The sequence below is a fragment of the Streptomyces collinus Tu 365 genome, from assembly GCF_000444875.1.
Lineage (GTDB): Bacteria > Actinomycetota > Actinomycetes > Streptomycetales > Streptomycetaceae > Streptomyces > Streptomyces collinus_A.
Map to the genome: position 1 here is coordinate 7104563 of NC_021985.1, position 461373 is coordinate 7565935.

Below are 461373 nucleotides of genomic sequence, written 5' to 3' on the forward strand. Positions count from 1 at the left end.
GGACGAGCTGCTGGCGGGGGCGGCCCGGTCGGCGGTGTGAGCCGCCCGGGCGTCAGCGGCCGTGCACGTCGTCGGTCGCCGCGATCCGCTTCCACGACCGCGGCTGCGCCACCGGCGTGCCCGCCTTCGCGAGCGAGGCGGCGCGTGCCGCGGAGGCACCCGGCTTGACCGGCTGGAACAGCCAGGTGTCGAACAGCGCGGTCAGCTTCTTGCCGGACACCCGCTCGGCGTACCTGCGGAAGTCGGTCACCGAGGCGTTGCCGTACGCGTGGTCGCGGGGCCAGCCCTTGAGAACGGCGAAGAACGCCTGGTCGCCGACCTTGTCGCGCAGGGCCTGGATGGCGAGCGCGCCCCGGTCGTAGACGGCGATGTCGAACTGGCCGTCCGGGCCCGGGTCGCCGGGCCGCACGGTCCAGAACGCGTCGCCGGCCGGGTGCGAGTCGTACACGTAGTCGGCGAGTTCCTGAGTGGTGCTCTCGCCCTCGTGCTCGGACCACAGCCACTGCGCGTACCGCGCGAAGCCCTCGTTGATCCAGATGTCCTTCCAGCGCTTGAGCGACACGTCGTCGCCGTACCACTGGTGGGCCAGCTCGTGCACGACCACCGAGGTGTTGGAGCCGTTCGCGAACTGCTTCGGGCTGTAGTAGACGCGGGTCTGGGTCTCCAGCGCGTACCCGGTGGTGGTGTTCGGCACGTAGCCGCCCGCGGAGGAGAAGGGGTACGGCCCGAAGTAGCCGCTCAGCCAGTCGACGATCTCCCCGGTGCGCTCGACGCTCGCCCGGGCGGCCCCGTCGTTGTCGCCGAGGTCCTTGCTGTAGGCGTTGATCACCGGTACCCCGCCCTCGGAGGTGCCGGTGGTGATGTCGAACCTGCCCAGCGCGAGGGTGGCCAGATAGGTGGCCTGCGGCTTGTTCTGCCGCCAGCTGTAGCGGGTCCAGCCGAGCTTGGAGACGGTGGACTGCAGGGTGCCGTTGGAGATGGCCTGGGTGCCGTCCGGCACGGCCACCGACACGTCGTAGGTGGCCTTGTCGCTGGGGTGGTCGTTGCTCGGGAACCACCACCAGGCGGACTCGGGCTCGTCGGCGGCCACCGCGCCGTCCGGGGTGCGGTGCCAGGCGGTGAAGCCGTAGGCGCTCTTCGTCGACGGCACCCCGCGGTAGCGGACGACGACGGTGGCCGTGGTCCCCTCGGCCAGCGGCGTCTTCGGGGTGACGACCAGTTCGTGCTGCTGGGAGTGGGTGAACGCGGCCTTGGCGCCGTTGACCCGGACCTCGCTCACGTCCAGCAGGAAGTCCAGGTCGAAGCTGGACAGGTCCTGCGTGGTCCGGGCCTGGATCGTCGCCGTGCCCTCCAGTTCGTCCGTCCTCGGCTGGTAGCGCAGCCGCAGGTCGTAGTGCGAGACGTCGTAGCCGCCGTTGCCGTAGTACGGGTAGTAGGGGTCGCCGATGCCCGGCGCGCCCGGGGAGGGGGTCGCGGCCGATGCCGGGATCGCCAGCAGCAGGGAGGCCGCCGCGAGTGCGCCCGGCATGATGATTCTGCGGTGCACGTCAGCTCCAAGTCGTCGGGACAGGAAGTCTGTTCGGAGCCTATTGAGTCGCTGGGGCCCCCTGCCTGTCCATGACCACCGCCGTCACACGATCGCCATTCAGCCGTCACGGGCAACGCGGGTGCCGTAAAGCCCTCTTCTGTACGGGAGTTGACCGGAGTACCGTCCGCGCATGCCGATTCGCACGCCCCTACGCACGCCGATACGCACGCGCTTCACGATCTGGAGAACGTGCGCGGCCGCGGCCGTCACCGCCCTGACGGCCGCCTTCCTCACCCCCGTCGCCGCGCAGGCCGCGCCACCGCGCGAGAGCCGGCCCGTCTACTCGTACGCGCACGCCGTCCGCGAGTCGGTCTGGGTGGGCACCGGCCTCGACGAGGACGGCGACGGTCACGAGGACCGCGTCGCCGCCGACATCGTCCGGCCCTCCGAACCGGCCCGTCAGGGCCGCAAGGTGCCGGTGATCATGGACGCCAGCCCGTACTACTCCTGCTGCGGGCGCGGCAACGAGAGCCAGGTCAAGACGTACGACACGCACGGTCACGTCGTCGGGATGCCGCTCTTCTACGACAACTTCTTCGTGCCCCGCGGCTACGCCTTCGTCGGCGTCGACCTCGCCGGCACGGCCCGGTCCGACGGCTGTGTGGACGTGGGCGGCCGGTCCGACGTCCGCTCCGCGAAGGCCGTCGTCGACTGGCTGAACGGGCGCGCCAGGGCGTACACCACCCGCACCGGCACGAGGACCGTCAAGGCCACCTGGACCAACGGGCGGACCGGCATGATCGGCAAGAGCTGGGACGGCACCATCGCCAACGGCGTGGCGGCCACCGGCGTCCGGGGCCTGAGGACCGTCGTCCCGATCAGCGCCATCTCCTCCTGGTACGACTACTACTTCGCGCAGGGCGCCCCGCTGTACGACGGCGGCCCCGACGAGCTGGCCGGCTACGTCGAGAGCGACGCCGCCCGGGCGCACTGCGCGGCGGTGCAGAAGCGGCTCGCCGACGGCAGCCCGCGCAGCGGCGACTGGACCCCTCTGTGGACCGGGCGGAACTACGTCAAGGACGCGGCCAAGGTGCGGGCCAGCGTGTTCCTCGTGCACGGCACGCAGGACCTGAACGTGCGCACCAAGCACTTCGGGCAGTGGTGGGACGCCCTCGCGAGGCACGGCGTGAAGCGCAAGATCTGGCTCTCCCAGACCGGCCACGTCGACCCCTTCGACTACCGGCGCGGCGCCTGGGTCGACACCCTGCACCGCTGGTTCGACCACGAACTCCTCGGCTACGACAACGGCATCGACCGCGAGCCGATGGCCGACGTCGAACGCCACCCCGGCCAGTGGGTCACCACCAGGGTCTGGCCGCCGCTCGGCACCCGCGCCACCACCCTGCGCCCGGCCCCCGGCACCACGGCCGGCGTCGGCACCCTGGGCCTCGGCCGGGCCACCGGCACCGAGACCCTCACCGACGACCCCGGGCTGAGCGAGACCGACTGGGCCGCACGGCTCACCACGCCCACGCCCGAGAAGGCCGGCTTCCTCACCGCGCCCCTCACCCGCGCCCTGCGCCTGTCCGGCTCCTCGCGGGTGACCCTGACCGTCACCCCGACCACCTCCTCGGCGCACCTGTCCGCCGTGCTCGTCGACGTCGGACCGGACACGATCCGCGACTACGCCGACGGCGGCGAGGGCATCACCACGCTCACCGACCGCACCTGCTGGGGACGGAGCACGGCCGGGGACAGCGCCTGCTACAAGGAGACCCGGGCCAAGACGGTCCACGTCGACTACACCGTGTTCAGCCGCGGCTGGGCCGACCTCGGCCACCACGCTTCGCTGAGCAGGGGCGTCCCGCTCACCCCGGGCCGGGCCTACACCATGACCCTCGACCTGGCGGCCACCGACCACGTGGTCCCCGAGGGGCACCGGCTCGCGCTGATCGTCGCCGGCACGGACAAGGGCCTGATCGACCCGCCGGCCACCCGCCCGACCCTCACCCTGGACCTCTCCCGCACGACGGCGAGCCTCCCCCTGGTGGGCGGCGCCCCGGCCTTCAGGTCGGCGCTCCCGCGCGGCACCTCGGCCGCCCCCGCCCCGCAACGCCTGCACGGCATACGCCCGGCACCCCCGGCCCGCCGCCTCCCGACGAGCTGAGCCCCGGGACCGGCCGGGCGGGGGCCCCGCACGGGTGCGCCCGCCCGGCAGCCGGGCGCCTGTCCGGCTCCGGTTCGTCCGCCCGGCCGGCGGGCGATCCGCCCGGCACCACGGCCGGTTCGGCGCGCGCGTGCCTCGTGTCCGGCCGGTGGCCTTCCGGCGAGCGGCGCCCCGTGCGGCCGGGCGGGTGTCCCTTGCGTGCGCGCCTGCCCGGCGTCCGGGGCCGTGCCCCGTGGGCCGTCCGCCCGGCACCCGGACCGGTTCGGCGCGTGCGCCCCGCATCTCGCCTGCCGCCTCGCGGCGAGTTGGGCTCGGGGGCCGGCACCACGCGGGCGAACCCGCACCGGGCGTCCGCCCGACCCCGGATCACCCGCCTCCCCGGGCCCCGGCCGAGCCCCTTGCGCTCAGCCCGACGCCAGGGCCGCCGCCTCTCGGGCGCAGCCCCAGGCCACCGTGACGCCGGCTCCGCCGTGACCGTAGTTGTGCACCAGGGTCCGGCCGTCCGGCAGAAGCCGCCGTTCCAGGCGTACCGCGTCGCGGGCGGGTCTGAGGCCGACCCGGTGCGCCAGCACCCGTGCCCCGGCGATCTCCGGCCGGACCGCCGCGCACCGCTCGACGATCGCGGCGGCGGTCGCCGGGTCGGGCTCCGGTGACCAGGCGTCCTCCTCCGCCGTACCGCCGAGGACCAGTCCGTCCGGCTGCGGGAAGAAGTAGGTCGAGGCGTCCGAGGCGTGGTCGACGGACGTGAACCAGGTGGTGATCCCCGGGTTCTCCACCACGACGAGCTGCCCGCGCACCGGACGCACCGCCGGGTCCGGCACCAGGGAACGGGCCCCCAGGCCGGTGCAGTTGACCACCACACCGGCCGGGACGGCGGCCAGGTCGGTGACGTCGCGCTCCCGCACCGTGCCGCCCGCCTCGGTCAACCGCCCCCGCAGCCACGCCAGATGGGCCGGCATGTCGATCAACGGCAGCCGCGCCGCGAGCCCGTCGGCGACCGCGCGCAGCCCCGGCACCCGGCCCGCCCACTCACCCAGCTCGTCCAGCCGGGCCCCCCGGTGCACGCCCTCGACCAGGCGTACGCCCGTCTCGGCCGGGCGGTCCGCCAGCTCCTCGTACACCCGGAGGGTCTCCAGCGCCCACGCCCCGACCAGCGGCTCGGGCTCGATCCGGTAGGGCCACCACAGCCCGCCGGCGACGGCCGAGGTGGTGCGCCCGGCGGGCTCCCGGGCCCACACCGACACCCGGCGGCCCGACTCGGCCAGCACCACGGCCGTCGTCAGCCCGGCGACCCCGCTCCCGACCACGATCACTTCGTCACTCGACTCGCGCTCCACGCGAGGACGCTAACGGAAGATGCCGTGCGGCGCCCCCGTCCGTCCCGGGAGCCCGGCCGCCACCGCATCCCGCCGCCCCCGGCGGTGAGGGGCGGAGTCGTACGCGGTGGCCCGGACTGCGGGCAGCGTGCCGGTGCGGCCCGTGGAGGGCCGAGGGCGGCACGGGCCCGGGCACCGGCCGGGCGCCGCCCGCCGGGACACTAGGATCGGCATCCTGATGACTGCCACCCTCGTCGCCAAGAACCTCGCCGCCGGGCACGGCGACCGCTCCCTCTTCTCCGGCCTCGACCTCGTCGTCGCGCCCGGAGACGTGATCGGGCTGGTCGGCGCCAACGGCGCGGGCAAGTCCACCCTGCTGCGCCTGCTCGCCGGACTGACCCGGCCCGAGCAGGGCGAACTGCGCCTGTCCCCGCCGACCGCGACCGTCGGCCACCTGCCGCAGGAACCGGAGCGCCGGCCGGGCGAGACGATCCGGGAGTTCCTGGCCCGCCGCACCGGGGTCGCCGAGGCCCAGCGGGTGATGGACGAGGCCACCCAGGCGCTCGTCGACGGCGCACCCGGCGCCGACGACGCCTACGCGATCAGTCTGGAGCGCTGGCTGGACCTCGGCGGCGCCGACCTGGAGGAGCGGTCGGGCGAGGTCGCCGACTCCCTCGGCCTGGCCGTCGACCTGGACCAGCCGATGACCTCCCTGTCCGGCGGCCAGGCGGCCCGCGCCGGACTCGCCTCCCTCCTGCTCTCCCGCTACGACGTCTTCCTCCTGGACGAGCCCACCAACGACCTCGACCTGGACGGCCTGGAGCGCCTGGAGCGCTTCGTCACCGGACTGCGCGCGGGCACGGTGGTCGTCAGCCACGACCGCGAGTTCCTCACCCGCACCGTCACCAAGGTCCTCGAACTCGACCTCGCCCAGCGGCAGATCAACCTCTACGGCGGCGGCTACGCGGCCTATCTCGAGGAGCGCGAGGTCGCCCGCAGGCACGCCCGCGACGACTACGAGGAGTACGCCGACAAGCGGGCCGCCCTCCAGGACCGCGCGCAGATGCAGCGGTCCTGGATGGACAAGGGCGTGAAGAACGCCCGGCGCAAGGCGGGCAACGACAACGACAAGATCGGCCGCAAGTTCCGCAGCGAGGCCAGCGAGAAGCAGGCCGCCAAGGCCCGGCAGACCCAGCGGATGATCGAGCGCCTCGACGTGGTCGAGGAGCCGCGCAAGGAGTGGGAACTGCGCATGGAGATCGCGGCCGCTCCCCGGTCGGGCGCGGTCGTGGCGACCCTCAGGGACGCCGAGGTCCGGCGCGACGGCTTCACCCTGGGGCCGGTGTCGCTGCAGCTCGACTGGGCCGACCGGGTCGCGGTCACCGGCGCCAACGGCGCGGGCAAGTCGACCCTGCTCGGCGCGCTGCTCGGCCGGGTCCCGCTCGACTCCGGGCACGCGGCGCTGGGTTCGGGCGTCCTGGTCGGCGAGGTCGACCAGGCCCGCGGACTGTTCCACGGCCCGGAGACGCTGCTCGACGCGTTCGGCGCGGCCGTCCCCGACACCGAGCCGGTCGAGGTCCGCACCCTGCTCGCCAAGTTCGGCCTGAAGCAGGACCACGTGCTGCGCCCGGCCGCGACCCTGTCACCGGGCGAGCGGACCCGCGCCGCCCTGGCACTGCTCCAGGGCCGGGGAGTGAACCTGCTGGTCCTCGACGAGCCCACCAACCACCTGGACCTGCCCGCCATCGAGCAGCTGGAGTCCGCCCTCGACTCCTACGAGGGCACCCTCCTGCTGGTCACCCACGACCGCCGCATGCTCGACGCGGTCCACGTGACCCGCCGCTTCGACGTGACCGACGGCAAGGTGACGGAACGCTAGGCCGGGTCCGCGGGCCGGCCGGGCGGACGCCGCCCGGCCGGCGCGGTCCCTGAGCGGACCGGCGGGGACGTGCTGCCCCGCCGGCCGCTCCGACACCGGTTCGCCTAGCGCCGGCCGTCCTTCGGGTTGAGCAGCCCCGCCCGGCGCAGCGCGTCCGCCATCGCGCTGTTGGCCGGGGCCGGCGCCTGGCGGCCGCCCCGGTCGCCGCCGCGAGCCTGCCGCTGGCCCTGGCCCTGGCCCTGCCTCTGACCCTGGCCCTGCCGCTGGTTCTGGCCCTGGCCCTGGCGCTGCTGGGGCGGGCGGGCCGCGGCGCCGCGCTGCCGGCCGCCGCCCTGGCCCTGGGGCGCGGCCTCGTCGTCCAGGCGCAGGGTCAGCGCGATCCGCTTGCGCGGGATGTCCACGTCGAGGACCTTCACCTTGACGATGTCGCCCGGCTTCACCACGTCCCGCGGGTCCTTGACGAACGTCTTCGACATCGCCGACACGTGCACAAGACCGTCCTGGTGGACGCCGATGTCCACGAAGGCGCCGAAGGCCGCCACGTTCGTGACCACACCCTCCAGGACCATCCCGGAGGACAGGTCGGAGATCTTCTCCACGCCCTCCTTGAAGGTGGCCGTCTTGAAGGCGGGGCGCGGGTCGCGGCCCGGCTTCTCCAGCTCCTTCAGGATGTCGGTGACGGTCGGCAGACCGAAGGTGTCGTCCACGAAGTCGGCGGGCCGGAGCGAACGCAGCGTCCCGGTGTCGCCGATCAGCGAGGCGACGTCCTGGCCCGCGGCCTTCACCATGCGGCGCACCACCGGATAGGCCTCCGGGTGCACGCTGGAGGCGTCCAGCGGGTCGTCGCCGCCGCGGATGCGGAGGAAGCCCGCGCACTGTTCGTACGCCTTCGGGCCGAGCCGCGCCACCTTCTTCAGCGCCGAGCGGGACGTGAACGGCCCGTTGGCGTCCCGGTGGGCGACGATGTTCTCGGCGAGCCCGGACGAGATGCCCGACACCCGGGAGAGCAGCGGCACGGACGCGGTGTTGACGTCCACGCCCACGCCGTTCACACAGTCCTCGACGACCGCGTCGAGCGAGCGGGACAGCTTCACCTCGGACAGGTCGTGCTGGTACTGGCCGACACCGATGGACTTCGGGTCGATCTTCACCAGTTCGGCCAGCGGGTCCTGGAGCCGGCGGGCGATGGAGACGGCGCCGCGCAGCGACACGTCCATGTCCGGCAGTTCCCGCGAGGCGTACTCGGAGGCCGAGTACACGGACGCGCCGGCCTCGGACACCATCACCTTGGTGAGCTTCAGCTCCGGGTGCTGCGCGATGAGTTCGGCGGCGAGCTTGTCGGTCTCGCGGGAGGCCGTGCCGTTGCCGATCGCGACCAGGTCGACCGCGTGCCGCTCGGCCAGCCGCGCCAGCTTGGCGAGCGCCTCGTCCCACTTGTTGGCCGGCACGTGCGGATAGATGACGTCCGTGGCGACGACCTTGCCGGTCGCGTCGACCACGGCGACCTTCACGCCGGTACGGAAGCCGGGGTCGAGGCCGAGGGTCGCGCGGGTGCCGGCCGGCGCGGCCAGCAGCAGGTCGCGCAGGTTCGCGGCGAACACGTTCACCGCCTCGTCCTCGGCGGCCGTCCGCAGCCGCAGCCTGAGGTCGATGCCCAGGTGGACCAGGAGCCGGGTGCGCCAGGCCCAGCGCACCGTGTCCTTCAGCCACTTGTCGGCGGGGCGGCCGCGATCGGCGATGCCGAACTTCGAGGCGACGATCCCCTCGTAGGAGGACGGGCCCTCGGTGGGCTCCTCCGGCTCCAGGACGAGGTCGAGGACCTCCTCCTTCTCGCCCCGCAGCATCGCCAGGATCCGGTGCGAGGGCAGCTCGGTGAACGGCTCGGCGAAGTCGAAGTAGTCGGCGAACTTGGCGCCCGCCTCCTCCTTGCCGTCGCGCACCTTCGCCGCCAGCCGCCCGCGCACCCACATCCGCTCGCGCAGCTCGCCGATCAGGTCGGCGTCCTCCGAGAACCGCTCGGTGAGGATCGCCCGCGCGCCCTCCAGGGCGGCCTGCGGGTCGGCGACGCCCTTGCCCGCGTCCACGAAAGCGGCCGCCGCGGCCGCCGGATCGACGGACGGGTCGCCCAGCAGGCCGTCCGCGAGCGGCTCCAGGCCCGCCTCCCGGGCGATCTGCGCCTTGGTGCGCCGCTTGGGCTTGTACGGGAGGTAGATGTCCTCCAGGCGTGCCTTGGTCTCCGCCCCGCGGATCGCCGCTTCCAGCTCCTCGGTGAGCTTGCCCTGCTCGCGCACCGATTCCAGGACCGCGGTCCGCCGCTCCTCCAGCTCCCGCAGGTAGCGCAGCCGCTCCTCGAGCGTGCGCAGCTGCGCGTCGTCGAGCATCTCGGTCGCTTCCTTGCGGTAGCGGGCGATGAAGGGCACGGTCGAACCGCCGTCGAGCAGTTCCACCGCGGCCTTCACCTGCCGCTCCCGTACGCCGAGTTCTCCGGCGATCCTGCCTTCGATGGATCCTGCTTCGACGGATCCGGGTGTCGTCACGATCGCGTACCGCCTTCTCCACTGAGGTTGCGCGGCAATTGTGGCAGGTGACACCGACGACCGGGGATCAGGGCGGCCACCGGCGGGGCGCCGGACCGCCGCGGCGCCCCGGCCCCCTACCGCACACCGCATGCGGCACACCGCACATCGCATGCCGCATGTCGCATGTCGCATGCGGCACACCGCATACCGCATACCGCACATCGCACACCGCGCACCGCATGGCAGAAAAGGTGGGGAACCCGTCATTGCGGCCATGCCGGGAGCGGCGAAGAATCGGAGGCATGCCGCAGCGCACCCTTCTGTTCGTCCTCTTCGACGGCGTGCAGAGCCTCGACGTCACCGGCCCGCTGGAGGTGTTCGGCGGGGCCGAGCAGCACACCCCGGGGACGTACCGGATCCACACCGCCTCCCTGGACGGCGGCCCGGTGCGCACCTCCAGCGGCCTGACCCTCGTACCGGACGGCGCGCTCGACGGGGCGCCCCGGCCGCACACCCTGCTGGTGCCCGGCGGGCACGGCACCCGCGACCCCGACCCCCGGCTGACCGGCTGGCTGCGGACGCACGGCCCGGACGCGCCCCGGCTGGTCTCGGTGTGCACCGGCGCGATCCTGCTGGCCGCCGCCGGGCTGCTCGACGGCCGCCGGGCGACGACCCACTGGGCGTACTGCGACCGGCTCGCCCGCGACCACCCGGCCGTGACCGTGGACCCCGAGCCGATCTACGTCCGGGACGGGCACATCGCCACCTCGGCGGGCGTCACCGCGGGTGTGGACCTCGCCCTCGCCCTGGTGGAGGAGGACCTGGACCGGGACGTGGCGCTCGCGGTCGCCCGGCACCTGGTGGTGTTCCTGCGCCGGCCGGGCAACCAGGCGCAGTTCAGCGCCCAGCTCGCCGCGCAGACCGCGCGGCGCGAACCCCTGCGCGAGATCCAGCGGTGGATCACCGAGCACCCGGCCGGCGACCTCTCGGTCGAGTCGCTCGCCGCCCGCGCCCGGCTCTCGCCCCGCCACTTCGCCCGGGCCTTCCGGGAGGAGACCGGCACGACCCCCGGCCGCTACGTCGACCGGGTCCGCCTGGAGCACGCCCGCCGGCTCCTGGAGGACACCGGGGACGGGGTCGGGGAGGTCTCCCGCGCCAGCGGCTACGGCACCCCCGAGGCCATGCGGCGCGCGTTCGTCAAGGCCCTGGGCACGGCGCCGGCCGAGTACCGGCGCAGGTTCCGCCCCGCCCCGACCCGCTCACCCGCCCCCATCCCCTGACCCGCCCCAACCGCCGAAAGGACGTCCCATGCAGATCGCCGTCGTCGTCTACGACGGGTTCACCGCGCTCGACGCGGTCGGACCCTACGAGATGCTCGTCCGCACGCCGGGCGCCGAGACCGTGTTCGTCGCCGAGCGCCCCGGGCCCGTCCGCACGGACACCGGTGCCCTCGGGATCGTCGCCGACCGGTCCCTGGCCGAGGTGACCCGCCCCGATGTCGTCGTCGTGCCGGGCGGTCCCGGCCAGAGCGCGCTGATGGAACACCGGCCGCTGCTCGACTGGCTGTGCGCCGCCGACGCCGCGAGCACCTGGACGGCGTCGGTGTGCACCGGTTCGCTGCTGCTCGCCGCCGCCGGGCTGCTGGAGGGCCGCCGGGCCACCTCGCACTGGCTCGCCCTCGACCAGCTCCAGCGGTTCGGCGCCCGGCCGGCCGAGGAGCGTGTGGTCGTCGACGGCAAGTACGTCACCGCCGCGGGCGTCTCCGCCGGCATCGACATGGGCCTGGCCCTGCTCGGCCGGATCGCGGGCGACGACGTGGCCCGGACCGTCCAGCTCGCCACCGAGTACGACCCGCGGCCGCCCTACGACGCCGGGTCCCCGCGCAAGGCACCCGCGCACCTGGTCGAGGCGCTGCGGGCGAGCAGCCGCTTCGTCCTCACGCGGTCCAGCTGAACCGCGGCTGCCTGCGCTCCAGGAACGCGGCGACGCCCTCGGCGGTGTCGCCGCTGCCGCGTGCCTGCTCGCTCCAGTGGGCGTCCCGGTCGGTGCGGCCGTTCACGAACTCCTTCGCGGCCGCCTGGGTGAGCTGGGAGCGCGCCACGAGGACCCCGGTCAGCGCGGCGATCCGCGCGTCCAGCCCGCCCTCGGGCAGCACCTCGTCCACCAGCCCGGTGCGCAAGGCCCGTCCGGCGTCGATCAGTTCGGCGGTGAACAGCAGGTACTTGGCGGTGGCCGGTCCCACCAGGGAGACCAGCCGGCGGGTGGAGGACGCCGGGTAGACGATCCCGAGCCGCGCCGGGGTCACCCCGAACAGCGCGTCCTCGCGCGCGAGCCGCAGGTCGCAGGCGGCGGCGAGCTGCGCGCCGCCGCCCACGCAGTGGCCGCGCACGGCGGCGAGGGTCGGCTTGGGGAACGCGGCGAGGGCCTCCTCGGCGGCCACGGCCAGGGACTGCGCCTCGGCGGCCGAGCCGCGCAGCGAGGAGATGTCCGCGCCCGCGCAGAAGGTCCCGCCCTCGCCGGTCAGCACCAGCGCCCGCACCCGGGGATCGGCCGCCAGCTCCGCCAGCAGCGGCGGCAGGGACCGCCACATCGCCGCCGTCATGGCGTTGCGCTTGGCCGGATTCCGGATGACGACCGTGGCGACGGCGCCGGTGACCTGGTGCGACAGCTCGGGGTCCATGCGGCGGATGCTATCGGCCCGTGGGACGGGCGGTCCGGAAGGGGGCGGGGTGACCAGGGCCACACGCGTACAACCCGAAAAGTTCGCGAACCGGCGCCGGGAGGACAGGAACAGTCCCACAACTGACCATGTCATACGCAGGTGGTCAGAACCGTTCGATACCCGCTGACTTGTGTTCAGTCCTACAGAGGGGAGCCGATCGTTACCAACACTCGACGTGTGGTGACAATCGAGCGCGAGGGTGGCGACCGGACCATGGACAATCACGGGCGCGGGGACGGCCCGCGCCCAGCGGGGGGCGCCGAACGGCCGCCGGATCCCCTGCCGTACGAGGGCGTGTGGCGGTTCACCGCGGCGGCGGTGGACTCCTCGGTCCCGCAGGCCCGGCACGCGGTACGGGACCTGCTGCTGCGCCAGGGCGTGCCCGTCTCCGACGACCTGGTGCACGGACTGCTGCTGATCGTCTCCGAACTGGTCACGAACGCGGTCCGGCACGCGGCGCTGCTGTCGCCGATGCTGGCGGTGGAGGTGGCCGTCGGCGCCGAGTGGGTGCGGGTGTCGGTGGAGGACAACCACCCCTACCGTCCGACCGCCCTGGAGGCCGACCACGGGCAGACCGGCGGCCGGGGCCTGCTCCTGGTCCGCGAGGTGGCCCGGGAGGCGGGCGGGGTGGTCGACGTGGAGCACACGGCGAGCGGCGGCAAGGTGATCTGGGCCGCCCTGCCGCTCAAGCCCGCCGTGCTGCCGTAGCGCCTACCAGCCCGCGGTCGGGCCCGTCAGCTCCCTGACCGCCGGGCGGGCCGCGTCCAGCACGGTCATGAACCACGCCGAGAAGGGATCCTCGGCGTGCCGCTCCGCGAGTTCGGCCGCGGTCACGAACGCGGTCGCGCCGACCTCGTCCGCGTCCGGCACCAGCGGGGCCTGCACCAGGCCGACGAACAGGTGGTTGAACTCCTGCTCCACCAGGCCGGACTCCGGGTCCGGGTGGTTGTAGCGCACCGTGCCCGCCTCGGCCAGCAGCGACGGCGAGACGCCCAGCTCCTCGTAGGTCCGCCGGGCGGCGGCGGCGAACGGCGCCTCACCGGGGTAGGGGTGGCCGCAGCAGGTGTTGGACCACACACCGGGGGAGTGGTACTTGCCGAGCGCCCGCTGCTGGAGCAGCAGCCGGCCGTGCTCGTCGAACAGGAACACGGAGAACGCCCGGTGCAGCTGCCCCGGCGGCTGGTGCGCGGAGAGCTTCTCCGCGGTGCCGATCGTCACGCCCTTCTCGTCGACCAGTTCCAGCAAAATCGCCTCTGCGGTGCCGTTCGACGAGCTGTGCGTCTCGGTGGCAGGTGTGATCGGCATACCCATCCTTCGCCTCGGTCTTCGCACCCCAAGTCTGCCGTACGAATCCGGCACTCCCGGCACTTCCCCGCACGTCCGCATGTCCCGCGCGGTGCCGGCCGCCGAGTGGGATCCGGTAGGTCATCGTGCCCGGCGCCCGCCGCCCGGAACCGCCCGGGGATGCGTAGAACAGCAGTGCGCAGGGTCGGTGGCGGCCGGTGCGGGAGGGGACGGTGGGGCGATGGGGATCAGTGGCAGAGCCGCGCCTCGTGCTCCGCGTGACCGCCGGGCTCCAGCTGGAAGGTGCAGTGCTCCATGTCGAAGTGGCCGCCGAGGCAGCCCTGGAGCTCGTGCAGCATCTTCTCGTGGCCGATGCCGTTCAGCACCTCGGAGCTGACCACCACGTGCGCGGAGACCACCGGCAGGCCCGAGGTGATCGTCCAGGCGTGCAGGTCGTGCACGTCCTCCACGCCGTCCAGGGCCAGGATGTGCGCCCGCACCTCCGCCATGTCGACGTTCTTCGGCGCCGCCTCCAGCAGCACGTCCAGCGTCTCGCGCAGCAGCTTCAGGGTGCGCGGCACGATCATCAGGCCGATCGCGAGCGAGGCGATCGGGTCCGCCGCCTGCCAGCCCGTGGTGAGGATCACGGTCGCCGAGACCAGCACCGCCACCGAGCCGAGCGCGTCCGCGGCCACCTCCAGGAAGGCGCCGCGCACGTTCAGGCTCTCCTTCTGCCCGCGCATCAGCAGGACCAGCGAGACCGAGTTGCCGACGAGGCCCACCAGACCGAACACGATCATCAGCCCGCCCCGGGTGTCCGCGGGCGTGACGAACCGCTGCACCGCCTCGACCAGGACGTATCCGCCCACGCACAGCAGCAGCAGGCAGTTGGCCAGGGCGGCGAGGATCTCGGCGCGCGCGAAGCCGAAGGTCCGGTTGGTGGTCGGCGGCCGGTTCGCGAAGTGGATGGCCAGCAGCGCCATGCACAGGCCCACCGCGTCGGTCGCCATGTGGGCGGCGTCCGCGATCAGCGCCAGCGAGTCCGCCAGCAGACCGCCGACGATCTCCACCACCATGATCGTCAGTGTGATGCCCAGCGCCGCGCGCAGCCGGCCGCGATAGGCGGCCGCGGCCGTACCGGTGGGCGGCGCGTGGGTGTGCGCGTGCCCGTGGTCGTGCCCTGCCCCCATGTGATGACCGCCTTCCGTGTCGCGCCCGGGGCTTCAGTGAACTACGGGCGGGGGGTACCGGGCAACGCGGCACTGAACACCGTTGTCATCTGCCTGACCTGCGCAAACGATCCCCTGGTCAGCGGCCCGGGCGCTACCGGCCGTGCAGCAGCCGCCAGCCCTCCCAGGCCGACGCCACCATCTCCCGCACCCCGCGCCGGGCCCGCCAGCCCAGCGCCTCGGCGGCCCGCTCGGCCGACGCCACCGCGCGCGGCGCGTCCCCGGGACGGCGTGCCTCGACCAGGGGTGGCCGCCGGTCGCCGGTCACCTCGCCGATCACCGCGATCAGCTCGCGCACGGAGACGCCCTCGCCGCGCCCGATGTTCAGGGTGAGGTCCCCCGTGACGTCGCCGGCGTCGAGCCGCCGGGCCGCGGCGAGATGCGCCTCGGCCAGGTCGGCGACATGGATGTAGTCCCGGACACAGGTGCCGTCCGGGGTCGGGTAGTCGTCCCCGAAGATCCGCGGGGCCTCGCCCCGGGTGAGCCGGTCGAAGACCATCGGCACGATGTTGAACACCCCCGTGTCGGCCAGCTCCGGGGCGGCCGCGCCCGCCACGTTGAAGTAGCGCAGGCAGACCGTGGAGATGCCGTGGGCCGCGCCCGCCGCCCGTACCAGCCACTCGCCGGCGAGCTTGGTCTCGCCGTAGGGGTTCACCGGCGCGCACGGGGTGTCCTCGGTGATCAGGACGGTGCCCGGGTCGCCGTAGACGGCCGCCGACGAGGAGAACACCAGCCGGCGCACGCCCGCCCCGGCCACCGCGTCCAGGAGCGTGGCGAGCCCGCCCACGTTCTCCCGGTAGTAGCGGGTGGGCTCCGCCACGGACTCGGCGACCTGCTTGCGCGCCGCGAGGTGGACCACCCCGGTCACGCCGTGCTCCGTGACCACCCGCCGCAGCAGGTCGCCGTCGAGGGTCGACCCCTGGACCAGCGGGACGTCCGCCGGGAGCCGCGCGGGCACGGCGGCCGACAGGTCGTCCAGCGCCACGACGCTCTCCCCGGCGTCCGCCATGGCCCGCGCCACGTGCGCCCCGATGTATCCGGCTCCGCCGGTGATCAGCCACGTCATGGTCGTCCACCCTATGCGGAGCGCTCCGGCTGTCCCGCATGCCCGGGGATGCCCGGGTCTGCGGGGGCGGGCCGAACCCCGCGGTTTGTCGGGCGGCCCCCGATCCCCGATGATGATCGCGGCGAAGGCCGGGACAGACGCCGGGGGCCGGGCCGTGAACGGCCGGTGAACACGGGCTTCCGGTCATCCGATAGCCTTCGCCGACATGCCGCCCGGGTGCCGCAGGCAAGGCGCCCCACCACGCAGAAGATCCGGCGCCGTCACGCCGGCACCCAGGGAGTGAGTTCGGTTGTCGACCGCCATCGTCACCGGTCAGCCGGTCCCCGGATCGTCCCTCGAGAACGATCTGCGGTCCCTCGGCTTCGACGTGCTGATGGCCGCCGACGCCGCCGAGGCCGAGGCGCGGCTCGCCGCCGTCCCGGCCGACCGGCGGGTGGCCCTGGTCGACGCCCGCTTCGTCGGCCACCCGCACGCCCTGCGCCTCGGCCTGACCGACCCCCGCTTCCCGCTCGCCGCCGTCCCGGGCGCCGTCACCGCCCAGCCGGCCGCCCGGCAGGCGCTGACCCACGCCCTGGTCCGTGAGACCGCCGGCAGCGGCGCGCCCGGCGTCGAGGCCGTCGCCGACGGCGTCCCCGACCGGGTCACCGGCGCCCTCGGCACCGACGGCGCCGAGATCCACCGGCCCGAGCTGGGCAGCCTGGTCGCCGTCGTCCCGGCCGACCCGCAGACCCGCAACGAGGCACGGCAGGCCGTCGCCGCCGTCGACGACGAGGCCGTACGCCTGAAGTCGGCCGTGAAGTCCCGCGACGGCTTCTTCACCACGTTCTTCATCAGCCCGTACTCGCGCTACCTCGCCCGCTGGTGCGCCCGCCGCGGCCTGACCCCCAACCAGGTCACCACGGCCTCGCTGCTCACCGCCCTGATAGCGGCCGGCTGCGCCGCCACCGGCACCCGCGCCGGCTTCGTCGCGGCCGGCGTGCTGCTCATCGCCTCCTTCGTGCTGGACTGCACCGACGGCCAGCTCGCCCGCTACGCCCTGAAGTACTCCACGCTCGGCGCCTGGCTCGACGCCACCTTCGACCGGGCCAAGGAGTACGCCTACTACGCCGGCCTCGCCCTCGGCGCGGCCCGCGGCGGCGACGACGTGTGGGCCCTCGCCCTCGGCGCCATGGTCCTCCAGACGTGCCGGCACGTCGTGGACTTCTCCTTCAACGAGGCCAACCACGACGCCACCGCCAACACCAGCCCCACCGCCGCCCTCTCCGGCCGGCTCGACAGCGTCGGCTGGACGGTCTGGGTGCGCCGCATGATCGTGCTCCCCATCGGCGAGCGCTGGGCCATGATCGCCGTCCTGACCGCGGCCACCACGCCCCGCGTCACCTTCTACGTGCTGCTCGCCGGCTGCGCCTTCGCGGCGACGTACACCACGGCGGGCCGCGTGCTGCGGTCGCTGACCCGCAAGGCCCGGCGCACCGACCGCGCGGCCCTCGCCCTCGCCGACCTGGCCGACACCGGCCCGCTCGCCGACGTGGCACGGCGCGTGCTCGGCGGCCGGGGCCTGCCCGGCCTCGCGGTGCCCGTCGCGGCTCTGCTGGGCGGCGCCGCCGTCGTGGCCTGCTCGGCCCTGACCGGCTACGGCAGCGTGCTGCCGGTCGCCGGCGCCCTCGTCTACGTCCTCGCCTCGGCGCTCGCCGTCGCCCGCCCGCTCAAGGGCGCCCTCGACTGGCTGGTCCCGCCCTTCTTCCGGGCCGCCGAGTACGGCACGGTGCTCGCCCTCGCGGCGAAAGCGGGGGTGAACGGAGCCCTTCCCGCGGCTTTCGGGCTGGTGGCCGCCGTCGCCTACCATCACTACGACACGGTGTACCGCATCCGCGGGAACGCCGGAGCGCCCCCGGCCTGGCTGGTGCGCGCCATCGGGGGGCAGGAAGGACGGACGCTGCTCGTCACCGTCCTGGCCGCGCTGCTCACCGCCTCGCAGTTCAAGGTCGCGCTCACGGTCCTCGCCGTGGCCGTCGCCCTGGTGGTGCTCGCCGAGAGCATCCGCTTCTGGGTGTCCGCTGGGGCGCCCGCCGTACACGACGAAGGAGAAACCGCATGATCGGCCTCGTGCTGGCGGCCGGCGCCGGACGCCGTCTGCGCCCCTACACCGACACCCTGCCCAAGGCCCTGGTGCCGGTGGGTCCCGAGGGCGTGGAGGGCGAGCCGACCGTCCTGGACCTGACGCTCGGCAACTTCGCCGAGATCGGCCTGACCGAGGTCGCGGTCATCGTCGGCTACCGCAAGGAGGCCGTCTACGAGCGCAAGGCGGCCCTGGAGCAGAAGTACGGCCTGAAGCTCACCCTCATCGACAACGACAAGGCCGAGGAGTGGAACAACGCCTACTCCCTGTGGTGCGGCCGTGACGCCCTCAAGGACGGCGTGATCCTCGCCAACGGCGACACCGTGCACCCGGTCTCCGTCGAGAAGACCCTGCTCGCCGCCCGCGGCGAGGGCAAGCGGATCATCCTCGCGCTGGACACCGTGAAGTCCCTCGCCGACGAGGAGATGAAGGTCGTCGTGGACCCCGAGAAGGGCGTCCAGAAGATCACCAAGCTGATGGACCCGGCCGAGGCCACCGGCGAGTACATCGGGGTCACCCTGATCGAGGGCGAGGCTGCTCCGGACCTGGCCGACGCGCTGAAGACGGTCTTCGAGACCGACCCGCAGCAGTTCTACGAGCACGGCTACCAGGAGCTCGTGAACCGCGGCTTCAAGATCGACGTCGCGCCGATCGGCGATGTCCGGTGGGTCGAGATCGACAACCACGACGACCTCGCCCGGGGACGTGAGATCGCGTGCCAGTACTGACCCGGCTCATTCCCTCGCCGGTCGTCGTGGACATCCGCCCGGGTGCCCTCGACGACCTGGCGGGTGTCCTCGCCGACCAGCGCATCTCGCAGTCGGGCCGGCTCGCCGTCGCCGTCAGCGGCGGCTCCGGCGCCCGGCTGCGCGAGCGGCTGGCGCCCTCGCTGCCGGGTGCCACCTGGTACGAGGTCGGCGGCGGGACGCTCGACGACGCGATCCGGCTGGCCGGCGCCATGAAGGCCGACCACTACGACGCGGTGGTCGGCCTCGGCGGCGGCAAGATCATCGACTGCGCCAAGTTCGCCGCGGCGCGGGTCGGCCTGCCGCTGGTCGCGGTCCCGACGAACCTCGCGCACGACGGCCTGTGCTCGCCGGTCGCCACGCTCGACAACGACGCGGGCCGCGGCTCCTACGGCGTGCCCAACCCGATCGCCGTCGTCATCGACCTGGACGTCATCCGGGAGGCGCCGGCGCGCTTCGTGCGGGCCGGCATCGGCGACGCGATCTCCAACATCAACGCCATCGCGGACTGGGAGCTGTCCCAGCGGACCACCGGCGAGAAGGTCGACGGCCTGGCCGCCGCCATGGCCCGGCAGGCCGGCGAGGCCGTGCTCAGGCACCCCGGCGGCATCGGCGACAACGACTTCCTCCAGGTGCTCGCCGAGGCCCTCGTCCTCACCGGCATCGCGATGTCGATCTCCGGTGACTCACGGCCCGCCTCGGGCTCCTGCCACGAGATCAACCACGCCTTCGACCTGCTCTTCCCCAAGCGGGCCGCCAGCCACGGCGAGCAGTGCGGCCTCGGCGCGGCCTTCGCGATGTACCTGCGCGGCGCGCACGAGGACGCGGCCTTCATGGCCGAGGTGCTGCGCCGGCACGGGCTTCCGGTGCTGCCGGAGGAGATCGGCTTCAGCGTGGACGAGTTCGTCCGCGCCGTGGAGTACGCCCCGAAGACCAGGCCCGGCCGGTACACGATCCTCGAACACCTCGACCTCAAGCCGAACCAGATCAAGGACTCCTACGCCGACTATGTCAAGGCCATCGGTAGCTGAACTCCGGCCGGTCGTCCACCCCGCGGGGGTCAAGGACCGGCGCAGCGGTGAGCACTGGGGTGGACGCCTCTACATGCGTGAGGTGTCCCTGCGCGTCGACCGCTACCTGGTGAACACCAAGGTCACGCCCAACCAGCTCACGTACCTGATGACCGTGTGCGGTGTGCTCGCGGCCCCGGCCCTGCTGGTGCCCGGGATTCCGGGCGCCGTCCTCGGGGTGGTCGCCACCCAGCTGTACCTGCTGCTGGACTGCGTCGACGGCGAGATCGCGCGCTGGCGGAAGCAGTACTCGCTGAGCGGGGTCTACCTGGACCGGGTGGGCGCCTACCTCACCGACGCGGCCGTGCTGGTCGGGCTGGGCCTGCGCGCCGCCGACCTGTGGGGCGGCGGCCGCATCGACTGGCTGTGGGCCTTCCTCGGCACCCTCGCCGCGCTCGGCGCGATCCTGATCAAGGCCGAGACGGACCTGGTCGGCGTCGCCCGGCACCAGACCGGCAAGCCGCCGGTCCAGGAGTCGGCCGCGGAGCCGCGGTCCTCGGGCATGGCGCTGGCCCGCCGGGCCGCCGCGGCCCTGAAGTTCCACCGGCTGATCCTCGGGATCGAGGCGTCGCTGCTGATCCTGCTCCTCGCGGTCGCGGACCAGATCCACGGCGACCTGTTCTTCACCCGGCTCGGCACCGCCGTCCTCGCTGGCATCGCCATGCTGCAGACCCTGCTGCACCTGGTGTCCATCCTCGCCTCCAGCAGGCTGAGGTGAGCGGCATGCGGGTCGGCGCGGTCATCATCACCATGGGCAACCGGCCCGAGGAGCTGCGTGCCCTCCTCGACTCCGTCGCCAAGCAGGACGGCGACCCGGTCGAGGTGGTCGTGGTCGGCAACGGCTCTCCCGTCCCGGACGTCCCCGAGGGCGTGCGGACCGTCGAGCTGCCCGAGAACCTGGGCATCCCCGGCGGCCGCAACGTCGGCATAGCGGCCTTCGGGCCCAGCGGGCGCGACGTCGACATAGTGCTGTTCCTCGACGACGACGGCCTGCTCGCCCGCCACGACACCGCCGAGCTGTGCCGGCAGGCGTTCGAGGCCGACCCCGAGCTCGGCATCATCAGCTTCCGCATCGCCGACCCCGAGACCGGCGAGACCCAGCGCCGCCACGTGCCCCGGCTGCGCGCCTCCGACCCGATGCGCTCCTCCCGGGTCACCACCTTCCTCGGCGGCGCCAACGCCGTCCGCACCCGCGTCTTCGCCGACGCCGGTGTCCTGCCGGACGAGTTCTTCTACGCCCACGAGGAGACCGACCTCGCGTGGCGGGCGCTCGACGCGGGCTGGATGATCGACTACCGGGCCGACATGGTGCTGTACCACCCGACGACCGCGCCCTCGCGGCACGCGGTGTACCACCGCATGGTCGCCCGCAACCGGGTCTGGCTGGCCCGCCGCAACCTCCCCGCCGCACTGGTCCCCGTCTACCTCGGGGTCTGGCTGCTGCTCACCCTGCTGCGCCGCCCCTCCGGACCGGCCCTGAAGGCCTGGCTCGGCGGCTTCCGCGAGGGCTGGACCAGCCCGTGCGGCCCCCGCCGTCCCATGCGGTGGCGTACGGTGTGGCGGCTGACCCGACTGGGCCGGCCCCCGATCATCTGACAAGCTCGATGTGCGGGGCGGCGCACCTCCGCGCCCCCCGGGGGGCGGATCCGCCGCACGCGGACGGGGCACCCGTACCCGCGAGCACGCACACTCGAACACGACGCACACGACCCATTCGAACTCGACGCTCTAGAAGACGAAAGCTTCCACCTGTGAGTGAGACAACGCACGACGGCGGTGTCGCGGTGACCGCGGCCCCGTCGCCCGACGAGGGACTGACGGCGGCGCAGCTCGCCGACAAGTACGGGCTCGCCGTGAGCGGTGCCCGGCCCACCCTCGTCGAGTACGTCCGTCAGCTGTGGGGGCGGCGCCACTTCATCCTCGCCTTCTCCCAGGCGAAGCTGACCGCGCAGTACAGCCAGGCCAAGCTCGGCCAGCTGTGGCAGGTGGCGACCCCGCTGCTGAACGCGGCGGTCTACTACTTCATCTTCGGCGTCATCCTGCACGCCAGCCGCGGCATGTCCAAGGACGTGTACATCCCGTTCCTGGTCACCGGCGTGTTCGTGTTCACGTTCACGCAGAGCTCGGTCATGTCGGGCGTCCGGGCGATCGCCGGCAACCTGGGCCTGGTGCGCGCCCTGCACTTCCCGCGCGCCTCGCTGCCCGTCTCCTTCTCGCTGCAGCAGCTCCAGCAGCTGCTCTTCTCGATGATCGTGATGTTCATCGTGGCGATCGGCTTCGGCAGCTACCCGGGCCTGTCCTGGCTGCTGATCGTGCCGGTGCTGTGCCTGCAGTTCCTGTTCAACACCGGGCTGGCGCTGATCGTGGCCCGCATGGGCGCCAAGACGCCCGACCTCGCCCAGCTCATGCCGTTCGTGCTGCGCACCTGGATGTACGCCTCGGGCGTCATGTTCTCCATCAGCAAGATGATGGAGGGCCGTCCGGAGTGGGTGGTCCGCCTGCTCCAGGTCAACCCGGCGGCGGTCTACATGGACCTGATGCGGTTCGCGCTGATCGACGGGTACGGCGCCGGCAACCTGCCGCCGCACGTGTGGGGCATCGCCCTGTTCTGGGCCGTGGCCGTCTTCGCCGGCGGCTTCGTGTACTTCTGGAAGGCGGAGGAGAGGTACGGCCGTGGCTGAGCGCAACACCGGGGACCCGCGCCCCACCGTCATCGCGGACGAGCTGCACATCGTCTACCGCGTCAACGGCGCCAAGACCGGCAAGGGCAGCGCCACCGCGGCGCTCAGCCGCATCCTGAAGCGCGGCGAGGAGCGGGGCGTGCGCAAGGTGCACGCCGTGCGCGGGGTGTCCTTCGTCGCCTACCGCGGCGAGGCCATCGGCCTGATCGGCTCCAACGGCTCGGGCAAGTCCACCCTGCTGCGGGCCATCGCCGGGCTGCTGCCCGCCGAGAAGGGCAAGGTCTACACCGACGGCCAGCCCTCGCTGCTCGGTGTCAACGCGGCCCTGATGAACGACCTGACCGGCGAGCGCAACGTCATCCTCGGCGGCCTCGCCATGGGCATGTCCCGGGAGCAGGTCAAGGAGCGGTATCAGGACATCGTCGACTTCTCCGGGATCAACGAGAAGGGCGACTTCATCACCCTGCCGATGCGGACCTACTCCTCCGGCATGGCGGCCCGGCTGCGGTTCTCCATCGCGGCCGCCAAGGACCACGACGTCCTCATGATCGACGAGGCGCTGGCCACCGGCGACCGCAAGTTCCAGAAGCGTTCCGAGGAACGCATCCGGGAACTGCGCAAGGAGGCCGGCACGGTATTTCTGGTCAGCCACAACAACAAGTCCATCCGGGACACCTGCAACCGGGTCCTGTGGCTGGAGCGCGGTGAGCTGCGCATGGACGGCCCGACGGACGAGGTCCTGAAGGAATACGAGAAGTTCACGGGTAAGTAGCCCGATTTCGGCCAGGGCCCCGCCGGCAACCGTCCGGCGGGGCCCTGCGTCTGCAAAGGAAGCGTCAACTCCTTTGAGGCTTAGGAATCTTGACGTCAATCGGTGTGTTGTTGTGATGTGCAGGACACCCCGACGGACCAGGCCGCGTTGTACAACGTAAGCTGTACCGGTGCCGGAAAGCGGCAACTGGGGCGATAATGCGCGGCATCCTACGCCGGGCCGTCCCGCGGACGGCCGGATGGCGTGTCCGAAATAGTGTGTATTGGGTCGGCAGTGTAGAACGGGAGATGTGACGGCAATGGCTACGGAAACTCCCCAGCTCGGCGGAGCGTGTGCCGTCCCCGCCCCGGGCAGCGCGCGGTGACGGGAAGCGACACGGCGCACGCTCTGGAACGCGCCACCCTGGACAAGGCCGCGAGCGAGAACTTCCCCGTGGCCCCCTTCTTCCTGCCCCGGGACTGGCGCGACGACCTCATGGCCGTCTACGGCTTCGCCCGCCTCGTGGACGACATCGGCGACGGCGACCTCGCCCCCGGCGGCGCCGACGCGCGCGTGCTCGGCGTTTCGGCCACGGACGCCGAGGACCGCCTGGTCCTGCTCGACGCCTTCGAGAAGGACCTGCGGCGGGTCTTCGACGGCAGCCCGCGCCACCCCCTGCTGCGCCGCCTGCAGCCCACGGTCCGCCGGCGCGGGCTCACCCCCGAGCCCTTCCTCGGCCTGATCGCCGCCAACCGCCAGGACCAGCTCGTCGCCCGTTACGAGACCTACGACGACCTGCTCGCCTACTGCGAACTGTCGGCCAACCCGGTCGGCCGTCTCGTCCTCGCCGTCACCGGCACCTCGACCCCCGAACGGGTCCGGCTGTCCGACGCGATCTGCACGGCGCTGCAGATCGTGGAGCACCTCCAGGACGTCGCCGAGGACCTCGGCCGCGACCGGATCTACCTGCCCGCGGCGGACATGAAGCGCTTTCACGTGCAGGAAACGGATCTCTCCCGGAAAACCGCGGGCGCATCGGTGCGCGCCCTGGTTGCATACGAGGCGCAACGCGCCCGCGATCTGCTGAATGAAGGCGCCCCCCTGATGGGTAGCGTCCACGGCAGGTTGAAGCTGCTGCTCGCGGGGTTCGTGGCGGGGGGAAGGGCGGCGATCAGGGCGATCGCCGCCGCCGAATACGACGTACTTCCCGGCCCGCCCAAGCCCGGCAAGGTCCAGTTGCTGCGCGAGGTGGGCGTGACCCTGCGAGGAGAGAGGTGATCCGGACCGTGGAGTCTGAGCACGTCTCGGCACCGGTACTCGCCGCCTACAGCTACTGCGAGGCCGTCACCGGACAGCAGGCCCGCAACTTCGCCTACGGCATCCGGTTGCTCCCGACGCCCAAGCGCCGCGCCATGTCGGCGCTGTACGCGCTTTCCCGGCGCGTCGACGACATCGGCGACGGCGAGCTGCCGGGCGAGGCCAAGGTGGCCCGGCTCGAGGACACCAGGGCGCTGCTCGCCCGGGTCCGCGAGGGCGCCGTCGAGGAGGACGACACCGACCCGGTGGCCGTCGCCCTCGCGCATGCCGCCCGCGCCTTCCCGATCCCGCTCGGCGGCCTGGACGAGCTGATCGACGGCGTCCAGATGGACGTGCGCGGGGAGACCTACGAGACCTGGGACGACCTCAAGGTCTACTGCCGCTGCGTGGCCGGCGCCATCGGGCGGCTCTCGCTCGGCGTGTTCGGCACCGAACCGGGGGCGCGCGGCGCCGAGCGCGCACCGGAGTACGCCGACACGCTCGGGCTCGCGCTGCAGCTCACCAACATCCTCCGGGACGTCCGCGAGGACGCCCTGGGCGGCCGCACCTACCTGCCCGCCGACGACCTGGCCAAGTTCGGCTGCTCGGCCGGGTTCGGCGGGCCGACGCCTCCCGAGGGATCCGACTTCGCGGGCCTCGTGCACTTCGAGGTGCGACGGGCCCGCGCCCTCTTCGCCGAGGGCTACCGCCTGCTGCCCATGCTCGACCGGCGCAGCGGCGCCTGCGTGGCCGCCATGGCCGGCATCTACCGCCGGCTCCTCGACCGCATCGAGCGCGACCCGGAGGCCGTGCTGCGCGGCCGGGTCTCCCTGCCCGGCCGGGAGAAGGCCTACGTCGCCGTACGCGGACTGTCCGGACTCGACACCCGGCACGTGTCCCGGCACGTGTCCCGGCGCACCGTCAGGAGGCGCGCCTGATGGGTTCTGCGGGGCTGGCGCGCACCGGGGCGCCGGCCGGATCCGGCGACCGGACGCGGCGGGCAACCCTCCGCCGCGGCGTGGCGTCCCTGACTGCGACGGCCGACCGTGCACCGTTCATCCAGCACGCCCGGCACGCACGGAAGGACGCAGGATGAGCGAGGGCTCACGCCACACGGAGGCGCAGGCCGGCACCCCGGCACCCGGAGGGCGCCGTGCCGTCGTCGTCGGCGGCGGTCTCGCCGGGATCACCGCGGCGCTCGCGCTCGCCGACGCGGGCATCGGGGTCACCCTGCTCGAAGGCCGGCCCCGGCTGGGCGGCCTCGCCTTCTCCTTCCGCCGAGGCGAGCTGACCGTCGACAACGGCCAGCACGTCTACCTGCGCTGCTGCACCGCCTACCGCTGGTTCCTCGACCGGATCGAGGGCGCGGCGCTGGCACCGCTGCAGAACCGCCTGGACGTACCCGTCGTCGACGTCGCCAAGCCCGAGGGCCGGCGGCTCGGCCGGCTGCGGCGCGACCCGCTGCCGGTCCCGCTCCACCTGGGGCGCAGCCTGGCCGCCTATCCGCACCTCTCGCTCGCCGAGCGTGCCGCCGTCGGGCGGGCCGCGCTCGCGCTCAAGGCGCTCGACCCCACCGATCCGGCCCTGGACGACCAGGACTTCGGCGGCTGGCTGACCGCGCACGGCCAGTCGGCGCGCGCCGTCGAGGCCCTGTGGGACCTGGTCGGGGTCGCCACCCTCAACGCGGTCGCGGGCGACGCCTCGCTGGGGCTCGCCGCGATGGTGTTCAAGACCGGTCTGCTGTCCGAGCCGGGCGCGGCCGACATCGGCTGGGCCCACGTCCCGCTGGGCGAACTGCACGACCGGCTGGCCCGCAAGGCGCTCGACTCCGCGGGTGTCCGTACCGAGGTCCGTTCACGCGTCACCTCCATCTCCTCCAACGGAAACGGGACCTGGAGCGTTCAGGTTCCCGGCGAGACGCTGCACGCCGACGCCGTCGTGCTCGCCGTACCCCAGCGCGAGACGCACGACCTGCTGCCGCACGGCGCGCTGGACGCCCCCGGGCGGCTGCTGGACATCGGCACCGCGCCGATCCTCAACGTGCACGTCGTCTACGACCGCAAGGTGCTCGCCCGGCCCTTCTTCGCCGCCCTCGGCACCCCCGTGCAGTGGGTCTTCGACCGGACCGACGCCTCCGGGCTCGGCGCGGGGCAGTACCTGGCGATGTCCCAGTCCGCCGCGCAGGACGACATCGACGCACCCGTCGCCGACCTCCGCGCGCGCTACCTGCCCGAGTTGGAACGGCTGATCCCGGGCACCCGCGGCGCGGTGGTGCGGGACTTCTTCGTGACCCGGGAGCGCACGGCCACGTTCGCCCCCACCCCCGGCGTCGGGCGGCTGCGGCCCGGCGCCCGTACCAAGTCCCCCGGCCTGTACCTGGCCGGAGCGTGGACCGCCACCGGGTGGCCCGCGACCATGGAAAGTGCGGTCCGCAGTGGAGTGAGCGCGGCCGACGCCGCGCTGAGCGCCCTGGGCCGGCCCCGCCCGAGCCGTCTCTTCGCGTTCGAGGAGGCGGCCTGATGCCCCGGCAGAGCACGGCAGGCCCCCGCACCCCCGGTACCGCAACAAGAGGAGAGACTGTGCCCACTGTGCCCCCGGCCTCGACACCCGCTCGGAGGACCGCGGTGGACGTGACCGCGCTTCTGGAGCGCGGACGGACCCTGGCCACCCCGGTCCTGCGTGCGGCCGTCGACCGCCTGGCGCCTCCGATGGACACCGTCGCCGCCTACCACTTCGGCTGGATCGACGCCGCCGGCAACCCCGCCGACGGCGACGGCGGCAAGGCCGTGCGGCCGGCCCTGGCCGTCCTCTCCGCCGAGGTCACCGGCGCCGCCCCCGAGGTGGGCGTCCCCGGGGCCGTCGCCGTCGAACTCGTCCACAACTTCTCGCTGCTGCACGACGACCTGATGGACGGCGACGAGCAGCGCCGGCACCGCGACACGGTCTGGAAGGTGCACGGCCCCGCCCAGGCCATCCTGGTCGGCGACGCCCTGTTCGCCCTGGCCAACGAGGTGCTGCTGGAGCTCGGCACCGTCGAGGCCGGCCGAGCCACCCGCCGGCTGACCACCGCCAGCCGCGCCCTGATCGACGGTCAGGCGCAGGACATCTCCTACGAGCACCGCGACCGGGTCAGCGTCGAGGAGTGCCTGGAGATGGAGGGCAACAAGACGGGCGCCCTGCTCGCCGCCTCCAGCTCCATCGGCGCGGTCCTCGGCGGCGCCGACGACCGCACCGCCGACTCCCTGGAGAAGTACGGGTACCACCTCGGCCTCGCCTTCCAGGCCGTCGACGACCTCCTCGGCATCTGGGGCGACCCGGAGGCCACCGGCAAGCAGACCTGGAGCGACCTGCGCCAGCGCAAGAAGTCCCTGCCGGTGGTGGCCGCGCTCGCGGCGGGCGGCCCCGCCTCCGAGCGGCTCGGCGAGATCCTCGCCGCCGACGCCAAGAGCAGCGACTTCGAGAACTTCTCCGAGGAGGAGTTCGCCGCCCGCGCCGCCCTCATCGAGCAGGCGGGCGGCCGGGAGTGGACGGCCGAGGAGGCACGCCGGCAGCACACCGTCGCCCTCGAGGCGCTCGACGCGGTGGACATGCCCGACCGGGTGCGGGAAGCCTTCACGGCGCTCGCCGACTTCGTCGTCGTACGGAAGAGATGATCCCTATCGGTCGAACAGTCCTCGCGTAGTCGCCGGCCGGTGTCGAGGGACGACGGACACCGGCCGACGGCGGACCCACAGCAGCACGATTTCGCACGACTGCACGAAGGGGAAGCCATGACAGCGACGACCGACGGAAGCACCGGGGCGACCCTGCCGCCCCGGGCTGCCGCGGCCAGCCACACCGCCCTCACCACCCCCGCCGCGGCCGGGGTACAAGAAGCCGCCGGACACGCCGCGAGGCGCGCCACCGACTACCTGCTGGCCCGTCAGGACGCGCAGGGCTGGTGGAAGGGCGACCTCGAGACGAACGTCACGATGGACGCTGAGGACCTGCTGCTCCGTCAGTTCCTGGGGATCCAGGACGAGGCGACGACGCAGGCCGCGGCCAGGTTCATCCGGGGCGAGCAGCGCGAGGACGGCACCTGGGCCACCTTCTACGGCGGCCCCGGCGAACTGTCCACCACCGTCGAGGCGTACGTCGCCCTGCGCCTGGCCGGCGACGCGCCCGACGCCCCGCACATGGCGAGGGCCTCCGCCTGGGTCCGCGAGCGCGGCGGCATCGCCTCCGCCCGGGTCTTCACCCGGATCTGGCTCGCCCTGTTCGGCTGGTGGAAGTGGGAGGACCTGCCCGAACTCCCGCCCGAGCTGATCTGGTTCCCGACCTGGATGCCGCTCAACATCTACGACTTCGGCTGCTGGGCCCGCCAGACCATCGTGCCGCTCACCGTCGTCTCGGCCAAGCGCCCGGTGCGCCCGGCGCCCTTCCCGCTGGACGAGCTGCACACCGATCCGGCCGACCCCAACCCGCACCGGCCGCTCGCCCCGGTGGCCAGCTGGGACGGCGCCTTCCAGCGGCTGGACAAGGCGCTGCACCAGCTCCGCAAGGTCGTCCCGCGCCGGCTGCGCCGGGCCGCGATGAACTCCGCCGCCCGCTGGATCGTCGAACGGCAGGAGAACGACGGCTGCTGGGGCGGCATCCAGCCCCCGGCCGTGTACTCGGTCATCGCCCTGCACCTGCTCGGGTACGACCTCCAGCATCCGGTCATGCGCGAGGGCCTGGCCTCACTGGACCGTTTCGCCGTGTGGCGCGAGGACGGCGCCCGGATGATCGAGGCCTGCCAGTCCCCGGTCTGGGACACCTGCCTGGCCACCATCGCCCTGGTCGACGCCGGCCTGCCCGTCGACCACCCGCAACTGGTCAGAGCGGCCGACTGGATGCTCGGCGAGGAGATCGTCCGGCCCGGCGACTGGGCCGTGAAGCGTCCCCAGCTGCCGCCCGGCGGCTGGGCGTTCGAGTTCCACAACGACAACTACCCGGACATCGACGACACCGCCGAGGTGGCGCTCGCGCTGCGCCGGGTCCGCCACCACGACCCCGAGCGCGTGGACCACGCCATCGGGCGGGCCGTGCGCTGGAACCTCGGGATGCAGTCCCGCAACGGGGCCTGGGGCGCCTTCGACGTCGACAACACCAGCCCGTTCCCCAACCGGCTGCCGTTCTGCGACTTCGGCGAGGTCATCGACCCGCCGTCGGCCGACGTCACCGCGCACGTGGTCGAGATGCTCGCCGCCGAGGGCCTCGCCCACGACCCGCGCACCCGGCGCGGCATCGACTGGCTGCTGGCCGAACAGGAGCCGAACGGCTCGTGGTTCGGCCGCTGGGGCGTCAACTACCTCTACGGCACGGGTTCGGTGGTGCCCGCCCTCACCGCGGCCGGGCTGCCCGTCTCCCATCCGGCGATCCGGCGGGCGGTGACCTGGCTGGAGGGCGTCCAGAACGACGACGGCGGCTGGGGCGAGGACCTGCGCTCCTACAAGTACGTCAAGGAGTGGAGCGGCCGCGGCGCCTCCACCGCCTCCCAGACGGGCTGGGCGCTGATGGCGCTCCTCGCGGCGGGGGAGCGGGACTCCAAGGCCGTCGAGCGCGGTGTGCGGTGGCTGGCGGAGACCCAGCGCGAGGACGGCACCTGGGACGAGCCGTACTTCACCGGCACCGGCTTCCCCTGGGACTTCTCCATCAACTACCACCTGTACCGGCAGGTGTTCCCGCTCACCGCGCTCGGCCGGTACCTGCACGGCGACCCCTTCGAGCGGCCGCCGCTCGCCACGGCCAGGAAGCACCTGCCCGAGGTGCGCCGGCCGGTGACCGAGGCCGGACCGTCCCGCTCCGAGGCCAAGGGGAGCTGAATGAGAGCCCAGCCCGCCCCGGCCCCGCTGCTGATCGCCTGCGCGCTCGGCATCGAGCACCTCGCCCTGCGCACCGGCGACCGCGGCGGCGCGGGCGGGCCGGTCTCCTTCCTGCGCACGGGCATGGGGCCCAGGGCGGCGGAACGGTCCGTCACCGGCCGGCTGGCCGGCCCCGCGCTCACCGGGGCCGCCGTGGTGGCCACCGGCTTCTGCGCCGGACTCGCCCCGGGCATGCACCCCGGCGACCTGGTCGTCGCCGAGGAGACCCGGGACCCGCGCGGGACCGTCCCGTGCGTACGAACCGATCTGCTGGTGAAGGAACTCGCGCGTCTGCTGCCCGGGCGCACGCTCCACACCGGCCCGCTCACCGGCTCCGACCACGTGGTCCGTGGTCCGGAGCGGTCCGACCTGCTGGCGACCGGCGCGATCGCGGTCGACATGGAGTCGGCGGCCACGCTGCTCAGCGCGGTCCGCACGGGCGAACGCCCGGTCGCGGCCGTCCGGGTGGTCGTGGACGCTCCGGAACACGAGCTCGTCCGGATCGGCACGGTGCGCGGTGGGATCACCGCTTTCCGCGTTCTCCGTTCCATCCTTCCCGCGTTTTTCGAATGGCACCGTTCTTTGCCGCTCCCCCGGAGGTGAGCCAGATGGCCATGCCGTTGCGTCAGTCCATCAAGGTCGCTACGTACCTGGCTGAACAGAGGATCCGCAGGCGCGACAAGTTCCCGCTCATCGTCGAGCTGGAGCCGCTCTTCGCCTGCAACCTGAAGTGCGAGGGCTGCGGCAAGATCCAGCACCCGGCCGGTGTGCTCAAGCAGCGCATGCCGGTGGCCCAGGCCGTGGGCGCGGTACTGGAGTCCGGTGCGCCCATGGTGTCCATCGCCGGTGGAGAACCGTTGATGCACCCGCAGATCGACGAGATCGTGCGGCAGCTGGTGGCCCGGAAGAAGTACGTCTTCCTGTGCACCAACGCGCTGCTGATGCGCAAGAAGATGGAGAAGTTCACGCCGTCGCCGTACTTCGCCTTCGCGGTGCACATCGACGGGCTGCGCGAGCGGCACGACGAGTCCGTCGCGAAGGAGGGCGTGTTCGACGAGGCGGTGGAGGCCATCAAGGAGGCCAAGCGGCGCGGCTTCCGGGTGACCACCAACTCGACCTTCTTCAACACCGACACCCCGCAGACCGTCATCGAGGTGCTCAACTTCCTCAACGACGACCTCCAGGTCGACGAGATGATGATCTCGCCCGCGTACGCCTACGAGAAGGCGCCCGACCAGGAGCACTTCCTCGGCGTCGAGCAGACCCGCGAACTGTTCCGGAAGGCGTTCGCGGGCGGCAACCGCCGCAAGTGGCGGCTCAACCACTCCCCGCTCTTCCTGGACTTCCTGGAGGGCAAGGTCGACTTCCCGTGCACGGCGTGGGCGATCCCGAACTACTCGCTCTTCGGCTGGCAGCGCCCCTGCTACCTGATGAGCGACGGGTACGTGCCGACGTACCGCGAACTCATCGAGGACACCGACTGGGACAAGTACGGCCGGGGCAAGGACCCGCGCTGCGCCAACTGCATGGCGCACTGCGGCTACGAGCCGACGGCCGTGCTCGCCACCATGGGCTCCCTGAAGGAGTCGCTGCGGGCCATGCGCGAGACCGTCTCCGGGAACCGGGAGTGACGCGGTGACCGCCGTCCCCCTGGGCGTTCCCGAGGTACCGGCCCGGCCGGTCGCACCGCGGCGCGCGTCGCGGCGGATCCAGGTCGGGCCGGTGGCGGTCGGCGGCGGTGCCCCGGTGTCGGTCCAGTCGATGACGACGACACGGACCTCCGACATCGGTGCCACCCTCCAGCAGATCGCCGAACTCACCGCGTCCGGCTGCCAGATCGTCCGCGTCGCCTGCCCCACGCAGGACGACGCGGACGCCCTGGCGACCATCGCCCGCAAGTCGCGGATCCCGGTGATCGCGGACATCCACTTCCAGCCGAAGTACGTGTTCGCGGCCATCGAGGCGGGCTGTGCGGCGGTCCGGGTGAACCCGGGCAACATCAAGAAGTTCGACGACCAGGTCAAGGAGATCGCGCGGGCCGCGAAGGACCACGGCACGCCGGTCCGGATCGGGGTCAACGCCGGTTCCCTGGACCGGCGTCTGCTCCAGAAGTACGGCAGGGCCACCCCCGAGGCACTGGTGGAGTCGGCCCTGTGGGAGGCGTCCCTCTTCGAGGAGCACGACTTCCGGGACATCAAGATCTCCGTCAAGCACAACGACCCGGTCGTCATGATCGAGGCGTACCGCCGGCTCGCGGAGCAGTGCGACTACCCGCTGCACCTCGGCGTGACCGAGGCCGGCCCGGCCTTCCAGGGCACGATCAAGTCGGCGGTCGCCTTCGGCGCGCTGCTGAGCGAGGGTATCGGCGACACCATCCGGGTGTCGCTGTCGGCCCCGCCCGCCGAGGAGGTCAAGGTCGGCATCCGGATCCTGGAGTCGCTGAACCTCAGGCAGCGCGGTCTGGAGATCGTCTCCTGCCCGTCCTGCGGCCGCGCCCAGGTCGACGTGTACAAGCTCGCCGAGGAGGTCACCGCCGGTCTGGACGGCCTGGACGTGCCGCTGCGGGTGGCGGTGATGGGCTGTGTGGTCAACGGGCCGGGGGAGGCCCGGGAGGCCGACCTCGGCGTGGCCTCCGGCAACGGCAAGGGCCAGATCTTCGTCAAGGGCGAGGTCGTCAAGACGGTCCCCGAGTCCAGGATCGTCGAGACCCTCATCGAGGAGGCCATGAAGCTCGCCGAGCAGGCGAAGTGAGTCGAGGCCACAGCACGGTACGACCGAGAGGGGGCCCAGCGTGACGATTCTGGAGACCATCCGGGGACCACGCGACCTGAAGGCGCTGTCCGAGGCGGAACTCGGTGAACTGTCGGAAGAGATACGTGAGTTCCTGGTGCAGGCGGTGTCGAGGACCGGCGGCCACCTGGGGCCGAACCTGGGCGTGGTGGAACTCACCGTCGCGCTCCACCGGGTCTTCGAGTCGCCGGCCGACCGCATCCTGTGGGACACCGGCCACCAGAGCTATGTGCACAAGTTGCTGACCGGACGCCAGGACTTCTCCAAACTGCGCGGCAAGGGGGGCCTGTCCGGCTATCCCTCGCGCGAGGAGTCCGAGCACGACGTCATCGAGAACTCCCACGCCTCCACCGCGCTGGGCTGGGCCGACGGCCTGGCCAAGGCCCACCAGGTGCAGGGGGGCGAGGGCCACGTCGTCGCGGTCATCGGCGACGGCGCGCTGACCGGCGGCATGGCCTGGGAGGCGCTGAACAACATCGCGGCCGCCAGGGACCGGCCGCTGATCATCGTCGTCAACGACAACGAGAGGTCGTACGCCCCGACCATCGGCGGCCTCGCCAGCCACCTGGCCACCCTGCGCACCACCGACGGCTACGAGAAGTTCCTCGCCTGGGGCAAGGACGTGCTGCTGCGCACGCCGGTCGTCGGCCACACCGTCTACGAGTCCCTGCACGGCGCCAAGAAGGGCTTCAAGGACGCCTTCGCCCCGCAGGGCATGTTCGAGGACCTGGGCCTGAAGTACGAGGGCCCGATCGACGGCCACGACATCGGTGCCGTCGAGGCGGCGCTGCGCCGGGCGAAACGCTTCCACGGGCCGGTCCTGGTCCACTGCCTCACCGAGAAGGGCCGCGGCTACGAACCCGCCCTCGCCCACGAGGAGGACCACTTCCACACCGTCGGCGTGATGGACCCGCTGACCTGCGCCCCGCTCACGCCCCTCGCCGGGCCCTCGTGGACCTCGGTGTTCGGCGACGAGATCGTCCGGATCGGCGAGGAACGCGAGGACGTCGTGGCGATCACGGCGGCCATGCTGCACCCGGTCGGCCTCGGCCGGTTCGCCGAGCGCTTCCCCGACCGGGTGTGGGACGTGGGCATCGCCGAGCAGCACGCGGCCGTCTCCGCGGCGGGCCTCGCCACCGGCGGGCTGCACCCGGTCGTGGCCGTCTACGCCACCTTCCTCAACCGCGCCTTCGACCAGGTGCTGATGGACGTGGCCCTGCACAAGTGCGGGGTGACGTTCGTGCTGGACCGGGCCGGCGTCACCGGCGTCGACGGGGCGTCGCACAACGGCATGTGGGACATGTCCGTCCTGCAGGTCGTGCCGGGCCTCAGGATCGCCGCCCCGCGCGACGCCGGGCAGTTGCGCGCCCAGTTGCGCGAGGCCGTCGCCGTGGACGACGCGCCCACCCTGGTGCGCTTCCCGAAGGAGTCCGTCGGACCGCAGATCCCGGCGGTCGGCCGGGTCGGCGGCATGGACGTGCTGCACCGGGCGGAGCGCCCCGACGTGCTGCTGGTCGCCGTCGGGGTGATGGCCCCGGTGTGCCTCCAGGCCGCGGAGCTGCTCCAGGCCCGGGGCATCGGGTGCACGGTGGTCGACCCGCGGTGGGTCAAACCCGTGGACCCGGCGCTGCCGGGCCTGGCCGCCGGACACCGTCTGGTGGCCGTCGTCGAGGACAACAGCCGTGCCGCGGGCGTCGGTTCGGCCGTGGCACTGGCCCTCGGGGACGCCGACGTGGACGTGCCGGTACGGCGGTTCGGCATCCCGGAGCAGTTCCTCGCGCACGCCAAGCGCGGCGAGGTGCTGGCCGACATCGGCCTCACGCCCGTCGAGATCGCCGGCCGGATCGGTGCGAGCCCGGCCGTCAGGGACGTGGGGGGCACAGTCAAGGAGAGAGCTGAATGACCACCGAGTTCGATCTCGGCGCCCTCCTCGCCGAGCGCGGGGCCGAGCGCTACGAGCTGCACACGAAGTACCTGAACCCGCAGCTCCCGCGCATGCTGCACACCATCGGCTTCGACAAGGTCTACGAACGCGGCGAAGGGGCCCACTTCTTCGACGCGGACGGCAACGACTACCTCGACATGCTGGCCGGGTTCGGGGTGATGGGCCTCGGCCGGCACCACCCGGTCGTCCGCAAGGCACTGCACGACGTCCTCGACGCGGGCCTCGCCGACCTCACCCGCTTCGACTGCCAGCCGCTGCCCGGGCTGCTCGCCGAGCGGCTGCTCGCGCACAGCCCGCACCTGGACCGGGTGTTCTTCGGCAACAGTGGCACCGAGGCGGTCGAGACCGCCCTGAAGTTCGCCCGCTACGCCACCGGACGGCCGCGGATCCTCTACTGCGACCACGCGTTCCACGGCCTGACCACCGGCTCCCTGTCGGTCAACGGCGAGGACGGCTTCCGCGACGGCTTCGCCCCGCTGCTGCCCGACACCGCCGTTCCCCTCGGCGATCTCGACGCCCTGGCGCGGGAGCTGAAGAAGGGCGACGTCGCCGGGCTGATCGTGGAGCCGATCCAGGGCAAGGGCGTGCACGAGGCGCCGCCCGGCTACCTGCGCGCCGCCCAGGAGCTGCTGCGCCGGCACAAGGCGCTGCTCATCGCCGACGAGGTGCAGACCGGTCTCGGCCGCACCGGCGACTTCTACGCCTACCAGCACGAGGACGGCGTCGAGCCGGACCTGGTGTGCGTGGCGAAGGCGCTGTCCGGCGGCTACGTCCCGGTCGGGGCCACCCTCGGCCGGGACTGGATCTTCCGGAAGGTCTACTCGTCCATGGACCGCGTGCTGGTGCACTCGGCGAGCTTCGGGTCCAACGCGCAGGCGATGGCCGCCGGGCTCGCCGTGCTGTCGGTCATGGAGAACGAGCAGATCGTCGCCGGGGTGCGGCGCACGGGCGACCTGCTGAAGGCCAGGCTCACCGCGCTGGTCGACCGCTACGAGCTGCTCGCCGACGTGCGCGGCCGCGGCCTGATGATCGGCATCGAGTTCGGCAGGCCCTCGTCGCTGAAGCTGCGGGGCCGCTGGACCATGCTGCAGGCCGCGCGCAAGGGCCTGTTCGCCCAGATGGTCGTCGTCCCCCTGCTGCAGCGGCACCGGATCCTCACCCAGGTCTCCGGCGACCACCTGGAGGTGATCAAGCTCATCCCGCCGCTGGTCGTCGACGAGGCCGACGTGGACCGGTTCGTGACGGCCTTCACGGCGGTGATGGACGACGCCCACAGCGGCGGCGGCCTGATGTGGGACTTCGGCAAGACCCTGATCAAACAGGCGGTGGCCAACCGCTGACGTACCGGACCTGAAGACTCTTGCCTCTGAGGCAAAAAATTTGCCGCAGAGGCAAGAGTCGGGCCCAATGGAGACATGAACGCTCCCGAGCCGGGGCCCGGGGACGGGCTGCCCGCCGTCGCCCCACAGCTCCGCGCCCTGCGCAGACGCGCCGGCCTCACGCTGGAGGCCGCCGCCCGGTCGGCCGGGCTCTCGCCCGCCCATCTGTCCCGCCTGGAGACGGGCCAGCGCCAGCCCTCGCTGCCGATGCTGCTCGCGCTCGCCCGCATCTACGGTACGACGGTGTCGGACCTGCTCGGCGAGACGGTCGCCGAACGCGACTCGATCGTACGCGCCCCCGACATGGAACCGACCCACGCGGGCGGCTGGACCTACTTCCAGGCCGGGTCCTCCGGGCGCGGCATGCAGGCGCTGCGCGTCCGGGTGCCCTACGGCACCCAGGGCGACATCGTGCGCGTCCACCCCGGCGAGGAGTGGCTCTACGTCCTCAAGGGACGGCTCAGGCTGCGGCTGGGCGACACCGCGCACCTGCTCGCGCCGGGTGACAGCGCGCACTTCGACTCGCTCACCCCGCACCGGCTCGCCGCCGAGGACCACGACGGCGTCGAGCTGCTGTTCGTCCACACCCTGCTGCAGAGCCCCACGGCCACGCTGTGCCTGGGCCACCCGACTGGAGAGCTGCCATGAGCGACTTCGAGGAGAAGTTCCCCCGCTCGCTGTGGGTCCGGCTGATCATCTACATCGCCGTCGGCCATCTCTTCGCCGCGTTCCTCTACCTGCTGTTCGCGCTCGGCGCCAAGAGCTGAGCCGACCTCAGTCCACGAGGCGCTCGCGCAGTCGCTCCCGGGCCGCGGGGGTGAGCCGCAGCCCCTGCTCGAAGTAGGTGTCGAGGTCGCCCCAGGTCTCCTCGATGGCCGCGAAGGCCGCCGACAGGTACTCGGCGCGCGCGTCGAAGAGGGGGCTGAGCAGCTCCATCACCTCGGGCGTGTACGCGGTGTCCGGGTTGCCGGCGCGGCGCACCTTGTAGCGGCGGTGCTTGGCGTTGGACTCCAGGTAGTCCGCGACCACCGCCTCGCGCTCCACACCGACGGCGAGGAGCGTGACGGCTATGGAGATGCCCGCGCGGTCCTTGCCGGCCGCGCAGTGCATGAGCGCCGGCACGCTGTCCTCGGCCAGCGCCTGCAGCACCCGGGAGTGCTCGGCGGTGCGCTGGGTGACGATCGCCCGGTACGAGGCGACCATCCGGGCCGCCCCCTTGCCGTCCGCGAGGATCGAGCGGAGCTGGTCGAGGTCGCCGGCCCGGACCATCTTCCAGAACTCGGCGCCGTCCGCCGGGTCGCTCAGCGGCAGGTTCACGTTCCGCACGCCGGGCAGCTCGACGTCCGGGCCCTCCAGCTTCTGGTCGGCGGCGTTGCGGAAGTCGAAGATCGTGTGCAGGCCCAGGGAGCCGAGGAAGGCCGCGTCCTCGGCGGTGGCGTGCGCGAGGTGGCCGCTGCGGAACAGCACGCCGTGCCGCACCCGCCGCCCGTCCACGGTCGGCAGCCCGCCCACGTCACGGAAGTTGCGTACGGCGGCCAGCTCCGGCTCGGTCGACGGCACCTGCTGCGTCACGGGGGCTCCTCACGCCTCGCTCCCGCCGGCGCGGCTCGGCGACGGGCACTGCGTCGACGATACGACATCGATTTCCTCGGGCAATGAGTTGTCCACAGGCGTTGCCAGCGAGGGCCGGTCGGCCTAATGATGTTCGCACCTGAGCGGTTCTGTTGGCACCTGTGAGGTCTCGATGGTGGACATCGGCGAAAACGGTCGTACGTGGCTCCTCTCGGGGCCCACCAGCAGCTATGCCCTGCACCTCACCGAGGCGGACGAGCTGCTGCACCTGCACTGGGGGCCACGGATCGCGCTCGCGGACGCCGAGGCGCTGGCGGAGCGCCCGCTGCCGGACTACCGGCCCTTCGAGTCCCCGCTCGACGGCCGCGAGGAGTACCCCGTCGAGGGCGGCCCCCGCTTCGTCCGCCCCGCCCTGTCCGTGCGCACCGGGGAACGGCGGGGCACCGAATGGCGCTTCGTGTCCTGCGAGACCGGGGACGGCACCGGCACCGGCGGGGGCGCCGACGAGCTGCGGCTGTGCTTCGACGACGACGGCGTGGCGATCACCCTGCACCACCGGATGCGCGGGGACGTGGTGGAGCGCTGGGTGACCGTGGCCAACGGCGGGGACGCGCGCGTGGAGCTGCTGCGGGCCGACGCCGCCACCTGGACCCTGCCGGAGCGCGAGGGCTGGCGGCTCTCCCAGCTGCACGGCCGCTGGGCCGCCGAGTCCCTGCTCACGACCGCCCCCCTCACCTTCGGCGAGAAGGTCATCGGCAGCCGCCGCGGCCACACCGGCCACCAGCACCTGCCCTGGGTCGCGCTGGACACCGACGCGACCGAGGAGCGCGGCGAGGTCTACGGCTGCGCGCTCGGCTGGTCCGGCTCCTGGCGGATCGCCGTCGCGCAACTCCCCGACGCGCGCGTGCAGATCACCGGCGGCGCCGGCTGGGACGACTCGGGGCTGCTGCTCCTGGAGCCCGGGGAGTCCTACACCACACCCGTCTTCGCGGGCCTGTGGAGCGACGGCGGCTTCGGCGGGGCCAGCCGCACCTGGCACGCCTACCAGCGCGACCATGTGATCCCGGACGCGGAGCGGGACCGGCCGGTGCTGTTCAACTCCTGGGAGGCGACCGGCTTCGGCATCTCCGAGGACCAGCAGACCGCCCTCGCCCGGCACGCCGCCGACATCGGCGTCGAGCTGTTCGTCGTGGACGACGGCTGGTTCGGCGCCCGCACCGGCGACCGGGCCGGACTCGGCGACTGGACGCCCAACCCCGACCGCTTCCCGCAGGGTCTCAAGCCCCTGGCGGACCGGGTGCACGGCCTCGGCATGCAGTTCGGCATCTGGGTCGAGCCCGAGATGGTCAACGCCGACAGCGACCTCTACCGGGCCCACCCCGACTGGGTGCAGTACCAGGCGGGGCGCAGGCGGACGGAGCTGCGCAACCAGCTCGTCCTCAACCTCGCCCGCGAGGACGTCCGGGAGTACCTGTGGGGACAAATGGACGACCTGCTGTCCAGCGCCCCGATCGACTACGTGAAGTGGGACTTCAACCGCTGCTTCACCGACGCCGGCTGGCCCGGGGAGCCGTACCCGCAGCGCCTGTGGATCGACCACGTCCGCGCCTTCTACGCGCTGCTGGACCGGTTGCGCGCCGCCCACCCCCGGGTCGCCTTCGAGTCCTGCTCGGGCGGCGGCGGCCGGATCGACCTCGGCGTGCTCAGCCGCACCGACCAGGTGTGGACCTCCGACAACACCGACCCGCTCGACCGGCTCGCCATCCAGCACGGCTTCAGCCAGATCCATCCCGCGCGGGTGATGGCGGCCTGGGTCACCGACAGCCCGAACACCCAGCTCAACGGCCGGGTCAGCTCGCTGCGGTTCCGCTTCGTCAGTGCGATGGCCGGGGTGCTCGGCGTCGGCGGCGACCTCACCGCATGGACGGGGGAGGAGCTGGCCGAGGCCCGCCGGTGGGTGGAGCTCTACAAGGAGATACGCCCGGTCGTCCAGCGGGGCGAGCAGTACCGGCTGCGGCCCCCGGCGGGCGGACAGAGCGCCGTCCAGTACGTCCTCGGGGACGAGTCCGTGGTCCTCGCCTGCCTCCAGGCGCAGCGGTTCGGTGAGCCGGTGCCGGCGCTGCGACTACGCGGACTCGACCCGCTGGCGTCGTACGAATGCCGCGAAACGGGCGAAGTGCACCGGGGTGCGGTCCTGTTGCACCACGGTCTGCGCACCGGGCTCAGGGGTGACCTGGACGCCACGGTCCTCCGGCTGCGCCGCGTCTAGTCGACCTGTCCGAATCGCGGTATTACGTCCAACTGGGTGCGGATTGACGGCGAGTGGGTGCCGGGCGCGTGAGGAGCGTCATAGCCGTGACCGACGGTGGCGCGTCATGTGCACGTAATTCCGGCGCCGACGAGGGGATTCGACCGGGTGAACCGTTCGGGGATTCACGGAGTGTGACCGTGTAATCCCGTATTGGATCATCCGAGGTGCTCTCGCCGGGAACCGGTTGCTTGTCCGGGTGAGTCTCGCTCGCTTACGTTCGCCACCAATCCGGACGGAACGCCGAATCCTGCCGCCGCCCGGAGTCCCCACACATGACCCGTGTTCGGCAGGAGCGGGGGACCCCTCAGGCACGACTGCCTGTCCCGGTCTCCGGGGCACAGGCTCGGGGTGCGGCCGCGACGCGCGGCCGGGCGGCTCCAGCCCGAACCCGACAGCTCACCTCGCAGGCGCCGGAGAGGAACGCGCCATGCCCGCGAAGGGTAAGCACCGACGCCCCAGGAACCGGCGTCTCAGCCGCGCCGTCGCCGCCGCCGGGACCGGCGGTGCCGCACTGGCCCTGCCGCTCGTCGGAGCCGCCGCAGCGCACGCCGGCACCCCGCAGACCGCTCCCGGCCAGCCGGCCCGGTCCCTCCCCGCCGTGCAGAACGCGGCCGTGAAGAAGGCCGCCGCGCAGTCGGGTCAGGGGGTGCGCAGCTACACGGTGAAGACCGGGGACTGCCTGGCCAGGATCGCCGACGAGCAGCAGGTCCGGGGCGGCTGGCAGCGGCTCTACCAGGACAACCGGCAGGCCGTCGGCGCCGATCCCGCGCTGATCCACCCGGGTCTGCGGCTGGCCCTCGGGGTGAAGGCGCAGCCGGTGCACACCGGATCCTCCGCCGCCTCACGGACGGCGCAGCGACCGCAGCCGGCGCCCTCCGCCCCGGCCGCCCAGCCGGCTCCGGCGGCGCCCGCCGTGCAGTCGGCCCCCGCCGCGCAGGCCGCCCCGGCCACCGGCTACACCCTCCCGGTCACCGGCGGCACCATCGGCACCGGCTACCACGTGCCCGGCAGCATGTGGTCCAGCGGCCACCACACCGGTGTCGACTTCGTCGTGCCGACCGGCACCCCCGTCAAGGCGGTCGCCGCCGGCACCGTGGTCTCCGCCGGATGGGGCGGCGCCTACGGCAACCAGGTCGTCCTCCGGCTCGGTGACGGGCACTACGCCCAGTACGGCCACCTCTCCCGGCTCTCCGTCTCGGCCGGCCAGAGCGTGACGGCGGGGCAGCAGGTCGGACTGTCGGGCGCCACCGGCAACGTGACCGGCCCGCACCTGCACTTCGAGATCCGCACCACCCCCGACTACGGGTCGGACGTCGACCCGGTCGGCTACCTCCGCTCGCACGGCGTCCCCGTCGGCTGAGGGCCACCCCCACGAACCATCTCCCTGACGCACCGAAGGCCGGCCCCCCGATCCCCGGGACCGGCCTTCGGTGTGTCCCGCCCGCGAGGCGCGCCGATGTATTCCCGAGTGCGGTCCGTCGGTGACGTGGCTTATCTCACCGTCCGTCAACCCCTCATTACGGTCGCGTAGGTCACATCCGAAGGTGAATCATGGTCCGACGTGGCAGACGATTCGAAGAATGACAGCAGATCAGTGATCGGGTCGTACGTGGCGCTGGGGGACAGCTTCACCGAGGGCGTCGGCGACCCCGGCCCCGACGGGGCGTTCGTCGGCTGGGCGGACCGGTTCGCGGTCCTGCTCGCCGACCGGCGGCCCGAGGGCGACTTCGCGTACACGAACCTGGCCGTGCGCGGGAAGCTCCTCGACCAGATCGTGGCCGACCAGCTCCCGAAGGCCGTCGAACTGGCCCCGGACCTCGTCTCCTTCTGTGCGGGGGGCAACGACATCATCCGTCCCGGCACCGACCCGGACGAGGTGGCCGAGCGCTTCGAGCGCGCGCTGGCCCGGCTCGCGGCAGCCGCGGGCACGGTGATGGTGACGACCGGCTTCGACACCCGGGGCGTCCCCCTGCTCAAGCACCTGCGCGGCAAGATCGCGACCTACAACGGGCACGTGCGCGCCATCGCCGACCGGTACGGCTGTCCCGTGCTCGACCTGTGGTCCCTGAAGTCCGTGCAGGACCGCAGGGCCTGGGACGGCGACCGGCTGCACCTGTCGCCCGAGGGGCACACCCGGGTGGCGCTGCGCGCCGGACAGGCCCTCGGCCTGGAGATCCCGGCCGACCCCGAGCAGGCCTGGCCGCCGCTCCCGCCGCGGGGCACCCTGGAGGTCCGCCGCGACGACGTCCACTGGGCCCGTGAGTACCTCGTCCCGTGGATCGGCCGCCGGCTGCGCGGCGAGTCCTCCGGCGACCACGTGACGGCGAAGGGCGCCCTGTCGCCGGACGACATCAAGATGCGCATCGCCTCGGTGGCCTGACCACCGCGCGGTGAGCGGCCCGAGCCGCCGGAAGACGGCCGCGCCGCCGTCGCCCCGCACCGCGCACCCCGCGATGCGGGGCCCCGCCGGGCCGCACCGGCGGCGGGACGGCCGAGGGGCCCCGGCGACTCAGCGGCCGCGCGCGGTCAACGCCTGTCGTGGTGGGCCGAGTTCGGGTCGGTGCCTCGGCCGCTCAGCGCTGTCCCTGGGGTCGGGGCGCCGCGCCCGGGTAGGACGTGCGCTGCTCCGCGAGCGCGTCGGGGTGCGGCGCGGGGCATCGTCCGGCCGTTTCGGCCGTACCCCCTGGCGGGACGGCCGAGCGCCTCCGGCGCGCGCGGTCAACGCCTGTCGTGGTGGGCGGAGTTCGGGCCGGTGCTTCGGCCGCTCAGTGCTGGGCCCGGGCCGGGGTGCCGCGCCCGGGTGCGGCGTGAGCTGCAGCGTGGGTGTGTCGGGTGCGGTGCGGGCATCGTCCGGCCGTACCCGCGGCGGGACCGCTCAGCGGCCGCGCGCGGTCAATGCCTCGCGAGGCAGGCCGAGTTCGCGGGCCAGTGCGTCGTCCACCCAGCGCTGGGCCCGGGACCGGGGCACCGCGCCCGGGTACGACGTGAGCTGCACCGCGAGCCCGTCGAGCAGGGCGGTGAGCCGCAGGGCCGCGGCCTCCGGGTCGGCGCACGCGAACTCGCCCGCGGCCACGCCCTCCGCGAGGACCGCCGCGATCGCCGCCTTCCACCGCCGGTCCAGGTCCCGGGTGACCTCGCGCAGGGCCGGCTCGCGCAGCGCCACCGCCCAGCCCTCGATCCACAGCCGCCAGCCCTTGGCCTGCCCCGTGGGCGCGTACCAGCGCACCGCCGCCCGCAGCCGGCGCAGCGCCGAGGTGCGCCGCCCGAGCAGCGCCCGCAGCCGCGCCAGATCGCCCTCGGCGGCGTAGGCGAACGCGGCGGCGACCAGCTTCTCCTTCGTCGAGAAGTGGTACAGCACCAGCGCGTTGCTCACACCGAGCGCGGAGGCCACGTCGGCGATCCTGACCGCCGCCACACCCCGCTCCTCGATCTGCCCGACGGCGGCCCGCAGCATCTCCTCCCGCCGCTCCGCCACGCTCAACCGCACTCTCGCCACGCGGTCACCCTATTGCGTCGGACGGGCCCCGCCGAACGGACCGCCGCGGGGCCGGCGTACCCCGGCCACTCCAACGGACAGCCCGGCCGGACGCGGGCCGTACGCCGGCGTCAGCGGTAGCAGCCGAAGCGGTCCGCCAGCGCGGCGAGCCGGTCCTCGGCCAGGGCGTGGGCGGCGGCACGCGCAGTGGTGCGGCCGGTCTCCGCGCGGGCGAGCACCTGCCCGGTCAGGGCGCGCACCGAGCGGCGGACGCGGTCGAACGCCTCGTCCGCGTCCGCGCCGATGTCGCCGAAGAGGGTCCACCACCACCAGGCGTTCGTCGCGGAGTTGACCACCACGTCCGGCAGCACGGTCACCCCGCGCGCGGCCAGCGCCGCCTCCGCCTCGGGCCGTACCGGCATGTTGGCGGCCTCGGCGATCCAGCGGGCGGTGACGCGCCCCTGCTCGGCGGCGCCGACGGCGTACGACACCGCCGCGGGCACCAGCACCTCGGCGTCGGCGGACAGCCAGGCGTCGCCGGGCAGTTCACGGTCGCCGGGGCGCAGCGCGGCGCGGTCCACGGTGCCGTACGCGTCCCGCGCCGCCAGCAGCGCCTCCACGTCCAGGCCCTCCGGGTTGGCCATGGTTCCCCTCACGTCGGCCACGGCCACCACCGTCAGGCCCGCGCGGGAGAGGAAGCGGGCCGTGGCCCCGCCCATGGTGCCCAGGCCCTGCACGGACACCCGGGTGCCCCGGTACGGCACCGACGCCCGGTCCAGGGCGGTCAGCACCGACTCCGCCACCCCGCAGCCCCCGGCCAGCTCGTCCAGGCCGATGCCGTCCACCTCCACCGCGAAGGCGTCGGCGAGCCGTCCGCGGGCCGCCGCCTCGTCGTCCAGCAGCGGATAGACCGCCTGGACGGAGGAGACCAGACCCGCCTCGGCGGCCGCGCGGTCCACCAGGTCCTGGGTGAGCCCCAGGTCCTCGCCGGTGGTCCAGCAGCTCTCGATGTACGGCCGCATGGCGCGCAGGTAGCGCACGAGCAGGCCGTAGGCCCCCGGGTCGCGCGGGTCGCAGTCGATGCCGCCCTTGGCGCCGCCGAGCGGCACGTAGCGGGCGTCGGGGTCGTAGTGCAGGGCCTCCTTCATCGTCATGCCGCGGGCGAGTCCGGTGACCTCCTCCAGCGTGCAGCCGGGCCGCATGCGCAGCCCGCCGCTGGCCACGCCCCGCACCAGCCGGTCGACGACCAGGAACCCCTGGCGGCCGGTGACGTGGTCGGTCCAGACGAGCGACATCAGGGGGGCGGCCATGGGATCTCCCGGGGGATTGCTACTGAATCGCCGGTCAGTATCCGGAGCGGCCGGCCACGGTGTCAAAGCGCCCGGGCGGCCCCGTGCGCGGTGCGCGGGGGCCCGGCCGGCCCTCCGCCGGCACCCGGCGATCGAGGTCCGGCGAAGGGGCCGACCATAATGGAGGACTCAGCGATCCACGTGGAGGTACCGTGACCGGTTTGCGTTCCCAGAGCTTCGGGCTCAGCGTGCTGCGGCCCGCGGCCTTCGGCGCGGATCCGGGTGGCGAGCGCCTCGCGCGCATCCGCCGTTCCCCCCATTTCAAGGACGGCGTCTTCCAGAACCCCGGGGGTGTGGCCCGCACCCGCCCCTCCGGGTCCACCGTGGAACTCGCCAAGGTGTTCCTCGATAAGGACACCCGGCCGCTGCGCACGCCCCGCGGCACCGTGCCGGTGCATCCGACCACCTTCGCCGACCTCGCCGCGCCGCCCGCCACCGGGCTGCGGGTGACGTGGATGGGCCACTCCAGCGTGCTCGTGGAGATCGACGGGCGGCGGGTGCTGTTCGACCCCGTCTGGGGCGAGCGCTGCTCCCCGTTCCCGTTCGCCGGGCCCAAGCGGCTGCACCCGGTGCCGCTGCCGCTGGCCGCGCTCGGTCCGGTCGACGTCGTGGTGATCTCGCACGACCACTACGACCACCTGGACATGCCCAGCATCAAGGCGCTGGCCGGAACGGACACGGTGTTCGCGGTGCCGCTGGGCGTCGGCGCCCACCTGGAGCACTGGGGCGTGTCCCCGGACCGGCTGCGCGAACTCGACTGGCACGAGTCCACCCGGATCGGCGGACTCACCCTCACCGCCACCCCGGCCCGCCACTTCTGCGGCCGCGGCCTGCGCAACACCCAGCACACCCTCTGGGCGTCCTGGGTCGTCGCCGGCGAGGAGCACCGGGTCTACCACAGCGGTGACACCGGCTACTTCGACGGCTTCGCGGAGATCGGCGCGGCCCACGGCCCGTTCGACACCACCATGATCCAGATCGGCGCGTACAGCGAGTTCTGGCCCGACATCCACATGACGCCCGAGGAGGGCCTGCGCGCCCACCTCGACCTCCAGGGCGGCGCCCCGCACGGCGTGCTGCTGCCGATCCACTGGGGCACCTTCAACCTCGCCCCGCACGCCTGGGCCGAACCGGGGGAGTGGTCCAAGGAGGCCGCCGAGGAAGCCGGCCAGGCGGTGGCGCTGCCGCGCCCCGGCGAGCCCTTCGAGCCCGCCGGGAAGGTACCCGCGCAGGCGTGGTGGCGCTCCGCGTCGGCTCCGGTCCCGCACCTGTGGCGGCGCCCGGCCGCGACACCGGTCCCGCCGGTGGGCGCCCGGGTGGCCGTGGACGCGGCGGACGCGGCGGACGCGGTGGACGTCGACGCGGTGAGCGCTGACGCGGACCTGGCCGGAGAGCGCTGACGCGGATCTGGCCCGGCCCCGGGGTGACCGAAGGTGACGGTCCCCGGCCCGCGAGCGGCCCGGCGCCGGCCGCCCGGGCGGCCGGACCACGGGCCGGCCGGGCGGCCGATCGGCAAACCCAGGACACTCCGAGGGCCGGTGCGCACACCTGTGCGCACCGGCCCTCACTGCCGTCTTCTGACCGGTTCTGACCAGGTCAGATCATTTTCTTCCCGTACTCGGCGCGCCGCTTCGGCGCGGTTATCGGTCTGTCGTACGAGACCTCATACCAGAGCGGGACCCTGCACGGGGGACTTTGTCAACTGCCCACCGCACATGATGCGCGGGCGACTACTGTCAGTGTCCGGATGGCAGCCCGACGGACCAGTACGAGGACGCAGATGTCTCACCTCCGTGCACCGGCCGCCCGCGCAGACCGCCGTGAGGGCGGCAGGCACGGACGTCCGGTCGCCCGACCCGCTCCCGCACTGCCCGAGACGCACATACGGCCCCAGCTCATGCGGCTCGCCGTGCTCCCGCCGACGGCGGTGGCCCTCAGCGCGAGCGCGGCCGTCATCTTCGGCATCCGCTCCACCGGCGCGCACCCCGGACCCACCCTGTGGGCCGTGCTCGCCGGGGCGACCGCGGTGGCCGCCGCGGCCGTCCTGATCGCCGCCGTGGCCGCGGACCGCGCCGCCCGCCTCGTCAGCGACCGGGTCGGCGCCCTGCGCCGCAGCGCCGCCCGGGGCGAGGCCGACCTGCGCGCCCTCGTCGAGGCGCTGCGCCGCGGCGAGACCCCGCCGCGGCGCGGACCGCGCAAGGCGCCGCCCGAGGACGCCGACGACCTCGACCTGCTCGCCGCCGAGCTGGCCCGCGCGCACGACGGCGCCGTCACCGCCGTCGTGCAGGCCGCCCAGCTCTCCAGCCAGGCGGGCAGCGAGCAGAAGCTGGAGGTCTTCGTCAACCTCGCCCGGCGACTGCAGTCCCTGGTGCACCGGGAGATCTCCATCCTGGACGACCTGGAGAACGAGATCGAGGACCCGGACCTGCTCAAGGGCCTCTTCCACGTCGACCACCTGGCCACCCGCATCCGGCGGCACGCGGAGAACCTCGCCGTGCTCGGCGGCGCCGTCTCCCGCCGGCAGTGGAGCAACCCGGTCTCCATGACCGAGGTGCTGCGCTCGGCCATCGCCGAGGTCGAGCAGTACTCCCGGGTCAAGCTGGTGCCGCCCGTCGACGGCGAACTGCGCGGCCACGCCGTGGCCGACGTCATCCACCTGCTCGCGGAACTGGTCGAGAACGCCACGGTGTTCTCCGCCCCGCACACCCAGGTGCTGCTGCGCGCCGGCCTCGTCACCTCGGGGCTGGCCGTGGAGGTCGAGGACCGCGGCCTCGGCATGCCCGTCGGCGAACAGGCCCGGATGAACGCGCTGCTCGCCGACCCCGACCAGGTCAACGTCGCCAGCCTGCTCGCCGACGGCCGCATCGGCCTGTACGTCGTCTCCCAGCTCGCCCGCCGCCACGGCATCACCGTCCGGCTGCAGACCAACATCTACGGCGGGGTGCAGGCCGTCCTCGTCGTGCCGCAGGTCGTGCTGGGCTCGGCGCCGGGCGCGCCCGGCGCCGTACCGGGGCGGCAGCCGGGCGCGGCGGACACGGGCCCCCTTCCGGTGCCCCCGCCCCCGCCCGCCTCCGGCGGCACCGCGCTCCCGGCTCCGGCCGGCCCCGTGCTCCCCGCCCCGCGCGGCGCGGCGGCCGGAGCCCCGGGCACCACTCCAGGCGCCCGCGGTCCGGCCGGCCCCGAGGACGGCACACGGACCGCCGCACAGGCCGGGACCGGCCAGGCAGGGAGCGGCCGGCCCGGGACCGGACAGGGAGGCACCGGCCAGGCAGGGCCGGGACAGGTCGACAGCGGTCGGCCAGGGCCTGGACAGGCAGGGATCGGCCAGGCAGGGATCGGTCGGACGGGGACCGGCCAGGCAGGGCTTGGCCAGCCCGGCACCGGACAGCCCGGCACCGGACAGCCCGGCACCGGACAGCCCGGCACCGGACAGCCCGGCACCGGACAGCCCGGCACCGGACAGTCCGGGACCGGCCAGGCAGGGCCTGGCCAGCCCGGGACCGGTCAGTCCGCGCCCACCGGTCGGCGGCGGCACGCGCAGCGCGGTCCCGCGCGCGGCGCCGCGGCCGACGGCTCCCCGCGGACCGCCGCCGACGGGCACGCGCGCAGCGGCGGCGAGGACCGGGGCGTCCCGCCCCGGCTCCCCGTGCGCGGCGCCCACGAGCAGCGGTCCAACCCCGCGGAGGCCGTGCCGGGCATCGGCGCGGACGACCGGTCCGCGGTCGAGGCCCACGCGGGCATCCTGCCCACCCCGCGCACCGGCGCCGTGCGCGGCACCATGGACAAGCCCCGGCTGCCCCGCCGCCGGGCCCAGGAGCACATCGTGCCCCAACTGCGCGGCGGCCCGGCCCCCCGTCAGGAGGGCGACACCGTGCCGGGGCACGACCCCGGTCTGATGGCGGCCTTCCAGCGCGGCATCGGACTCGCGGAGGCACAGCAGGGCGGGGAACCGGCCATGGCCACGGTCCCGGCCGACGGGCGGCACCGGCACCCGGACCGGCGCGACCCGGCGACCCGCGACCCGGCGACCCGCGACCCGGACGCCGGCCTCCTGGAACCGGCACCCTCGCTCGGTACGACTCCGCCCCGCCCGCACGCCCACGCACCCGCGACCGAGGGCACCGGCCGCACCGACGGGAGCGCACCGGCCGGATGAACGCCCTCGAAAGCCCCGTACCCACCCCCACCCCCAGCGCTCCCACCGATCTTCGTAACCCAAGGAGTCGATCCACCATGGCGAGCGACGCGCCGACCGCACAGGCCTCCGACCTCGACTGGCTGCTGAGCGGCCTCGTGCAGCGCGTACCCCACACCGCCAGCGCGGTCCTGCTGTCCTGCGACGGACTGGTGAAGTCCGTGCACGGCCTCGACGCGGACAGCGCCGACCACATGGCGGCCCTGGCCTCCGGCCTGTACTCCCTCGGCCGCAGCGCGGGCATCCGGTTCGGCGACGGCGGCGACGTCCGCCAGGTCGTCGTGGAACTCGACTCGACGCTGCTGTTCGTCACCACCGCCGGGTCCGGCACCTGCCTCGCCGTGCTCGCGGGCCGCGAGGCCGACGCCGCCGTCCTCGGCTACGAGATGGCGATGCTCGTCAAGAGCGTGCGCCCCTACCTGGTGACCGCACCGCGCCGGCACGCCGACGAGACCGCGGCGATCACGGCGACGAGGCCTTGAGCGTGGCCGCAGCGGGCGACGGGCCCTGGCTCGACGACGCGGCCGGACGGCTGGTGCGGCCCTTCACGGTCAGCAACGGCCGCACCGAGCCCACCATCGCGCTCGACCTGATGTCGCAGGTGATGGCCACCGGAGTCACCCCGCTCGGCTATCTCGGACCCGAGCACGCCCAGGCACTCGACCTGTGCCGCGCGCCCGTCCCGGTGGCCGAGGTCGCCGCGCACCTGCGACTGCCCGCGGTGGTCACCAAGGTGCTGCTCTCGGACCTCGTCGACTGCGGGGCGCTGACCACCAAGCCCCCCGCCTTCCACCACAACCCCACTGACCGGTCCCTGCTGGAGGCAGTGCTCGATGGACTACGACGACAGCTGTGACCCGTTCCCGACCGCGCTGAAGATCCTGGTGGCGGGCGGGTTCGGGGTCGGCAAGACCACCTTCGTGGGAGCGGTCAGCGAGATCGCCCCGCTCAGCACCGAGGAGCTGCTCACCACGGTCAGCGCCGGCACCGACAACCTCGACGGCATCGAGAACAAGGTCGAGACGACCGTCGCCATGGACTTCGGCCGGATCACCCTCGACCCCGAGCACGTGCTGTACCTCTTCGGCACGCCCGGGCAGGAGCGGTTCTGGTTCATGTGGGACGAGTTGTCGGAAGGGGCGCTCGGCGCGGTCGTCCTCGCCGACACCCGGCGTCTGGACGAGTGCTTCGCGGCCGTGGACTTCTTCGAGGAGCGCGGCCTCGCCTTCGTCATCGCCGTCAACGAGTTCGACGGCTCCTACCGCTACGACCCGGAGGAGGTGCGCGCGGCCCTCGACCTCGACTCCGGGATCCCGGTCGTGCGCTGCGACGCCCGCATCTCCAGCTCCGGTGTGCAGACCCTGCTCACCCTCGTACGCCATCTGATCGCCCACGCCCCGGCGCCCGCGCCGAGCCACGGCGCCCACATGTGATCCCCCGCCACACCACGCACGGAGCCGCCATATGAGGTACGCCCACCGGGACGGAGCCCGGTCATGAGCTACGAGCCGCCCCGCCCGGTCCGCGGCCTGCTGCTCACCCCCGAGGACAAGGAGGCACCCGCCCGCGTCTCCCGGCTGCGCCGGCTCGGCCTCGGCAGCCGGCCCGAGCCCGGTCTCGACGCCTTCGCGGACCACCTCGCCCAGCTCACCGGGGCGCCGTACGCCATGGTCAACTTCATCGGGGCGGACCACCAGTTCTTCGCGGGCCTGCGCACCCCGCTGACCGCGCCCGTGCTCCGGGCGGACGGCACCAGGCCCGAGGTCGGCCGGGTCATGCCGCGCGACCACGGCTTCTGCCCGCACGTGGTGGTCCGCCGCAAGGCGCTGGTGCTGGAGGACGTGCGGGACTACCCCCGTTTCGCCGGCAACCCGGTCGTGGACGACTACGGCATCCGGTCGTATCTCGGCGCCCCGGTCTTCGACGGCTCCGGCATGGCGCTCGGCACCGTCTGCGCCTTCGACGTGGCGCCGCGCGCCTGGGGGCGCTCCGGGCTCGAGACCATCAAAGCGCTGGCCGCCGAGGTCGCCGTACGCATCCAGCGGTCCGCGGACGACGGCCTGCCCATCTGAGCGGCGGGGCACCGGAAGGCGGGCCGCGTGGGGCGTGAAGGAAAGCTGTGGCGGCGGTTAAGAAAAGATCGATGGACCCCGGCTCGCGCGTAGGGCAGATTGCACGGTGATTCCACCCCTCTGACCCGGTGCGGGCCCCTTCGGCACACGCGGCCGGGACCTCACCCACAGGAGCCGTAGCGTTGAAGGCGCTGGTCAAGGAGAAGGCGGAGCCCGGGCTCTGGCTGACGGACGTCCCGGAGCCCGCCATCGGTCCCGGTGATGTGCTGATCAAGGTCATGCGGACCGGTATCTGCGGTACCGATCTGCACATCCGGGCCTGGGACGGCTGGGCGCAGCAGGCCATCAGCACCCCGCTGGTGCTCGGCCACGAGTTCGTCGGGCAGGTCGTGGAGACCGGCCGGGACGTCACCGAGATCCGGGTGGGTGACCGGGTCAGCGGCGAGGGCCACCTGGTGTGCGGCAAGTGCCGCAACTGCCTGGCCGGCCGGCGCCACCTGTGCCGTGCCACCGTCGGCCTCGGCGTGGGCCGGGACGGCGCGTTCGCCGAGTACGTCGCGCTGCCCGCCTCCAACGTCTGGGTGCACCGCGTCGCCGTGGACCTCGACGTCGCCGCGATCTTCGACCCGTTCGGCAACGCCGTGCACACCGCGCTGTCGTTCCCGCTGGTCGGCGAGGACGTCCTGATCACCGGCGCCGGCCCGATCGGCCTGATGGCCGCCGCCGTCGCCCGGCACGCCGGCGCCCGCAACGTCGTCGTCACCGACGTCAGCGAGGAGCGCCTGGAGCTCGCCCGGAAGATCGGCGCGACCCTCGCCCTGAACGTCTCCCGGTCCTCGATCGCGGACGGGCAGCGGGAGCTGGGCCTGCGCGAGGGCTTCGACATCGGCCTGGAGATGTCCGGCCGCCCCGAGGCCATGCGGGACATGATCGCCAACATGACGCACGGCGGCCGGATCGCCATGCTCGGCCTGCCCGCCGAGGAGTTCCCGGTGGACTGGGCCCGGATCGTCACCTCGATGATCACCATCAAGGGCATCTACGGCCGCGAGATGTTCGAGACCTGGTACGCGATGTCGGTCCTGCTGGAGGGCGGTCTCGACCTGGCCCCGGTGATCACCGGCCGGTACGGCTACCGCGACTTCGAGGCGGCCTTCGCCGACGCGGCGAGCGGCACGGGCGGCAAGGTCATCCTGGACTGGACCGCGTAACCCCGCCCCTCGCGCACCCCTCCCGCGCCCCCGCCTCGCGCATCCCCTCCCGCAGCACCTTCAGGAGCCCTGTCATGTTCGACTCTGTCCGCGACGACCTGCGCGCCACCCTCGACGAGATCCGCGCCGCCGGCCTGCACAAGCCCGAGCGGGTCATCGGCAGCCCCCAGTCCGCGACCGTCGCCGTCACCGCCGGCGGCCGCCCGGGCGAGGTCCTCAACTTCTGCGCCAACAACTACCTCGGCCTCGCCGACCACCCCGCGGTGATCACCGCCGCCCACCAGGCCCTGGACCGGTGGGGCTACGGCATGGCGTCCGTGCGCTTCATCTGCGGCACCCAGGAGGTCCACAAGGAGCTGGAGGCACGCCTGTCCGCGTTCCTCGGCCAGGAGGACACGATCCTCTACTCCTCCTGCTTCGACGCCAACGGCGGTGTCTTCGAGACGCTGCTCGGCGAGGAGGACGCGGTCATCTCCGACGCCCTCAACCACGCCTCCATCATCGACGGCATCCGCCTGTCCAAGGCCCGCCGCTTCCGCTACGCCAACCGGGACCTCGCGGACCTGGAGGCGAAGCTGAAGGAGGCCACCGCGGGCGGCGCCCGGCGCAAGCTGGTGGTCACCGACGGCGTCTTCTCCATGGACGGTTACGTGGCCCCGCTGAGCGAGATCTGCGACCTCGCCGACCGCTACGACGCGATGGTCATGGTCGACGACTCGCACGCCGTCGGCTTCGTCGGCCCCTCCGGCCGCGGCACCCCCGAGCTGCACGGCGTCATGGACCGCGTGGACATCATCACCGGCACCCTCGGCAAGGCCCTCGGCGGCGCCTCCGGCGGCTACGTCGCGGCCCGCGCCGAGATCGTCGCCCTGCTGCGCCAGCGCTCCCGCCCCTACCTGTTCTCCAACACCCTCGCCCCGGTGATCGCCGCCGCCTCCCTCCAGGTCCTCGACCTGCTGGAGTCCGCCGACGACCTGCGGGTCCGGCTCGCCGAGAACACCGCCCTGTTCCGCCGCCGGATGACGGAGGAGGGCTTCGAGATCCTCCCCGGCGACCACCCCATCGCGCCCGTCATGATCGGTGACGCGGCCCGGGCGGCCCGCCTGGCCGAACTCCTGCTGGAGCGCGGGGTGTACGTGATCGGCTTCTCCTACCCGGTCGTCCCGCAGGGCCAGGCCCGCATCCGGGTCCAGCTCTCCGCCGCGCACTCCACCGAGGACGTCGACCGCGCGGTCGACGCGTTCGTCGCCGCGCGGGCCGAGCTGGAGGCCTGACCAGGGCGGACGCCCTGGAATAATGGAGGCATGATCGAGGCACGGCGGCTCCACATCCTCCGTGCGGTGGCGGACCACCGCACGGTCACCGCGGCGGCCGCCGCGCTCTACCTCACCCCCTCCGCCGTCTCCCAGCAGCTCACCGCCCTGGAGCAGGAGACGGGCCACCGCCTGGTCGAGCGCGGCGCCAGGGGCGTCCGGCTCACCCAGGCGGGGGAGATCCTGCTCAGCCACACCAACGCGGTCCTCGCCCAGCTGGAGCGGGCCGAGGCCGAACTGGCGGCCTACGGTTCTGGGGAGGCGGGCACCGTCACCGTCGCCGCCTTTGCGACCGGCATCGCCCAGGTGGTGGCGCCCGCCGTGGCCCGGCTCGCCTCCACCGCGCCCGGCATACGCATCCGGGTCCAGGACGCCGAGGGCGACGCCAGCCTGCCCATGGTGCTGGACCGGCAGGTGGAGGTCGCCGTCGCCGTCGAGTACCGGGGCGCGCCGGCCGCCGACGACCCCCGGCTCACCCATGTGCCGCTGTACGCCGAGCCGTTCGACGCGGTCGTGCCCGTCGGCCACCGGCTCGCCGACGCCTTCGAGATCCCCCTCGCCGACCTGGGCAAAGACCTCTGGATCAGCCCGTACCCCGGCAACCCCTGCCACGACGTGGTCGTCCTCGCCTGCGAGAACGCCGGGTTCCAGCCGCGCTTCGCGCACTCCTCCGACGACTTCCGCGCCGTGGTCGCGCTCGCCGCCGCGGACGCGGGCGTCGCCCTCGTGCCGCGCTCGGCGCTGCGCGGCATGGACCTGGCGGGCGTGGTCGTCCGCCCGGTCGACGGGGTGGCCCCGACCCGCCGGGTGTTCGCGGCGGTGCGCCGCGGCGCCGAGGGGCACCCGCTGATCCGCCCGGTGCTTCAGGCCCTGGGAGAGGCAGCGCAGGCGTGAGCCTTCGGTAACCTGCCCGTCTCATATCAGGGATAGCGTCCCGGACATGAGAAACGAGGGTCCCGATCCCGTCGACGCCCGCCTCGGCGCCCGGCTGGCCGAACTCCGGGCCGGCCGCGGCTGGTCGCTCGGTGAGCTGGCCGAGCGCAGCGGGGTGAGCCGGTCCACGTTGTCCCGCGCCGAACGCGCCGAGACCAGTGCCACCGCGGCCGTGCTCAACCGCCTCTGCCACGTCTACGGCCGCACCATGTCCCAGCTGCTCAGCGAGGTGGAGGCGGAACCCGCTCCGCTGGTACGGGCGGCCGACCAGCGGGTCTGGCAGGACCCCGGCGCCGGGTTCACCCGCCGGTCGGTGTCACCGCCGCACCCCGGCCTGCGCGGCGAACTGGTCGAGGGCCGGCTCGCCCCCGGCGCCGACCTCGCCTACGACCGCCCGCCCGTGCCCGGCATCGAGCAGCACCTCTGGGTCCTCGACGGGGCGCTGGAGGTGACCGTCGACGGCACCGGCCACCCGCTCGGCGCCGGCGACTGCCTGCGCATGCGGGTCTTCGGGCCGACGAGGTTCCGCTGCACCGGGCCGGCGGCGGCCCGCTACGCGCTGGCGGTGGTCCGGCCATGAGGGTGCGGCGCTGGGACGAGGAGCGGATCCGCCGGGGCGGCGACGGACTCGCCCTGCTGCTGGCCGACACCGTGGCTGGCGGCGCCTCGGTCGGCTTCCTCGCCCCGCTCACGCCCGCGGCGGCGGACGCCTGGTGGCGGGAGCGGGCCGACGCCGTCGCGGCCGGCCGGCTGCAGGTGTGGGTGGCCGAGGACGGCGCCGGCCGGCCGGCGGGCACCGTGGGCCTGGCCATGCCCGACAAGCCCAACAGCCGGCACCGGGCCGAACTCGTCAAGCTGATGGTGCACCGCCGGGCGCGCGGCGCCGGCCTCGGCCGGCTGCTCCTCGCCACCGCCGAACAGGCCGCCGCTGCCGCCGGGCTCACCCTCCTGCACCTGGACACCGAGACCGGCAGCCCCGCCGAGCGCCTCTACCGCTCGGCCGGCTGGACCCGCGCCGGCACCATCCCCGACTACGCGGCGAACCCGGCCGGCGAGCTGTGCCCGACGACCCTCTACTACAAGCGCCTGGCCCCGGCCGCGAGGTGACTGTCAGTGCCCCGGGTTAGCGTGCGGGGCATGCCGGACGCCGAAGACGTACGCCGAATCGCCCTGTCCCTGCCGGACACCACGGAGAAGACCGCCTGGAACATGCCCACGTTCCGGGTGGCCGGGAAGATGTTCGCCACGCTCCCGGAGGACGAGACGTCCCTCGCCGTGCGCTGCCCGAAGGAGGAGCGCGACGAACTGGTGCTGGCCGAGCCCGGCAAGTTCTGGATCGCCGGTCACGAGGCCCAGTTCGCCTGGGTCAGGGCCCGGCTCGCCGCCCTGGAGGACGAGGACGAGCTGCGTGACATCCTCGCCGACTCCTGGCGGCAGGCCGCGCCGTCCCGACTCCTGGACGACCACCCCGAGTTGGGCCTGCCCGGCGGCCGCTGAAAACCCCTCGGCCCCGGCCGCCGCCGCATGACATGATCCCGCGCGGCGGCACCGGCGGCCCGGGGGACCGGGCGATCTCGTTCTGGGGCGTCATGTGGGCGACCAGCGTGCAGACCCAGGTCCCGGCGGACGTCCTCAACCGCATCCACGCCTACGACGTGGCCGGCTCCCTGGCGATGATGCCGGTCGGCCGGGCCCTGGCGGGTCCGGCCGCCGCGGCCCTCGGGACCGACCGGGTGCTGCCGGCGGCCGCGGCGATCAGCCTGGTGGTGCCCGCTGTCATGCTCGCGGTCCCCGCCATTCGGGGGCTCGTGCGGGCCGACGCCGGGGCGCCGGCCTCCTGAGCGTTCCCGGGCTCCCGGGAAAGGGATGCGCGAGGACCGACCCGAGTGCGGTATTGTTTCCCTGCGCGTTTCGACCGGGGAAACCCCAGGTCAAACGGCACCGGGACGTGGCGCAGCTTGGTAGCGCACTTGACTGGGGGTCAAGGGGTCGCAGGTTCAAATCCTGTCGTCCCGACCAGCTCTCGCAGCCGGTCGGAGGCCGTCTTCTCAGGGATGAGGAGACGGCCTTTCGTCGCTTCCGCGGGCCTGGCCGTCACCGCTCGGGGGTGTGCGTTCCGGGTCCAGGGGCGCCGGGCTCGTACGGCGTCCCGTGACCTCGTCGTCGGGGAGCACGGTCAGCTGCTCGCTGGCGGCGATCCGGCTGACCATGTCGGCGAGCCGGCCGCACGCCTGGGCGATCTCCCGCTGCGTCTGGTCGCGCTCGCTGATGACGGCCGAGAGCAGCAGCGCGGTCAGCGCAGCCGACGCGTTGAACGCCTGCAGCGTGATCATGTTGGTGACCAGGTCGTGCCGGGCGAACGGGCCCTTGCTCCCGGTGGCGGCCATGATCGCGAAGGTCGACACGGCGAGCGCGCAGGGCGCGGCCCCGGCGAGCTGGAAGCGGAAGGCGGCCCAGATCAGCAGCGGGAAGCCCAGGAACACCAGGGGGGTGTTCGTGGTCTCCAGCAGCCCGACCCCGGTGGTGGCCGCCACCAGCAGGCCGGCCTCCAGCCACCGGGCCGCCGGCACGCCCTTCGGCAGGCGCGCCCTGCTCAGCACCAGCAGGACCGGGGTGACCACCAGGACGCCCATCGCGTCACCGGTCCACCACACCGACCACGTCGGCCAGAAGGCGCGGGTGTGCAGCACACCGGCGAGGACGAGGGTCCCGGTGCCCACCGTGGCGCTGACGAGCATGCCGGGGAACGCGCCGAGGAAGATCAGCGCGAGCGCGTCCCGCAGGCGGTCGAGACGGTTGTGGAACCCCGCCCGCCGCAGCAGCGCGTAGCTGCACAGGGGCGCGAGCGTGTTGCCCGCGGTGATCGCCAGTACGGCCCCGGTCGACGGGCCCAGCGTGATGTTGGCCAGGAACGCCCCGAGCGCGATGCCGGGCCACAGCCGCGGCCCCCGCAGCAGCAGGGCGGCCACCGCGATGCCGCTCGGCGGCCACAGCGGCGTGACCTGCCCGCGCACGAGCTGCTGGAGCAGCCCCGCCTCGGCCGAGCCGTAGTAGAGCGCCGCGAGGACGCCGCTCTCCAGGGCGGTCAGGGCGGCGCGCCGGTACCGTTCCTGCCGCGCGCCAGTCATCGGGCGACCTCCGTGTCGACATCGCCCCGACAACCATCATCCGCCGGAACCCCGCGATCCTCCACGCCACGACCGACCGGGGCACTGGGGGCCCGCCGCTCCGGGGCAGGCGGGCAGGGGCGTGCCGGGCGAGGTCACGTCGGGGGCGGTTCCGCCGGTGGGGTGCGGACGGCCAGGATGGCCATGTCGTCGTGGCCGTCGCTCGGGTGGTGGTCGGCCAGGGCACGGACCAGGTCCGGCAGGGGGAGCGAGGCACTGGCCGCCACCAGCTTCGCGAGGTCGGCCAGGCTCTCGTCGATGGGGTGGGCCGGGTGTTCGACCAGTCCGTCGGTGAAGAAGACCAGCGTGGCGGCCGGGGGCAGCAGGCGGGAGTGGTCGGGGCGCGGCTGCTCGGGGTCGACCCCGAGCGGCAGGCCCGGCTCCGCGAGCAGCAGCTCCACCTCGCCCTCGTCGGTGATCAGCAGCGGCGGTACGTGGCCCGCGGTGCTCCAGTGCAGGCGCCGGCCCGTGCCCTCCGGTTCGAAGCGGGCGAGGGTGGTGGTCGTGACGGGGGCGTCCGTGAGGGCGGCCAGGGTGCGGTCGAGCTGGGTGAGGACGGCGCCCGGCGAACTGGTCAGGTCGAACAGCAGGGCGCGCAGCATGTTGCGGGTGGCGGCCATGGAGGCGGCCGCCTCGAGGTCGTGGCCGACCACGTCACCGATGACCACCGCGACCACGTCGTGCGGGAGCGGGATGACGTCGTACCAGTCGCCGCCGAGCTGACTGGGTTCGGCGGCGGGCCGGTAGATGGCGGCGGCGGCGAAGGGCCTGAGATCGGGCACGACGGGCAGCAGGAGCCGCTGGAACTGCTCGGCCCCGACGCGCACCCGTTCGAACAGGCGGACGTTCTCGATGGCGATGGCGGCGGCCCCGGCCAGGGCGACGACCACGGTCTCGTCGTGCTGGTCGAAGGGCTGCCCGTCGCGCCGCTCGGCGAGGTAGAGGTCGCCGTAGATCTCGCCGCGCACGCTGATGGCGACGCCGAGCAGGGTGCGCAGGCACGGGTGCCCGGGCGGGAAGCCGGTGGAGGACGGATGGGCCGGGATGTCGTCCACCCGCAGCGGTTCGGGGTGGCGGATCAGATGGCCGAGGACGCCGAGGCCGCGGGGCAGTCCGGCCTCGGCCAGATCGTCGCGTTCGCGCTGCGACAGCCCGGCGGAGATGAACTGCTCCAGACGGTCGCCGGAGGCGTCGAGCACGCCCAGGGCGCCGTAGCGGGCGCCCACCAGCTCCATGGCGGTGGTCACGATCCGGTGCAGCACCGCGGGCAGCTCCACCTCGCGGCTGATGGCCACCACCGCGTCCAGCAGGCCCTGGAGGCGGTCCATGGAGGAGAGCAGGGAGCGCAACTGGTCGTCGATGCGGCCCAGTTCGGAACGCAGGCGCAGGTGCAGGCCGGGGAGCGAGGGCTCCACCGGTGGTCTGCCCCTGTCTCTCGCCATGGAGCCTCACCAGCCGTTCCGGTCGCCCGCCGTCGGAGCGCCCGCTGTCCGTCCCGACGGCTTCGATTCTCCCCCGCACACGACGTCCGGCGCGCGGCGTGCGGGGCGTGGCGTGCGGGGCGCGCGGCGTGCGGGCGGAACGGCGTCAGGCGGTCCGTACGTCCCGGCGGGTCACCGCGAGGTGGCCGACCAGGGCGAGGATGGCCACCGTCCAGGACAGCGTCACCGGGCCGAGGCCGAGTCCCAGGCCGCCCCGGTGCGGCGCCAGGGCCATCCAGTCGGCGATCGAGGCACCCAGCGGTCGGGTGATGACGTACGCCGTCCAGAACGCGGGCACCGCGCCCAGGACGCCCGCCCGGTGGGCGAGGGCCGGGACGCAGATCGCCGCGCCGAACAGGACGGCCGAGCCCAGGTAGCCGAGGCCGACGGTCGCGGTGAGGTCGCCGGCGGCGGTGCCGAGCGCGAACGTGGCGAGGACGGCGGCCCAGTAGAACACCTCGCGGCGGCGGGTGTTGATGGCGTGGATCGACAGGGTCCGCTCCGCGGCGTACCAGAGGGCGAACACGGCGGCCAGGGCGATCATGAACAGGGGCGTCGAGAGGGTGTACGGGATGCCCAGGCCGACGTGCAGGATGTCGGCGGCCATCGTGCCGAACACGCTGACCATGACGATCGCCGTCCAGTAGATCCACGCCACGTACCGGCGGACGGCGAACTGGAGCACGAGCGCGGCCACGAGGCCGAGTCCGCCGAGACCGACCGCGGGAACCGGACCGAGGAGGTGCGCCAGCCAGTCGGACGCGGTCTCGCCCATGCCGGTGGTGAGGACCTTGATGATCCAGAAGTACGCGGTGACCTCGGGCACCTTGTTCGCGGTCGTCCGGACGCGGTCACGGGCATGGCCGCCGGGCCGGCGGTCGAGGACGTGCTCTGTGCTCATGAGCGGCACCCTCGCACGGGTGACCGCCTTCTCCCCAGCCCTCTTTACCAGGGTTTTGGTGCTTCTGGTGCAGGTGTTGCCATGGCGGTCCGTGAGCCTGAACACCGCCTGAACGCCTCGACGAAAGCCCTGTTCGGCGGCGCGACCGGCCTGATAGACAGGCCGGTCGGCCGCCGGTGCTCAGGACACCACGCCCACGTGCGCGAGCGCCTGCTTCAGCAGCACCCCGTGCCCGCCCGGCATCTCCCCCTGCACCGCCGCCGAGGCGGCCTCCTGGGGGCTGAACCACACGAGGTCCAGCGCGTCCTGCCGGGGCCGGCAGTCGCCGGTGACCGGGACGACGTAGGCGAGGGACACCGCGTGCTGACGGGGGTCGTGGTACGGCGTGACGCCGGCCGTCGGGAAGTACTCGGCGACCGTGAACGGCTGCAGCGAGGAGGGCACCCGGGGCAGCGCGACCGGGCCGAGGTCCTTCTCCAAGTGGCGCAGCAGCGCGTCGCGGACCCGCTCGTGGTGCAGGACGCGGCCGGAGACCAGGGTCCGGCTGACCGTTCCGTCCGGGCCGATGCGCAGCAGCAGTCCGATGCTCGTGACTTCGCCGCTGTCGTCCACGCGCACGGGCACGGCCTCGACGTACAGGATCGGCATACGGGCCCTGGCCATTTCCAGCTCGTCCGTGGTCAGCCAGCCGGGCGTGGTTTCGGTCATGTCAGACATTGCTTGATCATACTTTCCGGGTGGGGCGCGCGCTCAGTCGCGGGCCGGATCGTTCTCGGGCAGTCCGTACAGCCGGCGGGCGTTGTCGCGGCCCGTCCAGGCCGCGATGCGCAGGGCGTCGGACAGGCTCAACTCGTCGGCGTCCACCCGGGCTTGGAGCATTCCGGCCAGTCCCTGCCGGAAGGACAGCGCGCCCAGGTGGTGGAACTCGGCCACGCCGTAGGCGTCGGAGCTGTACAGCAGTTTGCGGAACGGGGTGATCTCCAGTGCCTCCTCCAGGACCGCCCGGGCGCGGGCCGGGCCGGTGTGGTGCAGGGTCAGGCCGACGTCCAGGTGGACGCGCTCGAACACCGCAGCCAGGTAGGCGGCCTGACGGTGGTACGGCCAGCAGTGCAGCAGCAGGACCGGGACGGTGCCCGCCGTCAGGCGCAGCCAGTCGGTGAGCAGGGCGGGGTCGGCGTGGTGCAGCCGCAGGTCGGCGTCGCCGAAGCCGGTGTGCAGTTGCAGCGGCAGGCCCAGGTCGACGGCGGTCCACAGCAGGTGCCGCACCAGGACCGGGTCGGTCAGGCGTCCGCCGCGCGCGAGCCAGCGTCCCGCGGCCCGGGTCACCTCCGCGGCCGCCGGGCGTTCGGGGTCGAGGGCGAAGCCGGTGCGGTAGGCGGCCACCGACTTCACGGCGACCACGCCCGGCCGGTGTACGGCGTCCTCGGCGGCGGCCCGGAACCCGGCCGCGTACGCGCCTGCCGTCACCCCGCGCGCCGCCAGTTCCTCGGCGACCCGTTCGAGGCGGACCACCTCGTGGGCGGTGGCACCGGCCGCCCCGGCCAGTTCGGCGGGGGAGGTGCCGGGGTGCGGGGTGTACCCGGTGTCGACGCAGAGGGCCTCGACGTGCGCGGCGGTCAGGAAGCGCCGGTTGACCTCGTGGGGGCCGAGGTCGGAGCGCCGGGCCAGGTAGTCGGCGGCGGGCGCGTGCCGGGGCAGGTCGAGCAGGGGCGCGCAGTGCCGGCGCACGGCCACGCCGACCGGGGTGTCGAAGGGGGAGACGCCGGGCCAGGCCCCGCCCTCGGTGAGCAGCGGCTCGAACCGCCCGGGCGGCAGGTCGGCCGTGGACACGCCGTGGCAGTGGTGGTCGACCAGGGGCAGCGCCCGGAGGAACTCGTGGACGGGGCCTGCGGCGGGCACGGTCAGTACTTCCAGCGGTAGGCGGCAGCCACCCGCGCGTCGTCCAGCCCTTCGACGGCCGCCGCCTCCCCGAGCCGTACGGCGGTCACCGCGTCCGCCAGGACCGGGCCCAGCGCGGCCCGCAGCACCTGGTCGGCCCGGAACTCCTCGACGGCCGACGGCAGCGACCGCGGCAGCCGCCGTACACCGAGGGCGGCGGCCTCCTCGGCGCCGTAGCGGGCCGGGTCCCCGGTGATCTCCCCGGGCAGCGGCAGGGACGCCGTCAGCCCGTCGAGTCCCGCGGCGATGACGCAGCCCAGCGCGAGGTAGGGATTGGCGGCCAGGTCGACCGGCTTGACCTCCAGGTTCGCCTCCTGGTCCCGGCGGCCCGCGGTCCCCGTGACGACCCGCAGCGCCGCCTCGCGGGTCTCCAGGCCCCAGGCGGTGAACACCCCCGCCCACTGCGAGGGCTTCAGCCGCAGATAGCTGGCCGGGCTCGGCGCGGTCACCGCCGTCAGGGCGGGCAGGTGGGCGAGGATCCCGGCCGCGAACGACTCGGCCTCGGCCGTCATGCCGTACCGGCCGGTGCCGCCGGAGTGCAGGTTGACCCCGCCGCGCCAGCAGGACAGGTGGAGGTGGCCGCCGTTGCCGACCCCCTCGGCGAGCACGGCGGGCGCGAAGGAGACGCGCAGGCCGTGGCGCCCCGCCACCGCCCGGATCGTCTGCCGCGCCAGCACGCTGCGGTCGGCGGCCGCCACCGGGTCCAGGGCGCCCACCGACACCTCGAACTGGCCGGCCGCGTACTCGGGATGGAGCTGGTCGACGTCCACGCCCTGGGCCGCGAACGCCGCGAGCAGGTCGGCGGTGAAGTCGCTCAGCTCCACCTGCCGGGCGGCGCCGTACGCCGGTCCGGCGGCCGCCGGGACGAACGCGTCGCCGGGCGCGGTGCCGAGTCCGACCGACCACTCGATCTCGACGGCCGCCCGGAAGGCGAGCCCGTGCCGTTCGGCGGCGTCCGCGACCATCCGGCGCAGGAACGTCCGGGAGCAGCCGGGGTGCCGCTCGCCGTCCTGGGTGATCCGGTCCACCGGCGCCCACGCCCAGCCCGGCTGCCCGGCCAGCGGCACCAGCCGGTCGAGGTCCGGGTAGAGCCGCAGGTCGCCGTCGGGGGAGCCGAGCACGTCGGTGGTGACGATCGAGTCGTCGGCGAGGAAGGTGTCGAACACCGGCGACATGCCGACGCCCCACGACACCGCGGCCTCCAGGCGTGCGGTCGGGACGGTCTTGACCCGGCCGACGCCCGCGGTGTCCACGTAGGCCAGGACGACGCCGTGCACCTTCCGGGTGGCGAGGTCCGCGGTGAGCGCGGCGACCCGGCCGAGGTCGCCGGGGCGCCCGCCGGGCACCGGATCGGCCAGGGTGGTCATACGTCCTCCTCGGCGTGAACGGGACGGCGAGCGGCCGGGGCGGAGCACGGGCTCGGCCCCCGCACGCTCCGGGTCAGGGTTTCACGGCCACCACGCCGTACTGCGGCACCGAGGCGGCGTCGGACCCGGCGCGCCACCGCGAACACGGCACGAGCCCCGGCTCGACCGGCTCCAGGCCGTCGAGGAACGCGGCGATCTCGGCGCGGCTGCGTGCGGTGATCGGCGGGGTGGCGTTGGCGTTCCAGAACTCCATCGCCGCGACGTTGCCCTCGCCGCCCACCTCGGCGTCGAAGGTCGGGTGGGTGAGCGCCAGATGGCTGCCGGAGGGGACCGCGGCCATGACGCGCCGCACGATGTCCGCGGCCTCGGCGCCGTCCAGCACGAAGTTGAGGATGCCCAGCATCATCACGGCGACCGGCCGGTCCAGGTCCAGGGTGTCGGCGGCGCGCCGGACGATGGCGTCGGGGTCGCGCACGTCGGCGTCGACGTAGTCGGTGACGCCCTCGGGGGAGCTGGTGAGCAGGGAGCGGGCGTGCACGAGCACGATCGGGTCGTTGTCGACGTACACGATCCGCGACTCGGGCGCGATGCGCTGCGCGATCTCGTGGGTGTTGTCGACGGTGGGCAGCCCGGTGCCGACGTCGAGGAACTGGCGCAGCCCGCGCTCGGCGGCCAGGAAGCGCACCGCCCGTCCGAGGAAGTCGCGGTCCGCGCGGGCCACCGCCCGGATCACCGGGAACAGCCCCGAGACGTGCTCGCCGACCCGTTGGTCGACCTCGTAGTGGTCCTTGCCGCCGATCCAGTAGTTCCAGACCCGCGCGTTGTGCGCCACGCTTGTGTTCAGCCGCGCCGATCCGGCCGTCGGCGAGGGTTGCTCGGTCACGTGTCCGCCCTTCTCGCGCGCTCGTCCGCCGTCATTGTGCCGCCCCCTTGATCGCGCTGTCCCGGGAAACGCGCAGCGTGGTCGCCCGGCCACCCTCCGGGGCGTCCCGGGGCGTTTGAAACACTGGACTTCGTACCCCGTTCAACCACCGGAAGCAGGACATGCCCGCCACCCCCGCGTCCCTCCTCGAAACCCTCGTCCCGCCCGCCGTCCCCGCGGACATCCGGCTCGTCGTCACCGACATGGACGGCACCCTGCTGGACGACGCCAAGCGGATGCCCGACGGGCTGTGGCCCGTGCTCGCCGAGCTGCGCCGGCGCGGCGTGCTGTTCAGCCCCGCGAGCGGCCGTCAGTACGCCACCCTGGCCCGGCAGTTCGCCGAGGTCGCCGAGGGCATGGTGTTCATCGCGGAGAACGGCACCTACGTGGTCCGCGACGGCGTGGAGCTCGGCTCCGACCCGCTGGAGCGGTCCGTCGCCGCCAGCGTCGCCCGGACGGTACGGCGGCTGGCCGCGGACGGCGTCGACGTGGGCGCCGTGGTCTGCGGCAAGCGGTCGGCGTACGTCGAGCGGGCCGACGAGGCGTTCCTCGCGGAGGTGCGGAAGTACTACGTGGAGCACCGGGTCGTCGAGGACGTCACCGCCGTGGAGGACGAGGTGATCAAGGTGGCGCTGTTCGACTTCGGGCCGGTGGAGCGGACCACCGCCCCCGCCCTGGAGGCGTTCGCCGCCACCCACCAGGTCGTCGTCTCCGGTGAGCACTGGGTCGACGTCATGAACGGCACCGCCAGCAAGGGGGCCGCGTTGCGGGGTCTGCAGCGCGAGCTGGGCATCACGCCCGCGCAGACGATGGTGTTCGGGGACTACCTCAACGACCTGGAGATGCTGGACGCCGCGGACTGGTCCTTCGCCATGTCCAACGCCCACCCGGAGGTCGTCCGCCGCGCCCGCCACCTCGCCCCGTCCAACAACGACAACGGCGTGCTGCGCACGATCTCCCGGGTCGTCGGGATACCGCTGTAGGCCCTGCCGCGGGGTCACCGAGCGGGCTTCACGCGCACCGCGCCGTACAGCGAGACCGGTCCCGCCGGGTCCGGGTCCTCCTCGGGCCGCCAGCGCGCCACCGACACGATGCCCGGCGTCCAGCAGGTCCAGGCCCTCGAAGAAGGCGCCCACCTCGGTGGGCGAGCGGGCCGGAGGCGGGCGGGTGGTGTCGATCTCCTGGGCGGCCGGTCCGGTCCCCGTCACGTGTCGCTCCTCCGCTCGGCCGTCCCCGGGGCGCCGGGGCGTGCGAGCAGTCCGACACGACCTCGGAGGTGCGCCGGAGGCACTCTTCGGCCAGGTCCGGGCCGGGATCGGCCACCGACACGGCGACCGGTGGGGCCGGTCGGCGTCCGGGCGGGGACGGGCTCGCGCCCGTCCCCGCCCGGACCGCCGCGTGCGGGTTACGGCTTGAGCGGGTCGTGGCCCAGGGTCATCAGGCGGTGCCGGAGCCGGGTGTCCTCCTCGGTCCGCTCCGGCAGCGGCTCGTCCTCCAGGTCCACCAGGTCACCGACCGTGTCGACGACCTTGTACATCACGCGGACATCGTCGTCGGTGAGGTCGGTGCGGCGCTTCTGGAGGATGGCGAGGACGTGCTGCCCGGTGGGCGAGCCGGCCTGCTCGGGCAGCGGCTCGCTCTCCTCGTCCGCGTCCCGGACCCGGAGCCAGGCCGCCAGTTCCTGCGAGGTCATGTTCACCACGCGGTGGAAGTCCTCCCACAGCGCTTCCAGTTCGAGTGCGTCGGCCACGGGTTCTGTCCTTCCGTGCGGGGCCGGTTGGCTGCGTGCTGCGGGCGGGGTCAGCCGGCGTCGCCGGCCCGGTTCTCCGCCTCGAACATCCAGCGCTGCTTCTCCAGGTCGGCGGTGATGGAGATCAGCAGGTCCTGGGTGACCGGATCGGCCTGCTCGGTGGCCTTGATCCGCTCGCGCAGCCGGCCGATCGCCGCCCCGAGGGCCGCCACGGTCAGCTCCACCACCTCGGTGTCGCGCAGCCAGCCGCTCTTGGCGCCGGGCAGGGCGAAGGTGGCGGCCACGGTCTCGGGCCGGCCGTCCGGCGGGACGCCCAGCGCGGCGGCGCGCTCGGCGACCGTGTCGGAGTGGGCGCGGGCCGTCTCGACGACCTCGTCCAGCTGGAGGTGGATCGACCGGAAGCGCGGGCCCACGATGTTCCAGTGCGCCTGCTTCCCGACGAGCGAGAGCCCTAGCAGGTCCACCAGGGTCTCCTGCAGGGCGGTACCGGTGACGCCGAGCGCCTCCTCGGACAGCGTGCTCCTCACCACGGTCATGGTGCGTACGTTCCCTTCCGTCATCCGACGTGCGTCCGGTGACGCGGGTGCCCGGTGCGTTCCGGGGCAAACGTCGCTGATCAGCCGGGCAGCACCCGGTCCAGGAAGGCGATCACCTCGGCGTGGACGGCCGCCCGGTCCGTCTCGTGGAACACCTCGTGCCGCGCCCCGGCGAAGATCCGTTCGGTCGCCCGGCCGCCGGCGAGGCGCTCCACCCCGATCCGGCTCCCGGCCGGCGGCACCAGCCGGTCGTCGTCCCCGTGCAGCCACAGCAGCGGCAGCGCGCCGATGCCGCCGCCCTCGGCGACCGTGCGAAGGGTCCGTACGAACGCCTGGAGCGTCGGGCGCTTCATCGGGCCGTGCCAGACCAGCGGGTCGGCGGCGTAGGCGGCGCCCACGGCGGGGTCGCGGGAGAGCGCGCCCGGGCTGATCGGGGTGTCCGGGATCTCGTCCAGGGCGAGCAGCCGCCCGGGCAGCTCCCAGACGCCGATCACCGGCCCGGACAGGACCAGCGCGCTCAGCTCCTCGCCGTACCGCTGGGCGTAGCGGGCGGCGATCAGGCCGCCCATGGAGTGGCCGACCATGACGAGCGGCAGTCCGGGGTGCGCGGCGCGGGCCAGGCCGGCCACCCGGTGCACGTCCCCGACCACGTCCTCGAAGTCCTCGATCACCACCCGCTCGCCGGCCGACCGGCCGTGCCCCACGTGGTCGGGCCCGTAGACGGCCGCCCCGTACCCGGTCAGCACGCCCGCCAGTTCGTCGTACCGGCCCGCGTGCTCCCCGTACCCGTGCACGACGACGACCAGCAGGCGTGGCGCCGGGTGCGGCCACTCCCGTACGGCGATCCGGTCGAGGAGGTGTTCGCGGACCTCGGTCATCTCTCCTCCAGCGGTGGCGGGGAAGGTACCGGGGGATCTTCCCAGGGAGCCGGTCGGCGGTCTATAGTCCAAAACTAGCAGTGCTAATTAACTGGCGCTGTCACCCCAGCGTAGGTTCGTGCTGATCCACAGCGTCGTCGGTCAGGAGTCCATGCCGTGCGTCCCGTCCACTTCGCGGCCGCCCGCCGCACCCCCATCGGCAAGCTCCGCGGCGCCCTGTCCGGCGTGCGGCCCGACGACCTCGCGGCGAGCGTGATCCGCCACCTCGTCGCCGAGGTGCCCGCGCTCGACCCGGCCCGCGTCGACGACGTCTACTGGGGCGCCGCCAACCAGGCCGGCGAGGACAACCGCAACGTCGCCCGCATGGCCGCGCTGCTGGCCGGCCTGCCCGAGTCGGTGCCCGGCGCCACCGTCAACCGGCTGTGCGCCTCCGGACTGGAGGCGGTCACCACGGCGGCCCGCACGATCGCCGCCGGCGAGGCCGACATCGTGATCGCGGGCGGCTCGGAGTCCATGAGCCGCGCCCCCTTCGTGCTGCCCCGCCCCGACGAGGCCCTGCCGCACCGCATGGAGACCGTCGACACCCGGCTCGGCTGGCGCCTGGTCAACCCCGCCATGAAGGACCTGCACGGCCTGCTCGCCATGGGCGAGACCGCCGAGGAGGTCGCCGGACGGTACGGCATCTCCCGCGACCGGCAGGACGAGTTCGCCCTGCGCAGCCACCAACGAGCCGCCGCCGCACGCAAGAACGGCCACTTCGACGACGAACTGCTGCCCGTCGAGCGCCCCGACGGCATCACGGTCGACCAGGACGAGTGCGTCCGCGAGGACACCTCCCTGGAGAAGCTGTCCCGCCTCAAGCCGGTGTTCCGCGCGGGTGGCACGGTCACCGCGGGCAACGCCTCACCGATGAACGACGGCGCGGCCGGTCTCCTGCTGGTCAGCGAGGAGGCCCTGAACGAGCTGGGCCTGGAGTCCCTCGGCCGCTACGTCGCCGGCGCCTCGGCCGGCGTCCACCCGGACGTCATGGGCATCGGCCCGGTCCCCGCCACCCGCAAGGCGCTCGCCCGGGCCGGCTGGGACGTCTCCGACCTCGGGGAGGCCGAGTTCAACGAGGCGTTCGCCGCCCAGGCACTCGCCTGCGTCGACCAGCTCGGCATCGACCCGGACCTGGTCAACCCCAGCGGCGGCGCCATCGCCCTCGGCCACCCCCTCGGCTGCTCCGGCGCCCGCATCCTGACGACCCTGCTGCACCGGATGCGCCGCACCGGCGCGGACCGGGGCCTGGCGACCATGTGCGTCGGTGTGGGCCAGGGCAGCGCGGTGCTGGTCGAGGCGCACTAGGGCACCTTCCGCGGCAGGCGCCGGCCGCACCAGCACGGGGGCCCCGGCAACGGGGATCGGTACACGAGTCGCAGCAAGAAACGGAGCACCACCCCATGGCCACCCTGTCCGTCGCCGCCGTCCTCGCCGAGAACGCCCGGCGCCGCCCCCACAAGACGGCCCTCGTCGAAGGCGATCTGCGGCTCTCCTTCGAGCAGGTCTGGCAGCGCTCCCTGTCCCGGGCCGGCGCCCTCACCGGCCTCGGCGTGCGGCCCGGTGACCGGGTCGCCCTGATGGCGCCCAACACCGCGGAGTTCCCCGTCGCCTACTACGCGATCGCGGCGGCGGGCGCGGTCGTCGTCCCCGTCCACCTGCTCCTGACGGCCCCCGAGGTCGAGCACGTCCTCAAGGACAGCGGCGCCACCCTGCTCCTCGTGCACCCGGGGCAGGCGGCCACCGGCCGGGCCGCAGCGCAGGCCCTCGGGATCCGCGCGGTCGAGCTGGGCGGCGAACTGGACCGGCTCGCCGCCGACGCCCGGCCGCTGCCCACGTACGTCACCCGCGCCGCCGACGACCCGGCGGTCGTCTTCTACACCAGCGGCACCACCGGCGTCCCCAAGGGCGCCGTGCTCAGCCACTTCAACCTGGTCATGAACGCCACCGTCAACGCCTTCGACGCCAACGACATCCGCGCCGACGACGTCGCGCTCGGCGCGCTCCCGCTCTTCCACGCCTTCGGCCAGACCGTCTCGCTCAACTCCACCTGGCGGGCGGGCGCCACCCTCGTCCTGCTGCCCCGCTTCGACGCGGCCCGCGCCATCGAGCTGATGGTGAAGGAGGGGGTCAACACCTTCCACGGGGTGCCGACCATGTTCGTGGCCCTCGCGGCCGCCGCCGGGGCCGCCGACGCCCTGCCCGAGCTGCGCGTGTGCGTCTCCGGCGGGGCCTCGCTGCCGGTGGCCGTGCTGGAGCGGTTCGAGGCGGCGTTCGGCGCGACCGTGTACGAGGGGTACGGGCTGTCGGAGACCTCCCCGACGGCCACCGTCAACCAGCCCGTCTTCGGCACCCGGGCCGGCACCATCGGCCACCCCCTGTGGGGCGTCGACGTGGAGATCGCCCGCGCCGAGACCGAGGACCGCGTCGAGCTGCTGCCGCCCGGCGAGCTGGGCGAGGTCGTCGTCCGCGGCCACAACGTCTTCTCCGGATACCTCGGCCGCCCCGAGGCCACCGCCGAGGCCCTGGTCGACGGCTGGTTCCGCACCGGGGACCTCGGCACCAAGGACGAGGAGGGGTTCCTGCGGATCGTCGACCGCAAGAAGGACGTCATCATCCGCGGCGGCTACAACGTCTACCCGCGCGAGGTCGAGGAGGTCCTGGCCCGGCACCCGCAGATCGCCCAGGTCGCCGTCATCGGCCTGCCCGACGAACTGCACGGCGAGGAGGTGTGCGCCGTGGTCGTCCCCGCCGAGGGCACCGCACCCGACCCCGCCGCCCTCACCGAGTGGTCGAAGGAGCACCTGGGCCGGCACAAGTACCCGCGCCGCGTGGAGTTCACCGACACGATGCCGCTCGGCCCCAGCATGAAGGTGCTCAAGCGCGAACTGCGGACCCGCTACACGGGCGCCTGAGCCCGGCACCGGCAGACCCCCGCCGGGCCCGGCCCGGCAGCGCCTCGCGGCCGGGGCCGTCCCGCGGGGCGGGCGGGTCCGCGGCAGGCGGATGCGTGCGCATAGCATCGGCCTCCGCATGAACACGATGACGCTCTGGCACATATCCGGCTGGGAGTTCGCCGCCCTGGCCTTCGCGGCGCTGCTCGTCGGCTTCTCCAAGACCGCCGTCAGCGGGGCCAACACGGTCAGCCTGGCGATCTTCGCGGCGGTCCTGCCCGCCCGCGCCTCCACCGGCGTGCTGCTGCCGGTCCTGATCGCGGGAGACGTCCTGGCCGTCCTCACCTACCGGCGGCACGCCCACTGGCCCACCCTGTGGCGGCTGTTCCCGGCGGTGGCGGCCGGCGTGGTCCTCGGCACGCTGTTCCTGCTGTGGGCCGACGACGGCGTGGTGCGCACCTCGATCGGCGCGATCCTGCTGCTCATGGCCGGGGTCACGATGTGGCGGCGGCGCCGGGCCGCGGCGCCGGACGGTCGGGAGGAGCCCGACGAGCCGGACACGGTGACCACCCGGACCGGCCGGATCAAGGCACGCTCCTACGGCGTCCTCGGCGGGTTCACCACGATGGTCGCCAACGCGGGCGGCCCGGTGATGTCGCTGTACCTGCTCTCCGCGGGCTTCCGCAAACTCGGCTTCCTCGGCACGTCGGCGTTCTTCTTCCTCGTCGTCAACGTGTCCAAGGTGCCCTTCAGTGCCGGGCTCGGCCTGATCGACGGCCGCTCCCTGCTCCTGGACGCGGCGCTCCTGGTGTTCGTCGTGCCCGGTGCGCTGCTCGGCGGCTGGGCCGTGCACCGGATCGACCAGCGGCTGTTCGAGCGGCTGGTGATCGCCGCGACCGTCGTGGGCGGCGTACAGCTGCTGCTCCGCTAGCCGACGGCCGCCCGGAGGGCCCGGCGGGCCACCCGGCCGGCGGACCGGCCCGTACGACCTCGTACGCTCCCCCCATGTCCCCGCACGTGCTGATCCTCGGCGGCACCACCGAGGCCCGCCGCCTCGCCGCCGGCCTCGCCGCCCGCCCGGGCGTCCGGGTGACCACCTCGCTCGCGGGCCGGGTCACCCGCCCGGCGGCCCTGGCCGGCGAGGTACGCACCGGCGGCTTCGGCGGCGCCGACGGCCTCGCCGACTGGCTGCGCGCGCACCACGTGGACGCCCTCGTCGACGCCACCCATCCGTTCGCCGAGTCGATCACCGCGAACGCGGTCCGCGCCGCCGCGGCCACCGGCGTCCCCGCGGTCGTCCTGCGCCGCCCCGGCTGGCGTCCCGGCCCCGGCGACCGGTGGCACGAGGTCGCCTCCACGGCCGCGGCCGCCGAGGCGGTGTCCCGGCTCCGCCCGGGCAGCCGGGTCCTCCTGACCACCGGACGCCTCGGCCTCGCCGCCTTCGCCCACCTGACGGAGCAGCACTTCGTCACACGGTCCGTCGAACCGCCCGCGCCGCCCCTGCCGCAGCACACCGAAGTGGTCCTGGCGCGCGGCCCGTTCACCGTCGCCGAGGAGAGCGAACTGCTGCGCGCCCACCGCGTCGACGTCCTGGTGACCAAGGACAGCGGCGGCGAGGCGACGGCCGCGAAGCTGACCGCCGCGCGCGCTCTGGGGCTGTCCGTCGTCGTCGTACGCCGGCCCCCGCTGCCGGAGGGGGTGACCGCGGTGCCGGACGTGGCGGGCGTGCTCGACCGGCTGGGGTTCGGCGGCTGAGCCCCGCGGGCCCGCCGCCGTGCCGGTCAGCCCTCGTCCCGACCCGGGTGCCTGCGCAGCAGGTACGTGTCCATGATCCACCCCTTGCGCTCGCGCGCCTCCGCCCGCAGCCGCTCGATGCGCGGACCGGCCTCGGCGAGCGGCCCGGAGACGAGGATCTCGTCCGGCGTGCCGAGGTACGCGCCCCAGTAGATGTCGATGTCGTCGTCGGCGTACCTGCGGAAGGTCTGGTGCGCGTCCAGCATCACGACGACGTCGTCCACCCCCTCGGGGAAGCCCTCCGCCAGCCGCCGCCCCGTGGTGATCTGCACCGGCCGCGCCACCCGGTTCAGCCCGGTGCGGTGCCGGGCGACCAGCGAGGAGACGCTGCTGATGCCGGGCACCACGTCGTACTCGAACTCCACCGCGCCGCGGCCCAGCACCTCCTCCAGGATGCCCAGCGTGCTGTCGTACAGGGACGGGTCGCCCCACACCAGGAAGGCCCCGGTGCCGTCCTCGTCCAGCTCCCCGGCGATCAGCCGCTCGTAGATCTCCGCGCGTGCGCTGCGCCAGTCCTCCACGGCCGGCGAGTACGAGGCGCCGCCCGCCGCGCGGTCCCGCTCGGGGTCACGGACCTCGGCCACCCGGTAGCCGCCCCCGGGCAGGTGCGCGTCCAGCATGTCCCGGCGGAGCCGGGTCAGGTCACTCTTCACCTCGCCCTTGTCGAGCAGGAAGAACACGTCCGTGCTCCGCAGCGCCTTGACCGCCTGCAGGGTCAGCTGGTCGGGGTCGCCCGCACCGATACCGATGACATGAATCTTTCGCACGCCCCGAGTCTGCCGTACGCCCCCCGGCGCGGGTGCGGCGCCTCCGGCCGCGGGTGGGACGCCTGCGCGCGCCCCGCGCCGGCCGCTCGGCCGCCCGCTCAGAAACCGAGCCGAGGCGCCTCGGCCACCGCGTCGACGGGACCCGTGCCCGACTCCACCCGCCCGGCCAGCTCCCGCGCCCACACGACGAGCCCCGCGACGCCGATCCCGTAGGGCCGGTCCTCGCCGGTGGCGGCCGACCACTCCGCGACCGCCCCCGCGCCGCGCCGCAGCAGCCGCGCCCCGCCGGTGGCGTTGCCGCGGGCCGCGTGCGTGAGCCCCACCGCGAGCTGGGCCAGCCCCCGCCACAGCGCGCGCTCCTCGCCGGGCCCCGCCTTCCAGGCGTCCTCGAACACCTCGTGGGCGTGGAAGGGCTTGCCCGCCTCCAGCAGCGCCTGCGCCTCCACGACCGTCTCCCGCGGGGTCCGCACGATCCCTTCGGGCTGTCGCTCGACCCCTTGCGTGCCGTACGGCAGCGGCCGCCCCAGCCCGTCCCGCGGCCGGGCGTTGCGCGCCCGCCCCTCCGGGTCCCGGTCCCGGCCGCCCGTCGTCCCGCCCGTGCCGCCCGCGTCGCGCGTCTCACCCGTCTCGCCCATACGACCGATTGTCCCCGCCCCGCCCCGAACCCTCTTCGGCGCACCCCCGCGCGTGGGGTAAAGTGCTGTTCGCGCGATCACGCGGGTCACCGCGAGTGAGCGCATCGGGACGTGGCGCAGCTTGGTAGCGCACTTGACTGGGGGTCAAGGGGTCGCAGGTTCAAATCCTGTCGTCCCGACTCGTGAGAGTCGCAGGTCAGGGGCCATTTCAGAGCAGATCTGAAGCGGCCCCTTGATCATTCTTGGGGACCGGTTGGGGACCACCGCACGTGACTGGGCCGAAGCGCGCCTTGACCCGGTCGAGGTGCGCCGAGCGGCTTGTCATGGTGCGAACGGCGGCCCTCGACAGGCCGATGGCCGTACGCCGACGCTCATCAGCAGCGGTCGGCACTCGTGCCTGGGTTCCGGGTCGCTGGGAGAAGACCGGTGTCGGGGCGCCGTCGTTCTGACTGCGGTGGAGAGACTGACGTCGCGTCAGGGGGCCTGAGGCGCCGGCCGAAGGGGGACTGGGCGGTCTCCGTCCGCGTCACAGGCCGGCGTACGGACCTGTGACCGCCGCCGTGGCCGCGCAGGACAGGTAGTTCTTCGCGTGGTGGAATCCGTAGCCCGCGTGCACGGTGTCCGTCAGGTCGAGGCCGATTCCCCGGAACGCGCGGCCGAGCCCCGGAGGGATGGCCACGGGGTCGCCGGGGTCCGCGATGTTCACCCACCGGCGCACGCACGCGGGCCGCTCGCCGCGGCGGCCCTCCGGGCCGTCCTCGGGGCGGGGCAGCAGCCGGTCGAATACGGCGCGCGGCATCGCCAGCGGAGAGCCGACGGTCAGCAGCAGTTCGACGTCCAGTTCAGGATGTGCGTGCAGCGCCTCGTAGGCGACGACGGAACCGAGGGAGTGCGCGATGACGATCCGGGGCCGGTGCAGGGCAATCCGCGCGCCCACCTCCTCGCGGGCGGCCGTCCGGGCGGAGTCGTTGTCATGCCGCAGATAGGCGGCCACCTCGCGGAAGAAGACCCGGATGAACAGCCGGGTCAGCCGGCCGTCCAGGCTGAAGCGTTCCGCCACCCAGGCCGCAGCGTGGCGCAGGGGAAGCGTGAGCGCGCCCTGGCTGACCGGCCGCGGGGCGTCCAGGGCGTCCAGCCACTGGGCCATCAGCTCCCGGGCGAGCGGGTCGTCCAACTCCTCCGGGTCCCCGTCCCCCTGGGGTACGGGGCCGGTGCGCAGCAGCGGCGCGTAGTAGGCGAAGTCCCAGTCGAACGCCGAAACGGGCACCTTGAGGCCGGACGCCAGATGCGACGCCCAGTCGGCCGCGCAGGCGGCGCGCACGGCGTCCGGGGTGCGGCGGCGGTCGAGATGTCCGACACCGTGCACACCGACGATACGGACCGGGGTTGTCGTCATGAGGGCCTCCACGCCGCGGGGGTGAGAGTCAGGGCGATCACCTCGTGCCCCATGCCGAGCACGATGTGCCCTTCGGGGCCTGCGCCGACGCTGTGCGGGACGTCGGGCAGGGCGAGAGTGGTCAGGCATCGTCCGTTCGCGAGGTCCCACACCCGGGCCGCGCAGTCGTAGCCGGTGGTGATCGCCCACGTGGTGTCGCCGCGCACCAGGGCGGCGATGCCTGTCACGCCGTCGGTGTGCCCCTCGAGCGCCGTGGGCTCACGGGGGTCGCTCAGGTCCCAGACCCGTACGGCGCCCTCACTGTTCCCGGTGACCGCGACGGGCAGGCCGCCGAGGGTGGTGGCCGCGACGGCGGTGACGGCTGGCGCGTCGCGGTCCAAGGGGACCGTCGCGGCCCGCTCGTCGCCCAGGTCGGGGTGCCAGTCGGCCCCCGACGCGGCTGCGAAGACGGCGGCGAGCCGGTCACCGACGACCACGACGTCGATTGTCCGTACCTCCTGGGCGACGACACTGACGGCGCGTCTGAGGGCCACGTCCCACACCCGGACCGTGCCGTCCGCGGCGGCCGTGACGGCGAACGGTCGCTCGTGCAGGACCGCCAGACCGACCCCTGTCACCCGTTCGGTGTGGCGGGTGAACACCGCCGTTGTCCGGCCGCTGACCGCGTCCCACACACGCGCGGTCCGGTCGGTGCTGCCCGTGAGGGCGACAGGCCGCCCGGCCACGACGGCCATGGCCACACTGGTGATCGGTCCCCGGTGCCCTTCCAGCACCGTTCTGGTGGTACCGGCGGTCACGTCCCACACGCGTGCCGTGTGATCGCGGCTGCCGGTGACCGCGAGCGTATGGCCGTCGGCCGAGGCGGTGGCCGCGTCGGTGACCGCGTCCGTGTGGCCCTGCAACCCGACCACGGTGCTGCGCGCGGAGAGGTCCCAGACCTTGACGGACCCGCGCTCGCCCGCGGTGACGACGACGGGCCAGCCCGCCGGGTCGGCCACGGCCACGCCGGACAGCCACTGCGAACTGCGGTCCACGGTCGTGGTGGCGGCGGTACGGCCCGTGGACAGGTCCCACACCCGGGCTGTCCCGTCCCTGCTGGAGGTGACGGCGACAGGACGGCCGTCGAGGACCGCGGCGGCCGCGCCCGTCACCCAGTCGGTGTGCCCGACGAGGACCGTTTCCTGACGGCCGTTGATCAGGTCCCAGACGCGTGCCGTGCAGTCCCGGCCGGCGGTGATCGCCACCGGTCGGCCGTCCATCACGGTCAGGGCCGCTCCGAGGACCCAGTGCGTGTGGCCGGTCAGGGTGAGACCCGGGCCGTGCGGTCCGGTGTCGAGGTCCCAGACGCGGGCCGTGCCGTCGTAGCTGGTGGTCACTGCCACGGGCCAGCCCTGGAGCACCTCGGCGGCCACCGAGGTCACCGGGGCGGTGTGGGCGGGCGGGAAGGCCCTGGGGTGGCTCTCCGCGAGCAGGTCGGCGGCCAGGTCCCAGAGGTGGACCGTGCCCGCGTACGCAGTGATCACCGCGATCGGCCGGCCTTCCACGAAGGCGGTGCCCACGCCCGTCAGCGGACCGGCCAGGACGCGCTGGACGGAGATGGTGCGACCGGTGGCCAGGTCCCACACACGAGCGGTCCCGTCCCAGCTGGAGGTGACGGCGACCGGCCGGCCGCCGGCGATCGTCACCGCCACCGCGGTCACGGCGCTGGTGTGCCCTTCGAGGGTGTGGGTGGTGAGTCCGGTGGCCAGGTCCCACACCCGCACTCTGCCGCCGTAGCCGGAGGTCACCGCGACGGGCTGCCCGTCGAGCGCCGTCAGCGCTACGCCGGTGACCTCGTGGGTGTGACCCTCCAGCGTGGCGCTCAGGGACGTCGCGGCCTGCTGGCTGGTTGCCCACCGGTGTTCCCAGTCGCTGCCGCGTGCCAGCTCGCGGCCGAGTTCGAACGCCTGGAAACGTGCCGCGTCCAGGGCCAGGATCTGCCGCCGCTGGTACGGCTGGAGGCGCCGGTGGGCGCTGTAGGAGGCCCGGTAGACCATCGCGGCGACCCGGGCGTCCCGCGCGCCGGCGCTGCTCAGGATCTCGGAGACCGCCTCCGGGTCCGCCTCGACGAGGAAGTCCGCGTCCAGCAGCAGGTCGTCCGCCCGGCTCGCCCGTACGGCGTGCTGGGCGGCGTGCCGCAGCAGATAGGGGTCGGCGACCTGCCAGAGGCGCCGGCCTTCCCCGGCGTCGGGTACGGAGTCCAGCAGACGGGCGTAGACCGCTTCGGCGTACGGTGACCGGATCGGCGCGTTCAAGCCCCGTCCCCCCTGCCCAGGTCGTGCGGATCGGCGCGCAGGCGTTCGGCCAGGCTCTCGTGGAAGAGCCGGTACAGCGTGGTGCCGTCGACGTCGACATCGCGCCGCAGGTAGAAACGGGCCTGGTCCAGGGCCTCGCGGACGAGCGCGGGCTTGAGCGGCTCGCTTCCGGCGGTCTGTGGGCCGACCGCGACGTTCTGCGGGGCGAAGGCGACGGCGGCGTGGGCGAGGACGCGCTCCGGCATGCCCAGCCCCTCTGCGTGGGCCAGGGCCGCGAGCACCGGGCGCATCCATGGCCGGTCGCCCGGGCCCGCCAGGTCCAGGCGGAGCAGCTCGGTGAGTTCCCGGGGTGTGGCGAGCCCCAGTTGCCGTGCCCGGGCCGGGTCGCTCTCGACCGGCAGGGTCAGGAGATGCCGCAGATAGAGGCCGGCGACGAGGAACTCGCCCCACTCCAAGGGCTGTTCATCGGCCTGGCCGGCTTCTCCCGGGGATCCGACGAGCCGGACGGCGATGCCTGCCGCGAGCTCCCGGGCGGCGGCCGCGTTCTCCTTGTGCTCGTAGGGGCCGCCGCCGCTGGCCAGCAAGTCCCGGACGTACGTCTCCAGACCGGTGCGCAGGTCGTCCCGGTCGGCCGCGTTGAGGTCGATCAGCAGCCCGTCCCGCATGGCGATGTCCAGCAGCACGCCGAACGGCGGCTCGGGTCGGGTGCCGATCAGAAGGCGCACGCCGTTGCCGCGCGTGGCCTCCTGGGCGAGGGGAACGAGCAGTGCCCGGACCACGTCCGCCGGCCGTTCGGCCTCGTCCAGGGCGTCGAGCACGAGCGTGGCGGGTTCCTTCGGGTCCGTACCGGCGAGCCGCGCGAGCCCTTCCGCGTCCCATCCGCCGGTCGGCCTGTCCTCGGGGCGGGCCCCGAGCTGACGGGCAAGGGAGTCGGCTATCTCCTCCAGGTTGCGGCGGCGCGCGTGCACGACGGCGAGCCGGCTGTTGGCCGCGGGGCGGTGCGGCAGGGGCAGCCACAGGTGCTGGGTGGTGGTGCGGAGCGCGGGATGGGCGGCGCAGACCGTCACGCCCAGCAGGGCCGACTTGCCCACGCCAGGCTTGCCGGTGACGACGCCGAACCGTGGGCCCGCGCCGTCGAACCACTCGGTGAGTTCGGCGGCCTCCTTGGCGCGGCCCCGGAAGTAGCCCTGGGCGAGCCCTCGATCCAGGGCTTCGGCGCCGGCGCCCCGCTTCATGAAGTGCAGCGGGTCGAGCGCCTCGTCGGCCAGCGGTGCCAGGTCCTCGTCCAGCTCGGCGGAGAGGCCGGCCCCGGCACGGTATTCGGGGTTGGGAAAGAAAGGCAGGTGGTCGAGCGTGTCGAAAAACGGGATGTGGCTTCCGGCGAGCTCCTGGGACAGGCCCTCCGCCGCGTTGAGCCGCGCCACCTTGCGCTTGATCTCGCGCACGACCGTCGGCAGCGGGATGTAACGGCGCGAGGGGTCCGCACGGAGAAGGCCGTCGCGGTACTCGTTCAGCACCGCCGTGGTGGCGCGGCTGAGCCGGTAACCGAAGGCCCTGTCCCTCGCCCCGGAGGCGGCGATCACCCAGGCTCGTCGCTCCAGGGTGCTCATCTGGTGGTGCCAGGGGAGTTCGGCGGCGACACCGGAGTGGCACAGGTCGAGGATGAACAAGGTGAGGGGTCGGACCTTCTCCGGGTGCGACTCGATCAGGCTGATCCACGCGACGACGGGATCGTCGAGGTTGCGCCCGTCCCGGCCCACCGCGTGCAGCGTGCGCTCGCCGGAGGCGGCGATCCGGCCGTGCGCCACCAGGTGCACGACGAGTACGGCGGTGTTGTCGTCCGGCATGGTGATCGCGGCCCGGATCCGGCCGGACGGGTCGCCGTCCCCCGCCCCGACGGATGAGGGCGCGTCGCCGCCGGCGGGGGGAGGCCGGTAGCCGAAACGTGCCAGCGCCTTCGCGACGTCCGCGGCGCGGCGCGGGGCTTCGGCGAGCGGGTCGAGCTCCTGCTGTTCCAGCGACGGCGGTCCGTCCTGACCGTCGTCGTCGATCGAAAGACCGATCGTGAGCATCGTCCGCAGCACAGAACCCCCGGCCCCCGTCGTCGTTTCCGCCCGGCCGGCTCCCGCCGTCCGCACGCTCGCGCGGACAGCGTCGCGGCCGGGACATCGAGCGATTTTCGCAGGCTCGTCCCCCCGTCACCACCGAGTCCGGGACATTCGTCACGGGGGCAGGGGAGGGGGAGTTGTGCGTGCGGGGCGGAGCGGGGTGCGGGGGCCGCAAGCCGAACTGCTCCCGCGGTCGCGAGCCGCTCCGACCAGCCCCGCGATCGATAAGCGGACGACGCCCGACGGATGCACCGTAGGTTGTGCCGGTGCCCGGTTCCGCGGAGTCGGTTGCCCGGTCCCGGGCGGACGGCCATGCTGGAGCGATGACCGTGGGGGAGGCGCCGGCAGCGCGCCGGACGGTACTCGACGCAGTGGTCGACGACCTGCGCACAATCCGTGAACTGGGACTGGCGCGCCTGCACGAGGCCGAGCCGGCGGCGCTGCGCGAGGTGCTCGCCGCGCGCTCGGCCGCCCCGGCCGGGACGGCCCCGGTGCCGGACGACGGCGCGGCGGACGCCGCCGCGATCGAGGAGGCCCTGCGCCGGGCCGCGGGCAGCCTGGACTCCGCGCAGTGGCGTACGGCCGCGCTGGCCACCTTCGGCTTTCTGCCCGGCACCCGGGAACTGACGGGCAAGGAGCGCAGGGAGCGTGCCGCCGCCGCCTTCGAGCGGACCGTGGACCACTTCCGCAAGGAGCCCGAGAGACTGCTGGTCCGTCAGGTGGCGCAGGCCCTGCTGGAGAACCGCGCCCCGGCGCCCGCGGCCGGCCGCTCCGCACCCGACGGGCGGACCGGAGCCGTGGTGTGCGGGCCGCTGGTCCCGGCCCGCGCCGGCCGGCACCCGGTGGCCACGGCCTTCCCGCACGGCACCGTGACCGTCACCCTGCACGTGACCCCCATCGAACTGCTCGAAGGGGTCGACGTCCTGGTCTCCTCGGAGAACGTCTACTTCGAGATGTCCAAGACGTTCCGGCGCACCGTCTCCGGCAGCCTGCGCAGGGCCGGGGCGACGAAGGACGCGGGCGGCCGGATCGTCGACGACGTGATAGCCCGTCAACTGGGCGCCTGGAGCGCGCACACGGGAGCCCCGGCCCCGCCGGTGGCCGCGGGCACGGTCGCCGTCACCCAGCCGGGGGAGCTGAGCGCCCGCGGCGTGCGCCGGATCTTCCACGCGGCGGTCGCCGTCCCGTCGGCGACCGGCGACGGCTACGAGACCGCTCCGGAGGCCGTGGCCGCCGCGGTCCGGCGGGTATTCGAACTGGCGGGAGCCGAGCGCCGCTCCGGCCGGGTACGGCTGCGGTCCGTCGCCCTGCCGCTGCTCGGGGCGGGGCGCGGCGGGCTCGACGCGCGGACCAGCGCCGAGACCATCCTCGGAGCACTGGAGGCGGTACTGGCCGCCGACCCCGACTGGTCGGTGCACCTGGTGACCCGCAACCCGCTCAGCGCCCGCGCCGTCCTGGACGCGCTGGCCGCCCGGCGGCCGTGAGACCGCTCATCCCGCTCGACCCGCTCGGCTCAGTCAACTCCCCTCGTGAAGACGGTATTTGTCCTTCTTCGCATGGGGTTGCTCGACGATGACCCAGCCGTCCCGGATGACGTACCGGATCTCCCCGCTACGGGCGCTGTAGCCCTGCGCGGTGGCCTTGGCGGAGATGGTCATCTCCTGCTTGCCGTGATGCTTGCCGTGACTCCTCCCGGGGCGCAGCCAGGAGCCGTCGTAGTAGATCTTCCCGGCCCCGGTCCGGCACAGGACGATGTGGTGCAGGGACGTGGTGTAGTCGTGCAGCAGCACCGCTCCGGAGCCGTGCGGGATGCGGGCGGCCACGTGTTTCGGGCAAGGGGTGAGGCCGCCGGGCGCGAGGCGGGTGCTGTCCGTCCGTGTGCCGTCCAGGCCGGGAACCGGGAAGAGGTGGAAGACGGCGCCGGCGGCCGTTCCCGCCACCAGCAGCAGCCCGATCGCCGTCAGCCCCCAACCGACCGCCCGGCCGCGCCGGCGCCGCACCTGGGGCGGCGGCGCGGGCGGAGACGCGGGCCGCCGCCGGTTGGGCAGCCGCGGCGGAGTGGGAACGGGCGGCGGCGGGAGAGGCTGTCGTCGCACCGGCTGCCGAACCGGCACGGGAGGCCCGGGGCGTGGCTGCGGCGGTGGCTGCGGCTGGGGGCGGGCCGCCGGGACGCCGCCGGTGGGCCGGGGCACCTCGTTGCGGCGGTGTTCGGCGTACCGCTCCAGGGAACGGATCGGGCCGCCGCGGTACCCCCGCCCCCGTTCGAGGAAGACCTCTTCGAGTGCGTCCCGCCACTCGGTCGCGGTGGGCCGCTCGGTGGTGGCGTGCGGATGGTCGAGCGCACGCTTGAACAGCTGGAGCAGGTCCCTGTCGAGGTCTGCGGGGAAGCCCTTCGCCTGCGCCCAGTCGGTGCCCGGCGTGCCGATCCACCGGGGGCCGCCGGGGTTGAGGAACAGCCCGCGGTAGAGCGCCAGCGCCAGCGCGAACCTGTCGCTGTAGCGGTCGTGCGCCGGAATCCGTCCGGAAAGACGGCGGGGGTCCGTCCACTCGGCGGTGGCGACCCCCTGCCGCGGTGCGGGCTCCCACGGCGTCAGACCGTCGCAGTCGATGAGGTAGGCGTGGGTGTCCCGCTCCCGCCAGACCAGGTTCTTCCAGGACAGGTCCCCGTGGCTGAGCCTGCGCTGTTCGAGCTCCGCGAAGACGTCGCAGGTGCGGATCAGCACTCCCAGGCGGACCTGGGCCGGCGGGGGCGGCGGGACGGAGCGGGCCAGGCACAGGAAGTCCAGGGTGCGCGGCCGCAGACCGCCGTCGGGCCGGCGGAACATGAAGGAGTCGGGGATGAGCGGGAGGATCACCCCCGCGACGCTGCCGCGCGCACCGTGTATCACGTCGAGGGGCCAGTTGATGGAGGACTCCGCGGTGGTCGCGAGTCCGCCCGCGCCGCCGCTCCGCTCGGCGCGGCGCAGGGTGTCCTGCCCGTTCAGGGCCAGGGCGTGCAGCCGCCCGACCTCGGGTCCGGCGGGGAGCGGCGTCAGGTACTGCTTGTAGGCGTACGGCCGGCCGGCGGAGTCCGCGCAGCGGTACAGCACGGCCTGGCCGCCGTCCTTGTTGAGCGGATCGGTCTGGACGTCGTACCACCGGCCCGACCGGCCGGCGACCTTGCGCGTCACGCTCTCCCCCCGGTGCTCGGCGGCCAGAGCACCAGGGCGGTGCGGTCGTCGTGCGAGCCCCCGCGGCGGTAGCGCAGCGAGTCGGCCATCGCCGTCGCGTCGCAGGGCCGCGACCAGCACGCCGCCAGCCAGTCCCGGACCCCTGGTGAGCCGTAGACGTCCTCGGCGAAGCCGTCGGAGCCGAGGACCAGCGTGCCACCGGGGCCCTCGGGCAGCCGCGCGTACTCGGCGGCGTCCGCGGGCGCCGGGTGCGGCAGCGCCGCGGACACCTTGTTGAGGGGGCCTTCCTCCCGGGGGAAGACGGTGTCCCACGCCCCGTCGGTCAACGTCAGCACCGCGCAGTCGCCGACCCGGGCGGCCCAGCCGGTCCCCTCTGCCGGCACCAGGACCAGCACGGCCGTGCACGCCAGGTCGCGGTCGGCCAGCGCGGGCAGGACCGCCGCCCGCACGTCCGCCAGCCGGGCGCACGCCCCACCGAGCACGCCGCCCAGCACCGCGTACGGATCGGCCGCCAGGTGTTCCGCGGTGACCGGGCGAGCCGCCTGGCAGAGCAGGCTGGACAGCAGGACGGCGCCCAGCTGGGAGGTCAGGGGTCGTGAACCCAGTCCGTCGCAGACCACGGCCACCAGCAGGGAGCCGTCGTCCGAGACCGTGAACTGGTAGGCGTCCTGGGCGGTCGTGCCGCCGTTCAGGTGCGACTGCCCGGCGAGACTGGCCGCGCCGAGCCAGCGGTTCCGCAGCAGGCCCGCGTCGGCCCGCACTCCTGGGAGGGAGGTCTCCACGGCGGAGAGGCGCGGCAGCGGCAGGGACTGGAGGTGGCCGATGCGCGGGGCGTCGGTGGGCAGCGTGCGGGGCGGCCGGGCGGTGTCGGCCGCGGTGGGCTCGGCGAGGTGGGGAACGGCGCGACCGGAGCCGGGCGCTGCGGGGTCGGGCTCCGTGGAGCGGACCGCCCCCGAGCCGGACTCGCCGAAGCCGGGCGCCCCCGAGCCGGAGTCGTCGCAGCCGTGCGGCCGGGAGCCCGGGGGGTCGGAGCGGGAGATCCCGGAGCCGGATGCCGCGGAGCCGGGTGCCTCGCTTACGGACGCGTCGGAGCCGGATGCCTCGCTGACGGACGCCTCGGAGCCGGGTGCCGCGGAGTGAGCCGGGCCCGGTGCCGGCTCGCCGGTGGGGCGCCCGGCCGCGGGGCCGCCACCGGCGTGGGCACCGGCGGCCGTCCTTCCGCCGGCGGTGCCGTCGCCTCCGTCGCCGTCCGGGCGGGAGCCGTACCCGCGGTTCCTGGTGAGAGCGGTCCGGCCGTCCCCCGGCGCGGTCGGACCGCTCCCGCCGACCGCAGGACCGTCGCCTGCGAGCGATGGTCCTGTGGCGGTCCGGGCGCCGCCGGGGCCCGGGCCCCGGCCGCGCAGCCACTTCAGCATCGTCAGTCCACCAGCCGCTGGCTCAGGGGCAGTTGGGTGAGCCGGGTCCCCTCGTGCGGGACGGAGAGCGCCCCGCCGGTGCCCGAGGAGAACGAACTGGACGTCGTGCGGATGCTCCTGATCACGACGTGCAGGATCTCCCGCACGGCCGTGGCCGGGTCGCTCTCGTCGGTGAAGAACGCGAAGCCCGTCGACACCCGCTGGATCGCCTCCCGATTCGCCTGCCCGAACCCGAAGCTCACGATCTGCGCCCCGTACTTGTCCTCTTTGGCGGTGACGGCAGCCCGGGCGTGCGTCCAGTCCTCGTGCGCGTTGTGCTCGCCGTCGCTGATGAAGAAGACGACGGGCTGATGGTAGGCGCTGCCCTTGCCGAGCCCCTTGATGCCGTCGCGCAGCGCTTCGCCCGCGGTCCGCAGCCCCGCCGCGAAGTTGGTGCCGCCCTGCGGCGTCAGCGTCGGCATGTCCGCGTAGGCGATGTCGGTCAGCGGCAGGACGCAGTCGGAGCGGTCCGAGAAGGTGACGACGGCCAGCCGGGCGATCTCCCCGGTGCCCGGGTCGTCCTCGATGGCCTTCTTGATCTCTGGCAGGGCCTGGTTGACGGCGGTCATGGGCGCGCCCGCCATCGAGTACGAGACGTCGAGGCAGAGACAGACGGGAAAGACGGGCGCTCGTTCGACGTTGGAGAATGCGGACATGGAGGGTGCCCCCGCTCGGGTTCGGAACCGGTACTCGGACTCGTGGAGAGAAGGAATGAGTGAGAGGGAAGAAGAGAAGAAGGAAGAAGAGGAAGAAGACGGAGAAGGGTGAAGCAGAACGGCCGGGGCGGAAGAGGGAAAGGCGAAAAGAGGACGAGGAATCCGGGGGAAGGCACGGTGAATCGCGCGCGATGTGCGCGACATTCATGGTGTCGGTTGCGGAATTCCCGGTCGTCCGCCGGGCCACTGGACCAGAAGTATGCCCTGCCACGGGCGGGAGCCGAAGCCTTTTCGGCCGATCCCCGGAGAACACCCGGAAGATGCCCGGCTCCCGCCCGGCCGGTCAGGACGCGGCAGGGTAGCCGCCGTCCGGCGGCCCGATCTCGATGCCGTACGGGCGGAGCTGCCGGCTCAGCCAGCGCAGGTGGTCCGGCTCGTCCAGGTTCCGTGGCGGCAGGCCGGTGGCCTCGACGAGGTCCCCGCTCGTGCCCCCGTCGAACAGCACCAGCGACTCGTGCGGCATATCGAGGCGGGACATCCAGACGAACCCCTGGGCCGAGTCCGCCTCCTCGCGCAGCCAGTGCCCCCAGCGGCGGGTGAAGGCGTACTCCGTGGGCGGCGCGTGGACCAGCCAGTCGTCGCCCTGCTGAACCGAGTTGAGATCCGGGATGCTGAGCAGGGCGACCAGGGAGACGTCCCGGGTGAGCCGAACCTGGGAGAGCCGCTTGCCCGCCACCTCCTTGCGCGGCAGGATCCGCGGGTTGCCCCGGCCGTCGAAACGCATGTCGCGCACCAGGCGTTCGACCAGCGCGGTCACCTCGCGGGGCGCCGCGTACAGGTAGGCGTACCTGTCGTTCGGGGTGCTGTCGAACCGGCCGCCGCCGAAGTGGTGATCCACCTCCGTGTCGTTGAAGGAGGCCGCGTCCCGCCCGCGGGAGTGCACCCGGTACAGGACCTTGCCGGCCTTCCAGGTGACGCGTCTGGGCCTCGCGGTGCCCTTGTCGGGCAGTCTGGCGCCTCGAGCCATGTCAGTCCTCCTCTCCCACCGCTCCTGCGGCGGCGAGCAGTTGCTCGTCGAGGCCGGTGCCGAGCAACGTGGCCGGTACGGCGTCCAGCCAGAGGTTGGGGCCGAGCCACCAGTCGGCCACGCCCCAGGGGTCGCGTGCCGCGCCCAGCAGGCCGTTGATGGTGCGGACCAGTTCGCGCAGGCGTCCCTCGGCGTCGAACTGGAAGGCCGGTAACTGCTCGACGTCGTCCCGGGACCGCAGCCGGATGACGTCCGGCGCGGTCACCCGGACGCCGAAGGCCTCGTACAAGTCCTCCGCGGTGACCGCCGGTTCGGCGAGCAGCCGGTCGAACGCCGAGGTGTGGGGTGCCTGCGGGGCGGGGCCGGGACCGCTCCCCGCCCGCGGTGCCGCCGGACCGAGCAGGATGCGCTCGGCCAGCAGTTCGTGCGGTGCCCGGGCCGTCGCCGTGCCGGCCAGGCGGCGGCCGATGGCGCGCCGCTCCTCCTCGGGCAGGGCCGCGCGCAGATGCGCGGCGACGGCCCGGGTGACCGTGCGCAGCCGGTCCTCCTCGCCGCCCTCGGCGAGCAGGCCGAGCAGTGCGTCGAGGTGGTCACGGTCCGCCGCGGAGAGTTTCTCCCGTACGGCTTCCCGATCTTTTGCCAGCGCTTTGATGAGGTGTTCTTCGAACTCGTCCATGCGCCCCCTCCTGAAAACAGGACGGAGACGTACGCTAGTGAGATACGGTCCCTTTGGCAATTGGCCTGATACTGCACCCCTATTGGTGTACGGCGTATTTATCCCGGACGGGAAGGTGCGGCGGGCCGAGTCCTTGCCGAACCGAAGAGAGCGCGCGCAACAGCGGGGTGGGAAATGAGTGCGGACGCATGGGCGAACGCTGATCCGGACGAGCTCGCACAGCACGTGGTCCGGCTCCTGGAGGTCGCGGAGCCGCTGCTGGCCGGTGATCCGGAGCGGGGCGGCACCCCGGACGGGCGGGAGCGGGGCCGGGCGGCACTGGAGGAGGCGGAGCGCGCCCTCGCGCTGCCGCGCCCCCGCGTGCCGGAACCCGACCGGCAGCGGTGGTGGGCCGAACTGTCGCTCTGGGCCGCCGAGATCCGCTACGCCTGCGGCCGCGGACCCGGCGACCTGGACACCCTGATCAGCCGCCTCGACGCCGTGCACGCCCTGGCGACCGCGGCCCGCACCGGCGCGGAACCGGAACCCGAGCGCCGTGAACTGGTCGACCTGACCTGCGAGTTGGCGCTGAACCTCGCCGCGCGCTGGGGTTCGGGGGAGCGCCGTGAACTCCGGTCGGCCGACGCCGACCGGGTCGTCGCCCTGCTCCGCGCGGTGCTGGACGGTCCCGACCGCCACCTCGTGGCCGACCCCACCCGCTGCCGGACCGCCCTGGGGCTCGTCCTGTCGGGCCGGTCCCGCGGCCCCGACCACCACACCCCCGGAGCGGCTCGCGGACCGCGCCGCCGCCCTCGGCCTGCTGCACACCGCGTACACGGCCGCCGACCTCGACCCGGAGCTGGCGCCCGCCGTGACCTTCGACCTGGTGCTGCTCTCCCTCATCGAACTGAACGACCGCGTCTGCTCCGACAGCCCGCCGGCCGAGCGCGGCGCCGCCGCCGAGCGGGCCCTCGTCCTGCTGGACCGGCTGTCCCCGCTGCTCGCGGACCCCGGGCCGGACGGAGCCGACGCCGCGGGGCTGGGTGCGGACGTCTGCGATCTGCTGGTGGAGCTGTCCGTCTCGCCGCATGATCAGGGCCGGGCCGCGGACTGGTACCGGCGGGCGCTCGCCCACCCCGCCCTGCCGCCCGGGGAGGTGCGCGACCTCAGCAGCCGGCTGGCCCATGTGCTGTGCTTGCGGTCCGAGGAGAACAGGGCCGCGCAGCGGGCCGGCGACCCGCTCCCGGCGGCGGACCGCGCCGAGGCGGTCGTCCTGCTCGAACAGGTGCTGGCCGGGCACCCCGGCACGCCCCCGGCCCGGGGCGCCGGCACTCCGGGCGGCGCGCCGGCCGAAGCCGAGGAGGACTTCGTGGCCCATCTCACCGCCCTGGTCCAGGCGTTGTGGCTGAACCAGTCGGAAGGGCTCCTGGACGACAGGGGCGTGGACCGGCTCGCCGCCGCGGTCCGGCAGCTCATCCCGCTGATCGGCCCGGACGACACCGACCGCTCGGAGCTGATCCTCAAGGCCGCCATCGTCCTGAACCAGCGGGCCGTCGCCCGCGGCATGCCGCTGACGTACGACCTCGCCAACTCCGTCCTTCGCACCGGACGGCCCGACCCGAGCCGGTCGCTGGAGTGCACCGCGGCACCGGTGGTCGCGGACCTGCGCGAGGCCATCGCCCTGCTGCGCAAGGCCACGGGGCTGTACCACCACGAGGACACCCTCCACCTGTACGCGCAGGGGCTGCTCGGGATCGCGCTGTCGCTGGACTTCGCCTGCCGGCTGCCCACCGTCGAGCCCGCCGTCCTGCGCGACGCGCTGCGGTACCTGCGGGTCGCCCTGGAACGGCTGCCCCAGCGCGACGGCCTGGACGACGCCGACTTGCGGGGCTCGTTCCTGCTCACGCTGATGTACCAGGTGTGGTTCACCGACCCCTTCGCCCGGGCCGGGGCCGATCCGCGCAACCCGTCGATGCCGGACGTCTCCGGGTTCCCGACCGTCGAGGACGACCTGCACCTGCTCGGCTCCATGCTGAGCTCCGGCGACGACGCGCGACGCGAGCCGATCCTGGCCTTCCTCTCGGTCATGGTGAACATCCTGCGCACCCCCGACGTCCTGCCGTCGGTCGAGGACTGCCGGGCCTACGCCGACCGGCTGCGGCGGGCGGCCGGGCAGATCGAGCCAGAGGCTCACGGGCTGCGGGCGGCCACCCTGGCGATCGCCGGCGCCCTCGGGCTGCGCGTCGTCCAGGCCGGGCAGGCCGGCCCCGCCGAGCGTGCCGCCACGACCGCCGCGCTGCGCGCCGCGCTCGGCCTGGTCCCGCCGGGATCTCCACTGAGCGGACCGCTGCGCGCGGCGCTGCGTGAGACGTCCGGCGCGGACGTGTGGGACGTGCTGCGCACGCTGCTGGGACGATCGGCCACGCGAGGCGGACCCTCACCGGCTCGTCCGGGGACGCCGGGCGGGCTCCCGCCGGCTGGTCCCGACGCGCTGGGCGGGCCGCCCCCTGGACGCGGCCCGCGGCCGGCCGCGGGCCCGGCCCGACCCGCCGTACCGCCCGGGCCGCCGAGCCCTCGGCCCCCGGCCGTCCAGACACCCACCGCCCAGCCACCAACCGGCAGCCGCGTCCCGCGGCCTCCCGCCCCGAACGCTCCCGCTCCGCAGGCTGCCGCGCCCTTCCCCGAACCGCGCCCGGCGCTGCCCGTGCCCGACCTCGCCGCTGCCGTGCTGCTCGGCGACGGGTCGCCCGACCCCTTTGCGCTGCCCTCGGAGCGTGTCGCCGAACTGCTCGGCCCCGAGGAGCCGACGAGCGCGCCGACCGCGGCGGCCCTCGCCCTCCTGCACCACCACCGCTGGCTGCGCGAGCGAGACGGACAGGACCTGGACACCGCCGTCGTCATGGCCCGCAGAGCACTCGACCTGCTCGACGCCGAGGGCACGGGGTACGCCGAGGTCATCGGCCCGGCCGAGCGCGCGAAGGAGACGCGGCAGCCCGGGCGTGCTGCCGGCGCTGGTTCCGTCGGCCCCGTAGGCCCGGCCGCGCAGGCCGGGGACACGCAACAGGCCGGGCCACCCGAGCACCCCGAGCGCACCGCCGCGTCCGCGCTCGCCGGCCGCTGTACCGAGTTCCTGGCCCGGCTGCTCCTGGACCGGCATCTGATCCTCGGTGACCACACCGATCTCGACGCAGCCGTACTGGCGTACGACACGCTGCTGGAGCGCACCGCGGAGCACCTCGTGCTGCCGCCGCTCGGGGACCTGCTGGCGGCCTCCGGTGAACCCCGGGTCCCCGCCCGGATCTTCCGGTCCGCGCCCGGAGGACGAGGCGCCCCGTTCCGGGCGGAGCTGCTCGCGACCGCCGCCACCGACCGGATGGTGCGGGCGCGCGCCCGGCGGACCGGGGACGGGCCGTCGGCCGCCGACGCGCCCGGCGCCCTCGCCGCCGCGCTGCGGGCGCTGCCGCCGGACCATCCCGGGGCCCCGGCCGCGCGCCACGAACTCGCCTGGCGCGCACTGGAGTCGGCACGCGCCGGCGGGGACGCCGACGCGACGCGCAGCGCCGTCCGGTCGCTCGTCGACATCGCCGCCGCGTGCCCGCCCGGACCGCACCGCCCCGGCCTGCTGCTGCGGTCCGCGGCCGCGCTCTGCGCGTCGCTGCCCACCGCCGGCCGCACCGCGCCGGACCCGGACACGTCGGCCCTGCTCGACCGGGCCGTCGCGTTGTTCGAGGAGGCGGCCGAGTACGGCACGCACGACTACCACGGCTCCCGCAGCCGGTGCCTGTACGGCCTCGGCACCCTGCTGCTGGTCCGCAGGCTGCGCGGCGGGGGCGCCGACGACCTGCGGCGCTCGGTGGCGGTGCTCGGGGAGGCCCTGGCGCTGCTGAACGCGGCGCCGGGCGACCCGTTCGCCGTCGCCCTGCTGCGGGTCCTCGCCGAGGCGCACCGTGCCCACGGCCCCGGCGAGCCCGAGCACCGGCGCCGGGCGCTGGCCACCGCCCGGTCCCTGCTGACCGCGCACGGCCGTGCCGTCCTGCTCCAGTCGGGCGCGGCGCACGGCCTGGAGGCGGCTCGCGCGGTGGCCGCCGACATGCTGCGGGTGGTGCGCTGGAGCCTCGCCGACGGGCTGCCGGAGTCCGCGTTCGAGGCGCTGGAACTCGGCCGTGGACTGGTCCTGAACGCGGCCACCGTCGGCGCCACCGTGCCCGAGCTGTTGCGCGCCGGCGGCCATCAGGACCTGGCCCGGAGCTGGGAGGAGGCCGCCGCGGGCGGCGACCCGCGCAGCGTGCCGGACGGTCTGCGCGGCCGCGTGCTGCAGGCGTTCGCGGGCAGTGACGCGGAGCGGCGGCTCCTCTCCGCCCCGCGCCCCGGCCGGGTCGGGCAGGCGCTGCGTCGCCTGGGCGACGACGCGCTGGTCTACCTCGTGCCCGGTGAGGCCCCGGACCCCGACGGGGGCCCGGGGGAGGGCCCGGGCCCTGGGCACCTGCTGATCGTCACCGCCACGGGTGTGGTGCACGCGCTGCCGCTGCCGGGTCTCACGGATGCGGCGACGGGTCCGCTGGGGGCCTACGCCCGGGCGCTGGACGCCTTCCAGGCCGCCGGGCGAGCGGAGGGACGGCCGGCCCCGGAGCATCCCCAGGTGCTGCACACGATGTACGAGCGCAAGCTGCTGCGGCTGGAACGTGAGTGGCAGCAGGCCCTGGAGACGCTGTGCTCCTGGGCGGGGGAGGTGGTGATGGGGCCCCTGCTGGCCGCCGGTGAACGCTGGTGGCCGGGCAGGCCGGCACGGCTCGTCCTCGCCCCGCTCGGTGCGCTGGGCATCGTCCCCTGGCACGCCGCCCGCTGCCCGGCGCCGTCCCCTGCGACGCCGTCCGGCACCGCGGTGTACGCCTGCCAGCGCGCCGCCGTCTCCAGTTGCGCCACGGCCCGCCAGCTCATCGAGGTGGCCGCCCGGCCGAGGGCCGTGCCGGCCGCCGGGAAGGTGGCCGTGGTGGCCGACCCGGGTGGTACGCCGGCGATGCACCGGGAGGCCGCCCTGGTCGGCTCGCTGTACCCGGGCTCCGTGGTGATCGGCGGCCTGGGGGACCGGGCCCCGGCCGGTGGGCCCGAGCCGCTGCCCGCCGAACCGGCGTCGCTCGCGCCCTTCCTGCCCGGCCGCGGCCCCGTGCCGACGGCGGTGCTGCACGTCAACTGTCACGCCGACACCGGTCGCACCCCCGCCGACTCGGTGCTGGAACTCGACGCGGCGCACCGCGTCTCGGTGACCGACCTGCTCGCGGGCGCCGCCGGCCGGGACCCCTCGGTGCCGGGCGGCACGGTCGTGCTGGCCAACTGCACCAGCGACCTGGCCCTGAGCGACCACGACGAGGCGCTGACGCTGGCCACGGCGTTCCTCGGCGCGGGCGCGACCGCCGTCGTCGGCTCCCGCTGGGACGTGGCCGACGATCCACGCACCACGCTGCTGATGCTGGTGTTCCACCACCGCCTGAGCCGCGGTGAGCCGGCCGGGGAGGCACTGCGCGCCGCCCAGCGGTGGATGCTGGACCCGGAGCGTGTGCTGCCGCCCGAGCTGGCCCGGCACGAGCCGCTCCTGCGGGCCGCGGCCGGCCGCCCGCTGGACGAGCTGGAGGTGTGGGCCGCGTTCGCCCACCACGGCCGGTGACGCGGCGGCCCGTCAGGGACGCGCCTGCGGGCCCGGCGGGCTCAGCTCTCCGGATCGTCGACGCCGAGGTCGCGCCGCATGGCCCGGCGCAGCGCGGAGAGCTGCGTCCAGACCGCCTGCACCCGCCGTTCGCACCGCCGCAGCCGTTCCCGGTCCAGGGTGCCGGGGGCGGCGGCCAGCAGGTGCCGCAGCTCGCCGTAGCCCTCGTTGAGCCGGCGGCTCGTGCCGGACGCGGCGTCCAGCACCGGACCCGGGACGAGCATCTGGGCCTCGGCGTAGCTGGCCCGGAAGGCCGTACGGCACGTCTCCAGCTCCTCCGCACTCTCGTCCGCGGGCGTTCCGTCCCTCAGTGCGTGCACGACGTTCACCTGGGCGGTCTGGTACTGCCGTGCGGCGGTGTTGAAGGAGATGTAGCAGACGCGGAGCCGGTCCTGGGTCTCGGTCAGGCGGGCCGCGGCCCGCTGCTCCCGCGCCTCGGCCCGGTCGGCGTCGCGCATCCGCCGGTCGTGGGCGCGGTCCTCCAGACGCTGCCTCACCGCCGCCTCGAGTTCGAGGCGTTTGGCGCGGTCGGCCCGCACCTGGGTCAGCAGCGCCGCGCCCAGGGTGCCCAGCACCCCCACCGCGGCCACCGTCAACGACCCCCACGTCTCACTCACGCCCGCCCCCCGTCGCGCCGGTCAGCCCCCGCCGCGGCGCCGGCCCGCCAGCACCGCGTAGACGATGATGCCCGCGAACAGGAACAGCACTCCCTGGTACACCGCCGTGTAGCCCGCGCCCGCGACGAGCCATATCGAGAAGGCGGCCGCGACCGCCGTGACCACGGCGTCCCGGGCGAGCCGCGCCCGGTCGACGGCCTCGCGCCGGCCCGCGGCGAGGTGGAACACCTGTGCGGCGGTGGCCAGCAGGTACGGCACGGTCGCGGTGAACGTGGTGACGAGGACGAGCACCTCGAAGACCTTCGCCGAGCCGGACACGTAGTTGTAGACGGTGAGCAGCGAGGCGAGGACGACGGTGACGCCGACGCCGACGGTCGGCACGCCGCGCCGCCTGCGGGCGAAGGCGGCCGGGAACAGACCGTCCCGCGCGGCGGCGTAGGGGGTCTGGGCGCTCAGCAGCGTCCAGCCGTTGAGGCAGCCGGTCATCGACACCAGCGCGGCGAGCGCGACGGCCCAGCCGCCCCAGGTGCCGCCGAACATGGCGTCGACGGCGTCCGAGAAGGGCGCGGCGGACCGCACCAGACGGTCGTGCGGGACGGTGCCGAAGACGGACAGCGTGCCCAGCAGGTACACCAGCGCCGCGCCCGCGGTGCCGATGACGGTGGCGCGGCCCACGTTGCGGCGGGCGTTCCTGACCTCGCCGGCGCTGACGGCGGCGGACTCCACGCCGAGGTAGGAGAAGAGCAGCAGGGCGGCGGAGGCGGACACCGCGCCGACGGGGCTGTGCCCGGTGGCGTTGAACGCGCCGAGCTTCGCCGGGTCGAAGAAGAACAGCCCGCCGACCGCGACCAGCAGCAGCGGCACGAACTTCAGCACCGTGGAGACGAGCTGGACGGCTCCGACGTAGCGGGTGCCGGCGAAGTTGGCGAGGGCGGGCAGCCACTGCAGGGCCAGCGCGGCCAGGCACGCGGTCCAGCGGTGGCCGTTCACCGGGATCAGCACGTCGAGGTAGCCGACGGCGGCGACGGCGAGCGCGGCGTTCGACACCCAGGTGGTGATCCAGTACGACCAGGCGGCGAGGAAGCCGGCGAAGTCGCCGAAGGCCTCGCGGGCGTAGACGTAGGGGCCGCCGGTGCGCGGGTCGCGTTCGGCGAGCCGGCCGAAGACCAGGGCGAGCGCGATGGCGCCGACCGTCAGGACGCCGAAGGCGACCAGGCTGACCGTGCCGTACGGGGCGACGGACGCCGGGAGCAGGAAGATGCCGCCGCCGATGATGTTGCCCATGACCAGGGCGGTGGCGACGGGCAGCCCGAAGCGGCGGGCGTGCCTGCCGGTGTCGTCGTGGCGGTCGCGGGCGGTGGCGCCGGGGGTGGGGGCCTCGGGGGTGGGCGGGGCGGACGGAGCCGGCTGCGGGGCGGTCCCGGTGACGGGCATGGCGGGGTGGGCCTCTCATCGAACTGCTGTTCCCGGGATCGCCGGGGTGCCCCCATGGTCGGATATGCCCCGAGCCGTCGCCAAATCACCGTTTGTTCTGTTGTGAGACGTGTCCGGGCGTGAAGAAAACGCCCCGACGGAGCCCCGCGGCGGAAAAAGTTGCGGTGCCGCCGCGAGGCCCCGACGGTCGTCCGGTGATGCGCCGGCGCGCCCTCCGCCTCAGCCCTTGGCGGAGCCGAGGGTGAGGCCGCTGACGAACTGGCGCTGGAGCACGAAGTACACCGCCAGCGTCGGGATCGCGGTGAGCAGGGCGCCCGCGGCGACCAGGTTGGGGTCGGTGAAGTACTGGCCGGACAGGTTGTTCAGGGCCGACGTGATCGGCATGTTCTCGCCGGTCGAGATCAGCACCAGGGCCCAGAAGAAGTCGTTGTAGATCCAGATCGACAGCAGGGTGGCCAGGGCCGCCATCGCCGGCTTGCACAGCGGCAGTGTGATCTGCCAGTACAGCCGCCACACCGAGGCGCCGTCGACCAGCGCCGCCTCGGTCAGCTCGTGCGGCAGCGAGCGCATGTAGTTGCTCAGCACGAACGCGCAGAACCCGGACTGGAAGGCCACGTGGATCAGCACGAGCCCGAGGGCGGAGTCGTACAGCTTGCCGCTCGCCGTGACGCCGGGCAGGTCCGTCAGCAGGTAAAGGCGGTACAGCGGGGTGATGATGACCTGCTGCGGCAGCAGGTTGCCCGCCGTGAAGACCAGCAGCAGCGCCAGGTTCAGCCGGAAGTCGAAGCGGGCGACGTAGAAGGCGACGCACGAGGACAGGAACAGCGTCACCAGCACGGCCGGTACGGCGATGACCAGCGTGTTGCCGAAGTAGTGGAGCATGTCCGACTGCTGGAAGGCGCGGGTGAAGTTGTCCAGGTTCAGCGTGTCCGGCCAGGACACGTACCCCTTGGCGCTGGTCTCGGCGTACGGCCGCAGCGCCGAGAAGACGGCCCACAGCAGCGGGGCGAGCCAGGCCAGGGCCGTCCCGGTGAGGAAGACGTGCAGCAGGACCCGGGCGGGGCGGACCGGGGCGCGCCGCTTCAGCGGGGCGGTGGTGCCGCTCATGCGCGCCGCTCCTTCCGGAAGGTGGCGATCAGGTACGGGATGATCACCGCGAGGGAGATGACCAGGAGGACCACGGCGATGGCCGACCCGTAGCCGATCCGGCTGGACTCGCCGATGATGTTGTTGGTCACCAGGATCGACAGCAACTCGGTGCCCTGCGCGCCCTTGTTGAAGACGAAGACCAGGTCGAACGCGCGCAGCGCCTCGATGATGGTGACCACGAGGACGACCGTGTTGGTCGGGCGCAGGGTCGGGAAGATGACGCTTTTGAACGTCTGCCACTCGTTGGCGCCGTCCAGCGCCGAGGCCTCCCGCAGCGAGGGGTCGACGCTCTTGAGGCCGGCCAGGTACAGGATCATCATGTAGCCGGTGTGCCGCCAGGACGCGGCGATCAGGACCGCCCACAGGTTGAGCCCGGGGTCGCCGATCCAGTCGATGTAGTGGCCGGGCCTGTTGGCGCCGATGATGCTGTTGATCAGGCCGGTGTCCGGGTTGTAGACGAGCTGCCAGACGAAGCCGATGCAGGCCATCGAGATGACGACCGGCAGGAAGAACGCGGTCTGGTAGACCCGGCTGAAGCGGATCCGCTTGTCGAGCTGTACGGCGAGGAGGAGGCCGAACGGCGTCGGCACCAGGATCAGGACGACGAACCAGATGACGTTGTGCTGGACGGCGGGCCAGAACTGCGGGTTGTCGGCGAAGAGCTGCCGGAAGTTGTCCAGGCCCACCCACTTGATCGAGTCGAAGCCGATGCCGTCCCAGGTGGTGAAGGCGAGGAAGACCGAGGCGATGGCGGTGACCCAGACGAGGGCCACGTGCAGGACCGTGGGCACGCCCGCCATCAGGGCGAGCGTGAGGCGGTCGCGGCGGGTCAGCAGGCGCCGGTGGCCCTGGCCGGCCCGCGGGGATGCGGAAGCGGCGCCCGGAGGCGGCACGGCGGCCGCCTCCGTCCGCGTCGTCGGCGTGTCGGTGGTCATGGGGCCGCTCACGAGGACGCGAAGATCTGCTTCTTCTGGCGTTCGATGGACGACAGCAGGCTGTCCACGCCCTTGGGGTTCTGCAGGAACTTCTGGAGTCCGGGCTGCATCACCGTGGAGGTGAAGTCGGGCCGGGAGTCGCGGTCCATGAACTGGGTGAGGCTCTTGGCGCCGCTGATCATGTCGAACGCCTTCTTCTGGAGCGGCGAGTAGGCGGAGGTGTCGGCCTTGCCGGAGGCGGCCACCACGCTCGGGTCGGTCTTGAGGTAGAGCTCCTCGGCCGCCGGACCGCCCAGGTACTCCAGGAGCTTGACGACGCCGGCGTGGTTCTTCGGGGCCTTGCTGACCATGAAGCCGTCGGTCGGGGCCTCGACGGTGTCCTGGCCGTAGGCGGGGTTCATCTCGGGGAAGGGGAAGAAGTCCAGGTCGTCCAGGTCGGCCTTGTCGGTGAACTGCTGGGCGACGAAGGAGCCCAGGAGGTACATGCCGGCCTTCTTCGCGACCAGCGTCTGCGCGGCGTCCTGCCAGGTGCGGCCCATGAAGCCGTCCTGGTGGTAGGGGAGCAGCTCGGACCAGTGGTCGAAGACGGCCTTCACCTTGGCGTCGGTCCAGGCCGCCTTGCCCGCCATCAGCTCGACGTGGAAGTCGTAGCCGTTCAGGCGGAAGTTGATCTGGTCGAAGGTGCCCATCGCGGGCCAGGCGTCCTTGTCGCCGAAGGCGATCGGCACCAGGCCGTCCTTCTTCATCCGCTTGCACAGCGCGACCAGTTCGTCCCAGGTGGCCGGGACCTGGTAACCGTGCTGCCGGAAGACGCTTCTGCGGTAGAAGACCGCCCAGGGGTAGGTCGTCAGCGGGACGAAGTAGTACTTGCCGTCCTCGCCCTTGCTGAGCTTCTTCATGGCCTCGGGGAAGTTGCCGCCGATCCTGGCCCACACGTCGTCGATGGGCGTGGCCAGCTTCTTCGCCGCGAAGAACTGCATGCGGTAGCCGGCGAACCAGTTGAACACGTCGTCCGGCGTGCCCTGCAGATACGAGTTGATCTGCTCCTGGAAGGTGTTGTGGTCCTTGGTGTTCACGTCGACGGTGAGGCCGGACTGCTTCTTGAAGTCCGCGTAGACGCTCGCGAAGGCCTTCTTCGGCACCGCGTCCGAGGCGTTGGAGCCGACGGTGACGGTCTTCGGGTCGGCGGACGAGCCGCTGCCGCCGCAGGCGGACAGCAGGGGTGTTCCGGCACCGGCGAGAAGGGCGGCACCGCCCGCTCCGCGCAGCAGCGAACGACGGCTGGGGCCCGGGGCGGGACGTGCGGCAGGGGAGGGGCGCATGGCGGCTCCTGGGAAACAGGGTTCGGCCAAGGGGATGAGTCGATCACCGAAGGTCGTCGAAACCGATCAGAAATCAACTCGACCGAACAACGTGGGCGTAATAACAGCCCCACGTCCGCTCACGAGTCAATAGCTCCGGTCGCGCTGGGGTGTCTCTTGCCCGAAACGTAATCGTCATCGCCGTCCGTTCATCGCCGCAGGCCGACCGGGGTGTTCCGGTTGTGGAGCCAGGTGCGGTGTACTGAGGCGGACGGATCAACACGGGCCGACGCAAAGGGAGTTGTCTTGTGCCGGCATCCTGGCCTGCTGGCGAGAATATGTCTTGACAAAGCATTGACAGCGGGCCGCGCGAGGACTTGGATCGCGTGCCGACGCAACAACGTCCCTTCTCCGTCACACAGTGAGGTGCAGGAACGATGGACCGCACTCGTCACCCCCGCTCCCGCGGAGCGGCCCCCCTCGTGGCCGTGGCCGCCGCGGCAGCCCTCGTCCTCGCCGGCTGCTCCAGCGGCTCCGGCGGCAAGAAGGCCGCCGAGGGAGGGTCGGGCGCCCCGGCGGGCAGGGCCGACACCCCCCGTATGACGGTCGCGCTGGTCACCCACCAGGCCCCGGGCGACACCTTCTGGGACATCGTCCGCAAGGGCGCCGAGGCCGCCGCCGCCAAGGACAACATCAAGCTGGTGTACTCCGCCGACCCGAACGCCGGCACCCAGGCCAACTACGTGCAGAACGCCGTCGACCAGAAGGTCGACGGCATCGCGGTCACCCTCGCCAAGCCGGGCGCCATGAAGGACGTCGTCGCCAGGGCCGCAGCGGCGAAGATACCCGTCGTCGGCCTCAACTCGGGCCTCGGCGACTGGAAGAGGCTCGGCCTGCTCGAGTTCTTCGGCCAGGACGAGACGGTGGCGGGCGAGGCGTTCGGCAGGAAGCTCGACGAGGTCGGCGCCAAGAAGGTCGTCTGCGTGGTGCACGAACAGGGCAACGTCGGCCTCAGCCAGCGGTGCGACGGCCTGAAGAAGACCTTCTCCGGCACGACCGAGACGCTGTACGTCAACGGCACCGACATGCCGTCCGTGAAGTCGACGATCACCGCCAAGCTCAAGCAGAACAGCGCCCTCGACCACGTGGTCACCCTCGGCGCCCCCTTCGCGCTGGCCGCGGTGCAGTCCGTGGGCGACGCGGGCAGCAGGGCCAAGGTCGCCACGTTCGACCTGAACAACCAGCTGGCCGGTGCCGTCAAGAAGGGCACCGTCCAGTTCGCCGTGGACCAGCAGCCCTACCTCCAGGGCTACCTGGCGGTCGACTCCCTGTGGCTGTACAAGAACAACGGCAACTACAGCGGCGGCGGTGAGCAGCCGGTCCTCACCGGCCCGGCCTTCGTCGACAGATCCAACGTCGACCGGGTCTCCCGGTTCGCCGCGCAGGGCACCCGGTGACGGGCACGGCCCAGCGGTCCGGGCCGGCGGTGGGCGGGCCGCCGTCGACCGGCCCCCGCCCGGGCGGCGGCCGTACCATCCGGCGCTCCCCGGTGCTCCGGCTGCTGGCCCGGCCCGAGACCGGCGTCTTCCTCGGCGCCGCGGCCGTCCTGGTCTTCTTCCTGATCGCCGCGCCCTCGCTGCGCCAGGGCAGCTCCCTGGCCACCGTCCTCTACCAGTCCTCGACCATCGGCATCATGGCCCTCCCGGTGGCCCTGCTGATGATCGGCGGCGAGTTCGACCTGTCGTCGGGCGTCGCCGTCATCGGCTCGGCGCTCACCGCGAGCATGCTCAGTTACCAGCTGACCGTCAACGTCTGGACCGGCGTGCTCGTCGCCCTCGTCCTCTCCCTCGCCGTCGGCGCCTTCAACGGCTGGATGGTCGTCAGGACGGGACTGCCCAGCTTCCTCGTCACCCTCGGCACCTTCCTGATCCTGCAGGGCGCCGACCTCGCCGTCACCAAGCTCGTCACCGGCAACGTCGCCACCGACGACATCAGCGACATGGACGGCTTCGGCCAGGCCAGACGGATCTTCGCCTCCTCCGTCGGCATCGCCGGCGTCCAGGTGAAGATCACGGTCTTCTACTGGGTGGCCTTCGCCGCCCTGGCCACCTGGGTGCTGCTGCGCACCAAGTACGGCAACTGGGTCTTCGCCGTCGGCGGGAACAAGGAGAGCGCACGCGCGGTCGGCGTCCCGGTGGACCTCACCAGGATCTCCCTGTTCACCCTGGTCGGCTTCGGCGCCTGGTTCGTCGGCATGCACAACCTGTTCTCCTTCGACACCGTGCAGTCCGGCGAGGGCGTGGGCCAGGAGCTGATCTACATCGCCGCGGCGGTCATCGGCGGCTGCTCGCTCACCGGCGGCTCCGGCTCGGCGATCGGCCCGGTCTTCGGCGCGTTCATGTTCGGCATGGTCAACCAGGGCATCGTCTTCGCCGGCTGGAACCCCGACTGGTTCAAGGCCTTCCTCGGCGTGATGCTGCTCGGCGCCGTCCTGATCAACCTGTGGGTCCAGCGCACGGCGACGCGGAGGTGACACCGATGACCGAAGAAGGCAGCGACGCGACCGAGGGCGCCGCCGTCCGGAAAGCCGGGACCGCCCCCGGCCCACCGGTGGCCGAACTGCGCGGCGCGGGCAAGTCGTACGGCACCGTCCGCGCCCTGCACGGCGTCGACCTCACGGTCCCGGCCGGGCGGGTGACCTGCGTCCTCGGCGACAACGGGGCCGGCAAGTCCACCCTCATCAAGATCGTATCGGGGCTGCACCGGCACACCGAGGGCAGCTTCCTCGTCGACGGCACCCCGGTGCGCTTCGACAGCCCCCGCGACGCCCTTGACCGGGGCATCGCGGCCGTCTACCAGGACCTCGCCACCGTCCCCCTGATGCCGGTGTGGCGCAACTTCTTCCTCGGCTCCGAACTGACCCGGGGGCCCTGGCCCGTACGCCGTCTCGACATCGCGCGGATGAAGGAGACGGCCGACCGGGAACTGCGTGACATGGGCATCGTCCTCGACGACCTCGAACAGCCGGTCGGCACCCTCTCCGGCGGCCAGCGCCAGTGCGTGGCCATCGCGCGCGCAGTCCACTTCGGCGCCCGGGTGCTGATCCTGGACGAGCCGACCGCCGCCCTCGGCGTCAGGCAGTCCGGCGTCGTCCTGAAGTACATCGCCGCCGCCCGCGAACGCGGCCTCGGCGTCGTCTTCATCACGCACAACCCGCACCACGCCTACATGGTGGGCGACCACTTCGCCGTCCTGCGCCTGGGCACCCTCGAACTCAGCGCCGGGCGCGACGAGATCACCCTGGAGGAGCTGACGAACCACATGGCGGGCGGCGCCGAACTCGCCGCGCTCAAGCACGAACTGGCGCAGGTGAGGGGCGTCGACGTGCACGGGCTCCCGGGCGCGGCGGAGCTCGGCGGGACCGCCGGCGTGACGCCCGGCGGGTGACCCGGAGGGACACCGGCGCCCGGAGGGGTTCGTTCCGGCGCGGGCCGGGAACCAGCGGGGGCAGGCGGGCGTTCCCACATATGACAGGGGAACGCCCGCGAGGGACGGGAGGACGACCACATGACCCAGGGCACCCACCCCCGGCAGACACCTCCGGAGGACACCGGGACGGCCGACCCGGGCCCCGGCCGCTTCAGCCGGCTCCCCGAGCGGATACGCCCGGAGGACACGGTGGAGACGAAGCCGGCGACCGTGCCGGACCCGGCACGGGACACCTACAACCCCGACGAGTGGCTGATCCGGTACTGCGGTTGACGGTTCCGGCCGGGGCCCCTCGCGGTCCCCGTCCGGGGATCCGCCGTCAGACGGCACGCGCCTCCGCGAGCGTCACCGGCCGGTGCTCCCGCAGGGACAGGGTGCACGCCTCCGCGATCCAGCCGGCCTCCAGCGCGTCCTCGACGGTGCACGGCGAGGGGCGGGTGCCGGCCACGACCTCGGCGAACGCGGCGAGTTCGGCCCGGTAGGCGGCGGCGAAGCGGTCCATGAAGAAGTCGTGCGGGGTGCCCGCGGGAAAGCGCGCCCCGGGCTCGACCGAGCGCAGCGGCAGCCGGTCGTCCAGGCCGACCGCGATCGAGTCCGCGAAGCCGTGCAGCTCCATGCGGACGTCGTGACCCCGGGCGTTGTGCCGGGAGTTGGAGACCATCGCGATCGTGCCGTCGTCCAGGGTGAGGACGGCCCCGGTGGTGTCCGCGTCGCCCGCCGCCGCGATGTGCTCCGCGCCCCGGTTGCCGCCCACCGCGTACACCTCGGCGACCTCACGGCCGGTCACCCAGCGGATGACGTCGAAGTCGTGCACGGAGCAGTCCCGGAAGATGCCGCCGGAGGCCGCCACGTACGCGGCCGGCGGCGGCGCCGGGTCCAGGGTGGTCGACCGGATCGTGTGCAGCCGGCCCAGCTCACCGGACCGGACGGCGACCCGGGCGGCGGCGAAGCCCGCGTCGAAACGGCGGTTGAACCCGATTTGGACCGGCACCCCCGCGTCCTCCACGGCCCGGAGCACCGCCACGCCCTCCGCCATCGTGCGCGCGACGGGCTTCTCGCAGAACACCGGCACCCCCGCCCGGACCCCGGCCCGGATCAGATCCGGGTGGGCGTCGGTGGCGGCCGCGACGACCAGCCCGTCCACACCGGCCGCCAGCAGCGCCCGCGGCGAGTCGGCCACCTCGGCCCCGAACCGCTCGGCGGCCGCCTTCGCGGCCTCGGCGACCGGATCGCAGACGACGAGCGAGCCGACGGCGTCGAGCTTCGCGAGGGTCTCGGCGTGGAAGGTGCCGATACGGCCGAGACCGAGGATTCCGATGCGCATGGAAGTGCGGCTCCTTGTCAGTACGAACCCTTGGGACAACGACATGTCTGCGCCGACGGCAGGTCGACCCACGCCCCGCTCCGCGCCGACACCACCATGGCGTCCACCGCGGCCGCGCTGCGCACGGCGTCCTCCAGCGTGGCGCCGTACGGCCGGCTCTCGGCGACGGACCGCAGGAAGCGGTACGCCTCGACCACCTTCAGGTCGTCGTACCCCATCGCGTTGGCCGCGCCCGGCTGGAACGCGGCGAACTCGCCGTCGCCCGGGCCGACGTACACCGTGCTCACCGGCTGGTCCTGGTAGCCGGTGCCGCGGGCGACCGCCAGTTCGTTCATCCGGCGGAAGTCCCACGAGACGGCGCCCCGGGTGCCGTGCACCTCGAAGCCGTAGTTGTTCTGCTCGCCGACCGAGACCCGGCACGCCTCCAGCACCCCGCGCGCCCCGGAGGCGAAGCGCAGCAGACAGTGGACGTAGTCCTCGTTCTCCACCGGGCCCGGCTCGCCGCCGGCGGCGAGCGCGTGACCGACGCCGGCACCGGCCGGGCGCGGCCGCCGCGGCACGAACACGGCCGTGCCGGCGGTCAGGGCGGCGATGTCGCCGACCAGGAAGCGTGCCAGGTCGGCGCCGTGCGAGGCCAGGTCGCCGAGCACCCCGCTGCCGCCCCGCGCCCGCTCGTAACGCCAGGTCAGGGCGGCGTCGGGATGAGCCGCGTAGTCACTGAACAACCGGACGCGGACATGGGTGACGGCGCCGATCCCGCCGGAGGCGATCAGGTCACGGGCGGCCTCCACGGCGGGCGCGTTGCGGTAGTTGAAGCCGACCGTGCCCTGCACCCCGGCGCGGGCGACCGCGTCGGCCACCGCGGTGGCGTCCGCACCGGTCAGACCCACCGGCTTCTCGATCCACAGGTGCTTGCCGGCCTCGGCCATCGCCACGCCGATCTCGCGGTGCAGGAAGTTGGGCGCGGTGACGCTGACCGCCCGCACCGCCGGGTCGGCGGCCACCTCCCGCCAGTCACGGGTGGCGGAGGCGAAACCGTACCGTTCGGCGGCCTCCTCGGCCCGGCCCGGCACCTCCTCGGCGACCGTCATCAGCTCGGGCCGCAGCGGCAACCCCGGATAGTGGTGCGCGACCCGGGCGTAGGCCCGCGTGTGCACCCGGCCCATCCAGCCGAAACCGATGACGGCGACCCCGAGCGCACGCACCATGACAGCCCCTCTGCGGACGGACCGGTCCTCCACGTCCGGCCACCATGTCCGGACATGGAGGGACTGTCAAGGAAGCGCCTCACAGGGTGATGGCATAGGCCTTGCGCAGCGTCTCGTGCACGGTCCACGTCGTACGGTCGCCCGCGCGCAGCACCGCCATGTCGCCCGGTCCCACCTCCAGCACCGGGCCGCCCTCGACCTCGATCGTCGCCGAGCCGCTGACCACCACGAACAGCTCGTCCGCCTCGGTGTCGGTGACGACGCCGGGGGTGATCTGCCAGATCCCGCGGAGCTGCCGGCCGTCCGCTGACTCCCAGACCACCTTGCCGGTCACCTCCGGCGTCCCGGAGACGATCTGCGCCGGGTCGAGGGGCTCGGGTTCGAGGTCGGCGTCGGGGATGTGGAGCGCGAAGCTGTGCGTCATGGGGGCGAGCCTAGCCAGCGGCCGTGCCGTGCGGGCGTCGACAGTGTGTGCGGCATCGCGCCTGGTGGCAGGACACTTCGTCGGGTCGCGCCGACTGGCGGCGGGCCGGGGCGCGGGCGATCGTGGGGAGCATGGCTGACTCCGTCGCCGACTCCGTGACGGCCGCCGGCGAGCGGTGCCGGCAGCACGGCACGCGGGAGGCCGTCCTCTTCGGCGGCGTCTACGGCGCCGTCCTCGCCAGCTCGCTGGTCGCCGCGCTCACCCAGTACGGCCACACCTCCGCCGCCAGCCGCCGCTACGACGCCCTCTGGCTGCTGGTCACCGCGTTCGCCTCGGCGCTGGCCCACGGCTACGCGCACTACATCGCCGAGCGCACCCCGCAGCGCCGCTGGGAGGTGCTGCGCAGCCTCGCCGACGAGTGGCCCCTGGTCATGACCGTGCTGCCGACCGTCTTCCTGCTCGCGGGCGCGGGCTGGGGCTGGTGGCGCCCCAACGGCATCGAGTACATCGCGTTCGGCATGAACATCGCGATCCTGTTCGGCCTCGGCCTGTTCACCGCCCGCGGCTCGGGGCGCGGCTGGGTGATGGCCGCCGTGATCGGCGTGATGGACGCGGCGCTCGGGCTGATCGTGGTGGTGGCCAACGCGTTCATCAAGTAGTCGGGGGCGCGGCCGGACCGGCAGGCCGGGGCAGCGAGCCGGACCTGCAGTCCGGAGCGGCGGGCCGGAGCGGCGGGCCGGACCGGGTGGCGGTACCGTCGGCCGGTCCGGGCGGCGCGCCGCCCGTCTCAGCGGCCCGTGCGCACCCCGTCGAGGGCGATCGACAGGACCCGGTCGCGCTGGGCGTCGGTCTCGAAGGCGGTCGCCGTGATCCCGGCGACCATCCGCAGAAGGTCGCCGAAGTCCATGTCCGCCCGGGCCGCCCCCGCTCGCTGGGCGCGCTCCAGCAGCGGGCCGCCGGCCGCGTACATGGAGTCGCGGCAGGCCACGAAGATGTCCGACTCGTCGTCCAGGGCCTCGCGGACCGCGCGCTTGGTGACCATGTAGCCGGCGAACCGGTCGAGCCAGGCGGTCAGCGCCTCCCAGGGTTCCCGGTCGGCGAGGTCCAGGGCCGCCGCGCACAGGGCGTTGACGTCGTCGGCGTAGACGGTCTCGAAGAGGTCGCGGCGGGTGGGGAAGTTCCGGTACAGGGTGCCGATGCCGACGCCCGCGCGGCGGGCGATGTCCTCGAGGGACGCCTCGGAGCCGTGCGCGGCGAAGGCCTCGCGGGCGGCCGCGAGCAGGGCGTCGTAGTTGCGGGCGGCGTCCTTGCGGTGCGGCCGACGGGTCGCGACGATCTCGCTGACGGGGAACGGCGTGGCCGTCACGGGTGCCTCCCGGAGGGAATCGTGGAGCGAATCGGAGGTGCACCTCCGCTTCAGGTTGAACCGGAGGTGTGCCTCCGTTAGAGTGGAGGGGTACCTCCACTTTAGCAGTGCGGGGTGGCACCGCCATGGACGGACGCGTCCGGGCGCAGGCCGCCCGCACCCGTGAGCACGGGCCCCGCGCGCCGCGCGCCGCCCGTCCCGAAGACCTCCTTCCCACCCTCCGCGCTCAGATTCCGGAGAGGCGTTTCCATGCCCCGCTCGTCCTCCCGCTCGTCCTCCCGCCTCACCTTCGCGGTCCTCGCGACCGGTGCCGGCGTGGTCGCCATGCTGCAGTCGCTGATCGCGCCGGCCCTGCCGACCGTCCAGCACGCGCTGCACACCTCGCAGTCCACCGCGACCTGGGTGATGACCGCCTATCTGCTGTCCGCCTCGGTCTTCACACCGATCCTCGGCCGCGTCGGCGACCTGGCCGGCAAGAAGCGCACCCTGGTGGCCGTCCTGGTCACCGTCCTCGCCGGCTGCCTGGTCGCCGCCCTGGCCCCGTCCATCGGCGTGCTGATCGTCGCCCGGGTCGTGCAGGGCGTGGGCGGCGCCCTCTTCCCGCTGTCCTTCGGGATCATCCGCGACGAGTTCGCCCCGTCCGAGGTCGGCGGCAGCATCAGCAACCTGTCCGCGGTGATCGCGGCCGGCGGTGGGGTCGGCATCGTGGCCGCCGGGCCCATCGTCTCCGCCCTCGACTACCGCTGGCTGTTCTGGATCCCGGTGGCCGTCGTCGCCGGCACCGTGCTGATCGCCCTGCGCTACGTCCCCGAGTCGCCCAAGCGGGCCGAGGGGCACGTGAGTTGGCTCGGCGCGGCCCTGCTCTCGGCCTGGCTGGTGGCGCTGCTGCTGCCGCTGAGCCAGGCCGGCCGCTGGGGCTGGGGGTCGGCGAAGGTGCTCGGCCTGCTCGCCGCCGCGGTGCTGCTGTGCGCGCTGTGGCTGACCGCGGAGGCCCGCTCCCGCACCCCCCTGATCGACCTGCGGGTGATGCGCCGGCCGTCGGTGTGGACCACCAACGCGACCGCCCTGCTGTTCGGCGCCGGCATGTACGCGATCTGGTCCTTCCTGCCGGGCTTCGTCCAGACACCGGCCGCGGCCGGCTACGGCTTCGGCGCGAGCGTCACCGAGTCCGGCCTGCTCATGCTGCCCATGCTGGTGGCGATGTTCCTCTCCGGTGTCCTGTCCGGACGGCTCGAACCGTACGTCGGCGCCAAGGCGTTGCTCACCGCCGGTGCCGCGCTCGGCGCGCTGGCCTGCGGCTTCCTGACCTTCTGGCACGACGCCCAGTGGGAGATCGGCGTGGTCGCGGGCCTCTTCGGCCTCGGCATCGGGCTCGCCTTCGCCTCGATGGCCCAGCTCATCGTGGGCAGTGTCCCGCCCGAGCAGACGGGCGCGGCGACCGGCATGAACGCCAACATCCGCACCATCGGCGGCTCCATCGGCGCGGCCCTCACCAGCGTCCTGGTCACCGGCCGCCTCCAGCCCTCCGGCCTGCCCTACGCCTCCGGCTACACCCACGGCTGGGCCCTGCTCGCCGTCCTGTGCCTGGCCGCGACCGGCGCCGCCCTCCTCGTGCCGGTCCGCCGCACCGCCCGCACCGCCGGCCCCGTCGCGGCGGGTACGACACGGGCACCCGCACGCGTGCGGTAGGGTTGACCTGCGTGATCACGCGGAACTCCACCGCGTGAGCCCGCGGCGGGACGTGGCGCAGCTTGGTAGCGCACTTGACTGGGGGTCAAGGGGTCGCAGGTTCAAATCCTGTCGTCCCGACCAGCTTCACAGCAGGTCGGAGGCCGTTTTCCCGATGACGGGAAGACGGCCTCGTCCGTGTGCGGACGTGATCGTGCCCGCCCTGTCCGGACGCTCCGGTACACGTCCTCGCGCGGTTCCGGCCCGAAGGCAGCAGGATGGGATGGGTGGAGGGCCGGACGGCTCCCGCCCGACGGATCCACCCGCGTCCCCGAGGAGGCCCGGTCGTGGCCGAGTCACAGCCCGTGGTCGTCGAACCGGCCCGGACCGCCGTGTTCCTGGTGCTCACCGTGCGGCAGGGCCGCGAGGAGACGGTCCGCGGTCTGCTGGAGGACGTCTCGAGCCTGTGCCGCTCGGTCGCCTTCCGCGCACCCGGTGAACAGCTCAGCTGTGTCGTCGGCATCGGCTCGGCCGTCTGGGACCGGCTGTTCGGCGGCCCGCGGCCACAGGGGCTGCACCCGTTCGCCGAACTACAGGGGAACCGCCATCACGCGCCGGCCACCCCGGGAGACCTGCTCTTCCACGTCCGGGCCCGCCACATGGACCTGTGCTTCGAACTCGCCAAGCTGTTCCTGGACCGGCTGAGCGGCGCGGTCACGGTCGTGGACGAGGTCCATTCCTTCAAGTACTTCGACGAGCGGGACCTGCTCGGGTTCGTCGACGGCAGCGAGAACCCCGAGGGACGGCTCGCCGACGCGGCGGTCTTCATCGGCGACGAGGACCCCGCCTTCGCCGGCGGCAGCTACGTGACCGTGCAGAAGTACCTGCACGACCTGGCGGCGTGGAACGCCCTGCCGGCGGAGGAGCAGGAGCGGGTCATCGGGCGCACGAAGCTCGCCAACGTCGAACTGCCCGACGACGTCAAGCCCGCCGACTCCCACGTGGCGCTGAACACCGTCACCGACGAGAACGGCGACGAGCGCAAGATCGTGCGCGAGAACATGCCGTTCGGCACCCTGGGCGAGGGCGAGTTCGGCACGTACTTCATCGGCTACGCGCGCACCCCCGACGTGACCGAGCAGATGCTGCGGCACATGTTCCTCGGCGACGCCGGGGCCTCGCACGACCGGATCCTCGACTACTCGACCCCGGTCACCGGGTGCCTGTTCCACGTGCCGACGGCCACCTTCCTCGACGACCTGCCCCCTGCTCCCGGCTGAGCGGTCCGGGCGGTACGTCCGCACCGCCGGACCGGCGCGCCGCGGCTGCACCGGCCGGGTCGGCGGTGCGCGGTCAGTCCCGCGCCGCCCACAGGCTGCGCACGTGCCCCAGGTGCCGGGTCATGATCTCGGCCACGGCCTTCTCGTCGCGCTCCAGCAACGCGTCGAGGAGTTCCAGGTGTTCCTCGGCCGAGGCCAGCAGGCGGCCGGCCTCGACCAGGGCGGTGAGGCCGTAGAGGCGGGAACGGCCGCGCAGGTCGGCGACCACCTCGACCAGGTGGGCGTTGCCGGCCAGGGCGAGCAGTCCCAGGTGGAAGCGGGTGTCGGCCTCGACGTAGGCGATCAGGTCGCCCGCGGCGGCCGCGGCGACGATCTCCCGGGCCGCCGGGCGCAGGGCCTCCAGGGAGACCCGGTCGGCCGTGCGGGCCAGGGCCACCACCGTCGGGATCTCGACGAGCGCGCGGACGTGGGTGTACTCGTCCAATTGCCGGTCGGAGACGGCGGTGACCCGGAAGCCCTTGTTCGGCACCGTGTCGACGAGGCCCTCCTTGGCGAGGTCGAGCATCGCCTCCCGCACCGGTGTCGCCGAGACACCGAAGCGGGAGGCGAGCGAGGGGGCCGAGTAGACCTCGCCCGGGCGCAGTTCGCCCGCGATCAGCGCGGCCCGCAGCGCGTCCGCGACCCGCTCGCGGTAACTGCTCCGCCGGCCGCCCAGCCGGGGCAGCACGGGCGCGCTCGTGTCCGCGCCCTGGGTGGACGGGGTCTGTGCCATGTCACGCATCATCGAAGTCTAGTCGGTGTCCGCGGGGGTGGTGGCTAGAGGACGAACCCCTCCGGGAACGGATCGGACGGGTCGAGCAGGTACTGGGCGGTGCCGGTGATCCAGGCGCGGCCGGTGAAGCTCGGCAGCACGGCCGGGACACCGGCGACCTCGGTGGTGCCCAGCAGCCGGCCCGTGAACCGGGTGCCGATGAACGACTCGTTCTCGAACTCGGTGTGCAACGGCAGTTCGCCCCGCGCGTGCAGCTGCGCCATGCGCGCGCTCGTCCCCGTGCCGCAGGGCGAGCGGTCGAACCAGCCGGGGTGGATGACCATGGCGTGCCGGGAGTGGCGGGCGGTGGCGCCGGGCGCGTACAGGTGGACGTGGTGGCAGCCGCGGATGGACGGGTCCTCGGGGTGGACCGGTTCCTCCCCGGCGTTGATCGCGTCCATCAGCTCCAGCCCGGCGGCGAGGATGTCGTCCTTGCGGCCGCGCTCGAAGGGCAGGCCGAACTCCGCCAGCGGCAGGATGGCGTAGAAGTTGCCGCCGTAGGCCAGGTCGTACGTCACCTTCCGGCCGTCGGCGAGCACCGCCGTGCGGTCGAGACCCGCGCTGAAGGACGGCACGTTGCGCAGGGTGACGCTCGTCGCCGCGCCGTCCCGCACCGCGACCTCGGCCACGACCACCCCGGCCGGGGTGTCGAGGCGCAGCGTGGTGACCGGTTCGACGACCTCCACCATGCCGGTCTCCACCAGCACGGTCGCCACGCCGATCGTGCCGTGCCCGCACATCGGCAGGTAGCCGGAGACCTCGATGTAGATGACCCCCCAGTCGCAGTCGGGGCGGCTCGGCGGCTGCAGGATCGCACCGCTCATCGCGGAGTGCCCGCGCGGCTCGTTCATCAGCAACCGTTTGACCGGGTCCCGGTGTTCACGGAACCACAGCCGCCGCTCGTTCATCGTCGCACCCGGCACGGTGCCGATCCCGCCGGTGATCACCCGGGTCGGCATGCCCTCGGTGTGCGAGTCGACGGCGTGCAGGACGAGCTTGCTGCGCATCGTGCGTTCCCTCCGTAGTCCCTGTCCCGTGGTCCGTCACAGAAGCCCGGCCGCCGCGGCCTTCTCGGTGGCCGCGCGGACCGCCGCCTCCTGCTCCGGAGCCAGCGGGACGCGCGGCGGGCGGACCGGGCCGCCGTACCGGCCCACCACGTCCATGGACAGTTTGATGGCCTGCACGAACTCCACCCGCGAGTCCCAGCGCAGCAGCGGGTGGAGCTGCCGGTACAGGGGGAGCGCGGTGGTGAGGTCACCGGACGTCGCGGCGCGGTACAGCTCGACGGACGCCCCGGGGAGCGCGTTCGGGTAGCCCGCCACCCACCCCTTGGCGCCCGCCACGGCCAGCTCCAGCAGTACGTCGTCGGCACCGATCAATAGGTCCAGTTCGGGCGCGAGTTCGGCGATCCGGTAGGCGCGGCGGACGTCGCCGGAGAACTCCTTGACGCCTTGGACGTGGCCCTCGCCGTGCAGCCGGGCGAGCAGTTCGGGTACGAGGTCCACCTTGGTGTCGATCGGGTTGTTGTACGCCACCACCGGCACGCCCGCCCGGGCGACCTCCGCGTAGTGGGCGACCACGGACCGCTCGTCGGCCCGGTAGGCGTTGGGCGGCAGCAGCATCACGGCCCCGCAGCCGGCCTCGGCGGCCTGCTCGGCCCAGCGCCGGGCCTCCGCGGAGCCGTAGGCGGCCACCCCGGGCATCACCCGCGCCCCGCCGACCGCGGTCACGGCCGTCCGCACCACCTCGGCGCGCTCCTCGGGGGTGAGCACCTGGTACTCGCCCAGGGAGCCGTTCGGTACGACGCCGTCGCAGCCGTTCTCCACCAGCCATGCGCAGTGCTCGGCGTACCGGTCGTGGTCGACCGACAGGTCGTCGCGCAACGGCAGCGCGGTGGCGACGAGGACACCGCGCCAGGGACGGTGCTCCGGACGGGGCGTGGGGTGCGTCATGGCAGTCTCCCGTTCAATAGCGTGTGACATATCACTGGGGGGCTCACCAGGTCCAGTGTGAAGGCCCTGCGGTGCGGGGTGGCGCGGTCGGTGCGGCGCCGCCGTCAGCCTGGTTCGTCCTCGGGCAGCCGGGCGAGTACGCCGAGCGGGACCGGGCGGGCGAAGGGGCGGCGGCCGGGTGTGGCCGGGCAGCCGGAGAGCCCGGCCACCGCCGGGCCGCACATCCGGCCCTGGCACCAGCCCATCCCGGCCCGGGTGAGCAGCTTCACGGTGCGCGGGTCACCGGCCCCGAGCACGTCGACGGAGGTGCGGACCTGGCCGGCGGTGACCTCCTCGCACCGGCACACCACCGTGCCGTCGGTGATCCGGTCCGCCCAGCCGGCGGGCGGGGCGTACAGGGCGTCGAGCGCCGCGGAGAACTCGCGCAGCCGCCCGCGTGCCCTGGCGGCCCCGGCCCAGCGGCGCGGGTCGGGCAGCGTGCCGTGCAGCCGCGCGGCGACGGGGCGGCCGGCGATGTGCCCCTCGGCGAGCGCCAGCGCGGCACCGCCGATCCCGGTGGCCTCGCCGGCCGCCCAGACGCCCGGCACGTCGGTGCGCTGCTCGTCGTCGACCCGGACGTCCGTCCCGGACAGGGCGCAGCCGAGTGTCTCGGCGAGGTCGGTGTGCGGCAGCATGCCGTGTCCCACGGCGAGGGCGTCGCAGGGGATGCGGCGGGCACTGCCCGGCACGAGCCCTCCGTCCCGGTCGAGCGCGGCGACGGTGACCGCCGTCAGCCGGTCCGTGCCGTGCGCCTCCACGACGGTGTGCCGGGTCAGCGGACGTACCCCGTGCCGCAGCAACTTCCCCGCGTACAGCGCGCCTTCGGCGAGCTTGCCGGGCTGCGCTGCGAGCGCCCGCGCGTGTCTCGGCAGGGCCTTCGGACCGGCGGACTCGACCAGCGCGGCCACCCGCGCGCCCGCCGCGGCGAGGCCGCAGGCCACGGGCAGCAGCAGGGGACCGGTGCCGGCGACCACGACGGTACGGCCGGGCAGCACCAGGCCGCCCTTGAGCATGGCCTGGGCGCCGCCCGCGGTGACCACCCCCGGCAGGGTCCAGCCGGGGAAGGGCAGCACCCGTTCGTAGCCGCCGGTGGCGAGCAGCACGGCGTCCGCGCGTACCGTGACGCCCTCCTCCTGCAGCGGGCCGCGCAGCGCGTGCACCGCGAACACCCCACCGGGAGCACCGCCTCGGTTCACGCCGGTGTCGACCGGGTGGTCCGTGCCGTCCGTGCGGTCCCTGCGGTCCGTGCGGTCCACACACCAGACGTGGTGGTCCGGCAGGTGGCGGACGTGCCCGGTGGAGAGCTGCCGGTCCAGGCCGTCCCGGAGCCGTTCCCAGACGCGCCACTGGTGGTGCAGGGCCTGGGGCCTGCGGGCGCCCAGGGCGGCCGCGGGCCGGCGGTAGAACTGCCCGCCCGCCTGCTCGGCCGCGTCCAGGAGGGTCACGCGTACCCCCCGGGCGGCCGCGGCCAGGGCGGCGGCCAGTCCCGCCGGGCCCGCCCCCACCACGGCGAGGTGCGGTCGCTCAGTCATCGTCCCGGCCCGTCCCCTCCTGCGTCCGGATCACGTCGCCCGGCCGTACCGGGACCAGACAGGCCCGTTGGTTCGGGCGGTCGTTGACGGTCACGAGGCAGTCGAAGCAGACCCCGATCCCGCAGAACACCCCGCGCGGCCGGCCGGTGCCGCGGGTGCTGCGCCAGGAGGTCACCCCGGCCGCCCACAGCGCGGCCGCGACCGTCTGGCCGGGCAGCGCCGTGACGGGGCCGCCGTCGAAGGTGAGGGTGAAGGCGGCGCCCGGTGCGGCCCGGGCCAGTTCCCGTGGGTTCACCGTGTGGTCCCTCCGTCCGGCGCGAACCGCTCCGGGCGGAACGGCGCGAGGTCCAGGTCGGGTGTCTTCCCGGTCAGCGCCTGCGCGATCAGCAGTCCCGTGCCGGTGGACAGGCCGATGCCGGCGCCCTCGTGGCCGCAGGCGTGGTACAGGCCGGGCAGCCGGGGGTCGGGGCCGATCGCCGGCAGGTGGTCGGGCAGATAGGGCCGGAAGCCGGCGTACGTCCGCAGTGCGCGCACCCGCTCCAGGAAGGGGAACAGCCCGATCGCGCCGACCGCCAGGGCCCGTACCGCCCGCAGGGACAACGACCGGTCGAAGCCCACCCGTTCACGGCTCGCGCCGATCAGGACGGGACCGGCCGCCGTGCCCTCGACGACCGGTGAGGTGCGCAGCGCCGCCGAGTCGCTCGCCACGTCCGCCACGTAGTCGGCGGCGTACACCTTGTGCCGGACCATGCGCGGCAGCGGCTCGGTGACCAGCACGAAGCCGCGCCGGGGGAGGACCGGCAGAGCCGCGCCCGCCGACGCGACCAGCTCGCCGCCCCAGGTGCCCGCCGCGTTGACCACCGCGGGCGCGTGGATGTCGCCCTGGGTGGTACGGACGCCGAGCACCGCGCCGTCCGCCGTGCGCAGCACCCCGGTGACGGTCCGGCCCGTGTGCAGCCGGGCGCCGGAGGCGCGCAGCAGATGGGCGGCGGCCAGCGCGGGCATGACCTGGGCGTCCTGCGGATAGCGGACGCCACCCGCCATGCCGGGAGCCAAGTGGGGCTCCAGCTCGCGCAGTTCGCCGGGGCCGGCGGGCTCGGCCGTGACGCCCGCGGCACGCTGGTCCGCGGCGAAACCGGTCAGCGCGTCGAGCGTGCCCGGTGTACGGGCCACCACCACACCGCCCTTGGGCTCGTACTCCACCGCCGCCCCGAGTTCGTCGGCCAGTGAGGCCCACAGGCGGCCCGAGAGCAGGGCGAGTTCCAGCTCGGGGCCGGGCCCCTTGTCGGAGACCAGCAGGTTGCCCTCGCCGGCACCGGTGGTGCCACCGGCCACCGCGCCCCGGTCCACCACCCTCACGTCGAGGCCGGCCCGGGCGGCGTACAGCGCACAGGCCGCACCCACCATGCCGGCTCCCACGACCACGACATCGCAGGTCAGTCGCTTCGCCACACCAGTACTATGTCACATGTCGCTCTTGCTGAGGAGCCCCCCACGCGCTCGCGCCCTTCTCGCCCCGCACCCGCCGTCCGCCCGGAGTCCCAGGCGTGGACGCCCCCTTGACGTCGTACGGCCACGGCCCGACACTCCGAGAGGGAACCCCAGTGAACAGGTAGGGAACTATGACGCGCCTCCACACGGTCGACGGCCGAGCGGGCCGTACGCCGTCACGCGTCCCCCTTCTCACCTCCCGTCTGCACATCGACCTGCTGCGCGTCTGCAGCGCCATCGGTCTCCAGCGCTGACCCGGGCCTGTCGCCGGCCCCCGCACGCGCCCGTCGCCGGCCGACCGTGTGCAGTCGCCTGTCGCCTGTCGCCTGTCGCCTGTCGCCTGTCGCCTGTCGTCCGTCAACGGTCGACCGTCACCCGTCGTTCGTCGTCTGTTGTCCGTCGTTCGTCGACTGTCTTCTGCCGACTGTCGTCCGTCGACGAACGCCTTCCGCCGCGCAACCGCCCGCGCATCCGTTCGCGCGCACGCACCAGGGGAGACGCATGTCCATCGCTTCGCTCGCCACCGTCCCGGCCACGCCCTGCACCGCCACCCCTCGTACCGCCACCCGCCGTGCCGCGCCCTCGTTCCGGGGCCGGATCGGCCAGGACGCGCGCAGCGGCCACTACGCGGTGCCGCACCGCTACCGGCTCCACCTGTCCACCGGCTGCGCGGACGGGCTGCGCCTCGCGGTCGGCCACAGCCTGCTGGGTCTCGACGCCGTCTGTCCGGTCGTCTTCCTGCCCGCGCTGCCGGACCGGCCCGACGGCGGCCACTCGGCCCTGCGCCCGCTGTACGAGGCGAGCGCCCACCACTGGACCGGGCCCGCGCTCGCGCCGGTGCTCAGCGACGACTGGGCCGGACGCATCGTCAGCAACCACGCCCCGGACATCCTGCGCGACCTGGACCGCTTCCCGCGCGAGGGCCGGTTCTCCCTGTACCCGTGCGGTACGGAGAGCCGGATCGACGCCGTCGAACGGCTCTGCTCCGAGGGTGTCCTGCAGGCCGCTCGGTGCGCCGCGCGGCCCGGCGCGGACCCCGCCGAGCGTGCGGCCGCCCTGGACGTGCTGCTGGACACGCTGGGCCGGCTGGAGCGGCACCTGGAGGGGGAGGAGTACGTCGTCGACGGGCGGCTCACCGCCGCCGACGTCGAACTGTGGGTGGCCCTCGTGCGGTTGTACACCGTGCACCGTCACCACCTGGACGCCTCCGCCGCACGGCGGGTCGCCGGCCATCCGGTGCTGTGGGCCCACGTCCGCCGGCTGACCGACCTGCCCGCCTTCGGCGGCCACCTCGGGCCGGACGGTGTCGACCGTCCGGCCGCCGGCGTCTGAGTCCCGCCGCCTGGGCTCGCTATGTGGTCGAGGGGACGCCATCCCTCCCCCGAAGGCTACGTCCCCTCGACCGCTCCCCCGGTTCACCCGACTGGCTCGGACCGTCAGAGTGCCGCTTCACGCCCCCGGTACGCCTGAGTCGGGGGCTACTCAAGTCGCCCTGTATCAAATCTGAGTAGGCGTGCTCCAGTTGTCGTGACGATTTACGAACAGGACGCGAAGACGCTGGAACTGCCCTGGCCGTTCACCGGCCGGGAGGCCGAACTGGAGCTGGTGCGGCGCTCGTCGGCCGCCGGCCGGCCCGGCGTCGTGGTGACCGGTCCGGTGGGCTGCGGCAAGACCCGGCTGATCACGGAGGCGGTCCGGGGCACGGACTGCGCGCGGATCACCGGGACGCCGGAGAGCCGCGGTCTGCCCTTCGCCGCCTTCGCGCACCTGCTGCCCGGCACCGTCTCGCTGCACCGGGCGGTCCAGCTGCTGTCCGGGGTGCGGCTGCTGGTCGTCGACGACGCCCATCTGCTCGACGAGGCGTCGGCCGCTCTCGTCCACCAGCTCGCCGCGCACGGATCCACCCGCCTGGTCGTGGCCGTCACGGACGGCGTGCCGGTACCGGGCGCGGTCTCCCGGCTGTGGACCGGGGAACTGCTGCCGCGCGTCGCGCTGGAGCCGCTGCCCCGCGAGGACACCGGCCGGCTGCTCGCCACGGCCGGCCTGGAACCGCTCACCGTGGGCCGGCTGCACCGGATGTGCCGGGGCGACCTCCGGCTGCTGCGCGACCTCGTGGCGGCGCTGCGCCGCTCCGGCGGGCTCACCCGCGTGCCCGAGTGCGACGAGTGGGCGTGGCGCGGACCGGTGCCGGTGACCGCGACCGTCCGCGACCGGCTCGCGCCCGTACTGGACCGCGCCGGCGCCGGGGAGCGCGAGACGCTCGACCGGCTCGCCTTCGCCGAGCCCCTGCCGCTCGCCCTGGACGACCTCGACCTGGACGTCCTCGAACGCCTGGAGGCGGACGGCCTGATCCACGTGGACGACCTCGGCTCCGTCACCCTCGCCCACCCGCTGCACGGGCCCGCCCTGCGCGCGACCGCCGGCCGGCTGCGGTCCCTGCGGCTGACCGGCGCACCGGACCGGTGCGGGCCCGCGCTGGCGGCGGAGCGGACCGCGCTGGAGCGCGGGCTGGCCCGGCAGGACGTACGGGGGGTGCCGACGCCGGTGGGGGACTGGCTGCTGTCCGAGGGGCTGCCGGTCCCCGGCGGGTACGCGGTCGTACGCGCCCGGTACTCCCGGCTGCGCGGAGAGCTGCGTGAGGCGGCCGCATGGGCCAGGGAGGGGCTGCGGGCGGTCCCGGGTGACGCCCGCTGTGCCGACGAACTCGACTTAGTGACCGCATGCCTGGGCGGGTCGACGGGCGGGTACGGCCGGGCCGTCGCGGCCCGCGGTGACATCGAGGGCGCCCTGGCCGCACTCCCCGGGGACGACGTGTTCGCGTGCTACGACGCCGTACGCCTGGGCAGGCCCGAGCTGGCCGCCGGACGGCTGCCGGCCGGCGGGGTGTTCGCCCGGCACGCCGAGGCGCTCGCCCGGGGCGACGGACCGGCCCTCGACCTGGCCGCCGGGGCCCTGGCCGAGCGCGGCTTCCTGCTGTTCGCGGCCGAGGCGCACGCCCAGGCCGTCCGCGCGCACCGCGATCCGCGTGCCGCTCGCCTCTCCCGCACCCGCGCGGTCGCGCTGGCCCGCCGCTGCCAGGGCGCCCGCACCCCGGCGCTGGCCGGGCTCGTCCTGGGCGAACTCACCGCGCGGCAGCGCCAGATCGTCGCCCTCGCCGCCGCCGGACTCAGCAACCGGGAGATCGCCGGCAAGCTGACCCTGTCCGTGCGGACCGTCGGCAACCACCTCTACAGCGCCTACACCCGCCTGGGCGCGAGCGACCGAGGCGCCCTGCCCTGGCTCACGGACCTGCGGGAGGCCGAACCGGCGTGAGCTACAGGGGTTTTGACAGGCGCCGGGCTCGCGTATCGTCCGCTCACCGTGCCGTTCGCCGTGCCGCTCGCCGTGAACGGTCGGCTGGGGCGCCGGCACCCGCGGTGCGGCGGCCCCGGCCGGTGAGGCCGGTGGAGGCGGAACCGGCGTGACCGGCACGGCCTTCGGCGGCCCGGCCTGTGGGGCGCGGCCTCTGGCGGCCCGGGCCTGCGGGGCGCCCACACGCCGCGCCGAGCGCTGGGTGCACCCGCCGGGCGCCGGCACGGGCGTCCCGGCTGCCCTCCGCTCGCGGAGCTGCCGGGGGCCGCGCCGGCTGGTGTCGTGCGGGTCCTGGCGGGCGCCGGGCCCGTACCGCTTGCGCGTGACGCCGGGCGCCGACCCCGGTGGACCGGGCCCGGGCCGCCGCCCCGCGCCCGTACCGTCCTCACGCCGCGCCGAACGCCGCGAAGGCCCAGCCCGTCGCCTGGTGGACCGGGTCGCCGGGCTGGGCGGCGCGGGCGTCGCGCAGGGCCTCGGCCAGGGAGAGGCCCGCGTCGAGACCCTTGTGCAGGGCGAGCATCAGCGGGACCACCGCCGCGTCGTTGACCGGCGCGCTGCTCGCCACCACCCCGGCGGTGCCCAGCGGCAGCAACGCGGTGACCAGGCCGAGGAGTTCGTCGGCGCCGACCGAGGCGAGGCGGGCGGTGTCGCAGCTGGACAGGATGATCCGGTACGGGCTGCGGGCCAGGCGCTCGAAGTCGTGCACGATCAGCGGCCCGTCGGCCATGCGCAACGCCGAGAACAGCGGGCTGTCGGCGCGGAACGTGCCGTGCGCGGCCAGATGGGCCAGGGTGGCGCCGTCCAGTTCGGCGAGCACCCGGGAGGCCTGCGCCGCCTCGCCCTCCAGCACGGTCGCCGTGCCGTACCGGTCGGCCAGTTCGGACACCTCGGCGCCGCCCGTGGCGAGGCCGGGACCGCGCACCAGGACGTGCCGGCCACCGGCCGGCGGCTCGGTCTCCCGGGCCCGCAGCCAGCTCCCCGCCGACGGCGACACGCTGAGCACCCGCTCCCGCAGCGCGGGCAGCAGCGCCCACGGCACCCGGTGCAGCGCCCCCGGCGGCACGATCACCACCGGCCCCGACCCCAGATGCGGTACGGCGCCGCCCAGCAGCAGCTCCTGGAGGCGCCGGCCCCCCGCCTCCACCAGCGGCAGCCGCGCCTCGCTCCCCGGGTGGGCGAGCCGCCGCAGCCCGGCCTGCACGTGCTCGGCCTCCGCCACCGCCTCGGCGAGCGACCCGCCCGCGAACCGCCGTACCCGCCCCTCACCGCACAGCAGGACGTGCACCCGGCCGTCCACGACGGCGAGTTCGGCCAGGCGGGCCGGGCCGAGCCGGTCCAGCAGGCGGCCCGCGTCGAAGCGGTCGCCGCCGCCGGGCGCGTCCCCGCGGATGTGGTGGGTGCGGGACCGGATGTCCCGCTCCAGCCTGCGCTGTTCGCGCTCGAGGGCGGGCACCGGGCGGCCCTCCCGGCGGGCCTCCTCCGCGCGGGCCGCGATCTCCCGGTAGGCGGTGAGGCCGGCGAGCAGCGCCGGGTCGGCGGGCGGCCGTGCGGGAGGCGTGGACAGTACGGTCGCCCGCCAGCGCTCGCTCCACTCCAGCAGCCGCCGCGCACCGCCGTGGGCGAGGCTCGCCTCCTGGGCGAGGGCGGCCAGTTCGGCGCCCTGCGCGGTGGCGCGGGCCCGCAGCTCGGAGGCGCCGAGCGTCATCCGGTGGTCGTCGAGGACGTCGAGGCCCCGCCGGCAGGCCTCCAGCACCCCGCGTCCGGAGCCGGCCGCCCGCGCCCGCAGGGCCTGCGCGGCCCAGCCGGTGACCCGGGCCGTCGGCGGACCGCCGTGCCGGCCGCGCGCGGCCGCCGTCAGGTGCCGCTCCGCGTCCGCCGTGCGGCCCAGCGCCAGCGCGATCCGGCCGGCCAGCAGCGACGCCTCGGGCGCGGCCGGCGAGCCGAACGAGGCCAGCCGTTCCGCGACCGCCGCCGCGTCCGCCACCAGCCGCCCCGAGCGGTTCCCGGCCGCCGCCCTCGCCTCGATGAGCACCAGCCGGGCATGGGCGGCCCACCAGGCCCGCCGCTGCGCCGCGAACAGCCGTACGGCGTCGGCGGCGCGGGCGATCGCGGTGTCCGGGTCACCGGCCGAACGGGCCGCCCGCGCGGCGGCGAGCAGCAACTCGGCCTTGCGCGTGGACTGTCCGCCGATCCGGTCCAGCAGCGCGATCGCCGTGTCCGCCTCGGCCAGCGCCTCCGGGGCGAGTCCCGCGGCCATCAGCACCTCGCAGCGCCGGATGGACAGCATGAAGGTGGGCGTGCCGAGCTTGGCGTACCGCTCCTCGGCCTCGTCCAGCAGGCGCAGGGCCACCGGGATGTCACCGGAGCGGAACGCGGCGAGGCCCCGGCTCTCCACCGCATCCGCCTTGTCGTGCTCCTGGCCGGTGGTCTCCCACAGCCGTTCCGCCGCCGTGAAGTCGGCGACCGCCCGGTCCACCGCGCCCAGCGCCAGGTGCACGGTGGCCCGCAGGGTCAGCGCCCGCGCGGTCCAGATGTCGTCGCGGACCTGCCGCAGCACCGGAAGGGCCCGCCGTACGTCCTCCAGCGCTTCCCGGTGACGCCCCAGCACCCACCACACGTAGGCCCGCCGGTACAGCACGCGGGCCCGGGTGTGCCCGCTGCCCCGGGCGACCCCTTGTTCGAACGACGCGAGTCCCTGGCGCGTGCGCCCCGCGTGCACCAGTGCGACCCCCAGCGTGGCGAGCACGTCGGCCTCCCGCTCGGCCGACTCGGCGCGCGCGGCCAGGTCACGGGCCCGCCGAAGATGGCGCAGGGCGATCCGCAGATCGCCGAAGTCCCGCTGCCAGATACCGATCACCTGGTGGGCGACGCTGGCGTGCAGCGGCGACGGATCGGTGTGCAGCACCAGATCCGCGCGTGCCCGTGCCTCCCCGGGGTCGGCGAACACCATCGGCAGCAGTTCGAGGACCGACTCGCTTCCCGCTGTCACCCCTCGCATGGTAGTGGCCCGCGCGACACCGTCACACGGCCGTCCCCTTCCGCTTTCCGCTGTACCGCGCCTGCCCGGGGGCTGTATCAATCGGTCGTCCGGCGACTCTCACTTTCGGACACCGTCTCAGGGGGAGGACACTCCATGGCACCTCAGCGATTCCACGAGCAGTTCCGCCACATCCAGCGTTCGATGCCCGATGTGGCCCTGGCCATGGGGCCGGACGACGACGGCCACTTCCTCTACGAGAAGGGCGTCGTCCTCGCCCGCGACGGCGCGGAGGCCCGCGCGGTCGAGGACGCCGTGCGCGCCCACTTCACCGAGACCCGCGGCCTGGTCCCCGACCACGTGCGCCGCGTCGGGCCGGAGACCAACCGCTCCGGTATCACCCGGATCCGGGTCGGCGACCCGGCCGAGGGCGACGACGGCGTCCCGCACGCCCTGCGCGCCCTCACCGAGGCCGAGGGCCGCCGGGGCCACCGGCTGGTCAGCCGCAACCACGTCGTGCACATCGCCGTCAACGCCTGCCCGGGCGACGAGCCCGTGCCCGCGCCGCGCGGCGAGCCGGCCAACCCGGCGCCGGAGGAGAGCCGTCACGACCCGGACACCGCCGTCGGCGTCCTCGTCGTCGACACCGGTCTGGTGCACGACCACGGGGCCTACCCGCTCCTCGCGCACACCACGGGCGACCCGCAGGTGAGCGAGACCGACGCCGACGGGCTGCTGCGCCAGTACGTCGGCCACGGCACGTTCATCGCCGGGATCGTCGCGGCCGTGGCGCCCAACACCGACATCACCGTGCGGGGCACCCTCAACGACGTCGGCGCCATCCTGGAGTCGGAGTTCGGCGGCAAGCTGTTCGAAGCCGTCGAGCAGGGCGGCTGGCCCGACATCATCAGCCTCTCCGCCGGCACCTCCACCGAGTCCGCGGTCGGCCTGCTCGGACTCGACGCGTTCATGCGCGAACTCCGCGAGCAGCGCACCCTGCTGGTGGCCGCCGCCGGCAACAACGGCAGCGACACCCCGTTCTGGCCGGCCGCCTACGCCTCGCTGCCGGAGTACGCGGACACCGTGCTGTCGGTCGGCGCGCTGCGCGGGGACGGCGCCTCCGAGGCGTGCTTCAGCAACCACGGCCCCTGGGTCGGGGCCTACGCCCCCGGCGAGCGCCTCACCAGCGCCCTCACCGGCTTCGACGCGCCGGTGCCGTACGTCTACCAGCACTCCACGTACGACGCCTGCCGGTTCGGCCTCGGGTACGCCTGCACCTGCCGGTTCCCGCGCCACACGGGCGTGCTGAGCGACACCGGCGAGAGCGGCACGGCCGAGCCCGACCAGGTGATGTTCGACGGCCTCGCGCAGTGGAGCGGCACCTCCTTCGCCACCCCGGCGGCCGCCGCCCTGGTGGCCGCCCACATGACGGCGCACAAGGAGCGCGACCCGCGCGCCGCACGCAGGCAACTCCTCTCCTCTCTCACCGAGTACGCCGAAGTGCGCGGGGCGCACGTCCCGGCGCTCCGGCCGCCCACCTGGCGCCCGGTTCCCGTCGCGCTGCCGGCGCGGTCCGCGTGAGGTCCGGGACCCTCCTCTCCACGGCGTACGATGACGTGCCGTACACGAGGGGTGGAGCCGTGGACCGAACAGAAGTCGGCGCGTTGGTCCGGTCCGCCGTCGACGGCGACGCCGCGGCCTGGAAGGCGCTGGTGGAAGGCATGAGTCCGCTGGTGTGGTCGGTCGTGCGCGCGCACCGGCTGTCGGACGCCGACGGGCACGAGGTCTACCAGACCGTGTGGTTCCGCTTCGCCCAGCACCTGGGCCGGCTGCGCGAGCCCGACAAGGCGGGTGCCTGGCTGGCCAGTACGGCACGGCACGAGTGCCTGAAGGTGCTCAAGGGGCTGACCCGGCTGACACTGACCGACGATCCGCTGGTGCTCGACCGCGCCAGCGAGGAGCGCACGCCGGAACAGTCGCTGATCGACGCCGAGGAGGAGGCCGACCAGGCGGAACGGGTCCGCCGGCTGTGGCAGGAGTTCGAGGAACTGGGCGAGCGCTGCAGGCAGTTGCTGCGTGTGCTGATCGCCTCGCCGCCGCCCAGTTATCTGGAGGTCTCGGCCGCGCTCGGCATCGCGGTCGGCAGTATCGGGCCGCTGCGCCAGCGCTGTCTGCGCCGGCTGCGGGCCCGGATGGACGCACGGGGGACGGTGTGAGCGGCATGGACGGGAACGGGCGGCCCGACGAGGGCTTCGACGAGGGCTTCGACGGGGGCCCGGGCGGGGACTTCGGCCAAGGCCCCGGTGAGGACGGGTTCGACGGCGACCTGCTGGAGGCGGAACTGCGCCGGGCGGCCGCCGAGCTGGACCCGGTCCCCGTCGAGCTACGGCAACTCGCTCTCGAGGCGTATGCGTTGCACGACCTCGACGCCCGGATCGCCGAGCTGACCTTCGACTCGCTCGTGGACGCCCTGCCGGTCAGGGGGGTCCCGGACGCGCCGCGGATGCTGACCTTCCGGGCGGGCGGCCTTTCGGTGGACGTGGAGGTGACCGAGGAGGGCCTGATCGGTCAGGTGTTGCCGCCGCAGTCGGCGCGCATCGAGGTGCTGGGCGGGCCGCAGACGGTCCGGCCGGTCCCGGTCGACACCCTCGGGCGTTTCACCAGCGACCACGCGCCCACCGGCCCGTTCGCGCTACGGCTGCGGGCCGGTGGTGAGGTGATCGTCACGGAGTGGCTGCGGGCGTGAGCCCCGGTCACCAGGTGACCGGCAGGGTCAGCGGCCCGCGGATCATCGTCTTGTGCCGCCAGCGCACGTCCTCGGCCGGGATCGCGAGCCGCAGGCGCGGCAGCCGGTCGAGCACCGTGTCGACGAGCAGCTCGGTCAGGAGCCGGGCGAGGACGGCGCCCGTGCAGTAGTGCGGTCCGTTGCCGAAGGCCAGGTGCGGACACGCGGCGCGGTCGGGGTCGATGCGGTCCGGCTCGGGGAAGACGTCCGGATCGCGGTTGGCGGCGAGGTAGGAGACGTACACCGGCTCCCCGGCCGCGATCCGGTGCCCGGCCACCTCCACGTCCTCCAGCGCGATCCGAGCGAGGCCGACGGTGCTGCGGTGCGGGATGTGGCGCAGCAGCTCGTCCAGCACGGGACCGCGCTCCGGCGGGCGGTCGCGCATCCGCTCCATCAGGTCCGGGTGGGTCAGCAGCAGGAACAGCATCTGCCCGCAGTTGTGGGTGACGGCCTCCCCGCCGATCTGCAGCGGTCCGGCGAGCCCGACGGCCTCCTCCTCGCTGATCTCCCCGCGGGTCACGGCGGCGCCCAGCAGCGAGTACACGTCCTCGCCGGTGCTGTGGGCGCGGTCCCGGACCATCGCGGCGATCCAGTCGTACAGGCCGGTCTTGGCCCGCCCGGCGGCCTCGGCGCCGCCCGACGTGGAGATGATCTGCCGGGTCCAGCCGTGCACCCGGGCCCGGTCGGCGGGCGGCACGCCCATCACCTCGCTGACGACCGTGAGCGGGAACGGCTCCAGCACCCGCTCCACCAGGTCCGCGGGCGGCCCGTCCGCCACGACCGCGTCGACCAGGCCGTCCAGGATCTCCTGCGCGCGGGGCCGCAGCCGCTTCATCGCGCTCACCGTGAAGGCCCCGGCGACCGGCTTGCGCAGCCGGTTGTGCTCGGGCTGGTCGGCCCAGGCGAGCGAGCCGGGGCGGGGCGCGAAGTGCGGGGCGAGCCGGGTCACCTGCCGGCGGGTGACCTCGGTACGGCTGAACCGGGGATCGTTGGTGATCAGCCTGACGTCCTCGTACCGGGTGGCCAGCCAGGCCCAGCCCGCACCGAACGGCAGCCGGATCCGGGTCAGCGGGCCCTCGCGCATCAGACCGGCGAGGACCGGGTCGAACTCCGTGCCGTCCAGGTCGGGCGGCGGCCAGTCCCGCACGGGCGGCGGGGTGTGGCCGGGGAGGACGATCTCCTCGGTCGGGCCCGCCACCCGCACGGGCGAGGGTGCCTGTCCGGTCAGCGTGCTGGTGTCCTCGGTCATGCCCACCACCCTCGTACGCCCCCCGCCCGCTGTCCTGCGGGAGTGCTCCAGCCGGAGGGCGGTACGCGGGCCGGCCCCTCGCGGCCCGCTCGGCGGTTCGTCTCCGCGCGGGCGCGCCCCGTCCGGGGGCCGTGGTTCGGCGCCCCGCCCAGAACCGTGGTCGATGCCTCGCGCGGCGCCCCGCCCGGGGGCCGTGGTTCTGCGCCGGTCCGAGTCCGCGGCCTGGCGGCTCTGGACGTGGGCCCGGGGTCGGCGCGCCGCTGGATGGTCTTGAGCAGGTGTGCCCGCGCGGGCGCTGAGGGTCGGCGCCCCGCCCAGGGCCGTGGTTCGGCGCCCCGCGCGGCGGCCCGCGGGTCCGGCGCCGCTCCGGGCGGGCACGGGTCCGCTCGTGGTCGTGCCCCGGTGCTCCGCGCGGGCAGGGGCCACCGCCCGGTGCCGCCCACCGGGGTCGCGGCCCGGCCCTACACCGCGGCCACCAGTTCGGCCAGGGCCGTGGCGAGCCGGTTCAGGCCGGGGCCGGGCGGGCCGCCGGGCTCGGTCATGTAGGTGTCGCGGCGTATCTCCACCATCAGCGCGCTCACCCGGCGGTCCCGGCCGTAGTACTCCAGCGGCACGTAGGTTCCGCTGAAGGGGCTGTCCAGCCCGGTCGCGCCGCACGCGGAGAACGCCCTGCGCGCCGCCTCCCGCAGCTCCGGCGGGGTGTGGAAGGAGTCCGTGCCCAGGCACACGGGGGGACGCGGCCCGGACCCGTGCAGCTCGTAGGGCAGCGCCCGGGCCGGGTAGGAGTGGACGTCGATCACCACGGCCCGGCCGGTCGCGGCGAGCCGTCCGGCCACCGCCTCCGTCATGGCCCGGGCGTACGGCCGGAAGTACCGCTCGACCAGCGGCCCGGGATCGGTGTCCGCGGGCCGCAGCTCGCCCCCGTGCGTGGTGCGCGTGTACACCGCCCCCATCCCGACGGCGAGCATCTCCTCCCGCTCGTCGGGGAACCGCTCCGGGTCGACCACCAGCCGCGAGAGCCGGTTGACGAACCGCCAGGGCCGCAGGCCGGCCGGCGCGGCCGCCCGCTCCGCGATCTCGGCGGTGTGCGCGTCGGTGATGAGGTCCAGCTCCCGCTCGAGCCCGGCGTCGTCCAGCGTGATCCCCGCGCGCACGTCCCCGGGTATCGCCCGCGCCGAGTGCGGCACGTGCAGCAGCACGGGGGAGCGGTCGTCCCCTGGCAGGAGTTCGAACGGCAGGGCGGACTCGGTCACGGGCTGCTCCAAGGCGAGGGACGAGGGACGACGACTCAGGATCAAGGTGCCACGCGCCACTGACAACGGACCCCGGCCGCACCCCGGGCCGCCCCGCCCCCTCCCCGCCCAGCCATCCGAGGCTCGCCCCCCACACGACCCCGCCCCGGTCGGATGTTCCGACCGGGGCGGGATCGCTCACGGACGAGGCGCCGAGGCCCCGGCCGGGGTTCAGCTCAGGGAAGCGAGAGCCTCGTTCCAGGTGGCCGACGGGCGCATGACCGCGTCCGCCTTCGCCTTCTCCGGCCGGTAGTAGCCGCCGATGTCGGCCGGCTTGCCCTGGACGGCGATCAGCTCGTCGACGATGGTCTGCTCGTTCGCGGCGAGGTTCTCGGCGAACGCGCCGAACGCCTTGGCCAGGTCGGCGTCGTCGGTCTGCGCCGCCAGCTCCTGCGCCCAGTACAGGGACAGGTAGAAGTGGCTGCCGCGGTTGTCGATGCCGCCGACGCGACGGGTCGGGGACTTGTCCTCGTTGAGGAAGGTCGCCGTGGCGCGGTCGAGGGTGTCGGCCAGCACCTTGGCGCGGGTGTTGCCGGTGGCCGTCGCGTACTGCTCGAAGGACGGCACCAGGGCGAAGAACTCACCGAGCGAGTCCCAGCGCAGGTAGTTCTCCTTGACGAGCTGCTGGACGTGCTTCGGCGCGGAGCCGCCGGCACCCGTCTCGAACAGGCCGCCGCCCGCCATCAGCGGGACGACCGACAGCATCTTGGCGCTGGTGCCCAGCTCCAGGATGGGGAAGAGGTCGGTCAGGTAGTCGCGCAGCACGTTGCCGGTCACCGAGATGGTGTTCTCGCCGCGGCGGATGCGCTCCACCGACAGCTTGGTGGCCTCGACCGGGGCGAGGACGCGGATGTCCAGGCCCTCGGTGTCGTGCTCCGCCAGGTACTGCTTGACCTTGCCGATCAGGTTGGCGTCGTGCGCGCGGGTCTCGTCCAGCCAGAACACGGCCGGGTCGCCGGTGGCGCGGGCGCGGGTGACGGCGAGCTTCACCCAGTCCTTGATCGGGGCGTCCTTGGTCTGGCAGGCGCGGAAGATGTCGCCGGCGGAGACGGTCTGCTCGATCACGACGTTGCCGGCCTGGTCGACCAGGCGGACGGTGCCGGTGACCGGGATCTCGAAGGTCTTGTCGTGGCTGCCGTACTCCTCGGCCTTCTGCGCCATGAGGCCGACGTTCGGGACGGAGCCCATGGTCGACGGGTCGTAGGCGCCGTGGGCGCGGCAGTCCTCGATCACGGCCTGGTAGACACCGGCGTAGGAGGAGTCCGGCAGCACCGCGAGGGTGTCGGCCTCCTGGCCGTCCGGGCCCCACATGTGGCCGGAGGTGCGGATCATGGCCGGCATCGAGGCGTCGACGATGACGTCGGACGGCACGTGCAGGTTGGTGATGCCCTTGTCGGAGTCGACCATGGCCAGCGCGGGGCCCTCGGCCAGCTCGGCGTCGAAGGAGGCCTTGATCTCGGCGCCCTCCGGCAGGGACTCGATCCCCTTGAAGATGCCGCCCAGGCCGTCGTTCGGGGTCAGGCCGGCGGCGGCGAAGGTCTCGCCGTACTTCGCGAACGTCTTCGGGAAGAAGGCGCGCACGACGTGGCCGAAGACGATCGGGTCGGAGACCTTCATCATCGTGGCCTTGAGGTGCACGGAGAACAGGACGCCCTCCTCCTTGGCGCGGGCGACCTGCGCGGTCAGGAACTCGCGCAGCGCGGCGACCCGCATCACGGAGGCGTCGACGACCTCGCCCTCGAGCACCGGCACGGACTCGCGCAGCACGGTGGTGGAGCCGTCGTCGCCCTTGAGCTCGATGCGCAGCGCGCCGGCCTCGGAGATCACCACGGACTTCTCGGTGGAGCGGAAGTCGTCCACGCCCATGGTGGCCACGTTGGTCTTGGAGTCGGAGCTCCAGGCGCCCATGCGGTGCGGGTGGGTCTTGGCGTAGTTCTTGACCGAGGCGGGGGCGCGGCGGTCGGAGTTGCCCTCGCGCAGCACCGGATTGACGGCGGAGCCCTTGATCTTGTCGTAGCGGGCGCGGATCTCGCGCTCCTCGTCGGTCTTCGGGTCGTCCGGGTAGTCCGGCAGCGCGTAGCCCTTGCCCTGGAGCTCGGCGACGGCGGCCTTGAGCTGCGGGATGGACGCCGAGATGTTCGGCAGCTTGATGATGTTGGCGGCGGGCGTCTTGGCCAGCTCGCCCAGCTCGCTCAGCGCGTCCGGGATGCGCTGGTCCTCGTTCAGGTACTCCGGGAAGACGGCGATGATGCGCCCGGCCAGCGAGATGTCGCGGGTCGTGACGGGCACACCGGCCTGCGAGGCGTACGCCTGGATCACCGGCAGGAACGAATGCGTCGCCAGGGCCGGGGCCTCGTCTGTGTAGGTGTAGATGATGGTCGAGTCAGTCACCGGGTGCTCCGCTCCACGTCTGCAACATTGCTCGACATCAAGATATCTCGTGACGGGGGTCGGCTCGACAGGGGACCCTCGGTCGAAAACGCGCCGAGATCATGCAACCGAAACCTCACTCTCGTGGTCATGACAAGCGATCGCACATATGACCGGCGGCCGGACCCGACCACCCGGCCGCCCGAGCGAAAGCTGACCATGAGATATCGCACCAGAGTGACGGCCCCGGCGGCCGCCCTGCTCGGCACGGCCGCGGCACTGACGGTGGGCTCGCCGGCCCAGGCGCTCGCCGGCGGCGGGGGGACGTCCAGGCGGAAGGCGGTGGGCCCGGGTCCGGAGACCCTCGGCGACCCCGTCTTCCCCACCCTCGGCAACGAGGGCTACCGGGTCTCGTCCTACGCGCTCGACCTCGCGTACGACGCGACGGCCCGGACGGTCGAGGCGACCGCGACCCTGCGGATACGCACCGACCGGCCGCTGAGCCGGTTCTCGCTGGACGCCCTGGGCCTGGACATCCGCACGGTGACCGTCGACGGCGCCGCCGCCGTCTTCGAGCAGGCGGGCGAGAAGCTGCGGGTCACGCCCGCCCGGGAGCTGGCGGAGGACGCCGCCGCCGTGGTGTGCGTCGCCTACTCGGCCGACCCGCGCCGCAGCCTCGCGCACACCGCCTGGGTGCCCACTCCGGACGGCTTCGCGATCTGCCCGCAGCCGAACTCGGCGCACACCGTCTTCCCGTGCAACGACCACCCCTCGGACAAGGCGGACTTCACCTTCCGCGTCACCGTCCCCAGCGGGCTGCGCGGCGTGGCGAACGGCAGGCTCACCGGAACGAGGACGCTGGACGACGGGCGTACGACGTACTCGTACCGCTCGGCGTCGCCGATGGCCACCGAGCTGGTCCAGATCACCGTCGGCGACTACGTCGTCAAGGACCGGCAGGGCCCGCACGGCCTGCCGCTGCGCGACGTCGTGCCGTCCGCCCGGGCCGCCGCCCTCGAACCGGCGCTCGCGCTCACCCCCGACCTGGTGGCCTGGCTGGAGAACCGCCTCGGCATGGCGTTCCCGTTCGAGACGTACGGCCTGCTGCCGTGCAACTCCGATGACGCCCATGCCTTCGACTTCACCGGCCTGGAGACGCAGACCCTCACGCTGTACAAGCCGAACTTCCTGCTCCAGGAGGAGAAGAAGATCGGCTCGCACATGATGCACGAGCTGGTCCACTCCTACTTCGGCAACCTGGTCAGCCCCGCGAGCTGGTCGGACCTGTGGCTGAACGAGGGCCACGCCGACTTCTACGGGCTGCTGTACCGCTACGAGCGCGGCTGGGCCGACTCGCTGGGCCTGACCACCATGGAAGCCCGGATGAAGGACACCTACGCCCGCGGCGACCAGTGGCGGCACGACTCCGGCCCGGTGGCCTCGCCGAACGAGGCCAACCTGTTCGACAGCCAGCGGTACCTGGGCGGCGTGCTCACCCTGTACGCCTTCCGGGAGCAGGTCGGCGAGCAGGTCTTCAACGCCGTCGAGGGCGCCTTCCTGGAGCGCTTCCGCAACTGCTCGGCGTCCACCGACGACTACATCGCGGTCGCCACGGAGGTCTCGGGACAGGACCAGTCGGGCTTCCTGCGCGACTGGCTGTACGGCACGAAGACCCCGCGCATGCCCGGCCACCCCGACTGGACGGTGACCCCGGTCGCCTCGGCGCTCGCGGCGCCGCACAGCAAGCGCGGCGGCCACCGGCACGACAACTCGGCCACGCTCTGATCAGCCGTGGCGGGCGGAGCCGGGCCCGGCTCCGCCCGCCACCTCGCGCTCGATCCACCGGCAGATCACGTCCACCACGTACACGTGCTCCGCGCGGCTCAGCTCCCGGCCCCGGGGAATCCCGTGCCAGCGCTGGAGGCATCCCCGGCAGCACGTGGCGGTGGCGTGCTGGGCGACGAACACCGGGTGCCCCCGGTACGGGGTCTGCTTGCCGTCCTTGGCCGGCGCGGCCGGGGCCAGCCGGCGGGCGACCAGGTCGTAGGCGTGCCACCGCACGGTCGCCGCGCCCCTGAGCTCGGCGGTGGCCAGATCCCGCCCGCGCAGGCGGAACCGGGCCCCGAAGGGCCGCCGGCGCGCGATGTCCTCGAGCCGCCGGTCGAGGGCCGGGCCGCTGGGAAGGGGACCGGACGGGTCCGGGGGAACGGGCGGGAACGGGGGAACGGTCATGACGGTCCGATGATACGTCCGGTCTGCGACGGTATCGGCGGCCGGCGGCCGGAGGCCCGGGCACGAGACCCTCACGGCAGACCCGGCCCCCGGCGCCCGCTGGGGCAGATCCGGCCCCCGGCGCCCCGCGCTCCCTACGGCCGGTCCTGCCCCGCGCTCCCTACGGCAGGTCCTGCCCCGCCCGCTGTTGCGGTATCACCACCGCGCCCTGCTGCAGGGCCACCGTCCTGGTCGGGGCCGGGATGCTGATGCCCTCCTCGCGGTAGCGGCGGTGCAGACGCTTGATGAACTCGTGCTTGACGCGGTACTGGTCGCTGAACTCGCCGACGCCGAGGATCACCGTGAAGCCGATGCGGGAGTCCCCGAAGGTGTGGAAGCGGATGGCGGGCTCGTGGTCCGGGACCGCGCCGGTGATCTCGGTCATGGTCTCGGCGACCACCTCCGCCGTCACCCGCTCGACCTGGTCCAGGTCCGCGTCGTAGCTCACGCCCACCTGCACCAGTACCGTCAACTGCTGCTCGGGACGGGTGAAGTTGGTCATGTTCGACTTGGCGAGCTGGCCGTTGGGGACCACCACCAGGTTGTTGGAGAGCTGACGCACCGTCGTCTGGCGCCAGTTGATGTCCACCACGTAGCCCTCCTCACCGCTGCTCAGCCGGATGTAGTCGCCCGGCTGCACGGTCTTGGAGGCGAGGATGTGGACGCCCGCGAACAGGTTGGCGAGGGTGTCCTGCAGGGCCAGCGCCACGGCCAGACCGCCGACGCCCAGGGCGGTGAGCAGGGGTGCGATGGAGATGCCGAGCGTCTGCAGCACCACCAGGAAGCCGATGGCGAGCACCAGGACCCGGGTGATGTTCACGAAGATGGTGGCCGAGCCCGCCACGCCGGAGCGGGACTGGGTGACCGAGCGGACCAGACCCGCGATCACCCGGGCCGCCGAGACGGTCACCACGAGGATCAGCCACACCTGGAGGAACTGGTCGACGTGGTGCCGGACGGTCCGGGTCAGCGGCAGCGCCACCGCGGCCGCCGCCGCGCCGCCCGCGATCGCCGCCCAGGGGACCACCGAGCGCAGCGCGTCCACGATGACGTCGTCGCCGCTCCAGCGGGTCCGCTCGGCGTGCCCCGCGAGCCAGCGCAGCAGCATGCGCGACAGGAAGGCGAGCACCAGGCCCGCGGCCAGGGTGATGCCGGCGAGGACGAGGTCGTCCAGGGTCAGCGAGCGGTTCACCGGTCACCTCCGGGAGGCAAGACCGTCGCGGCCGTCCTGAAGTGAGATGTCGTCACGTTGCCACCTGCTCGATGTCCGGAATGTGCGAACGCCCGACCCCGGCGTCGTCGACGAGCGGGCGAACGCTCATCCTGCCGTATCCGGAAGGGCGGTTCGCACCCGGACGGGGGAGCTCCGGACGAGGTTCCTCACACGTCCGGGTGGGATCCGTGCCGTCCGGCGCCGGCCGCGAACCGGGCCGCCCCCTCGAATCCCGTCGTCAACACGGCCATCCCGTGCCGCAGTTCACCCCGCATCGCCGTCTCCTCGCCCAGCCCCTCCTGTTCCAGCACGGAGGCGCGGTCGCCGCGCAGGCACGCCTGGGGGAAGCGGGCGACGGCCGCCGCGAGTTCCTCGGCCGCGGCGCGGACCCCGCCGGTGGGCACGAGGCGGTCGGCGAGGCCGATGGCGTGGGCCTCGGCGGCCGGGACCGGGCGGCCGGTCAGGATCATGTCCATCGCCCGGCCGGTGCCGATCAGCCGGGGCAGCCGTACCGTGCCCCCGTCGATCAGCGGCACGCCCCAGCGGCGGCAGTACACCCCGAACACGGCGTCCTCCTCCGCGACCCGCAGATCGCACCACAGGGCCAGTTCGAGACCGCCCGCGACGGCGTGCCCGGCGACGGCGGCGATCACCGGCTTCGACAGCCGCATCCGGGTCGGCCCCATCGGCCCGTCGCCCTCCTCGGCGACCCGGTTGCGCCGCTCGCCGCCCATCGCCTTCAGGTCGGCGCCCGCGCAGAACGTGCCGCCCTCGCCCCACAGCACCGCCACCCGGGCCCGGTCGTCCGCCTCGAACTCCCGGAAGGCGGCCGCCAGTTCCGCCGCCGTCGGGCCGTCGACCGCGTTGCGGACCTCCGGGCGGGACAGGACGACCGTGGTGACGTGCTCCTTGCGCTCCACGCGTACCGGCACGGCGGGCACTCCTTCTCGGGCTGCGGCTCGGACGGCCACTGTGCCTCAGATGACCTTCAGCCGCACCAGCGCCCCCAGGGCGAGCGCGCCCGGCAGCAGGGGCACCCACACCGTGATCACCCGGTAGGCCAGCACCACCGCCGTGGCCACCGCGGCCGGGCCACCCACCGCGACCAGCGCCACGATCAGCGCGGCCTCGACCGAGCCGAGCCCGCCCGGCGTCGGCACCAGGGCCACCGCGGCGGTCGCCGCCAGGTACGCGAGCGCCATGTGCGCGGGCGGCACCGGCAGCCGCAGCGCCTGCCCGACCGCGGCGAGACCGGTCGCCTGGAGCGCCGGGAAGGCCAGCGAACCGCCCCACAGGGCCAGGGCGCGGGCCGGCCGCGTGTGCACCGAGCGTGCCTCGCCCAGGGCGTCGCGCAGGAAGCCGGCGACCGCCCGGCGCAGCCGCCGTACCCGGCACAGCGCCACCGCCGCCGCGACGGCCGGCGCGGCGGCCCCGAGCAGCAGCGGGACGGGCGAACCGCCCGGCAGCAGGGTGCCGAGCCGCAGCGCGTGCGGGAAGACGGCCAGCAGCACCGCCAGCAGCCCCAGCCGGCCCACGCACTCCGCCAGCAGGTACAGCGCGAGCGCGGCCGAGGACCGGGCGAGCGGCACCCCGCACACCGTCATGAAACGCAGGTTCACCGCCCCCGCGCCGAGGCCGGTGGGCAGCAGGTGGTTGGCCGCGCCGGCCGCGAACTGGGTGGCCAGCAACCGCCCCTTCGGCAGCGGCTGCACCACCGCGCCCTGCCGGGTGAACGCCGCCGCGACCCAGGTCAGACAGGTCGCGCCGGCCGCCGCCAGCAGCCACGGCCAGGACGCCGTGCGCAACTGGCCGAAACCCTCCGCCAGCACCGAGCGGTGCCGTACCGCGACCACCCCGACGAGCACGAGCGGCACCAGGCACAGCACCCGGCGGACGGGAACCCGCCGGGGGAGCCGTCCCCGGGGCACGCCGGGACTTCGCAGGGCTGTCACACCGGGGAAGGTTCTCCGCGCCGCGTCAACGGCGGGTGGCGCGGGCGCGGACGGCGGCTTACGGACCGGCAGCGGGTCGGGGGCGGGCGCCGGCCCGTGAGGCGCCGGACGCGGACGCGTCACCCCCGGACCGGGCGGAGCGGGGCGTTGCTTGACCTCAAGGCCGCTTGAGGTCCTACGTTCTCTCCCATGAGCATGGAGACCACCGCCTGGACGCAGCTGCACAGCGTGATGAACGCGCAGCAGGAGCGCCGCCCCTTCGCCCGCGCCACGCTGCGCCGCATCGCCGCCTTCGCCCGCCCGCACCGCGCGGGCATCGTCCGCTTCGTGCTGCTCGGGGTGGTGACCGCGCTGCTCGCCGTGGCCACCCCGGTGCTCGCCGGCCGCGTCGTCGACGCGATCGTGGCGGGCCACGACTCCCGGACCGTGGTACGGCTCTCGCTGCTGATCGCGCTCGTCGCGCTGGCCGAGGCGGGGCTCGGCGTCCTCGGCCGGCGTCTGTCGTCGACGCTGGGGGAGGGCCTCATCCTGGATCTGCGCACGGCCGTGTTCGATCATGTGCAGCGCATGCCCGTCGCGTTCTTCACACGTACCCGTACGGGCGCGCTGGTCAGCCGGCTCAACAACGACGTGATCGGTGCCCAGCGCGCGTTCGCCAACACGCTCTCAGGGGTGGTGACCAACCTGGTCACGCTGCTGCTCACGCTCGCCGTGATGCTCACCCTGTCCTGGCAGATCACCCTGCTCGCGCTGGTGCTGCTGCCGGTGTTCGTGCTGCCCGCGCGGCGCATGGGCAGCCGGATGGCCCGCATGCAGCGGGAGGCGGCCGCGCTGAACGCGGCCATGGGCACCCGGATGACCGAACGCTTCTCCGCGCCCGGCGCCACCCTGGTCAAGCTGTTCGGCCGCCCCGAGGAGGAGTCGGCCGAGTTCGCCGCCCGGGCCCGCCGGGTCCGTGACATCGGCGTGCGCACGGCGACCGCCCAGTCGGTGTTCATCACCTCCCTCACCCTGGTCTCGGCGCTCGCGCTGGCCCTCGTCTACGGCCTCGGCGGCTGGTTCGCGCTGCACGGCACCCTGCAGGCGGGCGCCGTGGTCTCCCTCGCCCTGCTGCTGACCCGGCTCTACGCCCCGCTCACCGCGCTCGCCGGGGCCCGGGTCGAGGTGATGAGCGCGCTGGTCAGCTTCGAGCGGGTCTTCGAGGTGCTCGACCTCAAGCCGCTCATCGAGGAGAAGCCGGACGCCGTGGCGGTCCCCGAGGGCCCGGTCGCGGTCGAGTTCGACGACGTGCGCTTCGCCTATCCGTCCGCCGACCAGGTCTCCCTCGCCTCCCTGGAGGAGGTCGCCACCCTCGACAGCCGGGGTGGCGCCGAGGTCCTGCACGGCATCTCGTTCCGCGCCGAACCCGGCGAGACCGTGGCCCTCGTCGGCTCCTCGGGCGCCGGCAAGTCCACCATCGCCCAGCTCCTGCCGCGCCTGTACGACGCCGACACGGGCGCCGTCCGCATCGGCGGCGTCGACGTCCGCGACCTGACCGCCGTCTCGCTGCGCGCCACCCTCGGCATGGTCACCCAGGACGGCCACCTCTTCCACGACACCGTCCGCGCCAACCTGCTGCTGGCCCGCCCGGCGGCCGGCGACGAGGAGCTGTGGGACGCGCTCGGCCGCGCCCGCCTCGCCGAGGTCGTACGGTCCCTGCCGGACGGCCTGGACACCGTGGTCGGCGAGCGCGGCTACCGGCTCTCCGGCGGCGAGCGCCAGCGCATGACCATCGCCCGGCTGCTGCTGGCCCGCCAGCGCGTGGTCATCCTCGACGAGGCCACCGCGCACCTGGACAACACCTCGGAGGCGGCGGTGCAGGAGGCGCTGACCGAGGCCCTGGAGGGCCGCACCGCCGTGGTGATCGCCCACCGGCTGTCCACCGTCCGGGCCGCCGACAAGATACTCGTCGTGGAGGCCGGCCGGATCGTGGAGCGGGGCACGCACGAGGAACTCCTCGCGGCGGGCGGCCGGTACGCGGAGCTGCACCGGACGCAGTTCGCCGAGCGGGACGGCGGGGTGCCGGCGATCTGACGGGCGGCCGCACAGCGGTTCAGGACCGAAGGGGGTGGGCGACGCGGGGCTGCCCCACCCCCAACCACACGTGAGGACCCCCCAACTCGGCCACCGGCGTGGCGAATCCGGCCCGCCACCCCCGAGGCGTGACCGGTCGCGGGCGGGGAAACCGGGTCGGGTCGCGCGCGAGCCGCGACCCGACCCGGGAGGAGCCCCACCGTGCCGAAGACGAAAGCCGCGAGCGCCGTCACCGCGCTCGTCCTCGCCGCCGCACTCACCGGCTGCGGCAGCGAGGACGGCCCCGGACCGGACGGTGACGTACGGGGCGCGGCGACCCCGCCCGCACGCGCCGTCCAGAACGCCTACCGGGCCACGCTGGCCGCCCGCACCGCGAGGATGACGGTCACCAGCAAGGTCGTCGCCGAGGGACAGACACTCACCGGGCACGGCAGCGGCGTCGCCGACCTCGAGCACGGCGCCAGCCGGTTCGACCTGACCTCGCAGGGCACCACGATCGAGCAGCGGGTCGTCGACGGCGCCGTGTACCAGAAGCCCACCGGGGCCCGGCGCGGTGCCGTACCCGGCGGCAGGACCTGGTTGAAGATCGACCTCGCCCGGCTCGGCGGCACCGGCCCGGCCGGGCGCAGCCGCCCCACCGACCCCATGGAACCCGTGCGCTACCTCAAGGACGCGGGCCGCGCGCACGTCACCCGCGTCGGCGGCCAGACCCTCGACGGCACCCGCACCACCCACTACCGGGTGGCGGTCCCCGTCTCCGTCCTGGCCCGCGGCGACGCCGGACAGGAACAGGAACTGCGCCGGCAGCTCGGGACGGACCGGCTGCCGGTCGAGGTGTGGCTGGACGGACGGGGCCGGCTGCGTCAGGAACGCGTCCTGCTGACCCTGCACCCGCTGAAGCAGCGCACCCCCGGACACGGGAACACCCGGGTCACCAGCACCACCGAGGTGCGCCTGACGGACTTCGGCACCGAGGTGAAGGTCACCGCCCCGCCCGCCGCCGACACCGCGGACGTCACCGGCCGGGCGACCGGGTCCGCGGGCACCGCCCAGGCGGGCTGAAACGTGTGAGGTGCGGCAGTCTGGATACGCGGTACTGCAGGCGTCCAGGCCCGTCCGGAAGGCACTCACTGCCATGACCAGCGAAAACCGGCCCGGTCCGCGCTCGGAGATCACCCTCCGGGTCAACGGCAAACCCCACACCCTGCTCGTCGACCACCGGCGGGTACTGCTGGACCTGCTCCGCGAGGACCTCGACCTCACCGGGTCCAAGAAGGGCTGCGACCAGGGCCAGTGCGGTGCCTGCACCGTCCTGGTCGACGGGCGGCGCCTCAACAGCTGCCTGCTGCTCGCCGTCACCCTCGACGGCAGCGAGGTCACCACCGTCGAGGGCCTCGCCGGCGACGGCGAGCAGCCGCACCCGCTGCAACGGGCCTTCCTCGACCGCGACGCCTTCCAGTGCGGCTACTGCACCCCCGGCCAGATCTGCTCCGCCGTCGGCATGCTCGCCGAGGCGGCGGCCGGCCACCCCTCGCACGTCACCGACCCCGCCGCCCCCTCCGGCCGGCCCGTCCCGCTCGACCGGGCCGAGATCCGCGAGCGGCTCAGCGGCAACCTGTGCCGCTGCGGCGCCTACCCGCGCATCGTCGAGGCAGTGGAGGACGTGATCCGGTGAAGGACTTCGGCTACCTCAGGCCCGGCAGCGTCCAGGAGGCCGTCGAGGCGTTCGCCGCCCACCCGGGCGCCCGCTACCTCGCCGGCGGCACCAACCTGGTCGACCTGATGAAACTCGGGGTGGAACGGCCCACCGTCCTAGTCGACGTCGGCCGACTGCCCCTCGACACCGTCGAGGAACTGCCCGACGGCGCCCTGCGCGTCGGCGCCACCGTCCGCAACAGCGACCTCGCCGCCCATCCCCTGGTCCGTGACCGCTACCCCGTGCTCTCCCAGGCACTCCTCGCGGGCGCCTCGGGACAGCTCCGCAACGCGGCCACGACCGGCGGCAACCTGCTCCAGCGCACCCGCTGCCCCTACTTCCAGGACGTGGACAAGCCCTGCAACAAACGCGAGCCGGGCAGCGGCTGCGGCGCCCGTGAGGGCGTCCACCGCGACCACGCCGTCCTCGGCCACTCCCCGGACTGCATCGCCACCAACCCCTCCGACATGGCCGTGGCCCTGGCCGCGCTCGACGCCCGGGTCGAGCTTCAGGGCCCGGAGGGCGGCCGCACCCTGCCGGTCGCCGACTTCCACCGGCTGCCCGGCGTGCACCCCGAGCGCGACACCGAGATCCGCCCCGGCGAGCTGATCACCGGGGTGCTGCTCCCGGCGGCCGCGGCCGGTGTGCCCTCCGCCTACCGCAAGGCCCGCGACCGGGCGTCGTACGCCTTCGCGCTCGCCTCCGTGGCCGTCGTGCTCGGGGTCGCCGACGGGGTCGTGGACCGGGTGGGGCTCGCCTTCGGCGGTCTCGCCCACAAGCCCTGGCGGGCCCGGCACGCCGAGACGGCCCTGCTGGGCGCCGCGGCCACCCCGGCCGCCTTCGAAGGCGCCGTCGACCTCGAACTCGATCGCGCCGAACCCCTGCGCGACAACGCCTACAAGGTCCCCCTCGCCCACAACCTCGCCCTGGACGTCCTGAACCGCCTCGCCCCGGCACCCGCACCGGCCTGACCCCAGGCCCCGGCACCCCGGCGGCCCGGCCCACCTGGTCCGGCCCGCCCAAGGAGGCCCCCATGCCCCCCATCGGCCCGCCCCAGGAGAACCCCCGCCACAGCCTGCCCGGGGACCACCCCGGGGACGCGCCCGTGGACCCGCGGGACGACCCGATGGCGCGCACCGGGCTGCCGGCCGACGCCCCCGCCGCCGGTGGCGGCCCGTCGTACACCGAGCCCGTGGACCGGCCCGCGGGGCAGCGTGAGGACTCCGGGGGCCCGGCCGGACGGGACGCGCCCCCGCAGACACGGCCGGACGCGTCCCCGGCGGACGACCACACCGCAGGCGGCGGCCCGCGCGGCGCGCTGGGCGCTCCCGCCGCACGGCGCGAGGGACTGCTGAAGGTCACCGGCGCCGCCCGCTACGCGGCCGAGCACCCGCTGCCCGGCCGGGCCCACGCCTGGCCGGTGCCCGCCGCCGTGGCCCGGGGCCGGGTCACCGGCGTGGACACCACGGCCGCCCTCGTGCTGCCCGGTGTCCTCGCCGTCCTCACCCCCGGCGACGCCCCCCGCCTCGGCCCGACGGACGACGGCACCCTCGCCGTGCTGCAGAACCCCCGGGTGCCGCACCGCGGCTGGTGCGTCGCCCTGGTCGTCGCCGAGACCCTGGAGACGGCCCGCGCCGCCGCCGGGGCGGTCCGCGTCACCTACGTCACCGAGGACGCCGACGTACGGCTGCGCCCCGACCACCCGGCCGCCTACGAACCCGAGAAGGCGGGCGGAGCACCCGGCCGGTTCGAACTCGGCGACCCGGAGGGCGCGTTCGCGGCGGCCGGGGTCCGCGTGGACGTCGACTACCGGGTCCCGCCCCTGCACAACCACCCGATGGAACCGCACGCGACCACCGCCGTCTGGGACGGCGACCGGCTCACGGTGTACACCTCCACCCAGGGCGGCACGACCGTCCGCTCCGTCCTCGCCGAACTGTTCGAGCTGCCCGAGGACCGGATCACGGTCGTCGGCGAGCACGTCGGCGGCGGCTTCGGCTCCAAGGGCACCCCGCGGCCCGACGTCGTCCTCGCCGCCATGGCCGCGCGCCGCACCGGCCGGCCCGTCACCCTGGCCTACCCCCGCCGCACGCTCCCCACCGTCGTCGGCCACCGCGCCCCCACCCTGAACCGGCTGCGGCTCGGCGCCACCGCCGACGGCCGGCTCACCACCCTGCTGCACGAGGTGACCACCCACACCTCCCACGTCAAGGAGTTCGTGGAGTACGCCGGGCTGCCCGCCCGCGTCATGTACGCCACCCCGCACCTGCGCAGCTCCCACCGCGTGGTGCCGCTGGACGTGCCCAGCCCCTCCTGGATGCGCGCCCCCGGCGAGGCACCCGGCATGTACGCGCTGGAATCCGCCATGGACGAACTCGCCGACGCGCTCGGCATGGACCCGGTGGAGCTGCGCGTCCGCAACGAACCCGACCACGAGCCCGCCGGCGGACAGCCGTTCAGCAGCCGGAACGTCGTCGCCTGCCTGCGCGAGGGCGCCCGCCGCTTCGGCTGGGACACCCGCGACCCGCGTCCGGCCGTCCGCGCCGAGGGCCCGCTGCTCCTCGGCACCGGCGTGGCCGCGGCGACCTACCCCTTCCAGATCGGCGCCTCCACCGCCAGCGCGCAGGCCCTGCCGGACGGCACCTTCGTCGTCCGGCTGAACGCGGCCGACATCGGCACCGGAGCCCGTACCGTGCTCGCCCAGGTCGCCGCCGACGCGCTCGGCGCGCCCCTGGACCGGGTGCGCGCCGACGTGGGCCGCAGCGACCTGCCGCCGGCCCCACTGGCGGGCGGCTCCTCCGGCACCGCCTCCTGGGGCTGGGCGGTGCACGAGGCCTGCACCCGGCTCGCGTCCCGCCTCGCCGCCCACAGCGGCCCGCTGCCCGCCAAGGGCCTGACGGCCCGCGCCGACACCGCGGGCCGGGCCGACGCCGACAGCCCCTACGCGCGGCACGCCTTCGGCGCGCACTTCGCCGAGGTGGCCGTCGACACGGTCACCGGCGAGATCCGGGTCCGCCGGCTGCTCGGCGTCTACGCCGCCGGACGCATCCTCAACGCCCGCACCGCCCGCTCCCAGTTCGTCGGCGCCATGATCATGGGCCTGGGCATGGCACTGACCGAGGGCAGCACCGTGGACACCGCGTTCGGCGACTTCCCGGAGTGCGACCTCGCCGCCTACCACGTGCCCGCGCACGCCGACGTGCCCGACATCGAGGCCGACTGGATCGAGGAGGACGACCCCCACCTCAACCCCATGGGCAGCAAGGGCGTCGGCGAGATCGGCATCGTCGGCACCGCCGCCGCCGTCGGCAACGCCGTCCACCACGCCACCGGGATCCGCTTCCGCGAGCTGCCGCTCACCCCGGACCGGATCCTCACCGGCCTGCTGTCCGAGCGGTGAGGCACCCCCGAGGGACCGGGAGGCGGGACGGGGGAGCGGCGCCGTGACCGGACTGCTGTGGGAGTACGACGGCTACGACCCCGCCGAGGAACGCCTGCGCGAGTCCCTGTGCACCGTCGGCAACGGCCGTTTCGCCACCCGCGGCGCGCTGCCCGAGTGCGCCGCGGACGCCGTGCACTACCCCGGCACCTACGCGGCCGGCTGCTACAACCGGCTCACCTCCGAGGTCGCCGGGCGCCCGGTCGAGAACGAGGACATGGTCAACCTCCCCAACTGGCTGCCGCTGCGCTTCCGCCCCGTCACCGGGGACTGGCTCACCCCGGACACCGTCCCGCCCACCGAGCACCACCTCGCCCTCCACCTCGACCCGGGCGTCCTGGAGCGCCGGACCCGCTACCCGCTCGGCGACGGCGTCACCCTCCTCGTCCGCCAGCTCCGCCTCGTCCACATGGCCGACCCCTGCCTCGCCGCCCTGCGCACCGACCTCACCGCCGAGGGCGGCACCGTCGAACTCGACGTGGAGACCGCCCTCGACGGCGGTGTCACCAACTCCGGCGTGGCCCGCTACCAGGACCTGGACGGCCGGCACCTCGCCCACGTGGAGACGGGCAGCGACCCGCCCGGCGGCACCATGTGGCTGCGCTGCCGCACCCGCACCTCCGGCATCGTCGTCGGGCTCGCCGCCCGGCTCTCCGCCGCCGGCGCCCCGGTGACCGACGCCCACGAGGCCCGCCGGGCCGTCCAGCACCTGCGGCTGTCCCTGGCGCCCGGCCGCACGGTCACCGTCGACAAGACCGTCGCCCTGCACACCTCCCACGACCCCGCCCTCAGCGACCCGCTGCGCGCCGCCCTCGACCGGGCCGCCTCCGCGCCCGGCTTCGACGACCTGCTCGCCTCGCACGCCACGGCCTGGGAACAGCTGTGGCGCCGGGCCGAACTCGACGTACCCGGCGACCCCGGCCGCATCCTGCGCCTGCACCGGTTCCATGTGCTGCAGACCCTCTCCCCGCACACCGCCGACCTCGACGTCGGCGTGCCCGCACGCGGACTGCACGGCGAGGCGTACCGCGGACACGTCTTCTGGGACGAGCTGTTCGTGCTGCCCTACCTCAACCTCCATCTGCCGGAGGTCTCGCGCGCCCTGCTCCACTACCGTTACCGCCGGCTGGACGCGGCCCGCCACGCCGCCCGCGAGGCCGGCCTGCGCGGCGCCCTGTACCCCTGGCAGAGCGGCAGCGACGGCCGCGAGGAGACCCAGCGACTGCACCTCAACCCCCGCTCGGGGCACTGGCTGCCCGACCACACGCGGCTGCAGCGGCACGTCGGCTCGGCGGTCGCGTACAACGTGTGGCAGTACGGCGAGGCCACCGGCGACACCGGCTTCCTGCACACCGAGGGCGCCGAGATGCTGCTGCTGATCGCCCGCTTCTGGGCCGACTCGGCCGTCTACGACGAGCACCTGGGCCGGCACCGCATCCGCGGCGTCGTCGGCCCCGACGAGTACCACGACGCCTACCCCGACGCGGACCGGCCCGGCCTGGACGACAACGCGTACACCAACGTCACCGCCGCCTGGGTGCTCGCCCGCGCCCTGGACCTGCTGCGCGTCCTGCCCGCACCGCGCCGCCGCGAACTCACCGAGCAGATCGGCCTGGACGACGACGAGACCGCCCGCTGGGAGGAGGTCTCCCGCACCCTGCACGTGCCCTTCCACGACGGGGTGATCAGCCAGTTCGAGGGCTACGGCGACCTCGCCGAACTGGACTGGCACGGCTACCGGGCCCGGTACGGCGACATCCGGCGCCTGGACCGCATCCTGGAGGCGGAGGGCGACACCGTCAACCGCTACAAGGCGTCCAAACAGGCCGACGTCCTGATGCTCGGCTACCTGTTCGCCCCCGACGAACTGCGGTCCCTGTTCACCCGGCTGGGACACCGACTCGACGACGACACCTGGTCCGCGACGGTCGACCACTACCTGCACCGCACCTCGCACGGCTCCACCCTCAGCGGCCTGGTCCACGGCTGGATCCTGGCCCGCGCCCGCCGCACCGACGCCTGGGGCTTCGTCCAGGAGGCCCTGCGCGGCGACATCGCCGACGTGCAGGGCGGCACCACCGGCGAGGGCATCCACCTCGGCGCCATGGCCGGCACCCTGGACCTCGTCCAGCGCTGCCTGACCGGCCTGGAGACCCGCGACGGCAAGCTCTGGCTCGACCCCGTCCACCTCCCCGAACTCTCCTCCTACGGCTTCTCGTTGCGCTACCGGGGCCACTGGGGCGTCGCACTGCGCCTGCGCTCCGGCCTCCTGGAGGCCACCATGCCGTCCGGCTCCGGCCGCGACCCCATCGACTTCCGGCTCCCGGACCGGGTGGTGCGCGTCGGACCCGGGGAGCGGGTACGGATGCGGCTGCCGGACTGAGCCGGGAATGGGGCTCGACGGCGGCGGCCCGGGGGCCGAGGATGCTGCCGGGCACGGCCTGCCGGTGCCCGTACGGAGGCGAGGACGAGGAGGTCCCGGTGGCGCTGCGCGCACTCGCGGTGGACGACGAGGAACCCGCGCTGGAGGAACTGCTGTACCTCCTGGGCGAGGACCCGCGGATCGGCACCGTCCTGCCCGCCCTGGACGCCCGCGAGGCGCTGCGACTGCTCGAACAAGCCCTGCGGGCGGGGCCGGAGGCGCCCGAGGCCGTCGACGTCGTCTTCCTCGACATCAACATGCCCGGGCTCAGCGGCCTCGAACTGGCGGGATCGCTCGCCGGTTTCGCCGTCCCGCCGCTGATCGTCTTCGTCACCGCCCACGAGGACTTCGCCCTGCGCGCGTTCGACCTCAAGGCCGTGGACTACCTCCTCAAGCCCCTGCGCAAGGAGCGCTTCGCGGAGGCCGTGCGGCGCGTCGCCGAACTGAGCCGGGCCGGACAGGGGCCGGCCGGCGGCCTCGTCGACCAGGTACCCGTGGAGCTGGGCGGGGTGACCCGGTTCGTGCCCATCGCCGACATCACCTACGTCGAGGCCCAGGGCGACTACGCCCGGCTGCACACCCCGCGCGGCAGCCACCTGGTGCGGGTCGCGCTGTCCACGCTGGAGGAGCAGTGGCGCTCCCGCGGCTTCGTGCGCATCCACCGCAGCCGCCTGGTGGCCCTCGCCAGGATCGAGGAACTCCGTGTGGAGGGCGGCAACCTGAGCGTCCGGATCGGCGACCGGGTCCTCGCCGTCAGCCGGCGCAACGCCCGGGACCTGCGCGACCTGCTGGCCCGCCACGCCCAGGGCGCACGCTGAAGCCGCCCCGGCCCCGCCCCGCGCGCCGTACCCGGCGGGTGCCGAACCTCGTCCTTCGGCTACCTCGCCGAGGGCACGCTGCGTACACTCGCGGCAACACAGGTGATCACCGCGGCGTCGGGGAGTGCGTCATGGGTGCGGAATCCGTCCCCCACAGAGAGGTGGTCACCGCGCGGCCCGGCACCGACCGCGCCGCCCGCCCCCGGCCCCGCCCGGCGGTCCCGCCCGAACGGACCGCCCACGCCCCGGCCTCCGACGCGGCCGTGTTCCGGCTGATGCGCCGTCAGATGCGCGCGGCGCTCACGGTGACGGCCCTGCTCGCGCTCTCGCTCGGCCTGCTGCCCCTGACCCTGCGGCTGATCGGCCCGGCCGGCCCCCGGCCCGACGCCCCGCTCGCCGTCTGGCTCGTGCTGGGCATCGCCCCGTACCCGGCCCTGCTGGCCGCCGGAGTCTGGTACGTCCGCCGTGCCGAGCGCAACGAGGGCGACGTGACCGGGCGTTGAACCAGACGTACGCAGTCGCCGGCGTGTCGGCCGTGGTCCTGGCCACGGTGCTCGTCGGCGCGCTGGGCCTGCGGGTCTCGCGCACCACCTCCGACTTCTACGTCGCCTCCCGCAGCGTCCCGCCCCGCCTCAACGCGTTCGCCGTCAGCGGCGAGTACCTCTCCGCCGCGTCCTTCCTCGGCGTCGCCGGACTCGTCCTCGCGCACGGCGCCGACATGCTGTGGTTCCCCATCGGCTACACCGCCGGCTTCCTGGTCCTGCTCGCCTTCGTCGCGGCTCCGCTGCGCCGCTCCGGCGCCTACACCCTCCCGGACTTCGCCGAGGCGCGCCTGGAGTCCCGGGCCGTCCGGCGGATCGCGGGCGTCCTCGTGGTCGGTGTCGGCTGGCTCTACCTGCTGCCCCAACTGCGCGGCGCGGGACTGACGTTGCGGCTGCTCACTGGCGCGCCCGGCTGGTTCGGCGGCCTGGTCGTGGCCGCCGTGGTGACGGTGGCCGTGGCCTCCGGCGGCATGCGCAGCATCACCTTCGTCCAGGCCTTCCAGTACTGGCTGAAGCTCACCGCGCTGCTGGTGCCCGCCGTGTTCCTGCTGCTCGCCTGGCGCGCGGACCACGCCCCGGCGCCGGCCTGGGACGAACGCCCCGTCTTCCAGCGCTCCACCGAGGTGCGCACCGACGCCACGCTGCGGCTCACCGTCCAGGAGCCCGTGCGGATCACGGCGACCGGCACCGTCGACGGACGCGCCCTGCACGGCGGCCCGCTCACCCTGGACCCGGGCCCGCACCGGATCGGCCCCGCCACCACCCTGCGCTTCCCGCCCGGCGCCCGTGTCCCGCTGCCCGACGCGGGGGACGGCCGGGCCGCCGCGTCCGGCTGGGCGAACCCGCTGGCGTCCGGCCGCGAACAGCACGGCCTCTACGCCACCTACGGCCTGATCCTCGCCACCTTCCTCGGCACCATGGGCCTCCCGCACGTCGTCGTCCGCTTCTACACCAACCCCGACGGCCGCGCCGCCCGCCGCACCACCGTCGCCGTGCTCGGCCTGCTCGGCGCCTTCTACCTGCTCGTCCCGCTCTACGGCGTGCTCGGCCGGCTGTACGCGCCCGACCTGCTGCTGACCGGCGACGCCGACGCGGCGGTCCTGGTCCTGCCGCAGCGGCTGATCGGCGGCGTCGGCGGCGACCTGCTCGGCGCGCTCGTCGCCGGCGGCGCCTGCGCGGCGTTCCTGTCCACCGTCTCCGGGCTCACCATGTCCGTGGCCGGCGTGCTCGCCCAGGACGTGCTGCCGGCCCTCGGCATCCGGCACCACCGGCTCGCGACCCTGCCGGCGATCGCGGTGCCCACCGCCGCCAACGCCGTCGTCAGCGACCTGCCCGTGGCCGACGCGGTCGGCCTCGCCTTCGCCGTGTCCGCCTCCTCGTTCTGCCCGCTGCTCGTCCTCGGCATCTGGTGGCGCGGACTCACCCCGCCCGGCGCGGTCGCCGGACTGCTCCTCGGCGGCGGCTCGGCGCTCACCGCCGTCACGGTGACCATCGCCGGGGGCGCCCGCTCCGGGCTGCTGCACACCCTGCTGGCCTGGCCCGCCGTCTGGTCCGTCCCGGTCGGCTTCACGGCGATGGTCCTGACCTCCCTGGCCACCCGTGACCGCACCCCCGCGAGCGCGTCCGCCACGATGGCCCGCCTGCACCTGCCGGAGGCGACGGCCGGGCAAGGGGCGGGGCGGACCGAACGGCGCGACGCGGGGAGGAGGGCGGCCACGCGGCACCCTCACGAGCGCGACCCGCACCGAACCGAGCGGGACGCCCCCGCCCCCGGCCTCGACGACGCCGGCCCCCGGGACCCGGGCCCCCGTGACCCCGACTCGCGTGACCCGGGCCCCCGTGACCGCGACTCGCGTGGCCCTGGCCCTGGCGGTCCCGACTCGTGTGGCCCCGGCTCCGGCGGGCCCGGCTCGCGCGACCTCAGCCCCCGCGACCCCGACTCGTGTGGCCCCGGCCCCGGCGGTCCCGGCCCGGAGCCCGCCGTATGAGCGCGCTCGGGTGCGTCGTGCTGGCGCTCGCCGCGCTCGCGCTCTTCGCCCTCGGCGCCGTACTCGGCCATGCGGGCGCCCGCCGGCAGCACGAGAACCCGGCAGGCCCGGGCACCCCGGTCGAACGGGCCACCTTCCACACCCTGCACACCGCCTCGCTCGCCGCACCGCCGCTGCGCGCCGGCCTCACCCCCGACACCGCCCGCAAGGCGGCCCGGCGGCTGCGCCCCCTGCTCGGCACGGTCGCCCTCGCCCTGACCGACGAGGAGTCCGTGCTCGCCTGGGACGGCGTCGGCGACCACCACCGCGCCGGGACCGAGGCCCACCTCGCCCACGTGCTGCGCACCGGACGCGCCCAGACCTTCGCGCTGTCCTGCGGCAACGACACCTGCCCGGTCCGCTGGGGCGTCCTCGCACCGCTCGGCGTCGACGGCCGCGCCCCCGGCACACTCGCCGCGTTCGGCGACGAGGAGTCCGCCGTCATGGTCCGCGCCGCCGCCGAGGTGGCCCGCTGGGTCTCCGTACAGCTCGAACTCGCCGAACTCGACCGGGCCCGCTCCGGCGTCATCGAGGCCGAGATCCGCGCCCTGCGCGCCCAGATCTCCCCGCACTTCGTCTACAACTCGCTCGCCAGCATCGCCTCGTTCGTCCGCACCGACCCCGAGCGGGCCCGCGAACTGCTCCTGGAGTTCGCCGACTTCACCCGCTACTCGTTCCGCCGGGGCGGCGACTTCACCACCCTGGCCGAGGAGCTGCGCTCGATCGAGCAGTACCTCGAACTCGCCCGCGCCCGCTTCGGCCGCCGCCTCGAGGTCACCCTGCGCATCGCCCCCGAGGTGCTGCCGGTCACCCTCCCGTTCCTCTGCCTGCAGCCCCTCGTCGAGAACGCCCTCAAACACGGCCTGGAGGAGTCCGCGGACCGCGGCCGCGTCACCATCGTCGCGGAGGACGAGGGGACCGAGGCCCGGGTCGTCATCGAGGACAACGGCGTCGGCATGGACCCGCAGCGGCTGCGCGACCTCCTGCGCGGCCGGGGCGGCCCGTCCGCGGGGATCGGCCTGAGCAACGTGGACATGCGCCTGCGCCAGGTGTACGGCGACGATCACGGTCTCGTCATCGAGACCGGGGTCGGCGCCGGCACGAAGATCACCGTACGGATCCCGAAGTTCCGCCCCGGCATCGTCCCGTGACAGGAAGGACCCGCGAGCCGTGAACCCGCATCCGCACTCGCACCCGAACCCGAACCCGCGCCCGAACCCGCACTCGAACCAGGCGAACGAGGCCGCCGCCGACCGTGCCGTCGCCCTGCTGCGCGGACTCGGCGCCGAGGACGTCCCGCACCCCGGCGGCACGCTCCTGGCGCACCTGCTGCGCGTACGCGAGCTGCTCGGGACGTGGGGCGCGCGGCCCGCCCTCCGGCTCGCAGGTCTCTGCCACGCGTTCTACGGCACCGACGGCTTCCCCACCGGACTGCTGCCCCCGGACCGCCGTGCCGACCTCGTGGCGGTGATCGGCGCCGAGGCCGAGGCGATCGTCCACCTGTACGCCTCCTGCGACCGCAAGGCCACCTACCCCGGCCTCGGCCGGCCGGACGGTCCCTTCCGCGACCGCTTCACCGGAGCGTCCCACCTGCCGGAGCCCCGGGCGCGACGGGACTTCGCCGAGCTGTCGGCAGCGAACGAACTCGACCTCGCCCGCCTCGACCCCGCCTTCCGCGAGCAGTGGGGACCGGAACTCCTCACTCTGTTCACCCGGGTCCGGCACCTGCTGAGCGCGGACGCGTGGCGGGACTGCCGTACGGTCCTGGCGCCCACCACGGCATGACCGTGCCCACCGGCCCACCGGCCCACCGGCCCACCGGCCCGCCGGCCCGCCGGCCCGCCGGGCGGGCCGGGCCGTGGCGGGCAGAGGTGGGCAAAGCCGGGCAGAGGCGCGGGGGACGGTACGGCGGCCGTCCCTCGGGAACCCGGCCGCCATGAGCACCGCACACCAGTCACCGAAGGACCCGTCCCCGGCCGACCGGCAGGTCGTCGAGCGGCTCGTGCCCGTCTGGCTGCGGGAGACCGAGCGCCATGACGCGGACGCGGCCCGCCGGGCCCGCGAGGGCTGGGCGCACGGAGAGCTGCCCGGGCAGGCCGCCCAGGACCTGGCCCTGTGGGTGACCGCCCGGATCACGGACACCGGGTTCAACGAGGACGAGGGCCCCGAGGTCGACGGCCCGGCCCGCATCACCCCGGCGGACAAGGCGAGCGTCCACCGCTGGCTGGCCGCACAGGGCCACCGGGTCTGAGGCGGAGGCGCACGGCCCCTGCCTTGCCGGTGCCGGACGCCCGGAGGACGCTGTTCGTATGGGCGCGGACGGCGGACCCACGCTGATCACCTCCGTGCAGCGGGCCTTCCGCCTGCTGGAGGCGGTGAGCGCGCACGAGAACGGCGCGCCCGCGAAGCAGCTGGCACGGGAGACGGACCTGCCCCTGGCCACCGCCTACCACCTGCTGCGCACCCTCGTCCACGACGGATACGTCCGCAAGCTCGACGACGGCGGCTTCGTCCTCGGGGACCGGCTGAAGTCGCTGCACGCCTCCGGCCGGTCGCAGACGCTGCTGAGCCGGATCCGCCCGGCCCTCGCCGCCCTCCGGGACGAACTGGCCACCGCCACCTACCTGACCTTCTACGAGGCGGGCGAGATCAGGGTCGCCGAGATCGTCGACGGCCCCCGCACCCCGAGGGTCGACCTCTGGGTGGGCTTCGAGGACGCCGGACACGCCACCGCGCTCGGCAAGTGCGTGCTGCGGGAGATGGACGGGGAGTCCCGCCGGGACTACCTCTCCCGGCACCACCTGGCCGACCTCACCCCGCGGACCGTCACCAGCGCCGCGGAGCTGCTCCGCAGGCTGGAGGACTCCCCGCTGGCGCCGGCGGTGACCGACATCGAGGAGTACACGCTCGGCACGGTGTGCGTCGCCGTGCCCGTCTACAGCGGGGACATGATCGGCTCGCTCGGCGTCTCGCTGCCGGTGGAGCGCAGCGCCCGGCTCCAGGACATCCGGGCCCGGCTGCTCCCGACCGCGGGCCGGGTGACCAGGGGCCTGTCGCTCACTATCTGAAATTCCGCGCCTTGTGGGGCGCCCGGCCCAGCCCGTTTCCTTGATGAAACGGTCGTTCCGGGCATGTGCCCCGTACAGGTGAGGACTGCGGACGAGACATGATCCAGGCCCGACACCATCGCAGCGAGCACCGGCCGGCGCGGTCGTCCGGACACCGGTGGACCGGCCCCCTGCCGGCGGGCCACCGGGCGGCGATCCGCCGGACGGCGGTCCACCGGGCAGCGGCCGGCCGGGCGCCGGCTCGCCGTCGCGCCCGGCTCGCCGCCGTCGCGCCGGTCCTGCCCGGTCTGCCGGTCCTGCCGGTCCTGTCTGTGCTGCCTGTGCTGCCGGTCCTGGTCGTGGCCGTCGTCGTGCTCGTCGGCGTCATAGGAGGCGCGGGGGTGGTCTGGCTGCCGCTGCTGGCGGCCGGACCCGCGCTGGCGGCGACCACCAACGGGCCGCGCGGGGTCCTGTGCGTCGGGATGCTGGCCGGGGTGCTGGGCGTGGCGCAGGGCCTGCGGGACGAGGTGCCCGGCCGTGAGCTGGCGGCCGTGCTGGCCGCCCTGCTGGCCGTCACCGCTGCCAGCGGCCTGGCCAGCGCGCTGCGCGGGCGCCGGGAACGGGTCCTCGCCGCGGTCCGCTCGGTCGCGGAGGCCGCCCAGCACGCCCTGCTCAAGCCCGTCCCGGACACCGTCGGCCCGTTCCAGGTGGCCGTGCGCTACAGCGCCGCTGCGGCGGAGGCGAGGATCGGCGGGGACCTCTACGCCCTGGTCTCCACCCCGCACGGGGTGCGGCTGATCGTCGGCGACGTGCGCGGCAAGGGGCTGCCCGCCGTGGGGACCGCCGCCCTCGTGCTCGGCGTCTTCCGCGAGGCCGCCTACGACGAGCCCGACCTCCTGGCGGTGGTCGGCCGCATCGAGCGGAGCCTCGCGCGCAACCTCGGCCCCGACGACTTCGTCACCGCCGTGGTCGCCGGATACCCGCGCCCCGGCCGCCTGGAGGTCGTCAACTGCGGGCACGCCCCGCCGCTGCTGATATCCGCGTCCCTCGACGTCGCGCCGGTGGAGCCGACCCACCCCGCGCCGCCGCTCGGCCTGCGCGCCCTCTCCGGCGAGTCGCCCCGCCTCCAGTGCCTGCCCTTCGCCGACGGCGACCAACTGCTGCTGTACACGGACGGGGTCACCGAGGCCCGCGACCACGCCCGCGAGTTCTACCCGCTCGCCGAGGGCGTGGCCCGGCACGTCTGCGAGGAACCGGCCCGCACCCTCACCGCCCTCCACGACGAACTGCTGACCCACGTCGGCGGCCGTCTCCACGACGACGCGGCCCTCCTCCTGCTCCGCAGGGGAACGCCCCCCGCCCCGCCCCCGCCCACGGCGACGACCCCCGAGCCGGTCACGGACGCGGCATGAACGGCCGGGGGGCGGACGGCGCAACTGGTGACTGGCGTGCGCTGATCGCTGCCGCGGGCGACGGAGGAGGGGGAGCGGGGTGCGCGGGGGCGCCGCCCGCGGACGGAGCGGAGCATCAGGGGTCCGGGGTTCGAGCCCAGGGGCCGAGCCCGGGGCCCGAGCCCGGGGCCCGAGCCCGAGCCCGAGGGCCGGAAGGCGGGAGGACTGTCAGGCTGGCCGCGGCCGAGCTAAGTGGGTGGCAAACCCCGGGGCCGGAGGGTGGTGGCTGCGGTGCCAGGGGCGAGAAGCTGGGCGCGGCCGAGCGTCGGGCGTGAGCCGCGCTCCGAGAGCTGGGGGGCGGAAAGCCGGACGCCGAGCCGAGAAGCCGGGCGGCGGGGCCGCGGGCACCGTGGCGGGGGTCAAGCCGGACGCGGGGGCCGGTGGCGAGCGCTGGGGCCGCGTGGCATGGCTGGGAGGCCGTGGTGGGGACCCGCGTGGCGTCGGTGAGCCGGACGCCGTGCTGCGTGAGCCGGCGGGGCGGTATGGCCGGAAGGCCCGGGTGGCCGTAGGCCGGGTAGGCCGGGGCCGGGTGTCTCAGACGGTCTCGAGGTCCGCCCAGCGGGTGTAGCCGCCCGCGTGGACGCGTATGCCGTGGCGGGTCGCCAGGGCGTGGACTATCTCCTCGCCGCGGCCGTGCTCGTCCGGGTCGATGCCGACGCGGGAGTGGCCGGCCGGCAGGGTGGGGCCGGCGTCGGTGACCTCGACGTGCAGGGTGCGGACCCCCTCGCCCCGGACCCAGGACAGCCGCAGCAGGGCCGGCGGCAGGGCGTGGATCACCGCGTTGGTGAGCAGCTCCGACACCACGAGCAGGGAGTCCTCGACGATCTCCGGGGACACGTCCCACTCGGCGAGGACCGCGCCCACCCCCCGGCGTACGTCGGAGACGGCGCCGGGAACGGGAGGCGTCATCCACACCTGCTCGCAGGTCTCGGGAAGCAGCGTGTCCAGCTGTGCCGCCATGTTCACTCCTCGGGTGTGCTCGGTTGGCCAGGCGCTCGTGCCGCAGCGCGTGTGCCCGGCCTCGAAGAACCGTATGGAGACAAACCGGGCGGGTCAATGAACGTGGGTCGGCATTACCGAACGCCCCGGCCCGTCCCGCCGCCGGAGCGGCCCCGACCTGCCCGCGGAGCGGATCGTCCGCGGCGGTAATACGCTCGCATCATGGCCGGCCCAGTCCAGTCGATCGAGCGGGCGGCGGCGATCCTGCGTCTGCTCGCCGGCGGACCCCGCCGACTCGGGCTCGGCGAGGTGGCCGCCTCGCTCGGGCTGGCCAAGGGGACCGCCCACGGCATCCTGCGCACCCTCCAGCACGTGGACTTCGTGGAGCAGGACGCGGCCACCGGCAAGTACCAGCTCGGAGCCGCCCTGCTGCACCTGGGCACCAGCTACCTGGACGTCAACGAACTGCGCTCGCGCTCGCTGAACTGGGCCGACGCCCTGGCCGCCCGCAGCGGCGAAGCGGTACGCCTCGGGACCCCGCTGGAGGACCGGGTGCTCGTCGTCCACCACGTGTTCCGGCCGGACGACACGCTCCAGACCCTGGACGTCGGCGCGCTGCTGCCGCTGCACGCGTCCTCGCTGGGCAAGGTGCTCCTGGCCTTCGGGACCGCGACCATGGAGTCGGCCCAGCAGGCGGGCCTCGAGCCGTACACCCGGCACACCCTGGTGACCGCGGAGCAGCTCACCCGCGCGCTCGGCGAGGTGAGGGAGCTCGGCTGGGCCGCCGAGATCCAGGAGATGAGCATGGGCGAGGCCGGCCTCGCCGCGCCGATCCGGGGGCACGGCGGCCTCGTCGTGGGGGCCATCGGTCTGTCCGGTCCCGTCGAGCGGATCTGCGACAGCCAGGGACACCCGCGCCCCGGCCTGATCACCCTGCTCCGGGAGGCCGCGCGGGCGATCTCCAGAGACCTGGGAGCCGCTCGCTGGTAGACGGCCGCACCCCGACCCGCCCCGATCCGTCGGAAGGCAGACCCGATCATGGCCGAACGTCACGTGATGTCCATCGATCAGGGCACCAATTCCACCCGCTGCATCCTCTTCGACCACCGGGGGCGGCTGGTGTCGGTCGCGCAACGGGAGCACCAGCAGCACTTCCCCCGGCCCGGCTGGGTCGAGCACGACGCCGTGGAGATCTGGCAGAACCTGAGGCGCGTCGTGCCCGAGTCGCTGGCCGCCGCCGGCATCGACCCGGAACAGGTCGCCGCCATCGGTCTCGCCAACCAGCGGGAGACGACGGTGCTCTGGGACCGGCGGACGGGCGTACCGCTGGGCCGGGCGATCGTCTGGCAGGACATCCGCACGGCTCCGCTCGTGGCGGAGCTGGCGCGGCGGCCGGGGGAGGACTTCTTCCTCGACCGGTGCGGCCTGCCGCCGTCGACCTACTTCTCCGCACTGCGCATCCGCTGGCTCCTCGACCACGTCAAGGGCCTGGAACGGCGGGCCAGGGACGGCGAGGTGCTGTTCGGCACGATGGAGACCTGGCTCGTCTGGAACCTCACCGGCGGCGCCGACGGCGGCCTGCACATCACCGACGTCACCAACGCCGGCCGCACCATGCTGATGAACATCCGCACCCTCACCTGGGACGAGGACCTGCTGGACCTCTTCGGCGTCCCCCGGGTCATGCTGCCCGAGATCAGGTCGTCGGCCGAGCTGTACGGCGACGCCCGCGCGCTGCTGCCCGGCGTCGGCATCACGGCGGCCCTCGGCGACCAGCAGGCGGCCCTGTTCGGCCAGACCTGCTTCTCCCCGGGGGAGGCCAAGTGCACCTACGGGACCGGCAGCTTCCTGCTCCTGAACACCGGCACCGAGCCCGTGCGCTCCCGGCACGGACTGCTCACCACCGTCGCGTACCGGATCGGGGACCAGAAGCCCTTCTACGCGCTGGAGGGCTCCATCGCCGTCACCGGCGCGCTCGTCCAGTGGTTCCGCGACCGTCTGGGCCTGATCAGCAGCGCCCCGGAGATCGAGACCCTGGCGCGGACGGTCGAGGACAACGGCGGCTGCTACATCGTCCCCGCCTTCTCGGGCCTGTTCGCGCCCCGGTGGCGCAGCGACGCCCGCGGCGTCATCGTCGGCCTCACCTCGTACATCACCAAGGGGCACCTGGCGCGTGCCGTCCTGGAGGCCACCGGCTGGCAGACCCGCGAGGTGGTCGACGCCATGAACGCCGACTCCTCCGTACCGCTGAAGGAACTCAAGGTGGACGGCGGCATGACGGCGGACAACCTGCTCATGCAGTTCGTCGCCGACGTGCTCGACGTGCCCGTGGTGCGCCCCATGGTCGCCGAGACGGTCTCGCTCGGCGCGGCGTACGCGGCCGGGCTGGCCGCCGGCTACTGGCCGGACCTGGAGGTCCTGCGCCGCAACTGGCACCGCGCCGGTCAGTGGCTGCCCGGCATGGACCCCGCACACCGCGCGGCGGAGTACGAGAACTGGCAACGCGCGGTGGAACGCTCCCTCGGCTGGGTGAGGCAACCCCAACCGGCCGCCCCGCCCCCGGACGCCTGACCGCCGGCCGCGCCGGCCCGCGGAAAGTCGGCAACCCAGGGCACGCCCCTCACCCGCCCGTCGGCCCACCGGCTCCCTGGCCGCCCGTCGGCCCCCGGCCCCCTGGCCGCCCGTCGGCCGAGAAACACTGGTCCAACCAGTTGACCAGTGCACGGGGCGCCGTCACCCTGATCGCCATGACTCAGGGACACATCCGGCGGGAGGCGGTCTCCGACCAGCTCTTCGCCGTGCTGCGCGACAGGATTCTCGGCGGGGAGCTGCCGGCCGGCGCCGCCCTCACCGCCGAACGGGACCTCGCGGCCGAGTTCGGGGTGAACCGGCACGCCGTCCGGGAGGCCGTCAAACGGCTCCAGCAGGCGCGGCTGGTCGAGGTCAGCCACGGCGGCCGCACCCTCGTCCTGGACTGGCGGCGGACCGCCGGGCTGGACCTCGCCGTCGGGATCGCCGCGGCCGACGCCGGGCCCTCGGTGACCGACCTCGCCCGGGACGCCCTGGAGATGCGCGCCTGCGTCGGGGCCGACGCGGCCCGGCTGTGCGCGCTGCGCTGCTCCGAGGCGGCCGCCGGCGAGATCGTCGAGGCCGCGGGCCGCTACGCCCGCACCGGTCCCGACCTGACCGAGCTGGGCGAGGCCGACGTCGCCTGGTGGCGGCTGATCGTGGAGGGCTCCGGGAACATCGCCTACCTGCTGGCCTTCAACAGCCTGGTGGGCGGCACGCTCCCGGTCGCCGACGTGCCGGACGACCTGCGGGCCGCGGAACTCCTCGACGTCGCCGCCCACCAGCGGCTCGCGGCGCACATCGCGGCCCGCGAGGACGCGGCGGCCGAGCGGCTGGCCCGCGAGCTGCTGTCCCGCAGCGTGCCCGCCACGCGCCGGAAGGCGGTGCGCTGACATGATCCCGGCCGTGGTCTACGCGATACCGGCGTTCGTGCTCCTCGTCGTCGTGGAGGCGCTGTCCTACCGCTTCCTGCCGGACGACGACGAACGCGGGTACGAGCTGCGCGACACCGTCACCAGCATGTCCATGGGCGCGGGCAGCCAGGTCGTCGCCGTGCCGTGGAAGGCGGTGACGATCCTCCTGTACGCGGCCCTCTGCACCGCCGCCCCCTGGCACCTGCCGCCGTCCTCCGCCTGGACCTGGGTCCTGCTGTTCTTCGGCGACGACCTGGCGTACTACGCCTTCCACCGGGCCCACCACCGGGTACGGGTCCTGTGGGCCAGCCACGTCGTCCACCACTCCAGCGTCCGCTTCAACCTCTCCACCGCGCTGCGCCAGAGCTGGACCCCGATGACGGGCCTGCCGTTCTGGCTGCCCCTGGCGCTGCTCGGCGTGCCGCCCTGGATGATCCTGCTCCAGCAGGCGTTCAGCCTCGTCTACCAGTTCTTCCTGCACACCGAGCGGGTGGACCGGCTGTGGCGGCCGGTGGAGTGGATCTTCAACACGCCCTCCCACCACCGCGTCCACCACGGCTCGAACAACGCGTACCTGGACCGCAACTACGGCGGGATCCTCATCGTCTGGGACCGGCTGTTCGGCACCTTCGAACCGGAGGGCGAGCGGGTGGTGTACGGCCTGACGAAGAACATCGACACCTACAACCCGGCGCGGGTGGCCTTCCACGAGTTCGCCGCCGCCTGGCGCGACGTCCGCGCGGCGACGCGCTGGCGGGACCGCGCCGGCCACCTCTTCGGGCCGCCCGGCTGGGCGCCCCGGACGGAGGCGTGAGATGCCGCCGCTGATCCTCGCCTTCGCCGCGCTCGCCGCCCTCGACATCGCCGGCGTCGCGGCCGGCCCGCCGGCCCTGGAGTGGGCCGCCAAACCCCTCCTCGCGCCCGTGCTCGCGGTCCATCTGTGGCGCCTGACCGGCACCCGGCACGCCCCGGTCCTGGCCGGCCTCGGCCTCGCCACCGCCGGGGACGTGGCCCTGATGCTGCCGGGCCGGGCGGCCTTCGCCGCCGGACTCGGGTTCTTCCTGGGCGCGCAGCTGTGCTGGACGGCGGCGTTCGTGCGCGCGGGCGCCCTCGGGCACCTGCGCTCCCGCCGCCTGCTGTGCGCCGTCCACGGCGCCGGCTGGGCCGCGGCGGTCGCCGTCCTCGCGCCCGCGCTCGGGCCGGCCCTCGGGATCGCGGTCGCCGGGTACGCGCTGGCCCTGGTCACCATGGCGCTCACCGCACGCGTGCTGGGGCCGCGGGCGGCCTGGGGCGGCCTCGTCTTCCTCGGCTCGGACCTGCTTGTGGGACTGGGCGCCGCGGGCATCGGCTTCCCGGGGCAGGGCGTGCTGGTCATGGTCACCTACACCCTGGCCCTCGCCCTGATCACCATGGCCGTCGCCGCGGCGGAGCCGGGAGCGGCGGACGGCGTCGCGCCGGCGCCGTCCGCCCCCCGGCTGCGAACCTGACCGGACGCCCGCACGCTGGAGAGACAGCCCGATTCCCGGCGAAGGAGCGTCCGCATGGCGAAGGACCGTGGTGAGGACAAGGAGCTGAAGAAGGGCGACGACGTGACCTGGAGGAGTCACGGCGGTCAGGCCGAGGGCAAGGTGGAGAAGAAGATCACCGAGCGCACCGAAGCGGCGGGCCGCACCGTGGACGCCTCGCCCGAGGAGCCGCAGTACCAGGTCCGCAGCGACAAGTCCGGCGGCTCCGCGGTGCACAAGCCGTCCGCGCTCAAGAAGAAGAAGTGAGACGGCGGCGTGGACGACACCGAGCGCAAGGAGACCTGGGACGAATTCCGTGAGCTGGTCAACATGACACCGGCCGAACTCGACAAGTGGCTGGAGTCCGACGACTCGCGCGACGCCGGGGACCACCAGGCCGGAGGCGAGTCCACGGGACACGCCTCCGGCCGCCGGATCACGCAGATCCTGCGGGCGAGGAAGGGCGACCTCTCCGACGACGACTACCGGCACATGCGCAAGGTGGTCGGCTACATCCACCGCCACCTCGCCCAGCGCCCGTCCGGCGACGTACGGGAGACCCGCTGGCGGTACTCCCTGATGAACTGGGGCCACGACCCGCTGTCCTGACGGGTACCGCCGCCTGCCCGCCTGTCCCGGCAGGGGCCCGCCCCGAACCGTTCGTCCCGCCGGCGGCCCGCCTCACCGGCGCGCCCCGCCCGGCCGTGCCCGCACTCCCGCCAGCGCGCCCAGCACCGTGTCGTTGGCCTCGCGGTCGCCGACGGTGAGCCGCAGGCCCTCGCCGGGGTAGTGGCGCGCCTGGACCCCCGCGCCGGTGAGGGCCGCGGCGGCCTCGTCGACCGGGTCGGGCGCGGCCAGCCAGACGGAGTTGGTGTGGCTGGGGCCGATCTCCCAGCCGAGCGAGGCGACTTCGCGCAGCAGCCGTTCGCGTTCGGCCACGACCGCGTCCACGCGCAGGCGCAGCTCGTCCTCGGCCCGCAGCGAGGCCAGCACCGCGGCCGTCGCCACCGCGTTGACGCCGAACGGCAGTTGCCGCCCGCGGATCCGCGCCACCAGTCCGGCCGCGCCGAGTCCGTAGCCGACCCTGAGCGCGGCGAGGCCGTAGGCCTTCGAAAAGGTGCGCAGCACCAGCAGGTTGGGGTGCGCCTCCAGCAGCGCGAGCGAGTCCGGCAGGCCGGGATGGCGGGCGAACTCGACGTACGCCTCGTCGAGGAGCACCGTGACGTGCGGGGGGACGCGGCGCAGGAACGCCGACAGCGCGCCGGCGGTGACCAGGCTGCCGGTGGGGTTGTGCGGGTTGCACAGCACCACGACCCGGGTGCGGGGGCCGAGCGCCGCGAGCAGGGCCCGGAGGTCCTGGTGCCCGTCCGGTGTCAGGGGCACGGGGACCGGCCGGGCGCCGGCCATGCCGGCCAGGAGCGGGTACGCGTCGAACGAGCGCCAGCCGTACACCACCGTGTCGCCCGGCCGGACCACCGCCTGGAACAACTGCAGGGCCACGCCGACCGAGCCGCTGCCGACCGCGACACGGTCGGGGGCCACCCCGCACCACGCGGCGATCCGCCCGGTGAGCTCCTCGGGGTGGAACGGCGGGTAGCGGTGGGCCCGGTCGACGGCCCGTCGCATCGCCTCCCGCACCGACGGCAGCGGGGGATAGGGGCTCTCGTTCAGGGCGAGCCGGTGCGGCACCGGGAGGCCGTCCTCCATGCCTCAGTCCCGCCCGCCGTGCCAGCGCACGGCGACAGCGCCGGCGAAGTCGCCCGCGTGCGCGAAGCCGCCCAGCACCACCAGGTCGCCGTCCGCCACCTGCCCGGAGGCGATCGCGCGCTCCAGGGTGATCGGTATCGCCGCCCCGAACAGGTTCCCGTACACGTCGAAGGTGTGCAGGTGCCGCTCCGGCGGCAGTCGCAGCGCCTCCCGCCAGTTCCGCAGGAAGGTGCGGTTGGGCTGGTTGGTGATGAGGGCGTCGATGTCGGAGGTCGGCACGCCGAGCCGCCCGCACAGGTCCGTGACCACCTCGGGGACCAGGCGGTTCCCGCGCGCCAGGACCTTGGCGACGCTCGCGTCGGTGAACCCGATCCGCAGCTGGGACTCGCCAGGCTCCCAGTACTTGCGGCCGTCGTCGACCGCCACGGTCATGTCGCCCGCGTACGCCCCGATGTGCCGGGTCTCCACGTCCAGCACCGGCGACCCGGCCGACGTCGTCACGTACCCGACCCCGCAGCCGTCGCCCGGGATCGCGGCCTGGGCCAGCCTGCGCACCTCGGACTGGGTGAACCACTGGCCGGCGGCGCTCTGCGCGTTGCAGATCAGCGCGGTCCGCGCGTCGGTGGTGGTGAGGATCTGCCGGGCCAGCTTCAGCATGTACACGAACGACGCGCAGCCCGCGTTGGCCACGTCGACGAGCCACTCCGGATTCAGGCCGAGCCGGCGCGCCACCTCGGTCCCGGCGCCGACGAACGGCAGGTCGGGCAGCTGGCTGTGCACGAGCAGCACGTCGACGTCCCGGATCTGAGCCGCGCTGTGCCGCTCGATCAGGGGCTGTACGGCGCGCTCGATCATGTCGGCGTTGGTCTCGTCCCTGGCCACGTGGTGGCGTGACGGCGGCACCTTGAACATCGGGTGGTCGCGGAGCTTGTCCTCGGCGCCGGGGTACCGCGTGTAGAACTCGGCCGGCACCGGGTCGCCGGGCAGGTAGCAGGCGACGTCGGTGAGGCTGACCGTGGTCACCGGGTCACCGCCCGGGCGGGGGCCGAACCGACCGGCAGGCCGCTTCGGTGCCGGTGCTCCAGGATGGCCTTGAGGTTGCGCATCTCCACGGTGTGCCCGGCGTAGAAGAGGTCCCAGTAGTCGCCCACCCAGGGCCGGTCCGGGCGCGGGGCCAGTTCGGGGTGCGGGTTGTCGTCGTAGTGGGGGTGCCGGCAGTTGGTCCAGGTGATCACCGAGCCCGGCCGGCCGAGGACCAGGGAGGCCGGGACCACCCGCATCAGGTAGATCATCCAGAGCTGGTCGCCCTGGTCCCACGAGCAGTGGTAGTCCACGGTCAGGGCGCCGGGGTTCGCGACGACCTCGCAGTAGATCCGGGTGTCGTCCTCCAGCCGGTCGTACCCGGCCCACAGTCCCGGTGTGCCGGTGGGCGCGAAGTCCCGCAGGCTGAAGGTCCACTCCTCCAGGTGGTGCCCCTGGCGCAGGTAGTCGTAGGCCTGCTCAGGGGGGCAGTCGACGTACTCGTGGATGGTGCAGTACTGCCCGTACACCTGGTGGTGCGGGTAGACGGCGTGGGTGAGTTCCATGCAGTGGGCGGTGACTTCCTCCTTGGCGGTGTTCTCGATCCGCATCAGGCCCGGGATGCCCGCCAGCCTCTCAGCCGACGTGGACGACTCCTTGCTCATCTGAACTCTCCTTGTGCGTGGTGCTGTTGGTGAAGGACTGGAAGGGCAGGAACGGCGGAATCTCCCGCGGGTCGCAGGTCACCGCGACGAGGGCCGGCCCGCTGCCCGCGTTGGCCCGCAGCAGGGCCGTGCGCAGCTGCGCCGCGTCGGCGGCCCCCGTGGCCCTCAGGGACGGGAAGGCGGCGGCCACCCCGGCGGCGATGTCGGCCGGGGCGAACAGGTCGTCGGCGCGGCCGCCGCCCTGCAGGAACTCCTCCCGCATCGCGCACATGGCGTGCGCGTTGTTGTTGAGGATCACGAAGGTGACGGGCGCGTCGTACTCCACGGCGGTGTGCACCTCCATCCCGTGCATGAAGAACGCCCCGTCGCCGGCGAGCACGTAGGTACGGCGGCCGGTGGCCAGCGCGGCCCCGATGCCGGCGCCGAAGGTGTAGCCCATGCCGCCCATGCCGAGCGCGACCACGAACCGCCCGTGACGGGGCGCGGGCAGCAGGTGGATCGCCGCGGCCCCCGTGTTGCCCGCGTCCACGAACACGTGGGCGTCCTCCGGGAGCGCCGCCTCCACCGCGGCCACCGCCCGCGCCTGCGGGACGGTGCGCCGGCCCGCGGGGACGGTGCCCTCACCCGCCGGGACGGCCCGTTCCGGCAGGGCGGTGGGGACCGGTCCGGCGTGCGGCGGGCAGGGACGGGCGCGGGGGCGCGACGGCAGCCGGGCGGTCACCGCGCGCAGCGCGTCCCGCAGGTTCCCGCCCAGCGCGGTGGCGGGCAGGAACGGCGGTTCCGGGCCGAGGCTGACGACCCGGGTCGTGGCCAGGGCCCGGTCGAGGCCGCCGCGCGCCAGGAGGGGCAGCCGGGTACCGACCAGCAGGCACACCTCGGCCCGCCGCAGGCAGTCCGCCACGTTCGCGTGGCCCATCACCCCGGCCACACCGGCGAACCGCGGGTCCCGGTTGTCGAAGACGTCCTTGGCGTCCGGCGTGACCGCCACCCATGCCCCCAAGTGACCTGCCAGCGCGCCCAGTTCGACCCGCGCGTCGGCGGCGGCGACCTCCTCACCGGCGATGACCAGGACCCGGCGGGCCCCGCGCAGGGCGTCGGAGACGGCGCCGACGGCGGCCGCGTCGAGCGGTGCGGCGGGGGAGTCCTCCGGTGCCGGTGCCGGTGCCGGTGTGCGGGCGGGCAGCCGGACCGGGGCCTGCTGCACGTCCTTGGGCAGCAGCAGTACGGCCGGTCCGCGCGGAGCGGCCCGCGCCGCGGCGAGCGCCCGGGGCAACAGCTCCGCGAGCGAGTCCGGGTCGTCCACGCGGGCGCAGAACCGGGACACCGGCGCGAAGACCTCCCGCGCGTCGAAGGAGCCCGCCCTGCCGCTGGAGTCCTGGAACGCCCCCTGCCCCTCCTGGCCGGTCGGCGGCTGGCCCACCAGGGCCAGCACGGGCACCCGGGAGGCGTACGCCTCCGCCAGGCCCGGTACCAGGTTCATCGCCCCGCCGCCGGAGGTGGCGGCGACGACGCCGACGCGTCCGGTGCTGCGCGCGTACCCGTCGGCCATGGTGACGGCGGAGAACTCGTGCTTGGCGACGACGCCGCGGACGGCTCCGCCCCGGTGCACCGCGTCGTACAGGTCCTCGATGTTCGCGCCGCCGACGCCGAACAGGTGGGTGACGCCCGCCGCGGCGAGCTCCGCGGCCAACAGGTCGACCAGGCGCAGCGGTTCCGCCGCGCGCGGGTCCGGGGTCGTGGTGGTCATGCGGGACTCCCCTCCGGCTCGTGGTGCCGGTCGACGAGGCCGGCCGGCGAGACGACCTGGAAGCGGTGCCGGTACTCCTTGGGCGTGAGGCCCAGGCTCCGCCCGAAGGAGCGGAAGAACGTCTCGGTGGCGGCGAACCCGCACCGGCCGGCTATCTGGCTGATCGTCAGGTCCGTGGTCTCCAGCAGCTCCCGCGCCCGGGCGATCCGCGACCGCCCGACGTACTGGCCCGGCGTCAGGCCCACTTCGCGCCGGAAGACCCGGGCGAAGTTGCGCTGGCTCATGTTGGCCCGCCGGGCGATCTCGGCCACGGGCAGCGGCTTGTCCAGGTTGCCCTGGATCCACTCCTGCGCCGCCCGGATCGGCGGGTGGTCGGCCAACTGCGCGTCGAGGACGGCGCTGTACTGGGACTGCCCGCCGTGCCGCTTGAGGAACAGCACCAGGAACCGTGCCGTCTCCAGCGCGAGCGCCGCCCCGTGATCGGCCTCCACCAGGGCCAGCGCCATGTCGATCCCCGTCGACACGCCCGCGGAGGTCACGAAGGGCCCGTCCCAGATGAAGATCGGCTCCGCGTCCACGGTCACGTCCGGGTAGCGGTGCGCCATCGCGTCGCTGTACGCCCAGTGCGTGGTGGCGCGTCTGCCGTCGAGCAGGCCCGCCTCGGCCAGCAGGAAGGAGCCGCCGCACACGGAGGCGACCCGGCGCGAGCGGGTCGCCGCCCCGCCGATCCAGGACACCAGCGCCCGGTCCCGCAACGCCGCGTCGAGGCTCCAGCCGCCCGGCACCAGGAGCGTGTCGATCGGCCCCTGGCCCGCGTCGAGCGGCGAGGCCTCCAGCACCACCCCCGAACTCATGCGCACCAGCGGTGCGTCGGCGGAGACGAAGTCGGTCCGGTAGGGGGTGCCCGAGGGCCCCAGCAGCCGGTTCGCCATGTCGAACACTTCAATAGGGCCGGTGATGTCCAGGGCCATCGCCCCCGCGTACACCACGACCACAACACGTCGCTCCCACACGGTCACAGCCTGTATCGGTCACCGCACTGGCTGCAATGACAGATTACTGACGTATCCGGCCAGCGGGCGGCGCCGGAAGAGCGCCGCAGCGGCGGGGCAGGGCTGCTGGCGAGGCACTTCGCGCCCCCTTGGCGCCCCCGTCGCGCGCCGGGCCGAACGCGCCGGGTGAGGCAGCTCACAGGGCCTTGGTGGGGCGGGTCACGGGACACCGGCACGCGGCGCTCCGCCCGGTGACCCACCCCGGACGGCGGGACTGTGCTACGGTTTACGAGTTGCAGTTGTGGTACCCATGAACCTATGTGCGCCTGACGGGAAATGCTTTCTCCTAAAGGCGCACTGTTTGTTTTCCGGCATCTCCGGATGGGGCCTCTGCCTACAGAAGGAGAAAGTCATGGCACAGGGAACCGTGAAGTGGTTCAACTCTGAAAAGGGTTTCGGCTTCATCGCGCAGGACGGCGGCGGTCCGGACGTCTTCGCCCACTACTCGAACATCGCCACCCAGGGCTTCCGTGAGCTCCAGGAGGGCCAGCGCGTCTCGTTCGACGTCACGCAGGGCCAGAAGGGCCCGCAGGCGGAGAACATCGTCCCCGCCTGATCGCCGGACGCATATTCGCGCACCGGGGTCCGCGCCGTCATGGTGCGGACCCCGGTTCGTGCTGTTTCCAGGAAGGCAGAAAAAAATCCGCATGTCCCGCAGGTCCCAGAAGCCGAGTCGGCGCGCCTCGTCGCCCTCTCCCTCGCCGTCGTCGCCGAAGGAATTCCGGCTGCCGGAAAGCACGACCCCCGCTCTTCCCGCCGTCGAGGACTTCGCCGATCTGGACATGCCTCCGGGGCTGCTGAAGACCCTCACCGCGCAGGGCGTCACCACCCCCTTCCCCATCCAGGCCGCCACGCTGCCCAACTCGCTCGCCGGCCGTGACCTGCTGGGGCGGGGCCGTACCGGCTCCGGCAAGACCCTCGCGTTCGGCCTGGCGCTGCTGGCCCGCACCGCCGGACTGCGCGCCGAGCCCAAGGCGCCGCTCGCCCTGGTGCTGGTCCCGACCCGGGAACTGGCCCAGCAGGTGGCCGACGCGCTGACCCCCTACGCGACAGCCGTGAACGTCCGGCTCGCCACGGTGGTCGGCGGTCTGTCCATCACCAAGCAGGCCGCCACGCTGCGGCGCGGCGCCGAGGTGCTGGTGGCGACCCCGGGCAGGCTCAACGACCTGGTGGAGCGCGGCGACTGCGTGCTCGGCGACGTCCGCATCACGGTGCTGGACGAGGCCGACCAGATGACCGACATGGGCTTCCTGCCGCAGATCACCCGGGTGATCCAGCAGGTGCGGCCCGACGGGCAGCGCATGCTCTTCTCGGCCACGCTGGACCGCAACATCGACCGCCTGGTGCAGCGGTTCCTGACCGACCCGGTGGTGCACTCCGTGGACCCGTCGGCGGGCGCGGTGACCACCATGGAGCACCACGTGCTCCACGTCCTGGACGAGACCGACAAGAAGGCCGTCACCACGCGCATCGCCGCCCGCGACGGCCGGGTCATCCTGTTCCTCGACACCAAGCGGTCCGCCGACCGGCTCGCCAAGCGGCTCCTGGCCGTCGGCGTGCGGGCGGCGGCCCTGCACGGAGGCCGCTCCCAGCCGCAGCGCAACCGCACCCTGGAGCAGTTCAAGAACGGTCAGGTGACCGCCCTGGTGGCGACGAACGTCGCGGCCCGCGGCATACACGTCGACGACCTCGACCTCGTCGTCAACGTCGATCCCCCCACCGACCACAAGGACTACCTCCACCGGGGTGGCCGCACGGCCCGCGCCGGCGGCTCCGGCAGTGTGGTCACGCTGGTCCTGCCCGACCAGAAGCGGGACGTCACCCGGCTCATGTCCGACGCGGGCATCCGCCCCCGGACGGCCCGCGTCACGTCGAGCGACGCCGAGCTGTCCACCATCACCGGCGCCCGCGAGCCCTCCGGCGTGGCCGTCACCATCGAGGTGCCCCAGCCCGCGACGCCGCAGGCGTCCCGCCCGGACCGCAAGCCCGGCGGCCGCTCCTCGCGCCGCCGCCGCGGCGGCGGCACCGACACGGCGACGGCGGCCACCGCCAGGACGGGCGGTCGCGGCGCCGACCGCCGGGGCGGGGCGGCCTCCGGGTCCGCGTCGACGGCGTCCGGCGGCGCCTCCTCGGCCGGCGGCCGGGCCCCGGCCCGCCGCACCGGCTCCGGCGGCGCCGCGGGCGGTGCCGGCGGCACGGGCGGCCGCGGCTCCGGCCGACGGTCCGCGGCCGGCACGGCGAACGGCGCGGCCCCCTCCGGCAAGACCGTCCGCTCCACCGGCCGCCGGCCGTCCTCCGGCGCGGCCAAGGGCGGCACCACCGGCACCGGCGGCCGCCGCGGCTCGGCCGGCTAGGAGCGAGCCACGGACCGGACCGCGAAGGGTCCCCCGGGCGCCTCGGCCGGCCGTGGGCCGGCCGGGGCAGTGTCCCTCGGTGGCCCCGGGTGGCCGTGGGCCGGGCGGGGAAGCATCCATCGGCGGCCCCGGCCGGCCGCAGGCCGGGCCGGGCAGTGTCCTTCGGCGGCCCCGGGTGGCCGCGGGCCCGACGGAGCAGTGTCTCCCGGCGGGCCCCGGACGGAGAAGCTTCTCCCGGCGGCCCTGGCGAAACCGGCGGCCCGTCGTGGACGCCGTCGCCGCCCGGCCGGTGGCCGTAGTCGCCGGGCCGAAACCCGCCGGAGCGGCGGTGCGCCAGTGCGGCGGCCCGCCGTCCGGCGCCTCCGGCGGACGCCTCGGCCTCCGGCGGTTCGCGCGGCGCGTTCCTTCGCGGCGGGGCCACGGCGACACCGGGCGGCTCTCGTGCGTCCCGTGCTCACCGAGGTGCCCGGCGTCCGGCAGTCCGCCGGCGTCCGGCCGTCACCGTCGGCCGCCCGGTGCGGGTCCCACGACGGAGCACCCCACTCCCGGCCCGGACACCGGCCCCCTCGGCGGCCGGGACGCGGGCGGTGACCGACCGGCCCCGGCATCGGCGGACCTCGTCACGATCCTCGCTACGTTCCTCTGCGGAAGGCTGTTCATGAAGCACCCCGACGACTCCGGCATCGCCGACGGCGACCCCGCCCGGCCCGAGGCCGCGGAAGCGGTCACGCCCCCGGCCGTCTCCTTCGAGGGCCTGGGACTGCCGACGGAAGTGCTGCGGACCCTGAGCGGACTCGGGGTGCGCGAACCCTTCCCCATCCAGGCCGCCACCCTCCCCGACGCCCTCCAGGGGCGCGACGTCCTGGGGCGCGGGCGCACGGGATCGGGCAAGACGCTCGCCTTCGGCCTGCCGCTGCTGACCCGTACCGCCGGGCGGCGCGCCGAACCGAAGCAGCCCCTCGCCCTGGTCCTCGTCCCCACCCGCGAACTGGCCCAGCAGGTCACCGAGGCGCTGGCGCCGTACGCCGAGGCACTGCGGCTGCGGACGGCCACCGTCGTCGGCGGCATGTCGATCGGCCGGCAGATCGCGGCGCTGCGCGAGGGAGCCGAGGTCGTCGTCGCCACTCCCGGACGCCTGCACGACCTGGTCGAGCGCAACGCCTGCCGCCTGGGCCGGGTGCGGATCACCGCGCTGGACGAGGCCGACCAGATGTGCGACCTGGGGTTCCTGCCGCAGGTGGTCGACGTGCTCGACCAGGTGCGCCCCGACGGCCAGCGGATGCTCTTCTCGGCCACGCTCGACCGCGACGTCGACCAGCTGGTCCGCCGCTACCTCCACGACCCCGTCGTCCACTCGGTCGACCCGTCCGCGGGCGCGGTCACGACGATGGAGCACCACGTCCTGGTCGTCCACGGCCCCGACCGCTACGCCGTCATCACGGAGATCGCCGCCCGCGACGGCCGCGTCCTGCTGTTCCTCGACACCAAGCACGCCGTCGACCAGCTCACCCGGCATCTGCGGGCCGCCGGCGTGCACGCCGGGGCGCTGCACAGCGGCAAGTCCCAGCCGCAGCGCACGCGGACCCTGGCGCAGTTCAAGGACGGTCAGCTCACCGTGCTGGTGGCGACCGACGTCGCGGCCCGTGGCCTGCACGTCGACGACCTGGACCTCGTGGTCAACGCCGACCCGCCCACCGACCCCAAGGACTACGTGCACCGGGCGGGCCGCACCGCCCGCGCCGGTGAGTCCGGCAGGGTGGTCACGCTCGTGCTGTCGGGCCAGCGGCGCGAGACGAGCCGCATGATGGCCGAGGCCGGCATCGAGGCGACCGTGACCAAGGTGCGCTCGGGCGAGGCGGAACTGAGCCGGATCACCGGCGCCAAGGCCCCCTCCGGCACCCCGCTCGACGGCGGGCCCGCCGTTCCCCGGCCCAGGAACACCAACGTTCCCTTCCGCGGCCTCGGCACCAGCAAGGACAACTCCCGCGGCACCGGCGGCAGGTCGTCGAGGAAGGCCGGTGAGGCCCGCAAGCTCGCGGAGGCCCGCAAGGCCGCCCGCGTGCGTCGCGGGGGCTGAGAACCCGCTGCCCCCGGCAGGGGGGCGGCCCGGGTTCGACGTCTTTCGGCCCGGCCCCAGGCCCGCCCGGCGCCCGGCATGACAAGCTGTGCCTGCCCGTGCCACCCCGCCCGAACCCAGGAGGTCACCATGACCGCAGAGCACGTGCCCACGGAAGGTTCGGAGCCGGCTGAGCCCGGGACGTCCCCGCTGGCGCCGGACAGCGACGGCAACTACGACCTCAAGCGCAAGTTCCGCGAAGCCCTGGCCCGCAAGCGCGGCGCGCAGACGGACGCCGCCGACACGGGCGCCGGCCCGGACGCCTCGAAGGTGCGTGCCGCGCACGGCCCGGCCGCGAGCCAGCGGTCGTTCAGGCGCAAGAGCGGCGGCTGAGCCGTTCCACGGCGGCGGCCACGCCCGCCGCCGTCCTCAGTCGGCGTCCACGCGGCCGTCGTTCGGCTTCTGCTCCTTGCGGGCGGCCAGCCGGAGCAGGCCGTTGTCCTCGCTCTCCCCGGGGCGCCGGCCGTCGGCGTCCTGGCCGCTCAGGTTCCGCCGCACCGAGTCGAGGATCGTCAGGCCCTGGGACACCAGACCGGCGGCGATCTCGCCGAGGCCGTCCGCGCCGTTGAGCACGTTGACCTGGGCGCCCGCGAGGCCCCCCGCGGCCTCCTTGACGATCTGCGGAAGCTGGTCTATCAGCATCCGGTCGAGAGCGACGCGGTCGTACGAGGCCGCCGCCTCCGCCTGGACCTTCATCCGCTGTGCCTCGGCGGCCGCGAGGATCCTGATCCGCTCGGCCTCGGCCTCGGCGGGCTTCAGGATCTCCGCCACCAACTGCTGCTGACGCAACTCGGCCTGGCGCGCGGCCAGTTCCGTCTGGGCGGTGAGCACCTCCTGCTGGGCGTCCGCCTGGGCCAGCGGTCCCGCCTGCGCGGCCTTCGCCTGGGCGCGGTCCACCTCGGCCGAGTACTCGGCCCTGACGACGGCGGTCTGCCGGGCGTACTCCGCCTGCGCGCGGGCCGCGGCCTGCTCCGCCTGGGCCGCGGCCTGGGTGGCCTGCGCCTGGGCGATCTGGGCCTGCCGCTGGATCGCCGCCTTGTGCGGGGCCGACATCGCGTCGATGTAGCCGGTGTCGCCGTCGTCGATCGACTGGATCTGCAGGGAGTCGACGGTCAGGCCGATCTTCGCCATCTCGGTCTTGGAGGTGTCCAGGACCTCCGCTGCGAGCTTCTGGCGCTCGGTGACGATCTCCTCGACCGTCATCGAGCCGATGATGGCCCGCAGGTGCCCGGCGAAGATCCGGCCGGTGAGCACCGACATCTGCTCCTGGTCGGAGAGGAACCGCTGACCGGCGTTGATGATGCTCTCGTGATCGTTGCCGACCTTGAAGGCGATGACCGCGCGGACGTGCAACGCGATGCCCTGCCGGGTCACGCAGGTCTCCGTGACCTCGGACTCGCACATGGACAGGGTGAGGAACCGGACCTTGCGGAAGACGGGGAGCACGAACTTGCCGTGCCCCGTGACCACGCGGAACGGCGCGCCTCCAAGACCCCGCCTGCCGCCCGAGATCAGCATCGCCTCGTCGGGGGCGGGGACGCGGTATCCAAGCATGCTGTACTCCTCAGTCGGCGCCGGCCGGGTCCTCGCCGAGCGCGTCCAACGGATCCACCCACTCGATGACACCGACCTCACGGCATCCACGCGACTCGATCACGAGCACCGTCGTGCCCGCGGACACGGGCTTCTCCGACCAGGCGAGGAAGGTCTCGGAGCCTCCTCTGACCCGGACCAGGATCTCGCCGGGCCCCGCGGGACCCCGCGTTCCGATGAGTACCGTCCCCGTGCGGCCGACCACGGCCTCGTCCTGTGGCGTCAAGGGCCGACCTCCTCGTCCTGCCCCCGTCATTCCGACGATAGACCCAGCCCCCCCGGGGACGTTCGGACCAGAGCGCCGGGGGTGCAAATTACTTAGGGTATGAGAGCAGATTCCGTTTTTTGTCCACATGAGCGAGTGTCCGGTGGCGAGAGAGCGGACCGCCGAGGTGTCTGACGCACTCGGAGCAGGGCAGGCCGCGGACTTGCCGTATCAGCAGTCCGCCCTGGACGCTGCCCGCCTGGTGGCGCGGGGTGCCGCCCTGCTGGCCGCTGTGGTGGGGGCCGCGGGCCTCTCCGGGTGGGTCTTCGGCCTGGAACTCCTCAGGCGTGGGCCCGGCAGCGACGCGGCCATGAGCGCGAACACGGCCGTGGCTCTGCTGGCGCTCGGCGTGTCCCTGCTTCTGGTGACTCGCCGCCCCCTCACTCCGGGGATGACCGTCGTGGCGCGCGCGGGCGGTGCGCTGGCCGCGGTGCTCGGTGGACTCACCGCCGTGGAGTACGTGACCGGGGTGGCTTTGGGCATCGATGAACTCCTCTTCAAGGACGACACCGCCCGGATGGCGTCGGAGGTACCCGGCCGGATGGCTCCGAACACGGCCGCGGCCCTGGTCATCGGGGGCGTGGCGGTCCTGTGCGCGAGCGCGGCCCGGCTGCCCGCATGGACGAGCCAGATCCCCGGCCTGGCCGTCCTCACCCTGGGAATGCTGCGGATCTACGGATTCGCGTACGCCGTGCCCGAACTCGAGCGGTTCGGTGCGTACAAGGGGATGGCCCTGTACACCGGGATGGCTCTCGTGCTGCTGGGCATCGCCGCCTTCCTGGCCCGGCCCGACCGTGGTCCCGCCGGGCTGCTGATGAACGCGGGCACCACGGGAGCACTCGGGCGCCGGCTGTTCGTCACCGTCCTGGTGGTACCGCCGCTGCTGGGCGGGCTCGTCCTGGCCGGTGAGGACGCGGGACTGTTCGGGGCGCGTCTGGGGACCGCGCTGCTGGTGTGCGGGCACGTGGCCGTGTTCACCACGGTCGTCTTCGCGGCGCTGGTCGTGGGCCGCCGTGTCGAGCTGGCGCACGCACGTGCCGCATGGCAGGTGCGGCAGAACGAACTGCTGCAGGCGTTCATGGACCACACCCCCGCGGTGATGTTCGTCAAGGATCTGGACGGTCGCTTCCTGGCTGTCAACACCACCTTCGAGGAGAGCCTCGGCCTGCCGCGCGCACGGGTACTGGGCCGCCGCGACCGGGACGTCATGCCGCCCGACCTCGCGCGTCAGGCGCGCGCCGCCGACCTCGCCATGCTGGCCGAGGGCGAGCCCACGCAGCACGAGGAGCTGATCGCCCTGCCCGGGGGGTCGCGGTCCTTCCTCACCAGCCTGTTCCCGCTCAAGAACGCTTCCGGCGCCCCCTACGCCGTATGCGGTGTCGTCACCGACATCACCGACCGGGTCGCGGCCCAGCGCGAAGTGCGACGGGCCAACCGGCGCTTCCTCGCGCTGCTGGAGTCGGCTCCCGACGCCCTGCTGATCACGGACGGCCAAGGTGTCATCGTCCTGGCCAACGCCCAGGTGCAGAAGCTGCTCGGCCGTTCACCGGCCGACCTCGTGGGCACCCCGGTCGTCGACCTGGTGCCCGCCCCGCGGCGGCGCAGGCACGACGCGCTGCTGCGCGCCTACCTGCGACAGGTGGATCCGAGGCCGGTCGTCGTGGACCAGGGCCTCTACGGGCTGTCCGGCGACGGCGCGGAGTTCCCCGTGGAGGTGAGCGTGAGCAGTCTCCGGGCGGACGAGGAGACACGGGTGTTCCTGTCCGTGCGGGACATCACCGAACGCAGACTCCTCGAGGCCGAACGCGCCGAGCGCTTCGAGGAGCACCGGCGTATCGCCTACACCCTCCAGCACAGCCTCATGGGCGAGCCGTCCTCCCTGCCGTACCTGCCCGCCGCCCACCGGTACCTGGCGTCCGTCCAGGACCCGGGAGTGGGCGGCGACTGGTTCGACATCATTCCGCTGGACGCCCACCGCACCGGCATCGTCGTGGGTGACGTGATGGGGCGCGGCCTGGAGGCGGCGGCCGTCATGGGCCAGATGCGCGCCGCCTCCCACGCCCTGGCCCGCACGGACGTACCGCCGAGCCGGCTGATGACCGGGCTGGACGCGTTCGTGGCCGACCTGGCGGACCAGCTCGTCACCTGCGTCTACCTGGTGGTGGACCAGAGCACCCACGAGGTCACCCTCTGCTCGGCGGGCCACCTCCCGGTCATCGCCCTGCCCCCCGACGGGCCCGCCCGCACGCTCAGGACGCCGGTCGGGGTACCGCTGGGCGTCAACGACCCGCGCGCCGCGGGGGTGCCGTTCGAGCAGGCGACCCAGCCGGTGGCGCCGGGCACCACGCTGGCCCTCTACACCGACGGGCTCGTCGAAAGGCCCGGCACCGACATCGAGACCCAGATCGACACCCTGGCCCGCACGCTCGGCACGGCGCTGGAAGGAGTACCCGCGGACAGGGAAGGCCTCGACCAGACCGCGGACCTGCTCGTCAAGACCCTCCTGCCGGACACGGCCGCGCACGACGACGACGTGACGCTGCTCCTGGTCCGGCTGCCCGTGCCGAAGGGGGAGGGCCACCGTGCCTGAGTGCCGCGCCGACGGCACGGGCCGCCGAGGGCGGCCGGTCTCGGTACATTGGTGCAGCAGGGATCACGACTCCCCGTCGTGCGGTCGCAGGCCCGTGCTCATGAACCTCGCAGGCGAGGCAGTATGTCCGACTTGAGTGCGCCGATCGTGGCCACGTTCCTCGTGTACGTGGCCGTCATGATCGGAACAGGTGTCTGGGCCTACCGCCGTACGCACACCTTCGCCGACTTCGCCCTGGGCGGCCGCAGGCTCCCCGCGTTCGTCGCGGCCCTGTCCGCGGGGGCCAGCGACATGTCCGGCTGGCTGTTCCTCGCCTTTCCCGGAGCGGTGTACGCGGCCGGCCTCGGCGCCGGCTGGCTCGCCGTCGGCCTGGTGCTCGGGACGTACCTCAACTGGCTGTTCGTCGCGCCGAGGCTGCGTACCTACACCGAGCGCGCGGGCAACGCGGTGAGCCTGTCGGCCTACCTGGAGGAGCGGTTCGAGGACCGCACCCGGATGCTCCGCATGGTCTCGGCGGCGGTGACCCTCGTGTTCTTCACCGTGTACGTCGCCAGTGGGCTGGTGGCCGGCGGACTGCTCTTCGGGCACATCTTCGGCGCCGGCTTCCGCCTCGGGGTGGCCCTGACCGCCCTGGTGATCGTCGTCTACTCGTGCCTGGGCGGCTTCCTGGCCGTGAGCCTCACGCACGTCATGCAGGCCACGCTGATGTTCCTCGCCCTGCTCGTGCTGCCCGTCGTCGGTATCGCGACGCTCGGCGGCTTCGGTGCGCTCCGTGCCTCCCTCGACAGCAGGACGCCCGGTCTCCTGGACATGGGCGCCAAGGTCGACTTCGCGCACGGACGGTGGACGGGAGGCGGTGGGTCGCTCGGCGCCGTCGCGATCGTCTCACTGCTCTCCTGGGGCCTGGGCTATTTCGGGCAGCCGCACATCCTGGCCCGCTTCATGGGCATCCGCAGCACCGGTGCCGTCCCCGCGGCCCGCCGTATCGAGACCGGGTGGGTGATCGTGGTGCTGGCCGGTGCCACCGCGGTCGGCCTCCTGGGCATCGCGCGGTTCGGCGCACCGCTCCATGACCCGCAGACGGTCTACATCGCACTGAGCCGGACACTGTTCAGTCCGTGGGGCGCCGGCGTGATGCTCATCGCGGTACTCGCCGCGATCATCTCGACGGCCGACAGCCAGCTCCTCGTGTCGTCCGTCGCCCTCACGGAGGACTTCTACCACGCGTTCCTCAAGCGGCGTGCCTCGGACCGCGCGCTGGTGTGGGTGGGGCGCGCCGCCGTCGTCACCGTGACGCTGGTGGCCTCCCTGATCGCGCTCAGGGGCGGCGGGCTGCTGGGCATCGTGGGCTACGCCTGGGCGGGCTTCGGCGCCGCCTTCGGCCCGGTCGTCCTGCTCTCGCTCTACTGGCCCCGCATGACCTGGGCGGGGGCCATGGCCGGGATCGTCTCCGGCGCGGTCACGGTGCTCCTGTGGCGTGTGGTCAGACCGTTGCACGGCCCCTTCTGGTCCGGCGTCTACGAGATGATCCCGGGGGTCCTGATCGCGACGCTCGCGGCACTGGTCTTCGGCAGGTTCGCGGGCCGGCCGCCGAAACGGGCCTTCTGGCGGATGCCGGGCGGCGGGGTGAGCCAGCTGATGCTCACTCCGTTCCTCAGCCACGCGCCGGTCGGCATCGCCGTCCTCGACACGGATCTGCGGTACGTCTGGGTGAACGAGCCGCTGAACCGCCAGATCCCGCTGAAGCGGCGGCTGGGCCGGCGGATGTCGGAGGTGCTGCCGCAGGCCGAGGCCGACGCCTTCGAGGAGCAGATGCGCGCGGTGCTGCGGACCGGCGCGCCGGTGATGGACTTCGAGTACCGCGGTGCCGGCTACACGGTGCACGACCGGAGCCGCGCGATCTCCGCCTCCTTCTTCGCGATGAAGGACCGCCACGACCGGAGCGTCGGCGTCTGGTACATGATCATCGACGTCACCGAGCGATGGCGGGCGCAGGAACGCCTGGCCCTGCTCAACGACGCCGCCGCGCGCATCGGCAGCACCCTGGACGTGACCCGGACCGCGCAGGAACTGGCCGACGACGCGGTGCCGGCCGTCGCGGACTTCGTCGCCGTCGACCTGCTGGACTCGGTCATGAGAGGCGAGGAGCCGGCCCCGGGACCGGTCGGCATGGCGCCGGTCCTGCGCCGTGCGGCACAGCGGTCGGTCCGTGCGGGCTGCCCCGAGGCGTCACTGGCCGTGGGGGAGACGGTCCGGCGCGCGCCCGAGACGCCCGTGACCCGCTGCCTGCTCGAGAGCAGGACCCTGGTCGAACGGGTCCTGGACCCCGCCACCAGTCCGTGGGTGACCGTGGACGAGACACTGGGCGCCTCGTTCCTGGACCACGACTTCCGCTCGGTCATGGTGGTCCCCGTGCGGGCGCGCGGGGTCACCATGGGGGTGGCGACGTTCGCCCGGTCCCGGAGGCTGGGCCCCTTCGAGGACGACGACGTCCGCCTCGCCGAGGAGCTCGTCTCGCGTGCGGCGGTGTGCGTCGACAACGCACGCCGTTTCACCCGTGAGCGCACCGCGGCCCGCTCCATGCAGCGCTACCTGCTGCCGCAGGACCTGACGGGAGGCTCCGCCCTCGACGTGGCGTCGTGGTACCTGCCGGCGGACGCCCCGAGCGGTGTGGGCGGCGACTGGTTCGACGTGATCCCGCTCTCCGGAGCACGTGTGGCCCTGGTCGTCGGGGACGTCGCCGGGCACGGCATCAACGCGGCGGCGACCATGGGGCGCCTGCGCGTCGCGGTGCGTACGCTCGCCAACCTGGACCTGTCTCCGGACGAACTGCTGGCTCATCTGGACGACCTGGTCATCGGCCTCATGGGGGCGCACGACATCGACGCGCCGTCGGCGGCCGAGGGCGCGGCGACCGGCACCGCGTTCCTCGGCGCCACCTGCCTGTACGCCGTCTACGACCCGGTCAGCAGGCGGTGCACCATGGCCCGGGCCGGTCACCTGCCCCCGATGATCGTCGCTCCCGACGGCACCGCCGACATCCTGGACCTGCCTGCCGGACCACCGCTCGGCCTCGGCTACCTCCCCTTCGAGTCGATCGAGACGGAGCTGGCGGACGGCAGCCTCATCGCCCTCTACACCGACGGCCTCATCGAGTCCGTCGACCGGGACGTCGACGTCGGGCTCACCCGGCTGGGCGATGCCCTGGCGGCGCCCCTGCCCACCCTGGCGGAGACCGGCCGGCGAGTGATCGACAGCCTGCTGACGGGCCCGCCCGCCGACGACGCGGCCCTGCTCCTCGCCCGTACCCGTGTCCTGGCCCCGGACCGCGTCGCCTCCTGGGACCTGCCCAGTGATCCGGCCGCCGTGGCGCACGCCCGCGACCTGGCCACTCGCAAGCTGACGGAATGGGGCGTCCCCGAGCTGACGTTCACCACGGAGCTCATCGTCAGCGAACTGGTGACCAACGCGATCCGCCATGCCACCGGGCCGGTCTGCCTGCGCCTGATCCGGGACCGCGGTCTGATCTGCGAAGTCTCCGACGCCAGCAGCACCTCGCCCCGCCTGCGTCACGCGCGGACCACGGACGAGGGGGGACGGGGCCTGCTGATCGTCGCCCAGCTGGCCCGCCGGTGGGGCACCCGGTACACGAAGACCGGCAAGATCATCTGGACGGAGCAGGTCATCGCGGCCGACGCGGCCTGAGCCCGGCGGGCGGGTCCGCCGTCGCCGCACCGGGCGGATCCGACGGCAGGGGCGTCCGCCCGGCCTCCCGGGCTTCTGTCGCCGGCTACTTCGCCTTGCGGTTCGCGGAGGAGACGGGCTCCTTCCCCAGCCTCTCGATCGTCTCTTCCATCTCGCTCACCCTGCGGCGCAGTCGCACCAGTTCCTCGCGCTCGGCCGTGGTCAGAGCGCCCGCCGGTCCCTGGCCTCGCTCCACCGCCAGCTCCTGCGCGATCGCCGCCGCGAACGCGTCCACGTCGGCTTCGGTGGTGTCGAAGGAGGTCATCCAGCGGACCTCGCCGGCCTGCTCGTCCCAGGTGTAGAAGCGGAAACGCTTCTGGAGACGCTCGGTGACGGCCGGCGGCAGGACGGCGAAGATCTGGTTGGCCTGCACCGGGCGGCGGATCTCCAGGCCCGGCAGGTGGCGCACCGCCTCGTACAGCCGCTGGGTCATCGCGTTCGAGCCGGCCGCCGAGCGCAGCCAGAGGTCGCCGCCCAGCAGCGCTTCGAACTGCACCGACATGAAACGCATCTTGGAGCCCAGCTGCATGCTCGTCTTGCGCAGGTGAGCCATGCCGCGCACCGCGTCCTCGTTGAGCACGATCACCGCCTCGCCAAAGAGCAGCCCGTTCTTGGTGCCGCCGAGCGAGAGCACGTCCACGCCGACGTCGGTGGTCATCTCACGCAGGGACACGCCGAGGGTGGCGGCGGCGTTGGCGAGCCGGGCGCCGTCCAGGTAGACGAGCATGCCGCGGTCGTGCGCGTGGTCGCAGATCGCACGGATCTCGTCCGGGGTGTAACAGGTGCCGAGCTCGGTGGACTGGGCGATCGAGACGACCCTGGGCCGGGCCCGGTGCTCGTCCTCGAAGCCCCATGCCTGACGGTCGATCAGCTCAGGGGTGAGCTTGCCGTCCCACGCGGGCACCGTCAGCAGTTTGATCCCGGCGACCTTCTCGGGGGCCCCGCCCTCGTCGACGTTGATGTGGGCCGACTCGGCGCAGATCACGGCGTCCCATCGGTCGAGCATGGTCTGCAGCGCGACCACGTTCGCGCCGGTGCCGTTGAAGACCGGGTAGGTGTGCGCGGTGGGGCCGAAGTGGCCGCGCACCACTTCCTGGAGGCGCTCGGTGTAGACGTCGGCGCCGTAGCTGACCTGGTGGCCGCCGTTGGCCAGGGCGATCGCCGCGAGGACCTCGGGGTGCGCCCCGGCGTAGTTGTCGCTGGCGAAGCCGCGCTCGTCCGGGTCGTGTCGTCGCTGTATGGTCATGGTGCTGGCCTACTCGTCTCGGTCGTACGGGTGTGACACATGTGGTCCGGACGGGCGCCGGCCGGCGCCGGCTCCGTCCGCGCGCGGGCCTTCTCCAGGCCGCGCACCAACGGTGGTGCGGCGAGCCCGAGCAGGGCGAAGACCGCCGCGAGGACCAGCCAGCCGGTCGCCGCCGTGCCGACGACCAGGGAGGTCATCAGCCACGGCCCGGCGAACTGCTGGAGCCCGCGCCCCAGGGAGAACACCGCCTGGTACTCACCCTGCCGGCCCGCGGGGGCGAGCCCGAAGGACAGGCCCCAGCTCGCCGACGCCTGGTACAGCTCGCCGATGACGAGCACCAGCGCACCAGCCACCAGGGCCGCGCTGTCCAGGAGCACACCGTGCCCCGCGCTCACCGCGAAGACCAGGCAGGACGCCCCCAGCGCCCACCCCGCCCAGCGCAGCATACGTGCCGCTCCGGCCGGAGTACGCGCGCCCCCGCTGACCGCGACCTGGAACAGCAGCACCAGGACGGTGTCCAGGATCAGCAGCCCCGACACCAGCAGCGCGGGCGCGTCGGTGCAGGTGACGATCCACAGCGGCAGACCGACCGTCAGCAGCGGCTGGTACAGCTCCAGAGCACCGCACACCAGCGAGACCGCCACATAGCGCACGTCCCGCAGCGCGGCGCTGCGCAGCACCCCGCCCGGCGCCTCGGCGGCGGCACGGGGGCCGGCGCCCGCGGGCAGCCGCATCCCGAGCAGCACGGCGACGGAGACCAACTGGAGGGCGGCGTTGGCGAGGACCGTGGCGTACAGGGCGGTCGCGGTGCCCGCCGCGATGGCGGCTCCGGCCAGCGCGGCGCCGCCGAGGAAGCCCAGGTTGAACAGGCTGCGCATCTGCGCGCTCACCCTGACCCGCGCCGCCTCGCCCACCAGCGCGTCGGTGAGTGATGCCTGCAGCGCGCCCGCCGAGGTCTCCAGGACCGCGAGGGCGCACGCGACCGCGAGGAATGCGGCGAAGCCGTCCACCAGGCAGTAGGCGGTGAAGCCGGCGGCCGCGAGCAGGAAGTTGCCGGCGAGCACCCGGCCCGCGCCGAGCCGGTCCGCGAGCCGGCCGATGGGCACGGTGCAGAGCAGACCGCAGAGCCCGGCGACCGACAGGGCGAGGCCCACTCGGTGGGCGGGGATGCCGAGGGTCCGGGTGAAGAACACGGCGCTGGAGGTGAGGAACACCCCGAGCCCCAGGGACTGGATGAGCGTGAGGACGCCGAGTCTGCGCGCGTTCCCGGCGGCCGGCAGGGACTCCCGGAACCAGGCGCGCAGCACGTCGGCGTGTCCGCGGGCGTCAGCCATGCGGCTCAGCCCCCTCGGCCCGCTCGGTCCGCAGCCCGTACACCTCCATCGCGGTGTGCACGGCGGCGCGCACCGCGGCGGCGCTCCGCCCCCGGAACCGGAAGATCCCGCAGCCCTCGTCGTAACTGCCGGGCCCGGTCAGGATCCGGCCGACGGCGGGCAGTTCCTCGTGGTAGACCTCGGGGACGGCCGACAGGAGCGAGGTACGCGCGACGACCCGGCCGGGCAGCTCGCGCGGAACGGGGTAGATGAGCCAGCCGCCGGCCCGGGGCCCGACCGGTTCGGACGGCTGCCACAGCGGGGGCAGGTCCAGCGCCGCCCGGAACGCCTCGGCGAACAGGTCGATGCCGTAGAGGTCGACGTGCAGGAACGGCACCTGAGCGCCGCCCGGCCGCAGCCCGACCTCCAGGAACACCAGCTCGCCCCCCGGCCGCCGGATCGCCTCCAGGTGGAACGCGCCGTCGCGCAGCCCGAGCGCCCGCAGACAGTGGTCGGCGAACGTGGTGAGCTCGTCGCGCTCGGGGCCGGGGTCGAGCAGGACCGAGCCGAGCGGGCGGCCGTGCGCGTAGTCCAGACAGGTGTGGACGTACTGGGAAGCGGTGACGAAGTGGAGGCGGCCGGAGCGGCGGACGCCGTCGACGTGGAAGATGTCCCCGTCGACGTACTCCTCGCACTCGTACGCCTCGGGGTCGACGCCCTCGAGCGCGTCGCGCAGTTCGTCGGTGCTGTGGACGACCGTGACTCCCTGGGAGCCCGCCGCCGCGCGCGGCTTGAGGACCAGGGGCGGACCGCCGAGGGCGTCGACGACCGCTTCCGCCGAGGGCGCGTCGTCGAGCCGCCGGAACCGGGGAACCCGCAGTCCGGCCGCGCCCACCGCGCTCTTCATGGCCGGCTTGTCCTTGAACCGCTCGACGAGGTCGACACCGTAGCCGCCGGGGACGCCGAGCGCGGCCGAGAGCCGGGCGGCGGTCAGGACGTCGTACTCGGACTGGCCGAAGACCGCCTCGGGCGTACCGTGCCGGTCCGCGATCTCCCGTACGAGGGGCAGCAGGTCGTCGTGGGCCAGGCTGTCGCGCACATGGACCTCGGTCGCCCCGTCCCGGTCGAGCGCGGGCAGCCCGCCGGGCGTGGTGAGGTACACCGTCCGGCATGGATGGCCGTCGAGGAAGCGGTGGTATTCGCCGAACTCGTCGCCGGAGCGGTTGAGGACGACGTACAGCGGGGTGGTCCGGTCGGTCACGTGTCCGCTCCCGGTCGCAGGGTGCCGGGCAGGCAGGCGTCCAGATCGGCGGCGCTCACCCGGCCGAAGCCGGGCGCGGGCCGGTCCCGCAGGGCCGGGGTCCTGGCGAGGAAGGCCCTCGCGCGAGGCTCTCCGGTGCCCCCGAGGCGCTGCCAGAGGAGCTCGGCGAGGTCCGGCATCACCGGGAACGCCAGCAGGGACAAGCCCTTGAGCCACCAGTAGGCGCCGTCCTCGGCCGCGTGGGCGACCGCGTCGTCGGCACACCAGCGGTCGAGTGCCGCGACCGCGCGCCGGGTCGACACACGGGCGCCGTCGAGCGCCGCGGACTGCTCGGCGAGCAGGGATTCCAGGAGGTCGGCGACGGCCGGGGCGGGCGCCTGCGGTGGCCCGTCCGGCAGCCGGCTCCAGGCGGCGTCGATCCGCTTGCCGAGGCCGTCGGCGAGCGTGGTGTTCGCGGTCCGGAGGAAGTCGGCCGTCTCGAAGCTCGCCGCCCCGGACTCCAGATCGGCCCCGGCCAGGTGGTACCGGACGGTGTCCACGCCGATGGCGGGCGAGGCGGCGATGTCCGCCGCCCAGATGGCGTGCTGGGCGCTGGTGGAGAACTTCCGCCCGGCCAGCCGGTAGAAGTTGTTGATCAGGCACCGGTCGTACGGCTTCATGGCGCCGTGCAGCAGGCTGGTGCCGACGATCGAGACCAGGGTGGGGATCACGTTGTCGATCCCCAGGGTGGTGATGGTGGTGACCTGGGAGTCCGGGTCGAAGGCGTTCACGCCGGTACCGGACAGCCGGCCGTGGACGGCGCCGGCGAGGCGGGCGAACATGAAGATCCCGGCGTACGGGAAGAGGGCGCGCGGGACGTCCGGCTCGGATCCGGGCAGCGGAACTCCCCACGTCTGCGGGGCGCTCAGCCGTACGGTCAGGCCGTCGCGCTCCAGGAAGCGCGCCACGGTCGCCCGGTAGCGGTCGGCGACGCCCAGGTCCGCGAGGGTGGTGTCCAGGAGGTCGCGGTCGGGCAGCCGCAGGAAGAGGCTGGAGATCTCGCGCCAGGTCAGCGGCCCCTCGTCGAGCAGGGGGCGCGGCTCGACGACCGACTCGGGCAGGAAGTGCGCGCTGCACTCCTCGCAGAAGTAACTCGCGATGCCCGCACCGCACTCGGGGCAGCTGCCCTGGAGCCAGCCGCCCACCACCCAGCGGTCCGACGCCGCGCAGTGGGGCACGCGCTCGGTACGCGTCAGCACCGCGCCCCGGGCCGTCAGCCGCTCGATCGAGTCGGCCACCTCCTGCTCGAACTGCTCCCGCCAGGGCTGCTGGTCGGGGACGATGAAAGCGTCGACGCCGATGCGCATCGCGGCCAGGTCGTCCTGGATGCGCCGACCGTAGCGGGCGGCGACCTCGCCGGGCGTGGAGTCCTCGGCGTGCGCCTTGAGCGTCACGTACGACTCGTACACATCGCTGCCGGTGATCACCAACGGCAGGTCGCCCCGGACCCGCAGATGCCGCGCGATCATGTCCGACCACAGGAAGGGGCCGCCGATGTGGCCGAGGTGCAGGGGGCCGTTGGGCGTGGCCTCGGGCGGCACCAGGAGGTAGTGCCGGGGGGTGTGGGTCTCCCCGGTCAGCAGGCTCATGTTCGCGTTCTCCTGTCGAGCAGGTCCAGTGCGTCCTCGGCCATGGCCGGGGCGAGTCGGTAGCCGGATCCGGAACCGCCGATGGCCATGACGACGTCGTCGTCGCCGGCCGTGTCCACGATCGGCACATGGCCGGCGGTGAAGCAGTCGCTGAAGACCCGGCCGCCGAGCAGGTGCGGCAGGAAGCCCGGTACGTGCCGGGCGAGCAGGGCCCGGGCGACTTCCCGGTCGCGGGGGTCGATGGCGAGTGGTTCGTCGGGGCCGCGGTCCCAGTCGGGCGAGGTGATGCTGAGGATCCAGTGGCCGCCGCCGTGGTGGGGCAGCAGGAAGGCGTCGGCGTCCTCCAGGACCAGTGCCGGGGCGCCCGGCGGGGGCGCCGTCATGAGGTGGAACGCCACCACCTTCTTCACCCGGGCCCCGCGCGCGCGGGCCGCCGCCGCCACCGGGCCGTCGAGGACCCAGGGGCCGGGCGCGAGGACCGCCTTGGCGGCGGTGAGCCGGCTGCCGTCGGCGGCGACCAGCTCGACGCACCCGCCCGTACGCCGTACCCGGGTCACCCGGAATCCCTCCAGGAGGGTGTTGGCCGGGCGGCCGAGGACCTCGTCGAGCAGCCGGTCGGTGAGCCACTGCGGCCGGCCCATGGTCATGGGGCCGCTCGCCAGCAGGACTTGGTCGCCGCCGTGGGCGAACCCGGGGAACGTCCGCTCGAGCAGGGATCGCTCCTCCCCGCTGACCGGGCGCGTACGGCCGCCGTCGGCCATGGTCGCGTCGAGCGCGGCCGTGTTCTCGCGCGCCACCAGCCAGCGGACGTCGACCGGCGCGCGTCCGGCGTCGCCGAGTCCGGCGGCGAGCTCGTCGAAGAGCGCGGTGCTGCGGGCGGCCAGCGCACGCTGGGCCGGGTTGTGCCCCGTGGGCGTGTCGAATCCGGCCGACAGACGGGTCGCGCCCGTCCCCCGTCCGGCGTGCGTGATCACGGCGACGCGCCGGCCCGGGTCCCGGCGCACGGCGTAGTACGCGGTGAGGGCGCCGACCACGCCCGCACCGACGACGGCGAGGTCGTAGTGGGGCGCCTCACCGGTCCCGGTGATGCGCTCACTCATGGGGCGCCGACCACCAGAAGGAGTAGACGACCAGTTCCTCGCCCTGGTCGGCGAAGATCTCGTGGACGGCCTGTGAGGCGAAGCCCACCAGGGAGCCGGGCCCGACGAGCGACCGCTCGCCGTCCACCTCCAGGGTGCCGGAGCCGGCGTGGACCACCCAGATCTCCTGGACCGCGTGCTGGTCCGGCGAGCTGCTCCCGCCCGCCGGCACGGTGAAGCGGGCCGCCTCGAACGGCACGTGGGGGAAGACCGAACGGGCGAAGTCCGCCTCGGCGACGGTCACTCCGTCGGGTTCCTCCTCGGTCGGGCCGAAGGGAACCAGGGCGCCGACCGCCTCCGCCTGGAACTGCGCCACCTGACGCGCGGTCATACCGGATACCTCGTCTCACCGAGCATGCTGTTGAGGATGACCGCGCTGCGCCACGCGAGCAGGCTGAGATTGGGATCGGCGACGCCCCAGGCGTGCCGGGCGCCGTTCTGGAGGTAGATCCGGTTCTCCGCGGGCCCGTCCCAGGCGACCGAGAAGTCGTCGCCCACGACGAGCATCCCGCCGTCCCGCCGCAGTCGCGCGTCCAGCGGCGCCATGAAGTCCGGCAGCGCGTAGGCGTATCCGGTGCTCAGGATCACGAGGTCGGCCGCGAGCACGGCGGGTGCCTCCGGGCCGGAGGACTCGACGACGAGCTTGAAGTCGCCGGGGCCGCCCTCGACCGCGGTGACCGCGCAGTCCGCCATGAAGCGCAGCCGGCCGGGGTTGTCCTCGATGAACTCGTCGCGGTAGCTCAACCGGTAGATGTCCTGCAGGACTTGGAGGTCGATGCCGTCGCTGGTGTACTTCTGCCGCTCCAGGAGCCGGGACTTGTGGTCGGCGGGCAGCGCGTGGAAGCGGCGTACGTAGTCGGGCGTGTAGAGGTCGTTGGCGAAGGGCGAGTCGTCCATCGGCAGGAACGACGAGCGCCGGCTGACCCAGGTGATGCTCTCGGCAGCCGCGCCGGCCGCCAGGTGGCGCACGATCTCCGCGCCGCTCTGGCCGCCGCCGACCACGACGACTCGCCGTCCGGTCACCTCGGGGGACCGCAGCAGGAACTCCCCGGAGTGGAAGACGGTGGGGCCGATGAAGGGGCGGAACGGCTCGGGGACGGACGGCGTGAGCCCGGTGCCCAGCACGAGGTGACGTGCCGTCACCTCCCGTTCGGCGGTGCGGAGGTGGAAGGCTCCGTCGTGGAAGTCCACGCTGTGGACGTCCGCGCCGAACGTCAGGCTCGGCAGCCGCCCGGCGACCCACTGGAGGTACTGGTTGAACTCGGCGCGCAGGACGGCCGGGAAGTCGGCGGCCAGGAACCGGTAGAGCCGGCCCTCACTCGCCAGGAACGACAGGAACGAGAAGGGGCTGGTCGGATCGACCAGCGTCACCAAATCCTTGAGCAGCGAGACCTGGAGGGTGGCCTCGGGCAGCAGCAGCCCGGGGTGCCAGGAGAAGCTCTCACGGCGCTCCAGGTGGGCGCCGCGCAGTCCTTCGACCGGATGCGCGAGCGCGGCGAGGCTCATGTTCGCGGGGCCGATGCCGACGGCCGCGTAGTCGAGTATGTGTGCGTTCATGGTGGCAACCCCCGGGTCAGGCCGGGACGACGAGGTCGCCGAGCGCCTGCCAGCGGTCCAGGGCGTCCTGCGGCGAGTCGGCGGTGAACAGGGCGTGGCCGAGGCGCGAGCGGCAGTCCTCGACGCCGGGGATGGTCTCGCCCGGCGCGAAGTAGACGGCGGTCTCGGTGACTTCCGGCAGTGCCTCCAGTTCCGGCCACCCGGTGAGCTCCCGGTACGAGGAGCGGCCCGCGGCGGAGAAGAAGCGGATGCCGGCACTCCTGGCCTGCGGCCGTGCGAAGGCGCCCGCCGCCTCCAGGCCGACGCCGAGCGCGGTGGCGACGGCCACCCTGGGCAGGCTGACGCCGGTCACGAGCCGCAGCAGCTCCACGATCCGGTCGCCCGGCAGCCGGGCGCCGATCTCGATGAGCACCGGACCGTCGGCGCTCAGGCGTAGTTCGCAGTGGAAGGGGCCGCTGGTGATGCCGACGGCGCGGACGACGTCGCCGACGTACGCCTCGATGCCGCGCAGGGTGGCGTCGTCGACGAGCGCCGGGGTGAGGTGGCCGAGCTCCACGAAGTCGGGCTCGGGGCCGAGCAGGGTGCGGCTGAGGGCGACGACGGTGACCTCGCCGCTCTCCAGGACGTAGCCGTCGGCGCTGAACTCGGGGCCCTGGACGTACTCTTCGACGAGTACCCGGTGCTCGTGCAGCTTGCCCATGTCGGGCTCCGGATCGGTCACGAGCCGCTGGAACGCGGCGGTGAGCTGGTCGAGGTCGTCGGCGCGGCTGACGTGGATGCTGCCGGAACAGGCGACCGGCTTCAGCACGCAGGGGAAGCCGACCCGTTCGGCCGCGGCGCGCAGTTCGGCGTCGGTGGTCGCCTGGGCGAAGCGCGGGGTGCGCAAGCCGGCCTCCGCCACGGCGGCCCGCATGACGCTCTTGTCCCGGACCCTGTCGACGGTCGCCACGGGCAGGCCGGGCAGGTCCAGTGCCGCGGCGACGCGCGCGGTCGCCGTCACGTAGATGTCGGAGCCCGGCAGCACCGCCTCGAACGGCTCGGCTCGGTGCAGTTCGAGCACGGCCGCTTCGAGGTCGGCCTGGTCGTTGGTCTCCACCGTCAGCACCGAGTCGGCCGCCGCGCGCACGGCGTCGGAGAGCCGGCGGTCGCCGGAGTCGGCGGTGGCGACGACGACCCGCAGTCCCATCTCGGCCGCGACACCGATCAGGGTGGCGCCTCCGGAGGAGGCGGGTTCGACCACCAGGACGCGGGCAGGGCGAAGTACATCTGTGTGCGGCAAAGCGAGATCCCCCGTGCAGAGCTGTATGGACCGGACGCGCGATCACGGTCCTGATCGTGATCTTTCTATCCGGGCGCCTGGGACCCGGTCAATGGATCACCGCAAAATCCTCTGCGAGAGCCAACCTCGGCCGCACGATTTCCGGAACAGGGCCGCCATGGACGCCTGTTCGGCCCCGGAGGTGAAGATCATCCGCATTGCGCCATATGTCGAAGCGTGTGCTACGGCAGCATGTCGACCTCATGACACCACCAGGCAAGACCTGGTGCCGCGGCGGAGTACGGACCAGGCTGACGTGTACATCTCCAGTCCGCCGTTCCGTCCCCGCAGAAAGCTTCACCGCGCATGCATGCGACCTGTCTCCCCGGTGCCCGAGAAGCACACACCTCGTGTGGGGCGAGGAGGTGCCGCGCGTGGCGCGCTATGTGATGCGCAAGGCGGCCGGCTGGCTTCTGATGATCGTGGTCGCGACGAACGCCACCTATTTCCTGGCCAGTTGGTTCCTCGACCCGCGGTCGAACTTCAAGGAGCTGCGGCCCGTCCGCACCGAGGCGCAGATCGACCGGGCCCTCGCGCCGTACAACCTGGATCCCACGGTGCCGTTGGCGCACCGCTGGTGGGACTGGCTGACCTCGGTGATCCTGCGCTTCGACTGGGGAAAGTCCCCCACCGGGGTCTCCGTCAACGGCGAAGTCGGCTACCGGGCGCTGATCAGCGCGGAGTTGGTCCTCGTCGCGACCGTGCTGTCCGTCGTGATCGGTGTCGCGCTCGGCGTCCACACCGCCGCACGGCAGTACGGCTGGGCCGACCGGGTCTCGCAGGCCGTGTCCATCGTGGTGTTCAACGTCCCCACCTCCGTCGCCGCCCTCGCCGTGGTCTTCGGCGCCATCTGGCTGAACCAGCACGCCGGGCTGCACTTCCTCTACGTCGCGGGGGAGGACTCGCCGGGCGTCGAAGGACTGCTCCCCACGATCGGTGACCGTCTCCTGCACCTGATCCTGCCGACTCTGACGCTCACGCTGATGGGTTACGTCGGCTATCACCTGACGCAGCGTTCGCTGTTGCTCGACACGCTGCACGCCGACTTCGTGCGGACCGCCCGGGCCACCGGGCTCACCCGCACCCAGGCCATCCGCAGGCACGCTCTGAGGGCCGCGCTCATCCCGACGGCTGCTTCCGTGGCGTTCAGTGTCCCGGCCGTCTTCACCGGTGCCGTCATCACGGAGACGATCTTCGGCTGGAACGGCATGGGCCGCTACTTCATCCAGACCATCGGCAAGAACGACGTACACGGCGTGGTCGCGACGGCCGCCTTCGCCGCGGCCCTGACCGCGATCGGTGCGATCCTCGCGGACATCGCCACGGTCTTCCTCGACCCGAGAGTGCGGGTGAGCTGACGTGACCACCGACGCGCCCTCCCGGCCGGCCGAGGAACAGGTGTCACAAGCGGCAACCATCGTGCGAAAGCACGCGAACCCCGGCCTCGGCCGGCTCTACCTGCGGCGGTTCCTGCGCAACCGCATCGCCGTCGTCGGAGTGGTGATCTTCGTGCTGCTGGTGCTGTTCGGAGCCTTCGGCGGCCGGTTCACCTCCTACGCGTACACCGACGCCGACTTCACCGCGCTCACCCAGCCTCCGAGCGGCCGGCACTGGTTCGGCACCAACCAGGGCGGCAACGACATCTATGCCTGCGCCGTCCACGGGCTCCAGCGCTCCCTGATGATCGCCGTGAGCGTGTCGGTACTGACGATCGTCCTGGCCGCGATCATCGGCTCGGGCGCCGCGTACTTCGGCGGCCGGGTCGAGCGGGCGACCCTCGCCGTCATCCACTTCCTGCTGATCGTCCCCTCGTTCCTCATCCTCGCCCTGGTCTCCCACCGGCTGGCCGGCGACTGGCGCGTCCTCATCGCCGTGCTGACCGTGTTCGGCTGGATGTCCACCGCGCGGGTGATCTGGTCCGTCTCGACCTCACTGCGCGAACGGGACTACGTGAAGGCGGCCGAGTTCATGGGAGTCGGTCCGCTGCGAATCGTCCTGCGCCACATCATCCCCAACCTCGGGTCCCTGCTGATCGTCAACCTGACGCTCGGAGTCGTGGCGACCGTGCTCAGCGAAACCGCCCTTTCGTTCCTCGGGTTCGGTGTCCAGACCCCGGACGTCTCCCTCGGCACGATGCTCGCGGACGGCGCGAACACCGTCACGAGCGCCCCCTGGCTCTTCGCCTTCCCCGCCGGACTGGTCGTCCTGCTCACCGTGTCGATGACCTTCATCGGCGACGGCCTGCGCGACGCCCTCGACCCCACGTCGGTGACCGGCTCGGCGGGAGGCCGGCGATGACCCTCGCGACCCCGCTGCCCGCCCCGGCACCCTCCACCGACACCGATCCCGTCCTCTCCGTGCGTGACCTGCGGATCTCGTTCCCCTCCGAGGCGGGCACCGTCGAGGCGGTACGCGGCGTGAGCTTCGACCTGCTGCCCGGCCGGACCCTCTGCGTCGTCGGCGAGTCGGGCTCGGGCAAGTCGGCCACCGCGATGGGCATCATGGGCCTGCTGCCGCCCACCGCCGACCTGCGCGGCCAGGTGCTGCTCGGCGGACAGGACCTCATCGGCCTCGACGACCGGGCACTGTCGAAGATCCGCGGCAACTCCATCGGCATGGTCTTCCAGGACCCCTTGTCCGCCCTCACACCGATCTTCTCGGTGGGCAGGCTGCTCTCCGACGCCCTGCGGGTCCACCAGGACCTGACGAAGCGGGCAGCCTGGGAACAGGCCGTGGAACTGCTCGACCTCGTCGGCATTCCCGACCCGCGCAACCGGGCCGCCGCCTTCCCGCACGAGTTCTCCGGCGGCATGCGCCAGCGCGTGGTCATCGCCATGGCCATCGCCAACAGACCGTCCGTGCTGGTGGCCGACGAACCCACCACCGCACTCGACGTCACCGTGCAGGCCCAGATCCTCGACGTGCTGCGGCTGGCACAGCAGGAGACCGGCGCCGGTCTCGTCCTGATCACGCACGACCTCGGGGTCGTGGCGGGCCACGCGGACGACGTCGCCGTCATGTACGCGGGCCGGATCGTGGAACACGCGGGCGCCGGGGAACTCTTCCGCCGGCCGACGATGCCGTACACCGCGCGGCTGCTCGCCGCCGTGCCCACCGTGGACGGCGGGACCCACCGGCCCCTGGTCCCGATCGGTGGGGAGCCACCCGCCCCGGTGGGCCTCCCGGACGGCTGCCCCTTCGCACCCCGCTGTGCCGTCGCCCTCGACGTGTGCCGCTCCGGCGAGCCGCAGCTGCGCCACGTCACCGGGCACGGACACGTGGCCTGCCTTCGCGCCACCGAGATCGCCGACGGATCCCTGGACCCGACGGGCGATGCCGCGCCCGTCGACCCACCGGCGCCCTCGAGTCGTGCCGCGGCCGGCGAGGTGGTGCTCCGTGTCGAGGACCTCGTCAAGACCTACCCGGTCACCAAGGGCGTCCTCCTCAAGCGCCGAGTCGGTACCCTGCGCGCCGTCAACCGGGTCAGCTTCGAGCTGCGTGCCGGCGAGACGCTCGGCCTGGTCGGTGAGTCCGGCAGCGGCAAGACCACGACCCTGATGGAGATCCTTCGGCTCGGACGGCCCGAAGGCGGCCGGATCGAGGTCTCCGGCGTCGACGTCGGCACGGTCCTGTCCGGCGCGCGCCCACGGCAGCTGCGGCAGGACGTACAGATCGTCATGCAGGACCCCCTGGGGGCTCTGGACCCCCGGATGCCCGTATTCCACTCGCTGGCCGAACCCCTGCGGGCGATCGGGCGTGATCGCGAGTCGATCCGCGCACGGGTCCGCGAACTGCTGACCCTGGTGGGTCTGGACGACTCGGTGAGCGACCGCTTCCCGGCCGCACTCTCCGGAGGCCAGCGCCAACGGGTCGCCATCGCCCGTGCCCTGGCGACGGAGCCGAAGCTGCTCGCGCTCGACGAGCCGCTCTCCGCGCTCGACGTCTCGGTACAGGCCGGGGTGATCAACCTGCTGGCGCGGCTCAAGCGGGAACTCGGCCTCGCCTACCTCGTGGTCGCCCACGACCTGGCCGTGGTCCGGTACATCTCCGATCGCATCGCGGTGATGTACCTGGGACACATCGTCGAGACCGGGGACACCGAGGCGATCTTCTCCGATCCGAGGCACCCCTACACGCGGGCGCTGCTGTCGGCGATCCCGATACCCGACCCCGAGCGGGAACGCACCCGCGAACGCGTCGTGCTGGAGGGCGAGCAGCCGACCGCCGCCCGGGTGCCCGCGGGATGTGTCTTCGTCGACCGCTGCCCGCTGTACCACCTTGCCGACGAGGAACTGCGGCACCGCTGTCGCACCCAGCCCCCCGCGCCGGCCTCGGCAGCCGGACTCCCCGGCCATCGGTACGCCTGCCACGGAGTCTGAACACGGTCCGTCGATGCTGTCCCCTCACCGACCCCTAAGGAACCCTCCACCATGCGCACGAGACTGGCCCTGCCCGTCGCTCTGATCGCTGCCGTCTCCGTCACCGCCACCGCGTGCCAGTCCTCGCCGGGGAAGGACTCCGCGCGGCCGGACGCGAAGAACGCTCCGTCGGCCGCGTCGTCCGCCGCCGACTACAACCCCACGCCGTACGACCGGATCAAGGAGGGGGGCACGTACACCACGGTCGGGACCTTCGACGACCAGGGCAATCCGTTCAACGTCAATGCCACGCTGACCGCCTCCCGTATCTGGGCCTGGTACAACGCCGACGCGATCACCTACGCGCCGACCGGCGAGGTGCAGTACAACCCGGACTACTTCAGCGACGTGAAGGTCTCCGTGGAAGGCGGCAACCAGAAAGTCACGTTGACCATCAACCCCAAGGCCGTCTTCAACGACGGCACACCGGTCGACTGGACCGCGATCAGGGCCACGTGGAAGGCCAACAACGGCTCCGACAAGGCCTACGCCGCCTCCTCCACGGACGGTTACGACCAGATCACCTCGGTCGAGCAGGGCGGCAACGCCAAGCAGGCCGTGATCACCTTCAGGGGAGTGAACGCTTCCTGGTCCGGCCTGTTCACCACCTTCCTGCACCCCAAGGCCGCGACGGTCCGGAATTTCAACGACGCCTACGTCAAGAAGGCCCACCCGGAGTGGGGCGTGGGGCCGTACACCGTGGGCAAGTGGGACGCCCACTCGGGCGACATCACCTTCGTCCGCAATCCGAAGTGGTGGGGCAGGAAGGGCAAGCTCGACAAGCGCGTCTACGTCAACCTTGAATCGACCGCGGCGATCAACGCCTTCAAGAACGGGCAGCTCGACTACGCCTCCGCGGCCGACGCGGAGAGCCTCAAGCAGGTCAAGGGGATCCGAGGCACGGAGATCCGCAGTGGCGGAAGCCCCTTCGAGTACTCGCTGTACTTCAACACGAAGTCCTCCGTCCTCGCCGACAGGACGGTGCGCAAGGCCATCGAGGAGAGCATCGATCGCACCCAGATCGCGAAGATCCGGTTCCAGGGCCTCGACTACCGGGAGCCCCTCCCGGGTTCCGCCATCCTGTACAGCTTCCAGAAGGGCTACGAGGACAATGTCTCGGCCGTGTTGAAGTACGCGCCGGACGAGGCGCGGAAGGCACTCGACGCGGCGGGCTGGAAGCCCGGGGGCGACGGTGTCCGGGCCAAGAACGGCAAGAAGCTCGAAGTCGGCTACACGCTCCTGGGCGACGACCCGCTGGACAAGGCGACCGCCGGCGCCTTCGCGGCGATGCTGAAATCGGTGGGCGTCCGCCTCGACATCGGAAAGGCCGACGAGGCGGACTTTTCCAAGATCCTCAGCGACCGCAAGTTCGATCTGTTCCTCTCCGGAAACCGCTCGATGGACCCGTTCGGCGCCCGCTACCTGTGCGACTTCTACTGCTCCGACCGCGACTCCAACATCACCGGTGCCGGCTCGCCCGCGCTGGACACGGACATCCGTGCCACCGGCAGGATCGCCGACCTCGGCAAGCAGGCCGCGGCGGCCAACGAGGTCGAGCGGAAGGCGCTCCAGGAGTACGCCTTCCTCCCGCTGTTCAGCGGACCCTCGACCTACGGCGTGAAAAAGGGCCTCGCCAACGTCGGCGCGACCATCTTCTACAACCCGCTCCCGGAGACGGTCGGCTGGGAGAAGTGACCACCCCGCAGGACCGTGCCGGAGGGCAGGCGCCCGCGGTCCGCTGAACCGTCCTGCGGGCGCGCGTCACCCATCCCGGTGCGCGGGCCCTGATCCGTCACCTTCCGCGGCCAGGGTCGCCCGCACCCGCTGTTCTTCGCGAGCGGAGTCGACGTCCCGTTCCAGGGGTGTGCGGCTCACGGCTGTCGCGAGGTCTTCCAAGGCCCGTCTTTGCAGTTGCGCTTCGCGCCGCACGGCCGGGCTCCCGTTGCCGGCGGCGGTGTCCTCCCACGCGTGAAGGGCCTCCTCCACGCGCCCCCAGTCCGGATTCCTGTGCTCGCGCACGGCGGCCGCCGCCTTCGCGGTGTCCGTCTCCAGGGCCTCGGCGAACCGCTCCGCCTCGGGGACGAACCGGCTGTCGGCCCGTGGGACGTGGCTCTCCATGAGCATCGCCGCCCGGCCCAGCCCCTTGATCGCCTCCTGCGCCTCCCGCGCCTCCCGCGACGTCAGACCCCTGGGGCGGACCGGTTCCCGCCGTGCCCGGTCGTACGCCTCCTGCCAGGCGGCACGTGCCTGCCTGCTCTCCAGCAGGGCCCGGCGCATGTCGGCGTGATGCTCCGGGGTCGGTTCGGCGTAGTCGCGGAGCACCGCGGCCGCGTAGCGGCCGTTGGCGGCGAGCCAGTCCGCGAGCCGGCCCGGCAGCCGGGGTGTCTCCCATGCGGGGAACACCACGTACGCCAGCATCGCCAGGGCTCCGCCGAGCAGGGTGAGCACCACCCGTTCCGGGACCGTCTGCTCCCATGCCTGGCCTCCCATGCCGAGCAGGAAGACGACGTACGCGACGGTGAAGCACTGTGAGTAGGCGTAGCCGGTACGGTTCAGCGTGTACGACAGGCCCGCCGAGACCACCGCCAGCGCGCCGGAGACATGGGCGTCCGGGCCCAGGGCCCGCACCACGCCGGTGGCGAGCGCGACCCCCGCCAGGGTCCCGGCGAGACGGGCCACCGCACGCGCGTACGTCCGGTGGAAGTCCGGCCGCATCACCATCACCGAGGCGAGGGGCGCCCAGTAGCCGTGGCCGAGGGGCAGCCGGGCGGCGATCAGATAGCCGAGCGTGGCCACCGCCGCCAGGCGGACGGCGTGCCGGAAGACGGGTGAGTCCCGGCGGGTCTCACGACGGACCGCCCGGACGACGACCGGGACCAGCCGGAGCATCGTCGGGCGCACCAGGAACGGGGCGCCCGCGGGGCCGGGCGGCGCGGGCGTCGTCTCGCGCGCGCAGCCGCTCCGGGCGATCTCCAGCACCTCCCCGAGCAGTTCCACGAGCCGCTCGGCGGCTTGCCGCGCGGGGCCCTCCAGCACCTCGTGCTCCTCGTCGACGCGCAGGACGTCCATGCTCTCGGGCCGCACCTGGGCGGGAGTGCCGCGGCGGATCGAACGGGCGGCCGCGTCCAGGACGTCGGCGGCCGCGTCGAGCAACTCCCGTGCGCGGTCCCGCCCCGGCCCCTCCGCCGGGGCGCCGACGTCCGGGTCGGCGAGCGCGGCCACGACCGGCCGGATGCGCTCGGCGAGTCCCCGGGGGCCGTGCAGGACGGGGGGACGGGTGCGGGCCTGTGACGGCGTCACGGCAGCCGCGTCCCGGGCCGTCATCAACGGCTCCGGGTCGAACGGGGCGGTCGGGTCGTGCCGCAACCGGCGGGCGTAGTCCGCCACGGCGGCCAGCGCGTCGGCGAGCGCGTCACGATGCGCTCCCCAACGCCGGATCGGGAACAGCAGGATCAGCACGGCCTGGGTCACGCCTCCGAGTGCGATGACTCCGGCGTGCTCCAGGGCTCGCCCGGTGCTCGTGGGCAAGGTGATGGTCACGAGCATGCTGCCCACGGTCGTCGCCGCGACGATCCCGGCGGTCGAACCGACGGCCCACGCCATTCCCGCGGCGAACGCCCATACGGCCAGCAGCGGCAGGAACGTCACGAGTCGCCCCGCCGCCAGGTAGCCCACGAAGGTGCTGAGCGCCAGACCCGCGCCCGTGCCGAGCGCGACCACCTTGCGTGGACGCCAGCTGCGCTGGAAGGTCGCCCCACCCGCGGAGTAGGCGCCGAGGGCGGCGGACGCCGCGTACGCGGGGGAGACCAGCCACAGCGCCGGCCCGACGACGATCGCCACCCCGGCGGCCGCGCGCAGCGCGAGCAGGGGCTCCAGCCGCGTCTCCTCGATCGTGAGCCCGGATCGCACGACCTCCCCGAAGGCCCGCAGCCACGTCACGGGTGTCCTCCAGGCCGGAGCGCGGGCAGTCGTCGCTGGGTCGGGTCCGGCCGGAGCACGGCGATTGCCCCCAGCCCCGTCCGGGGGACGGGCGGATCGCCACCCGTCCCCCGGACCGGGCCAGGGGAGACAGGGGGCACGGCGGCCCCGGGTCTCCTACCGCTTGTGGCCGTTGCCGTGTCCGTCGGGGTGCAGGACCACCTTGGTCCAGCCGTCGTCACGGGCGTCGAAGTGCTCGTAGGCGGTGGGGGCCTCGTCCAGGCCGAGTTCGTGGGAGACGACGAAGCTCGGCTTCGCCTTCCCGCCGGCGATCAGGTCCCGCAGGGCCCGGTTGTACCTCTTCACCGGCGCCTGCCCGGTCCCCATGTGCTGGCCCTTGAACCACATCATGCCGAAGTCGATGGGGACCTTGCCCTGCGCCTCCAGCTCGCCCTGGGCCTCCGCGCCGCCGGGGTCCTGGGGCAGGAACACGCCCACCACGCCGATGTGGCCGGTGAACCTGACCGAGTCGATCAGGCCGTTGAGCGTGAGACTGGCGTCCTCGTGGCCCTGGGGGTCGTGGGCCTGGTAGCCGACGCACTCGCAGCCGTTGTCGGCGCCCAGACCGAGGGTGGCCTCCTTGACGACCTGCGCCGGGTCCTGCTCGGCGGTGTTGATGGGGATGGCCCCGATCTCCTCCGCCTTGCGCAGCCGGTCGGGCTGGTGATCGGCCGTCCAGACGCGGCCGGCGCCCCGCAGGAGGGCGGAGTACGTCGCCATCAGCCCGACCGGACCGGCCCCGAAGACGATGGTCTGGTCACCCGGCTTGACGTGGGCCATCTCGGTGGCGTGATAGCCGGTGGGGAAGATGTCGGCGAGCATCACGTAGTCGGTCTGCCGCTCGGCGGCGTCCTCACCCAGACGCAGCGCGTTGAAGTCGCCGTAAGGCACGCGCAGCAGCTCCGCCTGGCCACCCTGGTAGGGGCCCATGTCGGCGAAACCGTAGGCCGCTCCGGCGAGGGCGGGTTCCGGCTGCATGGTCAGGCAGTAGTTGGTCAGGCCCTGCTCGCACTGCTTGCAGAAGCCGCAGGCGATGTTGAAGGGCAGGACCACGTACTCGCCGACCTGCACCTTGCGCACCGCCGAGCCGACCTCCACCACCTGGCCCAGGTTCTCGTGCCCCAGGGTGCGGCCGGACTCGAACGAGGTGCGGCCCTCGTACATGTGCAGGTCCGAACCGCAGATGTTGGTCGTGGTGATCTTGACGATGATGTCGCAGGGATGCTCGATCTTCGCGTCCGGTACGTCCTTCACAGCGACCGTCCGCGGTCCTTCGTATACCGCAGCCTTCATGATGACTTCCCTCGATGTCGCGGCATGGCGGGATGGGGAAGGCGTGAGGAGCACGCCTCTCCTGGCGTTCACCTCGGTCAGGGGGGAACGACGATCCGCCGCCGGCCCGCTCGCCGGAGCGGAGCTTCAGCACTCGACGGCGTGCCGTGCGGGTCCCCGCCCCCCACGACGCGAAACAGCCCCCACCGATCGATCGGCGGATTCCCCGGACCCAGGGCCCCGCACGACCGGCGGGAGCGGGGCGGTGACGGCGTCTGTCGCGCGGTTCGCGGCGGGATCGGGTAATCAGGAACGGTGAACAAGGACGCGAACGACTCCTTCGTGCATGTCCGGGGCGCAGGTGAGAACAACCTGCGGAACATCGATGTCGACGTCCCGCGGGACGCGATGGTCGCCTTCACCGGCGTCTCCGGTTCGGGCAAGTCCTCGCTCGCGTTCGGCACGCTCTACGCGGAGGCCCAGCGGCGCTATTTCGAGTCCGTGGCACCCTACGCCCGCAGACTGTTGCAGCAGGTCGGCGCACCGCACGTGCAGGAGATCACCGGACTGCCACCGGCCGTGGCCCTGCAGCAGCGACGCGGTGCGCCCAGCTCGCGCTCGACGGTCGGCACCCTCACCACCCTGTCCAATCTGCTGCGCATCCTGTACTCCCGCGCCGGCACCTATCCGCCCGGGGCCGCACGGCTGGACGCCGAGTCGTTCTCTCCCAACACCGCGGCCGGCGCCTGCCCGGAGTGCCACGGACTGGGCGTCGTGCACGACGTCGCCGAGGACCTGCTCGTCCCGGACCCCTCGCTGAGCATCCGCGAGGGGGCGATCGCCGCCTGGCCGGGCGCCTGGCAGGGCGCCAACCTGCGCAGTGTCGTGAACGGCCTGGGCATCGACATCGACCGGCCGTGGCGCCGGCTCAGGAAGAAGGACCGGGACTGGCTGCTGTACACGGACGAACAGCCCTCCGTGTACATCGAGCCGGAGGAGGACCGCGTCGACTACGGCTACCAGGGCAAGTTCTGGAGCGCACGCAAGCACGTCATGCACGTCCTCGCCGACTCCAAGAGCGAGAAGATGCGCGAACGGGCGCTCCGGTTCGTCCGGAGTGTGCCCTGCCCCGCTTGTCACGGCAGCGGGCTGCGGCCCGAGGCGCTCGCCGTGACCTTCGCCGGACGTTCCATCGCCGAGATCAACGCGATGCCGCTCGCCGAGGTCGTGGCGCTGCTGCGGCCCGTCGCGGGGCGGTCCGAGGCCGACGCCACCACGTCGACCGCCCGATCCGGGGAGACGACCGAGGTCGCGGTCCGCATCTGCGGCGATCTGGTCGCGCGGATCGACGTCCTGCTCGACCTGGGCCTTGGATATCTCAGCCTCGGGCGCCGCTCGACGACCCTGTCGCCGGGCGAGGCGCAGCGCCTGCGGATCGCCACCCAGCTGCGCTCGGGGCTGTTCGGCGTCGTCTACGTCCTCGACGAACCCTCCGCGGGCCTGCACCCGGCCGACGCGGAACCGCTGCTGGACGTGCTGGACCGTCTCAAGGCGGCGGGCAACTCGCTGTTCGTCGTGGAGCACGACATGGACGTCGTACGGCGGGCGGACTGGGTGGTCGACATCGGCCCCGGTGCGGGCGAGGGCGGCGGACGCGTGCTGTACAGCGGCCCGGTCGCCGGTCTTGAGCGGGTCGGGGAGTCGGCCACGAGCCGGTACCTGTTCGGGCGCGCCGAGCCGCTCGATCACCGCCCGCGCGCACCGCACGGCTGGCTGCATCTGCGCGGCGTCTCCCGCCACAATCTGCACGACGTGTCCGTCGACGTGCCGCTCTGCGTACTGACGGCGGTGACGGGCGTGTCCGGTTCGGGGAAGTCGACGCTGGTGACGCAGGTGCTCGCCGAGGTCGTCCGCGGCCACCTGGGGCTCGTACCCGAGGAGCCCGACGAGGCGCAGCTGGAGGTCGACGTCCAGGACGCGTCGGGGGTCGAGTCGTTCGACCGGCTGGTCCTGGTCGACCAACGGCCCATCGGCCGGACGCCCCGGTCCAACCTGGCCACGTACACCGGGATGTTCGACGCGGTGCGCAAGCTGTACGCGGCGACGGACGAGGCCAGGGCGCGCGGCTACCCGGCCGGTCGGTTCTCCTTCAACGTGCCCGAAGGGCGGTGCGAGACCTGCCAGGGCGAAGGATTCGTCGCGGTGGAACTGCTGTTCCTGCCCGGCACCTACGCGCCGTGCCCGACCTGCGAAGGCGCCCGGTACAACGCCGAAACGCTGGAGGTCACCTACCGCGGCAAGAACATCGCGGAGGTACTGGCGCTGTCCGTCGACGCCGCCGCCGAGTTCCTGTCCTGCGTCCCGGCCGCCTCCCGCAGTCTGGAGACGCTGCGCGAGGTGGGGCTGGGGTATCTGCGGCTGGGCCAGCCCGCGACGGAACTCAGCGGCGGTGAGGCGCAACGCATCAAACTGGCGACCGAACTGCAGCGGGCCCGGCGCGGGCACGCGCTGTACCTGCTCGACGAGCCGACGGCGGGGCTGCACCCCTCGGACATCGCGCTGCTGCTGCGACAGCTGCACCGGCTCGTCGACGCCGGCAACACGGTCGTCCTCGTCGAGCACGACCTGGACACGATCGCCACCGCCGACTGGGTCATCGATCTCGGGCCGGGCGGCGGCGACGCGGGCGGCCGGGTCGTCGCGGCGGGCCCGCCGGCCAAGGTGGCCAAAGCCCGCCGCAGCGCCACCGCGCCCTATCTCGCGGCCCGGCTCGCGCACTCCTGACGACGCGATCGCGAGGGCGGATCCCCGGGCGCCTGCGGCGCGACCCGGTGGCCGGGTGGTCCCGCACACCGGCGCGGTGCGCGAGTACGCCGACCTTGCGGCAACCGGGGGACCCGGCCTGCCGCGGCAGTCCCGCAGTCCGGCATGAGCGGTTGCCTGTGGCAAGAATGACCCTATGCACATGGTGATCGCGGGTGGACACGGAAAGATCGCGCGCCGGCTGACCCGGCTGCTCTCGGCGCGCGGCGACAACGTCACCGGGCTGATCCGCAACCCGGACCACGCCGACGACCTGCGCGCGGACGGTGCGGAACCGGTGGTGTGCGATCTGGAGCACGCCTCGGTGGAGGAGGTGGCCGGCCACCTCCGCGGCGCCGACGCGGCACTGTTCGCCGCGGGCGCCGGACCGGGCAGCGGCGCGGCCCGCAAGCAGACGGTGGACAGGAACGCGGCCGTCCTCCTCGCCGACGCGGCCGAGCGCGCCGGGACGCGCCGCTTCCTGGTGATCTCCGCGATGGGCGTGGACAGCCCGCCGCCGCCCGGCACCGACCCGGTGTTCGCCGCCTACCTGAAGGCCAAGGGCGAGGCGGACGCCGACATCAGCTCCCGTCCGGGACTGGACTGGACGATTCTGCGCCCGGGGATGCTGACCGACGACCCCGGTAGCGGCCGCGTCACGCTCGCCGAGCACACCGACCGCGGCCAAGTGCCGCGCGACGACGTGGCTGCGGTGCTCGCCGCCCTGCTCCACGAGCCCAGGACCGCCGGACGCATTCTCGAACTGGTCAGCGGGTCCACCCCGGTCGAGGAGGCGGTGCGCGCCGTGGCCGGCGGCTGACGCCTCGGCGTGTGTGCCGCCCACGCCACCACACGCGGACGTGCTGCCCACGGCCCAGCAGGTGCCCCACTTCGGACGCACCGGCCCCTGCGCCTCGCGGCATGCAGCGGCCGGGTGGCAGGCCGCCCGCGCCAGCCACCTCGCCGCCCCCGGCCCCGGGTGCACCCTCCAGGCGCACCGCAACAGCCACAATCCGGCGGCGCCGCGTCCCGCCGGGCTTCGGGGTCCCGGGGCCCCTCCGCGCGCTCGCCCGCGTACTCCCGTCCGGCGCGAGTCTCCGGCACGCGCGGGTACCGGCTCCGGCCGCCTGCCCCCACCCCACGGCGTGAGTACCGTCCGCGCCGTCGGAGCCAGAAAGAGAGTCCATGCTGCTGTCTGCCCTGCCAACAGCCGCCGACCCGCCACAGCTCCTGCCCGCGCGTGAGCAGATGGCGTTCACCCTGGGCTTCCACATCATCCTGGTGCCCTTCGGCCTCGCGTTCACCTTCATGATGCTGGTCTGCCACTACCGGGCGCTGCGGCGCGGCGATCAGCAGGCGCTGGTCCTGGCGCAGCGATGGTCCAAGGTGGCCGCCGTGCTGTTCGCGGTGGGGGCCGTGTCCGGCACCGTGCTGACGTTCGAGCTGGGGCTGCTCTGGCCCGGGCTCATGGGCACATACGGGCCGGCCTTCGGGTTTCCGTTCGCCGTCGAGGGTCTCTTCTTCTTCCTGGAAGCGATCTTCGTGGCCATCTACATCTACGGCTGGAGGAGGCTGCCCCCGTGGCCGCACTTCTTCACCGGTGTCGTGGTCACCCTGGCGGGCGTCGGCGGAACGGCCTCCGTCATCGCGGCCAACAGCTGGATGAACCAGCCCGCCGGAATCGAGGTGCGGAACGGGCGTGTGGTGGGCGTGGTCCCCTCCCAGGTCTTCTTCAACGGCGCGTTCTGGTGGGAGATGGTGCACATGCTCCTCGCGGCGTACATCGTCGCGGGGTTCATGGTCGCGGGCGTGTACGCGTGGGGCCTGCTCAAGGGGCGCCGGGACCACTACCACCGGCTGGGGTTCGCCGTTCCGTTCACGGTCGCCGCGATCGCCATGCCGCTGCAGTTCCTCGTCGGGGACACGATCGCCCGCCAGGTGTACGACAGGGAGCCGGCGAAGTTCTCCGCCATCGAACTCCTGCCGACCACCGGTGATCACGTCCCGGAGACCCTCGGCGGCATCTTCGCCGACGGCAAGGTGCGCTACGGCGTCCAGCTTCCCGACGTGGCCTCGATCCTCGCCGGTTTCACCCCGTCCACCACGATCAAGGGCCTCGACGCGATCCCCGCAGCGGTACGCCCCACGGACTCGGCCGTCAGCATCGTGCACCTCGCCTTCGACGTCATGGTCGCCACCGCATCGCTCCTGCTCCTGCTGGCACTCTGGTTCGCCTGGCTGTGGTGGCGGCGGCGCGAGGTGCCGACCGACCGCTGGTTCCTGCGAAGCTCCGCGGTCTCCGGGCTGGTCGCGCTCGTCTGCCTGGAGAGCGGCTGGGTGGTCACCGAGGTCGGCCGCCAGCCCTGGACGGTCGTGGGGCTGCTGCTGACGGAGAACGCCGTCGCCACGCAGGGGAACCTGTGGCCCCTGTTCGCCACGGTCCTCGTGATCTACGCGTGCGTCGCCGTCGGCGCCTTGTACGTCCTGCGAACCTTGCGCCGCCGCTGGTCGGAGCAGGGCACGGAGGCCGCCGTGGTCCCGTACGGCCCCTGGGCGGCGCCGGCGACGAACGGGCCCCCCTTCGCAGGAGGCGACGCATGACCGATCTCATCGCCGTGGTCCTGTTCATCGGGGTCATCGCCTACGCCCTCTTCGGCGGCGCCGACTACGGGGCCGGCTTCTGGGACCTGACAGCCGGCGGCGCCGCGCGGGGACGTCCCGTACGGGAGCTGGTCAACGTCTCCGTCAGCCCGGTGTGGGAGGCCAACCACACATGGCTGATCTTCTGCTTCGTCACGATCTGGACGGCCTTCCCCCAGGCGTTCACCGCCATGACCACCACGCTGTACATCCCCCTGGGCCTGGCGGCGCTGGGGATCGTGGCCAGGGGCTCGGGCTTCGCCTTCCGGCACGCGCTGGCCCAAGGGCGGGGAGAGCTGGTCAGCGGGGTCGCGTTCGCCTGCTCGTCGGTGCTGACCCCGTTCTTCTTCGGCGCCGTCGCGGGCGGGATCGCCTCCGGTCGCGTCCCCTCGGCCGGGCACGGCGACGCGCTGTCCAGCTGGCTCAATCCGACCTCCGTTCTCGGTGGCGTCCTCGCGGTCACCGTCTGCGCCTACCTCGCCGCCGTGTTCCTCACCGGACAGGCCCGGCGCCGAGCGGACACTCCCCTAGAGGAGGCGTTCAGGCACCGGGCCTTCGCGGCGGGCATCGTCGCGGGACTGGTGGCGCTCGTGGGCGTGTTCGTACTGCGTGCGGACTCTCCGCGCCTGTTCCACCAGCTGAGCACGGTGGGTGCACCGCTCCTGGCCGTCTCGGGCCTGTGCGGCCTGGCCGCGCTGCTCCTGCTGCGCAAGGGCGGCCCCCCTGTCGTGCGCACCCTGGCGGCCATCGCGATCACCACCGTCGTCGCGGGATGGGGAGTGGCTCAGTACCCGTACCTCCTGGGCACCCACCTGACGATCCAGCAGGCGGCGGCTCCGCCGGCCACCCTGTGGGTGCTGATCGCGGTGTCCTTCGTCGCGGTCGTCCTGATCGTGCCCTCGCTCCTTCTGCTGTACGGCCTGCAACTGCGACGCAAGCTCGGCTGACGAGGGACTTCCGTCACCGGGATCCCGCCGGACGCGCCTCGGCGTCGCCGGCGCAGCGGCTCAGCCGACCGGGGTGGCCAGTGCCTCCTCGGCTTGGCGGACGCGCCACTGCTCGATCCTTTCCTGCTGCCGCAGGGCTCGTTCGAGCAGCGTGTCGAGCCGGGCAGGGTCCAGGCGCTCGTCGGCGGCGCTGAGGCGGCGCAGGAGCTGCCACCCGGCCGCCTTTCCCTCGACCCCCAGCCGTAGGGCCTCCAGATCCAGCATGATGCCGAGCGGGGACGGGCGCAGCAGGTGGCCGTTGGGCTTCAGCCGGCCCAGCTTCTCGCCCGCCCAGCCCGCGCACACCTTGTAGCGGCGAACGGGAACGCCGAGATCCCCCATGATGTCCAGCAGCGCTGCACGGTCCTGGGCGATCTCGGCGGCTACGGGCCCGATCGCGCGGCCGAGCGCGGATTCGCCGGCGGCGCGCGCCAGGCGGGTGGCGCGTTCGGTCCCGGCGGTGGCGCCGCCGAGGTGGTCGTTGAGATAGATGCCGAGCAGCCTCATGTCGAGACCTGGCCCCGTCGGGCGGCTCTGGGTCGCGGTGGCATGCGGAAGGGTGTTCATCTGTGGCCTCCTTCGGTTCCCGGGGATTCGGCTCGCGGGTGAGCGAGCGCACTGGCCCAGCCCGGACCCCGGACGAGCGGATCCTCTCGGAGGCGGGGGTGGAGCGGGTGTCCGGCCTCATCCAACGCCGGAGTTTCCTCGTGATCCGCGCCCAACCCTCGGATCGCACCATTTCTCAGGGCCGGCGCATCGCAGCCGGCTCCCGGGCTCGGGGGAGCCGATCTCGGCAGCGTGGACCTACTGTAGGAGGTGCCGATCCATTCTCATGGGCCCTTCGGGAAGCCGATCCGAGTGACTCCACAGCCGCACTCAGCGGCCGGATCCAGGGGAGATCACATGCCCGGCAACAAGGAACGTGCGACCCTGCGCGCCGCGGCTCACGCCGCCGAACAAGTCCTGGCGGACATTGCCGAGCGGACCGCGCACGCCGAGCACCCGCACGACCCGTACGCCCAGCGCGTCGCCGAGGTCGGCATGCTCACCGGTGCGTTGAGGGCCCTGGTGGACGCGGTACGCCCCTTCACCGAGGAAAGGGAGGAGGGCGGGCGGTGACCGGCGCTTTCGACACCTGCCGCGAGGTGGGCGCCGGCATTGCGTTCACTCCTTCGCAAGCGCTTCTCCGACGCCCACCTGCCGGTCCATGCCGACCTCGACCTCGTCCAGGAGAAACAATCCGTACATCTCGGGTGAGCCTTCCCGGGAGTGGGTACACGACATCCCGCTCGGCTCCTGAAGGCTTCGAGGGACGGAGTGATCCCATGGTCGGCAGTCGGGCGCACAGCCTGTATCACCACAGCGCCGGGCGGCACCCCACGGTCTCGCGCAGCGGGCCCCGCCGGCCCGCCCACACCCCGGCCGACCATGCCCTGCACGAACTGGCCGCGCTCTCCTGCGCCCTGTTCGGCACTCCGGACGAAGTCGAGATCCTGCGCCTGGCGATGGACCACATAGCCGCCGCGGGGCCCTACAGCGCGGAGGCCGGATACCTGAAGGTGGGCGGCGACCTGGTCCCCAGGCCGAGGGACGGGCAGATGCCTGCCTCGACCGTGAGCCGGAGGGTGCGGGAGCTGGCCGGGCAGGACGGCAACGTGACCGTACCCGGCAGGCGCTGGGGCCGGGCCCTGGGGTTGCGCGGACTCGAGGGACTCCACGGCTATCTTGTCGTGACGTCACGCTCCCGGCCCACCGAGGCCGAACGGTCCTTGCTCGCCACGCTCGTCCGGTACACCGCTGCTGCACTCTCAGTCGCTTGCGCACACCGCCGCCGATGCGAGGACGCGCTGGAGCTGCGCCGACTGAAGGCCGAACGTACGTCCCTCCAGCGGCAGTTGATCTCCGTGGTGGCTGAGCTGGGCTATGAGCGAGCCGTTCACGCGCTCATGGCCGACGTCGCCGCGTCGGGTGGCGGCGAGGAAGCCGTCACCCGTGCACTGCACAGACTCACCGGACTTCCCGCGCTGGTCGAGGACCGCTTCGGCCGGCTGAGGACGTGGACCGGCCCCGGGCGCCCCGACCCCTATCCCGAACCGGACCCCTTCCGCCAGGACGAGATGCTGCACGCCGCAGCGAGAGAGGCCGGGGCGGTGCGGATCAAGGACCGGCTGATCACCCTGATCCGCCCGCACGGCGACATCCTGGGCGTGCTGGCTCTGGTCGACACCCGGGACGAGGCCGACGAGCACACCGTGCTCGCCCTGGAACACGCCGCCACGTCGCTCGCCCGGGAGCTGGCGCACCTGCGCAACCTGGCCGAGGTCGAGCTGAGACTGCACCGTGAACTGGCCGACGACCTCCTGGCGGGGACGGACGAGGCGAGCGCCTTCAAACGGTCCGAGGCGGTCGGACACGACCTGCACCGCAGCCACTACGTCGTCGTGGTGCAGTGGTCGAACCGGACCGCCGACGATTCCTTCGCGCAGACCGTGGGGCGGGCGGCCGCCGCGGTGGGCATGCGCTCGCTGCTGACCCGACGCTCCGACCACGTCGTCCTGGTCGCCGGCGACAGGCCGCACGCCCGAGCGCTGTACGAGGCGCTCGCCCGGGAGACCGGAACAAGGTCGGGGACGATCGGGGTGAGCGGCCCTTGTGACTCCGTGGGCGAGATCCCCCACCGCTACCAGGAGGCGCAGCGCGCCCTGGAGGCGCGCCACCATTCCCGCGATCGCTACGGCACGACGTTCTTCGACGAGCTCGGCCTCTACCGCATCCTGGGACCCGGCAACGATTACCGGGAACTGGAGTCGTTCGTCCGGGAGTGGCTCGGGCAGCTCATCGACTACGACTCCCGGCACCGCGCGACCATGGTGGAGACCCTGTCCGGATACTTCGACTGCGGCGGCAACTACGACGAGACCGCCGACTCCCTCGCCATCCACCGCAGCACGCTGCGCTATCGGCTCCAACGCATCCGCGAGATCAGCGGCCACGACCTCGCCGACGTCGAGGACCGGCTGAACCTGCAGGTGGCGACCCGCGTGTGGAAGATCATGCTGGGCGGGACCGGCTGACGTTGCGCGCGGCAGCGGTGCACACCGATGCGGCGGTGCACCACCGGCTCGGGCAGGGAAGAGCGCGGTCGGCCGGACCCGTAGGTCAGCCCAGCACTTCTTCGATCGCGGCGTCGGCGTCCACGTATCGCACGAGCTTGCGGTTCGCGAATTCCATGATGCCCGCGTCGCCGAGTTCGCGCCCGTAGCCGGAGCGCTTGATGCCGCCGAAGGGCAGCTCCGGTCGGGACGCGGTCGGGTGGTTGATCCACACCATGCCCGCCTCCAGCCGGTCCGCGACCCCACGAGCACGTTCGGTGTCGGCGGCGAAGACCGCGCCTCCCAGACCGTAGGGGGAGGTGTTGGCCAGTGCCACGGCCTCGTCCTCGTCGGCGACCCGGTAGACCGTGGCGACGGGGCCGAAGAGCTCTTCCCGGTAGGCCCGCATGTCCGGTGTGACGTCGGTGAGAAGGGTCGGCTCGACGAAGGCCCCCGGCAGGTCGGGCCGCCCGCCGCCCAGCACCACCGTGGCTCCCTTGTCCACCGCGTCACGAACCTGCTCCATCAGGAGTTCGGCCGCGGCCTCGGAGGACAGCGGGCCGAGCGTGGTGGCGGGGTCGGCCGGATCTCCCGGCCGCACCGCGCTCATCCGGTCACGCAGCCCGGTGAGGAAGGCGTCGTAGACGTCGGCAAGGACGATGAAGCGCTTGGCCGCCACGCAGCACTGGCCGGTGTTGCCCATCCGGCCGAGGAACGCGGCATACACGGTGCGCTCGATGTGGTGACCGTCCAGCACGACGAAGGGATCACTGCCACCCAGTTCGAGCACGGACTTCTTGACATTGCGGCCGGCGATCTCGCCCACGCTCACGCCCGCCCGCTCGCTTCCGGTCAGTGAGGCTCCCTGCACCCGAGAATCGTCGATGATCTTCCCGACGTCTCTGCCCCGCACGAAGAGATTGGTGTAGACCCCGGTCGGCACACCGGCGTCCGTGAACAGTTGCTCGAGTGCCAGTGCGGACTGGGGGCAGTTACTCGCGTGCTTGAGCAGGATGGTGTTGCCGAGGACGAGGTTCGGACCCGCGAATCGGACGACCTGGTACAGGGGGAAGTTCCACGGCATCACGCCGAGAAGGACGCCGAGCGGCTCGTTCACCAGCACGGCCGTGCCCCCGGGCACCGGCAGGGGCCGTTCTTCCAGCAGCTCGGGGCCGTGCTCGCCGTAGTAGGTGAGGATGTCGGACGCGAGGTCGACCTCCGCGCGGCTCGAGTCGATCAGCTTGCCGACCTCGAGGGTCAGGAGGTGGGCCAGTTCCTCCTTGCGCTCCCTCATGAGCCGGCCGGCGCGTTGCACGAGGCTCCCGCGGTCGGCCGTCGACCGGGCACGCCAGTGTGGGTAGCCACGGTGCGCCGAATCGATCGCGCGCCCTACGTCCTCCGCGCTCAGCGCGGGGAACTCACGAACTCTCTCACCGGTGTACGGGTTGACCGTGGCGATGGGGCTTGCCTGGGCAGTGACATGGGCGTCCATGACGCCTCCCTGGAGTCGGGCACCTCGAGTTTCCACGCCCGGACCCGCTCACACCTGCCGACTGGCAAGGCGACAAGCTCACCCCGGCCGGCGAGGGCCTGCGCACCACGGCGCACGAAGGCGTCAGGGTGTGGGTTGTCGTGGTCACCGCCGCGTGGGCGCGGGCCGGGGCGGCGTGGCAGGCTTGCAGGGGGATCCGCGCGGTTCATCGCAACACAGCAGCGGAGGAGGACGACGCATGAACGAGCAGGAATTCGTACGTACCGTCGCCGAGCGCACCGGACTGAGCCGGCAGGAGGCGGCAGACCTGACCCGGGCCACGCTCGAGACGCTGGCCCACAGGCTGAGCGCCGGGGAGGCCAGGGACCTGATCACCGAGCTCCCCGAGGGCCTCGCGGAGGCGGTGCGCCGGGGAACCACGGACCGCATCGAGCGCTTCGGTCACCTCGACAGCGTCCGGCGCGTGGCGCAACGCACCATGCTCAAGGAGGAGGAAGCCGACCGGGGTGTGCGGGCCGTACTGGCCTTGCTCCGAGAGGCGATCAGCGAGAAGGAGTTCAACGACCTGATGTCGCAGCTCGGAACGGACTTCTCACAGGCCCTCGAATCCGCCGGGTGACCCCGGGGTCGCCGACCTCGGCCCGTCGTCGCAGACGCCCGGCCGTCACAGGGCGATGACGTGCAGGTCCACCAGGTCGAGCAGGGCCTTCAGGGCCGAGGTGGGCCGCCGGGTCGATGACGTGCCGAGATGCATGCTCCAGCGGAGCAGGGTGTCGTGGACGTCCAGGACGTGCAGGCCGGGGGTGCGGGCGACGGCGAACGCGGGCAGGAAGGCGATGCCCAGTCCGTGCCGGACCAGTGCCGCCCCCATGTCGATGTCGGGCACTTCCAGTGCCACCCGGCGTACGACGCCCGCCGCCGCGAACGCCCGGTCGACCACCTCTCGGTTGCCGTAGCCCGGTGGGAAGTCCACGAAGGGCTCCCCCGCGAGGTCCGCAAGCGCCACCTCGCCCCGTTGCGCGAGCGGATGGGCGGCGCTGACCGCCAGGACGAGCGGCACCGTGGCCAGCTCCCGTGCGTCGATCCCGGCGGGCTTGCGCTCGGGCAGCGACAGGAAGGCCACGTCGAGGTCCCCGCTGAGCAGCGCCTGCGCCAGTCCCGCAGACCCGGCCGTCGCCAGCCGCAGCCGGACGTCGATCGCCGGGTGCCGCGCGTGCAGCTGCCCGAGGAGCGCAGGCAGGTCCACCACCTCGACCGAGGCCATGGCGCCCACGTTCACCGTGCCGCGCAGCGTGTCCTGTGCGGCGCCCACGGCGTCCTGGGCGGCCTGGGCGGCGTTCAGGGTGGCCCGAGCCTCCGGCAGCAGCGCGGCGCCCGCCCCGGTGAGCCGGACCTGCTGCGACGTGCGCTCGAACAGCGCGCAGCCGAGCTCGCGCTCCAGTGAGCGGATCGCGGCGGACACCCCTGACTGCACCACGTGCAGCCGACGGGCGGCACGCGTGAAACTCAGTTCCTCGGCGACCGCGATGAAGTGCTCCAGCTGACGTAGCTCCACACGTGAAGTATCACTCGCGTTGCTGGAGCCCAGCAAAAACATTCGTTGGCATTGATTCTGGCTGGTGAGGAGGATGGAAAGCGCCATCCACTTCCGCCTGAGGAGGGGTACCCCTGCCTGCCGTTCCGACGCCGCTGAGCCGTCCCACAGCCGACGCTCCCGACGACCCGATCCACCGGATCCCAGCACCCGCTCCCGCCGACCTGCCGCCCCGCGCCCCCGTCCGGCGCCGTGCCTCGCACACGACCGGCTTCTGGTTCGTGGCGGTGGCCTTCACCGTGCTGATGGCCTTCGGTACCGCGCCGACTCCGCTGTGGCCGTTGTACGAGGCCCGGGACCACTTCGGCGCGACCACGGTCACGGTGGCGTACGCCTCGATGGTCGTGGGCGCGGCGGCCGCCTTCCTGGGGCTGGGACACTTGTCGGACCGGCTCGGCCGGCGGCGCATCATCGTTCCGGCGCTGCTGGTCGGCATCGTCGCGTCGGTCGTACTGATCGTGTGGCGGGACCTGCCGGGGCTGATCGCGGGCAGGATCCTGAACGGTGTCGGACTGGGGCTGATGGCCTCGACCGCGACGACGTACCTGCACGACCTCCACCACGAGGTCCGTCCGGAACGGACGGGTTCGGTGCTGCCCGGCATCGTGGCCACCGCCGCCAACCTCGGCGGTCTGGCCTCGGGGCCCCTGGTCGCCGGAGCCGCCGCCGAGTGGCTTCCCATGCCCCTGATCACGGCCCAGGCGATCTTCACGCTCGCCATGGCAGTGTGCCTGGCGCTGGTGCTGTGCACCCCGGAGACCGTGGACCTGGAGCTGCCCGCGGCCCAACCGCCCAGCAGGTTCGTCCTGCGCCCCGGCGGCCGGCGGGCGTTCGGCGCGGCCGGCGCGCTGGGCGCCTTCGCCTTCGCGATCCTGGGCCTGATCTCCTCCCTCGGGGCGAGCGTGCTCCACGGCACCCTGCACACCGACTCGCACCTCGTGGTCGGCCTGGCGGCCTTCCTCATGTTCGGTTCCGCGGCGGCCGCCCAGCTGGTGCTGGGACGCCTTCCGCTGCCCCGGCTCCTGACCGTGGGGGCAGTGGTGTTTCCGGTCGGCCTCGTCCTGTGCGCCGTCGCCCTCTACCACCCGGCGCTCTGGCTCTACCTCGTCGCCGTGTCCCTGTCAGGAGCCGGCTCCGGGCTCCTCTTCAAGGGAGGAGTCGAACGTGCCGGTTCAGTGGCCGAGCCCGCCTCACGCGCGGGGGTCCTCGCCGTGTTCTTCGTCGTCGCCTACCTGGGCATGGGCCTGCCCTCCGTCCTGTTCAGCATCGCCCTGCGGCACTTCGCCGTGCAGAGCGCGATGATCGGTTTCGCGACCGTCCTCTCCTGCGGCGCCGTGGTCTCCGTGGTCGTCGCGTTGCGGGACCGCGCACCCGGTGCCGGCGAGCTCTCGGCGCGGTCCGCTCGCCCCTCCTGACCCTTCTGCGGCGCATACGGGAGCGGTTGTCTGGGAGGCGCGGACCTGGGCACTCGGTGCGCGTGCGCGTGACACGGATTCGCGGCGGACGGGAGGCCCGGGATGTGTGCGGAATCCGGCAGAACGATCGCGCTCCCCGCCGGTGAGGAGATCGCGGCGCTCGGGCAGGGCACCTGGTACCTGGGCGAGGACCCGGCCCGGCGTGAACAGGAGATCGCCGCGCTGCGGCTGGGCGTGGACCTCGGCATGACCGTCGTCGACACGGCGGAGATGTACGGCGACGGCGCAGCCGAGGAGCTCGTGGGGGAGGCTCTCGGGGGACGCCGGGAGGAGGTCTTCCTCGTCAGCAAGGTGCTGCCCCGCCACGCCGACCGGAAGGGCACCGTCGCCTCCTGCGAGAACAGCCTGCGGCGGCTCCGTACCGAACGGCTGGACCTCTACCTGCTGCACTGGCGGGGACGGTGGCCGCTGGAGGAGACCCTTGCGGGATTCTTCGACCTGATGGACGCGGGGAAGATCCGTCACTGGGGGGTGAGCAATCTCGACGTCGCCGACATGGCCGGGCTGACGGCTCTCCCCGGCGGCGACGCCGTGGCCGTCGACCAGGTGTTGTACAACCTCTCCCGGCGCGGCATCGAGTGGGATCTTCTCCCCTGGTGCCGTGAGGCCGGGGTGACGGTCATGTCCTACTCGCCGATCGAGCAGGGGCGGCTGCTGAAGGCCGGGGCCTTGGGTGCCGTGGCCCGGGCGCTCGGAGCGACGCCGGCCCAGGTGGCACTCGCCTGGGTGCTGGAACAGGGGGTGGCCGCGATCCCGCGCTCCGGATCACCCGGCCACGTGCGCGAGAACCACGGCGCGTCGGACCTCCGCCTTCCCGCCGAGGCGCTCGACGCCCTCGACGCGGCGTTCCCGCCGCCCAGCGGGCCCACGCCCCTGGAGATGCTCTGAGGAGTTGACAGGATGGCGCGCCCGCTCGTCGTCGCAATGGGAGGTTCGCTGCGCACTCCGTCGACCAGCCTCACCGCACTGTGTGTGGCGGTCGAGGGGGCGGCCGACGCGGGCGCCGACACCCGGGTGATCGATCTCAAGCGGCTGGACCTCCCGTTCTACACGTCCGAGCACGGGGTCCCCGCGTCCGCCCGCCGGCTCGCGGACGCCGTTCAGGCCGCCGACGCCCTGCTGTGGAGCAGCCCGACGTACCACGGTTCGGTCAGCGGCGCGTTCAAGAACGCGGTGGACTGGCTCGCCCTCCTGGCCGACCACGACCCGCCCTACCTCAGCAACAAACCCGTGGGGATGCTGACGACCGCCGGTGGAGTGCAGGGCCTGCAGGCGATCAACGCGATGGAGTTCATCGTCCGGTCGTTGCGCGGCTGGGCCGTGCCGCTGGTGCTCGCCGTCCCGCGGTCCTCCCGGGTCTTCGACGGCGACGGACGCCTCACCGACCAGGCGGTCGCCGGCCAGTTGCGTGGCCTCGGCGCGGAGGTGACCAGGGCGGCTCTGCAGTTCCGGGCGGAAGGGACGTGCGACTACGCGCAGGAGCGGCCGTCCGGGGCCGTCCGGGACTGAGCCCGGCCCTGTCACGCGGGGTGCGCCGGGGCGTGCCGCCTCAGGGCCCGGTCCGCCCCACGGGCCGCCGGTGCTCGTCGCGCGCCCCGGAGCGCCCGGGCGGGAAGTGCGGCAGCACGTGCTCGGCCAGTTCGTCGATCACTTCGGCGACCGGACGGCGGCTGTGCTTGAAGTTGATCATCAGCTGATCGACGCCGATGTCCTGCCAGGCCCGCATCATCGCCAGGAACGAGACCCGGCCGACCGAGAAGCCCTGGTGGATGCGCCGGGGCAGGGCCAGCGGGTCCTCCGTCAGATCCAGATAGGTGGCCTGCGCGTACGGCTTGAAGCCACCGCCGTCGTCCCGGGTCAGCTCCCGCCACCGCTCGATGTTCTCGGCCTGCTGCTGGAGCGGCGGGGTGTAGTACAGCCAGCCGTCCGTGTTGCCGGCGATCCACCGGACGTCCTGCCTGCCGTGTCCCGTCATCAGAACGGGGATCCGCTGGTACACCGGCTTGGGCAGCACATCGGTGCCGCGCATCCGGCCGAGCGGCGACTCCACGTGCGGAAAACGGTGCTCGAGGACGCCACGGAAGTACTCCAGCGCCTGCCGGAACCTCTCGGCGCGGCTGCCCAGGTCCTGACCGAAGGCCGGGAACTCCACGGGCCGGTCACCGGTGGCCACTCCGAGCAGGAGGCGTCCGCCCGACAGCTGGTCCACCGAGGCGGCCGCCTTGGCGGTGTGCAAGGGGTGCCGCAGCGGCATGACGATGCTGGCGGTCCCCAGGGTGATCGAGGTGGTGCTGGCGGTGAGCCGCCCCAGGTACACCCACGGGTCGAAGACCTGCCCGGTGTCCCCGAAGCTCGGGTCCAGCAGCGGGACGTCACGGACCCACACCGAGGCGAAGCCGGCCCGCTCGGCCTGCTGGATCCGCTCGATGTGCCCGGCCAGGGACGGCACGGGCCCGTCGAAGCCCTCCAGGGGGGTGATGGCGCCCACGGTCATCCTGCCGCCGGGATACGCCCTGGCCATGGCCGCGTGCTCGGAGAACGGGCGCTGCGCCCCGCCTTCGACGTCCACGGGTGCGCCGGCTGAGGGAACTGTCGGTTGTGTCATGCGGTCCTCCGGCGATTTCATGCCGAGTCCGGGCGCATCGGACGCCTGCTGAGGTCGCGCAACCGGAGGTCCTCGCGCATCCCGACCTGGCTCCTTCTAGCCCGGGGCGCCGACGAGGGCTTCGAAGTCCCGGGGCAACTGGGACAGCACGTGGCGGAACTCGCCCTCACTGACCGCGTCCCTCAGGGTGCTCAGCTCCGCCCGTACGCCCTCGCGGGCCTCGTCCGGGCTCACCCCTGCTCGCCTGCTCACCCGACTGACGAACTCGTCGAGTCCGAAGGGCTCGGCCTCCGGAGTGGGAGAGACCAGCGGTTCCTTCAGCGGCTTGGGCAGTTCGGACGCGAGGTCCTCCGCCTCACCCCTGGTGAGCCGCTCGGCCAGTGTTTCCAGGGTGGCACGGGTGAGGGGCTCCGCCTTCTCCGGGGGGACGGGGGCGCGCCGGGTGACGGTGTCGAGGAAGGTCTTGTAGTCCATGAGCCGTTCCCTTTCTGGCAGAGGCCACTTCCATGCTCCGGACGTGGGCCCCACCCTGCCTGCTCCCGGCGGGCGGAAAAGCGGCAGGCTCCATAGACCTCCGAGAACAAGTGCAGGCGGCCTCCGCCACGGCGAAGGGGACACCGGCGCCGGTCCGCCGGATGTGCGGTCGGTTCAGGTGCTCATGCTGCTCTGCCAGGGTGGGAGCGGGTGTTCTTTTTCGGCCTGGGGTGCGGAGGCGCTGAACAGGCGGGCTCTGCGAATCTCGACCGGTAACAGCCGATGGCGGCGCCGGCGGGAGAGAACGACGCCGTCCGGTTCCCGCTGAGGAGGCGAGAGGCATGACCGTGATGGGTGTGTCGAAGTTCGAGAGGTTCTTCCGCGCCGCCGCAGGCCTCGACGTGGACAAGAACGACCTGAAGCGGTACGGCGACTTCGTCGACGCCAAGCTCTACGACCTCCTGGTCGTCGGCCAGGCGTCGGCCAAGGCCAACGGCCGGGACACCGTCGAACCGTGGGACCTACCGATCACCAAGGGCCTCCAGGAGAGCATCCACCGGTTCCGGCGGCTCGACGAGGAGGTCGAGCTGAAGCCGATCCTGGAACGGCTCGCCGCGCACCCTCCCCTCGACAGGACACCCACCCAGGAGACCGAAGAGCGCTACCCCGAGATCATCGGCGGTCTCAGCGTCGCCCTCTCCGAGACGTTCAAAATCGTGTATCCGGATGTCAAGAACCCGCAGACCAGTCACTGGGACGGCGTGACCGCGGTGTTCGACCGGCTGCTGTAGGAAACGGGATCCGGACGGGCCCCGCGGGGTGTCCCTGCCGCTCGCGTCGCACAACCGACGACTCGTGAAGGGAGCCGTACCATGACACAGGAATTGCAAGGGATGCGGGTGGCGATTCTGGCCACCGACGGCGTCGAGCGCGTGGAACTCGACCAGCCGCGCGGTGCGCTGCAGGGCGCAGGGGCGAAGACCGAGATCGTCTCGCTCCATCCCGGCGAGATCCAGGCCCGCCAGTTCGACCTCAACGCGGCAGGAACCTTCCCCGTGGACCGCTTGGTCGCCGACGCCTCTGTCGACGATTACCACGCCCTGCTCCTGCCCGGCGGCACCATGAACCCCGACCAACTGCGCATGGACCGCGACGCGGTGCGGTTCGTCCGGGACTTCATGGCCAGCGGGAAACCGGTCGCGTCGATCTGCCACGGCCCGTGGACCCTGGTGGAAGCCGACGCCGTGCGCGGCCGCCGCCTGACGTCCTGGCCCAGCATCCGCACCGACCTGCGCAACGCCGGCGCGGAGGTCGTCGATCAGGAGGTGGTCGTCGACGGGCAGCTGGTCACCAGCCGCAGCCCGGCCGACCTGCCTGCCTTCTGCGCCGCCATCGTGGAGCAGTTCGCCCGGGCGCACCATCCCATGCCCGGCTGAACCGACGGCCAGGCCGTCGCGGAGAGAGCGGGCGGTGCACGGTGGCCGTGCGCTCGCTCTTCACCCCACGGGCCGGTCATCCGTGGCGGTCGCCTCCGTACGGCCCGCCGGTCCGTGGCGTGGCGCGGCCGAGTCGAACGTCGCGCAGAACCCTGAGGTAGCCCGCCGCGAGCCGCGAACGCCGCCTCCTGTCCTCGCAGACCGACCGTCGCTGTCGCTTTTCGACCCGGTGGGCGCAGGCGGGGCGGCCGGGCGAGGAGCCACTCTGGGGCCTGTCGGGACCGCACGGCGGTCCGTCGGCGGAAGGAGTGGCGATGACCGGGCAGGTCCGCGGAACGTTGCCGTACGCGACGGCCGCCCTTCACGGCGCAGCCACGGGAGCGCTGCCCGGCGTACTCGCCTCCGGTCTGCCCCTCGCCCCGTACGGGCCCCGGGGCGGCCGCCCGCGCAGCGGCCCCGCCCTCAGCTGAACGAGTTTCGAAGCCGGGCGGACAGGGCCCGGAGGATGAGCGGTCGCCGACGGACGTCGACCGCCGCGGAAGGAGTTCCTCATGGCCAAGGCAGTGGGCATCGACCTGGGCACCACCAACTCGGTGATCGCGGTGTGGGAGGGCGGCGAGCCGTCCGTCGTGCCCAACAGCGAGGGCAACCGCACGACACCGTCCGTGGTGGCCTTCACCGACACGGGCGAGCGCCTGGTGGGCCAGCTGGCCCGGCGCCAGGCGATCCTCAACCCCAAGGGCACCATCTACTCGGCCAAGCGGTTCATCGGCCGGCACTTCGACGAGGTCTCCGACGAGGCCAAGGCCGTCGCCTACGACGTCGTCCCGGGAGACAACGGCGAGGCCCGCTTCAAGGTGCGTGACAAGCTCTACGCGCCTGAGGAGATCAGCGCCCTGGTGCTGCGCAAACTCGCCGACGACGCCTCCAAGCAGCTGGGGGAGCGGGTCACGGAGGCGGTCATCACGGTGCCCGCGTACTTCAACGACGCCCAGCGCACCGCGACCCGTGACGCCGGACGGATCGCCGGACTGGAGGTGCTGCGGATCGTCAACGAGCCGACGGCGGCCGCCCTCGCGTACGGCATGGACAAGAAGCAGCACGAGACCGTTCTCGTCTTCGACCTGGGCGGCGGCACCTTCGACGTGAGCATCCTCGACGTCGGCGACGGCGTGGTCGAGGTGCGTTCCACGGCGGGTGACAGCCATCTGGGCGGCGACGACTTCGACCGGCGTCTGGTCGACTACCTCGCGGACGACTTCCAGAAGGAGAACGGCATCGACCTGCGCAAGGACCCGCAGGCCCTGCAACGCCTGTTCGAGGCGGCGGAGAAGGCCAAGACCGAGCTCAGCTCCGTCACCCAGACCCAGGTCAGCCTGCCGTTCGTCACCGCCGACGCCTCCGGGCCCAAGCACCTCACCGACTCGATCATGCGCTCCACGTTCGAGCAGATCACCGCCGACCTGGTGGAGCGCTGCCTCGGTCCGGTCCAGCAGGCAATGGCCGACGCCAAGGTCGGCGAGAACGACATCGACGAGGTCATCCTCGTCGGCGGTTCCACCCGCATCCCCGCCGTCCAGGCGCTGGTGCGCCGGCTGACCGGCGGCAAGGAACCCAACATGAGCGTGAACCCCGACGAGGTCGTGGCCCTGGGCGCCGCGATCCAGGCCGGGGTGCTCAAGGGTGAGGTCAAGGACGTCCTGCTGCTCGACGTCACCCCCCTGTCGCTGGGAGTGGAGACGCGCGGCGGAGTGATGACGAAGATCATCGAGCGGAACACCACCATCCCGGTGCGCCGCAGCGAGACCTTCTCCACCGCCGAGGACAACCAGCCGGCCGTCGATGTGGTCGTCCTCCAGGGCGAGCGCGAGCGGGCCGCCGACAACCGGGCCCTCGGCCGGTTCCAGCTCACCGACATCCGGCAGGCGCCGCGGGGCGAACCCCAGGTCGATGTCACTTTCGACGTCGACGCCAACGGCATCCTCAACGTCAGCGCGCGCGACAAGGACACCGGCAAGGAACAGGGCATCACCATCAGTGAGAGCTCCAACCTGGACCGGGGCGAGGTCGATCGCATGGTCCAGGAGGCCGAGAGCAACCGGGGCCAGGACCAGGCACTCCGCGAGGCCGTCGACGCCCGCAACGAACTCGACGCGATCGCCTACCAGGTCGAGAAGCGGCTGAGCGAACTCGGCGACGCCGCGCCCGCGCACGAGAAGGCGCGAGCCGAGATGCTCGTGGCCGAGGCCCGCGACGCGGTCAAGAACGAGGCCGGAGTGGACAAGGTCAGGCCGCTGGTCTCCGAACTCCAGCAGATCCACGCCGGGCTCGCCGCCCACCAGGCCGAGGGCGCGGCGGCGAGTGGTCCGTCGGACGCCACCGGGCCGGACACTTCCGGGCAGGGCGGTGCCGGCGCCGACGACGACGTGATCGATGCCGAGTTCGACAAGGGCTGAGGTATCCGCCATGCCGATCCCTCCCCAGGACCGATCGTCCGACCTACCGCCCGAAGGCGCCGGACAACCGCCGCAGGGCAACCTGCCCGAGCCCGCGCCGCCGACCGCGGAGGCCGAACCGGGGCCCGACGCGGCCACCGGTCCGGCCGGGGGCGAGGACGAGTACACGGCCGCGCTGAAAGAGCTCGAGGACCGCTGGCGGCGTGCTCTCGCCGATCTGGACAACCTGCGCAAGCGACATGCCAGGGAACTGGACCGGGAGCGCGCGGTCGAACGCGCCCGCACGGCGGCGGCCTTCCTTCCCGTCATCGACAACCTCGAACTGGCCCTGCACCACGCGGGCTCCGACCCCGGGGCGATCGTCGAGGGGGTGCGCGCCGTACGCGACCAGGCCGTGTCCCTCCTTGAACGCCTCGGTTACGAGCGTCACGCCGAGACCGGCGTCCCGTTCGACCCCTCCCGGCACGAGGTCGTCGGCGTGGTCCAGGACCCCGACGCCGAACCGAACACCGTGGCGCAGGTGCTGCGCCCCGGCTACGGCGAGGCCGAGCGGCAGCTGAGGCCGGCCGCCGTGACCGTGGCCAAGCGGGAGTGAGCGGCCATGGCACGCGACTTCTACGAGGTTCTCGGGGTCCCGCGGGACGCCGACAAGGACGAGATCCAGCGGGCGTACCGCAAGCTGGCCCGCAAATACCACCCCGACGTCAACAAGGACCCCGCGGCGGAGGAGCGGTTCAAGGAGATCAACGAGGCCTTCAGCGTCCTGTCCGACCCGAACCAGCGGGGCCGTTACGACCGCTTCGGCGAGGACTTCCGGCAGGTCCCCGAGGACTGGGAGGAGCGGGTAGGTGCCGGCGCGGGACCCGGCGGCGGCTTCCGCTGGTCCACCGGGGGCGGCCCCCGGGGCCGGTACGCCACCAGTGGCTTCGGCGCGGAGGGTGTCGACATCGACGACCTGTTCGGCTCGTTCTTCGGGGGCGCCGGACGGATGCGGGTCCCCGGAGCTGACCAGGAGGCCGAACTGCCGCTCACCGTCGAGGAGGCCTACCGCGGAGGCCGCCGCACCATCACGCTCGCCGATTCCACGGGGCAGCCGCGGCGGTACGAGGTCGATGTGCCACCGGGTGTCACCGACGGGCAGCGTATCCGCCTGGCGGGCGAGGGCGGCCGGGGCAACGGTGACGCCCCCGCGGGAGACCTGTACCTGCGGGTGCGGATCCAGCCGCACCCCCAGTTCCGCCTCGACGGCCGGAACGTGTACGTGCAGCTTCCGGTCACCCCCTGGGAGGCCGCGCTGGGCGGGACGGTTCCGGTGCCCACGCCGAGCGGGGCGACGGCGAAGGTGGGCGTGCCCGCGGGCTCGTCCAGCGGCCGGCGGCTGCGGCTGCGCGGTGAGGGCATGCCGAACCCGCGAGGCACGAACGGCGACCTCTACGCCGAGCTCCGGATCATGGTGCCGTCCAGGCTCAGCGACCGGGAGCGGGCCCTTTTCGAGGAGCTCGCCGCCGTCTCCTCGTTCGACCCCAGGAGGACACGATGAGTGACCCACACGCCGAGGCGCGCCAAGCGTCCCGGCTGACGGCTCCCGCGCCGGCCCGCGTCCGGTACGCGATCGTGCCGGTGCCCAGGCTCTCTCTGCAGACCGTGGCCCGCCGCTCCGGGGTCCATCCCGACCTCATCCGCCGGTTCGTCGCCCTCGGCCTGGTCGACGCGGAACGCGATTCCGCGGGGCGGCTGGTGTTCGACCCCACGGCCCCGGCGGTTCTCGCCCGTATCCAGCGGCTGCGCACCGGACTGTGCCTCAACTACGCATCCATCGGCCTGGTGCTCGACCTGCTCGACCGCATCAGCCTGCTCGAAGCCGCCCTGCGCGGCCGCGGCACGAGGAGTGAAACACCCCCATGGACATGAACCGTCTCACCCAGAAGTCCCAGGAAGCCCTCCAGGAGGCCCAGAGCGCGGCCGTCGGCATGGGGCACACCGAGGTCGACGGGGAGCACCTGCTGCTCGCGCTTCTCGACCAGGAGGACGGTCTGATCCCGCGGTTGCTGCAACAGGCCGGCAGCGAGCCGAAGGAGCTGCGCGCGGCCGTGCGCGAGGAACTCTCCCGCCGCCCGAAGGTCACCGGTCCGGGCGCGGCACCCGGCCAGGTCTTCGTCACCCAGCGCCTGTCCCGCCTGCTCGACGCCGCCGAGCGGGAGGCCAAACGCCTCAAGGACGAGTACGTGTCCGTGGAGCACCTCCTGCTCGCCCTGGCCGAGGAGGGCTCGGCGACCGCCGCCGGACGCCTGCTCAAGGAGCACGGCGTGACCCGCGACTCGTTCCTGAGTGCGCTCACCCAGGTCCGCGGCAACCAGCGGGTCACCTCCGCCAACCCCGAAGTGGCCTACGAGGCTCTGGAGAAGTACGGCCGCGACCTGGTCCTCGAGGCCCGGTCCGGGCGGCTGGACCCGGTCATCGGCCGTGATGCGGAGATCCGCCGCGTCACCCAGATCCTCAGCCGCAAGACCAAGAACAACCCCGTCCTCATCGGCGATCCCGGCGTCGGCAAGACCGCCATCGTCGAGGGCCTGGCCCAGCGCATCGTGCGCGGCGACGTCCCCGAGGGCCTGCGGGACAAGACGGTGTTCGCCCTCGACATGGGCTCCCTGGTCGCCGGCGCCAAGTACCGCGGCGAGTTCGAGGAACGCCTCAAGGCCGTGCTGTCCGAGGTGAAGGCCGCCCAGGGGCGCATCCTGCTCTTCGTCGACGAACTGCACACCGTCGTCGGCGCGGGCGCCGCCGAAGGGGCCATGGACGCGGGCAACATGCTCAAGCCGATGCTCGCCCGCGGCGAACTCCACATGATCGGCGCCACCACCCTCGACGAGTTCCGCAAGCACATCGAGAAGGACGCCGCCCTCGAACGCCGCTTCCAGCAGGTGCTGGTCGACGAGCCGAGCGTGGAGGACACCATCTCCATCCTGCGCGGACTGCGCGAACGCCTCGAGGTCTTCCACGGCGTGAAGATCCAGGACACCGCGCTGGTCTCCGCGGCCACCCTCAGCCACCGCTACATCACCGACCGGTTCCTGCCCGACAAGGCCATCGACCTCGTCGACGAGGCGTGCGCCCGGCTGCGTACCGAGATCGACTCGATGCCCGCCGAACTCGACGAGATCACCCGTCGCGTCACCCGCCTGGAGATCGAGGAGGCGGCCCTGTCCAAGGAGACCGACGCCGCCAGTAGGACCCGCCTGGAGGAACTGCGCAAGGAACTGGCCGACCTGCGCGGCGAGGCCGACGCCAAACGCGCCCAGTGGGAGGCCGAACGGCAGGCCATCCGCCGCGTGCAGGAGCTGCGCCAGGAACTGGAGCAGGTCCGCCTCGAGGCGGAGGAGGCCGAACGCGCCTACGACCTCAACCGCGCCGCCGAACTCCGCTACGGCCGCCTCCAGGAACTGGAGCGCCGGCTGAAGGCCGAGGAGGAGCAACTGGCCGCCAAACAAGGGCAGAACCGGCTGCTGCGCGAGGTCGTCACCGAGGAGGAGATCGCCGAGATCGTCGCCGCCTGGACCGGCATCCCCGTCGCCCGCCTCCAGGAGGGCGAACGCGAGAAGCTGCTGCGCCTCGACGAGATCCTGCGCGAGCGCGTCATCGGCCAGGACGAGGCCGTCAAACTCGTCGCCGACGCCATCATCCGCGCCCGCTCCGGCATCCGCGACCCGCGCCGCCCCATCGGCTCGTTCATCTTCCTCGGCCCCACCGGCGTCGGGAAGACCGAGCTGGCCAAAACCCTCGCGGCGGCCCTGTTCGACTCCGAGGAGAACATGATCCGCCTCGACATGAGTGAATACCAGGAGCGGCACACCGTCAGCCGGCTCATGGGCGCACCACCCGGATACATCGGCTACGAGGAAGGCGGCCAGCTCACCGAGGCCGTGCGCCGCAAGCCGTACTCGGTCGTGCTGTTCGACGAGATCGAGAAGGCGCACACCGATGTCTTCAACACCCTGCTGCAGGTCCTCGACGACGGCCGCATCACCGACTCCCAGGGCCGCACCGTCGACTTCCGCAACACCGTGATCATCATGACGTCGAACATCGGCTCCGAGCACCTCCTCGACGGCGCCACCGCCGAGGGCGAGATCAAGCCGGACGCCCGCGCCCTGGTGATGGGCGAGCTGCGCGGGCACTTCCGCCCGGAGTTCCTCAACCGCGTCGACGACATCGTGCTGTTCAAGCCGCTCGGCGAGCGGCAGATCGAGCGGATCGTGGAGCTGCAGTTCGACGAGCTGCGCCGCCGGCTCGCCGAACGCCGCATCACCGTCGAGCTCACCGAAGCCGCACGGGAGTTGATCGCCCACCAGGGCTACGACCCGGTCTACGGTGCCCGGCCGCTGCGCCGCTACATCTCCCACGAGGTCGAGACGATGGTCGGGCGCGCCCTGCTGCGCGGTGACGTCCAGGACGGCGCGACGGTCCGCGTCGACGCCGAACACGGAGAGCTGGTGGTCACCTACGACCAGCCCGAGGACGTGAGGGGAGCGCGAGCGGCATGAGTACGATGCAGGCGACGACCGTCCGTTGTCCCCACTGCGGGCGCACCAACCGGGTGCCCGTGGCCGCGGAGGGCCGCCCCAAGTGCGGCCACTGCAAGCAGCCCCTACCGTGGATGGTGGACGCGGGCGACGACGACTTCACCGAGGTCGCCGAGCGGGCCGACGTCCCCGTCGTGGTCGACCTGTGGGCCACCTGGTGCGGCCCCTGCCGCATGGTCAGCCCCGCACTGGAGAAGGTCGCCACCGATCTCGCGGGCCGCATCAAACTCGTCAAGGTCGACGTCGACAAGAACCCGCGACTGTCGCGGCGTTTCGAGGTCCAGGCCGTACCGACCCTGCTGATCCTCGACCGGGGCGAGACGGTCGCCCGGCAGGCGGGGGCGGCGCCCGCCCCCGCTCTGCGCCGGTGGGTGGAACAGTCGATCACCACCCGGAAAGGGTGATTGGGATGACCCTGCACGCAGACCCCCACCTCGCGCTCGTCCGGCCGGTCCAGCCGCTGACTCCAGAAGGGTGTCAGGAGTGTCTGATGCTCGGCTCCCCGTGGGTCCACCTCAGGCTCTGCCTGACGTGCGGGCACGTGGGCTGCTGCGACTCCTCGCCGAACAAGCACGCGCGCAAGCACGCGGCCGCCGTCGCCCATCCGATCGTGCAGTCGTTCCAGCCCGGCGAGGATTGGCGCTGGTGCTTCGTTCACGAGGCGTTCGTCTGATGTCCGGCGACCGGTCGCTGCCGGGCGAAGAACCCGTGCCGGAGAAAACGGACGAGGCCGCCTTCTGGGAGACCCCGGACATCCACGGCGCGTACCCGCGCCTCACGGAGGACCAGATAGCACGGCTGGCGGAGCACGGGGAACGCCGGACCACGGCTCCGAACGACGTGCTGATCCGGGAGGGGGAGCGCTGCGAGACGTTCTTCGTCGTCCTCAGCGGTACCGTCGCCGTCGTCGAGGACCACGGCACTCCCCAGGAGCACGTGCTGCGCGTGCACGGCCCCGGTCGCTTCATCGGCGAACTCGGCCTGCTGTACGGCCAAGTGGCCTTCTACACCGCTGTCGCCAGGGACCCGGGCGAGGTCCTTGTCATCTCCCTGGACCAGTTGCGCCACCTGGTGTCCCAGGACTCCACCCTCGGGGACGTCGTGCTGCGCGCCTGTCTGTGCCGTCGCGCGCTGCTCGTCGGACAGGGCGCCGGCTTCCGCATCATCGGCTCGCGCTACTCGCCCGACACCAGACGTCTGCGCGAGTTCGCCGTGCGCAACCGGCTGCCGCACCGCTGGATCGATCTGGAGACCGACGAGGAGGCCGAGGAGCTGCTGCGCCGCTTCGGGGTCGGCCCGGAGGAGACACCGCTCGTCATCTGGCGGGACACCACCTTGTTGCGCAACCCCAGCAACGCGGAACTGGCCCGGCTCATCGGCCTGCCGTCACTGCCCGCCGGAAACCGGCACGGCGACGTCCTCATCGTGGGCTCCGGACCCGCCGGCCTCGCCGCCGCGGTGTACGCCGCCTCCGAGGGCCTGAGCACCACGGTGGTGGAGGCCATGGCGGCCGGCGGCCAGGCCGGCACGTCGTCCCGCATCGAGAACCTGCTCGGCTTCCCGTCCGGCATCTCCGGCGCCGAACTCACCGAACGGGCTGTGCTCCAGGCCGAGAAGTTCGGCGCCGGGATCAGCCTTCCCCTGGAGGCGACCGGTCTCCATCCCAAGGACGACGACCACTACGTCGTGGCCTTCGCCGACGGCGGTGAGATCGCCGCCCGCGCCGTCGTCCTGGCCATGGGTGCCCGCTACCGCCGGCTCCAGGTGCCCGGCATCGAACGCCTGGAGGGAACGAGCGTGCACTACTCGGCGACCGTCTACGAGGCCCAGCAGTGCGGCGCGGACCCGGTGGCCGTCGTCGGCGGAGGCAACTCGGCGGGCCAGGCGGTGCTGTTCCTCGCCGGGTACGCGCCGAAGGTGCACCTGCTGGTCCGAGGAGCCAGCCTCGAGGCCAACATGTCCCGCTACCTGATCGACCAGGTCGAGCGCCATCCGCGGGTGGAGGTCATGCTGCACACCGAGGTCACCGAGGTCATCGGCCAGGAAGTGCTGGAGGAGCTCGACGTGGTCGACAACCGCACGGGCGGCCACCGCCGGCTCGCGGTACGGAGCCTGTTCGTCTTCACCGGCGCCGACCCTCACACCGAGTGGCTCGCCGGCACCCTCGCCCTGGACTCCCGCGGCTTCGTCCTCACCGGGCCGGAGGCCCAGGAAGCCTGTGCCACCCCCGAGGTGTGGCACGGCCGCGGGCGCTCGTGCATGACCCTGGAGACCAGCCTGCCCGGGGTCTTCGCGGTGGGGGACGTCCGTAGCGGCTCGGTGAAGCGGGTGGCCTCCGCGGCCGGTGAGGGCGCGATGGCCATCCACTTCGTGCACCGGCACCTCGGGCACTCGGCCGTACCCGGCACCGGCACGCCGGCTGTCACGGGCCACTCGGACGTCTCCCCACGCCTACGTCACAAGGAGTCCGCCTGGCTCGCGTGACGAATGGCGGACGATGAGAGGAGGCGGAGACGTTCTCCGTGTCCGCAATGCAAGACCTGCCCGGGAACTTCTTGACCAGCCTGGTGGACATCTGCTGAACTCCCGAACCATGAACCCGCGCGTGGACCTGACCCGGCGGCGCCACATCGATCTGGCGCACGTCTCCAGCGCGTTCTGTTGTCGCTGACCCGGGAAGTGCTCCCCGGCGGCGGCCGGTGTGCGCCCATGGCGCGTGCCTGGCAGCGGCGGTGCGAAGCCGCCGGCACTGCGATGCCTCCCCGGGGGATCGGCGTCTCCACCTTCTGAGGGCTCTTCCTCTCCTCTCCTTCTCGCCGAGCCGGCAGCCTGTTCGCGCACGCCGACGCGGTCGCTGAGAACGCGGCCGTAGCGGTCCTGCGGCCAGGTGCTCTCCTCTGCGCCGCCCGGCCCAGCGTTCCGCACGTGGTCGAGCAGTCCCGCACGGTGCCGGCCCCCTTCACCCGACGTCCTGTTCTCCAGCACCCCTTGGCGTGCCCCATCTGCCCGGGAGGGACCCCCTCATGCCTCCGTCCATCCGCAAACTCACCGGCCGCATCGGCGCGGTCGTCGAGGGTGTCGACCTCACGGCGCCGCCCGACCCCCTGACGGTCACGGCGCTGCGTGACGCCCTCAACCAGCACAAGGCGATCGTGTTCGACGACGTGAACCTCGACCATGCCGGTCAGGAACGGGTGGCCGGCTGGTTCGGCGAGCTCACCACCGCGCACCCGAACGTGCCGGCCGCCGACGGTACGACGAACGTGCTCGCCGTCGACAGCGAGACGTCCAAGGCCAACGAGTGGCACACGGACGTCTCCTTCGTGGTCAATCCACCGCAGGCCACCACGCTGCGGTCGGTCGTGACCACGCCGTACGGCGGCGAGACGCTCATCGCGAACGCTGCCGCGGCCTATCGCGACCTGCCCGAACCGCTGCGGGCCCTCGCGGACTCGCTGCGCGTCGTACACACCAACCGGTACGACTACGCGCGTCCTTCGGCCACGACGGCACAGCGACAGGAGTACGACCGGATATTCGCCTCGACGCCGTACGAAGCGGAGCACCCGGTCGTGCGGGTACATCCGCTGACGGGCGAACGCGGTTTGTTCATTGGCGGGTTCGCCCAGCACATCGTCGGCCTGTCGCGCAGTGAGTCGGCCGGACTGCTGCGCCTCTTCCAGTCGTACGTGACCCGCCCGGAGAACATCTTGCGCTGGACCTGGGCGCCCGGCCAACTGCTGATCTTCGACAACCGCATCACCCAGCACTACGGGGTGGACAACTACGACGACCACCCCCGCCGCCTGAACCGGGTGACGATCGCCGGAGACGTTCCGGTCGGCGTCGACGGACGCCGCAGCGAACAACTCGTCGGCGACGCCTCGCACTACAGCAGGGTGCTGGAGGTGGCGGCATGACCGAGCTCAGCCTCAAGGCGCCCGCCGTCGGCGAGAGCCCGGACACCCGGCCGACGAGCACGCGGGAACGCGAGGTGTTCCTGCCGCGCGACGCCCGCCGTCGAACGCCGATCAGCACACTCCGCGAACGCCTGCGCTGGCCGCTGGGCATCCACACGACTCCCGTCGTGATCCTCATCGCCTGGGAGGTGCTCGCCCGGGCCGGAGTGCTGGCGAAGACCTACGCTCCGGCACCGACCTCCATCGTGAAGTCCGCCGCCGATCTGTGGCAGCAGGGCGTTCTCGGGCCCGACCTGGCCATCTCGCTGCAGCGGGCCGGCACCGGTCTCGCCATCGGGCTGACGGTGGGCGTCATCACCGGCGTGCTCGGCGGGCTGCTGCGCAGCGGTGAGTACCTGTTCAACGGCCTGGTGCAGGTGCTCAACACGATCCCTCTCCTCGCGGTGCTGCCGCTGATGATCGTGTGGTTCGGCATCGACGAGCTCACCAAGGTGCTGCTGATCTCCTTCGGCGCCGGCGTCCCGATGTACCTCAACCTGTTCGCCGCGATCCGGGGGGTCGACCAGCGACTGATCGAGATGGCACGCACGACGGGCGCGGGCACCTGGCGCCTGGTGACGCGGGTGCTGGTACCCGGAGCCCTGCCGGGCTTCCTGGTCGGTCTGAGGTTCTCCCTGGCGTACAGCGTGCTGGGCCTCGTCGCCGCCGAAACGGTCAACGCCGACCAGGGACTCGGCTTCCTCATCACTCAGGGGCAGACCTACCTCCAGACCAACCAGGTCTTCGTGGGGCTGGTGATCTACTCGCTCCTCGGTCTGCTCGCCGACCAGTTCGTCCGGGCTCTCGAGCGGGTGCTGCTGCGGTGGCGACCCAGTTATGAGGCGTCATGAGCAGCGCAGTCGCGACCGGGCCCCGCCGGCAGACCGGGGTCGCCGTCGAGCAGGTGGTCCGTCGGTTCGGTGACCGGGTGGTGCTCGACCACCTCGACCTCACGATCGCCGACGAGGAGTTGGTGATCCTGCTCGGCCCGTCCGGCTGCGGCAAGAGCACTCTTCTGCGTCTGCTCGCCGGACTGGACCGGCCCGACGGAGGGCGCGTGGAGGTCCCGGCGCGGCGTGCGATCGTCTTCCAGGCCGACCGGCTGCTGCCGTGGCAACGGGTCCTGCGCAACGTCACGCTCGGCCTGCACGGACCCGACGCCGACCGACGGGCCCGCGACGTGCTCGCCGAGGTCGGACTCTCCGGCCGTGAGAAGGCATGGCCCAAGGAGCTCTCCGGGGGCGAGGCCCAGCGGGTGTCGCTCGCGCGAGCACTGGTCTCCGAACCCGAACTGGTGTTGCTCGACGAGCCGTTCGCGGCCCTCGACGCCATCACGCGGCTGCGCATGCACGACCTCGTACGCGCGCTGCGGACCAGGCACCACGCCGCCATGCTGCTCGTCACCCACGACGTCGACGAGGCGATCGCCCTGGCGGACCGCATCGTCGTCATGAGCGACGGCCGCATCGGCACCTCACACGACGTGCACCTGTCTGCCGCGGACCGTGAGGCGAGCATCGCACGCGAGGAACTCCGCGCCAGGCTCCTGGAAGACCTCGGCCTCGCCGGCCAGCACTGACCTTCCCGAACACCCTCACCCAGCACAGAAAGCACGACAACCCATGCGAAAGAGCACCACCAGACTCATCGGCGCCGTCGGCTCGCTCGCCCTGGCGGGCACCCTGGTCGGCTGCGGATCGTCGTCGTCGCACACCGACGCGCCGCTGAGCAACGCCGCCGACACGAGCGACGCCAAGCACCCCGAGTGGAGCAAGTACGCCTTCACCATCGGCGACAACGGCGGTGACGGCAGCCAGGAGCTGGCGAAGCTGACCGGCGTGTTCGACAAAGCGCCCTACAAGGTGAAGTTCGCCCGGTTCACCTACGGCCCGCCGCTCGTGCAGGCCGCCGCCTCGGGCGACATCGACCTCGGCAGCGTCGGTGACGTTCCGCCGATCACGGGTGCCGCGAAGGAGTACGGCTTCAAGGTCGTCGCCGTCAACCGCTCGCTCACGCCCGACCAGGCCGTGGAGAACATCATCGTGCCGAAGGGCTCGAAGCTGAGGACGGCAGCCGACCTCAAGGACAAGAAGATCGCTGTCCCGCAGGGCAGTTCGGCCCACGGTCTGGCCCTGAACGCGCTGAAGAGCGTCGGTCTCACCCCCAAGGACGCCAAGCTGGTCTTCCTCGACCCGGCGGCAGGCGCGACGGCGTTCAACACCGGCAAGGTGGACGCCTGGGCGATCTGGAACCCGCAGTCGGCCATCGCGGTCAAGAACGGCGCGCGGATCCTGGTGAAGGGCCTGCCGCCGATCGACCAGACGAGCAGCTACTACGTCGCCAGTGCCGCGTCCCTGAAGGACAGGACCAGACGCGCGGCTCTCACGGACGTCCTGAAGAGGCTCTCGCGGGAGTTCGCCTGGGCCGTCAAGAATCCCGACAAGTACGCGCAGGCGCTCTCGAAGGAGCAGGGCATCCCGCTGGACGACGCCAAGGCGTCCCTGGCCGCTTACTCGAACCGGGTGACCCCGGTGGACCAGCCGGACATCGAGCTGGAGCAGAAGCTCGCCGACGCCTTCCTGGAGGCGGGCCAGATCACCAGGAAGGTCGACGTCAAGTCGATCACCGACAACCTCCTCCCGGCGGGCTACGACAGCTCCAAGCTGAAGGTCACCTCATGAGCGCAGGACGGCGGCTCCACCTCAACGCCTTCCTCATGGAGGCCGGTCACCACGAAGCAGCATGGCGGCTCCCTGAGAGCAACCCGCGGGCCGACTTCGACCTCCGGCACTGGATCGAACTGGCCCGGCTCGCCGAGAGCGCCAAGTTCGACTCGCTGTTCCTCGCGGACGGCCCCGCCCTCATCGGAACCGGCGAGTTCCGGCCGCCGGGCCAGCTCGAACCGCTGACCCTGCTCACCGCCCTGTCCCAGGCGACCAGCAGGATCGGCCTTATCGCGACCGTGTCCTCGACCTACAACGAGCCGTACAACCTCGCCCGCCGGCTCGCGTCCGTCGACCACGTCAGCGCGGGCCGCGCCGGCTGGAACATCGTTACCTCGGCCGGAGCCGACGAGGCCGCCAACTTCGGCCTCGACGCCCGCCCGGGCCACGCCGAGCGCTACGCCCGCGCCGACGAGTTCCTGAAGGTCGCCAAGGCGCTGTGGGACAGCTGGGAGGTCGAGGCCGTCCTCGCGGACAAGGCCACGGGACGCTACGCCGACCCCGCGCGGCTGCACCGGCTCGGCCACCACGGCCGGTACTTCAAGGTGGCCGGGCCGCTCAACGTGGCGCGTCCACCGCAGGGTTACCCGCTGCTCGTCCAGGCCGGCTCCTCCGAGGACGGCAAGGACTTCGCGGCCCGCCACGCCGAGGCGATCTTCACCGCCCACACGACGTACGAACGCGCCGCCGCCTTCTACGCCGACATCAAGGCCCGCACCAGGGCCGCGGGGCGCGACCCGGACGGTGTGATCGTCCTGCCGGGCATCGTCCCGTACATCGGGTCGACCGAGAAGGAGGCCCGGGCGCTTGCACGGGAGTTCGACGAGCTGCGCGTGCCGGAGTACGGACTGCGCCAGCTGGCCGCCGTGTTCGAGACCGAGCCGTCGGCCTTCGCACTCGACGACCCTCTGCCGGACTCCATCCTCGCCAGGCCGAAGCTGGAAGGCTCGCAGAGCCGTGCCGACCTGATCATCGATCTCGCGGTGCGCGAGCAGCTGACGGTGCGCCAGATCATCTCCCGGCTCGGCGGCGGGCGCGGCCACTTCGAGTTCGTCGGCACTCCCGAACAGATCGCTGACACGATCATCGCCTGGTTCGAGGGCGGTGCCGCGGACGGGTTCAACATCATGGCGCCCGCCCTGCCGTCCGGCCTTGCGGCCTTCGTGGAGCATGTGCTGCCGATCCTGCGCGGCAAGGGCCTGTTCCGCGAGGAGTACGAGGGCACGACCCTGCGCGAGCACTACGGCCTTCCGGCCCCGGCGAACCAGTTCCATCGCTGAACCGCTTCCCGGGGACGGTCCGCTCGCGACTCCCGCCGCTGCCCCTTGCCGAAGCGGCGGGAGTCCGCACGGCGCCGGGAGGACCGGGCCGCCCGTGACGAGCACGGGATCATCCCTCCGTCAGACGTCGCGGAGAGGCGCCGTACGCCCGGCGTTGCGCACGAAGAGCTCGTGGAGGTCGCGGACCGCCCGCGGAACGGAGCCGGAGTGGCGGCGCTGCAGTACCAGCAGCACGTCGGTCGCATCCCCCGCGAGCGGCCGCACAGTGATCGCGCCGCGCCGCTCCAGAGGGTCGCCGACGACGCTGAAGTCCGGCAGCACCGTGGCCCCCAGCCCCTCGGCCACCATCAGCTTGCCCATCTCCGCGCCGTCGGTGGAGTACGAGAAGGACGGAGCCCGGCCGCGGAGCAGCCGGTGCACGAAACGGTGCATCACATAGCCGGACCGCATCACGACCAGCGGTTCGGCCAGGAGGCTGTCCGCGTCCACCGCATCCAGGGCCGCCAGCGGACTGTCCGGACGCACGCAGACCACCGGCCGGCCGCAGAGCAACTCCGTCGTCTCGAAGCCGGGCGGCATGTCGTCGCCCCGGAGGTAGTTCACCAGTCCCAGGTCGAAGGCGCCCTCCAACAGCCCGCGGTGGATGTCGGCCTCCTGCGCGCCGACCAACTCCACCTGGGTGACGGGGTGCGAGGCCCGGAACTCGCGCACGGTCGGGATGACCAGCGGCACGGTAGCCGTGTTCACCGTGCCGAGGCGGACCATGCGGCTGATGCGGTGCTGGTCGCCGGCCGCGCCGCGCAGCCGGTCGACCGCTTCCAGCACGCTCATGATGTGCGGCAGCAGCTCGCGACCCTCGTCGCTGATCTTCGCCCCGGACCGCTTGCGTTCCAGCAGGTCCACGCCGAGCTCGCGCTCCAGATTGCGTACGGTCTCGCTGAGCGCGGGCTGGGACAGATGCAGCTCCTCGGCGGCCCGCCGCAGCGAACCGAGCCGTGTGACGGCAGCGATGTATTCGAGCTGTTCCATACGCACGAACAGGAGACTGCGCCCTCCCGAGGACCGGTTCAAGGGAATCCCTGTCACAACCTCGTGAATACCGACTCTCAGCATGTGGAATCACATCCGGGCATTCTTGACCGCCCGGACTCCCTCCTGGTTCGATCGATGGCATGAAGCGACAGGACCTCACGCGGCGACGCCACGTCGACCTTGAGCGTGTTTCCAGCGCCTTCTGTCGCTGCCTGGTCTGAGCACACCCGAGGGAAACCCTCCCACCTGCTCCCTCTGTGACTTCCCGCCGTGCATTTCGTTTGCGGCTCGTTTCCGTCGTGACGACGGCGTTCTCGTGCAATGCCGTGCAATGCCGCTCCAGCGTGCCTGCATTCCGCGGAGCGCATTCGCCCTGCCCGCGCAGCATTCCCTGCCAGGAGTTCCCATGCCCGCATCCTCCGCACACCCCGGACCCGATCCCGTCCGCTTCGCCTACTGGGTGCCGAACGTCAGTGGCGGTCTGGTCACCAGCAAGATCGAGCAGCGCACCGACTGGGGCTACGACTACAACCGCGAACTCGCCGTCCTCGCCGAGAACAACGGCTTCGACTACGCGCTCAGCCAGGTCCGCTACATGGCCAGCTACGGCGCCGAGTACCAGCACGAGTCGACCAGTTTCAGCCTCGCCCTGCTGCTCGCCACGCAGCGGCTGAAGGTCATCGCCGCCGTGCATCCCGGCCTGTGGCACCCGGGGGTACTCGCCAAGCTCGGGGCCACCGCCGACCACTTGTCGAACGGCCGCTTCGCCGTCAACGTCGTCAGCGGCTGGTTCAAGGGCGAGTTCACCGCGCTGGGCGAGCCCTGGCTGGAACACGACGAGCGCTACCGGCGCTCCGAGGAGTTCATCCGCGCCCTGCGGAAGATCTGGACCGAGGACCACGCCGAGCTCGCCGGTGACTTCTACCGGTTGCGCGACTTCTCGCTCAAGCCCAAGCCACTCAACACCCCCGAGCGCCCGCACCCGGAGATCTTCCAGGGCGGCAACTCCACCGCCGCGCGCGCCATGGCCGGCCGCGTCTCCGACTGGTACTTCTCCAACGGCAAGGACTTCAAAGGCGTCACCGAGCAGATCGCCGACGTCCGCTCCTCCGCCGCCCGAGCGGGCCGTACCGCACCCAGGTTCGGCCTCAACGGCTTCCTCATCGCCCGCGACACCGAGGCCGAGGCCCGCGAGACGCTCCGCGAGATCGTCGCCAAGGCCGACGCCCAGGCCGTGCACGGCTTCCGCGACGCCGTCCAGCAGGCCGGTCCGTCCACCGGCGACGGCAAGGGGATGTGGCAGGACTCCACGTTCGAGGACCTCGTCCAGTACAACGACGGCTTCCGCACGGGTCTGATCGGCACCCCCGAGCAGATCGCCGAGCGGATCGTCGCCTACAAGAGGCTCGGCGTCGACCTCTTCCTCCTCGGCTTCCTGCACTACCTGGAGGAGGTGGAGTACTTCGGCAAGCGGGTGCTGCCCCTGGTGCGCGAACTGGAGGCACAGGAAGCCGCGTCCGAGCCCACCGCCGCCCACGCCTGACCGCGGCCCGCACACGAAACGACCAACCGAAAGGTCCTCCCATGGCCACTGTCCTGTCCGTCTCCGGAAGTCCCTCCGCCACCTCCCGCACCGCTCGGCTGCTGCGCCACCTGGACGAGCGGCTCGTCGCGCAGGGGCACGAGGTGATTGCGCTGGATGCTCGTACCCTGCCCGCCGAGGCGCTGCTCGGGGCCGACTTCGGTCACCCGGCGATCGTCCGGGCCACCGCCCTGTTCGAGCAGGCGGACGGGGTGGTGATCGGTACCCCTGTCTACAAGGCCGCCTACTCCGGACTGCTGAAGTCGCTGCTGGACCTGCTCCCGCAGTACGCGCTGGTGGGCAAGACGGTCCTCCCGCTGGCCACCGGCGGCTCCACCGCCCACGTCCTGGCCATCGACTACGCGCTGCGCCCGGTGCTGGCCTCCATGAGCCCTGCGCACATCACGCCGGGATGGTTCACGCTCGACAAGGACATCACGGTGGGCGAGGACGGAACACTGACCGTCGCGCCGGGATCGGCCGAGGCTCTCGCACAGGTGACGGACCAGTTCTCGGCCGCGCTCGGCGGGCGGACGACGCTGCTGGCGGCCGCCGGATGAGCGTCGCGCACGTCATCGCGGACGACGCCGAGGCCCTTGCCGTGGCCGCGGAGCTGGCCGCGGACTTCCGCAAGGGCGCCGCCGAGCGGGACGCGCGGCGCAGGCTCCCGCACGCGGAGTTGGAACGGCTGTCCGCCTCCGGGCTGCTCGGCGTGACCGTGCCCGCCCGGTTCGGTGGCGCGGACGTCCGGGCGGACACCCTCGCCGAGGTCTTCCGGCGGCTTGCCGCCGCCGACGCCAGCCTGGCCCAGATCCCGCAGAGCCACTTCGTGTATCTCAACGTGCTGCGTCGGCAGGGGACCGACGAGCAGCAGGAGTTCTTCTTCGGCGAGGTACTGGTCGGCAAGCGGTTCGGCAACGCTCAGTCCGAGGCCGGCACCCAGCACGTCCAGGACATCCGCACCCGCCTCGCCCGGCGCCCGGACGGGGCGTACGTCCTCGACGGCCTCAAGCACTACTCCACCGGCGCGCTGTTCGCCCACTGGATCCCCGTCCTCGCCCGCGCCGAGGACGACACGCTGCACGTGGCCTACGTCCCGCGCGACGCGCCCGGCCTCACGGTCGTGGACGACTGGGACGGCATGGGACAGCGCACCACCGCCAGCGGAACCGTCCGCCTGGAGTCGGTGCCGGTGCCCGCCGACCGCGTCGTGCCCCACCACCTCACCTTCCAGGGCCCCCAACTACACGGCGCATGGGCTCAGTTGCTGCACACGGCCATCGACGCGGGGATCGCCTCCGGGGCCCTGGCCGAGGCGGTGGAGTTCGTCCGTACGAAGAGCCGCCCCTGGTTCGAGAGTGCCGCCGAAGGGCACGCGACCGCCGCGGAGGATCCGCTGCTGATCCAGCGGTTCGGCGAACTGGCGATCAGGGAAAGGGCCGCCGCAGCGCTGCTTCGCGAGGCCGCGCGCGCGGTCGACGACGCCCGCGCCGATGTGACCGACGACTCGGCCGCCGAGGCATCGATCGCGGTGGCCGCCGCGAAAGTGACGGCGGCCGAGGCCGCCGTGGAGGTGGCCAGCGCCCTTTTCGAGGTCTCCGGCACCCGCTCGGCGCTCGACTCCCTGGGCCTGCACCGCCATTGGCGCGACGCGCGCACCCACACCCTGCACGACCCGGCCCGCTGGAAGGTCCAGCACATCGGCCGTTACGTGCTCAACGGCACCAAGCCGCCCCGGCACGGCCTCCTCTGACGCACGCCGACGACCACTGATCGGAGCCCCACGTGTCCCTCGCCTTCCACTGGTTCCTGCCCACCAACGGCGACAGCCGCCACGTCGTCGGCGGCGGCCACGGCACCCCCGCCACGGAGTCCGGGCGCGACCGGCCGCCGACGGTCGCCTACCTGAGCCAGATCGCCCGCGCCGCCGAAGACCTGGGCTTCGTCGGCGCGCTCACGCCGACCGGCGCGTGGTGCGAGGACGCGTGGCTGACCACCGCCATGGTCAGCCAGAACACCGAGCGCCTGAAGTTCCTCGTCGCCTTCCGTCCCGGCTTCGTCTCGCCGACGCTCGCGGCGCAGATGGCCTCCACCTTCCAGCGGCAGACCGGCGGACGGCTCCTGCTCAACGTGGTCACCGGTGGTGAGAGCCACGAGCAGCGGGCCTACGGGGACTTCCTGGACAAGGAGGCGCGGTACCGCCGCACCGGCGAATTCCTGGAAGTCGTCAGGGGGTTGTGGGAGGGCAGGACCGTCGACCTGTCCGGCGAGCACCTGCGAGTCGAGGACGCCAGGCTGGCCCGGGTGCCCGACCCGGTGCCCGAGGTGTACTTCGGTGGTTCCTCGGCGATCGCCGGGGAGGTGGCCGCGCGGCATGCCGACGTCTACCTCACGTGGGGGGAGCCGCCGGCGCAGGTCGCCGAGAAGATCGCCTGGATCAGGAAGCTGGCCGCGCAGGAGGGTCGCCGCGTCCGCTTCGGAATCCGGTTGCACGTCATCACCCGAGACACCTCCGAGCAGGCCTGGGCCGAGGCGGAGCGGCTGCTGGCAGGCTTCGACGCGGAGACCGTGCGGCAGGTGCAGGCGGGCCTTGCCCGCAGTGAGTCGGAGGGCCAGCAGCGGATGCTGGCCCTGCACGGCGGTGGGAGCCGGGACGGGCTGGAGATCCATCCCAACCTGTGGGCGGGCATCGGGCTGGTGCGGGGCGGCGCGGGGACCGCCCTGGTCGGCAGTCACACCGAGGTTGCCGAGCGGATCGAGGAGTACGCCGCGTCGGGGATCGAGGAGTTCATCTTCTCCGGGTATCCGCATCTGGAGGAGGCGTACTGGTTCGGCGAGGGCGTGCTGCCGAAGCTTCAGGCGCAGGGTCTGTGGCGGCACCCGTACGGGCAGCGGGTGGCCCCCGCCGCCCAGGTCCCCTTCGCCGGCGGCGCGCCGAGAGTGTCGGTGTGAGCTCTGGAACACCTGGCGACGGCTGACCGGACATGCGAAACGATGTAGCCTCCGAGCACCGCCCTTGACCTGCGCAGACAGGCAGGGAGCAGACAAACTGGGAGTATCTTCATGTTTCGTACGATCTTCAAGTCGAAGATTCACCGTGCCACCGTCACCCAGGCCGACCTGCACTACGTGGGATCGGTGACCATCGACGCGGATCTGCTCGACGCCGCCGACCTGCTGCCCGGCGAGCTGGTGCACATCGTCGACATCACCAACGGGGCGCGTCTGGAGACGTACGTCATCGAGGGTGAGCGCGGGTCCGGGGTCATCGGGATCAACGGCGCCGCCGCCCACCTGGTCCACCCCGGGGACCTGGTGATCATCATCAGCTACGCTCAGGTCACCGACGCCGAGGCGCGGGAGTTCCGGCCCAGCGTCGTGCACGTCGACGCCGGCAACCGGATCGTGGAGCTCGGCGCCGACCCGTCCGCGCCGGTGCCCGGCTCGGACCAGGAACGCAGCCCGCAGGCCGTACCCGCGGTCTGACCGGCGGACGAGGACCAGGAGCGCGCGCATGAGCGACATCGACATCCGTGACGACCGGGCGGCAGGCCGCCTGGAAGCGGTCGGCGACGGCGAAGTCGTCGGCCACATCGAGTACTTCGTGCTCGAGTCGCCCGCGCCCGCCCTGGTCCCGGTCCACACCGTCGTGGAGCCCGAACACGAGGGCAAGGGCATCGCCGGCTCGCTGGCCCGCGAGCTGTACAGCATCGCCGCGCGCGAGGGGGTCCCGGTGGCCCCGCTGTGCCCCTACGTCGTCAAATGGGCCGCCCGCCACCCCGAGGAGGCCCCGGCGGCCGACCCCGAGCTGCTCGCCGCGGCGAAGGACTGGCTGCGGGCCCACCCCGGGCGGTTCTAGGGAGCCCACGGGCGCGCTGCCGTGTCGGCGGAAGGCGGTGCGGTTCACGGCCGAGCCGCAGCCCACGGACGCTCGCCGCGTCCGCGGGAGGCCGTGCGGTTCACGGGCCTGGTCGCGGTGCGCGGGTGCCCTGCCCCTTCCGTGCGGCGGTTCGGGTGAGTGGTCCGGCCCCCGGTGAGTGGCGGAGCGGGCCTCGGGTAGGCGGGGGGTAGATCAGAGTCGACGTCCGACGACCGTACGGAGGACCCCGATGACGAGCCCGTACCCCGACCCCGTACCGCCGACCCCGCAGCCCGGCCCGGGCCCCGGACCGACCCCGCCGGACCCGTATCCGAGCCCGGTCCCGACCCCCGAGCCCGGCCCGGAACCCTCGCCACCGCCGCCGGGTCCCAGCCCGACGCCGCCCCCGGCACCACCCGCGCCGGGTCCGCCCGAACCCTCGCCGTCCCCCGTCCCGCCGGGCCCGGAACCCACCCCGAACCCGGAGCCGGGCCCGCCCCTCAGCTGACCTGCGGCAAAGCCGGCGGAGGCAGCCGAGACGGCGAAGACGGCGAAGACGGCGGAGCGGCCCCCGCCCCCACACCCCGAAGGGGAACGTGGGGCGGGGGCCGCTCCGTGCCCGCGCCGAGCGCGGCGCGCTACGCCGAGACCTCCGACCGGTCCCCGCCCCACAGCGTGTGGAACGAACCGTCCCGGTCCACCCGGCGGTAGGTGTGGGCGCCGAAGAAGTCCCGCTGGCCCTGGGTGAGGGCCGCCGGCAGGCGCTCAGCGCGCAGCGCGTCGTAGTACGCCAGGGCCGCGGCGAAGCCGGGGGTCGGCACGCCCTGGCGGGTCGCCGCGACCAGCACCTCGCGCCAGTCGTCCTGGGCGGCGGCGATCTCCTGGGCGAACGTCTCGTCCGACAGCAGGCTCGGCAGGTCGGCCCGGGCGTCGTACGCGGCCCGGATGCGGTCGAGGAAGGCCGCCCGGATGATGCAGCCGCCGCGCCAGATGGCGGAGACGGCGCCCAGGTCGATGTCCCAGTCGTATTCCTCGCTGCCCGCCGCGATCTCGTGGAAGCCCTGCGTGTACGACACGATCTTCGAGGCGTACAGCGCCTGCTCGACCCGGTCGGCGAAGGCCCCCGCCTCCGACTCGGACAGCGGGGACGGCTGCGGTCCCGCCAGGCCCCGCGAGGCGTCCCGGAGCGCCGCGTGGCCGGACAGGGAGCGGGCGAAGACCGCCTCCGCGATGCCGGAGACCGGCACCCCGAGGTCGAGCGCGATCTGCACCGTCCAGCGGCCGGTGCCCTTCTGCTCGGCCTGGTCGACCACCACGTCCACGAACGGCTTGCCGGTCGCCTCGTCCACGTGGGACAGGACCTCGGCGGTGATCTCGATCAGGTAGGAGTCCAGGCGGCCCGTGTTCCAGGTCCGGAAGATGTCCGCGATCTGCGCGGGGGAGTACCCGGCGACATCGCGCAGCAGCTGGTAGGCCTCGCCGATCAGCTGCATGTCGGCGTACTCGATGCCGTTGTGCACCATCTTCACGAAGTGACCCGCGCCGTCCGGGCCGACGTGCGTGACGCACGGAGCGCCGTCGGCCGCCTTCGCGGAGATCTTCTCCAGCATCGGGCCGAGGGAGTCGTAGGACTCCCGCGGGCCGCCCGGCATGATGCTCGGGCCGTGCAGCGCGCCCTCCTCGCCGCCGGAGACGCCCATGCCGACGAAGTGGATGCCCTGCTCGCGCAGCGCCTTCTCCCGGCGGCGGGTGTCCGCGAAGTGCGCGTTGCCCCCGTCGATGATCATGTCGCCGGGCTCCAGCAGCGGCGCGAACTCCTCGATCACGGCATCCGTCGGGTCGCCCGCCTTGACCATGATGACCAGACGCCGGGGACGCTCCAGGGCCGCCACGAACTCCTTGGCGGACTCGGCCAGGATGAAGTCCCCCTCGTCCCCGAACTCCTTCACCAGCGCCTGCGCCCGCGACACCGTACGGTTGTGCACGGCGACCGTGTAGCCGTTGCGCGCGAAGTTCCGGGCGAGGTTGCGGCCCATGACCGCGAGCCCCGTGACGCCGATCTGCGCTGAAGTGCTCATACCGCCTGCTCCTAGCTGCCTCGTGACTACGGCTCCGTCAGTACGGGCCCTCGCCCATCCTGACGTGCCGCTACGGCGAGCGCACATCCGACCCGCCAGGCATGTGTACGCACGGAAGGCGCCCGTCGCCTCAGCGTCGCCGCAGCTCGCGGCCCATCCCTTCAAGAAGGGCCCGATACCGGCCACTTGTTCGCGTCGAGAGGCTGATTTCCCGTCTTGTCATGGCCTGTTCGCAGCGCTTACTTTTGCCGCTCCTGACGCATGCCGAGGGGAATTCGGACATGGCCGTACGCGGCCGGCATCGCCGGTACCAGCCGACCAGGATCAACCGCGCCTCACTCACCGTCACGGCGGGCGGTGCCGGCCTCGCCATCCCGCTGGTCGCCTCGGGCGTCGCCCACGCGGCCGACGCGTCCACCTGGAACAAGGTCGCCGCCTGCGAGTCCAGCGGCAACTGGAGCATCAACACCGGCAACGGCTACTACGGCGGGCTGCAGTTCACCCAGTCCACCTGGGCGGCCTACGGCGGCACCCGGTACGCGCCGCGCGCCGACCTCGCCACCAGGGACCGGCAGATCGCGGTCGCCGAGAAGGTCCTGGACGGCCAGGGGCCCGGCGCCTGGCCGGTGTGCTCGGTGCGGGCCGGGCTGAACCGGGGCGGCGGCGCACCCGAACCGCACACGGACAGCGCCGGTTCCCGCCCGGCGAGGACCACCTCCGTGCGGGACGTGCAGCCGCAGACGACCCCGCAGTCCCGCGCCGGCCGGGCCGAGATGTACACGGTGGTGCACGGCGACACGCTCTCCGGCATCGCCGGCGAACAGCACGTACGGGGCGGCTGGCGGCACCTGTACGCGGGCAACCGCGCCACCATCGGCCCCGATCCCGACCTGATCCTGCCCGGCCAGCGGCTCGACCTGCGCCCCACCGCCTCGCCGGCGCCCGACACGCACACCGGGAGCAAGTCCAAGTCCCCGAAGAAGAAGCAGCCTTCGGAGAAGAAGGGGCCTTCCGAGAAGAAGACCCGGCAGACCCACCCGACCCACCAGAGCCACACGCACACCCACGCGCCCGCCCACCACACCGACGGGCACACCCTCGTCGCCCCCGTGCACGCCCCCATCGGCACCGGGTACCACGTGGGAGGGTCGCACTGGTCGAAGGGCTACCACACGGGCATCGACTTCCTGGTGCCCACCGGGACCTCCGTCCAGGCGGCGGCGGCCGGGCACGTGGTCGCCGCCGGCTGGGGAGGCTCGTACGGCTACCAGGTGGTGATCCGGCACGCGAACGGTCGCTACACCCAGTACGGGCACCTGTCCGCCATCTCCGTGCGCGCCGGGCAGAGCGTCTCCGCCGGCCAGCGCATCGGCCGCTCCGGGGCCACCGGGAACGTCACGGGCCCGCATCTGCACTTCGAGGTGCGGACCGGGCCCGGCTTCGGTTCGGACATCGACCCGCTCGCGTACCTGCGGGCCGGCGGCGTCAGGATCTGACCCGCGCGTACCGCTGCCGCTGCCGGTGCAGGACCGGCAGCGGTACGGAGAAGGTCGCGGACAGCGGGGTGCACGAGGGCGGGAAGACGAACGCCGGGGCCGTCGCCTCCGCCCCGGGCACCGTGTCCTCGGCCACGTCCGGAGTCTCCGGCTCGCCGGGGGCCCGGGCCCGAGGCGAGCCCGGGACGTCCGGCTCACCCGCGACGTCCGGCCCGCCCGTGATGCCCGGCCCGCCCGTGGCGTTCGGCCCGCCCGTGGCGTTCGGCCCGCCCGTGACGTCCGGCCCGCCCGTGGCGTTCGGCTCCTTCTCGGACGCCGGGCCCTCCGCGAGGACCAGCGCGCCCGCGCATCCCGGACCTCCCGCGAAATCGACGGAACCCCCGATCCCAGGGGAGTCATCGAACTTCGGGCCGCCCCCTTCGGGGACAGGGTCTCCCGCGAACTCGGCCATCTCCCTCATCTCCGTCATCCGCACGACCTCGGTGGCCCACGCGATGCCGGCCATCTCCGCCAGTTCCGCGAGCTCGTCGGGGCCGGGGTCACCGATCTTGACGCGCCCCGCCGAGCCCCGCCCGGGCTCCGACGTGGCCGGCCGCTGCCGGGGCAGCGCCGCCGGCGCCTCGCGGGCGGCGAACCCGGACCCGGGCACCGGAGCCTCGTCCTCGGCCGCCGGGGCCAGGGCGGTGACCGCCTCCGGCCCGGGGACCGGCTCCCGTTCCGGTTCGAGGCGTTCCGTCGTCAGCAGGATCAGACCGCCGCCGGCCACCACGCCGCAGCCGAGAGCGAGCAGGGTGCCCGTGGTGCCGTAGCGGAACGTCTCACCGAACATCAGAATGCCGACCGCGGCGGCCAGCACCGGGTTGACCACGGTCAGCGTGGCCAGCGGGGCGGCCAGCCCGCCGCCCCGGTAGGAGGCCTGTGACAGCAGCACGCCCGCGGTCGCGAAGACACCGATGACCGCGAGGGCGGGCAGGTCGCCGAGGCCGATCCCGGCGTCCCAGTCGACCGCGACGGTCTTGGTGAACACCGACGACATGCCGAAGGCGATGCCGGAGGCGGTGGCCAGCAGCACGCTGCGCACCGCCGGGTGCCGGTGCGCGGCCAGTCCGGCGACCGTCAGCGCGGCGACCGCCCCGCCGGTGACCAGCGCGACGGCCACCCGCTGGGCCGGGTCGAGGGAGTGGGTCCCGGCGGAGCCGACCACGGACAGCAGGCCGGCGAGGCCGACCGTGGCCATGACCGCGCCGCGCCAGGCGGTCGCCCCGGCCCTGCGGCCCACGCACAGCGCCGCCATGGGCAGGGCGAAGACGATGGTCAGGGCGCCGAGCGGCTGCACGAGGCTGAGCGGGCCGTAGGCGAGCGCCACGACGTGCAGGACACCGCCGAGCCCGTTCAGGCCCAGCGCCGCCCACCAGCCGGCCCGGCGCAGCGGCAGGTACGAACCGCCGGGCGAGGACAGTGCCACCTGCTCCTGCACGATCGCCCCGCCCGCGTACGCGACGGCGGACACGAACGACAGCAGCACGGACAACGCGAGGGCGCTCATCGGCAGTTCCTTCGCGTGCGGCGGGACCCCTGGGCCCGGCGCGGCGTACGGTCGGCTTCCATGGTCGACACTCTGCCCGTTCGGGCCCTCCCCGTCGTCGTACCTGAGCACTCAATGGGTCCTACTGCCGATGGAGTACGCGGCCCGGCCGCTCATCCCCAAGGCGGGCGGCCGCCCCGGGGGGACCCCGGCTCGGGGGCGGCGGCGCGGCCTGGTAGTGATGCTCCTCGTGGACCTCGATCCGGAACTCGCCGCCCTCCGGCCGCTCGGCGGCTTCTTCGTCCTGCGCACGACCGCGGGGGCGCGGCGCCCGCCCGCCCCGCTCCCGCCCACCCTGGCGGAGACCTACGCGACGGCAGCGACGGCGGCCTCGGCGGCCACGGCGGCAACGGCCGCCCCGGGGACGGCTGCCGGGGCGACGGCGGCGGACGGCGCCGCCCGCGACGTGCTGACCTCCCGGGTCGCCACGGTCGCGGACCGGCTCCGCACCGGTGAGGCGCGGGTCGCCGCCTCGATCGCCCACCAGGGACTGGCCGCCCGCCTGTGGTCCACGGCCCTGGCGTGCGCCGCCCTGTACGGCCGGCTGCCCGATCTCGGGCCCGGGCTGCTGCGCTGGCACGGCGCCGCGCCCGCCCCGGACGACCTGTGGCTGACCGAGGTGCGCGCGGCCCCCGGGGACCCGGCCACCCTGGCGGACGCCGTGCTGCACGCCCATCTCCGTCCCCTAGGGGAAGCCCTGACGGCCCGGTACGGAGTCGCGGCCGGCCTGCTGTGGGGCAACGCCGGTTCGGCGCTCGCCGGAGCGGCCCGCGAACTGGACCGCTGGGCCCGCGCCCACGGCCGTACCGACGTGGCCGACCGGGCCCGCCGCCTCACCGACGACCTCTTCGCCCACCCGCTGCTGCGCACCACCGGCACCCAGCCCGTGCCGACCTTCCGCCGCCGCAGCTGCTGCCTCTACTACCGCGTTCCCGGCGGCGGGGTCTGCGGCGACTGCTGCTTCACCCGCCCGCCGCGCTCTTCCCCGGGCGCCGCATCTGGGTGACCATGAAAGGGAACCTGTCGGCGAGACCAGGGGGTTGTCGGGTGCGTGTGGGACTGCTGACCCGGGAGTACCCGCCGGACGTGTACGGCGGCGCGGGCGTCCATGTCGAGTTCCTCGCCCGGGAGCTGAGCGCGCTGGTGGACCTGGAGGTGCACTGCTGGGGTGAGGGCCGCGGCGTCGGCGTGGTGCGCCACCGCCCCTGGCCCGTCCTCGACGGTTCCAACGACGCGCTGCGCACCTTCTCGGTGGACCTGTCCATCGCGGCCGCGCTCGAGGGCCGCGAACTCGTCCACTCCCACACCTGGTACGCCAACCTCGCCGGACACCTCGCCAAACTGCTGTACGGCGTCCCGCACGTGGTGACCGCCCACTCGCTGGAGCCGCTGCGCCCCTGGAAGGCCGAACAACTGGGCGGCGGGTACGCGCTGTCGAGCTGGACCGAGCGCACCGCCGTCGAGGCGGCCGACGCCGTGATCGCCGTGTCGGGCGCGATGCGCGAGGACATCCTCGCCTGCTACCCGGCGCTGGACCCGGCGCGGGTGCACGTCGTGCACAACGGCATCGACACCGCCCTGTACCGCCCGGACCACGGCACCGACGCGCTCACCCGGCACGGCATCGACCCGGCACGCCCGTTCGTGCTGTTCGTCGGCCGGATCACCCGGCAGAAGGGCGTGCCCCATCTGCTGCGCGCGGTACGGGACATCGACCCGGGCGCCCAGGTGGTGCTGTGCGCCGGCGCCCCCGACACCCCCGAGATCGACCGCGAGTTCCGGGAGCTGTACGAGGAGCTGAGCCGGGTCCGCGCGGGCGTGTCCTGGATCCCGCAGATGCTGCCCCGCGCCGACGTCATCCAACTCCTGACCCGGGCGGCCGTCTTCGTCTGCCCTTCGGTGTACGAACCCCTCGGCATCGTCAACCTGGAGGCCATGGCCTGCGGCACGCCGGTCGTCGCCTCCCGCGTCGGCGGCATCCCTGAGGTCGTGGCCGACGGCCGCACGGGTCTGCTGGTCGACGTGGACGACGCCTTCGAGGCGAACCTCGCCCGGGCCCTGGACACGGTGCTCGGCGACCCGGAGGCGGCCCGCCGGATGGGGGAGGCGGGACGGGTGCGCGCGGTCGAGGAGTTCGGCTGGGAAGCGGTGGCCCGGCGCACCGCCGGACTCTACGAGGAGATCCTCAAGCAGGCTTAGTCCCGCGTGCTCGGGGCATCCATGGTGGAACCAGGGTGAGGGGAGCGGCCGTGCGTGGATGGGACTACCCCCGCGGAAGCGGTGTGGGCCGGGGCGGACGGCCCTCGGTGCTCGGGATCGTACTGGCGGGCGGGGAGGGCAAACGCCTGATGCCGCTCACCACGGACCGGGCCAAGCCCGCCGTCACCTTCGGGGGCACCTACCGGCTCGTCGACTTCGTGCTGTCCAACCTGGTGAACGCCGACGTCCTGCGCATCTGCGTGCTGACCCAGTACAAGTCGCACTCGCTGGACCGGCACATCACCACCACCTGGCGGATGTCCAGCCTGCTGGGCAACTACGTCACCCCGGTGCCGGCCCAGCAGCGCCTGGGCCCGCGCTGGTACCTGGGCAGCGCCGACGCCATCCTGCAGTCGCTGAACCTCGTGTACGACGAACAGCCCGAGTACGTGGCCGTGTTCGGCGCCGACCACGTCTACCGCATGGACCCCCGGCAGATGCTGGCCCAGCACATCGAGGGCGGCGCCGGGGTGACCGTGGCCGGCATCCGGGTGCCGCGCTCGGAGTCCTCCTCGTTCGGTGTGATCACCCCGGGCTCGGACGGGCGCAGCGTCGAGCGCTTCCTGGAGAAGCCCGCGGACCCGCCCGGCCTCGCGGACGACCCCGAGTGCGTGTTCGCCTCGATGGGCAACTACGTCTTCACCACCAAGGCGCTCATCGAGGCGCTGCAACGCGACGCGGAGGACACGCAGTCCGTGCACGACATGGGCGGCTCGATCCTGCCCCAGCTCACCGGCCGCGGCGAGGCCCAGCTCTACGACTTCAGCGACAACCACGTGCCCGGCGAGACCAGCCGCGACCAGGGCTACTGGCGGGACGTCGGCACCCTCGACGCCTACCACGAGGCGCACATGGACCTGATAGCCGAGCGCCCCGCCTTCAACCTGTACAACCGGCAGTGGCCCATCTACACCCACTCCAACCAGCTCTCGCCGGCCCGGTTCAACGCGGGCGGCATCGCGAGCGAGTCCATCATCAGCGCGGGCTGCCTGATCCGCGGCCAGGTCACCCGGTCCGTGCTCTCGCCCGGCGTACGCGTCGACCCGGGCGCGGTCGTGCAGGGCTCGGTGCTGCACGACAACGTGCACGTCGGACGGGGCGCGATCGTCCGCGGCGCCGTGCTGGACAAGAACGTCGAGGTGCCGCCGGGCGCGACGATCGGCGTCAACCCGGAGCGGGACGCCGAGCTGTACACCGTCTCCGAGGGCGGCGTGATCGCGCTCGGGAAGGGGCAGCGCGTGCCCTGACGCACGCGCCGCCGGACGGCTCACGCGCGCGACGCGCGCCGCATCACCGCCCTGGAATGCCCGGGTTCGCCTCGTTCGCCCGCCACGATGCAGGCAACGATGTCGAACCTTCGGAGGTCATCCGACATGAGAGGGACCCGGCGCACGCGGCTGTGCCTGGCCGGGGTGATGGCAGCGTCCGCGCTGATCGCCACCCCCGCCGCACGTGCCGCCGAGCGGACCGACGGCCACCTCACCGACCTGGTGAACCCCTTCATCGGGAGCCAGAACGAGGGCAACACCTTCCCCGGCGCGACCGTGCCCTTCGGCATGGTGCAGCTCTCCCCGGACACCGGGCACAGCACCGGCTACGACTACACCCAGAACCGCGTCCGCGGCTTCTCCCTGGTCCACCTCTCCGGCGTCGGCTGCCGGATCGGCGGCGACCTGCCCGTACTGCCCACCACGGGCGAGGTGACCCAGACGGACTACGCGCGCTACGCGGCGGGCTTCTCGCACGCCGACGAGCAGGCGAGCCCCGGCTACTACGGCGTCGGCCTCGACTCCGGCATCCGCGCCGAGCTGACCGCGACCGCGCGCACCGGGGTGCAGCGCTACACCTTCCCGGCCACCGACCGGGCCAACGTCCTGCTGAACGCGGCCCAGGCGCTGCACAAGCCGGTCGCCAGCTCGGTCGAGATCCTCGACGCCCACACCGTGCGCACCGAGATCACCGGCCACGGCTTCTGCCGCGACACCGGCCCGTACACCGTGTACACGATCACCCGGTTCAACCGGCCGTTCACCGCCTACGGCACCTGGGACGGGGCGGCGGTCACACCGGGCGCCCGCACCGGCCGCGGCGGCGCCTACGTCCGCTTCGACACGACGAAGGACCGTACCGTCGAGGCGACCACCGCCCTGTCGTACGTCGACGCGCGCGGTGCCGCGGTCAACCTGCGGGCCGGCGGCGGCCGGTCCTTCGACGCGGTACGGCGGCGGGCCCGCGAGGAGTGGGAGCGGCGGCTCGCCGCCGTGCGCGTGCGGGGCGGCGACCCGACGCTGCGCCGCACCTTCTACTCGTCCCTGTACCGCTCGTTCCTCGCGCCCAACATCGGCAGCGACGCCGACGGCCGCTACCTGGGCTGGGACCGCCGCGTCCACCGCGCGGAGCGGTTCACGTACTACCAGAACTGGTCGCTGTGGGACACCTACCGCACCCAGGCCCAGTTGCTGGCCCTGCTCGCGCCGCGCGAGGCCCGCGACATGGCGCTGTCGGTGGTGAAGGTGGACGAGGACGGGGGCTGGCTGCCCAAGTGGGGTTACGGGCCGGTCGAGACGAACTGCATGAGCGGCGACCCGGTCACCCCGTTCCTGACCACCGCCTACCAGACGGGCCTGCTCAGGGGGTTCGAGGAGCGGGCGTACCGGGCGCTGCGCAAGAACGCCGACGGGGTGCCGCCCGCCGGCTACCCGGGCATCGGACGGGAGGCCAACGCCGAGTACATCGCCCACGGCTACGCCCCCTTCGTCAAGGACCGCCCGCTGTCCAAGCTGGGCGACTCCGACTACCACCACGGCGCCTCCGTCACCCTGGAGTACGCGCTCGCCGACGCGGTGCTCGCCCAGATGGCCCGGGGCCTCGGCCACGACGCGGACGCCGCCCGCTACGCCGCACGGTCGCGCAACTACCGCACCCTCTTCGACCCCTCGACCGGCTTCTTCCGGGCCCGGGACGCCTCCGGCGCCTTCACCGGCCCCGCGGACCCGGCCCGCAGCACCGGCTTCCACGAGGGCACCGCCTGGCAGTACCAGTGGCTCGTCCCGCAGGACCTGCCGGGCATGATCGACCTGATCGGCGGCACCCGCGCGGCCAACGAGCGCCTCGACACCTTCTTCGCCTACGACCGGCTGCTGGCCGACCCGGCGCGCACCGCGCGTGAGGTGTGGGTGCACGGGGACGCGTACGACTACTACAACGCCGACAAGTACAACCCGATGAACGAGCCCGACCTCGTCGCGCCGTACACGTACCTGGCCACCGGGCAGCCCTGGAAGACCACCGACGTGGTCCACGCGGCCCTGACCCTCTTCACCGACGGCCCCACCGGCATGACCGGGAACGACGACCTGGGCACCATGTCCGCCTGGAACGTGCTGTCGTCGATCGGGCTCTTCCCGATCCAACCCGGCTACAACACCTGGGGTCTGTCCACTCCCGTGTTCGACCGGGTCGACCTCACGCTCGACCGCCGCTACTGGCCGGGCGGCGGGTTCACCGTCACCGCGCCGGGCACCTCCGCCGCCGACCGCTACGTCCAGTCGGTCCGCACGGACGGCAGGCCGCACGCCCGGACCTACCTGACGACGGACGCCCTGCGCTCCCTGCGCACCGTCGCGTTCACGGTCGGCCCGCGCCCGTCCGAGTGGGGTACGTCACCCCAGGCGGCGCCACCGGTACTGAAGTGACCTCAGGAGTCCCACGAGTCCCGCCGCTCCCCCGAGGGGCGGGACTTAACCTGCTGTTAACTGAGCGTAGCCTGATCGTACTTGACCGTAATCGCCCAGCGAGTCTTGACTGTTGCCCTGCAGGACCGTCCGTCTCCCGCCCTTGCACGTTCCATCTCGTCTTCCCGCCGACGCGAGGCAAGCCCTTGACTTCCGATCCGCTCGCTCCCCTCGACCTGGCCTTCTGGAACATGGAGTCCGACCGGCACCCGATGCACCTGGGCGCGCTCGGTGTCTTCGCGACGCACTCGCCCACGGCGGGCGCCCACGCCGCCGACCTGCTCGCCGCGCGGGCCGCCGCCGTGCCCGGACTGCGCATGCGCATCCGGGACGTCTGGCAGCCGCTCTCCTTCGGGGGCGCCACCCGGGAGGCCGACCCGGACTTCGACCCGCTGAACCACGTACGGCTGCACGCCCCGACCGCCGACTTCCACGCCGCCGCCGGGCGGCTGATGGAGCGTCCGCTGGAGCGCGGCCGGCCGCCGTGGGAGGCCCATGTGCTGCCCGGCGAGGACGGCGTCTCCTTCGCCGTGCTGTTCAAGTTCCACCACGCGCTCGCCGACGGCCTGCGCGCGCTCAAGCTCGCCGCCGGGGTGCTGGACCCGGTCGACCTGCCCGAGCGCGGCCCGCGTCCCGTCGAGCCGCCGCGCACCCTGCTGTCCGACGTGCGCAGACTGCCCGCTCTGCTGCCCGGGCTGGTCAGGGGCGCGCTGTCGGACGCCGGCCGGGCCCTCGACATCGGCGCCTCGCTGGCCCGTTCGACCTTCGGGATGCGGCCCTCGTCGGCGCTGACCTCCGCGCCCAGCGGCACCCGCCGCACGGCCGGTGTGGTCCTGGACATCGACGACGTGCACCGCGTCCGCAAGAGCGTGGGCGGCACGGTCAACGACGTCCTCATCGCCGTCGTCGCCGGCGCGCTGCGCCGCTGGCTGGACGAACGCGGCGACGGCAGCGAGGGGGTGGCGCCGCGCGCCCTCATCCCGGTCTCCCGGCGCCGGCCGCGCACCGCCCAGCCACAGGGCAACCGGCTCTCCGGTTACCTGATACGGCTTCCGGTCGACGACCCCGACCCGCTGCGCCGCCTCGACACGGTGCGCACCGCGATGGTCCGCAACAAGGACGCGGGCCCCGACCGGGGTGCCGGTGCCGTCGCCCTGCTCGCCGACCACGTGCCCGCCCTCGGCCACCGGCTCGGCGGCCCGCTGGTCGGCCAGGCCGCCCGGCTCTGGTTCGACATCCTCGTCACCAGCGTCCCGCTGCCGGGCCTCGGCCTCCGGCTCGGCGGCCACGACCTGACCGAGGTCTACCCGCTGGCCCCGCTCGCCCCCGGCCAGTCGCTCGCGGTCGCGATCTCCACGTACCGGGGCCACGTGCACTACGGCCTGGTGGCCGACGCCCAGGCCGTCCCGGACCTGGACGTCTTCGCCCGAGCGGTGTCCGAGGAGGTGCAATCCCTCCTGACGGCATGCGACGCCTGAGTCCTGGCCGGACGGGGTCCCGACACCGGGTGCCCGGCCGGCCGGCGATCGGTGTCCCCGCCGCCCGATGCCCGGGGACTCCCCGAGCTGCCCCGGCTAGGGCCGCCCGGACCCGGCATCGGAGTCCCGGGCGTGCCGCGCGGTGGGCTCCGGGCGCCGTCCTGTGCCAGGTGTCTCGGTTGTTCGCCCGCACCGTCTCGGTCCCCGGTCCGGTCCAGTCAGTACTGCCGCCGCGGCGCGGCTCGGGCCGCCCGGACCCGGCATCGGACTCCCGGGCGTGCCGGGCGGTGGGCTCCGGGCGCCGTCCGGTGCCGGGCGTCTCGGTTGTTCGCCCGCACCGTCGCGGTCCCCGGTCTGGTCCAGTCCGTACTGCCGCCGTGGCGCGGCTCGGGCCGCCCGGACCCGGCATCGGAGTCCCGGGCGTGCCGCGCGGTGGGCTCCGGGCGCCGTCCGGTGCCGGGTGTCTCGGTTGTTCGCCCGCACCGTCGCGGTCCCCGGTCTGGTCCAGTCCGTACTGCTGCCGCGGCGCGGCTCGGGCCGCCCGGACCCGGCATCGGAGTCCCGGGCGTGCCGCGCGGTGGGCTCCGGGCGCCGTCCGGTGCCGGGCGTCTCGGTTGTTCGCCCGCACCGTCGCGGTCCCCGGTCCGGTCCAGTCCGTACTGCCGCCGTGGCGCGGTCCGGCCTGTTCGGGCCCGGCGGTGTCGGACTCGTGCTCGCGCCGGCGCGGGGGCTCCGAGTGCCCGCCGCTGCCGGTGCCCCGGGGCGCTCGCCCGCATCGCTTGTCCGGGAGTCGAACCGCCACAGTGTGGCCCGGTCCGTCCGGACCAGGCAGCGGGCCGTCGCTCCGGCTGCGCGGTAGGCCCGACTGCCCGCCGGTACCGCCTCGGTCGCTCGCCCGCGTCCTCGGGCCGGGCCGCCGGCCGGAGTTCCCCGGGCCCGGCCGCCGCCTCGCGGCCCGGGCAGGCGGCTAGCTGTCTGCGGACCCCAGGGTCTCGGTCCGGCTCCGAGCGGCCGCCCGCCGGTCGCGCCCACGCGCCTGCGTCCGGGCTGTCCCCGGTCGCCGGGGCGGGCGGTCCCGCGCGGCGTGGGTGACGTCGGCGTCGCGGTGGCCCGGCCGGGGTGGGCCCCGGGCGGCCGACCACGCCGTGCGGGCTGCCTCGACGACTGCGCCCGACCCTGCGGGGCAGTTCTCGGCTCCCGCCCGCGAGCCGGCCTTCCCCCCGGCCGACCGGAGGAAGCCCGACCGCTCCCGGTGACGGTGACCGTGTGCCCCCGGCCCGTGCCGCACAGGCAGCCACAGGCGCCCCCGGTGGCATGGCCGTGGGCCGGTATCCGCGTGGCGTCCGTCACCTCCGGGGCGAGGATCCCGTGGCCCGGGCGGGGGCGGGGATAGGGGCGGGGTTCGCGGGTTTGGCCCGGAGGGCTGCCGCTCCGTAAAATTCCCCGTTCGAAAGCGGGCGCGAGTCGGAGCGCCGCACGGGTGATCAGGAAAGCGGCAGCGCGATGACGGTGACAGAGGACGGCGCGGCGTCCGTGGGGTCCATGGACGCCACGGACATGGACCCCGCGGCCGTGGACGAGGTGGTCTACGGGCCCGGTATCGACCCGGAGCGCCTGGCCGTCTGCCTGAGCGTGCTGGAGGAGCTCGACCAGCTCGACGTCGACCACCCGGACGCGATTCTGGTGCGCCGGGCCACCTCGCACGTCTACCGCACGGTCAAGCAGCGCCGCCGCCAGGAGCGCCGCGCCGCCAAGACCGCGCACGACCGCGCCGTCACCGAGGCCACCGCGACCGGCTCCGCCGAGCGCATCGACGACGAGACCGAGGGCATCCTGCCCTCCTCCAAGGTCGAGGCGGGCAGGATCGCGGGCATACTCCAGCGCCCGCGCTCCTGCTACACCTGCAAGGGCAGGTACGTGGAGGTCGACTACTTCTACCACCAGCTCTGTCCGGACTGCGCCGGCCTGAACCGCGAGAAGCGCGACGCCCGCGCCGACCTCACCGGCAAGCGCGCCCTGCTCACCGGCGGCCGCGCCAAGATCGGCATGTACATCGCGCTGCGGCTGCTGCGCGACGGCGCGCACACCACCGTCACCACCCGCTTCCCCAAGGACGCCATCCGCCGCTTCAAGGCGATGGAGGACTCCGCGGACTGGATGCACCGGCTGGAGGTCGTCGGCATCGACCTGCGCGACCCGGCCCAGGCCGTCGCGCTGGCCGACCAGGTCGCCGAGGCCGGCCCGCTGGACATCCTGATCAACAACGCCACCCAGACCGTCCGCCGCCTGCCCACCGCCTACGCCGCCCTGGTCGAGGGCGAGAGCGCCCCGCTGCCCGCGGGTGAACTGCCCGCCCACCACGTCATCGGCGCCTTCAACTCCGGCGCGGTCGACGGCCTGGCCGCGCTGCCCCTCGGCACCAGCGGCCTGGACGCGCAGAAGGTCGCCGACCTCGCCCTGGTCGCGGGCAACGCCAGCGTCGCCCGTCACCTCGACGGCACCGCCATCGACGCCGGCGGTCTCGTTCCGGACGTCGTCGACACCAACACCTGGGTGCAGACGATCGAGCAGATCTCCCCGGTGGAGCTGCTCGAGACCCAGCTGTGCAACTACACGGCGCCGTTCATCCTGATCAGCAAGCTCCGCCCGGCGATGGCCGAGGCCGCCCGCAGGGCGACGAGCGGACGCGCCTACGTCGTGAACGTCTCCGCCATGGAAGGCGTCTTCAGCCGCGGCTACAAGGGCGCCGGCCACCCGAACACCAACGCGGCCAAGGCCGCGATGAACATGGTGACGCGGACCAGCGCCCAGGAGATGTTCGACGCCGACGGCATCCTGATGACCTCGGTCGACACCGGCTGGATCACCGACGAGCGCCCCCACTACGACAAGCTGCGCCTCGCCGAGGCCGGCTTCCACGCCCCGCTCGACCTGGTCGACGGAGCGGCCCGGGTGTACGACCCGGTCGTGCGCGGCGAGGCGGGCGAGGACCTGTACGGCGTCTTCATGAAGGACTACGCGCCCGGCAAGTGGTGAGCCCGGCGGTGGGGAGCCGGTGCCCCGCCGGGCCACCGGCTCCCCACCGTCCGGACGCCCCGCGAGGGTCGCCCGCGCCACCGGCCACCGGCTAGACCTCGGGGACACCACGCAGCCGCGCACGCAGGACGGTGCCGTCCGCCCCGGAGGCGGCCCGCACCCGCGTTCCGCCGTCGACCAGCAGATCGGCGCCCGTCACCCACTCGGCCGCATCCGAGGCCAGCCACAGCACGGCCCGCGCCACGTCCTCCGGCTCGCCGATCCGCCCGAGCGGCAGCTCCGCTGCCGCCTCGGCCTCGCCGGGCTCCCACACGAACCGGGCCATCTCGGTGCGGACGAGCCCGGGGGAGACGGAGTTGACCCGCACCCGGGGCGCGAGCTCGCCCGCGAGCTGCCGGGTGAGGTGCAGCAGCGCCGCCTTCGTGGTGCCGTACGCGCCCACCCGCGGCCCCACGTGCTCGGCGCCCTCCGTGCAGACGTTGACGACGGCCCCGCCGTGCTCGCGCATCCAGCCGTGCCAGGCGCACTGCACCAGGCGCAGCGGGGCCTGGACGTTGACCGCGAACGCCTCCCTCCAGTCCGTGTCGGGTGCCTCCATCAGCGGACCGTACGGCCGGTTCGTCGCCGCGTTGTTGACGAGGACGTCCAGCCGCCCGAACTCACGCAGCACCAGATCCGTCAGCTCCTCGGGATGCCCGGGGTCGGCCACACTGCCGGCCAGCCCGATCCCGCCCAGCTCGGCGGCGGCGCGCCGCACCGCGTCCGGGTCCCGCGCGGTCACGCACACGCGTGCCCCGGCGGCGGCGAGCGCCCCGGCCACGGCACGGCCGATGCCGCGCGTGCCGCCGGTGACGACCGCGGCCTTCCCCTGCAAGCCGTAGGAGGGCGTCATCGCCGCACCGTCTCATGACGGGCCGTCGGACGACAGAGGCACGGACGGCGGAGAGTCGGACGACAGAGGCACGGCCGACTCCGTACAGCACCAGCTCGATCGAGTCGAAGACATGTTCGTCTCGCTAGGCCGAGTGGGTGATTCACGCCGACGGGCGGGTGATGCGGTTTGTGGCAATCAGCGGCATATTGAGGGGGATTGGGAGTCCGTAGGACTTCCGATAGTTACACCTTGTTTGCACTCCCTATCGAGCGGTCGTCCGCTCATTTGGTTAACCTTGGGGGGACGGACAGCAGTACGGGGTCCCACCCACACCCACCGTCCGTCCTGGGGTGAGCCGGTCGACAACGGCCTGCTCCGACACGAAGTACCGGCGCCACCGCGTCCGAACTGGCCTTTCATCCAGACCCGAGCGGGCGACGAGAGCCGGAGCGCAGATTGTCCGGTGAGCCCCCGAGGGTGAGCCCGACACATAAGGAGTGCGCGGTGACACCGGAGAAGACGAATCGCGAACAGCGCCCCGAGGAACGCACGGAGCGCGGGGGCCGCCGGCCCGGAGAGCTCGGCAGCCTCGACGTGTGGGCACGGTCCGCCCCGATCCGCCTCGCGGGGTACGAGGACGACCTCGCCGAGCCGCACATCCTGCCCAGCGTCGACTGAGCCGGGCCGGATCGTCGCGATCGCCGTACGCATGGGCGTGACGGACTCACGCCCATGCCGATCCGGGAAGCCGCGGCCGGAGGAACGACAGGTCCCCCGACGGACGGGGGAGGCGGCCGGGCCGGGTCCGACGAGGCCGGCCGGCTACGCGGGGTCCGCCAGGGGCGCCGTCCGCCGCCACGGACGCCGGCTCTCCAACTCGTCGGCCAGGGCCAGCAGCGCGTCCTCCGTCCCGGGGCGGCCCGCCAGCTGCACCGCGCAGGGCGCGCCGGAGGGCAGGGTGCCGAACGGCACCGACATCGCCGGCCAGCCCGTCAGATTCCACGGCGGCGTCAACGGCGAATACGCCGTGTTCACCAGGATGTTGCGCAGCCAGCCCCGCTCGTGCCAGGCGACGGCCCGAGGCGAGCGGCGGGCGAGGGCCGGGGTGAGCAGCACGTCGTGCTCGGTGAAGAACGGCGTCAGCCGGGCCCGCAGCCGCTCGCGCCCGTCCCCGGTGCGGACCGAGGCCACGAAGCGGCGGCCCACCGCCGCGTGCACCCGGGTGCGCCGGGTCAGCCGCGCCGGGTCCAGGCCCTCCGCGTCGACGGCCGTACCGGCCGTCCAGTGCCGCAGCGAGGTGAGCCCCAGGTCGAGCGGATAGGGCGGCTCGGCCCGGCGGACCAGGTGCCCGGCGCCGGACAGCACCCCGGCCGCCTGCCGTACCGCCGTCGCGTACGGCGTACCGATCCGCACACCGGCCAGCGGACTGCGCAGCGCGACGGCGACGCGCAGCGACGGCCGTCGCTCGGGGCGTGCGAACGCGTGGTCCGCGAGGACCGACAGCATCAGCCGCAGATCCTCCACCGTGGTGGCCAGCGGCCCGTTCTCCGCCATGCCGAACCAGTCGCCCTCACCGATGCCCGCCGGCACCACCCCGTGCCCCGGTTTCAGCGTCACCAGACCGCAGTTGGCCGCCGGGATGCGCAGCGAGCCCATGCCGTCGTTGCCCAGCGCGAGCGGCACCAGACCCGCCGCGACGGCGGCCGCGCTGCCGCCGGACGAGCCGCCCGCCGTGCGGGAGGTGTCCCACGGGTTGCGGGCGGTGCCGTGCACGCCCTCCGTGGTGCCGAACACGCACAGCTCGGGCACGTTCGTCAGGCCCACGACCACCGCGCCCGCGGCCCGCAGCCGGGCCACCGTGACATGGTCCTCGGCGGCCGGGGTGTCCGCCGTGGCGGCCGAGCCGACCCGCATGGACTCGCCGCGCACCGCGAGGTTGTCCTTGACGGCCACCGGCACGCCCGCCAGAGGCAGTTCGGCCAGATCGGGCCGGCCCGCCACCTCGTCGGCCGCGGCGAGCGCCGAGGCGGCCGACACCGTGCGGAACGCGCCGATCCTGCCGTCCAGGCGCTCGATCCGCGCGAGGTGCTCCGCCACCACCTCACGGGGGGTGGCCCGCTTCTCGCGGACGGCGGCGGCGATCTCGGCGGCGGTACGGCCGGCCCAGTTGCTCACAGGTGCTCCTCGAAGGCGACGGTGTTCTCCGCTGCGCGGGAGCGTACCCGTCGGTACGCAGGCAGAACTGTGCACGGTCCCGCGCGCCACGTCGAGAGGCCGCCGGTGCGGCGGGCCCCGGACCTCAGGCGGGCGGCTCCTCCCGGCGGGCGGCGGGCGCCGTGCTGCCCCGGCTCGTCAGGCGGGGGACCGGCACACCGGCCGAGCGGGCCGGTTCGCCGTCCAGCAGGGCCAGGAGTTCGCGGGCCGCCGTGCGGCCGAACGCGGCGCTGTCGCGCGAGAGTGCCGACAGCCGCGGTGTGACCATGCGGCACAGGGCCGAGTCCTCCCAGGACACCACGGAGACGTCCCGGGGCACGGTGAAGCCGAGTTCGGCCGCGGCGGCGAGGCCGGCCACCGCCATCACGTCGTTGTCGTAGATCAGCGCCGTCGGGGGAGCGGACCCGCCGAGCACGCGGCGGGTCACGGCGGCACCCTCCGCGTCGGAGTAGTCGGTGGTCACCGAGCGCACCCCGGTCAGTCCCCGGCGCTCCGCCTCCGCGCGGAGCGTGGCGACCCGGCGCCGGGTGTGGGCGAGGCCCGCGAGACCCGCGATGTGCACGATCCGGCGGTGGCCGAGCGCCGTCAGCTCGTCGACGACCGAGGCCATCGCGCCGGCGTCGTCCGCCCAGACCGTGGACAGACCGGGACGGCACACGTCGGGGGCGCCGCCGATGACCACGGCGGGCAGGCCGAGTTCGTCCAGCAGGTCGGGGCGCGGGTCCTCGGCGCGCGGGTCGACCACCAGGACGCCGTCCACCCGGTGCTCCGCCCACCAGCGCCGGTAGACCGCGCACTCGTCGGCCACGTCCCGGGCCACCTGGAAGAGCAGGCCCAGATGACGCTCGGCGAGCACCTCCTGGATGCCGGAGACCAGATGGAGGAAGAAGGAGTCGACGCCCAGCGTGTCCGCCGGGCGGGCCAGCACGAAGCCCACCGTGGCCACGCCCTCGCCGGAGAGCGCGCGGGCCGCCGTGCTGGGGCGCCAGCCGAGCTGCTCGGCGACCCGGTGGACCCGGGCGCGGGTGGTCTCCGAGACCCCCGGCCGGCCGTTGAGGGCGAAGGACACCGCGCTCTCGGAGACCCCGGCGCGGCGGGCGATGTCCTTCATCGTCGGCCGGCGCGCGGGCGATCGCTTCTCCGGCACGCCCGCCCTCCCTTCCGTACAGGCCGGAACCGGCCAACTGCTAATGCGCTTGAGTGCACTTACCCTAAAGCGCATTAGCGATCGACCGCAACAGGTCTCAAGCACCGCTGTGACCAGGGCATTTGAGTCACTAATGACTTTAGCTGGGTCGAATCCATTGACGCGTCCGCCATTCGGTCGGCACAGTCTGGCCCGGCACCTTCCGCCCGTCCCCCCACCACAACCCGCCCCCACCGCAAAGGAGCCCCGCCGTCGTGCGTATCTCCCGCAGAACCTTCGCCGCCGTCGCCGTCGCCCTCGTCCTGCCGCTGAGCGCCTGCGGCTCGGGCGGCGACGGCGGCGGGCCGGCCGACGCCTCCGGCAAGGTCGAGGGCGACATCACCTTCCAGACCTGGAACCTGCGCGCCAACTTCAAGCCGTACTTCGAGGGACTGATCGCGGACTTCGAGAAGAAGTACCCCGCAACCCACGTGAAGTGGATCGACCAGCCCGCCGAGGGCTACGCCGACAAGATCAGCGCCGACGCCGCCGGCGGCACCCTGCCCGACGTCGTCAACGTCTCCCCGGACCTCGTCGCGCCCCTGGCGAAGGCCGGTCTCGCCCTCGACCTCGACAAGGCCGCCGCCCCGTACCGGTCCGAGTACCTCGACGGAGCATGGGCCAGCCACCGGGTTCCCGGGCTCAGCGGCACCTGGGCCTTCCCCTGGTACCTGAACACCGGCCCGCTCTTCTACAACAAGTCGCTGTTCGAGAAGGCCGGACTCGACGCCGGCAAGCCCCCCACGACGTACGGCGACCTGTTCGCCGACGCGCTGCGGATGGCCCGGAGCAGCGGCGGCAAGGTCGCCACGCTCGCCAACGTGCCCACGATCGAGGACTTCGGGCGCTACGGCGTGCCGCTGATGAACAAGGAAGGCACCGGCTTCGCCTTCGACGACGCCAAGGGAGTCGAACTCCTCACCAGGTACAAGGAGCTGTACGACGCCAAGGCGCTCGACCCGCAGGCGCTGACCGCCACCCCGGAGTCCTCCGGGAAGAAGTTCCTCACCGAGGCCGTCGCCATGAACCCCGGCAGCGCCCTGGACCTCGGCAACTTCAAGAAGCAGGCACCGGGCCTCTACAAGAACATCGGGATCACCGAGCAGATCACCAGCACCGGCCACGTCAACATGTACGTCATGGGCGTGATGGTCAACTCCCGTACCAGGCACACCCCGGCCGCCGTCGCCTTCGCCCACTTCGTCACCGACGCGCACAACCAGATGTCCTTCGCCAAGAAGGTCGCCATCTTCCCCAGCACCGCCGGCTCCCTCGACGACCCCTACTTCACCAAGGAGGACGGCACCGACGAGACCCGCGTACGCGTCGCCGCCGCCAAGTCCCTGAAGAACGCGGTCAACTACACGCCGGTGCTGTTCAGCGAGCAGATGAAGACCGCGCTGCGCAACGAGGTCGCCAAGGCCCTGCAGGGCAAGGAGAGCCCCAAGACGGCTCTCGACAACGCTGTCAAGGCGTGCGACCAGCTGCTGAAGCAGCAGGGCTGACCATGGCCGCCCCTACCGCACCGGCCCGGACACGGCGGCAACTGGCCACCACTCCCTGGCTGTTCGCCGCGCCCGGGCTGCTGGTCACCGGCGCCTTCGTGCTCTACCCGTTCGTGTCGACCGTGGTGAACTCCTTCACCGACCGCCGCACCCTGCTCCCGGGCCGCTTCGTCGGCCTCGCCAACTACCGCGAACTGCTCCACGACGACATGTTCTGGACCGGCCTGCGCAACAGCACCCTCTACATCGCCGGCGTCGTACCGGCCCTGGTGATCCTGCCGCTGCTGCTCGCCCTGCTGGTCCACAGGAACATCCCCGGCATCACCTTCTTCCGGTCCGCCTTCTACACCCCGGTCGTCGCCTCCATCGTGGTCGTCGGCCTGATCTGGGTGTGGCTGCTCGACGAACGGGGGCTGGTCAACTCCCTCCTTCAGGCCGTGGGCGTGGGGCGGGTCGGCTTCCTCAGCGACCAGTGGCTGCTGCTGCTGAGCGCCATGGCCGTGACCGTGTGGAAGGGCCTCGGCTACTACATGGTCATCTATCTGGCGGCGCTGGCGAACGTGCCGCGCGAACTGCACGAGGCGGCCGCCGTCGACGGCGCCGGCCCGGTCCGCCGCTTCCTCACGGTCACCGTGCCCGCCGTCCGCTCCACCATGGTGCTCGTCGCCGCGCTCTCCTCGGTCGCCGCCTTCAAGGTGTTCTCCGAGGTCTACCTGATGGCGGGCCCGAGCGGCGGCCCGGCCGGCGAGGACACCACCCTCGTCATGCTCGTCCAGCGCACCGGCACCGGCCTGACCGGCCGCGTCGGCTACGCCTCCGCCCTCTCCGTCGTCGTGTTCGCGGTCACCGTCGCCCTCATGCTGCTGGTGCTGCGGGCCGACCGCGGGGAGGAGTCATGAGCCTCCTGGAGAAGACCCCGCGCACCACGCGCCCGGCCGCACCGGCCGCCGCCCGGGAGCCCCGCATCACCGACGAGCACGGCCGCCGCGTCCGGCCCGGCGAACTCGTCCTGCGCTACCTGCTGCTGCTCGTCGTGCTCGCCCTCACCGTCGGGCCCTTCCTCTGGCAGCTCTCCACCTCCCTCAAGGGCCCCACCGAGGACATCTTCAGCTCCCCGCCGAGCTTCCTCCCGGCCCACCCCACCCTGCACAACTACGCGCGGGTCGCCGACACCATCCCGGTCTGGGACTACGCCCTGAACTCGCTGAAGGTCGCGAGCGCCGGCGTCGTGACCAACTGCGCCGGCTCCGCGCTCGCCGGGTACGCGCTCGCCCGGCTGCGCTACCGCGGCCGGCGCGCCACCACCCTCGTCTTCGTGCTGGCCATGCTGGTCCCGGTGGAGGGCATCGTCATCGCCCAGTTCACGACCATGCGCGAACTCGGACTCAACAACACGCTCGTCGGGGTCGTCCTGCCCGGCGCGGTCGGCGCGATGAACGTGCTCCTGATGCGCAACGCCTTCCGCGCCCTGCCGTACGAGATCGAGGAGGCCGCCTACGTCGACGGCGCCGACGCCTGGCAGCGGTTCCTGCGCATCGCCCTGCCGTCGGTCAGGGGCACCCTCGCCGTCGTCGCGATCTTCGCCTTCATGGGCGCCTGGGACGACTTCCTGTGGCCGCTCGTCGTGCTCAGCGACCCCGACCGCTTCACCCTCACCATCGGCCTGAACTACCTGCACGGCACCTTCGCGAACGACGAACGCCTGGTCGCCGCCGGCACCGTCATCGCCGTGGCCCCGCTCATCGCCCTCTTCGCCTGCCTCCAGCGGTACTTCTTCCGCGGGGTCGGCGAGGGCGCCGTCAAGGGCTGAGCCCCCACCCCCGCGAGGAGCAAGGACACCGCATGCCCGCTGCCGTCCGCTTCGGCGTCAACTACACCCCGAGCGAGGGCTGGTTCCACCACTGGCTCGACTTCGACCTCGACGCCGTGCGCGCCGACCTGGACGCGATCGCCGCCCTCGGCCTCGACCACGTCCGCGTCTTCCCGCTGTGGCCCTACTTCCAGCCCAACCGCACCCTGATCAGGCCCCGCGCCGTCGAGGACCTGGTACGGCTCGCCGACGCGGCCGCCGAACGCGGCCTCGACGTGGGCGTCGACGGCCTGCAGGGCCACCTGAGCAGCTTCGACTTCCTGCCCGCCTGGACCCGCACCTGGCACCGGCGCAACCTCTTCACCGACCCGGACGTCGTCGAGGGCCAGGCCGGCTACCTGCGCACCCTCGCCGCAGCGCTCGCCGACCGGCCCAACTTCCTCGGCATGACCCTCGGCAACGAGGTCAACCAGTTCGCCGCCGGACCGCACCCGGACCCCGACCGCATCACGCCCGAGGACGCCGAGCGCTGGCTCACCCGGCTGCTCGCCGCCTGCGCCGAGGGCGCCCCGGACCGGCCGCACCTGCACGCCTCGTACGACGCCGCCTGGTACCAGGACGACCAGCCCTTCACCCCCGGCCACTCCGCCCGCCTCGGCGCCCTCACCGCCGTGCACTCCTGGGTGTTCAACGGCACCGCACAGCGCCACGGCCGCACCTCCGTGCCCACCGAGCACCACGCCGCCTACCTGGTCGAGCTGAGCAAGGCCTGGGCCGAGGAGCCGCACCGGCCCGTCTGGCTCCAGGAGGTCGGCGCGCCGGCGCCCCTGGTGCCCGCCGAGCACGCGGCGGCCTTCACCGAGGCGACCGTCCGCAACGTCCTGGACTGCCCCGACCTGTGGGGCGTCACCTGGTGGTGCTCGTACGACGTCTCCCGCGCACTCGCCGACTTCCCCGAACTCGAGTACGGCCTCGGGCTGTTCACCAGCGACCGGCGGCCCAAGGACGTCGCCCGCGCGCTGGCCGACGCGGCCCGCGCACCCCACCCGCCGCCCGCCACCCGCACCACGGCCCTCGTCGTCCCCGCGGACCCCGCCCGCCGCTCCCGCTGCGCACCCGGCGGACCCGTCTTCGACGCCTTCTTCCGGCTGGTCGCCGACGGGGCCCGCCCCACCACCGTCCTGGACACCCGCGCGGACGACAAGGAGCACCTCACCGCCCGCGGCATCACCGAAGTCGTCACACCCGGCCAGGTACTCCCCACCCCACCCGGAGGCCCCCGCTCGTGAACCCCACCAGACGCACCGTCCTCGCCGCGGCCACCGCCGCCGTCCTCGCCCCCGTGCCGGTTCTCGGCCCGGTGCCCGCCCTCGCGGCCGGCCGGGCCCGGGCCGCCGCCACCCCGCCGTACGCCTCCTACTGGTACCCGGACTCCCTGCCCGCCGGCAGCCCCGGCCCCGGCATCACCTGGCGCAGCCTGAAGACCTGGCGGGCGGCCGACGACCCCGACCTCGCCTTCAACGCGGCCTCCGTCCCGCTCGCCCCCCGATTCACCCCGACCCCGGCGAACCCGACCGCCCGCGCCGGACAGGCCCGCGTCCAGGCCCTGGTCTCCTTCGGGCCCACCTCCGCCAACCCCTCCCAGGGCGCGGCCGACGCCGACTACTACGCCCTCACCCACTGGGCCTACCTCGACGAGCTGGTGTTCTGGGGCGGCTCGGCGGGTGAAGGGCTGATCCTGGCGCCGAACGCGCCCGTCGTGGACGCCGCCCACCGGCACGGCGTGCCCGTCCTCGGCAACGTCTTCCTGCCGCCCACCGCCTACGGCGGGCAGCTCCGCTGGACCCGCGACCTCGTCCAGCAGGACGCCGCCGGGCACTTCCCGCTCGCCGAGCGACTCGTCGCGGTGGCGGCGGCGTACGGCTTCGACGGCTGGTTCGTGAACGCCGAGACCGGCGGCGGGAACACCACGCTCGGCACCGCGATGCTCGGCTTCGTCAAGGAGCTGAGGACGCTCGCGGCCGCCCGGGGACAGCGGGTGACCTGGTACGACGCGATGACCGTCGACGGCACGGTCGCCTGGCAGGGCGCCCTGGACAGCCAGAACCAGGCGTTCTTCCAGGCCGCCGACGACATCTTCGTCGACTTCCGGTGGAGCGCGGCCACCCTCGCCGCCTCGGGGACGAAGGCCGAGCAGCTGGGGCGCAGCCGGTACGCGCTGTGGACGGGCGTCGACGTCGAGTCGAACGGCCCGGACACCCCGGTGGACTGGGACGCGATCGTCCCCACCGGCAAGCCGCACGTCGCCTCGGTCGGCTTCTACCGGCCCGAGTGGACCCGCGACCACCTCCCGGCCGACCGGCGTTCCCCGGCCGACTTCCACGCGGCCGACGACCGGTTCTGGACCGGCCGCTCCCTTGACCCGGCGCGACCGGACGCGACCGACCCGTGGCGGGCGCCCGCCGTGTCGGTGGCGGACCGCTCGACGGTGTCCTCGGTGCCGTTCGCGAGCGTGTTCAACACCGGGCACGGCCTGCGCTGGTACGAGGCCGGAGCGGTCACCTCGGACGCGCCCTGGAACCACCTCGGGCTCCAGGACCGGCTGCCCTCGCGCCGCTGGACGGTACGGACGGCGGGCGAGCGGCCCGCCGTCTCCTTCGACTTCGACGACGCCTGGCGCGGCGGGAGCAGTGTGCTGGTCGCCGGCGCCCTCGACCGGCCGGCGGTGCTCGACCTGTACGCGACCCGGCTGACGGTCACCCGGGACGCCGTGGCCGAGCTGACCTACAAGGCCGAGACCGGGGAGGCGGACGTCGAACTGGCCGTCGCGACCGGCGAACCGGCGGCGCCCGGGGCGGCACCGCCGTACCGGTACCTGCCGGTCCACCCGGGCGGCCGGGCGTGCCGCACGAACTCCGTCAACGGCTGGCGGACGGTGGAGGTGCCGCTCACCGGTGTCGCCGGCACCGTGCACGCCCTCGGGGTCCGGCTCACCGGCCGCGGCTCACCGGTGCGCTGGCGGCTCGGCGCGCTCGCCGTCCGCGACCCGGCCGGCCCGCCCGCGGCGCCCGCCGCCCCCTCCGGCTTCCGCGTCACCGCGGCGGACGGCGGCGACCTGCGCCTCGCCTGGAACGCGGCCCCGGGGCCCGTCCGCCACTACACCGTGCACCGCGTCCTGCCCGACGGCACCCGCCGCTTCCTCGGCGGCACCTGCCAGCGCGCCTTCTTCGTAGCCGGTCAGCGGCCCGGGCCGGCCGAGAGCGCCGCACGGTTCGAACTGCGCAGCGTGGGGGAGCTCTACAACGCCTCGACCGCCGTGACCGTCACTCACACCTGGTAATCACCCCGGACACCCCAGCAGGGAGCACCCCGCATGCATGACGACCGCACTCTGGTCGAAGCCCGCCTCCGGCGCGTCCTCGACGAACGCATCCGCCCCGCCGTGTACCCCGAGTCCGTGCCGCTGCGGGTCGCCGTCTGGCACGCCCCGGGCGAGCCGGTCCCGGTCGCTCAGGGGCTGGCGGCCGAGCCCGTGCCGATCGAGGTCGGCGCCCGGTGGGGTGCCCCCTGGGGCACGAGCTGGTTCACGGTGACCGGCACCGTGCCCGAGGCGTGGGCGGGCCGGACCGTGGAGGCCCTGCTCGACCTGGGGTTCGACGAGAACATGCCCGGGTTCCAGTGCGAGGGCCTGGTCTACCGCCCCGACGGCACACCGGTGAAGGGTCTCAACCCGCGCAACCAGTGGGTACGCGTCGCCGCTCCCGCCGCCGGCGGCGAGGAGGTGCGCCTGCACGTCGAGGCCGCCTCCAACCCTGTCCTCCTCGACTACCACCCGTTCCGGCCCACCCCGCTCGGCGACCTGGACACCGCCGGGCACGAGCCGCAGTACACGCTCACCCGCATGGACCTCGCCGTCCTGGACGAGACCGTGTGGCAGCTGGTGCTCGACCTGGAGGTGCTGGGCGAGCTGATGGCCGAGCTGCCCGAGGACTCCGCGCGCCGCCACGACATCCTGCGCGCGGTCGACCGGGCGCTGGACGCGGTGGACCTCCAGGACGTGAACGGCACGGCGGACCGGGCCCGGGAGCGGCTCTCCGGCGTGCTGGCCGCCCCCGCGGTGCCGTCCGCGCACCGGATCAGCGCCGTCGGACACGCGCACATCGACTCGGCCTGGCTGTGGCCGCTGCGCGAGACCGTGCGCAAGGTGGCCCGTACGACGTCCAACATGACCGCGCTCCTCGACGACGAGCCGGACTTCGTCTTCGCGATGTCCCAGGCGCAGCAGTGGGCGTGGGTGAAGGAGCACCGGCCCGAGGTGTGGGCCCGGGTGAAGAAGGCGGTGGCGGGCGGGCGGTTCGTGCCGGCCGGCGGGATGTGGGTGGAGTCGGACACCAACATGCCGGGTTCGGAGGCGATGGCCCGTCAGTTCGTGCACGGCAAGCGGTTCTTCCTCGACGAGTTCGGCATCGAGAACGAGGAGGCGTGGCTGCCCGACACCTTCGGCTTCGCCGCGGGACTGCCGCAGATCATCAGGGCGGCCGGCTCCAAGTGGCTGCTGACGCAGAAGATCTCCTGGTCCCGGACCAACCGGTTCCCGCACCACACCTTCCAGTGGGAGGGCATCGACGGCACCCGGATCTTCACCCACTTCCCGCCCGTCGACACCTACAACTGCTCGATGAAGGGCGCCGAGATCGCCCACGCGGCCCGTAACTTCCGCGACAAGGGCCGCGCCCGGCACTCGCTGGCGCCCACCGGCTGGGGCGACGGGGGCGGCGGCACGACCCGCGAGATGGTCGCCAAGGCGGCCCGGCTGCGGGACCTGGAGGGTTCGGCGACCGTCGCCTGGGAGACGCCCGCCGCGTTCTTCGCGAAGGCCGAGGCGGACTACCCCGACCCGCCGGTCTGGGTCGGCGAGCTGTACCTCGAACTGCACCGCGCCACGCTGACCAGCCAGGCCAAGACCAAACAGGGCAACCGGCGCAGCGAACACCTGCTGTACGAGGCCGAGTTGTGGGCGGCCACCGCGGCCGTGCGCACCGGCTTCCACTACCCGTACGAGGACCTGGACCGGATCTGGAAGACGGTCCTGCTGCACCAGTTCCACGACATCCTGCCCGGCTCCTCCATCGCGTGGGTGCACCGGGAGGCCCGGGCGACGTACGAGCGGGTCGCCGCCGAGCTGGAGGGGATCACCGGGGCCGCGCAGCGGGCCCTGGCGGGCGAGGGGGACACGCCGCTGGTGTTCAACGCCGCCCCGCACCCGCGCGCCGGCGTCCCGGCCGGCGGGGCGGCGACGGCGCGGACGGAGGGCGCCACGACGCTCCGGCCCCGCCCGGACGGCGGGCACGTGCTGGACAACGGCCTGCTGAGGATCGAGATCGACGCCCGCGGCCTGGTCGTCTCCGCCCGCGACCTGGCGGCCGGCCGCGAGACGATCGCTCCCGGCGCCGCGGCCAACCTGCTCCAGCTGCACGCCGACTTCCCGAACATGTGGGACGCCTGGGACGTGGACGAGTTCTACCGGAACACGGTCACCGACCTCACGGACGCCGACGCGGTGACGGCGGGAGAGGACGGCTCCTCGGTACGGGTCGTGCGGTCCTTCGGCGCGTCCCGGGTCACCCAGGTGCTGTCGCTGCCGCCGGGGGAGGGGCGCCTGGTGCTGGACACGGAGGTCGACTGGCACGAGACGGAGAAGTTCCTGAAGCTGGCCTTCCCGCTGGACCTGCACGCCGAACGGTACGCGTCCGAGACGCAGTTCGGGCACTTCCACCGGCCCACCCACACCAACACCTCGTGGGAGGCGGCCAAGTTCGAGGCGTGCAACCACCGGTTCGTGCACCTGGAGGAACCCGGCTGGGGCGTCGCGGTCGTCAACGACTCGACGTACGGGCACGACGTGACCCGCACCGTCCGCACCCGGGGCGACCGGGGTACGACCACCACGGTCCGGGTGTCGCTGCTGCGCGCCCCGCGGTTCCCCGACCCCGAGACGGACCAGGGCGTGCACCGTTTCCGGCACGCGCTGGTGCCCGGCGCGGGGATCGCCGACGCGGTCCGCGAGGGCTGGCGGATCAACGTGCCCGAGCGCCGCGCGACCGGTGCCGGCGCGGTGTCCCCGCTGGTCACGGTGGACAACCCGGCGGTCGTGGTGACCGCCGTGAAGCTGGCCGACGACGGCAGCGGCGACGTCGTGATCCGCTTCCACGAGGCCCACGGCGGGCGGGCCACCGCCACTCTGGAGCTGGGCTTCCCGGCCGCGGACTGCACCGTGACGGACCTGCTGGAGCGGCCCGGCGCCGAGGGCCAGCCCCCCGCACTCGACGGCGACCGGCTCACCGTACGACTGCGGCCCTTCGAGCTGACGACCCTGCGGCTGCGCAGGGCATGAGCCGACGGCGGGCGGGGCGAGCCTGGACGGCCGCCCCGCCCGGCCCGCCCGCCTTGCCCACGCCGCCCTCGGCCACCCGCCCGCCGTCCGGGCTTCTCCCCGGGCCGCCGCAGCCGGGATGATGTGCGGATGAGACGAAGAAGGGTTCCCGACCACTCCTGGGCCGCGGAGCCCGACCCTCTGCTGGCCCTGGCCCAGCGGGAGTTGGCGTTCTACGCGCGGGCCTGCGACCGGGCCAGGCGGCTGCACCACGTCACCGAACTGGGCGCCCTGCTCAGCACGTCGGTGACGGTCGTGGCCGCCGGGCTGCACGCCCCCGCCTGGCTCACCGCGCTGATCGCGGGCGGCGCCGTCTTCTTCACCGGCATGCGCCAGCTCTACGGCGCCGGGTCGCGCTGGGTGCTGGCCGCGCAGGCGCGGGAGGCGCTGCGCCGGGCGCTCGACCGCTACCTGCTGCTGTCCCCGGCGGAGCGTGACGAGGCGGCCCGGCAGGCGCTGCAGAGCGTGGTCGAGGAGGTCGGCGCGAACGAGCTGCGCACCTGGGCCGAGACGCAGGGCGGCCGTCCCGAGGCGGCGCCGCTGCCCCCGGTGCAGACGTGAGGGCCCCTCGGCCGCAGCGGCGTCGAGGTGCGCCCGCTCGGCTTCGGCACCCTCCACACCCCGGTGGACGACGAGACGGCGCACCACCTCACCCTCTGGCGTGAGCCGTGCCGCCGTCCTGCCGGGCTGCGCGGGGGCCCGCCCCCGCCACGCGTGAACGCAGCCGCCCGGCGCGCGCGTGAGCCCGGGCGCTCGCCGCGCTGCGAGCGAGCCGTGCCGCTCCACGCCGCCGGGCGTGAACCTCACCACCTCACCCCCTGGCGTGAGCCGTGCCGCCGTCCGCCGCTCGCGCCGCCTGACCCCACGCCCCGCACCGCCGGGACCGCTGCGCCGCACGCGAACCCCGCCCAAGCCCACCACGCGTCGGCACCATCCCGCCCTCGTACCCCGGCCCCCGCTAAGACCCCCGAGCCCCCGTCGCCAGCCTCGTGGGCGGCAGGTACTCGCGTACGTACGTCCGGTCCCAGCAGGCCCCCGTCTCGCGGAGTTCGCGCCAGGTCGTGTAGCGGTAGCGGAAGAGGCGGGCGCGGATGTGGCGGGGTGGGGTGTCGGGGGGGAAGGGGGAGCGGCGCAGCAGTCTCAGGGTGTCGCGGTCGTTCTCCAGCAGCCGTTCCACCAGGCCGCCGAACCAGTCGCCGGCGTAGGCGGGGGAGAGGGCGGCGAACCACATCAGCCAGTCCAGGCGCAGGTGGTAGGGCGCGAACTGGCGGGGCCAGTGCCGGGGGTCGCCCGGCTTGCCCCGGAACTCGTACTCCCGCCAGTCGGAGTCCTCGCGCGGCACGTCGTCCAGCGTGCCCTCGACGACCACCTCGTAGCGGACCCGGCTGACGCTGCCGAACGCCCCGTAGGTGTTCACCAGGTGCAGCGGGTCGAAGGAGCGGTTCATCACCTGGCGCCGGGAGACCATGTTCCGCACCGGGTGGTAGCTCAGGAACAGCAGCAGCGCGGCCACCGCGAGCACGACCACCTCGTACCAGAGCGGCGCCGCGGGCACGGACGGCGCGCCGGTGGGCAGCCGGAGCGCGGACAGGGCCAGCACGACGGTGATCCAGTTCAGCCAGGAGAAGTTGCCCGACATCACCAGCCACAGCTGGGTGACGATCATCAGGGCGGCCGCGGCCGACGCGATCGGCTGGGGCGTGAAGAGCAGCACCGGCACGACGAGCTGCGTGAGGTGGTTGGCCGCCACCTCCGCCCGGTGCAGCGGCCCCGGCAGGTGGTGGAAGAACCAGCTCAGCGGTCCCGGCATCGGCTGCGTCTCGTGGTGGTAGTACAGGCAGGTCAGCTTCCGCCAGCAGGCGTCGCCGCGCAGCTTGATCAGCCCGGCCCCGAACTCGACCCGGAACAGGATCCAGCGCAGCAGGAACAGCACGACGACGGGCGGCGCGACCTCGTCGTTGCCGAGGAACGCGGCCAGGAACCCCGTCTCCAGCAGCAGCGACTCCCAGCCGAACGCGTACCACGTCTGGCCCACGTTGACGATCGACAGGTACAGCGCCCAGGGCACCAGCCACAGCGGGATCGCGGCCCACAGCGGCAGCAGCGAGTCCGCCCCCGCCAGCAGGGCCGCCGACACCGCGCAGCCCGCCCAGGCGCAGGCCGCGAAGAACCGGTCCGAGTAGTGGAGCTGGAACAGGCTGGGGGCCCGCCTGAACCGCACCCGCGCCGTGAACCGCGGGACCGGCAGCATGCCGCGCGCGCCGAGCAGGGGCCGGAACTGGAGGGCCGCCGTCAGGAAGGCCACGAGGTACACGGCGGCCAGGGCCCGCTGGAAGACCAGCCGGCTCAGCCAGTAGTCGGGTGCGGTGAACCAGTCCACGGCCGTGCGCTCCTGCCTCCAGTGTGGCCGCCGCGACGCGAGGGACCCCAGCGGCGCGGGAAGGGCCCGTCACTGCGTGTACCTCGCCGCTCCGCCCGCGTAACCCGGACGGGTCCGCCGACCGCCGCCGGTGGGGACCCCGTCCGGTCCGGGCCCGCTCGAAGAATCCGGCAAACCCTGGCAAGGTGGGCGCATGGCTGATCGGGGAGCGAGTGCCCTGTCACTCCCGGAGGACTGGCCCGCCCACCCGGATCCGATCCTGGCGCTCAACCGCATGGGCAGCTTCGACTGGGACCTGGACACCGGTCTGTTCAGCATGGACGCCCAGGCGCACGAGATCTTCGACCTGCGCCCCGAGGAGTACGACGGACGCCCCGAGAGCCTGACCCCGCGGGTGCCGCGCGCCGAGGGGCACCGCCTCGACGCCCTGGTGGCCCAGGCCATCAAGGACGGCCGGGAGAACTACGGCGCCTACTTCCGCGTCCGCCGCCGCGACGGGACCCTGCGCTGGACGCACACCCAGGGGTACATACGGCGGGACGGCACCGGCCGCCCCCGGCGGATCATCGGCATCGTCCGGGACGCCACCGAGGAGCTGGACGAGGCGGTGGTGAGCCGGGAGCCGGCCGCGCAGGACGCCGCCCGGCGCGGGCAGACCAACGTCGTCCAGATCGCCACGGCGGCCCTCGCCCACGCGCGCACCGTCCAGGACGTCATCGACGTCGTCAAGGACACCCACGGCCTCACTCTGCTCGGCTCCACCAGCATGGTCCTCGGCCTCGTCGAGGCCGGCCGCATCCGGCTCGTCGCCGAGGGCCCCGCCGGCACCTTCGTGCCCGGCACGCGGATCACCCGTATCGAGGAGCCCTACCCGATGAGCGAGGCGGTGCGCACCCTGAGCCCCTGCTTCATCGAGTCCCCCGAGGAGTTCGCCGACCGCTTCCCCGCACTGTGGGGACAGATCACCGGGCTGCGCATCACCGCCGCGGCCTATCTGCCGCTCATCGCCCAGGCCCGGCCGATCGGGGCGATGGGCCTGCTCTACAGCGACCGGCGCGGCTTCTCACGCGAGGAGCGCGACGTGCTGGTCGCGCTCGGCAGCAGCATCGCGCAGAGCCTGCAGCGCGCCATGCTCTACGAGCAGGAGAAGGACCTCGCCCAGGGCCTCCAGCAGGCCATGCTGCCGCGCACCATCCCGAGCGTGCGGGGCGCCGACGTGGCCGTCCGCTACCGCGCCGCCACCGTCGGCGGGGCTCTCGGCCGGGACATCGGCGGCGACTGGTACGACCTGATCCCGCTGCCCGGCGAGAAGGTCGGCGCCGTCATCGGCGACGTCCAGGGCCACGACACGCACGCGGCGGCCGTGATGGGCCAGCTCCGCATCGTGCTGCGCGCCTACGCCGCCGAGGGCCACACCCCGGCCACCGTGATGGCCCGTGCCTCCGTCTTCCTGCGCGAACTGGACACCGACCGCTTCGCCACCTGCCTGTACGCGGAGGCCGACCTGTCCACCGGGGTGGTCCAGGTGGTCCGGGCCGGGCACATCGACCCGGTCGTCCGGCACGCCGACGGCACCTGCCGGCGGGTCACCGTCGAGGGCGGGCTGCCGCTCGGTCTGTCCGCCGAGTTCGGCCGCCTCGAATACCCGGTCTCCACCCTCGAACTCGACCCCGGCCACACCCTGCTGCTGTGCACCGACGGCCTGGTCGAACAGCCCGGCGTCGACCTCGACGACGGGATGCTGGCCCTGACCGCCCTCATCGACAGCGGCCCCGAGGAGGTGCGCGACCTCGCCGACCGGCTGATCCGGATGGCCGAGGAACGCGGCGGCGACGACGACGTGGCCCTGCTCCTGCTGCGCCGCCGCGCCCCCGAGGCCCCGCGGGCGGGGGGCCGGCTCCAGCAGCACGTGGCGCCCGGCGACCCCGAGGCCCTCACCCAGGCCCGGCACATGATCCGGGCCGCAGTCCGCTCCTGGGGCGCCCGCGACCGGTCCGACGAGATCGAGCTGGTCGCCGACGAGCTGATCACCAACGCCCTGATGCACACCGAGGGCTCCGCGATCGTCACCGTGCGGGTCCTGGAGGGCAGCGGCCGCCGGCTGCGGGTCGAGGTGGAGGACTCCTCCAGCGCTCTGCCGCGCCGCCGGGACGCGGGGGAGAACGGCGTCTCCGGCCGCGGGCTGCTCCTGGTCGACCGGCTCGCCGACGTGTGGGGCGTGGAGGCGCGCGGCGGCGGCAAGGCCGTGTGGTGCGAGTTCGCGGTGCCGGACGCGACGCGGTCCGGCGGCGGCTGAGCGGCCGTGCGCCGGCGGCGCCGGATGGCACCCTGGACGTATGCCGGAACTGCCCGAGGTCGAAGCGCTGAAGGACTTCCTCACCGAGCACCTGGTCGGCCGCCGGGTGGTGCGGGTGCTGCCGGTCGCCGTCAGCGTCCTGAAGACGTACGAGCCCCCGCTCACCGCCCTCGAGGGCGGCGAGGTCACCGCCGTGGACCGGTACGGCAAGTTCCTCGACCTCGCGACGGACGGCGGACCGCACCTGGTCACCCATCTGGCCCGCGCGGGCTGGCTGCAGTGGCGGGACCGGCTGCCGGACGGCCCGCCCCGCCCGGGCAAGGGCCCGCTCGCGCTGCGCGTGGCGCTGGAGACGGGCGAGGGCTTCGACCTCACCGAGGCCGGCACCCAGAAGCGCCTCGCGGTGTACGTCGTCCGGGACCCGCGGGAGGTGCCCGGCATCGCCCGCCTCGGCCCCGACCCGCTCGCCGCGGACTTCGACGAGGAACGGCTCGCCGCCCTGCTGACGGACGAGCGGCGCCGGATCAAGGGCGCGCTGCGCGACCAGAGCCTGATCGCGGGGGTGGGCAACGCCTACAGCGACGAGATCCTGCACGCGGCGAAGATGTCCCCGTTCAAGATCGCCGCCTCGCTCACCCCCGAGGAGGTGCACCGGCTGTACGAGGCGCTGCGCACCACCCTGACCGAGGCGGTCGAGCGCTCACGCGGCCTGGCGGCGGGCCGTCTGAAGGCGGAGAAGAAGAGCGGCCTGCGCGTCCACGGACGCACCGGCGAGCCGTGCCCGGTCTGCGGCGACACCATCCGCGAGGTCTCCTTCAGCGACTCCTCGCTCCAGTACTGCCCCACCTGCCAGACCGGCGGCAAGCCCCTCGCGGACCGCCGCCTGTCGCGCCTGCTCAAGTAGCGGCGCCGGGTGTCCGCGCGGTCTCAGCTCGGGTCGAGCGACACCAGCCGCTGCCCGTCCGTGGTGCGTACGTCGTAGTGGGCGATCTGGTCCGGGTGCATGGTGGAGCCGGCCATCGTCATGGTCGTGCCGGTGTCGCGGGTGCCCACGGACCAGCCGCCGACGACCTGCTCGGAGCCGTCGCGGCCCACGACGACCAGCCGGCAGGAGTGGGGGCCGGAGGCGTCCTTGACCTCCAGGCGCATCAGGCTGCCGGAGTCCCCGTCCTCGGTGGTCACGCGGGCCCACACGCCGGTGCCGGGGTCGGTGGCCGCGGTGACCCGGGAGGCCGGCTCGCCGTGCCCGGCGAAGGCCGTGAGCGCCGGTGCGGCCACCGCGAGCACCACCGAGGCGGCCAGGCCGTAGAGCAGGCGGCGGCGCCGGGCCCGGTGCCGGACCGTCAGTTCGCCCAGGAGCCGGTCGAGCAGCCGGGGACCGGGCTGGGCCATGGGGTGCACGAAGCGCGGCGTGGCACGGCGGTACAGCATCAACTGCCGTGCGGCGGGACCGAACTCGGTCACCTGTGCCGCGCACTGGGGGCACTCCATGAGGTGGTCCTCGAAGCGGAAGGACTCCGCCTCGTCCAGCACGCCGAGCGCGTACGCGCCGACGTCGCGATGCCTTTCCAGGGACCTCATGCCGAATCCTCGTGCCGATGGGTGTGGGTGGGGTGACTCCTTGCTCCCATCCGTACGCAGACGACAACCGAATCACTCAAGGCACACACCGAATCGTGACCTAGAGGTTCGGAGCGGCCCGGCCCGCGGATTGGTCAGGATCGCAGAAAAAACCGAAGAGGCCGGAACGCGGCAGGTCCAGGGCTCAGAAGAGGTGGATGGCCAGGTGTCCCAGCGGCAGTCCGAGCCGCCACGCGGGGGTCCACACCTTCGGTCCGTCGTCCTCCCCGAACACCGCGCCGCCGCCCGGCACCGCGTCCAGGTCGGGCGCGAGCAGCTCGGTCTCCTCCAGCCAGCGCCAGGCCTCGGCGGCCAGGGCCAGGTCGGGCGACGGCGCGCCGGCCGCGGCATCCTCGCCGGCCAGCTCGGCCATCCGCTCGCCCACCCACTCCTGCCACGGCTGGTCGTACGCGGTCAGGGACAGCCAGTTCTCCAGCTGCGAGACCACCCGGATGCCGGACAGCTCGCCGTCGGTGTCCGAGAGGAAGACCGTCAGGGCCAGCGCGTCCCGGCCGGCCCGGAACTCGAAGGACGTCGGCGGCATCAGATCGCCGGTGCGCAGCAGTTCGTCGGCGATGTACTCGGCGTACAGCCAGGCCATGGGGACGGCGAGTTCACCCCCGCCGGTGCCGTCCGTGCTCTCGTGACCTCTGTGCAGCATCCCTTCCTGCCTTCCTCCGGTGCGTGCGCGTCGCCCGAACCCCTGGACCCGTTGTGGGCGGCCCCGTCCGGAACACGGATGAGGACAGCTGATGGCCCGAACGGGGGTCACAGCAAGGCGCTTTGCCGAGGTTTGACCAAGGCTCCGGTTTCACCGCAGGTCGGCCGCGTAACCCGGAAGGACCCGGCGCAGGGCGCGCAGCGCGTAGTAGGCGCGCGACTTCACGGTACCGGGCGGGATCCCGAGGGCCGTCGCGGCCTCCGCCACACTGGCCCCGCGGAAGTACACGAGTACCAGAACGTCACGGTGCTCCGGAGTGAGTGTCTTCACAGCCTCCCGGACATCGAGCACCGCGGTGGCCCGCTCGGCGTGGTCGGCGGTCACCCGGGCGTTCTCCGGCACCTCGTCGCCCACCTCGAAGGGCCGCGCCCGCCGGGCCCGCCGCGCGTCGATCGCGAGCCGCCGGGCCACGGTCAGCAGCCAGGGCCGTACGGAGTCGAAGTCGGCCGCCCGCAGCGCCTCGGGATGCTGCCAGGCGCGCACCAGGGTCTCCTGCACGAGGTCCTCGGCGCGCTGGCGGTCCCCGTCGCTCAGCCGCAGCAGCAGGGCGAAGAGGGGGCCGCCGTGGTCGCGCTGGAGCGCGGCGAGCTCGTGCTCGGCGGTCGTCGTCCCGGGGGGAAGTGAGGTTCCGGCCGTCATGGCCGTATCGCAGCGCAGGGCGCGGCCGGGGGACAGGGGGCGCGCCCGGCTCTGCGACGGACGGTCGATCGCGGCGGTGAACGGTCGCACACGTGACCTTCCGCCGCACGGGGAGAGCACCGGATGGGTTAATTCGGGCGCTCGGGTTGTTTGCGTCGAGGGCCGGTTTCATACCCATATGCCCGTCAAGGCTTTGTCGGTAAATAAGACGTCCGCACAGACGACGACGATCCTGGGGTGAGCTGATGATCGGACGCAGACACCAGGTGGCGCTGGCCCTGACCGCCCTCCTCGCCGCCGCGGCCGCCTGCCAGAACCAGGCGCGGCACGAGTCGGCGAGCCCGGGCCGTCCGGCGCCGCCGCCCGTCGTCCGCGACTTCACGCTCGTCGCGACCGGCGACGTGCTGCCGCACGCCTCCGTGATCGAGCGGGCGGGCTTCGACGCGGGCGGCCGGGGCTACGACTTCCGCCCGATGCTCGCCGGCGCCGAACCCGTGGTCCGCCGCGCCGACGTGGCCCTGTGCCACCTGGATACCGTCTACGGCGCCGACCGCGGCTTCACGGATTTCAAGGCGCCCCCGCAGCTGGCCGCGGGCCTCGCCGCGACCGGCTACGACGGCTGCTCGACCGCCTCCGGCCACGTCCTGGACGACGGCGCCCCGGGCCTGCGGCGCACCCTGGACACCATGGACCGGGCCGGGCTGCGGCACTCGGGCACCGCCCGCACCGAGGCCGAGGCGCACTCGGTCACGATGCTCCAGGCCGGCCCGGCCCGGGTCGCGCACCTGTCGTACACCTACGGCACCGACGGCCACCCGATGCCCGCGGGGCAGCCCTGGGCGGTCAACCTCATCGACGCGGACCGGATGGTCTCCGACGCCCGGGCCGCCCGGCTCGCGGGCGCCGACGTGGTCGTCGTCTCGGTGCGCTGGGGCACCGAGTGGGAGGAGGCCCCGGACGGCACACAGCTCGAACTCGCCCGGCGGCTCACCGCCTCGACCACCAACGGCCGCCCCGACATCGACCTGATCCTCGGCAGCCACGCCCACGTGCCGCAGGCCTACGAGAAGGTCAACGGCACCTGGGTGGTCTACGGCATGGGCGACCAGGTCGCCGGCGAGATGTACAACCGCAGGGGCGTGCAGGACTCGCGCGGCAACGAGTCCACGGTCGGCCGCTTCACCTTCACCGCGCCCGCCAACCCCGGTGACCGCTGGCAGGTCACCCGGGCCGAGTTCGTCCCGCAGATGTACGACCTCGACGCCGGCCGGGTGCTGGACCTCGGCCGGGCCATCGCCGGCGGCGCCGAGCTGCAGGGGGTGCGCGACCGCATCCGGGACGTGGTGCTCAGCCGTGGGGCCGCCGCCGACGGGCTGGTCATGGGGGACTGATCACTCCGCGGGCGGCCGGGCGAGCGCGGAGCGGCGGTAGGAGTAGCCGAAGTAGATCACGCAGCCGATCAGGAACCACACGACGAACCGGACCCACGTCTGCCACTGCAGGAACGTGATCAGCCAGATCGAGAAGACGACGCCCAGCGCGGGCAGGAACGGCATCCACGGGGTGCGGAAGGCGCGCGGCAGGTCCGGCCGGCGGTAGCGCAGCACGATCACGGCCGTGCACACCACGACGAACGCCAGCAGGATGCCGATGTTGGTCAGCTCCGCCGCCTCGCCGATCGGGACGAACCCGGCGATGAGCGCCGAGCCCACGCCGACGATCCAGGTCACCCGGGTGGGCACGTGCCGGGTCGGGTGCGTCTTGGCGAACCAGGCGGGCAGCAGCCCGTCCCGGGACATCGAGAACCACACCCGGGTCACGCCCAGCATGAACGTGAACATCACCGTGAGGATGCCGATGATCGCGCCGACCGCGATCACGTCCGCGAGGCCGGCCAGGCCCACCGACTTGAAGGCCGAGGAGAACCCGCTCTCCGGGTCGATGTCCTTGTAGTTCTGCATGCCGGTCAGCACCAGGCACGCCAGGACGTACAGCACCATCGAGATCGCCAGCGAGTAGATGATCGCCTTCGGCATGTGCCGCTGCGCGTCCTTCGACTCCTCGGCCGCGGTCGACATGGCGTCGTAGCCGAAGACCGCGAAGAACACGGTCGCCGCGCCGGTGAACGCCCCGCTGATCCCGAACGGGAAGAACGGGTGGTAGTTCCCCGTGTCGATGTGGAAGAAGCCCACGCCGATCACCACCAGCACGACCAGCACCTTCAGCGCGACCACGAAGGTCTCGAAGCGGGCCGCGCTGCGGATGCCCTGGGTGAGCAGCCAGGCGATCAGCAGGCACAGCACGGCCGCGAACAGGTCGACCCGGTGCCCGGCCCCCGTCCCCGGCGCCCCCAGCATCCAGGCGGGCAGCTTCGCGCCCATCTCCTGGACCAGGAACCCGAAGTACCCGGAGATGCCGATCGCCACCACGGCCACGATCGCCGTGTACTCCAGCAGCAGGTCCCAGCCGATGAACCAGCCGGCGAACTCGCCGAGCACCGCGTAGCCGTACGTGTAGGCCGACCCCGCCTTCGGGATGAGGCCCGCGAACTCGGCGTACGACAGTGCGGCGCAGGCGCTGGCCAGACCGGCGATCAGGAACGACACCAGCACCGCGGGCCCCGCCGTGCCGTTGGCGACGGTGCCGGCGAGGGTGAAGATGCCGGCCCCGATGATGCCGCCCACGCCGATGGCGGTGAGCTGCGACAGCCCCAGCGACCGGTCCAGCCGGGGGCCCTCGCCGAGTTCGGTCTCCTCGATGTGTTCGATGGGTTTGCGGCGGAGAATTCCTTCACCCGCACGAAGCCTGGCCATGCGCCTCACCTCTTAGCCGACGGCAAACGGCTGACGGCGGATCATGATGGCTCAGGGCGGTCCCGGACGGAAGACGCCACGCACGGCCCAGTCCGGTGTCCACGCACGTGCCCCGGCCCGGGCGGGCCGAAGACCCGCGAGACGGGTGCGCAGAGCGGCGAGACCGGGGTGCGCGTTGGCCGTGTCCCAGACCAGGCAGTGCGGGTGGACCGGGGTCGGACCGGTGAGCGGGATCCGGTGCAGGCCGTACGACGCGGGCCCGACGAGACGGGTCTGCGCGCCGACGAAGGTGGCCGGAGCCGAGGTCAACGGTCTGATCATGGCGACCTCGCCGCTGCTCGTCGTCCTCATGCTCGGCCCGCTCGGCTTCGCGGCCTGGCAGTACGGCCTCGCCTTCGCCGTGCCCTGCCTCGGCGGCCTGCTCGGCTCCCGTCTGGCCCGGCCGCTGGTCGCCCGGCACGGCAGGCGCCGGGTGCTGTTCACCGCAGGCGTGCTGCGCGCCTGCTGGTCGGTGGGCCCGGCCCTCGTCCGCCCCGGCGTCCCCGGGCTGGTCCTCGTGATGGTCCTGGAACTGGGCCTCATCACCTGCTCGGGCGTGTTCAGCCCGGTCCTCGCCGCCGAACGGCTCGAACGGGCCCCGGACGACCGGGTGGCCCGCACCCTGGCGGCCTGGTCCGTCACGAGCAAGGCCGCCACCGCGGCGCTCACCGCGCTGTGGGGCCTGCTGGCCGCGCTCACCGGCCCGCGCGCCGCGATCGCCCTGGCCGGGGTCCTGCTGCTGCCCACCCCGCTGCTGCTGCGCGGAACCGCTACGGCACGACCGTCACCGGCCACCGCCCCGCCTTCACCAGCCGGACCGCCACCGAGCCGATGATCCGGTGCCCGGCCTGCTCCGAGGCGCCCACCACCACCGCGTCCGCCTTGAGCTCGTCGGCCGCCTTCACCAGCCCGTTGTACGGGTCGCCGCGGAAGGTGTGGAACTCCCAGCGCACCTCGAATATCCCCCTGACCCGTTCGGCCGCCTCGCGGATGTAGGAGACCAGGTCCTCGGCGATCTCGTCGGTCGTCTCCGCCACCGGCGCGCCGAGCGCCGCCCCGGCCGCGAGCACCGGCTGCACGTACACCACGGCCAGCAGCGCGCGCTGCCGCCGCGCCAGACCGCCCGCGTACGCGGCGGCGCGCAGCGAGGAGTCCGAGCCGTCCACCCCGACCACGATGACCTTGGGGCCGTCGGTGCCCCGCTCGAACTGGTGCGCGTGCTGTTCGTGCTGCTCCGTCACAGCCCGAGGCTATCGGAACCGGTGGTTCAGGCCGAGGAGCGGCCCCGCTCGACGGGCGAACGGCCCCGGCCCTTCCTAGAGTCGGAACCATGACTGCCACCGCCGGGCCGGACGCACGCGGGTCGGCCGCGGGCCGGACACTCCCGCCCGCCGGCGGCCGCCTCGGCTGGGTGCCCGAGGCCTTCGGGACCCTGTTCGCCTTCCTCGGCCTGCTCTGCGCGCTGCTCGCGTTCATCGCCCCCCTGCGCACCGTGCTCCGCCCGGTCGTGCGCGCCCTCGACCTGCTCCTGGTGCCGATCAGCGCCAACCTGGCGTACGCGGTCTTCCTGTTCCTGCTGGCCGGCGCCACCGCCGCCCGCAAGAAGGTCGCCTGGTGGCTGGTCGTGGTCTACCTGGGCCTGCTGGTCGTCTTCGACGTCCTCGGCCTGGCCCTGGGCCAGTACGCCGTCTCGCTGCCCTCCTTCGTGCTCTGCGGCCTGCTGCTGCTCCTGCTGGTGCTCGCCCGCGCGGAGTTCTACGCGGCCTCCCGCCGCGGTGCCGTGTGGCGCGCCCTGGGGGTGCTGGTGGCCGGGCTCGTCGTCGCCATCGTCGTCGGCTGGGGGCTGGTCTCGCTGTTCCCGGGCACCCTGCCGGAGGGCCAGCACCTGGCGTGGGCGGCGGACCGGGTGTGCGGCGGGCTGGTCTCCAACAGCTCCTTCGACGGCCGGCCGCCGCGCAAGGTCACCTTCCTGCTCGGCCTGTTCGGCGCGCTCGCGCTGCTGAACGCGGCCGCCGCGCTCTTCCGCTCCCAGCGCCTGGAAGCGGCCCTGCACGGCGACGAGGAGGCACGTATCCGCGCCCTCCTCGGGGCCTACGGCGCACAGGACTCGCTCGGCTACTTCGCCACCCGGCGGGACAAGGCCGTCGTCTTCTCCTCCAGCGGCAAGGCCGCCGTCACCTACCGCGTCGAGGCCGGCGTGTGCCTGGCCAGCGGCGACCCCGTGGGCGACCCCGAGGCGTGGCCGCACGCGATCGCCGCGTGGCTGGACGTGGCCCGCCGGCACGCCTGGGCGCCCGCGGTGATGGGCGCCTCGGAGTCCGGGGCCCGCGCCTTCGCCCGCGCCGGGCTCGGCGCCCTCCAGCTCGGCGACGAGGCGATCGTGCACGTGTCCGGGTTCGACCTGAACGGCCGGGACATGCGTGTCACCCGGCAGGCCGTGCACCGCGTCCGCCGCACCGGGGCCACCTCGCGCATCCGCCGCCACGCCACCCTCACCGACCGCGAGATGGAGGAGATCGTCGACAAGGCCGACGCCTGGCGCGACACCGAGACCGAGCGCGGCTTCTCCATGGCCCTGGACCGGCTCGGCGACCCCAGCGACGGCGACTGCCTCCTCGTGGAGGCCCTGAGCGAGGACGGCAGGCTGCTCGCCCTGCTCTCCTTCGTGCCCTGGGGCCGCGGCGGCGTCTCCCTGGACCTGATGCGCCGTGACCGCAGCGCCCCCAACGGGGTGATGGAGTTCATGGTCGCCGAACTGTGCGCGGCCGCCCCGAAGCTGGGGGTGCGCAGGATCTCGCTGAACTTCGCCGTCTTCCGGTCGGTGTTCGAGGAGGGCGCCCGCATCGGCGCGGGCCCGGTGCTGAGGCTGTGGCGCCGGCTGCTGCTGTTCTTCTCCCGCTGGTGGCAGCTGGAGGCCCTCTACCGCTCCAACGCCAAGTACCGCCCGGAGTGGTACCCGCGCTTCATCTGCTACGGCGAGACCGCCTCCCTCGCCCGCATCGGCCTCGCCTCCGCCATCGCCGAGGGGTTCGTCTCCGTGCCTTCGCTGCGCAAACTCTGGGGAAAGGGGCACCCGAAGACAGGGCAGCGGCCCGCCACCACCGAGGGCCTGCCGCCCCTGGCGGCGCTCGGCCTCGACGGAGGGGACGAGGCCGGGACCGCCGTCCCGGACGCGGGCCTGTCCGACCAGGTCCGCGTCCGGCTCCGCAAGCTCGACCGGCTGCGCGCCACCGGCACCGACCCGTACCCGGTCGGCGGTCCCACCCCGACCCACGCCCTCGCCGACGTCCCGCACGGCGGGGACGTCACCGTGGCAGGCCGGGTCATGCTGGTCCGCGACTTCGGCGGCATCGTCTTCGCCGTGCTGCGGGACTGGTCCGGGGACCGTCAACTCGCCCTCATCCGCGACCGGTCCGGCGCCGCCCTCGACCGTTTCCGGGACACGGCCGACATCGGCGACCACATCACCGCCACCGGCCGCGCGGGGGTGAGCGACAAGGGCGAGCCCACCGTCTTCGTCACCTCGTGGCACCTGGCCGGCAAGTGCCTGCACCCGCTGCCCGACAAGCGCCGCGGCCTCGCCGACCCCGAGGCCCGGGTCCGCCGCCGCTACCTCGACCTGGTCACCAGCCCCGCCGCCCGCCAGGTGGTCCGCACCCGCTCCACCGTCGTCCAGGCCCTGCGCCAGGGCCTGCTGGACCGCGGCTACGTCGAGGTCGAGACGCCGATGCTGCAGCAGATCCACGGCGGCGCCAACGCACGCCCCTTCACCACCCACATCAACGCCTACGACCTCGACCTCTACCTGCGCATCGCGCCCGAGCTGTACCTCAAACGGCTGTGCGTGGGCGGCCTGGAGCGGGTCTTCGAGATGGGCCGCACCTTCCGCAACGAGGGCGTCTCCTACAAGCACAACCCCGAGTTCACGATGCTGGAGGCCTACCAGGCGCACGCCGACTACGACGTGATGCGCGACCTGGCCCGTGAGCTGATCCAGGGCGCGGCGACCGCCGCCTTCGGCTCCGCGGTCGCCCGCAAGGACGGCCGGGAGTACGACATCTCGGGGGACTGGCCCGTGAAGACGGTCCACGGGGCGCTCTCCGAGGCCCTGGGCGAGGAGATCGGCCCCGGCACCGAACTGCTCAGGCTGCACCGGCTGTGCGACCGCACGGGCGTGCCGTACACCCCCGACGACACCCCGGGCGACGTGGTCCTGGAGATGTACGAGCGGCTGGTCGAGGAGCGCACCCGGCTGCCCACGTTCTACAAGGACTTCCCCACCGAGGTCTCCCCGCTCACCCGGCAGCACCGCGCCGACCCGCGCCTCGCCGAGCGCTGGGACCTCGTCGCCTTCGGCACCGAACTCGGCACCGCCTACTCCGAACTGACCGACCCCGTCGAACAGCGCCGCCGGCTCACCGAGCAGTCCCTGCTGGCCGCGGGCGGCGACCCCGAGGCCATGGAGCTCGACGAGGACTTCCTCGACGCCCTGGAGTACGCGATGCCGCCGACCGGCGGCCTCGGCATCGGCGTCGACCGGCTGGTCATGTTCCTCACCGGCCTCACCATCCGCGAGACCCTGCCCTTCCCGCTGGTGCGCCGCCGCTAGGTGCATGGATCACGAGCGTTGTCGACACCGGAGGGCCACGCCCGCGCACCCCGGCGGCACCGCACCCGGCGCGGGAGGCGCACGGGGCGGCGTGCGCTGCGCCGTACGGGTGCATTCCGCCGCCGCACCGGTGTCGATGCGGGGCACCTGAGGTTTGCGGGGCGACTGATGAAGCATGCAGAAGGATCAGTTGTTCACACGGCGCCGCATGCTGCTCGCCGGGGGCGCCGCCCTGGGAGCCGCGGGCACCGCGGGAGTCGTGGTGGCGGGCGACGGCGGCGAGGCGGCCCGCACCGCCGCACCCGCCGCCGGCCCGCAGGCCCGCCAGGTGCTCAAGTCCTCCGCCTTCCGGCTCCAGCCGCTCACCGGGTACGGTCCCCCGCGCGCCGCGCCGCGCAAGCTGAAGGTGCGCAGCGAACCCATCCTGCAGATCTCCGGGCGGGGCCGCCGGATGATGCTCACCTACGACGACGGCCCGAACCCGGCCTACACCCCGCACATCCTGGACACCCTCGCCAAGTACGGCGTCCGGGCGATGTTCTTCGTGTGCGGGGAGTGCGTCGTGGACAACAAGGAACTGCTGGCCCGGATGGCCGACGAGGGGCACGTCGTCGGCAACCACACCTGGACCCACCCGCTGCTGACCAGCCTGGCCCGGGGGGAGATCCGCTCCGAGATGGAGCGCACCAGCGATGTCATCGAGGACGCCTACGGGGAGCGCCCCCAGTGGTTCCGTGCGCCCTACGGGGCCTGGAACCGCGCGGCCTTCCAGCTCGGCGCCGAGATGGGCATGGAGCCCATGGCCTGGACGGTCGACACCACCGACTGGGAGACCCCCGGCACGGGGGTCATCGTCGACCGCGTGGAGAGCGGCGCCGCCCCCGGCGTCGTGGTGCTCTCCCACGACGCGGGGGGCGACCGATCGCAGAGCGTCCACGCGATCCGCGAGTACCTGCCCTACCTGCTCGACTCCGGCTACCAGCTCACGGTGCCGCCCCGCCGCACCACGTGAGGCGGCCTTCGCCCGCCCGGTGACGGCAGGTCACCTCACCGCGACCAGGCGGGCGAAGACGACGACGTTCCCGTCGTACCCGTTCTGCTTCGAGAAACCGCCGCCGCAGGTGATCACCCGCAGCTCCGGTGTGCCCTTGGAGCCGTACACCCGGTCGCTCGGGAAGTCGCTCTTGGCGAACACCTCGACCCCGTAGATCTCGAAGACCGCGGTCCTGCCGTCCTTGCGCAGGACCTCGACCCGCTCGCCCTTCTTCAGCGCCCCGAGCCCGTAGAACACGGCGGGGCCCTGCTTGTTGTCGACATGGCCGACCACCACCGCGGTGCCCTTCTCCCCGGGGGAGACCGCACCGGTGAACCAGCCCGCCAGATTGGGGTCCTCCGGCGGCGGCGCACCGACCCAGCCGTTGGCGTCCAGGCCGACGGGCGTGACGGGCGCGTCGACCCGGATCGCGGGGATGCGGATCCGGTCGGCCGCCGCGAACGGCAGCGGGACGAGGGCCGGCGCGGGCGTCTCGGGAGCGGCCCGGCTGTCCGCGGCCGCCGCCGACGCGGGTTGCGGCGGGCCGACGTCGAACTCACCGGAACCGTTCCGGATGAGGGCCAGACCGGTCAGCAGGACCAGCGCTATGACGCCCCAGGGGGCGCGCTTGCGCCGCCGCTCCTCCTCCTCGGCCAGCTCGGACCGCAAGGACACAGACATTCGCCATCCCCTCTCGACGCGGCCGTCGGCACGTGCCTCGCGCATGGGAAAACGCTAAGTCCCGCGAAGGCCGGGGGCGACGGGGCGACGGGCGAACGGGTGGTCGGCCGCCCGTCCGGTGCGCCATCCGAGTTGCAGTCCACAGGAATTTTCTGACGCGGTGTGACCTGCAGAAATATCTGATTGTGTGGTTTTCGCACGGCGTGTCCGCTCACCAGGACGGAGCATTCTCGACGTGCGGGCGTGTTCCGCGCGTCCGAGGGTCTTGATCGGGAGGCGCTTTCTCGCCGATAGACCGGGGACGGGACCCGGGGTGCCTCCCGCGGAGGATCACATGCGAAACCAAGGCGCTCTGGCGGCCGCGTGCGCGGCGGCCGCCGTGCTCGGGCTCGCCACTCCCGTCGCCGTCGCGGACGGCATGGGCAACAACGGCGGGCCGTCCAACGACAACACGGGAGTCATCGCCGGCACCGGCACCGGCGTCGCAGGGGTGGGGGTGGGGGTCGTCCCGGGCATCGGCAACCTCAACGGGCTCGGCAACGGCAACGGCAACCGGTTCAACGGCAACGGCGACGCCGGCTTCAACGGCCGCATCAGCGGCAACTTCAACGGCCACATCAACGGCAACATCGGTGGCCGCGGCAACGACTTCGACAACGGCCGCGGCAACGACTTCAACAACAACGGCAGGGGCAACGACTTCAACAACGGCCGCGGAAACGACTTCAACAACGGCAGGGGCAACGACTTCGACAACAACGGCAGGGGGGACAACAACGGCAGGGGTGACAACAACGGCAGGGGCGACAACAACGGCCGAGGGGACGACTTCGGGAACAACAACGGCCGTGGCGACGACTTCGGCAACGACAACGGCCGCGGGGACGACTTCGGCAACAACAACGGCCGTGGCGACGACTTCGGCAACAACGGCCGCGGGGACGGCAACCCGCGCAACATCGTCGCCTCGCCCAGCGTGATCCCCGCCGGCGGCCGGCTCACCGTCACCGTGAACGGCTGCCGGGGCGGCACGGCGTTCTCGCGTGCCTTCCGGCCCATCGAGCTCCGGCCGGTCCGCGAGGACACCTCGCGCGGCTCCGCCTCGGTCGAGCGGGGCACCCGGCCGGGCCGGTACGACATCACGGTCAACTGCAACGGCCGCACCCTGACCCGGCCCAACGCCGTCACCGTGCTCGGCGGCGTCCAGGGCGGTCTCGGCGGCAGCAGCATCTCCGGCGCCACGCCGGCCGACACCGCCATCGGCGGCGGGCTGGTGGCGGCGGCCGTTCTCGGCGGCGGCGCGTGCCTGCTCCGGCGCCGCAACGAGAAGCGGATCTGACGGGCCCTTGTCCCGTCCCCGCCGGAGCCCCGGCCACCCCGACAGGCCCTCGCCCCGACCCCCGCACGGGACTCGGGGCGAGGGCCTGTGACGGGACGCGCGCCCGGACCGGCGGCCGCGGCTAACCCCCCGCGTGCGGGAACAGCGACAGGAACGGTTCGGCGCTGGCCGCGATGCCCCGGCTGAAGGGGGCGTCGAAGTCCCAGATGAGGAACAGCATGAAGGCGATCGTCGCGGAGAACAGGCCGGCCAGGACCAGTTCCCTGCGGGTGCGCCGGATCTGCAGCGCGAAGACCATGCCGATCGTGATGACCGCGCCCGCCAGCAGACCCCACCACACCACGGGCGGCATCGTCGCCCCCGTGGAGTCGGCACGCGCGTTGCGCGCCTCGTCGGCGGCGGCCATCTGGTCCAGCACCGGCTGGTAGGCCTGCGCCTCGAAGTCGTTCTTCGGCTGGTAGTCGGTGACGTCGTGGCGGACCTGCGTCAGCAGCTCGGTGCCGCGCGGGGTGATCTGCCCGTGGTCGGCCATCTCCTTCCACTCGGTGGTCACGACGTGTCCGACATAGGCGTTGACATCGTCCCGAATCCGGTCACGGACGTCCGGCGGATAGATCCGCACCCGCTCGTAGATCTCGTGCAGCGCCTGGGCCTCGGCCTGCACATGGTCCTGGGCGGCGCTGCGCGCCTCCCACACGCCCGCGATGGCCAGGCCCAGGACGATGGCGTACACCACGCCGATCCACATCGTCATGTACTCGATGACGTCCGGGGTCTCGCTGGGGTCCTCGTCCTCGGGGGCCCGCTTGTGCCGTACGAGGGTGATCACGACCACCACGGCGCAGGCCCCCAGCATCGCGAGGACGAGAACAAGCCAATCCGACAACGGTTCCTCCAGGGGTGAGCCGCCGGCGCGTCAGCGCGGGCGCAGTGCCGCCACGGCGACGATCGCGGGAACGGTGATGAGCAGGACGTAGGTGACCGGTGAGGTGGGGGAGGGGGCCGGCCGGCTGCTCGCCCTGGGGTGGTACGCCGGGTAGCTCACCGGGGTCACCGAGGGCCGTGGCCTGGGCCTGGGCCGGGGCGGCGGGGTGGGCTTCGGCGGCGGGGGAGGCGGGGAAGCCGGACGGGCCACGGGTGCCGCCGGGGCGGGCCGGGCCGGCGGGCGCGGCTTCGGCGGGGGCGGCGGCTTCGGTGTGGGGGTCGGCCGCGGCTCGGGCTTCGGCTTCGGCGGCGGCGGGGTGGGCGTAGGCGTAGGCGTCGGCGTCGGCGTCGGTGTGGGCGGGCAGGGTGGCGGGGTGGGCTCCGGGCACGGCGGGACGGGCCAGTGGTGCCGGTGGTGCCAGTGGCCGCCGCCCTGCTCGTCGTCACCCTGGTCGTCGTCACCGCCGTGGCCGCTGTGGTCGTGGCCGCCGCCCGCCACGGCCACCGCGACCGTGCCGCCCGGGCCCGTCGAGGCGTAGGCGCAGGCGTCGGCCGACGCGCTCCCGACCGGGCAGCCCACCAGGGTCCAGGTCAGGGTCACCAGGGCCAACACCCTTACGGCGGGCGCACATCGGGTCACTTCGGGTCCATGCACGACCGAGATCATGAGCCGCTGGGCGCGGTCGCACGCCGTGGTGTGCCGGGATTACCCCAAAGGGGGGACAAAACACGATCAATGGTTTGACGAGCGGAAGGACGCGCCCCCGCTGAAAAGAAATTCGCGCTCCCGTTGAACGCTCCCGCCCCCGCGCCGCGTACCCATGGCCGTGCGGCGGCGCAGCGAGGCGCTGCAATATCCAGGCGAAATTTGGGGAGTTGACGATGAAGACCTCCTGGCGGGCCGCCTCACTGGTGGCCACGGCCGCTTCGGTGCTGGCGCTGACGACGGCGTGCGGTCAGGACAACGCCACCACTCCGGCATCGGCGGCCCAGAACGTCGGGGCCACGGCGGCGGCCGGCGACTACGGCAACGCAGGCGCCACGCCCGGCACCGGCACCGCCGCGGGCAACGGCTACGGCGCCGACGGCAACCAGAGTTCCAGCTCCCCGACCCCGGCCACCCCCGCGGGCAAGCTGACGGTGGCGGCCAACCCCGACCTGGGCAAGGTGCTGACCGACGGCTCCGGCCTCACGCTGTACCGGTTCGACAAGGACACCGCGAACCCGCCCAAGTCGAACTGCGCGGGCGACTGCGCCACCACCTGGCCGCCGGTGCCCGCCGACGACGCCACCGCCGGCGCCGGCATCGACAAGGCCCTGCTGGGCGAGGTCACCCGCGCCGACGGCAGCAAGCAGCTCACCATCGCCGGCTGGCCCGCCTACCGCTACGCCAAGGACGTCAACTCCGGTGACGTCAACGGCCAGGGCGTGGGCGGCAAGTGGTTCGCGCTCGCCCCCAACGGCAAGAAGGCGTCGCTGTCCTCCCTGCCCGGTCTCTCGGTGCGCAAGGACCCCAAGCTCGGCGAGGTCGTCGTCGACCGCAACGGCATGACGGTCTACCGCTTCCTGAAGGACAAGGCGTGGCCCAAGTCCGTCTCGAACTGCACCGGCGCCTGCCTGGAGAAGTGGCCGGCGGTCGCCCCCGTCAAGTCCGACGACACCAAGGGCGTGCAGAAGAAGGGCCTGATGGGCTTCACCCGGCCCGACGGCACCAAGCAGATGACGGTCAACTGCTGGCCGATCTACACCTTCTCCGGTGACAAGGCACCCGGAGACACCAACGGTCAGGGCGTCGGCGGCACTTGGTACGCCGTCTCGCCCGACGGCAAGCCGGTCGGCGCGCCGGGCAAGTAGGAGATCACCTCCCCAGGGTCGATCGCCCCGCCCACTGGCGCCCGGCCGAAGGTCCGCCCCCTCCGCACCGCACGGAGGGGGCGGACCGTTGTGCGTGAGGGTCCTCGCGGCGAGCGGCGAGCGGCAAGCGGCGAGCGGCAAGCGGCAAGCCGGACAGTCGTCGCACAGCGGGGCCACACGGGCACTTCCGCAGGCAGTGACCGGGAACGGATGGTCAATTTCCGGTTCGGGTCGCTCCTTCGGCGGGCGATCAGTAGCCTCTGCTCGAACACCGGATCGCCTGCACCCGTCGACCACGCCTGGAGAGTTGCATGGAGCGTCCCGCCTGGGCCCCCCGGAGCATCGACATCTCGGTGCCGAGCGTTTCGCGTATCTACGACTACTACCTGGGCGGTTCGCACAACTTCGAGGTCGACCGGGAAGCGGCCCGCAGGGCCATGGAGTTCATGCCGGGCCTGCCGAAGATCATGCAGGCGAACCGGGCGTTCATGCGCCGGGCCGTGCGGTTCGCGGCCGCCGAGGGCATCACCCAGTTCCTCGACATCGGCTCCGGCATCCCGACCTTCGGCAACGTCCACGAGGTGGCCCAGGCGGCCGCGCCGGACGCCCGCGTGGTCTACGTCGACCACGACCCGGTGGCGGTGGCGCACAGCGAGGCGGTGCTGGCGGGCAACGACCGCGCGGACGTGGTGGCCGCCGACCTCTGCAAGCCCCGGGAGATCCTCGCGAGCCCCCGTCTTGAGCGCCTGATCGACCTGAATCGGCCAGTGGCGCTCCTCCTCGTTGCCATACTGCACTTCGTGGAAGACGCGGACGACCCGTACGGCGCGGTGGCCGAGTTGCGCGGCGCGCTCGCGCCCGGCAGCCTGCTGATCCTCACGCACGCCTCGTACGAGGGGATCCCGCTGCCGGCGGAGCGGGCCGAGGGCGCGGTGGACGTGTACAGGAACATCCGCAACCCGCTGATCATGCGCTCGCGCGACGACATCGCGCGGTTCTTCGAGGGGTACGACATGGTGGAACCCGGCCTGGTGCCGATGCCGCACTGGCGCCCGGAGTCGGCGCCGGAGGACGAGGACCCGTACGCCTTCTCCGGGTTCGCCGGCGTGGGGCGTACGGCGTGAGCGCGGAGCCGGACGGGCCGGAGGACAGACTGCGCCGGCTGACGACGATCTGGAGCCGGGCGGTCTTCCCCGTCACCTCCACGTCGCTCACCCGCGCCGAGTTCGACGAACTGCTCCTTCCGCTCGCCCGCCGGCTGAGCGCACTGCTGCGGGCCCGCAGCTTCGACGCCGAGGAGGCGCGGGCCGTCGGCGCCGCCCTGGTCGGCGCCCACTGCACCGACCCGGAGACGCTCACCCGCAGCCTGGACTGCGTCGACGCCTACCTGGTGCTGTACTGCGGCGAGGACGGCCCCCAGGACGAACTGCGCATGCGCTCCTCGCGGTTGCAGCACGCGATGGCCGCCGGGTACGCGCAGGCGCTGCGCGAGCGCACCCTCGCCGAGCAGGAGGCCATCGCCCAGGCGGCGTTGCGCGCCCAGGGCGTGGTGGCGCAGGCGCTGCACGCGAGCGAGGCCCGGTTCCGCGCGGTGTTCGAGGGCGCGGCCATAGGAATCGGCATCGCCGACCTGGACGGCAACGTGCTCCAGGTGAACCAGGCCCTGCTGCGGATGTTCGGCGGCTCGGAGAACACCCTGCGCGGCCGCAACGTCCTGGAGTGGACGCACCCCGAGGACGCCCCGCAGACCTGGAAGCTCTACGAGGAACTCGTCCGCGGCGAGCGCGAGCACTACCACCTGGAGAAGGCCTTCAACCGCCCGGACGGCACGGTCCTGTGGACCAACCTGACCGTCTCCCTGCTGCGGGACGCCGACGGTGCACCGCAGTACCAGCTCGCGCTCATGGAGGACACCACCGAGCGGCGCCTGCTCAACCTCCGCCTGCGCTACGAGGCCACGCACGACGCGCTCACCGGGCTGCCCAACCGCACGCTGTTCTTCGAGCGGCTGGAGAAGGCGCTCGGCGCGGGCGAGGGCCAGCGCTTCGGCCTGTGCTACCTGGACCTGGACGGCTTCAAGACCATCAACGACAGCCTCGGCCACGCGGCCGGCGACCGGCTGCTGGTGGAGGTCGCCGACCGGCTCCAGTCCTGCGCGACCGCGCCCGGCGAGATGGTCGCCCGGCTCGGCGGCGACGAGTTCGTGGCGCTGACCACCGGGCCCGGCACCGAGCGCGAGGTCGACGAGCTGGCCGAACGCATCATGAGCGCCCTGGTCACGCCCATCAGCATCGACGGCCGCGACCTGCTGGTGCGGGGCAGCCTCGGCATCGTGGAGGGCCCGGCGGGCGAGCGCACCGCGGCGGAGGTCCTGCGCAGTGCGGACATCACCATGTACCGGGCCAAGTCGGCGGGCGGCAACCGCTCCGAACTCGCCGATCCGGAGGCCGACGCCCGCGCCATCACCCGGCACGGGCTCACCACCGCCCTGCCGACGGCCCTGGAGCGCGGCGAGTTCTTCATCGAGTACCAGCCGCTGGTGCACCTCGGCGACGGCAGCGTCCGGGGCGCCGAGGCCCTGGTCCGCTGGCTGCACCCGCAGCACGGTGTCCTCGGCCCCGACCGCTTCATCCCGCTCGCGGAGCACACGGGCCTCATCGTCCCGCTCGGCCGCTGGGTCCTGGAGGAGTCCATCCGGCAGGCCCGCGAGTGGCGGGAGCGCCACGGCGCCGGCACGGCCGCAGGGCCGCTGCGCATCAACGTCAACCTCTCGCCGTGCCAGCTCAGCCATCCGGGTCTGGTGCAGGACACGGTGGAGATCCTCGAACGGGCCGGTGTCACCCCGGACGCCCTCTGCCTGGAGGTCACGGAGTCCGCGCTGATCGGCGCCGACGACGACCTGCTCAAGCCGCTGCGCCGGCTGGCCGAGATGGGCGTGGACATCGCCCTGGACGACTTCGGCACCGGCTACTCCAATCTCGCCAACCTGCGCCGGCTGCCCGTGAGCGTCCTCAAGCTGGACCGCTCGTTCACCCAGGGCATGCAGCAGTTCCCGGCCGACCCGGTCGACCTGAAGATCGTCGAGGGCATCGTCTCCCTGGCCCACAGCCTCGACCTCGCGGTCACCGTCGAGGGCGTGGAGACCGGCGCCCAGGCCGAACAGCTCCGCATACTGGGCTGCGACACGGCCCAGGGCTGGTACTACGCCAGGCCGGGCCCCCCGGAAAGGCTCCACGACCTGGCCCTGGTGGACGCAACGGGCTGAGGGGGGAAGTGGGGGGCGCAGCCCCCCACCAGGGGCGCGGGGAACTGCGCGACCGGCCACAGGCGACCCGCACCCCGAAACGAAGCGACCGAGGCAGACGCACCCGGCCCCGGAAGGAAGCTCACCGCTCGAGCAACATCCGCTGCAACTCCCGAGCAGCCCGAGGCGGAGCCACGTCGCTGCGGTGGGCCAGCGCGATGGTCCGGTGCAGCCCAGGCCGGGCCAGCGGGGTGACCCGCAGACCGTGGCCGGCGCGCGTGGCGACCATGCGGGGCACCACGGCCACGCCCAGCCCCGCCCGCACGAAGCCCAGCACCGCGTCCATCTCACCGCCCTCCACCGCGAAGTCCGGCTCGAACCCGGCGGAGCGGCACGCGGCCACCGTCAGTTCCCGCAGGTCGTAGCCGTGCCGGAACATCACGAGGCGTTCGCCCGCCAGATCGCCGACGCCGACCTCCCGGCCGTCCCGGCCCGGTGCTGGGGACTCCGGCGAGGACACCACCACGAGGTCCTCCCGCAGCAGCTCCACCGTGGTCAGCGCGGGTGCCGGGGACGGCAGCGGCAGGACCACCAGGGCCAGGTCGAGGGCGCCCCGGGCCAGCCCCCGCACCAGGTCGTGCGAGCCGCCCTCCTCGACGAGCAGCCGGATGCCGGGGTAGCGGTCGTGGAAGGAGCGCAGGACGTCCGGCAGCAGACCGGTGCACAGGCTCGGCGTCGCGCCCAGCCGGACCCGGCCCCGCCGCAACTGCACCAGTTCCTGCACCTCGTGCCGGGCGGTGTCGGTGTCCGCCAGGATCCGCCGGGCCAGCGGCAGCAGCGCCTCGCCCGCGTCGGTGAGCGTGATGTTGCCCCGGGCGCGCAGGAAGAGGTCCGCGCCCAGCTCCCGCTCCAGCGCCTTGATCTGCTGCGACAGTGACGGCTGGGCCACGTGCACCAGCTCGGCGGCGCGGGTGAAGTGCCGGGTCTCGGCCACGGCCACGAAGTACTGGAGCTGCTGGAACTGCATACCCCGAGGATAGCCGCTACCTATGGAAACGAGGCGGACCATGTCTTGGACCGATCGGGACCTTCGGCCCTAGCGTTCTGACCCATGGCTCTGGCAACGCGGACGGACCGACGACCGTCCATGGCGCGCACGATCTGGGACAGCACGGTAGGCAAGAAGACGGTGATGGCCGTCAGCGGCCTGATCATGCTGCTCTACCTGGTCGCGCACATGATCGGAAACCTGAAGATCTACTTCGGCGCGGGCGAGTTCAACCACTACGCCCACTGGCTGCGCACCGTCGGCGAACCGTTCATGCACTACGAGTGGACGCTCTGGCTCATCCGGATCGTCCTCGTCGCCGCGGTGATCGCGCACGCCGTCTCCGCCTACCAGCTCAGCCGCCGCGACATCAAGGCCCGGCCGAGCAAGTACGTGCACCGCAGGCCGCGGGCGAGCTACGCCACCCGGACCATGCGCTGGGGCGGCGTCATCCTCGGCCTGTTCATCGTCTGGCACCTCCTGGACCTGACCACCGGCACCGTGCACTCCGGTGGCTTCCAGGAGGGCCACCCCTACCAGAACGTGGTGGACACCTTCTCCACCTGGTACGGCAACGTCGTCTACATCGTGGCGATGCTCGCGCTCGGCCTGCACGTGCGGCACGGCTTCTGGAGCGCCGCCCAGACCCTCGGCGTCGGCAGCCGTGCCCGCGACCGGGCCCTGAAGGCCGTCGCCGACGTCCTCGCGCTGCTGCTCACGGCCGGCTTCATCGCCGTACCCGTGGGCGTCATGACCGGAGTGGTGAGCTGACATGACCGAATACCTGAAGTACGCGACGGGCGAGCCGGTCGCCGACACCAAGGCGCCCGGCGGCCCGGTCCACGAACGGTGGGACAAGCGCCGCTTCGAGGCGAAGCTGGTCAACCCCGCCAACCGGCGGAAGCAGACGATCATCGTGGTCGGCACCGGTCTCGCGGGCGGCTCGGCCGGCGCCACCCTCGCCGAACAGGGCTACCGCGTCGTCCAGTTCTGCTACCAGGACTCCCCGCGCCGCGCCCACTCCATCGCCGCCCAGGGCGGCATCAACGCGGCCAAGAACTACCGCAACGACGGCGACTCGGTGCACCGGCTGTTCTACGACACCGTCAAGGGCGGCGACTTCCGCTCCCGCGAGTCCAACGTCCACCGCCTCGCACAGATCTCCGTCGAGATCATCGACCAGTGCGTGGCCCAGGGCGTGCCGTTCGCCCGCGAGTACGGCGGCCTGCTCGACACCCGCTCCTTCGGCGGCGTCCAGGTCTCCCGCACCTTCTACGCCCGCGGCCAGACGGGCCAGCAGCTGCTGCTCGGCGCCTACCAGGCGCTCAGCAGGCAGATCGCGGCCGGCAACGTGGAGATGCACCCGCGCACCGAGATGCTGGACCTGATCGTCGTCGACGGACGGGCGCGCGGCATCGTGGCCCGGGACCTGATCACCGGCCGGATCGACACCTACTTCGCGGACGCCGTCGTCCTCGCCAGCGGCGGCTACGGCAACGTCTTCTACCTGTCGACCAACGCCATGAACTCCAACGCCACCGCCGTCTGGCGGGCCCACCGGCGCGGCGCGTACTTCGCCAACCCCTGCTTCACCCAGATCCACCCCACCTGCATCCCGCGCACCGGCGACCACCAGTCCAAGCTGACCCTGATGAGCGAGTCGCTGCGCAACGACGGCCGCATCTGGGTGCCGAAGGCCAAGGGCGACGACCGCCCGCCGAACCGCATCCCGGAGGACGAGCGCGACTACTACCTGGAGCGCATCTACCCCTCCTTCGGCAACCTGGTCCCGCGCGACATCGCCTCCCGCGCCGCGAAGAACGTCTGCGACGAGGGCCGCGGCGTGGGCCCCGGCGGCCAGGGCGTCTACCTCGACTTCGCCGACGCCATCCGGCGGATGGGCCGTAAGGCCGTCGAGGCCAAGTACGGCAACCTCTTCGACATGTACCAGCGGATCACCGACGAGGATCCGTACGAGGTGCCCATGCGCATCTACCCGGCCGTGCACTACACCATGGGCGGTCTGTGGGTCGACTACGACCTGCAGACGACGGTCCCGGGCCTGTTCGCGGTCGGCGAGGCGAACTTCTCCGACCACGGCGCCAACCGGCTCGGCGCGTCCGCGCTGATGCAGGGCCTGGCCGACGGCTACTTCGTGCTGCCGGCCACCATCAACGACTACCTGGCCCGCCACCCCCACCAGGAGCCGGTCACCGACGAACACCCCGCCGTCCAGGAGGTGCTGGCCGAGACCGAGGACCGGCTCCACCTGCTCCTCGCCGTCGGCGGCGACCGCACCCCCGACTCCTTCCACCGCGAACTCGGCGAACTCATGTGGGAGTTCTGCGGCATGGCCCGCAGCGACGCCGGGCTGCGCAAGGCGCTGGAGCGCATCCCGCAGATCCGCGAGGAGTTCTGGCGGCGGATCAAGGTGCCCGGCACCGGCGAGGAGTTCAACCAGTCGCTGGAGAAGGCCAACCGGATCGTCGACTACCTGGAGCTCGCCGAGCTGATGTGCCTCGACGCGCTGCACCGCGCCGAGTCCTGCGGCGGCCACTTCCGCGAGGAGTCCCAGACGCCCGACGGCGAGGCCGCCCGCAGGGACGAGGAGTTCGCCTACGCCGCCGCCTGGGAGTTCGCCGGCACCGGTGCGGCCCCCGTCCTGCACAAGGAAGACCTCGTCTTCGAGTACGTCCACCCCACCCAGCGGAGCTACGCATGAAGCTCACCCTGCGCGTCTGGCGGCAGAAGAACGCCGACGCCGAAGGCGCCATGTCCACCTACGAGGTGGACGGCATCTCGTCCGACATGTCCTTCCTGGAGATGCTGGACGTCCTCAACGAGCGGCTCATCCTCGACGGGGAGGACCCCGTCGCCTTCGACCACGACTGCCGCGAGGGGATCTGCGGGGCGTGCTCCCTCGTCATCAACGGCGAGGCGCACGGCCCCGAGCGCACCACGACCTGCCAGCTGCACATGCGGTCCTTCCGGGACGGCGACACCATCGACATCGAGCCGTGGCGGGCCGCCGCCTTCCCGGTGGTCAAGGACCTGGTCGTCGACCGGTCCGCCTTCGACCGGATCATCCAGGCCGGCGGCTACGTCAGCGCCCCCACCGGCTCGGCGCCGGAGGCCCACGCCACGCCGGTGCCCAAGGCGGACGCCGACTTCGCCTTCGAGCACGCCGAGTGCATCGGCTGCGGGGCCTGCGTGGCCGCCTGCCCGAACGGCGCGGCGATGCTGTTCACCTCCGCCAAGGTCAACCACCTGAACGTGCTGCCCCAGGGCGCGCCCGAGCGGGAGACCCGGGTGCTGGACATGGTGGCGCAGATGGACGCGGAAGGGTTCGGTGGCTGCACGCTGACCGGCGAGTGCGCCACCGCCTGCCCCAAGGGGATCCCCCTGATGTCCATCACCGGCATGAACCGCGAGTGGCTGCGCGCCACCCGGAAGTCGGGCAGGCGCTAGCCGCGCGCCCACGGACGTTCGCCGACGGACAGGCGGACGGGCGGGACCGGGAGAGGTGCTCCTCCCGGTCCCGTCTGGCTTTCCGGCGCGCCGCCCGTGCCGTTCAGCAAGCCCACACCCGGTCTCCGGCCATCGGTCACGTGCACGCCAACCGGCATCGGAAGAACAGGACCGGCGGTCCCCACCGGCCGCCGCTCCCGCCGACCCCGGCCCGCGACCATGGAGAGAGCCATGACCGGCGTCACCACGCTCGACCGTCCTCCGCAGCCCGCGGCACCCACCCGCTACACCGTCGCCCTCGCCCGCGACGAGGCCGACGTGCGCGCCGCGCAGCGGCTTCGGCACGACGTCTTCGCCGGCGAGATGGGGGCCCTGCTCACCACCCCCGAACCCGGGCACGACGTCGACGCCTTCGACGCGTACTGCGACCACCTCCTGGTCCGCGACACCGTCACCGGGCAGGTCGTCGGCACCTACCGGCTGCTGCCGCCGGAGCGGGCCGCGGTGGCCGGCCGGCTCTATTCGGAGGGCGAGTTCGACCTGGCCCGGCTCGACGCGATCAGGCCCGCCCTGGTCGAGGTCGGCCGCTCCTGCGTGCACCCGGACCACCGCGACGGCGCCGTCATCGGCCTGATCTGGGCCGGCCTGGCCCGCTACATGGTGGACCGGGGCCACGAGTGGCTGGCCGGCTGCTGCTCCGTCCCGCTCGCCGACGGCGGCACCCTGGCGAGCGCCACCTGGCAGCGGGTCCAGGACAAGCACCTGGCGCCGGAGGAGTACCGGGTACGCCCGCTGCTGCCCTGGGTCCCGGACCCGGGCGCGGCCGCCGCCCGCACCGAACTGCCCGCCCTGCTCCGCGGCTACCTGCGCCTCGGTGCCTGGGTGTGCGGGGAGCCGGCCCACGACCCGGACTTCGGGGTCGCGGACCTGTACGTGCTGCTGTCCATGCGCCGGGTCAACCCGCGCTACCTGCGGCACTTCCTCTCCCTCGTACCGGACGTACCGGGCCGGTGAGCGCCTGGCTGCCCAGCGCGCCCTGCACCCCGGGCGCCTGCGTGGAGCCGGCCGCGCCCGTGGTGGCCGTACCCCGCGCGGTGCTGCGGCTCACCGCGGTCACGGCCCTGGTGCTGGCCGGGATCGCGCTGTCCCCGTTCGGCGGGAGGATCCCCGCCGAGTGGGTCAGACGGTGGTGCCGGTCCGTCGTGCGCGCCATCGGGGTACGGGTCCGCTTCACCGGCGGCCCGGCGCCCGCGGGCGGGCTGCTGCTGGTCGCCAACCACGTCTCCTGGCTGGACATCCCCCTGCTCGCCGCCGTGCGCCCCGCCCGGATGCTCGCCAAGACCGAGATCCGGCGGTGGCCGGTGGCCGGGGCGCTGGCCGCGCGCGGCGGGGCCCTGTTCATCGAGCGCGACCGGCTGCGCTCGCTGCCGGGCACGGTCGCCCGGATCACGCACGCCCTGGACCGGGGCGCGGCGGTGGCCGCCTTCCCCGAGGGCAGCACCTGGTGCGGGCGCGCGCACGGTCCCTTCCACCGGGCCGTCTTCCAGGCCGCGCTGGACGCGGGCGTGCCCGTGCAGCCGGTCGGGCTGCGCTACCGGCAGGACGGGCAGCCGGCCGGCACCGCGGCCGCGTTCGTCGGCGAGGACACCCTGCTCGCCTCGCTGTGGCGGGTCGCCCGGGCGCGCGGCCTGGTGGCCGAGGTGGAGACCCGGCCGGTGATACCGCCCGGAGCCCAGCCCGACCGCCGGGCCCTGGCCCGCGCCGCCCAGCCGGTCACGCCCGCCCCGGCCTGGACCCACGCGGTCCTGCTGGCCCCGCGGGCGCCCGGGGTTCAGGGCATGACCCGGGCCAGATAGGGCGCGGTGGCGCTGCCCTCCGCGCACGCCACCCGCCGCGGCGGCCCGGCCGCCACGACGCGCCCGCCCCGGTCGCCGCCGCCCGGCCCCAGGTCGATCACCCAGTCGGCCTCCGCGACCACCGTCATGTCGTGTTCCACCACGACGACGGTGTGCCCGGCGTCGACCAGGCCGTGCAGCCGGTCCATCAGCACCTCGACGTCGGCCGGGTGCAGCCCGGTCGTCGGCTCGTCCAGGAGGTAGAGGGTGTGGCCGCGGCGGCCGCGCTGCAGTTCCCCGGCCAGCTTGATCCGCTGCGCCTCGCCGCCGGACAGCTCGGTCGCGGGCTGGCCGAGGCGCAGATAGCCCAGGCCGACGTCCAGCAGCGTGCCCAGGCTGCGCAGCGCGGCCGGGATGTCGGCGAAGAACCCCGCCGCCTCCTCGACGGTGAGACCGAGGACCTCGGCGATGTTCCGGCCCCGGTACGCCACCTGGAGCGTCTCGGGGTTGTAGCGTGCGCCGCCGCAGTCCGGGCAGGGGGCGTAGGTGCTCGGCAGGAACAGCAGCTCCACGCTGACGAACCCCTCGCCCTGGCAGGTCTCGCAGCGCCCGCCCGCGACGTTGAAGGAGAACCGGCCGACGCCGTAACCCCGGTCCCGGGCCTCGCCGGTGGCGGCGAACACCTTCCGCACGACGTCGAACAGGCCCGTGTAGGTGGCCAGGTTGGAGCGCGGGGTGCGGCCGATCGGCTTCTGGTCCACCCGGACCAGCCGGCCGACGCCGGGCAGGTCCCCGGTCAACTCGCCGATCAACGTGGACTTCCCGGACCCGGAGACGCCGGTGACGGCCGTGAACGCGCCGAGCGGGAAGCCGGCCGTCACCGCGTGCAGGTTGTGCCGGGTCACCGGGCCGACCTCCAGCCAGCCGCGCGGCTCGCGGACCTCGCGGGCCGGGCCCGGGGCCTCGTCGAAGAGGTAGCGGGCCGTGGCCGACTCCTCGACCGAGGCCAGCTCCGCGACCGGGCCGCTGTACAGCACCCGCCCGCCGTGCTCGCCCGCGCCGGGACCGACGTCCACCAGCCAGTCGGCGCCGCGCACCACCTCCAGGTGGTGCTCCACCACGAACACCGAGTTCCCGGCCGCCTTGAGCCGGTCCAGCACGGTGAGCAGGGCCTCGGTGTCCGCCGGGTGCAGCCCCGCCGACGGCTCGTCCAGCACGTACACGACGCCGAACAGCCCGGAGCGCAACTGCGTGGCCAGCCGCAGCCGTTGCAGCTCGCCCGCCGACAGGGTGGGGGCGGCCCGGTCCAGGCTGAGGTAGCCGAGGCCCAGTTCGACGACGGGCCCGATCCGCGCCTTCAGGTCCCCGGTGAGCACCCGGGCGGTCTCGGTGCGGCCGTCGAGCAGAGCGGCCAGGTCGGTCAGCGGCAGCGCGGCCAGTTCCGCGATGTTCCGGCCGCCGAAGGTGACCGCCAGCGCCTCGGGCCGCAGCCTGCTGCCCCCGCACACCCGGCAGGGCGTACTGGTCAGGAAGCGCTCCGCCTTGGCCCGCAGGGTGGGCGACTTGGTGTCGGAGAACGTCTTCAGCACGTAGCGGCGGGCGCTGGTGTACGTGCCCTGGTACGGCCGCTGGATGCGCTCCGCGTCCCGGACCGGGTGCACGGTGACGACCGGCTGCTCGTCCGTGAACAGGATCCACTCCCGGTCCGCGGCGGGCAGTTCGCGCCAGGGCCGGTCCACGTCGTGGCCGAGCGTGTCGAGGATGTCACGCAGGTTCTTGCCCTGCCAGGCGCCCGGCCACGCGGCGACGGCCCCCTCGCGGATCGACAGCGAGGGGTCGGGGACCAGCAGCTCCTCGGTGGTGCCGTGCACCCGGCCGAGGCCGTGGCACTCCGGACAGGCGCCCGCCGCCGTGTTCGGCGAGAAGGCGTCCGAGTCCAGCCGTGCGGCGCCCGGCGGGTACTTTCCGGCCCGGGAGAACAGCATGCGCAGGGAGTTGGAGAGGTTGGTGACCGTGCCCACGGAGGAGCGCGAGGTGGGCGCGGAGCGGCGCTGCTGCAGCGAGACGGCGGGCGGCAGCCCGGTGATCTCGCCGACCTTCGGTGCCCCCACCTGGTGGATCAGCCGGCGCGCGTACGGCGCGACCGACTCGAAGTAGCGCCGCTGCGCCTCGGCGTAGACGGTGCCGAAGGCCAGGGACGACTTGCCCGAGCCGGACACGCCGGTGAACACGGCCAGCACGTCCCGCGGGACGTCCACGTCGACGCCCTTGAGGTTGTGCTCGCGGGCGCCGCGCACGCGTACGTACGGGTCATGGGGGCTGTGCATCGGGGGGAACTCCGTACGGGCCTGCCGGGGCGGGGACAAACCCCGCGAGTCTAGCCGGGCGCCGCACGGCGGCGGGACCGCCCCCGCCGGTTACGGCCGCGGAGGGTTGTCCGGGCCCTGCGGCCTGGTGCCGAACTCGTCCCGCAGCTTGTCCTGGCCGGTGTCGACCTGGGACCTGTACTTGTCCCCGGTCCGCTGGTCGACGTAGTCACCGCCCTTGTCGATGCCCTTGTCGGCCATGTCCTCGTGGCCCTTGAGCATGCCCTTGATCTTGTCCATGAAGGACATCGCAGCCCTCCTCGTCGCTTGAGGCTCGCACTCCCAGCCTCCCCGCTGCGGTCCGGACCCGCATCTCGGGGCCGGGCGGTCCGGCCCTCATGCGTGCGCGAGGTGTCTGTGTCAGTTTGGTGGCGTATGTCCGTCGCCCCAGAAAGGCCCGCCCCATGAGCACACCCGGCTTCGGATTCGGCCGCAGCCCCTTCGAGGAGTTCGACGAGCTGATGTCCCGGTTCTTCGGGCCGGGCGGGCAGACGGCGCCGGCCGCCCGCAGGCCCCAGCGCGTCGACATCGGCAGTCTGCTCTCCGAGCGGGCCATGGAGCTGGTGGCGGAGGCCAGGGACATCGCGGGCGCCGAGGGCAGCGAGGAGCTGGACGCCCGCCACCTGCTGGCCGCGGCGACCCGCAACGAGTCCACGCGGCGCCTGCTCACCGAGTCCGGCACCGACCCGGACCGGCTCCGCGAGCAGCTCGGCACCACGGGGAACGGCGGCGAGCGGACCGAACCCACGACGCTCACCCCGTCGGCCAAGCGCGCCCTCCTCGACGCCTACCGTGTCTCCCGGGCCGAGGACGCCTCCTACATCGGCCCCGGCCATCTGCTGCGGGCCCTCGCCGCCAACCCGGAGTCGGCCGCCGGGCAGGCGCTCGGCGACGGCGGCTGGGAGCCCACCCGGCTGCCCACCGAGGGCCAGGCCGAGCGGAAGAAGCCCAGCAGCACCCCGACCGTCGACGAGTACGGCCGCGATCTCACCCAGGACGCCCGCGACGGCCGCCTCGACCCGGTGATCGGGCGCGACGACGAGGTCGAGCAGACCATCGAGGTGCTCTCCCGGCGCAGCAAGAACAACCCCGTCCTGATCGGCGACCCCGGAGTCGGCAAGACCGCCGTGGTCGAGGGCATCGCCCAGCGCATCGTCGCCGGCGACGTGCCCAGGACGCTCGCCGGCAAGCGGCTCGTCTCCCTGGACCTGGCCGGCATGGTGGCCGGCACCAAGTACCGGGGCGAGTTCGAGGAACGGCTGAAGAAGCTGCTGGACGAGGTCGGTGAGCACGGCGACGAACTCATCCTGTTCCTCGACGAGTTGCACACCGTGGTCGGGGCGGGAGGCGGCGGTGAGGGTGCGATGGACGCGGGCAACATGCTCAAGCCCGCCCTCGCCCGCGGGGAGCTGCACCTGATCGGCGCGACGACGGTGGACGAGTACCGCAGGCACATCGAGAAGGACGCCGCCCTGGAGCGCCGCTTCGCACCCATCCTGGTCGGCGAGCCCGGCGTGGACGACACCATCGAGATCCTGCGCGGCCTGCGCGACCGCTACGAGGCCCACCACCAGGTCCGCATCACCGACGAGGCGGTGGTGGCCGCGGCCGAGCTGTCCGACCGGTACATCACCTCCCGCTTCCTGCCCGACAAGGCGATCGACCTGATGGACCAGGCCGCCGCCCGGGTCCGGCTGCGGGCCGGGACCCCGCTGGAGGACACCCGGGAGATCGAGGACCGCGTCGCCGCCCTGAACCGGGAGAAGGACCAGGCCGTCGCCGACGAGGAGTACGAGCGCGCCAAGGAGCTCAGGGACCGGATCAAGGAGGCGGAGGCCGAACTGGCCGCGGCGGGCCGGACCGACGAGCACGCCCCGAAGGTCACCGCCGAGGACATCGCCCAGGTCGTCTCCCGCACCACCGGCATCCCGGTCGCCCAGCTCACCGAGGAGGAGCGGGAACGGCTGATGAAGCTGGAGGAACACCTGCACGGGCGGGTGGTCGGCCAGGACGAGGCGATCACCGCCGTCGCCCGGGCCGTGCGCCGTGCCCGGGCCGGCATGAGCGACCCCAACCGTCCCGTCGGCAGCTTCCTGTTCCTCGGCCCGACCGGCGTCGGCAAGACCGAACTGGCCCGCGCGCTCGCCGCCGCCCTCTTCGGCGACGAGAGCCGCATGATCCGCCTGGACATGAGCGAGTTCCAGGAGCGGCACACCGTCTCCCGGCTGGTCGGCGCCCCGCCCGGATACGTCGGCCACGAGGAGGCCGGCCAGCTCACCGAGGCCGTGCGCAGGCAGCCGTACGCCGTCCTGCTGCTGGACGAGGTGGAGAAGGCCCACCCCGACGTCTTCAACACCCTGCTGCAGCTCCTGGACGACGGCCGCCTCACCGACTCCCAGGGCCGCACCGTCGACTTCAAGAACACCGTCGTCATCATGACGTCGAACATCGGCGCCGACCGCATCCTGGCCGCGGGCACGGAGGACTACGGCAAGATCCGCGAGGCGGTCATGCCGGTCCTCCAGCAGCACTTCCGGCCGGAGTTCCTCAACCGCATCGACGAGATCATCGTCTTCCGCGGCCTGGACCGCACCGAACTGCGCCAGGTCGTGGACCTGATGCTGGAGCACACCCGGCGCCGCCTGCACGCCCAGGACGTCTCCCTGGAGGTCACCGACGCGGCCGCCGACCTGCTCGCGAACCTCGGCCACCAGCCCGACTTCGGCGCACGCCCGCTGCGCCGCACCATCCAGCGCGAGGTGGACGACCGCCTCGCCGACCTGCTCCTCTCCGGCCGGCTCGGCGCGGGCGACCGGGCGGTGGTGGACGCGCCGGACGGCTCGGTGGAGATCCGGACGGACAAGCCGGCCGCCGTGGAGGGCTGAGTCCCGTTCAGCGAGCGGGAGCGAAGAGCGCGGCGAGGCGCCGGTAGGAGTCCAGCAGCGCCGCGCGGTCGTAGCCGCTGGTGGTGACCAGCACCTCGTCGGCGCCGGTCTCCTTCAGCACCGACTCCAGCGCGTCGGTGACCTGGTCGCCGGTGCCCGCGATGTGCCCGCCGAGCCCGGACTCGTACAAGCCGCGTTCCTTCGCGGTCATCGCGCGCTCCAGAACCGCCTCGGCGGGCGCCAGCGGCGGGAAGGTGCCGTGGGTCCGCGCGTACGCCATGGCCCAGGCCTCCGGGACCAGCAGCCGCCGGGCCTCCTCGGCGGTCCCGGCGACGGCCACCGTGCCGGAGACGATCACGTACGGCTCCGGCGCCCACGGCGAGGGCCGGAACAGGGAGCGGTACTCCTCGACGCCGCGCAGCATCCGCTCGCGGCTCCGCAGGTCCCCGATGACCATCGGCAGACCGGCGCGGGCGGCGATGCGCGCGCCCTCACCCATCGCCAGCACGAACGGCGGCACGCGCAGGCCCTCCGCCGGCCGGGCGTGCACCCCGGTCGGCGAGGTCCCGGCGAACCAGCCGAGCAGCTCGTCGAGTTGCGCGGCGAAGTCCTCGGCGTCCTCCCTGCCCCGCCCCAGCGCCCTGCGCACCCCGCCGGTGAAGCCCACGGAACGGCCGAGCCCCATGTCGATCCGGCCCGGGAAGAGCGATTCGAGCACCCCGAACTGCTCGGCCACGACCAGGGGCTGGTGGTTGGGCAGCATGACCCCGCCGGTGCCCACCCGGAGGGTGCCGGTCGCGGCCGCCACGGCGGCGGCGAGCACGGTGGGCGCCGATCCGGCGACCCCGGGCACCCCGTGGTGCTCGGAGACCCAGAACCGGTGGTAGCCGAGCGCCTCCGCCTCCCGCGCCAGCGCGACGGTGTCCCGCAGCGCCTGGGCGGCCGGGTGGCCCTCCCGGGTACGGGAGCGGTCGAGGACGGAGAACCTGGTCCGGGCGATCACTGCACTCACGCAGGGTTCAACACCACGGCGGCCGGGGGATTCCCACCGTCACCCACGGCACCGGGCCCGTCACGGCGCGCCGGGACGGCACCCGGACCCGCGGCGGCCGATGGGCGATCCGTGCGGGGGTCCTGGCCGAACGGCGGCCGGTCAGCGGCTCGTGCGGGTATCCCGGCCGGCGGCGGCCGGTGAGCGATCCGCGCGGGTATCCCGGTCGGGGGCGGCCGGTGAGCGGCTCGTGCGGGCGTCCTGGCAGAACCGCGGCCGGTCAGCGGCTCGTGCGGGCGTCCTGGCAGAACCGCGGCCGGTCAGCGGCTCGTGCGGGCGTCCTGGCAGAACCGCGGCCGGTCAGCGGCCCGTCCGGGCACCCCGGCGGAAACGCCGGCCGTCAGCGGCCCGTGCGGGCCCGGGCGCCCCGCGGCGCCCGGATCATCTGCAGCTCCAGCGCGAGCGGCGGCCCGGCCATGCCGGGACCGCCCGCGCCGGCCCACTCGGCGACCTCGTCGGTGCACGCCTCGTCCAGCGCGAACCCGATCCAGGTGGGCCGCCCGCCCGCCCGGCGGCCCTCGGCCGACGGGCGCACCACCACCACGTTCGCCTGGTCGCACGGGCCGAGGCAGTCGCTCGTCCGCACCTCGAAGCCGCCCTCGGCGGCCGCCGCCCGCAGCCGCTCCAACTGCCCGCGGTGGTCGGCGCCGGGGTGCTTGGCCGGGTCGCCGCAGCAGCAGCCCCGGCAGACGACGACGGCGCAGGGGCGTTCGGAGGCGGCCGTGACGGCCCGGGGAGCGGAAGACATGACAGAAGCATGAGGCCCGCCGGCGGCGGAAGTTGAGGCGGGGTGACTAATCTGAACCCGTGACCGACAGCCGCGGACGTCCGGTCGGGGTGTTCGACCTCGACAACACCCTCGCCGACACCGCCCACCGGCAGCACTTCCTCACCGTCAGGCCGCGCGACTGGAACGGGTTCTTCGCCGCCGCGCCCGCCGACCCGCCGCTCGCCGAGGGCGTGGCGCTCGTCCGGGAGACGGCCCGGGAGTGCGAGATCGTCTACCTCACCGGGCGGCCCGAGCGCTGCCGCCGCGACACGCTGGACTGGCTCGCGGCCCACGGGCTGCCCGAGGGCCGCGTCCACATGCGCCGTGACGCCGACCGCAGGCCCGCGCGGTTCACCAAGCTGGAGATCCTGCGCCGGCTCGCCCGCGACCGCGAGGTCCGGGTGCTCGTCGACGACGACGAACTCGTCTGCGACGACGCCGAGCGGGCCGGCTTCACCGTCGTGCGGGCCCGATGGGCCGCCGAGTCGGCGGCGCTGAGGGACGCGCAGGAGCGTGAGGGCAGGACCTGACGGCCGCGCGAGGGCGGGATCCGGTGACCGCCGGCTACTCCGCGCCGTCCTCGATGCGGAACCCCACCTTCAGGCCCACCTGGTAGTGCTCGACCCGGCCGTCCTCGATCTGGCCGCGCACCTGGGTCACCTCGAACCAGTCCAGGTTGCGCAGCGTCTGTCCCGCCCGCGAGATGCCGTTGCGGATGGCCTGGTCGAGACCCTCGTGCGAGGTGCCGACGATCTCGGTGACCCGGTAGGTGTGGTTCGACATGCGGGTGCTCCTCTCCGCCGCGAGGGAGCGGAACGCGTCCCTCACGTCCGTCGTGACCGGTGTGTCACGCCGTACTCCACCGTGCCGTATCCGCGCCCGGTGCGCGAGATGTCGCACCTGTACCGCCCGTTTCGCTTGACCTGAGCATTGGTCCATACCAAAATCCCGTACACCCGTACGAGCTTCCGCTCGTCCCCCCACGTCGGGCCCTCCCGCCTGTCCGCACGCCCCATGCCAGACAGAACAGGACCCTCTCGTGAGACGTCGTCTGCTCGCCCTCATCTGTGTCACCGGTTCGCTCGCCAGCGGCTGCGGCCTCCTCCCGGGCGGCCACGACCGGCACACCGTCACCGTGTGGCTGATGAAGGACAGCGCCTCCAAGGAGTTCCTGGCGCGCTTCACCGAGGACTTCGAACGCACCCACGACGACCAGCGCCTGGACATCCGCATCCAGGAGTGGACCGGCATCGTCGAGAAGGTCCGGAAGGCGCTCAGGAGCCACGCGAAGGACGCCCCGGACGTCATCGAGGTGGGCAACACCCAGGTCCCGCAGTACGTCGACGACGGCCGGCTCGCCGACCTGACCCTGGAGTCCATGCGCGACTGGGGCAAGGAGCACTGGCTGCCGGGCCTCGCCGAACCCGGCAAGGAGGGCAACAAGCAGTACGGCGTGCCCTGGTACGCGGCCAACCGGGTGGTCATCTACCGCAAGGACCTCTTCGAGCGGGCCGGCATCACCGAGCCGCCGAAGACCCGCGACGCCTGGCTCGGCGACACCGAGAAGCTGAACTCGGGCGGTGACCAGGGGATCTACCTCGCCGGACAGGACTGGTACACGCTCTCCGGCTTCATCTGGGACGAGGGCGGCGAACTCGCCCAGGAGAAGGACTACGAGTGGCGGGGCACCCTGGACACCCCGGCCGCCCTGCGCGGCATGGCCTTCTACCGGCGGCTCCAAGCGCTCGGTGAGGGCCCCGTGGACTCGGACGAGGAACACCCGCCCCAGGCCGGGGTCTTCGCGGGCGGCAAGGTCGCCCAGATCGTCGCCGTGCCCGGGCTCGCCCAGGCCATCGTGCAGCAGAACCCCGGCCTCAAGGGCAAGCTCGGCTTCTTCCCGGTTCCCGGCAGGAGCGCGGCACGGCCCGGCACGGTCTTCACCGGCGGCTCCGACCTCGTCGTCCCGCAGAACACCGACGACCAGTTCGCCGCGACCGCCGTCATCGGGGCGCTCACCGGCGCCAAGTGGGACACCGAACTCGCCCGCACCATGAACTACGTGCCCAACAAGACCACGCTGGCCGAGGCGGTCGACGGGGAGCCGGGGGTCGCCGCCATGGCGGCGGGCGCCGCACACGGCCGGGCGACCCCCAACACCCCCCAGTGGGCGGCCGTCGAGGCCGACAACCCGATCAAGGGGTACATGACCAGGGTGCTCGGCGGGGCGGACCCGGCGACCGAGGCCCGCCGGGCCTCCCGCAAGATCACCGAGGCCCTCGCCACCGACCTGGGCTGACCCGGGCGCGCCGCGCGTCCCGCCCGGCGCGCCCCGCCGGGCCGTCCCCGCTCAGCGCGCCACGCTGAGCGACAGCGCGAAGCGGCCCCCGGCGTCCGTCCACCAATGGGTCAGTTCGAGTCCGGCGGCGGCGAGTTCGGCGCTCACCCCCTCCCGGCGGAACTTCGCCGACACCTCGGTCCGCAGGTCCTCGCCCGCCGCGAAGTGCACGGCGAGGTCCAGCGCGGGCACCTTGACGGTCTGCGCGGTGCGCGAGCGCAGCCGCATCTCGATCCACTCCCGCTCCGCGTCCCACAGCGCCACGTGGTCGAAGGCGGCCGGGTCGAAGTCGGCGCCCAGTTCCCGGTTCACGACGGCCAGCACGTTCCGGTTGAAAGCGGCCGTCACCCCGGCCGCGTCGTCGTACGCCCGGACCAGGGTCCCCTCGTCCTTGACCAGGTCCGTGCCGAGCAGCAGCCCGTCGCCCGGTGCGAGCAGCGCGCGCACGGAGGCGAGGAACTTCTCCCGCTCGGCGGGCAGCAGGTTGCCGATCGTGCCCCCGAGGAAGGCCACCAGCCGGGGGCCGGGCGTCGCCGGCAGTTCCAGCGGCGCGGTGAAGTCGGCGATGAGCGCGTGCACGTCGAGGCCGGGCCGCTCCTCGATCAGCGCACGCCCGGCCTGGGTCAGGGCGCTCTCGCTGACGTCCACGGGCACGTAGGACCGCAGCGAGGTGAGCGCGTCGATCAGGAAGCGGGTCTTCTCCGACGAGCCGGAACCCAGTTCCACCAGGGTGCGCGCCCCGCTCGCGGCGGCGATCTCGCCGGACCGGTCGGCGAGGATCTCCCGCTCGGCCCGTGTCGGGTAGTACTCGGGCAGTTCGGTGATCCGCTCGAACAGCTCGCTGCCCACGGCGTCGTAGAACCACTTCGGCGGCAGCGTCTTGGGGTGGTCGGTGAGGCCGCTCAGGACGTCGGCGCGCAGCGCGGCGTCCGTGGCGTCCTCGGGGAGGGTGCGGGTGACGTGCAGGGGACTCACGTACGGGGCTCCTTCGGGGATGGGGGACCCCCCGCTCGGACGGAGCTGGGAGTGGGGGCCAGGGCCGGGTCCTCGAGCGGGGCGAGCAGGACGCCTGCCCGGTTCGCGGTGAGCACGGTGCGGTCGGGGACCTCCTGCCAGAGCGGGTCGTCGTCGTACGGCTCGGAGGCGACGACCGTGCCCGAGCCGGGCTCGGCGCGGTACCAGAGGCTGTCGCCCCAGGCGGTGGCCGCGATGGTGACGCCGTCGGTGAGCAGCAGGTTCAGCCGGGAGGCGGGCGCCGCCCCGGCGAGCGAGCGCACCACCGTGCCCAGGGCCCGCGCGGGCTCGTCGCCGGAGCGCAGCCGGTGCAGCACCAGCGCCCAGACGAACGCGGAGTCGGTGCGCGCCTGCAAGGACAGCAGGTCGACCGGGGGCAGGGCCGCGACCAGCGGTGCCGCGGCGTCCGGCCAGCCGGCGACGGCGCCGTTGTGGCTGAACAGCCACTCCCCGGCGGCGAAGGGCGCCGCCGCGGCCTCGGCGTCCGCGCCCGCGAGGGTCGCGTCGCGCACGGCGGCGAGCACCGCGCCGGACCGCACCACCCGGGCCAGGTCGGCGAAGGACAGGTCGGCCCAGACCGGCCCGGCCCGCCGGTAGCGGGCCGGCACCGGGTCGTCCGGGACGTACCAGCCCACCCCGAAACCGTCGGCGTTGACCGTCCCGTGCCGCTGCCGCCGGGGCGCCCACGACTGCCGGTACAGGCTGTGCGGCGGTTCCACCAGGAGCCGGCCGAGCGACTCCTCCGGCCCCACGTAGGCGAGGTGGCGGCACATCAGAGGGCCTCCGAGCGGGCGGTGCGGAACCCGGAGAAGATCTGCCGCCGGATCGGGTGGTCCCAGTTGCGGAACGTACCCCGGCACGCCACCGGGTCCACGGCGAACGAGCCGCCCCGCAGCACCTTGTACGCGGGGCCGAAGAACACCTCCGAGTACTCCTTGTACGGGAACGCCCGGAACCCCGGGTACGGCTGGAAGTCGCTCGACGTCCACTCCCACACGTCCCCGATGAGCTGGCGCACGCCCAGCGGCGAGGCGCCGGCCGGGTAGCTGCCGGCCGGGGCGGGCCTGAGATGCCGCTGGCCCAGGTTGGCGTGCTCGGGCCCCGGGTCGGCGTCGCCCCACGGATAGCGGGTGGAGCGGCCGGAGACGGGGTCGTGGCGGGCGGCCTTCTCCCACTCCGCCTCGGTGGGCAGCCGGCGGCCGGCCCAGCGGGCGTAGGCGTCCGCCTCGTACCAGCACACGTGCAGCACCGGCTCGTCGGCCGGCACCGCCTCGGTGACGCCGAAGCGGCGCCGCAGCCACTGCCCGCCGTCCCGGCGCCAGAACAGCGGGGCGGTCAGCGAGTGCTGCCGGACGTGCGCCCAGCCCTCCGGTGTCCACCAGCGCTCCGTCTCGTACCCGCCGTCGTCGATGAACGCCTGGTACGCCGCGTTCGTCACCGGGGTGGTGTCGATCCAGAACGGCGCCACGTCCACCGGGTGCGCCGGGCGCTCGTTGTCCAGCGCCCACGGTTCGGTGGAGGTGCCCATCGTGAACGGACCGCCGGGGACGAGGACTTCGGCCGGACCCGGGAACAGCGGGACCGGCTCCGGGTCCGGAGCGGTCAGGGCCGGTGGCCCCGTGCGGAGCTGATGGGTGATCAGCATGGTCTCGTCGTGCTGCTGTTCGTGCTGCGCGATCATCCCGAAGGCGAACCCGGCCTCGGTCAGCCGGCTGCCGTGGAAGTCGGCGGCCGTCAGCAGGTCCACCACCCGGCCGCGCACCTCGGCCGCGTAGCCGCGGGCCTCGGCGGGCGGCAGCAGCGGCAGCGAGGGGCGCTCGGCCCGCGGGTGCTCGAAGGCGTCGTACAGGCCGTCGATCTCGGGCCGCATCGCCTCCCGGCCGCCGACCGCCCGCAGCAGCCACTGCTCCTCCTGGTTGCCGATGTGCGCGAGGTCCCAGACCAGCGGCGACATCAGCGGGGAGTGCTGTGCGGTGAGATCGGGGTCCTCCACACAGCTGGTCAGCAAGGTGGTGCGGGCGCGTGCGGTGGTGAGCGAGGCGAGCGCGCGCTCGCGCAGCTCCTCCGCCTCGGGTACCGACGTCCTCTCGGTCTCGGGGGCGGTCATGTGCGGATGTCCTTCCTCCCGTGGGCGGTGCGCCTGCCCCCGGTCGCATGCGGCCGGGGCCGGTGGGGGCTCGTGTCGTGCAGGCGGTCCAGCAGGTCGTCGGCCGGGCAGCGGCCCCGCTCGACGTAGCGGTCCGAGAACGCCGCCACGGCGTCGGTGACCGCGGGGGTGGCGCCGAGCCGGGGCAGCGCCCGCAGCGCCGCCTCGAAACAGGTGACGGCGGCCTCCCGCAGCTCGGGGTCGGCGAGCCCGTGCCGGGCCGCGTCGAGCCACAGCGGATTGTGCGGGGCGGGCAGGCTCAGCGACCGCTCCACCAGGGGTTTCACCGCCTGCTGCGCGACCTCGGTGGCTTCCGGGTCGTCGAACAGCGCCGCCGTGACCGCCAGCGGCACGATCCAGCCGTCGTCGCCGGGCTGCGCGTCGATCATGCGCAGCTCCAGGTGCCCGCGCGGCCGGACCGGCGGGAACAGGGTGGTCAGGTGGTAGTCGAGGTCCGCCCGGGTGGGCGGCCGCGGGGACCGCGAGCGGGTCCACTCGCGGAAGGTCAGCTGCTCCGGCACGTCCCACGGGCCGCTGTCGCGGCGGACGCACATGACCGGGGAGTCCAGCACATGCCGGGCCCAGGCGCTCCGGGGATCGCCGTCCGACGCCGGAGCGCCCGCCCGGCCGGCGCCGATCTCCATCCACAGCAGCTGCCGGGTGGAGGCCCAGCCGGTGGGCTCCAGGCCGACCAGCGGGGAGTTGGCGAACGCGGCCACCAGGACCGCGCCCAGATGGTGGGCCAGCCACCAGCGCCGTTCGTGCCCGAGCGGCCCGGGTTCCTCGAGACCGGCGTCCAGGCAGACCTGGACGGAGGCCGAGGTGCACATCATGTGCCGGCCGGCCGTGCCGGTGCGGTCGAGGCACGCCTCCATGGCGTCGTAGCGCGGTTCGCGCAGGAACCGGCGGGGCGGGTGCCAGGGGTCGTGGCCCGCGCCGAGCAGTCCGAGGCCGTGCTCGGCGAGGACCGCGCGGACGGCGTCGAGGTCGGCCGAGACGGTGTCCACGCACTCCATCAGGGAGGCGGCGGGCGGCGAGCTCAGCTCCAGCTGGCCGCCGGGTTCGACGGTCAGCGGCGACCGCAGGGGCACGGTCCGCAGGGAGGCGTAGGCCGCTTCGAGTCTTTCGGGTGTCACGGGGAGCTGCGGCAGCCGCAGCTCATGGACGAACCACTCCACTTCGACCCCGAGCGTGCGGGGCGGTCCGGTCTTGAAGCAGATGCCCCGGACCAGGGCCTCCACCTCGGCTTCGGTGACGGCGGTGCGGGGGTCCGTACAGTCGCCACCTTCGTGTGTCGAGTCAGACATGTCGGGATCCTCCTGAGATTCCACCATGCCACCCGCCCGGCCCGGGACGGGCCGCGCGGGCACTCGTCCCACCCAAGACCCTCGCGCCGCATCGCACAAGGGTGCCCAACGGGACGTTCCGGATCGGTCATCTCCGTTTCCTCGCGCGTTCCCGCCCCCTCCGGGCCGGGAAACTCCGTTGCACCGCATCCCAGCATCACCCAGGATGCGTCCATGAGCACGACGGGGGATTCCGCGCGGGCCGTGATCACGGCGTCCACGGGGGTGGCGCCATGAGCGCGCGCCTGCGCGGCGTCGCCACGGAGACCGAGCGCATCGTGGCGGCGGGCGGCTACCGCGCGCCGGACGGCCGGCAGGTGTCCGTGGCGGCGGCGGTCGAGGCCGCCCGGGCGGGCACGCGGATCCACGGTCCCGGACCGGTCCCGGTGCCCCGGACGGGAGGCGCGGAGACGTCCTTCGAGGTCACCGGCGAGAGCAGCCTGGAGGCCGCCCGCCGCTTGGCGGACGCGCCGGTGGCCGTGCTCAACTTCGCCTCGGCCCGCAACCCGGGCGGCGGCTACCTGAACGGCGCCCAGGCCCAGGAGGAGGCACTGTGCCGCGCCTCGGCGCTGTACACCTGCCTCCTTCGGGCCCGGCCGTTCTACGACCACCACCGCGCCCACCGCGACCCGTTCTACACCGACCGGGTGATCCACACCCCGGCCGTGCCGGTGTTCCGCGACGACCGCGGCGGCCTGCTGCCCGAGCCCTTTGCGGCCGGTTTCCTGACGGCCGCCGCACCCAACGCGGGCGTCGTGCGGCGGACCGCGCCCGACCGCGCCGGTGAACTGCCCGCAGCCCTGGCCCGGCGGGCCGAGCGCGTGCTGGAGACCGCCGCCGCCCAGGGCTACCGGCGGCTGGTGCTCGGGGCCTGGGGCTGCGGCGTCTTCCAGAACGACCCGGCCCAGGTCGCGGGCGCCTTCCGGACCCTGCTCGGACCCGGCGGCCGGTTCGCCCGGACCTTCGAGCACGTGGTGTTCGGCATCCTGGACCGCACGCCGGGCGCGACGGTCCGGGCGGCCTTCGAAAAGGCGTTCCCGGTGCCTACGGAGCCCGCGGCGCGGTAGGAGGCCCCGCCGGGCCGGCCCGGGACGGGCACCGTGGCCGGTATGCGACGGCCGGGCCGGCCAGGGCCGAGCACGCGGCGGTCACGCCGGTCAGGGGCAGGCACGGGGTGCTCGCGTCGGCCAGAGGCGGCCGGCCGGGAGCGGCCGGGCGGAGCGGGCCGGGTCAGGTCCAGCCGTACCGCTGGTGCAGTCGCTGCCGGACCAGGCTGAACCGCATCCGGTCCAGCGCGCACGCCTCCCGGCGCATCCCGGTCTCGTGCAGCCGCAGCACGCGGTCCACGTTCACCCACGAGTCCCGGTCCGACCGGTCCCAGGGGCCGTTGCCTATCGGCACCCACTCCCGGTCGTCGTCGTGCCGCTTGCTGGACAGCTGGACGGCCAGGAAGGTGCCCGCCGCCTCCCGGGCGACGACCAGCACCGGGCGGTCCTTGCCCCGGCCGTCGTTCTCCTCGAACGGCACCCAGGTCCAGACGATCTCCCCGGGGTCCGGGTCACCGTCGTGGGCGGGGGAGTACTCGGTGCGCACCGCGCCGACCTCGCGCGGGTCGGCCTCGGTGGTGGCGTGGGGGCCGCTGCGGCCCGGGACATCTTCGTCGTTGTACGTGCTCACGCCCGCACCCTAACCGCCCGGTCCCGGCGCGCAACGGGCGCCCGGCCGGCCGTCGTCCGGTCGCGGCTGAACGTGGAGTCGACGAAGGTCGTGGCGCCGATCGCGCTGGGTGTCGGCCTGGTCAGGCTCTGACCTCGCGACGCCCGTCGACACCGGCAGGGCCGGGGTCGCTGGTGCGGACCCCGGCCCTGCCGCCGGCTCGCGGAGGCGCGCCGCCTCCCTGAACTCCCCTCGGCCGCCTCAGCCTCAGGGAACTCCCTTCAGCCCTCCGGCTCCAGCGGCACCCTCTGCGACACGGGGGCCGAGGCGGTCACCGGGGCCACCGCACCGTCGAGCGACGGTGTCGTGCCCTTGACCGGGTCTCCGGCCCGGTGCCCGTTCGGGCCGGCGGTGTGGTGGCTGCCGTTGTGGTCGCCGTTCCGGTTCATCGACGCGAGCAGCTGACGGGCGAGGCCGAGCCCCGTGCCGCCCATGGTGAGCGCCTTGGCGAACATGTCGGCCATGCCGTCGGCGCCGTTGAGCAGCACCATGTTGTCCACGTTGCCGAACGCGGACGCGCCGGCCTTCACGATCTCCGGCCAGTTCTCCGCCAGTTGCTGGGCGACGACCGCCTCCTGGTTCTCGGCGAGGGCGGCGGCCCGTGCCTTGATGGCCTCCGCCTCCGCCAGACCCCTCGCCCTGGCCGCCTCGGCCGTGGCCAGACCCTTGGCCTGCGCGGCCGCCGCCTCCGCCTCACCGGTGGCCCGGGTCGCCGCGGCCGTGGCCGCACCGCGGCTCTTGGTGGCCTCCGCCTCCGCGCCGGCGGCCGTCTTGACCCGGGTCGCCTCGGCCGCGGCCGCGAGTTCGGTCTCCTTCGCCCGCGCCTGGGCCGCGGAGATCCGGGCGTCGCGCTCGGCCTCGGCCAGCGTCCGTGTCTCGTAGGCCCGGGCGTCGGCCGGCTTGCGGACGTCCGCCTGGAGCTGCTGCTCCCTGCGGTGCGCCTCCAGTTCGGCGACCCGGGTCTCCTGGACGACGACCTCCTGCCGGGCCGCCGCGTCGGCGAGCGGGCCGGCCTGCCGGGCCTTCGCCGAGGCGTTGTCCCGCTCGGCCTGGTAGCCGGCCTGGAGGATCTCGCTGTCCCGGGTGGCCTCCGCCATCCGGGCGAACGACTGCTGCTCGGCCTCGGTGGCGAGACGGTTCGCCTCCGCCTGCGCGATGCGCGCGTCCCGCTGCACGGCCGCCGCGTGCGGCATGGCCAGGTTCCGGATGTAGCCCGTCGGGTCCTCGATCTCGTGGATCTGGAGCGAGTCGACGATCAGGCCGAGCTTCTCCATCTCCGTACCGCAGGCCGCCCGGGTCTGCCCGGTCAGCTTCTCCCGGTCGCGGATCATGTCCTCGACCGTCAGACCGCCCACGATGGAGCGGAGGTGACCGGCGAACACGTTGTGCACCCGCTCGGACATCAGCTTCTGCTGGTCGAGGAAGCGGCGGGCCGCGTTGGCGATCGACACGAAGTCGTCGCCCACCTTGAAGATGACCACGCCCCGCACCTTCAGCGGAATGCCCTGGTGCGTGACGCAGTCCACGTGCAACTCGGTCTCGTTCAGGTCCAGGGAGAGCTTGCGCACCGCCTGCACACCGGGCAGCACCAGGGTGCCGCGCCCGGTGACGATGCGGAATCCCATGCCCTCCTCGAGGCCCTCGGTGCGGTGCTTGGACCCGGAGATGATGAGCGCCTCGTTGGGTTCGGCGACCCGCCACATCATCTTGAACAGACCGATCAGAACGAGGACGGCGACACAGGCCGCCCCCGCAACGACGCCGACGATCATCGGCATTCGCCCCCTTTGGATGGTGCCCGTTCGGCACCGAACGAGGGGAGTGTGCGCCTGCCGGAACGCGGCGAGAAGGTGCCGGCGAATCCTTGTTGCCATCTTGACGCATACCGCCCTCACCTGGGGCGGAGCACGCTCAGTTGTCGTAGGCGGCGGTCACGTAGACCGTCCTGGGCGGCAGGTGCTCGACCACCATCACCACGGTGCCCCGCTCCATCCGGGCGGTGCCGTCGGCCGCGTAGGCGAGGAAGTGCTCGGCGCCGCCGCGCACCCGGACCATCACCTCGCCGACCAGCCCGGGCCCGACCGTCCCCGTCACCCGCCCCATGAGCCCGACCATCGACGCATCGTCCATGGGCACAGCGTACGGGCGGGACGCGGTGCTGCCGCCGGGCGTGAACCGCTCCGGTGGCGCGGAGCCTCGGCGGTTGTGCCGGCGCGTCCCGCCATGCGGCGCGCGCCGTCGCAGCCGCCCTCGGGCCGCGGGCGCGGCCGGTGAGACCGGCGCGGCCTGTGCGGCCCCGGTGGTGCACGGCCGGCGGTGGGTCCGCCGCGCTCACCACCGACGGTGGACCCCCTCACGCCGCCGCGGAGTCCGGGGCCGCCGTCGACGGCGGCCACAGTTCGTGCCAGCGCAGCTCCGCCTCCAGTTGGGCGGCGAGGGAGACCAGCAGCGGCTCGCTGTTGGCCGGGCCGAGCAGCTGGGCACCCACCGGCAGTCCCTCGCCCACGAACCCGGCGGGGACGTTGACGCCGGGCCAGCCGAGCACGTTCCACGGCCAGGCGTAGGGGCAGGCGGCGATCATGGCGCGGTCGGTGGCGAAGCCGCTGAGTCCGGCCAGGGCACCGATCGCGGGCGGGGGAGCGGCCGTCGTCGGGGCGAGGACCACGTCGTACGACCCGAAGAACGTGCCGATCCGCCGGTGCAGCAGCGCCTCGGCGCGCCGGGCCACGCGCAGCGGGGCGCCGCCGAGCAGCCGGCCGAGCCGGGCCGCGTCCCGGGTGCGCGGGTCGAGCAGCGCGGGGTCGGGGGCCTCGCGGACGTAGTCGGCGATACCGGCGGTGGCGCGCGGCACGAAGGTGAGCCCGATCTGGCCGTAGGGCGGATCGGCCTCCTCGACGGTGTGCCCCGACGCGGCCAGCCGTTCGGCGAGTTCGAGTATCCGGGCGCGGACGTCGGGGCGCAGCCGCGCGGGCACCGCCGTGAACGGCGGCTTCAGGGACAGCGCGATGCGCAGCCGGCCGGGGTCGCGGCCGACCGCGTCCGCCACCGTGAGCGCCGGCGGCCGGTGCGGGTCCCGCTCGTGGTTGCCGCCGGCGGCGTCGAGCAGCAGGGCGGCGTCGGCGACCGTACGGGCGAGTGTGCCGTTGACCGTGATGCCGTGGAAGGACTCCCCGCGCGGCCAGGTGGAGATGCGCCCGCGCTGTGGCTTGATGCCGATCAGATGGGTCCAGGACGCCGGGATGCGCACCGAGCCTGCGCCGTCCGAGCCGAGCGCGGCCCCGACCAGTCCGGCCGCCACCGCCGCCGCCGAGCCCCCGGAGGAGCCGCCCGGGGTGTGGCCGGTGTGCCACGGGTTGCGGGTGTCGCCGAACGCGGGGCCCTCGGTGAACGGCCACTGGCCCAGCTCGCAGGTGTTCGTCTTGCCGACGATCACGGCCCCGGCCGCGCGCAGCCGCCGTACCGCCTCGCCGTCCTGGGCGAGCGGCGGGAAGTCACCGGCGCAGCCGAAGGCGGTCGGCTCGCCCGCCACGTCCATGTCGTCCTTGACCGCCACCGGCACGCCGAGCAGCGGCCGTCGGCCGCCGGCCGCCAACTCCCGGTCGGCGGCGTCCGCTTCGGCGAGCGCGGCCTCGGCGCGTACGACCCGGAAGGCGTTGAGGGTCGGCTGGGTGGCCTCGATCCTGGCGAGCGCCTGTGCCACCAGCTCGCGGGAGGTCACCTCCCCGTCGGCGAGGGCGCGGACGGACTCCGCGAGGCCTGCGGCACGGTCTGGCGTCATGTGGGGGCACCTCCGGGAGCACACTGTCTACCGAACGGTAACCTTCGGGGGCCCCGTGCGGTACAGGGTGCACGCCGACGACATCCGGCCAAGTTGGCGGCCCCTGGCCGGGGTTGGCCCGCGCGGAGCGGGAGCGTCAGGCAACCGGCGCGGGACGGTGTCCCTCCTATCTGTCGAGTCAGCCGTACCGGACGCGCGCCGCCCTCCGTGCCGTGCCGGCCCGGCCGAGCCCGCCCCGCGCGCCGACAGGAGCCCTCGTTTGGACCGCACCGAGCCCACGCCCGCGCAGGGGGCTTCCCGCCGCGGGTTCCTCGTCCGCACGGTGGCGGCGGCCACCCTGACCGTCGCCGCCCCGCTCGCCTGCACCACCCCCTCGTCCGCCGAGGGCGCCGCGCCCGGCCGGCCGGACCTCGCCGAGCCGGGAGCCGACGTCCTGGTGACCGGTGCGGACGAGGAGATGCTGGTCCTGGAGGTGACGGCGGCCGGCGAGGTCGTCGTACGGCTGCCCCGGGCCGAGGTGGGCCAGGGCATCACCACCGCCGTGGCCATGATGATCGCCGAGGAGCTGGACGCCCGCCTCGCCGATGTGCGCGTCCCGCTCGCCGACGCCCGGACCAAGGGCAACCAGTACACCGGCGGGTCGAGTTCGGTGAGTTCCCTGTACGGCCCCGCGCGGCAGCTCGCCGCCACCGCCCGGGCCCGGCTGGTGACCGCGGCCGCCCGGCGCTGGCACCTGCCCGCCCGGACCCTGCGCACCCGGGACGGCATGGTCGTCGCCCCCGACGGGCGCACCGCCACCTTCGGCTCGCTGACCGCGAGCGCCTCCCGGATCCGCCGCACCGACGTCCCGCAGTGGCCCAAACCCCCTTCCCGGCACCGGGTGATCGGCCGGCCGACGACCAGGATCGACGCCCGGGACATCGTCACCGGGCGGGCGACGTACGCCGGTGACCTGGCCGTCGCCGGGGCGAAGCCGACGGTGGTGGCCCGGCCGCCGACGATCCGCGGCAGGCTCGTCTCGATGGACGCCCGGGCCGCCCGGGCGATGCCCGGGGTGCACGCAGTGGTCCGGCTGCCCGGCGGGGCGGCCGTCGTCGCGGACACCTTCCACCACGCCTTCGCCGCCCGGGACGCGCTCCGCCTCACCTGGGCGCCGGGGCCGCTGGCCGCCCTGTCGGACGCCCAGATCCGCGCCCGGCTGAAGGCCGCCGTGCCCCGGTTCCGCACCCCGCCCCGCGGCTCGACCCAGGTGACGGGCGAGTTCGCCTTCGCCTTCGTCGGACACGCCCCCATGGAGGTGCTCACGGCGGTGGCGGACGTCCGGCCCGACCGCGCGGAGCTGTGGTTCTCCTCCCAGACCCCGATGGACGCGCGCGACGCCGTCGCGGAGGCGGTCGGCCTGCGCCCGTCGGCGGTCCGGGTCCATGTGACGCGCGCCGGCGGCTCGTTCGGCCGCCGGCTGAACTTCGACGCGGCGATCGAGGCGGCGCTGGTCTCGAACGCGGCCCGGCGCCCGGTGAAACTGATGTGGAGCCGGGGCGACGACATCCGGCACGGCCGGATGCGCCCCGCAAGCCACCACCGGGTCCGGGCGAGTGTGTCCGGGGGCCGGGTGGTGGCCTTCGAGCAGGTGACGGCGTCCGTCTCGGAGGCGTACGACGGCGCCGGCCTCGCCCCGCAGGGCGGCGTGCGGGCGTCGGGCCCGCTGCCCGGCACCAGCGGCCTGTACGACTTCGGCCGCGTCTCGGGTGATTCGGGCGGCATCGAGCTGGCCATGCCGCTGGGCGCCTGGCGGTCGGTGGACTCCGGGACCGTGCGCACCGCGGAGGAGATCGTCGTGGACGAGGTCGCCCGCAGCCTCGGCCGCGACCCGGTGGCCTTCCGCCGGACGACCCTGCGCACCAGGACTGCCAGGGCCGTCCTCGGCAAGGTGGCGAGCGCCGGCCGGTGGGGTCGCGCGCTGCCGCCCGGCACCGCACAGGGCGTCGCCGTGCACGAGGAGTACGGCTCCGCCGTCGCCTGCCTCGCCGAGATCGACGCGAGCGACCCGAAGCACCCCCGGGTGACCAAGGTGGTGATGGCAGCCGACGTCGGCATCGCCGTCAACCCCAGTGGTCTGCAGGCGCAGTTGATGGGCGCCGCCACCGACGGCATCTCCGTCGTGCTCCAGGCGGGCCTGCACATCGACCGGGGCGCGGTGCGCGAGGGCAGCTACGCCGACTTCCGCTACGCCCGCCAGCGCGACGCCCCGCTCTCCTTCGAGGCCCACATCCTGCCCTCGACCCGGGAACCGGGCGGCGCGGGCGAACTCGGCGTCCCCGCCGCCTCCGCGGCCGTCGCCAACGCCTGCGCCCGGGCCACCGGCACCGTGCCCCGCAGCTTCCCGCTCACCTTCTGACCCGCGACCCGAAGGCCCCCATGCGCGCGTACACCTTCACCCTCAACGGCCGTCCGGTCACCGTCCGGGCGCCCGCCGACATGCCCCTGCTGTGGGTCCTGCGCGACCTCCTCGGCGTCACCGGCCCCAAGTACGGCTGCGGAGTGGGCGTCTGCCGCGCCTGCACCAGCCACCTGGACGGCGCCGAGATCCAGCCCTGCGTGGTCCCGGTCGCCGACTGCGCGGACCGCACGGTCACCACCATCGAGGGCCTGGCCGACGGCGACACCCTGCACCCCGTCCAACAGGCCTGGCTCGCCTGCGACGTGGCCCAGTGCGGCTTCTGCCAGCCCGGCCAGATCATGGCCGCCGCCGCCCTCCTGGCCCACACCCCCGACCCCACGGACGCCGACATCGACGCCATCGAGAACATCTGCCGCTGCGGCACGTACGCCCGCATCCGGGAGGCGATCAAACAGGCGGCCGCGAGCGGTGAGAAGGGGGTGTCCCGTCGGGAGGTGGGCGGAGAGCCCGTGAGCTGAGGCGTACCCGGGCTGGGCCCGGCCAGGGAGGGCTCTCACCGACCGGGACGCCAGGTCAGCGGTTCAACAGCCGTCGCAGCCAGTCCTGTTGAGCTGCCCGGGCCGCCAGGGAGAGGGACGCCTGGGGGGCGAAGCCGTCGAAGCCGTGGAAGCCGCCCGGCCAGACGTGGAGTTCGGCCACGCCGCCCGACTGCCAGATCCGGGACGCGTACTCGACGACCTCGTCCCGGAAGGTCTCCGCCGAGCCGACGTCCAGGAAGGCCGGGGGCAGGCCGGAGAGGTCGTCCGCGCGGGCGGGGGCGGCGTACGGGGAGACGTCGGGGCCGCCCCGGCGGTCGCCGAGCAGCGCCGTCCAGGCCGTCTCGTTCGCCGTGCGGTCCCACACGCCGACGCCCGCCATCTGGTGGCTGGACACGGTCTCGTTGCGGTCGTCCAGCATCGGGCACATCAGGAGCTGGCCGATGAGCGGCGGCCCCTGGCGGTCCCGGGCCAGGAGGGCGAGCGCGGCGGTCAGGCCACCGCCCGCGCTGGAGCCCGCGAGCACGATCCGGTCCGGGTCGCCGCCGAACTCCCCGGCGTGCGCGGCCGTCCACAGCAGACCGGCGTACGCGTCCTCGACCGGCGCCGGGTGCGGGTGTTCGGGAGCGAGGCGGTACTCCACCGACACCACCACCGCGCCCAGCTCCCGCGCCCAGGCCAGCGGGCCGTCCACGCCTGCCCGGTTGTTGCCGAGGATCATGCCGCCGCCGTGCACGTGGTAGATCACCGGCAGCGGCACGGCGGGATCGGCGTCCACCGGACGGCAGACGAGCAGGGAGACGTCCGGCGCTCCGGGCGGGCCCGGCACCGTACGGTCCTCCGCGTCGAAGGCGCCGCCCATCGTGACGTCGATCAGCCCGAGCAGTTCCATGCCCGCGCCCTGCCGCGCGGTCGGGATCTCGTCCAGGGCGAGCCCGGGCGTGAGCACGTCCTTGACCAGGTCCAGCGCGGCGGCCAGCTCCGGGTCGAAGGGGGGCGGGGGCGGGACGGGTGCCATGGCTTCTCCTCACCTGTGCGCGTCACCTGCGCGCGCGCTTCGGGTACCCACGGCACGCCGTACGCGCCCCGGGCGGCGCGGGCGCCCTCCCCAGGGGTGCGGCTCCCGCGTCCATGATCCGCATACCCCGAGAGGGGCCGGGGGTGACGCACCGAATGCTCCGGGGGCGGCGAGCGGGGCGGCCGGGGGAGTAGGGGAGCAGGCCGAGGACGGCGACAGGGGTGCGTCGGGCGCGGAGAGCGGGAGCGGCCACTGCCACGCCGAGGGCCGGGACCACGGCACGCTCCTCAAGCGGCCGGAGCGCGAGAGCGGCACGCGGAGGGGGCCGGTGCCTGTGACGGCTCCGGCCCCCTCCGCGACGGGTGGTGCGGTGGCTCAGGCGGCCGCGCCCACGTTGCCGTGCAGACGGGCGACGACCTCGGTGAGCTGGGCGGCGACCTCGGCGTCGTCGACCGGGTGGGTCTCGGCGAAGCGGGTCACGGAGCCGGGGATGGACAGCTTGATGTCCTCGACCACCTTGCCGCCGGCGATGCCCACGGCCTTGCGGGTGTCGTCCTGCGCCCACACGCCGCCGTACTGGCCGAACGCGGTGCCGATGACGGCGACGGGCTTGCCGCCGAAGGCGCCGGCGCCGTACGGGCGGGACAGCCAGTCGATGGCGTTCTTCAGGACGGCCGGGATGGTGCCGTTGTACTCGGGCGAGAAGAGGAGGAAGGCGTCGGCGGCCTGGGCGGCGGCGCGCAGCTTCGCGGCGGCCTCCGGAACGCTGCCCTCGACGTCGAGGTCCTCGTTGTAGAAGGGAACGTCGGCCAGGCCCTCGTAGAGGTCGACCTCGGCACCCTCGGGGGCGAGCTTGACGGCCGCCTCGGCGAGCTGGCGGTTGTGCGAACCGGTACGCAGGCTGCCGACGAGCGCGAGGATGCGAACAGACATGGGGGATCTCCAAAAAAGGACTGAAACATCACTGTGACGAACCGGACCGAGGTCCGCTTAGCTTTTGTATCAGGCTAAACGGACCGCGGTCCAGTTCTGTTCCCCATGCTTTACGCTGTCTTCATGTCCAGCCTCCTCCCGCCCTGTCCCCAGCCCCAGGAGCCCGTCGAGTCGCCCCAGCTGCTGGAGGTCGGCTCGGGTCCCGAGGAGCCGTGCCTGCGGGCGGACGCGGCCCGCAACCGGGCCCGGCTGCTGGAGGCGGCCGCCCGGCTGATCGCGGAGCACGGGGTGGCCGGGGTGACCATGGAGGCGGTGGCCGCCGCGGCCCAGGTCGGCAAGGGGACGGTGTTCCGCCGCTTCGGCGACCGCACCGGCCTGCTCACCGCGCTGCTCGACCACTCGGGCAGGCGGCTGCAGGCCGACTTCCTCGGCGGACCGCCGCCGCTCGGTCCCGGCGCGCCCCCGCTGGAGCGGCTGCGCGCCTTCGGCGTGGCGGTGCTGTACCGGTCGGCCGAGCAACTGGACCTCCAGCTCGCCGCCCAGCCCGAGCCGGACCGCCGGTTCGCCCATCCCGCGCTCGGCGCGCTGCGCACCCACGTCACGATGCTGCTGCGGCAGATCGTGCCGGACGCCGACTGCGACCTCCTCGCCCAGACGCTGCTGGCGTATCTCGACCCCGCCCTGATCCACCATCTGACCCGGCAGTGCGGCATGCCCATGGAGCGGCTGGAGACCGGCTGGATCGACCTCGTCGCCCGGCTCACCCGTACCGAGCCGCCCAGCTGACCTCACCCCGTGAGGCGCCCGTCGAGCGGTGCCCGCCGCGCCGTGCCCGCCGCGTCGCGCCCGCAGCGAGGCGCGCCCGCAGCGCCGCGCCCGCCGCGTGGCGCACCCCCCCCGCGAAGCCCTCCCCGCAGGGTGTCCCGCCGGGGCCGGCCCGCGAGCGGCGCCTGAGCCGCCCGTGCGCCGCTCGGCTCTCCCGTGGGGCGCTCAGGCGTCCCGCGCGGCGTCGTGACCGGCGAACATGTCGAGCAGCCCCTGTGGCGCGTCGGCGCGGAACATCCGCTCCCCGCTGCGCGCGGACTCGGCGGCGGACGCCTCGGCGCGCGCGAACATCCGCTCCTCGTAGGCGGCCAGCGCGGCCTCGGTGTCCCCGGGGTGCGCGACGAGTGCGAGGCCCAGTTCGGCGCCGTCGAGCAGCGCCAGGTTGGCGCCCTCGCCCGCGAACGGCGACATCAGGTGTGCGGCGTCGCCGAGCAGGGTGACGCCGGGGACCCGGTCCCAGCGGTGTCCGACCGGAAGCGCCTGGATCCGCCGGGGCACCAGCGTGCCGTCCGCGTCCCGGACCAGCGCCCGCAGGCTCTCGTCCCAGTCGCCGAACTCCTTCAGCACGGCCGCCCTCGCCGCCTCGCCGTCCGCGAAGTCGATGCCGTCGAGCCAGTCCTCCGGCGCCACCACGGCCGCGTACACGTGCAGACTGCCGTCGGACTCGCGGTGCGCGAGGAATCCCCGGCCCGGCCCCAGCGCGAACAGCATGCCGCCGCCGACCACCCGGGCGCTCGCCGGATGGCGCGCGTCCGCGTCGAGCAGATCGGCCTCCACGAAGGACACGCCGGTGTACGCCGGTTCGGCGGACGACACCAGCGGACGGACGCGTGACCAGGCGCCGTCGGCGCCGACCAGCAGCCCCGCGGTGAAACGGCCGCCGTCGGCCTGCGTCACCTCGTGCCGGCCGTCGCCGAGCGGGCGCACGCCGGTCACCTTCACGCCCCAGCGGACGGTGCCCTCCGGCAGCGAGCCGAGCAGCAGGTCGCGCAGGTCGCCCCGGTCTATCTCGGGGCGGCCGCCGGTACCGTCGTCGGGCTCGTCGAGGCGGACCGCCCCGTGCCGGTCCAGGACCCGCATGGCCTGGCCGCCCGTGTGCGTCCGGGTCAGGAACTCCGCGTGCAGCCCGGCCGCGCGCAGCGCCTCCTGGCCGGAGTCGTCGTGGATGTCGAGCATGCCGCCCTGGGTGCGCGCGGCCGGCGAGGGGTCCAGGTCGAACACGGCGGCCTCGACGCCGTGCACGTGCAGCACGCGGGCGAGCGCCGGCCCGCCGAGTCCGGCGCCGATGACGGCGATCTCGTGGTGGGGGACTGTCATGGTGAGCCTCCGGGGGTGTGCGACGGCGTGGCGCGCCCACGGCTGGGCGCTCGCCGCCGGTCGTCGGGCGTCGGTCGGGTACGGCCGGTGCGGTGCCGTCGGCCGGTTGCGGCGGTGTGTTGGTCGGCGGGCGGTGGCCGTCGGCCGGGTGCGGCGGTGCCGTGGCCGGCAGTCAGGTACGACCGGTGCGGTGACCGGCGAGGGGATAAGTCCGCTTCGATGGCCGTCGGCCGGGTACGGCTGTGCCGTGACCGGCGGTCCGGCCGTCAGTCGGGTACGGCGGTGTGCTCGATGCCGTTGATCAGGGCCTGGAAGGCCCAGGAGGTGCGGGCCTCGGGGGTGCCGGACAGCAGGACGGCCGAGCCTGCGGCGATGTGCGGGTGGGTCTCGGCGGACGCGCCGCGCAGCGCGCCGCGCAGGGCCTGCCAGTCGGCGGAGGGCTCGTCGCCCGCGTGCTCGGCCGCGGTCGCGGTGGCGTGCTGGAGGAGCAGGTCGACGCCCCAGGCAGCGCGCTCGCGCGCCACCCCGCCCTCGTCCAGCAGGGCGAGCAGCGTCTCGATCAGGTCCAGGTAGTGCGGACCGCTCGGCCACGCGGTCAGTGCCGAGCGGGCGAGACTCGGGTGCTCCAAAAGCACCCGTGTGTAGGCGGTGAGCACGTGCTCCAGCCGCTCGCGCCAGGTGCCCCCGACCGGGACGGCGTCCATCGCGCCGAGCAGTTCGTCCAGGACCGCCGCGTGCAGTTCGTCGGTGTTGCGGACGTACACGTACAGCGAGGCGGGGCCCGTGTCGAGCTCCTGGGCGAGCCGGCGCATGGTGACCTTGCGCAGACCCTCGGCGCGCAGGATCGCCACGGCGGCGGCGACGATGCCCTCCCGGGAGAGGGCGGGCTTGGCGGGGCGGTCACGGCGGGAGCGTGGAGCGGCGGCTGTCATGCGACGAGCGTAACGAACATGTTCGTAGCGAACAAGTTCGACGCGAACATGTTCGCCCACTAGGGTGCGCGGCTCATTCGTTCAGCGGTGAACCACGTTCCCCCGCCCGTCGGCGCCCTTGACGCTTCTGCCACTATGCGGTCTGTGATGGTGCAGATACCGAACACGCCCCCGCCCGCGGCGCCCGCACCGCACTCCGTCCCGACGAGTGCGGACGTGGCCCGGCTGGCCGGAGTCTCGCGTGCGACCGTCTCCTACGTCCTCAACAACACCAGCGCCGTCCGGATCAGCGAACCGACCCGCCGCCGTGTCCACGAGGCCGCGCGGGAACTGGGGTACGTGCCCCACGCGGCCGCGCGCAGCCTGCGCGCAGGGCACAGCCGCATGGTCCTGATGCCCGCACCGGCCGTCCCGGTGGGCCCCCTCTACAGCCGCTTCCTGAGCGAACTGCAGTCGGCCCTCGGCCGCCTGGACTACACGGTGGTGCAGTACGGCACCGTCGGCCGCCAGGGGGACGAAGCGGCGCGCGCCTGGGCGGAGTTGCGGCCGGTCGCGGTCCTGGTGCCGGGGACGGGGATCGGCCCGCAGGGCGTCGCGGTGCTCAAGCGCGCCGGTGCCCGGGCCGTGGTGACCCTCGGCCCCGAACGCGTCGAGGGCGCGCACGCGCTGCTGATGGACCACGAGGCCGTCGGACACTGCGTGGGCGCCCATCTGCACGCGCGCGGCCGGCGCCGTGTCGGCGTGGTGGTCCCCGAGGAGGAGGGCCTGGAGGCGTTCTCCCGGCCCAGGCTCGCCGGTGTGCGCCAGGCGCTGCGGGGCACGGACGCGAGCGTGACCGAACTGCCGCTCGCCTACACCGAGCAGGCCGCCGCCGAACTCGCCGCCCGCTGGGCCGGGTCGGGCCTGGACGCCGTGTTCGCCTACAACGACGAGTACGCCATGCTGCTGATGCGCGCGCTCCAGGACGAGGGCCTGCGCGTCCCCGAGGACGTGGCCGTCGTCGGCGCGGACGACCTGATGCTCGGCCGGCTGCTGCGGCCCCGGCTCACCACCGTGCACATCGAGCTGCCCTCCGGCCGCGAACTCGCCGAACTCGTCGACCAGGCGGTCCGCGATCCCGGCGCCGAGCCGGAAGTCCGCAAGGTCCTGGGCGCCGCCCTGGTCCGCCGCGAGTCGAGCTGAAGCGGCCCGGAGGAACGCACCGCAGGGGTCCGGCCGCCTCACCCGTACGGATGACCCCGGCCGGCCCCGGACGAGGCATGCCGCCCGCGGCGGGGTCACCCGCCGCGGGCGGCATGCGGAGACGACGCTGGGGAGCCCGGCGCGGGAAAGGGCCGCCGGTTACTCGGCGGCGCCGCTCTCCTGGGCGGCGATGCTCTTGCGGACCTCGTCCATGTCCAGCTTCCGGGCCTGGCCGATGACGTCCGCGAGCGCGGCCTCGGGCAGCGCGCCCGGCTGGGCGAAGATGGCGACCTGGTCCCGCACGATCATCAGCGTCGGGATCGACTGGATGCCGAAGGCCTGGGCCAGTTCCGGCTGCGCCTCGGTGTCGACCTTGCCGAACACGAGGTCCGGGTTCTCCTCGGCCGCCTTCTCGTACACGGGTGCGAACTGACGGCACGGCCCGCACCAGGACGCCCAGAAGTCGATGAGGACGAACTCGTTCTCGGTGACCGTCTGGTCGAAGTTGTCCTTGGTCAGCTCCATGGTGCTGCTCATGGCGTGATTCCCTCGTTCCTGGTGTGGGGATGGTGCCGACGGCGAGAACACGGTGGTCCGCCCGCCTATTCCGCGGTGTCCTGCCCGTCCGCGCACGGTCGTGTTCCGCGCGCGTACCCGTGTGGCCCCCGCGGCAACCACCCACCAGACTGACACCATGACGGAAACGGAATCCATCGCGTACGACGTCGTGGTGCTCGGGGCCGGGCCCGTGGGGGAGAACATCGCCGACCGCACCCGCGCCGCCGGTCTCACCACCGCGATCGTGGAGAACGAACTGGTCGGCGGCGAGTGCTCGTACTGGGCCTGCATGCCCAGCAAGGCGCTGCTCAGGCCGGTGATCGCACAGGCCGACGCGCGACGCCTGCCGGGCCTGAGCCAGTCGGTCCAGGGCCCCCTCGACACGCCCGCCGTCCTCGCCCGCCGGGACACGTACACCTCCCACTGGCAGGACGACGGCCAGGTCGCCTGGCTGAACGGCATCACCGCCGACCTCTACCGCGGCCACGGCCGCCTCGCCGGGCCCCGCACGGTCACCGTGACGGCCCCCGACGGCACCGTGACGACCCTGACCGCGCGGCACGCCGTCGCCGTCAGCACCGGCACCCGCGCCCAGCTCCCCGACCTGCCGGGCCTGTCCGGGGTCAAGCCCTGGACCAGCCGCGAGGCCACCAGCGCCAAGGCGGCACCGGGCCGGCTGATCGTGGTCGGCGGCGGTGTCGTCGCCACCGAGATGGCCACCGCCTGGCAGGCCCTCGGCTCGCGCGTCACCCTGCTGGTCCGCGGCAAGGGCCTGCTCAACCGCATGGAGCCGTTCGCCGGGGAACTGATCGCCGAGGCCCTCGCCCAGGCGGGCGTCGACATCCGCACCGGCACCTCCGTGGACTCCGTCAGCCGCGAGAACGGCACGGTCGTGGCCGTCACCGGCACCGGCGACCGCGTCGAGGCCGACGAGATCCTGTTCGCCACCGGCCGGGTCCCGCACACCGACGACATCGGCCTGGACACCGTCGGCCTCGAGCCGGGCTCCTGGCTGGAGACCGACGACACGCTGCGCGTCACCGGCACCGACTGGCTCTACGCCGTCGGCGACGTCAACCACCGCGCGCTCCTCACCCACCAGGGCAAGTACCAGGCCCGCATCGCGGGCGCCGCCATCGCCGCCCGCGCCGCGGGCGACCCCCTCCTGGACGAGCCCTGGGGCGCGCACGTGGCCACCGCCGACCACGACGCCGTGCCCCAGGTCGTCTTCACCGACCCCGAGGCCGCCGCCGTCGGCCTCTCCCTCGCCGAGGCCGAACAGGCCGGGCACCGGGTCCGCGCCGTCGACGTGGCGTTCTCCACCGTCGCCGGGGCCGGCCTGTACGGCGACGGCTACACGGGCCGCGCCCGCATGGTGGTCGACCTGGAGGAGGAGATCCTGCGCGGGGCCACCTTCGTCGGCCCCGGCGTCGGCGAACTCGTGCACTCCGCGACCGTCGCGATCACCGGCCGCGTCCCGGTCGACCGCCTGTGGCACGCCGTCCCGTCCTACCCGACGCTCAGCGAGGTGTGGCTGCGGCTCCTGGAGGCCTACCGGGACAACTGACGGCCGTCCGGGGGGACACCGGCGGCCGACGGTGCGTCACGGCAGCGTGAAGCCGAGCGCCTCGGCCGCCGCCTCGGGAGCGGGCTGCGCCCACAGGGCCGCCACCGCCTCGTTCGTGGACAGGGAACGCAGCTCCGCCCGGTCGAGGTAGAGCGTGCCGTCGAGGTGGTCCGTCTCGTGCTGGACGATACGGGCGGGCCACCCCCCGACCACCTCGTCCAGCGCCCGGCCGTGCTCGTCCTCGCCGCGCAGCCGCACCTCGGCGTGCCGGGCCACCACGGCCTGCCAGCCCGGCACGCTCAGACAGCCCTCGAAGAACGCCGCACGCGCGTCGCCGACCGGCTCGTACGACGGGTTGACCAGGACCCGGAACGGCTGCGGCACCCGGCCACGGACCAGCGCCACCTCCTCGGGCACCGGAGCCGGGTCCTCCACGACCGCGATCCGCAGCGGGATGCCGACCTGCGGGGCGGCGAGGCCGACGCCGGGCGCCGCGTGCATGGTGACGCGCAGGGCCTCGACGAAACGGGCCAGCAGGGCGGGGGACAGCTGGCCCTCGTAGGGCTCACCGCCGCGCCGCAGGACCGGCTGACCGGCCGTGACGATGGGCAAGGGGCCGCCGGCGGCGAGGAGTTCCTCGACCCGCTCGGCGACGGACGCGCGTGCGCTGTGAGGTGCCATCGCGTCAGAATGCCATGCCCACCTGCCTTTTCCTGTGGCACAGCTCACCAACACCCCGGGGAACCCGGCGCCCTTCCGGCCCGACCAGTGGACCGACACCCCGCCGTCCGAGTCCCCCGGAGATGCCCACCGATGTCCACCGCTCCCTCGCCCGCCACGGACGAGGCACCCGCCCCCGCGCCGTCCCCGGGCCGCCGGTCCCCGCTGCGCCCCCTCGTGCTGCGCCTGCACTTCTACGCCGGCCTGCTCGTCGCCCCGTTCCTGCTGGTCGCCGCGGTCAGCGGCCTGCTGTACGCGGGCTCCTTCCAGGCCGAGAAGTACGTCTACGCCCATGAACTCACCGCGCCGGAGAGCCACCGCCGGCTCCCCGTCTCCGCCCAGGTCGCCGCCGCCCGCGAGGCCCACCCCGAGGGCACCGTCACGGGGGTGCGGCCGGCGCCCGGACCCGGCACCACCACCCGGGTGATGCTCTCCGGCGTCCCGGGCGTCGACCCCGACCACACCCTCGCGGTGTTCGTCGACCCCGGCACCGGCCAGGTGCGCGGGTCCCTGGAACAGTACGGCTCGACCGGCGCGCTGCCCCTGCGCACCTGGACCGACGAGCTCCACCGCGACCTGCACCTCGGCGACACCGGCCGGCTCTACAGCGAACTCGCCGCCTCCTGGCTGTGGGTGGTCACCGGCGGCGGCCTGGTGCTGTGGTTCTCCCGGCGGCGCGCCCTGCGCCGGGTGCGGGGCACCCGGGGGCGGCGCCGCACCCTCGGTCTGCACGGCACGGTCGGCGTCTGGACCGCCGTCGGCTTCCTGTTCCTGTCGGCGACCGGCCTGACCTGGTCCACCTACGCCGGCGCGCACATCGACGACCTGCGCACCTCCCTCGGCCAGGCCACGCCCGCCCTCTCGGCGGCGGTGCCCGGCGGTGAGCACACGGGCCACGGCACGGCGGGCGGCACCGGCGGCGACGCCGGGTCCGGGGCCGGCCTGGACCGCGCGCTCGCGGCCGCCCGCGCCAAGGGCCTCGGCGACCCCGTGGAGATCGTCCCGCCCGCCGACGCCCGCAGCGCCTACGTGGTCAGGCAGGTGCAGCGCTCCTGGCCGGAGAAGCAGGACGCCGTCGCCGTCGACCCCGCCACCGGTGAGGTGACCGGCGAGCTGCGGTTCGCCGACTACCCCGTGCTCGCCAGACTGACCCGCTGGGGCATCGACCTGCACACCGGCGTGCTGTTCGGCCTCGCCAACCAGATCGCCCTCGCTCTGCTCGCGCTCGCCCTGGTCCTGCTGATCGTCTGGGGCTACCGCATGTGGTGGCAGCGCGGCCGCGGCTCCGCGTTCGGCCGGCCGCTGCCGCGCGGCTCGTGGGCGCAGGTGCCCCCGTACCTACTGGTGCCGGCCCTGGCCGTGATCGCCACGACCGGCTACTTCGTGCCGCTGCTCGGCATCCCGCTGGCCGCCTTCGTCGCCGTCGACGTCGTCCTGGGCGAGATCGCGCATCGCCGCGGGCGCCGTACGCCCGGGAACGCGGACGCGGACACGAGCGCGGCGAGCGGCGCGGCCGGGGCGGGGTAGCGCCCCGGAACATGCCGAGGGCCCGGTTCCACGAGGGAACCGGGCCCGCCCGCACCGCTCACTGTCGCGGGAGGTCACCCGCGAGCGCCGAGGCGATGCGCAGGTGCGGTTCCGCCTCGGCGTGCCGCGCCTGCCGCTGGAGCGTGCGGCCCAGCATCAGCCGGGCGTAGTGCTCCACCGGGTCGCGCTCCACGATGAGCCGCAGCTCGGCCTCCGCGCGGCGCAGCTGGGCCGAGTGGTAGTAGGCGCGGGCCAGCAGCAGCCGGGGTCCCGTCTGCTCCGGCACCTCCTCGACCAGCCGGGCCAGCACCCGTGCCGCGCCCGCGTAGTCCTTCGCGTCGAAGAACTGCCGCGCGCGCTCCCAGCGCTCGGCGGTGCTGCCGTGGTCGTAGTACGTGGTCGTGCTCTGCGTCTTCGTGCTCTGCGTCTCCACTCCTGACCTCCTTCGACGGCTCCAACCGAAGCGGGTTGTTCAATATTCCACTATCTCTGGGTGCCGTCTCCGTCCCTGTCCCACGGGTGCGGCGTGCCGTTTCAGGGGTGCGGCGCGACCCCTTCGTCGACCGGCAGCGGCAGCGGCCGGTCGGCGTTCGCCGGCCGGGCGGGACCGCGTGCCGCACGGCGGCCGCGCGGGCCACCCGGGCCCAGCCGGCGCAGCGCGAGGTGCAGGACCGGGATCAGCACACAGGTGACCGCGGCGCTCTGCCACAGCAGCGCGTCCAGGCGCCCGGCCGCCAGATAGGCCCCGGCGGCGACCGCGGCCAGCGCGCACACGCCCCGGTCCACGATGCTCTCCACCGACAGCAGCGTGGCGCGCGGCGCGTCCGCCGGGACGGCGTCGTTCACGAGCTTGCGCTGCACGGGATAGACGAACCCGGTGAGCGCGGCGAACACGCACAGCAGCGCCACCACCAGCCAGGGCCCGCCGAGCGCGGTGCCGGCGAGCGCGGCGGCGAGCGCCACGCTCAGCAGGGACACCCAGGCGGCCGGTGACACCCGGCGGCTCAGCCACTGCGGGCGGCCCGACGCCACCGCCTCGGCCACCGTCATCGCCGCGAGCACACCACCGTGCGCGCTCTCCTTGATCCCGTGTGCGAGCAGGACCGGCTGGAACAGGTTGACCTGGCAGATGCGCGACAGGGTGAACACCGCCACGCCCTGCACCATGAGCAACGGCAGCCACGGCGAGGCGCGCAGGGCCCGCAGCGCGGCACCGGTGTCCCGCAGGAGGGTGCCGGTGCGCCGTCCGCGCGCGTCGGCGCGGGCGGCCCCGCCGCGGGGCGCGAGCCGCGGCAGCGCGAGCGCGCAGGCCAGGGACCCGGCCGCGCTCGCCGCGCTGAGCACGTACGGGCTCTGCGGGGCCAGCGCCATCAGCGGGCCGACCAGCGGCCAGCAGACCACCTTCGCGGCCAGCCCCAGGGACCGGGCGGTGCCCTCCGCCCTGAGGTAGTGGGCGTCGGCACCCTCGGCGCGCAGACCGTCGTACAGGTAGGCGCTCGCCGCACCCGAGGTGAGGGAGCGTCCGGCCGCGATGGCGAGGAAGTGCACCAGGAAACCGGTGTACGAGGGCGCCAGCACCGGCGCCATGTTCGCCGCCGTCATGACGGCCGCGCCCGCGCGCAGGCAGTTGCGGGCGCCGATGCGGTCGGCGACGACCCCCGTGGGGATCTCGAACAGGCAGAACGCGATGTAGTAGATGCTCTGGATGCCGAAGATCTGCCCGTCGGACAGACCGGCGTCGCGCTGGTAGGCGTAGAAGACGGGCATCCACCACAGCAGGTTGAACAGCAGCTGGAACCCGTTGTTGAGCCGGATGATGCGGCGGGCGGCCGGAGAGGCCACCGGTCGCGCACTCCGTCGCCACGGGGCCGCCATGCGGCGGCTCACCGGGCGTAGGGGCGGATCTGGACCAGGTGGAACGCCCCCTGGTCCGTCATCAGCCACTCGATGTCGAGCGCGTCGTCGGGATCGTCGGCGCCGAAGTGGGACTGCAGCAGCCGCCCGGTGAGGGCGAGCCGGGCCAGCGCGAGGCGCGTCGGTGACGGCAGGTCCTCGCCCGTGGACCCCACGTCCACCGTACGGCCGCCGCCCTCCACCGTGTTGTACAGGTACTGCTGCGGCAGCACGGTGCCGTCCACCACCCGCTCCGGGGAACCTGGGGTGCAGTTGACGTACACGTTGCGGAAGTCCTCCCGGCGGGTCGGATCGCAGGTCACCAGCACACCGCCGAGGGCGGCCGGCACGTACTCCTGGACGATCACTCCCATGTAGGTGTCGTCCAGCGAGATGCCGGCCTGGTGCCGCAGCCGCACGCTGCGCGGCGACAGCAGCGAGGCCCACACCTGCCGTACGGCGGCCAGCAGTTGCTCCGCCCCGCGTACGGTGGTGACCGAGTCGTAGATCCCGGCCGCGGAGAAGCCGGGCAGGTCCTCCGCGTTGGAGGAGGACCGCGCCACCATCCGGCTGCCGCCGGCCAGCAGTTCCGGCACCGCGCCCGTGATCGCCGAGGCCACCTCGTCGGGCATCGGCGTGCAGCCCACGAGGTGCTGGAGGTTCAGGCACAGCGGGTCCACGAGGTCGAACGCCTCCAGCTCCAGGGCCATCTTCAGCTTGCCGATGCCCTGTTGCAGCGCGGGGGAGGAGGTCAGGAACAGATGGTGGAGGTGGAACGGCAGCGCCACGCCCCGGGGCGCGCGGACCGTCGCCGCCACGTACGCGGCCGCCGCCGCGCGCAACTCCGCGGCGGACGCGCCCGGTTCGCCGAGACGGGCGCCGAGGTGGCCGAGCAGATGGGGGCGCGGCGGGCGCGGGCGGGCGTAGAACGCCGTCAGGTCGGCGGTGCGGCTGTCCAGGACGTGGTGCAGTTCCCCGAGGTTGGCCGCCTTCGTGCCGTAGCTGTCGCGGTCGGTGCGCCGCAGCCGGTCCAGCGCCAGCACCGGGGCCTGGCGCAGCAGGGGTGTGCCGATGCGGATGCGCTGCTGGTGCCAGGCGGGCCGGGTGAGCTCCGGCCTGCCGGGCAGCGGCTCCAGGGTGACGGAGTCCTCCCGCACCCGGTAGCGCACCCAGGCTCCGTCGAGGCCGTCGGGACCGTCGAGGCCGCTGTCCCGCAGCAGGGTGTCGAGGTCGCGGACGACGGCGTTCGGGATGCCCCAGCCCGAGGCCAGCACGTTGGTGTGCGAAAGCGGGGTGATGGGCGCGGTGTTGATGAAGCCGGCCACCCGGGGCACGTCGTCGGGGAGGCGGGGCATCGCGACGATGTCCGACCAGCCGAGCTCCGCTGCCACCGCCTCGTACTCGGCCGCGGTGCGGAAGTGGCGGAGCCGGCCCTCGGCCTCGCCGGGGTTGAGGCAGGTGCGGGTTCGGTTGCCGAACAGCTCGTGGCTGAGGACGCGCGGCACGCGCGCCTCGCCGATCGCGGTCAGCTCCTGCTCCTGGCCGTGGTTGGCGGGCTTGAGCAGCAGCGGCAGCCGTCCGTCGACCCGCTCGCGCACGTAGCTGTAGAACTCCTCCAGCAGGGGGCCCTGCATGGTGTCGGCCTCGGTGGTCTCCAGCACCAGGAAGGGACGCTCGGTGCCGTCCGGCTCCTGCTCGGCGTGCAGCGACAGCACTCCCAGGAGGAAGCGGCGCTCGGGTGCCATGTAGACGGACGCGTTGAACGCGTCCAGGTCCGCGTCGAGTTCGGCCATGGTCAGGCCGAGGACGCGGGTGGCGATGTAGTCGACGTGGAAGGGGTGCACCCGTGTGTCGAGCAGGTGCCAGGTGCGTTCGGCCCGGTCCACCACGATCTTCAGGTACGGGTGTCCGGCGAGCACGCCGGACAGCGTCCGGAACAGGGGCAGCGACAGGTTGGCGCCGACGACCGTGCGGTCGCCCGCCGTCCCGGGCACGCCGGCCTCGTCCAGCGTGGCGGTCATGCCCGCACCCCCTCGCCGACGTACGCCGGCAGGATGCGCGGGAGCGCGTCCACCAGGGCGGTGAAGTCGCGGATCACGGTCTGCGGCCGGTCGGCGGACATCAGGCACAGCCCCGCCATGGTGTTGGCGCCCGCGGCCGGGTCGTAGACCGGCACCGGTGTGCCGTCCGGCAGCGAACTCTCCCGGACGACGGACAGGGTGCTCGCCGCGCCGGCCGGCACGGAGCGCAGCACCGACGCGGAGTCCCACACGTGCCGGCGCCGCCAGGGGGCGCCCGCGCCGTCCACGGCGAGGACGACGAGGGAGCCGGCCGCGCCCTCGGCGTCCTCGGGCGTCAGCGCCCGTGCCGGCCAGCCGGCCGCCCGGCCCAGTAACTGGTCGGTGAACATCCCCACCAGGTCGAGACCGAAGACCTCCTCGATCTGCGGCACCGTCATCGCGCCGCCGAAGCGCGCCGCCGTCTCGATCACCCACATGCGGCCGTCCGCCCCGAGTTTGATCTCCGTGTGGGTGCCGCAGTCCTGGAGCCCCAGGGCCTCCACCGCCTGCCGGGCCAGCTCGACGATCCGGGCCTGTGCCCGCGCGCCGACGGCGGCCGGGGTGATGCCGGCCCGCTCGGTGAACGGCGCCACCGTCGGCATCCGGCCGCTCAGGCAGACCGGCCGGAAGACACCCCCGACGACCGCGCCCTCGACGCTGACGTAGTCGCCCCAGCCCGTGCCGTCGAACCACTCCTCGGCGCAGCCCGTGACGATCTCCTCCACCACGAAGTCCTCACCGGCGCCGCCGACATGGAGCTCCGCGTACCCGAGGAGCGCCGACTCGCTCATCACCGCGCGCGACCGCTTCCAGGCGCCCGCCACGTCCGCGGGCCCCTCGATGATCTGGTGCGCGGTCGAGCCGGCGCTCCAGGCCGCCTTCAATAGCAGTGGACATGTCAATTCGATGGCCGCGGCGGCCAGCTGTTCCTCCGTCGCGACGGCGCGGAAGCGGGGCTGGGGGATGCCGCGGCGCTCCCAGGCGGCGCGCATCAGGCGCTTGTCGCGGGCGAGGGCGGCGGTCGGCCCCGCGCCCCGCAGCCCGAGCCGCCGGGCGGCCTCGGCGACCGCGACCACCGCGTACTCCGAGAAGGTGATGACGGCGTCCGCGCCGACCTCGCGGGCCCGGGACGAGATGAGTTCGACCAGGTCGTGCTCGTCCGCGTCCCCGCGGGCGAGGACCGACGCGCACAGCCGCGCCGGATCCGCCGCCATGTCGGCGGGCAGGTCGCTGAGTGCCAGCAGGTGCACGGTCGACCTCGCGGCCACCCGGGGCAGGGCGTACCCCACCGGGGGGCCTCCCTTGGCATGCACGTACAGCACCTTCGTCACGGAATCCCATCTCCTTCGTCGTCCGGTCCGGCGGTTCCTCGTCCGATCGCGAGGTTCCGTTTCCAGCGAAGCAGCCCGGCTGCCCGCTCGCGGACGGGCGAAGCAGCGGACTCTCAGGCAAATGCCTGACTGCCGGGGCCGGTCGAGGTCTCGGGCGGGCGGCATGCCGCACGTGTTCACGGGACACGCATGACGTGTCACCCCACGTGATTTTGGTGGAACGTCGAAGGAGTCGAGTCGTGGACGAAGCCGATCTCAAGACACTGCTCGCGCCGCTCCCGGTGTCCTGGTGGGAAGCCGACGGCGGTGCGCGCCTGGTCGAGAGCGGAGGCGGCGCCTTCGCCGACGAACGCACCGCCCGGCGCTTCCTGCGAGCGTTGTGCGCCGAAGCCGGCGGCGCGGCGCGGTTACCCGCCGACGGCCCCTACCGGGCGCGCTTCGAGGGCCGCACGTTCGACGTCAACTGGCCCGCTCATGAAGGCGGTACGGCCACGGGGCGCAGCAGGGGCGTCGCGGTCGAGGTGGCCGGCGCGGCGGCCGGGACCGGACCGTACGCGTCCTTCGCCGACCTGAGCCCGGCCGCGGTCTTCGTCCGCGACACCGACGGCCGCTGCGTCTGGGCGAACCACGCCTACGCCCATCTGTACGGGACCACGCGGGACGCCCTGATCGGCCGGCACCTGGCCGAGATCGACGGGGCCGACGACGCGGCCCGGTTCCTCGCCCTCGACGAACAGGTCCTCTCCGGCGGGCACTCGGCGCGGCACACGCTCGCCTTCCGGCACACGGACGGCAGCGCCGGGCACGCGGTCGGCTACCGCTTCCCGGTCCACTGGGGGACACGGCGCTGCGTGGCCGGCATCTACGTCGACATCACCGACTACACCCGCGCGCTGGAGCAGCGGCGCCGGGCGGAGGCGGACCTGTGCGCGCTGCGCGACCACAGCGGCCTCGCCTGTCTGCGTCTGTCCGCCGACGGGGTGGTCAGGGACGCGGGCACGGCAGCGGCCGAGGTGCTGCACGTCCGCCTGGGCGACCTGCTCGGTTCGCCCGCCGACACCCTGCTGGCCCGGACCCCCGAACGCACGGCGCTGCACCGGGTCTGGGACGACCTCATCGCCGGCCGGCGCAGAAGCGCGCGCACCAGCGCCGTGCTCGTGGACGGCGACCGCAGGCGCCGCGCGTGGATCCACCTGAGCGCGGTCCAGCACGCCGCCGAACACCTGCCCGGTGTCTGGGCGGTCATCACCCGGCTCGGCCTGAGTCACGAGGCGCACCCGCCGCTGACGCCCGCTCAGGTGCGGATACTCGCGCTGCTGGCCGCCGGGCACAGCAACGCCGACGTCGCCGGGGCCCTGCACCTGTCCCGGCAGACGGTCGACTACCACCTCAGCCGGCTGCGGCGGCTCCTCGGGGTCGCGACCCGTCCGGCGCTGGTGGCTCGCGCCTACGCGCTGGGCATCCTCTCCCCGCACGCCTGGCCGCCGCGCTCCACCACGGCGACGCACCCGCTCAGCCCGGCCTGACCGTACGGCCCGGGGAGCGCGGAGAGCCTGCCGCCGGCCGGGCGGCACGCCCTCGGGGTGCGGTGTGCCGTATGTGGTGCGGGGGACGGCGGAGGCCGTCCCCCGGTCCGGGCTCGGATCAGGCGCATGGCCTGGCGGACCGTGCTGGACAGGTGACCCTCGTCGGTGACCGGCGTGGTGGACCGTCCGGGGGAGGTGGCCTCCAGCGGGACGATCCGGCCGGGCGGTCGGGTGCGCGGATCGAGGTCATGACGCGCGGCCCCTGGTGGCACCAGCGGTGCGCCGGCCCGGGAGCCGGGACCCCGTCAGGCACTCGGGACGCCCGCGCCCTCCTCCTCCGCCTCGGTGAGGGCGGCGGAGTCGGTGAGGCCGAGGCGGAGATGCTCGACGTGGTAGATGGCCTGGTCGATGAGTGCCGCGACGTGGTTGTCGTAGAGGGAGTACACGATCGAACGGCCCTTGCGGGTGCCGACGACGAGACCGAGGTTGCGCAGCAGGCGCAATTGGTGGGAGCAGGCCGACTGTTCCATGCCGACCTCGGCGGCCAGCTCGGTCGCGGGCAGGGAACCCTCGCGCAGCCGGGCGAGGATCAGCAGCCGCGAGGGGGTCGCCAGCGCCTGGAGGGTGGTCGCCACCTTGGCGGCGCTCGCCGCGTCCAGGTTTCTGCGCGGGACGCGTCCTGACGGCTGTGCGGCTCCATGACCCATGCGGCCATCGTACGGCACCACCCATGAATACATGAATGACTCTTCATTCATTCCTGTTAGGGTGGCGAGGTCGGACGCTGTCACGCCCACCCGAAGGACCCCGCTTCCATGTCGTCCACGCTCACCCGCCCGGCCCCGCCCGGCGCGGCGCGCGAGTCGGTCGCCCCCCGCCGCCGCACCCGGCTCCTCGCCCTGCCCGAGGCCCGCTGGGCGGCCGCCGCGCTGGTGCTGTTCCTGATCGCCCTGCCCCTGTACCTGGCCGGGGCGCCCGCCTGGACCTGGGGCACGCTGTTCGCGGCCGTCTACGCGACCGGCGGCTGGGAACCGGGCCGGGCCGGGCTCCGGGCGCTGCGCGAGAAGACCCTCGACGTGGACCTGCTGATGGTGGTCGCCGCACTCGGGGCGGCGGCGATCGGGCAGGTGCTGGACGGCGCGCTGCTGATCGTCATCTTCGCCACCTCGGGGGCGCTGGAGGCGATCGCCACCGCCCGCACCGCCGACTCCGTGCGTGGTCTGCTCGACCTGGCCCCCGCCACGGCCACGCGCGTCGCCGACGACGGCACCGAGGAGACGGTGCCCGGCGAGCGGCTCGCGGTGGGCGAGATCATCCTGGTCCGGCCCGGGGAGCGCATCGGCGCGGACGGCCGCGTGCTGGACGGGGCCGGCGAGGTCGACCAGGCCACCATCACGGGCGAGCCCCTGCCCGTGGCGAAGGCGGCCGGGGACGAGGTGTTCGCCGGCACCCTCAACGGCACGGGCGCGCTGCGGGTGAAGGTCGAGCGCGACCCGTCCGACTCGGTGATCGCCCGGATCGTGGCCATGGTCGAGGAGGCCTCCGGGACCAAGGCGCCGACCCAGCTCTTCATCGAGAAGGTCGAGCAGCGCTACTCGCTCGGCATGGTCGCGGCCACGGTGGCGCTCTTCGTGCTCCCGCTGCTCGTCGGCGCCGATCTGCGGTCCACCCTGCTGCGGGCGATGACCTTCATGATCGTCGCCTCGCCGTGCGCCGTGGTGCTGGCCACCATGCCGCCGCTGCTGTCCGCGATCGCCAACGCCGGCCGCCACGGCGTGCTGGTCAAGTCGGCGGTGGTCATGGAGCGCCTGGGACAGGTGGACGCCGTGGCGCTGGACAAGACGGGCACTCTGACCGAGGGCACGCCCCGGGTGACGGACGTCCGCCCACTGCCCGGCCCCGGTCTGCCGGAGGACGAGGTGCTGCGGCTGGCCGCGGCGGCCGAGCACCCCAGCGAGCACCCGCTGGCCCGGGCGATCGTGGACGCGGCCCGCGACCGCGGTCTGGACATCCCCCTGGTGCGGGACTTCGGTTCGGCGCCCGGCACCGGTGTCAGCGCCACCTTCGAGGGCAGGTCCGTCGCGGTCGGCAGCCCGGCCCGGCTGCCGGACGGCCGCACGGGCGGTCCCGCCGGGGAAGAGGCGGCGGCCCCGGAGATGACGAGGGCCCTGGACGTGGCGGCGGCCCTGGAGGAAGAGGGCCGTACCGCCGTGCTGGTCACCGTCGACGGCCGGCCGGCCGGGGTCCTCGGCATCGCCGACCGCCTGCGCGACGAGGCCGCCGCCACCGTCGCGGCCCTGGGCGAACTGGCGGGCACCACCCCGGTGCTGGTCACCGGTGACAACCCGCGCGCGGCGGCCCGGCTCGCCGGCGAGGTGGGCATCGACGACGTCCGTGCGGGACTGCTGCCGCAGGACAAGGTGGCCGCGGTGCGGGAGTGGGAGCGGGCGGGACGCAAGGTGCTGGTGGTCGGCGACGGCGTCAACGACGCCCCCGCGCTGGCCGCCGCCCACACCGGCATCGCGATGGGCCGGGCCGGCTCCGACCTGGCCCTGGAGACCGCCGACGCGGTCGTGGTCCGCGACGAGCTGGCGACCGTCCCCGCCGTCGTCCGCCTCTCCCGCCGGGCCCGCCGCCTCGTCGTGCAGAACCTGGTCGTCGCCGCGGTGTTCATCACCGGCCTGGTGATCTGGGACCTGGCCGGCACGCTGCCGCTGCCGCTGGGTGTCGCGGGCCACGAGGGGTCCACCGTGATCGTCGGCCTCAACGGGCTGCGCCTGCTCGCCGACGGCGCCTGGCGGCGTGCCCATGCGGGGACGGACCGGTGAGCCGCCGCGACCGCGGGTCCCGCCGTGCCCCGGCCGCCGCACCCGCACCCTGCGCCGTCACCGTGTGCCGCGGCTGCTGCTGCGGCACGGAGAAGGTCCCGGGCGTGGACCACGCCGCCCAGCTCGCCCTGCTGCGCCAGTCGCTGTCCGGCGCGGCGCAGGTCCGGGTGACCGGCTGCCTGGACGCCTGCGAACAGGCCAACGTGGTCGTCGTCCAGCCGTCGGCGGCCGGGCGGGCCGCCGGCGGGCGGCCCGTGTGGCTCGGCCTGGTCCACGACACCGACGCCGTGCGGGACATCGCCGCGTGGATCACCGCCGGTGGTCCCGGCCTGGCGGACCCGCCCGGCGTGCTCGACCTGTACGCGTTCACCCCGTCCCGGCGCGTACGCCAGTCCGTGGAGGACTGATCCCGGCGCCGGGGCGGGCGGCCCGCCCCGGGAGGCGGCGCGTCAGACGCGGACGCCGAACATGAACGGCCCGCCGATGGTGTCCATCGACTCGTAGCGGACGACGGTGCCGGTACGCGGGGCGTGCAGGACCTGGCCGTTGCCCGCGTACAGGCCCACGTGGTGCAGGTCGTTGAAGAAGAAGACCAGGTCACCGACCTGGAGCTGGCTGCGGGTGAGCCGGGTCCCGATGCCCGACTGCGCCTCGGAGGTGCGCGGTATGGACACACCGGCCTGGGCGTAGGCCCAGGACGTGAGCCCCGAGCAGTCGAAGGACGACGGGCCGGTGGCGCCGTAGACGTACGGCTTGCCGATCTGGCTCTGGGCGGCCGAGAACGCGGCGCCGGCCCGGCCCGAGGCGGGCGGGGCGTCCTTGAGCTCCACCCGCTCGGTCGAGGAGCGGTTGGCACGCTGCTGTTCGGCGTCGAGGGCCGCCTTCTCCTTGGCGGTCAGGGTGTTGAGGAGCTTCTGCGCCTCGGCGAGCTTGCCCTGGACCTCCTTCTTCTTGTTGCCCAACTCGGTGCGGGTGGAGGCCAGGTCCTTGAGCTTCTCGGTGGCCTCGGCGCGCTCCTGGGCGAGTTCGCGCTGCTTGTCCTGGATCTTCTTCAGCGCCTCGACCTGCTGGCTGCTCAACTGGTCGAGCGTGGAGGCCTTGTCGAGGAAGTCGTCGGGGTCCGACGACAGGAAGAGCTGCACCGAGGCGTCGATGCCGCCCGAGCGGTACTGGGCGGTCGCCATCGAACCCAGGCCCTCGCGCAGCTTGTTCAGCTCCTGCTGGCCGCGGGCCACGTTGTCCTGGACGGTGGAGATCTCCTTCTGCAGCTTCTGCTGCTTCTCCTTGGCCCCGTTGTACTTCTCGGTGGCCTGCTCCGCCTGCTCGTAGAGCTTGTCGACCTTCGCCTTCACCTCGTCCTTGCCGAGCTTCTCGCCCGGGGCGGCGTTGGCCGCGTTCGCGCTCAGCGCGACGGCAGCGGCGGCTGCGGTGGTGAGCACGGTGACACGCGTGCGGCTCGGCTGCTTGGGTCGACGATGGGACGCCACAGGGGCGAGCTCCTTGCTCCTTCAGCCGCCTGTCCAACGCGTCGGTGGGCGGTGCCCCTCCACCGTCACTCCCGTTGAGTGATCACCCGAGCGAGGGGTTGGATCAAGACCTTAATGACTTTCTTACGGTTGGATCAAATGTTTGCATGGCAGAACTCGCTCGCCCGGTGCCGACTTGACCGCCAGACGACGCCGAATAGTGTCCGTCCGTGACGGTTTGATGCCGTTTCCGGCTCATCTCCTGCTCATCCACGAGACACTCGCAGATGCTGATTGGCCGTCAGGGTCAGCGCACCCTTCCCCGGGCCTTCAGTGGTACCGGCGGCAGTTCGGGGGCGCGGAGCGGGGCGCCGTCGTAGCCCTTCACCTCGCCGAACCGGGAGCCCGTCGTCCAGTCCTCGCGGGCCTGCTCGATGTCCTGCTGGGTGCGGCCGACGAAGTTCCACCACATGATCAGCTCCTCGGCGAACGGCTCGCCGCCCAGCAGCATGATCCCGGCGTCCGACTCGGCGCGCAGCGGGAGTTCGGTGCGGCCGCAGCCGAGGTAGAGCATCGAGCCCGGCAGCACCGGCACGCCGTCCACGTGCACCTCGCCGGACATGGCCAGGACGCCGTACTCGAAGTCCCGTTCCAGCGGCAGGCGGACGTCCGTGCCCCGGGTGAGCGCGAGGTCGGCTCCGACGATCGGGGTGAACGTCGTACCCGGGGAGGACGATCCGTCGAGGCCACCGAGGATCACCGTGGCCGTGAGGCCGGGCGCGGTGACCGTGGGCAGGTCGGCGTGGTACTCGAACATCGGCTCGGTGTGGCGGTGCTCGTCCGGCAGCGCGACCCACAGCTGCGCGCCGTGCAGGAAGCGGGCGTGCGACCGGGGGCTCTCCTCGGAGTGGCTGATCGCCCGGCCCGAGGTCATCAGGCCGAGCTGCTTGGGCCGGATCGTCTGGAGGCTGCCGGTCGAGTCGCGGTGCAGCACCTCGCCCTCGTGCAGCCAGCTCACCGTCTGCAACCCGATGTGCGGGTGCGGCGGGACCTGCATGCCGGGCTCGCCGGCGATGTCGTCGGGGCCGTAGTGGTCCACGAAGGCCCAGGCGCCGATCATGCGCCGGCCGAGGTTGGGCAGCAGTCGGCGCACCTCGGTCGACTCGCCCAGCTTCACGTGACGGGGGCTCAGCAGCTCGCGGACGGGCTCGGCGACGACGAATCCGCGGCCGCCGCACACACTCGGCACGGGCGCGCGGTCAAGGTTGCTCATGCCGCCCAACCTAGCGGCAGCCCGTTGCCGTTGCCGAGCGCGCGGACGGGTGGCCCGCGCGGCCGCCGCGGCCCCGGGCCCGGACCCGAGGCTCGGACCTGGGGCCCGGGCCCGGGCGAGCGGGCGATCCACGGCTCCCGCCGCGGCGGACGCGGACACCTTCCGCACCCCGTTCGGCGGATGAGGGTCCGGGACCCCCGGCGGATGAGGGTCCGGGACCCCCGGCGGATGAGGGACCGGGCCCCCGGCGGATGAGAGTCCGGGAGCGCTCGGCGGTTCACGGACCGGGCCCCTGGCGGATGAGAGTCCGGGAACGCTCGGCGGATGAGGGACCGGGACCCCTGGCGGATGAGGTACCGGCAACACTCGGCGGATCACGGACCGGGACCCCTGGCGGACGCGGGACCAGGAGCGCTGGGCGGATGAGGGACCGGGACCCCCGGCGGATCAGGGACCGGGGACGCTCGGCGACGGCTGGGCCGTGGTCGGTCGGACCGGGCTCGGGACGGGAGTGGGGGTGCCGGTCGCCGGCGGCCGGGGCCGGTGGGCCGGCTCGGCGGGCCGGTCCGGGCCGCCGCGGACGGCCAGGAACACCAGGGCCGCGACGGCGGCGAGGGCCAGCAGGCCCATCGCCGTCCGGCGCGGCACCGTCCCGCGCGGGCGGCCGGTCGCGGCCGGCGGACGCAGCGGCCGCAGATCGGCCGGGCCGACGGACCTAGCCCGCGCGTCCAGGGCGGCCCGCAGCCGCTCCTCGACGGCCGCGGTGCTCGTGCCGGACGTGCTCATCGCAGACCCTCCAGACGTCGGCCCAGGGCGTCGATGGCCCGGCTGGCCGTGGACTTGACGGTGCCCCGGGACAGTCCGAGCGTCGCCGCGATCTCGGCCTCGGTCAGGTGCGACCAGTACCGCAGCACCAGCACCTCGCGCTGACGCGTGGTCAGTGTCCGCAGGGCCGCCAGGACCTCCCGGTGGTCCTCGTGGAGCAGCACGTCCTCCTCCGGCGCGGGCGCGTGCCGCTCGGGTTCGGGAGTGTGCGCCCGTACGGTACGGCGCCGTCGCAGCACCGAGCGGGCCCCGTTGACGACACTGGTCCGCAGGTACGCCTCGGGGTCGTCCAGGGTGCCGAGCCGGTGGCCGTGGCGGCGGAACAGCGCGGTGAAGGCGTCCTGTACGACGTCCTCGGCCGTGGGCACGTCGTCGACCAGCAGCACCGCGAGCCGGACCAGGGACAGCCGGCGGTGGTGGTACAGCTCCTCGATGCCCGACGGGGACGAGGGCGCCCGGAGCGCAGGCGCGGTGGTGCCGTCGCCGCGGCCGGAGGGCGCCGGTCCCGCGGCCGTGCCGATCCCCACGCGGGCGAGGACGCGGGCGCACAGGGCACGCCGGCGAGGGACGCGGGCGCGTGGGACGTGGGGGCGCAGGGCGCGGCGGAACCGGCGCCACGATGGGGCGCCGGACTCCGGGGCGGCGGCCCGGTCCCAGGGCAGGGCCGCCGGTGGTGTCGCTGTCGTCATGGGTCTCCCGTCACCGGTGTGCGGGGAACCGCGCCGGGCGGCTCCCCGCACACCGGCATGCGTCAGTGGTGCTGCGGAACCGGCGCGGCCGTGGCGTGCCCGGGCGCGGGGACCGGACGCGGCGCCGCCGTCAGGTGGCCGTGGCCGTGCGGCCGCGCGGGGGCGGGCGCCGGTACCGGGGCCGCCGTGGCCCGGCCGGGAACGGACGGGACCGGCGAGGGCGTGGCCGTGGCGGGCAGCGTCGTGCTCGGGACGGGCCGGGGTGTGGCCGGCGCCGGACTCGGCTTCGGGCCGCCCGGGCGGGTCGGCGAGGGGACGGGCTTCGGGGTGGCCGTGCGCACCGGTGACGGCACCGGCGACGGGGTGGCGGTCCGGGCCGGTGACGGTACCGGTGACGGGGTGGCGGTCCGGGCCGGGGACGGCACCGGTGACGGGGTGGCCGTGCGGTCGGCGTGCGGCGCGGGGTGTGCGTCGCCCTGGACCGCCTGGGCGGTCACGGTGCCGGCGACGGCCAGGGCCGCGCCGACGGCGGAGACCCCCAGGACGGCGCGCAGCCGCCGTATGCGGCGAGGACGGGGGACACGGTGTGCGGACATGGGTTCCTTCGGATCGCTCGGGTCGGACATCGGTCGGAAGTGGAGGCCTCCATCCCGACAGACGTCCGGCCCCGGACGAGGTTGCGGGTGACGGCCGGAGAATTTTCGTCCGCGATCCGGCGCCCGGCCGTCACCCGCCCCCGGGTGCCCCGCGGTCAGCCCAGGCGCTTCAGCAGCTCCTCCGCCACCTGCGCCGAGGAGGCCGGGTTCTGGCCGGTGATCAGGTTGCCGTCGACGACCACGTGCGGCGCCCACGGCGCGGCCGTCCGAACGTCGACGCCCGCCTCGGTGAGCCGGTCCTCGAGCAGCCACCGGACGCGCGGGGCGAGGCCGCCCTGGGTCTCCTCCTCGTTGGTGAAGGCGGCCACCGGGCGCCCGGCGAAGGCGTTCGCGCCGTCGGCGCGCACCGCGGCGAGCAGCGCGGCCGGACCGTGGCAGACCACGGCCAGGGGCCTGCCGGAGTCGAGGGCCGCGACCAGCAGCCGTCCCGAGTCCTCGTCCACGGCCAGGTCCTCCATGGGCCCGTGCCCGCCGGGGTAGAACACGGCGGCGAAGTCGTCGAGGTCGGCCTCCGCCAGCTTCACCGGCTCCCCCAGTTCGGTCATCTCCTCCAGGCCGCGCGCGATCTCGTCGGCCCGCTCCTGACCGCCGTTGACCTCGGCGGCCAGGCTCGCCCGGTCGACCGGGGGCGGCGTGCCGCCCGGCGTGGCGACGACGATCTCGTGTCCGGCGGCCTTCAGGGCGCGGTAGGGGACCACGGCCTCCTCCGCCCAGAAACCGGTCGGGTGCTGGGAGCCGTCGGCGAGGGTCAGGCGGTCGGCACCGGTCAACACAAAAAGGATCTTCGACATGGGTCTTCTTCTCCCGGAACGTGCGGCTTACGGGAACGAACGTAGGCGCGCCTGCCCATAGGCAACCAATGAAGACATGGATGGCGGACATTGGCTTCCCTATGGGTCGCTCCCGCCCGGGCGCGCGGAATACTCGGCGGTGTGGACACCCCCTCCCTGGACCTGAACCTCCTGCGCACGTTCCTCGCGGTCTACCGCTCCGGTTCCTTCACCGGCGCCGCCCGCCTGCTGGGCCTGTCGCAGCCGACGGTGACGACACAGATGCGCGCGCTGGAACGGCTGAGCGGCCGGGAGCTGTTCGAACGGCTGCCGCGCGGGGTCACGCCGACGCAGGTGGCCGACGAACTGGCCGCCCGGATCGCCGCGCCCCTGGACGAGCTCGCCGCCGTGGCCGGCCCCGGCCCGCTGGAGGGTGCCCGCCCGGAGCCCGTCCACCTCGCGGGGCCCGCCGAGTTCCTGTGCACCCAGGTGATGCCCGCCCTCGCGCCACTGGTCGCGGAGGGGGTACGGCTGCGGGTGGCCACGGGCCTGACCGAGCCGCTGCTGGAGGAACTGCGGGCGGGCCGGCACGACCTGGTGATCGCCACCGCCCGCCCGCGCGGCCGCGCGCTCCATGCCGTGCCGCTCGGCGACGAGGAGTTCGTGCTGGTCGCCGCCCCGGTCTGGGCCGAACGGCTCGCCGGGCGGCTGCCCGCCGAGGGCCCGGCCGCCCTGCAGTCGGTCCCGCTGATCACCTACGCCGAGGACCTGCCCATCGCCCGCCGCTACTGGCGGCACGTCTTCGGCCGGCGGCTGTCGCACACCGCCGCCGTCACCGTGCCCGACCTGCGCGGGGTGCTGGCGGCGGTGGCCGCCGGGGCGGGGTTCTCCGTCCTGCCCCGGTACCTGTGCGCGGAACCACTGCGGTCCGGTGCGCTGGTGGCGCTGCTGGAGCCGGAGGACGCGCCGATCAACACCGGCTACCTCGTCCAGCGGCCCGGCGCCTCCGAGAACCCGGACGTGGTCCGCGTCCGTGAACTGCTCGTGCGGGAGGGGCGGACCTGGTAGGGCGGAGCTGGCAGGGCCGACCGGGAAGCCGGTGCGGGGGCGTCACCGGGTGAGCGGATGGGACATCTGGTAGGCCAGCCTGCGGTCGGCGCCGTCCCCGATCTCCGTGAGCACCTCGTCCAGTTCCATGAACCACTCCCAGGCCGCCCGCCCGTCGGCACCCGCCAGCAGGGCGACGACCAGGTCTTCCAGCTCCGTGACGCGCTTGTTCTTCCAGACCTTGTCGGCGAGGCTCACCAGCAGGTCCTCCGCACCGGTGCCGGGGGCGGTCCAGGAGGCGTGCGTGCCGGCGAACCGGGCGAGGCGCGGCTCCACTCCGTGCCCGAGCAACAGCTCCCGGCCCGCCTCCTCGTGGCGGGCGCCGGGGCCGGACAGCTCGGCCGGGTGCAGGGCCTTGCCGATGTCGTGGGTCGCGGCCCCGAACAGCACCGCCTCCGCGTCCAACTCCAGTACCGGGCACCGCAGTCGTACCCACTCGACCAGCCGGGCCGCCACATCGTGCACCGCCCGCAGGTGGGCCACCAGACGCGGCGGGGCGTCGACGCCGGCCAGCACCGCGGCTGCGCGCTCGGGGAGTGCGCGCAGCGGTGGATCGGTCTCGCCCGTCGCGATCGTCGCCGCGCTCATCGCTCTCACCGCGCCAGCGTAGCCGCGGGTGGTCCCGGCCGTACGAAGGTTCCCCCCCCGGACGCCGCCCCGCACGCCCCCCGGCACTTCGCGCATCCCCGGGACGACCGCCGCCCCCCCCGCACGCCGTCCCGCGGCCCCGCCGTCACAGCCTCACCTCCCCGTCACACCCTCACTTCCTCGTCACCCCTCACCCGCCACCAGCCGCCACTGCTGGGAGGCCGCGCCGCCCGTCGTCCGCTGGACCACCGCGGCGCCGTCAGCGGTGCCGTCGACGTCCAGGGCCTTGCCGCTGTGGCGGTTGACGAGCCGCTGGTAGCCGTCGCGGGCCGGCTGGACGGTCCACTGCTGGCCGCGCGTGCCGTCGTGCGCACGCTGGTGCAGGGCGGTGCCGTCGATGGTGGAGGAGCGCGGCACCTCCAGCACCTTGCCGCTGTGGAGGCTGGTCAGCCTGGTGTGTCCGTCGGACGTCGTGACGATCCAGCGCTGGTCGGCGCCGGCGCCCGGGGCCCGGCCGACGACCGGGGCGCCGTCCGCCGTGGAGGCGCCGCGCACCGCCATCGCCCGCCCGGTGGCCCGGTTGAGCAGCCGGAAGGTCCCGCTCGGCGAGGGCGCGGGGACACGGTGGGCGCCGCGCAGCACATTGCCTTCGGTGGTGAGGTAGTTGGTGGTGTAGTCGAAGCGTGGCGTACCCGACCACAGCAGGTAGAAGTACTTCATGTTCTCCGAGAACCAGTACCCGGGCGTCAGGTCGCCCCGGGTGACGGGTGTCGTCCGCAGGTCGGCCACGATCGTGTAGCCGTCCGGGACCTTGCAGTGGGCGCGCTGGGCGTCCCACAGCCACCGGGCGCGCTCCCGGTAGAGCTCCTTGCCGGTCAGCAGCCACAGGAACAGCGCGGAGTCCGCGTACTCCGGGCGCAGCCGGTACTGCGTGCTGGTGGCCGCGAGCGTGGTGCGGTCGATCGTCTCGGGCGGCACCGGGAAGCGGGTCAGGGCGGCCGCCCACGAGGAGTGGTACGACTCGCCCGCCGCGAGGTCACCGCCCTGTGCGAGCAACCCGGCGTAGAAGGCGGCCAGTTCGGACTGGCCGAGCCCGGTCGTCGCCCCGCTGTGCATGTCGGCGGACCGGAACCACAGCCGCCCGTCCCGGGTCTCACCGAGGTGCCGCAGGACGGCCGAGGTCAGTGTCCGGTACCAGCCGCGGATCTCGGTGTCGCCGAGGAACTGGTAGGCGTCCCACAGGTATTCGAAGTAGGAGTCCACCGGCGGGTCCACCCGGGCGGTCGGGTCGGTCCAGCCACCGGTCTCCACGTTCAGCGTCGTACCGACGAGGTCCAGCGCCGAACGGCGGTCGTAGGGCGCCCTGAGCGCCTTCTTCGCCGCGTCGAGGTATCTGCGGTCGCCGGTCAGCCGGGACAGGCAGCCCAGTTCGGTGATGTTGCTGCCGATCTCCGCGAGCGGCACCTGTTCGCCGCTGACGGCGCCGGTGCGCAGGTTGACGTACCGGTACGGCGCCCCCGTCGGCGACGAGGTGAAGGCGGGCAGCAGCCGGTCCGCGAGATCGCGCGCCTTCGTCAGCAGGACGGGGTCGCCGGTGCAGTGGTGGCCGGAGAGGAGGCCGCCGACCAGCCGGATGATCGCCTCGAACACATGGATGTTCGCGTCGCGGTCGAAGTCGAGGCGGGTGCCGATCCAGGAGACGGCGGCGTCGAGTTCGCCGTCCAGCTCCATCAGGAACAGGGTGTCGAGCGACTCCACGACGGTCAGTCCCAGCGGCACCGAGTCGATGAAGAACTCCGAGCCGGTGCCGCTCACCGGGTGCAGTTCGTCGCGGCCCCAGGCCAGGCGCCGGTAGGCGGTCCAGGCGGTGAGGAACTCCTGGCGCACGTCCTCCGCGAGCGCGGGATCGGCCGGGCCGGGCGCGGCGGACGCCGGTGCGGCGCCCGGGCCGCCCAGCGCGCAGAGCGCGGCGGTCGCGCCCGCCGCCGAGCGCAGCAGGGCGCGTCGGGTGAGCCGGGTGTTCGCCGGGCCGGCCGGGTGGCCGGGAGCGGGGGGTGTCGCCATGAGGGGTCTCCGTGCGGGGCGTCGAGGGACAACGTTGTCCGGGGGAAGGAAGGCGGGGAGGCGGGGTCCGTGCGGCGGGGGCCGGGGTCCGTGCGCGGCGGCGGCCGGGGCGTGCGGTGCGACGCCTCACGTACGGCGGCCGGAACGGACGGCACGGTCACCGGAGTTGCCGGCCGCGTGCGAGCCGGGACGGGCGTCGTCGGAACGAGCGTCGGTGGTCGGGTGTGGGCGGCCGGGACGGCGGCGGCAAGGCGAACATGGGCATGCCGATACCGCCCGCGGCGGTGCCCGGTGTCCGCGGCGCGCCCGCGGTCGGGCGCGGTTCACCCGCGGTTCCCCCGAATGGCGGCACCGGCGGGCCGGGCCGACGATGGAGCCGTGGGGTACGGCCACCGCCGCGAGCGCCGGTGCCGTCCGAGGCCGCCGGGGGACGGAGGCCTACCCCGGCCGCGGTGAGCGGCCGGAAGGGAGGACACCGTCATGCTGGAAGTGAAGACGGTCGACAAGCCGGACGAACGGCGTGATTTCCCCCGCGGCCACCTCGAAGCCCTCCACCTGACCGGGCTCGACTTCGCGGTGGGCACGTTCGAACCGGGCTGGCGATGGTCGGAGTCGGTGGGACCGATCGCGGGCACCGCCAGTTGCATGGTCCACCACAACGGCTACGTGGTGCAGGGGCGGATGCACCTGCGCATGGACGACGGCGGCGAGGGCGAGGTCGGCCCCGGCGACGTCTTCGTGTGCCCGCCCGGTCACGACGCCTGGGTGGTGGGGGACGAACAGGTGGTGCTGTACGACTTCGCCGGCACCATGGCCAACGAGTACGCCAAGAGCTAGCCGACTCAAGTCGGCCGTCAGGGGCCGGCCGGCGGGGAACCGGCCCCCGCCTCGGCGTACGCGACGGCCTCCGCGTGGCCGAACAGCCCGGGCAGCCCGCCGGTGTGCACGAACACGGTCCGCTCGCCCGGCCGTACGTCGCCGTCCCGGACCGCCGCGACCAGACCGGCCAGGGCCCGCCCGGTGTAGACGGGGTCGAGGACGATTCCCTCGGTCCGCGCGGCCAGCCGGAGCGCCTCCGCCGCCGGCCCGGTCAGCGTCGCGTACCCGGCGCCCACCTGGTCCCGGCGCACCCGCAGCCCGTCCGCGGTGACGTCGCCGTCCGTGTGCGGGGCCGCGAACTCCCGTACCGCGGCCGCCGGATCGGCCAGCGCGCCGACGTCGACGCCGAGCACCGCCCCGCTGCCGAGGGCGACGACGAGACCCGCCATGGTGCCACCCGAGCCGAGGGCCACCACCGCCGTCCGCAGGCCGGGCACCTGTGCGCGCAGCTCCTCGCCGCAGCGCACGTAGCCCCGCGCCCCCAGCGCGCTGGACCCGCCGAACGGGATCAGCGCGGGCCGGGCCCCCGACGCGCGCAGCCGTTCGCACACCTCGGCCGCCGCCGCGTCCAGGCCCGCCCGGTCCACGTCGCCCGCCCACACCAGCCGCGCCCCCAGCAGGCCGTCGAGGGCGAGGTTCCCGGACCCCGACCCGCCCGGTGAGCCGCGCAGCACGAGGACGGCGGCCAGCCCCAGCCGGGCGGCGGCCGCGGCCGTCAGCCGGGCGTGGTTGCTCTGCGGGGCGCCCGTGGTCACGAGCGTGTCCGCGCCTTCGGCCAGCGCCGCGCCCACGGTCCACTCCAGCTTGCGGATCTTGTTCCCGCCGCCGCCCGTCCCGGTCAGGTCGTCCCGCTTGATCCACAGGTCGTCCGGGCCGAGCCCGATCGCGGCGGCGAGCCGGGGCGCCGGTTCGGCCGGGGTGGGGAAGGTGGCGAGCTGCACGGGCGGGTGGCTCATGGCGTACGTCCTCGGGTGCGGGCGGATGCCGGGCGCGGGGGGCGGCCGGCCGCTGCCCAGTCGATCACGCCGTACGGCAGGGCGTCACACCGGACCGCACGCCCCCACACCGCACCGCACGCCGTCCCGCACGGCCTCACACCGGCAGCAGCCGGGCCACCAGGGCGCCGAGCTGCCGGGCCGTGCGGCACTCGTGCATCTCCACCAGCCCGGCGTAGTCGGGCGCCGCCGAGTCGCCGGTGCCCCACTGGGCGCGCGGCTCGGGGTTCAGCCAGTACACCCGCCGGGCCCGGCGGGCGAGTTCGCGGACGGCGGGCAGGTTCGGGTCGCTCATGTTGGTGCGGGCGTCCCCGAGCACGAACACCGTCGTCCGGGGGCCGACCGCGGCGTCCCACCGCTCGGCGAACTCGCCCAGGGCGACGCCGTAGTCGCTGCTGCCGTGCCAGCCGGTGAGCGTGGCCTCGGCGCGGATGCGGGCGCCGAGGCCGTCCGGGTCCGCCTGGCCGCGCCCGAGCAGCCCGGTCACCTCGTCCAGGCGGTTGACGAAGGCGAACACCCGGACCTTGCTGAACTGGTCGTGCAGCGCCTGCACCAGCAGCATCGTGAAGTCCGAGAACCCGGACACCGACCCCGACACGTCGCACAGCAGCACCAGTTCGGGCCGGACGGGACGGCGTCTGCGCAGCACCGGCCGCATCGGGACCCCGCCCGTCGACAGCGAGGAGCGCACGGTGCGGCGCAGGTCGACAGTGCCGCGGGCGGCCCGGCGGCGGCGGGCGGCGAGGCGGGTGGCCAGCTTGCGCGCCAGCGGCTGGACGGTCCGGCGCAGCTCGGCGAGCTGGTCCCGGCCCGCGTACAGGAAGTCCACCCGGTCGGCGGTCGGGGCGACGGCCCGCCGGGCGATCTCGTCCCGCCCGCGCCGCTCGGCGATCCGGCGCCGCGCGTCCGCCCCGACCAGCCGCCGGAACTCCTCGATCCGGCGCCGGATCTCGTCGTCCAGCAGCCGGTCCGCGAACCCCGCGCCCCCGTCCCGGGCCCGTACGTCGGCCCGCACCCGGGCCAGCAGGGTCTGCGGCCGGATCCGGTCCAGGGCCTGGTACGCCGACCAGCCGTCCGAGCCGGACGAGCCACCGTAGCCGCCGAAGCCGTCGACGGCCTCCGCCGCCAGCGCGGCCAGCAGCGACCGGTCGTCGGCGGCCAGGGCCGCGGCCAGCCGGTCGCGCAAGTTCTCCCGGTCGGCGCCCTGGTCGTCGGCGGCGCCGACCGGAGCGCCGACCCCACGCGGGAAGTACAGGTCGAAGACCGGGTCGAACACCGCGCGCTGGGCGGCGCCGTGCAGCAGTGTGGCGGCCAGGCCCTCACGCAGCAGTTCGCGGTCGGCGAAGCCCAGTTCGCGCGCGGCGAGCGCCGCGTCCACGGTCTCGCCGGTGCCGATCCGCACCCCGTGCGCGCGCAGGGCGCCCACCAGGCCCGTGATCCGCCCGTCGACACCGGTCACAGCGCGGCCAGGTCGAGTTTCGCGGCGGCCTTCCGGACGTCCTCCTGGTGCTTGAGGAGCACGCCGAGGGTGTCCCGGACGACCGTCTCGTCCAGCGCGCCGGCCCCGAGGACGAGCAGGGTGCGCGCCCAGTCGACGGTCTCCGCGACGGACGGCGCCTTGCGCAGGTCCATCGCGCGCAGCGCGCCGACCACCCGGACCACCGACGCGGCCAGCGCCTCGTCGAGGTCCGGCACCTTCAGCCGGACGATCCGCCGCTCCAGCTCCTCCTCGGGGAAGTCGATGTGCAGGAACAGGCAGCGGCGGCGCAGCGCCTCGGACAGCTCGCGGCCGGCGTTGGAGGTGAGCACGACGAAGGGGCGGCGGGTCGCGGTGATCGTGCCCAGTTCGGGGACGGTCACCTGGAAGTCGCTGAGCACCTCCAGCAGCAGCCCCTCCATCTCGACGTCGGCCTTGTCGATCTCGTCGATGAGGAGCACGGTCGGCTCGTCGCCGCGGATCGCGGTGAGCAGCGGGCGGGGGAGCAGGAACTCCTCGCCGAAGATGTCGGTGCGGGTCTCGTCCCAGCTCTCGTCGCGGCCCGCGCTGATGCGCAGCAGCTGCTTGGCGTGGTTCCACTCGTACAGCGCGCGGGACTCGTCGACGCCCTCGTAGCACTGGAGCCGCACCAGGCGGGCCCCGGCGACCTCGGCGACGGCCTTGGCCAGCTCGGTCTTGCCGACCCCGGCCGGGCCCTCCACCAGGAGCGGCTTGCCGAGCCGGGCGGCGAGGAAGGCGGTGGTGGCGACGGCGGGCGAGGCCAGGTAGCCGGTGACGGCGAGGCGGGCGGAGACGTCGTCGACGGATGAGAACAACGGGGCCTCCGGCGGGATCGGGTGATGCGTCCGGGCACTATCTAAGCGCTTGTTCACGCTTCTTGTCACGGGATTCCCGGCGGGCTCCGCGGCACCGCCCCACCGGTGTGAACCGATCGGTTTCCTCCCGCTCGCGACGCGGTAGCCTCGGCCTATGACCACCACGGACAAGGCGTCCCCCCGGGACCGGCTGCTCGACGCGGCCGCCCAGCTCGTCTACCGCGAGGGCGTGTCCGTCGGCGTCGAGGCGCTGTGCCGGGCCGCCGGTGTCTCCAAGCGGTCCATGTACCAGCTCTTCGGCGGCAAGGACGAGATGCTGGCCGCGAGCCTGGAGCGGCAGATCCCCTGGTACGAGGCCCGGCTGGCGCCCGCGGACCCCGACTCCGGCACACCGCGCGAGCGGATCCTGCACGTCTTCGAGCAGGTGGAGAAGGCGTCCGCCGACCCCGGCTACCTCGGCTGCCCCTACCTCGCCGTGCTGGTGGAGCTGAAGGACCCCGGGCACCCCGCGAGCGAGGTCGCCCGGACGGTCAAGGCACGCCTGGAGCACGGCCTGCGTACCCAGGCCGAACTCGGCGGCGCCCGCGACCCCGGGTTGCTCGCCCGCCAGCTCATGCTGGTCTTCGACGGCGCCAGCGCCCGCGCCGGCGCCCGGGTGGAGCACCTCGACGACGGCCTCACCACGACGACCGTGACCGCCCTGCTGGACGCCGCCGGGATGCGCTAGCGGCGGGCCCCCCGGAAGACCCAGTCCACCGTGCGCACCCGCCCGGCCGCCCGGTGCAATGGAAGGGTGATCCCGACCCCGCACGACTGCCTCGCCCGCAACGAGTGGATCTGCGGCGCCTATCTGAGCACCCGCCGCCGCATCCTGCTCGACGCGGTCGTCCAGCACGTGCAGCTCACGGCGGTCTCGGTGCTCATCGGTCTCGTGCTCGCCGTGCCGCTCGCGGTGCTGGCCCGCCGCCTGCCGCCGGCGTCGGGCCCCGTCCTCGCCGTGACGACGGTCCTCTACACCATCCCCTCGCTGGCCATGTTCTCCCTGCTCCTGCCGCTCTACGGGCTCTCGGCCTCCCTCGTCGTCGCCGGACTGGTGCTGTACTCGCTCACCCTGCTGGTGCGCAACATCCTCGCCGGGCTGCGCGCCGTCCCGGAGGAGACCCGGCAGGCCGCGCGCGGCCTCGGCTACGGCCCGGTCCGGCTGCTGCTCACCGTCGAACTGCCCCTCGCGCTGCCCGCCGCCATGGCCGGCCTGCGCATCGCCACCGTCTCCGCGGTCTCCCTCGTCACCGTCGGCGCGATCGTCGGCTTCGGCGGCCTGGGGAACCTGATCTACGCCGGCATGAACAGCTACTTCAAGGCGCAGGTGCTCACCGCGTCCGTGCTGTGCGTGGTGATCGCCGTCGCCGCCGACCTGCTCCTGCTGGGCGTGCAGCGGCTGCTCACCCCCTGGACCCGGGCGGCCCGCGCGTGACCACCCTCGGCGCCGCCCGGGACTGGCTCACCGACCCCGCCCACTGGTCCGGCGACGACGGCATCCGGCACCGGCTGCTCCAGCACCTGCTGCTCGTCTCCGTGTGCCTCGCCGTGAGCTGCCTGATCGCGCTGCCCGTCGCGCTGGTCCTCGGCCACCTCGGCAGGGGCGGCGCGCTCGCCGTCAACATCTCCAACGCCGGCCGGGCCGTCCCCACCTTCGCCGTCCTGGTCCTGCTCCTGCTGACCCCGGTCGGCCGGTGGGGCGAGGGGCCCGCCGTGGTCGCCCTGGTGCTGTTCGCCGTGCCGCCCCTGCTCACCAACGCCTACGTCGGCGTGCGCGAGGTCGACCGCAGCGTCGTACGGGCGGCCCGGGGCATGGGGATGACCGGACGGCAGACGCTGCTGCGCGTCGAACTGCCCCTGGCCCGTCCGATGATCCTCACCGGGGTGCGCACCGCCGCCGTCCAGCTCGTCGCCACCGCCACCATCGCCGCGCTCGCGGGCGGCGGCGGACTCGGCCGGATCATCACCGCCGGGTTCAACCTGGCCAGCACGCCCCAGGTGGTCGCCGGCGCCCTCCTCGTCGCGGTGTTCGCCCTGCTCGTCGAGGGTGTCTTCGCGGCCGCCGAACGCCTGGCGGCCACCCGGCCCGGGAGCGGCCGGTGAGGCGCCGCGCCGCCGTGACGCTGTGCGCGCTCCTCACCCTGACCGGCTGCGCCACCGGCCCGTCCCTGGAGCACCGGGACGCCGTCACCGCGCCGCCCGGCGACAGCCGCCACCTGACCATCGGCTCGGCCGGCTTCACCGAGAGCGACCTGCTCGCCCAGCTGTACGCCCAGCTCCTGAACCGGGCCGGCTACCGGACCTCGATCCTGACCGTCGCCAACCGGGAACTGTACGAACCGGCCCTGGAGTCGGGCCGGATCGACGTCGTGCCCGAGTACGCGGCCACCTTCGCCGACTGGCTGAACGCCAAGACGCACGGCCCCCACGCCCGCCCGGTCGGCTCACCCGACCTCGGCACCACCATGAAGGCGCTGCGCGAACTGGCGACCCCCCGCGGGCTCACCGTCCTGCCGCCGGGCCGGGCCGTGGACCAGAACGCCTTCGCGGTGAGCGCCGCCTACGCCCGGCGGCACCGGCTGCGGACCCTCAGCGACCTCGGCGCCTCGCGCCTGCCGGTACGGCTCGCCGCGGGCGACGAGTGTGTGCAACGGCCGTACTGCGCACCCGGACTGAAGAAGGTGTACGGCATCGACGTCGCCCACGTCGACCCCAAGGGCGTCGGCACCACCCAGGCCAAGCGCGCCGTGCAGGACGGCCGGGACGACATGCTGCTGGTCACCACCACGGACGCCACGCTCGACGACTTCGGCCTGGTCCTGCTCGCCGACGACCGGCACCTGCAGAACGCCGACCACGTGGTCGCGGTGGTCAACCGCGCCCGCGCCGGCGGCCCCGGCGTGGCCCGGGCGCTCGGCCGGCTGAACTCCGTCCTGACCACGGCCGACCTGACGGACCTCAACCGGCAGGTGGACAGCTGGCGCAGACTCCCGGCCGACGTGGCCCGCGCCTATCTGGAGCAGCGGGGCCTCATGAGCCGGTGAGCCTCAGGCGCCCGCCACCGACTCGAACGGCACCTGCCCCCGCGCCACGCCCCGCGCGTCCGCGTCCACCGAGCGGCGCAGCGCCTCGTGCAGCTTCGCCGGGGTCAGCACCCCCAGGAACCGCGCCCCGTCCAGCACCGCGACCCACCCGGCGTCGTACTGGAGCATCACCCCGAACGCCTGCTTCAGCGGCGCGCCCACCGGCACCCACGCCGTCATCCGGTGCGCCCGGTCACCGACCGTGCCGCCCGCGGCCAGGTCGTCGGCGCCGACCCAGCCGTGCAGGTCGCCGCGCGCGTCGAGGACCACCGCCCACCGGGCTCCCTCGGCCCGCAGCCGCTCCACGGCCCGCCCGGCGGGCTCGTCCGGGCGGGCCACCGGCGGCTGCTCCAGGTCGTCCGGCTGGATCTCGGTGACCGACAGCCGCTTCAGCCCGCGGTCCGCGCCCACGAACCCGGCGACGTACGGCGTGGCGGGCGCCCCCAGCACCGCCCCCGGAGTGTCGAACTGCTCCACGCGGCCCTGCCCGTACACGGCGATGCGGTCGCCGAGCCGGACCGCCTCCTCGATGTCGTGGGTGACCAGCAGCACCGTTCTGGGCGCCGCCGCCTGCATGCGCAGGAACTCGTCCTGGAGCTGCTCGCGCACCACCGGGTCGACCGCGCCGAAGGGCTCGTCCATCAGCAGCACCGGAGGATCGGCCGCGAGCGCCCGGGCCACGCCGACCCGCTGCCGCTGCCCGCCCGAGAGCTGGTCCGGATAGCGCGGCCCGTACGTCGTCGGGTCCAGGCCCACCAGATCCAGTAGCTCCGCCGCCCGGGCCCGCGCTTTCCCCCGCTTCCAGCCGAGCAGCGCCGGCACGGTCGCCGTGTTGTCCAGCACCGTGCGGTGCGGGAAGAGGCCGCCCTGCTGGATGACGTACCCGATGCGGCGGCGCAGCTGGACCGGGTCGACGCGCGCGACGTCCTCGCCGTTCACCAGGATCCGTCCGGAGGTCGGTTCGACCAGCCGGTTCACCATCATCATGGTCGTCGTCTTGCCGCAGCCGGACGGTCCCACCAGTGTGACCAGCTCACCCTCGGACACCTCGAAGGAGAGGTCGTCCACGGCCGTCGTACCGTCCGGGAACCGCTTGGTGACCTGCTCGAACCGGATCATGGCCCCACGCTATCCGGGGCGGTGCCGTCCCGCCCTTCAGCGGCCTCCGGCCGGTTCGCCGGTCACCAGCACCACTTCGAGGGTGCGCGGTCCGTGCACCCCCTCCACCCGGTCCAGCTCGATGTCGCTGGTCGCCGAAGGACCGGAGATCCACGTCAACGGCCGGGCCGGATCGAGGCGTTCGAGAGCCCCCGGGACGGAGGAGACGACCTGCTCCGGCACCCTGACCACGCAGACGTGGTGGTCCGGGACGAGCGAGATCCGGCGCCGGCCCTGGTCGGGGGAGCCGTCCAGGACGATCGTGCCGGTCTCGGCGATCGCCACGGCACATCCCGTCACCACGCTGCCCACCCGGTCCAGCCGGTGCGCGGTGTCCGCCGCCCGGTCGTGGACCCGCACCGGGTCCGCCGCGGCCAGCCACTGCGCCGGCAGCCCGGCAGGCACCAGCACCTCCGCCGAGCCGCGCTGGGCCAGCAGCCGCGCGAGGAGGCCCGGCAGTTCCGCCGACGCGCAGCGGTGCACCAGCGCCCGGTAGTCCGCGAGGTTCGCGGCGAGCAGGTCCACGGTCTGCTCCACCGTCCGGTCGCCGTGCTCGCGCAGATAGTCCCGCGGGACCGCCTCCGCGTACGGCCGCTCGTCCGGCGTCACGTCCGCGAGCGCGCGCCGCACCCGGCCCAGCACCCTGTCCCTGCTGCTCACTTGCCGTCGTCCCTTCCGCCGTTCGTCCGCTGCCACCAGTCGCGGAACGGCTCCGCGGGCACCGGCGGCAGATCCCGGGTCGCGCTCCAGGCCCGGCCGGGACCGGGCAGCGTGCGGGGGTGCAGCCGGCGGGTGCGGGAGGCGAGCCGCTGGCCGCCGCGCAGCGCCGCCGGGTGTGTGAGGGCCCAGCGTGCCGCGCGCATCGCCGCGCGTTCGGCCGCGTGCCTCTTGGCCGGCTTCAGCACCACCCGGTTGCCCTCCCGGACCGCCGGTCCGCCCTGCACCACCCGCTCCCGCAGGTGCACCAGCACCTCGGGGATGTCGATGGCGACCGGGCAGACCTCGTAGCAGGCTCCGCACAGGCTCGACGCGTACGGCAGCGAGGCGTCGATCTCGCTTCCCGTGCCCCGCAGCTGGGGGCTGAGGATGGCGCCGATCGGGCCCGGGTAGACCGAGCCGTAGGCGTGCCCGCCGGCCCGCTCGTACACCGGGCAGACGTTGAGGCAGGCCGAGCAGCGGATGCAGCGCAGCGCCTGGCGGCCGATCTCGTCGGCGAGGGTGTCGGTGCGGCCGTTGTCCAGCAGCACCAGGTGGAAGGCGGCGGGGCCGTCCTCGTCCGTCGTGCCCGTCCAGGTACTGGTGTACGGGTTCATCCGCTCGGCGGTGGAGGAGCGGGGGAGGGTCTGCAGGAAGACCTCCAGGTCCCGCCAGGTGGGCACGATCTTCTCGATGCCGACGACCGAGATCAGCGTCTCGGGGAGGGTCAGGCACATCCGGCCGTTGCCCTCGGACTCCACGACGACGAGGGTGCCGGTCTCGGCCACCATGAAGTTGGCGCCGGAGATGCCCACCTTGGCGCGCAGGAACTTCTCCCGCAGGTGCAGCCGCGCGGCCTCGGCGAGGTCGGCGGGGGTGTCCGTCAGGCCCGCGGGGGCGGGGCGGCCCCAGTCGCCCATCTCCCGCGCGAAGATCTCCCGGATCTCGCCCCGGTTGCGGTGGATGGCGGGGACCAGGATGTGCGAGGGGCGGTCCCCGCCCAACTGGACGATCAGCTCGGCGAGATCGGTCTCGTAGGCGCGGATCCCCGCGGCCTCCAGGGCCTCGTTGAGCCCGATCTCCTGCGTGGCCATCGACTTGACCTTGACGACCTCCGACTCACCGGTGGCCCGGACCAGTCCGGTGACGATCCGGTTGGCCTCGTCGGCGTCGGCCGCCCAGTGGACCGTGCCCCCGGCGGCGGTGACCGCCTCCTCCAACTGCTCCAGGTAGCGGTCCAGATGGCGCAGCGTGTGGTCCTTGATCCGCCGGCCCGCCGCCCGCAGCCGCGCCCAGTCGGGCAGCTCGGCCACCGCGCGGGCCCGTTTGGCGCGGATGGTGCGGGTGGCGTGGCGCAGGTTGCCGCGCAGCGTCGGGTCGGCCAGGGCGTCGTGCGCCGCCTCGGGGAACGCCGGCATGCCGACGAACGTGCCGCTCATACGGCCGGTACCTCCTCCGTGCTCGCCAGAATCTCCGCGATGTGCACCGGCCGCATGCCCACCCGCAGACGGCTCATGGTGCCGCCGATGTGCATGAGGCAGGAGTTGTCGGCCGCGCACAGCACCTCGGCGCCCGTCGACTCCGCGTTGCGCACCTTGTCCGCGCCCATCGCCGCCGAGACGTCCGCGTTCTTCACCGCGAAGGTCCCGCCGAAGCCGCAGCACTCCTCGGCGCCCGGCAGCTCGACCAGTTCGAGGCCCCGGACCGCCTCCAGCAGCCGCCGCGGGCGGTCGCCGAGGCCGAGGCCGCGCAGGCCGTGGCAGGTGGGGTGGTAGGTCACCCGGTGCGGGTAGCTCGCGCCGACGTCGGTCACCCCGAGGACGTCGACCAGGAACTCCGTCAGCTCGTACGTCCGCGGCACCACCGGCGCCAGGGTCCGCGCCAGCGTGTCCCCGCGCCCCTCGGCCCGCGCCCGTTCGCCCATCCGGGGATACAGCTCCCGGACCATCGCCCCGCACGATCCGGACGGGGTCACGATCGCCTCGTACCCCTCGAAGACCTCGGCGAAGTGCCGGGCCAGCGGCTCGGCCCCGTGCCGGTAGCCGGTGTTGTAGTGGGCCTGCCCGCAGCAGGTCTGGTCCACGGGGAAGTCCACCTCCACGCCCAGCCGGTTCAGCAGTCTCACGACCGCGCGGCCGGTGTCCGGATAGAGCGTGTCGTTGACACAGGTCAGGAACAGTGCGACACGCATCGCGGCTCCTCGGGGTGGGTCGTCGGACGAGTTGCAGGGTAGTCGGCGGCCGGCGCCGGACGCGGGGGACGGCTCACCGCGCGGCGAGCCTCGCCTCCGCGTCCCGCCAGCGGGCGGTGCCGGCCCGCGGCAGGTACCGGGTCAGCGGCTGGGTACGGGCGAGCAGGGCGCGCATGTCGGCGAGGTCGCCGGCCAGTCCGTCGGCGCGCGCCTGCACCAGGACGTTGCCCAGCGCGGCCGCCTCCGTCGCGCCCGCCACCACCGGCAGCCCGCAGGCGTCGGCGGTGAGCTGGCACAGCAGGGCGTTGCGGGTGCCGCCACCGACGACGTACACCACGTCCACCGGACGGTCGGCCAGCCGCCGGGCGTCCGCCACGGCCCGGCGGTGGGCCAGGGCGAGCGAGTCGAGGATGCACCGGGTGGTCTCGGCGGGCGTCACCGGCACCGGTTGCCCCGAGGCGCGGCATGCCTCGGCGATCCGCTCCGGCATCCGGCCGGGCGCGAGGAACGCCTCGTCCCCGGCGTCCACCACCGAGCGCAGCGCCGGCACCCCGGCCGCCTCGCGCAGCAGGCCCCCCAGCTCGGGGTCGCCCCAGGCGCGCACGCACTCCTGGAGCAGCCAGAGCCCCATGATGTTGCGCAGGTAGCGGACCGTGCCGTCCAGGCCGAGCTCGTTGGTGAAGTTCGCGGCGCGGCTCTCCTCGGTCAGCACCGGCGCGTCCAGCTCCAGACCGGCCAGGGACCAGGTGCCGGTGCAGATGTAGGCGAAGCGCGGGGTGTCGGCCGGGACGGCGGCGACCGCGGAGGCGGTGTCGTGCGAGCCGACCGCCGTCACCGGGACGGGACCGGTGAGCCCGGTGTCCTCCAGGACCCCCGGCCGCAGCAGGCCGGCCCGGTCGCCGGGCCGCCGTAGCGGCGCGAACAGGGAGAGGTCGATGCCGAGCCGGTCGGCGAGGCCGTGCGCCCAGGAGCGGGTGCGGGGGTCGATGAGCTGGGTGGTGGAGGCGTTGGTCAGCTCGGTGCCCTGCTCGCCGGTCAGCCAGTAGGTCAGCAGGTCGGGGATGAGCAGCAGCCGCCTGGCGTGCGCGAACTGGGCGGTCGCACGGGCCGCCGTGAGCTGGTACAGGGTGTTGAACGGGGCGTACTGCAGGCCGGTGGCCGCGTACAGCTCGGCGGCGGGCACGCTCGCCCACACCTTCTCCGCGACGCCGTCCGTGCGGGGGTCCCGGTAGTGCACGGGGTTGCCGAGCAGGGCGCCGTCGGCGTCCAGCAGGCCGTGGTCGACGGCCCAGCCGTCGATGCCCATCGAGTCCACCTGGCCGGCCGCCCGCAGTCCGTCGAGGACACCGGCGTACAGCCCGAGCACGTCCCAGCGCAGCCCCTCGGGCACCCGCACCGGCCGGTTCGGGAACCGGTGCGCCTCGCTCAGCTCCAGCGTGCCGGGCCCGACCCGGCCGACCATCACCCGTCCGCTGGAGGCGCCCAGGTCGACGGCGGCGTACGCCCTGCGCACCGCGCTCATCGCAGGAAGGCGGCCGCCACGCCCGCGTCGACCGGGACGTGCAGGCCCGTGGTGTGGGTCAGCTCGCCGCCGGTGAGCGCGAACACCGCGTTCGCCACGTGCTCCGGCAGCACCTCACGCTTCAGGAGGGTGCGCTGCGCGTAGAACTCGCCCAGCTTCTCCTCCGGCACCCCGTACACCGCCGCCCGCTGGGCGCCCCAGCCGCCGGCGAAGATGCCCGAGCCGCGCACCACTCCGTCCGGGTTGACGCCGTTGACCCGGATGCCGTGCTCGCCCAGCTCGGCGGCGAGGAGGCGGACCTGGTGCGCCTGGTCGGCCTTGGTGGCGGAGTAGGCGATGTTGTTCGGTCCCGCGAAGACGGCGTTCTTGGAGGCGATGTAGACGATGTCGCCGCCCAGGCCCTGCGCGATCATCACGCGGGCCGCCTCGCGCGAGACGAGGAAGGAACCACGGGCCATGACGTCGTGCTGGAGGTCCCAGTCCCGGGCCGACGTCTGCAGCAGCGGCTTGGACACGGAGATGCCCGCGTTGTTGACGACCAGGTCGACGCCGCCGAAGGCGAGCACCGCGGCCCGGAACGCGGCGGCGATCTGCTCCTCGGAGGTGACGTCCACGGTGACGGCGACGGCCTTGTCGGGGCCGCCCAGCTCCTCGGCGACGGCCGCCGCGCTTTGCGCGTCGAGGTCGGCTACGACGACGCACGCGCCCTCGGCCACCAGCCGCTCGGCGATGGCCCGGCCGATGCCGCTGCCCGCGCCGGTCACCAGCGCCACCCGGGTCGCCAGCGGCCTCGGCTTCGGCATCCGCTGGAGCTTGGCCTCCTCCAGGGGCCAGTACTCGATGCGGAACTTCTCCGACTCCTCGATGGGCGCGTACGTGGAGACGGCCTCCGCGCCGCGCATCACGTTGATCGCGTTGAGGTAGAACTCGCCCGCGACCCGGGCGGTCTGCTTGTCCTTGCCGAAGGAGAACATGCCGACACCGGGGACGAGCACGATCGCCGGGTCGGCGCCGCGCATCGCGGGGGAGCCGGGCCCGGCGTGCCGCCGGTAGTAGGCGGCGTACTCCTCGCGGTACGCGGTGTGCAGGTCCCGCAGCCGCGCGATCGCGTCCTCCAGCGGTGCGGCCGGCGGCAGGTCGAGCACCAGCGGGCGGACCTTGGTGCGCAGGAAGTGGTCGGGGCAGGAGGTGCCCAGGGCGGCGAGCCGCGGGTGCTCGGCGCGGGCCAGGAAGTCCAGCACGGCCTCGGAGTCGTCGAAGTGGCCGACCTGGGGCCGGTCCTGGGAGGCGAGGGCGCGCACGTGCGGCGCGAGGGCGGCGGCGCGGGCCCTGCGGCCGGCCTCGGGCAGGGCCCCGTAGCCCTCCAGGACGGGCCCGAACGGCTCGGCCCTGCCCTTCTTCTGAAGGAACGCCTCGGCGCTGCGGATGATATGCAGCGAGTTGCGCTCGCACTCCTCGGAGGTGTCGCCCCAGGCGGTGATGCCGTGGCCGCCGAGGACGCAGCCGATCGCCCGCGGGTTGGCCTTCTTGACCGCCGCGATGTCCAGGCCGAGCTGGAAGCCGGGGCGTCGCCACGGCACCCAGACCACGCTGTCGCCGAAGCACTCGGCGGTCAGCTTCTCCCCGTCGGCCGCGCAGGCCAGCGCGATGCCCGAGTCGGGGTGCAGGTGGTCGACGTGCGGGGCGTCCACGAGCCCGTGCATGGCGGTGTCGATGGAGGGGGCCGCGCCGCCCTTGCCGTGCAGGCAGTAGTCGAACGCGGCGACCATCTCGTCCTCGCGCTCCACCCCGGGGTACACGTCGGCGAGGGCGCGCAGCCGGTCGAGGCGCAGCACGGCGAGCCCCGCCTCGGTGAGCGTGCCGAGGTCGCCCCCGGACCCCTTCACCCACATCAGCTCCACCTCACCACCGGTGACCGGATCGGCGCCGGCCCCCTTGGCGGAGGCGTTGCCGCCGGCGTAGTTGGTGTTGCGCGGATCGGAGCCGAGCCGCTGGGAACGGGCGAGCAGCGCGGCGGCTTCGGGATGCGGTGCCATGGGATGCGGTCCTTGGTTTCGGAGGTCGGTGAGGACGTGTCTCGGGATGACGGTGGGAGCGGGGCGTGCGGTGCGGACGGTGGTGGGCCGGACACGACCTACGCCCCCCACCCCGCCTGCCGCCCGCCGACCCGTTCGGCGACGATCTTCTCGGCCCAGCCGGAGCGGGCGTACGCGGTGAGGGGCTCGGGGTCGAGGTCCATCTCCTCGCGCACCTCGCGCAGCAGCGGCCGTACGTCCGTGTTGTAGGCGTCCATGAGCACGGCGTTCGCGCCCAGCACGTCGCCGGCGGCCTGGGCGGCGGCCAGCGCGTCCCGGTCGACGAGCAGCGCCTTCGCCGTGGCCTCCTGCACGTTCATCACCGAGCGGATGATCGCGGGGATCTTCGCCTCGATGTTGTGGCACTGGTCCAGCATGAACGCCACGTCGGAGTCGAACCCGCCCCCGCGCACCACCTCGTACATGATCCGGAAGAGCTGGAACGGGTCGGCCGCGCCCACCATGAGGTCGTCGTCGGCGTAGAAGCGCGAGTTGAAGTCGAAGCCGCCGAGCCGGTCCTCGCGCAGCAAAGTCGCGACGATGAACTCGATGTTGGTGCCCGGCGCGTGGTGGCCGGTGTCGACCACGACCTGCGCCCTGGGACCCAGCTTCAGGCAGTGCGCGTACGCCGTCCCCCAGTCCGGCACGTCGGTGGTGTAGAAGGCCGGCTCGAAGAACTTGTACTCCAGCAGCATCCGCTGGTTCCCGCCCAGCCGCTCGTACACCGCGGCGAGGCCCTCGGCGAGCCGGTCCTGCCGGGCGCGGATGTCGTCCTGCCCGGGGTAGTTCGTACCGTCGGCGAACCACAGCTTCAGGTCCCGGGAGCCGGTGGCGTCCATGATGTCCACGCACTCCAGCAGGTGGTCCAGGGCCTTGCGCCGCACCGCCGCCTCCGGGTGGCAGATGCTGCCCAGCCGGTAGGCGTCGTCCTGGAAGGTGTTGGAGTTGACCGCGCCCAGCCGGACGCCGTGCCCCTCGGCGAACCCGGCCAGCGCGGCGTAGTCGTCGACCTCGTCCCACGGGATGTGCAGGGCGACGGTCGGGGCCACGCCGGTGAACTCGTGCACCTTCGCGGCGTCGGCCAGCTTCTCCCGCGCGGTGCGCGGCACGCCCTCCTGCGCGAACACCTTGAATCGGGTCCCCGAGTTCCCGTACGCCCACGACGGCGTCTCGACGGCCTGGGACTTGAGGGCGGCCTTCACCGCGGCGAGGTCGGTCACTTGGGAGCTCCTGTGATGTCCGGTGCAACGACGGAACGTGTGAAACGATTCAGAACGGCAAGCTATGAGGCGCCCGCAGGGGTGTCAAGGATTCCGGGCGGAGGTATTTTCCGTGACCCTGCCGTCGCCATCCACCCTCGGAAGTTTTCGACTCGGACCCATTGACGTGACTTGCCTGGGATGCCTAACGTCCCGGCAATCCAGTTGAAACCTTTCACGACCCCGGGCGGCGGTGCCGCCGGAGTCGTCGAGGAGCCATCCATGACCCACCCGTCCGACACGGGTACGGACCCGGTGCTCGCCCTGAGGGACGTCACCAAGTCCTTCGGCGCCGTGCGCGCCCTGCGGGGCGTGTCCCTGGAGCTGTTCCCCGGCGAGGTGCACGCCCTCGCCGGGGAGAACGGCGCGGGCAAGTCGACCCTGATCAAGACGCTCGCGGGGGTGCACCGGCCGGACGCCGGACAGGTGCTGCTCGACGGCGAGCCGGTCGTCTTCCACGGCCCCGGCGACGCCCGTGACGCCGGCATCGCCGTGATCTACCAGGAGCCGACCCTCTTCCCCGACCTGTCGATCGCCGAGAACATCTACATGGGCCGCCGGCCCCGGCGGACCCTCGGCCGGATCGACCACAAGGCCACCCGCGCGGCCACCGCCGCCCTGATGCGGCGCCTCGGCGTCGCACTCGACCCCGACCGCCCCGCGCGCGGCCTGTCCATCGCCGACCAGCAGATCGTCGAGATCGCCAAGGCACTCTCCTTCGACGCCCGCGTCCTGATCATGGACGAGCCGACCGCCGCCCTCACCGGCAGCGAGGTCGCCCGGCTCTTCGGCGTGGTGCGCACCCTGCGCGAACAGGGCGCGGCCGTGCTGTTCATCTCGCACCGGCTGGAGGAGATCTTCGAGATCTGCGAGCGGGTGACGACCCTGCGGGACGGCGCCCGGATCGCCGGCGAAGCCCTCGCCGGGATGACCGAGGACGACCTGGTGCGCCGCATGGTCGGCCGCGACCTCGACGAGCTCTACCCCAAACAGGAGGTCACGCCCGGCGAGATCGCGCTGAGCGTGCGCCGGCTGACCCGCGAGGGCGTCTTCACCGACGTCTCCTTCGACGTCCGGCGCGGCGAGATCGTCGGACTGGCCGGACTCGTCGGCGCCGGCCGCACCGAAGTCGCCCGAGCCGTGTTCGGCGTCGACCGCTGGGACGCGGGCGAGGTCCTGGTGGACGGCCGCGCGCTGACCAACGGCGCCCCGTCCACCGCCATGGCCGCGGGCCTCGCCCTGGTCCCCGAGGACCGGCGCGCCCAGGGCCTGGTGATGGACATGTCCATCGAACGCAACATCGGGCTGACCGGACTGCGCACGACCGTCCGGGCGGGACTGATGGACCGCGGCGCCGAACGCAGCCGCTCCCTCGACTGGGCGGTCAGGCTCCGGGTGAAGTACGCCCGGATCGCGGACGCCGTCTCCACGCTCTCCGGCGGCAACCAGCAGAAGGTCGTGCTCGCCAAGTGGCTGGCCACCGGCCCCAAGGTGCTCATCGTGGACGAGCCCACCCGCGGCATCGACGTCGGCACCAAGGCCGAGGTGCACCGGCTGCTCGGCGAACTGGCCGCCGACGGCGTCGCCGTCCTGATGATCTCCTCCGACCTGCCCGAGATCCTCGGCATGGCCGACCGCGTGCTGGTCATGCATGAGGGCCGGCTCACCGCGGAGATCCCCCGCTCCGACGCCACCGAGGAATCCGTGATGGCCGCAGCCACCGGGAGGGCCGCCGCATGACGGTCACGGCCCCCACCCCCGCCCCCGCCGCCGAGGTGCCCGAGTCCAGCGGCACCCGGCTGGTGGACCGGGTGTTCAAGATGCGCGAACTGGCCATCCTGGCCGTGTTCCTGGTGATGATCGTCGTGACCCAGGCGGGCAACAGCCAGTTCCTGTCCGAGCAGGGCGTCAAGGACCTGCTGCTGAACGCCACGATCCTGGTGCTGGTCGCCACCGGCCAGTCCCTGGTGGTCATCAGCCGCAACGTCGACCTGTCCGTCGGCTCCACCCTCGGCATCAGCGCCTTCGCCGCCGGCACGTATCTGCACGGCGGCGGCGACCCGGTCGTCGCGGTCGTCCTGGCCGTCCTGCTCGGCATCGGCTGCGGCCTGCTCAACGGCCTGCTGGTCAGCCTCGGCCAGGTGCCCGCCCTCGTCGTCACCCTCGGCACCCTCTACATCATCCGGGGCGCCGACTCGATCTGGGTCGGCTCCCGCCAGATCACCGCGGCCGACCTGCCCGGCGGATTCGTGGACTTCGGCTCCGGCGGCCTCTCGGCGGTGCCCTGGCCGGCGCTGGTCGCGCTCGCCGTCCTCGTCGCCACCGCCTACTACCTCAAGCACTTCGGCAGCGGCCGGGAGCTGTACGCCCTCGGCTCCAGCCCGGAGGCGGCACGCCTGGCCGGCATCCCCGTCCGCAAGCGGATCCTGACCGCCTACACCGTCTGCGGCGCCCTCGCCGGACTCGCCGGCGCCCTGTACCTGGCCCGGTTCGGCAACGTCGACTCCGGCACCGGCAACGGCTACGAACTCACCGTCGTCAGCGCGGTCGTCGTCGGCGGCGTCGTCTTCACCGGCGGCTCCGGCAGCGTCTACGGCGCCGCCCTCGGCGCCCTGCTGCTCACCTCCGTGAACAGCGTGCTGCCCGCCCTCGGCGTCAGCTCGGTGTGGGTGCTCGCCATCAACGGGGTCCTGCTGCTGCTCGCCATCACGGTGGACCGGATCGTCGCCCTGCGGGTGGCCGCCGCCCTGAAGAAGAAGCCGGCCCCGCGCGCAAGCGCCGTCGTGAAGGAGAACACCGGTGCCTGAGTCGCTCACCCGCGCCGTCCGCTGGGACACGGTCGTCGGCGCGCTCCTGATCGTCCTGCTGCTGTTCTCCTTCACCTTCGTGGCCGGCTTCGGCAACGCCCTCAACCTGTCCTTCCTCATCGGCAACACGCTGCCGATCGCCCTGATCGCCCTGCCCATGACCCTGCTGGTGGTCGCCGGTGAGATCGACCTGTCCGTCGCCTCCACCGCCGGCCTGTCCGGCGCGGTGATGGGGCGGCTGTGGAACGAGGGCATGGCCATCGAGACGATCATCCCGGTGTGCCTGCTGCTCGGCGTGGTCTGCGGGCTGGTCAACGGCCTGCTGGTGACCCGCCTCGGACTGCCCTCGCTCGCCGTCACCATCGGCACCCTCGCCGCCTACCGGGGCATCGCGCAGATCGTGCTCGGCTCCGACGCCGTGACCGACTTCCCCGCGCAGTACCTGCAGTTCGCCGCGGGGCGCCTCGGCGACAGCTTCCTGCCGCAGGCCTTCCTGCCCTTCCTGGTCCTGCTGGTGATCGCCGTCCTCGTACTGCACGCCACCCCGTTCGGCCGGTCGCTGTTCGCGATCGGCGCCGGCGAGGAGGCCGCCCGGTTCGCCGGCATCCGGGTCAGGCGGCACAAGCTCGTGCTGTTCACCGTGACCGGCCTGATGGCCTCCCTGACCGGCGTCTTCTGGGCCCTGCACTACGCCAGCGCCCGCTACGACAACGCCACCGGACTCGAACTGTCCGTCGTGGCCGCCGTGCTGCTGGGCGGCATCGACTTCGACGGCGGCCGGGGCACGCTCGGCGGTGCCGTCGCGGGCGTCTTCCTGCTGGGCGCGCTGCAGAACGTGATGAGCCTGCTGAACGTCTCCGCCCAGTCGCAGATCGTCGTCACCGGCGTGCTGCTCGTCATCTCCGTGCTCGGCCCGCGGGTCGCCCGGCAGATCGCCCTGGCCAGGGCGGCCGGCTCCACCGGTTAGGCCCCCACCGGCCGCCCGGCTCCACCGGCCGGCCCCCGCTCGCGGACCGCCCGGCCACCCGTGCCCGGCCCGCCCCCGACATCCGTCCGCGCCCGCCCGGGCGCGTCCCCTCACCCCCGTACCCGGAGGACTTCGGTATGCACGCGTCAACCCTGCGCCGCGCCTGCGCCGCGCTCGCCGCCGCCACCTCGCTCGCCCTCGCCCTCACCGCCTGCGGCGGTACCACCAAGAACGACGTCAAGGACGACTCCGGCGCGGCCTCCTCCGCGGGCAAGGCCGACCCCGACGCGGCCACCAAGAAGGGGCTGACCGTCGGCTTCCTGCCCAAGCAGGTCAACAACCCCTACTTCACCACCTCGGACAAGGGCGGCGAGAAGGCCCTCGCCGAACTGGGCTCCACGTACAAGGAGGTGGGCCCGAGCAGCGCCACCGACACCTCCGGGCAGGTCAGTTACGTCAACACCCTCACCCAGCAGCAGGTGGACGCCATCGCCGTCTCCGCCCAGGACCCCGGCGCCCTGTGCACGGCGCTCAAGCAGGCCATGACCAACGGCATCAAGGTCGTCACCTACGACTCCGACACCAACCCCGGCTGCCGCAACGCCTTCATCTCGCAGGCCTCCGCCGAGGACCTGGGCCGCACCGAGGTGCAGCTGCTCGCCGAACAGATCGGCTACAAGGGCGAGATCGCGGTGCTGTCCGCCGCGCAGACCGCGACGAACCAGAACACCTGGATCGGCTACATGAAGGACGAGCTGAAGGACCCCAAATACAGGAACGTCAAGCTGGTCAAGGTCGCCTACGGCAACGACGACGCCCAGCAGTCCTTCCAGCAGACCCAGGGCCTGCTCCAGGAGCACCCGGACCTGAAGGGGATCATCTCCCCGACCACCGTCGGCATCAAGGCGGCCGCGCAGTACCTGTCCGGCTCCAAGTACAAGGGCAGGGTCAAGCTGACCGGCCTGGGCACGCCGAACGACATGCGCAAGTACGTCAGGAACGGCACCGTCGACGCCTTCGAGCTGTGGGACCCGGCCAAGCTCGGCGACCTCGCCGCGCGCACCGCCGTCGCCCTGGCCTCCGGGCAGATCACCGGCAAGGAGGGCGAGACCTTCAAGGCCGGCTCCACGACCTGCACCATCGGCAAGGACGGCGTGATCAACCTCGGCAAGCCGACCGTCTTCGACGCCAAGAACATCGACCGGTTCGACTTCTAGACGCCTGGGGGCTGTCGAGTCGCCGGCCGGCGCCCGGCCCGACGAGGCCATGAGACCCCTCACCGAGGTGTTCCACCTGGCCTGACGGAGAGCGAGGGACCGGGGGCGGCCGGCGCCCCCGGGTCCCGGTCCCGCCGTACGGCGGTGACCACCCGCACCACCCCGGCCGCGTCCGCACGGCCGGGCTCGCGCCGCCGTCCCGACCGGGGCCGTCAAACCGGTCATGACGGTAATGTGAAGGCCCTCTCGCCTGTGCAGGCCTTCGCCGCCACCCCCCTCATCCCCTGGAGGTCCCCGCCCGATGGCCCAGTCGGTGGGTATCAAGGACGTCGCCCGCGCCGCCGGAGTGTCGGTCGGGACCGTGTCGAACGTGATCAACCGCCCGGAGAGCGTCGCCAGCGAGACCCGGGCGCGGGTGCTGTCCGCGATCGACCGGCTCGGCTACGTCCGCAGCGAGTCCGCGCGCCAGCTCCGCGCGGGCCGCAGCCGGATCATGGGGCTGCTGGTGCTCGACATGGGCAACCCCTTCTTCGTGGACGTGGCACGCGGCGCCGAGCGCGCCGCCCGCGACGCGGGGCTCGGCGTGATGGTCTGCAACAGCGCGCAGAACGCGGCCGAGGAGGCCGACTACCTGTCGCTCTTCGCCGAGCAGCGGGTGCGGGGCGTCCTGCTCACCCCGGCCGACGCCACCGGCCGCAACATCGCCGCCTTCCGCCGGCACGGCATCCCGTTCGTGCTGGTCGACCGGGTCGCCGAGGGCGCCACCGAGTGCTCGGTCTCCGTGGACGACGTCGCGGGCGGCGCGCTGGCGGTCCGCCACCTCGTGGACGCCGGGCACCGCTCCATCGCCTACGTCAGCGGCCCGCCCGGCCTGAACCAGGTCCGCGACCGGCGCACCGGTGCCCTGAACGCCCTCGCCGAGGCCGGCCTCGGCCCCGACGCGCTGCGCGAACTGCCCACCGAACGCCTCGACGTGGCGGCCGGCCGGGACGCCGGCGCCCGTCTCCTCGGGCTCGCCGACCGCCCCACCGCCGTCTTCTGCGCCAACGACCTGCTCGCCCTCGGCGTGCTCCAGGCGCTGTACGCGGCCGGTGTCACCGTCCCCGACGACCTGGCCATCGTCGGCTACGACGACATCGAGTTCGCCGCGGCGGCCGCCGTGCCGCTCACCTCGGTCCGCCAGCCGGCCGTCACCATGGGCGCCCTCGCCGCCGAACTGCTGCTGGAGGAGACGGAGTACGAGGCCGGGGAGCGGACCGGACCCGGCGCCCACGAACACCGCCGGGTGGTGCTCCAGCCGGAGCTGGTGGTGCGCCGCTCCAGCCTCGCCGCCCGCTGACCGCTCGTTCAGTAACAAACCATGATCCCGGGGTTCGGCCCGCGGTCGCCCATGTGCTGAACTGGGACGCGTCCGTCCCATCCGTCCCGGGAGACCCGTTGAGTCACAGCTACCGCCAGCCCGGTGTCGTCCTCACCGACCGCCACTTCACCGTGCCCCTCGACCACGGCGACCCGGATGGCGAGACCATCGAGCTGTACGCCCGAGAGGCCGTCGCGAGCGACCGGGCGGGGCAGGACCTGCCCTGGCTGCTGTACCTCCAGGGCGGCCCCGGATTCGGGGCGAACCGTTTCGTCGGACGGCAGGCCTGGCTCGACCGCGCCCTGAAGGACTACCGCGTCCTCCTCCTCGACCAGCGCGGCACGGGCCGCTCCACGCCCGCCACCCGGCAGACGCTCCCGCTGCGCGGCGGCCCCGCCGAGCAGGCCGAGCACCTCACCCGCTTCCGCGCCGACTCCATCGTCCGCGACTGCGAGGCCGTCCGCCGCGAGGTGACCGGCGGCGCCCCCTGGACCGTGCTCGGCCAGAGCTTCGGCGGCTTCTGCACGGTGTCGTACCTCTCCCTGGCCCCCGAGGGGCTGAGCACCGCCGTCATCACCGGCGGCCTGCCCTCCCTGGACGCCCACGCCGACGACGTCTACCGGGCCGCCTACCCGCGCGTGGAACGCAAGGTCGCCGCGCACTACGCCCGGTACCCCCAGGACGTCGAGCGGGCCCGCCGGATCGCCGACCACCTGCTCACCCACGACGTCGTCCTGCCCGGCGGCTACCGCCTGACCGTCGAGGCGTTCCAGTCCCTCGGCCTGATGCTGGGCGCGAGCGACGGCAGCCACCGCCTGCACTACCTGCTGGAGGACGCGTTCGTCCGCACCCCCGGCGGCCTCGAGCTGTCGGACGCCTTCCAGGAGCAGGCCCAGGGCCTGCTGTCGTACGCGGGACACCCGCTGTACGCCCTCGTGCACGAGTCGATCTACGGCCAGGACGCCCGGCCCACCGCCTGGGCCGCCGAGCGTGTCCGCGCCGAGTTCCCGCAGTTCGACGCGGCCAAGGCGCTCGCGGGCGACGCCCCGGTGCTGTTCACCGGCGAGACCGTGCACCCCTGGATGTTCGAGACCGACCCGGCCCTGCGGCCGCTGCGCGAGACCGCCGAACTGCTCGCCGCCCGCACGGACTGGGAGCCCCTGTACGACCCGGACCGGCTCGCCGCCAACGAGGTCCCCGTCGCCGCGGCCGTCTACCACGACGACATGTACGTGGACACCGCACACTCCCTGCGGACCGCGCGCGCCGTCCGGGGCCTGCGCACCTGGGTCACCGACGAGTTCGAGCACGACGGCCTGCGCGCCGGTGCGCCGCGGGTCCTCGACCGCCTCCTCGCGCTCACCCGGGACGAGGCCTGAACCGGCGGGAGACCGCCGCGCGGATTACGTAGGGTTCGAAGCAGCGGCCCGGGCGGGGCCGGACACGAACGGGGGACCACATGAACGGCGACACCGGCGGCACGGAACTCCTCGCCGGCCGTTTCGAGGAGCACCGCGCGCAGCTGCGCGCGGTGGCCTACCGGATGCTCGGCTCGCTCCCCGAGGCCGAGGACGCGGTCCAGGAGGCGTGGCTGCGGCTCGGCCGCACCGAGGCGGACGGGATCCGGAACCTCGGCGCCTGGCTCACCACGGTCGTCGGCCGGGTCTGCCTGGACCTGCTGCGCTCGCGCACCGCGCGCCGTGAGGAGCCGATGGCGGACACCTTCGTCCCCGACCCGCTGGTGCGCCCGCTGCCCCGGGTCGACCCGGAGGCGGAGGCGCTGGAGGCGGACTCGGTCGGGCTCGCCCTGCTGGTCGTCCTGGAGACCCTGGAGCCCGCCGAGCGGCTGGCGTTCGTCCTGCACGACATGTTCGCGGTGCCCTTCGAGGACATCGCCGCGGTCGTGGAGCGCACCCCGTCCGCGACCCGGCAGCTGGCCAGCCGGGCGCGCCGCCGGGTGCGGGGCGCCACCCCCGCGGCCGACCCCGACCTCGGCCGGCAGCGCGAGGTCGTCGACGCCTGGCTGGCTGCCTCCCGGGCCGGTGACTTCGACGCCCTGCTCGCCGTCCTCCACCCGGACGCCGAACTGCGCGCCGACGCCGGCGCGCTGGTCCGCGGCGCGGCCGCCTCCAAGGCCGTGCGCGGAGCGCGGACGGTGGCCGGACAGGCCTCGATGTTCTGGCGGTACGCGGTCTTCGCGCGGCCGGTCCTGGTCAACGGCACGGTGGGGCTGGTCACCGCGCCTGAGGGCAAGCCGGTGTCGGTCACCGCGTTCACGGTCGCCGACGGCCGGATCACCGGCATCTACATCCTGGCCGACCCCGACCGGCTCGCCCGTCTCGCGCTCCCCGTGCCCGGGAGCTGAGCGGGCGGGAACGCGGTACGCCCAGGTCGGGCACGTCGGAGCGGGCCGGGTGCGGGCCTGGGACAGGGCGGTGGGGCGAGGGCACGGGCCACTAGGCTGGACGCCATGCCGGAACAGACCACCGACCGCTCCGCCCTGCGCGGCGACTGCGCCCAGTGCTTCGGGCTGTGCTGCGTCGCCCTGCCGTTCTCCGCCTCCGCGGACTTCGCCGTGGACAAGCCCGCGGGCAGGCCCTGCGCCAACCTCCGCGGCGACCACCGCTGCGGCATCCACGCCGAGCTGCGCGCGAAGGGCTTCACGGGCTGCACGGTCTACGACTGCTTCGGCGCCGGCCAGAAGGTCTCGCAGATCACCTTCGGCGGCCAGGACTGGCGCACCGGCCCCGCGGAGCACGCCCGCCGGATGTTCGACACCTTCCCCGTCGTCCGCCAGCTGCACGAACTGCTGTGGTACCTCACCGAGGCACTGGGTCTGGAGGCCGCCCGGCCCGTCCACCCCGACCTGCGCCGGGCCCTGGAGGAGACCGAACGGCTCACCCGGGGCACCCCGCAGGAGCTGGCCGCGCTGGACGTCGCGGCGCACCGGCAGGAGGTCAACGTGCTCCTGCTTCGCACCAGTGAGCTGGCCCGGGCGGGCGTCCCCGCGCCGGAGGGGAAGCCGGACACGGGCGGCCACGGCAGGAGCGGCAAGGGCGGCAACGGCCGGAACGGCAAGGCCGGGAAGTCCGGGAAGTCCGGGAAGTCCGGCGCCAGGGACCGCCGGAATGCCGACCTCATCGGCGCCCGGCTGCGCGGTGCCGACCTGCGCGGAGTCAGCCTGCGCGGTGCCTACCTGATCGCCGCCGACCTCACCGGAGCGGACCTGCGCGACGCCGACATGATCGGCGCCGACCTGCGCGACGCCGACCTCACCGACGCCGACCTCACCGGCGCGTTCTTCCTCACCCAGCCGCAGGTGAACGCGGCCCGGGGGAGTGCCGGCACCCGGCTGCCCGGGTCAGTCACCCGCCCCGCGCACTGGACAGCGGGCGGCTGAGCCGGGGCCGTCGTCCGGGACGGTGACCGGGGCCGGTGCGGGCGCGGGACGCCGCTCCAGCCGCAGCCGTAGCCCTTCCGGCATGACGGTCAGCCGCTCGGTCACCCGGAGCCGGTATCCGGGCTCGGGCCGCAGGTCGTAGCGGCGCAGCAGCAGCCCGAGCACGAGCGTCGCCTCGTGCAGGGCGAACTGGCGGCCGATGCAGGCCCGCGCGCCGGTGCCGAACGGCTTGAAGGTGTGCGGCGGCCGGGCTCGTACGGCGCCCGCCTCGAAGCGGTCCGGGTCGAACCGCTCCGCGTCCTCGCCCCAGACCTCGCGGTCGCGGTGCAGCATCGGCAGCAGCACCAGCGCCCACGCGCCGCGCCGCATCGGGTGCTCCCCGGCGAGGACGGTGTCCTGCTTGGCCTCCCGGGCGTAGGCGGGCGCGGTCGGCCACAGCCGCAGCGACTCGTCCAGCACCCGGCGGACGTAGCGCAGCTTGGCGACCTGGTCGTAGCCGGGTTCGGCGGTGTCGCCCCAGACGCGGTCCACCTCGGCGCGGGCCCTGGCGGCTACCTCGGGGTGCCGGGCCAGGTAGTACAGGGCGAAGGAGAGCGCGCCCGAGGTGGTCTCGTGGCCCGCCACCAGGAACGTGATCACCTGCTTGCGGACGTTCTCGGCCGACAGCCGCTCGCCGGTCTCCGGGTGGGCCGTGGCCAGCATCCGGTCCAGCAGGTCGCCGTCACCGCCGCCGGAGCGCCGGCGGGCCGCCACCAGGCCGTCCACCGTGCGGTTGAGGTGGGCGATGTCGGCCGCGTTGCGCCGTGCGGGGCCGCGCAGCAGCAGCGGGGCGAGCGGCACGGGGACGCTGTTCAGCCGCTGCGCGTAGGTCAGCGTGCCCACCATCGCCCGGACGAAGGGGTGCGGCCGGTCCCGCTCGAAGGACCCGAAGTCGTGGCCGAAACCGGTGCGCGCGATGGTCTCCAGGGTCAGCTTGGTCATGTCGCCGGGCACGTCCACCGGCCGTCCGGCGGCCAGCTCCCGGTCCCAGTGGCCGGTCAGCCGCGCGGCCACCGCCAGCATCATGCCGTGGTAGCCCGCCATGGCCTCGCGGCTGAAACCGGGCGCCAGGACGTCGTGCGCGAGCTGCCAGTTGGACTCGTGGTTGTACGCCGTGAACAGGCCGTCCCCGGCCACCGGGCGCAGGTTGGCGACCCCGAGGCCCACGTGCTTGGCGAACCGGGACTCGTCGGAGAGGTCGGCGACCAGCCGCGAACCCCACAGGAACACGAACTCGTTCCCGAAGACCCGGCGCCGGAAGACGGGGCCCAGCTCGCGCGCGAAGCGCATCGAGTCCTGCAGCGGCCGGTGCCGGTCGACACCGAGCACGTCGCCGAGCAGCGGCACCCGGCGCGGCGGGTGCGGGATGCGGCGCAGTGCGGGCCAGCCCTGCTCGGCACTGCGGAACCCCTTCGGCAGCCCGGCCTCCGTCGTCTCCGCCATGACGCGATCTCCCTTGATCCCGCGGACCGTTGAACCTGTGACGAGCGTGTTGTACGTGGGTTCAATAACGTGTTTCAGTGTGGGCCGCTTGTTGAATCGGCGTCAAGTAAAGTGACGGCATGCCCGCGAACCAGGGGGAGCGCACCCGGCGCAGACTCAGCACCGGGGAGCGGCGTGAGCAACTGCTGTCGGTCGGCGCGAAGCTGTTCTCGGAGAGCCCGTACGACGACGTGTTGATCGAGCAGGTCGCCGAGATCGCCGGGGTGTCCCGCGGGCTGCTCTACCACTACTTCCCGGCCAAACGGGAGTTCTTCGCCGCGGTCGTGGAGCGCGAGAGCGAGCGGATGCTGCGCATGACGGCGGCCGTGCCCGGGATGCCGGTGCGCGAACAGCTCACCGCCGGTCTCGACACCTATCTGGCCTACGTCCAGGCCCACGCCCACGGATTCCGCGCCTTCCACCGGGCCGACGCGGCCGGCGACCAGGCCGTGCGCCGTGTCTACCGGCGGGCCCTCGCCGCGCAGGAGGCGCAGATCCTCGCCGCCCTGGCCGCCGACCCCGAGTTCGGGTCCGCGTTCGCGGGCACGCCCCGGGTGCGTCTCGCGGTGCGCGGCTGGCTCGCGTTCACCACGGCCGTCTGCCTGGAGTGGCTGCGGGACGGCGAGCTGACCCGGGAGCAGGTCCGGGACCTGTGCGCACGCGCCCTGCTGGGCGTCATCGTCTGAGGGGGCGTGGTTGGCGCGCGCCCGGATCTCCGATAGGTTAGGCAAGGCTTACCTAAGGAGGTCTCGGGATGGGTGACACGCAGGACTGGGCGGCCGGACCCGGCGCGGCGCAGCGGGCACGGTCGGTGCTCGCCACCGCGTGGTCGTGCGCGGTGACCGCGGACGGCGCCCGCGAGGAGTACGTCGGCGCGCACACCGTGACCGAGGACGGCGGGGTGCTCCTCGACGCCCCCGAGGACGGCGCGCTGGTCACGGCCGCGCTGTGCGCGCCGCGCGGAGAGCCGTCCGCCGTACTGGAGTTCGCCGACGCGGCCCCCGTACCGGTGCGCGACCGGATCCGGGCCAGGGTGTGGCTGGCCGGCTGGTTCACCCCGGTCGCGGGCGGCCCGCTGCTGTTCCGGCCCACGCGCGTGGTGCTGCGCCGGCCCTCGGGCGCCGTGCTCGTCGACCTCGCCGAGTTCGCCGCCGCCCGGCCCGACCCGCTGGCCGCCGCCGAGGCCCGGCTGCTCACCCACCTCGCCGCCGCCCACCCGGACGCCGTCGAGCGGCTCACCCGCCTGGTGCGCCCCGAGAGCCTGCACGCCGCGACCCGGGTCACGCCCCTGGCCGTCGACCGGCACGGTCTCACCCTGCGCGTCGAACGCGTCCGCGCCCACGGCGACGTGCGGCTGGCGTTCCACGCGCCCGCCGACGACGTCACACAGCTCACCGAGCGCATGCACGCGCTGCTCGCCCGGGCGAGCGCCGCCGCCTGCCCGCGCGCCCTACAGCGGCAGCGCGCAGACGGCGACGGGTGACGCGAACGGCTCGCCCGCCGCGCGCAGTTCTCCGGTGTCCGGATCCACCCGGAAGACAGTGACCGTGCCGGAACGCTGGTTCGCCGCGAACAGCAGCCGGCCGTCCGGCGAGAAGGCGATCTGCCGGGGGAAGTCGCCGCCGGCCGGCACCGTGCCCAGCAGGCGCAGTGCGGCCCCGCCCTCCTCGACGGCGTACCGCGCGATGCTGTTGTCGCCGCGGTTGGCGAGGAAGGCGTACGCGCCGTTCGCGGTCACCAGGATCTGCGCCGGGTAGTTGGTGCCGCCGCCCGAACCCGTCGGCTGCGGCGCGCCGATCGTCAGCCGGCCGGTCGCCGGGTCGTAGCCGCAGACCGTGACGGTGTCGTCGACCTCGTTGGCCAGGTAGGCGTGGCGGCCGTCCGGGTGGAAGGTCAGATGGCGGGGACCGGCGCCCGGCCGGGTGCGCGCCCGGGCGACCTCGGTCAGCGTGCCCTTCGCCTGGTCGAGCCGGTAGGTGTAGACCGTGTCGGTCCCCAGGTCGACGGCGAGGACATGGCCGCCGTCGGGGGCGGTGACGACCTGGTGCGCGTGCGGGCCCTGCTGGCCCGGTCCGGGCGGCGGGCTCGTGTGCGTCACCCGGTCCGTGCGCTCACCGAGGGCGCCCGTGGCGTCGATCGGGTGCACGGCGACACTCCCCGACCCGTAGTCGGCGCTCAGCAGCCACCGCCCGCTCGGGTGGACCGAGAGGTGGCACGGCCCGGCGCCGCCCGTGCTCCGGCTGCCGAGGACGCGCCGGTCCGCCAGGCGCACCGCGCTCACCGCGCCGTCCGGGCGCTCGTCGACCGCGTACACCGTGCGGCCGTCGGGGTGCGCCGCGAGGTACGACGGGTCGGGCACCCGCGCCAGCGTCCCCGCGCCGGTGACCGCGCCCGTCGCCGGGTCGTACGAGGCCAGACCGATGCCGCTGCCGCCGCCCTCGGCCGAGGTGTACGTGCCGAGGAGGAGCGGGCGCCGGCGGTCGTCGCGCCGGGGCGGCCGGGCCGCCGGGCGCTCCCGCGCGGCCGGGGCCCGCTCCGCCGGGGGCGCCGCGGGCGCGGGCACCGCCACCACCACCGCCGTGCCCGCCGCGGCGCCCACGAACCGGCGCCTGCTCCAGCCTGCCCGCGCCGCCCGCGCGTCCGTCTCCATCCCGCACCTCAGGTCGTCGGTCGCCCCCTGCGTGACAGCCACCTTGGCGCGGATGCGCCGTCAAAGGCAAGAACGGCAACACCCGTTGCGCGCAGTGCAACGGCCGTGGTTCACCAGTCCCCGTCCTCGACCGGCTTCCCGGGCGCGTCCTTCAACGGGAGCACCTGGCCCGCCGACGGCTGCTGCCACGGGTCCAGGTCGTCGCCGAGCCAGTCACCGACCGGCTTGACCCCACCCAGGGTGTCCGTGGGGTCCAGGTCCGCGGCGTCCTCGTCGTAGTAGTCGAACCACGGCAGTCCCGCGCTGGTGTACGCCGCCCGGTCCACCGGGGACGGCGGCGGCGCCTCGCCGGTGATGCGGCGCCACTCCGGAGGCGTCACCAGGTGCACGAACACCCGCCCGGCGGGCGTCTCGGCCCAGTCCGAGAGCGGCCGGTCGTCCCGGTAGACCTCCTGGCGCATCGAGCCGCCGACGCCCAGACCCATGGCCGCCGCGCGCCGCGGGGGCGCCCCGGCCGCCGCGGGTGCCGGCGGGGGGCCGCCCGGCGCGGGCGCCGCCATCGGCGCGGGCGCCCCGAAACCGGCCACCGGCATCGGCCCGCCGTACCCGCCCGGCGCCGGCATCGACCGCTCACGCTCGCGCTCCCGGAGCCGCCAGTCGGCCAGGACGTCCGGCCGCAGCGGGAACGACTGCAGCTGCACGCCGCCCCACACCTCCTCGCCGGTGACCTGGCCCTCCACGGTCGCCCCGAGACCCAGCGGCACGGCGACGAACTGGCGGACCGTCCCCTTGCCGGAGTTGATGCCGTCCAGCCACGGCTGACGGGGCAGCACCACGTAGTTCTGCGGGTCGCGGGCCGGCCGCCCCCGCCACGGCTCGCCGGAGACCGCGCACACCTTGCCCACGCCCACCTGGAGGGCGGCCGGCTCCGCCGTGCCGGCGAAACTCAGCCACATGGCCTCCCGCAGGTACACCGGGAGCATCACGCCCCCGCGCGCCCGCCATTCCTCAGGCACCCGGTCGGCGTGGTCGGCCACCCGCCGGACCGGGAACTCGCCCAGCCCCGGCGGCAGCGGGTGCGTACCCGTCTCGGGCAGCCGCAGCGTGCGGATGAACCGCACCGCCACACCACCCGGCAGCCGCAGCGTGTTCCCGTCGATCCGTACCCCGGATCCGGCCATCGGCCCGCCCCCTCGCATCACGCGCCGGCCCCGCCCGGCGCTCCCTCACGGAGAACGCTCGCCGACCCCCGTACGGTTCCGCCACAGCTGGTCCTGGACGCCGAGGCGCTCGCGCACCCGGGTCATCCGCGGCAGCTTCACCCGCTGCTCCCGGGACACCCGGTCCAGCTCCTCGAAGAGCCGGCGGGTGCGGTGCTCGGTGTCGAGCTCGTCGATCATCCGGTTCGCCTCGGTCAGCACAGCACCCAGCAGCTGCCAGTTCTCCCAGTCCGCGCGTACCTCCTCCCGCAGCAGCTCGGCGAGCCGGTCACGGGTGCCGGCCGCGCTGTGCAGCTCGGCCGTCAGCCGCGCCTCCGCCGACTCGGCGTTCTCGCTCAGATGGGTGGTCACCAGCACCGCGAAGCTGACCACCGCGTCGGCGATCTCCGCGAGGAGCTGCTCCACCAGGGCCCCGACCCGGGGCGGGAACAGCTCCTCGGAGCCCCGCGCCTTCGCCAGGTCCGTGAAGGTGCGGGCGAGGACCCGCAGCACCACGGTGCAGATCTCCAGGGTGTCCAGACCCGTGCGCAGCACCACCCGGTGCAGCAGTCCCTCCTTCACCCTGGGGTTGAGGCGCAGGCTGTCCTCGGCCTGCCGCAGCGCCGCGTCCACCTGGACGATGTCGTGGTCGAGCCGGCGCGCCTCGTGCAGCCGCTCGGCGGCCAGCTCCCACGGGGTGCGGCCCGCCGCCTCCTCACCCGTGCGCAGCATCAGCTGCCGGATCCGGCGGGCCAGGTCCTCGATCGACTGCCCGGCCTGGTCCAGCCACACCGGTGGCGGCAGCAGCAGGTTGCAGGCCATCCCGACCACCGCGCCGATCAGCGTCTCCACGATCCGCGCCCAGGCGGTGAAGCCGACGGTGGTCACGCCGAGCACCAGCATCGCGCTGATCGCCACCTCGGCCACGTACTCGTCGACCCGCACCAGGTGCCCCACCGCCAGTGACGCCACGATCAGCAGCGCGAGGCTCCACCAGGTCAGGCCCACCAGGAGACTGAAGGCGATGGCGACCAGGACGCCGGCCACCACCGAGTTCACCCGGCGGATGCCGTTGGTGAGGGTGGCGTAGAAGGTGACCTGGACGACCAGCAGGGCGGTGAGGGGCGCCGTCAGCGGAGCGGGTTCCGGGCTCAGCCGGAGCGCGATGACGTAGGCGATCGTCGCCGCGGTGGCCGATCGCAGAGTCTGGACGACCACCGGTTCCCGGCGGCGCAGGATCAAACGCCGCAGTTCCGCGGTCCACTTCCGTACGTCGAGCATCCCTTGGCCTGTTCCCCATCCTCACCCGGGTCGAACGTGCCCATTTGCGGACCGGAGCTGTCCGCAAGGAGTCCTGTACCGATCAGATCGATCAGGGCACCAGGTGAGGGGACCAGCCCGGGGCCGGTCGGGGTGGGCGACGGGCCCGAAGGCGGCGGGGTACTCACCCGGGTGCACGCCTGCCTGCGGGAAGCGGTGGGCGGGGTACCGGCCCACGGCGTGGCGCGCGCCCGCCGTCCGCCGGGCGGACCGTACGGCCCCCACGGCCACCGGCGCCCGGCCGGGCACCGGCGCTTTTCGGCCGGACGGCCGGCCCCGCGCGGCGGGCCGACGTGCGGGCGCTGCCGCGCGGACGTGCGGGCTCAGACGTACAGCTTGTCGAGGAAGGCGGAGAGGTTGCGGGCCGTCCGCGCGATCTGCTCGCCGAGGGTCAGGCTCTCCTCGAGGCGGGCCCCGGAGTCCGGCACCTTCCTGCCGCGCACGTACAGCGGGCACTGGAGGTCGGTGCACATGTACACGCCCACGGAGTTGCCCTCGCGCCCCGCCGTGCCCGCCTTCCGCGCGGTCATCAGCGACACCCCGCCGCCCGGATGCGTCGTCAGGCACACCGAGCACATGCTCCGGTGCAGGAACCCGCGGCGCGAGACCGGGAAGCGCAGGGCGACACCGACGGGGCGGCCCTCGCGCTCCACCACCAGATAGCTGCGGTCGGGCGCGCCGGGATCCCGCCAGCCGAGGAAGTCGAGATCGTCCCACGGCCGTTCGCCGAGGTCCCGGGGCACCGCGAGCCGCTTGGCCTCGCCCTTGGAGCAGTTGACGAACGAGCCGCGGATGTCCTGCTCGGTGAGGGGTCTCATCGGGGCGTCCTTCCGGATCTCCGTGCCAGGAGAAACCTAGGGGGTCTAGGTTCTTGGCCAGCCTAAGGAGGCCGCGGGAGGCGGGCGAGCGGATTTCCCGCGCACCCCCGAGGGCGTCCGGCCTTCCGTACCCTGGGCGTCGGGGGCGCGCGGGGGAGGTGTGGGGTGGGGGAGCGGGAGAGCCGTGCGGGCCGTTCCGGGCCGGTCACCGGGACCGGCCGCTTCGCTCATTACATGAAATAAGGGTTGTCGGAAAGTCGCGTCCGGCCTGTTCCGGAGGGTATGTTGCAGGTCGGGACAAGGTTCGGAGGGAACCACATGGCGGGGCGGAACGGGCGCACGGTACGCGACCTCAGGCGGGGCAACCGCACGGCCGTGCTGCAGCGGCTCTACTTCGACGGCCCGCTCAGCCGCTTCGAGCTGGGCCCCGCCACCGGACTCAGCTCCGGCTCGGTCAGCAACGTGGTCGCGGACCTCGTCGCCGACGGTCTCGTGGAGGAGGCCGGCAGCGTCGACTCCGACGGCGGCCGCCCCCGCACCCTGCTGCGCGTGGCCCCGCACAGCGGGCAGATGATCGGCGTCGACGTCGGCGAGACCCGGGTCAGGGTCGAGCTGTTCGATCTCGGCCTCACCGAACTCGCCCGCGCCGAGCGCCCGCTGACCCAGCAGGGCTACGACGTCGACGTCATCGTCGGCCACATCCGCGACGGCATCGCCGAGGTGCTCGCGGCCGAGGCGGCCGTGCCCGAGCGGCTGCTCGGCGTCGGCGTCGGCGTCCCCGGCATCGTCGAGCACACCGCCGACCGCGGGGCCGTGGTGCACGGGCAGACCATCGGCTGGTCCGCGGTCCCGCTCGAGGAACTGCTCCGCGCCTCCTCCCGACTCCCGGACAGCGTGCGGTACTTCATCGACAACGGCGCCAAGACCCTGGGCCAGGCCGAGATGTGGTTCGGTGCCGGACGCGGTGCGCGCAACGCCGTGGTCGTGCTCTTCGGCTCCGGCGTCGGCGCCTGCCTGGTCACCCCCGACGTGGAGCACGGGCGCGCCGTGGAGTGGGGTCACCTGACGGTACGGGTCCGCGGCCGCCGCTGCCGGTGCGGGGCGCCGGGCTGCCTGGAGGCCTACGCCGGCGCCGAGTCGCTGCTCGCCCGCTGGCGCGAGGAGGGCGGACGGCCGCCCGAGGGCGTGGACGAGGAGACGGCGCTCACCGCGATGCTCGCCGCCGCCTACCCGGCCGGCGACGGCGACCCCGACCCGGTCGCGCTCGCCGTCCTGGAGGAGACCGCCGAGTACCTCGGCGCCGGCCTGTCCGACCTGATCAACCTGTTCCAGCCCGAGAAGATCCTCATCGGCGGCTGGGCCGGGCTCCAGCTCGGCACCCGCTTCCTGCCCGCCGTACGCCGCCACGCCTCGACGTACGCCCTGCGCCACCCGGCCGACAAGGTGGGCATCGACCTCGGCAGGCTCGGCCCGGACGCGGTCACCGTCGGCGCGGCCATCCTCCCGCTCGCCGACTTCTTCACCCGCGGCGGCCGCCGCGCCGAACCGGCCGCGGCCGACCGCCACCCGGCCTGGCGCGCGGCCCTGGAGGAACGCGCTCCCCGCTGACGCCTCCGGCGGTGCGCGGGAGGGTTTCGCGCACCGGGGCCGGAGGGGTTCCGTACCGTACTGGATTTGCGGGGGCCGCCCGGGGGGGCGGGGGTCCGCATGGGGGAGCTGCGCGGGGTTCGCCACCGGGGGCGGCGCCCTGCCTGGTGGGGAGAGCCGGCGGCGGCCCGCCGCTGGGCGGCCGGCGGTCGGCCGTGCGCCTGGCCGGGTCCGTCACGCCGTACCGGTCGGTGGCGGGCCGGCCGGATTTTCCACCCAGCCCGCCTCAGGCGGGTGCCGAACACCCGCCGCCGGGACCGGCCTCCGAGACGCCGTCGTCGGCAAATTCGGCGCGCTGGACGGCCGCGAGCCGGACGGGACCGGCGGCATGGGTGCGCCTCTCAGGCGGTCGGCTTGGGGCCGTCGGCCGCGTGAGCGCACGGGCCGTGGCGCAGGTGCGCCTCGTCAGGCGGTCGGCTCGGGGCCGTCGGCGCGTGAGTCCCGGGTCGTGGCGCCGGCCGGACGGCGTCCGGCGCGACGTGAGAGCGTACGAAACCGGTTCAGGCCGTGGGTTCCTCCGGGGTCGGCTCGTCCGTCGGGGTCTGCTGGTCCGTCTGGGCGGGCGGTCCGTTCCGGGGGCCGCTGCCGGCCTCGTCGGTGTCGGGGGCGTCCGGTTCCGTGTCGTCCTCCGGCGGCGCGGGTTCGTTCCTCGACGCGGGGCGCGCGGCCGCGTCCCACGGGTCGCCGCCGGGGCGCGCCTGCTGGTCGGGCAGGTCGCGCGGGACCGGGCGGACCGGCTGACCGCTCTCCGGGTCACGCTGTGCCGTCATGGGTGTCCTCCTCGGCTCGGTGCCGGCTCAGCCGACCTTGCGGCCCCGCATCGGTTCGGTCTCCATCCCGCCGCCCTTCCGCAGGCCCTCCAGGAACTCCCGCACCACCTCGTCCGCCGTGCGCCGCGGGCGCCAGCCGAGTTCGGTGTGCGCCCGGGCGCAGTCCATCAGCGGCAGCCGCAGGACCGCGTCGAACAGGTGCGGGGACGCGGGCAGCAGCCGCAGCCCCCAGGCCGCGGCGATCGCCGAGCGGGCCGCCGTGCGCGGCAGCCGCACCGGGCGGGTGCCGAGCAGCTCGCCCAGCAGGGCCGCGTCGACCGGCGGATCGGCGGCGAGGTTGAAGGCGCCGCGGGCGGTCTCCGAGTGCACCGCGAGACGGTAGGCCTCGGCGGCGTCGTCGGTGTGCAGCGCCTGCACCCGCAGTCCGGGGATGTCCGGCAGGAACGGCAGCACCTCGGGCCGGGCCAGCGGGCCCGGCAGGAACCGGCCGCCGAAGATCCGCCGCTGCTCGCTCGCCGACTCCCACTTGAACAGGAACGCCGGGCGCATCCGCACCACCCGTACCTCGGGGTGGTCGCGCTCGAAGGTGTCCAGGGCGCGTTCCAGGTACGCCTTCTCCCGGCAGTAAGCGGCGTCCGGCCAGCCGTGCGTGGGCCACGACTCGTCCACGGCGTGGTCCTTGGGGCCGGGCGAGTAGGCGCCCACCGAGGAGGCGTGCACCAGCACCGGCACCCGGGCCGCGGCGACCGCCTCGAACACCCGCATGCTGCCCAGCACGTTGGTCCGCCAGGTGGCGACCGGATCGTGGGTGGGCTGGAACGCCCAGGCCAGATGGACGACGGCGTCGGCGCCCTCGAACCGTTCGGCCAGGTTCGCCGTCTCGGACGCCAGGTCGACCGTGCCCCACTCCACCTTCTCCGGGGACCACTCGGGCCTGCGCCGTGCGAGACCCCGCACGGACTTGACCCCGGGGTCCTCCGAGAGCAGGCGCACCACACTCGTACCGACGTTCCCGGTGGCGCCCGTGACCACGACCCTGCTGCCCGTTGCGCTGCTCACCTTCGGCTCCTTCCCGCGGCGGCTTCGGGGGACCCGCCGGGTACCCGTGCGGGGCGCGCGCACACGGCGCCGGCACGGGAAAGCCCCCGGCAGTGACGGGGGCAAGGGGAAGCCCCGGTCGCGACGGGGGAATCACGACCGGGGCGGTCAGGTGGTGGGCGCGGACGGCGGTCGCCTCGCGGCGAAGGGCTCCACAGGGCTTCAGCCGGACGATCTTCCCTGTGGGCGAGAGGTGAGGCCCGGGGACACTGTCCCGTCCGCTCCCACGGCTGGTTCAACGGGCAACCACCTTGGGGTGTTCCAGCCGGGCCGCGTGACCTCGGTCACCCCCGGCAACGCTCAGGCCAGCGGGCTCCCGTCCAGCCGGTCCAGCAGGTCGGCGGGGTCGGCGTACACCGAGCGCGCCCCGGCCTCCTCCAGGTCGGCCCGCGGGATCCCGCCGCACAGCAGGCCCACGCAGTGCACCCCGGCCTTGCCGCCCGCCCGCATGTCCCACACGGTGTCCCCGACGAACACCGCCCGGGAGGCGGGCACCCCGGCCAGTTCCAGGGCGTGTTCCACCGGCTCGGGCGCGGGCTTGCCCCGCTCCACGTCGTCGGCGCTCGCGGTGCCGTCGATCGCCTCGTCGGCGTCGATCGCCCGGCGCAGCGCGCCCAGCTCGGCGCCGCTCGCGGAGGTGGCGAGCACCACCCGCCAGCCGTCCCGGTGCAGCCGGCGCAGCAGCTCCCCGGCCCCCGGCAGCGGGGGCAGGCGGTCGAAGTACTGGCCGTACAGCGCCTTGTGGGCGGCGTTCAGCGTGGCGTCCTGCTCCTCGTCCCGGTCGTCGCCCAGCAGATGGGCGATCAGATCGGTGGAACCGAGGCCCACGGCCCGGTGCACGGCGTGCATGGGCACCCGGTGGCCCGCCTGGCGGAACGCCTCCCACCAGGTGACGACGTGCAGATGATTGGTGTCGACGAGGGTTCCGTCGACGTCGAACACGGCGGCGCGGTCCATCCGGAGGGGTCCTTTCTTCCGTTCCGTGGGCCGGGTACCACGTCGGGGGGCCGCCACGCGCGTCAGGAGGCGGTCACACGTGCGGGCGTCCGGCCCTGACGGGTCCAGGCCAGCAGTTCCTCGGCGGACCACGCGGTCACCACCCGTTCGGCGGGCACCCCGCACTCCTCGGCCCGGGCACAGCCGAGGATCTGCCAGTCGAGCTGGCCCGGGGCGTGCGCGTCGGTGTCGATCGAGAACAGCACCCCGGCCGCCACGGCCGCCCGCAGCAGCCGCCGCGGCGGGTCGAGCCGCTCGGGACGGCTGTTGATCTCCACGGCCGTGCCCGACTCGGCGCAGGCGGCGAACACCTCGTCCGCGTCGAACTCCGACTCGGGCCGCCCCCGGCCGGTGACCAGGCGACCGGTGCAGTGGCCGAGGACGTCCGCGTGCGGGTCGCGGACGGCGGCCACCATCCGGCGGGTCATCGAGGGGGCGTCCATCCGCAGCTTGGAGTGCACGGACACGACCACGACGTCCAGCCGCTCCAGCAGTTCGGGTTCCTGGTCGAGCGAGCCGTCGTCGAGGATGTCGCACTCGATGCCGGTGAGCAGCCGGAACGGCGCCCAGGTCGCGTTCAGCGCGGCCACCACGTCCAGTTGCTCGCGCAGCCGTTCGGGGGACAGGCCCCGGGCGACGGTGAGCCGGGGCGAGTGGTCGGTCAGGACCGTCCACTCATGGCCGAGCCCGATCGCCGCACGCCCCATCTCCTCGATCGGGCTGCCGCCGTCCGACCAGTCCGAGTGCGTGTGGCAGTCCCCGCGCAGCAGGGCCCGCAGCTCCGCGCCGGGGCCGGTGCTCTCGCGCGCCCCGGCCTCCTCCTCCAGCTTGCGCAGGTACCCGGGCACCTCCCCGGCCAGGGCCTCCCGCACCACCTGCGCGGTCTTCGGGCCGACCCCCTTCAGCGACTCCAGCGTCCCGGCCGACACCCGTTCGCCCACCTCGCCCTCCGGCAGGGCGGCCAGCGTCCGGGAGGCGGTGCGAAAGGCCCTCACCCGGTACGTGGGCGCCAGCGACCGCTCCAGCAGGAAGGCGATCCGGTCCAGGGCGGCGACGGGATCCATGCCCCCCAGCGTGACACCCACGACCACGAGCGGCGCGCGGAACCCGTCGGCCGAGCCCTGCCCGTCCGGCGTCCCCGGGGCGGCGCTCACGGGGGCCGGGGCTCGGCTCCACCACGTTCGGGGGCAGGAGCGCGGGCGTTTGCCGGCGATGCCCACGGGTACTGCGGACACCCGACCGAGCGACCATCCGAGGAGCCGGGTCATGCCCGAACCGGACACGCAGCGAACGGCCGTGATCACCGGTGGCGACAGCGGCATCGGCCGTGCGACCGCGGTGCGGCTGGCCGAGCAGGGGCTGGACGTCGGCATCACCTGGCACACCGACGAGAAGGGCGCCCGGGAGACCGCCGAGGAGGTCCGCGCTGCGGGCCGCCGCGCCGCCGTCGCCCACCTGGACCTCACCCGGCTGCCCGGCGCCGCCGACACCGTGGACGAGCTGTGTGCCGAGCTGGGCCGGCTGGACGTCCTGGTCAACAACGCGGGGACGGGCACCATGACGCCGTACCTCGACCTCACCCTCGACGACGTGCGGCGGGTGCTCGACGTGGACCTCGTCGGCCCCTTCCTGTGCGGGCAGAAGGCGGCCCGGCAGATGATCCGGCAGGGCGGCGGCGGCCGCATCGTCAACGTGACGTCCGTGCACGAGCACCAGCCCCGGGTGGGCGCCGCGCCGTACTGCGCGGCCAAGGGCGGACTCGGCCTGCTCACCCAGGTGATGGCCCTGGAACTGGCCGAGCACGGCATCACCGTGAACGCGGTGGCCCCCGGCGAGATCGCCACCCCGATGACCGGTCAGGAGGACGTCGACCCGCACACCGAGCGGCGCCCGGGCATCCCCCTCGGACGGCCCGGCGACGCCCGTGAGGTCGCCGCCGTCATCGCCTTCCTCGCGAGCCCCGACGCCTCCTACGTCACCGGCGCCTCCTGGAGCGTGGACGGCGGCATGCTCCGCATGGGGCCGCAGGCCGGATCGCACCTGACCGGCGACGACTGGCGCCGTCCCTGAGCCGGCCATGAGACTGCGCACCAGCTCCTGCGAGCAGCCGGGCTTCACCCGGGTCCGCTGCGGCCGCGGCTTCCGCTACCGGGACACCGACGGCGAGCCGCTCACCGACACCGGCCAACTGGCCCGTGTCCGCGCCCTGACCATTCCGCCCGCCTGGCGCGACGTGTGGATCTGCCCGTGGCCCAACGGCCACCTCCAGGCCGTCGGCACCGACGCGGCCGGACGCCGCCAGTACCTGTACCACGAGCGGTTCCGGGCCGAGCAGGACAAGGCCAAACACGTGCACGTGCGCGAGGTCGCCCGCGCCCTGCCCGAACTGCGCGACCGGGTCACGACCGACCTCAAGGGCCGCGGACTGAGCCACAACCGGGTCACGGCCTGCGCGGTCCGCCTGCTCGACCTGGGTTTCTTCCGCATCGGCAGCGACCGGCACACCAGGAACAGCGAGACCTACGGCCTGACCACGATGCTCCGCGAGCACGTGAGCTGCGGCCGGGGCGAGATCGCGTTCGAGTTCCCCGCCAAGGGCGGCACCCGGATGGTCCGGGCCCTCGTCGACGACCAGGCGTACGCGGTCGCCCGGGCCCTGCTGCGCCGTCCGCGCGGCGGCGACCGGTTCCTCGCCTTCCGGGACCGCGGCGGCTGGCACGACCTGCACGGCGACGACCTGAACGAGGCGCTGCGGCGGCTCTCCGGCACCGACGTCACCGCGAAGGACTTCCGCACCTGGCACGCCACGGTGCTGGCGGCGGTGGCGGTCGCCGTGGCCGCCCGGGGCGCCCGCGCCACCGCCGCCGCCCGGCGCCGGCAGACCGCACGCGCGGTCCGCGAGGTCAGCCACTACCTGGGCAACACCCCGGCGGTGTGCCGGGCCTCCTACATCGATCCGCGGGTGTTCGAGCTGTTCGAGCAGGACGTGACCATCGCCCCCGCGCTCGCCCGGCTGGGGGAGCACGGGGACTTCGGGCGGCCGGCCACCCAGGGCGCGGTGGAGGCGGCGGTGCTCGGTCTCCTGGACGGCTGACGCGGACGAGTCGTACGCCCGCGCGGCGTTCTAGGCTCTATTGCATGACTGAACAAGGAGTTCCTCACATCGCCCATCCGCGGGTCCAGGTCCTCGGGGTGTGTCCGGGCCGGCACGGCGAGCCGCCGTTCAGGATCATGGAGATCGACGGCGAGGTGATCGGCGAGGCCAGGACCGTCACCGACGTCCTGGAGGCCGCCGCCTCCCACGGCATCCCCATCCACGACCTGGACGACCCGGACGCGGTCCGCTGGGTGGGAGGCGGCAAGTACACCTGGACACTGCACTGAGCCGCCGGCTCAGCCGACCGTCCACTTCTGGTTGGCGCCGCCGGAGCAGCTCCAGATCTGCAGCCGGGTGCCGTTGGCCGGGTTGTTGCCGGTCACGTCGAGGCACTTGTTCGCCTGCGGGTTGACGATGTCGTGCGCCGCCGAGACGGCCCACTTCTGGTTGGGGCCGCCCGTGCAGTCCCAGAGCTGCACGGTCGAGCCGTCCGCCGTGCCGTTGCCGGTGACGTCCAGGCACTTGCCCAGCGCGCGCACGGTGCCGTCCGCGCCGACGGTCCACGACTGGGCGGCGGTGCCGTTGCAGTCGTAGAGCTGGACCGGGGTGCCGTTGGCGGGGTCGGCGCCGGCGACGTCCACGCACTTGCCCGCCAGCCCCCGGATCGGCACGCCGGTCGCGCTGGCGCTCGTCGTCACCGACACCGAGTCGACCACGAGCTGGGCGGGCAGCGGGGTGGAGCCGTCGGGGTCGCCCGGCCAGTAGCCGCCGACCGCCAGGTTGAGGATCAGGAAGAACGGCTTGTTGAAGACCCACGTCCGGCCGCCCAGGTCGGCGGGGGTGCGCCGCTGGTAGACGGTGCCGTCCACCGACCAGGTGAGGGAGTCGGGCGCCCAGTCCACGGCGAAGGTGTGGAAGGCGTCCGCGAAGGCCTGGCCGCCCGGCAGCGAGTAGCCGGCGCCGATGCCGCCCGAGCCGGAGTAGCCGGGACCGTGGATCGTGCCGTGCACCGTGGAGGGTTCGAAGCCGACGTTCTCCATCACGTCGATCTCCCCGGAGTCCGGCCAGTTGACCGGCGTGCCGAGCATCCAGAACGCGGGCCACATGCCCTGCCCGCGCGGGATCTTCATGCGGGCCTCGACATGGCCGTACTGCGCGTCGAACCTGCCGGCCGTGTTCAGCCGGGCCGAGGTGTACTGGCAGCTTCCGTACCAGCACTGGTACCCGGCCGGGTTCTCCTTGCGGGCCGTGATCACCAGGTGGCCCTGCCCGTCGAGAGCCGCGTTCTTCGTTCCCGAGGTGTAGTACTGCCGCTCGTGGTTGTTGACGTTGTCGCCGGTCTCCAGCGTCCACTTCGAGGAGTCGACGGCGGAGCCGGCCGGTCCGTCGAAGGAGTCGGAGAAGGTGCTGACGGCGGCGGCCGCGGGCGCGGTGGTCTGGGCCCGGGCCGGACCGGTGGCGACGGAGCCGACCAGCGCGGCGGACAGGGCGGCGAAGAGGCAGCTGCGCAGCAGGCGTGGGGAGGCCATGGCTCTCCGTTCGGCGTGGGGGGAGTGACGCCTCTTGATTTAAGGAGTGAGATAAGCGAGGCGTCAATACCTTGGTACGGACCGCTCCCTGACGATCGCTCAGTCCGCGGGCTGCGGCTCGCGCGCGTGCACCGCCCGCCCGAGCCGCCGCCCGAGGAACAGCCAACCGAGCAGCGCGCCGGTCGTGTTCAGGATGACGTCGTCGATGTCGAAGGCCCGCCCGGTGATCAGCGCCCCCTGCACCAGCTCCACCATCAGCATCACCAGGGCCGTGAGCGCCACCACGTGCAGGACGCCGCGGGCACGCGGCGCCAGGACCGGGACCAGCACCCCGAACGGCACGCCGAGCAGCACGTTGCCGCCGATCTGCTTGACCGTGTCCCGGAACTGGCCGTGGTCGACGTAGGCCCGAAGCGAGCTTCCCGGGTGCAGGTTGCTGTGGGTCAGGGCCACCGACGCCGGTGACGGCTGCAGCGTGAGCCGGGCCAGGACGACCGCGAACGCCACCATGAACGCGAAGGCGACCAGCATGGCCAGCAGCCGCAGAGGAAGGGGCAGCACGTGCCGTCCGGGCCCCGGTCGGGCCTCCCCTGCCCGCTTCCGGCCCACGCGGGCCCGCGCCAGCACGCCGCGCCCGCCCCGGCGGTCCTCTCCGGGCCGGACGCGCTCGGGGCGGGCTTCCCCGTCCCGGCCCCGCTTGGTCGGGCGGCGCAGGGCCGCGGGCAGGTTCAGGGCGGTGCGGGCCATTCGGTCCTCCAGTCGTCAACTTCCCCGTTCCGAAGGGCGGTTACCCGCCGAACGGCCTGGAATGCCGCCGCCGGCGGGGCTCTGGGCGCACACCGCCGGTTTCCGTTCACGCTCCCGGGGCACTCCGGCCCCGGGGTCCGCGTGCCGCCGCACCTCGCGGGCCGGGCGGTGCTTGGATGCCCCAAGCGGCACGACGGACGAAGCCCGCGGTGGCGGGCGGCCGGAACCGACCGAGGAGGTGGCGGATGACCCGGCGCACGGACCCGCGCACCCTCCTCCTGGCAGCGGCCGAACTCCTCGCCTGGTGGGCCGGACTTGCCCTGCTGTGGCTGGTGTTCATCACCTCCGTCGACACCCTCGAACGCGTCGTCGGCGCGAGCGCGGCCGCCGCGGCGGCCGTGCTGGCCCGGGCCGGGCGACGGGCGGTGACCTGGCGGTGAACGGATGGATCCTCGCCGCCACCGTCGAACTGGCCGTGGCCGGGGCGGCCTCCCTGTGGGGCGTCTGCACCGGCCCGCTGCCCCGCCGGGCCATGGCCCAGAACCTGATCACCTCCGCCCTCTGCCCGGCCCTGCTCCTGCTCTCCCAAGGCTACGCCCGTCCCGCCTACGTGGATCTCGCGCTGCTGATGGCCCTGCTGGCCCCGATCGGCACCCTCGTCTTCGCCCGCCTGCTCGCCGACGAGCTGGCGGACCACCCACCGCGGGCCTGGGGCCTGACCTGGACCGCCGCCGCGCTGAGCGCGGTGGCGGTCGTCGCCGTGTGCGTGGCCACCGGACCCGGCCGGGCGATGGTGAAGGTGCTGGTGATCGGTGTCCTGCTGATCGGCGGGAACCTGGTCGCCTCCTCCGCCCTGGCGGGCGGGTTCAGGGGGGTGCGCGGTGGCTGACGGACCGCGTCGCGCTCACGAGGGAGGTGCCGTATGGCCGATGCCGTGATCGTCGTCGCCCTGCTCCTGGTGGCCGGGGCCGCCACCGCCGCCGTGGCGGTGCGCGACCCGGCCCGGCAGGCCCTGGTGCTCTCCGTGCTCGGCACCGTCCTGGCGGTCCTGTTCACCGTGCTCCAGGCCCCGGACGTCGGGCTGTCCCAGCTCGCGGTGGGCTCCGCGCTCACCCCGCTGCTGATCATGCTGTCGGTGCGCAAGGTCAGACGGCGCGGCCGGTCCGAGGACGGCGCGCGATGAGCCGCCGGCTGCGGCTGTGGGTGCTCGCCGTCGGCGGCGCGGGCGTCGCCGCCCTGCTGGTCGCCGCCTGCCTCGACCTGCCCGCCTTCGGCGGCCGGCGGCACCCGTACGGCGACCGCGCCGTGCGCGCCTCCCTGAGCCGGCACATCGCCAACACCATCGCCGCCGTCAACTTCGACCAGCGCGCCTACGACACCCTCGGCGAGACCGGCATCCTGTTCGCCGCCGTCCTCGGCTGCGTGGTGCTCCTGCGGCAGACCCGCGACGAGCACCGCGACCGGCCCGAACCCGCCGAGGTGGCCCGGCCCGTCCGCCGCTACGCGCTGCTCGTACTGCCCGTCGCCCTGGTCACCGGCGTCTACGTCATCGCCCACGGCCAGCTCAGCCCCGGCGGCGGCTTCCAGGGCGGCGTCGTCGCCGCGACCGCGCTGCACCTGCTGTACCTGGGCGCCGACTACGGCGCCCTGGAACGCGTCCGTCCCCTCGGCGCGTACACCGCCGTCGACGCGCTCGGCGTCAGCGGCTACCTCGTCACCGGGCTCGCCGGCGTGCTGGCCGGCACCGCCTTCCTGGCCAACACGCTGCTGCCGTACGGCACCTTCAACACGCTGTCCTCCGGTGGCACCGTCCCGGTGCTGAACGCGGCCGTCGGCATGGAGGTGGCGAGCGCGGTCGTCGTGCTCCTCGCCGGCTTCCTCGACCAGGCCGTCGAGATCGAAGAGGACAAGGGGAGCTGAGATGGCCGTGATGCACGTCCTGCCCTACCTGGTCGCCGCCTACGTCTTCCTGACGGGCTGCTACGGCCTCGCCACCAGCCGGAACCTGATCCACGCCGTCGGCTGCCTGGCCGTGTGCCAGTGCGCCACGTACATCCTGCTGCTGGCGGTCGGCTACCGCGACGGCGGCACCGCACCGGTCTTCTCCGACATCAAGCCCGGCTCCCGGCCGGTCGTGGACCCGGTCGTGCAGGCCCTCACCCTCACCGACATCGTCGTCGGCGCCACCGTCACCGCGCTGCTGCTCGCCCTCGTCCTGCAGATCGCCAGACTGCACGGCACGATCGACCCCGACGAACTGAAAGAGCTGCGCGGCTGATGCACCACCTGCTCCCGCTGCTGGTCGCCGTCCCGCTGCTCGGCGCCACCCTGCTGGTGGCCACGGGCCGGCTGCTGCCCCGGCCCGCCGCCGAGATCACCGGCCTGGTGGTCTCGGGCGGCACCGCCGCCCTCGCCGTGCTGCTGCTCCTGCACTCCTCCCCGCCGCTGGTGGAATGGGTCGGCGGCTGGTGGCCGGTCGACGGCGAGAGCGTCGGCATCGTGGTGGTCGGGGACGGCCCGGCGCTGGGCATGGCCACGCTCGCCTCGCTGCTCACCCTGGCGGCGCTCGCCTACTCCTGGCGCTACTTCGACGAGCCGCCGCGCGGCCACGCCGGCGCCTTCCCCGCCCTCATGCTGGTCTTCCAGGCCGCCATGTGCGGGTTCGCGATCGCGGGCGACCTGTTCAACGCGTTCGTGTTCTTCGAGCTGATGAGCGTTGTCGCCTACGCCCTGACCGGCTCCCGCATCGACGAACCCAAGGCCGTGCAGGGCGCCATGAGCTTCGGGGTGGTCAACTCCCTGGGCGCCTACGCGCTGCTGATGGGCCTCGGCCTGCTGTACGCCCGCACCGGCGAGCTGGCGCTGGCGAAGATCGGGCGGGGACTGGACGCCACGGCCGGCCCGGGCGGACCCGACGCCCTCGTCCTCGCGGCCTTCGTCCTGGTCCTGACGGGACTGCTGGTCAAGGCGGCCGCCGTGCCGTTCCACTTCTGGCTCCCCGACGCGCACGCCGTCGCGCCCACCCCGGTGTGCATGCTGCTGTCCGGCGTCATGGTCGAACTCGGCTCCTACGGCGTCTGGCGCGTGTACACCACCGTCTTCGCCGGACCCGGCGGCATCCCCGCCGCCGACCTGACCCGGGCCCTGGTGACGCTCGGCGTCCTCACCGCCGTGGTCGGCGCGCTCATGTGCTGGTACCAGCGGCACATCAAACGGCTGCTCGCCTACTCCACGATCGCCCACACCGGACTGTTCCTCATCGGCCTCGGGGTGCTGACCCCCGAGGGCGACGACGGGATCGCGCTGTACATCGTCGGGCACGCCTGCGTGAAGGCCGCCCTGTTCGCCTGCACCGGCGCCCTGCTGGACCGCTTCGGCAGCGTGGACGAGCACACCCTGCACGGCCGGGCCCGCGCGATGCGCGCGTTCGGGGTGATGTTCGCCATCGGCGGGCTGGCCCTCGCCGGACTGCCGCCCTTCGCCACGGCGCTCGGCAAGGGGATCGCCGAGGAGGCGGTCGGCGGCCCGCTCACCGTGGTCTTCGTCGTCGTGTCCGCCGTCACCGGGGGCGCCGTGCTGCGGGTCACCGCCCGGGTCTTCCTCGGCCTCGGACCGCGCCCGCAGGACGCCGCGTACGAGACCAGCGGCTCCGACGAGGAGCCGGAGACCGGCGGCCTGCTGAGCCGCATCCCCGACTCCATGACGGCCGTGCCCGCCGTGCTGCTCGGCGCCGCCTTCGCGGCCGGAGTCGCCCCCGGCTTCGGCGGGACGGTGGCCCGCTCGGTCAACGAGGCCGGCTCGGGCGGCGCCCACGCCGCCGCCGCGTGGACGGCGGCGGGCATCCTGCTGGGCCTGCTCTCCGCCCTGATCGCCCTGGGCCTGGCCGGGCTCGCCGTGACCCGCCCGAACTGGGTGAACAGGGTCCCCGGCTGGGCGGTGCCGCTGCGCCGCCTGCAGTCGGGCCACGTCGGCGACTACGTGGCCTGGGTGCTGTTCGGCGCCACCGCGCTGGGCGCGCTGGCCCTGCCGGGGGTGCTGGGCGGCTGACCGGCGGGCGCGGGTCAGGACCCGTAGGAGACGTGCACCTCCTGGAAACCGAGGGAGTGCAGCAGCCCCTGGAGCATCTCCGTGGTGTTGGTCTCGGCCCGGGTGGTCAGGCCGCTGTCCTTCGCGGCCCGGCCGATGTGCCGCACGGCGAGCTTCTGCACCGCCTGCTCGCTGTTGGGGTTGTCCGAGAACAGGTCGCCGAGCCGGTCGAGCAGCCCGCGCTGCTTGGACACGGCGTACGAGTGGTCGGGGTCGAGGGCCGGCCGCCCGAGCTGCGCGTGCGGCAGCCGGAGGGTGGCCGACGTGCGGTCGCCGTTGACCTTCACGTCCTTCTCGCCGATCCGGCCGAGATCGACGTAGGCGTCCACGGTGCCCGCCCCGACGTACAGGGTGCGGCTGCCGCGGATCGCGTCGGGCAGGAACTTGGCGTCCTTCTCCAGGTCCACGACGACCTGGAAGTTGCCGGACGCGGCGTCGTAACGGCTCATGTCCTGGATGGACTTGAGCAGCGTGGGGCCGGAACGGTCGTGCGACTCGGTGCCGAACAGCTCCTTCACGCTCGGTACCACGGCCAGGGCGAAGCCCGCGAACAGCACCACGAGCACCAACACGACCGCGGTCACCACCTTGGCCCAGGCGGGCATGCGCCGGGATGGGCTCCTGACGGGAGTCGTCATGGGGACGGCCCTCCTTCCTGCACAAGCGGATGCCCGCCGAATGCCCTGCCAGACCGGGAAGTTGGCCGAGTGGCACCGATGACGCGGGCGCACGGCCGAACGGCACCGGTGCCGCGGGCGCACGGGCGGGCCCCCGGCGCCTTCGGCGCGATGCGGCCCGACCCGGCGCGCGGCGTCAGCCCACCGGGCCGACCGGTCCGGTCAGGGGCAGGAGCGCCCGGCAGCGCACCGGACGCAGGTGCGCCGGGTCCAGTGCGTTGACGAGTCGGTCGCCCTGCTCGCGGAGGCCGTCTTCACGCACATCGACGAGATCGCGGCGGCCTCCGCGCAGGCCTGCGCGGGCGCCCAGGCCGACGCCGCGGGCACCGCGGACCGCCGCAGGCACCGCCTGCTGATCATCCTGGTCACCGGCGGCCTCGACGCCGACACCCTGCGCCGCACCGCCGCGGAGGCCGACTGGCTGGGTATCCACCCGCAGACCGCGCGCCGGCGCCTGCACCAGGTCCACCGCCTGTTCGGCGCTCTGCCGGCCGATCCCGACGCCCGGTTCGAGGCCGAGGCAGCCCTGCGAGCCGCCGCCGGCCGCGAGGTGGACCGGCCCCCCGGCTGACCGCGGCCGGGCGCGGACGAACGCGGCGCGATCAGGCCAGTCCCGGCCCGGCTCGCGCCGCACAACTGCTGGTGGGAGCGGTGCCACCACTAACATGACCGGCGCCGGCCCGGACTGATCATGCGAGGAGCGGATCGTGCGAGACATCGCCGTCTTCAGTGGCAGTGCTCATCCCGACCTGGCCCACGAGGTGTGCGCACACCTCGGCGTGCCGCTCAGCCCGACCCGGGTCAGCCGGTTCGCCAACGACTGCCTGGAGGTCCAGCTCCAGGACAACTGCCGGGAACGGGACGTCTTCCTGATCCAGCCGCTGGTCAGACCGGTGCAGGAGCACCTGGTCGAGCTGCTGCTGATGTGCGACGCGGCCCGCGGCGCCTCCGCCGGCCGGATCACCGTCGTGATGCCGCACTACTCCTACGCCCGGTCCGACAAGAAGGACGCGCCGCGCATCTCGCTCGGCGGACGGCTGGTCGCCGACCTGATGGTGGCGGCGGGCGCGAGCCGGGTCCTCGCCATGACCCTGCACGCGCCGCAGGTGCACGGCTTCTTCTCGGTGCCGGTCGACCATCTGCACGCCCTGCACGAACTGGCCGCGCACTTCCGGCAGTACGACCTGACGCGCACCACGGTCGTCTCCCCGGACCTCGGCAACGCCAAGGAGGCGGCCGCCTTCGCCCGGCTGATCGGCGCGCAGGTCGCGGCCGGCGCCAAACAGCGGTTCGCGGACGACCGGGTGAGCATCAGCGCGGTCATCGGCGACGTCGCAGGCCGGGACGTGATCGTGCTGGACGACGAGATCGCCAAGGGCAGCACCGTGCTCGAACTCCTGGAGCGGCTGCGGGAGTCGGGACCGCGCTCGATCCGGGTGGCGTGCACGCACGGGCTGTTCGCGGGCGGAGCCCTCAAACGGCTGGGCGAGCAGCCCGACGTGCTGGAGATCGTGTGCACCAACACGGTGCCGGTGCCGGAGGACGAGCACACCGACAAGCTGCGTGTGCTGTCCATCGCCCCGGCGCTGGCCGAGGCGGTGCGGCGGATCCACAACGGCGAGTCCGTCAGCGCCCTGTTCGAGGAACCGCGCGGCGCCTGACGCCGGCATCCGCCCGCAACGGCGGACGGCGAGTCCTCACGCCGAGCCGGACGCGGCCTCCGACCGGGCGAGCGCCGCCTCCACGGTCGGCTGCGGCGGCAGCAGCCGGGACAGACCGGTGACCCGGAAGACGCGCAGGGTCAGCGGGTGGGTGCACACCAGGTGCAGCCGCCCGCCCCGCTCCAGCACCCGGCCGCGGGCCCGGTACAGCAGGCGCAGCCCCGAGCAGTCGAAGAACTCGACGGACCGCAGGTCGATCACGACGCGTGCGCCGGGTTGCCCGGTGGCCCGGTCGAGCGCGGGCACGATCTCCGTCGCCGCGGCGATGTCGATCTCACCGCGCAGCTCCAGCACCGTGTGCCCGCGGTCCTCGCGGACGCGCAGGTGCCGGGTGGGCGGCGGGGGCTCCTGCTGCACGACGGCACCACCTCCCACGCCCGCCCGGAAACCGTTCTCGACCGTCAAGTTACCCTCGACAGAAGGAATTTGAGCATGTTCGATTGACATATGTCTTCGAGTTTCGTGCCGCGTGTCGCTCTGTGACACGGAAGACAGCAGCCGGAAGCCGGGCGAACACCTGAACGTTCCGGACCCCTCCCGCGTCGCAGGAGCGCAACCGCAGTCGGGGAACAGGGGTGGGACATGCGCAGAGGACTCGTGGCCGTGGCCATGGCGGTGCCGGTGGCTCTGGCCGCGGTGGGGTGCGACGGCGGCGGAGCCTCTCCGGTGGTCGAGGGCACGCCGCCCGCGATCCCCTACCGCGGCCCCCTGCACGTCGCCACCCGCCCCGAGGACGACAGCGGCCCGCGTGCGCTGCGGCCGGCTTCCGGTGCCGCCGGGCGGGCGCTGGAGTGCGACGGGCAGATCTTCGAGGGCGGCGGTCCCGACGGCTGGAGCCGGTCGGACGGCGGTGACACACCGGAGGACGGACTGCGCCTCTACTTCGACATGGTCGAGCCCGGCCAGCCCGACCACGGCTACCGGGCCGAGCGCGAGGAGAGCGACCGGGTGCTGTACTCCTTCGACGTCGGGGGCCGCACCAAGGTGGCCGTCGTGGTGGCCAAGGACCAGAAGGGCCGGCCGGGCTGGGGCCCCGAGACGAACGCGGCCTGCGATCCCGCCGAGCTGCCCGCCCGGTGGGCGGACGCCCTGGGCTACGAGGTCTGGACGGACCGCGCGGGGGAGCGGGTGCCGGTGCGGCGGCTCAGCGGTTCCCCCGGCTCCGGGCACTGCGACTGGCAGTCGGCCCACTTCCTCACCCTCGGCGACCGCACGTACGTCCGCGACCCGGAGGGCGTCCTCGGCCGGGACGGCCTGCTCGACGCGCCCTACCGGCGGCGCGTGCGCATGCCCGCGGACGCCCGGGACACCGGCTACCATCGCGGCGGCCGGCACCTGTGGCTGACCGCCGACCGGGACACCGCCTACGTCCGCACCCCCGCCGGTGTGGAGGCGTGGCCGCGGGCCGACCGGGCGATCGCCTGCAAGTGACCGGTCACCGGCTGCGGTGCAGCGCGACCAGCAACTGCCAGACCTGGTCCGCCACTTCCTCCGGACCGGCCCGCAACAGGCCGTGCAGCCAGTCCGCGAGCACCCCCGCGAAGGTCGCCGCCACCGCCGAGGCGACCAGCGGGGCGTCCGCCGCGCCGGCCAGTTCGCGCTCGGCGAGGCTGCGGGCCCGCAGGTCCCGGTGCAGCACCCGGCCGAGCGGCCCGCCGCCGCCCGGCGCGAGCAGCGACCGGTACAGGGCCGCGTGCGGCGCGAGGCCGGTGAAGAACTCCCGCAGCGCGGGCGGAGCCACGACCGGGTCGGGCCGCCCGCGCCAGGCGTGCAGCGCGTCCACCGCCTGCCGCACGACGTCCGCGCAGGCGTCGACCGCCAGCGCCTCCAGGCCGTCGTAGTGCACGTAGAAGGTGGCCCGGCCGACCCCGGCCCGGCGCACCAGCGCGGCCACCCCGACCTCCGCCAGCGGGCGCAGCGCGCACTCGTCGAGCAGGGCGGCCCGCAGCCGGGCGCGGGTCCGCGCGGCACGCGGGTCCGCCGGCTCGGTCCTGCTCATCGTGCCGCGAGGACGGCGGCCAGGGCGAGCGCGCCGGGCAGCGCCTGGGCGAACAGGATGCGGCGGTTGGCGGTGGCGGCACCGAACACGCCCGCCACCACGACGCACGCCAGGAAGAACACCCGGACCCGGAACCCGGTCGGATCGGCCGCGACCAGCCCCCACACCAGACCGGCGGCCAGAAAGCCGTTGTAGAGGCCCTGGTTGGCGGCCAGCGGCGCGGTCAGCCGGGCCGTCTCCCGGTCGAACCCGTGCAGCCCGCGCCCCGGCGCCTTCTGCCAGAGGAACATCTCCAGCACCAGGATGTACGCGTGCAGCGCGGCCACCAGACCCACCAGCACGCTCGCCACGGTCCCCGTCACAGTACCCTCCCCGTTCTCCCGCTTCCTGCCCTTCCTGGACAGGTGTCCATCATAGCTGGACACCTGTCCAGGAAGTCGTCCAGGGGTGGGGAGGTCGGTGGGAAGGTCAGGCGTCGGCCGCCGCGTGCACCCGCTCGCCCCCCACGTAGGTGAGCGCCACCCGCGTCCCGGCGATCTCCTCCGGGGGCCCGGCGAACGGGTCGCGGTCCAGCACCACCAGGTCGGCGAGCGCCCCGACGGCCACCCGGCCGCCGTCGTCCAGGTGGTTCACGTACGCCGACCCGGCCGTGTACGCCGTCAGCGCGTCCGCCAGGGACAGCCGCTCGTCCGGCAGGAACACCGGCGCGCCGCCGCCCGGTTCCACCCGGTTGACCGCCACATGGACGCCGTGCAGCGGGTCCGGGCTGCTCACCGGCCAGTCGCTGCCCGCCGCGAGCCGCGCCCCGGAGCGCAGCAGGGCCCCGAACGGGTACTGCCACGCGGCCCGTTCGGCACCGAGGAACGGGATCGTCAGCTCGTCCATCTGCGGCTCGTGCGCGGCCCACAGCGGCTGGATGTTGGCGGTGGCGCCGAGCCGGGCGAAGCGCGGCACGTCGTCCGGGTGCACCACCTGCAGATGCGCCAGGTGCGGGCGGGTGTCGCTCGGACCGTTGGCGGTCCGGGCCGCCTCGACGGCGTCCAGCGCGTCCCGCACCGCCCGGTCGCCCAGGGCGTGGAAGTGGCACTGGAAGCCGAGCGCGTCCAGTTCCGTCACGTACGTCGGCAGCCGCTCCGGGTGGATGAAGCTCTTGCCGCGGTTGGCGGTGGCGCAGCCGCAGCGGTCCAGATAGGGGTCGAGCAGCGCGGCGGTGTGGTTCTCGGCGACCCCGTCCAGCATCAGTTTGACCGTGCCCGCGCGGAACCGGCCGTGACTGAACTCGGCCCGCTTCGCGACCAGTTCGGGAATCTGCTCGGCCCCGCGGTCCCGGTCCCACCACAGGGCGCCGGTCACCCGCGCGGTGAGCGAACCGTCCCGGGCCGCCGTCAGGTACGCGCCGGCCGGGTCGTCCATGCCGAGGAAGTCGCCGACCAGCGCGTCCTGCCAGGCGGTGATGCCGAGCGCGTGCAGGTGCCGCTGGGCGTGCAGCAGCGCGGCCAGCCGGTCCGCCGCCGTGGCCGCCGGGGCCAGCTCGCCGACCAGCCGCATCGCGCCCTCCTGGAGGGTGCCGCTCGGCGCGCCCGAGGCGTCCCGCTCGATCCGCCCGTCGGCCGGGTCGGGCGTATTCCGGTCGATGCCGGCCAGTTCCAGCGCCCGGCTGTTGACCCAGGCGCCGTGGTGGTCCCGGTTGGGCAGGTACACGGGGCGGTCGGGGACCACGGCGTCCAGCAGCGCCCGCGTCGGCACACCGCCCTCGAACGCCTCCATCGACCAGCCGCCGCCGAGGATCCACGCCCGGTCGGGGTGGGCCTCGGCGTAGGCGCGCACCGCGGCCACGGTCTCCTCGGCCGTGGTGAGCCCGGACAGGTCGCACTGGGTCAGTTCGAGCCCGGCCGGCACGGGGTGGACGTGCGCGTCCTGGAAGCCCGGCAGCAGCAGCCGTCCGGCCAGGTCGACCACCTCGGTGCGCGGTCCGGCGAGCTCCCGCAGTTCGTCGTGCCCGACGGCGGTGACGCGGTCCCCGGTCACGGCCACCGCGGTCGCCGTGCGGCCCTCGGGCGTGAGGACGGGGCCGCCGGTGAAGAGCAGATCAGCGTGCATGATGCCTTTCCTGAAGGGTCAGTTGGAGGTGGTCAGGAGCTGCCGGGAGTCGGCGTCGGTGCCGGCGCCGGTGCGGAAGTACGGCGATCTGCGCACGTACTTGGCCCACGCGGCGACGGCGAACCCGGACGCGATCATGACCACCGGCATGAGCAGCAGGAACCAGCCGTTGTCCGCGCTCACCTCGAAGTGGTCGGCGGACGAGTAGAAGGACCAGCCGAGGTAGCCGCCGAGGACGAGCAGGGCGACGGCGCTCAGCGTGGGCAGGACCACCGCCCGCACCCCCTGGCGCCAGTCCTCGCGCAGCAGGGAGCGGAACCGCACGGCGGCGGCCAGCGCGGTCAGCGCGTACGACAGCGAGACGACGATGCCCACCGCGTTCACCGTCGCCATGATCATGTCGGCCAGCCGGGGGATCACCAGGGCGAGCACCGCCACCGCCGTCGCCAGCCCCCCGACCAGCAGCGTCCCGGCCGCCGGCGTTCCGTAGCGTGCACTGACCCTCGACCACACCGGCCCGAGCGTACGGTCCCGGCTCATGGCGAACATGCCGCGTGCCGTCGGGATGACCCCGGCCTGCAGCGAGGCCACCGCGGAGAACATCAGCGCCACCAGGGGCAGGGCGGCCAGCGGCTGGGCGGCCAGCCGGTCGCCGAAGTAGGCCAGCCCCTCGGCCCCGTGCCCGGCCAGCTCGCCCTCGGACAGCACCCGCTGGAAGGCGATCGAGCCGAGCAGGAACAGCCCGAGCATGGTGACCAGGGTGATCATCCCGGCGCGGGAGGCGTCCCGCGGCTCGCGCACCTCCTCGTTGACGGTGAACGCGGCCTCGAAGCCCCAGTAGCAGAACACCGACAGCAGCAGCCCCTGCGCCAGCGCGGTCGCCGACGGGAGCGCGAACGGGTCGAACCACGACAGGCGGAACGGGTGCGGGCCGGTGACGATGCCGTATCCGCAGAAGCCGAGCAGCACGGCGTACTCGAAGACCAGCAGCCACGTCTGCAGCCGGGCCGCCGTGCGCACGCCGGTCACGGCGGTGAGGGTGACCAGGACCAGCACGGCGATGCCCACGGCCGTGGTCTGCGCGGTCGAGCCCGGGTCCAGGACGAGCGAGCCGATCCGGTGCAGGCCCGCGTCCCCGGCCAGCTGCAGCATCGCCGATCCGGTGACCGCCGTGGTGTACGCGAGGAAGGCGAGGCTCGCCACGAAGTTGACCCAGCCCACCGTGAAGCCGAGCCAGGGGCTGAGCGAGCGGCCCACCCACACATAGCCGTTGCCCGCGTTCGGCTCCACCCGGTTCAGCCGGGAGTAGGCCCCGGCGATGCCGAGGACCGGCAGGAAGGCCAGCAGCATGATGGCCGGCAGGTGCAGGCCGACCACCCCCGCCGTGACACCGAGACCGATGCCGATGCTGGTGGTCGCGGCCGTGCTGGACGCGGCGACGGCGACGCCGTCCAGCACGCTGAGGGACTTGCGCAGCTCGGGCCGCGCGGATGGATCCGCACCGATGGGGACGTTGCTCATGACCGGCTCTCCGCTCGCACCGGGGGGCCTGGTCGGCCCCGGTGACCGCAGATGAAACCGCCCGGCCGCTTCACAGGTCAACGGTGTTGTCGTAAGGTTCCGGCACACCCGGCGCCGGGAAATGCCCCGCCCCGACGCACTCCGAGGAGGGCCCACCATGACCGAACGCGTCGTGCCGGCCGGTGACCGCAGGCGCCGGCGGCCCACCAAACAGGGCGTGGTGCTCTCCGAGGAGCTGATCGTCGAGACCGCGCTCAGGCTGATCGAGGAGCACGGCGCCGACGCCCTCTCCGTCCGGCGGCTCGGCCGCGCCCTCGGCGCCGACCCCAGCTCCCTTTACCGGTACTTCCGCCACACCGACGACCTGATGCTCGCCATCGCCGACGAGCTGATCGGCCGCACCCTGCGGGAATGGCGGCCCACCGGCGACTGGTGCGCCGACCTGCGCGAACTCGGCCTGCGCATGCACGCGGGCGCCCTCGCCCACCCCCGGGCCGCGGTGCTCAGCGCCCACCGGGTCACCGGCCGGGAGCACGAGATCCAGGCCGTCGAGAACATCATCGGCACGCTGCGCGGAGCCGGGTTTCCGGACGCGGAGGCGGTGCGGATCTACCACGCCTTCGTCGACCAGGCCCTCGCCTTCGGCGCCCTGGACTCCGCCGGCACCGCCCTGCCCCGGTCCGCCCGGGACGCCGAGACCGAGGTGTGGCGGGCCACCTACGCCCACCTGCCCGCCGCCACCCATCCGCACATCGCGGCCACCGCCCGCCACCTCGTGGCCACCATGCGCCACAGCTCCTACCCGGCCGCCCTCGACCTGCTGCTGACCGCCGCCCGGACACGCCTCGACGCCTTCCGTGCGCGGACGGAAGGCTGACGGTCACACTGGACGCCGTCCGCACGTCATACGCGTGGAACCCGTCCCGAGGAGGCCGTACGTCATGACCCCGCCCCCCGCCCGCACCGCGGGTCAGCGCAAGAAGGACACCCTCCACCGGCTGGAGCACGAGGTGGACGCCTGGGTCGCCACCGCGGGCGCGGACGGCGGCGCGCCGCACCTGGTCCCGCTGTCGTTCGTCTGGGACGGCGCCACCCTGCTGATCGCCACCGCCGCCGAGAGCCCCACCGGCCGCAACCTGGTGGCCACCGGCCGGGCCCGGCTGGGCATCGGACCGACCCGCGACGTCGTCCTGATCGAGGGCACCGCACGGGCCGTCACCCCGGAGGACCTGCCCGAGGAGGACGCCGAGGTGTTCGCCGGCAAGACCGGCTTCGACCCGCGCCTGCTCACCACCCGCTACCTGTACTTCTACGTGCTCCCGCGGCGCGTCCAGGCGTGGCGCGAGGCGAACGAGCTGGAGGGAAGGGAGTTGATGCGCGACGGCGCGTGGCTGGTCGCCGACTGAATCCGGCGGACCGGGATATCCGCAGGGGAAAGACGAATCCCCGGGAGGAAGCATGTCCCTCGTGACCGCCGGCGTCGTGGTGCTCGACTGCGCCGAACCAGAGAAACTCGCCGAGTTCTACAAGGAGTTGCTGGACGGCCGGGTGACCGACGTGAGCGCCAACCTGGTGGAGATCAGGGGCGTCGACGGCTTCCGGATCGCCTTCCGGCGGGACGCCAACGCGACCCCGCCGAGCTGGCCCCGTCCGGAGAACTCCCTCCAGGCGCACCTGGATTTCCTGGTGGAGGACCTGGACGAGGCCGAGCGCAGGGTGGTCGGGCTCGGCGGCCGGCCGCTGGAGGCGCGCGACGCGCCGGGCCCGTACGAGGAGCGCGGCTACTCCGATCCGGCCGGCCACTCCTTCACCCTGCGCCTCGTCCGGCCCCTGGCGCCCAAGCAGGGCTGAGCGCCCCCGCTCCGCAGGCTCAGTCCCGGCCGCCCTTGTCGGTGGCCGGCCACACGCCCGTCGACCGCTCGATGGCCTTGGCGCCGGTGCGGTCGACGGCGCTGCGCACCACCGCGAAGATGGCGCCCTGGACCGCCGCCGCCAGCAGGATCTCGCCCCAGCCGCGGTCCGGGTCCAGCGCGTCGGGGGCGTCCTCCTCGTGCCGTATCGCCATCCACGCCTTGCGGAACGCCATCCCGGCCAGCGCACCGCCGGCCCAGCTGAGCACGAAGCCGACCGGCTGGTAGGCCAGCGGCAGTTTCCTCTTCTTGTTCTTGTTCGCCATGCTGAACTCCTTCCTCGTCAGGGGACTCTCATGCGGGGCGGCCGCGCGGTGTCACCTTTTCGCCCTCGGGCACCGGACCGGGCGGCTTCCCGTCCCCGAACGGCCGGCCGCCGAGCTCCTCCCGGTGGTGCGGGGAGGTCCAGCCGGCCAGATCGGGGCCGAGGGGCACGACGCCGGTGGGGTTGATGCCCGAGTGCACCTGGTAGTAGTGCCGCTTGATGTGGTCGAAGTCGACCGTGTCGCCGAAGCCCGGTGTCTGGAACAGATCCCTGGCGTACGCCCACAGCACCGGGTTCTCGGCCAGCTTCCAGCGGTTGCACTTGAAGTGGCCGTGGTAGACGGGGTCGAACCTGACCAGCGTGGTGAACAGCCGGATGTCCGCCTCCGTGATCGTGTCGCCGACCAGGTAGCGCTGCCCGGCCAGCCGTTCGGCGAGCGCGTCCAGCCGCCGGAAGACGGCCGTGCACGCCCGCTCGTACTCCGCCTGGTGGGTGGCGAACCCGGCCCGGTACACCCCGTTGTTCAGGTCCTCGTAGACCTCCGCCATCACCGCGTCGATCTCGTCGCGCCGGTCCCGCGGGTAGAGGTCGGGCGCGCCCTCGCGGTGCAGCGCCGTCCACTCGGTGGCGAGGTCGAGGGTGAGCTGCTGGTAGTCGTTGGTGACCAGCCGCCCGGTGGGCACGTCCACGACGGCGGGCACGCTCACCCCGCCCGGGTAGTCCGTCTCCCGCTTGTCGTAGGCCTCGGCGAGGAACCGGATGCCGAGCACCGGGTCGCGGCCGTCCGGGTCCAGCGTGAAACGCCAACTGCGGTCGTCCTGGATCGGGTCGGCCACCGCCATCGGCAGCGCCTCCTCCAGGCCGAGCAGCCGGCGCGACACCACCGCCCGGCTCGCCCACGGACAGGCACGGGAGACCACCAGACGGTACCGCCCGGCCGCCACGGGCCAGCCGTCCCGGCCGTCGGCGGTGATCCGGTCGGCGAAGTGGCTCCTCGACCGGCTGAACGTCTTGTGGCCGTACGCCCTGTTGCCGTCCTCGCCCATGTCTCCTCCTCACCCGGCGGGGCACTCCCCGGAGACGCGTTCCCCGTTTTCGGCGGTCGGCACGGTGTGATCCGCCGGGGCCGGGGCAGTCGGCCGGGTGTGAGCGGGACACCTTCGGAACGGAACACGGCCGCACGGACGGCCGACGACAGGACCTCCGCGCGGAGCACGGACGAGCGCGCGGCACCAGCGGACCCCAGCACGGGGAAGGACTCCGGTAGGGACGCCTCGTCCCCGCCCCGGGGCGGGGAGGCGAAAGGCGACCGGCACACGAAGATCACCGTGCTGGTGGCCCTGGGCGCCAATCTGGTGATCGCCGTCGCCAAGGCGGTCGGCGGGGTGCTCGCCGGCTCGCCCGCGCTGCTGTCGGAGGCGGCGCACTCGGTCGCCGACAGCCTCAACGAGGTCTTCCTGCTGGCCGCGCTGCACCGCAGCAACCGGCCGGCCGACCGCCGGCACCCCTTCGGCTACGGCAAGGAGCGGTTCTTCTGGTCCCTGCTCGCGGCCGTCGGGATTTTCGTCATGGGCGGCTGCTTCTCCTTCTTCCAGGGCGTCGAGGCGCTGCGCAACGGCGCCGAGGAGAAGTTCAGCGGCTATGTGGCGGGCCTGATCGTGCTGGGGGTGGCGCTGCTGGCCGAGGGACTGTCCCTGGCCCGTGCGCTGCACCAGGTGCACCGGCAGGGCGGCGCCAAGAACGGTCTGCGTGACCCGGCGCTGCGCACGGTGGTCGCCGAGGACGGCACGGCGGTGATCGGCGTGATCCTCGCCATCATCGGCATGGCCCTGCACATGGTGACCGGTCAGGTCGTGTGGGAGGCCTCCGCCTCGCTGGCGATCGGCGTACTGCTGGTGTACGTCGCCTACCGGCTCGGCCGTGACGCCCGCGACCAGCTCATCGGCGAGGCCGCCGAGCCGGAACTGAGCGGGCGGATCCGGTCCCTGCTGGAGGCCCAGCCGGAAATCGACAGCGTGGAGGCGCTGTTCACGATGAAGATGGGCCTCGACTCCATGCTGGTGGCCGCCCGCATCGACCTCGTGCCGGGCCTCGACAGCGAGCGGGTCGAGGAAATCTCGATGCGCATCAAGCGGTCCATCGCCCGTACCGTCCCCGCCGCCGACCAGATCTTCCTCGACGTGACCGACGGGCCGGCGGAGGAGGCACGACAGAGCCCCGCCGCGACGGGGGAGCGCGGCGGGGCCTGACGAGCGGGTGCCCGTACGGAATCGCGTTCATGCCGGGCGGGCACAGATATTTCTGAAAGGAGCCGTCGCCCGGCTCGAATCCGCTCCCGCGCCGGGCTTCGTGTCAGGTCCCGGACCGGGTCCCGTGTCAGTCCTCGTCGACGGGCTCCAGGACGAACAGCGGGATCACCCGGGAGGTCTTCGCCTGGTAGTCGGCGTACGGCGGGAACGCGGCCACGGCACGCTCCCACCACTCCGCCTTCTCCTCGCCGGTGACCTCACGGGCCCTCATGTCCCGCTTCCGGGCGCCGTCCTGGAGCTCCACCCGCGGGTCGGCCTTCACGTTGAAGTACCAGACCGGGTGCTTCGGGGCACCGCCGATCGAGGCGACCGCGGCGTACCTCCCCTCGTGCTCCACCCGCATCAGCGGCGTCTTGCGGATCTTCCCGCTGCGCGCGCCCCGGGTGGTCAGGACGATGACCGGCAGTCCGGTGTCCCGCAGCGTCGTGCCCTTCGTCCCGCCGGAGCTCTCGTACAGCTCCACCTGCTCGCGCACCCACTGCGTCGGGCTCGGCTCGTACTCGCCCTCAAGTGGCATGGATTACGTCTCCTTCGTCGGTCCAGCGACTGACCTGCCGCCCTCTGCAACACCTGTCGCCCGCCGAATCATCCGTACCGCGTGCGGGTTCGCCCGGGCGGGTGATCGCCGCGCGGGTCGGCGTGGAGCGCGGCGGCCCTCGGGCACAGTGGTTCCCGTGGTGATCACCACCCGTCCGACGCATCCGGCCGAGCAAGGGGGCAGGAACGCAGTGTTCCCCAGTCACACCCTCCCGACCCGTTCCGTCGTGGAGGAACTGCTCCGCAGGATCGGCGAGGGCGACCCCGAGCGGATCGGCGAGCTGTACGCCGAGCACGGCGAGTGGCGGCTGAGCTGGCCCGAGGACGAGCACGGCCGCCCCGACACCCCCTGGATCCGGCACCGCAGCACGCGTGCCGACGCCGTCGCCCACTACCGCGAGCTGGCCGCCCACCACGTCCCGGAGAAGGCGGACACCCGGGTCGAGCGCATCCTGGTCGACGGCGACGACGCGGTGGTGGTCGGCGTCATCCACCAGACGGCCGAACCGACCGGCCGCTCCTACACCGCCCGCTTCGCCCTCCACCTCACCGTCCGCGACGGCCAGGTCGTCCGTCACCACGTCTACGAGGACAGCCTCGCGGTCGCCCGCGCCTTCGCCCCGGCGGCGGGGGCACGACGCTCGCCCTGAGCGGGCGGGCCGGCCGGGACACGACGGCGGCCGTGCGCCCCGAGGGCCGCGCCGACGGAGACCGAGGTGCGCGGGGAGTGAGCCGGCGGTGGCCGAGTGCCCCGGGTGACGGGTAGCGGGGCGCCCGCGCGGCCCTACGGCCCGGAGGGCGGTCGGCGTCGCCGGCCATCGGGTGCCCCGAGACCTCGGAGGGCCGGGGCGCGGCGCTCGTCCTGCCCAGGAAGGGGCGGCCGTCCCCTGCCCAACCCCCGGAGGGCTCAGCCCGGGGTCATGGTCATCCGGGCCGCCAGCAGCAGGATCACGCCGCTGGACAGCAGGGTCGTCGTCAGGCGTCCGCGGCGGCCGGTGAGAACGCGGCCGAGGAGGGCGCCGCCGCCCGCCAGGAGGAGCTGCCAGCTCGCCGAGGCGGCGAAGGCCGCGAGGACGAACACGGCGCGCTCCGGTGGCCGTACCGCGTCCGCGGTACTGGTGCCGAGCACCAGCGCGGCGAAGTAGACCACCGTGACCGGGTTGAGCAGGGTGATCCCGAGAAGGCCGAGATAGGCCCGGGCAGCGCCCGGAACCGGCCGTTCGGGGCGGGTGGCGAGCCGGGCGGCCCGGTACTGGCGCAGGGCGGCCGCCGCGCCCCACACCGCGAGCACGCACAGGACCAGGGCGGAAGCCCAGCGCAGCGGACCCAGCACCGGCCGCAGCGCCGCGGCGAGGGCGGAGCCGCCGGCCGCGGCGAGCAGGGCGTAGACGCCGTCGGCCGTCGCGACGCCGAGGGCGGCGCAGGCGCCGGTGCGCAGCGAGGTACGGGCGGTGAGGGAGACCAGATAGGTCCCGACCGCGCCGACCGGCACGGCGATGCCGTAGCCGGCGAGCAGCCCCGCCAGGAGCGCGGCCGTCACCGGCGTGCGGCGTCGGGCCTCCAGGGACGGCCGGGCTGCTGCCGGACCGGCTCCGGAAGGACGGCGGTGGCGGTCGGCGGCAGAATGGAGTGCGTAGGAGACATGGCCAGATCCTGGGGCGGCCGCCACCTCGGCGGCAAGCGAATTTCGGCGCGTTCCCGCCCCCGCCGACCACCCCGTCCGGCCAGATCACGCCGATCACCGATGTGGCCGAACTTGCCGTCGTGCCATAGGTGCCTCGGGCATCTAATGAAGATCGGCACGACGCACCTCTTCGTCTGCGAGGTCTTTCGATGACGGAACTGACGGACATCACCGGCCAGGCGACCCCGGCCGAACCCGTCGCCTTTCCCCAGGACCGCACCTGCCCCTACCACCCGCCCACGGCGTACGACCCGCTGCGCGACGGACGGGCCCTCGCCCGCGCCACCCTCTTCGACGGCCGCCAGGTCTGGATGGTGACCGGCCACGCCACCGCACGCGCGCTGCTCGCCGACCCCCGTCTGTCCACCGACCGCACCCGCCCCGGCTTCCCCGCCCCCACCGAGCGCTTCGCCGCCGTCCGGGACCGCCGGGTCGCCCTGCTCGGCCTCGACGACCCCGAGCACCGCACCCAGCGGCGGATGATGGTGCCGTCGTTCACCCTGAAACGCGCGACCGAACTGCGGCCGGCCATCCAGCGGATCGTCGACGACCTGCTCGACGCGATGATCGAACAGGGCCCGCCGGCCGAACTCGTCTCGGCCTTCGCCCTGCCGGTGCCGTCCACGGTCATCTGCGACCTGCTCGGGGTGCCGTACGCCGACCACGAGTTCTTCGAGGAGCGGTCCCGCAGGCTGCTGCGCGGCCCCACGGCCGACGACATCCAGCGGGCACGCGCAGAGCTCGAGGGCTACCTCGGCGACCTGATCGACCGCAAGGCCCGGCAGCGCGAACCCGGTGACGGCGTGCTGGACGACCTCGTCCACCAGCGGCTGCGCACGGGCGAGCTGGACCGGACGGATCTCGTCTCCCTGGCCGTCATCCTGCTGGTCGCCGGACACGAGACGACCGCCAACATGATCTCCCTGGGCACCTACACGCTGCTGCGCCACCCCGACCGCCTCGCCGAGCTGCGCGCGGACCCGGCGCTGCTGCCCGCCGCCGTCGAGGAACTCATGCGGATGCTGTCCATCGCGGACGGCCTGCTGCGCGTGGCCCTGGAGGACATCGAGGTCGCGGGCACCACCATCCGCGCCGGGGAGGGCGTGCTCTTCTCCACCTCGGTCATCAACCGCGACACGTCCCAGTACGAGGACCCCGACACGCTGGACTTCCACCGCTCCACCCGCCACCACGTGGCCTTCGGCTTCGGCATCCACCAGTGCCTCGGCCAGAACCTGGCGCGCGCGGAACTGGAGATCGCCCTCGGCACCCTCCTGCGGCGGCTGCCCGGCCTGCGGCTGGCCGCACCCGCCGACGAGATCCCCTTCAAACCCGGCGACACGATCCAGGGGATGCTGGAACTCCCCGTGACCTGGTAAGAGGCTCAGGCCATGCACATCGACATCGACATCGACAAGGACGTCTGCATCGGGGCGGGCCAGTGCGCCCTGGCGGCGCCGCGCGTGTTCACGCAGGACGACGACGGCTACAGCATGCTCGTGCCCGGCCACGAGGACGGCTCGGGCGACCCGATGGTCCGCGAGGCGGCCCGCGCCTGCCCCGTCGGGGCGATCACCGTCTCGGAGACGGCGTCCGGCTGACCCCGGCCCGGGGAGGCCACCGGGGCGCGGCGGCGCACGGCACGGATCCCGTGCGCCGCGGCCCCCCTTGCGCGGCGCGTAGTCCGGTTCGCGGCCCCACGTGGCGGTGAGGGACTCGACGAGCCGGGCGCGGCCGGTGACGAAGGTGTCGCGATTGCGCCGTACGGACTCCTCCGTGTGGGCGAGCGACACCTTGTTCCCGCGGCGACGAACCATGGGAGGGCGGTCCTTCCCGCTTCAGTAGGGTGCCCGGATGAACGCACCGGCCGAGAAGCCCTTCCTGTACGTCGTCGTCTGCGCGGCCGGCATCGCCGCCGGGGTGGGGGAGCTGATCGCCGCCGCCCAGGAACGCAACTGGGAGGTCGGGGTGATCGCCACCCCGGTCGCCATGGGCGGCTTCTTCGACAGCGCGGCCGTGGAGGCCCGGACGGGACGCCCGGTGCGGTCCGCGTGGCGCTCGCCGTCCGACCCCCGGCCGTTCCCGGCGCCGGACGCCGTCGTGGTGGCGCCCGCCACCTTCAACACCGTGAACAAGTGGGCGGCGGGACTCGCCGACACGCTGGCCGTCGGCACGCTGTGCGAGGCCGCCGGTCTCGGCGTGCCGATCGCCGTCCTGCCCTGCGTGGCCGACGCGCTGGCCGCCCACCCCGCCTACCGGGACAGCCTGGCCCGCCTGCGCGGGATGGGAGTCCGGTTCGGCGAGCCGTACTCCGGGATGCCCGACGAGCGGGGGGTGCGGGCCGCGTTCCCCTGGGCCGGCGCGCTGGACCTGCTCCAGACCCGCTGAGCGCTCAGCCGGAGCGCCGGACGTAGCCGGGGCTGCCGGGCGTGGAGACCTCCACGTCCCGGCGGACGACGCTCAGCCGGTCGCCCCAGCGGGCCAGCGCCTTGCGCAGCCCGCCGTCGGTGTACTCGATGTCCACCACCCGGTCGTCGAACGCCTTCGCGTACACCTCGCACTCGTCGTACTGCCCGCACTCCTCCGCCACGGCGAAGTCCAGCCCGACGTCCCGCCGCCGCCCCGCGAGTTCGGAGGTGTTCTTCTGCCCGACGGCCAGGTGCCGGGCGTGCGCGTGCCGGACGAGCAGGCGCATGAACGCGGTCGCGTCGGCGGCCGTGAGCAGATGGCGGGAGCGGGTGTAGCTGTCGTAGTTGTCCGGCTCGACGGCGTCGTAGCCCTTCTCCGCGCAGCCGTCGATCCACCTGCCGACCCGTTCGGCCACCCGCTCGCGCCGCTCGGGGGTGCGCAGGTCGAGCAGGGGCTCGTCCCAGTCCTCGTCGACGACCTCCTTGCCGTGCGCGTCGCGCAGCAGCAGGTCGGCGGGCCAGGCGGAGCGCTCCTGCGGCTGGGCCTGGAAGGCGTTGACGTAGCAGATGTTGTACAGGCCGGGCGCCGGGGCGGCGGCGCGGTCACGACTGACGATGCGGACCCCGGCGGGCGGGGGGTAGGCGCCGCCGATCTGGTAGTCGAAGCCGGCGTGGCGCGGCGGCAGCCGTACGGCGGTGGCCCTCGCGGGCTCCTTCGCGGACGTCCCGCCGGAGCCGCCCGCCCGGCAGCCGGCCAGCGCGGTCACGGTGAGCGCCAGCGCGAGCAGCCCGGCGCCGGCCCTCCCGGCACGGGCACCCCCTGCCCGGGCACCTTCGACCTGCGCGCCCCCGGGTGCGCGGCTTCCCTGCCTGGCCACGTCCGCTCCGCTCCGTCCTGCCCCCGCCGGGCGGCGCGGCACGTCCCACGATCCAATCGGCCGCGCCCGGTCACGGTCAAATCGGCGCGGGGGCGCTCACGTACGCTCCTGAGTGACCATCGCCCCTGAAGGCAGGAGCAGCAACGATGCAGTACGTGAAGCTCGGTTCGACCGGTCTGGACGTCTCGCGGATCTGTCTGGGCTGCATGACCTACGGACTGCCCGACCGCGGCACGCACGCGTGGACGCTCGACGAGGAGGCGTCTCGTCCGCTCGTCCGGCAGGCGCTGGAGGCGGGCATCAACTTCTTCGACACGGCCAATGTGTACTCCGACGGCACCAGCGAGGAGATCGTCGGCAAGGCGTTGCGCGACTTCGCGAACCGCGACGAGATCGTGCTGGCCACCAAGGTGCACGGCCGGATGCGCCCGGGTCCCAACGGCGGCGGCCTGTCCCGCAAGGCGATCATGACCGAGATCGACCACAGCCTGCGCCGCCTCGGCACCGACTACGTCGACCTCTACCAGATCCACCGCTACGACCACGCGACCCCCGTCGAGGAGACGATGGAGGCGCTGCACGACCTGGTCCGGGCGGGCAAGGTGCGTTACATCGGGGCGAGTTCGATGTACGCGTGGGAGTTCTCCAAGGCGCAGTACACCGCCGACCTGAACGGCTGGACGCGGTTCGTGTCCATGCAGAACCACTACAACCTGCTCTACCGCGAGGAGGAGCGGGAGATGCTGCCGCTCTGCGCGGACCAGGGCGTCGGCACCCTGCCGTGGAGCCCGCTGGCCCGGGGCCGGCTCACCCGTGAGTGGGGCACGGTGACCGAGCGCAGCGCGGGCGACGCCTTCGGCGGCCGCCTCTACCTGGACAGCGACCGCTCGATCGTCGAGGCCGTCACCCGGATCGCCGCGGACCGCGGTGTCCCGCGCGCCCAGGTGGCCCTGGCGTGGCTGCTGCACCAGGACACGGTGGCCGCGCCGATCGTCGGCGCGGCCCGGCCGGGGCACATCGAGGACGCGGTCGCCGCCGTGGACCTGGAACTGAGCGACAAGGAGCGCGAGGAGCTGGAGCAGCACTACACCCCGCGTGCGGTCAGCGGCCACTGACGGCCCGGCGGTTCCGTGCGGTGCGACGCCGCGCCGCACGGACCGGCGCCCACGGTTTGAAATCCACGGCCTTTTCCGGGCCAAAGCCTTTCATTGACAGAATGTCAAACGGCCGGTTCCGTGAAGTCAAAGTCCCAGGGCGAGAGATCTCTTGTTCCGTGGCGCCGTGCTGTGCAAAAGTGTGCGCTGTCGGCGTGCAGACAATTACATTTTCCGCTGCATGCACCAGGCCGCTCCCGTACGCCCCTCACGCTTCAAAAGAGCTGCCCAGGCGGACGTCCGGGATGCCGGGGACATCCACGCCCCCTTGGCCGGGCTTGGTCTGGACTTATTTCCGTGTCGCGCCCGGAGGAATGCAGCCGTGAATGACGCAGGCCCGTCGGAGTCCGCCCCAGGCGCCCGCTGGTTCGACGCCTCGGACGAGGAACTGAGCGCCGAGTTGAAGCAGTGGACCGGCACGGCACCCGCGCTCTCCCCGGTCGGTGAACTCCTGGACCGGCACTGGGAGGCCGCCTTCGCCTACGCCCGGCTGTGCACCGACGGAACCCGCGCGGCCGGCATGCTCACCACCGCCGCCTTCACCCGCCTGTTCGGCGAGTCCCTGCGGCAGGCGGGCCCGTCCGCCGCCTGGCGGCCCCACCTGCTGGTCACCGTGCGCCGGATCGCCGCCGAGTGGGAAGGCGACGGCCGCCAGGAACTGCTCCACCCCGCCCTGCGGGCCGCGCCCGGCAGCGCGGAACGCGCGTCCGCCCGGATGCTCCCGCCGCCCGGACGGCGGCTGCTGTCCCGCGCCTTCCAGCGGCTGCCCCAGGCCGCCCGCGCCGTGCTGTGGCACACCGAGGTGGAGACCGAGCCCCTCGCCGTCCCGGCCGCGCTGCTGGGCCTGGACGAGGAGGAGACCCGGATCGAACTGCGCCGCGCCCACGAGCGGCTGCGCGAGGAGTGCCTCCAGGCCCACCGCGAACTCGCCCCCGAGGCCGAGTGCCAGAAGTACCTGCGCATGCTGGACGTCACCTACCGGCGCGGCGGCGTCGCCGTCGACCCGGACCTGCAAGGGCACCTGGCCGGCTGCCGGCACTGCCGGCAGACCGCCGACCAGCTCGACCGCTTCAACACCGGACTCGGGCTCGCGCTCGCCGAGGCCGTCCTCGGCTGGGGCGCCCGCGCCTACCTGGAATCCCGGGCGGCCCGCACCGGGCAGGAGCCCGCCCCCGAGCCGCCGCCCGCACCGGCCCCGGCCGCCCCAGCGGGCGGCGAACCCTTCACCCCGGCAGCTCCCTCCACCGGCTTCACCCCGGGCGTCCCCTCCAGCGCCGCCCCCTCCACCGGTTTCACCTCCGGTACCGCCTTCTCCGGAGCCGCCGCCCGCACCGGCGACCCGTTCGCCGGCACCGCTCCCGCCGGTCCGCAGCCCCCGGCCGGCGGCACGGCGCCGGGCACCGGAGCCGCGGGCGCGGATACGGCACCCCGACGCAGGAAGAGCCGGGCCGCGGGCGCCTACGGGACCACCGGGGCCACCGGCCCCGGTGCCGCCGGCGGCCGGCTGGCGCACCGGGTCGCCCGCCGCGCCCGCCGCCGCAACCTCGCCCTGGCCGTCGTCACGGTCAGCGGCCTGGTCGTCCTCCCGCTGGTGCTGTGGTCCGTGCTCGGCTCGGGCGGCGGCGCCGCCCCCGCCCACGGCGCCACCCCCTCCGGAACACCCGGCAAGGACTCGGCCACCCCCGGTCCGTCCTGGGCCGGGGCGAGCGGGAGCGCCAAGGGCGCGCTGAGCGGCCGGCTGCGCAACGTCACCTCCGGCCTGTGCGTGGACGTCGTCGGCGGCAAGGCCGTCGAAGGCGCCGAGACCGAACTGGCCACCTGCTCCTCGACGGCGAGCCAGCAGTGGACGTACGAGACCGACGGACTGCTGCGCAGCACCTCGGCCCCCGGCCTGTGCCTCGACTCCCACCTCGGCTACTCGGTGCGGCTCGCCCCCTGCACGGCCACCGGCGGGGCCGCCCGGGACATCCGCTACGACTTCACCCGCCGGGGCGCCCTGGTCCCGCGGTCCGACCAGGACCTCGTGCTGACGCCCGCCGCGACCGACGGCTCCGGCGCCCTCGTCCTCAAGAACCGCGCCTCGGCCACCGCCCAGCGCTGGACCGTCGACGCCGCCAAGGCCGACCTCCGGATGGAGATCGTCGACTGGGACACCGGCGACGTCCCGCTGCCGCCCCCGTCCCCCTCGACGGCCAAGGCCACGCCCCAGGTCCCGAAGACCCCCGCCCCGACGCCCGGCCGGACCAGCGCGACGCCGTCGGCCACCGTCACGCCCGACTTCTGCACGGTCCATCCGTTCCTCTGCCACGAAGGCGGCGGCAACGGCGGCTACGGCGGCGGACGCCACCACCGCTGAGCGGTGCCGCCCTCGGACTCAGGGGTGGTGCGGCGGCGGGGGCGGGATCGTCCCCAGGCCGGGGGCCGGCTCCGGCCACACCAGCAGCACCGGGCAGGGCGCGTGGTCGACGGCGAACCGGGCGGCCGGGCCCAGGCTGCGCGGCCCCAGCCGGGAGCGGTCGCCGTCCCGGGCCAGCACCAGCAGATCGGCGCCCTCGGCGGCCGCCACCACCTCGCGCTCGACCCGGCCCGCCCGCTCCTCGCGGACGCACGGACCGCCCAGCCGCTGCGCCGCCGCGTCCAGCAGGCCGGCCGCCGAAGCGCCGCAGAGCGCCTCCAGGCGGCCGCCCGGGTCGCGCTCCGGATGGCCGCGGCCGAGCAGCCCGGCGAACGCGCCGTGCGCCACCCCGGGCACGTCAGGACCGGTCACGTGCAGCAGCACCACCTCCGCGTCCCGCGGGGCGTGCGCGCGCACGGCGTCCACGCAGGCGGGCCAGGTGCCCTCGACGAGCCAGGCGATCACGCGCATCCGGTCGGTCTCCCTCGGTGTGTGAGAACCCTCAGAGAATCCGCAGCGACCCCCACAGTGCCACCACGGACAGGGCCAGTGCCGACGGCACGGCGAGCAGACCGAGCCGGGTGAACTCGCCGAGGTCCACGTCGTGCTCGTGCTGGTGCACGATCCGCCGCCACAGCAGCGTGGCGAGCGACCCCGCGTAGGTGAGGTTCGGACCGATGTTCACCCCGAGCAGCACCGCGAGCACCGCGCCGGGTCCGGTGGGGGCGGCGAGCGGCAGCAGCACCAGGACCGCGGGCAGGTTGTTGATGAGGTTCGCCAGCACGGCGGCCAGCGCGGCGGTCCCGAGCAGCGCCGCGAGGCCGGTGCCGCCGGGCAGGACGTGCCCGAGCGCGTCGGCGAGCCCGTTGTCGACCACCGCGCGCACCACGATGCCCAGGGCCAGGACGAACGCCAGGAAGGAGGGCGCCGCGGCCCGCAGCACATCCACGGGGGCCGCCCGCCGCCGCACCAGCGCCCGCCCGGCGAGCACCAGCGCCCCGGCCGCCGCCACCCACGCCGGCTCCACCCCGAACGCCGAGGCCACCACGAACCCGGCCAGCGTGCAGCCCACGGTCACCAGTGCGAACAGCGGCAGCGGCGGTGCCTCGCCGGACCCGTCGTCCCCGGGTGCGGCCGCGGTCAGGTCCCGGGCGAAGAACCTCCGGAACACCAGGTACTCGGCGCCGATCGCCACCAGCCACGGCAGGCCCATCAGCGCCGCGAACCGGGTGAAGGTCAGCCCGCTCGCCGCGAACGCGAGGAGGTTGGTCAGATTGGACACGGGCAGCAGCAGCGACGCCGTGTTCGACAGGTGCGTGCAGGCGTAGACGTGCGGCTTCGGCCGTACGCCGGTGCGCGCGGCCGTCGCGAAGACGACCGGGGTCAGCAGCACCACCGTGGCGTCCAGGCTGAGCACCGCCGTGATCACCGAGGCCAGCGCGAACACCGCCGTCAGCAGCCGTACCGGCCGGCCCCCCGACCAGCGCGCGGTCCATGCCCCGCACGCCTGGAACAGCCCCTCCACGTCGCAGAAGTGGGCGAGCACCAGCACCGCCGCCAGGAACCCGACCACCGGCCCGAGCCGTACGGCCTCGGCCTGGGCGTGGGCCGGTGAGATCGCCCCGGTGGCGACGGCGACCCCGGCGGCCGGGACGGCCAGCACCGCCTCCGGCCAGCCGAAGGGCCGTACGACGGCCCAGGCGAGCACGGCGGCGAGCAGTACCGCGGAAAGGGCCTCGGCGAGGGCGGTGTTCAGGGCGGGTCCTCCGGTTCGATCATGTGACCCGTCCATGAAAACAGACGCCGGCGGACGGGCTACGACGTGCGTGTACCCGCCACGCCCAGGAACTCGTCCCAGCCACCCGCCGGGGCCTGGCCCGGCGTGAGCGTGCGCAGCTTGCGCAGCACCCCCGCGTCCTGCGCCTCCAGCCAGGCCACCAGCTGCTTGAACGATACGAACCTGACGTCGTCGTACGCGGCCATCCGGCCGATCGCCTCCTCGACGGCGTCCATGTAGATGCCGCCGTTCCAGCGTTCGAAGTGGTTGCCGACGAAGAAGGGGGCGCGGTTGCCCTCGTACGCGCGCCGGAACCCCGCCAGATAGGTGTCCCGGGCCTGGGCGCGCCAGACGTCGTACCGGGTGCGGTCGCCCAGCGGGTTGCCGCCGGACTGGTTGAACATCATGTTGTAGTCCATCGACAGCACCTGGAAGGAGTGACCGGCGAACGGTATGGACTGCAGCGGGAAGTCCCAGAGCCGGCCGCCCTGCACCTTGCCCGGCCAGATCTGCAGGCCGCCGGGTGAGCTGGCGTCGTACTTCCAGCCGAGGGCGGCCGCCGTGGGCAGCAGGGCCGCCTGGCCCTCCAGGCAGGGGGTGCGGCCGCCGGTCAGCTCCTTGCGGTAGTCGAAGGGCAGCGGTTCGAGGTCGGTGAAGCCGGTGTTGGTCCTCCACCCGGTGACGAAACCGATCGCCTGCTCGATCTCGCTGCGCCACTCCGCGGGCGACCACCGGCGCACGCCGTTGGGGCCGCAGAAGTGCCCGTTGAAGTGGGTGCCGATCTCGTGGCCCTCCAGCCACGCGGCCCGCACCTGCTGGAGCGTCGCGTGGATGTGCCGGTCGGCGAGGTAGCCGATCGCGGAGGCGCCGACCGCGTGCCGCGGCGGCCGGTAGAGGTTCTTGCGGGACTCGGGAAGGGTGTAGATGCCGCTGAGGAAGAACGTCATCCTCGATCCGTGCTCGGCGGCGACCCGGCGGAACCTGGAGAACAGCTTGTTGCTCAGCTCGCCGGCGCCGTCCCAGGAGAAGACGACGAACTGCGGCGGCTTCTGACCGGGCTTCAGCCGTACCGGCACCGGCTGGTGCGGCTGCTTGCCGGTGTCGGCGGTCGAGCCGTCCCCGAGGGGTTTGGCCGGCCGTGCCTGCCCGGTGCCCCCGGCGTACTTCGGGTCCTTGTCGCCGGCGGAGAGGCCGAGGCCGGAGGAGCAGGCGGACAGGGCCCCGAGGGAGCCCGCAGCCGCCCCCGCCGTCAGCACGCGCCTGCGTGAGATGCCGCTCATGTTCATCCCCGATTTCCTGGTCGAGGCCCCGGCGGGGCCTGATCACCGTGTGGTCGGGGGGTCCGATGCGCGGGTGCGGGGGAAAGATCGCGGCGTCCGCGACGTGTTGCCGTCCCGTGACATTTGTGATGCGTTCATGACGAACCCCGCGGTCCGGGAGCGGACCGCGGGGTGTGCCGGGGCGTCCGGTCAGGCGCCGGTGCCGGGGGAGAAGACGGACAGGAAGGCCGACGAGGAGTTCCCGGAGACGGGGACCGGGCCGGCCGTCCACGCCACCTTGAGCTGGTCCCGCTCGTCCGGCGGGGTGACCAGCAGCGCGGCCGGGGTGGCCGTGTCCGCTCCGCTCACCTCCGGGTTGGAGAAGGTCAGGCCCGCCCACGCGCTCTGCCCGGGCTTCAGCGTGACCGTGACCGGCGAGCCCGAGGAACGCCTGGGGTCCGGGCCGACCTGGCCGCCGGAGGCGTTCACGAACGCGGCGCCCGGATAGCCGTGCAGCGTGCAGGTGCGGGCCGACTTGTTGGTCAGCACCACGGGGAAGTTCTCCTGGCCGGCGCCCGGGTCGTTGCGTCCCACCGAGGCGCGCAGCTCGGAGGTGTGGCAGCGGCCGCCGGCCGGGGTCCTCGACCCGGTGCCGGTCCCGGTGCCGGTCCCGGCCTTCGAGGAGGTGGCCGCCGCCGGGGCCGAGGCCGACGTCGAGCCGCCGGTGGTGGCCGCCCCGGCGGACGGGGAGGAGGGGGCCGGGTCCTCGGCGGCGGTCTCGGTCGCCGGACCGGCCGTGCCCGACACCTTCTGCGGGCCGCTGCCGGCGCCGTCGTTGCCGCACGCGGTCAGCAGGCCCAGTACGGCCACCCCGCCCGCGAGCAGGGCCGCGCGCCGCGATGACCGGGATGAGTACGCCATGTCGCTCAACACTCCTGGATGCTCGGGGCGCGCGGTGGAACCGCGCGCCTGCGGCGCCGGGTGCGCCGTCACCGGACTACGATGCGCGGGCCACCGGAAGAGTTCGGGTTCCTCAGGGTTCTTTTCCCCACCTTGACCACCGGCCGACGCCTTTCGCAGGGGGGAGTGTCAGGTCACCCGCAGGGAGCGCAGCACGCTGTCGGTCGCTTCCGCGTCACCCCGCTGGCGTACCTGCACGTACACCTCCGGACGGGCGGAGCCGTCCGCCGGGCCGAGCGCGGACTCGGTCACCGAACCGCCGTCCGGGCAGTCGTTCCAGGTACGCACCCGGCCGTGCCAGGCGCCCGCGGAGAAGGCGCGGGCGCCGGCGTAGTGGCAGCCGGAGTGCGCGAGGGCGTCCACCCGGGCGGTGACGTCACCGTGCCCGGCGACCCCGACGAACACCCCGTCGACCGCCGCACCCAGGTCGGACCAGTCCGCCACGCGGTCGGCGACCACCAGACCCGGCTCGTGCCCGGTGGCCAGCCCGAGCGTGTGCGGGTCCCAGCCCGAGTCGCGCAGCTCGCGGGCCCAGCCCGCCGGTACCCGGACCGCGACCCGGCCGGTGGCGTCGCGCACCGTGACCGCCCCGGCGGAACCCGTGGGCCGGTTCAGCACCACCGTCACCGTCACGGCGGCGACCGCGGCGGCGAGCACCCCGGCCACGACCAGCGTCGCGGTGCCGATCCGGCCCCGTACGGCGTCGAGCCGACTGCCGGGCCGGGGGCCGGAGGCCGCCGCCAGCCGGTCCAGCTCGTCCGCGAAGGACTGCGCCGTGGGCCAGCGCCGCTCCCGGTCCGGCTCCAGGGCGCGCAGCAGCGCCCGCTCGGCGTCCTCGCCCAGGTCGGGGCGGAGCCGGCCGGGCGGCACCACCTTGCCGGGCGGTCCCGGCACGGTCCCGGTGACCAGCTCGTAGCCGACCGCGCCCAGGCTGTAGACGTCGGCGCGGGCGTCGATGCCCTCGCCGGGCTCGGCCTGCTCCGGCGGCTGGTAGCCCGCCGAGCCGGCCGCGAGCGTGAGCACCGAGGCCTGCGCGAGGCTCTTGGCCAGCCCCAGGTCGGCCAGCAGCAGCAGCTCGCCGTCCGGCGCGGTGTGCAGCAGCACGTTGGTCGGCTTGATGTCGCGGTGCACGATGCCCGCCTCGTGCAGCGCGGCGGCGCCGCGCGCGGCCTCGGCGGTCAGCGCCAGCGCCCGCGGCACCGGCAGCGGACCCGCCGCGAGCAGGTCGGCGAGGGTGCCGGCGTCGGCGTACTGCATCACGAAGTAGGGTCTGCCGTCCGGCAGTTCACCGATGTCGTAGACCTGCACCACCCGGCTGGAGCCGGCCCGGCGCAGCAGCCTCGCCTCGGACAGGAAGCGCTCCCGGACGTCGAGCCGGTGGGCCCAGTTCTCGGCGAGGACCTTCACCGCCACCGGCGCGTCCAGCTCGTCGTCGTGGGCCAGCCACACCGTGGCGAAGGCGCCGGAGCCCAGGCGCCGTTCGAGACGGTAGCGGCCGATCCGCTCCAGGGAGTGCATACGACTATCATGCCTGCCCTGAGATCGACTTCGAGGGGGACCCCGACGTGCAGGACCCGGTGACCGCCGAAGAGCTCGCCCGGCGCGCCGCCGCGGGCGACGGGGCCGCTCTCGACCGGCTGCTGGCGGAGCTGCGGCCCGAGGTCGTGCGCCGCTGCGGGCGCTTCCTGCCCTGCCGGGAGGACGCCGAGGAGGCCGCCCAGGACGTGCTGCTCCAGGTGGCCCGGCACATCTCCGGCTTCGAGGGCCGCAGCCGCTTCAGTACCTGGCTGTACACCGTCGTCGCCAACTGCTGCCGCCAGAAGTACCGCGAGCTGAAGCGGCGGGCCGCCGAACAGCCCCTCGCCGTCGCACCCACGGAGGCCGTCGACCCGCGCACCACCAGCGTCATCGCCGGCTCCCGGGTCGACCTGCTGGAGGCCCTCGACCGGCTGGAGCGCGAGCACCCGCACCTCGTCGCGCCCCTGGTCTACCGGGACATCTGCCAGCTGGAGTACGCCGACGTCGCCGAGCGGATCGGCATCCCGCTCGGCACCCTCAAGTCCCGGCTGCACGAGGCGCGCAAACAGGTGCGGCCCTGGCTGCGGGGCTACTGATCCGCCTCCAGCGCGTCCAGCTCCGCCCAGATCGTCTTGCCCTCGGCGGTGTGCCTGCTGCCCCACCGCTGGGTGAGCTGGGCGACCAGCAGCAGACCCCGGCCGCCCTCGTCGAAGGTCTTGGCCCGCCTGAGGTGCGGGGCGGTGTGGCTGGTGTCGGACACCTCGACGATCAGCGTGGCCGCGTCGTGGATCAGCCGCAGCCGGATCGGGCGGGCGCCGTACCGGATGGCGTTGGTGACCAGCTCGCTGACCACCAGCTCCGCCGTGAACGCGATCCCGGTCAGCGACCAGCGCTCCAGCTGGTCCACCACCTGCTTGCGGACCGGCGCGACCAGCGCGGGGTCGGCGGGGATGTCCCAGGTCGCCACCTGGGAGGCGGGCAGTCCCCGGGTGCGGGCCAGCAGCAGGGCCACGTCGTCGGGCGCGCCGCCCAGCGGCAGCAGCGCGTGCAGGATGCGGTCGCAGGTCTCGTCCAGTGAGTCCGCGTACGCCCCGAGGGCCCGGACCAGCGGCTCCGGACCGGTGTCGCCGGCGCGCTCCCGGGACAGCACCAGACCATCCGTGTACAGGGCGAGGACGGTGCCCTCGGCCAGTTCCACCTCGGCCGACTCGAAGGGCAGGCCGCCCAGGCCCAGCGGGGGACCGGCGGGCAGGTCGAGCGGGCGGGGCACGCCGCCCGGCTCCAGCACCACGGGCGGCGGCAGCCCGGCCCGGGCCAGCGTGCAGCGCCGGGACACCGGGTCGTAGACGGCGTACAGGCAGGTGGCGCCCACCTCGCCGGGGCTGCCGTCGCCCCCGGACTCCTCCGACAGCCGCACCACCAGGTCGTCTAGGTGGGTGAGCAGCTCGTCCGGTGCCAGGTCGATGTCGGCGAGGGTGCGGACGGCGGTGCGCAGCCGGCCCATGGTGGCCGACGCCTGGATGCCGTGCCCGACGACGTCCCCCACGACCATCGCCACCCGCATCCCGGACAGCGGGATCACGTCGAACCAGTCGCCGCCCACGCCCGCGCGCGCCGCCGGGAGGTAGCGGGAGGACGCCTCCAGTGCGGCCGTGCGGGGGAGGGTGCGGGGCAGCAGGCTGCGCTGCAGCGCCAGCGCGGTCTCGCGCTCGCGGGAGTAGCGGCGGGCGTTGTCGATGCAGACGGCGGCCCGGGCGGTGATCTCCTCGGCCAGCAGCATGTCGTCGTCGGTGAACGCATCGGGCCTGCGATGCCGGGCCAGCACGGCGACCCCGAGGGTCAGCCCGCGGGCCTGGATGGGCACCGACATCGAGGAGTGGATGCCGTAGTCCCGCACCCGGTCGCCGCGCGCGGGGTTGAAGGCCAGCCACTGGTCCAGCTCGCCCCCGGTGAGCGGGACCCGGACGGTGCGGCCCGCGGTCAGCGCGTGGGCCTGCGGGGAGAAGGACGGGTGCACCTCGACCAGCCCGGGCTTGGCCACCGCCTCGGGGACGCCGCTGAGCACCGACTGGTGCGCGAACCGGCGCAGGTTCACCGGGGCCGTGATGCGGGCCGGGGGCTCACCGCCGTACTCCTCGGGGTCCAGCAGGTCGATGGTGACGAAGTCGGCGAGCGCGGGCACGCACACGTCCGCGAGCTCCTGTGCCGTACGGGTGACGTCGAGGGTGGTGCCGATGCGCACGCTCGCCTCGTTGACGAGCTGCAGCCGCTGCCGGGCCCGGTGGTTGTCGGTGACGTCGTGGAGCGCCATGGACACCCCGCGCACCACGCCCGCGGCGTCGGTCACCGGCGCCATGCGCGCCAGCCAGGCGTGCGCCCGGTCCTCGCCGCCGGCGCGCATGAACGCCTCGACGTCCACCGGCCGGCCGGTGGTGAGCACCCGGAGCAGGCCCTGCTCCAGCTCCTCGCTCTGCGGCTTCCCGCCGATCTCCGAGACCCGCAGGCCGCGCAGGCGCTCCACGGGCAGCCCGACGACCTCGGCCATGGCGTCGTTCATCAGCCGCAGCCGCAGCGCCTCGTCGAACACGGACAGGGCGCACGGGGACTGGATCAGGCCCGCGCGGCCGAGCGGGTCGTCCGGGGTGCCGGGGTCCCGTCCGCCGAGCGGGCTGACCACCAGCCAGTCGTCGCCGTGCCCGTCGCCCGGCGGCCGGTGGTGGGCGAGCAGCCAGACGGAGACCGTACGGCCGTCACGGTGGCGCAGTCCGACCGTGCCGGCCCAGCGGGTGCCGCCGGGTGCGGCCGGTGCTCCGGCCCCGGCCAGCAGGCGGGCGGCGGGGCGGCCCAGGACGGCGTCGGCGGGGTGGCCGAGCAGCCGCTGCGCGCCCTCGTTCCACTCCACCAGCGTCCCGTCGGCGCCGATGACGGCCCGGGCCGTCGCCGCATCGTCGAAGGGATAGACCCGGCTCATCGTCGCCGCTCCCAAGCGCACACTCACAGTGAACAGGTGGCATCACCAGGGTTCCAGCGTAGTGCGTCGCGCGGGTTCGCGGACCGCGTCCCCGGGTGAACCCGCGGGGCCGCCCCGGTCCGTCAAGGAGGAGTTCCGGCCGATGTGGCGGACATCGCTGGTCAGCGGCTCCGGTCCCGGCGGGCGTCGTGTGGCGGGACGTCAGAATCTCGTCCCGGGCGATCCCTTGCGGGTGTCCTGCGCCCCCGCGGGTGCAGCGGATCGGGTGTCCGCCGTCCGCCCGGTTGACGGATGCCGGTGGTCCGGGACCGGGCGGGGTGAGGTCAGGACTTCCGGTAGCCGAGGACGGTCATCATGCCGCTCTCCGAGTGGTACTGGTTGTGGCAGTGGAGCATCCACAGGCCGGGGTTGTCGGCGTCGAACTCCACCACCAGCTTGCGGTGGGGCAGGACGATGGCCGTGTCCTTGCGCGCGCCGACGGCGTCCAGGCCGGTCATGGCGAACGTGTGGCCGTGCAGGTGCAGGGGGTGCCACATGTCGGTGGCGTTGATGAGGGTGAGCCGCACCCGCTCGCCCGCGCGGACGGGGTGGCGCATGCGCGGCGAGTAGGGCTGGTGGTCGAAGGCCCAGTCGTACTTCCCCATGGTGCCCGTGCTCTTGATGCGCATCTCGCGGTCGGGCTCGCGGTCCGCCAGGACCACCGACTCGTGCGGTTCGAGCCGGCGGGCCGGGACGATCTCCCCGTCGAGCTCGTCCGGGCGGATGTCGGCCGGGGGCACCGTCTTCCCCTTGTCCGTGCGCAGGACGGCGAGCGCCTGGCCGCGCTTGCCCTCGGCGAGCGCGACGAGCGGGAAGACGCCGTCCTTGGCGGTCACCAGGACGTCGTAGCGCTCGGCCATGCCGATGAGCAGGGCGTCGGTCTCCTTGTGCCGCACCGGGTAGCCGTCGGTGTGCGTGACGGTCATGCGGTGGCCGTCCAGCGCCACCCGGAAGGCGGTCTCCGAACCGGCGTTGATGATGCGCAGCCGGATGCGGTCGCCGGGGCGGCAGCGGAACGTCGAGGGGTTCGCGGGCACCCGGCCGTTGGCGAGGTAGAGCGGGTAGTCGACGCTGCCGGCCTCCCCGCGCAGCAGCCGGCTGCGCGAGGAGTGCAGCACCCGGTTCGGGCCGGAGGACCGGTGCGCGGCCGGCGGGTGCGACGCCGCGGAGTGCGCGGACGGGTGCGCCGATCCGTGCGGCGCCGGGGTGCCCTCGGACCCCATGGCCATGCCCGCCTGCATGCCCTTCGGCAGGAGCTGCGCGAGCACCTGGTCGGGGGTCGAGCCGTCCACGCCGTCGACCCAGTCGTCGAGCAGGACGATCCACTCCTTGTCGTACGACAGGGGCTCCCTGGGGTCGTCGACGATCAGCGGGGCGTACAGACCGCGGTCGGGCTGCAGCCCGACATGGGAGTGCAGGAAGTACGTGCCCGGGTGGGTGACGGTGAACCGGTACGTGAAGTCCGCGCCCGGGGCGATGGCCCGCTGGGTCAGGTCCGGCACGCCGTCCATGTCGCAGCGCATCCGGACGCCGTGCGAGTGCAGCGTGGTGGTGGCCGGCAGCCGGTTGGCGAGGGTGAGGCTGAGGACGTCACCGGCCGTCACGCGCACCAGTGGCCCGGGCACGGTGTCGTGGTAGGCCCAGCTGTGCACGTGCCGGCCGCCCAGGTCCAGCGTGGTCTCGGCGGCGGTCAACCTGAGCATGCGCACCGGCCCGGAGCCGCGCTTGCGCTCGGCGGCATGCACCTCCGGACCCGACGGGTCGACATATCCCTTGGGCCCTGAGGGCACGAAGTCCCCCTCGACGGCCGCCGAGCCCTCGGGGCCGGAGCGGGTGCGGGGGCCGGAGTCGGTGCAGGCAGCCAGGAATCCCGCGCCCGCGGCAGCGAGCGGGGCACGGAGCAGGGTACGCCGCGAAGGTGTGTGCATGAATGAAATAAGACACGTTTTGCGCTGATATGTGAGGGACCTGCGGCGGCGCGTCTGATGGTGTCGGTGTCGGGGGAGGCGCGTCCCGTACGGCGTCGGGCGGCGTCGTGGAAGACCAGCCCGTGCCCCTGTTCCAGGGCGGTCGCGGTGAACTCCATGAGCGTGCCTCCCTCATACCAGGGCGGGCGGCAGCGCGCCCTCGTGCGTGAGCAGCCACGCCTTGCGCTCCACGCCGCCCGCGTACCCGCGCAGCGAGCCGTCCGCGCCGATCACCCGGTGGCAGGGGCGCACCAGCAGCAGCGGGTTGGCGCCGAGGGCCCGGCCCACCGCGCGGGTCTCCGCCCGGGACAGGCCGAGGCGCGCGGCCAGTTCGCCGTAGCTGGTCGTGGTGCCGTACGGGACCTCGTCCAGCGCCTGCCACACGCGGAGCTGGAAGGGGGTGCCGGCGGGGGCGAGCGGCAGGGAGAAGCGGGTCAGCCGGCCCGCGAAATAGGCGTCCAGCTCACGGCGCGCCTGCGCGAACGCCTCCTCGGCGCGGTCCGGCTCCGGGACGGCGGGCGCGGCGGGCCGCCCCGGCAGGGACAGCGAGGTGAGGGCGCATCCGCCGCCGGTCCGCACGCCGGTCAGCAGCAGGTCGCCGAACGGGCTCGGGCAGGTGCCGCGGACCGCGCGGGCGGCGGGGGCGTGGGGGAGGGCGGGGGCGGTTTCGGAGGCGGGGTCGCTTCCGGTGGCGTGCGTGGTCATCGTCGCTCCTGGTGCTTCTGTCCCGGTCGCTCCGGGACGCCACGGGCCGCGTCGTGCGTCCCACGGGGGTTGCGACGTCGAGTCTGGCGCGCGGGCGGCCGGGGCACCGGCGGGAACCGGACAGGGCCCTCGTCCGGCGCACCCGGCCGCAGCCCCCTCGCGGGTACCGGGTGAAAGGGGGGCTGAACAGGTGATATTTACGCCCGAGTACCCGCGCGGTACCGTGAGGGGCATGCCAGCTCTCAACGTGGAGTTCAGCGAACGCGAGCTTGAGGACCTGCGGCAGATCGCCAAGGAGCGCGGGACGTCGATGAAGGCCCTCGTACGCGAGGCCGCGGCGGCGGACATCGCCCGGCACCGGGCGCTGCAGGAGGGCGCGGAGGCCTTCCGGAGCTTCTTCACCGCCCACGCCGAGGAGTTCGCGGCCGCGTTCCCGGACGACGAGTCCCCGGCCAGGGGCGAGGCCGCCTGAGCCGATGCCGCCCGCCCTGCACATCGACGTCCCCTGGCTCCTCCAGCGGCACGAGGAGGTCCTGCCCGACCAGCCCACGGTCGACGACTTCTCCGCGCTGGTCGCCGCGGTCGCCCGGCACCGGGTCGACCCGCCCCGGCTCGGTGTGGACTCCGACCCCGCCTGGCGGGCCGCCGCCCTGCTGCACACCCTCGCCGTGCTCAAGCCGCTGCCCGCGGCCAACGCGCGCTTCGCCTGCGCCACCGCCGTCGCCTACATGTTCGTCAGCGGCGCCGGCATCGACGCGCCCTACGGCGCCCTGGTCGACCTCGCCCGCGACCTGATGTCCGGCAAGACCGACGTGTACGGCGCGGCCGACCGGCTGCGCTCCTGGCAGATCTGACGCGGCCCCGGCCGGCGGGGGAAGCCGCGAGGGCCGTCGGCCGGGGTGCGTTCCGCGGGCGGCGGGGCCGCCGGCCGAGGGCGGGAGGAACGGGGCCGGCGGCCGGTTTCGCGCGGGAGAGCCGCCGTTCCGCGCGGGGCCTTCCGAGGGGGCCGGAACCCAGTCCAGCACCGGGCCGCGCACCCCGGCAGCGTGCGCGGGGAGCCGGTGGGTGCGTGCCCTTCACACGGGGCGCGCGGGGCCGCAGAGGGCGCGGCACCGGTCCGGTGTCCGCACCCGCTTTCCGACTTTCTGTCAACGGCGCCCATGTCGTCCGCGCGCCTTGTTGCGTGTGTGGAACGTGTGCAAGGGTTTGCTCACCCGTGCGGGGGTGATCGCCGGACTTCTTCCGGCAGTTGGGGCACCGGACCGTCGAGGCGCCGGTGAAATTCCCGCTCCCCGCCCGCGTCCCCCGGAGAGCCGGACCAACGCTCCGTACGCACAAAGGAATTCGTTCAGTGCCCACCCCCCACCCGCCCCGTCCGCCCTACCCGCCCCCAGGGGGAGACCCGGGGGAGTCCGACGAGTTGCTCGCGGCTCCGCTGCGGGCCGGCTCGGACGCCGAGGCCGCCCGCTCTGCCGCCCTGCTGATGGCCCGCCACTGGCGGCCGGCGCAGGACTACGCGGTCGTCTGCCTGGCCGTGCCCGGCCCCCTCGCCCATATGGTCACCGCCACCGCCTTCCACCAGGTCCTGGACCGGCTCGCGCTCGGCGAGCCCGCCGAGGCGCTGCGGCCCCGGCTGCTGGTGGCGGTGCGGGACACCGTCCTCAACTGGGCCACCACCGACCGGATCACCGCGGTGCTGCCGGGGCTCCAGAAGCCCGCCGGGGGCCGCGGGATCAGGATGGCGAAGACCCTGATACCGGAGAACCGCGCCCTTTCCGAACGCTCGTTCCACGGCCTGCCCCGGCTCGAACAGGCCCTGCTCTGGCACACCGAGGTCGAGGCCGAGCCGCTCGCGGTCCCCGCGGGACTGCTCGGACTGGACGGCGACAGCGCGGCCGTCGCGCTCGAACAGGCCCGGGAGAAGTTCCGGGAGGGCTGCGTGCGCGCCCACCGCGAACTCGCGCCGAGCACCGACTGCCGCCACTACAACCGCCTCCTCGACGTGCCGATCCGCCGCGGTGGCGCCCTGCTGCCCGACGTCCGGCAGCACCTCGACGGCTGCCCCTACTGCCGGTACGCGGCCGAGCAACTGGGCCGGATCGAGGGCGGACTCGGTGTCCTGCTCGCCGAGGCGGTGCTCGGCTGGGGAGCCCACCGGTACCTGGAGTCGCGGCCCGGCCGCAGTGGTACCGGCCCCGCTCGCACCCGTGGCACCTCCCGCCGGTCCGGCGGCGGCCGCCGTGGCGGACCGGCAGGCCGGCTTCCGGAGCCCGGTGGGGGACGCCGGCGCGCCGGGGCGCGGCCGGACGCGGCCGACCGGCGGGCGCCCGGGGCCGGCCTGTCGGCCAGGACGCTGCTCAGCGGGGTCGGGGTCGCCTCGGCCGTGCTGCTCGCGACCGTCCTCGTGCTGACCGTGTGGCCGCACGGCGGCGGCCGCGTCGACCCGGTCGCCCCCGCGGGCGCCGGCACCGACGCACGGTCCCGGACGCCGTCCTCCGCGGCGCCGCCCGGCACCGCGGGTCTGCCCACGGCCGGCCGGCCGACCCGGCTGCACAACGCCGCCGCCGACCTGTGCCTGGACGTCAGGGGCCGCCCGGCGGCGGGCGCGAGCGCGGTGCTCGCCGCCTGCTCGACGGCGGCCACGCAGCGGTGGACGTACGGCGCGGACGGGCTGCTGCGCAGCGGCGCGGACTCGGGCCTGTGCCTGGACTCGCACGCGGACGCGGGGGTCGTCATCCTCGGCACCTGCGCGGACGCGGGCGCACGACGTGGTGACGACGTGCGCTACCACCTCACCGTGCAGGGCGAGTTGCTGCCCCGCTGGGACGAGACCCTGGCCCTGTCCCCGGCCGGCGAGACCGCGGGCTCCGACATCGTCGTCAAGGTCCGCGACCACTCGGCGGGCCAACGCTGGCGCCCCGACGCGCCGTAGCCGCGCCCGGGCTCCCCGCCGCCGTCGGCGGCGGGGACCGGCCGTTCAGGCGTTCGTGTCCACGACGTCGTCCGAGGTGACCGTGGCCGGGGTCGAGTGGCCGGAGAGGGCCAGGGTGAGGTCGAGTTCGGCGAGGACGCAGCGGATCACGTGCTCGACGCCGGGCTGTCCGTCCAGGCCGAGGCCGTAGACGTAGGGTCGGCCGAGCAGTACCGCCCGCGCGCCGAGGGCGAGGGCCTTGAAGACGTCGTCGCCGGTGCGCACCCCGCTGTCGAACATGACCGTCAGCCGGTCGCCCACCGCCTCCGCGACGCCGGGCAGCGCGTCGGCCGCCGCGACCGAGCCGGCCACCTGGCGGCCGCCGTGGTTGGAGACCACCACGCCGTCCATCCCGGCGTCGGCGGCCTGCCGCGCGTCGTCCGGGTGCAGGACGCCCTTCAGGACGATCGGGCCGTCCCAGTGCTCCCGGAGGAACGCCAGGTCGGGCCAGGTGTGGCTCGCGTCCCCGAACAGGCCGAGGAAGTGCCGGACGGCCGCGGTGGGGTCCTCGTGCACGGGCTTGGCGAGCCCGGCGGCGAAGGCCGGGTCGGTGAAGTAGTTGGCGGTGCCCACCCCGTGCAGGAACGGCAGGTACGCCTGGTCGAGGTCGCGCGGCCGCCACGCCAGCAGCGGCGTGTCCAGGGTGACCACCAGCACCGAGTAGCCGGCCGCCCGGGCCCGGCCGAGGAAACTGCGCGTCACCTCGCGGTCGGCGCCCCAGTAGAGCTGGAACCAGCGCTCGGCGTCCCCCATCGCCTCCGCCACCTGTTCCAGCGGCGTGCTGGACGCCGACGACAGGATGTACGGCACCCCCTGCGCGGCGGCGGCCCGGGCGGCGGCCGGCTCGGCGTCCGGATGCATGATCGACAGCACGCCGACCGGAGCGAGGGCGAGCGGCGCGGGCAGCGCGCGGCCGAGCACCTCCACGGACAGGTCCCGCTCGTGGACGTCCCGCAGCATGCGCGGCACGATCCGGCGGCGGGCGAGCGCGGCCCGGTTGGCCGTCGCCGTACTGCCGTCGCCCGCGCTGCCCGCCACGTACCCCACCGGGCCCGGGCCGAGGCGGTGTGCGGCGAGTTCCTCGAGCCGGGTCGGATCGGTGGGGAGGCGGGGCACGGCCCCCGTCATCCCGTTCAGGTAGATCTCGTACTGGAAGTCCGCCCAGTGCTTCGCCATCCGTGGGTCCGCCTCTCCTCGTCGGGCCTGCGCCGCGCCGACGATACCCGCGGGTAGGTGCCGGCGGGCCCGGGGGGAACCGCCGGGATCCCGGCGGGGATTGCGGAACGCGCCCGTGAACACGAGGCGTCACGACGGGGTTCACCGGGGGGCACGCCGGAATGTTTCAGGCCGATTAACGAAGAGGTGTTTTTCGGCCATCCATCGAGCATGACCGATCAAGAACCGCTCGGTTGAGCGGTCGAGCCGGTCAGTTTTAGTGACTTCACGCCACTGATTCAACACGCAAGGTTACTGAAACGTGAGGGTTCGATGTGTGTTTCGTCGACGGACTCGGCAGAGTGGCGCTCGCCGCCCCGGCCCACCCGGCCGGCGCCGCGGCACCCTCCATCCGAGCGGAAGGATGCACACAATGCGGAACACCGCGCGCTGGGCAGCGGCCCTCGGCCTCACGGCCGCCGCCGTCTGCGGACCCCTGACGGGGGCCGCCGCCGCTGCACCGGACGCCGCCCCGTCGTCGCTCTACGCCCCCTCGGCCCTGGTGCTCACCACCGGCCACGGCGACAGCGCGGCCACGGCGACTCCGGAGCGCGCCGTCACCCTGAACTGCGCCCCGACGCCCTCGGGCACCCACCCGGCCGCCGGCCGGGCCTGTGCGGAACTGCGCGGGGTCGACGGTGACTTCGCGGCCCTCCAGGCCCGGGGCGACGTCCGGTGCACCAAGATCTACGACCCCGTGGTCGTCACGGTGCAGGGCGTCTGGCAGGGCCGACGCGTCTCCTACGAACGGACCTTCGGCAACAGCTGCGCGAAGGACGCGCTCGACAGCAGCGTCTTCGCGTTCTAGAGCCGGGATCGCACGGTCCCCGTATCACCGGATCAGGCCCGCAACTGGGGAGTGCGGCCCCTGGAACGGGGAACCTGCGATCTCGCACCGGGGCCGACGGGCGGAGTGGGGCCGTCCCGTCGACTCCCGGGCACACAGCCGCTCCCCGGGCAGGCCCGTGGGGGGCCTCCCGGGGAGCGGCGAAAAACCACCTGTTTCAACCGTTGGTCATGCCTTGCGCCGGTGACTCGTGTCGCACCAGGGGAAGCGGCGACTGCGCCGGCAGGTGCACAGAGCGACACGGAAACGGTCCGAGGAGACCGTGGTGCCGTCCTCGAGTTCGACTTCCACCGGGCCCTCCACCAGCAGCGGCCCCGGCCGCTGCACCCGGATCCGGCAGGGCCGGTCAGCACGGTCGTTCGGCACGGATCACCACCAGCTCCTCCTTGTCGTCGGCCGCCGCGAGCAGTCCGCTGCGGCGCAGCCAGTCCTCCCGCGAGCGCAGCACCGGACCGAACGCGATCCAGCGGCGCCGGACCACCGCGGCCTTCAGCCCCGCGCCGCGCAGCAGTTCCAGCGTCCGCTCCGGTCCGCTGAGCGCGGAGTGGACGATGAGCAGGACGCCCCCGGGGCGCAGCAGCCCGGGCCCGTCCCGGCAGATCCGGTCCAGCAGCAGCCGCCCGTCGTAGCCCGCGTCCCAGGCGACGGCCCGGCCGCGCGGCCGGCGCCGCTCCTCGGGCGCCGGCACGTAGGGCGGGTTGGCGAGTACCAGGTCGTACGTCCGGCCGCGGACCGGGCCGAAGAGGTTGCCGCGCCTGATCCGCACCGGCAGCCGGGTCAGCCACGCGTTGAGCCGCGCCGTCCACACCGCCCGCCGGGACACGTCCACCGCCGTGACCTCGGCGCCGTGACGGGCGGCCGCGAGAGCCAGCGCGCCGCTTCCGGTGCCCACGTCGAGCACGTGCGCGCCCGGCGCGGGTGCCTCCTCGTGGAGGGCCTCGATCAGCAGTGCCGTGTCGTCCTGAGGGGCGTAGACGCCCGGGAGTACCAGTGAGATCACAGGGCGCGAGTACCCTGGCATTCAGGATGTATGGGCCATTTCCGAGGCAAGGGGTGCACGGAGCGACGAGCGTCCCGCACGCCACTCGGTGAGCAGCCGCCGCGCCAGCCGGCCCTCGAGGAACTCGGTCGCGTCGATGCCGAAGGCGATGTCGGACGCCGACTCCGGTTCCTCCTCCAGCAGGCCCCCGATGACGTCGTGGCGGACCACCTGCTCGTGCACCGCGTCCGCCTCGACGTGCTCGTCGTAGAAGAACTCGGCGGCCGGACCGGCGCCCGTGCGGCGCATCGCCTCGGCCAGTCGGCGCGACCCGGGCGATGAGGTGATCTCCACGTCGGCGAAATGGCCCACCAGCGCGGCGCGCAGCTCGCGGTGCAGCCCGAACAGCGACATCAGGTTGACGACGGCGAGCATCTCGGCGCAGCCCGCGTCCAGGTAGTGGCCGTAACCGGTGTCCAGGCCGAGGTCCGCCATCAGGTCCGCGAACAGCCGGGCGTGCACCCGGTCGGCCCGCCCGCCGCCGAACTCGTCGAACTCCACCGCGGCCATCGCCGCCTTGGCCCGCCCCCACAGCCTGGGCAGCACCCACGCGTGCGGGTCGGCCTCCTTCAGGTGGTACAGGGAGCGCTGCGCCGCGTACTCGCGCAGGTGCCACAACTCGCCCTCATCGCACAGGAAATGGGAGACCCCGGTGCCCTCGGCCGGTTCGACCAGGAGGGCGCCGAGCGCGTCGTCGAGGCTGTCGTGTCCCGGGGTGTCGGCGCGCAGCGCGGTCAGGAAGCGGTCCTCCAGCGCACCCCGCAGCCGCAGCAGTTCGGGGTCCCACTCGTAGCGCGCCTCCACGCCCGCGAAACCGCGGTAGTGCAGCTCGTAGCAGAGGTAGAGGGCGAGCTGGAGATCGTCGCCGTACGGGTCGGCCGTGACGGTCCGGGGCAGCCGGCCGGCGCCGCGCAGGTACGCGACGACGGCGTCGGAGAGCTGCCCCCGGGCCGGGGGCAGCTGGGGTCCTCGCAGGTGGTCGTTCATGGCAGCCGGGTACCCGCCCGGCATGAAGGCACTACACGAAGGCGCTGGTGGTCAACCGCGTCCCGGCTCGCGGCTCACTCTCCCTCCGACCGCTCCTGCGCCGCGGTGTTCGGCGTGATGGCGTCGGCGGCCTCGCCGTCCCGGCGCCCGTCGCGCACGTGCGTCTCCGCGTCCTCGGCCTCGTGGAGCACCTCGCCGAGGGCCGTCCGGGGATGTGCCTTCCGGTCGTCGCGCTGCTCGTGGTGGTCGTCGTGTCCGCCCGGCATGGGGTCTCCTTCCGCCGCCGCGTCCCACGCGTCCCGCGGTCCGCGCGGCTGGGTCGTCCTGATCGTTTTCGGGTTACCCGCAGACGCCGTCTCAAGCCTGCGGGGGGCCGCCGTCGTGGTGACGGCGGCCCCTCGGCGCGGTCGCGGCGATCGGAACGCCTGGCGGCGGCTCACATGTGGACGACCGGTGCCGCGTCCGCGTCCTGCTTCGGCACCCCGCGCCGGTAGAGCAGGAAGGCGATGACCGTGCCCGCGCCGAAGAGGACCGCGGACCACCAGAAGGCGGTGGTGTAGCTCTCGATCGTCGCCTGCGCCTGCACCTGCCTGCTCGGCGGGTTGTGGGCCGCCAGGTAGTCGGTGGCGGCGCTCGCGGCGAGCGTGTTCAGCAGGGCCGTGCCGATCGAGCCGCCCACCTGCTGCATGGCGTTGACGGTGGCCGAGGCGACCCCCGCGTCCTCGGCCGCGACCCCGCCGGTGGCCAGCTGCATGGCGGGCGGCATGACCAGGCCGAGGCCCACACCGATCACGATCACCTGGGGCAGCACCGCGCTCGCGTAGGAGGAGCCGACGCCGATGCCGGTCAGCCAGGCCATGCCGGCCGTGGCGATCGCGAAGCCCAGCGGGATGACCGCCTTCGGGCCGATCCGGGGCAGCAGGACGGTGGTGCCGAGCTGCGCGGCCACCATCAGCGCGCCGACCATGGGCAGGAAGGCGACACCGGTCCGCGTCGGGCTGAAGCCGAGGTTGAGCTGGAGGTAGTAGGTCAGGAAGAGGAACACGCCGAACATGCCGGCGCCGGTCAGGAGCACCGCGACGAACGAGGCGCCGCGGTCGCGGTCGAGCAGGATGCGCAGCGGCAGCAGCGGGTGCGCGGCCCGGGTCTGCCACCAGGCGAAGGCCGCCAGCAGCAGGCCGCCCGCGATGAGGAAGCCCCAGGTCAGCGGCGAGCCCCAGTCGTGCGTCTCGGCGTTGGAGAAGCCGTACACCACGGAGAACAGACCCGCGGCGACCAGGATCGTGCCCGGCACGTCCAGCCTGGCGTCCGCCGCGTCCCGGTGGCTGCCCAGCAGCACCCAGCCGCCGACGAAGGCGACCACCGCGATGGCCACGTTGACGTACAGGGTCCAGCGCCAGTCGAACGCGTCGGTCAGCACGCCGCCGAGCAGCAGGCCGACCGCGCCGCCGGCGCCGGCGATGGCGCCGTACACGCTGAACGCGCGGGCCCGCTCACGGGCGTCGGTGAAGGTGGTGTTGAGCAGCGACAGCGCGGCCGGCGCGAGCAGCGCGCCGAAGGCGCCCTGCAGGGCGCGGGCGACGACCAGCAGGGTGAAGCCGTTCGCGGCACCGCCGAGCGCGGAGGCCGCGGCGAAGCCGACGATGCCGACGAGGAAGGCGGGCTTGCGGCCGAACAGGTCCGCGATGCGGCCGCCGAGCAGCAGCAGCGAGGCGAAGGCCAGCGCGTAGGCGGTCACGATCCACTGCCGGTTGCCGTCGGAGAAGCCGAGGTCGGCCTGGGCGGACGGCAGGGCGATGTTCACGATGGTGGCGTCGAGGACCACCATCAGCTGGGCGACGGCGATGACCGCGAGGATCCACCACCGCCTGGCCGGGGCCTGGGTGGGGGCCTTCGCGAGGGCCCCCGTACGGGTGCCGTCGGCGACAGTCTTCTGGGGCATGGGGAACCACTCCGGGAAGCTCGCGTAGACGCGTAAACGAAACCGTTTCGTACAGGTGGAGGCTAGAACAGTTTCAGCGAAACGGCAACGTTTCGCTTGCGGGGGGGCGGGGGCGACGGGTACCGCACCGGCCGCGGTGTCCTCGCCGCCGAGGACACCGCGGCCGGTGACGCCGGGCCCGGGGGCCTTCGGCAGGGCCCTAGGCGAGCTGCCTGCGTACCAGCTCGTGCAGCCGGCCCCCGGTGTCGGCGAGCAGGTCGGCGGGCGTGCCCTGCTGGACGACCTTGCCGTCCTCCATGACCACCACCCGGTCCGCGTCCAGCACCGTCGACAGACGGTGGGCGATGACGACACGGGTGGCGTTGAGCTTGCGGGTGCTCTCGATGACGACGCGCTGGGTGTCGTTGTCCAGGGCGCTGGTCGCCTCGTCGAAGAACAGGATGCGCGGGCGCCGGATCAGCGCCTGGGCGATCATCAGGCGCTGCCGCTGCCCGCCGGAGATCGCGCCGTTGCCCGCGACGATCGTGTGCAGGCCCATCGGCATCCGCTCGATGTCCGCCGCGAGACCCGCCAGCTCCGCCGCGGCCATCGCCTCCTCCGGCGTGTACGGCTCGGTCCCGCAGATGACGTCGAGGATCGACCCCGTGAACGGCTGGGCGTGCTGGAGCACGACACCGCACTGGCGGCGCACCGCGGAGGGGTCCAGGGCGGCCAGGTCCTGGCCGTCGTAGAGCACACTGCCCGAGACCGGCCGGTCGAAGCCGATGAGCAGCCGGAGCAGGGTGGACTTGCCGCAGCCGCTGGGCCCGACGATCGCCACGAACTCCCCGGGGCGCACCGCGAACGACACGTCGTCCAGTACGAGCGGCCCGTCGTCGGCGTACCGGAAGGAGAGCCGGCGGGCCTCCACCGCGCCGGACAGCGGACCCGGCCGGGTGCTCCCGGAGCGCACCTCGGGGGTGGCGTCCAGGACCGGCCTGATCTCCTCGAACAGGGGCAGCGCGGCCACCGCGGAGACGAAGGACCCGGTGAGCTGGGTGACCGAGGTCAGCAGCATCGTCACCGACGTGTTGAAGGTGAGGAACGCCGCCGCCGACATCGCACCCCTGGCCGGGCCCGCCAGCAGCATGAACATCAGCAGGGTGCACACCGGCAGGTAGACCGCGCCCAGCACCGTGGTGAGGTTCTTGATCCGGCCCACCTTCTGCTGGAGCTCCCGGCTGCGCGCGAACTCACCGGCCCAGGCGGCGTACGCGTAGTTCTCGGCCGCCGCCACCCGCAGCTTCGGCAGGCCCCTGAGGGTCTGGAACGCCTGGTTGTTCAGCTTGTTGCCGAGCACCACGAGGCGCCGCTGCCAGCGCACCTGCCACAGCCCGAGACCGAGGAACACGGCGGCGATGACGACGAGCATGCCGATCGCCGCCAGCGCCATCGGCACGCTGAACCAGAACAGCAGCCCCAGGTTCATCGCCCCGACCGTCACGGACTGCGCGACCACCGGACCGACGCCCGCCAGCAGCCGGCGGATCGCGCTGATCCCCATGGCCGCGCTGGCCAGTTCGCCGGTGGAGCGCTGGGTGAAGAACCGGGTCGGCAGCCGCAGCAGCCGGTCCCAGACGGCCGGTTGCAGCGCCGCCTCGATGCGGCCCTCCAGACGCAGGATGGTCAGGTTCTCCAGCAGCGTGAACGCGGCCGACACCACCCCGCTCAGCAGCACGGCGAGACAGACCTGGGCGATCAGGTCCTCCTGCGCCCTCGGCACGTACTCGCCGAGCACCTTGCCCGTGGCGACGGGTACCAGGGCGCCGATCGCCACCGTCACCAGCCCGGCCAGCCCCAGGTGGAGCAGGTCGCCGCGGGTGCCCCGCAGACAGAACCGGAGCAGGGCCGCCGGGGTGAGGCGGCGCTCGGGCAGCGGCCGGTAGAACATCACCGCGCGCGGCTCGAACTCCGCCGCGTTCGCCTTCTCGACCGGGGTCTCCCGGCCGGTGCCCGGGTGGACGGCCGCGTAGCCGCCGCGCCGCCACAGCAGCGCGACCGGCGCCCCGGACAGCGCCCGGTGCCCGACCAGCGGGCCCACGTTCTCCCGCCACCAGCGCCCGTCGAGGCGCACCGCCCGGGTGCGCACCCGGGAGGCGAGGGCGACCCGTTCGACCGGGTCGAGGCGGTCGCTCTCGGTGCCGCCCTGCGCCGGTCCGGCCAGCTCTATCCCGGCCGCCTCGGCGACCAGCCGGCAGGCCGCGTACGTCGCGTCCGCGTCGGCGGCCGTGGTGCGGCGGGCCGAGCGCCTGCCGATGGCGGCCAGCAGGGTCTGGTCGGCCTGGGCGCGGACCGCCTCACCGGCCTTGATGCCGGCGGCCGTCCGCGTCTCGTGGGTGCGCTCCAGCTGCTCGATCCACCGGTCGAGCGCGGTCAGCAGCCGGTACTGCTGGTCCACCATGCTCTGCCACAGCGCCGGGTCCATCAGCAGGTCGGCGGCGGCCTCCGCGCCGTACAGCGACCCGTACTGCACGCTGCCCGGCGGCACCTGCATCCAGAATACGTCGTCGTCCCCCGCGCTCGAAGGAGCTCCCGCGGGTGCACCCCCATGGGCGGCCGTCCGCTCCTCGGCCATCGGCGCCTGGAACAGGACGGACAGTCCGCGGCCCACGCCGAGGGCGAGCGCGTACTCCAGCGGGCTCGACGTGGGCGGCACGTACTGGGGGTTGCCGTACGCGTCGTAGGACCAGGTCTGGGTGTGCGCGGGCTGGTACAGCTCGCGCAGGCCGACGCGGTGCACCACGCAGTCCCGCGCCGGGCGCGCCACGAGCGTGTGCTGCGCGCCCGCGACCGGACCGAGCAGCAGCGCGCCCGCCTCCAGCCGGCCGAGGTGGTGCCAGTGGCCCTGCTCGGCGGCGTCCACGGCGAAGAGGTCCAGGGCGCCGGCCGCCACCAGCCAGAGCACCTGCGGGCCCTGGAGGTCCAGCCGGTTGAGACCGGCGCAGTCGACCCGGGTGCCGAGTGTGCCCAGCGCGCCGAGGACGAGGTCGCCCTCGTCCCCCTCCTGCTCCTGCTCCTGCCGAACCGTCGTCATCTCACCGCTCCCTGACCAGCGCGGCGTACGCGCCGCCGCGCGCCACCAGCTCCTCGTGCCGTCCGCGCTCCACGACCGTGCCGTGCTGGAGCACGACGATCTCGTCGCTGTCGCGGACCGTGCTCAGCCGGTGGGCGATCACCACGCAGGCGCAGCCGCGACGGCGCAGGTTGTCCATCACGACCTGCTCGGTCTCCGCGTCCAGCGCGCTGGTCACCTCGTCCAGCACGAGGATGCTGGGCCGGCGCACCAGCGCCCGCGCGATCTCGAGGCGCTGGCGCTGCCCGCCGGAGAAGTTGCGGCCGTCCTGCTCGACGGCGCTGTGGATGCCGCCGGGGCGGCGCGTCACCACGTCGTACAGGGCCGCGTCCTGCAGCGCCTCCACCACGGCCTCGTCCGGCACCGACGGGTCCCACAGCGCCACGTTGTCGCGGACCGAGCCCTCGAAGAGGAAGACGTCCTGGTCGACGAAGGACACCGAGGCGGCGAGCGCGCCGCGCGGGATGTCCTCCAGACGGCGGCCGTCGATGCGGATCACCCCGTCCCAGGGCGTGTACAGGCCCGAGATCAGCCGGGACACGGTCGACTTGCCGCTGCCCGAGCCGCCCACCAGCGCCACCTGCCGGCCCGGACCCACCGTCAGGTCGAAACCGCTCAGCAGCGGCCGGTCCAGCGGGCTGTAACCGAAGGTGACGTTCTCCAGTTCGACGTGCCCGTGCAGCCGGCGGGTGGAGTCGCTCCCGCCGGGGCGGGCGTAGAGCGGGTCGGCCCGGAAGTTCTCCACGTCCTTGAGCCGGGCCACGTCGGCGGCGAAGTCCTGGATGCGGCCCGCCACGCCGTTGAGCCGGGTCAGCGGCGCGGTGAAACGCGTGACCAGCGCCTGGAAGGCGACCAGCAGGCCGACCGAGATGTGCCCCTCGACCGCCCGCAGGCCGCCGATCCACAGGATCAGCGCGCTGTTGACGGTGGCCAGCGTCGGCGCGACCACCCCCAGCCAGGCGCTGGGCACACCGAGCCGCTGCTGCTCCTCCAGGGTGGTGGCGTGCTGCCCGGCCCACTTGCGGAAGTAGCCGTCCTCGCCGCCGGTCGCCTTCATCGTCTCGATCAGCTGCAGTCCGGTGTACGAGGTGGTGGTGAGCCGCGCGGTGTCCGCGCGCAGCTTCGCCGTCCGGGTGGCCCGCAGCCGTACGACCAGCCGCATCGCCACCACGTTGAGCAGCGCCACGCCGATCCCGAGGAAGGTCAGCTGCGGGTCGTAGGTGTAGAGCAGGACCGCGTACAGCACGACCACGATCGCGTCGACGCCCGCCGCCGCGAGGTCGCGGGCCAGCGTCTCGGCGACCTGGTCGTTGGACTGCAGCCGCTGCACCAGGTCGGCGGGGGAGCGCTGGGCGAAGAAGGTCACCGGCAGCCGCAGCAGATGGCGCAGGAAGCGGGCGCTGGAGAGGGTGGAGGAGATGATCCGGCCGTGCAGCAGGTTGGCCTGCTGCAGCCAGGTCAGCACCAGCGTGAGCAGCACGCAGGTCGCCATCGACGCGAACAGCACGCCCAGTAGCGAGGTCTGATGGCCGATGAGGAACATGTCGATGTAGGTGCGGCTGAGCGCGGGCACGGCCGCGCCCACCGCCACCAGCAGCAGGCTGGCCAGCACGGCGGCGGGCAGCGCGCCCGCGGTGCCGCGCAGCCGGGCCGGCATCGCGCCGAGCACGCCCGGCCTGCGGCCGCCCCGGGTGAAGCCGTCGCCGGGCTCCATCACCAGCACCACACCGGTGAAGCTGCCGTCGAACTCCTCCATGGGCACGAACCGGCGGCCCTTGGCGGGGTCGTTGATGTACACGCCGCGCCGGCCGAGGCGGCGGCCCATGCCGTCGTAGACGACGTAGTGGTTGAACTCCCAGAACAGCACGGCCGGGGCCCGCACCTCGGCGAGCGCGGCCAGGTCCATCTGCATGCCCTTGGCCGTCAGGCCGTAACCGCGGGCCGCCTTCAGCAGGTTGCTGGCGCGCGAGCCGTCGCGGGAGACGCCGCAGGCGATGCGCAGCTCCTCCAGCGGCACGTGCCGGCCGTAGTGGCCGAGCACCATGGCGAGGGAGGCGGCACCGCACTCCACGGCCTCCATCTGGAGCACGGTGGGCGTACGGACCGTGCCGCCGCTGGGCTTGGGCACCGGCCGCCTGGCCGGCGCGGCCCGTCTGCGGCCGCGGGATTCCTGCGTGGTGGTCACGGGAGCAGCCAATCGAGGGGGCGCTGGTCGGCGAGCCGGACGGAGCCGGAGGCGAGGGTCATGGAGTCGAGGCGGTAGGGCGGCCCGTCGCCGGTGGACCACCGGTAGCCGCTGCGGGTGGCGGACGACCGGTCCAGGGCCACGAGGACGGCCACCGGGCGTCCCTTACGGGTGAACTGCTCGCCGAGCTGGCTGTCGCCGAGGAAGGCGGCGATCGACTGCGGGGACTGGGCGGCGCGGTCCACGGACCTCACGTGTCCGCGCAGTACGCCGTAGCGCTCGGTCGGCACGGAGGACACGGTCAGGTCGACCGGGGCGTGCGCGGGGATGGCGGCGGCGTTCTCGGCGGGGACGTACACGGTGGCGTAGAGCGGGTCGGAGGCGTGCGCGACCTTCTCGACGGCGGCCACGTCGGTGCCGGTCCTGATGATCTGGCCGATGGTGGCGGCGAGCGCGGTGACGCGGCCTGCCGCGACCGCGCGGACCGTCGCGTCGCCCTGTGCCGTGCGGACCCTGAGCACGGGGGCGCCGGCCGGCAGCCGTTCGCCCTCCTTGGCGAGGACGGCGGTCACCTGGCCGGTCACGGGGCTCTGCAGCAGGTAGCTGCCCTGCCCGTGGGTGAGGACGGCCTGCGCGCTCACGGTGGAGGCGACCGAACCGGTCACCGCCCACACGGAGGCGGCCGCCATGACGACGACGGTGACGCCGAGCGCGAGCCAGCCCTGGGGGCGGGCCAGCCGCACCGGGAGGTCGAGCTCCTCCGGCGACTGGAGCTTGGCGAGGGCCTGTTGGCGGAACTGCACGGAACTTCCTCACCCCAGAAAGGACGTCGTCAGGGTGCGTTCCGGGGCACCCGAGAGTCCCGGAGCCTGGGGACGGCTCCGGGACTTCGGTGACACCGGGGTGCGATCAGAGACCGGCGACCAGGTTGGTCAGCGGCTGGGTGTTCAGGCCGGTGACGCCCTCGACGGTGCCGACAGCGGTGTCCACCAGGCCGGAGACCGGGGCGATGCCGTTCAGGGCGCCGGTGGCGGTGTTCAGGGCGTTCACGGAAAGACCGCCGGAGACGTTGTCCAGCTCGGCGTCCGAGATCTCGACGGTCTCGACCTGGGGGGTGGAGTTCATGGTGGGAACTTCCCTTCATATGGATATTCACAAGGGGGAAGCGGCCCCCTCTGGGGACAGGACGGCCGCGTCCGCGGGGCGTCGGGCGCCCGTCTCCGGAAGCCCGGGGGACCCCCGCGATGCGATGGATCAAAGCACGCGCGCCGCTCGCGCTTCCAATCAACCAGGGCTCTCACCTGCGAACTTGGCGCACGGTCGGGCGTATACGTGCAGGCGCGGGCACGGCATGTCGATGAGTCCTTCACATGCCGCACGGCATCGGCGCCGCCAGACCCTTGCCCGAGGGCCGGGGAATCCGGCACTCGGCGCCAATGGCACCCAGGGGGGCGTGCGGATGTGCAGAAGCGGCGACGTCCGTGATTCGGTTGAGCATTCAATGTGCAGATTCCCTGAAGCAGGGATTCCGGTACGTGTCCTCAACGGAGCGCTACCGACCGGTGGCCGAGCGTGTCAGCCCATCAGGGCGTAGACCGTGCTCGCCCGGGCCGCCAGCGCACCCGAACCGGCGTCGCTCAGCGTGATGTCCGCGAACGCCATCCGCCGGCCGAGCTTGGTGAGGACCGCCTCGATCAGGACATCCGCACCGGTCACCGCGCGCTGGAACGACGTCGACTGCTGAACGGTCGTCATCGGCACGAATCCGCCCCGCGCGGCCGACACCGCGATCACCGTCGCCGTGTCCGCGGCCGCCATCAGCGCCTGGCCCGAGAGCCCGCCGCCCTCCCGGGCGAGCCGGTCCGACCAGGGCAGCCGCAGGACCGCCCGGTCCTCGCCCACCGCCTCGACGGACAGCCCCAGTTCGAGCACCCAGGGGGCGAAGTTGGCGGAGAGGATCTCGCCGGCCTCGGCGGTGGTCATCGTCATGCGGGCGATTCTTCCCGGCCGTCCGGCGCGGCACGCGGCACCTGGCCGATTCACCCCCGTGGCACGCCTGTTGGCAAACGGAATTGAACGCACCGTGTGACCCGCCCGTACCTAGAGCCATCCAGGCGCCCCCCAACGACTGCCCGACAGCGGCAGACCCCCGTCCCCAGGAGGTCGAGAAGTTGAGTCACAAGCGAATGCCCAAGCGCAAGGCCGCGATAGCGGTGGGCGGTGTCGCGGCGCTCGGAGCGGCAGCACTCCTGCTGCCCAACGCCAACGCATCCCAGGGCAACGACCAGGCCTCGGGCGCCGCCGGCACCGCGAAGACGCTGAAGGCGGCGGACGCCTCGAACCTCGCGGCCCAGCTCCAGAAGGCGCTCGGTGACGCCCTCGCGGGGGCCTACTACGACAGCGGCAAGCAGCAGCTCGTCGTGAACGTCGTCAACGGCGACAAGAACGTCGTCGTGCAGGCGCAGAAGGCGGGCGCCGCCGTCCGCCAGGTCGCCAACAGCACGGCCGAACTCAAGGCGGCCGCGCGGACCCTGAAGACCAAGGCGACCATGCCGGGCACCGCCTGGGCCGTCGACGCGCGCACCGACAAGGTCGTCGTCACCGCCGACTCCACCGTCACCGGCGCCAAGTGGGACCGGCTCGAGTCGACCGTGCGCGGTCTCGGCGCGGACATGGCCACCCTGAAGAAGTCGGCCGGCACCTTCAAGACCTTCGTCTCCGGCGGCGACGCCATCTTCTCCCAGGTGCAGGGCGGTCAGGTCCGCTGCTCCCTCGGCTTCAACGTCACCGCGTCCGACGGCAGCCCCGCCTTCCTGACGGCCGGTCACTGCGGTGTCGCCGCCAAGGACTGGTCCGACTCCCAGAACGGCCAGCCCGTCGCCACCGTCGACCAGGCCACCTTCCCGGGCAACGACTTCTCGCTGGTGAAGTACAACGACGCCGCCACCCAGGCGCCCAGCGAAGTCAACGTCGGCAACGGCCAGACCGTGCAGATCAAGCAGGCCGCGGACGCCACCGTCGGTTCGACCGTCTTCCGGATGGGCTCCACCACCGGGCTGCACAACGGCCAGGTGACCGGTCTCGACGCCACCGTCAACTTCCAGAGCGAGACCGACCCGAACGGCGTCGACACCGTCAACGGCCTCATCCAGACCAATGTCTGCGCCGAGGCCGGCGACAGCGGCGGCTCGCTGTTCACCCAGGACGGCGGCGCCGTCGGCCTCACCTCCGGCGGCAGCGGCGACTGCAAGAGCGGTGGCGAGACCTTCTTCCAGCCGGTCACCGCCGCCCTCCAGGCCACGGGCGCCACCCTCGGCGACGGCGGCAACGGCGCGGGTGCCGGCGCGGGCGACCAGGCCGGCACCGCCGACCCCTCGGCGTCGGCCGGTGACCAGGCCGGTGCCGGTGCCGGTGCCGGTGCCGGTGACCAGGCGGGCGCGGGTGACCAGGCCGGCACCGCCGACCCCTCGGCGTCGGCCGGCGACCAGGCCGGTGCCGGTGACCAGGCCGGCGGCGACCAGATCGGCGGCGGCGCCGACCCGTCCGCCACGGCCGGCGACCAGAGCGGCGCCGACCAGAGCGGTGCGGCCGACCAGAGCGGCACCGGCGACCAGAGCGGCGCGAACGCGGGAACCGGTCACCGGTCCGGCGCCGGCTCGGGCCACGGCGGGTCGTCCTGACGCTGACCCCGTCCTCGTGACCCGCTCACGTCCCCGAGGCGTCCCGCGCGAGCGACGACGACCTCGCCGGTAACCACGGGAGGGCGGAAGCCGCGGGAACGCCCCCGCACAACTCCCCGTCCGGCCAGAGCGGTTCCGGCCGGCGGGGACGGTCCGGCCCTCCGGCGGGAGGGCCGGACCACGGCTGCCGGGCCCGGCGAACGGGCCACGGCTGTCGGGCCCGGCGGGCAGAGTACGGCCGTCGGGCTCGGCGAATGGGCCGCGGCTGTCGGGCTCGGCGGGCGGGCCACGGCCGTCCGGCTCGGCGAACGGACTACGGCCCTCGGGCTCGGCGGACGGACCCCGGTTACCGGGCCCGGCGAACCGGCCTGGGCCACCGGGACCGGCGAACCGGCCCCCGGGAACCGGGCCCGGCGAACCGGCCTCGGTCACCGGGACCGGCCGATCAGCCGGCCTCGCCGGCCCGCAGCAGCAGTACCGCCACGTCGTCCGCCCGTTCCCGGGCGGCCGCGCTGTGCCGTACCAGTTCGTCGGCCAGGTGCTCCAGCGGCTGGTCGCCGACCTCCGCGAGCAGCGCGCCCAGCTCGACCAGGGAGTCCTCGATGTCGACCCCGGGCGACTCCACCAGGCCGTCCGTGTACAGGACCAGGACCGATCCGGGCGCCAGGGACACCTCGGTCGTCGGATACGTCGCCGACGCGTCGATCCCGAGCAGCGGGCCGCCGGCCAGGTCCAGCACCCGCACCCGTCCGTCCGGGCGTCTGAGCAGGGGCGGGGGATGCCCGGCGCGGGCCATCACGGCCTTGCCGCGCGCCGGGTCGAGCCGCAGGTAGAGGCAGCTGGCGAAGAGTTCGGCGCCGAGGTCGACCAGCAGCTGGTTGGTGCTGCGCATCACCTCCTGGGGCGGCTGGCCCACCGTCGTGTAGGCCCGCACCCCGGTGCGGATCTGTCCCATCAGCGCCGCCGCCGTCACGTTGTGGCCCTGCACGTCCCCGATCACGGCGGCCGCCAGCGGCCGGGCGGGCACGAGGTCGTAGAAGTCGCCGCCGATCTCCATGCCCAGGGTGGCCGGCAGATAGCGGGCCGCCGCCTCGATGCCCGGCAGCCGGACGAGCGAGTGCGGCAGCAGCGACTGCTGCAGACCCTGCGCGAGCCGGTGCTTGGCGTCGTAGAGCAGGGCGCGTTCCAGGGCCTGCGCGATCAGACCGCCCAGGCTGGTCAGGACCGCCCGCTCGTCGGCGGGGAAGCCGTGCGGTTCGGCGTACGCCAGCACGCAGGTGCCGACCGGCCGCCCGGACGCGATGAGCGGCAGATAGGCCCAGGCCGCGAACCCGTCCGGGGTCTCGTGCCGGTTCGGGTACAGCCGCTCCAGGTGCTCCCGCGAGTCGAAGAACGCCGGCACCCCGCTGTTCAGAGCCTGGGTGCCCGGGGCGCGCTCGCTCAGCGGCAGCCCGGCGAACCGCTCGACGACGTGCGGGTCCGGGTAGCCGCGGTGGCCCAGCACGTGCAGCCGCCCGGCCTCCGAGCCCAGGATCACCAGCGCCTGGCTGCCCACCGACGGGGCTACCTCGTCCCAGACCAGCTGCACCACGTCCTGCACGCTCACCGCCTCGGTCAGCGCCCCGGCCAGGCTCAGCACCTGGGAGATGGTCACCAGCCTCGGGTGCCCCCGCTCCGTCGGCGGCGCGGTGCGCGCCATGTCCGCCACCGCCCGGGCCCGGCTGATCCGCACGCTCAGCCCGGTGGTGCTCGGGTACATCCGGAACGACAGCCACTCGCCCGGCGGGCGCAGCGCGACGAACGAGGTGGCCTGCTGGCTCATCAGCGCGGCCCGGTAACGGTCCTCGTACATCGGGTCGTTCAGCCACGGCACCGACACCCAGGGCAGGGTGCCGAGCAGTTCGCCGGCGGGCCGGCCGAGCATCTCGGTGGCGGCCGCGTTGGCGAAGCAGATCCGGCCGTGCAGATCCAGCGACACCAGTCCGTAGGGCAGCCGGGACACCATGCGTGCCGCTTCGACCGAACCGAGCGTTCCCACCACCCCGGAGACGGGCGTGGCCAGCAGGTCGCGCTCGGGACCCGGCAGCCGGTTCTCCGCTGCGGCCCGCTCCAGCCGCAGGGCCAGCCGCGCGCAGGCCGCCGTCAGGTGCTCGCGCTCCCCGTCGGACAGCTCGTGCGCGTGCGCGCCGGGCCAGGTGAGGAACACGGCTCCGTACACGGTGTCCGCCGTCGCCACCGGCAGCGCGGCCAGTGCGAAGGGATACGGCAGCACCACCGCGATGCGCGGGTAGCTGCGGGCCATCTCCTCCTCGCCGCCCACCCACACCAGGCGCCGCAGGCGCACCGCGTCCGCGACCGGGATCGGCGCGCTCAGCCCGACCCGCTCCCAGGGCGCCGCGAACGCCCGGGGCATGCCCGCCATCACCGCCATCTCCAGGACCGGCTCGTCGGGGTGGAGCAGGTACACCGCCCCGGCGTGCGCGTGCACCCCGTCGAGCATCGAGGCGAGCGCGAGCGACAGCAGCGGCTCACCGGCCGGTGCGCCGGCGTCCGCCGGTGCCCGTGTCGGCCCTGGCCCGTCGGACACGCCGACCACCTCCTCACACGGCCGCGCGTCGCCTCGCTTCCCGGGGACAAGGCTGCCTCGCGGGGGAGCGCGGCGCACGGCGAGCGCCTCGGACCGCTTCCCGGCCGGCGGTGCTCACCTGCGGGGGAGCGGCGCCGCCCGGGGTGCGCACGGATACCCCGGGCGGCCGTGCTCATGCCCCCGGAACCGGCGCGCGCGGTGACGGCGCGCTCCCCATGTATGCCCCTGTGCACCCCGTCGGCCGGATCCGGGCGCTGAATGACGGGGCCGGCGGACGGAACCCGTCGACGGCGGGGGAGGCGTTACCGTACGGTACGCGGTGGTCACACCGGGTCGGCCGGGGCGTAGGAACCGGCCGCGAGAGGAAGGGTGGGGGGCGCCGTGAAGGGCGAGGACCCTTGGATCAGGCCACTGCGCGGTGCCGCGGAGCCACGCGCGCGCGTGCTCTTCTTTCCGCACGCCGGTGGCGCCGCCTCGTTCTACGCTCCGTTCGCGCGCCGGTTTCCCCAGGGGTACGACGTGGCGGCCGTCCAGTACCCGGGGCGGCAGGAGCGCTTCGGCGAGCCCTTCGTGACGACCGTCGAAGGGCTCGCCGCCCAGGTGGTGCCGTCCCTGCGGCGGTGGGCCGCGGGGCCCGTCCCGCTCGTGCTCGTCGGCCACAGCATGGGCGCGTCCGTCGCCTTCGAAACGGTGCTCGGGCTCGGGCGCGAAGGGGCGACGGCGCACTGTCGTCTCGTCGTCTCCGGGCGGAGCGCTCCCTCCAGGCCCCGCGAGACACCCGCCTGCGACACTGACGAGGAGATCCTCGACAACATCGCCGGTCTCGGCGGCACCGACGCGGCGGTCATCCGCGATCCGGATCTGATGGACCTGGTGCTGCCCGCCCTGCGCAATGATTACCGGGCGGTCACCTGGTACCGGCCGGCCCCCGACCTGGTCGTGGACACGCCCGTCCTGTGCCTGACAGGGGATCGGGACCCTCGGGTCGCGCCGGACGAGGCCGCGGCCTGGAAGAGTCACACGAGCGCCGGTTTCCGGCTGGAAATCCTCCCTGGAGAGCACTTCTACCTGTCGGACCAGCCGGACACCTTCGTGCGGCTGGTCGCCGAGTGCGCCGACGTGTGAGGGCGTGGACCGACGCCGACGGGCAACGCGTCCGCGGCGCACGGAACCCGGTCTGTACTGCCGTTGTCCGGTCGGGGCACGGGCGCGCGGCCCGGAATCGCGCGTGCCGGTAACTCCCGTGGCGTGGCGCCGGGTTCCCCGTGTGCGGTGCCCGCCGCCGGGGCCCGGGCCGCACAGCCTTCACGTCGGCCGGCGCCCCGTGGTGGCTTGAATCATCGGGTGGGACCCGGCGCACGCCTCCGCACCTCCGTGTCGTACAACCGCAGGTGGCGCCGGCTGCTGCCCGCGCGTCGGCAGGAGGGTCAAATCCTCGGCGCCGCAAGGAGTTTGAGGATGGCGCGAAGGGATACACGCTCGTAGCGCCGGGTCGGCGCCGGTGAGCCGCCCCCATCCACTTCGGGGGGTTGCCATTCCGTCACCCGACGTGAAAACTGTGAGCGCCCTTCGACCCGGACGGATCGGGTCGAAGTGTATTTCATGCATACCAAGCACCAGATTCGTGGCACGGAGGGGTCTCGCGCGACTCGCTGCGCGGGCAGAGTCACTGGGGGATGTGGAGATGTCTGCTGGGTGCCCGAGGCGCGCGCTGCCAGGCTGTGGACGCGCGAACCCGCCGGCCGTACGGCGGATCTCCGGATCGCCCGGAGCCGGCGTCCTGCCGGACGGAACCCGGCCCCGGGCCTGCTGACGCCCTGCGGGGCACCGGGCCGCATGCCGCGACGGGACGTACGGGCTGACGTCCGAGCGGCCGGTCGCACCCCCTGACCGCGCGTCGGTCGTCCGGCGCGCAGCGAGAGCCGCACCCGTGGTCCGGAGCTGTCGACCACGTCCGTCGCGGCAAGGGCCACCCGCCCGGCGCACCCTCACCACCGTGGACGGCGCACGCCGGACCCGCGCGTCCTCACCCAAGGAGAACCGGTGACAAGCACCCGACCGACGAGGGCCGAATCGCCCTTGGACGCGTTACCCGACCGGTGGCGGTCCTTACGCGAGGCGGGCCCCGTGACCTACGACGAAGCACAGGGCCAGTGGCGCGTCGTGGACCACCAGGGGGTCTCCGCCGTGCTCGCCGACCCCGCGACGTACTCCTCCGACCTCACGCCGATCACCCCCACCCAGGAGGACTTCGAGACCTTCCGGCAGGGGAACTTCGTCGGCATGGACCCGCCGGAACACCGCAAACTGCGCACCCTGGTGAGCCAGGCCTTCACCCCCAGGGTGGTCCAGGGGCTCGAACCGCGCATCGAGGACGTCTGCGCGCGCCTCCTCGACGGTGTCGCCGACCGCGACCGGTTCGACCTGGTCGACACCCTGGCCTACCCGCTGCCCATCATCGTGATCGCCGAACTCCTCGGCATCCCCGCCGACGACCACAGACTCTTCCAGGAGTGGGCCAGTACCCTCTTCGGCGGCGACCAGCTCGGTGACAGCCTGGACATGGCCGACCTGGAGCGGGCGCTGGAGGCCATCGCCCCGACCGTGCGCGAGATGAACGGGTACGTGCTGGACCACATCCGGCGCCGCCGGGCCCGCCCCGGGGACGACCTCACCAGCCGGCTCCTGGCCGCGGAGGTGGACGGAACGCGCCTCGCGGACGAGGAGATCGTCGGATTCGTCGCCCTGCTGCTGGTGGCCGGGCACATCACGACCACCGCGCTGCTCGGCAACGCCGTGGTCACCTTCGACGGCCACCCGGGCACCTTCCCCGCGCTGCGCGAGGACCCCGGCCGGCTGCCGGACGCGGTCGAGGAAGTGCTGCGCTGGCTGCCGCCCTTCCCCGAGCTGGGACGGCGCACCACCAGACCGGTGGTGCTCGGCGGCCAGGAGATCCCGGCCGACACCCTGCTGATGGTGCACCTGGGTGCCGCCAACCGCGATCCCTCCCGCTTCACCCGTCCGGACGTCTTCGACGTGGCCCGCAGTCCGAATCCCCATCTGACCTTCGGCCACGGCATCCACTTCTGCTTCGGCGCACCACTGGCCCGGCTGGAAGCGCGGATCGCGCTGCACATGCTGATGGAACGTTTCCCCGCGCTCACGATCCCCTCCTACGACGACGTCACGTACCAGAATCCGGCCGTCCTCGTCGGCGTACGGCACCTACCGGTCGCCGTCACCAGGCCCTGACGCGCCGGCGCGCGCAGGCTCCGCACCGCTCACCCGCGGACCGGCCGCGTTCCCTCCCCGCATCCGCTCTCACGAGGAGTCCCCTGCCCATGCCGTACCCCAGCGCTGCCCCGGTCGCCGAGCGGCCACCGTCCCCCCTGCGCGACGAGCTGCAGAGCCGCCTCGACACCCTCGCCCGCGCCCACCGTGTGCCCGGTGCCCAACTGGCCGTCCACACCGGCACGCACACCCTGAGCGTGCACACCGGCACGGCCGACGCCGCGACGGGAGCCCCCTTCACCGCGGACACGGCCGTACCCCTGGGCTCGGTCACCAAGATCGGCACGGCCGCCGTCGTGCTGCTCCTCGCCGACGACGGCGACCTCGACCTCGACGAGCCCGCCGCCGGACTCGTGCCGGAACTGCGGCCGTTACCCAGGGTGTCCGCGCGGCATCTGCTCAGCCACACCGCCGGCCTGCCGACCGGACCCGACTCCGACAGCGCCGCCGGCACCACCGCCGCGCGCTACCTCTCGGCGGTCTGCACCGCGCGGAACGCCCTGTTCCCACCGGGAACGGCCTTCTCCTACTCCAACGCCGGCTACGTCGCCGCCGGCCGGCTCGTGTCCGAAGTGACCGGCATGACCTGGCAGGAAGCGCTGCGCGCGCTCCTCCTGGAACCCCTGGGCATCGTCCCCGCCTTCCTCGGCGACGCCGCTCCCGCGCGGCCGGTCGCCACCGGCCACGCGCTCAACACCGCCACCGGCCTGGTGCGCCCGGCCCACCAGAACCTCGCCCCGGTGGAGGCCCCGGCCGGAGCCCTGCTGGCCGGCGCCGAGGACCTCGTGGCCCTGGGCAGGGCGCTCGTCGGCCGGTCCACCGTCCTGCCCGCGTCCGCCGCCGCCCGGATGCGCCGCCCCGAACCGGCCGCCGACCCGGGTGCGCTGGCCGACTCCTGGGGTCCGGGCCTCGCGCTCTTCGAGCAGGACGGCCGCCTGTGGTGCGGCCACGACGGGAACGCCCAGGGCACCTCCTGCCACCTGCGGGCCGAGCCGGACAGCGGCGTCGTCGTCGCCTTCACCGGCAACTCCGGCGGCGCCACCGCCCTGTGGCGGGACCTCGCCGCCGACCTCGCCCGGCTCACCGGCATCCGCGTGCCGGCCGCGCCGGCCCCCGCCCGCCGCGGCCGCGCCGTACCGCTGCCGGGGTGCGCCGGCAGCTACCGCAACGGGAGCACGGAGTACGCGGTCAAGCTCGACGGGGACGGCACGCCGACGCTGTCCGTGGACGGCGACTGCCCGATCCCGCTGGTGTGCTACCCGGACCTGTCCTGCGACCTCGTCGACCCGGCCACGGGCCGGCACGAGCCGGGCGGCCGCTTCCACCGCGACCCCGCCACCGGGACCATCGACCGGCTGCAGATATCCGGACGCACCGCGCGCCGCACCGGCACCGTCTGACCGAGACCCGCGTCACGCACCCGCCCCGTACGCAAGGACCCCGCACCGCTTCGGTGTGCCCGCGGGCTGCCCGCGACCGCCGCGCCGGGTCCGCGCGCCGCCCCACGCCCGGAGGACTGCACCCCGATGACGGACCTGCACGCCCAGCCACCCGCCGCGCCCGCCCGCCCACCGGCCGTCCCGCCGCCGGCCCGCGCGCAGCACGCCACCCGTCACGTCCCGCTCGGTGAGCAGTTCACCCGGTGGGTGACGCGCGACCCGCACGCTCCCGCGTTGACCGACGGCCGGCGCACCTGGACGTACGGGGAACTCGCGCGGCGGGCCGCCCGGCTCGCCTCCCACCTCGTGGCGAGCGGCGCCGGACCGGAGCGGACGGTGGCACTGGTCCTGCCGCGCTCGATGGAACTGATAGCCGCCGAACTGGCCGTGGCCCTGGCCGGCGCCGCCTTCCTGCCCGTCGACCCGGGCTATCCGGCCGAACGCCGCGCGCTGATGCTCGCCGACGCCGCGCCCGCCGTCGTGCTGGACGACCCGGACCTGCTCCGCGCGCTGATGGACTCAGGGAAGCAGGATCCGAAGGCGCCCGAGAGCCACGTGCTCCCGGACCACGCGGCGTACGTCATCTACACCTCCGGCTCCACCGGCACCCCCAAGGGGGTCACCGTCACCCACCGCGGCATCGGCGGCTTCGCCGCGGCCGCAGCCGAGCGCTACGCCGCCGGCCCGGGAGACCGTGTGCTGCAGTTCTCCTCACCCAGCTTCGACGCCTCCGTACTGGAGCTGTGCGTCTCCGTCCTGTCCGGCGCCCTGCTCGTCGTCCCGCCGGACGGGCCCTGGCTGGGCGACGAGCTGGCCGCCGTGCTGGACGAGCACCGCATCACCCACGCCCTCATCCCGCCCGCCGCCCTCGCCACCCTGCCCGACCCCGCGGACACCGGCGGCGCGCCGCACCTGCGCACCCTGATCGTCGGGGCGGAGGCCTGCCCGGCCGCGCTCGTCGACCGGTGGGCGCCCGGCCGGCGCATGATCAACTCGTACGGACCGACCGAGGCCACCGTCGTCGCGACCTGGACCGGACCGCTGACCGCCGGGACCGGGACACCGGCCATCGGCAGCCCGCTGCCCGGCACCGAGGCCCACGTCCTGGACGCGGCGATGCGCCCGGTGCCGGCCGGGACCGAGGGTGAGCTGTACGTGGGCGGCGACGGACTGGCCCGCGGCTACCTCGGCCGCCCCGGCCTGACCGCGACCCGGTTCGTCGCCCACCCCTTCGGACCGCCCGGCGCCCGCCTCTACCGCACCGGCGACCGGGTGCGGCGGCGGGCGGACGGCGAGCTGGAGTTCCTCGGCCGGGCCGACCGGCAGGTGAAGGTGCGCGGCTTCCGCATCGAGCCCGGCGAGATCGAGACCGCGCTGACCCGCGACCCCGGCGTCCGCGAGGCCGTCGTCGTGGTCCGCGACGAGGAGCCCGCCCGCGGCCGGCTCGTCGGCTACGTCACGCCCGCCGACCCGGCCCGCAGACCCGAGCCCGCCCGGCTGCGCGCCGCCCTCGCCACCGTCCTGCCCGCCCACATGGTGCCCTCCGCCGTGGTCGTCCTCGACGCGATACCCCTCACCCCGCAGCACAAGACGGACCTGCGGGCGCTGCCCGCCCCCGGCGGCGTACCGGCCGAGGGGCACGTCGAGCCGCGCACCGACGACGAGCGGACCCTGGCCGGAATCTGGGCCGACGTCCTCGGCGTCCACACCGTCGGCGTCACCGACGACTTCTTCGACCTCGGCGGCGACTCGATCCTCGCCGCCCGCACCCTCACCAGGATCCGGGAGTCCCTCGGCGTCCGGCTCTCGCTGCGCGACGTGTTCACCGCACGGACCGTCGCCGCCCTCGCCCCGCTGACCGCCGAGCCGTCCGCCGCCGCGCCGCCGGACCCGATCACCCCGGCCCCGCGCACCGGGCCCGTCCCGCTCTCCAGCGCCCAGCGGCGCCTGTGGTTCCTCGACGACCTCGCCGGCGGCGGAGCCGAGTACAACACCGGCGTGGCGCTGCGGCTGCGCGGCCCGCTCGACACGCCGGCCCTGCGACGCGCCCTGCGCCGGCTCGCCGCCCGGCACGACTCCCTGCGCACCACCTTCGCCACCGTCGACGGCCAGGGCGTCCAGCTGGTCGCCGCCGAAGCGGTGCTGCCGCTGCGCACCGCCGACGCCGGGCACCTGCCCGACGACCGGCGGGACGACGCCGTCGAGCGGCTGCTGACCGAGGAACTGCGCCGCCCCCACGACCTGACGACCGGCCCCCTCACCCGGGCGCTGCTCGTCCGCCGCGGCGCCGAGGACCACGTCCTGCTGCTGGCCCAGCACCACATCGTCACCGACGGCTGGTCGGTCGGCGTGCTGACCCGGGACCTCGCCGCGCTCTACCACGCCGAGACCCGTGGCGAACCGGACGGCCTGCCCCGGCCGGGCGTGCAGTACCCGGACTTCGTGCTGTGGGAACGCGCGCGACGCGCCGGTGACACGGACGCCGACGACCTCGGCTACTGGAAGCGCCGGCTGGCCGGCCTGCCGCACCTGGAACTGCCCACCGACCGCCCCCGGCCGGCGGTGCGCACCACCGAGGGCGCGGCCCACCGCCACGACCTCCCCGCGCACCTGGTGGACCGGCTGCGCCGGCTGGCCCAGGGTCGCGGCACGACCGTCTTCACCCTGTTCGCCGGGGCGGCGGCCGTGCTGTTCTCCCGCTGCTCCGGGCAGCGGGACGTGGCGTTCGGGACCGTCACCACCGGGCGCGACCGCCGCGAACTGGAGGACGTGACCGGCTTCTTCGCCAACACCGTGGTGCTGCGCGGCGAGGTCGACGACGCCCTCACCGTCGACCGGTTCGTGGAGTCCATGCGCGCGACCGTCCTGGACGCCTTCGCGCACGACGGCGTCCCCTTCGACCGGGTGGTCGAGGAACTGGCCCCGCCGAGGGACCCCAGCCGCACCCCCCTGGTGCAGGTGCTGGTGGTGCAGCAGACGGCGCCCGAGCGCCCCCCGGCGGCGGCCGGGGTGCGGATCGAGGAGCACCCGCTGCCCCGCCCGGCCGCCCGTTTCGACCTGGTGTTCGAGTTCGCGCCGCGTGCCGACGGCGGCTGCGGGCTGACCGTCGAGTACAGCACCGGCCTGTACGACGCGGCGACCGCGGCCCGCATGAGCCGGCAGCTGCACCGCCTGCTGGAAGGCATGGTGGACGGCCCGCACCGGACGGTGGCCGAACTGCCGCTGCTGTCGGACGACGAGCGGCGCACACTCCTCGACTCCTGGAACCCGCCCGCGCCGGCCGGCGACCCCGCCGACGGCGCCACGCTTCCCGCGCTGTTCGAGGCCCAGGTGCGCCGCACCCCCGACCGGACCGCCGTGACCTGCGGCGGGACCCGGCTGGACTACGCCGCGCTGAACCGGCGCGCCAACCGGCTCGCCCGGATGCTGACGGCGCGCGGCGCGGGCCCGGAGTCCCTGGTGGCACTCTGCCTGCCGCGCTCCGCCGACCTGCTGCCGGTGCTGTGGGCCGTCCTGAAGTCGGGCGCCGGCTATCTGCCCGTCGACCCCGGCTACCCCGCCGAGCGGATCCGTCACATGCTCGACGACGCGGCCCCCGCCCTCGTCGTCGCCACCCGTGCGACCGCCCACGCGCTCCCCGGCGACTGCGAGCCGCTGCTCCTGGAGGACGCCGAGCCGTCCGGCGACGGTGAGGCGGACCCGACCGACGCCGACCGGATCCGGCCGCTGCACCCGTCCCACCCCGCGTACGTCATCTACACCTCCGGCTCCACCGGCCGCCCCAAGGGCGTGGTGGTCACCCACCGCAGCGTGGCCGCGCTGGCCGCCTGGGCGCGGGAGACCTTCGGCGCTCAGGGGCTGGCGCACGTCGTCGCGTCCACCTCCCTCAACTTCGACGTGTCCGTCTTCGAGCTGCTGTGCCCGCTCCTGGCCGGCGGCGGCGTCGAGGTGGTCGCCGACCTCCCGTCCCTCGTCGATGCTCCCGGACCGCGCAAGGTGGGTCTCCTCAGCGGTGTCCCGTCCGTGCTCTCCCGCGTGCTCGGCTCCGGCGGCGCCGTCGAGGCCGACACCGTCGTCCTGGCCGGGGAGGCCCTGCCCGCCCGGACCGTACGGGACATCGCGGACGTCATGCCCGCGGCCCAGGTGGCGAACCTCTACGGCCCGACCGAGGCCACCGTGTACGCCACCGCCTGGTTCGCCCACGGCACCGTCCCCGACCAGGCCCCGCCCATCGGCCGCCCCGTGGCGCACACCCGCGCCTACGTGCTGGACCGCCTCCTGCGCCCCCAGCCCCCGGGCGTCACGGGCGAGTTGTACCTCGGCGGCGGCGGACTGGCCCGCGGCTACCTGCGGCGCCCGGGGCTGACCGCGGCCCGCTTCGTCGCCGACCCGTTCGGCGCCCCCGGCGACCGCATGTACCGCACCGGCGACCTGGTGCGCTGGAGCGCCGACGGCAGCCTCGAGTACCTCGGCCGCATCGACCAGCAGGTCAAGGTGCGCGGCTTCCGCATCGAACTGGGCGAGGTGGAGGAGGCGCTGCGCCACTGCGCCGGTGTCACCGAGGCCGCCGCGACCGTCCGCGACGGCGACGGCGACGGCCACCGCCGCCTGGCCGGATACGTCGTCGCCGCCCCGGGCGCCCGCGTGGACCCGGAGGCGGTGCGCCGTGAACTCGGGCGCACCCTGCCCGACTACATGGTCCCCGCGGCCGTCGTGGTGCTGCCCGCCCTGCCGCTCAACGCCAACGGGAAACTGGACCGAGGCCGGCTCCCCGAGCCCGCGCCCGCCGAGACGGCCGTACGCCACGTCACCCCCCGCACCCCCACCGAACGGACCCTCGCCGCCATCTGGGCCGACGTGCTGCACGTGGAGCGGGTGGGAGCGGACGACAACTTCTTCGCGCTGGGCGGCGACTCCATCCTCAGCATCCAGGTCGTCGCCCAGGCCCGGCAGGCGGGGCTGACGATCACCTCGCGGGACGTGTACCGGCACCAGACGGTGGCCGCGCTGGCCCGCCGCGCCGACGAGGCGGGCAGCCGGGGGCCCGCCGCCGCGCCCGCACCCGTCCCGGCGACGGGCTCCGCGCCGCTGACCCCCATCCAGCGCTGGCTCTTCGACAGCGCCGCCGAGCGGGCCGGGCACTTCGCCCAGACCCTCTCGGTGGAACTGCGCGCCGACGTCGACGCGGCGGCCCTGGAGGCCGCCCTCGGCGACGTCGTCGCCCACCACGACGCCCTGCGCTCCCGGTTCCCCGCCGACGGGACGGCCGTACGGTGGCTGATCGACGGCCCGGCCGCCCCCTTCCGCCTGGCCCGCCACACCGGCCCGGACACCGACACCCCGCACCTCGGCCCGCACGACCTGCCCGGCGGACCGATGCTGCGTGCCGTCCTGCACGACCGGGGCTCAGGACGGCCGCCCGTCCTGCACCTGGCCGTCCACCACCTGGTCGTCGACGGAGTGTCCTGGCGTCTGCTGCTGGACGACCTCGACCTCGCCTACCGCGCCCGCGGCACCGGCGGGGACGGAGCGGTCGCGCTGCCCCAGAAGTCGTCCCCGCTGCGGCAGTGGGCCGAGCGCCTCGCCGCGCACGCCGCCGCCGGCGGCTTCGACGACGAGCGGGAGTACTGGACGCGGGCGACCGACGGCGCCCGGTCCGGCCTGCCGTCGGACCGCACGGGCACCAACACCTACGCCTCCCAGCGCTCGGTGACGGTACGCCTCGACCCGCACGCCACCGAGGCGCTCCTGCGCACCCTGCCCGAGACCTACCGGACCCGGGCCAACGACGTCCTGCTCGCCGCCCTCGGCCGGGTGCTGTGCGGCTGGACCGGGCACGACCGGGTGCTGGTGGACGTCGAGGGCCACGGCCGCGAGGACCTGTTCGCCGACGTCGACACCAGCCGCACCGTCGGCTGGTTCACCACCCGCCACCCCGTCGCCCTCGCCGTCCCGCCCGAGGCGGACTGGGACGCCGTGCTCAAGCAGGTCAAGGAACAGCTGCGCGCGGTGCCCCACCACGGCCTCGGCCACGGCCTCCTGATCCGGCCGGGCCGGGACACCGCACCGCTGCCGGCGACCCCCGCGCAGATCAGCTTCAACTACCTGGGCCGCTTCGGGCTCTCCGGGACCTCTGAGGGGCTGTACGGCGGCCTGTTCCGCCCGCTGGAGCTGGACGCGGACCCCTCGGCGTCCCGCCCGCACGCCCTTGAGGTGGTGGGCCGGCTGGACGGCGACGGCCTGGAGTTCACCTGGTTCTACTCCGACGAGCTGCACCGGCCGGAGACCGTCGAGGACCTCGCCGGGCGGTACGCCGACGCGCTGGCCGGCCTCGCCCGCCACGCGTCCCGGCCCGGCGCCGCCGGACGCACACCCTCGGACTTCCCGCTCGCCCGGCTCGACCAGACGCACGTCGACCGCATCGCGGGCGAGCACCCCGCGGACGTGGAGGACGTCCACCCCCTCACGCCCACGCAGGCCGGCATGCTCTTCCACCGGCTCTCGCAGGACGACCGCGGCGTGTACTTCCAGCAACTGACCTTCGTCCTCGACGGCGTCGCGGACCCGGCCGTGCTGGCGGAGGCCTGGCAGCGGGTCACGGACCGCACACCGGTGCTGCGCGCCCGCGTGGTGTGGCAGGACGTGACCGAGCCGCTCCTGGTGGTGCAGCGCCGGGCAGCGGTGCCGGTGGAGCGGCCCGACTGGCGCGGCCTGTCCGACGCCGAGTGCGACGAGCGGCTGCGCGCACTCCTCGACCAGGACCGCGCCCGCGGTGTCGACCTGAGCCGCGCGCCGCTCCAGCGCCTGGTGCTGGCCCGGGTCTCCGACCGCGCGGTCCGCGTCGTGTGGTCCTTCGACCACCTGATCCTGGACGGCTGGAGCCTCTTCCAGGTCCTCTCCGACGTCTTCGCCTGCCACGCCGGCCTGACGGGCACGGCGGACGCACCGCTGCCCGACCGCCGCCCCTTCCGCGACTACGTCGCCTGGCTGCGGGACCGCGCCGACCGGGCCGAGGCCGAACGGCACTGGCACAGCCGCCTGGACGGCCTGGACGGGACCACCGCGCTGCCCTTCGACCGCGAGCCCCGCGAGAGCCACCGCGCGGAGTCCACGCGGGCGGTGCGCGTCACCGTGCCCGAGGCCACCACCCGGGCCCTGCGGCGCCTGGCCAGGACGGCGGGCCTGACCATGAACACCCTCGTGCAGGGCGCCTGGGCCGTGCTCCTCGGCCGCCAGGCGGCGACCGACGAGGTGGTCTTCGGCACCACCGTCTCGGGACGGCCGCCCGAGCTGCCGGGGGCCGACGCCATGACCGGTCTGTTCATCGCCACCCTGCCCACGCGTGTGACCGTGCCGCGGGACGAGCCGCTGCTCACCTGGCTGGCCCGGCTCCAGCAGGAGCAGAGCGAGGACCGCCGCCACGACCACGTGCCGCTGCACCGCATGAGGGCGTTCACCCGGCTGCCCGAGCGCGCCGCCCTGTTCGACAGCATCGTGGTGTTCGAGAACTACCCGGTCGACGACGCGCTCGCCGCCGCGCACGGGCTGCGGCTCACCGGCCTGGACGGCATCGAGACCACCAACTACCCGCTCAGCCTCGTCGCCTACCCCGGCCCGGAACTCACCCTGCGCCTCGGCTACGACCCGGACCTCTTCGACGCCGCCACCGTGGAGCGGATGGCCGAGTACCTCACCGTCCTGCTGGACGGCCTCGCCACCGCGCCGGGAAGCACGCCCGCCCGGCTGCCCCTGCTGACGGCCGCCCGGCGCGAGCAGGTGCTCCACACGTGGAACGACACCGCCACCGACGCCCCCGCGGCGACCACCGCGGACCTGTTCGCCGCGCAGGTGCGGCGCACCCCCGACGCCGTCGCGCTGCTGGCCGGCGACGAGCGGCTCACCTACCGCGAACTGGACGACCGGGCGGCGGCACTGGCCGCCCGGCTCGCCGCGCGCGGGGTCCGCCCGGAGGTCCCCGTCGGCGTCCTGATGGACCGCTCGGCCGGCCTCGTCGTCACCCAGGTCGCCCTCGCCCGCCTCGGCGGCGTGTACGTCCCCCTCGACGGCAGAGCGCCGCGGGAGCGGCTGCGCACCATGCTGGCCGAAGCCGGCGCCGGCCTGCTCCTCACGGACGGGGCCTGGGAGGAGACGGCCACGGCCCTCCTCCCGGCGGAGCACGTGCTGCGGCCGGACGACGCGGGCGCCGCGCCCGCGGAACCGGCGGCCGCGCCCCGCGTCCACCCCGACAACGTCCAGTACCTGATGTTCACGTCCGGCTCCACCGGCGCCCCCAAGGGCGTGGCGGTACGGCAGCGGGACGTGACCGCGCTCGCCCTCGACCGCGCCTTCACCGGCCAC

General features: G+C 73.8%; 392 protein-coding genes, 3 tRNA genes, 5 pseudogenes and 1 riboswitch (2 of these 401 only partly in view). Of the genes and pseudogenes, 222 read left to right on the plus strand and 178 right to left on the minus strand.

The window, feature by feature from the left end:
• A protein-coding gene (locus tag B446_RS30820; RefSeq protein WP_020943360.1) for a PfkB family carbohydrate kinase crosses the window boundary here: on the plus strand, positions 1 to 40 show its end. It extends 878 nt beyond the left edge of the window; the window shows 40 of its 918 coding nt (coding positions 879–918); its start codon lies beyond the left edge, outside the window; it ends in the stop codon at positions 38 to 40.
• Between the two features lie 12 nt (positions 41 to 52).
• On the opposite strand, the gene B446_RS30825 is transcribed toward B446_RS30820, so the two are convergent.
• The gene (locus B446_RS30825) at positions 53 to 1546 is read right to left on the minus strand and encodes a M1 family metallopeptidase (RefSeq protein ID WP_043476766.1); all 1494 of its coding nucleotides are present in this window, start codon (positions 1544 to 1546) and stop codon (positions 53 to 55) included.
• Positions 1547 to 1718: 172 nt separating this feature from the next.
• Here B446_RS30825 and B446_RS30830 point away from each other — a divergent pair, with 172 nt between their 5' ends.
• A complete protein-coding gene (locus tag B446_RS30830) occupies positions 1719 to 3695 on the plus strand; it encodes a Xaa-Pro dipeptidyl-peptidase (RefSeq protein WP_020943362.1) in 1977 nt (658 codons plus the stop codon).
• Between the two features lie 404 nt (positions 3696 to 4099).
• Here B446_RS30830 and B446_RS30835 read toward each other — a convergent pair whose 3' ends face one another.
• Entirely contained in the window at positions 4100 to 5008 is a 909-nt protein-coding gene (locus B446_RS30835) for an FAD-dependent oxidoreductase (RefSeq protein ID WP_020943363.1), read from the minus strand.
• Positions 5009 to 5249: 241 nt separating this feature from the next.
• Here B446_RS30835 and B446_RS30840 point away from each other — a divergent pair, with 241 nt between their 5' ends.
• A complete protein-coding gene (locus tag B446_RS30840) occupies positions 5250 to 6890 on the plus strand; it encodes an ABC-F family ATP-binding cassette domain-containing protein (RefSeq protein ID WP_020943364.1) in 1641 nt (546 codons plus the stop codon).
• A 104-nt stretch (positions 6891 to 6994) separates the two neighbouring features.
• Here the strand turns inward: B446_RS30840 and B446_RS30845 are convergent, their stop codons facing one another.
• The gene (locus B446_RS30845; RefSeq protein WP_020943365.1) at positions 6995 to 9427 is read right to left on the minus strand and encodes a Tex family protein; all 2433 of its coding nucleotides are present in this window, start codon (positions 9425 to 9427) and stop codon (positions 6995 to 6997) included.
• Between the two features lie 284 nt (positions 9428 to 9711).
• Between B446_RS30845 and B446_RS30850 the strand changes: the two genes are divergently transcribed.
• The gene (locus tag B446_RS30850; protein ID WP_020943366.1) at positions 9712 to 10689 is read left to right on the plus strand and encodes a GlxA family transcriptional regulator; all 978 of its coding nucleotides are present in this window, start codon (positions 9712 to 9714) and stop codon (positions 10687 to 10689) included.
• 28 nt (positions 10690 to 10717) lie between these two features.
• Positions 10718 to 11362, plus strand: coding sequence for a DJ-1/PfpI family protein (locus B446_RS30855; RefSeq protein WP_020943367.1), 645 nt, complete (start codon positions 10718 to 10720; stop codon positions 11360 to 11362).
• Here the strand turns inward: B446_RS30855 and B446_RS30860 are convergent.
• Positions 11346 to 12089: an enoyl-CoA hydratase/isomerase family protein gene (locus B446_RS30860; protein ID WP_020943368.1), complete on the minus strand. Its 744-nt coding sequence runs from the start codon at positions 12087 to 12089 to the stop codon at positions 11346 to 11348. The two genes, B446_RS30855 and B446_RS30860, sit on opposite strands and share 17 nt — an antisense overlap.
• Positions 12090 to 12344: 255 nt before the next feature.
• Between B446_RS30860 and B446_RS30865 the strand changes: the two genes are divergently transcribed.
• Positions 12345 to 12839: an ATP-binding protein gene (locus tag B446_RS30865; protein ID WP_020943369.1), complete on the plus strand. Its 495-nt coding sequence runs from the start codon at positions 12345 to 12347 to the stop codon at positions 12837 to 12839.
• Positions 12840 to 12842: 3 nt separating this feature from the next.
• Here B446_RS30865 and idi read toward each other — a convergent pair whose 3' ends face one another.
• The 3 genes from idi to galE all read right to left on the minus strand — a co-directional run bounded on the left by idi (position 12843) and on the right by galE (position 15710).
• Positions 12843 to 13436 carry an isopentenyl-diphosphate Delta-isomerase gene (gene idi, locus B446_RS30870; protein WP_020943370.1) on the minus strand — a complete coding sequence of 198 codons (594 nt, stop codon included), beginning with the start codon at positions 13434 to 13436 and terminating at the stop codon, positions 12843 to 12845.
• A 227-nt stretch (positions 13437 to 13663) separates the two neighbouring features.
• Positions 13664 to 14605, minus strand: a complete 942-nt coding sequence (locus B446_RS30875) for a cation diffusion facilitator family transporter (RefSeq protein ID WP_020943371.1) — start codon at positions 14603 to 14605, stop codon at positions 13664 to 13666.
• 133 nt (positions 14606 to 14738) lie between these two features.
• Positions 14739 to 15710: a UDP-glucose 4-epimerase GalE gene (galE, locus tag B446_RS30880; RefSeq protein WP_020943372.1), complete on the minus strand. Its 972-nt coding sequence runs from the start codon at positions 15708 to 15710 to the stop codon at positions 14739 to 14741.
• 289 nt (positions 15711 to 15999) lie between these two features.
• On the opposite strand from galE, the gene B446_RS30885 reads away from it, so the two are divergent.
• The 20 genes from B446_RS30885 to B446_RS30975 all read left to right on the plus strand — a co-directional run bounded on the left by B446_RS30885 (position 16000) and on the right by B446_RS30975 (position 37136).
• Positions 16000 to 17808 carry a DUF5941 domain-containing protein gene (locus B446_RS30885; protein ID WP_020943373.1) on the plus strand — a complete coding sequence of 603 codons (1809 nt, stop codon included), beginning with the start codon at positions 16000 to 16002 and terminating at the stop codon, positions 17806 to 17808.
• Complete coding sequence (locus B446_RS30890) at positions 17805 to 18557, plus strand: sugar phosphate nucleotidyltransferase (RefSeq protein WP_020943374.1); 753 nt, start codon at positions 17805 to 17807, stop codon at positions 18555 to 18557. Before B446_RS30885 ends, B446_RS30890 begins: the two co-directional genes overlap by 4 nt.
• On the plus strand, positions 18545 to 19606 hold the full coding sequence (locus tag B446_RS30895) for an iron-containing alcohol dehydrogenase family protein (protein ID WP_020943375.1): 1062 nt from the start codon (positions 18545 to 18547) through the stop codon (positions 19604 to 19606). Before B446_RS30890 ends, B446_RS30895 begins: the two co-directional genes overlap by 13 nt.
• Positions 19584 to 20363 carry a CDP-alcohol phosphatidyltransferase family protein gene (locus B446_RS30900; RefSeq protein ID WP_078614962.1) on the plus strand — a complete coding sequence of 260 codons (780 nt, stop codon included), beginning with the start codon at positions 19584 to 19586 and terminating at the stop codon, positions 20361 to 20363. The genes B446_RS30895 and B446_RS30900 overlap by 23 nt, the downstream gene beginning before the upstream one ends.
• Before the next feature lie 5 nt (positions 20364 to 20368).
• On the plus strand, positions 20369 to 21241 hold the full coding sequence (locus B446_RS30905) for a glycosyltransferase family 2 protein (protein WP_043476771.1): 873 nt from the start codon (positions 20369 to 20371) through the stop codon (positions 21239 to 21241).
• Between the two features lie 155 nt (positions 21242 to 21396).
• Entirely contained in the window at positions 21397 to 22326 is a 930-nt protein-coding gene (locus tag B446_RS30910) for an ABC transporter permease (protein WP_020943378.1), read from the plus strand.
• On the plus strand, positions 22319 to 23098 hold the full coding sequence (locus tag B446_RS30915) for an ABC transporter ATP-binding protein (RefSeq protein ID WP_020943379.1): 780 nt from the start codon (positions 22319 to 22321) through the stop codon (positions 23096 to 23098). The genes B446_RS30910 and B446_RS30915 overlap by 8 nt, the downstream gene beginning before the upstream one ends.
• A 360-nt stretch (positions 23099 to 23458) precedes the next feature.
• Positions 23459 to 24355: a squalene synthase HpnC gene (hpnC, locus tag B446_RS30920; RefSeq protein WP_020943380.1), complete on the plus strand. Its 897-nt coding sequence runs from the start codon at positions 23459 to 23461 to the stop codon at positions 24353 to 24355.
• Complete coding sequence (gene hpnD / locus B446_RS30925; RefSeq protein ID WP_020943381.1) at positions 24352 to 25311, plus strand: presqualene diphosphate synthase HpnD; 960 nt, start codon at positions 24352 to 24354, stop codon at positions 25309 to 25311. The genes hpnC and hpnD overlap by 4 nt, the downstream gene beginning before the upstream one ends.
• Complete coding sequence (locus B446_RS41195; RefSeq protein ID WP_419184166.1) at positions 25311 to 25469, plus strand: DUF6380 family protein; 159 nt, start codon at positions 25311 to 25313, stop codon at positions 25467 to 25469. The genes hpnD and B446_RS41195 overlap by 1 nt, the downstream gene beginning before the upstream one ends.
• A complete protein-coding gene (hpnE, locus tag B446_RS30930; RefSeq protein ID WP_020943382.1) occupies positions 25466 to 26893 on the plus strand; it encodes a hydroxysqualene dehydroxylase HpnE in 1428 nt (475 codons plus the stop codon). The genes B446_RS41195 and hpnE overlap by 4 nt, the downstream gene beginning before the upstream one ends.
• Before the next feature lie 68 nt (positions 26894 to 26961).
• A complete protein-coding gene (locus B446_RS30935) occupies positions 26962 to 28026 on the plus strand; it encodes a polyprenyl synthetase family protein (protein ID WP_043476774.1) in 1065 nt (354 codons plus the stop codon).
• Positions 28027 to 28143: 117 nt separating this feature from the next.
• A complete protein-coding gene (gene shc, locus B446_RS30940; protein ID WP_020943384.1) occupies positions 28144 to 30216 on the plus strand; it encodes a squalene--hopene cyclase in 2073 nt (690 codons plus the stop codon).
• Positions 30217 to 30858 (plus strand): lipoprotein, encoded by a 642-nt coding sequence (locus tag B446_RS30945; RefSeq protein ID WP_020943385.1) that lies wholly within the window; start codon positions 30217 to 30219, stop codon positions 30856 to 30858.
• 5 nt (positions 30859 to 30863) lie between these two features.
• A complete protein-coding gene (hpnH, locus tag B446_RS30950) occupies positions 30864 to 31886 on the plus strand; it encodes an adenosyl-hopene transferase HpnH (RefSeq protein WP_020943386.1) in 1023 nt (340 codons plus the stop codon).
• Between the two features lie 4 nt (positions 31887 to 31890).
• Positions 31891 to 33006, plus strand: coding sequence for a flavodoxin-dependent (E)-4-hydroxy-3-methylbut-2-enyl-diphosphate synthase (gene ispG, locus B446_RS30955; RefSeq protein WP_020943387.1), 1116 nt, complete (start codon positions 31891 to 31893; stop codon positions 33004 to 33006).
• A 40-nt stretch (positions 33007 to 33046) separates the two neighbouring features.
• Positions 33047 to 34948 (plus strand): 1-deoxy-D-xylulose-5-phosphate synthase, encoded by a 1902-nt coding sequence (gene dxs / locus B446_RS30960; RefSeq protein WP_020943388.1) that lies wholly within the window; start codon positions 33047 to 33049, stop codon positions 34946 to 34948.
• The gene (locus B446_RS30965; RefSeq protein ID WP_020943389.1) at positions 34945 to 36330 is read left to right on the plus strand and encodes an aspartate aminotransferase family protein; all 1386 of its coding nucleotides are present in this window, start codon (positions 34945 to 34947) and stop codon (positions 36328 to 36330) included. Before dxs ends, B446_RS30965 begins: the two co-directional genes overlap by 4 nt.
• Before the next feature lie 75 nt (positions 36331 to 36405).
• The gene (locus tag B446_RS30970) at positions 36406 to 37017 is read left to right on the plus strand and encodes a helix-turn-helix domain-containing protein (protein WP_020943390.1); all 612 of its coding nucleotides are present in this window, start codon (positions 36406 to 36408) and stop codon (positions 37015 to 37017) included.
• Positions 37014 to 37136 (plus strand): DUF6126 family protein, encoded by a 123-nt coding sequence (locus tag B446_RS30975; protein WP_020943391.1) that lies wholly within the window; start codon positions 37014 to 37016, stop codon positions 37134 to 37136. Before B446_RS30970 ends, B446_RS30975 begins: the two co-directional genes overlap by 4 nt.
• Positions 37137 to 37143: 7 nt before the next feature.
• Here B446_RS30975 and B446_RS30980 read toward each other — a convergent pair whose 3' ends face one another.
• Positions 37144 to 37941 (minus strand): tyrosine-protein phosphatase, encoded by a 798-nt coding sequence (locus tag B446_RS30980; protein ID WP_020943392.1) that lies wholly within the window; start codon positions 37939 to 37941, stop codon positions 37144 to 37146.
• A 172-nt stretch (positions 37942 to 38113) separates the two neighbouring features.
• Here B446_RS30980 and B446_RS30985 point away from each other — a divergent pair, with 172 nt between their 5' ends.
• The 3 genes from B446_RS30985 (at position 38114) to B446_RS30995 (ending at position 42632) form a co-directional block, all read left to right on the plus strand.
• Positions 38114 to 40210 carry an alpha-galactosidase gene (locus tag B446_RS30985; protein WP_020943393.1) on the plus strand — a complete coding sequence of 699 codons (2097 nt, stop codon included), beginning with the start codon at positions 38114 to 38116 and terminating at the stop codon, positions 40208 to 40210.
• Between the two features lie 307 nt (positions 40211 to 40517).
• A riboswitch (cyclic di-AMP (ydaO/yuaA leader) is annotated at positions 40518 to 40675 on the plus strand.
• Positions 40676 to 40679: 4 nt separating this feature from the next.
• Positions 40680 to 41612, plus strand: a complete 933-nt coding sequence (locus B446_RS30990) for a M23 family metallopeptidase (protein ID WP_020943394.1) — start codon at positions 40680 to 40682, stop codon at positions 41610 to 41612.
• A gap of 234 nt (positions 41613 to 41846) precedes the next feature.
• The gene (locus B446_RS30995; protein ID WP_020943395.1) at positions 41847 to 42632 is read left to right on the plus strand and encodes an SGNH/GDSL hydrolase family protein; all 786 of its coding nucleotides are present in this window, start codon (positions 41847 to 41849) and stop codon (positions 42630 to 42632) included.
• A gap of 495 nt (positions 42633 to 43127) precedes the next feature.
• Here the strand turns inward: B446_RS30995 and B446_RS31000 are convergent, their stop codons facing one another.
• Together B446_RS31000 and B446_RS31005 are read right to left on the minus strand one after the other, a co-directional pair.
• The gene (locus B446_RS31000) at positions 43128 to 43748 is read right to left on the minus strand and encodes a TetR family transcriptional regulator C-terminal domain-containing protein (protein WP_106960634.1); all 621 of its coding nucleotides are present in this window, start codon (positions 43746 to 43748) and stop codon (positions 43128 to 43130) included.
• 110 nt (positions 43749 to 43858) lie between these two features.
• Positions 43859 to 45037, minus strand: a complete 1179-nt coding sequence (locus tag B446_RS31005) for a Glu/Leu/Phe/Val dehydrogenase dimerization domain-containing protein (RefSeq protein WP_020943397.1) — start codon at positions 45035 to 45037, stop codon at positions 43859 to 43861.
• A gap of 191 nt (positions 45038 to 45228) precedes the next feature.
• Between B446_RS31005 and B446_RS31010 the strand changes: the two genes are divergently transcribed.
• The 14 genes and pseudogenes from B446_RS31010 to B446_RS31075 all read left to right on the plus strand — a co-directional run bounded on the left by B446_RS31010 (position 45229) and on the right by B446_RS31075 (position 56819).
• Positions 45229 to 46476 (plus strand): MBL fold metallo-hydrolase, encoded by a 1248-nt coding sequence (locus B446_RS31010; RefSeq protein ID WP_020943398.1) that lies wholly within the window; start codon positions 45229 to 45231, stop codon positions 46474 to 46476.
• A 380-nt stretch (positions 46477 to 46856) separates the two neighbouring features.
• The gene (locus tag B446_RS37545) at positions 46857 to 49232 is read left to right on the plus strand and encodes a sensor histidine kinase (RefSeq protein WP_234967587.1); all 2376 of its coding nucleotides are present in this window, start codon (positions 46857 to 46859) and stop codon (positions 49230 to 49232) included.
• Positions 49233 to 49309: 77 nt separating this feature from the next.
• Positions 49310 to 49753, plus strand: a complete 444-nt coding sequence (locus B446_RS31020; protein WP_020943401.1) for a roadblock/LC7 domain-containing protein — start codon at positions 49310 to 49312, stop codon at positions 49751 to 49753.
• A 2-nt stretch (positions 49754 to 49755) separates the two neighbouring features.
• Complete coding sequence (locus B446_RS31025; protein WP_020943402.1) at positions 49756 to 50127, plus strand: DUF742 domain-containing protein; 372 nt, start codon at positions 49756 to 49758, stop codon at positions 50125 to 50127.
• Positions 50105 to 50704: a GTP-binding protein gene (locus B446_RS31030; RefSeq protein WP_020943403.1), complete on the plus strand. Its 600-nt coding sequence runs from the start codon at positions 50105 to 50107 to the stop codon at positions 50702 to 50704. The genes B446_RS31025 and B446_RS31030 overlap by 23 nt, the downstream gene beginning before the upstream one ends.
• A gap of 63 nt (positions 50705 to 50767) precedes the next feature.
• Complete coding sequence (locus B446_RS31035) at positions 50768 to 51343, plus strand: GAF domain-containing protein (RefSeq protein ID WP_020943404.1); 576 nt, start codon at positions 50768 to 50770, stop codon at positions 51341 to 51343.
• A 182-nt stretch (positions 51344 to 51525) separates the two neighbouring features.
• Positions 51526 to 52554, plus strand: a complete 1029-nt coding sequence (tdh, locus tag B446_RS31040; RefSeq protein WP_020943405.1) for an L-threonine 3-dehydrogenase — start codon at positions 51526 to 51528, stop codon at positions 52552 to 52554.
• A 74-nt stretch (positions 52555 to 52628) separates the two neighbouring features.
• Positions 52629 to 53828: a glycine C-acetyltransferase gene (locus B446_RS31045; protein WP_020943406.1), complete on the plus strand. Its 1200-nt coding sequence runs from the start codon at positions 52629 to 52631 to the stop codon at positions 53826 to 53828.
• 30 nt (positions 53829 to 53858) lie between these two features.
• Positions 53859 to 54761 (plus strand): LysR family transcriptional regulator, encoded by a 903-nt coding sequence (locus B446_RS31050; RefSeq protein ID WP_020943407.1) that lies wholly within the window; start codon positions 53859 to 53861, stop codon positions 54759 to 54761.
• 46 nt (positions 54762 to 54807) lie between these two features.
• A complete protein-coding gene (locus B446_RS31055) occupies positions 54808 to 55380 on the plus strand; it encodes a helix-turn-helix domain-containing protein (RefSeq protein WP_020943408.1) in 573 nt (190 codons plus the stop codon).
• Positions 55377 to 55907: a GNAT family N-acetyltransferase gene (locus tag B446_RS31060; RefSeq protein WP_106960635.1), complete on the plus strand. Its 531-nt coding sequence runs from the start codon at positions 55377 to 55379 to the stop codon at positions 55905 to 55907. Before B446_RS31055 ends, B446_RS31060 begins: the two co-directional genes overlap by 4 nt.
• 30 nt (positions 55908 to 55937) lie before the next feature.
• Complete coding sequence (locus B446_RS31065) at positions 55938 to 56297, plus strand: MmcQ/YjbR family DNA-binding protein (RefSeq protein ID WP_020943410.1); 360 nt, start codon at positions 55938 to 55940, stop codon at positions 56295 to 56297.
• A gap of 74 nt (positions 56298 to 56371) precedes the next feature.
• Positions 56372 to 56641, plus strand: a pseudogene (locus B446_RS31070) (MFS transporter); the annotation flags it as partial.
• Positions 56642 to 56742: 101 nt separating this feature from the next.
• A tRNA-Pro gene (locus tag B446_RS31075) sits at positions 56743 to 56819 on the plus strand.
• 29 nt (positions 56820 to 56848) lie between these two features.
• On the opposite strand, the gene B446_RS31080 is transcribed toward B446_RS31075, so the two are convergent.
• From B446_RS31080 to B446_RS31110, 7 genes are all read right to left on the minus strand, one after another.
• Positions 56849 to 57928, minus strand: coding sequence for an MASE1 domain-containing protein (locus B446_RS31080; RefSeq protein ID WP_020943412.1), 1080 nt, complete (start codon positions 57926 to 57928; stop codon positions 56849 to 56851).
• A gap of 134 nt (positions 57929 to 58062) precedes the next feature.
• A complete protein-coding gene (locus tag B446_RS31085) occupies positions 58063 to 59409 on the minus strand; it encodes a GAF domain-containing SpoIIE family protein phosphatase (protein ID WP_078614846.1) in 1347 nt (448 codons plus the stop codon).
• Positions 59410 to 59554: 145 nt separating this feature from the next.
• On the minus strand, positions 59555 to 60349 hold the full coding sequence (locus tag B446_RS31090) for a membrane protein (protein WP_043476783.1): 795 nt from the start codon (positions 60347 to 60349) through the stop codon (positions 59555 to 59557).
• A gap of 180 nt (positions 60350 to 60529) precedes the next feature.
• Positions 60530 to 61057, minus strand: a complete 528-nt coding sequence (locus tag B446_RS31095; RefSeq protein WP_020943415.1) for an NUDIX hydrolase family protein — start codon at positions 61055 to 61057, stop codon at positions 60530 to 60532.
• 42 nt (positions 61058 to 61099) lie between these two features.
• Entirely contained in the window at positions 61100 to 62254 is a 1155-nt protein-coding gene (locus B446_RS31100; RefSeq protein WP_419184180.1) for an amidohydrolase family protein, read from the minus strand.
• Complete coding sequence (locus B446_RS31105; RefSeq protein WP_020943417.1) at positions 62251 to 63654, minus strand: glutamine synthetase family protein; 1404 nt, start codon at positions 63652 to 63654, stop codon at positions 62251 to 62253. Before B446_RS31105 ends, B446_RS31100 begins: the two co-directional genes overlap by 4 nt.
• Before the next feature lie 73 nt (positions 63655 to 63727).
• Positions 63728 to 64537 carry an SAM-dependent methyltransferase gene (locus B446_RS31110; RefSeq protein ID WP_020943418.1) on the minus strand — a complete coding sequence of 270 codons (810 nt, stop codon included), beginning with the start codon at positions 64535 to 64537 and terminating at the stop codon, positions 63728 to 63730.
• A 161-nt stretch (positions 64538 to 64698) separates the two neighbouring features.
• Here B446_RS31110 and B446_RS31115 point away from each other — a divergent pair, with 161 nt between their 5' ends.
• A complete protein-coding gene (locus tag B446_RS31115) occupies positions 64699 to 65559 on the plus strand; it encodes a Cof-type HAD-IIB family hydrolase (RefSeq protein WP_020943419.1) in 861 nt (286 codons plus the stop codon).
• A 422-nt stretch (positions 65560 to 65981) separates the two neighbouring features.
• On the opposite strand, the gene B446_RS31120 is transcribed toward B446_RS31115, so the two are convergent.
• The 3 genes from B446_RS31120 to B446_RS31130 form a co-directional block, all read right to left on the minus strand.
• On the minus strand, positions 65982 to 66326 hold the full coding sequence (locus tag B446_RS31120) for a DUF3140 domain-containing protein (RefSeq protein WP_020943420.1): 345 nt from the start codon (positions 66324 to 66326) through the stop codon (positions 65982 to 65984).
• A 50-nt stretch (positions 66327 to 66376) separates the two neighbouring features.
• A complete protein-coding gene (locus B446_RS31125) occupies positions 66377 to 66862 on the minus strand; it encodes a Dps family protein (protein WP_020943421.1) in 486 nt (161 codons plus the stop codon).
• An 80-nt stretch (positions 66863 to 66942) separates the two neighbouring features.
• Positions 66943 to 67740 carry an alpha/beta hydrolase gene (locus tag B446_RS31130; protein WP_020943422.1) on the minus strand — a complete coding sequence of 266 codons (798 nt, stop codon included), beginning with the start codon at positions 67738 to 67740 and terminating at the stop codon, positions 66943 to 66945.
• A gap of 156 nt (positions 67741 to 67896) precedes the next feature.
• On the opposite strand from B446_RS31130, the gene B446_RS31135 reads away from it, so the two are divergent.
• The 4 genes from B446_RS31135 to B446_RS31150 all read left to right on the plus strand — a co-directional run bounded on the left by B446_RS31135 (position 67897) and on the right by B446_RS31150 (position 72425).
• Positions 67897 to 69084: a thiolase family protein gene (locus B446_RS31135; RefSeq protein WP_020943423.1), complete on the plus strand. Its 1188-nt coding sequence runs from the start codon at positions 67897 to 67899 to the stop codon at positions 69082 to 69084.
• 95 nt (positions 69085 to 69179) lie between these two features.
• A complete protein-coding gene (locus B446_RS31140) occupies positions 69180 to 70691 on the plus strand; it encodes a long-chain-fatty-acid--CoA ligase (RefSeq protein ID WP_020943424.1) in 1512 nt (503 codons plus the stop codon).
• 118 nt (positions 70692 to 70809) lie between these two features.
• Complete coding sequence (locus B446_RS31145; RefSeq protein ID WP_043476787.1) at positions 70810 to 71601, plus strand: sulfite exporter TauE/SafE family protein; 792 nt, start codon at positions 70810 to 70812, stop codon at positions 71599 to 71601.
• Positions 71602 to 71675: 74 nt separating this feature from the next.
• Positions 71676 to 72425, plus strand: a complete 750-nt coding sequence (locus B446_RS31150) for a cobalt-precorrin-6A reductase (RefSeq protein WP_020943426.1) — start codon at positions 71676 to 71678, stop codon at positions 72423 to 72425.
• A gap of 26 nt (positions 72426 to 72451) precedes the next feature.
• Here the strand turns inward: B446_RS31150 and cobF are convergent, their stop codons facing one another.
• Both cobF and B446_RS31160 read right to left on the minus strand, forming a co-directional pair.
• Positions 72452 to 73231, minus strand: a complete 780-nt coding sequence (gene cobF, locus B446_RS31155) for a precorrin-6A synthase (deacetylating) (RefSeq protein ID WP_020943427.1) — start codon at positions 73229 to 73231, stop codon at positions 72452 to 72454.
• A 98-nt stretch (positions 73232 to 73329) separates the two neighbouring features.
• On the minus strand, positions 73330 to 73866 hold the full coding sequence (locus B446_RS31160) for a DUF309 domain-containing protein (protein WP_020943428.1): 537 nt from the start codon (positions 73864 to 73866) through the stop codon (positions 73330 to 73332).
• Between the two features lie 105 nt (positions 73867 to 73971).
• On the opposite strand from B446_RS31160, the gene B446_RS31165 reads away from it, so the two are divergent.
• Positions 73972 to 74045, plus strand: a tRNA-Pro gene (locus tag B446_RS31165).
• Positions 74046 to 74392: 347 nt separating this feature from the next.
• On the opposite strand, the gene B446_RS31170 is transcribed toward B446_RS31165, so the two are convergent.
• The 3 genes from B446_RS31170 to B446_RS38450 are packed head-to-tail and all read right to left on the minus strand — an operon-like array spanning position 74393 to position 79628.
• Positions 74393 to 75262: a hypothetical protein gene (locus tag B446_RS31170; RefSeq protein ID WP_020943429.1), complete on the minus strand. Its 870-nt coding sequence runs from the start codon at positions 75260 to 75262 to the stop codon at positions 74393 to 74395.
• Entirely contained in the window at positions 75259 to 77556 is a 2298-nt protein-coding gene (locus B446_RS31175; protein WP_020943430.1) for a WD40 repeat domain-containing protein, read from the minus strand. The genes B446_RS31170 and B446_RS31175 overlap by 4 nt, the downstream gene beginning before the upstream one ends.
• Positions 77553 to 79628 carry an AAA family ATPase gene (locus tag B446_RS38450; RefSeq protein ID WP_148305757.1) on the minus strand — a complete coding sequence of 692 codons (2076 nt, stop codon included), beginning with the start codon at positions 79626 to 79628 and terminating at the stop codon, positions 77553 to 77555. Before B446_RS38450 ends, B446_RS31175 begins: the two co-directional genes overlap by 4 nt.
• A gap of 359 nt (positions 79629 to 79987) precedes the next feature.
• Between B446_RS38450 and B446_RS31180 the strand changes: the two genes are divergently transcribed.
• A complete protein-coding gene (locus B446_RS31180; RefSeq protein WP_020943432.1) occupies positions 79988 to 81148 on the plus strand; it encodes a macro domain-containing protein in 1161 nt (386 codons plus the stop codon).
• A 33-nt stretch (positions 81149 to 81181) separates the two neighbouring features.
• Here the strand turns inward: B446_RS31180 and B446_RS31185 are convergent, their stop codons facing one another.
• From B446_RS31185 to B446_RS31205, 5 genes are all read right to left on the minus strand, one after another.
• Complete coding sequence (locus B446_RS31185) at positions 81182 to 82834, minus strand: hypothetical protein (protein ID WP_020943433.1); 1653 nt, start codon at positions 82832 to 82834, stop codon at positions 81182 to 81184.
• Complete coding sequence (locus B446_RS31190; RefSeq protein WP_020943434.1) at positions 82831 to 84249, minus strand: protein phosphatase 2C domain-containing protein; 1419 nt, start codon at positions 84247 to 84249, stop codon at positions 82831 to 82833. The genes B446_RS31185 and B446_RS31190 overlap by 4 nt, the downstream gene beginning before the upstream one ends.
• A gap of 2 nt (positions 84250 to 84251) precedes the next feature.
• A complete protein-coding gene (locus tag B446_RS31195; protein WP_043476794.1) occupies positions 84252 to 84944 on the minus strand; it encodes a vWA domain-containing protein in 693 nt (230 codons plus the stop codon).
• Between the two features lie 343 nt (positions 84945 to 85287).
• The gene (locus B446_RS31200; protein WP_020943436.1) at positions 85288 to 85971 is read right to left on the minus strand and encodes an RES family NAD+ phosphorylase; all 684 of its coding nucleotides are present in this window, start codon (positions 85969 to 85971) and stop codon (positions 85288 to 85290) included.
• A 1-nt stretch (position 85972) separates the two neighbouring features.
• Positions 85973 to 86647: a hypothetical protein gene (locus tag B446_RS31205; protein WP_020943437.1), complete on the minus strand. Its 675-nt coding sequence runs from the start codon at positions 86645 to 86647 to the stop codon at positions 85973 to 85975.
• A gap of 604 nt (positions 86648 to 87251) precedes the next feature.
• Between B446_RS31205 and B446_RS40515 the strand changes: the two genes are divergently transcribed.
• Positions 87252 to 92288, plus strand: coding sequence for a CHAT domain-containing protein (locus B446_RS40515; RefSeq protein WP_052352206.1), 5037 nt, complete (start codon positions 87252 to 87254; stop codon positions 92286 to 92288).
• A 41-nt stretch (positions 92289 to 92329) separates the two neighbouring features.
• Here B446_RS40515 and B446_RS31220 read toward each other — a convergent pair whose 3' ends face one another.
• The 5 genes from B446_RS31220 to B446_RS31240 all read right to left on the minus strand — a co-directional run bounded on the left by B446_RS31220 (position 92330) and on the right by B446_RS31240 (position 97784).
• Complete coding sequence (locus B446_RS31220; protein ID WP_043476797.1) at positions 92330 to 92944, minus strand: hypothetical protein; 615 nt, start codon at positions 92942 to 92944, stop codon at positions 92330 to 92332.
• Positions 92945 to 92965: 21 nt separating this feature from the next.
• Entirely contained in the window at positions 92966 to 94378 is a 1413-nt protein-coding gene (locus tag B446_RS31225; protein WP_020943439.1) for an amino acid permease, read from the minus strand.
• Positions 94379 to 94597: 219 nt separating this feature from the next.
• Complete coding sequence (locus B446_RS31230) at positions 94598 to 95485, minus strand: carbohydrate ABC transporter permease (RefSeq protein WP_020943440.1); 888 nt, start codon at positions 95483 to 95485, stop codon at positions 94598 to 94600.
• Complete coding sequence (locus B446_RS31235) at positions 95482 to 96462, minus strand: carbohydrate ABC transporter permease (protein ID WP_043476800.1); 981 nt, start codon at positions 96460 to 96462, stop codon at positions 95482 to 95484. Before B446_RS31235 ends, B446_RS31230 begins: the two co-directional genes overlap by 4 nt.
• An 8-nt stretch (positions 96463 to 96470) precedes the next feature.
• Entirely contained in the window at positions 96471 to 97784 is a 1314-nt protein-coding gene (locus B446_RS31240) for an ABC transporter substrate-binding protein (protein ID WP_020943442.1), read from the minus strand.
• Positions 97785 to 98200: 416 nt separating this feature from the next.
• On the opposite strand from B446_RS31240, the gene B446_RS31245 reads away from it, so the two are divergent.
• From B446_RS31245 to B446_RS31260, 4 genes are all read left to right on the plus strand, one after another.
• Complete coding sequence (locus B446_RS31245; RefSeq protein WP_043476804.1) at positions 98201 to 99220, plus strand: sugar ABC transporter substrate-binding protein; 1020 nt, start codon at positions 98201 to 98203, stop codon at positions 99218 to 99220.
• Entirely contained in the window at positions 99217 to 100296 is a 1080-nt protein-coding gene (locus tag B446_RS31250; RefSeq protein ID WP_020943444.1) for an ABC transporter permease, read from the plus strand. The genes B446_RS31245 and B446_RS31250 overlap by 4 nt, the downstream gene beginning before the upstream one ends.
• Before the next feature lie 5 nt (positions 100297 to 100301).
• Positions 100302 to 101210 carry an ATP-binding cassette domain-containing protein gene (locus B446_RS31255; RefSeq protein ID WP_020943445.1) on the plus strand — a complete coding sequence of 303 codons (909 nt, stop codon included), beginning with the start codon at positions 100302 to 100304 and terminating at the stop codon, positions 101208 to 101210.
• 120 nt (positions 101211 to 101330) lie between these two features.
• Entirely contained in the window at positions 101331 to 101525 is a 195-nt protein-coding gene (locus tag B446_RS31260) for a hypothetical protein (RefSeq protein WP_020943446.1), read from the plus strand.
• 46 nt (positions 101526 to 101571) lie between these two features.
• Here the strand turns inward: B446_RS31260 and B446_RS31265 are convergent, their stop codons facing one another.
• From B446_RS31265 to B446_RS31275, 3 genes are all read right to left on the minus strand, one after another.
• On the minus strand, positions 101572 to 102576 hold the full coding sequence (locus B446_RS31265) for a Gfo/Idh/MocA family oxidoreductase (protein ID WP_020943447.1): 1005 nt from the start codon (positions 102574 to 102576) through the stop codon (positions 101572 to 101574).
• A 17-nt stretch (positions 102577 to 102593) separates the two neighbouring features.
• Positions 102594 to 103784 (minus strand): Gfo/Idh/MocA family protein, encoded by a 1191-nt coding sequence (locus B446_RS31270; protein ID WP_020943448.1) that lies wholly within the window; start codon positions 103782 to 103784, stop codon positions 102594 to 102596.
• 79 nt (positions 103785 to 103863) lie between these two features.
• On the minus strand, positions 103864 to 104208 hold the full coding sequence (locus tag B446_RS31275) for a cupin domain-containing protein (protein ID WP_020943449.1): 345 nt from the start codon (positions 104206 to 104208) through the stop codon (positions 103864 to 103866).
• A gap of 131 nt (positions 104209 to 104339) precedes the next feature.
• Between B446_RS31275 and B446_RS31280 the strand changes: the two genes are divergently transcribed.
• Positions 104340 to 104867 carry a hypothetical protein gene (locus B446_RS31280; RefSeq protein WP_020943450.1) on the plus strand — a complete coding sequence of 176 codons (528 nt, stop codon included), beginning with the start codon at positions 104340 to 104342 and terminating at the stop codon, positions 104865 to 104867.
• Positions 104868 to 104995: 128 nt separating this feature from the next.
• Here the strand turns inward: B446_RS31280 and B446_RS31285 are convergent, their stop codons facing one another.
• On the minus strand, positions 104996 to 105574 hold the full coding sequence (locus tag B446_RS31285) for a TetR/AcrR family transcriptional regulator (RefSeq protein ID WP_020943451.1): 579 nt from the start codon (positions 105572 to 105574) through the stop codon (positions 104996 to 104998).
• Between the two features lie 249 nt (positions 105575 to 105823).
• Here B446_RS31285 and B446_RS31295 point away from each other — a divergent pair, with 249 nt between their 5' ends.
• The 3 genes from B446_RS31295 to B446_RS31305 all read left to right on the plus strand — a co-directional run bounded on the left by B446_RS31295 (position 105824) and on the right by B446_RS31305 (position 108522).
• Entirely contained in the window at positions 105824 to 107263 is a 1440-nt protein-coding gene (locus B446_RS31295) for an MFS transporter (RefSeq protein WP_020943453.1), read from the plus strand.
• A gap of 46 nt (positions 107264 to 107309) precedes the next feature.
• A tRNA-Pro gene (locus tag B446_RS31300) sits at positions 107310 to 107386 on the plus strand.
• A gap of 203 nt (positions 107387 to 107589) precedes the next feature.
• Positions 107590 to 108522 carry a Dyp-type peroxidase gene (locus tag B446_RS31305; protein ID WP_020943454.1) on the plus strand — a complete coding sequence of 311 codons (933 nt, stop codon included), beginning with the start codon at positions 107590 to 107592 and terminating at the stop codon, positions 108520 to 108522.
• 73 nt (positions 108523 to 108595) lie between these two features.
• Here the strand turns inward: B446_RS31305 and B446_RS31310 are convergent, their stop codons facing one another.
• The 6 genes from B446_RS31310 to B446_RS31335 all read right to left on the minus strand — a co-directional run bounded on the left by B446_RS31310 (position 108596) and on the right by B446_RS31335 (position 114308).
• A complete protein-coding gene (locus B446_RS31310) occupies positions 108596 to 109306 on the minus strand; it encodes a GntR family transcriptional regulator (RefSeq protein WP_043476809.1) in 711 nt (236 codons plus the stop codon).
• A gap of 32 nt (positions 109307 to 109338) precedes the next feature.
• Positions 109339 to 110340, minus strand: a complete 1002-nt coding sequence (locus B446_RS31315) for a proline racemase family protein (RefSeq protein WP_020943456.1) — start codon at positions 110338 to 110340, stop codon at positions 109339 to 109341.
• A 36-nt stretch (positions 110341 to 110376) separates the two neighbouring features.
• A complete protein-coding gene (locus B446_RS31320; RefSeq protein WP_020943457.1) occupies positions 110377 to 111285 on the minus strand; it encodes a dihydrodipicolinate synthase family protein in 909 nt (302 codons plus the stop codon).
• 104 nt (positions 111286 to 111389) lie between these two features.
• On the minus strand, positions 111390 to 112856 hold the full coding sequence (locus tag B446_RS31325) for an NAD(P)/FAD-dependent oxidoreductase (RefSeq protein ID WP_020943458.1): 1467 nt from the start codon (positions 112854 to 112856) through the stop codon (positions 111390 to 111392).
• The gene (locus tag B446_RS31330) at positions 112849 to 113151 is read right to left on the minus strand and encodes a (2Fe-2S)-binding protein (RefSeq protein ID WP_020943459.1); all 303 of its coding nucleotides are present in this window, start codon (positions 113149 to 113151) and stop codon (positions 112849 to 112851) included. The genes B446_RS31325 and B446_RS31330 overlap by 8 nt, the downstream gene beginning before the upstream one ends.
• Complete coding sequence (locus tag B446_RS31335) at positions 113148 to 114308, minus strand: NAD(P)/FAD-dependent oxidoreductase (protein WP_020943460.1); 1161 nt, start codon at positions 114306 to 114308, stop codon at positions 113148 to 113150. The genes B446_RS31330 and B446_RS31335 overlap by 4 nt, the downstream gene beginning before the upstream one ends.
• A 170-nt stretch (positions 114309 to 114478) precedes the next feature.
• Here B446_RS31335 and B446_RS40845 point away from each other — a divergent pair, with 170 nt between their 5' ends.
• The 3 genes from B446_RS40845 to B446_RS31345 all read left to right on the plus strand — a co-directional run bounded on the left by B446_RS40845 (position 114479) and on the right by B446_RS31345 (position 117659).
• Complete coding sequence (locus tag B446_RS40845) at positions 114479 to 114601, plus strand: putative leader peptide (RefSeq protein WP_268825421.1); 123 nt, start codon at positions 114479 to 114481, stop codon at positions 114599 to 114601.
• 247 nt (positions 114602 to 114848) lie between these two features.
• Positions 114849 to 115679 (plus strand): glutathione S-transferase C-terminal domain-containing protein, encoded by an 831-nt coding sequence (locus B446_RS31340; RefSeq protein ID WP_020943461.1) that lies wholly within the window; start codon positions 114849 to 114851, stop codon positions 115677 to 115679.
• Between the two features lie 195 nt (positions 115680 to 115874).
• Positions 115875 to 117659 (plus strand): helix-turn-helix transcriptional regulator, encoded by a 1785-nt coding sequence (locus B446_RS31345; RefSeq protein ID WP_020943462.1) that lies wholly within the window; start codon positions 115875 to 115877, stop codon positions 117657 to 117659.
• A 424-nt stretch (positions 117660 to 118083) separates the two neighbouring features.
• On the opposite strand, the gene B446_RS31350 is transcribed toward B446_RS31345, so the two are convergent.
• A complete protein-coding gene (locus B446_RS31350) occupies positions 118084 to 120696 on the minus strand; it encodes a CHAT domain-containing protein (protein ID WP_106960637.1) in 2613 nt (870 codons plus the stop codon).
• A gap of 135 nt (positions 120697 to 120831) precedes the next feature.
• Here B446_RS31350 and B446_RS31355 point away from each other — a divergent pair, with 135 nt between their 5' ends.
• From B446_RS31355 to B446_RS31365, 3 genes are read left to right on the plus strand one after another with little or no spacing between them, the layout of a single operon-like run.
• Entirely contained in the window at positions 120832 to 122256 is a 1425-nt protein-coding gene (locus tag B446_RS31355; protein WP_020943464.1) for a S8/S53 family peptidase, read from the plus strand.
• Between the two features lie 59 nt (positions 122257 to 122315).
• Positions 122316 to 122891, plus strand: coding sequence for an RNA polymerase sigma factor (locus B446_RS31360; RefSeq protein WP_043476813.1), 576 nt, complete (start codon positions 122316 to 122318; stop codon positions 122889 to 122891).
• A gap of 5 nt (positions 122892 to 122896) precedes the next feature.
• Positions 122897 to 123421 (plus strand): hypothetical protein, encoded by a 525-nt coding sequence (locus B446_RS31365; protein ID WP_043476816.1) that lies wholly within the window; start codon positions 122897 to 122899, stop codon positions 123419 to 123421.
• A gap of 7 nt (positions 123422 to 123428) precedes the next feature.
• Here B446_RS31365 and B446_RS31370 read toward each other — a convergent pair whose 3' ends face one another.
• The 3 genes from B446_RS31370 to B446_RS31380 form a co-directional block, all read right to left on the minus strand.
• Positions 123429 to 124709: a cytochrome P450 gene (locus B446_RS31370; RefSeq protein ID WP_020943467.1), complete on the minus strand. Its 1281-nt coding sequence runs from the start codon at positions 124707 to 124709 to the stop codon at positions 123429 to 123431.
• A 461-nt stretch (positions 124710 to 125170) separates the two neighbouring features.
• A complete protein-coding gene (locus tag B446_RS31375; protein WP_020943468.1) occupies positions 125171 to 125962 on the minus strand; it encodes an N-formylglutamate amidohydrolase in 792 nt (263 codons plus the stop codon).
• Between the two features lie 210 nt (positions 125963 to 126172).
• Positions 126173 to 128392, minus strand: coding sequence for an NADP-dependent isocitrate dehydrogenase (locus tag B446_RS31380; protein ID WP_020943469.1), 2220 nt, complete (start codon positions 128390 to 128392; stop codon positions 126173 to 126175).
• 198 nt (positions 128393 to 128590) lie between these two features.
• Here B446_RS31380 and B446_RS31385 point away from each other — a divergent pair, with 198 nt between their 5' ends.
• On the plus strand, positions 128591 to 130156 hold the full coding sequence (locus B446_RS31385) for a M1 family metallopeptidase (protein WP_043476818.1): 1566 nt from the start codon (positions 128591 to 128593) through the stop codon (positions 130154 to 130156).
• Here B446_RS31385 and B446_RS31390 read toward each other — a convergent pair whose 3' ends face one another.
• The 4 genes from B446_RS31390 to B446_RS31405 all read right to left on the minus strand — a co-directional run bounded on the left by B446_RS31390 (position 130157) and on the right by B446_RS31405 (position 133807).
• Positions 130157 to 130603 carry a DUF4186 family protein gene (locus tag B446_RS31390; RefSeq protein WP_020943471.1) on the minus strand — a complete coding sequence of 149 codons (447 nt, stop codon included), beginning with the start codon at positions 130601 to 130603 and terminating at the stop codon, positions 130157 to 130159.
• 160 nt (positions 130604 to 130763) lie between these two features.
• Positions 130764 to 131834: a mechanosensitive ion channel family protein gene (locus tag B446_RS31395; protein WP_020943472.1), complete on the minus strand. Its 1071-nt coding sequence runs from the start codon at positions 131832 to 131834 to the stop codon at positions 130764 to 130766.
• Between the two features lie 188 nt (positions 131835 to 132022).
• Entirely contained in the window at positions 132023 to 132787 is a 765-nt protein-coding gene (locus tag B446_RS31400; protein WP_020943473.1) for a crotonase/enoyl-CoA hydratase family protein, read from the minus strand.
• 45 nt (positions 132788 to 132832) lie between these two features.
• A complete protein-coding gene (locus B446_RS31405) occupies positions 132833 to 133807 on the minus strand; it encodes a lysylphosphatidylglycerol synthase transmembrane domain-containing protein (RefSeq protein WP_078614847.1) in 975 nt (324 codons plus the stop codon).
• Between the two features lie 189 nt (positions 133808 to 133996).
• On the opposite strand from B446_RS31405, the gene B446_RS31410 reads away from it, so the two are divergent.
• The 14 genes and pseudogenes from B446_RS31410 to B446_RS31475 all read left to right on the plus strand — a co-directional run bounded on the left by B446_RS31410 (position 133997) and on the right by B446_RS31475 (position 151283).
• Positions 133997 to 135880: an ABC transporter ATP-binding protein gene (locus tag B446_RS31410; protein ID WP_043476824.1), complete on the plus strand. Its 1884-nt coding sequence runs from the start codon at positions 133997 to 133999 to the stop codon at positions 135878 to 135880.
• Between the two features lie 201 nt (positions 135881 to 136081).
• Positions 136082 to 136942, plus strand: coding sequence for a hypothetical protein (locus tag B446_RS31415; RefSeq protein ID WP_020943476.1), 861 nt, complete (start codon positions 136082 to 136084; stop codon positions 136940 to 136942).
• Between the two features lie 73 nt (positions 136943 to 137015).
• The gene (locus B446_RS31420) at positions 137016 to 137555 is read left to right on the plus strand and encodes a (2Fe-2S)-binding protein (protein ID WP_020943477.1); all 540 of its coding nucleotides are present in this window, start codon (positions 137016 to 137018) and stop codon (positions 137553 to 137555) included.
• Complete coding sequence (locus tag B446_RS31425; RefSeq protein WP_020943478.1) at positions 137552 to 138547, plus strand: FAD binding domain-containing protein; 996 nt, start codon at positions 137552 to 137554, stop codon at positions 138545 to 138547. The genes B446_RS31420 and B446_RS31425 overlap by 4 nt, the downstream gene beginning before the upstream one ends.
• Before the next feature lie 62 nt (positions 138548 to 138609).
• Positions 138610 to 140976, plus strand: coding sequence for a xanthine dehydrogenase family protein molybdopterin-binding subunit (locus B446_RS31430; RefSeq protein WP_020943479.1), 2367 nt, complete (start codon positions 138610 to 138612; stop codon positions 140974 to 140976).
• 43 nt (positions 140977 to 141019) lie between these two features.
• Positions 141020 to 143398, plus strand: a pseudogene (locus B446_RS31435) (glycoside hydrolase family 65 protein); the annotation flags it as partial.
• A 98-nt stretch (positions 143399 to 143496) separates the two neighbouring features.
• Entirely contained in the window at positions 143497 to 144255 is a 759-nt protein-coding gene (locus tag B446_RS31440) for a LytR/AlgR family response regulator transcription factor (protein ID WP_234967590.1), read from the plus strand.
• A 131-nt stretch (positions 144256 to 144386) separates the two neighbouring features.
• A complete protein-coding gene (locus B446_RS31445) occupies positions 144387 to 144758 on the plus strand; it encodes a hypothetical protein (RefSeq protein WP_043476828.1) in 372 nt (123 codons plus the stop codon).
• Entirely contained in the window at positions 144755 to 146785 is a 2031-nt protein-coding gene (locus B446_RS31450; protein ID WP_020943483.1) for a cation acetate symporter, read from the plus strand. Before B446_RS31445 ends, B446_RS31450 begins: the two co-directional genes overlap by 4 nt.
• Positions 146782 to 147975, plus strand: coding sequence for a sensor histidine kinase (locus B446_RS31455; protein WP_020943484.1), 1194 nt, complete (start codon positions 146782 to 146784; stop codon positions 147973 to 147975). The genes B446_RS31450 and B446_RS31455 overlap by 4 nt, the downstream gene beginning before the upstream one ends.
• Before the next feature lie 115 nt (positions 147976 to 148090).
• Entirely contained in the window at positions 148091 to 148609 is a 519-nt protein-coding gene (locus B446_RS31460; protein ID WP_043479470.1) for a DUF6817 domain-containing protein, read from the plus strand.
• A gap of 151 nt (positions 148610 to 148760) precedes the next feature.
• On the plus strand, positions 148761 to 149075 hold the full coding sequence (locus B446_RS31465; RefSeq protein WP_020943486.1) for a hypothetical protein: 315 nt from the start codon (positions 148761 to 148763) through the stop codon (positions 149073 to 149075).
• A 58-nt stretch (positions 149076 to 149133) separates the two neighbouring features.
• Positions 149134 to 149892, plus strand: coding sequence for an IclR family transcriptional regulator (locus B446_RS31470; RefSeq protein WP_020943487.1), 759 nt, complete (start codon positions 149134 to 149136; stop codon positions 149890 to 149892).
• 98 nt (positions 149893 to 149990) lie between these two features.
• On the plus strand, positions 149991 to 151283 hold the full coding sequence (locus tag B446_RS31475) for a PP2C family protein-serine/threonine phosphatase (RefSeq protein ID WP_020943488.1): 1293 nt from the start codon (positions 149991 to 149993) through the stop codon (positions 151281 to 151283).
• 573 nt (positions 151284 to 151856) lie between these two features.
• Here B446_RS31475 and B446_RS31480 read toward each other — a convergent pair.
• Positions 151857 to 152282 carry an ATP-binding protein gene (locus B446_RS31480; protein ID WP_020943489.1) on the minus strand — a complete coding sequence of 142 codons (426 nt, stop codon included), beginning with the start codon at positions 152280 to 152282 and terminating at the stop codon, positions 151857 to 151859.
• Between the two features lie 201 nt (positions 152283 to 152483).
• Between B446_RS31480 and B446_RS31485 the strand changes: the two genes are divergently transcribed.
• From B446_RS31485 to B446_RS31515, 7 genes are all read left to right on the plus strand, one after another.
• Positions 152484 to 153251 (plus strand): IclR family transcriptional regulator, encoded by a 768-nt coding sequence (locus tag B446_RS31485; RefSeq protein ID WP_020943490.1) that lies wholly within the window; start codon positions 152484 to 152486, stop codon positions 153249 to 153251.
• 48 nt (positions 153252 to 153299) lie between these two features.
• A complete protein-coding gene (gene glpK / locus B446_RS31490) occupies positions 153300 to 154832 on the plus strand; it encodes a glycerol kinase GlpK (RefSeq protein WP_020943491.1) in 1533 nt (510 codons plus the stop codon).
• A gap of 176 nt (positions 154833 to 155008) precedes the next feature.
• Positions 155009 to 155722 (plus strand): FadR/GntR family transcriptional regulator, encoded by a 714-nt coding sequence (locus B446_RS31495; protein ID WP_043479474.1) that lies wholly within the window; start codon positions 155009 to 155011, stop codon positions 155720 to 155722.
• Position 155723: 1 nt separating this feature from the next.
• Positions 155724 to 156557, plus strand: coding sequence for a sterol desaturase family protein (locus B446_RS31500; protein WP_020943493.1), 834 nt, complete (start codon positions 155724 to 155726; stop codon positions 156555 to 156557).
• A gap of 1 nt (position 156558) precedes the next feature.
• On the plus strand, positions 156559 to 157230 hold the full coding sequence (locus tag B446_RS31505; protein ID WP_020943494.1) for a lysoplasmalogenase family protein: 672 nt from the start codon (positions 156559 to 156561) through the stop codon (positions 157228 to 157230).
• A gap of 54 nt (positions 157231 to 157284) precedes the next feature.
• Complete coding sequence (locus B446_RS31510) at positions 157285 to 157515, plus strand: DUF2945 domain-containing protein (protein ID WP_020943495.1); 231 nt, start codon at positions 157285 to 157287, stop codon at positions 157513 to 157515.
• A gap of 9 nt (positions 157516 to 157524) precedes the next feature.
• Positions 157525 to 157857 carry a DUF3140 domain-containing protein gene (locus B446_RS31515; RefSeq protein WP_020943496.1) on the plus strand — a complete coding sequence of 111 codons (333 nt, stop codon included), beginning with the start codon at positions 157525 to 157527 and terminating at the stop codon, positions 157855 to 157857.
• 72 nt (positions 157858 to 157929) lie between these two features.
• On the opposite strand, the gene B446_RS31520 is transcribed toward B446_RS31515, so the two are convergent.
• From B446_RS31520 to B446_RS31540, 5 genes are read right to left on the minus strand one after another with little or no spacing between them, the layout of a single operon-like run.
• The gene (locus B446_RS31520) at positions 157930 to 158955 is read right to left on the minus strand and encodes a histidinol-phosphate transaminase (protein WP_020943497.1); all 1026 of its coding nucleotides are present in this window, start codon (positions 158953 to 158955) and stop codon (positions 157930 to 157932) included.
• Positions 158956 to 158958: 3 nt separating this feature from the next.
• Positions 158959 to 159978 carry a 3-oxoacyl-ACP synthase III family protein gene (locus B446_RS31525; protein WP_020943498.1) on the minus strand — a complete coding sequence of 340 codons (1020 nt, stop codon included), beginning with the start codon at positions 159976 to 159978 and terminating at the stop codon, positions 158959 to 158961.
• Complete coding sequence (locus B446_RS31530) at positions 159975 to 160640, minus strand: hypothetical protein (RefSeq protein WP_020943499.1); 666 nt, start codon at positions 160638 to 160640, stop codon at positions 159975 to 159977. Before B446_RS31530 ends, B446_RS31525 begins: the two co-directional genes overlap by 4 nt.
• Positions 160612 to 162387 carry a thiamine pyrophosphate-binding protein gene (locus B446_RS31535; protein WP_020943500.1) on the minus strand — a complete coding sequence of 592 codons (1776 nt, stop codon included), beginning with the start codon at positions 162385 to 162387 and terminating at the stop codon, positions 160612 to 160614. The genes B446_RS31530 and B446_RS31535 overlap by 29 nt, the downstream gene beginning before the upstream one ends.
• On the minus strand, positions 162384 to 163400 hold the full coding sequence (locus B446_RS31540; protein WP_078614964.1) for a GlxA family transcriptional regulator: 1017 nt from the start codon (positions 163398 to 163400) through the stop codon (positions 162384 to 162386). Before B446_RS31540 ends, B446_RS31535 begins: the two co-directional genes overlap by 4 nt.
• 391 nt (positions 163401 to 163791) lie before the next feature.
• Here B446_RS31540 and B446_RS31545 point away from each other — a divergent pair, with 391 nt between their 5' ends.
• The 4 genes from B446_RS31545 to B446_RS31560 all read left to right on the plus strand — a co-directional run bounded on the left by B446_RS31545 (position 163792) and on the right by B446_RS31560 (position 168242).
• Entirely contained in the window at positions 163792 to 163995 is a 204-nt protein-coding gene (locus tag B446_RS31545) for a cold-shock protein (RefSeq protein ID WP_020943502.1), read from the plus strand.
• A gap of 91 nt (positions 163996 to 164086) precedes the next feature.
• Entirely contained in the window at positions 164087 to 165793 is a 1707-nt protein-coding gene (locus B446_RS31550) for a DEAD/DEAH box helicase (protein WP_043476833.1), read from the plus strand.
• A gap of 658 nt (positions 165794 to 166451) precedes the next feature.
• The gene (locus B446_RS31555; RefSeq protein WP_020943504.1) at positions 166452 to 167870 is read left to right on the plus strand and encodes a DEAD/DEAH box helicase; all 1419 of its coding nucleotides are present in this window, start codon (positions 166452 to 166454) and stop codon (positions 167868 to 167870) included.
• A 129-nt stretch (positions 167871 to 167999) separates the two neighbouring features.
• On the plus strand, positions 168000 to 168242 hold the full coding sequence (locus tag B446_RS31560; RefSeq protein WP_020943505.1) for a DUF5302 domain-containing protein: 243 nt from the start codon (positions 168000 to 168002) through the stop codon (positions 168240 to 168242).
• 36 nt (positions 168243 to 168278) lie between these two features.
• On the opposite strand, the gene B446_RS31565 is transcribed toward B446_RS31560, so the two are convergent.
• Together B446_RS31565 and B446_RS31570 are read right to left on the minus strand one after the other, a co-directional pair.
• Entirely contained in the window at positions 168279 to 169463 is a 1185-nt protein-coding gene (locus B446_RS31565) for an SPFH domain-containing protein (RefSeq protein WP_020943506.1), read from the minus strand.
• A 10-nt stretch (positions 169464 to 169473) separates the two neighbouring features.
• Positions 169474 to 169728: a hypothetical protein gene (locus B446_RS31570; protein WP_020943507.1), complete on the minus strand. Its 255-nt coding sequence runs from the start codon at positions 169726 to 169728 to the stop codon at positions 169474 to 169476.
• 166 nt (positions 169729 to 169894) lie between these two features.
• On the opposite strand from B446_RS31570, the gene B446_RS36250 reads away from it, so the two are divergent.
• Both B446_RS36250 and putP read left to right on the plus strand, forming a co-directional pair.
• Entirely contained in the window at positions 169895 to 172357 is a 2463-nt protein-coding gene (locus B446_RS36250; RefSeq protein ID WP_420010342.1) for a SpoIIE family protein phosphatase, read from the plus strand.
• 123 nt (positions 172358 to 172480) lie between these two features.
• On the plus strand, positions 172481 to 176062 hold the full coding sequence (putP, locus tag B446_RS31580; RefSeq protein ID WP_020943509.1) for a sodium/proline symporter PutP: 3582 nt from the start codon (positions 172481 to 172483) through the stop codon (positions 176060 to 176062).
• 85 nt (positions 176063 to 176147) lie between these two features.
• Here putP and B446_RS31585 read toward each other — a convergent pair whose 3' ends face one another.
• From B446_RS31585 to B446_RS31620, 8 genes are read right to left on the minus strand one after another with little or no spacing between them, the layout of a single operon-like run.
• Positions 176148 to 177347 carry a threonine aldolase family protein gene (locus tag B446_RS31585; RefSeq protein ID WP_020943510.1) on the minus strand — a complete coding sequence of 400 codons (1200 nt, stop codon included), beginning with the start codon at positions 177345 to 177347 and terminating at the stop codon, positions 176148 to 176150.
• Positions 177344 to 178681 carry an MFS transporter gene (locus B446_RS31590; protein WP_020943511.1) on the minus strand — a complete coding sequence of 446 codons (1338 nt, stop codon included), beginning with the start codon at positions 178679 to 178681 and terminating at the stop codon, positions 177344 to 177346. The genes B446_RS31585 and B446_RS31590 overlap by 4 nt, the downstream gene beginning before the upstream one ends.
• Complete coding sequence (locus B446_RS31595; protein ID WP_020943512.1) at positions 178674 to 179921, minus strand: ATP-grasp domain-containing protein; 1248 nt, start codon at positions 179919 to 179921, stop codon at positions 178674 to 178676. The genes B446_RS31590 and B446_RS31595 overlap by 8 nt, the downstream gene beginning before the upstream one ends.
• A complete protein-coding gene (locus B446_RS31600) occupies positions 179918 to 181549 on the minus strand; it encodes a class I tRNA ligase family protein (protein WP_020943513.1) in 1632 nt (543 codons plus the stop codon). The genes B446_RS31595 and B446_RS31600 overlap by 4 nt, the downstream gene beginning before the upstream one ends.
• Positions 181546 to 182649 (minus strand): NAD(P)/FAD-dependent oxidoreductase, encoded by a 1104-nt coding sequence (locus tag B446_RS31605; protein ID WP_020943514.1) that lies wholly within the window; start codon positions 182647 to 182649, stop codon positions 181546 to 181548. Before B446_RS31605 ends, B446_RS31600 begins: the two co-directional genes overlap by 4 nt.
• Positions 182642 to 183019 (minus strand): cupin domain-containing protein, encoded by a 378-nt coding sequence (locus B446_RS36255; protein WP_020943515.1) that lies wholly within the window; start codon positions 183017 to 183019, stop codon positions 182642 to 182644. Before B446_RS36255 ends, B446_RS31605 begins: the two co-directional genes overlap by 8 nt.
• Complete coding sequence (locus tag B446_RS31615) at positions 183016 to 184245, minus strand: lysine N(6)-hydroxylase/L-ornithine N(5)-oxygenase family protein (RefSeq protein WP_020943516.1); 1230 nt, start codon at positions 184243 to 184245, stop codon at positions 183016 to 183018. Before B446_RS31615 ends, B446_RS36255 begins: the two co-directional genes overlap by 4 nt.
• 16 nt (positions 184246 to 184261) lie before the next feature.
• Positions 184262 to 185524 (minus strand): ATP-grasp domain-containing protein, encoded by a 1263-nt coding sequence (locus tag B446_RS31620; protein WP_420010343.1) that lies wholly within the window; start codon positions 185522 to 185524, stop codon positions 184262 to 184264.
• A 413-nt stretch (positions 185525 to 185937) separates the two neighbouring features.
• Between B446_RS31620 and B446_RS31625 the strand changes: the two genes are divergently transcribed.
• The 4 genes from B446_RS31625 (at position 185938) to B446_RS31640 (ending at position 191676) form a co-directional block, all read left to right on the plus strand.
• Positions 185938 to 186921: an ABC transporter permease gene (locus B446_RS31625; protein WP_043476836.1), complete on the plus strand. Its 984-nt coding sequence runs from the start codon at positions 185938 to 185940 to the stop codon at positions 186919 to 186921.
• A 61-nt stretch (positions 186922 to 186982) separates the two neighbouring features.
• Complete coding sequence (locus B446_RS31630) at positions 186983 to 187861, plus strand: ABC transporter permease (protein WP_052352402.1); 879 nt, start codon at positions 186983 to 186985, stop codon at positions 187859 to 187861.
• Positions 187858 to 189942 (plus strand): ABC transporter ATP-binding protein, encoded by a 2085-nt coding sequence (locus B446_RS31635; protein ID WP_020943520.1) that lies wholly within the window; start codon positions 187858 to 187860, stop codon positions 189940 to 189942. The genes B446_RS31630 and B446_RS31635 overlap by 4 nt, the downstream gene beginning before the upstream one ends.
• Positions 189943 to 189993: 51 nt before the next feature.
• A complete protein-coding gene (locus B446_RS31640) occupies positions 189994 to 191676 on the plus strand; it encodes an ABC transporter family substrate-binding protein (RefSeq protein ID WP_020943521.1) in 1683 nt (560 codons plus the stop codon).
• 66 nt (positions 191677 to 191742) lie between these two features.
• Here B446_RS31640 and B446_RS31645 read toward each other — a convergent pair whose 3' ends face one another.
• Together B446_RS31645 and B446_RS31650 are read right to left on the minus strand one after the other, a co-directional pair.
• A complete protein-coding gene (locus tag B446_RS31645) occupies positions 191743 to 193920 on the minus strand; it encodes an FUSC family protein (protein ID WP_020943522.1) in 2178 nt (725 codons plus the stop codon).
• A gap of 156 nt (positions 193921 to 194076) precedes the next feature.
• Positions 194077 to 195252 carry a glutathione-independent formaldehyde dehydrogenase gene (locus B446_RS31650; protein WP_052352100.1) on the minus strand — a complete coding sequence of 392 codons (1176 nt, stop codon included), beginning with the start codon at positions 195250 to 195252 and terminating at the stop codon, positions 194077 to 194079.
• Positions 195253 to 195546: 294 nt separating this feature from the next.
• Between B446_RS31650 and uvrA the strand changes: the two genes are divergently transcribed.
• The 4 genes from uvrA (at position 195547) to B446_RS31670 (ending at position 201620) form a co-directional block, all read left to right on the plus strand.
• A complete protein-coding gene (gene uvrA, locus B446_RS31655; RefSeq protein ID WP_020943523.1) occupies positions 195547 to 198015 on the plus strand; it encodes an excinuclease ABC subunit UvrA in 2469 nt (822 codons plus the stop codon).
• A 175-nt stretch (positions 198016 to 198190) separates the two neighbouring features.
• Positions 198191 to 198853: an SDR family oxidoreductase gene (locus tag B446_RS31660; protein WP_020943524.1), complete on the plus strand. Its 663-nt coding sequence runs from the start codon at positions 198191 to 198193 to the stop codon at positions 198851 to 198853.
• A gap of 365 nt (positions 198854 to 199218) precedes the next feature.
• Positions 199219 to 200634, plus strand: coding sequence for a cytochrome ubiquinol oxidase subunit I (locus tag B446_RS31665; protein WP_020943525.1), 1416 nt, complete (start codon positions 199219 to 199221; stop codon positions 200632 to 200634).
• Positions 200631 to 201620, plus strand: a complete 990-nt coding sequence (locus B446_RS31670) for a cytochrome d ubiquinol oxidase subunit II (protein WP_020943526.1) — start codon at positions 200631 to 200633, stop codon at positions 201618 to 201620. The genes B446_RS31665 and B446_RS31670 overlap by 4 nt, the downstream gene beginning before the upstream one ends.
• Positions 201621 to 201680: 60 nt before the next feature.
• On the opposite strand, the gene B446_RS31675 is transcribed toward B446_RS31670, so the two are convergent.
• Positions 201681 to 202226 carry a hypothetical protein gene (locus tag B446_RS31675; protein ID WP_020943527.1) on the minus strand — a complete coding sequence of 182 codons (546 nt, stop codon included), beginning with the start codon at positions 202224 to 202226 and terminating at the stop codon, positions 201681 to 201683.
• Positions 202227 to 202562: 336 nt separating this feature from the next.
• On the opposite strand from B446_RS31675, the gene B446_RS31680 reads away from it, so the two are divergent.
• On the plus strand, positions 202563 to 202778 hold the full coding sequence (locus B446_RS31680; protein ID WP_020943528.1) for a hypothetical protein: 216 nt from the start codon (positions 202563 to 202565) through the stop codon (positions 202776 to 202778).
• Positions 202779 to 202984: 206 nt separating this feature from the next.
• The gene (locus B446_RS31685) at positions 202985 to 204733 is read left to right on the plus strand and encodes a PucR family transcriptional regulator (protein ID WP_020943529.1); all 1749 of its coding nucleotides are present in this window, start codon (positions 202985 to 202987) and stop codon (positions 204731 to 204733) included.
• A gap of 85 nt (positions 204734 to 204818) precedes the next feature.
• Here the strand turns inward: B446_RS31685 and B446_RS31690 are convergent, their stop codons facing one another.
• Entirely contained in the window at positions 204819 to 206243 is a 1425-nt protein-coding gene (locus tag B446_RS31690) for an NAD-dependent succinate-semialdehyde dehydrogenase (RefSeq protein ID WP_078614848.1), read from the minus strand.
• A 238-nt stretch (positions 206244 to 206481) separates the two neighbouring features.
• Here B446_RS31690 and B446_RS31695 point away from each other — a divergent pair, with 238 nt between their 5' ends.
• On the plus strand, positions 206482 to 206862 hold the full coding sequence (locus B446_RS31695) for a DUF2267 domain-containing protein (protein WP_020943531.1): 381 nt from the start codon (positions 206482 to 206484) through the stop codon (positions 206860 to 206862).
• A gap of 45 nt (positions 206863 to 206907) precedes the next feature.
• Here B446_RS31695 and B446_RS31700 read toward each other — a convergent pair whose 3' ends face one another.
• On the minus strand, positions 206908 to 207798 hold the full coding sequence (locus B446_RS31700; RefSeq protein ID WP_020943532.1) for a LysR family transcriptional regulator: 891 nt from the start codon (positions 207796 to 207798) through the stop codon (positions 206908 to 206910).
• Positions 207799 to 208064: 266 nt separating this feature from the next.
• On the opposite strand from B446_RS31700, the gene B446_RS31705 reads away from it, so the two are divergent.
• The 3 genes from B446_RS31705 to B446_RS31715 all read left to right on the plus strand — a co-directional run bounded on the left by B446_RS31705 (position 208065) and on the right by B446_RS31715 (position 210821).
• Positions 208065 to 209252: an MFS transporter gene (locus B446_RS31705; RefSeq protein ID WP_234967594.1), complete on the plus strand. Its 1188-nt coding sequence runs from the start codon at positions 208065 to 208067 to the stop codon at positions 209250 to 209252.
• A gap of 102 nt (positions 209253 to 209354) precedes the next feature.
• Positions 209355 to 210200 carry an aldo/keto reductase gene (locus B446_RS31710; protein ID WP_020943534.1) on the plus strand — a complete coding sequence of 282 codons (846 nt, stop codon included), beginning with the start codon at positions 209355 to 209357 and terminating at the stop codon, positions 210198 to 210200.
• Between the two features lie 12 nt (positions 210201 to 210212).
• On the plus strand, positions 210213 to 210821 hold the full coding sequence (locus B446_RS31715; RefSeq protein WP_020943535.1) for an NADPH-dependent FMN reductase: 609 nt from the start codon (positions 210213 to 210215) through the stop codon (positions 210819 to 210821).
• Positions 210822 to 210861: 40 nt separating this feature from the next.
• Here the strand turns inward: B446_RS31715 and B446_RS31720 are convergent, their stop codons facing one another.
• Positions 210862 to 211917, minus strand: a complete 1056-nt coding sequence (locus tag B446_RS31720; protein WP_234967595.1) for an LLM class oxidoreductase — start codon at positions 211915 to 211917, stop codon at positions 210862 to 210864.
• A gap of 96 nt (positions 211918 to 212013) precedes the next feature.
• Complete coding sequence (locus tag B446_RS31725) at positions 212014 to 212391, minus strand: DUF2267 domain-containing protein (protein ID WP_020943537.1); 378 nt, start codon at positions 212389 to 212391, stop codon at positions 212014 to 212016.
• 341 nt (positions 212392 to 212732) lie between these two features.
• On the opposite strand from B446_RS31725, the gene B446_RS31730 reads away from it, so the two are divergent.
• From B446_RS31730 to B446_RS31800, 16 genes are all read left to right on the plus strand, one after another.
• Positions 212733 to 213182: a DUF1931 family protein gene (locus B446_RS31730; protein WP_020943538.1), complete on the plus strand. Its 450-nt coding sequence runs from the start codon at positions 212733 to 212735 to the stop codon at positions 213180 to 213182.
• A gap of 81 nt (positions 213183 to 213263) precedes the next feature.
• Positions 213264 to 213827 carry a type 1 glutamine amidotransferase domain-containing protein gene (locus tag B446_RS31735; RefSeq protein ID WP_043476840.1) on the plus strand — a complete coding sequence of 188 codons (564 nt, stop codon included), beginning with the start codon at positions 213264 to 213266 and terminating at the stop codon, positions 213825 to 213827.
• 314 nt (positions 213828 to 214141) lie between these two features.
• Positions 214142 to 214297: a hypothetical protein gene (locus B446_RS39340; RefSeq protein ID WP_158506791.1), complete on the plus strand. Its 156-nt coding sequence runs from the start codon at positions 214142 to 214144 to the stop codon at positions 214295 to 214297.
• Positions 214298 to 214378: 81 nt separating this feature from the next.
• Positions 214379 to 216283: a molecular chaperone DnaK gene (gene dnaK / locus B446_RS31740; RefSeq protein ID WP_020943540.1), complete on the plus strand. Its 1905-nt coding sequence runs from the start codon at positions 214379 to 214381 to the stop codon at positions 216281 to 216283.
• Positions 216284 to 216293: 10 nt separating this feature from the next.
• Positions 216294 to 216878 (plus strand): nucleotide exchange factor GrpE, encoded by a 585-nt coding sequence (locus B446_RS31745; protein WP_020943541.1) that lies wholly within the window; start codon positions 216294 to 216296, stop codon positions 216876 to 216878.
• 6 nt (positions 216879 to 216884) lie between these two features.
• Positions 216885 to 217823 (plus strand): DnaJ C-terminal domain-containing protein, encoded by a 939-nt coding sequence (locus tag B446_RS31750; RefSeq protein WP_020943542.1) that lies wholly within the window; start codon positions 216885 to 216887, stop codon positions 217821 to 217823.
• Positions 217820 to 218194 (plus strand): chaperone modulator CbpM, encoded by a 375-nt coding sequence (locus B446_RS31755; RefSeq protein WP_020943543.1) that lies wholly within the window; start codon positions 217820 to 217822, stop codon positions 218192 to 218194. Before B446_RS31750 ends, B446_RS31755 begins: the two co-directional genes overlap by 4 nt.
• Complete coding sequence (gene clpB / locus B446_RS31760) at positions 218185 to 220824, plus strand: ATP-dependent chaperone ClpB (RefSeq protein ID WP_020943544.1); 2640 nt, start codon at positions 218185 to 218187, stop codon at positions 220822 to 220824. The genes B446_RS31755 and clpB overlap by 10 nt, the downstream gene beginning before the upstream one ends.
• Entirely contained in the window at positions 220821 to 221267 is a 447-nt protein-coding gene (trxA, locus tag B446_RS31765) for a thioredoxin (protein ID WP_043476843.1), read from the plus strand. The genes clpB and trxA (B446_RS31765) overlap by 4 nt, the downstream gene beginning before the upstream one ends.
• Positions 221268 to 221272: 5 nt before the next feature.
• Complete coding sequence (locus tag B446_RS31770; RefSeq protein ID WP_020943546.1) at positions 221273 to 221536, plus strand: UBP-type zinc finger domain-containing protein; 264 nt, start codon at positions 221273 to 221275, stop codon at positions 221534 to 221536.
• On the plus strand, positions 221536 to 223347 hold the full coding sequence (locus B446_RS31775) for an FAD-dependent oxidoreductase (protein WP_020943547.1): 1812 nt from the start codon (positions 221536 to 221538) through the stop codon (positions 223345 to 223347). The genes B446_RS31770 and B446_RS31775 overlap by 1 nt, the downstream gene beginning before the upstream one ends.
• A gap of 539 nt (positions 223348 to 223886) precedes the next feature.
• Positions 223887 to 224783: a TauD/TfdA dioxygenase family protein gene (locus tag B446_RS31780; RefSeq protein ID WP_020943548.1), complete on the plus strand. Its 897-nt coding sequence runs from the start codon at positions 223887 to 223889 to the stop codon at positions 224781 to 224783.
• Positions 224780 to 225673, plus strand: a complete 894-nt coding sequence (locus tag B446_RS31785; RefSeq protein ID WP_020943549.1) for an ABC transporter permease — start codon at positions 224780 to 224782, stop codon at positions 225671 to 225673. Before B446_RS31780 ends, B446_RS31785 begins: the two co-directional genes overlap by 4 nt.
• Positions 225670 to 226401, plus strand: coding sequence for an ABC transporter ATP-binding protein (locus tag B446_RS31790; protein WP_020943550.1), 732 nt, complete (start codon positions 225670 to 225672; stop codon positions 226399 to 226401). Before B446_RS31785 ends, B446_RS31790 begins: the two co-directional genes overlap by 4 nt.
• Before the next feature lie 43 nt (positions 226402 to 226444).
• Positions 226445 to 227503 (plus strand): aliphatic sulfonate ABC transporter substrate-binding protein, encoded by a 1059-nt coding sequence (locus B446_RS31795; protein WP_020943551.1) that lies wholly within the window; start codon positions 226445 to 226447, stop codon positions 227501 to 227503.
• Positions 227500 to 228825 carry an LLM class flavin-dependent oxidoreductase gene (locus tag B446_RS31800; RefSeq protein ID WP_020943552.1) on the plus strand — a complete coding sequence of 442 codons (1326 nt, stop codon included), beginning with the start codon at positions 227500 to 227502 and terminating at the stop codon, positions 228823 to 228825. The genes B446_RS31795 and B446_RS31800 overlap by 4 nt, the downstream gene beginning before the upstream one ends.
• Positions 228826 to 228945: 120 nt before the next feature.
• On the opposite strand, the gene B446_RS31805 is transcribed toward B446_RS31800, so the two are convergent.
• Positions 228946 to 229860 (minus strand): LysR family transcriptional regulator, encoded by a 915-nt coding sequence (locus B446_RS31805; RefSeq protein WP_043476846.1) that lies wholly within the window; start codon positions 229858 to 229860, stop codon positions 228946 to 228948.
• A 137-nt stretch (positions 229861 to 229997) separates the two neighbouring features.
• Here B446_RS31805 and B446_RS41200 point away from each other — a divergent pair, with 137 nt between their 5' ends.
• The 7 genes from B446_RS41200 (at position 229998) to B446_RS31835 (ending at position 235298) form a co-directional block, all read left to right on the plus strand.
• Positions 229998 to 230078, plus strand: coding sequence for a putative leader peptide (locus B446_RS41200; protein WP_419184181.1), 81 nt, complete (start codon positions 229998 to 230000; stop codon positions 230076 to 230078).
• A gap of 185 nt (positions 230079 to 230263) precedes the next feature.
• Positions 230264 to 231400, plus strand: a complete 1137-nt coding sequence (gene sfnG, locus B446_RS31810) for a dimethylsulfone monooxygenase SfnG (protein WP_020943554.1) — start codon at positions 230264 to 230266, stop codon at positions 231398 to 231400.
• Between the two features lie 41 nt (positions 231401 to 231441).
• A complete protein-coding gene (gene ssuE, locus B446_RS31815; protein WP_020943555.1) occupies positions 231442 to 231999 on the plus strand; it encodes an NADPH-dependent FMN reductase in 558 nt (185 codons plus the stop codon).
• A complete protein-coding gene (locus B446_RS31820) occupies positions 231996 to 233192 on the plus strand; it encodes an SfnB family sulfur acquisition oxidoreductase (RefSeq protein WP_020943556.1) in 1197 nt (398 codons plus the stop codon). Before ssuE ends, B446_RS31820 begins: the two co-directional genes overlap by 4 nt.
• A gap of 32 nt (positions 233193 to 233224) precedes the next feature.
• Positions 233225 to 234391 carry an LLM class flavin-dependent oxidoreductase gene (locus tag B446_RS31825; RefSeq protein ID WP_020943557.1) on the plus strand — a complete coding sequence of 389 codons (1167 nt, stop codon included), beginning with the start codon at positions 233225 to 233227 and terminating at the stop codon, positions 234389 to 234391.
• 111 nt (positions 234392 to 234502) lie between these two features.
• Positions 234503 to 234925 carry an aspartate 1-decarboxylase gene (panD, locus tag B446_RS31830; protein ID WP_020943558.1) on the plus strand — a complete coding sequence of 141 codons (423 nt, stop codon included), beginning with the start codon at positions 234503 to 234505 and terminating at the stop codon, positions 234923 to 234925.
• Positions 234926 to 234953: 28 nt separating this feature from the next.
• Positions 234954 to 235298 carry a GNAT family N-acetyltransferase gene (locus tag B446_RS31835; protein ID WP_020943559.1) on the plus strand — a complete coding sequence of 115 codons (345 nt, stop codon included), beginning with the start codon at positions 234954 to 234956 and terminating at the stop codon, positions 235296 to 235298.
• Between the two features lie 638 nt (positions 235299 to 235936).
• Here B446_RS31835 and gndA read toward each other — a convergent pair.
• Entirely contained in the window at positions 235937 to 237376 is a 1440-nt protein-coding gene (gene gndA, locus B446_RS31840; RefSeq protein WP_020943560.1) for an NADP-dependent phosphogluconate dehydrogenase, read from the minus strand.
• A 281-nt stretch (positions 237377 to 237657) separates the two neighbouring features.
• On the opposite strand from gndA, the gene B446_RS31845 reads away from it, so the two are divergent.
• Positions 237658 to 238872 carry a transglycosylase family protein gene (locus tag B446_RS31845; protein ID WP_020943561.1) on the plus strand — a complete coding sequence of 405 codons (1215 nt, stop codon included), beginning with the start codon at positions 237658 to 237660 and terminating at the stop codon, positions 238870 to 238872.
• Here the strand turns inward: B446_RS31845 and B446_RS39815 are convergent.
• The gene (locus tag B446_RS39815; RefSeq protein ID WP_020943562.1) at positions 238862 to 240418 is read right to left on the minus strand and encodes a DMT family transporter; all 1557 of its coding nucleotides are present in this window, start codon (positions 240416 to 240418) and stop codon (positions 238862 to 238864) included. The genes B446_RS31845 and B446_RS39815 overlap by 11 nt on opposite strands.
• 229 nt (positions 240419 to 240647) lie before the next feature.
• Between B446_RS39815 and B446_RS31855 the strand changes: the two genes are divergently transcribed.
• From B446_RS31855 to B446_RS31880, 6 genes are all read left to right on the plus strand, one after another.
• Entirely contained in the window at positions 240648 to 241463 is an 816-nt protein-coding gene (locus B446_RS31855; RefSeq protein ID WP_043479516.1) for a (2Fe-2S)-binding protein, read from the plus strand.
• Positions 241464 to 241510: 47 nt separating this feature from the next.
• Complete coding sequence (gene glgA, locus B446_RS31860; RefSeq protein ID WP_043476848.1) at positions 241511 to 242656, plus strand: glycogen synthase; 1146 nt, start codon at positions 241511 to 241513, stop codon at positions 242654 to 242656.
• A 107-nt stretch (positions 242657 to 242763) separates the two neighbouring features.
• Positions 242764 to 243963 (plus strand): glucose-1-phosphate adenylyltransferase, encoded by a 1200-nt coding sequence (gene glgC, locus B446_RS31865; protein ID WP_388071124.1) that lies wholly within the window; start codon positions 242764 to 242766, stop codon positions 243961 to 243963.
• A 126-nt stretch (positions 243964 to 244089) separates the two neighbouring features.
• Entirely contained in the window at positions 244090 to 246411 is a 2322-nt protein-coding gene (locus B446_RS31870; RefSeq protein ID WP_020943566.1) for a GH92 family glycosyl hydrolase, read from the plus strand.
• Positions 246412 to 246596: 185 nt separating this feature from the next.
• Positions 246597 to 247928 carry a wax ester/triacylglycerol synthase family O-acyltransferase gene (locus tag B446_RS31875; RefSeq protein WP_020943567.1) on the plus strand — a complete coding sequence of 444 codons (1332 nt, stop codon included), beginning with the start codon at positions 246597 to 246599 and terminating at the stop codon, positions 247926 to 247928.
• A gap of 1503 nt (positions 247929 to 249431) precedes the next feature.
• The gene (locus B446_RS31880; protein WP_020943568.1) at positions 249432 to 250964 is read left to right on the plus strand and encodes an SDR family NAD(P)-dependent oxidoreductase; all 1533 of its coding nucleotides are present in this window, start codon (positions 249432 to 249434) and stop codon (positions 250962 to 250964) included.
• 91 nt (positions 250965 to 251055) lie between these two features.
• On the opposite strand, the gene B446_RS31885 is transcribed toward B446_RS31880, so the two are convergent.
• Entirely contained in the window at positions 251056 to 251856 is an 801-nt protein-coding gene (locus tag B446_RS31885) for an SDR family oxidoreductase (protein ID WP_020943569.1), read from the minus strand.
• Between the two features lie 486 nt (positions 251857 to 252342).
• Between B446_RS31885 and B446_RS39820 the strand changes: the two genes are divergently transcribed.
• On the plus strand, positions 252343 to 252516 hold the full coding sequence (locus tag B446_RS39820; protein ID WP_020943570.1) for a hypothetical protein: 174 nt from the start codon (positions 252343 to 252345) through the stop codon (positions 252514 to 252516).
• 144 nt (positions 252517 to 252660) lie between these two features.
• Here B446_RS39820 and B446_RS31890 read toward each other — a convergent pair whose 3' ends face one another.
• Together B446_RS31890 and B446_RS31895 are read right to left on the minus strand one after the other, a co-directional pair.
• On the minus strand, positions 252661 to 254013 hold the full coding sequence (locus B446_RS31890; RefSeq protein WP_020943571.1) for an amidase: 1353 nt from the start codon (positions 254011 to 254013) through the stop codon (positions 252661 to 252663).
• A gap of 124 nt (positions 254014 to 254137) precedes the next feature.
• On the minus strand, positions 254138 to 255199 hold the full coding sequence (locus B446_RS31895) for a LacI family DNA-binding transcriptional regulator (RefSeq protein WP_020943572.1): 1062 nt from the start codon (positions 255197 to 255199) through the stop codon (positions 254138 to 254140).
• 254 nt (positions 255200 to 255453) lie between these two features.
• Between B446_RS31895 and B446_RS31900 the strand changes: the two genes are divergently transcribed.
• The 7 genes from B446_RS31900 to B446_RS31930 all read left to right on the plus strand — a co-directional run bounded on the left by B446_RS31900 (position 255454) and on the right by B446_RS31930 (position 265547).
• On the plus strand, positions 255454 to 256743 hold the full coding sequence (locus tag B446_RS31900) for an ABC transporter substrate-binding protein (protein ID WP_020943573.1): 1290 nt from the start codon (positions 255454 to 255456) through the stop codon (positions 256741 to 256743).
• Positions 256744 to 256745: 2 nt separating this feature from the next.
• Entirely contained in the window at positions 256746 to 257642 is an 897-nt protein-coding gene (locus B446_RS31905) for a carbohydrate ABC transporter permease (RefSeq protein ID WP_020943574.1), read from the plus strand.
• Positions 257639 to 258553, plus strand: a complete 915-nt coding sequence (locus B446_RS31910; protein WP_020943575.1) for a carbohydrate ABC transporter permease — start codon at positions 257639 to 257641, stop codon at positions 258551 to 258553. Before B446_RS31905 ends, B446_RS31910 begins: the two co-directional genes overlap by 4 nt.
• Positions 258554 to 258585: 32 nt before the next feature.
• Positions 258586 to 259842, plus strand: a complete 1257-nt coding sequence (locus B446_RS31915; RefSeq protein ID WP_020943576.1) for a glycoside hydrolase 5 family protein — start codon at positions 258586 to 258588, stop codon at positions 259840 to 259842.
• Positions 259839 to 261893 (plus strand): endo-beta-N-acetylglucosaminidase, encoded by a 2055-nt coding sequence (locus B446_RS31920; RefSeq protein ID WP_020943577.1) that lies wholly within the window; start codon positions 259839 to 259841, stop codon positions 261891 to 261893. Before B446_RS31915 ends, B446_RS31920 begins: the two co-directional genes overlap by 4 nt.
• Before the next feature lie 33 nt (positions 261894 to 261926).
• Complete coding sequence (locus tag B446_RS31925; RefSeq protein WP_020943578.1) at positions 261927 to 264947, plus strand: alpha-mannosidase; 3021 nt, start codon at positions 261927 to 261929, stop codon at positions 264945 to 264947.
• A 129-nt stretch (positions 264948 to 265076) separates the two neighbouring features.
• Complete coding sequence (locus tag B446_RS31930; protein ID WP_020943579.1) at positions 265077 to 265547, plus strand: DUF4231 domain-containing protein; 471 nt, start codon at positions 265077 to 265079, stop codon at positions 265545 to 265547.
• A 397-nt stretch (positions 265548 to 265944) separates the two neighbouring features.
• On the opposite strand, the gene B446_RS31935 is transcribed toward B446_RS31930, so the two are convergent.
• Positions 265945 to 267366, minus strand: a complete 1422-nt coding sequence (locus B446_RS31935) for a lipase maturation factor family protein (protein WP_020943580.1) — start codon at positions 267364 to 267366, stop codon at positions 265945 to 265947.
• Between the two features lie 193 nt (positions 267367 to 267559).
• Between B446_RS31935 and B446_RS31940 the strand changes: the two genes are divergently transcribed.
• Together B446_RS31940 and B446_RS31945 are read left to right on the plus strand one after the other, a co-directional pair.
• Complete coding sequence (locus B446_RS31940; protein WP_020943581.1) at positions 267560 to 269662, plus strand: SpoIIE family protein phosphatase; 2103 nt, start codon at positions 267560 to 267562, stop codon at positions 269660 to 269662.
• A gap of 40 nt (positions 269663 to 269702) precedes the next feature.
• Positions 269703 to 270566 (plus strand): Fpg/Nei family DNA glycosylase, encoded by an 864-nt coding sequence (locus B446_RS31945; protein WP_020943582.1) that lies wholly within the window; start codon positions 269703 to 269705, stop codon positions 270564 to 270566.
• Between the two features lie 23 nt (positions 270567 to 270589).
• Here the strand turns inward: B446_RS31945 and B446_RS31950 are convergent, their stop codons facing one another.
• The 3 genes from B446_RS31950 to B446_RS31960 all read right to left on the minus strand — a co-directional run bounded on the left by B446_RS31950 (position 270590) and on the right by B446_RS31960 (position 272642).
• Positions 270590 to 271243, minus strand: a complete 654-nt coding sequence (locus tag B446_RS31950) for a zf-HC2 domain-containing protein (protein ID WP_020943583.1) — start codon at positions 271241 to 271243, stop codon at positions 270590 to 270592.
• Positions 271244 to 271427: 184 nt separating this feature from the next.
• The gene (locus B446_RS31955) at positions 271428 to 271943 is read right to left on the minus strand and encodes a hypothetical protein (RefSeq protein ID WP_020943584.1); all 516 of its coding nucleotides are present in this window, start codon (positions 271941 to 271943) and stop codon (positions 271428 to 271430) included.
• 150 nt (positions 271944 to 272093) lie between these two features.
• Positions 272094 to 272642 carry a sigma-70 family RNA polymerase sigma factor gene (locus B446_RS31960; RefSeq protein ID WP_043479521.1) on the minus strand — a complete coding sequence of 183 codons (549 nt, stop codon included), beginning with the start codon at positions 272640 to 272642 and terminating at the stop codon, positions 272094 to 272096.
• 245 nt (positions 272643 to 272887) lie between these two features.
• Here B446_RS31960 and B446_RS31965 point away from each other — a divergent pair, with 245 nt between their 5' ends.
• Positions 272888 to 274033, plus strand: a complete 1146-nt coding sequence (locus tag B446_RS31965) for a CapA family protein (RefSeq protein WP_020943586.1) — start codon at positions 272888 to 272890, stop codon at positions 274031 to 274033.
• On the opposite strand, the gene B446_RS31970 is transcribed toward B446_RS31965, so the two are convergent.
• Both B446_RS31970 and B446_RS40520 read right to left on the minus strand, forming a co-directional pair.
• A complete protein-coding gene (locus tag B446_RS31970) occupies positions 274034 to 275455 on the minus strand; it encodes an amino acid permease (RefSeq protein ID WP_020943587.1) in 1422 nt (473 codons plus the stop codon).
• Positions 275456 to 275506: 51 nt separating this feature from the next.
• Positions 275507 to 275776, minus strand: a complete 270-nt coding sequence (locus tag B446_RS40520) for a hypothetical protein (protein WP_234967659.1) — start codon at positions 275774 to 275776, stop codon at positions 275507 to 275509.
• On the opposite strand from B446_RS40520, the pseudogene B446_RS31980 reads away from it, so the two are divergent.
• A pseudogene (locus B446_RS31980) lies at positions 275760 to 276329 on the plus strand (MFS transporter); the annotation flags it as partial. The gene B446_RS40520 and the pseudogene B446_RS31980 sit on opposite strands and share 17 nt — an antisense overlap.
• On the opposite strand, the gene B446_RS31985 reads toward B446_RS31980, so the two are convergent.
• Positions 276265 to 276735: a universal stress protein gene (locus B446_RS31985; protein WP_020943590.1), complete on the minus strand. Its 471-nt coding sequence runs from the start codon at positions 276733 to 276735 to the stop codon at positions 276265 to 276267. The pseudogene B446_RS31980 and the gene B446_RS31985 overlap by 65 nt on opposite strands.
• An 89-nt stretch (positions 276736 to 276824) precedes the next feature.
• On the opposite strand from B446_RS31985, the gene lysX reads away from it, so the two are divergent.
• Together lysX and B446_RS31995 are read left to right on the plus strand one after the other, a co-directional pair.
• Positions 276825 to 280103, plus strand: coding sequence for a bifunctional lysylphosphatidylglycerol synthetase/lysine--tRNA ligase LysX (lysX, locus tag B446_RS31990; RefSeq protein WP_020943591.1), 3279 nt, complete (start codon positions 276825 to 276827; stop codon positions 280101 to 280103).
• Positions 280104 to 280278: 175 nt separating this feature from the next.
• Entirely contained in the window at positions 280279 to 281115 is an 837-nt protein-coding gene (locus B446_RS31995; protein WP_043476853.1) for a polysaccharide deacetylase family protein, read from the plus strand.
• 30 nt (positions 281116 to 281145) lie between these two features.
• Here the strand turns inward: B446_RS31995 and B446_RS32000 are convergent, their stop codons facing one another.
• Positions 281146 to 281817: a class F sortase gene (locus B446_RS32000; protein WP_043476855.1), complete on the minus strand. Its 672-nt coding sequence runs from the start codon at positions 281815 to 281817 to the stop codon at positions 281146 to 281148.
• 946 nt (positions 281818 to 282763) lie between these two features.
• Here B446_RS32000 and B446_RS40525 point away from each other — a divergent pair.
• Positions 282764 to 283156, plus strand: a pseudogene (locus B446_RS40525) (hypothetical protein); the annotation flags it as partial.
• A gap of 121 nt (positions 283157 to 283277) precedes the next feature.
• Here B446_RS40525 and B446_RS32010 read toward each other — a convergent pair.
• A complete protein-coding gene (locus B446_RS32010) occupies positions 283278 to 284042 on the minus strand; it encodes a DUF4239 domain-containing protein (protein WP_020943595.1) in 765 nt (254 codons plus the stop codon).
• A 30-nt stretch (positions 284043 to 284072) separates the two neighbouring features.
• Positions 284073 to 284681, minus strand: coding sequence for a hypothetical protein (locus B446_RS32015; RefSeq protein ID WP_193384562.1), 609 nt, complete (start codon positions 284679 to 284681; stop codon positions 284073 to 284075).
• 281 nt (positions 284682 to 284962) lie between these two features.
• On the opposite strand from B446_RS32015, the gene B446_RS32020 reads away from it, so the two are divergent.
• The 3 genes from B446_RS32020 (at position 284963) to B446_RS32030 (ending at position 289199) form a co-directional block, all read left to right on the plus strand.
• On the plus strand, positions 284963 to 285934 hold the full coding sequence (locus tag B446_RS32020; RefSeq protein WP_020943597.1) for an SCO0930 family lipoprotein: 972 nt from the start codon (positions 284963 to 284965) through the stop codon (positions 285932 to 285934).
• Between the two features lie 311 nt (positions 285935 to 286245).
• A complete protein-coding gene (locus tag B446_RS32025; protein ID WP_020943598.1) occupies positions 286246 to 287058 on the plus strand; it encodes an SAM-dependent methyltransferase in 813 nt (270 codons plus the stop codon).
• Complete coding sequence (locus tag B446_RS32030) at positions 287055 to 289199, plus strand: putative bifunctional diguanylate cyclase/phosphodiesterase (protein WP_020943599.1); 2145 nt, start codon at positions 287055 to 287057, stop codon at positions 289197 to 289199. The genes B446_RS32025 and B446_RS32030 overlap by 4 nt, the downstream gene beginning before the upstream one ends.
• A 121-nt stretch (positions 289200 to 289320) precedes the next feature.
• Here the strand turns inward: B446_RS32030 and B446_RS32035 are convergent, their stop codons facing one another.
• Positions 289321 to 290205 (minus strand): LysR family transcriptional regulator, encoded by an 885-nt coding sequence (locus B446_RS32035; RefSeq protein ID WP_020943600.1) that lies wholly within the window; start codon positions 290203 to 290205, stop codon positions 289321 to 289323.
• Between the two features lie 120 nt (positions 290206 to 290325).
• On the opposite strand from B446_RS32035, the gene B446_RS32040 reads away from it, so the two are divergent.
• The 5 genes from B446_RS32040 to B446_RS32060 all read left to right on the plus strand — a co-directional run bounded on the left by B446_RS32040 (position 290326) and on the right by B446_RS32060 (position 295550).
• Positions 290326 to 290997 carry a cytochrome b subunit gene (locus B446_RS32040; protein WP_020943601.1) on the plus strand — a complete coding sequence of 224 codons (672 nt, stop codon included), beginning with the start codon at positions 290326 to 290328 and terminating at the stop codon, positions 290995 to 290997.
• 1 nt (position 290998) lies between these two features.
• On the plus strand, positions 290999 to 292948 hold the full coding sequence (locus B446_RS32045) for a fumarate reductase/succinate dehydrogenase flavoprotein subunit (RefSeq protein WP_020943602.1): 1950 nt from the start codon (positions 290999 to 291001) through the stop codon (positions 292946 to 292948).
• Positions 292945 to 293694, plus strand: coding sequence for a succinate dehydrogenase/fumarate reductase iron-sulfur subunit (locus B446_RS32050; protein ID WP_020943603.1), 750 nt, complete (start codon positions 292945 to 292947; stop codon positions 293692 to 293694). Before B446_RS32045 ends, B446_RS32050 begins: the two co-directional genes overlap by 4 nt.
• 231 nt (positions 293695 to 293925) lie before the next feature.
• On the plus strand, positions 293926 to 294708 hold the full coding sequence (locus tag B446_RS32055; protein ID WP_020943604.1) for a GNAT family N-acetyltransferase: 783 nt from the start codon (positions 293926 to 293928) through the stop codon (positions 294706 to 294708).
• Positions 294705 to 295550 (plus strand): lysophospholipid acyltransferase family protein, encoded by an 846-nt coding sequence (locus tag B446_RS32060; protein WP_020943605.1) that lies wholly within the window; start codon positions 294705 to 294707, stop codon positions 295548 to 295550. The genes B446_RS32055 and B446_RS32060 overlap by 4 nt, the downstream gene beginning before the upstream one ends.
• On the opposite strand, the gene B446_RS32065 is transcribed toward B446_RS32060, so the two are convergent.
• Both B446_RS32065 and B446_RS32070 read right to left on the minus strand, forming a co-directional pair.
• Entirely contained in the window at positions 295526 to 297856 is a 2331-nt protein-coding gene (locus tag B446_RS32065) for an excinuclease ABC subunit UvrA (protein WP_020943606.1), read from the minus strand. The genes B446_RS32060 and B446_RS32065 overlap by 25 nt on opposite strands.
• 90 nt (positions 297857 to 297946) lie before the next feature.
• Positions 297947 to 298144 carry an antitoxin gene (locus B446_RS32070; RefSeq protein ID WP_020943607.1) on the minus strand — a complete coding sequence of 66 codons (198 nt, stop codon included), beginning with the start codon at positions 298142 to 298144 and terminating at the stop codon, positions 297947 to 297949.
• A gap of 155 nt (positions 298145 to 298299) precedes the next feature.
• Here B446_RS32070 and B446_RS32075 point away from each other — a divergent pair, with 155 nt between their 5' ends.
• Positions 298300 to 300780 carry an ATP-dependent Clp protease ATP-binding subunit gene (locus B446_RS32075; RefSeq protein WP_020943608.1) on the plus strand — a complete coding sequence of 827 codons (2481 nt, stop codon included), beginning with the start codon at positions 298300 to 298302 and terminating at the stop codon, positions 300778 to 300780.
• A gap of 7 nt (positions 300781 to 300787) precedes the next feature.
• On the opposite strand, the gene B446_RS32080 is transcribed toward B446_RS32075, so the two are convergent.
• Together B446_RS32080 and B446_RS32085 are read right to left on the minus strand one after the other, a co-directional pair.
• On the minus strand, positions 300788 to 301792 hold the full coding sequence (locus B446_RS32080) for an LLM class flavin-dependent oxidoreductase (protein ID WP_043476864.1): 1005 nt from the start codon (positions 301790 to 301792) through the stop codon (positions 300788 to 300790).
• A gap of 379 nt (positions 301793 to 302171) precedes the next feature.
• The gene (locus tag B446_RS32085) at positions 302172 to 302579 is read right to left on the minus strand and encodes a hypothetical protein (protein ID WP_020943610.1); all 408 of its coding nucleotides are present in this window, start codon (positions 302577 to 302579) and stop codon (positions 302172 to 302174) included.
• Positions 302580 to 302638: 59 nt separating this feature from the next.
• On the opposite strand from B446_RS32085, the gene B446_RS32090 reads away from it, so the two are divergent.
• Positions 302639 to 303130, plus strand: coding sequence for a hypothetical protein (locus B446_RS32090; protein WP_020943611.1), 492 nt, complete (start codon positions 302639 to 302641; stop codon positions 303128 to 303130).
• Between the two features lie 34 nt (positions 303131 to 303164).
• On the opposite strand, the gene B446_RS32095 is transcribed toward B446_RS32090, so the two are convergent.
• Complete coding sequence (locus B446_RS32095) at positions 303165 to 303383, minus strand: dodecin (protein WP_020943612.1); 219 nt, start codon at positions 303381 to 303383, stop codon at positions 303165 to 303167.
• 256 nt (positions 303384 to 303639) lie between these two features.
• On the opposite strand from B446_RS32095, the gene B446_RS32100 reads away from it, so the two are divergent.
• On the plus strand, positions 303640 to 304896 hold the full coding sequence (locus B446_RS32100) for an extracellular solute-binding protein (RefSeq protein ID WP_020943613.1): 1257 nt from the start codon (positions 303640 to 303642) through the stop codon (positions 304894 to 304896).
• Positions 304897 to 304947: 51 nt separating this feature from the next.
• Here B446_RS32100 and egtD read toward each other — a convergent pair whose 3' ends face one another.
• The 4 genes from egtD to egtA are packed head-to-tail and all read right to left on the minus strand — an operon-like array spanning position 304948 to position 309402.
• Positions 304948 to 305910: an L-histidine N(alpha)-methyltransferase gene (gene egtD, locus B446_RS32105; protein ID WP_020943614.1), complete on the minus strand. Its 963-nt coding sequence runs from the start codon at positions 305908 to 305910 to the stop codon at positions 304948 to 304950.
• Complete coding sequence (egtC, locus tag B446_RS32110) at positions 305907 to 306722, minus strand: ergothioneine biosynthesis protein EgtC (RefSeq protein ID WP_020943615.1); 816 nt, start codon at positions 306720 to 306722, stop codon at positions 305907 to 305909. Before egtC ends, egtD begins: the two co-directional genes overlap by 4 nt.
• Positions 306722 to 308056, minus strand: a complete 1335-nt coding sequence (egtB, locus tag B446_RS32115) for an ergothioneine biosynthesis protein EgtB (RefSeq protein WP_020943616.1) — start codon at positions 308054 to 308056, stop codon at positions 306722 to 306724. Before egtB ends, egtC begins: the two co-directional genes overlap by 1 nt.
• Positions 308053 to 309402 (minus strand): ergothioneine biosynthesis glutamate--cysteine ligase EgtA, encoded by a 1350-nt coding sequence (egtA, locus tag B446_RS32120; RefSeq protein ID WP_020943617.1) that lies wholly within the window; start codon positions 309400 to 309402, stop codon positions 308053 to 308055. The genes egtB and egtA overlap by 4 nt, the downstream gene beginning before the upstream one ends.
• Before the next feature lie 272 nt (positions 309403 to 309674).
• Here egtA and B446_RS32125 point away from each other — a divergent pair, with 272 nt between their 5' ends.
• Positions 309675 to 310508 (plus strand): TIGR02452 family protein, encoded by an 834-nt coding sequence (locus B446_RS32125; RefSeq protein ID WP_020943618.1) that lies wholly within the window; start codon positions 309675 to 309677, stop codon positions 310506 to 310508.
• Between the two features lie 163 nt (positions 310509 to 310671).
• On the opposite strand, the gene B446_RS32130 is transcribed toward B446_RS32125, so the two are convergent.
• The 4 genes from B446_RS32130 to B446_RS32145 form a co-directional block, all read right to left on the minus strand.
• The gene (locus B446_RS32130; RefSeq protein ID WP_020943619.1) at positions 310672 to 311118 is read right to left on the minus strand and encodes a type II toxin-antitoxin system PemK/MazF family toxin; all 447 of its coding nucleotides are present in this window, start codon (positions 311116 to 311118) and stop codon (positions 310672 to 310674) included.
• Positions 311119 to 311378: 260 nt separating this feature from the next.
• Positions 311379 to 312935 carry a flotillin family protein gene (locus B446_RS32135; protein WP_020943620.1) on the minus strand — a complete coding sequence of 519 codons (1557 nt, stop codon included), beginning with the start codon at positions 312933 to 312935 and terminating at the stop codon, positions 311379 to 311381.
• Positions 312936 to 313068: 133 nt separating this feature from the next.
• Positions 313069 to 313287, minus strand: coding sequence for a hypothetical protein (locus B446_RS32140; protein WP_193384518.1), 219 nt, complete (start codon positions 313285 to 313287; stop codon positions 313069 to 313071).
• A gap of 223 nt (positions 313288 to 313510) precedes the next feature.
• Entirely contained in the window at positions 313511 to 314935 is a 1425-nt protein-coding gene (locus tag B446_RS32145) for an amidase (protein WP_020943622.1), read from the minus strand.
• A 259-nt stretch (positions 314936 to 315194) separates the two neighbouring features.
• Here B446_RS32145 and B446_RS32150 point away from each other — a divergent pair, with 259 nt between their 5' ends.
• Both B446_RS32150 and B446_RS32155 read left to right on the plus strand, forming a co-directional pair.
• Positions 315195 to 317333: a xanthine dehydrogenase family protein molybdopterin-binding subunit gene (locus B446_RS32150; RefSeq protein WP_020943623.1), complete on the plus strand. Its 2139-nt coding sequence runs from the start codon at positions 315195 to 315197 to the stop codon at positions 317331 to 317333.
• A 20-nt stretch (positions 317334 to 317353) separates the two neighbouring features.
• The gene (locus B446_RS32155) at positions 317354 to 317854 is read left to right on the plus strand and encodes a (2Fe-2S)-binding protein (protein ID WP_020943624.1); all 501 of its coding nucleotides are present in this window, start codon (positions 317354 to 317356) and stop codon (positions 317852 to 317854) included.
• Positions 317855 to 317909: 55 nt separating this feature from the next.
• On the opposite strand, the gene B446_RS32160 is transcribed toward B446_RS32155, so the two are convergent.
• Both B446_RS32160 and B446_RS32165 read right to left on the minus strand, forming a co-directional pair.
• A complete protein-coding gene (locus tag B446_RS32160) occupies positions 317910 to 318890 on the minus strand; it encodes an alpha/beta hydrolase (RefSeq protein ID WP_020943625.1) in 981 nt (326 codons plus the stop codon).
• A 375-nt stretch (positions 318891 to 319265) separates the two neighbouring features.
• Positions 319266 to 319823 carry an NAD(P)H-dependent oxidoreductase gene (locus tag B446_RS32165; protein WP_020943626.1) on the minus strand — a complete coding sequence of 186 codons (558 nt, stop codon included), beginning with the start codon at positions 319821 to 319823 and terminating at the stop codon, positions 319266 to 319268.
• Between the two features lie 105 nt (positions 319824 to 319928).
• Here B446_RS32165 and B446_RS32170 point away from each other — a divergent pair, with 105 nt between their 5' ends.
• The gene (locus B446_RS32170; protein ID WP_020943627.1) at positions 319929 to 320609 is read left to right on the plus strand and encodes a TetR/AcrR family transcriptional regulator; all 681 of its coding nucleotides are present in this window, start codon (positions 319929 to 319931) and stop codon (positions 320607 to 320609) included.
• Between the two features lie 204 nt (positions 320610 to 320813).
• Here B446_RS32170 and B446_RS32175 read toward each other — a convergent pair whose 3' ends face one another.
• Both B446_RS32175 and B446_RS32180 read right to left on the minus strand, forming a co-directional pair.
• A complete protein-coding gene (locus B446_RS32175) occupies positions 320814 to 321965 on the minus strand; it encodes an FAD-dependent oxidoreductase (RefSeq protein WP_020943628.1) in 1152 nt (383 codons plus the stop codon).
• A gap of 266 nt (positions 321966 to 322231) precedes the next feature.
• Positions 322232 to 322897, minus strand: a complete 666-nt coding sequence (locus tag B446_RS32180; RefSeq protein WP_020943629.1) for a TetR/AcrR family transcriptional regulator — start codon at positions 322895 to 322897, stop codon at positions 322232 to 322234.
• Positions 322898 to 323032: 135 nt separating this feature from the next.
• Between B446_RS32180 and B446_RS32185 the strand changes: the two genes are divergently transcribed.
• Entirely contained in the window at positions 323033 to 324079 is a 1047-nt protein-coding gene (locus B446_RS32185; RefSeq protein ID WP_106960641.1) for a LacI family DNA-binding transcriptional regulator, read from the plus strand.
• A gap of 159 nt (positions 324080 to 324238) precedes the next feature.
• On the opposite strand, the gene trxA (B446_RS32190) is transcribed toward B446_RS32185, so the two are convergent.
• Positions 324239 to 324616 (minus strand): thioredoxin, encoded by a 378-nt coding sequence (trxA, locus tag B446_RS32190; protein WP_020943631.1) that lies wholly within the window; start codon positions 324614 to 324616, stop codon positions 324239 to 324241.
• Between the two features lie 157 nt (positions 324617 to 324773).
• On the opposite strand from trxA (B446_RS32190), the gene B446_RS32195 reads away from it, so the two are divergent.
• Positions 324774 to 326204, plus strand: coding sequence for a dihydrolipoyl dehydrogenase family protein (locus B446_RS32195; RefSeq protein ID WP_020943632.1), 1431 nt, complete (start codon positions 324774 to 324776; stop codon positions 326202 to 326204).
• Between the two features lie 36 nt (positions 326205 to 326240).
• On the opposite strand, the gene B446_RS32200 is transcribed toward B446_RS32195, so the two are convergent.
• Positions 326241 to 326885 (minus strand): peptide deformylase, encoded by a 645-nt coding sequence (locus B446_RS32200; protein WP_020943633.1) that lies wholly within the window; start codon positions 326883 to 326885, stop codon positions 326241 to 326243.
• Between the two features lie 132 nt (positions 326886 to 327017).
• On the opposite strand from B446_RS32200, the gene B446_RS32205 reads away from it, so the two are divergent.
• The gene (locus B446_RS32205; RefSeq protein WP_020943634.1) at positions 327018 to 328451 is read left to right on the plus strand and encodes a PepSY-associated TM helix domain-containing protein; all 1434 of its coding nucleotides are present in this window, start codon (positions 327018 to 327020) and stop codon (positions 328449 to 328451) included.
• A 58-nt stretch (positions 328452 to 328509) separates the two neighbouring features.
• On the opposite strand, the gene B446_RS32210 is transcribed toward B446_RS32205, so the two are convergent.
• From B446_RS32210 to B446_RS32225, 4 genes are all read right to left on the minus strand, one after another.
• On the minus strand, positions 328510 to 328884 hold the full coding sequence (locus B446_RS32210) for a tetratricopeptide repeat protein (protein ID WP_020943635.1): 375 nt from the start codon (positions 328882 to 328884) through the stop codon (positions 328510 to 328512).
• A 101-nt stretch (positions 328885 to 328985) separates the two neighbouring features.
• Positions 328986 to 330326 carry an MFS transporter gene (locus tag B446_RS32215; RefSeq protein ID WP_078614853.1) on the minus strand — a complete coding sequence of 447 codons (1341 nt, stop codon included), beginning with the start codon at positions 330324 to 330326 and terminating at the stop codon, positions 328986 to 328988.
• 8 nt (positions 330327 to 330334) lie between these two features.
• Positions 330335 to 332365 (minus strand): PEP/pyruvate-binding domain-containing protein, encoded by a 2031-nt coding sequence (locus B446_RS32220; protein ID WP_020943637.1) that lies wholly within the window; start codon positions 332363 to 332365, stop codon positions 330335 to 330337.
• Positions 332362 to 333735 carry an ATP-grasp domain-containing protein gene (locus tag B446_RS32225; protein WP_020943638.1) on the minus strand — a complete coding sequence of 458 codons (1374 nt, stop codon included), beginning with the start codon at positions 333733 to 333735 and terminating at the stop codon, positions 332362 to 332364. Before B446_RS32225 ends, B446_RS32220 begins: the two co-directional genes overlap by 4 nt.
• A 239-nt stretch (positions 333736 to 333974) precedes the next feature.
• Here B446_RS32225 and B446_RS32230 point away from each other — a divergent pair, with 239 nt between their 5' ends.
• Positions 333975 to 335261, plus strand: a complete 1287-nt coding sequence (locus tag B446_RS32230) for a PAS domain-containing protein (protein WP_020943639.1) — start codon at positions 333975 to 333977, stop codon at positions 335259 to 335261.
• 305 nt (positions 335262 to 335566) lie between these two features.
• Here B446_RS32230 and B446_RS32235 read toward each other — a convergent pair whose 3' ends face one another.
• Positions 335567 to 335968: an ArsR/SmtB family transcription factor gene (locus tag B446_RS32235; protein WP_043479540.1), complete on the minus strand. Its 402-nt coding sequence runs from the start codon at positions 335966 to 335968 to the stop codon at positions 335567 to 335569.
• A 108-nt stretch (positions 335969 to 336076) separates the two neighbouring features.
• Here B446_RS32235 and B446_RS32240 point away from each other — a divergent pair, with 108 nt between their 5' ends.
• Both B446_RS32240 and B446_RS32245 read left to right on the plus strand, forming a co-directional pair.
• Positions 336077 to 338089, plus strand: coding sequence for a heavy metal translocating P-type ATPase (locus tag B446_RS32240; protein ID WP_020943641.1), 2013 nt, complete (start codon positions 336077 to 336079; stop codon positions 338087 to 338089).
• Entirely contained in the window at positions 338086 to 338496 is a 411-nt protein-coding gene (locus B446_RS32245; RefSeq protein ID WP_020943642.1) for a hypothetical protein, read from the plus strand. Before B446_RS32240 ends, B446_RS32245 begins: the two co-directional genes overlap by 4 nt.
• A 42-nt stretch (positions 338497 to 338538) precedes the next feature.
• Here B446_RS32245 and B446_RS32250 read toward each other — a convergent pair whose 3' ends face one another.
• From B446_RS32250 to B446_RS32275, 6 genes are all read right to left on the minus strand, one after another.
• Complete coding sequence (locus B446_RS32250; RefSeq protein WP_043476872.1) at positions 338539 to 339576, minus strand: C40 family peptidase; 1038 nt, start codon at positions 339574 to 339576, stop codon at positions 338539 to 338541.
• 286 nt (positions 339577 to 339862) lie between these two features.
• Complete coding sequence (locus B446_RS32255) at positions 339863 to 340828, minus strand: pirin family protein (protein WP_020943644.1); 966 nt, start codon at positions 340826 to 340828, stop codon at positions 339863 to 339865.
• A 447-nt stretch (positions 340829 to 341275) separates the two neighbouring features.
• Complete coding sequence (locus B446_RS32260) at positions 341276 to 341614, minus strand: hypothetical protein (RefSeq protein ID WP_020943645.1); 339 nt, start codon at positions 341612 to 341614, stop codon at positions 341276 to 341278.
• Entirely contained in the window at positions 341611 to 342342 is a 732-nt protein-coding gene (locus B446_RS32265; RefSeq protein ID WP_043476875.1) for an RNA polymerase sigma factor, read from the minus strand. The genes B446_RS32260 and B446_RS32265 overlap by 4 nt, the downstream gene beginning before the upstream one ends.
• A 62-nt stretch (positions 342343 to 342404) precedes the next feature.
• Positions 342405 to 342938, minus strand: a complete 534-nt coding sequence (locus tag B446_RS32270; protein ID WP_043476879.1) for a hypothetical protein — start codon at positions 342936 to 342938, stop codon at positions 342405 to 342407.
• A 155-nt stretch (positions 342939 to 343093) separates the two neighbouring features.
• Entirely contained in the window at positions 343094 to 343789 is a 696-nt protein-coding gene (locus tag B446_RS32275) for a type 1 glutamine amidotransferase domain-containing protein (RefSeq protein WP_043476881.1), read from the minus strand.
• A 141-nt stretch (positions 343790 to 343930) separates the two neighbouring features.
• On the opposite strand from B446_RS32275, the gene B446_RS32280 reads away from it, so the two are divergent.
• On the plus strand, positions 343931 to 344836 hold the full coding sequence (locus tag B446_RS32280; protein ID WP_020943649.1) for a LysR family transcriptional regulator: 906 nt from the start codon (positions 343931 to 343933) through the stop codon (positions 344834 to 344836).
• A gap of 42 nt (positions 344837 to 344878) precedes the next feature.
• Here B446_RS32280 and B446_RS32285 read toward each other — a convergent pair whose 3' ends face one another.
• Complete coding sequence (locus tag B446_RS32285) at positions 344879 to 345463, minus strand: HD domain-containing protein (RefSeq protein WP_020943650.1); 585 nt, start codon at positions 345461 to 345463, stop codon at positions 344879 to 344881.
• 183 nt (positions 345464 to 345646) lie between these two features.
• Entirely contained in the window at positions 345647 to 347527 is a 1881-nt protein-coding gene (locus B446_RS32290; protein ID WP_020943651.1) for a glycoside hydrolase family 47 protein, read from the minus strand.
• A gap of 480 nt (positions 347528 to 348007) precedes the next feature.
• Between B446_RS32290 and B446_RS32295 the strand changes: the two genes are divergently transcribed.
• Positions 348008 to 348364, plus strand: coding sequence for a cupin domain-containing protein (locus tag B446_RS32295; protein WP_020943652.1), 357 nt, complete (start codon positions 348008 to 348010; stop codon positions 348362 to 348364).
• A 17-nt stretch (positions 348365 to 348381) separates the two neighbouring features.
• Here B446_RS32295 and B446_RS32300 read toward each other — a convergent pair whose 3' ends face one another.
• From B446_RS32300 to B446_RS32310, 3 genes are all read right to left on the minus strand, one after another.
• Complete coding sequence (locus B446_RS32300) at positions 348382 to 349362, minus strand: pyridoxal-phosphate dependent enzyme (protein ID WP_020943653.1); 981 nt, start codon at positions 349360 to 349362, stop codon at positions 348382 to 348384.
• Positions 349363 to 349498: 136 nt separating this feature from the next.
• Positions 349499 to 350860 carry a VWA domain-containing protein gene (locus tag B446_RS32305; RefSeq protein WP_020943654.1) on the minus strand — a complete coding sequence of 454 codons (1362 nt, stop codon included), beginning with the start codon at positions 350858 to 350860 and terminating at the stop codon, positions 349499 to 349501.
• Complete coding sequence (locus tag B446_RS32310) at positions 350857 to 351714, minus strand: AAA family ATPase (protein WP_020943655.1); 858 nt, start codon at positions 351712 to 351714, stop codon at positions 350857 to 350859. The genes B446_RS32305 and B446_RS32310 overlap by 4 nt, the downstream gene beginning before the upstream one ends.
• A gap of 154 nt (positions 351715 to 351868) precedes the next feature.
• Between B446_RS32310 and B446_RS32315 the strand changes: the two genes are divergently transcribed.
• From B446_RS32315 to B446_RS32330, 4 genes are all read left to right on the plus strand, one after another.
• Positions 351869 to 352441 carry a TetR/AcrR family transcriptional regulator gene (locus tag B446_RS32315; RefSeq protein WP_020943656.1) on the plus strand — a complete coding sequence of 191 codons (573 nt, stop codon included), beginning with the start codon at positions 351869 to 351871 and terminating at the stop codon, positions 352439 to 352441.
• A 66-nt stretch (positions 352442 to 352507) separates the two neighbouring features.
• Positions 352508 to 353188, plus strand: coding sequence for an ABC transporter permease (locus tag B446_RS32320; protein ID WP_020943657.1), 681 nt, complete (start codon positions 352508 to 352510; stop codon positions 353186 to 353188).
• Positions 353185 to 353856, plus strand: coding sequence for an ABC transporter permease (locus tag B446_RS32325; RefSeq protein WP_020943658.1), 672 nt, complete (start codon positions 353185 to 353187; stop codon positions 353854 to 353856). The genes B446_RS32320 and B446_RS32325 overlap by 4 nt, the downstream gene beginning before the upstream one ends.
• Positions 353853 to 354797, plus strand: a complete 945-nt coding sequence (locus B446_RS32330) for an ABC transporter substrate-binding protein (RefSeq protein ID WP_020943659.1) — start codon at positions 353853 to 353855, stop codon at positions 354795 to 354797. The genes B446_RS32325 and B446_RS32330 overlap by 4 nt, the downstream gene beginning before the upstream one ends.
• 3 nt (positions 354798 to 354800) lie before the next feature.
• On the opposite strand, the gene B446_RS32335 is transcribed toward B446_RS32330, so the two are convergent.
• The 7 genes from B446_RS32335 to rhaI all read right to left on the minus strand — a co-directional run bounded on the left by B446_RS32335 (position 354801) and on the right by rhaI (position 363698).
• Positions 354801 to 355955 carry a betaine/proline/choline family ABC transporter ATP-binding protein gene (locus B446_RS32335; protein ID WP_020943660.1) on the minus strand — a complete coding sequence of 385 codons (1155 nt, stop codon included), beginning with the start codon at positions 355953 to 355955 and terminating at the stop codon, positions 354801 to 354803.
• 36 nt (positions 355956 to 355991) lie between these two features.
• On the minus strand, positions 355992 to 356654 hold the full coding sequence (locus tag B446_RS32340) for a LutC/YkgG family protein (protein WP_043476884.1): 663 nt from the start codon (positions 356652 to 356654) through the stop codon (positions 355992 to 355994).
• Positions 356651 to 358129 (minus strand): lactate utilization protein B, encoded by a 1479-nt coding sequence (locus tag B446_RS32345; protein ID WP_020943662.1) that lies wholly within the window; start codon positions 358127 to 358129, stop codon positions 356651 to 356653. The genes B446_RS32340 and B446_RS32345 overlap by 4 nt, the downstream gene beginning before the upstream one ends.
• Positions 358126 to 358881, minus strand: a complete 756-nt coding sequence (locus B446_RS32350; RefSeq protein ID WP_020943663.1) for a (Fe-S)-binding protein — start codon at positions 358879 to 358881, stop codon at positions 358126 to 358128. The genes B446_RS32345 and B446_RS32350 overlap by 4 nt, the downstream gene beginning before the upstream one ends.
• A 73-nt stretch (positions 358882 to 358954) precedes the next feature.
• Positions 358955 to 360403 carry a rhamnulokinase gene (locus B446_RS32355; protein ID WP_043476886.1) on the minus strand — a complete coding sequence of 483 codons (1449 nt, stop codon included), beginning with the start codon at positions 360401 to 360403 and terminating at the stop codon, positions 358955 to 358957.
• Positions 360400 to 362439: a bifunctional rhamnulose-1-phosphate aldolase/short-chain dehydrogenase gene (locus B446_RS32360; RefSeq protein ID WP_020943665.1), complete on the minus strand. Its 2040-nt coding sequence runs from the start codon at positions 362437 to 362439 to the stop codon at positions 360400 to 360402. The genes B446_RS32355 and B446_RS32360 overlap by 4 nt, the downstream gene beginning before the upstream one ends.
• 98 nt (positions 362440 to 362537) lie before the next feature.
• Positions 362538 to 363698: an L-rhamnose isomerase gene (rhaI, locus tag B446_RS32365; RefSeq protein WP_020943666.1), complete on the minus strand. Its 1161-nt coding sequence runs from the start codon at positions 363696 to 363698 to the stop codon at positions 362538 to 362540.
• 261 nt (positions 363699 to 363959) lie between these two features.
• Between rhaI and B446_RS32370 the strand changes: the two genes are divergently transcribed.
• The 8 genes from B446_RS32370 to B446_RS32405 all read left to right on the plus strand — a co-directional run bounded on the left by B446_RS32370 (position 363960) and on the right by B446_RS32405 (position 373488).
• The gene (locus B446_RS32370; protein WP_020943667.1) at positions 363960 to 365477 is read left to right on the plus strand and encodes a sugar ABC transporter ATP-binding protein; all 1518 of its coding nucleotides are present in this window, start codon (positions 363960 to 363962) and stop codon (positions 365475 to 365477) included.
• Positions 365474 to 366544 (plus strand): ABC transporter permease, encoded by a 1071-nt coding sequence (locus B446_RS32375; protein WP_020943668.1) that lies wholly within the window; start codon positions 365474 to 365476, stop codon positions 366542 to 366544. Before B446_RS32370 ends, B446_RS32375 begins: the two co-directional genes overlap by 4 nt.
• A complete protein-coding gene (locus tag B446_RS32380; RefSeq protein ID WP_020943669.1) occupies positions 366537 to 367511 on the plus strand; it encodes an ABC transporter permease in 975 nt (324 codons plus the stop codon). The genes B446_RS32375 and B446_RS32380 overlap by 8 nt, the downstream gene beginning before the upstream one ends.
• A gap of 137 nt (positions 367512 to 367648) precedes the next feature.
• Entirely contained in the window at positions 367649 to 368728 is a 1080-nt protein-coding gene (gene rhaS, locus B446_RS32385) for a rhamnose ABC transporter substrate-binding protein (protein ID WP_020943670.1), read from the plus strand.
• A gap of 301 nt (positions 368729 to 369029) precedes the next feature.
• On the plus strand, positions 369030 to 370067 hold the full coding sequence (locus B446_RS32390) for a LacI family DNA-binding transcriptional regulator (protein ID WP_020943671.1): 1038 nt from the start codon (positions 369030 to 369032) through the stop codon (positions 370065 to 370067).
• Positions 370068 to 370165: 98 nt separating this feature from the next.
• Entirely contained in the window at positions 370166 to 371467 is a 1302-nt protein-coding gene (locus B446_RS32395; RefSeq protein WP_020943672.1) for an alpha/beta fold hydrolase, read from the plus strand.
• Between the two features lie 80 nt (positions 371468 to 371547).
• A complete protein-coding gene (gene sigJ, locus B446_RS32400) occupies positions 371548 to 372453 on the plus strand; it encodes an RNA polymerase sigma factor SigJ (RefSeq protein ID WP_020943673.1) in 906 nt (301 codons plus the stop codon).
• A 105-nt stretch (positions 372454 to 372558) separates the two neighbouring features.
• Positions 372559 to 373488: a pentapeptide repeat-containing protein gene (locus B446_RS32405; protein ID WP_020943674.1), complete on the plus strand. Its 930-nt coding sequence runs from the start codon at positions 372559 to 372561 to the stop codon at positions 373486 to 373488.
• Here the strand turns inward: B446_RS32405 and B446_RS32410 are convergent.
• Positions 373450 to 374970: a cytochrome P450 gene (locus B446_RS32410; RefSeq protein WP_020943675.1), complete on the minus strand. Its 1521-nt coding sequence runs from the start codon at positions 374968 to 374970 to the stop codon at positions 373450 to 373452. The two genes, B446_RS32405 and B446_RS32410, sit on opposite strands and share 39 nt — an antisense overlap.
• Positions 374971 to 375089: 119 nt before the next feature.
• Here B446_RS32410 and B446_RS32415 point away from each other — a divergent pair, with 119 nt between their 5' ends.
• Positions 375090 to 375695, plus strand: a complete 606-nt coding sequence (locus tag B446_RS32415) for a TetR/AcrR family transcriptional regulator (protein ID WP_020943676.1) — start codon at positions 375090 to 375092, stop codon at positions 375693 to 375695.
• Positions 375696 to 375763: 68 nt separating this feature from the next.
• Positions 375764 to 376492, plus strand: a complete 729-nt coding sequence (locus tag B446_RS32420; protein ID WP_020943677.1) for a DUF2470 domain-containing protein — start codon at positions 375764 to 375766, stop codon at positions 376490 to 376492.
• Here the strand turns inward: B446_RS32420 and B446_RS32425 are convergent.
• The 4 genes from B446_RS32425 to B446_RS32440 all read right to left on the minus strand — a co-directional run bounded on the left by B446_RS32425 (position 376460) and on the right by B446_RS32440 (position 380996).
• Entirely contained in the window at positions 376460 to 377659 is a 1200-nt protein-coding gene (locus B446_RS32425) for a lactonase family protein (RefSeq protein WP_020943678.1), read from the minus strand. The genes B446_RS32420 and B446_RS32425 overlap by 33 nt on opposite strands.
• A 110-nt stretch (positions 377660 to 377769) precedes the next feature.
• Positions 377770 to 378840 carry a hypothetical protein gene (locus tag B446_RS32430; RefSeq protein WP_020943679.1) on the minus strand — a complete coding sequence of 357 codons (1071 nt, stop codon included), beginning with the start codon at positions 378838 to 378840 and terminating at the stop codon, positions 377770 to 377772.
• Positions 378841 to 378885: 45 nt separating this feature from the next.
• Positions 378886 to 380139, minus strand: coding sequence for an FUSC family protein (locus tag B446_RS32435; protein ID WP_020943680.1), 1254 nt, complete (start codon positions 380137 to 380139; stop codon positions 378886 to 378888).
• A 362-nt stretch (positions 380140 to 380501) separates the two neighbouring features.
• On the minus strand, positions 380502 to 380996 hold the full coding sequence (locus B446_RS32440; RefSeq protein ID WP_020943681.1) for an FBP domain-containing protein: 495 nt from the start codon (positions 380994 to 380996) through the stop codon (positions 380502 to 380504).
• A gap of 318 nt (positions 380997 to 381314) precedes the next feature.
• On the opposite strand from B446_RS32440, the gene B446_RS32445 reads away from it, so the two are divergent.
• A complete protein-coding gene (locus tag B446_RS32445; RefSeq protein WP_020943682.1) occupies positions 381315 to 382604 on the plus strand; it encodes an ROK family transcriptional regulator in 1290 nt (429 codons plus the stop codon).
• A gap of 539 nt (positions 382605 to 383143) precedes the next feature.
• On the opposite strand, the gene B446_RS32450 is transcribed toward B446_RS32445, so the two are convergent.
• The 4 genes from B446_RS32450 to B446_RS32465 all read right to left on the minus strand — a co-directional run bounded on the left by B446_RS32450 (position 383144) and on the right by B446_RS32465 (position 386571).
• Positions 383144 to 383413: a hypothetical protein gene (locus tag B446_RS32450; protein ID WP_020943683.1), complete on the minus strand. Its 270-nt coding sequence runs from the start codon at positions 383411 to 383413 to the stop codon at positions 383144 to 383146.
• A 27-nt stretch (positions 383414 to 383440) separates the two neighbouring features.
• Positions 383441 to 384472: an SDR family oxidoreductase gene (locus tag B446_RS32455; RefSeq protein WP_043476889.1), complete on the minus strand. Its 1032-nt coding sequence runs from the start codon at positions 384470 to 384472 to the stop codon at positions 383441 to 383443.
• Positions 384473 to 384811: 339 nt separating this feature from the next.
• A complete protein-coding gene (locus tag B446_RS32460) occupies positions 384812 to 385468 on the minus strand; it encodes an HAD family hydrolase (protein ID WP_020943685.1) in 657 nt (218 codons plus the stop codon).
• Positions 385469 to 385530: 62 nt separating this feature from the next.
• Entirely contained in the window at positions 385531 to 386571 is a 1041-nt protein-coding gene (locus tag B446_RS32465) for a PHP domain-containing protein (RefSeq protein ID WP_043479554.1), read from the minus strand.
• Positions 386572 to 386773: 202 nt separating this feature from the next.
• Here B446_RS32465 and B446_RS32470 point away from each other — a divergent pair, with 202 nt between their 5' ends.
• Genes B446_RS32470 through B446_RS32480 form a run of 3 tightly spaced genes read left to right on the plus strand, consistent with a single transcriptional unit; the run spans position 386774 to position 388891 of the window.
• Positions 386774 to 387577, plus strand: coding sequence for an SDR family oxidoreductase (locus B446_RS32470; protein WP_020943687.1), 804 nt, complete (start codon positions 386774 to 386776; stop codon positions 387575 to 387577).
• Between the two features lie 7 nt (positions 387578 to 387584).
• A complete protein-coding gene (locus B446_RS32475) occupies positions 387585 to 388601 on the plus strand; it encodes a DNA topoisomerase IB (protein WP_020943688.1) in 1017 nt (338 codons plus the stop codon).
• Positions 388602 to 388645: 44 nt separating this feature from the next.
• Entirely contained in the window at positions 388646 to 388891 is a 246-nt protein-coding gene (locus B446_RS32480; protein ID WP_043476891.1) for a hypothetical protein, read from the plus strand.
• A 9-nt stretch (positions 388892 to 388900) separates the two neighbouring features.
• On the opposite strand, the gene B446_RS32485 is transcribed toward B446_RS32480, so the two are convergent.
• The gene (locus B446_RS32485; RefSeq protein ID WP_020943690.1) at positions 388901 to 390133 is read right to left on the minus strand and encodes a ricin-type beta-trefoil lectin domain protein; all 1233 of its coding nucleotides are present in this window, start codon (positions 390131 to 390133) and stop codon (positions 388901 to 388903) included.
• Positions 390134 to 390232: 99 nt separating this feature from the next.
• Positions 390233 to 390880, minus strand: coding sequence for a VanZ family protein (locus B446_RS32490; protein ID WP_020943691.1), 648 nt, complete (start codon positions 390878 to 390880; stop codon positions 390233 to 390235).
• A 245-nt stretch (positions 390881 to 391125) separates the two neighbouring features.
• Between B446_RS32490 and B446_RS32495 the strand changes: the two genes are divergently transcribed.
• Genes B446_RS32495 through B446_RS32520 form a run of 6 tightly spaced genes read left to right on the plus strand, consistent with a single transcriptional unit; the run spans position 391126 to position 394927 of the window.
• Positions 391126 to 391320: a hypothetical protein gene (locus B446_RS32495; RefSeq protein ID WP_020943692.1), complete on the plus strand. Its 195-nt coding sequence runs from the start codon at positions 391126 to 391128 to the stop codon at positions 391318 to 391320.
• On the plus strand, positions 391317 to 391769 hold the full coding sequence (locus B446_RS32500; protein ID WP_020943693.1) for a monovalent cation/H+ antiporter complex subunit F: 453 nt from the start codon (positions 391317 to 391319) through the stop codon (positions 391767 to 391769). Before B446_RS32495 ends, B446_RS32500 begins: the two co-directional genes overlap by 4 nt.
• Positions 391770 to 391802: 33 nt before the next feature.
• Positions 391803 to 392063 carry a Na(+)/H(+) antiporter subunit B gene (locus B446_RS32505; RefSeq protein WP_020943694.1) on the plus strand — a complete coding sequence of 87 codons (261 nt, stop codon included), beginning with the start codon at positions 391803 to 391805 and terminating at the stop codon, positions 392061 to 392063.
• Positions 392060 to 392800, plus strand: a complete 741-nt coding sequence (locus tag B446_RS32510) for an MnhB domain-containing protein (RefSeq protein ID WP_020943695.1) — start codon at positions 392060 to 392062, stop codon at positions 392798 to 392800. Before B446_RS32505 ends, B446_RS32510 begins: the two co-directional genes overlap by 4 nt.
• 10 nt (positions 392801 to 392810) lie before the next feature.
• Entirely contained in the window at positions 392811 to 393158 is a 348-nt protein-coding gene (locus B446_RS32515) for a sodium:proton antiporter (RefSeq protein WP_043479558.1), read from the plus strand.
• A complete protein-coding gene (locus B446_RS32520) occupies positions 393158 to 394927 on the plus strand; it encodes a complex I subunit 5 family protein (RefSeq protein WP_020943697.1) in 1770 nt (589 codons plus the stop codon). The genes B446_RS32515 and B446_RS32520 overlap by 1 nt, the downstream gene beginning before the upstream one ends.
• A gap of 14 nt (positions 394928 to 394941) precedes the next feature.
• Here B446_RS32520 and B446_RS32525 read toward each other — a convergent pair whose 3' ends face one another.
• Positions 394942 to 395604, minus strand: coding sequence for a DUF4230 domain-containing protein (locus tag B446_RS32525; protein WP_078614854.1), 663 nt, complete (start codon positions 395602 to 395604; stop codon positions 394942 to 394944).
• Positions 395605 to 395842: 238 nt separating this feature from the next.
• On the opposite strand from B446_RS32525, the gene B446_RS32530 reads away from it, so the two are divergent.
• Both B446_RS32530 and B446_RS32535 read left to right on the plus strand, forming a co-directional pair.
• Positions 395843 to 396214, plus strand: coding sequence for a helix-turn-helix domain-containing protein (locus B446_RS32530; protein ID WP_020943699.1), 372 nt, complete (start codon positions 395843 to 395845; stop codon positions 396212 to 396214).
• 136 nt (positions 396215 to 396350) lie between these two features.
• Positions 396351 to 397304, plus strand: a complete 954-nt coding sequence (locus B446_RS32535) for a ribose-phosphate diphosphokinase (protein WP_020943700.1) — start codon at positions 396351 to 396353, stop codon at positions 397302 to 397304.
• 36 nt (positions 397305 to 397340) lie between these two features.
• On the opposite strand, the gene B446_RS32540 is transcribed toward B446_RS32535, so the two are convergent.
• The gene (locus B446_RS32540) at positions 397341 to 397721 is read right to left on the minus strand and encodes an anti-sigma factor antagonist (RefSeq protein WP_234967597.1); all 381 of its coding nucleotides are present in this window, start codon (positions 397719 to 397721) and stop codon (positions 397341 to 397343) included.
• A gap of 225 nt (positions 397722 to 397946) precedes the next feature.
• Here B446_RS32540 and B446_RS32545 point away from each other — a divergent pair, with 225 nt between their 5' ends.
• A complete protein-coding gene (locus tag B446_RS32545) occupies positions 397947 to 398795 on the plus strand; it encodes a hypothetical protein (protein ID WP_043476897.1) in 849 nt (282 codons plus the stop codon).
• Positions 398796 to 398799: 4 nt separating this feature from the next.
• Here the strand turns inward: B446_RS32545 and B446_RS32550 are convergent, their stop codons facing one another.
• The 4 genes from B446_RS32550 to B446_RS32565 all read right to left on the minus strand — a co-directional run bounded on the left by B446_RS32550 (position 398800) and on the right by B446_RS32565 (position 402984).
• The gene (locus B446_RS32550) at positions 398800 to 399363 is read right to left on the minus strand and encodes a TetR/AcrR family transcriptional regulator (RefSeq protein ID WP_020943703.1); all 564 of its coding nucleotides are present in this window, start codon (positions 399361 to 399363) and stop codon (positions 398800 to 398802) included.
• Positions 399360 to 399725 carry a DUF1304 domain-containing protein gene (locus B446_RS32555; RefSeq protein WP_020943704.1) on the minus strand — a complete coding sequence of 122 codons (366 nt, stop codon included), beginning with the start codon at positions 399723 to 399725 and terminating at the stop codon, positions 399360 to 399362. The genes B446_RS32550 and B446_RS32555 overlap by 4 nt, the downstream gene beginning before the upstream one ends.
• 106 nt (positions 399726 to 399831) lie before the next feature.
• Complete coding sequence (locus tag B446_RS32560) at positions 399832 to 401463, minus strand: amidohydrolase (RefSeq protein ID WP_020943705.1); 1632 nt, start codon at positions 401461 to 401463, stop codon at positions 399832 to 399834.
• A gap of 18 nt (positions 401464 to 401481) precedes the next feature.
• Complete coding sequence (locus B446_RS32565; RefSeq protein WP_020943706.1) at positions 401482 to 402984, minus strand: APC family permease; 1503 nt, start codon at positions 402982 to 402984, stop codon at positions 401482 to 401484.
• A 157-nt stretch (positions 402985 to 403141) separates the two neighbouring features.
• On the opposite strand from B446_RS32565, the gene B446_RS32570 reads away from it, so the two are divergent.
• The 3 genes from B446_RS32570 (at position 403142) to B446_RS32580 (ending at position 404835) form a co-directional block, all read left to right on the plus strand.
• Positions 403142 to 403861, plus strand: a complete 720-nt coding sequence (locus B446_RS32570; protein ID WP_020943707.1) for a TetR/AcrR family transcriptional regulator — start codon at positions 403142 to 403144, stop codon at positions 403859 to 403861.
• Positions 403862 to 403925: 64 nt separating this feature from the next.
• Positions 403926 to 404390: a pyridoxamine 5'-phosphate oxidase family protein gene (locus B446_RS32575; RefSeq protein WP_020943708.1), complete on the plus strand. Its 465-nt coding sequence runs from the start codon at positions 403926 to 403928 to the stop codon at positions 404388 to 404390.
• A gap of 52 nt (positions 404391 to 404442) precedes the next feature.
• A complete protein-coding gene (locus tag B446_RS32580) occupies positions 404443 to 404835 on the plus strand; it encodes a VOC family protein (protein WP_020943709.1) in 393 nt (130 codons plus the stop codon).
• A gap of 19 nt (positions 404836 to 404854) precedes the next feature.
• Here the strand turns inward: B446_RS32580 and B446_RS32585 are convergent, their stop codons facing one another.
• Together B446_RS32585 and B446_RS32590 are read right to left on the minus strand one after the other, a co-directional pair.
• Positions 404855 to 405160: a DUF4235 domain-containing protein gene (locus tag B446_RS32585; RefSeq protein ID WP_020943710.1), complete on the minus strand. Its 306-nt coding sequence runs from the start codon at positions 405158 to 405160 to the stop codon at positions 404855 to 404857.
• Between the two features lie 28 nt (positions 405161 to 405188).
• Positions 405189 to 406205 carry a glutathione S-transferase family protein gene (locus tag B446_RS32590; RefSeq protein WP_020943711.1) on the minus strand — a complete coding sequence of 339 codons (1017 nt, stop codon included), beginning with the start codon at positions 406203 to 406205 and terminating at the stop codon, positions 405189 to 405191.
• Between the two features lie 276 nt (positions 406206 to 406481).
• On the opposite strand from B446_RS32590, the gene B446_RS32595 reads away from it, so the two are divergent.
• Positions 406482 to 407408, plus strand: a complete 927-nt coding sequence (locus tag B446_RS32595; RefSeq protein WP_234967658.1) for a cation diffusion facilitator family transporter — start codon at positions 406482 to 406484, stop codon at positions 407406 to 407408.
• A gap of 127 nt (positions 407409 to 407535) precedes the next feature.
• Here B446_RS32595 and B446_RS32600 read toward each other — a convergent pair whose 3' ends face one another.
• Entirely contained in the window at positions 407536 to 407985 is a 450-nt protein-coding gene (locus B446_RS32600; RefSeq protein ID WP_020943713.1) for a nitroreductase family deazaflavin-dependent oxidoreductase, read from the minus strand.
• Positions 407986 to 408196: 211 nt separating this feature from the next.
• On the opposite strand from B446_RS32600, the gene B446_RS32605 reads away from it, so the two are divergent.
• The gene (locus B446_RS32605; protein WP_020943714.1) at positions 408197 to 408655 is read left to right on the plus strand and encodes a nuclear transport factor 2 family protein; all 459 of its coding nucleotides are present in this window, start codon (positions 408197 to 408199) and stop codon (positions 408653 to 408655) included.
• 257 nt (positions 408656 to 408912) lie between these two features.
• On the opposite strand, the gene B446_RS32610 is transcribed toward B446_RS32605, so the two are convergent.
• Complete coding sequence (locus B446_RS32610) at positions 408913 to 409545, minus strand: LysE family transporter (protein WP_020943715.1); 633 nt, start codon at positions 409543 to 409545, stop codon at positions 408913 to 408915.
• Between the two features lie 293 nt (positions 409546 to 409838).
• On the opposite strand from B446_RS32610, the gene B446_RS32615 reads away from it, so the two are divergent.
• Together B446_RS32615 and B446_RS32620 are read left to right on the plus strand one after the other, a co-directional pair.
• Positions 409839 to 411068: a cytochrome P450 gene (locus B446_RS32615; RefSeq protein WP_020943716.1), complete on the plus strand. Its 1230-nt coding sequence runs from the start codon at positions 409839 to 409841 to the stop codon at positions 411066 to 411068.
• Positions 411069 to 411086: 18 nt separating this feature from the next.
• Entirely contained in the window at positions 411087 to 411290 is a 204-nt protein-coding gene (locus B446_RS32620; RefSeq protein WP_388071338.1) for a ferredoxin, read from the plus strand.
• A gap of 78 nt (positions 411291 to 411368) precedes the next feature.
• Here the strand turns inward: B446_RS32620 and B446_RS37565 are convergent.
• Positions 411369 to 411506, minus strand: a pseudogene (locus B446_RS37565) (DUF1348 family protein); the annotation flags it as partial.
• Positions 411507 to 411543: 37 nt separating this feature from the next.
• Here B446_RS37565 and B446_RS32625 point away from each other — a divergent pair.
• A complete protein-coding gene (locus B446_RS32625; RefSeq protein ID WP_020943718.1) occupies positions 411544 to 412077 on the plus strand; it encodes a flavoprotein in 534 nt (177 codons plus the stop codon).
• A 4-nt stretch (positions 412078 to 412081) separates the two neighbouring features.
• On the opposite strand, the gene B446_RS32630 is transcribed toward B446_RS32625, so the two are convergent.
• Positions 412082 to 412885, minus strand: coding sequence for an endo alpha-1,4 polygalactosaminidase (locus B446_RS32630; protein WP_043479564.1), 804 nt, complete (start codon positions 412883 to 412885; stop codon positions 412082 to 412084).
• A gap of 236 nt (positions 412886 to 413121) precedes the next feature.
• On the opposite strand from B446_RS32630, the gene B446_RS32635 reads away from it, so the two are divergent.
• Complete coding sequence (locus B446_RS32635) at positions 413122 to 414090, plus strand: aldo/keto reductase (protein ID WP_020943720.1); 969 nt, start codon at positions 413122 to 413124, stop codon at positions 414088 to 414090.
• A 361-nt stretch (positions 414091 to 414451) separates the two neighbouring features.
• Complete coding sequence (locus B446_RS32640; protein WP_020943721.1) at positions 414452 to 416485, plus strand: ricin-type beta-trefoil lectin domain protein; 2034 nt, start codon at positions 414452 to 414454, stop codon at positions 416483 to 416485.
• Between the two features lie 18 nt (positions 416486 to 416503).
• On the opposite strand, the gene B446_RS32645 is transcribed toward B446_RS32640, so the two are convergent.
• From B446_RS32645 to B446_RS32665, 5 genes are all read right to left on the minus strand, one after another.
• On the minus strand, positions 416504 to 416995 hold the full coding sequence (locus B446_RS32645) for a universal stress protein (RefSeq protein WP_020943722.1): 492 nt from the start codon (positions 416993 to 416995) through the stop codon (positions 416504 to 416506).
• Positions 416996 to 417026: 31 nt separating this feature from the next.
• The gene (locus B446_RS32650) at positions 417027 to 418316 is read right to left on the minus strand and encodes an SLC13 family permease (RefSeq protein ID WP_020943723.1); all 1290 of its coding nucleotides are present in this window, start codon (positions 418314 to 418316) and stop codon (positions 417027 to 417029) included.
• Positions 418317 to 418339: 23 nt separating this feature from the next.
• A complete protein-coding gene (locus B446_RS32655) occupies positions 418340 to 419581 on the minus strand; it encodes a lipoprotein (protein WP_043479569.1) in 1242 nt (413 codons plus the stop codon).
• A gap of 189 nt (positions 419582 to 419770) precedes the next feature.
• Positions 419771 to 420481, minus strand: a complete 711-nt coding sequence (locus tag B446_RS32660) for a DUF4232 domain-containing protein (protein WP_020943725.1) — start codon at positions 420479 to 420481, stop codon at positions 419771 to 419773.
• Between the two features lie 168 nt (positions 420482 to 420649).
• The gene (locus B446_RS32665) at positions 420650 to 422038 is read right to left on the minus strand and encodes a serine/threonine-protein kinase (protein ID WP_020943726.1); all 1389 of its coding nucleotides are present in this window, start codon (positions 422036 to 422038) and stop codon (positions 420650 to 420652) included.
• Positions 422039 to 422097: 59 nt separating this feature from the next.
• Here B446_RS32665 and B446_RS32670 point away from each other — a divergent pair, with 59 nt between their 5' ends.
• Complete coding sequence (locus B446_RS32670) at positions 422098 to 422634, plus strand: RNA polymerase sigma factor (protein WP_234967599.1); 537 nt, start codon at positions 422098 to 422100, stop codon at positions 422632 to 422634.
• Here B446_RS32670 and B446_RS32675 read toward each other — a convergent pair.
• The 3 genes from B446_RS32675 to B446_RS32685 form a co-directional block, all read right to left on the minus strand.
• Positions 422628 to 425009, minus strand: coding sequence for a SpoIIE family protein phosphatase (locus tag B446_RS32675; protein ID WP_020943728.1), 2382 nt, complete (start codon positions 425007 to 425009; stop codon positions 422628 to 422630). The two genes, B446_RS32670 and B446_RS32675, sit on opposite strands and share 7 nt — an antisense overlap.
• A 323-nt stretch (positions 425010 to 425332) precedes the next feature.
• Positions 425333 to 426976, minus strand: coding sequence for a multicopper oxidase family protein (locus tag B446_RS32680; RefSeq protein ID WP_020943729.1), 1644 nt, complete (start codon positions 426974 to 426976; stop codon positions 425333 to 425335).
• A gap of 171 nt (positions 426977 to 427147) precedes the next feature.
• Positions 427148 to 427720 (minus strand): methylated-DNA--[protein]-cysteine S-methyltransferase, encoded by a 573-nt coding sequence (locus tag B446_RS32685; RefSeq protein ID WP_020943730.1) that lies wholly within the window; start codon positions 427718 to 427720, stop codon positions 427148 to 427150.
• A 232-nt stretch (positions 427721 to 427952) separates the two neighbouring features.
• Between B446_RS32685 and B446_RS32690 the strand changes: the two genes are divergently transcribed.
• The 3 genes from B446_RS32690 to B446_RS32700 all read left to right on the plus strand — a co-directional run bounded on the left by B446_RS32690 (position 427953) and on the right by B446_RS32700 (position 430652).
• Positions 427953 to 428192 carry a hypothetical protein gene (locus tag B446_RS32690; RefSeq protein ID WP_043476900.1) on the plus strand — a complete coding sequence of 80 codons (240 nt, stop codon included), beginning with the start codon at positions 427953 to 427955 and terminating at the stop codon, positions 428190 to 428192.
• Between the two features lie 4 nt (positions 428193 to 428196).
• The gene (locus B446_RS32695; protein ID WP_020943732.1) at positions 428197 to 428574 is read left to right on the plus strand and encodes a hypothetical protein; all 378 of its coding nucleotides are present in this window, start codon (positions 428197 to 428199) and stop codon (positions 428572 to 428574) included.
• Positions 428575 to 429071: 497 nt separating this feature from the next.
• Complete coding sequence (locus B446_RS32700; protein ID WP_043476901.1) at positions 429072 to 430652, plus strand: RICIN domain-containing protein; 1581 nt, start codon at positions 429072 to 429074, stop codon at positions 430650 to 430652.
• 45 nt (positions 430653 to 430697) lie between these two features.
• On the opposite strand, the gene B446_RS32705 is transcribed toward B446_RS32700, so the two are convergent.
• The gene (locus B446_RS32705; protein WP_020943734.1) at positions 430698 to 431867 is read right to left on the minus strand and encodes a lactate 2-monooxygenase; all 1170 of its coding nucleotides are present in this window, start codon (positions 431865 to 431867) and stop codon (positions 430698 to 430700) included.
• Positions 431868 to 432279: 412 nt separating this feature from the next.
• On the opposite strand from B446_RS32705, the gene B446_RS32710 reads away from it, so the two are divergent.
• Entirely contained in the window at positions 432280 to 432714 is a 435-nt protein-coding gene (locus B446_RS32710) for a protease inhibitor (protein WP_020943735.1), read from the plus strand.
• A 207-nt stretch (positions 432715 to 432921) separates the two neighbouring features.
• On the opposite strand, the gene B446_RS32715 is transcribed toward B446_RS32710, so the two are convergent.
• From B446_RS32715 to B446_RS32760, 10 genes are all read right to left on the minus strand, one after another.
• Positions 432922 to 433119, minus strand: a complete 198-nt coding sequence (locus tag B446_RS32715; protein WP_020943736.1) for a CDGSH iron-sulfur domain-containing protein — start codon at positions 433117 to 433119, stop codon at positions 432922 to 432924.
• Positions 433100 to 433774, minus strand: coding sequence for a HemK2/MTQ2 family protein methyltransferase (locus B446_RS32720; protein ID WP_043476904.1), 675 nt, complete (start codon positions 433772 to 433774; stop codon positions 433100 to 433102). Before B446_RS32720 ends, B446_RS32715 begins: the two co-directional genes overlap by 20 nt.
• Positions 433775 to 434779, minus strand: coding sequence for an iron-containing redox enzyme family protein (locus tag B446_RS32725; RefSeq protein WP_020943738.1), 1005 nt, complete (start codon positions 434777 to 434779; stop codon positions 433775 to 433777).
• Between the two features lie 74 nt (positions 434780 to 434853).
• Complete coding sequence (locus B446_RS32730; protein ID WP_020943739.1) at positions 434854 to 435045, minus strand: hypothetical protein; 192 nt, start codon at positions 435043 to 435045, stop codon at positions 434854 to 434856.
• A gap of 170 nt (positions 435046 to 435215) precedes the next feature.
• A complete protein-coding gene (locus tag B446_RS32735) occupies positions 435216 to 436721 on the minus strand; it encodes an MFS transporter (protein WP_020943740.1) in 1506 nt (501 codons plus the stop codon).
• Positions 436722 to 436920: 199 nt separating this feature from the next.
• Positions 436921 to 439794, minus strand: a complete 2874-nt coding sequence (locus B446_RS32740) for an NHLP bacteriocin export ABC transporter permease/ATPase subunit (RefSeq protein WP_020943741.1) — start codon at positions 439792 to 439794, stop codon at positions 436921 to 436923.
• Position 439795: 1 nt separating this feature from the next.
• Entirely contained in the window at positions 439796 to 442018 is a 2223-nt protein-coding gene (locus B446_RS32745; protein ID WP_020943742.1) for an NHLP family bacteriocin export ABC transporter peptidase/permease/ATPase subunit, read from the minus strand.
• Positions 442015 to 442821, minus strand: coding sequence for an HlyD family efflux transporter periplasmic adaptor subunit (locus B446_RS32750; RefSeq protein WP_020943743.1), 807 nt, complete (start codon positions 442819 to 442821; stop codon positions 442015 to 442017). The genes B446_RS32745 and B446_RS32750 overlap by 4 nt, the downstream gene beginning before the upstream one ends.
• Before the next feature lie 106 nt (positions 442822 to 442927).
• On the minus strand, positions 442928 to 443143 hold the full coding sequence (locus tag B446_RS32755; RefSeq protein WP_020943744.1) for a hypothetical protein: 216 nt from the start codon (positions 443141 to 443143) through the stop codon (positions 442928 to 442930).
• A gap of 450 nt (positions 443144 to 443593) precedes the next feature.
• Positions 443594 to 444007 carry a PaaI family thioesterase gene (locus tag B446_RS32760; protein WP_020943745.1) on the minus strand — a complete coding sequence of 138 codons (414 nt, stop codon included), beginning with the start codon at positions 444005 to 444007 and terminating at the stop codon, positions 443594 to 443596.
• A gap of 197 nt (positions 444008 to 444204) precedes the next feature.
• On the opposite strand from B446_RS32760, the gene B446_RS32765 reads away from it, so the two are divergent.
• A complete protein-coding gene (locus tag B446_RS32765) occupies positions 444205 to 445698 on the plus strand; it encodes a S1 family peptidase (RefSeq protein ID WP_020943746.1) in 1494 nt (497 codons plus the stop codon).
• Positions 445699 to 446143: 445 nt separating this feature from the next.
• Here B446_RS32765 and B446_RS32770 read toward each other — a convergent pair whose 3' ends face one another.
• Complete coding sequence (locus B446_RS32770; protein WP_419184167.1) at positions 446144 to 448294, minus strand: SpoIIE family protein phosphatase; 2151 nt, start codon at positions 448292 to 448294, stop codon at positions 446144 to 446146.
• 432 nt (positions 448295 to 448726) lie between these two features.
• On the opposite strand from B446_RS32770, the gene B446_RS32775 reads away from it, so the two are divergent.
• The 4 genes from B446_RS32775 to B446_RS32795 all read left to right on the plus strand — a co-directional run.
• Positions 448727 to 449410 carry a thioesterase II family protein gene (locus B446_RS32775; protein WP_158506793.1) on the plus strand — a complete coding sequence of 228 codons (684 nt, stop codon included), beginning with the start codon at positions 448727 to 448729 and terminating at the stop codon, positions 449408 to 449410.
• Positions 449411 to 450412: 1002 nt separating this feature from the next.
• On the plus strand, positions 450413 to 451537 hold the full coding sequence (locus B446_RS32785; protein WP_020943749.1) for a cytochrome P450: 1125 nt from the start codon (positions 450413 to 450415) through the stop codon (positions 451535 to 451537).
• Between the two features lie 89 nt (positions 451538 to 451626).
• A complete protein-coding gene (locus tag B446_RS32790; RefSeq protein ID WP_020943750.1) occupies positions 451627 to 452976 on the plus strand; it encodes a serine hydrolase domain-containing protein in 1350 nt (449 codons plus the stop codon).
• 126 nt (positions 452977 to 453102) lie between these two features.
• Positions 453103 to 461373: the 5' end (the start) of a non-ribosomal peptide synthetase gene (locus tag B446_RS32795; RefSeq protein WP_020943751.1), read on the plus strand. Its footprint extends 10293 nt past the window's final position; the window shows 8271 of its 18564 coding nt (coding positions 1–8271); it begins with the start codon at positions 453103 to 453105; its stop codon lies off the right edge, out of view.

Bases quoted from the DNA above. Each gene is read 5' to 3' on its own strand.
- B446_RS30830 (WP_020943362.1), top strand. From the start codon at position 1,719: ATGCCGATTCGCACGCCCCTACGCACGCCGATACGCACGCGCTTCACG.
- B446_RS30840 (WP_020943364.1), top strand. From the start codon at position 5,250: ATGACTGCCACCCTCGTCGCCAAGAACCTCGCCGCCGGGCACGGCGAC.
- B446_RS30850 (WP_020943366.1), top strand. From the start codon at position 9,712: ATGCCGCAGCGCACCCTTCTGTTCGTCCTCTTCGACGGCGTGCAGAGC.
- B446_RS30855 (WP_020943367.1), top strand. From the start codon at position 10,718: ATGCAGATCGCCGTCGTCGTCTACGACGGGTTCACCGCGCTCGACGCG.
- B446_RS30860 (WP_020943368.1), bottom strand. From the start codon at position 12,089: ATGGACCCCGAGCTGTCGCACCAGGTCACCGGCGCCGTCGCCACGGTC.
- B446_RS30865 (WP_020943369.1), top strand. From the start codon at position 12,345: ATGGACAATCACGGGCGCGGGGACGGCCCGCGCCCAGCGGGGGGCGCC.
- idi (WP_020943370.1), bottom strand. From the start codon at position 13,436: ATGCCGATCACACCTGCCACCGAGACGCACAGCTCGTCGAACGGCACC.
- B446_RS30875 (WP_020943371.1), bottom strand. From the start codon at position 14,605: ATGGGGGCAGGGCACGACCACGGGCACGCGCACACCCACGCGCCGCCC.
- galE (WP_020943372.1), bottom strand. From the start codon at position 15,710: ATGACGTGGCTGATCACCGGCGGAGCCGGATACATCGGGGCGCACGTG.
- B446_RS30890 (WP_020943374.1), top strand. From the start codon at position 17,805: ATGATCGGCCTCGTGCTGGCGGCCGGCGCCGGACGCCGTCTGCGCCCC.
- B446_RS30900 (WP_078614962.1), top strand. From the start codon at position 19,584: ATGTCAAGGCCATCGGTAGCTGAACTCCGGCCGGTCGTCCACCCCGCG.
- B446_RS30905 (WP_043476771.1), top strand. From the start codon at position 20,369: ATGCGGGTCGGCGCGGTCATCATCACCATGGGCAACCGGCCCGAGGAG.
- B446_RS41195 (WP_419184166.1), top strand. From the start codon at position 25,311: ATGGGTTCTGCGGGGCTGGCGCGCACCGGGGCGCCGGCCGGATCCGGC.
- hpnE (WP_020943382.1), top strand. From the start codon at position 25,466: ATGAGCGAGGGCTCACGCCACACGGAGGCGCAGGCCGGCACCCCGGCA.
- shc (WP_020943384.1), top strand. From the start codon at position 28,144: ATGACAGCGACGACCGACGGAAGCACCGGGGCGACCCTGCCGCCCCGG.
- B446_RS30945 (WP_020943385.1), top strand. From the start codon at position 30,217: ATGAGAGCCCAGCCCGCCCCGGCCCCGCTGCTGATCGCCTGCGCGCTC.
- hpnH (WP_020943386.1), top strand. From the start codon at position 30,864: ATGGCCATGCCGTTGCGTCAGTCCATCAAGGTCGCTACGTACCTGGCT.
- B446_RS30965 (WP_020943389.1), top strand. From the start codon at position 34,945: ATGACCACCGAGTTCGATCTCGGCGCCCTCCTCGCCGAGCGCGGGGCC.
- B446_RS30970 (WP_020943390.1), top strand. From the start codon at position 36,406: ATGAACGCTCCCGAGCCGGGGCCCGGGGACGGGCTGCCCGCCGTCGCC.
- B446_RS30975 (WP_020943391.1), top strand. From the start codon at position 37,014: ATGAGCGACTTCGAGGAGAAGTTCCCCCGCTCGCTGTGGGTCCGGCTG.
- B446_RS30985 (WP_020943393.1), top strand. From the start codon at position 38,114: ATGGTGGACATCGGCGAAAACGGTCGTACGTGGCTCCTCTCGGGGCCC.
- B446_RS30990 (WP_020943394.1), top strand. From the start codon at position 40,680: ATGCCCGCGAAGGGTAAGCACCGACGCCCCAGGAACCGGCGTCTCAGC.
- B446_RS31005 (WP_020943397.1), bottom strand. From the start codon at position 45,037: ATGGCCGCCCCCCTGATGTCGCTCGTCTGGACCGACCACGTCACCGGC.
- B446_RS37545 (WP_234967587.1), top strand. From the start codon at position 46,857: ATGTCTCACCTCCGTGCACCGGCCGCCCGCGCAGACCGCCGTGAGGGC.
- B446_RS31020 (WP_020943401.1), top strand. From the start codon at position 49,310: ATGGCGAGCGACGCGCCGACCGCACAGGCCTCCGACCTCGACTGGCTG.
- B446_RS31030 (WP_020943403.1), top strand. From the start codon at position 50,105: ATGGACTACGACGACAGCTGTGACCCGTTCCCGACCGCGCTGAAGATC.
- B446_RS31035 (WP_020943404.1), top strand. From the start codon at position 50,768: ATGAGCTACGAGCCGCCCCGCCCGGTCCGCGGCCTGCTGCTCACCCCC.
- B446_RS31045 (WP_020943406.1), top strand. From the start codon at position 52,629: ATGTTCGACTCTGTCCGCGACGACCTGCGCGCCACCCTCGACGAGATC.
- B446_RS31050 (WP_020943407.1), top strand. From the start codon at position 53,859: ATGATCGAGGCACGGCGGCTCCACATCCTCCGTGCGGTGGCGGACCAC.
- B446_RS31055 (WP_020943408.1), top strand. From the start codon at position 54,808: ATGAGAAACGAGGGTCCCGATCCCGTCGACGCCCGCCTCGGCGCCCGG.
- B446_RS31060 (WP_106960635.1), top strand. From the start codon at position 55,377: ATGAGGGTGCGGCGCTGGGACGAGGAGCGGATCCGCCGGGGCGGCGAC.
- B446_RS31065 (WP_020943410.1), top strand. From the start codon at position 55,938: ATGCCGGACGCCGAAGACGTACGCCGAATCGCCCTGTCCCTGCCGGAC.
- B446_RS31080 (WP_020943412.1), bottom strand. From the start codon at position 57,928: ATGACTGGCGCGCGGCAGGAACGGTACCGGCGCGCCGCCCTGACCGCC.
- B446_RS31085 (WP_078614846.1), bottom strand. From the start codon at position 59,409: ATGGCGAGAGACAGGGGCAGACCACCGGTGGAGCCCTCGCTCCCCGGC.
- B446_RS31090 (WP_043476783.1), bottom strand. From the start codon at position 60,349: ATGAGCACAGAGCACGTCCTCGACCGCCGGCCCGGCGGCCATGCCCGT.
- B446_RS31095 (WP_020943415.1), bottom strand. From the start codon at position 61,057: ATGACCGAAACCACGCCCGGCTGGCTGACCACGGACGAGCTGGAAATG.
- B446_RS31105 (WP_020943417.1), bottom strand. From the start codon at position 63,654: ATGACCACCCTGGCCGATCCGGTGCCCGGCGGGCGCCCCGGCGACCTC.
- B446_RS31115 (WP_020943419.1), top strand. From the start codon at position 64,699: ATGCCCGCCACCCCCGCGTCCCTCCTCGAAACCCTCGTCCCGCCCGCC.
- B446_RS31125 (WP_020943421.1), bottom strand. From the start codon at position 66,862: ATGACCGTGGTGAGGAGCACGCTGTCCGAGGAGGCGCTCGGCGTCACC.
- B446_RS31130 (WP_020943422.1), bottom strand. From the start codon at position 67,740: ATGACCGAGGTCCGCGAACACCTCCTCGACCGGATCGCCGTACGGGAG.
- B446_RS31140 (WP_020943424.1), top strand. From the start codon at position 69,180: ATGGCCACCCTGTCCGTCGCCGCCGTCCTCGCCGAGAACGCCCGGCGC.
- B446_RS31145 (WP_043476787.1), top strand. From the start codon at position 70,810: ATGAACACGATGACGCTCTGGCACATATCCGGCTGGGAGTTCGCCGCC.
- B446_RS31150 (WP_020943426.1), top strand. From the start codon at position 71,676: ATGTCCCCGCACGTGCTGATCCTCGGCGGCACCACCGAGGCCCGCCGC.
- B446_RS31160 (WP_020943428.1), bottom strand. From the start codon at position 73,866: ATGGGCGAGACGGGTGAGACGCGCGACGCGGGCGGCACGGGCGGGACG.
- B446_RS31170 (WP_020943429.1), bottom strand. From the start codon at position 75,262: ATGACGACAACCCCGGTCCGTATCGTCGGTGTGCACGGTGTCGGACAT.
- B446_RS38450 (WP_148305757.1), bottom strand. From the start codon at position 79,628: ATGCTCACGATCGGTCTTTCGATCGACGACGACGGTCAGGACGGACCG.
- B446_RS31180 (WP_020943432.1), top strand. From the start codon at position 79,988: ATGACCGTGGGGGAGGCGCCGGCAGCGCGCCGGACGGTACTCGACGCA.
- B446_RS31190 (WP_020943434.1), bottom strand. From the start codon at position 84,249: ATGCTGAAGTGGCTGCGCGGCCGGGGCCCGGGCCCCGGCGGCGCCCGG.
- B446_RS31195 (WP_043476794.1), bottom strand. From the start codon at position 84,944: ATGTCCGCATTCTCCAACGTCGAACGAGCGCCCGTCTTTCCCGTCTGT.
- B446_RS31200 (WP_020943436.1), bottom strand. From the start codon at position 85,971: ATGGCTCGAGGCGCCAGACTGCCCGACAAGGGCACCGCGAGGCCCAGA.
- B446_RS31205 (WP_020943437.1), bottom strand. From the start codon at position 86,647: ATGGACGAGTTCGAAGAACACCTCATCAAAGCGCTGGCAAAAGATCGG.
- B446_RS31225 (WP_020943439.1), bottom strand. From the start codon at position 94,378: ATGCCCGTCACCGGGACCGCCCCGCAGCCGGCTCCGTCCGCCCCGCCC.
- B446_RS31230 (WP_020943440.1), bottom strand. From the start codon at position 95,485: ATGAGCGGCACCACCGCCCCGCTGAAGCGGCGCGCCCCGGTCCGCCCC.
- B446_RS31235 (WP_043476800.1), bottom strand. From the start codon at position 96,462: ATGACCACCGACACGCCGACGACGCGGACGGAGGCGGCCGCCGTGCCG.
- B446_RS31240 (WP_020943442.1), bottom strand. From the start codon at position 97,784: ATGCGCCCCTCCCCTGCCGCACGTCCCGCCCCGGGCCCCAGCCGTCGT.
- B446_RS31245 (WP_043476804.1), top strand. From the start codon at position 98,201: ATGGACCGCACTCGTCACCCCCGCTCCCGCGGAGCGGCCCCCCTCGTG.
- B446_RS31255 (WP_020943445.1), top strand. From the start codon at position 100,302: ATGACCGAAGAAGGCAGCGACGCGACCGAGGGCGCCGCCGTCCGGAAA.
- B446_RS31260 (WP_020943446.1), top strand. From the start codon at position 101,331: ATGACCCAGGGCACCCACCCCCGGCAGACACCTCCGGAGGACACCGGG.
- B446_RS31265 (WP_020943447.1), bottom strand. From the start codon at position 102,576: ATGCGCATCGGAATCCTCGGTCTCGGCCGTATCGGCACCTTCCACGCC.
- B446_RS31270 (WP_020943448.1), bottom strand. From the start codon at position 103,784: ATGGTGCGTGCGCTCGGGGTCGCCGTCATCGGTTTCGGCTGGATGGGC.
- B446_RS31275 (WP_020943449.1), bottom strand. From the start codon at position 104,208: ATGACGCACAGCTTCGCGCTCCACATCCCCGACGCCGACCTCGAACCC.
- B446_RS31280 (WP_020943450.1), top strand. From the start codon at position 104,340: ATGGCTGACTCCGTCGCCGACTCCGTGACGGCCGCCGGCGAGCGGTGC.
- B446_RS31295 (WP_020943453.1), top strand. From the start codon at position 105,824: ATGCCCCGCTCGTCCTCCCGCTCGTCCTCCCGCCTCACCTTCGCGGTC.
- B446_RS31310 (WP_043476809.1), bottom strand. From the start codon at position 109,306: ATGATGCGTGACATGGCACAGACCCCGTCCACCCAGGGCGCGGACACG.
- B446_RS31315 (WP_020943456.1), bottom strand. From the start codon at position 110,340: ATGCGCAGCAAGCTCGTCCTGCACGCCGTCGACTCGCACACCGAGGGC.
- B446_RS31320 (WP_020943457.1), bottom strand. From the start codon at position 111,285: ATGACGCACCCCACGCCCCGTCCGGAGCACCGTCCCTGGCGCGGTGTC.
- B446_RS31325 (WP_020943458.1), bottom strand. From the start codon at position 112,856: ATGACTGAGCGACCGCACCTCGCCGTGGTGGGGGCGGGCCCGGCGGGA.
- B446_RS40845 (WP_268825421.1), top strand. From the start codon at position 114,479: ATGACGCGCCTCCACACGGTCGACGGCCGAGCGGGCCGTACGCCGTCA.
- B446_RS31340 (WP_020943461.1), top strand. From the start codon at position 114,849: ATGTCCATCGCTTCGCTCGCCACCGTCCCGGCCACGCCCTGCACCGCC.
- B446_RS31350 (WP_106960637.1), bottom strand. From the start codon at position 120,696: ATGCGAGGGGTGACAGCGGGAAGCGAGTCGGTCCTCGAACTGCTGCCG.
- B446_RS31355 (WP_020943464.1), top strand. From the start codon at position 120,832: ATGGCACCTCAGCGATTCCACGAGCAGTTCCGCCACATCCAGCGTTCG.
- B446_RS31365 (WP_043476816.1), top strand. From the start codon at position 122,897: ATGGACGGGAACGGGCGGCCCGACGAGGGCTTCGACGAGGGCTTCGAC.
- B446_RS31370 (WP_020943467.1), bottom strand. From the start codon at position 124,709: ATGACCGAGGACACCAGCACGCTGACCGGACAGGCACCCTCGCCCGTG.
- B446_RS31385 (WP_043476818.1), top strand. From the start codon at position 128,591: ATGAGATATCGCACCAGAGTGACGGCCCCGGCGGCCGCCCTGCTCGGC.
- B446_RS31390 (WP_020943471.1), bottom strand. From the start codon at position 130,603: ATGACCGTTCCCCCGTTCCCGCCCGTTCCCCCGGACCCGTCCGGTCCC.
- B446_RS31410 (WP_043476824.1), top strand. From the start codon at position 133,997: ATGAGCATGGAGACCACCGCCTGGACGCAGCTGCACAGCGTGATGAAC.
- B446_RS31420 (WP_020943477.1), top strand. From the start codon at position 137,016: ATGACCAGCGAAAACCGGCCCGGTCCGCGCTCGGAGATCACCCTCCGG.
- B446_RS31430 (WP_020943479.1), top strand. From the start codon at position 138,610: ATGCCCCCCATCGGCCCGCCCCAGGAGAACCCCCGCCACAGCCTGCCC.
- B446_RS31445 (WP_043476828.1), top strand. From the start codon at position 144,387: ATGGGTGCGGAATCCGTCCCCCACAGAGAGGTGGTCACCGCGCGGCCC.
- B446_RS31455 (WP_020943484.1), top strand. From the start codon at position 146,782: ATGAGCGCGCTCGGGTGCGTCGTGCTGGCGCTCGCCGCGCTCGCGCTC.
- B446_RS31465 (WP_020943486.1), top strand. From the start codon at position 148,761: ATGAGCACCGCACACCAGTCACCGAAGGACCCGTCCCCGGCCGACCGG.
- B446_RS31470 (WP_020943487.1), top strand. From the start codon at position 149,134: ATGGGCGCGGACGGCGGACCCACGCTGATCACCTCCGTGCAGCGGGCC.
- B446_RS31475 (WP_020943488.1), top strand. From the start codon at position 149,991: ATGATCCAGGCCCGACACCATCGCAGCGAGCACCGGCCGGCGCGGTCG.
- B446_RS31480 (WP_020943489.1), bottom strand. From the start codon at position 152,282: ATGGCGGCACAGCTGGACACGCTGCTTCCCGAGACCTGCGAGCAGGTG.
- B446_RS31485 (WP_020943490.1), top strand. From the start codon at position 152,484: ATGGCCGGCCCAGTCCAGTCGATCGAGCGGGCGGCGGCGATCCTGCGT.
- glpK (WP_020943491.1), top strand. From the start codon at position 153,300: ATGGCCGAACGTCACGTGATGTCCATCGATCAGGGCACCAATTCCACC.
- B446_RS31495 (WP_043479474.1), top strand. From the start codon at position 155,009: ATGACTCAGGGACACATCCGGCGGGAGGCGGTCTCCGACCAGCTCTTC.
- B446_RS31500 (WP_020943493.1), top strand. From the start codon at position 155,724: ATGATCCCGGCCGTGGTCTACGCGATACCGGCGTTCGTGCTCCTCGTC.
- B446_RS31505 (WP_020943494.1), top strand. From the start codon at position 156,559: ATGCCGCCGCTGATCCTCGCCTTCGCCGCGCTCGCCGCCCTCGACATC.
- B446_RS31510 (WP_020943495.1), top strand. From the start codon at position 157,285: ATGGCGAAGGACCGTGGTGAGGACAAGGAGCTGAAGAAGGGCGACGAC.
- B446_RS31520 (WP_020943497.1), bottom strand. From the start codon at position 158,955: ATGGAGGACGGCCTCCCGGTGCCGCACCGGCTCGCCCTGAACGAGAGC.
- B446_RS31530 (WP_020943499.1), bottom strand. From the start codon at position 160,640: ATGAGCAAGGAGTCGTCCACGTCGGCTGAGAGGCTGGCGGGCATCCCG.
- B446_RS31535 (WP_020943500.1), bottom strand. From the start codon at position 162,387: ATGACCACCACGACCCCGGACCCGCGCGCGGCGGAACCGCTGCGCCTG.
- B446_RS31545 (WP_020943502.1), top strand. From the start codon at position 163,792: ATGGCACAGGGAACCGTGAAGTGGTTCAACTCTGAAAAGGGTTTCGGC.
- B446_RS31550 (WP_043476833.1), top strand. From the start codon at position 164,087: ATGTCCCGCAGGTCCCAGAAGCCGAGTCGGCGCGCCTCGTCGCCCTCT.
- B446_RS31555 (WP_020943504.1), top strand. From the start codon at position 166,452: ATGAAGCACCCCGACGACTCCGGCATCGCCGACGGCGACCCCGCCCGG.
- B446_RS31560 (WP_020943505.1), top strand. From the start codon at position 168,000: ATGACCGCAGAGCACGTGCCCACGGAAGGTTCGGAGCCGGCTGAGCCC.
- B446_RS31565 (WP_020943506.1), bottom strand. From the start codon at position 169,463: ATGCTTGGATACCGCGTCCCCGCCCCCGACGAGGCGATGCTGATCTCG.
- putP (WP_020943509.1), top strand. From the start codon at position 172,481: ATGTCCGACTTGAGTGCGCCGATCGTGGCCACGTTCCTCGTGTACGTG.
- B446_RS31585 (WP_020943510.1), bottom strand. From the start codon at position 177,347: ATGACCATACAGCGACGACACGACCCGGACGAGCGCGGCTTCGCCAGC.
- B446_RS31590 (WP_020943511.1), bottom strand. From the start codon at position 178,681: ATGGCTGACGCCCGCGGACACGCCGACGTGCTGCGCGCCTGGTTCCGG.
- B446_RS31600 (WP_020943513.1), bottom strand. From the start codon at position 181,549: ATGAGCCTGCTGACCGGGGAGACCCACACCCCCCGGCACTACCTCCTG.
- B446_RS31605 (WP_020943514.1), bottom strand. From the start codon at position 182,649: ATGAGTGAGCGCATCACCGGGACCGGTGAGGCGCCCCACTACGACCTC.
- B446_RS36255 (WP_020943515.1), bottom strand. From the start codon at position 183,019: ATGACCGCGCGTCAGGTGGCGCAGTTCCAGGCGGAGGCGGTCGGCGCC.
- B446_RS31615 (WP_020943516.1), bottom strand. From the start codon at position 184,245: ATGAACGCACACATACTCGACTACGCGGCCGTCGGCATCGGCCCCGCG.
- B446_RS31635 (WP_020943520.1), top strand. From the start codon at position 187,858: ATGACCCTCGCGACCCCGCTGCCCGCCCCGGCACCCTCCACCGACACC.
- B446_RS31640 (WP_020943521.1), top strand. From the start codon at position 189,994: ATGCGCACGAGACTGGCCCTGCCCGTCGCTCTGATCGCTGCCGTCTCC.
- B446_RS31650 (WP_052352100.1), bottom strand. From the start codon at position 195,252: ATGAAGGCTGCGGTATACGAAGGACCGCGGACGGTCGCTGTGAAGGAC.
- B446_RS31660 (WP_020943524.1), top strand. From the start codon at position 198,191: ATGCACATGGTGATCGCGGGTGGACACGGAAAGATCGCGCGCCGGCTG.
- B446_RS31665 (WP_020943525.1), top strand. From the start codon at position 199,219: ATGCTGCTGTCTGCCCTGCCAACAGCCGCCGACCCGCCACAGCTCCTG.
- B446_RS31670 (WP_020943526.1), top strand. From the start codon at position 200,631: ATGACCGATCTCATCGCCGTGGTCCTGTTCATCGGGGTCATCGCCTAC.
- B446_RS31675 (WP_020943527.1), bottom strand. From the start codon at position 202,226: ATGAACACCCTTCCGCATGCCACCGCGACCCAGAGCCGCCCGACGGGG.
- B446_RS31680 (WP_020943528.1), top strand. From the start codon at position 202,563: ATGCCCGGCAACAAGGAACGTGCGACCCTGCGCGCCGCGGCTCACGCC.
- B446_RS31685 (WP_020943529.1), top strand. From the start codon at position 202,985: ATGGTCGGCAGTCGGGCGCACAGCCTGTATCACCACAGCGCCGGGCGG.
- B446_RS31690 (WP_078614848.1), bottom strand. From the start codon at position 206,243: ATGGACGCCCATGTCACTGCCCAGGCAAGCCCCATCGCCACGGTCAAC.
- B446_RS31695 (WP_020943531.1), top strand. From the start codon at position 206,482: ATGAACGAGCAGGAATTCGTACGTACCGTCGCCGAGCGCACCGGACTG.
- B446_RS31710 (WP_020943534.1), top strand. From the start codon at position 209,355: ATGTGTGCGGAATCCGGCAGAACGATCGCGCTCCCCGCCGGTGAGGAG.
- B446_RS31715 (WP_020943535.1), top strand. From the start codon at position 210,213: ATGGCGCGCCCGCTCGTCGTCGCAATGGGAGGTTCGCTGCGCACTCCG.
- B446_RS31720 (WP_234967595.1), bottom strand. From the start codon at position 211,917: ATGACACAACCGACAGTTCCCTCAGCCGGCGCACCCGTGGACGTCGAA.
- B446_RS31725 (WP_020943537.1), bottom strand. From the start codon at position 212,391: ATGGACTACAAGACCTTCCTCGACACCGTCACCCGGCGCGCCCCCGTC.
- B446_RS31730 (WP_020943538.1), top strand. From the start codon at position 212,733: ATGACCGTGATGGGTGTGTCGAAGTTCGAGAGGTTCTTCCGCGCCGCC.
- B446_RS31735 (WP_043476840.1), top strand. From the start codon at position 213,264: ATGACACAGGAATTGCAAGGGATGCGGGTGGCGATTCTGGCCACCGAC.
- B446_RS39340 (WP_158506791.1), top strand. From the start codon at position 214,142: ATGACCGGGCAGGTCCGCGGAACGTTGCCGTACGCGACGGCCGCCCTT.
- dnaK (WP_020943540.1), top strand. From the start codon at position 214,379: ATGGCCAAGGCAGTGGGCATCGACCTGGGCACCACCAACTCGGTGATC.
- B446_RS31745 (WP_020943541.1), top strand. From the start codon at position 216,294: ATGCCGATCCCTCCCCAGGACCGATCGTCCGACCTACCGCCCGAAGGC.
- B446_RS31750 (WP_020943542.1), top strand. From the start codon at position 216,885: ATGGCACGCGACTTCTACGAGGTTCTCGGGGTCCCGCGGGACGCCGAC.
- B446_RS31755 (WP_020943543.1), top strand. From the start codon at position 217,820: ATGAGTGACCCACACGCCGAGGCGCGCCAAGCGTCCCGGCTGACGGCT.
- clpB (WP_020943544.1), top strand. From the start codon at position 218,185: ATGGACATGAACCGTCTCACCCAGAAGTCCCAGGAAGCCCTCCAGGAG.
- trxA (WP_043476843.1), top strand. From the start codon at position 220,821: ATGAGTACGATGCAGGCGACGACCGTCCGTTGTCCCCACTGCGGGCGC.
- B446_RS31770 (WP_020943546.1), top strand. From the start codon at position 221,273: ATGACCCTGCACGCAGACCCCCACCTCGCGCTCGTCCGGCCGGTCCAG.
- B446_RS31775 (WP_020943547.1), top strand. From the start codon at position 221,536: ATGTCCGGCGACCGGTCGCTGCCGGGCGAAGAACCCGTGCCGGAGAAA.
- B446_RS31780 (WP_020943548.1), top strand. From the start codon at position 223,887: ATGCCTCCGTCCATCCGCAAACTCACCGGCCGCATCGGCGCGGTCGTC.
- B446_RS31785 (WP_020943549.1), top strand. From the start codon at position 224,780: ATGACCGAGCTCAGCCTCAAGGCGCCCGCCGTCGGCGAGAGCCCGGAC.
- B446_RS31790 (WP_020943550.1), top strand. From the start codon at position 225,670: ATGAGCAGCGCAGTCGCGACCGGGCCCCGCCGGCAGACCGGGGTCGCC.
- B446_RS31795 (WP_020943551.1), top strand. From the start codon at position 226,445: ATGCGAAAGAGCACCACCAGACTCATCGGCGCCGTCGGCTCGCTCGCC.
- B446_RS31800 (WP_020943552.1), top strand. From the start codon at position 227,500: ATGAGCGCAGGACGGCGGCTCCACCTCAACGCCTTCCTCATGGAGGCC.
- B446_RS41200 (WP_419184181.1), top strand. From the start codon at position 229,998: ATGAAGCGACAGGACCTCACGCGGCGACGCCACGTCGACCTTGAGCGT.
- sfnG (WP_020943554.1), top strand. From the start codon at position 230,264: ATGCCCGCATCCTCCGCACACCCCGGACCCGATCCCGTCCGCTTCGCC.
- ssuE (WP_020943555.1), top strand. From the start codon at position 231,442: ATGGCCACTGTCCTGTCCGTCTCCGGAAGTCCCTCCGCCACCTCCCGC.
- B446_RS31820 (WP_020943556.1), top strand. From the start codon at position 231,996: ATGAGCGTCGCGCACGTCATCGCGGACGACGCCGAGGCCCTTGCCGTG.
- panD (WP_020943558.1), top strand. From the start codon at position 234,503: ATGTTTCGTACGATCTTCAAGTCGAAGATTCACCGTGCCACCGTCACC.
- B446_RS31835 (WP_020943559.1), top strand. From the start codon at position 234,954: ATGAGCGACATCGACATCCGTGACGACCGGGCGGCAGGCCGCCTGGAA.
- gndA (WP_020943560.1), bottom strand. From the start codon at position 237,376: ATGAGCACTTCAGCGCAGATCGGCGTCACGGGGCTCGCGGTCATGGGC.
- B446_RS31845 (WP_020943561.1), top strand. From the start codon at position 237,658: ATGGCCGTACGCGGCCGGCATCGCCGGTACCAGCCGACCAGGATCAAC.
- B446_RS39815 (WP_020943562.1), bottom strand. From the start codon at position 240,418: ATGAGCGCCCTCGCGTTGTCCGTGCTGCTGTCGTTCGTGTCCGCCGTC.
- B446_RS31870 (WP_020943566.1), top strand. From the start codon at position 244,090: ATGAGAGGGACCCGGCGCACGCGGCTGTGCCTGGCCGGGGTGATGGCA.
- B446_RS31880 (WP_020943568.1), top strand. From the start codon at position 249,432: ATGACGGTGACAGAGGACGGCGCGGCGTCCGTGGGGTCCATGGACGCC.
- B446_RS31885 (WP_020943569.1), bottom strand. From the start codon at position 251,856: ATGACGCCCTCCTACGGCTTGCAGGGGAAGGCCGCGGTCGTCACCGGC.
- B446_RS31905 (WP_020943574.1), top strand. From the start codon at position 256,746: ATGGCCGCCCCTACCGCACCGGCCCGGACACGGCGGCAACTGGCCACC.
- B446_RS31910 (WP_020943575.1), top strand. From the start codon at position 257,639: ATGAGCCTCCTGGAGAAGACCCCGCGCACCACGCGCCCGGCCGCACCG.
- B446_RS31915 (WP_020943576.1), top strand. From the start codon at position 258,586: ATGCCCGCTGCCGTCCGCTTCGGCGTCAACTACACCCCGAGCGAGGGC.
- B446_RS31925 (WP_020943578.1), top strand. From the start codon at position 261,927: ATGCATGACGACCGCACTCTGGTCGAAGCCCGCCTCCGGCGCGTCCTC.
- B446_RS31930 (WP_020943579.1), top strand. From the start codon at position 265,077: ATGAGACGAAGAAGGGTTCCCGACCACTCCTGGGCCGCGGAGCCCGAC.
- B446_RS31940 (WP_020943581.1), top strand. From the start codon at position 267,560: ATGGCTGATCGGGGAGCGAGTGCCCTGTCACTCCCGGAGGACTGGCCC.
- B446_RS31945 (WP_020943582.1), top strand. From the start codon at position 269,703: ATGCCGGAACTGCCCGAGGTCGAAGCGCTGAAGGACTTCCTCACCGAG.
- B446_RS31950 (WP_020943583.1), bottom strand. From the start codon at position 271,243: ATGAGGTCCCTGGAAAGGCATCGCGACGTCGGCGCGTACGCGCTCGGC.
- B446_RS31955 (WP_020943584.1), bottom strand. From the start codon at position 271,943: ATGCTGCACAGAGGTCACGAGAGCACGGACGGCACCGGCGGGGGTGAA.
- B446_RS31960 (WP_043479521.1), bottom strand. From the start codon at position 272,642: ATGACGGCCGGAACCTCACTTCCCCCCGGGACGACGACCGCCGAGCAC.
- B446_RS31965 (WP_020943586.1), top strand. From the start codon at position 272,888: ATGATCGGACGCAGACACCAGGTGGCGCTGGCCCTGACCGCCCTCCTC.
- B446_RS31970 (WP_020943587.1), bottom strand. From the start codon at position 275,455: ATGGCCAGGCTTCGTGCGGGTGAAGGAATTCTCCGCCGCAAACCCATC.
- B446_RS40520 (WP_234967659.1), bottom strand. From the start codon at position 275,776: ATGATCAGACCGTTGACCTCGGCTCCGGCCACCTTCGTCGGCGCGCAG.
- lysX (WP_020943591.1), top strand. From the start codon at position 276,825: ATGACTGCCACCGCCGGGCCGGACGCACGCGGGTCGGCCGCGGGCCGG.
- B446_RS31995 (WP_043476853.1), top strand. From the start codon at position 280,279: ATGCAGAAGGATCAGTTGTTCACACGGCGCCGCATGCTGCTCGCCGGG.
- B446_RS32000 (WP_043476855.1), bottom strand. From the start codon at position 281,817: ATGTCTGTGTCCTTGCGGTCCGAGCTGGCCGAGGAGGAGGAGCGGCGG.
- B446_RS32020 (WP_020943597.1), top strand. From the start codon at position 284,963: ATGAAGACCTCCTGGCGGGCCGCCTCACTGGTGGCCACGGCCGCTTCG.
- B446_RS32025 (WP_020943598.1), top strand. From the start codon at position 286,246: ATGGAGCGTCCCGCCTGGGCCCCCCGGAGCATCGACATCTCGGTGCCG.
- B446_RS32035 (WP_020943600.1), bottom strand. From the start codon at position 290,205: ATGCAGTTCCAGCAGCTCCAGTACTTCGTGGCCGTGGCCGAGACCCGG.
- B446_RS32040 (WP_020943601.1), top strand. From the start codon at position 290,326: ATGGCGCGCACGATCTGGGACAGCACGGTAGGCAAGAAGACGGTGATG.
- B446_RS32045 (WP_020943602.1), top strand. From the start codon at position 290,999: ATGACCGAATACCTGAAGTACGCGACGGGCGAGCCGGTCGCCGACACC.
- B446_RS32050 (WP_020943603.1), top strand. From the start codon at position 292,945: ATGAAGCTCACCCTGCGCGTCTGGCGGCAGAAGAACGCCGACGCCGAA.
- B446_RS32055 (WP_020943604.1), top strand. From the start codon at position 293,926: ATGACCGGCGTCACCACGCTCGACCGTCCTCCGCAGCCCGCGGCACCC.
- B446_RS32065 (WP_020943606.1), bottom strand. From the start codon at position 297,856: ATGCACAGCCCCCATGACCCGTACGTACGCGTGCGCGGCGCCCGCGAG.
- B446_RS32070 (WP_020943607.1), bottom strand. From the start codon at position 298,144: ATGTCCTTCATGGACAAGATCAAGGGCATGCTCAAGGGCCACGAGGAC.
- B446_RS32075 (WP_020943608.1), top strand. From the start codon at position 298,300: ATGAGCACACCCGGCTTCGGATTCGGCCGCAGCCCCTTCGAGGAGTTC.
- B446_RS32085 (WP_020943610.1), bottom strand. From the start codon at position 302,579: ATGTCTTCCGCTCCCCGGGCCGTCACGGCCGCCTCCGAACGCCCCTGC.
- B446_RS32095 (WP_020943612.1), bottom strand. From the start codon at position 303,383: ATGTCGAACCACACCTACCGGGTCACCGAGATCGTCGGCACCTCGCAC.
- egtC (WP_020943615.1), bottom strand. From the start codon at position 306,722: ATGTGCCGCCACCTCGCCTACGTGGGGCCGGAGGAGTCGCTCGGCCGG.
- egtB (WP_020943616.1), bottom strand. From the start codon at position 308,056: ATGACCGCCCCCGAGACCGAGAGGACGTCGGTACCCGAGGCGGAGGAG.
- egtA (WP_020943617.1), bottom strand. From the start codon at position 309,402: ATGTCTGACTCGACACACGAAGGTGGCGACTGTACGGACCCCCGCACC.
- B446_RS32125 (WP_020943618.1), top strand. From the start codon at position 309,675: ATGAGCGCGCGCCTGCGCGGCGTCGCCACGGAGACCGAGCGCATCGTG.
- B446_RS32135 (WP_020943620.1), bottom strand. From the start codon at position 312,935: ATGCCGATGATCGTCGGCGTCGTTGCGGGGGCGGCCTGTGTCGCCGTC.
- B446_RS32140 (WP_193384518.1), bottom strand. From the start codon at position 313,287: ATGGACGATGCGTCGATGGTCGGGCTCATGGGGCGGGTGACGGGGACG.
- B446_RS32145 (WP_020943622.1), bottom strand. From the start codon at position 314,935: ATGACGCCAGACCGTGCCGCAGGCCTCGCGGAGTCCGTCCGCGCCCTC.
- B446_RS32155 (WP_020943624.1), top strand. From the start codon at position 317,354: ATGCGCGCGTACACCTTCACCCTCAACGGCCGTCCGGTCACCGTCCGG.
- B446_RS32160 (WP_020943625.1), bottom strand. From the start codon at position 318,890: ATGGCACCCGTCCCGCCCCCGCCCCCCTTCGACCCGGAGCTGGCCGCC.
- B446_RS32165 (WP_020943626.1), bottom strand. From the start codon at position 319,823: ATGTCTGTTCGCATCCTCGCGCTCGTCGGCAGCCTGCGTACCGGTTCG.
- B446_RS32170 (WP_020943627.1), top strand. From the start codon at position 319,929: ATGCTTTACGCTGTCTTCATGTCCAGCCTCCTCCCGCCCTGTCCCCAG.
- B446_RS32175 (WP_020943628.1), bottom strand. From the start codon at position 321,965: ATGACAGTCCCCCACCACGAGATCGCCGTCATCGGCGCCGGACTCGGC.
- B446_RS32180 (WP_020943629.1), bottom strand. From the start codon at position 322,897: ATGACAGCCGCCGCTCCACGCTCCCGCCGTGACCGCCCCGCCAAGCCC.
- B446_RS32185 (WP_106960641.1), top strand. From the start codon at position 323,033: ATGCGGTCTGTGATGGTGCAGATACCGAACACGCCCCCGCCCGCGGCG.
- trxA (WP_020943631.1), bottom strand. From the start codon at position 324,616: ATGAGCAGCACCATGGAGCTGACCAAGGACAACTTCGACCAGACGGTC.
- B446_RS32195 (WP_020943632.1), top strand. From the start codon at position 324,774: ATGACGGAAACGGAATCCATCGCGTACGACGTCGTGGTGCTCGGGGCC.
- B446_RS32200 (WP_020943633.1), bottom strand. From the start codon at position 326,885: ATGGCACCTCACAGCGCACGCGCGTCCGTCGCCGAGCGGGTCGAGGAA.
- B446_RS32205 (WP_020943634.1), top strand. From the start codon at position 327,018: ATGTCCACCGCTCCCTCGCCCGCCACGGACGAGGCACCCGCCCCCGCG.
- B446_RS32215 (WP_078614853.1), bottom strand. From the start codon at position 330,326: ATGGCGGCCCCGTGGCGACGGAGTGCGCGACCGGTGGCCTCTCCGGCC.
- B446_RS32220 (WP_020943637.1), bottom strand. From the start codon at position 332,365: ATGACCGCCACGCTGGACGAGGCCGGCGTGCCCGGGACGGCGGGCGAC.
- B446_RS32235 (WP_043479540.1), bottom strand. From the start codon at position 335,968: ATGGGTCATGGAGCCGCACAGCCGTCAGGACGCGTCCCGCGCAGAAAC.
- B446_RS32240 (WP_020943641.1), top strand. From the start codon at position 336,077: ATGTCGTCCACGCTCACCCGCCCGGCCCCGCCCGGCGCGGCGCGCGAG.
- B446_RS32255 (WP_020943644.1), bottom strand. From the start codon at position 340,828: ATGAGCAACCTTGACCGCGCGCCCGTGCCGAGTGTGTGCGGCGGCCGC.
- B446_RS32260 (WP_020943645.1), bottom strand. From the start codon at position 341,614: ATGAGCACGTCCGGCACGAGCACCGCGGCCGTCGAGGAGCGGCTGCGG.
- B446_RS32265 (WP_043476875.1), bottom strand. From the start codon at position 342,342: ATGACGACAGCGACACCACCGGCGGCCCTGCCCTGGGACCGGGCCGCC.
- B446_RS32270 (WP_043476879.1), bottom strand. From the start codon at position 342,938: ATGTCCGCACACCGTGTCCCCCGTCCTCGCCGCATACGGCGGCTGCGC.
- B446_RS32275 (WP_043476881.1), bottom strand. From the start codon at position 343,789: ATGTCGAAGATCCTTTTTGTGTTGACCGGTGCCGACCGCCTGACCCTC.
- B446_RS32285 (WP_020943650.1), bottom strand. From the start codon at position 345,463: ATGAGCGCGGCGACGATCGCGACGGGCGAGACCGATCCACCGCTGCGC.
- B446_RS32290 (WP_020943651.1), bottom strand. From the start codon at position 347,527: ATGGCGACACCCCCCGCTCCCGGCCACCCGGCCGGCCCGGCGAACACC.
- B446_RS32295 (WP_020943652.1), top strand. From the start codon at position 348,008: ATGCTGGAAGTGAAGACGGTCGACAAGCCGGACGAACGGCGTGATTTC.
- B446_RS32300 (WP_020943653.1), bottom strand. From the start codon at position 349,362: ATGAGCCACCCGCCCGTGCAGCTCGCCACCTTCCCCACCCCGGCCGAA.
- B446_RS32315 (WP_020943656.1), top strand. From the start codon at position 351,869: ATGACCACCACGGACAAGGCGTCCCCCCGGGACCGGCTGCTCGACGCG.
- B446_RS32335 (WP_020943660.1), bottom strand. From the start codon at position 355,955: ATGATCCGGTTCGAGCAGGTCACCAAGCGGTTCCCGGACGGTACGACG.
- B446_RS32345 (WP_020943662.1), bottom strand. From the start codon at position 358,129: ATGAGCGGCACGTTCGTCGGCATGCCGGCGTTCCCCGAGGCGGCGCAC.
- B446_RS32350 (WP_020943663.1), bottom strand. From the start codon at position 358,881: ATGCGTGTCGCACTGTTCCTGACCTGTGTCAACGACACGCTCTATCCG.
- B446_RS32355 (WP_043476886.1), bottom strand. From the start codon at position 360,403: ATGAGCGCGGTGCGCAGGGCGTACGCCGCCGTCGACCTGGGCGCCTCC.
- B446_RS32360 (WP_020943665.1), bottom strand. From the start codon at position 362,439: ATGGCACCGCATCCCGAAGCCGCCGCGCTGCTCGCCCGTTCCCAGCGG.
- B446_RS32370 (WP_020943667.1), top strand. From the start codon at position 363,960: ATGACCCACCCGTCCGACACGGGTACGGACCCGGTGCTCGCCCTGAGG.
- B446_RS32375 (WP_020943668.1), top strand. From the start codon at position 365,474: ATGACGGTCACGGCCCCCACCCCCGCCCCCGCCGCCGAGGTGCCCGAG.
- rhaS (WP_020943670.1), top strand. From the start codon at position 367,649: ATGCACGCGTCAACCCTGCGCCGCGCCTGCGCCGCGCTCGCCGCCGCC.
- B446_RS32390 (WP_020943671.1), top strand. From the start codon at position 369,030: ATGGCCCAGTCGGTGGGTATCAAGGACGTCGCCCGCGCCGCCGGAGTG.
- sigJ (WP_020943673.1), top strand. From the start codon at position 371,548: ATGAACGGCGACACCGGCGGCACGGAACTCCTCGCCGGCCGTTTCGAG.
- B446_RS32405 (WP_020943674.1), top strand. From the start codon at position 372,559: ATGCCGGAACAGACCACCGACCGCTCCGCCCTGCGCGGCGACTGCGCC.
- B446_RS32410 (WP_020943675.1), bottom strand. From the start codon at position 374,970: ATGGCGGAGACGACGGAGGCCGGGCTGCCGAAGGGGTTCCGCAGTGCC.
- B446_RS32415 (WP_020943676.1), top strand. From the start codon at position 375,090: ATGCCCGCGAACCAGGGGGAGCGCACCCGGCGCAGACTCAGCACCGGG.
- B446_RS32420 (WP_020943677.1), top strand. From the start codon at position 375,764: ATGGGTGACACGCAGGACTGGGCGGCCGGACCCGGCGCGGCGCAGCGG.
- B446_RS32425 (WP_020943678.1), bottom strand. From the start codon at position 377,659: ATGGAGACGGACGCGCGGGCGGCGCGGGCAGGCTGGAGCAGGCGCCGG.
- B446_RS32430 (WP_020943679.1), bottom strand. From the start codon at position 378,840: ATGGCCGGATCCGGGGTACGGATCGACGGGAACACGCTGCGGCTGCCG.
- B446_RS32435 (WP_020943680.1), bottom strand. From the start codon at position 380,139: ATGCTCGACGTACGGAAGTGGACCGCGGAACTGCGGCGTTTGATCCTG.
- B446_RS32440 (WP_020943681.1), bottom strand. From the start codon at position 380,996: ATGAGACCCCTCACCGAGCAGGACATCCGCGGCTCGTTCGTCAACTGC.
- B446_RS32445 (WP_020943682.1), top strand. From the start codon at position 381,315: ATGGCGGGGCGGAACGGGCGCACGGTACGCGACCTCAGGCGGGGCAAC.
- B446_RS32450 (WP_020943683.1), bottom strand. From the start codon at position 383,413: ATGACGGCACAGCGTGACCCGGAGAGCGGTCAGCCGGTCCGCCCGGTC.
- B446_RS32460 (WP_020943685.1), bottom strand. From the start codon at position 385,468: ATGGACCGCGCCGCCGTGTTCGACGTCGACGGAACCCTCGTCGACACC.
- B446_RS32465 (WP_043479554.1), bottom strand. From the start codon at position 386,571: ATGGATCCCGTCGCCGCCCTGGACCGGATCGCCTTCCTGCTGGAGCGG.
- B446_RS32470 (WP_020943687.1), top strand. From the start codon at position 386,774: ATGCCCGAACCGGACACGCAGCGAACGGCCGTGATCACCGGTGGCGAC.
- B446_RS32475 (WP_020943688.1), top strand. From the start codon at position 387,585: ATGAGACTGCGCACCAGCTCCTGCGAGCAGCCGGGCTTCACCCGGGTC.
- B446_RS32480 (WP_043476891.1), top strand. From the start codon at position 388,646: ATGACTGAACAAGGAGTTCCTCACATCGCCCATCCGCGGGTCCAGGTC.
- B446_RS32485 (WP_020943690.1), bottom strand. From the start codon at position 390,133: ATGGCCTCCCCACGCCTGCTGCGCAGCTGCCTCTTCGCCGCCCTGTCC.
- B446_RS32490 (WP_020943691.1), bottom strand. From the start codon at position 390,880: ATGGCCCGCACCGCCCTGAACCTGCCCGCGGCCCTGCGCCGCCCGACC.
- B446_RS32495 (WP_020943692.1), top strand. From the start codon at position 391,126: ATGACCCGGCGCACGGACCCGCGCACCCTCCTCCTGGCAGCGGCCGAA.
- B446_RS32505 (WP_020943694.1), top strand. From the start codon at position 391,803: ATGGCCGATGCCGTGATCGTCGTCGCCCTGCTCCTGGTGGCCGGGGCC.
- B446_RS32510 (WP_020943695.1), top strand. From the start codon at position 392,060: ATGAGCCGCCGGCTGCGGCTGTGGGTGCTCGCCGTCGGCGGCGCGGGC.
- B446_RS32515 (WP_043479558.1), top strand. From the start codon at position 392,811: ATGCACGTCCTGCCCTACCTGGTCGCCGCCTACGTCTTCCTGACGGGC.
- B446_RS32520 (WP_020943697.1), top strand. From the start codon at position 393,158: ATGCACCACCTGCTCCCGCTGCTGGTCGCCGTCCCGCTGCTCGGCGCC.
- B446_RS32525 (WP_078614854.1), bottom strand. From the start codon at position 395,604: ATGACGACTCCCGTCAGGAGCCCATCCCGGCGCATGCCCGCCTGGGCC.
- B446_RS32545 (WP_043476897.1), top strand. From the start codon at position 397,947: ATGCGCAGAGGACTCGTGGCCGTGGCCATGGCGGTGCCGGTGGCTCTG.
- B446_RS32550 (WP_020943703.1), bottom strand. From the start codon at position 399,363: ATGAGCAGGACCGAGCCGGCGGACCCGCGTGCCGCGCGGACCCGCGCC.
- B446_RS32560 (WP_020943705.1), bottom strand. From the start codon at position 401,463: ATGCACGCTGATCTGCTCTTCACCGGCGGCCCCGTCCTCACGCCCGAG.
- B446_RS32565 (WP_020943706.1), bottom strand. From the start codon at position 402,984: ATGAGCAACGTCCCCATCGGTGCGGATCCATCCGCGCGGCCCGAGCTG.
- B446_RS32570 (WP_020943707.1), top strand. From the start codon at position 403,142: ATGACCGAACGCGTCGTGCCGGCCGGTGACCGCAGGCGCCGGCGGCCC.
- B446_RS32575 (WP_020943708.1), top strand. From the start codon at position 403,926: ATGACCCCGCCCCCCGCCCGCACCGCGGGTCAGCGCAAGAAGGACACC.
- B446_RS32580 (WP_020943709.1), top strand. From the start codon at position 404,443: ATGTCCCTCGTGACCGCCGGCGTCGTGGTGCTCGACTGCGCCGAACCA.
- B446_RS32585 (WP_020943710.1), bottom strand. From the start codon at position 405,160: ATGGCGAACAAGAACAAGAAGAGGAAACTGCCGCTGGCCTACCAGCCG.
- B446_RS32590 (WP_020943711.1), bottom strand. From the start codon at position 406,205: ATGGGCGAGGACGGCAACAGGGCGTACGGCCACAAGACGTTCAGCCGG.
- B446_RS32600 (WP_020943713.1), bottom strand. From the start codon at position 407,985: ATGCCACTTGAGGGCGAGTACGAGCCGAGCCCGACGCAGTGGGTGCGC.
- B446_RS32615 (WP_020943716.1), top strand. From the start codon at position 409,839: ATGACGGAACTGACGGACATCACCGGCCAGGCGACCCCGGCCGAACCC.
- B446_RS32625 (WP_020943718.1), top strand. From the start codon at position 411,544: ATGAACGCACCGGCCGAGAAGCCCTTCCTGTACGTCGTCGTCTGCGCG.
- B446_RS32635 (WP_020943720.1), top strand. From the start codon at position 413,122: ATGCAGTACGTGAAGCTCGGTTCGACCGGTCTGGACGTCTCGCGGATC.
- B446_RS32645 (WP_020943722.1), bottom strand. From the start codon at position 416,995: ATGCGCGTGATCGCCTGGCTCGTCGAGGGCACCTGGCCCGCCTGCGTG.
- B446_RS32650 (WP_020943723.1), bottom strand. From the start codon at position 418,316: ATGGACGGGTCACATGATCGAACCGGAGGACCCGCCCTGAACACCGCC.
- B446_RS32655 (WP_043479569.1), bottom strand. From the start codon at position 419,581: ATGAGCGGCATCTCACGCAGGCGCGTGCTGACGGCGGGGGCGGCTGCG.
- B446_RS32660 (WP_020943725.1), bottom strand. From the start codon at position 420,481: ATGGCGTACTCATCCCGGTCATCGCGGCGCGCGGCCCTGCTCGCGGGC.
- B446_RS32665 (WP_020943726.1), bottom strand. From the start codon at position 422,038: ATGCACTCCCTGGAGCGGATCGGCCGCTACCGTCTCGAACGGCGCCTG.
- B446_RS32675 (WP_020943728.1), bottom strand. From the start codon at position 425,009: ATGAGCCGGGTCTATCCCTTCGACGATGCGGCGACGGCCCGGGCCGTC.
- B446_RS32680 (WP_020943729.1), bottom strand. From the start codon at position 426,976: ATGCACACACCTTCGCGGCGTACCCTGCTCCGTGCCCCGCTCGCTGCC.
- B446_RS32685 (WP_020943730.1), bottom strand. From the start codon at position 427,720: ATGACCACGCACGCCACCGGAAGCGACCCCGCCTCCGAAACCGCCCCC.
- B446_RS32690 (WP_043476900.1), top strand. From the start codon at position 427,953: ATGCCAGCTCTCAACGTGGAGTTCAGCGAACGCGAGCTTGAGGACCTG.
- B446_RS32695 (WP_020943732.1), top strand. From the start codon at position 428,197: ATGCCGCCCGCCCTGCACATCGACGTCCCCTGGCTCCTCCAGCGGCAC.
- B446_RS32705 (WP_020943734.1), bottom strand. From the start codon at position 431,867: ATGGCGAAGCACTGGGCGGACTTCCAGTACGAGATCTACCTGAACGGG.
- B446_RS32710 (WP_020943735.1), top strand. From the start codon at position 432,280: ATGCGGAACACCGCGCGCTGGGCAGCGGCCCTCGGCCTCACGGCCGCC.
- B446_RS32720 (WP_043476904.1), bottom strand. From the start codon at position 433,774: ATGCCAGGGTACTCGCGCCCTGTGATCTCACTGGTACTCCCGGGCGTC.
- B446_RS32725 (WP_020943738.1), bottom strand. From the start codon at position 434,779: ATGAACGACCACCTGCGAGGACCCCAGCTGCCCCCGGCCCGGGGGCAG.
- B446_RS32730 (WP_020943739.1), bottom strand. From the start codon at position 435,045: ATGCCGGGCGGACACGACGACCACCACGAGCAGCGCGACGACCGGAAG.
- B446_RS32735 (WP_020943740.1), bottom strand. From the start codon at position 436,721: ATGCCCCAGAAGACTGTCGCCGACGGCACCCGTACGGGGGCCCTCGCG.
- B446_RS32740 (WP_020943741.1), bottom strand. From the start codon at position 439,794: ATGACGACGGTTCGGCAGGAGCAGGAGCAGGAGGGGGACGAGGGCGAC.
- B446_RS32755 (WP_020943744.1), bottom strand. From the start codon at position 443,143: ATGAACTCCACCCCCCAGGTCGAGACCGTCGAGATCTCGGACGCCGAG.
- B446_RS32760 (WP_020943745.1), bottom strand. From the start codon at position 444,007: ATGACGATGACCACCGCCGAGGCCGGCGAGATCCTCTCCGCCAACTTC.
- B446_RS32765 (WP_020943746.1), top strand. From the start codon at position 444,205: ATGCCCAAGCGCAAGGCCGCGATAGCGGTGGGCGGTGTCGCGGCGCTC.
- B446_RS32790 (WP_020943750.1), top strand. From the start codon at position 451,627: ATGCCGTACCCCAGCGCTGCCCCGGTCGCCGAGCGGCCACCGTCCCCC.